General features: G+C 64.2%; 413 protein-coding genes, 9 tRNA genes, 4 pseudogenes, 1 riboswitch and 1 other annotated feature (1 of these 428 cut by a window edge). Of the genes and pseudogenes, 149 read left to right on the top strand and 277 right to left on the bottom strand.

All coding sequences use genetic code 11. The features are described from left to right. Positions 1 to 202, bottom strand: partial view of an NAD(P)/FAD-dependent oxidoreductase gene (locus QFZ94_RS20475; protein ID WP_429459109.1) — the 5' portion only. It extends 857 nt beyond the left edge of the window; only the first 202 of its 1059 coding nucleotides appear in the window; it begins with the start codon at positions 200 to 202; its stop codon lies off the left edge, out of view. 242 nt (positions 203 to 444) lie between these two features. Between QFZ94_RS20475 and QFZ94_RS20470 the strand changes: the two genes are divergently transcribed. After that, complete coding sequence (locus QFZ94_RS20470; RefSeq protein ID WP_410848006.1) at positions 445 to 882, top strand: carboxymuconolactone decarboxylase family protein; 438 nt, start codon at positions 445 to 447, stop codon at positions 880 to 882. Positions 883 to 935: 53 nt separating this feature from the next. Here the strand turns inward: QFZ94_RS20470 and QFZ94_RS20465 are convergent, their stop codons facing one another. Then, a complete protein-coding gene (locus QFZ94_RS20465; protein WP_368624183.1) occupies positions 936 to 1796 on the bottom strand; it encodes a LysR family transcriptional regulator in 861 nt (286 codons plus the stop codon). A gap of 149 nt (positions 1797 to 1945) precedes the next feature. Here QFZ94_RS20465 and QFZ94_RS20460 point away from each other — a divergent pair, with 149 nt between their 5' ends. The 3 genes from QFZ94_RS20460 (at position 1946) to QFZ94_RS20450 (ending at position 4675) form a co-directional block, all read left to right on the top strand. Further along, entirely contained in the window at positions 1946 to 3346 is a 1401-nt protein-coding gene (locus tag QFZ94_RS20460) for a DHA2 family efflux MFS transporter permease subunit (RefSeq protein WP_429461866.1), read from the top strand. Between the two features lie 94 nt (positions 3347 to 3440). Further along, the gene (locus QFZ94_RS20455) at positions 3441 to 4370 is read left to right on the top strand and encodes a LysR family transcriptional regulator (protein ID WP_429459106.1); all 930 of its coding nucleotides are present in this window, start codon (positions 3441 to 3443) and stop codon (positions 4368 to 4370) included. Between the two features lie 77 nt (positions 4371 to 4447). Beyond that, positions 4448 to 4675, top strand: a complete 228-nt coding sequence (locus QFZ94_RS20450; RefSeq protein ID WP_368587238.1) for a hypothetical protein — start codon at positions 4448 to 4450, stop codon at positions 4673 to 4675. A 39-nt stretch (positions 4676 to 4714) separates the two neighbouring features. Here QFZ94_RS20450 and QFZ94_RS20445 read toward each other — a convergent pair whose 3' ends face one another. Next, positions 4715 to 4897, bottom strand: coding sequence for a hypothetical protein (locus tag QFZ94_RS20445; protein WP_368587239.1), 183 nt, complete (start codon positions 4895 to 4897; stop codon positions 4715 to 4717). Between the two features lie 2 nt (positions 4898 to 4899). Here QFZ94_RS20445 and QFZ94_RS20440 point away from each other — a divergent pair, with 2 nt between their 5' ends. After that, complete coding sequence (locus tag QFZ94_RS20440) at positions 4900 to 6012, top strand: glycosyltransferase family 2 protein (RefSeq protein ID WP_429459104.1); 1113 nt, start codon at positions 4900 to 4902, stop codon at positions 6010 to 6012. Between the two features lie 133 nt (positions 6013 to 6145). Further along, positions 6146 to 6367 carry a hypothetical protein gene (locus tag QFZ94_RS20435; protein WP_176108377.1) on the top strand — a complete coding sequence of 74 codons (222 nt, stop codon included), beginning with the start codon at positions 6146 to 6148 and terminating at the stop codon, positions 6365 to 6367. Positions 6368 to 6467: 100 nt separating this feature from the next. Here QFZ94_RS20435 and QFZ94_RS20430 read toward each other — a convergent pair whose 3' ends face one another. Next, positions 6468 to 7775 carry an MFS family transporter gene (locus QFZ94_RS20430; RefSeq protein ID WP_429459102.1) on the bottom strand — a complete coding sequence of 436 codons (1308 nt, stop codon included), beginning with the start codon at positions 7773 to 7775 and terminating at the stop codon, positions 6468 to 6470. 222 nt (positions 7776 to 7997) lie between these two features. Between QFZ94_RS20430 and QFZ94_RS20425 the strand changes: the two genes are divergently transcribed. After that, entirely contained in the window at positions 7998 to 9470 is a 1473-nt protein-coding gene (locus tag QFZ94_RS20425) for an ISNCY family transposase (protein ID WP_429459100.1), read from the top strand. 201 nt (positions 9471 to 9671) lie between these two features. Here the strand turns inward: QFZ94_RS20425 and QFZ94_RS20420 are convergent, their stop codons facing one another. From QFZ94_RS20420 to QFZ94_RS20365, 12 genes are all read right to left on the bottom strand, one after another. After that, positions 9672 to 11195, bottom strand: coding sequence for a SpoVR family protein (locus QFZ94_RS20420; protein WP_018435604.1), 1524 nt, complete (start codon positions 11193 to 11195; stop codon positions 9672 to 9674). Positions 11196 to 11432: 237 nt separating this feature from the next. Then, positions 11433 to 12704, bottom strand: coding sequence for a YeaH/YhbH family protein (locus QFZ94_RS20415; protein WP_176108374.1), 1272 nt, complete (start codon positions 12702 to 12704; stop codon positions 11433 to 11435). A gap of 162 nt (positions 12705 to 12866) precedes the next feature. Beyond that, positions 12867 to 14789 (bottom strand): PrkA family serine protein kinase, encoded by a 1923-nt coding sequence (locus QFZ94_RS20410; protein WP_176126234.1) that lies wholly within the window; start codon positions 14787 to 14789, stop codon positions 12867 to 12869. 721 nt (positions 14790 to 15510) lie between these two features. Further along, positions 15511 to 16272: a 2-keto-4-pentenoate hydratase gene (locus QFZ94_RS20405; protein ID WP_429459097.1), complete on the bottom strand. Its 762-nt coding sequence runs from the start codon at positions 16270 to 16272 to the stop codon at positions 15511 to 15513. Positions 16273 to 16638: 366 nt separating this feature from the next. Further along, positions 16639 to 18417 carry a methyl-accepting chemotaxis protein gene (locus QFZ94_RS20400; protein ID WP_429459095.1) on the bottom strand — a complete coding sequence of 593 codons (1779 nt, stop codon included), beginning with the start codon at positions 18415 to 18417 and terminating at the stop codon, positions 16639 to 16641. 363 nt (positions 18418 to 18780) lie between these two features. After that, positions 18781 to 19710: a ribokinase gene (gene rbsK / locus QFZ94_RS20395; protein WP_368587244.1), complete on the bottom strand. Its 930-nt coding sequence runs from the start codon at positions 19708 to 19710 to the stop codon at positions 18781 to 18783. A 48-nt stretch (positions 19711 to 19758) separates the two neighbouring features. Next, positions 19759 to 20802, bottom strand: a complete 1044-nt coding sequence (locus QFZ94_RS20390; protein ID WP_368587245.1) for a LacI family DNA-binding transcriptional regulator — start codon at positions 20800 to 20802, stop codon at positions 19759 to 19761. A gap of 115 nt (positions 20803 to 20917) precedes the next feature. Next, positions 20918 to 22009: an ABC transporter permease gene (locus tag QFZ94_RS20385; protein ID WP_368587246.1), complete on the bottom strand. Its 1092-nt coding sequence runs from the start codon at positions 22007 to 22009 to the stop codon at positions 20918 to 20920. Then, positions 22006 to 23601, bottom strand: coding sequence for a sugar ABC transporter ATP-binding protein (locus QFZ94_RS20380; protein WP_429459092.1), 1596 nt, complete (start codon positions 23599 to 23601; stop codon positions 22006 to 22008). The genes QFZ94_RS20385 and QFZ94_RS20380 overlap by 4 nt, the downstream gene beginning before the upstream one ends. Positions 23602 to 23954: 353 nt before the next feature. Beyond that, a complete protein-coding gene (locus tag QFZ94_RS20375; RefSeq protein ID WP_429459090.1) occupies positions 23955 to 24929 on the bottom strand; it encodes a sugar ABC transporter substrate-binding protein in 975 nt (324 codons plus the stop codon). 315 nt (positions 24930 to 25244) lie between these two features. Beyond that, on the bottom strand, positions 25245 to 26222 hold the full coding sequence (gene corA, locus QFZ94_RS20370; RefSeq protein WP_368587249.1) for a magnesium/cobalt transporter CorA: 978 nt from the start codon (positions 26220 to 26222) through the stop codon (positions 25245 to 25247). 198 nt (positions 26223 to 26420) lie between these two features. Continuing rightward, entirely contained in the window at positions 26421 to 26693 is a 273-nt protein-coding gene (locus QFZ94_RS20365) for a hypothetical protein (RefSeq protein ID WP_429459088.1), read from the bottom strand. 410 nt (positions 26694 to 27103) lie between these two features. Between QFZ94_RS20365 and cydX the strand changes: the two genes are divergently transcribed. Together cydX and QFZ94_RS20355 are read left to right on the top strand one after the other, a co-directional pair. Then, the gene (gene cydX / locus QFZ94_RS20360; protein WP_429459086.1) at positions 27104 to 27250 is read left to right on the top strand and encodes a cytochrome bd-I oxidase subunit CydX; all 147 of its coding nucleotides are present in this window, start codon (positions 27104 to 27106) and stop codon (positions 27248 to 27250) included. Continuing rightward, positions 27247 to 27828, top strand: a complete 582-nt coding sequence (locus QFZ94_RS20355; protein ID WP_410847998.1) for an AAA family ATPase — start codon at positions 27247 to 27249, stop codon at positions 27826 to 27828. The genes cydX and QFZ94_RS20355 overlap by 4 nt, the downstream gene beginning before the upstream one ends. A gap of 109 nt (positions 27829 to 27937) precedes the next feature. Here the strand turns inward: QFZ94_RS20355 and QFZ94_RS20350 are convergent, their stop codons facing one another. Both QFZ94_RS20350 and QFZ94_RS20345 read right to left on the bottom strand, forming a co-directional pair. Further along, positions 27938 to 29035 (bottom strand): saccharopine dehydrogenase family protein, encoded by a 1098-nt coding sequence (locus QFZ94_RS20350; RefSeq protein WP_176108363.1) that lies wholly within the window; start codon positions 29033 to 29035, stop codon positions 27938 to 27940. 257 nt (positions 29036 to 29292) lie between these two features. After that, on the bottom strand, positions 29293 to 29751 hold the full coding sequence (locus QFZ94_RS20345) for an Lrp/AsnC family transcriptional regulator (protein ID WP_008922942.1): 459 nt from the start codon (positions 29749 to 29751) through the stop codon (positions 29293 to 29295). Positions 29752 to 30069: 318 nt separating this feature from the next. Between QFZ94_RS20345 and QFZ94_RS20340 the strand changes: the two genes are divergently transcribed. Together QFZ94_RS20340 and QFZ94_RS20335 are read left to right on the top strand one after the other, a co-directional pair. Further along, on the top strand, positions 30070 to 30588 hold the full coding sequence (locus tag QFZ94_RS20340; RefSeq protein ID WP_429459084.1) for a Spy/CpxP family protein refolding chaperone: 519 nt from the start codon (positions 30070 to 30072) through the stop codon (positions 30586 to 30588). A 112-nt stretch (positions 30589 to 30700) separates the two neighbouring features. Further along, a complete protein-coding gene (locus QFZ94_RS20335) occupies positions 30701 to 31138 on the top strand; it encodes a PGDYG domain-containing protein (protein ID WP_429459082.1) in 438 nt (145 codons plus the stop codon). 18 nt (positions 31139 to 31156) lie between these two features. Here QFZ94_RS20335 and QFZ94_RS20330 read toward each other — a convergent pair whose 3' ends face one another. The 8 genes from QFZ94_RS20330 to QFZ94_RS20295 form a co-directional block, all read right to left on the bottom strand. Then, on the bottom strand, positions 31157 to 31522 hold the full coding sequence (locus QFZ94_RS20330) for a DUF3022 domain-containing protein (protein ID WP_018435589.1): 366 nt from the start codon (positions 31520 to 31522) through the stop codon (positions 31157 to 31159). 94 nt (positions 31523 to 31616) lie between these two features. After that, a complete protein-coding gene (locus tag QFZ94_RS20325; protein WP_429459080.1) occupies positions 31617 to 32516 on the bottom strand; it encodes a YhfC family intramembrane metalloprotease in 900 nt (299 codons plus the stop codon). Between the two features lie 84 nt (positions 32517 to 32600). Then, entirely contained in the window at positions 32601 to 33674 is a 1074-nt protein-coding gene (locus QFZ94_RS20320; protein ID WP_368587255.1) for a LacI family DNA-binding transcriptional regulator, read from the bottom strand. Between the two features lie 54 nt (positions 33675 to 33728). After that, positions 33729 to 34694, bottom strand: coding sequence for a 2-hydroxyacid dehydrogenase (locus QFZ94_RS20315; protein WP_429459078.1), 966 nt, complete (start codon positions 34692 to 34694; stop codon positions 33729 to 33731). Beyond that, positions 34694 to 35983 carry an MFS transporter gene (locus QFZ94_RS20310; protein ID WP_429459076.1) on the bottom strand — a complete coding sequence of 430 codons (1290 nt, stop codon included), beginning with the start codon at positions 35981 to 35983 and terminating at the stop codon, positions 34694 to 34696. The genes QFZ94_RS20315 and QFZ94_RS20310 overlap by 1 nt, the downstream gene beginning before the upstream one ends. Before the next feature lie 113 nt (positions 35984 to 36096). Next, complete coding sequence (locus QFZ94_RS20305) at positions 36097 to 37080, bottom strand: sugar kinase (protein WP_429459074.1); 984 nt, start codon at positions 37078 to 37080, stop codon at positions 36097 to 36099. Positions 37081 to 37180: 100 nt separating this feature from the next. Further along, a complete protein-coding gene (locus QFZ94_RS20300) occupies positions 37181 to 37975 on the bottom strand; it encodes a sugar phosphate isomerase/epimerase family protein (RefSeq protein WP_429459072.1) in 795 nt (264 codons plus the stop codon). 167 nt (positions 37976 to 38142) lie between these two features. Further along, positions 38143 to 39033, bottom strand: a complete 891-nt coding sequence (locus tag QFZ94_RS20295) for a LysR family transcriptional regulator (protein ID WP_368587068.1) — start codon at positions 39031 to 39033, stop codon at positions 38143 to 38145. A 137-nt stretch (positions 39034 to 39170) separates the two neighbouring features. On the opposite strand from QFZ94_RS20295, the gene QFZ94_RS20290 reads away from it, so the two are divergent. From QFZ94_RS20290 to QFZ94_RS20265, 6 genes are all read left to right on the top strand, one after another. Further along, a complete protein-coding gene (locus tag QFZ94_RS20290) occupies positions 39171 to 40250 on the top strand; it encodes a YeiH family protein (RefSeq protein ID WP_410847990.1) in 1080 nt (359 codons plus the stop codon). A 202-nt stretch (positions 40251 to 40452) separates the two neighbouring features. After that, a complete protein-coding gene (locus tag QFZ94_RS20285; RefSeq protein ID WP_368587070.1) occupies positions 40453 to 41190 on the top strand; it encodes a glutathione S-transferase in 738 nt (245 codons plus the stop codon). 112 nt (positions 41191 to 41302) lie between these two features. Then, positions 41303 to 43036 carry a ClcB-like voltage-gated chloride channel protein gene (locus QFZ94_RS20280; protein ID WP_429459071.1) on the top strand — a complete coding sequence of 578 codons (1734 nt, stop codon included), beginning with the start codon at positions 41303 to 41305 and terminating at the stop codon, positions 43034 to 43036. A 153-nt stretch (positions 43037 to 43189) separates the two neighbouring features. Beyond that, positions 43190 to 44527 carry a C45 family autoproteolytic acyltransferase/hydolase gene (locus tag QFZ94_RS20275; RefSeq protein WP_410847987.1) on the top strand — a complete coding sequence of 446 codons (1338 nt, stop codon included), beginning with the start codon at positions 43190 to 43192 and terminating at the stop codon, positions 44525 to 44527. Positions 44528 to 44743: 216 nt separating this feature from the next. Further along, positions 44744 to 44998: a hypothetical protein gene (locus QFZ94_RS20270; protein ID WP_368587073.1), complete on the top strand. Its 255-nt coding sequence runs from the start codon at positions 44744 to 44746 to the stop codon at positions 44996 to 44998. Between the two features lie 192 nt (positions 44999 to 45190). Next, on the top strand, positions 45191 to 45421 hold the full coding sequence (locus QFZ94_RS20265; RefSeq protein ID WP_368587074.1) for a DUF2795 domain-containing protein: 231 nt from the start codon (positions 45191 to 45193) through the stop codon (positions 45419 to 45421). Positions 45422 to 45445: 24 nt separating this feature from the next. On the opposite strand, the gene QFZ94_RS20260 is transcribed toward QFZ94_RS20265, so the two are convergent. Further along, entirely contained in the window at positions 45446 to 46519 is a 1074-nt protein-coding gene (locus QFZ94_RS20260; protein WP_410842516.1) for a LysR family transcriptional regulator, read from the bottom strand. A 266-nt stretch (positions 46520 to 46785) separates the two neighbouring features. On the opposite strand from QFZ94_RS20260, the gene QFZ94_RS20255 reads away from it, so the two are divergent. Then, complete coding sequence (locus tag QFZ94_RS20255) at positions 46786 to 46998, top strand: hypothetical protein (RefSeq protein ID WP_368587075.1); 213 nt, start codon at positions 46786 to 46788, stop codon at positions 46996 to 46998. Positions 46999 to 47082: 84 nt separating this feature from the next. Here the strand turns inward: QFZ94_RS20255 and QFZ94_RS20250 are convergent, their stop codons facing one another. Then, the gene (locus tag QFZ94_RS20250) at positions 47083 to 47700 is read right to left on the bottom strand and encodes a TetR/AcrR family transcriptional regulator (protein WP_429459067.1); all 618 of its coding nucleotides are present in this window, start codon (positions 47698 to 47700) and stop codon (positions 47083 to 47085) included. A gap of 217 nt (positions 47701 to 47917) precedes the next feature. On the opposite strand from QFZ94_RS20250, the gene QFZ94_RS20245 reads away from it, so the two are divergent. The 3 genes from QFZ94_RS20245 to QFZ94_RS20235 are packed head-to-tail and all read left to right on the top strand — an operon-like array spanning position 47918 to position 53780. Next, positions 47918 to 49066, top strand: a complete 1149-nt coding sequence (locus tag QFZ94_RS20245; RefSeq protein WP_429459065.1) for an efflux RND transporter periplasmic adaptor subunit — start codon at positions 47918 to 47920, stop codon at positions 49064 to 49066. Next, a complete protein-coding gene (locus QFZ94_RS20240) occupies positions 49063 to 52191 on the top strand; it encodes an efflux RND transporter permease subunit (protein WP_429459063.1) in 3129 nt (1042 codons plus the stop codon). Before QFZ94_RS20245 ends, QFZ94_RS20240 begins: the two co-directional genes overlap by 4 nt. Before the next feature lie 14 nt (positions 52192 to 52205). Continuing rightward, the gene (locus QFZ94_RS20235; protein WP_429459061.1) at positions 52206 to 53780 is read left to right on the top strand and encodes an efflux transporter outer membrane subunit; all 1575 of its coding nucleotides are present in this window, start codon (positions 52206 to 52208) and stop codon (positions 53778 to 53780) included. Positions 53781 to 54324: 544 nt separating this feature from the next. Here QFZ94_RS20235 and QFZ94_RS20230 read toward each other — a convergent pair. Beyond that, positions 54325 to 56826 carry a penicillin-binding protein 1A gene (locus QFZ94_RS20230; protein ID WP_429459059.1) on the bottom strand — a complete coding sequence of 834 codons (2502 nt, stop codon included), beginning with the start codon at positions 56824 to 56826 and terminating at the stop codon, positions 54325 to 54327. Positions 56827 to 57382: 556 nt separating this feature from the next. Here QFZ94_RS20230 and QFZ94_RS20225 point away from each other — a divergent pair. From QFZ94_RS20225 to QFZ94_RS20215, 3 genes are all read left to right on the top strand, one after another. Further along, complete coding sequence (locus QFZ94_RS20225) at positions 57383 to 58045, top strand: hypothetical protein (protein WP_429459057.1); 663 nt, start codon at positions 57383 to 57385, stop codon at positions 58043 to 58045. 458 nt (positions 58046 to 58503) lie between these two features. Further along, positions 58504 to 59184: a PspA/IM30 family protein gene (locus QFZ94_RS20220; RefSeq protein WP_368587082.1), complete on the top strand. Its 681-nt coding sequence runs from the start codon at positions 58504 to 58506 to the stop codon at positions 59182 to 59184. A gap of 178 nt (positions 59185 to 59362) precedes the next feature. Continuing rightward, positions 59363 to 60547: a tetratricopeptide repeat protein gene (locus QFZ94_RS20215; RefSeq protein WP_429459055.1), complete on the top strand. Its 1185-nt coding sequence runs from the start codon at positions 59363 to 59365 to the stop codon at positions 60545 to 60547. Positions 60548 to 60641: 94 nt separating this feature from the next. Here QFZ94_RS20215 and QFZ94_RS20210 read toward each other — a convergent pair whose 3' ends face one another. Next, a complete protein-coding gene (locus QFZ94_RS20210; RefSeq protein ID WP_429459053.1) occupies positions 60642 to 61310 on the bottom strand; it encodes a TetR family transcriptional regulator in 669 nt (222 codons plus the stop codon). Positions 61311 to 61520: 210 nt separating this feature from the next. Between QFZ94_RS20210 and QFZ94_RS20205 the strand changes: the two genes are divergently transcribed. Continuing rightward, entirely contained in the window at positions 61521 to 63011 is a 1491-nt protein-coding gene (locus tag QFZ94_RS20205) for a flavin-containing monooxygenase (RefSeq protein ID WP_429459051.1), read from the top strand. 27 nt (positions 63012 to 63038) lie between these two features. Here QFZ94_RS20205 and QFZ94_RS20200 read toward each other — a convergent pair whose 3' ends face one another. The 5 genes from QFZ94_RS20200 to QFZ94_RS20180 form a co-directional block, all read right to left on the bottom strand. Next, positions 63039 to 63170 carry a hypothetical protein gene (locus QFZ94_RS20200; protein ID WP_429459049.1) on the bottom strand — a complete coding sequence of 44 codons (132 nt, stop codon included), beginning with the start codon at positions 63168 to 63170 and terminating at the stop codon, positions 63039 to 63041. A gap of 39 nt (positions 63171 to 63209) precedes the next feature. Beyond that, the gene (locus tag QFZ94_RS20195) at positions 63210 to 64028 is read right to left on the bottom strand and encodes an ABC transporter permease subunit (protein ID WP_368587086.1); all 819 of its coding nucleotides are present in this window, start codon (positions 64026 to 64028) and stop codon (positions 63210 to 63212) included. After that, complete coding sequence (locus QFZ94_RS20190; protein WP_410847979.1) at positions 64025 to 64957, bottom strand: ABC transporter permease subunit; 933 nt, start codon at positions 64955 to 64957, stop codon at positions 64025 to 64027. Before QFZ94_RS20190 ends, QFZ94_RS20195 begins: the two co-directional genes overlap by 4 nt. Beyond that, positions 64954 to 66120, bottom strand: coding sequence for an ABC transporter ATP-binding protein (locus tag QFZ94_RS20185; protein ID WP_429459047.1), 1167 nt, complete (start codon positions 66118 to 66120; stop codon positions 64954 to 64956). The genes QFZ94_RS20190 and QFZ94_RS20185 overlap by 4 nt, the downstream gene beginning before the upstream one ends. A 93-nt stretch (positions 66121 to 66213) precedes the next feature. After that, positions 66214 to 67314, bottom strand: a complete 1101-nt coding sequence (locus QFZ94_RS20180) for a polyamine ABC transporter substrate-binding protein (protein ID WP_429459045.1) — start codon at positions 67312 to 67314, stop codon at positions 66214 to 66216. A 539-nt stretch (positions 67315 to 67853) separates the two neighbouring features. Here QFZ94_RS20180 and QFZ94_RS20175 point away from each other — a divergent pair. The 3 genes from QFZ94_RS20175 to QFZ94_RS20165 all read left to right on the top strand — a co-directional run bounded on the left by QFZ94_RS20175 (position 67854) and on the right by QFZ94_RS20165 (position 70425). Next, positions 67854 to 69155 carry an Nramp family divalent metal transporter gene (locus QFZ94_RS20175; protein ID WP_368587090.1) on the top strand — a complete coding sequence of 434 codons (1302 nt, stop codon included), beginning with the start codon at positions 67854 to 67856 and terminating at the stop codon, positions 69153 to 69155. A gap of 124 nt (positions 69156 to 69279) precedes the next feature. Beyond that, positions 69280 to 69483 carry a DUF1289 domain-containing protein gene (locus tag QFZ94_RS20170; protein WP_013089654.1) on the top strand — a complete coding sequence of 68 codons (204 nt, stop codon included), beginning with the start codon at positions 69280 to 69282 and terminating at the stop codon, positions 69481 to 69483. Positions 69484 to 69636: 153 nt separating this feature from the next. Beyond that, positions 69637 to 70425 (top strand): uracil-DNA glycosylase, encoded by a 789-nt coding sequence (locus QFZ94_RS20165; protein ID WP_429459042.1) that lies wholly within the window; start codon positions 69637 to 69639, stop codon positions 70423 to 70425. A 92-nt stretch (positions 70426 to 70517) separates the two neighbouring features. On the opposite strand, the gene QFZ94_RS20160 is transcribed toward QFZ94_RS20165, so the two are convergent. After that, positions 70518 to 72110, bottom strand: coding sequence for an ABC-F family ATPase (locus QFZ94_RS20160; RefSeq protein ID WP_368587093.1), 1593 nt, complete (start codon positions 72108 to 72110; stop codon positions 70518 to 70520). 93 nt (positions 72111 to 72203) lie between these two features. Further along, complete coding sequence (locus QFZ94_RS20155; RefSeq protein WP_429459040.1) at positions 72204 to 73145, bottom strand: NAD(P)-dependent oxidoreductase; 942 nt, start codon at positions 73143 to 73145, stop codon at positions 72204 to 72206. Positions 73146 to 73410: 265 nt separating this feature from the next. On the opposite strand from QFZ94_RS20155, the gene QFZ94_RS20150 reads away from it, so the two are divergent. Next, positions 73411 to 73620: a dodecin gene (locus QFZ94_RS20150; protein ID WP_018435559.1), complete on the top strand. Its 210-nt coding sequence runs from the start codon at positions 73411 to 73413 to the stop codon at positions 73618 to 73620. 112 nt (positions 73621 to 73732) lie between these two features. On the opposite strand, the gene QFZ94_RS20145 is transcribed toward QFZ94_RS20150, so the two are convergent. The 4 genes from QFZ94_RS20145 to QFZ94_RS20130 form a co-directional block, all read right to left on the bottom strand. Then, positions 73733 to 74827 carry a BMP family ABC transporter substrate-binding protein gene (locus QFZ94_RS20145; protein WP_429459038.1) on the bottom strand — a complete coding sequence of 365 codons (1095 nt, stop codon included), beginning with the start codon at positions 74825 to 74827 and terminating at the stop codon, positions 73733 to 73735. A gap of 63 nt (positions 74828 to 74890) precedes the next feature. Further along, positions 74891 to 75820, bottom strand: a complete 930-nt coding sequence (locus tag QFZ94_RS20140; RefSeq protein ID WP_176108325.1) for an ABC transporter permease — start codon at positions 75818 to 75820, stop codon at positions 74891 to 74893. A 28-nt stretch (positions 75821 to 75848) separates the two neighbouring features. After that, positions 75849 to 76955: an ABC transporter permease gene (locus tag QFZ94_RS20135; RefSeq protein ID WP_410847975.1), complete on the bottom strand. Its 1107-nt coding sequence runs from the start codon at positions 76953 to 76955 to the stop codon at positions 75849 to 75851. A gap of 93 nt (positions 76956 to 77048) precedes the next feature. Next, the gene (locus QFZ94_RS20130) at positions 77049 to 78647 is read right to left on the bottom strand and encodes an ABC transporter ATP-binding protein (RefSeq protein ID WP_368587098.1); all 1599 of its coding nucleotides are present in this window, start codon (positions 78645 to 78647) and stop codon (positions 77049 to 77051) included. A gap of 273 nt (positions 78648 to 78920) precedes the next feature. Between QFZ94_RS20130 and QFZ94_RS20125 the strand changes: the two genes are divergently transcribed. Continuing rightward, entirely contained in the window at positions 78921 to 79853 is a 933-nt protein-coding gene (locus QFZ94_RS20125; protein WP_368587099.1) for a LysR substrate-binding domain-containing protein, read from the top strand. 88 nt (positions 79854 to 79941) lie between these two features. Here QFZ94_RS20125 and QFZ94_RS20120 read toward each other — a convergent pair whose 3' ends face one another. After that, positions 79942 to 81291, bottom strand: coding sequence for an 8-oxoguanine deaminase (locus tag QFZ94_RS20120; RefSeq protein ID WP_429461864.1), 1350 nt, complete (start codon positions 81289 to 81291; stop codon positions 79942 to 79944). A 538-nt stretch (positions 81292 to 81829) separates the two neighbouring features. On the opposite strand from QFZ94_RS20120, the gene uraH reads away from it, so the two are divergent. From uraH to QFZ94_RS20100, 4 genes are all read left to right on the top strand, one after another. Continuing rightward, positions 81830 to 82183: a hydroxyisourate hydrolase gene (gene uraH / locus QFZ94_RS20115; RefSeq protein ID WP_368587101.1), complete on the top strand. Its 354-nt coding sequence runs from the start codon at positions 81830 to 81832 to the stop codon at positions 82181 to 82183. Positions 82184 to 82353: 170 nt separating this feature from the next. Further along, positions 82354 to 83547, top strand: coding sequence for a urate hydroxylase PuuD (locus QFZ94_RS20110; RefSeq protein WP_429459034.1), 1194 nt, complete (start codon positions 82354 to 82356; stop codon positions 83545 to 83547). Between the two features lie 276 nt (positions 83548 to 83823). Then, positions 83824 to 84090, top strand: coding sequence for a helix-turn-helix domain-containing protein (locus tag QFZ94_RS20105; protein ID WP_008920757.1), 267 nt, complete (start codon positions 83824 to 83826; stop codon positions 84088 to 84090). Beyond that, positions 84087 to 85433 carry a type II toxin-antitoxin system HipA family toxin gene (locus QFZ94_RS20100; RefSeq protein ID WP_429459032.1) on the top strand — a complete coding sequence of 449 codons (1347 nt, stop codon included), beginning with the start codon at positions 84087 to 84089 and terminating at the stop codon, positions 85431 to 85433. The genes QFZ94_RS20105 and QFZ94_RS20100 overlap by 4 nt, the downstream gene beginning before the upstream one ends. 97 nt (positions 85434 to 85530) lie before the next feature. Here the strand turns inward: QFZ94_RS20100 and QFZ94_RS20095 are convergent, their stop codons facing one another. The 12 genes from QFZ94_RS20095 to QFZ94_RS20040 form a co-directional block, all read right to left on the bottom strand. After that, entirely contained in the window at positions 85531 to 86043 is a 513-nt protein-coding gene (locus QFZ94_RS20095) for an ureidoglycolate lyase (RefSeq protein ID WP_410847972.1), read from the bottom strand. Then, positions 86040 to 87050, bottom strand: coding sequence for an allantoicase (gene alc, locus QFZ94_RS20090; RefSeq protein WP_429459029.1), 1011 nt, complete (start codon positions 87048 to 87050; stop codon positions 86040 to 86042). The genes QFZ94_RS20095 and alc overlap by 4 nt, the downstream gene beginning before the upstream one ends. 67 nt (positions 87051 to 87117) lie before the next feature. Next, a complete protein-coding gene (gene uraD, locus QFZ94_RS20085) occupies positions 87118 to 87639 on the bottom strand; it encodes a 2-oxo-4-hydroxy-4-carboxy-5-ureidoimidazoline decarboxylase (RefSeq protein WP_429459027.1) in 522 nt (173 codons plus the stop codon). Continuing rightward, positions 87636 to 88586 carry an allantoinase PuuE gene (puuE, locus tag QFZ94_RS20080; protein ID WP_429459025.1) on the bottom strand — a complete coding sequence of 317 codons (951 nt, stop codon included), beginning with the start codon at positions 88584 to 88586 and terminating at the stop codon, positions 87636 to 87638. Before puuE ends, uraD begins: the two co-directional genes overlap by 4 nt. A 210-nt stretch (positions 88587 to 88796) precedes the next feature. Next, complete coding sequence (locus QFZ94_RS20075; protein WP_429459024.1) at positions 88797 to 89603, bottom strand: aspartate/glutamate racemase family protein; 807 nt, start codon at positions 89601 to 89603, stop codon at positions 88797 to 88799. Positions 89604 to 89659: 56 nt separating this feature from the next. After that, the gene (locus tag QFZ94_RS20070; RefSeq protein WP_410847967.1) at positions 89660 to 91141 is read right to left on the bottom strand and encodes an NCS1 family nucleobase:cation symporter-1; all 1482 of its coding nucleotides are present in this window, start codon (positions 91139 to 91141) and stop codon (positions 89660 to 89662) included. A gap of 368 nt (positions 91142 to 91509) precedes the next feature. Beyond that, the gene (locus tag QFZ94_RS20065; protein ID WP_368587591.1) at positions 91510 to 92223 is read right to left on the bottom strand and encodes a GntR family transcriptional regulator; all 714 of its coding nucleotides are present in this window, start codon (positions 92221 to 92223) and stop codon (positions 91510 to 91512) included. 318 nt (positions 92224 to 92541) lie between these two features. Then, positions 92542 to 93468: a muramoyltetrapeptide carboxypeptidase gene (gene ldcA, locus QFZ94_RS20060; RefSeq protein ID WP_368587592.1), complete on the bottom strand. Its 927-nt coding sequence runs from the start codon at positions 93466 to 93468 to the stop codon at positions 92542 to 92544. A gap of 26 nt (positions 93469 to 93494) precedes the next feature. Continuing rightward, positions 93495 to 94235 carry a tRNA adenosine(34) deaminase TadA gene (gene tadA, locus QFZ94_RS20055; protein ID WP_429459021.1) on the bottom strand — a complete coding sequence of 247 codons (741 nt, stop codon included), beginning with the start codon at positions 94233 to 94235 and terminating at the stop codon, positions 93495 to 93497. Further along, positions 94232 to 94633 (bottom strand): DnaJ family domain-containing protein, encoded by a 402-nt coding sequence (locus QFZ94_RS20050; protein WP_368587594.1) that lies wholly within the window; start codon positions 94631 to 94633, stop codon positions 94232 to 94234. Before QFZ94_RS20050 ends, tadA begins: the two co-directional genes overlap by 4 nt. A gap of 517 nt (positions 94634 to 95150) precedes the next feature. Beyond that, a complete protein-coding gene (locus tag QFZ94_RS20045) occupies positions 95151 to 95750 on the bottom strand; it encodes a 2'-5' RNA ligase family protein (RefSeq protein ID WP_429459018.1) in 600 nt (199 codons plus the stop codon). A gap of 121 nt (positions 95751 to 95871) precedes the next feature. Further along, on the bottom strand, positions 95872 to 96912 hold the full coding sequence (locus QFZ94_RS20040) for a DUF2827 family protein (RefSeq protein ID WP_429459016.1): 1041 nt from the start codon (positions 96910 to 96912) through the stop codon (positions 95872 to 95874). A gap of 436 nt (positions 96913 to 97348) precedes the next feature. On the opposite strand from QFZ94_RS20040, the gene QFZ94_RS20035 reads away from it, so the two are divergent. After that, entirely contained in the window at positions 97349 to 99271 is a 1923-nt protein-coding gene (locus QFZ94_RS20035) for a potassium transporter Kup (protein ID WP_429459014.1), read from the top strand. Between the two features lie 286 nt (positions 99272 to 99557). Here QFZ94_RS20035 and QFZ94_RS20030 read toward each other — a convergent pair whose 3' ends face one another. The 19 genes from QFZ94_RS20030 to QFZ94_RS19940 all read right to left on the bottom strand — a co-directional run bounded on the left by QFZ94_RS20030 (position 99558) and on the right by QFZ94_RS19940 (position 117161). Beyond that, on the bottom strand, positions 99558 to 100466 hold the full coding sequence (locus tag QFZ94_RS20030) for a nucleotidyl transferase AbiEii/AbiGii toxin family protein (RefSeq protein ID WP_429461862.1): 909 nt from the start codon (positions 100464 to 100466) through the stop codon (positions 99558 to 99560). Then, on the bottom strand, positions 100463 to 101200 hold the full coding sequence (locus QFZ94_RS20025; RefSeq protein WP_429459012.1) for a type IV toxin-antitoxin system AbiEi family antitoxin domain-containing protein: 738 nt from the start codon (positions 101198 to 101200) through the stop codon (positions 100463 to 100465). The genes QFZ94_RS20030 and QFZ94_RS20025 overlap by 4 nt, the downstream gene beginning before the upstream one ends. Before the next feature lie 94 nt (positions 101201 to 101294). Beyond that, on the bottom strand, positions 101295 to 101552 hold the full coding sequence (locus tag QFZ94_RS20020; RefSeq protein WP_429459010.1) for a DUF2274 domain-containing protein: 258 nt from the start codon (positions 101550 to 101552) through the stop codon (positions 101295 to 101297). Beyond that, positions 101549 to 102835, bottom strand: coding sequence for a TrbI/VirB10 family protein (locus QFZ94_RS20015; RefSeq protein WP_429459008.1), 1287 nt, complete (start codon positions 102833 to 102835; stop codon positions 101549 to 101551). Before QFZ94_RS20015 ends, QFZ94_RS20020 begins: the two co-directional genes overlap by 4 nt. Before the next feature lie 2 nt (positions 102836 to 102837). Next, a complete protein-coding gene (gene trbG / locus QFZ94_RS20010) occupies positions 102838 to 103839 on the bottom strand; it encodes a P-type conjugative transfer protein TrbG (protein ID WP_429459006.1) in 1002 nt (333 codons plus the stop codon). Further along, entirely contained in the window at positions 103836 to 104540 is a 705-nt protein-coding gene (gene trbF / locus QFZ94_RS20005) for a conjugal transfer protein TrbF (RefSeq protein ID WP_429459004.1), read from the bottom strand. Before trbF ends, trbG begins: the two co-directional genes overlap by 4 nt. Before the next feature lie 12 nt (positions 104541 to 104552). After that, on the bottom strand, positions 104553 to 105929 hold the full coding sequence (trbL, locus tag QFZ94_RS20000) for a P-type conjugative transfer protein TrbL (RefSeq protein ID WP_429459002.1): 1377 nt from the start codon (positions 105927 to 105929) through the stop codon (positions 104553 to 104555). After that, positions 105926 to 106222: a hypothetical protein gene (locus tag QFZ94_RS19995; RefSeq protein WP_429459000.1), complete on the bottom strand. Its 297-nt coding sequence runs from the start codon at positions 106220 to 106222 to the stop codon at positions 105926 to 105928. The genes trbL and QFZ94_RS19995 overlap by 4 nt, the downstream gene beginning before the upstream one ends. Positions 106223 to 106232: 10 nt before the next feature. After that, positions 106233 to 106961, bottom strand: a complete 729-nt coding sequence (trbJ, locus tag QFZ94_RS19990; RefSeq protein ID WP_429458998.1) for a P-type conjugative transfer protein TrbJ — start codon at positions 106959 to 106961, stop codon at positions 106233 to 106235. Continuing rightward, on the bottom strand, positions 106958 to 109408 hold the full coding sequence (gene trbE, locus QFZ94_RS19985; protein WP_429458996.1) for a conjugal transfer protein TrbE: 2451 nt from the start codon (positions 109406 to 109408) through the stop codon (positions 106958 to 106960). Before trbE ends, trbJ begins: the two co-directional genes overlap by 4 nt. Positions 109409 to 109423: 15 nt before the next feature. After that, positions 109424 to 109693: a VirB3 family type IV secretion system protein gene (locus tag QFZ94_RS19980; protein ID WP_429458994.1), complete on the bottom strand. Its 270-nt coding sequence runs from the start codon at positions 109691 to 109693 to the stop codon at positions 109424 to 109426. Beyond that, positions 109690 to 110073: a TrbC/VirB2 family protein gene (locus QFZ94_RS19975; RefSeq protein WP_429458993.1), complete on the bottom strand. Its 384-nt coding sequence runs from the start codon at positions 110071 to 110073 to the stop codon at positions 109690 to 109692. The genes QFZ94_RS19980 and QFZ94_RS19975 overlap by 4 nt, the downstream gene beginning before the upstream one ends. After that, complete coding sequence (trbB, locus tag QFZ94_RS19970; RefSeq protein WP_429458991.1) at positions 110070 to 111122, bottom strand: P-type conjugative transfer ATPase TrbB; 1053 nt, start codon at positions 111120 to 111122, stop codon at positions 110070 to 110072. Before trbB ends, QFZ94_RS19975 begins: the two co-directional genes overlap by 4 nt. After that, a complete protein-coding gene (locus QFZ94_RS19965) occupies positions 111119 to 111583 on the bottom strand; it encodes a CopG family transcriptional regulator (RefSeq protein ID WP_429458989.1) in 465 nt (154 codons plus the stop codon). The genes trbB and QFZ94_RS19965 overlap by 4 nt, the downstream gene beginning before the upstream one ends. Then, positions 111580 to 113586, bottom strand: a complete 2007-nt coding sequence (locus QFZ94_RS19960; protein ID WP_429458987.1) for a conjugal transfer protein TraG — start codon at positions 113584 to 113586, stop codon at positions 111580 to 111582. Before QFZ94_RS19960 ends, QFZ94_RS19965 begins: the two co-directional genes overlap by 4 nt. 221 nt (positions 113587 to 113807) lie before the next feature. Next, positions 113808 to 114086: an EexN family lipoprotein gene (locus QFZ94_RS19955; protein WP_429458985.1), complete on the bottom strand. Its 279-nt coding sequence runs from the start codon at positions 114084 to 114086 to the stop codon at positions 113808 to 113810. Beyond that, on the bottom strand, positions 114083 to 115039 hold the full coding sequence (locus QFZ94_RS19950) for a LysR family transcriptional regulator (protein ID WP_429458983.1): 957 nt from the start codon (positions 115037 to 115039) through the stop codon (positions 114083 to 114085). The genes QFZ94_RS19955 and QFZ94_RS19950 overlap by 4 nt, the downstream gene beginning before the upstream one ends. Positions 115040 to 115228: 189 nt before the next feature. After that, positions 115229 to 116176 (bottom strand): NAD-dependent epimerase/dehydratase family protein, encoded by a 948-nt coding sequence (locus QFZ94_RS19945; RefSeq protein WP_429458981.1) that lies wholly within the window; start codon positions 116174 to 116176, stop codon positions 115229 to 115231. 133 nt (positions 116177 to 116309) lie between these two features. Next, positions 116310 to 117161 (bottom strand): SDR family oxidoreductase, encoded by an 852-nt coding sequence (locus tag QFZ94_RS19940; protein WP_429458979.1) that lies wholly within the window; start codon positions 117159 to 117161, stop codon positions 116310 to 116312. Between the two features lie 133 nt (positions 117162 to 117294). Between QFZ94_RS19940 and QFZ94_RS19935 the strand changes: the two genes are divergently transcribed. Continuing rightward, positions 117295 to 117723, top strand: coding sequence for a winged helix-turn-helix transcriptional regulator (locus QFZ94_RS19935; protein WP_429458977.1), 429 nt, complete (start codon positions 117295 to 117297; stop codon positions 117721 to 117723). 66 nt (positions 117724 to 117789) lie between these two features. Here QFZ94_RS19935 and QFZ94_RS19930 read toward each other — a convergent pair whose 3' ends face one another. The 3 genes from QFZ94_RS19930 to QFZ94_RS19920 form a co-directional block, all read right to left on the bottom strand. Then, positions 117790 to 118794 carry an aldo/keto reductase gene (locus tag QFZ94_RS19930; protein ID WP_429458975.1) on the bottom strand — a complete coding sequence of 335 codons (1005 nt, stop codon included), beginning with the start codon at positions 118792 to 118794 and terminating at the stop codon, positions 117790 to 117792. A gap of 94 nt (positions 118795 to 118888) precedes the next feature. After that, positions 118889 to 119626 carry an SDR family oxidoreductase gene (locus tag QFZ94_RS19925; protein ID WP_429458973.1) on the bottom strand — a complete coding sequence of 246 codons (738 nt, stop codon included), beginning with the start codon at positions 119624 to 119626 and terminating at the stop codon, positions 118889 to 118891. Between the two features lie 70 nt (positions 119627 to 119696). Continuing rightward, a complete protein-coding gene (locus QFZ94_RS19920) occupies positions 119697 to 120458 on the bottom strand; it encodes a glucose 1-dehydrogenase (protein WP_429458971.1) in 762 nt (253 codons plus the stop codon). A 503-nt stretch (positions 120459 to 120961) separates the two neighbouring features. Between QFZ94_RS19920 and QFZ94_RS19915 the strand changes: the two genes are divergently transcribed. The 6 genes from QFZ94_RS19915 to QFZ94_RS19890 all read left to right on the top strand — a co-directional run bounded on the left by QFZ94_RS19915 (position 120962) and on the right by QFZ94_RS19890 (position 126104). Then, a complete protein-coding gene (locus QFZ94_RS19915; protein ID WP_429458969.1) occupies positions 120962 to 121429 on the top strand; it encodes a (R)-mandelonitrile lyase in 468 nt (155 codons plus the stop codon). Positions 121430 to 121451: 22 nt separating this feature from the next. After that, positions 121452 to 122273: a carboxymuconolactone decarboxylase family protein gene (locus QFZ94_RS19910; RefSeq protein ID WP_429458967.1), complete on the top strand. Its 822-nt coding sequence runs from the start codon at positions 121452 to 121454 to the stop codon at positions 122271 to 122273. A 39-nt stretch (positions 122274 to 122312) separates the two neighbouring features. Beyond that, positions 122313 to 122906 (top strand): cytochrome P460 family protein, encoded by a 594-nt coding sequence (locus QFZ94_RS19905; protein ID WP_429458965.1) that lies wholly within the window; start codon positions 122313 to 122315, stop codon positions 122904 to 122906. Positions 122907 to 122938: 32 nt separating this feature from the next. Continuing rightward, on the top strand, positions 122939 to 124021 hold the full coding sequence (locus tag QFZ94_RS19900; protein ID WP_429458963.1) for an alpha/beta hydrolase: 1083 nt from the start codon (positions 122939 to 122941) through the stop codon (positions 124019 to 124021). A 69-nt stretch (positions 124022 to 124090) separates the two neighbouring features. Beyond that, complete coding sequence (locus QFZ94_RS19895) at positions 124091 to 124531, top strand: cyclophilin-like fold protein (protein ID WP_429458961.1); 441 nt, start codon at positions 124091 to 124093, stop codon at positions 124529 to 124531. A gap of 373 nt (positions 124532 to 124904) precedes the next feature. After that, positions 124905 to 126104 carry an arabinose transporter gene (locus tag QFZ94_RS19890; protein ID WP_429458959.1) on the top strand — a complete coding sequence of 400 codons (1200 nt, stop codon included), beginning with the start codon at positions 124905 to 124907 and terminating at the stop codon, positions 126102 to 126104. 13 nt (positions 126105 to 126117) lie between these two features. On the opposite strand, the gene QFZ94_RS19885 is transcribed toward QFZ94_RS19890, so the two are convergent. Next, positions 126118 to 127014 (bottom strand): LysR family transcriptional regulator, encoded by an 897-nt coding sequence (locus tag QFZ94_RS19885; RefSeq protein ID WP_429458957.1) that lies wholly within the window; start codon positions 127012 to 127014, stop codon positions 126118 to 126120. Between the two features lie 222 nt (positions 127015 to 127236). Between QFZ94_RS19885 and QFZ94_RS19880 the strand changes: the two genes are divergently transcribed. Next, positions 127237 to 127962 carry a dihydrofolate reductase family protein gene (locus tag QFZ94_RS19880; protein ID WP_429458955.1) on the top strand — a complete coding sequence of 242 codons (726 nt, stop codon included), beginning with the start codon at positions 127237 to 127239 and terminating at the stop codon, positions 127960 to 127962. A 77-nt stretch (positions 127963 to 128039) separates the two neighbouring features. On the opposite strand, the gene QFZ94_RS19875 is transcribed toward QFZ94_RS19880, so the two are convergent. The 9 genes from QFZ94_RS19875 to QFZ94_RS19835 form a co-directional block, all read right to left on the bottom strand. Beyond that, on the bottom strand, positions 128040 to 130010 hold the full coding sequence (locus tag QFZ94_RS19875) for a relaxase/mobilization nuclease domain-containing protein (protein ID WP_429458953.1): 1971 nt from the start codon (positions 130008 to 130010) through the stop codon (positions 128040 to 128042). A 424-nt stretch (positions 130011 to 130434) separates the two neighbouring features. Beyond that, a complete protein-coding gene (locus QFZ94_RS19870) occupies positions 130435 to 131022 on the bottom strand; it encodes a S26 family signal peptidase (protein ID WP_429458951.1) in 588 nt (195 codons plus the stop codon). Further along, a complete protein-coding gene (locus tag QFZ94_RS19865) occupies positions 131019 to 131552 on the bottom strand; it encodes a DUF2840 domain-containing protein (RefSeq protein WP_429458949.1) in 534 nt (177 codons plus the stop codon). The genes QFZ94_RS19870 and QFZ94_RS19865 overlap by 4 nt, the downstream gene beginning before the upstream one ends. Further along, positions 131549 to 131800 (bottom strand): chromosome partitioning protein ParB, encoded by a 252-nt coding sequence (locus QFZ94_RS19860; protein ID WP_429458947.1) that lies wholly within the window; start codon positions 131798 to 131800, stop codon positions 131549 to 131551. Before QFZ94_RS19860 ends, QFZ94_RS19865 begins: the two co-directional genes overlap by 4 nt. Next, positions 131797 to 132435, bottom strand: a complete 639-nt coding sequence (gene parA / locus QFZ94_RS19855; RefSeq protein ID WP_429458945.1) for a ParA family partition ATPase — start codon at positions 132433 to 132435, stop codon at positions 131797 to 131799. The genes QFZ94_RS19860 and parA overlap by 4 nt, the downstream gene beginning before the upstream one ends. A 241-nt stretch (positions 132436 to 132676) precedes the next feature. After that, positions 132677 to 133510 (bottom strand): replication initiator protein A, encoded by an 834-nt coding sequence (locus QFZ94_RS19850; protein WP_429458943.1) that lies wholly within the window; start codon positions 133508 to 133510, stop codon positions 132677 to 132679. 26 nt (positions 133511 to 133536) lie between these two features. Next, a complete protein-coding gene (locus tag QFZ94_RS19845; RefSeq protein WP_174926520.1) occupies positions 133537 to 133818 on the bottom strand; it encodes a helix-turn-helix transcriptional regulator in 282 nt (93 codons plus the stop codon). A gap of 125 nt (positions 133819 to 133943) precedes the next feature. Beyond that, the gene (locus tag QFZ94_RS19840) at positions 133944 to 134699 is read right to left on the bottom strand and encodes a DUF2285 domain-containing protein (RefSeq protein WP_429458941.1); all 756 of its coding nucleotides are present in this window, start codon (positions 134697 to 134699) and stop codon (positions 133944 to 133946) included. 315 nt (positions 134700 to 135014) lie between these two features. After that, complete coding sequence (locus QFZ94_RS19835; protein ID WP_325753677.1) at positions 135015 to 135365, bottom strand: DUF2958 domain-containing protein; 351 nt, start codon at positions 135363 to 135365, stop codon at positions 135015 to 135017. Positions 135366 to 135683: 318 nt separating this feature from the next. Between QFZ94_RS19835 and QFZ94_RS19830 the strand changes: the two genes are divergently transcribed. From QFZ94_RS19830 to QFZ94_RS19820, 3 genes are read left to right on the top strand one after another with little or no spacing between them, the layout of a single operon-like run. Then, the gene (locus tag QFZ94_RS19830) at positions 135684 to 135974 is read left to right on the top strand and encodes a helix-turn-helix domain-containing protein (RefSeq protein ID WP_429458939.1); all 291 of its coding nucleotides are present in this window, start codon (positions 135684 to 135686) and stop codon (positions 135972 to 135974) included. A gap of 44 nt (positions 135975 to 136018) precedes the next feature. Then, positions 136019 to 136744: a hypothetical protein gene (locus QFZ94_RS19825; RefSeq protein WP_429458937.1), complete on the top strand. Its 726-nt coding sequence runs from the start codon at positions 136019 to 136021 to the stop codon at positions 136742 to 136744. Further along, the gene (locus QFZ94_RS19820) at positions 136695 to 136901 is read left to right on the top strand and encodes a hypothetical protein (RefSeq protein ID WP_429458935.1); all 207 of its coding nucleotides are present in this window, start codon (positions 136695 to 136697) and stop codon (positions 136899 to 136901) included. Before QFZ94_RS19825 ends, QFZ94_RS19820 begins: the two co-directional genes overlap by 50 nt. A 59-nt stretch (positions 136902 to 136960) precedes the next feature. Here QFZ94_RS19820 and QFZ94_RS19815 read toward each other — a convergent pair whose 3' ends face one another. The 4 genes from QFZ94_RS19815 to QFZ94_RS19800 form a co-directional block, all read right to left on the bottom strand. Beyond that, a complete protein-coding gene (locus QFZ94_RS19815; RefSeq protein WP_429458934.1) occupies positions 136961 to 137281 on the bottom strand; it encodes a DUF736 domain-containing protein in 321 nt (106 codons plus the stop codon). 771 nt (positions 137282 to 138052) lie between these two features. Next, positions 138053 to 140098, bottom strand: a complete 2046-nt coding sequence (locus tag QFZ94_RS19810) for a ParB N-terminal domain-containing protein (RefSeq protein ID WP_429458932.1) — start codon at positions 140096 to 140098, stop codon at positions 138053 to 138055. 36 nt (positions 140099 to 140134) lie between these two features. Then, positions 140135 to 141169, bottom strand: coding sequence for an IS630 family transposase (locus QFZ94_RS19805; protein ID WP_429455271.1), 1035 nt, complete (start codon positions 141167 to 141169; stop codon positions 140135 to 140137). Between the two features lie 116 nt (positions 141170 to 141285). Continuing rightward, positions 141286 to 142110, bottom strand: a complete 825-nt coding sequence (locus tag QFZ94_RS19800; RefSeq protein WP_429458930.1) for a DUF932 domain-containing protein — start codon at positions 142108 to 142110, stop codon at positions 141286 to 141288. Between the two features lie 329 nt (positions 142111 to 142439). Here QFZ94_RS19800 and QFZ94_RS19795 point away from each other — a divergent pair. The 3 genes from QFZ94_RS19795 (at position 142440) to QFZ94_RS19785 (ending at position 145868) form a co-directional block, all read left to right on the top strand. Next, positions 142440 to 143677 (top strand): IS3 family transposase gene (locus QFZ94_RS19795; protein ID WP_429458928.1). Its coding sequence is split into 2 segments (ribosomal slippage): positions 142440 to 142743 and positions 142743 to 143677, totalling 1239 coding nucleotides; the frame shifts between segments, so codons are not numbered across the junction. Continuing rightward, positions 142730 to 142846 (top strand) — a sequence feature (AL1L pseudoknot). (Overlaps the previous gene by 117 nt.) Before the next feature lie 56 nt (positions 143678 to 143733). After that, positions 143734 to 143922: a three component ABC system middle component gene (locus tag QFZ94_RS19790; RefSeq protein ID WP_429461860.1), complete on the top strand. Its 189-nt coding sequence runs from the start codon at positions 143734 to 143736 to the stop codon at positions 143920 to 143922. Next, positions 143919 to 145868 (top strand): DUF3732 domain-containing protein, encoded by a 1950-nt coding sequence (locus QFZ94_RS19785; protein WP_429458926.1) that lies wholly within the window; start codon positions 143919 to 143921, stop codon positions 145866 to 145868. Before QFZ94_RS19790 ends, QFZ94_RS19785 begins: the two co-directional genes overlap by 4 nt. 26 nt (positions 145869 to 145894) lie before the next feature. Here QFZ94_RS19785 and QFZ94_RS19780 read toward each other — a convergent pair whose 3' ends face one another. The 4 genes and pseudogenes from QFZ94_RS19780 to QFZ94_RS19765 all read right to left on the bottom strand — a co-directional run. Next, complete coding sequence (locus tag QFZ94_RS19780) at positions 145895 to 146470, bottom strand: hypothetical protein (RefSeq protein WP_105766725.1); 576 nt, start codon at positions 146468 to 146470, stop codon at positions 145895 to 145897. 16 nt (positions 146471 to 146486) lie between these two features. Further along, entirely contained in the window at positions 146487 to 147302 is an 816-nt protein-coding gene (locus QFZ94_RS19775; RefSeq protein ID WP_429458924.1) for a TIGR02391 family protein, read from the bottom strand. Next, a complete protein-coding gene (locus QFZ94_RS19770) occupies positions 147299 to 148636 on the bottom strand; it encodes a PDDEXK nuclease domain-containing protein (protein ID WP_429458922.1) in 1338 nt (445 codons plus the stop codon). Before QFZ94_RS19770 ends, QFZ94_RS19775 begins: the two co-directional genes overlap by 4 nt. Next, positions 148633 to 148992: pseudogene (locus QFZ94_RS19765) on the bottom strand (tyrosine-type recombinase/integrase); the annotation flags it as partial. The pseudogene QFZ94_RS19765 and the gene QFZ94_RS19770, both read right to left, overlap by 4 nt. A gap of 119 nt (positions 148993 to 149111) precedes the next feature. On the opposite strand from QFZ94_RS19765, the gene QFZ94_RS19760 reads away from it, so the two are divergent. Next, positions 149112 to 149498 carry a helix-turn-helix transcriptional regulator gene (locus tag QFZ94_RS19760; protein WP_429461858.1) on the top strand — a complete coding sequence of 129 codons (387 nt, stop codon included), beginning with the start codon at positions 149112 to 149114 and terminating at the stop codon, positions 149496 to 149498. A 24-nt stretch (positions 149499 to 149522) separates the two neighbouring features. Here the strand turns inward: QFZ94_RS19760 and QFZ94_RS19755 are convergent, their stop codons facing one another. The 4 genes from QFZ94_RS19755 to guaB form a co-directional block, all read right to left on the bottom strand. Then, positions 149523 to 150779 carry a tyrosine-type recombinase/integrase gene (locus QFZ94_RS19755; RefSeq protein ID WP_429458920.1) on the bottom strand — a complete coding sequence of 419 codons (1257 nt, stop codon included), beginning with the start codon at positions 150777 to 150779 and terminating at the stop codon, positions 149523 to 149525. 310 nt (positions 150780 to 151089) lie between these two features. Next, complete coding sequence (gene guaA / locus QFZ94_RS19750; RefSeq protein ID WP_013089680.1) at positions 151090 to 152673, bottom strand: glutamine-hydrolyzing GMP synthase; 1584 nt, start codon at positions 152671 to 152673, stop codon at positions 151090 to 151092. Positions 152674 to 152888: 215 nt separating this feature from the next. Beyond that, on the bottom strand, positions 152889 to 153608 hold the full coding sequence (locus tag QFZ94_RS19745; RefSeq protein WP_429458917.1) for a hypothetical protein: 720 nt from the start codon (positions 153606 to 153608) through the stop codon (positions 152889 to 152891). Positions 153609 to 153614: 6 nt separating this feature from the next. Further along, positions 153615 to 155075 (bottom strand): IMP dehydrogenase, encoded by a 1461-nt coding sequence (gene guaB, locus QFZ94_RS19740; protein WP_368587319.1) that lies wholly within the window; start codon positions 155073 to 155075, stop codon positions 153615 to 153617. 294 nt (positions 155076 to 155369) lie between these two features. Here guaB and QFZ94_RS19735 point away from each other — a divergent pair, with 294 nt between their 5' ends. Next, positions 155370 to 156356, top strand: coding sequence for a DMT family transporter (locus QFZ94_RS19735; RefSeq protein ID WP_429458915.1), 987 nt, complete (start codon positions 155370 to 155372; stop codon positions 156354 to 156356). Positions 156357 to 156427: 71 nt separating this feature from the next. On the opposite strand, the gene QFZ94_RS19730 is transcribed toward QFZ94_RS19735, so the two are convergent. Both QFZ94_RS19730 and QFZ94_RS19725 read right to left on the bottom strand, forming a co-directional pair. After that, positions 156428 to 156760, bottom strand: coding sequence for an RnfH family protein (locus QFZ94_RS19730; RefSeq protein WP_429458913.1), 333 nt, complete (start codon positions 156758 to 156760; stop codon positions 156428 to 156430). After that, positions 156757 to 157194, bottom strand: a complete 438-nt coding sequence (locus tag QFZ94_RS19725; RefSeq protein WP_013089685.1) for a type II toxin-antitoxin system RatA family toxin — start codon at positions 157192 to 157194, stop codon at positions 156757 to 156759. The genes QFZ94_RS19730 and QFZ94_RS19725 overlap by 4 nt, the downstream gene beginning before the upstream one ends. A gap of 100 nt (positions 157195 to 157294) precedes the next feature. On the opposite strand from QFZ94_RS19725, the gene smpB reads away from it, so the two are divergent. After that, on the top strand, positions 157295 to 157741 hold the full coding sequence (gene smpB, locus QFZ94_RS19720) for an SsrA-binding protein SmpB (protein WP_013089686.1): 447 nt from the start codon (positions 157295 to 157297) through the stop codon (positions 157739 to 157741). Positions 157742 to 157842: 101 nt separating this feature from the next. On the opposite strand, the gene QFZ94_RS19715 is transcribed toward smpB, so the two are convergent. The 3 genes from QFZ94_RS19715 to ppsA form a co-directional block, all read right to left on the bottom strand. Further along, positions 157843 to 158790, bottom strand: coding sequence for an SPFH domain-containing protein (locus QFZ94_RS19715; protein WP_176108302.1), 948 nt, complete (start codon positions 158788 to 158790; stop codon positions 157843 to 157845). Between the two features lie 147 nt (positions 158791 to 158937). Further along, complete coding sequence (locus QFZ94_RS19710; protein WP_368587324.1) at positions 158938 to 159393, bottom strand: NfeD family protein; 456 nt, start codon at positions 159391 to 159393, stop codon at positions 158938 to 158940. A gap of 116 nt (positions 159394 to 159509) precedes the next feature. Continuing rightward, positions 159510 to 161912: a phosphoenolpyruvate synthase gene (gene ppsA / locus QFZ94_RS19705; protein WP_429458910.1), complete on the bottom strand. Its 2403-nt coding sequence runs from the start codon at positions 161910 to 161912 to the stop codon at positions 159510 to 159512. Positions 161913 to 162402: 490 nt separating this feature from the next. Between ppsA and ppsR the strand changes: the two genes are divergently transcribed. Continuing rightward, a complete protein-coding gene (gene ppsR, locus QFZ94_RS19700) occupies positions 162403 to 163218 on the top strand; it encodes a posphoenolpyruvate synthetase regulatory kinase/phosphorylase PpsR (protein WP_013089690.1) in 816 nt (271 codons plus the stop codon). Between the two features lie 58 nt (positions 163219 to 163276). Here ppsR and QFZ94_RS19695 read toward each other — a convergent pair whose 3' ends face one another. The 16 genes from QFZ94_RS19695 to rpsB form a co-directional block, all read right to left on the bottom strand. Further along, the gene (locus QFZ94_RS19695) at positions 163277 to 164065 is read right to left on the bottom strand and encodes a TrmH family RNA methyltransferase (RefSeq protein ID WP_410847956.1); all 789 of its coding nucleotides are present in this window, start codon (positions 164063 to 164065) and stop codon (positions 163277 to 163279) included. Positions 164066 to 164170: 105 nt separating this feature from the next. Beyond that, positions 164171 to 164920, bottom strand: a complete 750-nt coding sequence (gene rnhB / locus QFZ94_RS19690; RefSeq protein WP_368587327.1) for a ribonuclease HII — start codon at positions 164918 to 164920, stop codon at positions 164171 to 164173. Next, positions 164917 to 166086, bottom strand: a complete 1170-nt coding sequence (lpxB, locus tag QFZ94_RS19685; protein ID WP_429458908.1) for a lipid-A-disaccharide synthase — start codon at positions 166084 to 166086, stop codon at positions 164917 to 164919. Before lpxB ends, rnhB begins: the two co-directional genes overlap by 4 nt. A 3-nt stretch (positions 166087 to 166089) precedes the next feature. Then, on the bottom strand, positions 166090 to 166878 hold the full coding sequence (gene lpxA, locus QFZ94_RS19680; protein ID WP_429458906.1) for an acyl-ACP--UDP-N-acetylglucosamine O-acyltransferase: 789 nt from the start codon (positions 166876 to 166878) through the stop codon (positions 166090 to 166092). A 95-nt stretch (positions 166879 to 166973) separates the two neighbouring features. Then, on the bottom strand, positions 166974 to 167438 hold the full coding sequence (gene fabZ / locus QFZ94_RS19675; protein WP_006048683.1) for a 3-hydroxyacyl-ACP dehydratase FabZ: 465 nt from the start codon (positions 167436 to 167438) through the stop codon (positions 166974 to 166976). A 185-nt stretch (positions 167439 to 167623) separates the two neighbouring features. Continuing rightward, entirely contained in the window at positions 167624 to 168736 is a 1113-nt protein-coding gene (lpxD, locus tag QFZ94_RS19670; RefSeq protein ID WP_410847954.1) for a UDP-3-O-(3-hydroxymyristoyl)glucosamine N-acyltransferase, read from the bottom strand. Between the two features lie 85 nt (positions 168737 to 168821). Continuing rightward, positions 168822 to 169343, bottom strand: a complete 522-nt coding sequence (locus QFZ94_RS19665) for an OmpH family outer membrane protein (protein ID WP_026225318.1) — start codon at positions 169341 to 169343, stop codon at positions 168822 to 168824. Between the two features lie 90 nt (positions 169344 to 169433). After that, positions 169434 to 171746: an outer membrane protein assembly factor BamA gene (gene bamA, locus QFZ94_RS19660; RefSeq protein WP_368587330.1), complete on the bottom strand. Its 2313-nt coding sequence runs from the start codon at positions 171744 to 171746 to the stop codon at positions 169434 to 169436. Positions 171747 to 171813: 67 nt separating this feature from the next. Further along, entirely contained in the window at positions 171814 to 173208 is a 1395-nt protein-coding gene (rseP, locus tag QFZ94_RS19655) for an RIP metalloprotease RseP (RefSeq protein ID WP_410847953.1), read from the bottom strand. Positions 173209 to 173215: 7 nt separating this feature from the next. Then, positions 173216 to 174421, bottom strand: coding sequence for a 1-deoxy-D-xylulose-5-phosphate reductoisomerase (locus QFZ94_RS19650; RefSeq protein WP_429458903.1), 1206 nt, complete (start codon positions 174419 to 174421; stop codon positions 173216 to 173218). A 10-nt stretch (positions 174422 to 174431) separates the two neighbouring features. Next, entirely contained in the window at positions 174432 to 175253 is an 822-nt protein-coding gene (locus QFZ94_RS19645; RefSeq protein WP_368587333.1) for a phosphatidate cytidylyltransferase, read from the bottom strand. Continuing rightward, the gene (gene uppS / locus QFZ94_RS19640; protein ID WP_429458901.1) at positions 175247 to 176029 is read right to left on the bottom strand and encodes a polyprenyl diphosphate synthase; all 783 of its coding nucleotides are present in this window, start codon (positions 176027 to 176029) and stop codon (positions 175247 to 175249) included. The genes QFZ94_RS19645 and uppS overlap by 7 nt, the downstream gene beginning before the upstream one ends. Before the next feature lie 61 nt (positions 176030 to 176090). After that, complete coding sequence (gene frr / locus QFZ94_RS19635; protein WP_013089702.1) at positions 176091 to 176651, bottom strand: ribosome recycling factor; 561 nt, start codon at positions 176649 to 176651, stop codon at positions 176091 to 176093. A gap of 97 nt (positions 176652 to 176748) precedes the next feature. Then, complete coding sequence (gene pyrH, locus QFZ94_RS19630; RefSeq protein ID WP_013089703.1) at positions 176749 to 177462, bottom strand: UMP kinase; 714 nt, start codon at positions 177460 to 177462, stop codon at positions 176749 to 176751. A 222-nt stretch (positions 177463 to 177684) separates the two neighbouring features. Then, complete coding sequence (gene tsf, locus QFZ94_RS19625; protein ID WP_368587335.1) at positions 177685 to 178566, bottom strand: translation elongation factor Ts; 882 nt, start codon at positions 178564 to 178566, stop codon at positions 177685 to 177687. 217 nt (positions 178567 to 178783) lie between these two features. Next, positions 178784 to 179536 (bottom strand): 30S ribosomal protein S2, encoded by a 753-nt coding sequence (rpsB, locus tag QFZ94_RS19620; protein WP_013089705.1) that lies wholly within the window; start codon positions 179534 to 179536, stop codon positions 178784 to 178786. A gap of 532 nt (positions 179537 to 180068) precedes the next feature. Between rpsB and map the strand changes: the two genes are divergently transcribed. From map to QFZ94_RS19605, 3 genes are read left to right on the top strand one after another with little or no spacing between them, the layout of a single operon-like run. Beyond that, entirely contained in the window at positions 180069 to 180878 is an 810-nt protein-coding gene (map, locus tag QFZ94_RS19615; RefSeq protein ID WP_152850980.1) for a type I methionyl aminopeptidase, read from the top strand. A 29-nt stretch (positions 180879 to 180907) separates the two neighbouring features. Next, on the top strand, positions 180908 to 183487 hold the full coding sequence (locus QFZ94_RS19610) for a [protein-PII] uridylyltransferase (protein WP_368587336.1): 2580 nt from the start codon (positions 180908 to 180910) through the stop codon (positions 183485 to 183487). A 6-nt stretch (positions 183488 to 183493) separates the two neighbouring features. Continuing rightward, positions 183494 to 185647: a pseudouridine synthase gene (locus QFZ94_RS19605; RefSeq protein WP_429458898.1), complete on the top strand. Its 2154-nt coding sequence runs from the start codon at positions 183494 to 183496 to the stop codon at positions 185645 to 185647. Between the two features lie 96 nt (positions 185648 to 185743). Here QFZ94_RS19605 and def read toward each other — a convergent pair whose 3' ends face one another. The 5 genes from def to QFZ94_RS19580 form a co-directional block, all read right to left on the bottom strand. After that, positions 185744 to 186277 carry a peptide deformylase gene (gene def, locus QFZ94_RS19600; RefSeq protein ID WP_368586913.1) on the bottom strand — a complete coding sequence of 178 codons (534 nt, stop codon included), beginning with the start codon at positions 186275 to 186277 and terminating at the stop codon, positions 185744 to 185746. Further along, on the bottom strand, positions 186277 to 188340 hold the full coding sequence (ligA, locus tag QFZ94_RS19595) for an NAD-dependent DNA ligase LigA (protein WP_429458896.1): 2064 nt from the start codon (positions 188338 to 188340) through the stop codon (positions 186277 to 186279). Before ligA ends, def begins: the two co-directional genes overlap by 1 nt. A 166-nt stretch (positions 188341 to 188506) precedes the next feature. Beyond that, positions 188507 to 189823: a cell division protein ZipA C-terminal FtsZ-binding domain-containing protein gene (locus QFZ94_RS19590; protein WP_429458894.1), complete on the bottom strand. Its 1317-nt coding sequence runs from the start codon at positions 189821 to 189823 to the stop codon at positions 188507 to 188509. Positions 189824 to 189936: 113 nt separating this feature from the next. Then, positions 189937 to 193455 carry a chromosome segregation protein SMC gene (gene smc / locus QFZ94_RS19585; RefSeq protein WP_429458892.1) on the bottom strand — a complete coding sequence of 1173 codons (3519 nt, stop codon included), beginning with the start codon at positions 193453 to 193455 and terminating at the stop codon, positions 189937 to 189939. 180 nt (positions 193456 to 193635) lie between these two features. Next, positions 193636 to 194685 carry a DMT family transporter gene (locus QFZ94_RS19580; protein ID WP_429458890.1) on the bottom strand — a complete coding sequence of 350 codons (1050 nt, stop codon included), beginning with the start codon at positions 194683 to 194685 and terminating at the stop codon, positions 193636 to 193638. A 374-nt stretch (positions 194686 to 195059) separates the two neighbouring features. On the opposite strand from QFZ94_RS19580, the gene dapC reads away from it, so the two are divergent. The 6 genes from dapC to cls all read left to right on the top strand — a co-directional run bounded on the left by dapC (position 195060) and on the right by cls (position 201457). Continuing rightward, positions 195060 to 196280, top strand: coding sequence for a succinyldiaminopimelate transaminase (dapC, locus tag QFZ94_RS19575; protein ID WP_429458888.1), 1221 nt, complete (start codon positions 195060 to 195062; stop codon positions 196278 to 196280). Positions 196281 to 196341: 61 nt separating this feature from the next. Then, entirely contained in the window at positions 196342 to 197169 is an 828-nt protein-coding gene (gene dapD, locus QFZ94_RS19570) for a 2,3,4,5-tetrahydropyridine-2,6-dicarboxylate N-succinyltransferase (RefSeq protein ID WP_008923562.1), read from the top strand. After that, entirely contained in the window at positions 197169 to 197534 is a 366-nt protein-coding gene (locus QFZ94_RS19565) for an ArsC family reductase (protein WP_018435509.1), read from the top strand. The genes dapD and QFZ94_RS19565 overlap by 1 nt, the downstream gene beginning before the upstream one ends. Before the next feature lie 123 nt (positions 197535 to 197657). After that, entirely contained in the window at positions 197658 to 198797 is a 1140-nt protein-coding gene (gene dapE, locus QFZ94_RS19560; protein WP_429458885.1) for a succinyl-diaminopimelate desuccinylase, read from the top strand. Between the two features lie 14 nt (positions 198798 to 198811). Next, on the top strand, positions 198812 to 199696 hold the full coding sequence (prmB, locus tag QFZ94_RS19555; protein ID WP_368586905.1) for a 50S ribosomal protein L3 N(5)-glutamine methyltransferase: 885 nt from the start codon (positions 198812 to 198814) through the stop codon (positions 199694 to 199696). 273 nt (positions 199697 to 199969) lie between these two features. Continuing rightward, positions 199970 to 201457, top strand: a complete 1488-nt coding sequence (gene cls / locus QFZ94_RS19550; protein WP_429458883.1) for a cardiolipin synthase — start codon at positions 199970 to 199972, stop codon at positions 201455 to 201457. A 12-nt stretch (positions 201458 to 201469) separates the two neighbouring features. Here cls and QFZ94_RS19545 read toward each other — a convergent pair whose 3' ends face one another. Beyond that, a complete protein-coding gene (locus QFZ94_RS19545; RefSeq protein ID WP_368586903.1) occupies positions 201470 to 201949 on the bottom strand; it encodes a glutathione peroxidase in 480 nt (159 codons plus the stop codon). A gap of 166 nt (positions 201950 to 202115) precedes the next feature. Here QFZ94_RS19545 and QFZ94_RS19540 point away from each other — a divergent pair, with 166 nt between their 5' ends. Beyond that, positions 202116 to 204071 (top strand): ATP-binding cassette domain-containing protein, encoded by a 1956-nt coding sequence (locus QFZ94_RS19540; RefSeq protein ID WP_429458881.1) that lies wholly within the window; start codon positions 202116 to 202118, stop codon positions 204069 to 204071. 124 nt (positions 204072 to 204195) lie between these two features. Next, the gene (locus QFZ94_RS19535; protein ID WP_429458879.1) at positions 204196 to 205251 is read left to right on the top strand and encodes a CaiB/BaiF CoA transferase family protein; all 1056 of its coding nucleotides are present in this window, start codon (positions 204196 to 204198) and stop codon (positions 205249 to 205251) included. Positions 205252 to 205261: 10 nt separating this feature from the next. On the opposite strand, the gene QFZ94_RS19530 is transcribed toward QFZ94_RS19535, so the two are convergent. From QFZ94_RS19530 to alr, 3 genes are all read right to left on the bottom strand, one after another. Beyond that, positions 205262 to 205540: a DUF2866 domain-containing protein gene (locus tag QFZ94_RS19530; protein WP_368586900.1), complete on the bottom strand. Its 279-nt coding sequence runs from the start codon at positions 205538 to 205540 to the stop codon at positions 205262 to 205264. A 152-nt stretch (positions 205541 to 205692) separates the two neighbouring features. Next, entirely contained in the window at positions 205693 to 207069 is a 1377-nt protein-coding gene (gene radA, locus QFZ94_RS19525) for a DNA repair protein RadA (protein ID WP_410847941.1), read from the bottom strand. 3 nt (positions 207070 to 207072) lie between these two features. Continuing rightward, complete coding sequence (gene alr / locus QFZ94_RS19520; RefSeq protein WP_429458876.1) at positions 207073 to 208143, bottom strand: alanine racemase; 1071 nt, start codon at positions 208141 to 208143, stop codon at positions 207073 to 207075. A 218-nt stretch (positions 208144 to 208361) separates the two neighbouring features. Here alr and lplT (QFZ94_RS19515) point away from each other — a divergent pair, with 218 nt between their 5' ends. Both lplT (QFZ94_RS19515) and thiD read left to right on the top strand, forming a co-directional pair. After that, complete coding sequence (gene lplT / locus QFZ94_RS19515) at positions 208362 to 209669, top strand: lysophospholipid transporter LplT (protein ID WP_176108269.1); 1308 nt, start codon at positions 208362 to 208364, stop codon at positions 209667 to 209669. A gap of 61 nt (positions 209670 to 209730) precedes the next feature. Continuing rightward, on the top strand, positions 209731 to 210537 hold the full coding sequence (gene thiD / locus QFZ94_RS19510; protein ID WP_429458874.1) for a bifunctional hydroxymethylpyrimidine kinase/phosphomethylpyrimidine kinase: 807 nt from the start codon (positions 209731 to 209733) through the stop codon (positions 210535 to 210537). 6 nt (positions 210538 to 210543) lie between these two features. On the opposite strand, the gene QFZ94_RS19505 is transcribed toward thiD, so the two are convergent. The 4 genes from QFZ94_RS19505 to tsaB are packed head-to-tail and all read right to left on the bottom strand — an operon-like array spanning position 210544 to position 213872. Beyond that, positions 210544 to 211575, bottom strand: coding sequence for a DUF1853 family protein (locus QFZ94_RS19505; protein WP_429458872.1), 1032 nt, complete (start codon positions 211573 to 211575; stop codon positions 210544 to 210546). Then, entirely contained in the window at positions 211572 to 212558 is a 987-nt protein-coding gene (locus QFZ94_RS19500) for a uracil-DNA glycosylase family protein (RefSeq protein WP_429458870.1), read from the bottom strand. Before QFZ94_RS19500 ends, QFZ94_RS19505 begins: the two co-directional genes overlap by 4 nt. Beyond that, positions 212545 to 213039: a ribosomal protein S18-alanine N-acetyltransferase gene (rimI, locus tag QFZ94_RS19495; RefSeq protein WP_429458868.1), complete on the bottom strand. Its 495-nt coding sequence runs from the start codon at positions 213037 to 213039 to the stop codon at positions 212545 to 212547. Before rimI ends, QFZ94_RS19500 begins: the two co-directional genes overlap by 14 nt. Next, entirely contained in the window at positions 213036 to 213872 is an 837-nt protein-coding gene (tsaB, locus tag QFZ94_RS19490; protein WP_429458866.1) for a tRNA (adenosine(37)-N6)-threonylcarbamoyltransferase complex dimerization subunit type 1 TsaB, read from the bottom strand. Before tsaB ends, rimI begins: the two co-directional genes overlap by 4 nt. 166 nt (positions 213873 to 214038) lie before the next feature. Here tsaB and QFZ94_RS19485 point away from each other — a divergent pair, with 166 nt between their 5' ends. After that, a complete protein-coding gene (locus QFZ94_RS19485) occupies positions 214039 to 214308 on the top strand; it encodes an acyl-CoA-binding protein (protein ID WP_429458864.1) in 270 nt (89 codons plus the stop codon). Between the two features lie 285 nt (positions 214309 to 214593). Here QFZ94_RS19485 and QFZ94_RS19480 read toward each other — a convergent pair whose 3' ends face one another. Continuing rightward, positions 214594 to 214800 (bottom strand): hypothetical protein, encoded by a 207-nt coding sequence (locus QFZ94_RS19480; RefSeq protein ID WP_152850989.1) that lies wholly within the window; start codon positions 214798 to 214800, stop codon positions 214594 to 214596. An 8-nt stretch (positions 214801 to 214808) separates the two neighbouring features. Here QFZ94_RS19480 and QFZ94_RS19475 point away from each other — a divergent pair, with 8 nt between their 5' ends. Both QFZ94_RS19475 and aceA read left to right on the top strand, forming a co-directional pair. Further along, the gene (locus QFZ94_RS19475) at positions 214809 to 216449 is read left to right on the top strand and encodes a DEAD/DEAH box helicase (RefSeq protein ID WP_429458861.1); all 1641 of its coding nucleotides are present in this window, start codon (positions 214809 to 214811) and stop codon (positions 216447 to 216449) included. A gap of 403 nt (positions 216450 to 216852) precedes the next feature. Continuing rightward, a complete protein-coding gene (aceA, locus tag QFZ94_RS19470; RefSeq protein ID WP_368586915.1) occupies positions 216853 to 218157 on the top strand; it encodes an isocitrate lyase in 1305 nt (434 codons plus the stop codon). A 268-nt stretch (positions 218158 to 218425) separates the two neighbouring features. On the opposite strand, the gene QFZ94_RS19465 is transcribed toward aceA, so the two are convergent. After that, complete coding sequence (locus QFZ94_RS19465; RefSeq protein ID WP_429458859.1) at positions 218426 to 218860, bottom strand: universal stress protein; 435 nt, start codon at positions 218858 to 218860, stop codon at positions 218426 to 218428. A 127-nt stretch (positions 218861 to 218987) separates the two neighbouring features. Then, positions 218988 to 219890: a LysR family transcriptional regulator gene (locus QFZ94_RS19460; RefSeq protein ID WP_176108262.1), complete on the bottom strand. Its 903-nt coding sequence runs from the start codon at positions 219888 to 219890 to the stop codon at positions 218988 to 218990. A gap of 161 nt (positions 219891 to 220051) precedes the next feature. Here QFZ94_RS19460 and QFZ94_RS19455 point away from each other — a divergent pair, with 161 nt between their 5' ends. Next, positions 220052 to 220867 (top strand): haloacid dehalogenase type II, encoded by an 816-nt coding sequence (locus QFZ94_RS19455; RefSeq protein ID WP_429458857.1) that lies wholly within the window; start codon positions 220052 to 220054, stop codon positions 220865 to 220867. Positions 220868 to 220946: 79 nt separating this feature from the next. Then, complete coding sequence (gene aceB, locus QFZ94_RS19450; RefSeq protein ID WP_429458855.1) at positions 220947 to 222539, top strand: malate synthase A; 1593 nt, start codon at positions 220947 to 220949, stop codon at positions 222537 to 222539. A 126-nt stretch (positions 222540 to 222665) separates the two neighbouring features. Here aceB and QFZ94_RS19445 read toward each other — a convergent pair whose 3' ends face one another. Beyond that, a complete protein-coding gene (locus QFZ94_RS19445) occupies positions 222666 to 223067 on the bottom strand; it encodes a gamma-glutamylcyclotransferase family protein (RefSeq protein ID WP_368586888.1) in 402 nt (133 codons plus the stop codon). A gap of 182 nt (positions 223068 to 223249) precedes the next feature. On the opposite strand from QFZ94_RS19445, the gene QFZ94_RS19440 reads away from it, so the two are divergent. Continuing rightward, a complete protein-coding gene (locus QFZ94_RS19440) occupies positions 223250 to 224149 on the top strand; it encodes an AraC family transcriptional regulator (protein WP_368586887.1) in 900 nt (299 codons plus the stop codon). Positions 224150 to 224196: 47 nt separating this feature from the next. Here the strand turns inward: QFZ94_RS19440 and QFZ94_RS19435 are convergent, their stop codons facing one another. The 9 genes from QFZ94_RS19435 to gltX form a co-directional block, all read right to left on the bottom strand. After that, the gene (locus QFZ94_RS19435; RefSeq protein WP_368586886.1) at positions 224197 to 224661 is read right to left on the bottom strand and encodes a GNAT family N-acetyltransferase; all 465 of its coding nucleotides are present in this window, start codon (positions 224659 to 224661) and stop codon (positions 224197 to 224199) included. A 191-nt stretch (positions 224662 to 224852) separates the two neighbouring features. Further along, positions 224853 to 226220 (bottom strand): group II intron reverse transcriptase/maturase, encoded by a 1368-nt coding sequence (gene ltrA, locus QFZ94_RS19430; protein ID WP_429456418.1) that lies wholly within the window; start codon positions 226218 to 226220, stop codon positions 224853 to 224855. A 109-nt stretch (positions 226221 to 226329) separates the two neighbouring features. Continuing rightward, positions 226330 to 226488 (bottom strand): hypothetical protein, encoded by a 159-nt coding sequence (locus tag QFZ94_RS19425; RefSeq protein WP_429456375.1) that lies wholly within the window; start codon positions 226486 to 226488, stop codon positions 226330 to 226332. Between the two features lie 177 nt (positions 226489 to 226665). Beyond that, positions 226666 to 226742 (bottom strand) — tRNA-Asp (locus QFZ94_RS19420). Positions 226743 to 226822: 80 nt separating this feature from the next. After that, a tRNA-Glu gene (locus QFZ94_RS19415) sits at positions 226823 to 226898 on the bottom strand. Between the two features lie 61 nt (positions 226899 to 226959). Then, positions 226960 to 227036, bottom strand: a tRNA-Asp gene (locus tag QFZ94_RS19410). Positions 227037 to 227126: 90 nt separating this feature from the next. Beyond that, positions 227127 to 227202 (bottom strand) — tRNA-Glu (locus tag QFZ94_RS19405). Positions 227203 to 227391: 189 nt separating this feature from the next. After that, a tRNA-Ala gene (locus QFZ94_RS19400) sits at positions 227392 to 227467 on the bottom strand. Positions 227468 to 227588: 121 nt separating this feature from the next. Next, on the bottom strand, positions 227589 to 228998 hold the full coding sequence (gene gltX / locus QFZ94_RS19395) for a glutamate--tRNA ligase (protein WP_410847930.1): 1410 nt from the start codon (positions 228996 to 228998) through the stop codon (positions 227589 to 227591). Positions 228999 to 229488: 490 nt separating this feature from the next. On the opposite strand from gltX, the gene QFZ94_RS19390 reads away from it, so the two are divergent. Further along, the gene (locus QFZ94_RS19390) at positions 229489 to 230433 is read left to right on the top strand and encodes a patatin-like phospholipase family protein (protein WP_368586884.1); all 945 of its coding nucleotides are present in this window, start codon (positions 229489 to 229491) and stop codon (positions 230431 to 230433) included. 112 nt (positions 230434 to 230545) lie between these two features. On the opposite strand, the gene QFZ94_RS19385 is transcribed toward QFZ94_RS19390, so the two are convergent. The 6 genes from QFZ94_RS19385 to QFZ94_RS19360 form a co-directional block, all read right to left on the bottom strand. Further along, a complete protein-coding gene (locus QFZ94_RS19385; protein ID WP_410847928.1) occupies positions 230546 to 231211 on the bottom strand; it encodes a C40 family peptidase in 666 nt (221 codons plus the stop codon). A gap of 135 nt (positions 231212 to 231346) precedes the next feature. Beyond that, positions 231347 to 232978, bottom strand: coding sequence for an ABC transporter ATP-binding protein (locus QFZ94_RS19380; protein ID WP_429458850.1), 1632 nt, complete (start codon positions 232976 to 232978; stop codon positions 231347 to 231349). After that, positions 232975 to 234081, bottom strand: coding sequence for an ABC transporter permease (locus tag QFZ94_RS19375; protein ID WP_368586881.1), 1107 nt, complete (start codon positions 234079 to 234081; stop codon positions 232975 to 232977). Before QFZ94_RS19375 ends, QFZ94_RS19380 begins: the two co-directional genes overlap by 4 nt. Then, complete coding sequence (locus QFZ94_RS19370; RefSeq protein WP_368586880.1) at positions 234081 to 235118, bottom strand: microcin C ABC transporter permease YejB; 1038 nt, start codon at positions 235116 to 235118, stop codon at positions 234081 to 234083. The genes QFZ94_RS19375 and QFZ94_RS19370 overlap by 1 nt, the downstream gene beginning before the upstream one ends. Positions 235119 to 235167: 49 nt before the next feature. After that, entirely contained in the window at positions 235168 to 237084 is a 1917-nt protein-coding gene (locus tag QFZ94_RS19365) for an extracellular solute-binding protein (protein ID WP_429458848.1), read from the bottom strand. 182 nt (positions 237085 to 237266) lie between these two features. Beyond that, a complete protein-coding gene (locus QFZ94_RS19360; RefSeq protein ID WP_026228693.1) occupies positions 237267 to 237614 on the bottom strand; it encodes a hypothetical protein in 348 nt (115 codons plus the stop codon). An 83-nt stretch (positions 237615 to 237697) separates the two neighbouring features. Between QFZ94_RS19360 and QFZ94_RS19355 the strand changes: the two are divergent. After that, a pseudogene (locus QFZ94_RS19355) lies at positions 237698 to 238625 on the top strand (porin). A gap of 212 nt (positions 238626 to 238837) precedes the next feature. Here the strand turns inward: QFZ94_RS19355 and QFZ94_RS19350 are convergent. The 6 genes from QFZ94_RS19350 to cysS all read right to left on the bottom strand — a co-directional run bounded on the left by QFZ94_RS19350 (position 238838) and on the right by cysS (position 245952). Further along, positions 238838 to 238931: transfer RNA gene (locus QFZ94_RS19350), tRNA-Ser, on the bottom strand. A gap of 180 nt (positions 238932 to 239111) precedes the next feature. Further along, positions 239112 to 240362, bottom strand: a complete 1251-nt coding sequence (locus QFZ94_RS19345; protein ID WP_018435472.1) for an aspartate kinase — start codon at positions 240360 to 240362, stop codon at positions 239112 to 239114. Between the two features lie 415 nt (positions 240363 to 240777). After that, positions 240778 to 242250, bottom strand: a complete 1473-nt coding sequence (gene tilS, locus QFZ94_RS19340; RefSeq protein ID WP_429458845.1) for a tRNA lysidine(34) synthetase TilS — start codon at positions 242248 to 242250, stop codon at positions 240778 to 240780. A 53-nt stretch (positions 242251 to 242303) separates the two neighbouring features. Beyond that, entirely contained in the window at positions 242304 to 243275 is a 972-nt protein-coding gene (locus QFZ94_RS19335) for an acetyl-CoA carboxylase carboxyltransferase subunit alpha (RefSeq protein WP_368586095.1), read from the bottom strand. 128 nt (positions 243276 to 243403) lie between these two features. Then, entirely contained in the window at positions 243404 to 244507 is a 1104-nt protein-coding gene (locus QFZ94_RS19330; protein ID WP_429458843.1) for a DNA-3-methyladenine glycosylase family protein, read from the bottom strand. Between the two features lie 47 nt (positions 244508 to 244554). Next, positions 244555 to 245952, bottom strand: a complete 1398-nt coding sequence (gene cysS / locus QFZ94_RS19325; RefSeq protein ID WP_368586093.1) for a cysteine--tRNA ligase — start codon at positions 245950 to 245952, stop codon at positions 244555 to 244557. Positions 245953 to 246202: 250 nt separating this feature from the next. Here cysS and QFZ94_RS19320 point away from each other — a divergent pair, with 250 nt between their 5' ends. The 4 genes from QFZ94_RS19320 (at position 246203) to QFZ94_RS19305 (ending at position 249132) form a co-directional block, all read left to right on the top strand. Further along, on the top strand, positions 246203 to 247006 hold the full coding sequence (locus QFZ94_RS19320; protein ID WP_429458841.1) for a tetratricopeptide repeat protein: 804 nt from the start codon (positions 246203 to 246205) through the stop codon (positions 247004 to 247006). A gap of 50 nt (positions 247007 to 247056) precedes the next feature. Continuing rightward, positions 247057 to 247638, top strand: coding sequence for a peptidylprolyl isomerase (locus QFZ94_RS19315; protein ID WP_429458839.1), 582 nt, complete (start codon positions 247057 to 247059; stop codon positions 247636 to 247638). A 138-nt stretch (positions 247639 to 247776) separates the two neighbouring features. Continuing rightward, positions 247777 to 248271 carry a peptidylprolyl isomerase gene (locus QFZ94_RS19310; protein WP_368586091.1) on the top strand — a complete coding sequence of 165 codons (495 nt, stop codon included), beginning with the start codon at positions 247777 to 247779 and terminating at the stop codon, positions 248269 to 248271. Between the two features lie 63 nt (positions 248272 to 248334). Next, entirely contained in the window at positions 248335 to 249132 is a 798-nt protein-coding gene (locus QFZ94_RS19305; protein WP_368586090.1) for a UDP-2,3-diacylglucosamine diphosphatase, read from the top strand. 45 nt (positions 249133 to 249177) lie between these two features. Here QFZ94_RS19305 and cysE read toward each other — a convergent pair whose 3' ends face one another. The 3 genes from cysE to QFZ94_RS19290 form a co-directional block, all read right to left on the bottom strand. Then, entirely contained in the window at positions 249178 to 250020 is an 843-nt protein-coding gene (gene cysE, locus QFZ94_RS19300; protein WP_429458836.1) for a serine O-acetyltransferase, read from the bottom strand. 258 nt (positions 250021 to 250278) lie between these two features. Further along, positions 250279 to 251109 (bottom strand): RNA methyltransferase, encoded by an 831-nt coding sequence (locus tag QFZ94_RS19295; RefSeq protein ID WP_368586088.1) that lies wholly within the window; start codon positions 251107 to 251109, stop codon positions 250279 to 250281. Between the two features lie 108 nt (positions 251110 to 251217). Then, the gene (locus QFZ94_RS19290) at positions 251218 to 251451 is read right to left on the bottom strand and encodes a hypothetical protein (protein WP_429458834.1); all 234 of its coding nucleotides are present in this window, start codon (positions 251449 to 251451) and stop codon (positions 251218 to 251220) included. On the opposite strand from QFZ94_RS19290, the gene QFZ94_RS19285 reads away from it, so the two are divergent. The 4 genes from QFZ94_RS19285 (at position 251446) to QFZ94_RS19270 (ending at position 258057) form a co-directional block, all read left to right on the top strand. Next, the gene (locus tag QFZ94_RS19285; protein ID WP_429458832.1) at positions 251446 to 252249 is read left to right on the top strand and encodes an inositol monophosphatase family protein; all 804 of its coding nucleotides are present in this window, start codon (positions 251446 to 251448) and stop codon (positions 252247 to 252249) included. The genes QFZ94_RS19290 and QFZ94_RS19285 overlap by 6 nt on opposite strands. A gap of 212 nt (positions 252250 to 252461) precedes the next feature. Next, a complete protein-coding gene (lplT, locus tag QFZ94_RS19280; protein WP_429458830.1) occupies positions 252462 to 253760 on the top strand; it encodes a lysophospholipid transporter LplT in 1299 nt (432 codons plus the stop codon). Between the two features lie 207 nt (positions 253761 to 253967). Next, entirely contained in the window at positions 253968 to 256655 is a 2688-nt protein-coding gene (gene mutS, locus QFZ94_RS19275; protein WP_429458828.1) for a DNA mismatch repair protein MutS, read from the top strand. After that, a complete protein-coding gene (locus QFZ94_RS19270) occupies positions 256642 to 258057 on the top strand; it encodes a hypothetical protein (protein ID WP_429458826.1) in 1416 nt (471 codons plus the stop codon). Before mutS ends, QFZ94_RS19270 begins: the two co-directional genes overlap by 14 nt. Here QFZ94_RS19270 and QFZ94_RS19265 read toward each other — a convergent pair. After that, positions 258037 to 258579: an FKBP-type peptidyl-prolyl cis-trans isomerase gene (locus QFZ94_RS19265; RefSeq protein ID WP_013089763.1), complete on the bottom strand. Its 543-nt coding sequence runs from the start codon at positions 258577 to 258579 to the stop codon at positions 258037 to 258039. The genes QFZ94_RS19270 and QFZ94_RS19265 overlap by 21 nt on opposite strands. A gap of 32 nt (positions 258580 to 258611) precedes the next feature. On the opposite strand from QFZ94_RS19265, the gene QFZ94_RS19260 reads away from it, so the two are divergent. Together QFZ94_RS19260 and QFZ94_RS19255 are read left to right on the top strand one after the other, a co-directional pair. Then, on the top strand, positions 258612 to 259865 hold the full coding sequence (locus QFZ94_RS19260; RefSeq protein ID WP_368586082.1) for a JmjC domain-containing protein: 1254 nt from the start codon (positions 258612 to 258614) through the stop codon (positions 259863 to 259865). A 231-nt stretch (positions 259866 to 260096) separates the two neighbouring features. Next, entirely contained in the window at positions 260097 to 260345 is a 249-nt protein-coding gene (locus tag QFZ94_RS19255) for a hypothetical protein (protein ID WP_368586081.1), read from the top strand. Between the two features lie 200 nt (positions 260346 to 260545). Here the strand turns inward: QFZ94_RS19255 and QFZ94_RS19250 are convergent, their stop codons facing one another. The 3 genes from QFZ94_RS19250 to QFZ94_RS19240 form a co-directional block, all read right to left on the bottom strand. Continuing rightward, complete coding sequence (locus tag QFZ94_RS19250; RefSeq protein WP_429458822.1) at positions 260546 to 262798, bottom strand: ATP-dependent DNA helicase; 2253 nt, start codon at positions 262796 to 262798, stop codon at positions 260546 to 260548. A 63-nt stretch (positions 262799 to 262861) separates the two neighbouring features. After that, positions 262862 to 263080, bottom strand: a complete 219-nt coding sequence (locus QFZ94_RS19245) for a DUF465 domain-containing protein (RefSeq protein ID WP_013089766.1) — start codon at positions 263078 to 263080, stop codon at positions 262862 to 262864. A gap of 148 nt (positions 263081 to 263228) precedes the next feature. Continuing rightward, entirely contained in the window at positions 263229 to 264236 is a 1008-nt protein-coding gene (locus QFZ94_RS19240; protein WP_429461855.1) for a hypothetical protein, read from the bottom strand. Between the two features lie 259 nt (positions 264237 to 264495). Between QFZ94_RS19240 and QFZ94_RS19235 the strand changes: the two genes are divergently transcribed. Beyond that, the gene (locus QFZ94_RS19235) at positions 264496 to 266847 is read left to right on the top strand and encodes a Tex family protein (protein WP_429458820.1); all 2352 of its coding nucleotides are present in this window, start codon (positions 264496 to 264498) and stop codon (positions 266845 to 266847) included. A gap of 154 nt (positions 266848 to 267001) precedes the next feature. Here the strand turns inward: QFZ94_RS19235 and QFZ94_RS19230 are convergent, their stop codons facing one another. The 17 genes from QFZ94_RS19230 to ndk all read right to left on the bottom strand — a co-directional run bounded on the left by QFZ94_RS19230 (position 267002) and on the right by ndk (position 286551). Then, complete coding sequence (locus QFZ94_RS19230) at positions 267002 to 268888, bottom strand: potassium transporter Kup (RefSeq protein WP_410842426.1); 1887 nt, start codon at positions 268886 to 268888, stop codon at positions 267002 to 267004. 232 nt (positions 268889 to 269120) lie between these two features. Then, positions 269121 to 269693: a phosphoribosyltransferase gene (locus QFZ94_RS19225; RefSeq protein WP_013089770.1), complete on the bottom strand. Its 573-nt coding sequence runs from the start codon at positions 269691 to 269693 to the stop codon at positions 269121 to 269123. A gap of 18 nt (positions 269694 to 269711) precedes the next feature. After that, positions 269712 to 271058, bottom strand: a complete 1347-nt coding sequence (locus QFZ94_RS19220; RefSeq protein ID WP_368586077.1) for an adenylosuccinate synthase — start codon at positions 271056 to 271058, stop codon at positions 269712 to 269714. Between the two features lie 220 nt (positions 271059 to 271278). After that, complete coding sequence (locus QFZ94_RS19215) at positions 271279 to 272430, bottom strand: ATP phosphoribosyltransferase regulatory subunit (protein ID WP_176136218.1); 1152 nt, start codon at positions 272428 to 272430, stop codon at positions 271279 to 271281. Between the two features lie 229 nt (positions 272431 to 272659). Further along, positions 272660 to 272851 (bottom strand): DUF2065 domain-containing protein, encoded by a 192-nt coding sequence (locus QFZ94_RS19210; RefSeq protein WP_013089773.1) that lies wholly within the window; start codon positions 272849 to 272851, stop codon positions 272660 to 272662. Positions 272852 to 272894: 43 nt separating this feature from the next. Beyond that, positions 272895 to 273800 (bottom strand): protease modulator HflC, encoded by a 906-nt coding sequence (gene hflC, locus QFZ94_RS19205; protein ID WP_368586076.1) that lies wholly within the window; start codon positions 273798 to 273800, stop codon positions 272895 to 272897. A 15-nt stretch (positions 273801 to 273815) separates the two neighbouring features. Further along, the gene (gene hflK / locus QFZ94_RS19200; RefSeq protein WP_410847908.1) at positions 273816 to 275225 is read right to left on the bottom strand and encodes an FtsH protease activity modulator HflK; all 1410 of its coding nucleotides are present in this window, start codon (positions 275223 to 275225) and stop codon (positions 273816 to 273818) included. 49 nt (positions 275226 to 275274) lie between these two features. Next, positions 275275 to 276462, bottom strand: coding sequence for a GTPase HflX (hflX, locus tag QFZ94_RS19195; RefSeq protein ID WP_026228684.1), 1188 nt, complete (start codon positions 276460 to 276462; stop codon positions 275275 to 275277). A 57-nt stretch (positions 276463 to 276519) separates the two neighbouring features. After that, a complete protein-coding gene (hfq, locus tag QFZ94_RS19190; RefSeq protein ID WP_006051315.1) occupies positions 276520 to 276756 on the bottom strand; it encodes an RNA chaperone Hfq in 237 nt (78 codons plus the stop codon). 175 nt (positions 276757 to 276931) lie between these two features. Further along, complete coding sequence (der, locus tag QFZ94_RS19185) at positions 276932 to 278269, bottom strand: ribosome biogenesis GTPase Der (protein WP_429458816.1); 1338 nt, start codon at positions 278267 to 278269, stop codon at positions 276932 to 276934. Between the two features lie 469 nt (positions 278270 to 278738). Continuing rightward, positions 278739 to 279884, bottom strand: coding sequence for an outer membrane protein assembly factor BamB (gene bamB / locus QFZ94_RS19180; protein ID WP_368586073.1), 1146 nt, complete (start codon positions 279882 to 279884; stop codon positions 278739 to 278741). A 78-nt stretch (positions 279885 to 279962) separates the two neighbouring features. Next, complete coding sequence (locus tag QFZ94_RS19175; RefSeq protein ID WP_429458813.1) at positions 279963 to 280592, bottom strand: YfgM family protein; 630 nt, start codon at positions 280590 to 280592, stop codon at positions 279963 to 279965. Between the two features lie 66 nt (positions 280593 to 280658). Further along, positions 280659 to 281999 (bottom strand): histidine--tRNA ligase, encoded by a 1341-nt coding sequence (gene hisS, locus QFZ94_RS19170; RefSeq protein WP_429458811.1) that lies wholly within the window; start codon positions 281997 to 281999, stop codon positions 280659 to 280661. Positions 282000 to 282020: 21 nt separating this feature from the next. Continuing rightward, complete coding sequence (gene ispG / locus QFZ94_RS19165) at positions 282021 to 283337, bottom strand: flavodoxin-dependent (E)-4-hydroxy-3-methylbut-2-enyl-diphosphate synthase (RefSeq protein WP_368586070.1); 1317 nt, start codon at positions 283335 to 283337, stop codon at positions 282021 to 282023. 85 nt (positions 283338 to 283422) lie between these two features. Next, the gene (locus QFZ94_RS19160) at positions 283423 to 284541 is read right to left on the bottom strand and encodes a helix-turn-helix domain-containing protein (protein ID WP_429458809.1); all 1119 of its coding nucleotides are present in this window, start codon (positions 284539 to 284541) and stop codon (positions 283423 to 283425) included. 214 nt (positions 284542 to 284755) lie between these two features. After that, positions 284756 to 285907 carry a 23S rRNA (adenine(2503)-C(2))-methyltransferase RlmN gene (gene rlmN / locus QFZ94_RS19155; protein ID WP_368586068.1) on the bottom strand — a complete coding sequence of 384 codons (1152 nt, stop codon included), beginning with the start codon at positions 285905 to 285907 and terminating at the stop codon, positions 284756 to 284758. Positions 285908 to 286125: 218 nt separating this feature from the next. Continuing rightward, a complete protein-coding gene (gene ndk, locus QFZ94_RS19150) occupies positions 286126 to 286551 on the bottom strand; it encodes a nucleoside-diphosphate kinase (protein ID WP_429458807.1) in 426 nt (141 codons plus the stop codon). A 268-nt stretch (positions 286552 to 286819) separates the two neighbouring features. Here ndk and QFZ94_RS19145 point away from each other — a divergent pair, with 268 nt between their 5' ends. After that, a complete protein-coding gene (locus QFZ94_RS19145) occupies positions 286820 to 287518 on the top strand; it encodes a Bax inhibitor-1/YccA family protein (protein WP_018417558.1) in 699 nt (232 codons plus the stop codon). Positions 287519 to 287663: 145 nt separating this feature from the next. Here QFZ94_RS19145 and QFZ94_RS19140 read toward each other — a convergent pair whose 3' ends face one another. From QFZ94_RS19140 to QFZ94_RS19095, 10 genes are all read right to left on the bottom strand, one after another. Continuing rightward, a complete protein-coding gene (locus QFZ94_RS19140) occupies positions 287664 to 288437 on the bottom strand; it encodes an MBL fold metallo-hydrolase (protein ID WP_429458805.1) in 774 nt (257 codons plus the stop codon). A 7-nt stretch (positions 288438 to 288444) separates the two neighbouring features. After that, the gene (bamC, locus tag QFZ94_RS19135; protein WP_368586066.1) at positions 288445 to 289584 is read right to left on the bottom strand and encodes an outer membrane protein assembly factor BamC; all 1140 of its coding nucleotides are present in this window, start codon (positions 289582 to 289584) and stop codon (positions 288445 to 288447) included. Between the two features lie 123 nt (positions 289585 to 289707). Beyond that, positions 289708 to 290625: a 4-hydroxy-tetrahydrodipicolinate synthase gene (gene dapA / locus QFZ94_RS19130; RefSeq protein ID WP_368586065.1), complete on the bottom strand. Its 918-nt coding sequence runs from the start codon at positions 290623 to 290625 to the stop codon at positions 289708 to 289710. Positions 290626 to 290668: 43 nt separating this feature from the next. Continuing rightward, a complete protein-coding gene (locus QFZ94_RS19125) occupies positions 290669 to 291271 on the bottom strand; it encodes a class I SAM-dependent methyltransferase (protein ID WP_368586064.1) in 603 nt (200 codons plus the stop codon). Between the two features lie 28 nt (positions 291272 to 291299). Continuing rightward, complete coding sequence (locus QFZ94_RS19120; protein WP_429458802.1) at positions 291300 to 292502, bottom strand: tryptophan--tRNA ligase; 1203 nt, start codon at positions 292500 to 292502, stop codon at positions 291300 to 291302. A gap of 6 nt (positions 292503 to 292508) precedes the next feature. Continuing rightward, entirely contained in the window at positions 292509 to 293171 is a 663-nt protein-coding gene (locus QFZ94_RS19115) for a site-2 protease family protein (RefSeq protein ID WP_410847902.1), read from the bottom strand. 65 nt (positions 293172 to 293236) lie between these two features. Then, entirely contained in the window at positions 293237 to 293872 is a 636-nt protein-coding gene (locus QFZ94_RS19110; RefSeq protein WP_368586061.1) for an L-threonylcarbamoyladenylate synthase, read from the bottom strand. 113 nt (positions 293873 to 293985) lie between these two features. After that, the gene (locus QFZ94_RS19105; protein ID WP_368586060.1) at positions 293986 to 294816 is read right to left on the bottom strand and encodes a 3',5'-nucleoside bisphosphate phosphatase; all 831 of its coding nucleotides are present in this window, start codon (positions 294814 to 294816) and stop codon (positions 293986 to 293988) included. Positions 294817 to 294992: 176 nt separating this feature from the next. Next, complete coding sequence (locus QFZ94_RS19100) at positions 294993 to 295877, bottom strand: alpha/beta fold hydrolase (RefSeq protein ID WP_429458799.1); 885 nt, start codon at positions 295875 to 295877, stop codon at positions 294993 to 294995. 71 nt (positions 295878 to 295948) lie between these two features. Further along, a complete protein-coding gene (locus QFZ94_RS19095; protein ID WP_429458797.1) occupies positions 295949 to 296851 on the bottom strand; it encodes a ferritin-like domain-containing protein in 903 nt (300 codons plus the stop codon). 275 nt (positions 296852 to 297126) lie between these two features. On the opposite strand from QFZ94_RS19095, the gene QFZ94_RS19090 reads away from it, so the two are divergent. From QFZ94_RS19090 to QFZ94_RS19080, 3 genes are all read left to right on the top strand, one after another. Further along, positions 297127 to 297651: a gamma carbonic anhydrase family protein gene (locus QFZ94_RS19090; RefSeq protein ID WP_368586057.1), complete on the top strand. Its 525-nt coding sequence runs from the start codon at positions 297127 to 297129 to the stop codon at positions 297649 to 297651. Positions 297652 to 297714: 63 nt separating this feature from the next. Further along, on the top strand, positions 297715 to 298665 hold the full coding sequence (hslO, locus tag QFZ94_RS19085; RefSeq protein WP_368586056.1) for an Hsp33 family molecular chaperone HslO: 951 nt from the start codon (positions 297715 to 297717) through the stop codon (positions 298663 to 298665). A 206-nt stretch (positions 298666 to 298871) separates the two neighbouring features. Then, positions 298872 to 299234, top strand: coding sequence for a hypothetical protein (locus QFZ94_RS19080; RefSeq protein ID WP_368586055.1), 363 nt, complete (start codon positions 298872 to 298874; stop codon positions 299232 to 299234). A gap of 97 nt (positions 299235 to 299331) precedes the next feature. Here QFZ94_RS19080 and ftsB read toward each other — a convergent pair whose 3' ends face one another. The 6 genes and pseudogenes from ftsB to QFZ94_RS19050 all read right to left on the bottom strand — a co-directional run. Then, positions 299332 to 299769, bottom strand: coding sequence for a cell division protein FtsB (ftsB, locus tag QFZ94_RS19075; RefSeq protein ID WP_368586054.1), 438 nt, complete (start codon positions 299767 to 299769; stop codon positions 299332 to 299334). A 113-nt stretch (positions 299770 to 299882) separates the two neighbouring features. Next, positions 299883 to 301166, bottom strand: coding sequence for a phosphopyruvate hydratase (gene eno, locus QFZ94_RS19070; protein ID WP_013089800.1), 1284 nt, complete (start codon positions 301164 to 301166; stop codon positions 299883 to 299885). Between the two features lie 214 nt (positions 301167 to 301380). Next, positions 301381 to 302235, bottom strand: a complete 855-nt coding sequence (gene kdsA / locus QFZ94_RS19065; RefSeq protein WP_013089801.1) for a 3-deoxy-8-phosphooctulonate synthase — start codon at positions 302233 to 302235, stop codon at positions 301381 to 301383. Next, entirely contained in the window at positions 302232 to 303893 is a 1662-nt protein-coding gene (locus QFZ94_RS19060; protein WP_368586053.1) for a CTP synthase, read from the bottom strand. Before QFZ94_RS19060 ends, kdsA begins: the two co-directional genes overlap by 4 nt. A gap of 143 nt (positions 303894 to 304036) precedes the next feature. Further along, a complete protein-coding gene (locus QFZ94_RS19055) occupies positions 304037 to 304840 on the bottom strand; it encodes an alpha/beta fold hydrolase (RefSeq protein ID WP_429458793.1) in 804 nt (267 codons plus the stop codon). A gap of 117 nt (positions 304841 to 304957) precedes the next feature. Further along, positions 304958 to 306751, bottom strand: a pseudogene (locus tag QFZ94_RS19050) (DNA internalization-related competence protein ComEC/Rec2); the annotation flags it as partial. Positions 306752 to 306870: 119 nt separating this feature from the next. Between QFZ94_RS19050 and QFZ94_RS19045 the strand changes: the two are divergent. Together QFZ94_RS19045 and QFZ94_RS19040 are read left to right on the top strand one after the other, a co-directional pair. After that, positions 306871 to 307782 carry a hypothetical protein gene (locus tag QFZ94_RS19045; RefSeq protein ID WP_429458791.1) on the top strand — a complete coding sequence of 304 codons (912 nt, stop codon included), beginning with the start codon at positions 306871 to 306873 and terminating at the stop codon, positions 307780 to 307782. 54 nt (positions 307783 to 307836) lie between these two features. Next, on the top strand, positions 307837 to 308304 hold the full coding sequence (locus tag QFZ94_RS19040; protein ID WP_429458789.1) for a hypothetical protein: 468 nt from the start codon (positions 307837 to 307839) through the stop codon (positions 308302 to 308304). Between the two features lie 25 nt (positions 308305 to 308329). On the opposite strand, the gene QFZ94_RS19035 is transcribed toward QFZ94_RS19040, so the two are convergent. Beyond that, positions 308330 to 309013, bottom strand: a complete 684-nt coding sequence (locus QFZ94_RS19035; protein ID WP_429458787.1) for a hypothetical protein — start codon at positions 309011 to 309013, stop codon at positions 308330 to 308332. 518 nt (positions 309014 to 309531) lie between these two features. Between QFZ94_RS19035 and QFZ94_RS19030 the strand changes: the two genes are divergently transcribed. The 5 genes from QFZ94_RS19030 to QFZ94_RS19010 all read left to right on the top strand — a co-directional run bounded on the left by QFZ94_RS19030 (position 309532) and on the right by QFZ94_RS19010 (position 313208). Continuing rightward, positions 309532 to 309990, top strand: coding sequence for a hypothetical protein (locus tag QFZ94_RS19030; protein ID WP_429458785.1), 459 nt, complete (start codon positions 309532 to 309534; stop codon positions 309988 to 309990). Positions 309991 to 310150: 160 nt separating this feature from the next. Continuing rightward, on the top strand, positions 310151 to 310792 hold the full coding sequence (locus QFZ94_RS19025) for a recombinase family protein (protein ID WP_429458783.1): 642 nt from the start codon (positions 310151 to 310153) through the stop codon (positions 310790 to 310792). 86 nt (positions 310793 to 310878) lie between these two features. Beyond that, positions 310879 to 311361, top strand: coding sequence for a hypothetical protein (locus QFZ94_RS19020; protein ID WP_429458781.1), 483 nt, complete (start codon positions 310879 to 310881; stop codon positions 311359 to 311361). A gap of 46 nt (positions 311362 to 311407) precedes the next feature. After that, on the top strand, positions 311408 to 312493 hold the full coding sequence (locus QFZ94_RS19015; protein ID WP_429458779.1) for an ADP-ribosylglycohydrolase family protein: 1086 nt from the start codon (positions 311408 to 311410) through the stop codon (positions 312491 to 312493). Positions 312494 to 312674: 181 nt separating this feature from the next. Then, positions 312675 to 313208 (top strand): hypothetical protein, encoded by a 534-nt coding sequence (locus QFZ94_RS19010; protein ID WP_429458777.1) that lies wholly within the window; start codon positions 312675 to 312677, stop codon positions 313206 to 313208. 427 nt (positions 313209 to 313635) lie between these two features. Here QFZ94_RS19010 and QFZ94_RS19005 read toward each other — a convergent pair whose 3' ends face one another. The 5 genes and pseudogenes from QFZ94_RS19005 to QFZ94_RS18985 form a co-directional block, all read right to left on the bottom strand. Then, complete coding sequence (locus tag QFZ94_RS19005) at positions 313636 to 315513, bottom strand: recombinase family protein (protein WP_429458775.1); 1878 nt, start codon at positions 315511 to 315513, stop codon at positions 313636 to 313638. A 66-nt stretch (positions 315514 to 315579) separates the two neighbouring features. Continuing rightward, a pseudogene (locus tag QFZ94_RS19000) lies at positions 315580 to 316428 on the bottom strand (ComEC/Rec2 family competence protein); the annotation flags it as partial. Positions 316429 to 316541: 113 nt separating this feature from the next. Further along, on the bottom strand, positions 316542 to 317330 hold the full coding sequence (locus QFZ94_RS18995; RefSeq protein WP_368586050.1) for a TatD family hydrolase: 789 nt from the start codon (positions 317328 to 317330) through the stop codon (positions 316542 to 316544). 126 nt (positions 317331 to 317456) lie between these two features. After that, positions 317457 to 318173 (bottom strand): lipoprotein-releasing ABC transporter ATP-binding protein LolD, encoded by a 717-nt coding sequence (lolD, locus tag QFZ94_RS18990; RefSeq protein WP_018435427.1) that lies wholly within the window; start codon positions 318171 to 318173, stop codon positions 317457 to 317459. Positions 318174 to 318204: 31 nt separating this feature from the next. Then, a complete protein-coding gene (locus QFZ94_RS18985; protein WP_368586049.1) occupies positions 318205 to 319458 on the bottom strand; it encodes a lipoprotein-releasing ABC transporter permease subunit in 1254 nt (417 codons plus the stop codon). Positions 319459 to 319764: 306 nt separating this feature from the next. Here QFZ94_RS18985 and QFZ94_RS18980 point away from each other — a divergent pair, with 306 nt between their 5' ends. The 5 genes from QFZ94_RS18980 (at position 319765) to QFZ94_RS18960 (ending at position 326590) form a co-directional block, all read left to right on the top strand. Then, a complete protein-coding gene (locus tag QFZ94_RS18980) occupies positions 319765 to 320889 on the top strand; it encodes a regulator (RefSeq protein ID WP_368586048.1) in 1125 nt (374 codons plus the stop codon). Between the two features lie 16 nt (positions 320890 to 320905). Beyond that, positions 320906 to 322612: a single-stranded-DNA-specific exonuclease RecJ gene (gene recJ / locus QFZ94_RS18975; protein ID WP_429458772.1), complete on the top strand. Its 1707-nt coding sequence runs from the start codon at positions 320906 to 320908 to the stop codon at positions 322610 to 322612. Positions 322613 to 322722: 110 nt separating this feature from the next. Then, positions 322723 to 323827, top strand: a protein-coding gene (prfB, locus tag QFZ94_RS18970) for a peptide chain release factor 2 (RefSeq protein ID WP_013089810.1) whose coding sequence is annotated in 2 segments (ribosomal slippage) — positions 322723 to 322803 and positions 322805 to 323827 — 1104 coding nt in all. Because the reading frame shifts where the segments join, the coding sequence is not laid out codon by codon here. A gap of 138 nt (positions 323828 to 323965) precedes the next feature. Beyond that, positions 323966 to 325492: a lysine--tRNA ligase gene (lysS, locus tag QFZ94_RS18965; protein ID WP_368586046.1), complete on the top strand. Its 1527-nt coding sequence runs from the start codon at positions 323966 to 323968 to the stop codon at positions 325490 to 325492. Between the two features lie 348 nt (positions 325493 to 325840). Beyond that, on the top strand, positions 325841 to 326590 hold the full coding sequence (locus QFZ94_RS18960) for a glycine zipper 2TM domain-containing protein (protein WP_429458770.1): 750 nt from the start codon (positions 325841 to 325843) through the stop codon (positions 326588 to 326590). Positions 326591 to 326702: 112 nt separating this feature from the next. Here the strand turns inward: QFZ94_RS18960 and iscX are convergent, their stop codons facing one another. The 10 genes from iscX to QFZ94_RS18910 all read right to left on the bottom strand — a co-directional run bounded on the left by iscX (position 326703) and on the right by QFZ94_RS18910 (position 333935). Further along, positions 326703 to 326900, bottom strand: coding sequence for a Fe-S cluster assembly protein IscX (gene iscX / locus QFZ94_RS18955; RefSeq protein WP_008922031.1), 198 nt, complete (start codon positions 326898 to 326900; stop codon positions 326703 to 326705). A 15-nt stretch (positions 326901 to 326915) separates the two neighbouring features. After that, entirely contained in the window at positions 326916 to 327257 is a 342-nt protein-coding gene (gene fdx, locus QFZ94_RS18950) for an ISC system 2Fe-2S type ferredoxin (RefSeq protein ID WP_013089813.1), read from the bottom strand. Between the two features lie 146 nt (positions 327258 to 327403). Next, on the bottom strand, positions 327404 to 329275 hold the full coding sequence (gene hscA, locus QFZ94_RS18945) for a Fe-S protein assembly chaperone HscA (RefSeq protein WP_429458768.1): 1872 nt from the start codon (positions 329273 to 329275) through the stop codon (positions 327404 to 327406). 177 nt (positions 329276 to 329452) lie between these two features. Beyond that, positions 329453 to 329980 (bottom strand): Fe-S protein assembly co-chaperone HscB, encoded by a 528-nt coding sequence (gene hscB / locus QFZ94_RS18940; RefSeq protein WP_368586762.1) that lies wholly within the window; start codon positions 329978 to 329980, stop codon positions 329453 to 329455. A gap of 138 nt (positions 329981 to 330118) precedes the next feature. Then, positions 330119 to 330442, bottom strand: a complete 324-nt coding sequence (gene iscA, locus QFZ94_RS18935; protein ID WP_129959361.1) for an iron-sulfur cluster assembly protein IscA — start codon at positions 330440 to 330442, stop codon at positions 330119 to 330121. Positions 330443 to 330521: 79 nt separating this feature from the next. Beyond that, positions 330522 to 330935, bottom strand: coding sequence for a Fe-S cluster assembly scaffold IscU (gene iscU / locus QFZ94_RS18930; RefSeq protein ID WP_013089817.1), 414 nt, complete (start codon positions 330933 to 330935; stop codon positions 330522 to 330524). A 72-nt stretch (positions 330936 to 331007) separates the two neighbouring features. Further along, positions 331008 to 332231: an IscS subfamily cysteine desulfurase gene (locus QFZ94_RS18925; protein WP_368586761.1), complete on the bottom strand. Its 1224-nt coding sequence runs from the start codon at positions 332229 to 332231 to the stop codon at positions 331008 to 331010. A gap of 84 nt (positions 332232 to 332315) precedes the next feature. Beyond that, the gene (gene iscR, locus QFZ94_RS18920; protein ID WP_429458765.1) at positions 332316 to 332846 is read right to left on the bottom strand and encodes a Fe-S cluster assembly transcriptional regulator IscR; all 531 of its coding nucleotides are present in this window, start codon (positions 332844 to 332846) and stop codon (positions 332316 to 332318) included. A gap of 197 nt (positions 332847 to 333043) precedes the next feature. Then, positions 333044 to 333541: a low molecular weight protein-tyrosine-phosphatase gene (locus QFZ94_RS18915; protein WP_368586760.1), complete on the bottom strand. Its 498-nt coding sequence runs from the start codon at positions 333539 to 333541 to the stop codon at positions 333044 to 333046. A 154-nt stretch (positions 333542 to 333695) separates the two neighbouring features. After that, on the bottom strand, positions 333696 to 333935 hold the full coding sequence (locus QFZ94_RS18910) for a hypothetical protein (protein ID WP_368586759.1): 240 nt from the start codon (positions 333933 to 333935) through the stop codon (positions 333696 to 333698). A 275-nt stretch (positions 333936 to 334210) separates the two neighbouring features. Between QFZ94_RS18910 and QFZ94_RS18905 the strand changes: the two genes are divergently transcribed. Continuing rightward, complete coding sequence (locus QFZ94_RS18905) at positions 334211 to 334717, top strand: hypothetical protein (protein WP_368586758.1); 507 nt, start codon at positions 334211 to 334213, stop codon at positions 334715 to 334717. Positions 334718 to 334807: 90 nt separating this feature from the next. Here the strand turns inward: QFZ94_RS18905 and QFZ94_RS18900 are convergent, their stop codons facing one another. After that, a complete protein-coding gene (locus tag QFZ94_RS18900; RefSeq protein ID WP_429458762.1) occupies positions 334808 to 336223 on the bottom strand; it encodes a lactate utilization protein B in 1416 nt (471 codons plus the stop codon). Between the two features lie 111 nt (positions 336224 to 336334). Next, complete coding sequence (locus QFZ94_RS18895; protein WP_429458760.1) at positions 336335 to 337057, bottom strand: (Fe-S)-binding protein; 723 nt, start codon at positions 337055 to 337057, stop codon at positions 336335 to 336337. Between the two features lie 180 nt (positions 337058 to 337237). On the opposite strand from QFZ94_RS18895, the gene QFZ94_RS18890 reads away from it, so the two are divergent. After that, positions 337238 to 338062, top strand: coding sequence for an IclR family transcriptional regulator (locus QFZ94_RS18890; protein ID WP_176126472.1), 825 nt, complete (start codon positions 337238 to 337240; stop codon positions 338060 to 338062). 130 nt (positions 338063 to 338192) lie between these two features. Here QFZ94_RS18890 and pbpG read toward each other — a convergent pair whose 3' ends face one another. Beyond that, entirely contained in the window at positions 338193 to 339407 is a 1215-nt protein-coding gene (gene pbpG, locus QFZ94_RS18885; RefSeq protein ID WP_429458758.1) for a D-alanyl-D-alanine endopeptidase, read from the bottom strand. Positions 339408 to 340187: 780 nt separating this feature from the next. On the opposite strand from pbpG, the gene QFZ94_RS18880 reads away from it, so the two are divergent. Next, complete coding sequence (locus QFZ94_RS18880; RefSeq protein ID WP_013089827.1) at positions 340188 to 340763, top strand: phasin family protein; 576 nt, start codon at positions 340188 to 340190, stop codon at positions 340761 to 340763. On the opposite strand, the gene QFZ94_RS18875 is transcribed toward QFZ94_RS18880, so the two are convergent. From QFZ94_RS18875 to aceE, 4 genes are all read right to left on the bottom strand, one after another. After that, complete coding sequence (locus QFZ94_RS18875) at positions 340760 to 341005, bottom strand: hypothetical protein (RefSeq protein ID WP_368586754.1); 246 nt, start codon at positions 341003 to 341005, stop codon at positions 340760 to 340762. The genes QFZ94_RS18880 and QFZ94_RS18875 overlap by 4 nt on opposite strands. Positions 341006 to 341087: 82 nt before the next feature. Further along, the gene (gene lpdA, locus QFZ94_RS18870; RefSeq protein WP_368586753.1) at positions 341088 to 342860 is read right to left on the bottom strand and encodes a dihydrolipoyl dehydrogenase; all 1773 of its coding nucleotides are present in this window, start codon (positions 342858 to 342860) and stop codon (positions 341088 to 341090) included. Between the two features lie 131 nt (positions 342861 to 342991). Continuing rightward, the gene (aceF, locus tag QFZ94_RS18865) at positions 342992 to 344644 is read right to left on the bottom strand and encodes a dihydrolipoyllysine-residue acetyltransferase (protein WP_429458755.1); all 1653 of its coding nucleotides are present in this window, start codon (positions 344642 to 344644) and stop codon (positions 342992 to 342994) included. Between the two features lie 83 nt (positions 344645 to 344727). Continuing rightward, positions 344728 to 347433, bottom strand: coding sequence for a pyruvate dehydrogenase (acetyl-transferring), homodimeric type (gene aceE / locus QFZ94_RS18860; RefSeq protein WP_429458753.1), 2706 nt, complete (start codon positions 347431 to 347433; stop codon positions 344728 to 344730). A 275-nt stretch (positions 347434 to 347708) separates the two neighbouring features. On the opposite strand from aceE, the gene fixL reads away from it, so the two are divergent. From fixL to QFZ94_RS18840, 4 genes are all read left to right on the top strand, one after another. Then, complete coding sequence (gene fixL / locus QFZ94_RS18855; protein WP_217710116.1) at positions 347709 to 350225, top strand: PAS domain-containing sensor histidine kinase; 2517 nt, start codon at positions 347709 to 347711, stop codon at positions 350223 to 350225. Beyond that, positions 350222 to 350866: an oxygen response regulator transcription factor FixJ gene (gene fixJ / locus QFZ94_RS18850; RefSeq protein ID WP_008922736.1), complete on the top strand. Its 645-nt coding sequence runs from the start codon at positions 350222 to 350224 to the stop codon at positions 350864 to 350866. Before fixL ends, fixJ begins: the two co-directional genes overlap by 4 nt. Positions 350867 to 351306: 440 nt before the next feature. Next, positions 351307 to 352170, top strand: coding sequence for a bifunctional methylenetetrahydrofolate dehydrogenase/methenyltetrahydrofolate cyclohydrolase FolD (folD, locus tag QFZ94_RS18845; protein ID WP_368586750.1), 864 nt, complete (start codon positions 351307 to 351309; stop codon positions 352168 to 352170). Between the two features lie 320 nt (positions 352171 to 352490). Next, positions 352491 to 354596, top strand: a complete 2106-nt coding sequence (locus tag QFZ94_RS18840) for a M3 family metallopeptidase (protein WP_429458751.1) — start codon at positions 352491 to 352493, stop codon at positions 354594 to 354596. Positions 354597 to 354684: 88 nt separating this feature from the next. Here QFZ94_RS18840 and QFZ94_RS18835 read toward each other — a convergent pair whose 3' ends face one another. Further along, the gene (locus tag QFZ94_RS18835; RefSeq protein WP_429458749.1) at positions 354685 to 355986 is read right to left on the bottom strand and encodes an amidohydrolase family protein; all 1302 of its coding nucleotides are present in this window, start codon (positions 355984 to 355986) and stop codon (positions 354685 to 354687) included. Between the two features lie 163 nt (positions 355987 to 356149). Here QFZ94_RS18835 and QFZ94_RS18830 point away from each other — a divergent pair, with 163 nt between their 5' ends. Beyond that, entirely contained in the window at positions 356150 to 356845 is a 696-nt protein-coding gene (locus QFZ94_RS18830; RefSeq protein ID WP_429458747.1) for an aspartate/glutamate racemase family protein, read from the top strand. A gap of 148 nt (positions 356846 to 356993) precedes the next feature. On the opposite strand, the gene QFZ94_RS18825 is transcribed toward QFZ94_RS18830, so the two are convergent. After that, positions 356994 to 357070, bottom strand: a tRNA-Met gene (locus QFZ94_RS18825). A gap of 259 nt (positions 357071 to 357329) precedes the next feature. Between QFZ94_RS18825 and xth the strand changes: the two genes are divergently transcribed. Next, positions 357330 to 358106 carry an exodeoxyribonuclease III gene (gene xth / locus QFZ94_RS18820; RefSeq protein WP_429458745.1) on the top strand — a complete coding sequence of 259 codons (777 nt, stop codon included), beginning with the start codon at positions 357330 to 357332 and terminating at the stop codon, positions 358104 to 358106. Between the two features lie 51 nt (positions 358107 to 358157). On the opposite strand, the gene QFZ94_RS18815 is transcribed toward xth, so the two are convergent. From QFZ94_RS18815 to glnA, 4 genes are all read right to left on the bottom strand, one after another. Then, positions 358158 to 360275 (bottom strand): prolyl oligopeptidase family serine peptidase, encoded by a 2118-nt coding sequence (locus QFZ94_RS18815; RefSeq protein WP_429458743.1) that lies wholly within the window; start codon positions 360273 to 360275, stop codon positions 358158 to 358160. A gap of 140 nt (positions 360276 to 360415) precedes the next feature. Then, a complete protein-coding gene (ntrC, locus tag QFZ94_RS18810) occupies positions 360416 to 361945 on the bottom strand; it encodes a nitrogen regulation protein NR(I) (protein ID WP_429458741.1) in 1530 nt (509 codons plus the stop codon). A gap of 36 nt (positions 361946 to 361981) precedes the next feature. Continuing rightward, a complete protein-coding gene (gene glnL, locus QFZ94_RS18805) occupies positions 361982 to 363124 on the bottom strand; it encodes a nitrogen regulation protein NR(II) (RefSeq protein ID WP_018435399.1) in 1143 nt (380 codons plus the stop codon). A gap of 199 nt (positions 363125 to 363323) precedes the next feature. Next, a complete protein-coding gene (glnA, locus tag QFZ94_RS18800) occupies positions 363324 to 364739 on the bottom strand; it encodes a type I glutamate--ammonia ligase (protein WP_368586743.1) in 1416 nt (471 codons plus the stop codon). Positions 364740 to 365194: 455 nt separating this feature from the next. On the opposite strand from glnA, the gene QFZ94_RS18795 reads away from it, so the two are divergent. Then, positions 365195 to 365659, top strand: coding sequence for a rhodanese-like domain-containing protein (locus QFZ94_RS18795; protein WP_368586742.1), 465 nt, complete (start codon positions 365195 to 365197; stop codon positions 365657 to 365659). A gap of 172 nt (positions 365660 to 365831) precedes the next feature. Here the strand turns inward: QFZ94_RS18795 and QFZ94_RS18790 are convergent, their stop codons facing one another. The 5 genes from QFZ94_RS18790 to QFZ94_RS18770 form a co-directional block, all read right to left on the bottom strand. After that, positions 365832 to 366680, bottom strand: a complete 849-nt coding sequence (locus tag QFZ94_RS18790; protein WP_429458738.1) for a competence/damage-inducible protein A — start codon at positions 366678 to 366680, stop codon at positions 365832 to 365834. A 19-nt stretch (positions 366681 to 366699) separates the two neighbouring features. Continuing rightward, on the bottom strand, positions 366700 to 367533 hold the full coding sequence (locus tag QFZ94_RS18785) for an EI24 domain-containing protein (protein WP_368586740.1): 834 nt from the start codon (positions 367531 to 367533) through the stop codon (positions 366700 to 366702). A 196-nt stretch (positions 367534 to 367729) separates the two neighbouring features. Then, on the bottom strand, positions 367730 to 368728 hold the full coding sequence (locus QFZ94_RS18780) for a sterol desaturase family protein (RefSeq protein WP_368586739.1): 999 nt from the start codon (positions 368726 to 368728) through the stop codon (positions 367730 to 367732). A gap of 82 nt (positions 368729 to 368810) precedes the next feature. Further along, entirely contained in the window at positions 368811 to 369830 is a 1020-nt protein-coding gene (locus tag QFZ94_RS18775; RefSeq protein WP_429458735.1) for a beta-propeller fold lactonase family protein, read from the bottom strand. A gap of 25 nt (positions 369831 to 369855) precedes the next feature. Next, positions 369856 to 370011, bottom strand: coding sequence for a hypothetical protein (locus QFZ94_RS18770; protein ID WP_429458733.1), 156 nt, complete (start codon positions 370009 to 370011; stop codon positions 369856 to 369858). Positions 370012 to 370230: 219 nt separating this feature from the next. On the opposite strand from QFZ94_RS18770, the gene QFZ94_RS18765 reads away from it, so the two are divergent. The 3 genes from QFZ94_RS18765 to QFZ94_RS18755 are packed head-to-tail and all read left to right on the top strand — an operon-like array spanning position 370231 to position 371777. Further along, positions 370231 to 370923 carry a hypothetical protein gene (locus QFZ94_RS18765; RefSeq protein ID WP_429458731.1) on the top strand — a complete coding sequence of 231 codons (693 nt, stop codon included), beginning with the start codon at positions 370231 to 370233 and terminating at the stop codon, positions 370921 to 370923. A 10-nt stretch (positions 370924 to 370933) separates the two neighbouring features. Further along, the gene (locus QFZ94_RS18760; protein WP_429458729.1) at positions 370934 to 371446 is read left to right on the top strand and encodes a hypothetical protein; all 513 of its coding nucleotides are present in this window, start codon (positions 370934 to 370936) and stop codon (positions 371444 to 371446) included. Between the two features lie 37 nt (positions 371447 to 371483). Next, the gene (locus QFZ94_RS18755) at positions 371484 to 371777 is read left to right on the top strand and encodes a YadA-like family protein (protein ID WP_429461853.1); all 294 of its coding nucleotides are present in this window, start codon (positions 371484 to 371486) and stop codon (positions 371775 to 371777) included. Positions 371778 to 371860: 83 nt separating this feature from the next. Here QFZ94_RS18755 and hrpA read toward each other — a convergent pair whose 3' ends face one another. Further along, positions 371861 to 376222 (bottom strand): ATP-dependent RNA helicase HrpA, encoded by a 4362-nt coding sequence (gene hrpA / locus QFZ94_RS18750; protein WP_429458727.1) that lies wholly within the window; start codon positions 376220 to 376222, stop codon positions 371861 to 371863. Then, positions 376219 to 376359 carry a hypothetical protein gene (locus QFZ94_RS18745; protein WP_429458725.1) on the bottom strand — a complete coding sequence of 47 codons (141 nt, stop codon included), beginning with the start codon at positions 376357 to 376359 and terminating at the stop codon, positions 376219 to 376221. Before QFZ94_RS18745 ends, hrpA begins: the two co-directional genes overlap by 4 nt. A gap of 210 nt (positions 376360 to 376569) precedes the next feature. Here QFZ94_RS18745 and argA point away from each other — a divergent pair, with 210 nt between their 5' ends. From argA to proP, 3 genes are all read left to right on the top strand, one after another. Further along, positions 376570 to 377958, top strand: coding sequence for an amino-acid N-acetyltransferase (argA, locus tag QFZ94_RS18740; protein ID WP_410847873.1), 1389 nt, complete (start codon positions 376570 to 376572; stop codon positions 377956 to 377958). A 131-nt stretch (positions 377959 to 378089) separates the two neighbouring features. Next, positions 378090 to 378362 carry an oxidative damage protection protein gene (locus tag QFZ94_RS18735; RefSeq protein ID WP_026228676.1) on the top strand — a complete coding sequence of 91 codons (273 nt, stop codon included), beginning with the start codon at positions 378090 to 378092 and terminating at the stop codon, positions 378360 to 378362. A gap of 738 nt (positions 378363 to 379100) precedes the next feature. Beyond that, positions 379101 to 380570, top strand: a complete 1470-nt coding sequence (gene proP / locus QFZ94_RS18730) for a glycine betaine/L-proline transporter ProP (protein WP_429458724.1) — start codon at positions 379101 to 379103, stop codon at positions 380568 to 380570. A gap of 66 nt (positions 380571 to 380636) precedes the next feature. Here proP and QFZ94_RS18725 read toward each other — a convergent pair whose 3' ends face one another. The 8 genes from QFZ94_RS18725 to QFZ94_RS18690 all read right to left on the bottom strand — a co-directional run bounded on the left by QFZ94_RS18725 (position 380637) and on the right by QFZ94_RS18690 (position 388373). Further along, positions 380637 to 381125, bottom strand: a complete 489-nt coding sequence (locus QFZ94_RS18725; protein ID WP_429458723.1) for a metallophosphoesterase family protein — start codon at positions 381123 to 381125, stop codon at positions 380637 to 380639. After that, the gene (locus QFZ94_RS18720; RefSeq protein WP_429458722.1) at positions 381122 to 381940 is read right to left on the bottom strand and encodes a hypothetical protein; all 819 of its coding nucleotides are present in this window, start codon (positions 381938 to 381940) and stop codon (positions 381122 to 381124) included. The genes QFZ94_RS18725 and QFZ94_RS18720 overlap by 4 nt, the downstream gene beginning before the upstream one ends. A 2-nt stretch (positions 381941 to 381942) precedes the next feature. Continuing rightward, positions 381943 to 382518: a TMEM175 family protein gene (locus QFZ94_RS18715; RefSeq protein ID WP_368624134.1), complete on the bottom strand. Its 576-nt coding sequence runs from the start codon at positions 382516 to 382518 to the stop codon at positions 381943 to 381945. Between the two features lie 147 nt (positions 382519 to 382665). Beyond that, on the bottom strand, positions 382666 to 383019 hold the full coding sequence (locus tag QFZ94_RS18710; protein ID WP_429458721.1) for a cupin domain-containing protein: 354 nt from the start codon (positions 383017 to 383019) through the stop codon (positions 382666 to 382668). 28 nt (positions 383020 to 383047) lie between these two features. Further along, positions 383048 to 384445: an FAD-containing oxidoreductase gene (locus tag QFZ94_RS18705; RefSeq protein WP_368587636.1), complete on the bottom strand. Its 1398-nt coding sequence runs from the start codon at positions 384443 to 384445 to the stop codon at positions 383048 to 383050. Between the two features lie 168 nt (positions 384446 to 384613). Next, positions 384614 to 384802, bottom strand: a complete 189-nt coding sequence (locus QFZ94_RS18700) for a hypothetical protein (RefSeq protein ID WP_008922008.1) — start codon at positions 384800 to 384802, stop codon at positions 384614 to 384616. A 135-nt stretch (positions 384803 to 384937) separates the two neighbouring features. Beyond that, the gene (locus tag QFZ94_RS18695) at positions 384938 to 387253 is read right to left on the bottom strand and encodes a putative bifunctional diguanylate cyclase/phosphodiesterase (protein WP_429458718.1); all 2316 of its coding nucleotides are present in this window, start codon (positions 387251 to 387253) and stop codon (positions 384938 to 384940) included. A gap of 277 nt (positions 387254 to 387530) precedes the next feature. After that, positions 387531 to 388373, bottom strand: a complete 843-nt coding sequence (locus tag QFZ94_RS18690) for an SH3 domain-containing protein (protein ID WP_429458716.1) — start codon at positions 388371 to 388373, stop codon at positions 387531 to 387533. A gap of 258 nt (positions 388374 to 388631) precedes the next feature. Here QFZ94_RS18690 and QFZ94_RS18685 point away from each other — a divergent pair, with 258 nt between their 5' ends. Then, positions 388632 to 389231, top strand: coding sequence for a lysozyme inhibitor LprI family protein (locus QFZ94_RS18685; RefSeq protein ID WP_429458714.1), 600 nt, complete (start codon positions 388632 to 388634; stop codon positions 389229 to 389231). A 65-nt stretch (positions 389232 to 389296) separates the two neighbouring features. Here QFZ94_RS18685 and QFZ94_RS18680 read toward each other — a convergent pair whose 3' ends face one another. Then, on the bottom strand, positions 389297 to 389587 hold the full coding sequence (locus QFZ94_RS18680) for a helix-turn-helix domain-containing protein (RefSeq protein WP_410847865.1): 291 nt from the start codon (positions 389585 to 389587) through the stop codon (positions 389297 to 389299). A 47-nt stretch (positions 389588 to 389634) separates the two neighbouring features. Continuing rightward, positions 389635 to 391068 (bottom strand): PLP-dependent aminotransferase family protein, encoded by a 1434-nt coding sequence (locus QFZ94_RS18675; protein WP_429458711.1) that lies wholly within the window; start codon positions 391066 to 391068, stop codon positions 389635 to 389637. 151 nt (positions 391069 to 391219) lie between these two features. On the opposite strand from QFZ94_RS18675, the gene QFZ94_RS18670 reads away from it, so the two are divergent. Next, complete coding sequence (locus QFZ94_RS18670) at positions 391220 to 393556, top strand: FdhF/YdeP family oxidoreductase (RefSeq protein ID WP_429458709.1); 2337 nt, start codon at positions 391220 to 391222, stop codon at positions 393554 to 393556. Between the two features lie 38 nt (positions 393557 to 393594). On the opposite strand, the gene QFZ94_RS18665 is transcribed toward QFZ94_RS18670, so the two are convergent. After that, positions 393595 to 394098, bottom strand: a complete 504-nt coding sequence (locus QFZ94_RS18665; protein WP_013089862.1) for a M48 metallopeptidase family protein — start codon at positions 394096 to 394098, stop codon at positions 393595 to 393597. Positions 394099 to 394295: 197 nt separating this feature from the next. On the opposite strand from QFZ94_RS18665, the gene QFZ94_RS18660 reads away from it, so the two are divergent. Then, positions 394296 to 394562: a helix-turn-helix domain-containing protein gene (locus tag QFZ94_RS18660; RefSeq protein WP_429461851.1), complete on the top strand. Its 267-nt coding sequence runs from the start codon at positions 394296 to 394298 to the stop codon at positions 394560 to 394562. Between the two features lie 72 nt (positions 394563 to 394634). On the opposite strand, the gene QFZ94_RS18655 is transcribed toward QFZ94_RS18660, so the two are convergent. Then, positions 394635 to 394719, bottom strand: a tRNA-Leu gene (locus QFZ94_RS18655). A 141-nt stretch (positions 394720 to 394860) separates the two neighbouring features. Between QFZ94_RS18655 and QFZ94_RS18650 the strand changes: the two genes are divergently transcribed. The 7 genes from QFZ94_RS18650 to QFZ94_RS18620 all read left to right on the top strand — a co-directional run bounded on the left by QFZ94_RS18650 (position 394861) and on the right by QFZ94_RS18620 (position 402146). Then, positions 394861 to 395928 carry a LacI family DNA-binding transcriptional regulator gene (locus QFZ94_RS18650; RefSeq protein WP_429458707.1) on the top strand — a complete coding sequence of 356 codons (1068 nt, stop codon included), beginning with the start codon at positions 394861 to 394863 and terminating at the stop codon, positions 395926 to 395928. Between the two features lie 98 nt (positions 395929 to 396026). After that, on the top strand, positions 396027 to 397106 hold the full coding sequence (locus tag QFZ94_RS18645; protein WP_429458705.1) for an ABC transporter substrate-binding protein: 1080 nt from the start codon (positions 396027 to 396029) through the stop codon (positions 397104 to 397106). Continuing rightward, a complete protein-coding gene (locus QFZ94_RS18640; RefSeq protein WP_013089865.1) occupies positions 397103 to 397927 on the top strand; it encodes an ABC transporter permease in 825 nt (274 codons plus the stop codon). The genes QFZ94_RS18645 and QFZ94_RS18640 overlap by 4 nt, the downstream gene beginning before the upstream one ends. 14 nt (positions 397928 to 397941) lie before the next feature. Then, on the top strand, positions 397942 to 398880 hold the full coding sequence (locus tag QFZ94_RS18635; protein ID WP_429458704.1) for an ABC transporter permease: 939 nt from the start codon (positions 397942 to 397944) through the stop codon (positions 398878 to 398880). Beyond that, the gene (locus QFZ94_RS18630; protein WP_429458702.1) at positions 398877 to 399923 is read left to right on the top strand and encodes an ABC transporter ATP-binding protein; all 1047 of its coding nucleotides are present in this window, start codon (positions 398877 to 398879) and stop codon (positions 399921 to 399923) included. The genes QFZ94_RS18635 and QFZ94_RS18630 overlap by 4 nt, the downstream gene beginning before the upstream one ends. A 57-nt stretch (positions 399924 to 399980) precedes the next feature. Then, positions 399981 to 400805, top strand: coding sequence for a phosphodiesterase (locus QFZ94_RS18625; RefSeq protein ID WP_429458700.1), 825 nt, complete (start codon positions 399981 to 399983; stop codon positions 400803 to 400805). A 141-nt stretch (positions 400806 to 400946) separates the two neighbouring features. Then, on the top strand, positions 400947 to 402146 hold the full coding sequence (locus QFZ94_RS18620; protein ID WP_410847829.1) for an MFS transporter: 1200 nt from the start codon (positions 400947 to 400949) through the stop codon (positions 402144 to 402146). Between the two features lie 73 nt (positions 402147 to 402219). On the opposite strand, the gene QFZ94_RS18615 is transcribed toward QFZ94_RS18620, so the two are convergent. The 5 genes from QFZ94_RS18615 to QFZ94_RS18595 form a co-directional block, all read right to left on the bottom strand. After that, positions 402220 to 402651 (bottom strand): response regulator, encoded by a 432-nt coding sequence (locus QFZ94_RS18615; RefSeq protein ID WP_410848068.1) that lies wholly within the window; start codon positions 402649 to 402651, stop codon positions 402220 to 402222. 20 nt (positions 402652 to 402671) lie between these two features. Next, positions 402672 to 403304, bottom strand: coding sequence for a response regulator (locus QFZ94_RS18610; protein WP_368587531.1), 633 nt, complete (start codon positions 403302 to 403304; stop codon positions 402672 to 402674). 151 nt (positions 403305 to 403455) lie between these two features. Next, positions 403456 to 404001: a ferritin-like domain-containing protein gene (locus QFZ94_RS18605; protein ID WP_410847828.1), complete on the bottom strand. Its 546-nt coding sequence runs from the start codon at positions 403999 to 404001 to the stop codon at positions 403456 to 403458. A 218-nt stretch (positions 404002 to 404219) separates the two neighbouring features. After that, positions 404220 to 404381, bottom strand: a complete 162-nt coding sequence (locus QFZ94_RS18600) for a DUF1328 domain-containing protein (RefSeq protein ID WP_006052455.1) — start codon at positions 404379 to 404381, stop codon at positions 404220 to 404222. A 93-nt stretch (positions 404382 to 404474) separates the two neighbouring features. Continuing rightward, on the bottom strand, positions 404475 to 404651 hold the full coding sequence (locus QFZ94_RS18595; protein WP_429458697.1) for a DUF1328 family protein: 177 nt from the start codon (positions 404649 to 404651) through the stop codon (positions 404475 to 404477). Positions 404652 to 404841: 190 nt separating this feature from the next. Between QFZ94_RS18595 and QFZ94_RS18590 the strand changes: the two genes are divergently transcribed. Together QFZ94_RS18590 and QFZ94_RS18585 are read left to right on the top strand one after the other, a co-directional pair. Next, a complete protein-coding gene (locus tag QFZ94_RS18590; protein ID WP_429458695.1) occupies positions 404842 to 406329 on the top strand; it encodes a sensor histidine kinase in 1488 nt (495 codons plus the stop codon). Between the two features lie 218 nt (positions 406330 to 406547). Then, positions 406548 to 406685, top strand: a complete 138-nt coding sequence (locus QFZ94_RS18585) for an entericidin A/B family lipoprotein (protein ID WP_013089876.1) — start codon at positions 406548 to 406550, stop codon at positions 406683 to 406685. Between the two features lie 253 nt (positions 406686 to 406938). On the opposite strand, the gene QFZ94_RS18580 is transcribed toward QFZ94_RS18585, so the two are convergent. Continuing rightward, the gene (locus tag QFZ94_RS18580; protein ID WP_368587534.1) at positions 406939 to 407736 is read right to left on the bottom strand and encodes a DUF4397 domain-containing protein; all 798 of its coding nucleotides are present in this window, start codon (positions 407734 to 407736) and stop codon (positions 406939 to 406941) included. Between the two features lie 308 nt (positions 407737 to 408044). Between QFZ94_RS18580 and QFZ94_RS18575 the strand changes: the two genes are divergently transcribed. Next, a complete protein-coding gene (locus tag QFZ94_RS18575) occupies positions 408045 to 410087 on the top strand; it encodes an FAD-dependent oxidoreductase (protein ID WP_429458692.1) in 2043 nt (680 codons plus the stop codon). Between the two features lie 36 nt (positions 410088 to 410123). On the opposite strand, the gene QFZ94_RS18570 is transcribed toward QFZ94_RS18575, so the two are convergent. The 6 genes from QFZ94_RS18570 to QFZ94_RS18545 all read right to left on the bottom strand — a co-directional run bounded on the left by QFZ94_RS18570 (position 410124) and on the right by QFZ94_RS18545 (position 414837). Beyond that, positions 410124 to 411053 carry an EamA family transporter gene (locus tag QFZ94_RS18570; RefSeq protein WP_429458690.1) on the bottom strand — a complete coding sequence of 310 codons (930 nt, stop codon included), beginning with the start codon at positions 411051 to 411053 and terminating at the stop codon, positions 410124 to 410126. 435 nt (positions 411054 to 411488) lie between these two features. Continuing rightward, a complete protein-coding gene (locus QFZ94_RS18565; protein WP_429458688.1) occupies positions 411489 to 411737 on the bottom strand; it encodes a pentapeptide MXKDX repeat protein in 249 nt (82 codons plus the stop codon). Between the two features lie 93 nt (positions 411738 to 411830). Further along, the gene (locus tag QFZ94_RS18560) at positions 411831 to 412634 is read right to left on the bottom strand and encodes a molybdopterin-dependent oxidoreductase (RefSeq protein WP_368587537.1); all 804 of its coding nucleotides are present in this window, start codon (positions 412632 to 412634) and stop codon (positions 411831 to 411833) included. 75 nt (positions 412635 to 412709) lie between these two features. Continuing rightward, positions 412710 to 413360, bottom strand: coding sequence for a cytochrome b/b6 domain-containing protein (locus QFZ94_RS18555; RefSeq protein WP_368587538.1), 651 nt, complete (start codon positions 413358 to 413360; stop codon positions 412710 to 412712). 49 nt (positions 413361 to 413409) lie between these two features. Further along, entirely contained in the window at positions 413410 to 414270 is an 861-nt protein-coding gene (locus QFZ94_RS18550; protein ID WP_429458684.1) for a DUF1223 domain-containing protein, read from the bottom strand. A gap of 108 nt (positions 414271 to 414378) precedes the next feature. Next, positions 414379 to 414837 (bottom strand): hypothetical protein, encoded by a 459-nt coding sequence (locus QFZ94_RS18545; protein WP_429458682.1) that lies wholly within the window; start codon positions 414835 to 414837, stop codon positions 414379 to 414381. Between the two features lie 598 nt (positions 414838 to 415435). On the opposite strand from QFZ94_RS18545, the gene QFZ94_RS18540 reads away from it, so the two are divergent. The 6 genes from QFZ94_RS18540 to QFZ94_RS18515 all read left to right on the top strand — a co-directional run bounded on the left by QFZ94_RS18540 (position 415436) and on the right by QFZ94_RS18515 (position 422254). Then, on the top strand, positions 415436 to 415840 hold the full coding sequence (locus QFZ94_RS18540; protein WP_368587541.1) for a GreA/GreB family elongation factor: 405 nt from the start codon (positions 415436 to 415438) through the stop codon (positions 415838 to 415840). Positions 415841 to 415981: 141 nt separating this feature from the next. After that, positions 415982 to 416099: riboswitch (TPP riboswitch) on the top strand. A gap of 88 nt (positions 416100 to 416187) precedes the next feature. Continuing rightward, positions 416188 to 418119, top strand: a complete 1932-nt coding sequence (thiC, locus tag QFZ94_RS18535; protein ID WP_368587542.1) for a phosphomethylpyrimidine synthase ThiC — start codon at positions 416188 to 416190, stop codon at positions 418117 to 418119. 147 nt (positions 418120 to 418266) lie between these two features. Then, positions 418267 to 418491, top strand: a complete 225-nt coding sequence (locus tag QFZ94_RS18530; protein WP_410847821.1) for a glycine zipper 2TM domain-containing protein — start codon at positions 418267 to 418269, stop codon at positions 418489 to 418491. A 244-nt stretch (positions 418492 to 418735) separates the two neighbouring features. Beyond that, positions 418736 to 419215 carry a hypothetical protein gene (locus QFZ94_RS18525; protein WP_429458679.1) on the top strand — a complete coding sequence of 160 codons (480 nt, stop codon included), beginning with the start codon at positions 418736 to 418738 and terminating at the stop codon, positions 419213 to 419215. 218 nt (positions 419216 to 419433) lie between these two features. Beyond that, positions 419434 to 421032 carry an L-lactate permease gene (locus QFZ94_RS18520; protein ID WP_368587545.1) on the top strand — a complete coding sequence of 533 codons (1599 nt, stop codon included), beginning with the start codon at positions 419434 to 419436 and terminating at the stop codon, positions 421030 to 421032. Between the two features lie 292 nt (positions 421033 to 421324). After that, on the top strand, positions 421325 to 422254 hold the full coding sequence (locus tag QFZ94_RS18515; protein WP_368587546.1) for a DMT family transporter: 930 nt from the start codon (positions 421325 to 421327) through the stop codon (positions 422252 to 422254). Positions 422255 to 422336: 82 nt separating this feature from the next. Here the strand turns inward: QFZ94_RS18515 and bamC (QFZ94_RS18510) are convergent, their stop codons facing one another. Further along, a complete protein-coding gene (gene bamC, locus QFZ94_RS18510; RefSeq protein WP_368587547.1) occupies positions 422337 to 423566 on the bottom strand; it encodes an outer membrane protein assembly factor BamC in 1230 nt (409 codons plus the stop codon). Positions 423567 to 423963: 397 nt separating this feature from the next. On the opposite strand from bamC (QFZ94_RS18510), the gene QFZ94_RS18505 reads away from it, so the two are divergent. Both QFZ94_RS18505 and QFZ94_RS18500 read left to right on the top strand, forming a co-directional pair. Next, on the top strand, positions 423964 to 424428 hold the full coding sequence (locus QFZ94_RS18505; RefSeq protein WP_429458676.1) for a DUF2844 domain-containing protein: 465 nt from the start codon (positions 423964 to 423966) through the stop codon (positions 424426 to 424428). Positions 424429 to 424497: 69 nt separating this feature from the next. Further along, entirely contained in the window at positions 424498 to 425748 is a 1251-nt protein-coding gene (locus QFZ94_RS18500; RefSeq protein WP_429458674.1) for a DUF3443 domain-containing protein, read from the top strand. 50 nt (positions 425749 to 425798) lie between these two features. On the opposite strand, the gene QFZ94_RS18495 is transcribed toward QFZ94_RS18500, so the two are convergent. Next, on the bottom strand, positions 425799 to 426242 hold the full coding sequence (locus QFZ94_RS18495; RefSeq protein ID WP_429458672.1) for a hypothetical protein: 444 nt from the start codon (positions 426240 to 426242) through the stop codon (positions 425799 to 425801). 151 nt (positions 426243 to 426393) lie between these two features. On the opposite strand from QFZ94_RS18495, the gene QFZ94_RS18490 reads away from it, so the two are divergent. Next, positions 426394 to 427020 (top strand): cadmium resistance transporter, encoded by a 627-nt coding sequence (locus QFZ94_RS18490; RefSeq protein WP_429458670.1) that lies wholly within the window; start codon positions 426394 to 426396, stop codon positions 427018 to 427020. A 44-nt stretch (positions 427021 to 427064) separates the two neighbouring features. Here the strand turns inward: QFZ94_RS18490 and QFZ94_RS18485 are convergent, their stop codons facing one another. After that, complete coding sequence (locus QFZ94_RS18485) at positions 427065 to 427397, bottom strand: hypothetical protein (RefSeq protein ID WP_429458668.1); 333 nt, start codon at positions 427395 to 427397, stop codon at positions 427065 to 427067. Positions 427398 to 427727: 330 nt separating this feature from the next. On the opposite strand from QFZ94_RS18485, the gene leuA reads away from it, so the two are divergent. Continuing rightward, positions 427728 to 429434: a 2-isopropylmalate synthase gene (leuA, locus tag QFZ94_RS18480; protein ID WP_429458666.1), complete on the top strand. Its 1707-nt coding sequence runs from the start codon at positions 427728 to 427730 to the stop codon at positions 429432 to 429434. A 131-nt stretch (positions 429435 to 429565) separates the two neighbouring features. Here the strand turns inward: leuA and QFZ94_RS18475 are convergent, their stop codons facing one another. The 5 genes from QFZ94_RS18475 to QFZ94_RS18455 all read right to left on the bottom strand — a co-directional run bounded on the left by QFZ94_RS18475 (position 429566) and on the right by QFZ94_RS18455 (position 436140). Continuing rightward, complete coding sequence (locus QFZ94_RS18475) at positions 429566 to 430345, bottom strand: amino acid ABC transporter substrate-binding protein (RefSeq protein ID WP_429458664.1); 780 nt, start codon at positions 430343 to 430345, stop codon at positions 429566 to 429568. A 148-nt stretch (positions 430346 to 430493) separates the two neighbouring features. Further along, the gene (boxA, locus tag QFZ94_RS18470) at positions 430494 to 431732 is read right to left on the bottom strand and encodes a benzoyl-CoA 2,3-epoxidase subunit BoxA (protein ID WP_429458662.1); all 1239 of its coding nucleotides are present in this window, start codon (positions 431730 to 431732) and stop codon (positions 430494 to 430496) included. A 77-nt stretch (positions 431733 to 431809) separates the two neighbouring features. Further along, positions 431810 to 433237, bottom strand: a complete 1428-nt coding sequence (gene boxB, locus QFZ94_RS18465; RefSeq protein ID WP_410847812.1) for a benzoyl-CoA 2,3-epoxidase subunit BoxB — start codon at positions 433235 to 433237, stop codon at positions 431810 to 431812. A gap of 98 nt (positions 433238 to 433335) precedes the next feature. Continuing rightward, a complete protein-coding gene (boxC, locus tag QFZ94_RS18460) occupies positions 433336 to 435015 on the bottom strand; it encodes a 2,3-epoxybenzoyl-CoA dihydrolase (protein ID WP_429458660.1) in 1680 nt (559 codons plus the stop codon). Positions 435016 to 435129: 114 nt separating this feature from the next. Next, the gene (locus tag QFZ94_RS18455; RefSeq protein WP_429458658.1) at positions 435130 to 436140 is read right to left on the bottom strand and encodes a helix-turn-helix transcriptional regulator; all 1011 of its coding nucleotides are present in this window, start codon (positions 436138 to 436140) and stop codon (positions 435130 to 435132) included. Between the two features lie 215 nt (positions 436141 to 436355). On the opposite strand from QFZ94_RS18455, the gene QFZ94_RS18450 reads away from it, so the two are divergent. The 5 genes from QFZ94_RS18450 to QFZ94_RS18430 all read left to right on the top strand — a co-directional run bounded on the left by QFZ94_RS18450 (position 436356) and on the right by QFZ94_RS18430 (position 442028). After that, positions 436356 to 436823 carry a DUF4863 family protein gene (locus tag QFZ94_RS18450; RefSeq protein WP_429458656.1) on the top strand — a complete coding sequence of 156 codons (468 nt, stop codon included), beginning with the start codon at positions 436356 to 436358 and terminating at the stop codon, positions 436821 to 436823. Positions 436824 to 436895: 72 nt separating this feature from the next. After that, on the top strand, positions 436896 to 438485 hold the full coding sequence (locus QFZ94_RS18445; RefSeq protein ID WP_429458654.1) for a benzoate-CoA ligase family protein: 1590 nt from the start codon (positions 436896 to 436898) through the stop codon (positions 438483 to 438485). A gap of 11 nt (positions 438486 to 438496) precedes the next feature. Then, positions 438497 to 439357 (top strand): alpha/beta fold hydrolase, encoded by an 861-nt coding sequence (locus QFZ94_RS18440; RefSeq protein ID WP_429458652.1) that lies wholly within the window; start codon positions 438497 to 438499, stop codon positions 439355 to 439357. Positions 439358 to 439478: 121 nt separating this feature from the next. Continuing rightward, a complete protein-coding gene (locus tag QFZ94_RS18435; protein ID WP_368586511.1) occupies positions 439479 to 439790 on the top strand; it encodes a hypothetical protein in 312 nt (103 codons plus the stop codon). Positions 439791 to 439910: 120 nt separating this feature from the next. Continuing rightward, complete coding sequence (locus QFZ94_RS18430; protein WP_429458649.1) at positions 439911 to 442028, top strand: phosphocholine-specific phospholipase C; 2118 nt, start codon at positions 439911 to 439913, stop codon at positions 442026 to 442028. 118 nt (positions 442029 to 442146) lie between these two features. On the opposite strand, the gene QFZ94_RS18425 is transcribed toward QFZ94_RS18430, so the two are convergent. Further along, entirely contained in the window at positions 442147 to 442527 is a 381-nt protein-coding gene (locus tag QFZ94_RS18425) for a DUF5594 family protein (protein WP_429458647.1), read from the bottom strand. Between the two features lie 49 nt (positions 442528 to 442576). Then, positions 442577 to 444253: an acyl-CoA synthetase gene (locus QFZ94_RS18420; protein ID WP_429458645.1), complete on the bottom strand. Its 1677-nt coding sequence runs from the start codon at positions 444251 to 444253 to the stop codon at positions 442577 to 442579. Positions 444254 to 444574: 321 nt separating this feature from the next. On the opposite strand from QFZ94_RS18420, the gene QFZ94_RS18415 reads away from it, so the two are divergent. Beyond that, complete coding sequence (locus QFZ94_RS18415) at positions 444575 to 445441, top strand: hypothetical protein (RefSeq protein WP_429458643.1); 867 nt, start codon at positions 444575 to 444577, stop codon at positions 445439 to 445441. Positions 445442 to 445451: 10 nt separating this feature from the next. On the opposite strand, the gene QFZ94_RS18410 is transcribed toward QFZ94_RS18415, so the two are convergent. Then, on the bottom strand, positions 445452 to 446360 hold the full coding sequence (locus QFZ94_RS18410) for a LysR family transcriptional regulator (RefSeq protein ID WP_368586516.1): 909 nt from the start codon (positions 446358 to 446360) through the stop codon (positions 445452 to 445454). 127 nt (positions 446361 to 446487) lie between these two features. Here QFZ94_RS18410 and QFZ94_RS18405 point away from each other — a divergent pair, with 127 nt between their 5' ends. From QFZ94_RS18405 to QFZ94_RS18395, 3 genes are read left to right on the top strand one after another with little or no spacing between them, the layout of a single operon-like run. Continuing rightward, on the top strand, positions 446488 to 448608 hold the full coding sequence (locus QFZ94_RS18405; RefSeq protein WP_429458641.1) for a 3-hydroxyacyl-CoA dehydrogenase NAD-binding domain-containing protein: 2121 nt from the start codon (positions 446488 to 446490) through the stop codon (positions 448606 to 448608). Positions 448609 to 448637: 29 nt separating this feature from the next. Beyond that, positions 448638 to 449846: an acyl-CoA dehydrogenase family protein gene (locus tag QFZ94_RS18400; protein WP_429458639.1), complete on the top strand. Its 1209-nt coding sequence runs from the start codon at positions 448638 to 448640 to the stop codon at positions 449844 to 449846. Between the two features lie 12 nt (positions 449847 to 449858). Next, positions 449859 to 451022 carry an acyl-CoA dehydrogenase family protein gene (locus QFZ94_RS18395; RefSeq protein WP_429458637.1) on the top strand — a complete coding sequence of 388 codons (1164 nt, stop codon included), beginning with the start codon at positions 449859 to 449861 and terminating at the stop codon, positions 451020 to 451022. Between the two features lie 101 nt (positions 451023 to 451123). Here QFZ94_RS18395 and QFZ94_RS18390 read toward each other — a convergent pair. The 9 genes from QFZ94_RS18390 to thrS form a co-directional block, all read right to left on the bottom strand. Next, positions 451124 to 451200 (bottom strand) — tRNA-Pro (locus tag QFZ94_RS18390). Positions 451201 to 451277: 77 nt separating this feature from the next. Next, the gene (locus tag QFZ94_RS18385; RefSeq protein ID WP_368586520.1) at positions 451278 to 451694 is read right to left on the bottom strand and encodes a MerR family transcriptional regulator; all 417 of its coding nucleotides are present in this window, start codon (positions 451692 to 451694) and stop codon (positions 451278 to 451280) included. 43 nt (positions 451695 to 451737) lie between these two features. Beyond that, a complete protein-coding gene (locus QFZ94_RS18380) occupies positions 451738 to 452148 on the bottom strand; it encodes an integration host factor subunit alpha (RefSeq protein WP_176108086.1) in 411 nt (136 codons plus the stop codon). A 69-nt stretch (positions 452149 to 452217) separates the two neighbouring features. After that, the gene (pheT, locus tag QFZ94_RS18375) at positions 452218 to 454653 is read right to left on the bottom strand and encodes a phenylalanine--tRNA ligase subunit beta (protein WP_429458635.1); all 2436 of its coding nucleotides are present in this window, start codon (positions 454651 to 454653) and stop codon (positions 452218 to 452220) included. A gap of 179 nt (positions 454654 to 454832) precedes the next feature. Further along, positions 454833 to 455846 carry a phenylalanine--tRNA ligase subunit alpha gene (gene pheS, locus QFZ94_RS18370; RefSeq protein WP_018435256.1) on the bottom strand — a complete coding sequence of 338 codons (1014 nt, stop codon included), beginning with the start codon at positions 455844 to 455846 and terminating at the stop codon, positions 454833 to 454835. A 158-nt stretch (positions 455847 to 456004) separates the two neighbouring features. After that, on the bottom strand, positions 456005 to 456364 hold the full coding sequence (gene rplT, locus QFZ94_RS18365; protein WP_006052502.1) for a 50S ribosomal protein L20: 360 nt from the start codon (positions 456362 to 456364) through the stop codon (positions 456005 to 456007). 29 nt (positions 456365 to 456393) lie between these two features. After that, the gene (rpmI, locus tag QFZ94_RS18360) at positions 456394 to 456591 is read right to left on the bottom strand and encodes a 50S ribosomal protein L35 (protein WP_006052501.1); all 198 of its coding nucleotides are present in this window, start codon (positions 456589 to 456591) and stop codon (positions 456394 to 456396) included. Positions 456592 to 456849: 258 nt separating this feature from the next. Then, positions 456850 to 457374, bottom strand: a complete 525-nt coding sequence (gene infC, locus QFZ94_RS18355; RefSeq protein WP_429461849.1) for a translation initiation factor IF-3 — start codon at positions 457372 to 457374, stop codon at positions 456850 to 456852. A gap of 49 nt (positions 457375 to 457423) precedes the next feature. Next, a complete protein-coding gene (gene thrS / locus QFZ94_RS18350; protein ID WP_410847798.1) occupies positions 457424 to 459331 on the bottom strand; it encodes a threonine--tRNA ligase in 1908 nt (635 codons plus the stop codon). Positions 459332 to 459577: the final 246 nt, after the last annotated feature.

Genomic DNA, 459577 nt, shown 5'->3' with positions numbered 1-459577 from the left:
GGATATCGTAGATCGGCTTGTCGGGATACAGCTCGATGCACTGCCCGCCGACCCTTCCGAGTATGTCGACGATCTGGCAGGTCAGGCCGATCACACCGGCCTCGAATGCCGCGAACAGACCCACGGGACCGGCGCCGACGATCAGGACATCGGTGCGGATCGGCGAGGTGGGCGCAGAGGACGGGTCGGCGGCAACGGTCATCAGGCAGGTCTCCGGATCACGGTGAAAGGCGCAAAGCAAGCGTCGATGACTCACCTTACCGAATCGGCCCGCACGCGGCAACGATGCCATCGTCGGCGGTAAGGATGCTATGCGGGGCCGCTCAACGCCCGAAAGCGGCTACCTGAAAATATCTGGAATCGGCCATTTTGATGATCCAGATGGCGGACTAAGCTAACACCTGCCCGATCCATCGCAGCGTCCCACCCGCCCAGGAGCCCATCATGGAACAACGTCTCGACTTCTACAAAGCCAACCCCGCCGCGATCAAGTCGCTGCTCGGCGTCGAAGAGCGCATCGGCAAGTCGGCGCTCGAAAAATCGCTGACCGAACTGGTGCGGCTGCGCGCTTCGCAGATCAACGGCTGCGCCTATTGCGTCGACATGCATACGAGCGACGCGCGCAAGGGCGGCGAAACCGAGCGGCGTCTCGCGACCGTCGTCGTGTGGCGCGAAACGCCGTTCTTTACCGACCGCGAACGCGCGGCGCTCGAGTGGACCGAAGCGCTCACGCTGGTGTCGCACGATCACGTGCCGGACGCAGTATGGCAGGCGGTGCGCCCGCACTTCAGCGACGAAGAGCTGGTCGACCTGACGCTGCTCGTCTCGGCGATCAATGCGTGGAACCGCTTCGCGATTTCGTTCCGGAAGATGCCGGCCTGAACGGTGAATGAATGGCGGCATAAGCAGCGGCATGAGGCACGGTACTGCCCGCCTCACTCGCCAATCCACGACCCGCGCAGATCGCTGTCATGCAGCAACTGCAGCAGCGTGCCCGCCGGGCGGCTCAAGCGCTTCGCCGCCAGCGCGATGAATTCCACCGACGGCAACGTCGGCAAGCCGGCCGCATTCAACGGCGGCGCCAGCCCGCGCGCGGCCAGATACTGCGGCCGCACGGTGATGCCAAGTCCGCCGCGCGCAGCCGCGATACAGCCGGAATGACTGCTGCTCGTGCAGACGATCTGCCAGCTCGCGCCGGCTTCGGCGAGCGCATCGAGCACGACCGCGCGCGTCACGCTCGGCTCGGCGACCAGAATCAGCGGCAGCGGCTGGCTCAGATCGACGAGCGTGCCGGTCTGCGCGAGCCATTCCAGCCGCCCGGTGAAAAGCGGCACGCCGCGCCGGTCACCGAGCCGGCGCTTGCCGACCAGCAGATCGATCGCGCCGGCGTCGAGCAGTTCGTAGAGCCTGCCGGTCATGCCGATCGTGATTTCCAGCTCGACGTCGGGGTGCGCGTTGCGAAACGCCGCGAGCACGGTGGGCAGCGGGCCGAGCGCGATGTCGTCTGACGAGCCGAGCCGCACGCGCCCCTTCAGACGCGGCGCGCGAAACTGCGACTCCGCGCGCGATAAGGCCTGCAGGATCACGCTCGCATGCGCGAGCATCGCTTCGCCGTCGGGCGTCATCGCGAGCGAATGGGTGTCGCGCACGAACAGGCGCCGGCCCACGCTCTGTTCGAGGCGGCGGATATGTTCGCTGACGCTCGACTGCGTCAGGTCGAGCCGCCGCCCCGCCTCGGTGAAGCTATGGCAGGCCGCGACGGTCGAGAAGGTCTTCAGCCAGATCGGATTGAGCATGCGCGAATTGTCGCGCTGCTTATCGGCATTGTCGATAACAGTCAGCGAGCTTAGTGGGGTTCCCGATTGACGGGGATGTCAATAAGATGACGGAATTCCGCATGGCCCCGCTCCGGTGGCGCTTTTCCGCCACGCCCGCTGTCGAAAACATGACCAAGGATTCGTCTCAAACCGCCCTACTGTGGATCGTCGCCGCCGGCTTCTTCATGCAGTCGCTCGACACGACGATCGTCAACACCGCGCTGCCGTCGATCGCGAACAGCCTGCAAGTCGCGCCGCTCGCGATGCAACCGGTCGTCGTCGCCTACACGCTGACGATGGCGATGCTCACGCCCGCCTCCGGCTGGCTTGCCGACCGCTTCGGCACCCGCCGCGTCTATTTCGCCGCGATTCTCGTGTTCGTGCTCGGCTCGATCTGCTGCGCGAGCGCGCACACGCTCGGCGAGCTCGTGATGGCGAGGGTGCTGCAAGGCATCGGCGGCTCGATGCTGCTGCCGATCGGACGTCTCGCGGTGCTGCGCAGCGTGTCGGGCGAGCACTACGTGGCGGCGCTCGCGTTCATTTCGATCGCGGGGCAGCTCGGGCCGATCGCCGGGCCGACGCTCGGCGGCTGGTTCGTGCAGGCGATCACGTGGCACTGGATCTTTCTGATCAACGTGCCAATCGGCGCGCTCGGCCTGTACGCGGTGCACCGCTTTCTGCCTTCGCATGACGCGACGCAGGCGCCGCCGTTCGATGTGATCGGCTGCGCCCTGCTATCGCTGTGCATGATCGCGTTTTCGCTCGCGATCGACGCGCCGGTCCCGTCGCATCGCGCGGCGTGGTCGGCGGGTCTGTTCACCCTGGCGGTCGCCAGCGCGCTCGCCTACGTTCCGTACGCGAGAAACCGCCGCAATCCGCTGTTCAAGCTGTCGCTGTTCGGCGAGCCGAACTTCAGCGTCGGCCTGATCGGCAACCTGGTATGCCGGATCGGTTCGAGCGCGGTGCCGTTCCTCGTGCCGCTCCTGCTGCAATTGCAGCTCGGCTACTCGCCGCTGCACTCCGGTCTGATGATGCTGCCCGCGGCGCTCGCCGGCACGCTCGCGAAACGCTGGATCGCGCCGCTCGTGCGCCGCTACGGCTACGACACGTTCCTGCTGGTCAACACGATCATCGTCGGCTCGGCGATCGTCGCGTTCTCGCTGATTTCGCGCGGCACACCGCTCGTGATCGAAGTCGCGATCCTCGCCGTTTTCGGCGCGGCCAACTCGATGCAGTACGCGGCGATGAACAGCGTCACGCTGAAGGACCTGTCGCACGAAGACGCGGGCATGGGCAACAGCCTTTTCTCGATGGTGCAGATGCTCGCGATCGGGCTCGGCGTGTCGATCGGCGGCGGGCTCGTCAATCTGTTCGCCGATCAATGGGGCTCGGCGGCACTCGGCTTCCGGCTCGCGTTCGTGTGCGTCGGCGTGATCACGCTCGTGTCCGCGTGGATCTTCCGCCACCTCGACGATCCGTCGGGCACCCGCGTGATTCGCGGCCAGGCTGCGCAGAGCGCGGGGCGTTGACACGCGACGCGTTTCAACGCGTGTCAGCGCATGAATTCGAAAGCTCTCCGCGTTAGCATGTCTGGCATCCATGGCTACCCGGCAGGTACCCCCGATGCCATTCGATGAGCGCGTGCTGAACGGCATGGGCGTGCTGACGGCGATCGTCGATTGCGGCAGTTTCGCGGCCGCGGGCGAAGCGCTCGACATGTCGCAATCGGGCGTAAGCCGTTCGGTTGCCCGGCTCGAAGCGCGCCTCGGCATTCGCCTGTTCGACCGCACCACGCGCTCGGTTACGCTGACCGACGAAGGCCGGCGTTTCTACGAGCAGATCGTGCCGCTGCTCGGCGGACTCGAGGAGGCGGCGGCCTCCGCCGCGCAGGGCAAGACCGCGGTGCGCGGGCGTCTGCGCGTCAACATGGACCCGTTTTTTTCACGGCTCGTGCTCGGGCCGCGCCTTGGCAGCTTCATCGACAAACATCCGGACCTGCAGCTCGAACTGATCACGCGCGACCAGTTGGGCGACATGATCGCGGACGGCTTCGATGTCGCGATCCGCTTCGGCGACCCGCCGGTGTCGACACTCGTCGCTCGCAAGCTGCTCGATACGCGCATCCTGACCGTGGCGGCGCCGTCGTATCTGAAGAAGCATGGCAAGCCGGAGAATCCGGCCGAGCTCGAAGACGGCCGGCATATTTGCATCAAGTTTCGCGATCCGCTCACCGGTTACCCGTTCACCTGGGAATTCCATCGAGGCCGCAAGAAGTTCTCGCTGACGCCGCAGGGCCGGCTGACCGTCAACGACGTCGGCACGCTGCATAGCGTATGCGTCGCAGGCCAGGGGATCGCGCAGATTCTCGCGCTCGGCGCGGAGTCGCTGCTCGCGAGCGGCAAGCTGATCGAGGTCTTTCCGGATTGGGGCGACGAGGTCTATCCGCTGTATGCGCTGTATCCGTCGCGGCACCATCCGCCGGCCAAGGTGCGCGCGTTTCTCGACTTCATCCTGTCGCTGACCGGCGCCAGGCCGCGCCACCCGGCCGCCTAGCGCAGAACTTCTGTTTGCCGCCCGCCGCGGTCCGCGTCTTGCTGTCGGACCCTTGTCTTCCCTCCAGGAGAGCAGCGATGAGCAAGACGACGGAAAAATCCCAAGGCGAAGCAAAAAGCGCGGACAAAGACGAATCAAAACCCGAGGCCGGCACCCAGACCGAGGATTTAGCGCATCCGCACCACGCCGTGCATAGCGACAACGCAAAGAGCAAGATGCCCGAGCGCCAGAGCGAGGGCCACAAGCAGTCCCCGGCGGACCGTCCCGGCAAACAACGCGGTGACGGCGAACCGTCGGTCGGTTGAAAAAACCCGTACCGGAGCGGCCTGAACTGCTTCATGCATTCAGGCCGCATCGCTTTTCCCTTCGAGCGCCTTTCTGTAAGCAAACATTTCTTCCTTGTTTTTACCGAATATTTTTTCGGCGCCTTGGACTATTTTGCTGCTAGCAGCGAAGTGTGCGCCCTCCGAACCGGCCGCTCCGCTTTGCGCCGGTTTATGCCGCTTCCGATCGTTAAAAGGCGTCATCCATGTCCAACGCGTCAAGTTCTCCCCACGCCCGCGCGGCCATCGCGCAGGTGTCCATCTGCGTGCCGACCTGCAATCGTCCGGAACTGCTCGTCGAGTGCGTCGACTCGTGCCTCGCGCAAAGCTATCCGCATGTGGAAATCGTGATTGGCGACGATTCGACGGACGCGCGCTCAGGGCAACTGATCTTGCAGCGTTACCGTGACGAGCCGCGCGTGCGCTACCAGAAGCACGAATCGCCGCTTGGCCAGGCGCGCAATGTGTCGACCCTGTTCGAGCGGGCTCGCGGCGACAAGATCCTGTTGATCCACGACGACGATTTGCTGACGAGCGACGCCGTCGAAAAACTCGTGTCGCTCTGGCAACGCTATCCGGTGCTCGATGCGGCATTCGGCGCGCAGTACGAAGCGGATCACGACGGGGCGATCGATCTCGCCGCGAGCGAGCGCCTGAACGCGGCGTTCCGGCGCACCCGGGCCAACGAGGGTCTGCAGCCGCTCGCGGGCCGCACCGGCCTGATCCAGATGTTTCCCAACAATGGCTGGATGGCCGACGCGCGGCTCGTCAAGCGGATCGGCTACGACGCTCGGTATGGCGTCTGCTGCGACTACGTGTTCGGCACCGAGCTATGCCTTGCCGCTCGTGAGGTGTTTTATCTGCACGACTATGTGTCGGTGTATCGGAAGACCGCGACGTCGATCTCGCACAGCACGCGGGGCACGAGCACGGCCGCCCCGTTGAGCGCGTATGGGTTCGTGAAGTCGCTGCGTCTGCCGGCGCGGCTCGAAGCGTCGCGGCGGCAGGCGCTGCGGCGACTGGTACCGATCGTGGTGTCGATTCACGCGAGAAACGGCGACGCGCGCGCGGGCTGGCGGATCGCGCGCGCGCATCTGTTCGCCTACAACTACGGCTTTAGCGCGCGGCTTTACTACCATCTGCTGATGCTGGCGTGCGCGGCATGGCGTGGACGTCTGCCGACGGCGAGCGCCTCGGCCGATGCTGCCGCGCGCGCGCCGTCGATCGCGACGGTCGCGGCGAATGAGGCCGCGCGGGTCGAGGAGTTCGTCGACAAGCTGGTCGACGAGTTCGTCGGCGACCGGTCGAAGCCGGTATGAACTGCGACAAGTCCGTGCGCAAGCCGATTTTCTGCTAAGCATTCCCTGCTTAGCAAACGCGTATTCGTTACTTGGTCGCGAGCGCGCCGCTGATTACGATGGGCACGACCCGTCATCGCAGAGGTGCTTCGCCATGTCAGACAATGCGTGTTTCAGACCGCGCGTGATCGAGCCGGTCGTCGAGGATCAACCCGAAGGACTCGGCCTCGCGGTCGAGTTGTGGTTTGCTCAACCGATCGACGGCATCGCGGGGCGCGCGGTGCAGATTCATCTGCGCAGCGGCGCGAGGATGGAACAGGCCGAGAGCTTGCGCGACCTGCTGCATGCGTGGGGGACACGGATCGTCGTCAGTTGAGCGAAGCGCCGATGCCATGAAAAACGGCGGTCCGGTTGCCCCGGACCGCCGCCTGAATGCTTCATCGCGGCACGACGTTTCGCCGTGCCGGGTTAGCGGCTCACGGCTCGTGCCGCAGATACCCTTCCGTCGACGGATCGCGCATGCGCAGCGAAACGATACCCGCGAGTGCGCACAGCGCCGTCACGTACCAGAAGAACATCGTCTCGACGCCGGCCGACTTCAGCCACAGCGCGACATATTCCGCCGACCCGCCGAAGATCGCATTCGCCACCGCATACGACAGCCCCACGCCGAGCGCACGCACTTGCGGCGGGAACATTTCCGCCTTGATCAGGCCGCTGATCGACGTGTAGAAGCTGACGATCGCGAGCGCGACGACGACGAGCGCGAACGCCGCGACCGGACTCGTCACGTCCTTCAGCGCATGCAGCAGCGGCACCGTGCCGAGCGTCGCGAACAAACCGAAGCACAGCATCGAATTGCGTCGGCCGATCCTGTCGGACAGCGCGCCGAACGCCGGCTGCATCAGCATGTAGACGAACAGCGCGGCGGTCATCACCGAGCTCGCGGTTTTGGCGTGCATGCCGGCCGTGTTGACCAGATATTTCTGCATATACGTCGTGAACGTATAGAAGATCAGCGAGCCGCCGGCCGTGAAGCCGAGCACCGTCATGAACGCGGCCTTGTGCTCCCACAAGCCGCGCAGCGTGCCCGCTTCCTTGCGCTGACGCGTCGCGGCGGTGGTGGTTTCGTCGAGCGATTTACGCAGATAGAGCGAGACCAGCGCAGAGATCGCACCGATTGCAAACGGCACGCGCCAGCCCCATGCCTTCAGTTCGTCGGTCCTCAGCAACTGCTGCAGGACCACCAGTACGAGCAGCGCGAACAGTTGACCGCCGATCAGCGTTACATACTGGAACGACGCGAAAAAGCCGCGCCGGCCTTTCAACGCCACTTCGCTCATATAGGTCGCGCTGGTGCCATATTCGCCGCCCACCGACAGGCCCTGGAACAGCCGCGCGATCAGCAGCAGCGCCGGCGCGAGCGCGCCGATCTGCGCGTAGGTGGGCAACATCGCGATCACGAGCGAGCCGCCGCACATCATGAATACCGACACCATCATCGCGGTGCGGCGGCCGCGCTTGTCGGCGAGCCGGCCGAAGAACCAGCCGCCGATCGGGCGCATCAGGAAGCCGGCGGCGAACACACCGGCCGTGTTGAGCAACTGCGTGGTGGTGTTGCCGCTAGGAAAGAACGACGGCGCGAAATACAGCGCCGTGAACGAATACACGTAGAAGTCGAACCATTCGACAAGATTGCCCGATGAAGCGCCGACGATCGCAAAGATGCGGCGCCGGGTGTCGTCGGCTTGTGCGACGACGGGTTGGTCGGTTAAATCGTTCATGCTGATGTCGGTCCTTTTTTCTCTAAACGAGGATGACGCTCGTGACGTCGCCTTCATGCGCGTCGCGGACAACCGCACACGCGCGCGCGGCGAATTTTACATAAGTGAAAAGTTCAGATGGGGTTTTGTAGGTCCCAAATAGAAATGTCGGGTTTCCGCTAAATAGAAATGTCGTGTTCTGGGTAGTTTGTCCGCCGGACATCCACATGGAGCGCGCCGGCGATGAACGCGACTGGGACGATCACGATGACGATGCGGGAAGTTGACCGGTTCAAGGTCATCCAGGCGGTGACCGAAGCCCGGCTCAAGCCTGGTCAGGCGGCTGAGCGGCTGGGATTGAGCGTGCGACAGGTCGAGCGGCTCGTGCTGCGCTACCAGGCGGCTGGCGTGGCCGGACTGGTGTCGGGCAAGCGCGGTCGCCCGGGCAATCACCAGTTGCCTCCGGGCAAGGCTCAACGGGCACTGGCGCTGATCCGTGAGCGCTATGCGGATTTCGGCCCGACGCTGGCGTGCGAGAAGCTTCGGGAGTGTCATGGCATCGATCTGGCGGTCGAGACGGTGCGCACACTGATGCGAGCGGCCGGTCTGTGGATTCCGCGCAAGGAGCGCCCGCCGAAGGTCTATCAGCCGCGTAACCGTCGTGCCTGCCTGGGCGAGCTGATCCAGATCGATGGCAGCGACCATCGCTGGTTCGAGGACCGGGCGCCGGCGTGCACGCTGCTGGTGTTCATTGATGATGCGACCGGACGACTGATGGCGCTGCACTTCACGGCGACGGAGTCGACCTTCAGCTATTTCGAGGCGCTGCAGAAGTATCTGGGCGTGCATGGCAAGCCGGTGGCGTTCTACAGCGACAAGGCCAGCGTGTTCTATGTCAAGAAGCGCTCGGAGACCGCCGGCAAGGGCGTCACGCAGTTTGGGCGAGCCCTGTACGAGCTCAATATCGACGCGTTCTGTGCGAACACGAGTCAGGCCAAGGGGCGCGTGGAGCGGGCCAACCTGACGCTGCAGGACCGGCTCGTCAAGGAACTCAGGCTGCGCGGCATCAGTACGCGGGAGGCCGCTAATGCCTGGGCGCCCTCCTTCATCGCCGACTTCAACCGGCGCTTTGGCAAGCCACCCAGGAGCGACTACAACGCGCACCGGCCGCTGCGGGCTGATGAGGATCTTAGACAGATACTGGCCTATCGCGTGCCGCGCAGGATATCGAATGCACTGACGGTACAGTACGACCGGGTGATGTATCTGCTGGACGACACGCCAGTCAGTCGCGGGCTGATCCATGAATACGTCGAGGTCGTCGAATATCCGGATGGCGCGATCGAGGTGCAGACCGGTGGCGTTGCGTTGCCGTACCGCCAGTATGACCGGATCACGCACATCGACCAGGGAGCCGAAGTTGAGAACAAGCGCCTCGCGAGCGCACTGGAAGTTGCCCGTCGTGTCCAGGCCATCCGCGACGACCGCCGCGCGTCAGGTTCACCATCGCGCACACACAGTGGCGAGCAGGTCCAGGCAAAGAAAGCGCTCATCGGACTGAAGAAACAGCGTGCCATCGAGGTTGCCGACATCAATCAGGCGATTCTCGAAGTCAGCACCAAACTGATGGAGGGACGTGGGGCGGCTGCGCCGCCCCACCCCAAAACCATAAATAAAGACAGGACAAGGCAGGCAAAACCCGACATTTCTATTTAGCTGGCTGCACGACGTTTGAACTTAGCGGGGACAGGTTTTGTCTGCGGAACTGCAGGAAAGCCCTGGGTACGGGCCCGCGGCGAAGTTAGAACTGCAACCAAAACGAAGCCCCCGCCAGGCGCGAGGCTGCGGGGGCTTCGGGGAATCGGCGCGGACCGCCCGGGCAACGTTGCGATGCGCTGCCGCGCCCGGATGGAGACGTCAGATTCTCACGGACGGCGGCACGTACCGGCACTCGTAGCGCTTTCTGACGGTACCGTTTTCGTCGACGCTTTCGAGGTACACGTCGAATTGCCACAAGCGCGCCATGTGCTTGAGCACCTCGTCGCTATCCGACGACAGGTGCCGGTTGTCGCTCATGAAATGCCGCAACGTCAGGCTGCGATCGCCGCGCGTATTGACGGCCCATACCTGAATGTTCGGCTCGCGGTGATGCATGTCGTACTGCCGCGACAGCGCCTGGCGCACGTACTGGTAGCCGCTGTCGTCGTGAATCGCCGACACTTCGAGCGCGTCGCGCATGTCATCGTCGAGCACCGAGAACAGGCGCATCTCGCGGATCAGATGCGGCGACAGGTACTGCGCGACGAAGCTTTCGTCCTTGAAGTTGCGCATCGCGTAGTGCATCGCGGGCAGCCACGGACTGCCGGCCAGATCCGGAAACCACTTGCGGTCTTCGTCGGTCGGCGCTTCGCAGATGCGGCGGATGTCGCTCATCATCGAAAAACCGAGCGCATACGGATTGATGCCGCTGTAATACGGCTTCGTGACCGGCGGCTGATAGACGACGTTGCTGTGCGAATGGAGAAACTCCATCATGAAGCCGTCTTCCAGCTTGCCCTGGTTGTACATCGTGTTGAGCAGCGTGTAGTGCCAGAACGTCGCCCAGCCTTCGTTCATCACCTGGGTCTGCCGCTGCGGATAGAAATACTGACCGATCTTGCGCACGATGCGAATCACCTCGCGCTCCCACGGTTCGAGCAGCGGCGCGTTTTTCTCCGCGAAATACAGCAGGTTTTCCTGCGGCTCGGGCGGATAGCGCTCTTCGACCTCTTCGGGCAGCGGCGTATGGCGCGTGGGCAGCGTGCGCCACAACTCGTTGACCTGCGACTGCAGATACGCCTCGCGCTCGCGCCGCGCGGCGAACTCTTTCTCGAGCGACAGCTTCTGCGGCCGCTTGTAGCGGTCCACGCCGTAATTCATCAGCGCGTGGCACGAATCGAGCAATTCCTCGACGCGATCGAGCCCATAGCGCTCCTCGCATTCCGCGATGTAGTTCTTCGCGTAGACGAGGTAGTCGATGATCGCGTGCGCATCCGTCCACAAGCGGAACAGATAGTTGCCCTTGAAGAACGAGTTGTGGCCATACGCCGCATGGGCGATCACGAGCGCCTGCATCGTCATCGTGTTCTCTTCCATCAGATACGCGATGCAGGGATTCGAATTGATGACGATTTCGTATGCGAGCCCCATCTGGCCGCGACGATAGCTTTTTTCGGTAGAGAGAAAATGTTTGCCGAACGACCAGTGACGGTAGTTCACCGGCATGCCGACGGACGCGTAGGCGTCCATCATTTGTTCAGCGCTGATGAGTTCGAGCTGGATCGGATACACGTCGAGCTCGTATTGCTCCGCAACACGGGCAATATGCGAGTCGTACTCTTCGATCAATTCGAAGGTCCAGTCGGACGGGCACGGCAGAGGCCGTCTATCGGCTACGTTCATACGGACTTCCCTTTGCCCCTCGGTGGGCGTTCCGGTGTGTCCCGTGCTGCAGCATTGCGGACTGCTCCGGCGCGAGCGGCTGCCGTGCTAGCCGCTCGTGCCTCGGCATGCCCCGACAGTTGCTGCGGCACGCCTTTGTTGCGCTGCGGCGCAGTCATACGACGGCTTGCCTCAAGTCGTACGATTCATCGCCGCACGCGTCGTGATCCAGATGCCTGGTGCGCAATCAGCGTTCCATCACGAAGTCGCCGCCTGCTTCTCGAACAGCTCGCGAAATACCGGATAGATATCGGCCGCGGTTTCGACTTTCTTCATCGCCATATGCGGTTGCGATAGCGCCAGTTGCGCGTATTCGAGCCACAGATTCTGCTCTTCGGGCGTCACCTGAATATACGCAAAATACCGCACCTTCTCCAGGATGTCATCCGACAGAATCTTGCGGCACTTCGGCGAATCGTCGGTCCAATTGTCGCCGTCCGAAGCCTGCGCCCCGTAAATGTTCCATTCAGTTGGCGAGTAGCGTTCCTCCATCACCTTGCGCATCAGTTCGAGCGCGCTCGACACCACCGTGCCGCCGCTTTCGGTCGAATGGAAGAACGTGTCTTCGTCGACCTCCTCCGCGCGCGTGTGGTGGCGAATGAACACCACTTCGATGCGCTCGTAGTTACGCTTCAGGAACAGATACAGCAGGATGAAAAAGCGCTTCGCGAGATCCTTGCGCTGCTCGTCCATCGAGCCGGACACGTCCATCAGGCAGAACATCACCGCCTGGCTCGACGGCGTGGGCTGCTTCACGCGATTCACGTAGCGCAGATCGAACGGATCGATGAACGGAATCCGCCAGATGCGTCCTTTCAGATGGTGGATGTCGTCTTCGAGCAGCTTGATCTCTTCGCGGCGATCGGCGGGGTCGGCCTTCAGCTCTTCGAGTTGCCGCTCCATTTCGTGCAACTGGTTGACGAGCGGCGCGCCGAGCGCGATGCGCCGGCCGAGCGCGCTGCGCAGCGAGCGCACCACGTCGATGTTGTTCGGCGTGCCCTCCGCGGCCCAGCCCGCGCGGATGCTTTTCCACGTCGGCACGGCCATCAGATGGGTTTTGACGAGACGCGGCAGTTCGAGGTCGTCGAAGAAATACTGCATGAACTCTTCGCGGCTCAGCTCGAACACGAAGTCGTCCTGACCCTCGCCCTCGTTGCTGGCCTGACTGCCTCCGCCACCGCCACCGCCGCCTTGCGGGCGCTGGATCTTGTCGCCGCGGATGTAGTCCGAGTTGCCGGGATGCACCATCTCGCGCCGGCCGCCCGGTCCGTGACGGAACGACGGCTCCGCGATGTCCTTGCGCGGAATGGTGATGCTCTGGGTGTTCTGGATGTCTTTGATGCTGCGGTCGCGCACCGCTTCCGAAACGGCGCGACGGATATAATTTTTGACGCGGCGCAAAAAACGCTCGCGATTCGCAATACTCTTGTTCTTGCCTGCCAACCTGCGGTCGATGATTTGATGAAGCACGCCCGGTCTCCCGTCCGTGCAACCGCGTTTCCGCTGCGGCCGCACTAATATTTCCGGTGCGCGAGACGCCCGCCGCGCAGTGCATGCTATGCGGCTTGCGCCTCGCCGGTTGCCCGTACGGTCGAACCGTACGGGCGGCACATCATGAGTATCATGCGCGCATCACGATGACTTGCGCACGCGCAGATACCAGTCGCACAGCAAGCGCACCTGTTTCGGCGTATAGCCCTTCGCCACCATGCGATTGACGAAGTCTTCGTGCTTGCGCTGCTCTTCGGCCGAGCCCTTCGCGTTGAAGGAGATCACCGGCAACAGTTCCTCCGTATTCGAGAACATCTTCTTTTCGATCACGACGCGCAGCTTCTCGTAGCTGATCCATGCGGGGTTCTTGCCTGCATTCGCAGCCCGCGCGCGCAGCACGAAGTTCACGATCTCGTTGCGGAAGTCCTTCGGGTTGCTGATGCCCGCCGGCTTCTCGATTTTCTCCAGCTCCGCGTTCAACGCGGCACGGTCGAAGCTCTCGCCGGTGTCGTGATCGCGGAACTCCTGATCCTGAATCCAGAAGTCCGCATACGTGACGTAGCGGTCGAAGATGTTTTGACCATACTCGGAGTACGACTCCAGATACGCGGTCTGAATCTCCTTGCCGATGAACTCCGCATAGCGCGACGCCAGCACGTCCTTGATGAAGGACAGATACTTCTGCTCGGTTTCCGGCGGGAACTGCTCGCGTTCGATCTGCTGTTCGAGCACGTACATCAGATGCACCGGATTGGCCGCGACCTCCGTCGAGTCGAAGTTGAACACGCGCGACAGAATCTTGAACGCGAAGCGGGTCGACACCCCGGTCATGCCCTCGTCGACGCCCGCGAAGTCGCGGTACTCCTGGTACGACTTCGCCTTCGGGTCCGTATCCTTCAGATTCTCGCCGTCGTAGACCTGCATCTTCGAGAACAGGCTCGAATTTTCCGGCTCCTGCAAACGCGTGAGCACGGACATCTGCGCCATCATCTTCAGCGTGCCCGGCGCGCAGACCGCGTTGGCCAGCGACGAGTTGCGCAGCAGCTTCTCATAGATCTTGACCTCTTCGCTATAGCGCAGGCAGTACGGCACCTTGACGACGAAGATCCGGTCGAGCAGCGCTTCGTTGTTCCGGTTGTTGCGGAACGCCTTCCACTCCGACTCGTTCGAGTGAGCGAGGATGATGCCGTCGAACGGGATCGCGCCGAAGCCTTCCGTACCCTTGAAGTTGCCCTCCTGGGTCGCGGTGAGCAGCGGGTGCAACACCTTGATCGGCGCCTTGAACATTTCGACGAACTCGAGCAGGCCCTGATTGGCGAGGCACAGGCCGCCCGAGTAGCTGTACGCGTCGGCGTCGTCCTGCGCGTATTGTTCGAGCTTGCGGATGTCGACCTTGCCGACCAGCGACGAAATGTCCTGATTGTTCTCGTCGCCCGGTTCGGTCTTGGAGATAGCGATCTGACGAAGGATCGACGGATAGCGGCGCACCACGCGGAACTTGCGGATGTCGCCGTTGTACTCGTGCAGGCGCTTGACCGCCCACGGACTCAGGATGCCTCGCAGGTAGCGGCGAGGAATGCCGTATTGCTCTTCGAGGATCGGACCGTCTTCCTCGTAGTCGAACAGGCCGAGCGGCGATTCATTGACGGGCGAGCCCTTGATCGCATAGAAGGGTACACGTTCCATCAGTTGCTTGAGCCGTTCCGCGATCGACGACTTGCCGCCGCCGACCGGTCCTAACAGATACAGTATCTGCTTCTTTTCTTCGAGCCCCTGGGCCGAATGCCGGAAGTAGGCGACCACCTGCTCGATCACCTCTTCCATTCCGTAGAACTCACGGAATGCGGGGTATACCTTGATGACCTTGTTCGCGAAGATACGCGATAAACGCGGATCGTTACGAGTGTCGATCTGTTCCGGTTCTCCGATTGCCGTCAACATGCGTTCGCCTGCAGTGGCGTACGCGGCGGGATTGTCTTTGCAGAGCGCGAGATACTCCTCGAGCGAGAGTTCATCCTCCCGGGTTTTCTCGAAGCGGGTCGCGAAACTGCTGTAGATATCCATGCTACCTCCTCGCCGAAGTCTGGGGCGATGTCGTGCGCGGCGCGCTATTCGGAAACGACATCGCTCGAATTCATCCTAAACCCTTTTAAATTTTTTTTCACGGACTACGTTGCGAAAATCGCTCCGTAACCGCGAAGCTACAATCCTCACTTGGAAACAAAGAATCGACCACCTACAATTTTTCACTCACGCCGCAACGAATCAAATCATCCGCTGCTCCGCTGTACCGCTACTTTCTTCAGTACCGCATCGCTATTCAGTGCTCCTGCACGACTTCGCGTTACCGCTGCATCGCGCCATGACATCGCGTTGCTATTGCACATCCCGTACCTGCACCGTCGGCCCTTCACAAAAATGCGGCTGTCTGCGCACGCACACTTCGTCACAAAAAGCACGCACGTGGTGACGTTTTCGACGGGTGGCGCCCAACGCGTCAGGCGATTCGTCCGCGCGTGGCGAGCGTGGTTCCGCCCCATTCACCTCATGGCCCCTCGCTGTTGGACTCCTGATCCGTATGACTGGGTGACGGCAGCCGCTCGCGTCGCTCTCATAGGTGTATACGGAAAGAAGCGGCAAAGTTGCAACAAATGGATTCGAACAGGCTAACGATTCAAAGCCTGCCACCGTTTCAAAATCGCCAAAATAAAAACGGCTGCACGAAGGCAGCCGTTTGGAATGAATGAAGCGTTGTAATTTGCGGTTACAAGCGCCGCAGCATCGATCAGGTCAGTTCAATTTCCACTTCACCCAATCCATCGATATGTCCACGCACGATGCCGGGCTCGTCGATCTTGTGCGCGCCGACGTATGAGCCGGTGGTCAGGGTCCAGTCGCGCTCGATCGTGATCCCCATCGCCGCGCAATGGTTGACGAACCAGACGAGCAGTTCGCGCGGATCGCCGGCCGGATTGCCGGTCACTTCCGGAATCAGCGAGCGGCCGTTGAAGCTCAGCTCCAGTTCCGGTGACACGAAGTCGAAGCCGCGCGCGAGGCTCGCATAGACGGCCGGATGGCCGGTGATCAGCGCGCCGTTGTTCTGCGCGTCGGCTAGCTGCGCGAGCGGCGCGACGTTCGGCCACTCGGCGAAGCGGCTGTCGACGATCTCGATGGCCGGCAGCACAGCGCCGAGCCTCGCCAGCACCTCGTCGCGCGCATACGCCTGGGCGCGCGGCTCGATCGTCACGTCGAAGCGAAACGCGATCTCCAGTTCGACCAGCACGCGAAAGAATCCGTCATGCGCGAGTCGCGCGGGCGACGGCACCACCAGCGAGGCCGGAATCGGCGCGCCCGACGTGGCGCCGCCCGGGGACTTCGCGCCGATCTTCCACGCACCGGTCGACTCGCCTAGCCCCGCGATCACCGCCTGCTGGATCGCGTAAGCGGTCGCCGCGTCGGGCGGCAGGCTGTCGGGTGCGGGGGCGTCGATCGGCAGGTGCTGCCGGCGTGCCTCGACGAGGTGTTGCGCAAGATCGTAACGCGTCATGTCGGTTCTTTGTGGCTGGCGCATGGCAGGGTTCGCAGGACGTAGCAATAAGTGGGAACCACCTGTGGAAGGTGCGGGCAGCCGCGCGCCGCGCAGCGGATCGGGGCCGTGCCCGTCAATGTACCGGATCGCGACACGCGCCGGGGAAAGCCGCGCGGCGCGCAAACGTTATTTCTTGCGCGAGCCGAAAAAAAGCCGCGCCTGGGGAGCCAGGCGCGGCTTTTCGCGAAGCTATCGTCGTTCGTGCGGCGCGGATGCCGGACAGCCAGCGAGCGGACGGGAACGGATGTTGCAACGAACGGCGCGTGTCCAGTCACCTAACGCGCGACAGCGCCGCCGTCCATGTACACGTGAACCCGAGCCCGCTCAGAAGGTTTCCCAATCCTGATCACCGCCAGCCGTCGCCGCGGACCTGGCCGGCGCGCGGGTGGGCGCGGGTGCGGCGGCAACCTGCGGCGCGACAGCGGCCACCGTGGGCGCCTTTGCCGGCATCGCCGCCTGCGCCGCGGCCGGCGTGTGCTTGCGTGCGCGCGCGGCGACCGGGCTCACCGGGCGCTTCGGCGCCGCAAGCGCGGACGCCCCGTCGTGACCGCCACGGCCGCTGTCGTCGACCTGGAACACCGCGACCACGTTCAGCAACCGGGCTGCCTGCTCTTCGAGCGACGACGCCGCGGCGGCCGCTTCCTCGACGAGGGCCGCGTTCTGCTGCGTGACCTCGTCCATCTGCGTGACCGCGCGCGCGACCTGGTCGATGCCGCCGCTCTGCTCTTCCGACGCCGACGCGATCTCGCCCATGATGTCGGTCACGCGCTGCACCGCGCCGATGATTTCGCTCATCGTGCGGCCCGCCTCGTCGACCAGCGCCGAGCCCGACTGCACGCGCTCGACCGACGTATCGATCAGCTCCTTGATCTCCTTGGCGGCCGCCGACGAACGCTGCGCGAGACTGCGCACCTCGCCCGCGACGACCGCGAAGCCGCGCCCTTCCTCGCCGGCGCGCGCCGCCTCGACGGCTGCGTTCAGCGCGAGGATGTTGGTCTGGAAGGCAATGCCCTCGATGATCGAGATAATGTCGGCGATCTTCGCCGAACTCTGGTTGATGTCGCCCATCGTGCCGACCACCTGGCCGACCACCGCGCTGCCCTTATTGGCGATCTCCGACGCGTTGGCGGCAAGCGCGCTCGCCTGTCGGGCGTTATCGGCGTTCTGGCGCACGGTGCCGGTCAGCTGCTCCATGCTCGACGCGGTTTCCTGCAGCGCGGACGCCTGCTCCTCGGTCCGCGACGACAGGTCGACGTTGCCCGCCGCGATCTGCCGCGTCGCGGTCGCGATCGACTCGCTGCCGCCGCGCACGCTGCGCACCGTTTCGGTGAGGCTGCGCTGCATTCTGGCGATTCCTTCGAGCAGTTGCCCCATTTCGTCGCGCGAAGTCACGACCACCGGACGACGCAGATCGCCGGCTGCGATCGCCTCGAAGTGGCCGAGCGCTTCGTCGAGCGGACGCGCGATCGCACGGCTCAGCGTCAGATACGACAGCGCCGCCGCCAGCACGCCGAGCACCAGCGCGCCGATGCTGACCATCCGGAACAGATGGAAACTGTTCTGCGCGGAGTCGAAGCCCTGCTTCGCCGAATCGAACTGGTATTTGCGCAGTGCGTCGTCGGCGCCGACGAGGTCGTTGAAGACGGCCTGCAGATTCTTCGCGTGCTCGACCAGCTTGCTCTGATCGTTCGCCTCGATTGCCGTCGCGAAGCTTTCGAGTTGCTGATGCAGCGCGTTGCGCTTCGCGGCGACGTCCTGCGCGAGCCGGTCTTCGTCCGCGTCGCGCGGCAGATCGAGATATTTTTTCCACCACATGTCGGACGTAGTGCCGAGCATGCGCGCGCGCTCGATCGTCGATGCCGCTTCCGGCGTGCCGACGAGGAACGCGGCGCGGTCGAGCGCGAGTCGTTCGCGGGCCGCGAAGATTTCCGCGTTGCCGATGTCCACGGCGCCCGGCATCGCGTTGGTGAAGGTGTCCTCATAGGCGTCGTTCGAACGGCCCATGCCGAACAGACCGAAAACGCCGATCGCAACCAGCAACGCGGCAAGGAATGCCATCGTGAGTCCAATTCGCGCCTTGATCGTGATGCCTTTATTCAACATGCTTGTTCCTGTGTGCTGTACTCGATGAGAGGCTGCTGCTTGCGCAGCGTGGGGGCGGCGTGAGTTTTGGGTCCGGCGCTTTTTTCGAATCAGCGCTCTAATTCCCGTTTACGGCAGCGCGTTCATAGACTTGAAGCATTTAAAAGGTATGAACAAAGACGATGTAAGACGTTGAAAGCGAATTGACTGGGAACGTGTGCGTTCGCGTCGCGTGGAAGAAACGCGACGGTTTTCGTCAAAGCACGGCTTTTGACGTTTGAGCGGCGGGGAAATGGGTGGAATACGAGCCGTTCGGAGTCGCCCGAAGCGATCGCAGCACAGCGCCGTCAGGCGGCTCGCGAGGTCGCTAACGCCGCGATGGCATCAGCCCAATGCGTCGACTTCGGCGCGCGTCGGGATCGACGGCTGTGCGCCCGCGCGCGTCACCGACAACGCAGCGGCGCGTTGCCCGAAGCGGATCGCCGCTTCGACGCTCGCACCCTGAGCGAGCTGCGCCGCGAAGCCCCCGATGAAGGTGTCGCCGGCGGCGGTCGTATCGACCGCCTCGACGCGCGGCGCGTCGTACAGCGTCGCGGCAGCGCCCTCGAGCGCCGCGTGCACGCCGCGCGCACCGAGCGTGACCAGCACGTTGCGCGCGCCGGCCGCGCGCAATGCGGCGGCGGCTCGCGCGGCGTCCACCGGCGAGTCGACGACGACACCGCTCAGCGCGGCGGCTTCGAGTTCGTTTGGAATCAGATAGTCGATCAGCGGCAGCCAGGCGGCCGGCAACGGGCCGGTCGCGGGCGCCGGATTCAGGATCACGATCTTGCCGAGGCGGCGCGCCGCGGCCAGCGCCGCATACACCGATTCGGGCGGGGTTTCGAGCTGGCAGATCACGACATCGGCGGCGGCGAGCGTCGCTTCGTGTCGCGCGATGGTGGCCGGCGTCACCTCGCCGTTGCTGCCCGCGACGATCACGATCGTGTTCTGGCTCGCATCGTCGACGACGATCAGCGCCACGCCGCTCGGTTCGCTGCCGGTTTCGAGCGCCGCGCAGTCGATGCGCTCCGCTTCGAGCCCCGCGCGCAGCTGCGCGCCGTTCGCATCGGCGCCGACGCAGCCGAGCATCGACACCTGCGCGCCGAGCCGCGCGGCGGCGACCGCCTGATTGCCGCCCTTGCCGCCCGCGACCTGCGCGAAGCCGCGGCCGGCCAGCGTCTCGCCCGGCTGCGGCAGGCGCGGCGAGCGCACCACGAGGTCCATGTTCAAACTACCGACCACCGTGACGCGTGAACGCGTTGGGTTGCTTGCCACTCGTGTGCCCTCCATTACGCGACGCGTCGCGTTGCTATCGCGAGCGCGTCAGGCCGCCAGATTCCGCCGTGCGTCGCCCGCCCATGTCGCGGTGGACTCGCGCACGATCAGACGCGGCGACACCACGCGCCGGCGCGCCGGGGTGCGCGCCGCGCTGTTCGACGCCGCCTCGGCGATCCGGTCGATCAGCGTCTGCGCGGCCGTGTCGCCAAGCGCGCGCACCGACTGCCCGACCGTCGACAGCGACGGGAACGTGAAGCGGCCCAGTTCGATATCGTCGAAACCGATGATCGAGCAATCGCGCGGCACGCTGATATTGCGCTCCGCCGCCGCACGCAACGCGCCGATGCCCATCATGTCGTTGACCGCGAAAATCGCCGACGGCCTGACCGTGTCGAACAGCTGCGCGGCCGCGCGGTGACCGCCCGTCCCCGAAAAATCGCTTTCGACGATTGCATCGGCCGGAATCTCGATGCCGCGCTCGGCCATCGCGCGAATGAAGCCGTGCACGCGCATCGCGCTGACCGCGGTTTCCACCGGCCCGGTGATGCAGCCGATCCGCACATGTCCGAGCTCGAGCAGATGACGGGTGGCCAGATACGCGCCCTTCTCGTGATCGATCTGCACGAGGTCCGCGGTGAGCCCCTCGATGTTGCGGTCCACCACGACGAGCGGCTCACGCGAGTCGGCGAGCGTCTGCGCGAGCACGGCGTCGTCGCCGGCCGACGCGACGATCAGCCCATCGATGCGCTTTTCCTGCAACACGCGCAGATAGTTGCGCTGCTTCGCGGGGTCATCGTCGGAATTGCAGAAGAACACGCAGTAGCCGTTGCGCGCGCAGCCGTCCTCGATGCCGCGCGCGAGCTCCGCGAAATACGGGTTGGTGCTGTTCGGCACCACCAGTCCGATCGTCGCGGTCGCGCGCGCCTTCAGCGAGCGTGCCACCGCCGACGGCACATAGTGCAGTTGACGGATCGCGTGCTCGACTTTCGCGCGCACATCGGCCGACACCGGACGCGAGTTGTTCACGACGTGCGATACCGTCGTGAACGACACGCCCGCCACGGCCGCTACATCCTTGATCGTCGCCATAACCTGTTGCTCTCCTACTGCCTGTTGTTCCCGCCGGATGCGCCGCCTGGCGACCCGCGGACGTCTTCATCGAAGACACACCACACTCGTTGATCGTTGCGCCGCGGCGCACCCCTCAGCCGCGCTTGCGGTGGCTGCGGTAGGTATCGAGCACCACCGCCACCACGATCACCGCGCCGGTGATCATGCGCTTGGTCGGCTCGTTCGCGCCGATCTGCGCGAGGCCCGCCGCCAGCACCGAAATGATCAGCACGCCAAAGAACGTGCTGATCACCGAACCACGCCCGCCCATCAGACTCGTGCCGCCGATCACGACCGCCGCGATCACCTGCAGTTCGAGGCCGACGCCCGCATTCGGATCGGCCGCCTCGAGCCGCGAGATCTGGAACAGCGCCGCGAGTCCCGACAGCGCGCCCATCAGCGCGAACACGATCACCTTGTACGGCCGCGGATTGACGCCCGCGAGCCGCACCGCTTCCTCGTTGGTGCCGATCCCGACCAGATAGCGCCCGAACACCGTGCGCGTGAGCACCAGCTGCGCGATCACCATCACCGCGACCGCGACCAGAAAGGCCGGCGAGATGCCGAGCGCGATCGGGTTCGACAGAAAGTCGAACGCGTCGCCGATGTACGCGGTGCGCGAATTGGTCATCTGATACGCCATGCCGCGCGCGGCCTCGAGAACCCCGAGCGACACGATGAACGACGGAATCCGCCAGCCCACCGTCACCGCACCGGTCACGGTGCCGGTCAGCGCCGCGACCGCGACACCGAGCAGCGCCCCCGCGGCCGGCCCCCAGCCCCACTTCAGCGTCACCACGCTGACCACCGACGCCCCGAGCGCGAGCACCGAGCCGACCGACAGATCGATCCCCGCGATGATCAGCACGAAGGTCATGCCGACCGACATCACGACGAGATCCGGAATCTGGTTCGCGATCGTGCTGAACGTGTCGTAGGTCAGAAAGTGCGAACTCAGCAGCGAGAACAGCACGATCATCGCGAGCAGCGCGCCGGCGAGGCCCAGGTAGTTCGAAAAGCCGAGCCGCGTGCCGGCCGGCTTGCCGCTCGCGAGCGGCGCCGACGGATCGGCCGGCGGCGTCACGACGGGCGCGTCCGGCGCGCCGGCCTGCTTTTCGTCCTGCTTGCCGCCCTGCGGGTCGCCCGGTTTGACACCCGTCGCCTCGCGCCACGATTGATCGGTCATGACAGACTCCCTGCTTCGTTGACGGCATGCGTGTGCAGCAGCGCCTCGCGGCCGCGGTAACCGGCGAACGCGGCCGCGAGCAGCGCATCCTGGCTCCAGCTCGCGCGCTCGAACACGCCCGTCATGCTGCCCGCCGACATCACGCCGATCCGGTCGCAGATCAGCATCAGCTCACGCAGATCGCTCGACACCACCACGAGCGCGCGGCCTTCACGCGCGAGCGCGCCCATCAGGGCGTAAATATCGAACTTCGCGCCGACGTCGATGCCGCGCGTCGGTTCGTCGAACAACAGCACGCGGCACTCGCGCGCGAGCCAGCGGCCGATCACGACCTTCTGCTGGTTGCCGCCCGACAGCTCGCCGACGATCTGCGCGGGCCCCGAGCTGCGAATCCGCATCGCGGCGATCTGTCTGTTCGCCAGCGCGTTCTCGCGCTTCGCGTCGACCACGCCATGCCGCGCGACGCTGCCGAGATTGCCGAGCGACAGGTTGGCCGCGATCGGTTGCGGCAGCAGCAGGCCTTCGCCTTTGCGGTCCTCGGTGATCAGCGCGATGCCCGCGCGCACCGCGTCCGCCGGCGAGTCGATCTGCACCGGGGTGGGCGGCGCGCCCGGCGTCGCGGCGAGCGACACCTTGCCGCCGTCCTTGCGGTCAGCGCCGTAGATGAGCCGCATCAGCTCGGTGCGGCCCGCGCCGATCAGCCCGCTGATACCGAAAATCTCGCCCGCGCGCACTTCGAACGACACGTCGCGCACCACCTTGCCGCGCGCGAGCCGCTCCACCTTCAACAACGGCGCGCCGATGTTGCGCTCGCCGAGATCGATATGCTCGCCGAGCTCGCGGCCGACCATCCACGTGACGATCTGCTCGCTCGTGATGTCCGCCATCGCGTCGACATGCACGAGGCGGCCGTCGCGCAGCACCGCGACCCGTTCGGCGACCCGCGCCAGCTCTTCGAGCCGGTGCGAGATATAGACGAGCGCGACGCCGCGCGCCTTCAGCCGGCCGATCTGCTCGAACAGCAGATCGACCTCGCGCGCGGTCAGCATCGCGGTCGGCTCGTCGAGGATCAGCACGCGGCAGTCGCCGATCAGGTTGCGGGCGATCTCGACCATCTGCTGATGACCGATACCGAGTTCGCCGACCAGCGTGTCGGGTTCGATCGCGTCGAGCCCGACCTGCGCCATTGCCTCGCGCGCGTTCTCGCGCAGCTTGCCGCGATCGATCCAGCCGAAGCTGAACGCGCCCGCGCGCGGCAGCCGGTTAAGGAACAGGTTCTCGGCGACCGACAAGGTCGGCAGCAGATTCAACTCCTGCATCACCATGCGCACGCCGAGCGCCTCGGCCTCGGTGCGGCTCGCGGGCGCGTACGGCGCGCCGGCGAGCTGCATCGTGCCTGCGCTCGGCTCGACCAGCCCGCCGACGATCTTCGACAGCGTGCTCTTGCCCGCGCCGTTCTCGCCGGTCAACGCCAATACCTCGCCTGCTCGCAGCGACAGCGATACGTCGGCGAGCACCGGTTCGGCATAGGTCTTGCCGATACCGCTGACGGTCAGCACGACAGGCAAGGCGTCGTGGTCGGTCGAATCCATCGCGCTCCTGATTGCATGGCGCTTCTGGCGCCTTCGTGACACCCTGGCGGTCCGCCGCGCTTGCCGCACGGCACATCGCTCCTGGCTGCCACGAGTCATGCCGGCCCACTGCGCGGAATGCGCAGGCGCTCACGGCCGCGCTTCTCTCATCGCGCGAGCCGCCGTCATGACGCTTATCTCTGGAATTAACGGCGGCCCGGCGGAATTCTTGAGCGTTCGTTGAATAAAAGCGGATCGGCGGGTTGCCGCAGTGCCGCTCAAGCGTGCGGTGCGCGCTTCGCGGCGGCACGGGCGGTTTCCCGCGGGCCCGTCCGGCCGCGCCCGGCTCGCGCTCGACGCCGGGCGCGCCGCGCTTACTTCAGCGTGTCTTTGGTCACCAGAACCACCGGCGTTTCGACGACGCCCGACAGCTCCGACTGCTTCCTGTGTTCGCTCAACGCCTTCAGCGCGGTATCGATGCCGAACACGGCCTGCTTCGCCGCGAACTGGTCGGCGGTGGCGAGCACGCGGCCGTCCTTCAGCATCGGATGGATCGCGTTGATGTTGTCGTAGCCGACCACCAGCACCTTGCCCTGCTTGCCGGCCGCGCGCACCGCCGACACCGCGCCGATAGCCATGTTGTCGTTGCCGGCGAGCAGCGCCTTCAGGTTCGGATATTCGTTGAGCATCGCCGACGCGACCGCGTTGCCCTTGTCGATTTCCCACTCGCCCGACTGCACCGACACGAACTTCGCGCCGACCGCCTGCATCGCGTCCTTGAAGCCGGCGGTACGCTGCTGCGCGTTGGTGGTCGTCGACACGCCTTCGAGGATGCCGACTTCGTCGCCGGCCTTCAGCCGCTTCGCGAGGTAGTCGCCGACGAGCCGCGCGCCCTTGCGGTTGTCGGGGCCGACGAACGGCACGTTCAGGTCTTTGGACTTCAGCACGTCCTGATCGAGCCGGTTGTCGATGTTGACGACGATGATGCCCGCGTCGATCGCCTTCTTGACGACCGGCACGAGCGCTTTCGAATCGGCCGGCGCGAGCACGATCGCATCGACCTTCGACACGATCATCTGCTCGACGATGCGGATCTGGTTGGCGGTGTCGGTTTCGTCCTTGATGCCGTTGGTGATCAGGTCGAACTTGGCCGGGTTCTGCTTCTGATAGTCCTTCGCGCCGGTCTCCATGGTCAGGAAGAACTCGTTGGCGAGCGACTTCATCACGAGCGCGACCTTGGGTTTATGGGCCGGGGCGTTCTGTGCGTGGGCGACGGAAAAAGGCAGGACGGCGGAGGCGGTGGCGAGAACTGCGGCGGCAAGAATGCGACGACGGGTTCGATGGCTCATGCGTATCTCCAAGGTTGTCAGGCTCGCGGGCGAGCCGTATTTTTTGTGATGCGCAAACGTTTGCGAGGCCTATTCTCAGCGCAAGCTTTTCGGAATGTCAACGATTCGCGGTGTTGCAACGCACCGGCGCGCAGCATGTACGGCGCCGCGATGCGCTCGATCGATCCGGGCAGCGTGTGGCAAGGTCCCCTCGCTCAGTCCGTGCAGTCGAGAACGCCGATGCGTCGCATGCGGCGCGACACACCGGCCGCTTATGCTGGCCTGGTATCGCGCGCGCTGCAAGCGAAACCGCGAGGATATCGAAAGGCGCGCCGGCTACAGCCAGCCGGCCTTGCGAAAACGCCTGTACAGCACGAAGTCGATTGCCAGCATCACGATCAGCACGACCGGATAGCCGAACTTGAAATGCAGCTCGGGAATGCGCTCGAAGTTCATCCCGTAGATACCGGCGATCATCGTCGGCACCGCGAACAGCGCCGCGAACGAGCCGAGCCGCTTGGTGATCTCGCTCTCGGCGAGCGAGATCATGCCGAGGTTCACCTGCACCGCCGTGACGACGATTTCGCGGCGTCCCTCGATGGTTCTGACGATCCGGTCGAGGTGGTCGTAGACATCGCGGAAGTACGCCTGCATGCCCGCGCAGATGCTCGGAATGCGCCCGCCGGTCAGTTTGCCCACCGCTTCGCGCAGCGGCTGGATGTGGTGTTGCAGGGTCACGAGCCGGCGCTTCATCGTGTACAGGTCCTGCACGATCGCGCGCGAGGCGGCCGAATCGTTCTTCTCGAAGATGCGGTCCTCGAGCGCTTCGAGCTCGGTGCTCATCGCCTCGACGATTGGGAAATAACGGTCGACCACGTCGTCGATCAGCGCATACAGCACGAACGCCGAGCCTTCCTTCAACAGATGCGGCTCGTGCTCGCAGCGCGTGCGCACGCTCTGAAAACCGGCGCGCGTGCCGCGCCGCACCGACAGCACATAGTTGCTGCCGACGAATACGGCGACTTCGCCGATCACGAACTCGCCGTTCTCGTCCATCTCAACCGTGTGCATCACGGTGAACAGCGAATCGCCGTACTCCTCGATCTTCGGGCGCTGATGGCCGTGTTGAGCATCTTCGATCGCGAGTTCGTGCAGATCGAACTCCTCCTTCATGACCGCGAGTTCTTCGGGACTCGGGTCTTTCAATGCGACCCAGACGAAGCACTCGGGCCGCGCGACGTAGTCGCTGATGGCGTCGATATCGATGTCGGCGAGCTTACGGCCGTCCTGATAGGCGGCGCAATTGATCAGCATGTTCGGATTACCCTGGATACGAAAACAGACCGGGCCGCCCTCTCGCGTAAGCATTGCGTAAGACGGGCGACCTGTCTCGCGTGAACGGACAAGCACGCTTTCAGCAGGCTTGGATCTGCCGCCATGTTAAGGCCCGCTGCGTCAGGCGCGCGTTTCGAATTGTTAATGCCCGGCGAGATACTACTGCGGCTACTGCGGCTACTGCGCGACCCGCTGCAGGCCGATGCGGTGATCGTCGTTGAACGTGACCGACGCGCGGTTCGTGTAGTGCGGATCGGCCGTCACGATGAAGTTCAGCTCGATGACCGGATCGAACTGCGTCGATACGCCGATCCGATGCGTGCCGGGCGGCAGATAGAACACCACGTGCTCGCCGTTCATCAGGTCGGTGACGCGCTCGCCGTCGATATAGACGAGCGCATCGCGGAACCGCACGATCACGTCGCGCGAACGCTCGCGCCGCACGTCCACCGCGACGAGGCCGGCGGCCCGGCTGCGTATAGCCCTGTCTGACGATGCGCTCGGCCGGCACCGGTTTGAACGGCACCGGCTCGGCCGGCGTCGATGCGCAGCCGGCCAGCGTAAGCACGCTGAGCGCGACGCATGCGGCGAACGCGGCGCGGCAAGACAGGCACATCGGCATGCCGGTTCTCCCGTGTGCTCTCGATGGTGGGCCGGGTTTGTGACTACGCGGTGCAGGTCTTACGCATGACTGTTCCGCATCATAGCAACGCGCGCGGAACTCGGGCGCCGCACCCTCTTGCATGGCGCGGCGTTCTTCTTCATGATCGTTGAAGGCGGCCGCGCTCGCGGCTGGCCGCCGTCGGCAACTGGCAAGCCTGTCGATCCGCGTCGCCGGACGCACGATCAAGGAGACTGCGATGTGGTATTTCACCTGGATTCTCGGCGTGGGTGTGGCGCTCGGCTTCGGCATCATCAACGTGATGTGGCTCGAGACCAACGGCAAGTTCGCGCGCGATCCGCGCCCCGATGCGGCCGCCGCGCCGCGTGCGGACAAGCCTGCGTGACTTCTCTGGTTTTCTTTTGCGGTCATGCGGGCACGGGCAAGACGACGCTGGCGAAAAAGCTGTTCGGCCCGCTGATGAAAGCGAGCGGCACCCCCTTCTGCCTGCTCGACAAGGACACGCTGTACGGCGGCTATAGCGCGGCCGCGATGGCGATGGTGACCGGCGATCCGAACGATCGCGACAGCCCTCTTTTCCTGCAGCATCTGCGCGACCCCGAATATCGCGGCCTCATCGATACCGCGCGCGACAATCTCGAACTCGGGATCAGCGCATTGGTCGTCGGGCCACTGTCGCGCGAGGTGCGCGAGCGGCGGCTGTTCGATCATGCGTGGCTCGGCGTCGCGCCGGACGTGAGGTTGCGGGTCGTGTGGGTGCTAACCTCGGAGGACGTGGCACGGCAGCGGATCGTCGCGCGCGCGAACCCCAACGATGCGTACAAGCTCGCGCACTGGGACGACTACCGGCGGCGGCGCTTCGAGCCGAGCGGCGCGAGCCGCGAGGGTCTGCTGATGTTCGACAATACCGCGCCCAGTCCGGCGGACTATCAAGCGCTCGTTGCGCAAATCGTCGCTGGATGAGCGCCTCGCGAGTGCGGCGCAGCACAGCCCGCTGATCGGCTGAAAAACAAAAAATCCCCGTACGTCGGTGACGTACGGGGATTTTCATTTGACCCGAGCCATTCGAACCTCAAACCGTCGCCATCGCCTCCAGCGACTGCCCTTCGTACAGCTTGCCGAAGCGGTTCGCGAGGAAATCGCCAAGCGACACCTGCTCCTGCCGCACGAAGCCCTTTTGCGGCAGCTTGCGCTCGCGGAACAGATCGAGCACCGCGCACATCGCACCGGCGGTGGTGATCTGGATCGCGCTCATCGGCACGCCGCAGACCGTCTTCGCGAAGATCTTGCGCGTAAACACCTCCTGCACGAGCTGACCGTCGCGCATGCCGCTCACGGTGATGAACACCAGCACGACGTCCTGCGCGGTCGACGGCACCGAGCGGCGCATGATGGTCTTCAGCGTATCGCGGTCGCTCGACAGACGCAGGTCTTCCAGCAGGAACTGCATCAGGTTGCGATGCCCCGGATAGCGCACCGACTTGTAGTCGAGCGATTCGACGCGGCCCGCCAGCGTCTCGCACAGCGTGCCCAGCCCGCCCGACGTGTTGAACGCTTCGTACTCGGTGCCGTCGAGCGAGAAATGCTCGAGGCCTTCGAGCGGCTGCACCCACTGCGTGCGGCCGTCGCGGATCGCCTCGCACGGCTGGCAGTACTCGTTGATCAGGCCATCGACGCTCCACGTCAGGTTGTACTTCAGCGCATTGGTCGGAAACTCGGGCAGCGCGCCGACGCGCATCTTCACGTCGCGGATTTCCGTGAAGCGATTCGCGAGCTCGTGCGCGGCGATGCCGATGAAGCCCGGCGCGAGGCCGCACTGCGGCATGAAAGCGTGATCGGCATCGTCGGCGATCGCGCGGATCGCGTGCGTCGCGCGCACGTCCTCGGTCAGGTCGAAGTAATGGACACCCGCGCCCTTCGCGGCCGATGCGACGTTCACCGCGAGGTAGTACGGCAGCGCGTTGATCAGCACGTCGAAGCCCTGAATCGCGGCGCGCAGCACGGCGGCGTCGGCGGAATCGATGCGGCGGGTCGGAATGCCCTGGGCGGCGAGCTTGTCGAGTGCGTGCTGGTCACGGTCGAACGCGACGACCTCGTAGTCGCCCGTCTCGCGCAGCATATGAGCAATGGTGTGACCGATCAGACCTGCGCCAACGATAGCTACTTTCATCTGCTTCTCCTTGTTATCCATGTGCTGTCTCTGAGCTTGGGAAGTGCGCCGCGTATTGCGCGCGGCGCCTGCGGGCCGAACCCTTGAATGACAGTGTAGGAAGAAGCAAAAACAGTTCATACGCGCAAAATGCTGCGGTATGACCATCAAGTTCGACGCTTCGACGAAGTGATCAAACGATTCGTCGAAAACGCGCAAAAAGCGCGTAAATGAAGGACTGTCGAAGCATTCGCGAAGAGCTTACGCCGCGCCCCGACTCACACCGTGCCGCGGTCGATCTTGCGCGCCAGAATGATCGACGTCGTGGTCCGCTCAACACCTTCGAGCCCGCCGATCTGATCGAGCAGATCGTTGAGCCGCTCGGGCGAATCGGCACGCAGCCATGCCACGTAGTCGAACTCGCCGCTGACCGCGCACAGCAGCTGCACCTCAGGCATCTTGCCGAGCCGCTTCTGCACGGCCGGCCCGTGCTTCGGCGCGATGATGATGCCGACATAAGCGACGATGCTCGAATCGAGCACGTCCTGGCCCAGCCGCACGCTGTAGCCGGCGATCACGTTGCTGCGCTCGAGCCGCGCAATGCGCGCGATCACGGTCGTGCGCGCGACGCCGAGCTGTCGCGCGAGATTCGCGACGCTCTCGCGCGCGTTGGCTTGCAGCAGTGCAACGAGATTACGGTCGAGGTCGTCGAGCTGGTCGAGGCGCGGAGGTCTCATCGAAGGGGCGGGAAGTTGGTATGGAATGTCGCGGATTATCGCGCGTCTGCACGGGCAGCGGCGCTGTGTCACGGAGAGTGCGGTCGCCGCACAGTGTGCCCGGCATCGGTGATTGCCGCTCAGGCGCGAGCCGTTTCGCTTTCGTTTCGGTTGTAAGCGTTTGTCGCACAGGAGCCGTATTGTAGGGATATCGTGTTACTAATAGCGGCGACGGGCGAATGCGGCGGCCGGTTGCAGTGCGCCGCTATTCGTCGCTGGCGCGAGGCGATACGCACGCCGCGCGCCGAGTCTCAATACGAACAGACATCAGGAGTTTCGATGAAAAAAGCACTGGTTATGCTGGCTACGGCCGTTTCGATGGGCGGCGCGTTCGCTCAAACCGCCGCCGCGCCTGCCTCGGCACCGGACACAACGGCAACGGCTTCGGCAGCCAAGGCCGGTCACGAACGCAACGTCGAAGACCGTATCGCTTATCTGCATTCGCAACTGAAGATCACGCCCGCGCAGGAAACGCAATGGAAGGCGTTCGCCGACGTGATGCGCAGCAACGGCGAAACGATGGGCCAGCTGTTCGAGCAGCGCAAAGCCGCCACCAACGTGAGCGCGCTCGACGACATGAAACAGTACGCAACGATTGCGCAGGCGCATGCGGACGGCATGAAGAAGCTCGTCGATGCGTTCGAGCCGCTGTATAGCAGCCTGTCGCCGGAGCAGAAGAAGCTCGCCGATGCGACGTTCCACCATGGCGGCCCCGAGGGTCATCAGCGCGGCCATGGCAAGAGCAAGAGCGGCAAGCCCGCGGCCGAAGCCGCGAGCGACGCGACCGTCAAGCCGTAATGCAAGATCGCCCGCGGCGGGGGTTGCCCCGCTGCGGGCATCTGGCATCATTCGGGTGCGCAAAGCGGCGAGTCTCGCCGCAACGCCCCTCCCCTAATCTCCCACCCGCTTCATGACCGAACTCAGGAATCTCGATCTGCGTGACGATCCGCACGCCCAACGCGTCGTCAAGGACGAAACGGTAAGCGTCGAATTCGCCGCGGCCGTTGGCCAGTTGATGAGCCTCGAAGGCCCGAACCGCTATGTGCGCGGCGATGCGCTGATCACCGGCTCGACCGGCGACCGCTGGGTCGTGTCGCGCGAGCGCTTCGACGCGAAGTACCTGCCCGCCGACCCGGCGCTCGCGCACGGCGAAGCCGGCGCCTATCGCAACCGCCCGGCAGTCGTGCTTGCCCGCCGGATGGACGAGTCCTTCTCGCTCGCGCGCTCGGCGAGAGGCAGCGACGTGCTGCACGGCGCGGCCGGCGACTGGGTCATGCAGTACGCTCCCGGCGACTATGGCGTCGTGCAGGCCGCGCGTTTCGCGAAGGTCTATCGGCTCGCGGATTGAAGCAGATTCACCCGCGCTTCATGCGAACTCGTCGCCGAGCTCGACCGTGACTTCGCGCGGAACCGCCTCGCCGTTCGCGTACATCTCTTCGAGCGAGCCCAGGCTCGCTTCGACGTACGCGCGCAATACCGCGAAGCTGCGGCCACGCAGCCGCGCCGGCATCGCGCGATAACGCGCGAGCGCCGCGGGCGCGATCGCGACCGTCATCTCGATCCGGCGCGCGGTCGAACCGAAGCGCATCGCTACCCAGTGAATCGTCAGTGTGGGCGTGCCATTGTCGGCGGCACGCTCGATGAACTGCGTCTGCTCGGGAAACAGATCGCTGATGACGCGCGCGAGCTCGTCGAACTCCGGATGCGCGCAGTCGTATTGGTAAGCTTCCATGAAGGCTGCCGGGAAAAGAAGGTCCTGAAACGTAGGCGCATTTTAGAGAAACGCTGAAGGGATAGCGAGGCGCCTGCGGTCCAGGTTCATCCGCTTACGCCGCCGCCGGCCGCCGGTAACTCCGGATCAACAGTCCCGCGACGCACACCGCCGCCACCGCATAGATCGTATCGACCGCCGCGAGCGGCAGCAGTCGCGCCTGCGTCATCGCAGCAGGCGCGTCGATCAGCGCGTGCACCACGATCGCGAGCGGCAGGATGCCGCGCGAGCCGGCCCGCACGCCGCGCCACATCAGCACCGACAGGCCGATCTGGAACACCAGCGCCGCGATCCGTTCGAGCGCGAAAATGCCGGCCAGTTGCGGCGTCAGGCTCGCGAGAATCAGATGCACGCGCATCACGGCTTCGGCCGGCAGATTGCCGAGGTAATCGCCGAGCCGTCCGCGGTTTTCGAGCACCGCGAACACGAGCCACTGGAACTGCACGAGCACGCCGACCATCCATGCTTCCGCACCGCCATGGCCGAGGCCATAGCTCAGCGCGGCGCCATCGTCGGCGCGCAACGCGGCGGTGCGGGTGTCGGCGGTCGGGCTGGCGGCGGGGTTGGCCCCCGCGCTTGCAGCGACGCCGGTGGGCGCTTCCACGATCGACTTTTTTCGCACTGGCGGCCGCGCCGCCGCGCGCGTCATCAGCAGCCGCATACCGAAGAACCGCCCCACTTCCTCGCAAACGCCCGCCACCAGCGCACCATAGACGACGAACGCGAGCGGCTGCGAAAGGAACGCCGCCGTCGCCGCGTTGCCGCGCAGCAGATAGTCGTTCAGCGCACGCTCGATCACCATCGCGAACAGCGCGAACACCGCGACGCCGGCGATCGCGTCGCGCGGCCTGAGCGCGAGCGGACGGCGCAACTGCCGGTAAAGCAGAAAAGGTAAAGCGGCAATGACGAGCGTGGCGAGCGCGAGGCTCGCGAGGGTAAGCGGTGACACGACCATGAGTATCCTTGCGGGGTTCCTTGCAATCCCCGGCGCGCAACCGCTGCGCGCCGCAGCCCCGAATGATCGCAGATTGACCGGAAATCAGCGCGCGGTCGATGCACGCACGATCAGCTCGCCGGGCAGCAGGCAGTCGCGCGCGCCCGTCTGCGCGCCTTCGATGCGCTCGTGCAGGAATTCGACCGCGCGATAACCGATGTCATAGGTCGGCTGACGGATCGTCGTGATGCCGGCGAGCTCGGCCCAGTCCGGATCGTCGATCGAAAGCAGCGCGACGCGGCTCTGCCAGTGCGCGCCGTAACGCGCGTTCAGGTGCAGCGCGAGGCGCAACGCGACCGGCGCGTTGGCCGCGAACAGCGCGACGCGTGGAGCGGTGCCGGCCTCGCCCGGCGAGTCGATCGCACGATCCAGCTGCGCAAGGCCGCGCTCGACCGCAGTTTCATCGGCGAGATCGAGCACCAGCGTATGACCGCGCGCGCGGCCCTCGTCGCGCATCGCGCGATCGAACGCGTCGACGCGCAGCCGCCGCGAGCTGACCTGCTCGAACGGCTGCACGACGAACCAGATATGCTCGAAGCCCCGTTCGAGCAGATGCCGCGTGCCGAGCTCGGCGGCCGCGCCATTGTCGAGACCGACCATGTCGGCGACCAGCCCCTCGACGCGCCGATCGACCAGCACCGCCGGAATCCCGCCCTCGCCGACCGGCCGCAACGTCTCCTCGCGCACGCCTAACGCATTGACGATCACGCCTTCCACGCGATACGTGGTCAGCAGTTGCAGGTAACGGCGCTCCATCTCGACTTCGTTCGCCGCGTGGCAGATCAGCGGCATCAAACCGAGCGCGTGGCACGCGGCCTCGACGCCTTGCAGCACTTCGACGGAGTACGGATTGGTCAGGTCGGCGACCAGCATGCCGATCAGCCGGTTGCGGCCGCGCTTCAGGCCGCGCGCCATCTGGTTCGGCTGGTAGTCGAGCCGCGCGATCGCGGCTTCGATGCGCGCGCGCAGCTCGGGCGACAGCGCGCTGAACTCGCCGTTCAGATAGCGCGAGATGCTGGTCTTGCCGGTGCCGGCTTCCCGCGCGACATCGGTGATGGTCGCGCGGCGCGTCGGCGCGGACGACGGATTGGGTGGCGTGCCCGGCGGGGTCGTGCTCATTCGCTGATCGTTCGTGTCGGTCCGAGGGCGGCAGCTTGCGCGCCGCCCTGCGATTCACTTCGCCAGGACTTCACGATTGACGATGTTGGTCGTCAACGTGCCGTCGAGCGCGGCGACCAGGTTCTGCGCCGCGTTGAGCGCCATTGCATGACGGGTCTCATGCGTCGCCGAGCCGATATGCGGCAGCGCGACCACGTTCGGCATCGAAAGCAACGGCGAGTCGGCCGGCAACGGTTCGGTGTCGAACACGTCGAGGCCCGCGCCGTGAATCGTGCCGTTCTTCAATGCGTCGATCAGCGCCGGTTCGTCGACGGTCGCGCCGCGCGACGCGTTGATCAGGATCGCGCTCTTCTTCATCGCCCGCAGTTCGGCCGCGCCGATCAGATGCCGCGTTTGCGGCGTGAGCGGCACCTGCAGACAGACGAAATCGGACTGCGCGAGCAATTCCGCCAGCTCGACGCGCCGCGCGCCATACGCCTCTTCCGCCTGGCGGTTCGCGCTGCGGTTGGTGTACAGCACCTTCATGTTGAAGCCGAGCGCCGCGCGTCGTGCGACCGCGCCGCCGATCCGCCCCAGGCCGACGATGCCGATCGTCTTGCCCTGCACGTCGAGCCCGAACTGCGCGGGCCCGATGCTGGTGCGCCACTGGCCCGCCTTGACCCAGTCGGCCAGCTCGACGACCCGCCGCGCGGACGCGAGGATCAGCGAGAACACGGTATCGGCGGTCGATTCGGTCAGCACGTCCGGCGTGTGCGCGAGCACGATCCCGCGGCGCGTGAGGTCGTCGACGTCGAACTGGTCGTAGCCGACCGAGATCGTCGACAGCGCCTTAAGCCGGCTCGCGCCTTCGAGCATCGCCGGCGCGATCTTCACGCTCGCGCCGATGCCGCCGTCGGCATCGCGCAACGCGGCGACGAAAGCATCATGCTGTGACGGATCGACTTGCACGACCTGCGCATGCTGTTGCAGATAGCCGAGCACATCCTCGGGCAGCGACTTCCAGGCGACGATCTTGTTCATCAGCTAATTTTCCTTGCGACGGGGGGACGAGCGGGGTCGCGTTGTTCGGCGGCGGCCGGCTTGACGGCGAGCGTCAGGATCACCGCGGCGACGAGCGCCACGCTCATGAACGCATACGATGCCGCGGGCGAGCCGGTCGCGCCGTTCAGATAGCCGACCACGTACGAGCCGACGAACGAACCGAGCGCGCCCATGCTGTTGATCAGCGCCATCGCGCCGCCCGCGACGTTACTGGGCAGCAGCTCCGGCACGATCGCGAAGAACGGGCCGTACGGCGCATACATCGCGGCGCCCGCGATCACGAGCAGCGCATACGAGATCCAGAAGTGCGCGGAGCCGAGTCCGTACGACGCCGCGAACGCGATCGCGCCGATCAGCAGGAACGGCCACACGAACACCTTGCGGCGGTTGAGTTTATCCGATGCCCACGAAGCTGCAAGCATCGCGATCGTCGCGACCGCATACGGCAGCGCAGACAGCCAGCCCGTCTCGACCATGCCGATCGACGAGCCGTTCTTCAGGATCGACGGCAGCCACAGCACGAAACCGTACACGCCGATGCTCCAGCAGAAATACTGCGCGCACAGCTTGATGACCGCGGGCGTGCGAAACGCCTCGCTGTAGTTGCGCACCGGCTTGATCGCGGCCTGCTCGGCGCGCAGCGTCTGCGCGAGCGCGTCCTTTTCCGGCTGCGTGAGCCAGGACACCTGCTCGGGCTTGTCCTTCACGAGGAACCACCAGCACACCGCCCAGAGGATCGCGGGCACGCCCTCGGCGATGAACATCTGCCGCCAGCCGAACGAATGCACCAGATAGCCCGATACGACCGACATCCACAGCACCGTGACCGGATTGCCGAGAATCAGGAACGTGTTGGCGCGCGAGCGTTCGCTCTTCGTGAACCAGTTGCTGATGAAGATCAGCATCGCCGGCATCACCGCGGCTTCGACGACGCCCAGCACGAAACGAATCGCCATCAGCGACGGGATGTTGCTGACCATGCCGGTCAACGCCGCGCAGCCGCCCCACAGAATGAGGCTCCAGAACACGAGCTTCTTCACGCTGCGGCGCTCGGCGTAGATCGCACCCGGGATCTGGAAGAAGAAATAGCCGAGGAAAAACAGCGCGCCGATCAGCGACGCGAGCCCCTTGCTGATGCCGAGATCCTGGTTGATGCCGGCCGCCGCCGCGAAGCCGAAATTCGCGCGATCCAGATACGCGAGGCTGTAGGTGATGAACACGATCGGCATGATCGTCCACCAGCGGCGAATCGCAAGTGATGAGGTCATGAAAGTCTCCCTGGACGGCGTCGTCCTCGAATCAATGATGAAAAAATCTGGGCGCTGAGAGCGCTCTTGTTGTCGTCGATGCGGGTCGTCGATGCCTCGCAGTCCGCTGCGCGTCAGGCCGCGCTTGCGATGTCCGGCACCTCCGCCAGTTCCAGCGCGTCGAGTTCGGCGCGGCTCGGCAAGCCTTCGGAATCGCCGATCACCTGGATCGCGAGCGCGCCGATCCGGTTGCCGCGCGCGACCGCCTGCGCGAGGGTGCGGCCTTCGAGCAGCGCGCTGATCACGCCGACCGCGAAACCATCGCCGGCGCCGACCGTATCGACGACGTTCGCGACCGGCCGGCCGGCGATCGTCGCGGCATCGGTCGCGGTGCGGTAATACGCGCCCTGCGCGCCGAGCTTGACGATCACGCCGCGCGCGCCGCGCTCGAGGTAGAACTGCGCGATGTCCTCCGGCTGCGTGTAGCCGGTCAGAATCTCACCCTCGCCGATGCCGGGCAGCACCCAGTCGGCGAGTGCCGCGTGCGCGTTCAGGCCTTCGACCATCGCCGCGCGCGACGGCCACAGCGTCGGGCGCAGGTTCGGGTCGAACGAAATCGTCCTACCTGCCGCACGCATTTCGCGGGCCAGATGGAACGCGAGTTCGCGCGAACTCGCCGAGATCGCCGGCGCGACACCGGTCAGATGCAAATGACGCGCGGGCAGCACGTAGTCCGCGACGTAGTCGTCGAGCGACAGATGGCTCGCCGCCGAGCCTTTGCGGAAGTATTCGACCGCCGGATCGCTGCCGTCGTCGTTCTTCGACTTCAGCTGGAAGCCGGTCGGATAGCGCGCGTCGGTGCTCACGCATTGCTGGTCGATGCCCTCTTTCGTCAGCGTGTCGCGCACATACTGGCCGAACGAATCGTCGCCGACGCGGCTCATCCAGCCCACCCTGAAGCCGAGTCGGGACAAGCCGATCGCGACGTTCAGATCCGCGCCGGCGATGCGCTTCGTGAAGTGCCCAACGCCCGCGAGCGGACCGGTTTCGGCGGCGACGAACATCGCCATCGCTTCGCCGTAGGTGATCACGTCGAGGGCTGGGTACGGCTGGGTCATGCTGGGCTCCTGGTGGTGCTTCTGATGCCGATGATTCATGTTGCGTTGCGTTGCGTTGTTTGCTGCTTCGGTTGCTGCCTTGCTTGCCGCGCCCGTGGGTCTAAACCCGCGCGAGCCAGCTCACATAGTGCGCGGCCTCTGCGTCGATCCGGCTCGGGTCGAACGGAAACTCGATGCCGCGCGGCACATCGCGCGGCAGCTGGTCGAGGACCGCGCGGAATGTCGCGTCATCGTCGGCCGGCGCGATCGCGAAGCGCCGCGCGCCTTCGCCCGTGGTGGTCTTGCAATGGATGTATTCGACGTATCGCGCAAGCTGCGGCGCGATGTGGAGCGGCGCGACGTCGAGCCACGCCCAGTTGCCGGTATCGAAAGTCATACCGAGCGCGCCCGCGTGGCCTTCACGCGCGAGCGCGTCGAACAGCCCGACGAACTGCGCGGGCGAGCCACCCTGCGCCAGTTGCCCATTTTCGACGACGAGCCGTGGCTGCGCGCCGCCCGTGGTGCCGGTGGCGCTCGCCACGTGCGCGACGATCGCCGCGCCGTGAGCCTCGCCCGCGAAGCCGCCGAGTTGCAGCTTGACGAAGCGCGCGCCGAGCGCGGCCGCTTCGTCGAGCGCCAGACGCAGCGCGCCGGTATCGAGCTGGCCGTTAGCCGCGTACAACGATGCCGGGGTCGAGAACACCGGCCACAGCCCGAGATCGGCGATTGCAGCGCCGAGCACGCGCAGCCGTTGCGGGTCCGCGTCCGCGTCGCTCGCAAACAGCTCGCGGCGCACTTCGAAACCCGCCGCGCCGGTCCGCTTTGCCGCCTGCGCCCATTTCAGATGGCCGTCGGCGCGCACGGCGTTCACACCGAACGCGCTGGCGACGATCACGATGTCAATTGCATCAGCCATGTCCAACTCACTCAATTCTGACGCGAAACCGGCTTTGGAACCGGTTCCAACCGAACTTCGAAAAAAAGCGCCGAGGCGCCGCGATGTGCGAATAGTGCGCGGGACAGCCCTCCCGCACCATAGAGGAAATCCCCAGGCGCGGCGGCCGCATGCGGCCAGCGCTGCGGTCAGCCCTCGTCCGCGATACACATCGCCAGAAACTGTTCGACCACCCGCGACGGCGCGCTCGCATGCGGCACCAGAATCGACAGCCGCCGCGTCAGCGGCTGCGGGCTCAGGGACATCAGGCGCAGCGCACCGTTCTCGTGCCGCATCGACATCGCCGACACAAAGCCGACGCCCATGCCGGCCCGCACCGCCTCCTTCACGCCTTCGACCCCCGCGATCTCGAGCGCTACGCGCATCGGCACGCCCGCGCGCGCGAACTCTCGCTCGACCGTCTGCCGCACACCGGAGCCTTCCTCGCGCAGCACCAGCGGATACGCGCCGAACGCGGCCAGCTCGATGCGCCCGCCGTTGTCCGCCTGCGCGAGCGGATGCGAGCGCGGCATGATCGCAACGATCTCGTCCTCGCGCCACGCATGGACGACCGTGTCCGGCGGCAGATCGGCGCCGGCGGGACCCTCGATCATCGCGATGTCGACCGAGCCGAGCGCGCCGACGATCTCGGTCGTGTTGCCGTTGGCGGTGTGCACGGTCACGTCCGGATAGCGGCGATGGAATTCGGCGATCAGGTACGGCAGCAGGTAGCTCGCCGGCGTCGTGCTCGCGCCGATCCGCAACGTGCCCTGCTCCAGACCGCGCAGCGCGTCGCGATACGCATGCGCCTGCCGCCAGGTATCGCGCAGCCGCGCCGCATAGCTGGCGAGCTGCTCGCCGGCCGGCGTCAGCCGCACGCCGCGGCCGTCGCGCTGATACAGCGGCTCGCCGAACTCGTCCTGCAATTGCCGTAGCTGTCCGGACACCGCCGGTTGCGACAGATGCAGCGCCACCGCCGCCCGGCTGATATTGCGATGCTCAGCGACGGCAGCGAACGTTATAAGTTGATCCGGGGTCATCTCGATGAAATATCCGTGAGGCCGATACTTCACATTCTAAATCACGATTTTTCATATTGATATATCTAATTTAGGATTAGCCCCATTGCTGCTCATGCAGTTCCGTGCAAGTTCGCTACGAAGTCAGGCACCCAATCATGTCCACATCCACCGTCCCGCTCACTGCCGCCTCGCCCGCGCTGTCCACCCGCGGCCAGCTCAATGGCGTGCTGTTCGTCGCGTTGTTCGCCGCCGCCGTCACGCGCATCGCCGCGATTCCGGCGGTTGCCGGTCTTGGCCTGAGTCCGCTGATCGTCGGCATCGTCGCCGGTGCGATCTATGGCAACGCGCTGCGCGACAGCATGCCGGCCAGCTGGGCGGCGGGCGTCAACTTCTCGGCGCGCAAGCTGCTGCGCATCGCGGTCGCGTTTTTCGGCTTGCGCGTGAGCCTGCAGGAAATCGCCCAGGTCGGTCTGCCGGGCCTCGCGGAATCGGTGCTGATCGTCGTCAGCACGCTCCTGATCGGCACCTGGGCCGGTATCAAGATCATGAAGCTCGATCGCGACACCGCTCTGCTGACGGCGGCCGGCAGCGCGATCTGCGGCGCGGCCGCGGTGCTCGCGTTCGAATCGACGCTGCAATCGAAGCCGCACAAGAGCGCGATGGCGGTCGGCACCGTCGTGCTGTTCGGCACGCTGTCGATGTTCCTGTACCCGGTGCTGTTCAACGCAGGCTGGCTGCATCTCGATACGGTCGGCGCCGGGCTGTTCTTCGGCGGCACGATCCACGAGGTCGCGCAGGTGGTCGGCGCGGCGAGCAACGTGAGCCCGGAAGCGACGCATATCGCGACGATCGTCAAGATGACCCGCGTGATGCTGCTCGTGCCGGTATTGCTGGTGGTCGGCCTGTGGGTGAACCGCGCGGCGCGCGGCGCGAACGATGGCAGCACGGACGGCGCCGCCCCGCGCAAGCTTGCGATCCCCTGGTTCGCACTCGGCTTTCTGGCCTGCGTCGCGATCAACTCGCTGCATGTGCTGCCGCAAAGCGCCACCTCGTCGCTGAACCTGCTCGACACCTTCGCGCTGACGATGGCGATGACCGCACTCGGCATGGAAACGCGGATCTCGCAGATTCGCGAAGCGGGTCCTCGCGCGCTGACCACCGGCCTGATCCTGTATGTGTGGCTGATCGCCGGCGGACTGGGCATCACATGGGCCGTCCAGCACCTATTGCGCTAAGCCGCCGCCGGCTTCGCCGCCTTCCCCGACACCCCGCCGCGCGCGGGGTTTTGGGCTTTCTGGCGCCCCATCCGGCCCGCTCACACGGCATACTCGTTGCTGCGAACTTTGCTTCCACAACCCGCCTGTACGCATGGTCCGATGGCAGCGGTGAAACCGCCTTCCCGCGACGCGTCCCGGCGACCGGAATGAGGATCGATCGATGAGCCTGGAACTGTACTACTGGGATGGCCTGCAAGGCCGCGGCGAATTCGTGCGGCTCGCGCTGGAGGAAGCCGGCGTCGACTACGTCGAAGTCGCTCGCGGCAAGCCTTCGAAGGGCCTCGGCACCGAGGCGATGATGGCCGTGATGGACAGCCCCGACGAGCCGTATCCGCCGTTCGCGCCACCGTTTCTGAAAGACGGCGATCTGGTGATCCCGCAGACCGCCAACATCCTGTTCTATCTCGGCCCGCGGCTCAATCTCGCGCCCAGGGTGGAGAGCCTGCGCTACGTCGCGAACGGCCTGCAACTGACGATCGCCGACGTCGTCACCGAAGCGCACGACACCCACCATCCGCTCGCGAGCGGCCTCTACTACGAGGAGCAGAAAGACGCGGCGAAGGTTCGCGCGCACGATTTCATCGACCATCGGATTCCGAAGTTCATGTCGTACTTCGAGCGCGTGCTCGCGCAGAATCCAGCCGGCGACAGCTTCATGGTCGGCGACGCGCTGACCTATGTGGACCTGTCGATGTTCCAGCTGATCGATGGCCTGCTGTATGCGTTTCCGCGCGCGCTGAAGCGCTTCGGCGAGCACTATCCGCGGCTCGCCGCGCTGCACGACAGGGTGATCGCCAGACCGAACATCGCCGCGTACCTGAACTCGGACCGGCGCATCGCCCATAACGAAAGCTGCGTCTTCCGGCACTATCCGGAACTCGACAAGGCGGCGACTTGAACCGCGCCGCCCTCCCCCGCCTGCTCGCCGCCGCGCGCCCGCCATTCGAGGCGGGCGCGCTGCTGTTATGGCGCGCGTTTTTCAACCCCCCATCACGCCCCGTACCGTCGACGTGCTTTCATTCCTGCTGAAGCTGCGCACCCGCGCCCAACGCCTTTTCCGCCTCTCCGATGCCCACACGATGCTGGTCTGGTCGGTCGTGGTCGGCATTGTCGGCGCGTTCGCCACCGTTGCGTTTCGTAAAGGCATCGAACTGCTGCAACTGGCGATCACCGGCCACTCCGGCAGCTTCGTCGAAACGGCGCGCAGCCTGCCGTGGACCGTGCGCATCTGGGTGCCGGCCGCAGGCGGTCTGGTCGCCGGCGTGTTTTTGCTGATCGCGCAGCGTCACGCCGACAGGCACCCGCACTCCGACTACATGGAAGCGGTCGCGATCGGCGACGGCGCCGTGCCGGTGCGCCTGAGCCTGTGGCGCAGCGTGTCGTCGCTGTTTACGATCGCGAGCGGCGGCTCGATCGGCCGTGAAGGTCCGATGGTGCAGCTCGCGGCGCTCGCCTCGTCGCTGATCGGCCGCTGGGTCCACTTCGATCCGCCGCGGCTGCGCCTGCTGGTCGCATGCGGCGCGGCGGCCGGCATCACGTCCGCGTACAGCGCGCCGATCGCGGGCGCGTTTTTCGTCACCGAGATCGTGCTCGGCTCGATCGCGATGGAGAGCTTCGGGCCGGTGGTGGTCGCGGCGGTCGTCGCTAACATCACGATGCGCGAATTCGCCGGCTACAAGCCGCCTTACGAGATGCCGGAGTTTCCGACCGTGACCGGTCCCGAGGTGCTGCTGTTCGTCGCGCTCGGCGCGCTGTGCGGCGCGGCCGCGCCACAGTTCCTGCGATTGCTCGATGCCTCGAAGCGGACCTTTCGCAAGCTGCCGGTGGCGCTGCCGGTGCGGCTAGCAATCGGCGGTCTCGTGGTCGGCATCATTTCGGTCGCGGAGCCCGAGGTGTGGGGCAACGGCTATAGCGTCGTGAACTCGATCCTGCATTCGCCGTGGACGTGGACCGCGCTCGTGCTCGTGCTCGTCTGCAAGCTTGCGGCGACCGCGGCGACGGCCGGCTCGGGCGCGGTCGGCGGCGTGTTCACGCCGACGCTGTTCGTCGGCGCGGCGGTCGGCTCGCTGTTCGGTCAGGGCATGCACGCGTTGTGGCCGCATGCGACGTCGGCCGCTTATGCGTATGCGATGGTCGGCATGGGCGCGTTCCTCGCGGGCGCGACCCAGGCGCCGCTGATGGCGATCCTGATGATCTTCGAGATGACCTTGAGCTATCAGGTCGTGCTGCCGCTGATGGTGTCGTGCGTGGTCGCGTACTTCATCGCGCGTGCGATCGGCAAGACCTCGATGTACGAGATCACGCTGCGCCGCAATCGCGAGGAGCAGGAACGCACGCGGCTGCGCGCGACGCAGATGGGCGAGCTGATCCGCCCCGCGCAAACCGTCGTGCCGCCGAACGCGACCGTGCACGACATGACGCGCGTGTTCCTCGAATATCCGGTCAAGTATCTGTACGTCGCGAACGACTCGGGCGCGTTTCTCGGCGTGGTCGCGCTGAAGGACATCACGTCCGATCTGCTCGACCGGACCGACACGTCGATGAAAACCGCCGCCGATTATCTGCAACCGCATTTCGACGTGCTGACGCCGGACATGTCGCTCGCTGTCGCGTTACAGCACTTCATGGCGTTTCAGGGCGAGCGGCTGCCGGTGATCGAAAGCACCGCGCATCCCAAGCTCGCCGGGGTCGTCTACAAGACCTCGCTGCTCGACGCGTACTTCCGCATGAATCCGTCGCGCTAGGGCCTTCGCGCAAGCTTCGCGGCGTGCGATGCAAAGCGCCGCGGATTCTCTACAATGAACAGACCGTCGGCCCTTTATGCGGCCGGCACGCGTGAGCCCAGCATGGGCGCAGAGGCAGCGCCCGCCTTATACGCCGTGTAGTCGGAGCCGCAGATGAGCGAACCGTCCCCCGAGGCCGTACGCCGCGATCAGGCCGGCTGGATTTTCGTGCATATCGAAGGCGAGCCGTACGATCGCGGCGAGCAGCACGGCCAATTGCTCGCCGACGAAATCAGAAACGCGATCCGCACCGCACGCTACCTCGCCAGGTGGGACACCGGCGAAGAGTTCGACACCTTCGTCAACGCCGCGACGAGCCAGTTCGCGAGCAAGCTCGACACCGAATTCGCCGACGAAATTCATGGCATCGCCGACGGCGCGAAGCTGCCGTTCGCCGAAGTGCTCGCGTGGAACGGCTACATGGATCTGCTGCAAAGCTGGTGGCCGACGCATGCGGCGCAGGCTCAGCCGCATCTGGGCGCGAAACTGTGGCGCGGCCGGCGTGGTCACCACTGCAGCGCGTTCATCGCGACCGGCAACGCGACGCGCGACGGCCGCATCGTGATGGCGCACAACTCATGGGACCGCTACGCGGCCGGCGACGCGTTCAACGTCGTGTTCGACATCGTGCCCGACCGCGGCAACCGCATCCTGATGCAGGGCCTGCCGGGCTGCATCTCGAGCCTGACCGATTTCTGGGTCACGGCGGCCGGGCTGATGATCACCGAAACGACGATCTCGAACTTCGCGGGCTACAACCCGGCCGGCGCGCCCGAGTTCTATCGCTCGCGGCGCGCGTCCCAATATGCGAACAGCATCAAGGAATGGTGCGACATGTTCTCGCTCGCGAACAACGGCGGCTACGCGAACAGCTGGCTGCTCGGCGACACGAAGACCGGCGAGATCGCCCGTTACGAACTCGGCCTGCACTATTCGGGCTTCGAGACCACCAAAGACGGTTTCTACAGCGGCTACAACACCGCGACGGATCTGAAGATCCGCAACCAGGAATGCATCGGCGAAGGCGAGGACTATACCGACGTGCGCAAGAACGGCGCGCGGCGTCTGCGTTTCATGCAGCTCGAGGAAATGCATCGCGGCAGCATCGACGTCGAACTCGCGAAGCAGATGATCGCCGATCATCACGACGTCTATCTCGATCGCAACGACAACCCGTGCTCGCGCACGATCTGCGGGCATCTGGAGCTCGACGACGCGCGCTTCGGCGGCACCGATCACGGCCCGTTCAATCCGTGGGGCGCGAACGACGGCAAGGTGGTCGATAGCGAAATGGCGCGCGAGATGGCGTTCTCCGCGCGCTGGGGCCATCCGTGCGGCCGGCCGTTCGACGCGCAGGCGTTCATGAAGCGGCATCCGCAGTGGAACTGGCTGAACGGCTATATGCGCGACCGGCCGTCGTGGCCGTGGACGCGCTTCGACGTGCTGCGCTAACGCATGGCGGACGCGCGCGCCGGTTCGTGCGATGATGGAATCTACAAAACGGTTTTGTCGCAAATGTGCGCGCTTTGCAGTAATTGCCATCTAAGATGGTAAGGAGCTCGGGCCGCGCAGCGCCACACCGTCCTTGGCTTGCACCGTCCTTTCGACGCGGGACGGCACAGGGTTTGCTCGATTGTCAGCGCCGCATGAGCTTTAGGAGGTCGGGCGATGAAAACCTCGACACTGTTAATCATGGTGACGCTGTCAGCCTCGTGTTTCGCCGCGCCGGTTCATACCGCGCCGGACAGCAAGGATTCCATTACGCTTGCGCAACGCGTGGACGCCGCCCCGGTCGCGCCTCCTGCCCCGGACGTGGCGAGCGCGGACGCGAACCGTCCGCAGCACTGGGAGCATATTGCGCTGCCAAAGTCCCGACATCTGGAACGCAGCCTGACCGGGCAGCACGAGCATTTGACCACGTGAGGGCGGCCGCAACGGCGGGCGATCGCGCGGCCGCGACGGCGCGCCGGCCCGGCTTGCGCCGGCTGTCATGAAGATGGGGTGGCGATGCGCGCGGGATTGCGACACACTGCGAGAAACTCATCGCGGCGAGGCACTGGCTTTTCGCGGCGGCAATAACGACGTGACCAACTCGAGCTCGACAGGAGCATGCGCATGACGGCCTCGGACATCCCCGGCGAATCGATCGATCTGCAGATCGCCGACCTTCTCAGCGAAGTCCAATTTCCGACCAACAAGGATGCGCTCGTCGACGCGGCGCGCGAAGCCGGCGCGAGCAACGAGGTGCTGGCGATGCTCGATAGCATGCCGGAGCAGGATTACGTCGATATCGAGTCGGTCACGCGCCTGATCGGCGGCAATTACGGTCCGGGCCTAGGCATCTGAAGCCGGATTCAGACACGCGTCACCTCACCTTCCGAACTGCGACGACGCCGCGATCCGCGTGCGCGGCACCCGTATCACACGGCGTGTCGTGCGGGTGCTTTCGAGCCCGTCTTCGGACATCTCGCGCGCGGCCTGATCGTCGGACCCGCTCACCGCCGCTACCGCCCGCACCAGCGCCGCACTGCGCGAACCTCGCGCCTGTGCGCTTTCCGGCTGGAAATGCTCGACCAGATGATCGATGAACGTCCGGACCTTCGCCGGCAGATGCAGCCGGCTCGGATACGCAATCGTGATTTCGATGGGCGGCAGGCTGTACTCGTCGAGCAGACGCACGAGCCGCCCAGCCGCCAGGTCCCGCCCGATCAGGTAGCTCGGCAGAATCGCCACGCCCATGCCCAGCAGCGCGAACTGGCGCAGCATCTCGGCGTTGTTCGCCGCGATCGCGTTGGTCGGCCGGACCCGCACTTCGCCGTCCGGCCCGCTGAACACGCGCTCCTCGCCGCCGCCCTGCTCGGCCGGCCGGCTCAGGCACGAATGCCTGAGCAGATCCTCGGGGCGTTTCGGCGTGCCGTGCTGCGCCAGGTACTCGGGCGTCGCGCACACCGTCATGTAGCCGGTCGTGAGCCGCCGCGTGACGATGCTCGCGCTGCGCATCTGCCGCGCAACCAGGATACCGACGTCGAAGCCCTCTTCGACGAGATCGACGTGGCGGTCGGCGAGCGTGACGTCGGGCACCACGTCCGGATAGCGCGCCGCGTACGACTGCACGACCGGCGCGAGACTATGCAGCCCGAACACGACCGGCGCGACGATGCGCAGCGTGCCGACCGGCTCGTGATTGCGCGCCACCACCATCTGCTCGACGCCTTCGAGATCGGCGAGGATGTGACGTACACGCTCCAGATAGGTCGCGCCGGATTCGGTCAGCGACAGACGGCGGGTCGTGCGGTTCAGCAATCGGGTGCCGAGCCGCGCTTCGAGATCCGCGACGTGCCGCGTGACGACCGCGGTGGATAGATCCAGCGCGCCCGCCGCGCCAACGAAACTGCCGAGGTCCGCCACCTTGACGAACACGCGCATCGACTGCAGTTGATTCATGGGACGACTCCTGCCTCGGTAAAGCCGGGCCGGCGCAACTGTTGCCGCCTGTGTGGCCCCGCGCCGCATGCGTGTGGGCCTGCCCAATCCAACCGATTCTAGCTATCGGACATGTCCCAACCCTGACCCGGACATGACATTCCGGTCAGATTCGAGGTGGCGTATCGATCTCGCCACTATTGCGCCGTCTATTGTGGATTTTGGCTAGGTATAAACCCTAGTCTCTTGGTAAAATGGCGGCCGAAAGAAATTACCGCCACATCGCCATGCCACATCGTTTTCATCTGCTCGAAAAAATCGCGTTTTCGCTGGTTTGCTGGTCGGCCGCCGCCAGCTCGGCATATATCGCTTACGAGCGTTGCCCGGATATCAAGGTGGCCCTGCACGCAGGGGCAAAGATCCTCGACGCCAGCGGCCAGTACGCATTCGCGTGCACGGCGCCCGCCGCCGAAGCCTGCGCGCAACTGCCGGCCGACTGATTTTTAAGGTTTTAGCCGTATCTGACGCGCGATCCGTCCGGGTCGCGCGTTCTTGCATCCGCGCATCGGGCTGAACGCCCACTGTCACGCATCGCGCCCGAACACCACGCGCGAGAAAAACCCCGCCAGCACCATTTCGGCCATCTCAGTCGGCACATTCTGCGGATCGACCGTGTAGAAGAACTGCACGCCGTCGCACAGCCCCATCAGTCCGATCGCGAGTTGCTCGGGCGGCATCGACATCGGCGTGCCCACGCGTGCCGAGAACTCGCGCACATAGGCGCTCAACTGTTCGATCTTCTCGTGCATGAACGCGTTGAAGCGCAGCCGGAAACGGCCGTCGCGCACCGCCAGCAGCTTCGCCTCGACCCACAGCAGAAAACACTTGTTCTCGCGATGCAGCGAGCTGTAGTAGCGCAGCACGCGCTCCTCCATCTCCTCGCGCGAAGCCGCGTTTTCGAAAATCGCATGCAGGCCCGCCTGCATCGCTTCGTGATCCCGCCGCAACAGCTCCAGAAACAGCTCGGTCTTGCTGCGGAAGTTCGAATAGAACGCACCGCGCGTATAGCCGGCCGCCGCCGCGATGTCCTCGACACTCGCCGCGACGAAGCCCTTCTTCATGAAAGTTGCCTGCGCAGCATCGAGCAGCCGCCCCCGCGTCTGGTCCTTGCTCTGCTCTCGTGTCAGTCTTTGACGTTTCATGGCCGCAAGCCTAGCACTCAAAAGAATTCAAATCCATCTATACATTCAGATACATGAGTGTATTAGAATTCATTTCGTCATCCAAAGCCATACTTGTATGCCATTAGCATGAACGGCGTGCAGGTCTTCGCTGGCGGGCCGCGCGGCTTGCCGTGTTCGTTCGCTGTCTCCAGTTGGGGTAATTGTGAAGCGTCCCGGTTCTCCCGCATCGTCAGCGATGCGCCAGCAGTCTCCCCCATTCCATCACCGCGGTTTCTCCAGGCAAACCTGCGCGCTCGCGCTGGCAGGCGTGCTCGCGCTCGCGGCCTGCTCGAAGAAGGAAGCCGCGGCACCCGCGCCGCGCCCGGTGGTCGCGCTCGCCGTGCATTCGGACGGTCACGCGCTGCAGGCGGCGTCGCTGCCCGGCGAAGTGCAGGCGCGCTATTCGACGCCGCTGTCGTTTCGCGTCGCCGGCAAGATCATCGAGCGGCGGGTGCGGCTCGGCGACACGGTGAAGAGCGGCGAAGTCGTCGCATTGCTCGACCCGGCCGATGCGCAGAAAAACGCCGCTAGCACGCAGGCGCAGCTCGACGCCGCGCAGCACAACCTCGTCTATGCGCAGCAACAGCTCGAGCGCGACAAGGCGCAGGCCAAAGAAAACCTGATCGCGCCGGCCCAGCTCGAACAGACCACCAACGCGTACGCGTCCGCGCTCGCGCAGCGCGATCAGGCGCAGCAGCAGGCGGCGCTCGCGAAGAATCAGCTGCAATACACGACGCTCACCGCCGGTCATGCGGGCGTCATCACGGCTGAACAGGCGGACACGGGACAAAACGTGTCGGCGGGTCAGGCCGTCTACAACCTCGCGTGGAGCGGCGACGTCGACGTCCTGTGCGACGTGCCCGAAAGCGCGCTCGCCGCATTCGCGGTCGGCCAGAACGCGAGCGTCACGCTCGCCGCGCTGCCGGGCCGCAAGCTCAGCGCGCGCGTGCGCGAGCTGTCGCCGGCCGCCGATCCGCAAAGCCGCACGTGGCGCGCGCGTCTGACGCTGCTCGACGCCGGCGCCGACGTGCGCCTAGGCATGACCGCCGACGTCACGCCGGCCGTGCCGCTCACCGCGAAGGCCGCGCAGCACGGCGTGTTCACGCTGCCGGTCACCGCGCTGTTTCACGAGGGGCGCGAACCGGCCGTGTGGGTCGTGCGCGCCGCGGACAACACCCTCGAACTGCGTCGCGTAACTGTCACGCGCTACTACGAGCGCACGTTCGTCGTCAGCGAGGGCCTGAAAGATGGCGAAAGCGTCGTACTGCAAGGGGTACACACCGTGAGCGCCGGCGAGAAAGTCCGCGCGATAGCGCCGCTGCATCCCGAGGACTTCGCTTCATGAGCACGGCGCACGAAGAAGGCCGCTTCAATCTTTCCGCGTGGGCGTTGCGTCATCAGGCGCTGGTGGTGTTCCTGATCGCGCTCGCCACCGCATTCGGCATCCTCGCCTACACGCGGCTCGCGCAGTCGGAGGACCCGCCCTTCACGTTCCGCGTGATGGTGATCCGCACGTTCTGGCCCGGCGCCAACGCGCGCCAGGTGCAGGAGCAGGTGACCGATCGCATCGGCCGCAAGCTGCAGGAGACGCCGTACATCGATTTCGTGCGCAGCTACTCGCGCCCCGGCGAATCGCTGATCTTCTTCACGATGAAGGACTCGGCGCCAGTGAGCCAGGTACCCGAGACGTGGTACCAGGTGCGCAAGAAAGTCGGCGACATCGCGGCGACCTTGCCGCCGGGCATCCAGGGCCCGTTCTTCAACGATGAATTCGGCGACGTCTACACCAACATTTACACGCTCGAAGGCGACGGCTTTTCCGCCGCGCAACTGCACGATTACGCGGACCAGCTGCGCACGGTGCTGCTGCGCGTGCCGGGCGTCGGCAAGGTCGACTATTTCGGCGACCCCGATCAGCACATCTACATCGAGATCGCGAACACGCAGTTGACGCGTCTCGGCATCTCGCCGCAACAGCTCGGCCAGGCGATCAACGCGCAGAACACGATCGCGCCCGCGGGCACGCTGACCACCACCGACGACCGCGTGTTCGTGCGCCCGAGCGGCCAGTTCAACGACGTCAACGCGCTGGCCGACACGCTGATCCGCATCAACAACCGCACCTTCCGTCTCGGCGACATCGCGACCATCAGGCGCGGCTACGACGACCCGATCGTCACGCAGATGCGCTTCGGCGGCAAACCCGTGCTGGGCATCGGCGTGACGATGCAGCCGGGCGGCGACGTGATCCGCCTTGGCCGCGCACTCGATCAGCAGATGACCCAACTGCGCGCCGCGCTGCCCGTCGGATTGAATCTGGTCGAAGTATCGAGCATGCCGCATGCGGTCGCGCGCTCGGTCGACGACTTCCTCGAAGCGGTCGCCGAAGCGGTCGCGATCGTGCTGATCGTGAGTCTCGTATCGCTCGGCGTGCGCACCGGCATGGTCGTCGTGATCTCGATTCCGGTGGTGCTCGCGGTCACTGCGCTTTGCATGTACCTGTTCGATATCGGCCTGCACAAGGTATCGCTCGGCACCCTCGTGCTCGCGCTCGGCCTGCTCGTCGACGATGCGATCATCGCGGTCGAAATGATGTCGGTGAAGCTCGAGCAAGGCTGGAACCGCACCCGCGCCGCAGCCTTCGCATACACCAGCACCGCGTTTCCGATGCTGACCGGCACGCTCGTGACCGTGTCCGGATTCCTGCCGATCGCGCTCGCGAAGTCGAGCACCGGCGAGTACACGCGCTCGATCTTCGAGGTGTCGGCGATCGCGCTGATCGCGTCGTGGCTCGCGGCGGTCGTGCTGATTCCGCTGCTCGGCTATCACATGCTGCCCGAGCGCAAGCGCCATGCGCACGAGCCCGACGATCACGAACACGACATCTACGACACGCGCTTCTACACGCGCTTGCGCGGCTGGATCGGCTGGTGCATCGAGCGTCGCTTCGTGGTGCTCGCGATCACTGTGCTGCTGTTCGTGCTCGCGATGGCCGGCTTCTCGCTGGTGCCGCAGCAGTTCTTCCCGAGTTCCGACCGGCCGGAGTTGCTGGTCGATGTGAGGCTGCCCGAAGGCGCGTCGTTCGATGCAACGCTGCGTCAGGCGCAGCGCCTCGAACAGGTTCTCAAGGGGCGGCCGGAAATCGATCACTCGGTCAGCTTCGTCGGCACCGGCGCGCCGCGCTTCTATCTGCCGCTCGATCAGCAATTGCAGCAGCCGAACTTCGCGCAGTTCGTGATCACCGCGAAGTCGGTCAAGGATCGCGAGAAGCTCGCGCAGTGGCTCGAACCAGAGTTGCGCAACAACTTCCCGGCGATCCGCACGCGCCTGTCGCGCCTCGAGAACGGGCCGCCGGTCGGCTATCCGGTGCAGTTCCGGGTGAGCGGTGACGACATCGCGACCGTGCGCTCGATCGCCGAACGCGTCGCCGCGACGATGCGCGCCAATCGCGGCACGCGCAACGTGCAGTTCGACTGGGACGAACCCGCCGAGCGCTCGGTGCGCTTCGAGATCGACCAGAAACGCGCGCGCGAGCTCGGCGTGACATCGGCAGACATCTCCAGCTTCCTCGCGCTGACGATGTCCGGCTATACGGTCACGCAGTATCGCGAGCGCGACAAGCTGATCAGCGTCGATCTGCGCGCGCCGCGCGCCGAACGCGTCGACCCGTCGCAGCTGATCGCGCTCGCGATGCCGACGCCGAACGGGCCGGTGCCGCTCGGCACCCTCGGACATCTGCGCAACGACCTCGAATACGGCGTGATCTGGGAACGCGACCGCCAGCCGACCATTACCGTGCAGTCCGACGTGTCGGCCGACGCGCAAGGCATCGACGTGACGCACGCGGTGGACCGCGCGCTCGCGCCGATCCGTGCGACGCTGCCGGTCGGCTACCGGATCGAGATCGGTGGCTCGGTCGAGGAAAGCGCCAAGGGTCAAACCTCGATCAATGCGCAGATTCCGATCATGGTGATCGCGGTGCTCACGCTGCTGATGATCCAGCTGCAAAGCTTCGCGCGCGTGCTGATGGTCGTGCTGACCGCGCCGCTCGGCCTGATCGGCGTGGTGCTGACGTTGCTGCTGTTCGGCCAGCCGTTCGGCTTCGTCGCGATGCTCGGCGTGATCGCGATGTTCGGCATCATCATGCGCAACTCGGTGATTCTCGTCGATCAGATCGAGCAGGACATCGCGTCGGGGCACAAGCGTTTCGATGCGATCGTCGGCGCGACCGTGCGGCGGTTCCGGCCGATCACGCTGACCGCCGCCGCGGCCGTGCTCGCGCTGATCCCGCTGCTGCGCTCGAACTTCTTCGGGCCGATGGCGACCGCGCTGATGGGCGGCATCACGAGCGCGACGATCCTGACGCTGTTCTATCTGCCCGCGTTGTACGCCGCGTCGTTCCGCGTGCGTGCCGACGAGCGCGAGCCGCAGACGCCGTCCGGTTCCGACGCCACGCACACGGGTAACTGAGCATGAGCACGAGCATGACTATCCCCGCCCTATCCCGTCGCCGCGCGCGCTTCGACGCGCTGGCCCGCACCACGCTCGCCACCGGCATCGCGAGCATCACCTGCCTGCTCGGCGCCTGCTCGTTCGGACCGAACGGCGACGCGCCCGCGATGCCGCAGCCCGCGCATTACGGTGCCGAGCCGCTGCCGACTCAAACCGTGCCCGCGCAGGGCATCACGCAGCAGTTCGTGACCGGTGCGCAGCCGGTGCCCGAATGGTGGAAGCTGTACCGCTCGGAGGCGCTGAACGCGCTCGTCGACGAAGGCTTGCGCAATAGTCCGACGCTCGACGCGACCGACCGCAGTCTCGCCGCCGCGCGCGAGCAGTTGCGCGCGCAGGTCGGCAGTTCGCTGCTGCCGACCATCGACGCCGGCGGCCAGGCCACCCGCAATCGCGCGCTCGCGATCCCGGAGATCGGACCGAACACGTTTCTGTACAACGTGTTCGTCGGCCAGTTGCAGGCGCACTATACGTTCGATCTGTTCGGCTCCGCGCGCCTCGCGAACGCGGCGCTCGCCGCGCGCGTGAACGTGCAGGTCTACCAGCTCGAGGCGGCGCGGCGCGCGCTCGCGGCGAACATCGTGACCGCGACGATCACGAGCGCCGCGCTGCACGCGCAGATCGATACGACCGAGCGGCTCGTGGTCCTCGCCAACGATCAGGCGCGCGATACCGAACGGCGCTTCGCGCTCGGCGCGGTCTCGCATGCCGATCTGCTGAACGCGCAGCAGAGCGCGGCGAGCGTGTCGGCGAGTCTGCCGGCGCTGAAGCAACAGTGGCTCACCACGCGTCACGCGCTCGCGGTGCTGCTCGGCCGCACGCCTGACGCCGCGCCGGACGACATCGATCTCGCGCAGTTGCATTTGCCCGAGCAGGTGCCGGTCGTGGTGCCGTCGGAACTGCTGCGCACGCGGCCGGACATCGAGGCCGCCGACGCCGCGCTGAAGGCCGCTGCGACCGATGTCGGCGTCGCCACCGCGCAGATGTTCCCGAGTCTGTCGCTGTCGGCATCGATGGGACAAGGCGGGTTTAGCTGGCCGGTCGCGATGTCCGGTGCGGGGGCGATCTGGAGCATCGGCGCGTCGCTGTCGCAACCGCTGTTTCATGGCGGCGCGCTGCTCGCGCAGCGTCGCGCGGCACAGCACACGTACGAAGCGAGCGTGTCGCAGTACAAACAGACGGTGCTGGCCGCGTTCCAGAACGTCGCCGATACGCTCGCCTCGCTCGAGCACGACGCGCAGTCGCTCGATGCCGCGAACATCGCCGCGCGTTCGGCACAGGGCGTGTTCAACGAGACGTCGGCGCGCTATCGGCTCGGCTCGCTGCCCGTCGCGGCGACGCGTTCGAGCGAGCAGCAATGGCGCAACGCGCAGCTCGACGAGATCCGCTATACGAGCGCGCGGCTGACTGATACGGCTGCGCTGTTGCAGGCGATGGGCAATCCGCCGCTCGATCAGGGCGGGACGTCGTCCGCGCCGGCGGCGGCGGCTTCCACTGCCGCGTCCGCGTCGGCGTCCGTCGGTACACCGAACCCGACCGCATCCGACTAAACCTGGGATTCCCTATGGAACGCCGCGCACTTATCCCCAGTTCGTGTTGATGAGCCTGTTGAAAACCGTCTGAAAAACGGGCTAACGCATTGAGCGCGCGGAGATTTGCGGATGAGGTGCGAAATCGCACAGCATGTGCGCGTGACGGAGTTTTTCGCCGCGCCAGCGCCTGGGATCCCTCAACGTTATCCCCAGTTTGTGTTGACAGACTTGTTGATAAGCCTGGGGCGGAGCGTCTAAGTGCTTGAGGCGAATCGCTTTGTCCCGCGCGTTACTGGGCGCAGCAATTTCGAAGCAACGACGCGCTCAAGCGGACTCACGACCGGAAAATATCGGCCCACGCCGTTATCCACAGAATGTGTTGAAAGACCTGTTGATAAGGCCTGGAGATCGCGCCCAAGTGCTTGAGCGCGCGATGGATTCAGGCGACGATGCATTCGCGCACGCATCGCGCAAGAACGAAGGATAGGTCAGGAATCCGACCCGAAGGGGTGAACGCGTGCGCGGCCCGCCGAAGCCAACCGCGTACGCGCTGTCAAAAACATCAAGGCTTGTTCGACTCGAACAGATCCATAATTTGCTTCTTCTCGGTCGTCGACACGCTCGGCGGCGGCACCACCGGCGGCGTCATGCCCGCCGGCCCGACACCGCCCACCGCATCGGTCGCGCCGGCCATCGGATTGCTCGTATCGAGACCGATGCTCGCGACGAAGCCTTGCCCCGGCAACTTGTCACTGAAGAACAGCTCACCGTCCACCACCGTCACGCCGTCGGGTTGCGGCGGCTCGGCCTGCGGCACACCGCGCAGCGCGCGCTGCATGTACTCGACCCAGATCGGCAGCGCGAGCTGCGCGCCGAATTCGCGACTGCCCAGACTCTTCGGCTGGTCGTAGCCCATCCACGCGACCGCCACCAGCGACTGCTGATAGCCGGCGAACCAGCCGTCCTTCGCGTCGTTGGTCGTGCCGGTTTTGCCCTGCAGGTCCGAGCGCTTCAGCACGTTGGTGCCCGCCCCCGTACCCGCGGTCGCGACCGAGTGCAACAGGCTGTTCATGATGTACGCGTTGCGCGGCTCGAGCGTGCGCGGCGCGTCGTGCCCCGCGACGAGCGGCTGCGCGCGCGAGATCGCCACGCCACGCGCGTCGGTCACTTCGTTGATCAGATACGGATTGATCCGGTAGCCGCCGTTCGCGAACACCGAGTACGCGCCCGCCGATTGCAGCGGCGTGACGAGGCCCGCGCCGAGTGCCATCGGCAGATATGGTGGGGTCTTGTCGGCGTCGAAGCCGAAGCGCTGCGTGACGAAGTCCTGCGCATACTTGGTGCCGATGAACGACAGGATGCGGATCGACACGAGGTTCTTCGACTTCTGCAGCGCGAGGCGCATCGACATCGGACCATCAGGCTGGTCGTCGTCCTTCGGCTCCCACGCGTCGCCGCCCGGCGTGCTCGGCGGGAAGTACAGCGGCGCGTCGTTGATGATCGTCGCCGGAGCGAGCCCCTTGTTGAGCGCGGCCGAATAGATGAACGGCTTGAAGCTCGAACCCGGCTGGCGCCACGCTTGCGTCACGTGGTTGAACTTGTTCTTGTTGAAGTCGAAGCCGCCGATCAGCGCACGGATCGCGCCGTCCTGCGGCGTCAGCGACACCAGCGCGCCCTCGACCTGCGGAAGCTGCGTGATCTGCCAGTTGCCCTTGTCGTCGGCGACGAGGCGCACGATCGAACCCGGCCTGATGCGCAGCGGCTGGTTCGCGCGCGGGCTCAGCGCGGCAGCGACGAAGCGCAGGCCGTCGCCCGACACCGTCACCTGCGTGCCGTCGACCAGTTGCGCGACCACCTGCTTCGCGTTCGCGGCCGTCACCACGCCGGCGATGATCTCGCCGTTGTCCGGGTGATCGGTCAGCGCGTCGTCGATCGTCTGGTCGCGGTCGTCGCCGGCCTCCGGCAACTGCACGTACCCTTCCGGTCCGCGATAGCCGTGGCGCCGCTCGTAGTCCATCACGCCCTTGCGCACCGCGCGATACGCGGCGTCCTGGTCGGCGGAATCGATCGTCGTCGTGACGTTCAGGCCGCGCGTGTAGGTTTCGTCCTTGTACTGCGCGTACATCATCTGCCGCACCATTTCGGCGACGTACTCGGCATGCACGCTGTACTCGTTGCCCGGATTCTTCGTGTGAATCTCTTCCTTCACGGCCTGGTCGTACTGCTCTCGCGTGATGTAGCGCAGTTCGAGCATGCGTTGCAGGATGTACTCCTGACGGATCGTCGCGCGCTTCGGATTGACGACCGGGTTATAAGCGGACGGCGCCTTCGGCAAGCCCGCGAGCATCGCGGCCTGGGCCAGCGAAATGTCCTTCAGGTCCTTGCCGAAGTACACGCGCGCGGCCGCGGCGAAGCCGTACGCGCGCTCGCCCAGATAGATCTGGTTCATGTACAGCTCGAGGATCTGGTCTTTCGTCAGCGCGCGCTCGATCTTGTACGCGAGCAGCATTTCGTAGACCTTGCGGGTGTAGGTCTTCTCGCTGGAGAGGAAGAAGTTGCGCGCGACCTGCATCGTGATCGTGCTCGCGCCCTGCGATGCGCCGCCATGCGCGAGGTCCGCAAAACCGGCGCGCAGAATACCGAGGAAATCGACGCCGCCGTGTTCGTAGAAGCGGTAGTCCTCGATCGCGAGCACCGCTTTTTTCATCTGATCGGGGATATCCTGGAAGCGCACGAGGCTGCGGCGCTCCTCGCCGAATTCGCCGATCAGCACGTGATCAGCGGTGTAGACGCGCAGCGGCACTTTCGGGCGATAGTCGGTGAGCGCGTCGAGCGACGGCAACTGCGGCCCCATCACGACGAGCGCATAGCCGACGATCAGCGCGCCGATCACCGCGACGGTCGCGATCAGGCCGAAGAACCACAACACGAGCGACGCCCCGATCGAACGACGGCCGTACTCGGCGTCGCGCGAAGCGGCGTTGCGTCCAGGGGTGCGTTGATGGGAGTCCCGGTCTTCACCGGCCGGAGAATTCGAGGAATGCGGTCGTTTGATGATTGGCATGACTGGAGTAATGGGCCCGCAACTGCGCGCCTGTCTGCACGCGCGCATGGCGCGCATGGGTCGTGATCGACATCCGGGCCGGGACGTACGCCGCCCTGCGGACCTTGCCCCCGGCCGGCCGCACGGCACGCCTCGGACCATGTCCGGCGCAACGTAACAGCGCATTTTAAAGAAATCGGCAGCGGTCCAACGCAGTTTTTTTGTAAGAATTCCCTTCGACGGCCGCCTTTTCCTAGTAGGGCTCTGTAATTTCGCGCAGTGCGGATTGCAGCGTGCGTGCGAAGCCCGGTTTATGCGGGGTTATCAACATTTTCTGTTGAAAGGGCTGTGGACAAACCGGCCGCAATCACTACAACTCATTGATGTCACGGGATTTTCGCATCACGCTTATTCCGTGGCGGCGCAACTCGTCATATGATGAACCCCGCGCACGTCTTTCGATGCGCGCGACGGGGACCCAGCGGCGGGTTCCAACGGCAGCTCCGTTGACGGGTTCCTACACCGTATCCGGGGGCACGCGCCGACCCGCCCATGCCAACAAGACTGCGAGTCGATCATGTCCAAGCCCAGCGAGCGCATCGTCGTATTCGTCACGACTGCGCAAAAACGTGCGATCACCGCTACTGCGGAGGAACTGGGCATCAGCGTAAGCGAACTGATGCGGCGCGCGGTGCTGAGCTTCGGCGCGACCAGCGAGCAGGTCAAGGCCGCGAGCATCGTCGACCGGCTGCGTGCGCCGCGCGCGCCCGATGCGCTGAACGCGGCGCTGCAACGCGTCGCGCGCGGTACCCGCTATGCGCGCGCCGCGCTGCCGGCATCGCTACAAGCGCCTGACAAAGATGCGGCAGGCGCGGCTACCGGTGCCGCCAATACCGTGAACCCGGCCGCGGTGCCGCAAGCCGGTCGCCCCGCCGTCGCAGCCGATGCTGCCGATTCCCCCGCCCCGCTGCTTCCCGCAGGTGTTGCCGCCGCGCTCGCCGCCGAGCAGGACGAACAGGCCGCGGCCACCGCCGAAGCGGTCGCGCGCCTGACCGCGGCACGAGCCGCCGACAACGCCGAAAACACCGAGACGGACGCGATCGAACAAGCCGCGTCGCAACGGCTGTCCAGCACCTCGGCGCGTCTGCGCAACTCTCTGAAGCGCCGCCCCAACGAGCCCGCCCCCGACGACGACGAACCGCACAGCGACCCGAGCGCCGAAGGCGGCCGCTTCGCGTGACCGAAAGCGTGACGGAAAATTACCGCGCATCGAGCCGCGAGCACTGCATCCGGGCGGACAGGCGGGGCACGTAACGAGTCCACGTTGCATATCGTTACATCAGTGACACCCGTATGAACCGCTGCTCGATAATGCCCGCACACACGGGCAAACAGTGGCTTTCCAGCATCGTTCCAGCGTCCCAAAGGCCGCATCGTTCAAGCCATCTTTAAGACAGCCGATGGTGTAATATCCGCCGTCAAGTCCATGCCCGTCGCGGCTTTCCATCGTCCAGGCAAGCCTCGACCCGGCATTGCGCCCCAACAAAAACGGAGCGCGCTATTGCAATTGGCAAGTGCGCCCCGAACTCCGGTCCGAACGTTGCGCAGCATCGCGCGCGGCGGCGTAAAGTAGCAGTAGTTCAAAGCAGTCAGGGGCGCACGCATCGTCGGCGCCGCTCACATTCTCTGGAGGTTTTCATGTCGCTTTTTGACAGCATTTCGCGCACGCTCAAGGGTCTTCTGAACGATGCGGCCGACTCGGTGCAGGATCCGTCGCGTGACTCGCGCCAGATCGTGCGCGAACTCGACGACAGCATCGGCAAGGCCGAGAACTCGCTGATCGAGATTCAGGCGCAGGTCGCCACCCAGCAAAGCAAGCGCGATGTTGCCGCGGACAAGGCGAAGAAGTATGAGGACGGTGCTCGCCGTGCACTGCAATCCGGCGACGAAGCGCTCGCGCGTGAAGCGCTCGGCGCGCAGGCCACCGCTGAAGCCGAACGCGATGCACTGACGAAAGAACTGACCTCGCTGGAACCATCGGTCGCGCAACTGAAGAGCCAGATCGACGACATGCGCACGCGCCGCAACGACCTGAATGCGCGCTCGAACATCCTGCAAGCCAAGCAGCAGATCGCGCAGGCGAAAGATACCGCGGCCACGGCACTCGGCGGCATCGGCGGCAAGAACCTGTCCGAAGATTTCCAGAAGCTCGAAGATAAAGTCGCGCTGTCGAACGCGCGTTCCGACGCACGTCTGAACTCCGCCGACGAGAAAAGCGGCAAGGCGCTCGACGACAAGCTCGCGGATCTGAACCGCGGCCCGTCCATCGACGACCGGCTCGAAGCGCTGAAGAAGCAGCTCAATACGCCGGCGCAGTAAATGCTGGATGCGTGTACCGGCTCCACGGCAACTACGCACAGCAGGTACGCGCGGCAATGACCGCAGAAGTAGCAGTAGATGCCGGTGCGCTCGCTCCTGAACGCACCGGCATATCGGCCGCCGCAGGCAGCCACCGCAATCGACTGATGGAGACGGGCGCGCGCCGCCCGGTCCGCAAATGAAAAAACTTTTCGCAACCGCTTTCGCTGCGCTGCTGCTCGTGTCGGCCGCGGCGTTCGCGGTGCCGACCGCTCAGCAAATCGAATCGGCGATGGCGCAGGGCAACTGGCAGCAGGCCGACGCCGGCCTCACCGAAGTGTTGCAAGCGCATCCGAACAACGCACACGCGCACTATCTGTACGCCCAGGTGCTCGATCGCGAAGGCCGTTCGGCCGAGGCGCTCGCGCAACTCCAACAGGCGAAGACGCTCGATCCGCAGATCCGCTTCACCGACCCGAGCCGCTTCGCGCAAACCGAAGCGCGCCTGCGCCGCGACGCAGAACGCGCGGGCAACAACGTCACCCGTCACGCCGCCAATCCGTTCGCGCAGCAGAATGCGCCTGCCGTGCAGCAACAGTCGGCGATGATGTCGCAAGCGCAACTACGGCATGGTCCGGGGGTGGGTATGTGGATCGGTATCGTTGTTCTGATCGTCGCGATCGCGTTCGTGCTGCGCTGGACCTTGCGCCGCGCGCGCAGCCAGGAAGACACCCGCGCCGACGATGACCGCCGCGCGCAATTGAAGCGCGCAACCGACATGCTGAACACCGTGCGCTCGATCAAGCTCGACGTGAAGCTGTCCACCGCGCCGGGTCACGAGCTGCTCGAGAAAGACGTCGAAGCGACCGAAGAGCAGTTGCGCGGCACCGTCGAAACGCTGTCGAACGGCAAGAATCCGCTGCCGCCTTATGCACTCGACGAGTTCGAGCAGCGCATCGCGAGCCTGCGTGCGCGCGCCGACGGCCGGCCCGATCCGACCGCCGCGTCGGTGGGCACCGGCCAGCAATCGGCGTATGCGCAGGAGGCCGAACGCTTCGGCAATCCGCAGCCGCCTTATCCGCAACAGGGTCCGGTTCAGCAGCAGCCGCAGGTCATCGTGCAGCAAGGCGGTGGCATGGGTGGCGGCATGGGCGGTCTGCTGACCGGCGTGCTGCTTGGCGAGGCGCTCAGTCATGGGCGTGACCGCGTGATCGAGCGCGACGTGATCGTCGACCCCGACGAACTGCGCCGGCGCGGCAACGACGGCGCAAACGGCGGCGGCCTCGACTTCGGCCAGGGTTCGAACGACTGGAACGATGACGGCAGCGGCGGCGGCGTCGACATGGGCAGCAACGACGATTCCGGCGGTTGGACCGATACCTGATCGAATCCAATCGATCCGCGTCGAATGAAACACAGGCTCCTTCGCGGAGCCTGTTTTTTTTGCCTGCCGGTTTTGCGTACCGCTTTCGTTTATTTCAGGCCCGCGCCGATTCGGCCTGGCTACCCTCGTGCTGCGCGAGCACGACCGCCCCCACGAACAGCCGCACGATGAAACGCTCGGCGTAATCGATCAATGCGTCGCGGCGCGCGTCGTTCGCGTCGATGTATTCAGCGGATAGATGAAACAGTTGCAGCACGATCTGCGTGCAGACCTCGTCGACGGTCTCCCGCGCGAGTTGCGGCATCAGTTGGAGCTGCACGACGTCGTCCGCCATTTCCGCCGACACCTCGTGCAGGTTCGCGCGCACCGCTTCGCGCAAAGCCGGCGACATGCCGTGATATTCGGCCAGCGCGCTCAGGAACGCCTCGCGGTTCGCCAGCGCGAATGCGAAAAACGCGACGCATGCGCGCCGTGGCACGCTGTGCGGTTCGTCGTGCGCGGCGAGCCAGCGCTCGCGCCGCAGCATCGGCCGAAGCCGACGGCTCACGGCGGCGACGGCTTCGCGCGCGAGTTCGTCGAGCGCGCTGAAATGACGGTAGAACGTGTTCGGATTGAGCCCCGCCTCGCGCGCGAGCTCGCGCAAGCCGAGGCTCGCGAGACTGCGGCCGCCAGCGGTCAACCGTAGCGCGGCTTCGATCAGCTTGCGCTTGCCGGGCGGCAACTCCGGACCGGCGACGGACGATGCTTCGGGGACAGTGCTCATCGTGCGTTCAATCATCGCGCGATATACGCGTTTAATAGCTGCACTCTAAACGATCTTGACGCGATGTGTACGCTTGTCTACCCTGCGCGATAAGCCATGTATAGACAGGTGTAGACGCGCGTTTCGGCCTTGGCCGTCCGCGCCGCGCGAGCCCGCCGCGCCGTAGCCGCTGTCGTTTCACCCCCGCTTTCGCCCGTGCCGGAGACCGTCGTGACGCCTGCCCCCTCCCCTTCATCCACCGCGCCGCGCATTGCGATCGTCGGCAGTGGCTTTGCCGGCGTCGGCATGGCGATCCGTCTGCAGCAGATGGGCATCACGTCGTTTACCGTCTACGAGGCGGCGAGCAGCATCGGCGGCACGTGGCGCGACAATACCTACCCCGGCGCGGCCTGCGACGTCCCCTCCCATCTGTATTCGTTTTCATTCGAGGCGAACCCGGCGTGGTCGCGCTCGTTCAGCAGCCAGGCCGAAATTCTCGCGTATCTGCAGCACTGCGCGCGCAAGTACGGCGTCGATCGCTATGTGCGTTGCAATGCGAGAGTGAGCGCCGCGCGCTTCGACGAAGCGCGGCAGATCTGGCTCGTCGAACTCGACACGAACGGCGCGCGCGAAATCATCGAGGCCGACGTGCTGATCGCCGCGAACGGTCCGTTGTCGCGTCCCGCGCTGCCGCGCATCGCCGGCATCGAACGTTTCGAAGGCAAGCTGTTTCATTCGGCGCGCTGGGATCACGCGTATGCGCTCGACGGCAAACGCGTCGCGGTAATCGGCACCGGCGCGAGCGCGATCCAGTTCGTGCCGAAAATCCAGCCGCGCGTCGCGCATCTGGACCTGTTCCAGCGCACCGCGCCGTGGGTGATGCCGAAGCGCGACAAGCCGATCGGCCCGCGCGCGCAATGGCTGTTCCGTACGCTGCCGTTCACGCAGCGCTTCGTTCGCAGCGCGATCTATTGGCAGCTCGAATCGCGTGGGATCGCGTTCGTCGTCAATCCGAAGCTGATGGAGATGCCGATGAAGTTCGGCCTCAGCTATCTGGAGCGACGCGTCAAGGACCCGGCGCTGCGCGCGAAGCTCACGCCGAACTACCGGCTCGGCTGCAAGCGCGTGCTGCTGTCGAGCGACTATTACCCGGCCGTGTGCCAGCCGAACGTCGATGTCGTGACGAGTGGCATTCGCGAGATCGTCGCGGATGGCATCGTGACCGAGGACGGCGTGCACCACCACGCGGACGCGATCATCTGCGGCACCGGCTTCCAGGTCAACGACGTGCCCGCACCGTTCGAAGTGACCGGTCTCGACGGCACCGACCTCAGCACGCTATGGCTACGCGATGGCCCCGAGGCCTATCTCGGCACGAGCATCGCGAACTTCCCGAACTTCTTCATGATCGTCGGCCCGAACACGGGGCTCGGCCATAACTCGATGATCTACATGATCGAGTCGCAACTGCGCTACATCGGCGATTGCCTGCGTGTGCTGCGCAAACGGAATGCGCGCACGATGACCTTGCGCGCCGACGTGCAGCGCGATTTCAATGCGCGCTTGCAGCAGGAGATGCGGCACGCGGTATGGACGAGCGGCTGCCATAGCTGGTATCAGACGCAGAGCGGGAAGGTCACCGCGATCTGGCCCGGCTTCACGTTCAGCTTTCGCAAGCGTACGCGGCGCGTGCGGCCGCAGGATTACCGCTTCGCGCGTTGAATCGGCGCCGCGCGGAGGCAGGCGCAGTCACTGCCCTCCGCCGCCGCTCAGCAACCGCAACAGCTCCCATAGAAACTTCACGATGATCACGATCAGTTCCCACAGCCGATAAAGCGGCTGCCAGTCCAGCACGCGCAGAAGGGACTCGATTATCGCCATCGTCAGAAGAAGTGAAGGCGCTCAACGCGTCGCGCAACCTCAAACCGCCATCACGGCCCGCTTGCGCTCCGCGCGCTGCATGAAGAAGTTCGCCGCGACGACGCCGACCGTGACGACTGCGATGAACAGCGTCGCGAGCGCATTCATCTCCGGGTTCAAGCCGAGGCGCACGCGCGAGAACACGACGAGCGGCAAGGTCGTCGAGCCGGGACCCGACAGGAACGCGGACAGCACGAGGTCGTCGATCGACAGCGTAAACGACAGCAGCCAGCCCGACACCAGCGCCTGTGAAATCAGCGGCAGCGTGACGGAGAAGAACACGCGCAACGGGGTCGCGCCGAGGTCGAGCGCGGCTTCCTCGAGCGACGGATGCAGCTCCCGCACGCGCGACTGCACGATGATCGCGACGTACGAAATACACAGCATCACGTGACCGATCCAGATCGTGAAGATGCCGCGTTCAGCCGGCCAGCCGATCCAGCGCGCCATTTCGATGAACAGCAGCAGCAGCGAGATGCCCTGAATCACCTCGGGGATCACCAGCGGCGCGTTGATCATGCCCGTGTACAGCGTGAAGCCGCGAAAGCGCCCCATGCGCGCGAGCACGAAACCGGCCCACGTACCGATGATCACCGACGCGAACGCCGTCAGCAAGCCGATCCGCAGCGACAGCCACGCCGACGCAATGAGCTCGTCGTCCCGCAGCAGCGCCGCGTACCAGCGCGTCGAAAAGCGCGTCCACACCGTGACCAGTTGCGATTCGTTGAACGAATACACGACGAGGCTGACGATCGGGATATACAGAAACAGAAAGCCGATGCCGAGAGCAATCAGCTGCAGCATGCGATTCGGTTTCATTGGCGGCCCTCCTCCAATGCCTTCGCCTGCGCATGCTGGAACAGCGCCATCGGCACCAGCAGCAGCAACACCATCGCACAGGTGACGGCGGACGCCATCGGCCAGTCGGCGTTGTCGAAGAACTCGTTCCACATCACGCGGCCGATCATCAGCGTGTTCGCGCCGCCGAGCAGCTCAGGAATCACGTACTCGCCGACCGCCGGAATGAACACCAGCAGACAGCCGGCGACGATGCCGTTCTTCGACAGCGGCAGCGTGATCTGCCAGAACGCCTTCCACGGCTTCGCGCCGAGGTCGTACGCGGCTTCGAGCAGGGTGAGGTCCATTTTCACGAGGTGAGCGTAAAGCGGCATCACGAGAAACGGCAGGTACGAATAGACCATGCCGATATAGACCGCCGTGTTCGTGTGATACAGCTCGATCGGCGAATGGATCAGCCCGACCGACATCAGGAAGTTATTCAGCAGCCCGTTGTTCTTCAGAATGCCGATCCATGCGTACACGCGGATCAGGAACGAAGTCCAGAACGGCAGCATCACGGCCATCATCAGCAGATTGCGGGTGGCTGCATTGGAGCGCGCGATGTAGTACGCCATCGGATAGCCGATCAGCAGACACAGCAAGGTCGAAATCGCCGCGACCACGACCGAATTCACATAGGTTGCGAAGTACAGGCTGTCGGTCAGCAGAAACGCGTAGTGCGATAGATCGAGCGTGATGTGCAGCGCGCCTTCCGCGAAGGTGACGAGCTGCGTGTACGGCGGAATGCCGAGCTGCGAATCGGCGAAGCTGATCTTCACGACCAGCAGGAACGGCACGAGAAAAAACAGCAGGAGCCAGATGAACGGCCCCGCCACCACCGCGCTGCGTCCCGTGAGCTTCAGACGCCGCACCGGCCACGCGAAAAACGAGCGAAGCGCTTCTTTCATGACGTCAGCACCACGCCGGCCGATGCGCTCCAGCGCACGTAGACTTCGTCGCCCCAGGACGGCGGATCGATTTCGGTGAGCGCGAGGCTCGTCACGTTCGCGATCACGGTCTTGCCGCCCTCGAGCTTCACGTGATACAGCGAATAGCCGCCCATGTACGCGATATTCGTGACGGCGCCCTTGCCCCAGTTGTACGCGCCCTCGGGCGGCTTGCGCGTGAGCGCGATGCGTTCGGGCCGCACCGAGATCGTCACCGGCATGCCGAGCGGACCGGTGATGCCGTGATTGACGTGCAAACGGCAAGTCAGATCCGGCGTTTCGATGAACACGTGATCGGGTTCGTCCTCGACCGTGCGGCCTTCGAACAGATTGGTCGAGCCGATGAATTCCGCCGAGAAACGGCTGTTCGGATACTCGTAGACTTCATGCGGCGTGCCGAGCTGCACGATCTGGCCTTCGCTCATTACGGCGAGGCGGTTGGCCATCGTCATCGCTTCTTCCTGATCGTGCGTGACCATCATGCAGGTGACGCCGACCTGGTCGAGAATGTTGACGAGCTCGATCTGCGTGCGCTGGCGGATCTGCTTGTCGAGCGCCGACATCGGCTCGTCGAGCAGCAGCAGCTTCGGCCGCTTGACGAGCGAGCGCGCGAGCGCGACGCGCTGCTGCTGCCCGCCCGACAGCTGATGCGGCTTGCGTTTCGCGAAGCGGCCCATTTGCACGAGTTCGAGCGCGTTGTGCACGCGGTCTTTCAGCTCGGCCTTCGGCACGCCTTCCTGCTTCAGGCCGAACGCGACGTTCGCCTCGACCGTCATGTGCGGAAACAGCGCGTACGACTGGAACATCATGTTGACCGGCCGGCGATACGGCGGCAGTTGCGCGAGGTCTTCGCCATCGATCAGGATCTTGCCCGACGTCACGGTTTCGAGCCCGGCCATCATGCGCAGCAAGGTCGACTTGCCGCAGCCCGAACTGCCGAGCAGCGCGAACAGCTCGCCCTTCTTTACCGTCAGGTTGACCCCTTTGACCGCGACGGTCTCGCCGAACTTCTTCACGACGTCGACGATCTGGATAAACTGCTCCGCTGCGTCTCCCGTAACGGCGCTCGGGCCCGTCGACGGCACGGCCGTCCCGGCCAGCGCGCCCGGCTGGTCACTACTCATCATAATGCTGCTTCACTCCGGCGTTTGACGAACAAAGCCCCCGGTGAACACCGAGGGCTTCATAGGCTTCTTATCTGTTTGTTGTTGCCACGCTTAGCGGCCGGACTTGAACTCGGTCCACAGTCGCGTTTGCAGCCGCTGGATTTCCTGCGGCAGCGGTTTCAACAGGAACAGCGTCTTGATGGTTTCCGGCGACGGGTACACGGCCGGATCGTTCGCGACGTCCTTGTCCACGTACTTGCGCGCTTCCATATTGACGCTCGGGTAGTACACGGCGTTGGTGATCGCGGCGTGCACCTGCGGCGTCTCGATGTAGTTGATCCACTCGAGCGCGGCTTCCTTGTGCTTCGCATCCTTCGGAATCGCCATCACGTCGAACCACACCGGCGCGCCGCCCTTCGGCACGAAGTACTCGATCTTGTACGGCTTCTTCGCCTCGATCGCGCGATGCTTGGCGATCACGACGTCGCCCGACCAGCCGTACGCGAAGCAGACATCACCGCCGACGAGGTCGTTGATGTAGCCCGACGAGTTGAACTGCGTGATGTACGGACGGATTTTCTTCAGCATCTCGAGCGCGGCGCGGTAGTCGGCCGGGTTCGTGCTCATTGGGTCCTTGCCCATGTAGTGCAGCGCGGCCGCGAACATCTGGTCCGGCGCGTCCAGCACCGATACGCCGCAGGCCTTCAGCTTCGAGATGTTTTCCGGCTTGAACAGGATGTCCCAGTTATCGAGCGGCACGTCCTTGCCGAGGATCTGCTGGACCTTCGTCACGTTGTAGCCGAGGCCGGTCGTGCCGTACGCCCAGGGCACCACGTACTTGTTGCCCGGATCGGCGCCGGCGACGAGCGCCATCAGCGACGGGTCGAGGTACTTCAGGTTCGGCAGCTTCGATTTGTCGAGCGGCTGGAAGATGCCCGCGGCAATCTGCTTGCCCGCGTAGTTGCTGGTCGGCACGACGATGTCGTAGCCCGAGTTGCCGGTGAGCAGCTTCGCCTGCAGCGTGTCGTCGCTGTCGTAGTTGTCGTACTTGACCTGAACGCCGGTCTGTTTCGTGAAGTTCGGGATCGTATCCTTCGCGATATAGTCGGACCAGTTATACACGTTCAGCTGCGTATCTTTCGCAGCGGCCGTCAACCACGGCGCCGCGCACAAGATCAGCGCCGCCACATGCCCCACTATCCGTTTGTTCATCCCGTTCTCCGCTCCCGTCGTCACTCAAGCCGCGCCCTCGCGCGCACGGCCCCCTGAAAACCCCGAAAACTACCACCAATTATTGCCCACTCCAAAAAAAACCCGGAGCTGTCGCGCAAACGGTACAGGGCTGTGGCCGCACCCTTGCAAAATGGCCGCAATTTTAACGGGTTATCGGCGCGTGTCTACCGGAAAATACGCGTGCCGCGGTCGCGCTTTCCCCGCGCTGGCGCAGGTTGCGGGGGTTTCGTCGCGTCGCTGTTATCTGCCTGTCAGGTCGGCGTTGGCTCGCGCTTCGCCGGGGCGCCGCTCACGCCCGCGCGGGTGCCGGACGGTGCAAGCCGGTGCAGAGCCCCGCGTCGGCGCGGCAGCGCACCTTTCATGCGCAACCGGCTTCGCCACGACGGCTCGATTGCTCCTATCATGATCCTTTGATGCGGGATTGCGCGACGTCGTCGCGCGACGGCCGGCCAGCCGCTGCGCGACTGCGATGGGCATATGACTTGCAACAGGATGCATTTCCCAGAAGCTCTGGCACGATGAACACCAATCCTTTCGCGATGCGTCCCAACCGGCGCCGGCGTCTGCCGGGTGAGCCGACGCGTCCGGCGCACTGGTTCTCGTTCCTCGGCGCCGGCGCGCTGATCGCGGTCGGCTATATCGACCCCGGCAACTGGGCGACCGCGCTCGGCGCCGGCGCGGGCTACGGCTACGGCCTGCTCGGCATCGTGCTGCTGTCGAGCATGATGGGGATGCTGATGCAATGGCTGTCGTCGCGCCTCGGCGTCGTGACCGGGCGCGATCTTGCGCAGCTGTGCCGCGAACGCAATGGCCGGCGCGCGACGCTGTTCCTGTGGCTGACGAGCGAAGTCGCGATCATCGCCTGCGATGTCGCCGAGGTGGTCGGCAGCGCGGTCGCGCTGCAACTGCTGCTCGGCGTGTCGCTGACGGTCGGCGTGCTGATGTCGGCGGTCTGCACGTTCGCGCTGCTCGCGCTCCAGCACAAGGGCGGCCGCCGGCTGGAAGCGGTGATCGCCGCGCTGATCGGCTTCGTCGGCCTGTGCTTCGTCGTGCAGCTCGCGCTCGCGCGGCCCGACTGGCACGCGGCGCTGGCCGGCACCGCGCCGAGCATCGAGCTGATCAGAAACGCGGGCATGCTGTGGCTCGCGGCGGGCATCGTCGGCGCGACGGTCATGCCGCACAACCTGTATCTGCATTCGGCGCTCGTCAAGCATCACGCGCCCGACAGCAGCGACGCGCAGATCAAGGCCGCGCTGCACGTCGTCAATCTCGATACCTTCGGCTCGCTTGCGTTCGCGTTCGTGATCAACGCGGCGCTGCTGATCGTCGCGGCCGCCGTGTTCTATGCCAGCGGCCATCGCGACGTGACCGATCTGGCCGATGCGCATCGGCTGATCGCGCCGCTCGTCGGCAACCGCTGGGCCGGCATCCTGTTCGCCGCGGCACTGCTCGCGTGCGGACTCAGCGCGACGGTCACCGGCACGCTGGCCGGTCAGGCGGTGATGGAAGGCTTCCTGCGGCTGCGCTTGCCGCGCTGGAAACGCGCACTGCTCACGCGTGCGCTCGCGATCGGGCCGGCCCTGCTCGCGGTGGGCATGTTCGGCCAGCATGGCTCGAACCAGTTGCTGGTCGCGAGCCAGGTCGTGCTGAGCCTGCAATTGCCTCTCGCGGTGGTGCCGCTGATCCGCTGTGCGTCCGATCCGGCGCTGATGCGCGGCTGGCGCGTGCACGGCGTGCCGCTGGTGCTGTCGTGGCTATCGGCGTGGTTCATCATTGCGCTCAATGGCGCGCTGATGTGGCAACTGGCGACCGGGGCATGACGGCAGCCGTGCACGTCGGTGCGCGGGTATCGTGAACTTCGCGTCGCGCTGAGCGCCGCGTGCAAGGCACGCGCCGCGCATCGGTTAACATAGCGGGACTTTGCCCCCCGCCCCAAGGTTTCCGATGACTTCGAATCTCCACGATCTTCCCGACAGCCCATGCATCGGCGTCTGCTCCACGCTCTTCGACGAGGTCTGCAAAGGCTGCGGCCGCACTGCGGCCGAAGTGTCGAACTGGGTGTTCCTCAGCGACGAGGAAAAACGCGCGATCTGGACCCGGATCGAACGGGAAGGCACGGCGATGCGCTTTCAGAACGACAAGGTGTGAGCCGGTCGTCTGCACGCATCGCAGTTCGAGGTTGCTTGCAACCATGAAGAATGCCGGGATGTCCCGGCATTTTTTATTGGTTTGCGTTTTCCTCTAATCGCTGCGGATACGAATGCATTCAAACCCGAGAACGCTTCGGAAAACTTCGGCTCCGTGACCACCACCCGGGACTTCGTTCAGTGCCTCGCGCAATGGCGCCGAATGGCCCACGTGTTCAATCCATGGTCCGAGACCGATGAACGCGACCAGCCGGGCATCAACGCGCCACTGGTTCGCCAGCAACAGCTCGCCGCCTACCTGCAGGCCCGCCGGACGAGCGTCAAGGTGATCCTGATCGCTGAAGCGCTGAGCTGCCGCGGCGGGCGCTTTACCGGCATCGCGATGACCTCCGAGCGGATTCTGCTTGGCAACGATACGAAGCTCAACGGCGTCGCCACGAGAACAGACCGCGGCCCGCGGCCGGACTATTTGCCGGGTTCGGCAACCCGCACCAGTTGCCGCGATGCGTTGCCTCGAATGACGGACCGCGAATACGGTGTCTATGAGAGAACCGCCTCGATCGTCTGGCAGACGATGCTTTCCAATGGCTTCGGCCCAACCGAGTTTGCGCTATGGAATGCATTCCCGTTTCATCCGTTCGTTGACGAAGACACCGAGAGCAACCGCCGCCCAACGAATCCAGAGCTACATGCGACAGCCCAGATTCTGACCGACTTCATCAGCCTGTTCCCTCGAAACGTGCGGTTCGTCGCGCTTGGGCGGGAAGCGGAAAGTGCGCTGCTCAGCCATCCGATGCAGCCCCTGCACGAGCTCGTCAGGCACCCTACAGCTAGAGCGGCAAAGCCTGCAAATAGCGCGTCTCAAGCGAAGAATCGCATCATGGGTAAGCTGGATGAAGTCATTCGACGGCTCGCGCAGAGCGGGCATGAGTCCAGCGCCTGAGGCACCGGTTAGCCAGCAAAACAAAAAGGCCCATGCCGGCAAACTGCCGGCATGGGCCTTTGGGGGATCGCTGAAAACCAGCGACCCAGCGCTTATTGAACGCCCTGACTCGTCAGGAAGTCCTCGTAGTTGCCGCCGAAGTCGTTCAGGGTGCCGTCCGTGCGCACTTCGATGATCCGGTTCGCCAACCCGCTGACGAATTCCCGGTCGTGCGACACGAAAATCAGCGTGCCTTCAAACTTGTCCAGCGCGATCTGCAGCGACTCGATCGACTCCATGTCCATGTGGTTGGTCGGCTCGTCCATCAGCAGCACGTTATGGCGGCCGAGCATCAGCTTGCCCCAGATCATGCGGCCCTTCTCGCCACCGGACAGCACCTTGACCGACTTGCGGATGTCGTCCGCATTGAACAGCAGGCGGCCGAGCGTGCCGCGCACCATCTGCTCGTCGTCGCCTTCCTTGCGGTACTGGTCGATCCAGTCCATCAGCGTGACGTCGTTCGGAAACTCTTCGTAGGTATCCTGCGGCATGTAGCCGACGTTCGCGTTTTCCGCCCACTTCACGGTGCCGTGATCGAGCTGCAGATTGCCGAGCAGCGAGCGCAGCAGCGTGGTCTTACCCGCGCCGTTCTCGCCGATGATCGCGATACGCTCGCCCGGCTGCACGCTGATGCTGAAGTTATTGAAGATCGAGCGCTCGTACTTCTTCGAAATGTTCTCGGCGACCACCGCGATGTTGTGCAGCTTCTTCTCGAACTCGAAGCGGATGAACGGGTTCTGCCGCGACGACGGCTTGAATTCCTCGATCTTGATCTTGTCGATCATCTTCAGACGGCTGGTCGCCTGGCGCGCCTTCGACTTGTTCGCCGAGAAGCGGCGCACGAAGTCCTGCAGATCGGCCACGCGCTCCTTCGCCTTGGCGTTGGCGGCTTGCTGACGCTCGCGCGCCTGCGTGCTGGCAAGCATGTAGTCGTCGTAGTTGCCCGGATAGACCTTCAGCGTGCCGTAGTCCATGTCGGCCATGTGCGTGCAGACCTGGTTCAGGAAGTGCCGGTCGTGCGAGATGATGATCATCGTCGAGTTGTACTGGTTGAGAACATCTTCCAGCCAACGGATCGAGTTGATGTCGAGGTTGTTGGTCGGCTCATCGAGCAGCAGCACGTCCGGCTTCGAGAACAGCGCCTGCGCGAGCAGCACGCGCAGCTTCCAGCCCGGTGCGACGTTGCTCATCGGGCCGTTGTGGTCTTCGATCGCGATGCCGATGCCGAGCAGCAGTTCGCCCGCGCGCGCTTCGGCCGTGTAGCCGTCGTACTCGGCGAACTTCGCTTCGAGTTCGGCCGCGTGCATGTAGTCGTCGTCGGTCGCGTCGGGGTTCGCGTAGATCGCGTCGCGCTCGGTCATCGCGGCCCACATTTCTGTGTGGCCCATCATTACGACGTCGAGCACGCGCACGTCTTCGTATGCGAACTGGTCCTGACGCAGCTTACCGAGGCGCACGTTCGGCTCGAGCATCACGTTGCCCGAGCTCGGCTCGAGATCCGAACCGAGAATCTTCATGAAGGTGGATTTACCGCAGCCGTTCGCACCGATCAGGCCATAGCGGTTCCCTTCCCCGAATTTGACCGAAATGTTCTCGAAGAGGGGCTTCGGCCCGAATTGCATGGTGATATTGGCAGTAGACAGCACGGCGCGTCCCTTTGAATGTGATATCGGCGAAAAACCCAATATTTTAGCAGGTTTAGAGATTTCAACCCGACAGTTCGCCCGCCCCGGCTCGCGTTACCCGTTCGAGCCGTCGCGCGGCGTCTGCAGAATGTCGATGAAGGCCGAAAAATCCGCATCGGCGAGCCCCATCGCGGCACCGAGTCGCAGCAATTGCTGGACCGTCGACGCGACCGGCATCGGCGTGCCGGTCTCGTAGGCGGTCGCCGCGACCGTATCGACGTCCTTCTGGAACGTGCGCAACGCGCCGATCGGCGCGAGATCGCTTTGCGTCATCCGCGGCACGAAGGTCCGCAGCAGCACCGAATCGGCCCAGCCGCCGGCGAGCGCCTCGGGCAGCTTCGCGGCGTCGATGCCGCTGCGCTGCGCGAGGCTCACCGCCTCGGCGATCGCGGCAACGGTCGCGGTGACGATCGCCTGATTGCACAGCTTCGCGGTTTGCCCGGCGCCGACCGCGCCCATGTGCGTGACGCGGGCGGCATAGGTGTCGAGCAAGGGGCGCACCGCGGCGAGATCGCTCGCCTCACCGCCTGCCATGATCGCGAGCGTGCCCGCCGTGGCGCCGGCCACTCCGCCCGACACCGGCGCGTCGATCCAGCCGATCGACGCGCCATCCCGGGAAGCTCCGGTGCCCGCCGCGCCGCCCTGCCCGGCGAAATCCGCCACCCGTCGCGCCATTGCGCGCGTCGCGGCAGGCGGAATGCTCGAATGATCGACGATCCAGCGCACACGGCGCGGGGTCGAAGGATCGCCATCGAGCAGCCCCGCCGCGCCGAACACGGTCTGTTCGACCGCCGCCGCGTCCGCGACGCACAGCAGCACCGCGTCGCAGCGCGCGGCCAGCTCACGCGGCATATCGACGACGTGCGCGCCCTCGGCCTGCAATGCCTCGGCCTTCGCTCGCGTGCGATTCCACACATGCACGGTATGACCCGCGCGCAGCAGGTGCCGGATCATCGGCGCACCCATCAGACCGGGGCCGCAAAAACCAATTTCCACGTTCGAACCTCGTCGGCTATCAGATTGAATGGATTATGTTGCGTTCACATGATAACGACCATGCCATGCGCCGAAGTCGCGCAGCAGCGGGCACGCGACCTGCGGCATCGATGGTGCGGGCGCGACGTTCGATCCGCCGCGCAGGCGATGACGCTCGCGAGCACGCATATGTCCGACGGACTGCGCGAACCGTTGCCTATACTTTTTCCAAGCGCGTTTCCGAGCAGCGTTTTATCGACCAGCGGCGCACACCAAGGAGGAATTCATGTCAGAACACGTTTACAAGAAGATCGAACTGACCGGTTCGTCGAAGAAATCGATCGACGACGCGATCACCACCGCGATTGCCAAAGCGTCGGAAACGCTGCGCAATCTGCACTGGTTCGAGGTCACGGAAACGCGTGGCCAGATCGAGAACGGCAAGGTCGCGTATTGGCAGGTGACGCTGAAGGTCGGCCTGCGCATCGAGGACTGAGCGGCGACCGCACGACACGCACGCTTGCGCGCTGCCACGCGCAGGCCGCAAACAGAAAAGCTGCGTCCAGCCCACGCTGGACGCAGCTTTTTTCAACAGCGGACCGCCCGATTTACTTCGGCAGCGACCCGTCGACACCCTCGACGTACCAGTTCAGGCGCTGCAACTCCGGATCGGTCAAGGTCTTGCCTTCCGGCACCTTCACCGTGCCCGACTGATCCATGATCGGGCCCGTGAACACGTCGCGCTTGCCGCTCGCGAGTTCTTCGCGCCTGGCGGCGACCTGCTTCTGCCCATCGGCCGGAATCGCCGACGTGTTCAGGTTCTCGAGGTTGACGGCCTTTTGCGGAATACCCCACCACACCGGATCGTTCTTCCACTTGCCGTCGAGCACCTGCTGGATCACCGCGCTGTAGTACACGCCCCAGTGCGCGACCACGGAGCCGAGATGGGCATCAGGACCGAACTTCTTCATGTCCGAATCCCAGCCGAACGCGTGCACGTGCTTCTCCGAAGCTGTGGCGAGCGTCGCGCTCGAATCGGTGTTCTGCAGCAGCACGTCCGCGCCCTGGCCGATCAACGTTTCGGCGGCCTGCTTTTCCTTGCCCGGATCGAACCAGCTGTTGATCCAGATCACCTTCGTATGCACCTTCGGATTCACCGAGCGCGCACCCAGCGTAAACGCGTTGATGTTGCGCACCACTTCCGGAATCGGCACCGACGCGACGAAGCCGAGCGTGTTGCTCTTCGTCACGTAGCCCGCGGCGACGCCGGCCAGATACGCGCCCTGATACATGCGCACGTCGTAGGTGCCGAAGTTCGGCGCCTTCTTGTAGCCGGTCGCGTGCAGGAAGATGGTGTCCGGGAAGTCCTTCGCGACCTTCAGCTGAAAGTCCTGGAAGCCGAAGCTCGTGCCGAAGATGATCTTGTTGCCCTTGTTGGCGAGATCGCGGAACACGCGCTCCGAGTCGGCCGATTCCGGCACGTTCTCGACGCGCGTGACCTTGATCCGGTTACCGAACTTCGCTTCGGCTTCGCGCGAGCCCTGGTCGTGCGCGAAGGTCCAGCCGGCATCGCCCGGATTGCCGAGATAGACAAACGCAACGCCCGGCACGTCGGCGGCCTGCGCGGTTTGCGCGAGCGGCGCTGCAAGTGCGAGCGACGCCGCGCCCCACGCAAAAGCGGTCAGCAGATTTCTTCTCTTCATGTTTTTCCCCTGTCGTGATGAGCGAATAGTAGTGAGCGAATCGACAAAAAACCTGTGGCGCCGTCAGCCTGCCGAAAAAAACGGCTTGCCGAGCGACGCGGGCGCATTCAGGCGAATCGTGTTCGGATTGCGCGAGATCAGCGCCAGTACGACGATCGTCGCGACGTAGGGCAGCATCGCGAGGAACTGCGTCGGCACCGGCACGCCGATCGCCTGCGCGTAGAACTGCAGCCCCGTCACCGCGCCGAACAGCAGCGAGCCGATCAGCAGACGGCCCGGGCGCCACGTCGCGAACACCACGAGCGCGAGCGCGATCCAGCCGCGGCCCGACGTCAAATTTTCCTGCCACAGGTGCAGATTGACGATCGAATAGTAGCCGCCCGCGAGCCCCGCCATGCCGCCGCCGAACGCGACCGCGCCATAGCGCACACCGACCACCGGAAAGCCGACCGAGTGTGCGACCTGCGGCGATTCGCCGACCGAGCGCAGCACGAGCCCCGCGCGCGTGCGATACAGGAACCAGCCGATCGCCGCGAACATCAGGAACGCGAGGTAATCGAGCGGCGTGAGGGTAAACAGCGCGGGACCGAGCACCGGGATTTTCGACAGGCCGGGAATCGTCCACGTATCGATCGTCGCGCGCACCGCGGCCGACGTGTACGGCTTGCCGACATACGCGGACAGTCCGATGCCGAAGATCGTCAGCGACAGGCCGGTCGCAACCTGGTTGGCGAGCATCGTCAGCGTGAGGAACGCGAACAGCAGCGACATCGCGAGACCGGCGCCGATCGCGGCGAGCACGCCGAGCCACGGGCTGCCGGTGATCGACGTGACCGCGTAGCCGCTGACGGCGCCCATCAGCATCATCCCTTCCACGCCGAGGTTGAGCACGCCCGATTTTTCGGCGACGAGTTCGCCGGCGCCCGCGAACATCAGCGGGATCGACGCGGTGATCGCGCTCGACGTGAGCGCGCTGGCTTGCTGGATATCCATATCGAGTTCTAAAGGCTTATTGGCAAACTCAATGACTCACTGCCACGGCCGAGCGGCGCCGCACGCGGTAGTTCACGAACAGGTCGGCGCCCAGCAGGCAGAACAGCAGCAACCCCTGGAACACGCCCGACAGCGCTTGCGGCAATTGCATCGAGGTCTGCACCGCTTCGCCGCCGAGATACAGCAGCGCCATCAGCAGACTGGCGAGCACGATGCCGAGCGGATGCAAGCGGCCGACGAACACGACGATGATCGCGGTGAAGCCGTAGCCCGGCGACCACGTCGCCTGCAACTGGCCGATCGGACCGGCGATCTCGCCCATGCCGGCGAGGCCCGCGAGGCCGCCGCTAATCAGCAGCGAGGTCCAGATCGTCTTCTTGTCGGAGAAGCCCGCGTAGCGCGCGGCGAGCGGCGCGAGTCCGCCGACGTTCATCCGGTAGCCCGCGAAGCTCTTGCGCATGAACAGCCAGACGAGCGGAATCGCGATCAGCGTGAGGAACACGGACGCGTTCAGGCGCGTGCCGCGCAGAAATTTCCAGTGCCAGTCGCCATACAGCGTCGGAAACAGCGCGTCGCCGCTGAACATCTCCGACAGCGGAAAGTTCATGCCCTGCGGATCGCGCCACGGGCCGCTCACCAGGTAGATCAGCAGTTGGGTCGCGACGTACGTGAGCATCAGGCTCACGAGAATCTCGTTGGTGTTGAAGCGGCTCTTCAGGAACGCCGGAATCGCAGCCCAAGCCATGCCGCCAAGGATGCCCGCGAGCATCATCGTCGGCAGGATCCACCAGCCGCTCGCCTGATCGAAATAGATCGCGACGCCGCTCGCCGCGATGCCGCCGAGCAGCATCTGCCCTTCGGCGCCGATGTTCCACACGTTCGCGCGATAACCGATCGCGAGCCCAAGGCCGATCAGGCACAACGGCGACGCCTTCAGCAATAGCTCCGACCAGCCGTTGATGCTCGACAGCGGCTCGATGAAGAACGCGTGCATCGCCTGCAACGGGTCGCGGCCGACGAGGCCGAAAATCAGGAAGCCGATCGCGAGCGTCAGCACTGCGGCGATCAGCGGCACGGCGAGTTGCATCGTGCGCGAGGGCGTGGTGCGGGCTTCGAGTCGATAAGGAAGCGTCATGGGTAGCGTGAAATTGTTCGGGTTCTGTTCTTCAGGGTCCGCGTTCGCGTGCGTGCTTAGCTTTTTGGTGTGGCCGGCAGACCGCGCCTCGCGTCATGCATGCGCCGGCTGGTCCGCCGCGGGCGCCGCGCCCTCGCGGTCGCCGAACAGCCCGGCCATCCAGCGGCCGATTTCCTCGGCGTTGGTCGCGCCGGTCGCGCGCACCGGCGAAAGCCGCCCGCCCGCGAGCACCGCGATGCGGTCGCAGATATCGAACAGCTCTTCCAGTTCCTCCGAGATCACCAGAATCGCGACGCCGCGCGCCGACAGATCGAGCAACTGCTGACGGATGAATGCAGACGCGCCGACATCGACGCCCCACGTCGGCTGCGCGACCACCAGCACCTTCGGCGCCTGCAAAATCTCGCGGCCCATGATGTATTTCTGCAGATTGCCGCCCGACAGGCTTTGCGCGAGCGCGTCGGGGCCGCCGCAGCGCACGTCGAATGCGTCGATGCAGCGCTTCGCGAACGCGCGCATCGCGCCCGCCCGGATCCAGCCCGACTTGACCATGCTCTGCCGATGCGCGGTAAGGAGCGCGTTGTCGGCCAGGCTCATCGCCGGCACCGCGCCGCGGCCGAGCCGCTCCTCGGGCACGAAGCCAAAGCCGAGCGCGCGCCGCCGGCCCGCGCCGAGGCGCGCGGCCGGCTTGCCGCAGATCGTGATCGCGTCGGCCGGCAGGCTGCGTTTTTCAGCGCGCTTTTCTCCGGACAACGCCGCGAGCAGTTCCGCCTGGCCGTTGCCTGACACACCGGCAATGCCGAAGATCTCGCCCGCATGCACGCTGAACGACACGTCGCGCAACGAGGTACCGAACGGATCGTCGCTCGCGACCGACAACTGCCTGACGTCGAGCAGCACCGCGCCCGGCTTGTGCTCGCGCCGCGTGTAGTCGGGCAGCGAGTGGCCGACCATCAACTGCGCGAGCGACGCATGCGTCTCGTTCTTCGGCGTCACATTGCCGGTGACGCGACCGCCGCGCATTACGGTAGCGGTGTCGCACAACTCCTGGATTTCGTCGAGCTTATGGCTGATGTAGAGAATGCTGCAGCCTTCGGCCGCGAGCCGGCGCAGCGTCGTGAACAGCTTGCGGACCGCCTGCGGCGTCAACACCGAGGTCGGTTCGTCCATGATCAGCAGACGCGGATTCTGCAGCAGGCAGCGCACGATTTCGACGCGCTGACGTTCGCCGACGGTGAGGCTGTGCACGTGCCGTTGCGGATCGATGTCGAGCCCGTAGTCGGCCGACACCTCGCGAATGCGTTTCGCAAGGGACTTCAGATCGAACGGTTCGTCGAGCGCGAGCGCGATGTTTTCGCCAACCGTCAACGTCTCGAACAGCGAGAAGTGCTGGAACACCATGCCGACGCCGAGCTTGCGCGCGGCCGCCGGGCTCGCGATGTCGACCGTCTCGCCTTCCCAGCGGATCTCGCCGGCATCGGGCCGGACCGCGCCGTAGATGATCTTCATCAGCGTGCTCTTGCCCGCGCCGTTCTCGCCGAGCACCGCGTGGATCTCGCCGGGCGCAACGACGAGCGTGACATCGTCGTTGGCGCGCACGGCCGGGTACTGCTTCGTGATCCCTGTCAGCGCGAGCCGGGGCACCGCCTGGCTGGTGAGTTGTGCGCCGTCGCTAAGTGGAGTGTCGCTCATGAGATTCCGTAGTGCGTTCGAGACGCCGCATGCTGCCTGAATACCGCCGGCTTGACGTCGAAAAACGTCCACCGTGCCGACGGGCGATCCGTCACCACAACCGAATGACGATACCTAATTCGCCCCACTCAGTCGAGTTGCCAAAATTCCCGCAAACCCGCGCCGCTACAAGCTCTGCGGGTATGTCACCCTTGACGACGTTTTTCGTCCATATTAAAACGCATATACCCCCACGTCCGTTCGATCAGCCAGCACATATATTTCGGAGAATCCATGAGCCAGCAACGCGAGGCGATCGACACGTACCTGCTGCGCGTGTTGCACACGCTTCTGATGGAGCGCAGCGTCACGCGCGCCGCCGTCAAACTGAACCAGTCCCAACCCGCGATCAGCGCGGCGCTGCGCCGTCTGCGCGACATCACCGGCGACCCGCTGCTGGTGCGCGGCAAATCCGGCATGGTGCCGACCGAGTACGGCCTGCGCCTGCTCGAACCGGTGCAGAACGCGCTGCGCGAAATCGAGCGCATCAAGTTCCAGCAGCACAACTTCGATCCGGCCACGTCGATCCGCTGCTACCGGATCGGCTGTCCCGACTACCTCAATGTGCTATTCGTGCCGACCGTCGTCGAACGTTTTCGCCAGGCTGCGCCGAACGCGACGCTCGAATTCCATTCGCTCGGCCCGGCGTTCGACTACGAACTCGCGCTCGAAGACGGCAAGCTCGACATCGTGGTCGGCAACTGGCCGGAGCCGCCCGAGCAGCTGCATCTGTCGAACCTGTTCGTCGATCAGATCGTCTGCCTGATGAGCAACACGCATCCGTTCGCCAAACGTGGCGGGCTCACACTCGACCAGTACCTGAACGCGCCGCATCTCGCGCCGACGCCGTACTCGGTCGGCCAGCGCGGCGCGATCGACGTGCATCTCGCGCGCGAGCGGCTCAAGCGCCATGTGGTCGTCACGCTGCCCTACTTCAATCTCGCGCCGTACGTGCTGATCAAATCCGATCTGATCTTCACGACGACGCGCCTCTTTGCCGACTACTACGCGAAGTTCCTGCCGCTGACCGTGGTGTCCGCGCCGCTCGACTTTCCGCCGATGCAGTACTACCAGCTGTGGCACGAGCGCGTGCACTACTCCGACGAAGTGCGCTGGCTGCGCGGTCTGGTTGGCGAGGCGACCCGGACTTTGATCGACAAGCCCTGAGCCCGCATGCGGCGCCGCTCGGATATCAACGATTCGCGGCACCCGCGCATCAGGGCGTGAGCGCCGCCCCTTCCGCTCAAGCTCAAGCTCAAGCCGCCGCCTCATAGAGCTGCCGCGCGAGCGCGTTATGCCGCTCGATCACCGGCTCGAGTTCGAGCGTCGCCAACCGCCCCTCCTTCACCACCACCTTGCCGTCGATCACGCTATAGCTGACCTGCGACGGCGCGCAGAATACCAGAGCCGCCACCGGATCGTGCAATGCGCCGGCAAAGTGCGGCGAGCGCAGATCGAACGCGACGAAATCCGCGGCCATGCCGGGCGCGAGCGCGCCGATGTCGTCGCGATTGAGCACGCGCGCGCCGCCCACCGTCGCGATTTCGAGCGCCTCGCGCGCGGTCATCGCATCGGGCCCGAAACCGACGCGCTGCAGCAGTAGCGCCTGGCGCACTTCGGCGACCATCTGCGCACCGTCGTTCGACGCCGAGCCGTCGACACCGAGCCCAACCGGCACGCCCGCGAGCCGCATGCGCTTGACCGGCGCGATGCCCGACGCGAGCCGCATGTTCGAGCACGGACAGTGCGCGACGCCGGTGCCGGTGCGCGCGAACAGCGCGATCCCGGCGTCGTCGAGTTGCACGCAGTGCGCATGCCATACGTCGCGGCCGATCCAGCCGAGATCGTGTGCGTACTCGGCCGGCGTCATGCCGAACTTCTCGCGGCTGTACTCGACGTCGTTGACGTTCTCCGCCAGATGCGTGTGCAGCGACACGCCGTACTGGCGCGCAAGCACCGCCGATTCGCGCATCAGGTCCTGGCTCACCGAAAACGGCGAGCACGGCGCCACGACGACGCGCAGCATCGCGTAGCGGCCGTCGTCGTGATACGTCTCGATCAGGCGCTGCGTGTCCTTCAGGATGTCCGCTTCGCGCTCGACCACCGAATCCGGCGGCAAGCCGCCGTCTTTGCGCCCCACGCTCATGCTGCCGCGCGCCGCATGAAAGCGCATGCCGATGCGGCGCGCCGCGGCGATGCTGTCGTCGAGGCGGCTGCCGTTCGGATAGATATACAGATGGTCGCTCGAGGTCGTGCAGCCCGACAGCAGCAGCTCGGCCATCGCGGTCAGCGTCGATACTTCGATCATGTCGGGCGTGAGGTTCGCCCACACCTTGTACAGATTCGTCAGCCAGCCGAACAGCTCGGCGTTCTGCGCGGCGGGAATCGCGCGCGTGAGGCTCTGGTACATGTGGTGATGCGTATTGACGAGGCCCGGGATCACCAGATGGCCGCGCAGGTCGAGTACCTGATCGGCCGTTTGCGGCAGTTGCGCGGTTGGTCCGACCGCGACGATCCGGTTTTCCTGGATGTACAGCCCGGCGTCGCGCAATTCCCGCCGCTCGCCATCCATCGTGACCAGCACGTCCGCGTGCTTCACGAGCATCGTTTTGCCGGGTTGTTTCACTGCTTCATTCATCGTCATTCGTCTGTCCGCCTGATTGCCTGCATGCAAAGCCGTTCGAACGCGATGCGGCGGCACGCCACCGCGCCGCCGCGTTCGCTTGAACGCCGTTGGCCCGGTTACCCGGCGTGAATCGCTGTCTTCGGGGTTTGCCGTGCCAAATTCCTGCCTTTGCACGGGTGTGTCGCACAGCGCTTACCTTCGGTAGCCAAAATCCCGCTGGCAACTCGTGCGGCTGCGATACCCAACTTCACACCGCCAATATAGTGGTGCATTTTTGGCGCCGGTACGATCGGCCGATGAGCCGGCGCGGCTTTCGACTGGCTGCCCATCATGCGCGAACTATTATCTTTCCTATCGCTCGCGCGCTGAACGGGGCATCCTTTTTACAATGGCTGCCACGGCGCTCGCTTCAACTCGCCGACGGGTATGTAGCCACTGACGTGGAGCCTCGATCCGCCGCAAACGTACTGGATCGGGCCGCCGCCGACACCTCGCATTCACACAAGGACAATTGCGAATGGGCAAGCTCACTACCCACGTGCTCGACACCGCGAACGGCCGTCCCGGCGCAGGCATCAAGGTCGAACTCTTCGCGCTCGCCGGAGACACGCGCCGCGCACTCAAAACCACGGTGACCAATCACGACGGCCGCTGCGACGAGCCGCTGCTCGAAGGCGACGCGCTCGTCGCGGGCGAGTACGAACTCGTGTTCGGCGCGGGCGACTACTTCGCGTCGCTCGGCACCAGCTTGCCGGAGCCGCGCTTCGTCGATCGCGTCGTGCTGCGCTTCGGCGTCGCCGATGCCAACTCGCACTATCACGTGCCGCTGCTGGTGTCGCCGTTTTCCTACAGCACGTATCGGGGCAGCTAGCCCTGCCGGATGCGAGCCGCATCCGCTTCGGCACGAACAGACACAAATACGCATAAGCGCCCCGCGATACCCATAACAAGCCGCGCTGCGTCTTCTATCCGCAGTCGGCGCGATGACCGGCGACGTCGAACGTCATCGCGCGCACAACGAATCAGAAGTGGAGGAGTTTCATGGAAGGCTTTATCACCGACTGGTTGAACCTCGCGATTCGCTGGTTCCACGTCATCGCCGCCATCGCATGGATCGGCGAATCGTTCTATTTCGTCGCGCTCGACAACAGTCTGAAACCGCCGACCGATCCGAACCAGCGCCGTCGCGGCGTGTTCGGCGAGTTGTGGCACGTGCACGGCGGCGGCTTCTACAACATGCAGAAGTACACGGTCGCGCCGCCGGAAATGCCCGAAGACCTGCACTGGTCCAAATGGCCGTCGTACACGACGTGGCTGTCGGGCTTCGGTCTCTTTACCGTGCTGTATCTGTTCTCGCCGAGCACCTACCTGATCGACAAGAACGTGCTCGACATGGGACCGGTGGTCGCGGTCGCCTCGGCGATCGGTTTCCTCGCGGCCGGCTGGATCGTCTACGACTCGCTGTGCCGCATTCTCGGCACGCGCGACAAACTGCTCGGCATCTGCGTCGGCGTTTATGTGCTGATCGCGGCGTATCTCGCGTGTCATATCTTCGCGGGCCGCGCGGCGTATCTGATCATGGGCGCAATGCTCGCGACGATCATGTCGGCCAACGTGTTCTTCGTGATCATTCCGGGCCAGCGCAAGATGGTCGACGCGATGCTCAAGGGCGACACGCCGAACCCGATCTACGGCAAGCGCGGCAAGCAGCGCTCGGTGCACAACACCTACTTCACGCTGCCGGTCGTGTTCGCGATGCTGTCGAACCACTACGCGATGACCTACACGCATCCGTACAACTGGGCGGTGCTCGTCGTCATCATGCTGGCCGGCGCGCTGATCCGTCAGTTCTTCGTGATGCGCCATCGCGGCCAGGTGTTGTGGTACCTGCCGCTCGTCGGCGTCGCGCTGATGTGCACGGCGCTCGTGTGGACCATGCCGCGTCCGGTGGTGCCGCAGGCGCAGGCCGCCAACGCGCCGATGCTGAAGGTCGCCGACATCGCGCCGGTGCTGCAGCAGCGCTGCGTGGCCTGCCACTCCGCGCATCCGACGATGATGGGCAGCGCGCCCGCCGGCGTGCTGATGGATACCCCCGACGAGATCTCGCAGAACGCGCAGCGCATTTACCAGCAGGCGGTCACGTTGAAGGCGATGCCGCTCGGCAACGTCACGCACATGACCGACGACGAGCGGATGAAGATCGCCGCGTGGTTCGAAGGCGGCGCGGCGAAGTAAGAAGGTCTGTCAGGATCACGGATCATCCGGTGCCGAGGTGGAGGCTGGAGGGTGAAGCGGGCTTGTCGCGACAGCGGCAAGCCCGTTGTCGTTTGGACGGGGTGCCGGGTGCAGTCAGTGGCATCGATACATCGAAAAATTTGTTGCCGTTGGGCTACAAAAACGCCAAAGATACGTAAAATGTAGCCCTAGAGGCACAAAGACATGCAACGTTGCTGTGTCTCTTGGGCTACAATAAATGGCAGATGCGCTGAATTTGACGCCCTGAGGCTACAAATGACCAACCTCGCCGATGTCTCGGACATGCTGAAAGCCGTACGCCGCGACAGCAAGCTATCGCAGGAAGAGCTTGCGCGCCGCGCGGGCGTGGCCCGCACGACCGTCGCGCGGATGGAGACGCTCGCCAAGAACGATATGAGCGTGTCCGTGCTCGTGCGCCTGCTCGAAGCCGCCGGTTACGACCTCAAGTTCGTCGCGCATGGACATGGCCGCACGCTGGAAGACATCCTCGCTGAACAGCGCAGTCCGGACGCGCAGCCATGAAGCTCGACGTTCAGGTACGAGGCAGGAACGTCGCCACGCTGTTTCGCGAGCGCGACGACTATGTCCTCAAATACAACCGCGATGCGAGCGCGGCCGACTTCGTCAGTCTGACGATGCCGGTGCGCGAAGAGGCCTGGCACTGGCCGCGCGACCTGCATCCGTTTTTCCGGCAGAACCTGCCCGAGGGCTATCTGCTGAATCTGATCCGCGAGCAATTCGGGCCCTTGCTCGACGGAACCGATCTGTCGCTGCTCGCCGTGGTGGGATCGATGGGGATCGGCCGGGTCACCGTCACGCCCGAAGGCGTCGCGCCGGGCACCGAACTGGAGGCGCTCGACGTCCAGCACATCCTGCACGGCGACAACACCGCCGAACATTTCGCGCGACTGGTGCGTGAATACGCGCGAGCGGCTATTTCAGGGGTCGTGCCGAAGTTCATCGCGCCCGAAGTGCAGGCTGCCACATCGACACCGTTGCAGCTCGGTAAGCCGACGATTCGAACGAGCCGTCACATCGTCAAAGGTTCGGACGACAACACGCCCTTTCTCGGTTTCAACGAATTCCATTCGATGCGGGTGCTGGAGCGGTTGGGGGTGGCGCCCGTTGCGCGCACGCAAATGTCGGACGATGGCCGGGCGCTCGTCGTCGAGCGCTTCGATGTCGACGAAGATGGACTACCGGCGTACGGCGTCGAAGACCTGTGCGGGCTGCTCGGTTTGCCGCCGCACGAAAAATACAATTCGACCAGCGAGAAAATGCTCAATGCGGCAAGAGCGTATCTGCTCGATCGCGACACCATGCGGGTGCAGCTCCAGCAGCTCGGCTGGCATCTGCTGACCAACTACGTCGTGCGCAATGCGGACTGCCACACCAAGAACGTCGCGCTGTTCTATACGTCGGTCGACGATGTCGCGTTCACGCCCGTCTACGATGTCGTGACGACCCAGGCTTATCCGCGCTTCGCCGCCAATCCGCCGGGCCTCGCCATCGACGGCCGCAAGACCTGGGCAGCCGGCAAAACCCTCGAACGCTTTTTCAACACGCGCATGGGCATCGCTCCACGGCAATATGCGCAAATGGTCGAGGCGCTGTGCGACTCGGCTGTCGACGTCGGCCATGAGCTGATCGAAGCAGCGCGCAACGAACCGCAGTGGCGCACGGTCGCCAAGCAGATGCTGCATGCGTGGGACGACGGCATGACATCGCTGCGCTCGCCAAAGAAAAGCCTGCAATTCAGGGGCCTCAAGCCAGCCATCGAAGCAGCGGGATTTTCGGCGCCGGAGCCGCCCGAGCGGTCAAGGGAAGTCATCGGGCATTCGCCGTTGCTCGGCAGGCGCAAGTAATCGTGATCCATGCAAGAAAAATCCCGCGACGTAACGCACGTCGCGGGCTTTTCTTTTCAACCACAACGCTGCCGGCGACCCGGCAGCTGCATTGCCATCAAACCGCCACCGCGCTCAACGCATCTTCCGTGAGCCACAGCGACTCCGCCAGATCCTGTTCGTTCAGATTGAGCCCCTCGCCGCCACGATCGACGACGATAAAGTCGCTCACCTCGCCCAACGCGATCAGCGGATGGTGCCATACGCCCTTCGCGTAGTTGACGCCCTGCCAGCCACTCGTGACGAACGCGCGGATCTTCGCCGCATCGAGTTCGCCCGCTGGCGCGACGACGACCAGATACGGCTTGTCGTTCAGCGGCACGAATGCCTGGCTGCCGAGCGGATGACGCTCGAGCATCTTCACTTCGAACGGCAGCGCGCGCGGCTGGCCACGAAACAGATTGACGAGCGTGCGGCCGTGCTCGTCGGTCACGTCGACTTTCGCGAGGTCGTGATAGCGGATCGTCGTGCCGAGGTTGATCGGAATCTGCTTCGCGCCTTCGAGTTCGATCACGTCGCCGAATGCGGCGAACGCCTCTTTCGTCAGCGGTTCGATGGCGAGCGTTTTCATTCGAGCGTCCCCCACAGACGCAGACGCGACACGCCGCCGTCCGGATAGATGTTGAAGCGCACATGCGTGACGGGCCCGAGCGCCGCGATCTCGCTTTCGAAGAAATGCTGCTTGTCCATCTGCAGTTTCTGTTCGCCGAGCAGCACCGGCCAGAACATCGCCTGTGTGACGAGCGAGCTGTCGGTGCCGCCCTTCACGTACGCGGCCTGGATCGAGCAGCGATCCGGATAGTTGCCCTTGAAGTGCGCGGTGTCGACTTCGATCTTGCGGATCACGCCCGGCTGTGCGAGCGCGATGATCGCCCAGTCGTTGCCCGGCTCGCGACGACGGCGCGTTTCCCAGCCGTCGCCCATATTCACGCCGCGACCCGGCATCAGCAGCGTCGAGGCCGCGCCGAAGTGCTGGTTGTTCGCGCCGACCAGATACGCGCCGTTTTCCATCGCCGCGAGATCGAACTGCTGGGTGCGGCTCGCGCCGGCCCAGTCCACCTGCGGCTGACCGTACACGCGCAGACGCGCAATGCCGCCGTCCGGATAGATATTCACGCGCAGATGCGTGTACGCGTTCGCGTCGCCGACTTCGAGGTAATGGTGGCTATTGCCCTGCAATGTGGTGGACGGCACGATCTCGGTCCATGGCGTCGACTGGTTCGGCTCGCCATCGACGACGCGCGCCGCTTCCACCGACGCCGCCGGCGGGAAATTGCCGGTGAAGTGGCTGGTGTCGACGTCGAGTCCCTTGATCACGCCTGGCCGCGCGAGCTTGACGACGCACCAGTCGTAGCCGGTCGTGCGTTTGCGGCGTGTTTCCCAGCCGTCCATCCACTTGCCGTTGTCGTCGTACTTGCCCGGAATGAAGACGGCCGGTTCCGGATTCAGCATGCGGTCCTTCGGCGCGAAGAATTCGTCGCTAGCCTCGAGCGCCTGCGCGCCCAGACGCGGGTCCACCAGGTTCACGTAACGGCGCGTGAATTCCGGTGCGTTGGGGTCGAGAATCGGAAGTGCCATCTTTGTCGTCCTTGATATCGATTGGTGCGGAAAAAACGTCTCGGCTCGCTGCGTGACGCGGTGCGCGTCACGCGCCGATCAGGTCGTCGAGCCGCAAACGTGCAATGCGATAGATCTGATCGAGGCTCGCGCGCATTTCGTCGGCGCGGCTGTTGTTCACGCGCGATTCGAAGTTCGCGATGATGCCGTGGCGGTCGTAGCCGCGCACCGCGAGAATGAACGGAAAGCCGAATTTCTCGCGATACGCGTGATTGAGCGCATGCAGTTTGTCGAACTCTTCCTGCGTGCATTGTGCGAGCCCGGCGCCGCTTTGCTCGCGGGTCGATTCGGCGGTCAGCTCGCCACGCACCGCGGCCTTGCCGGCGAGTTCCGGGTGCGCGTTGATCAGCGCGAGCTGCTTGTCCTCGCCCGAGGTTTCGACGATCTGCGACATGCTCTGATGCAACTCGTCGATGCTCGCGAACGGCCGCTGCCGCGCCGCCATCTCCGCGACCCACGGCGAGTGCTCGAAGATGCCCGACAGCGTCGCGACGAACGCGTCGGTCGAGAGGCTGTTGAGTTGATCCAGGGTGTATTGCATCGCCTTCATGCCGCAGCCTCGCGGTCGTCCTGTTGGTAAGGATGAGTTTCGTGCCAGTGCCGCGCGATATCGACGCGCCGCGACACCCATACGCGATCGTGCTGTTCGATGTGGTCGAGAAAGCGCTGCAGCGCGCGGAAACGCCCCGGCCGGCCGAGCAGCCGGCAGTGCATGCCGATCGACAGCATCTTCGGCACTTCGTCGCCCTCTTCGTACAGCACGTCGAACGCGTCGCGCAGGTAGGTGAAGAAGTGGTCCGCGGTATTGAAGCCTTGCGGCGTCGCGAAGCGCATGTCGTTGGTGTCGAGCGTGTACGGCACGATCAGTTGCGGCACGCTCTTGCCGCCCGCCACCTCGACGTCCATCCAGAACGGCAGGTCGTCGCCGTAGTAGTCGGAGTCGTACAGGAAGCCGCCGTATTCGGCGACCAGCCGATGGGTGTTCGGACTGTCGCGGCCGGTGTACCAGCCGAGCGGCCGCACGCCGGTCACGCGCTCGATCGCCTCCATGCCAAGGCGCATGTGCTCCGCTTCCTTGTCCGGCGACATGTCCTGATAGTGAATCCAGCGATAGCCGTGGCATGCGATCTCATGCCCGAGTTCGACGAAGGCCCGCGCGACTTCCGGATTCCGCTCGATCGCCATGCCGACGCCGAACACCGTCAGCGCGAGGTCACGTCTTTCGAATTCGCGCAGAATGCGCCACACCCCCGCGCGCGAGCCGTATTCGTAGATCGACTCCATGCTCATATGCCGCGCCGGATAGGCCGCCGCGCCGACGATCTCCGACAGGAACTGCTCGGATGCGGGATCGCCGTGCAGCACGCAGTTCTCGCCGCCCTCTTCGTAGTTGAGGACGAATTGCACCGCGACGCGCGCTCGCCCCGGCCAGTTCGCATGCACCGGGTGGCGGCCGTAGCCGATCAGATCGCGTGGGTAGTTCGGGTCGAGTGGCATGGTTTGACGGATGCGTAGTGACGGGACCAGGAATTCGCGTGAAGCTCACGCATGAAGCTCGGGCTCGAAACCGCTCGGCAACGACGGCGGGATTGGCTTTTGCAAGCGCTCGTCTGGAGGCTTCAGCGTCGGCCGAAGCCGCCGCACCGAGTTGACCCAGTGTAGCGAAAACACCCCGGTGAGCCCATACGGCCGGGCAGATAGTGCGTGTTACAGCGAGTGTATGTGGGTGTCCGTCTGGGTGTCCGCCTGGGTCTGCGCCGAGTCGGCGTTTACCCGCAGCGGGCCGGGGCTGAACGACGCCAGCGCGCCGTCGTAGCGCTTCGTGAGCGGCCGTGCGTAGTCGCCGCGCTTGGCCGTCGCGAGTCGCAGCGCCACCAGCGCCTCGGTCCATTTGACGGCCGCCGTCACGCCTTCGATCACCGGCGCGCCGAGCGCGTCCTCGATCTCCGCGCATAGCTCGGCCATGCCCGCGCAACCGAGCACGATCGCGTCCGAGCCGTCCTCGTCGAGCGCACGCCGGCATTCGTCGAGGATGATGCGGCGCGCCGCGGAGCCCGGCTTGTCGAGATCGAGCACGGCGACGTCGGTGGCACGCACGTTGCGGCAGAAGCGCTTCATCCCGTAGCGCTCGGCCAGATGCCAGGCCATGCCGCAGGTGCGCGCGAGCGTCGTCACGACTGAAAAGCCCGGCGCGAGCACGCTCGCCGCATGCATCGCCGCCTCGGCAATGCCGATCACCGGACCGCGCGCCAACTCGCGCGCCGCATAGAGACCCGGGTCGCCGAAGCACGCGATCACGTAGCCGTCGCAGCCTTCGCGCTCCCCGGCCGCGACTTCGGCGAGGAGACCCGGCGTGGCGAGCGCCTCGTCGTAATAGCCTTCGATCGACGGCGGGCCCATCGTCGGATTGATGGCGATCACTTCGGTGCCGGGCGCGGCGACCTCGCGGGCGCAGCGCCCCATCGCCTCGGTCATGCGGTGCGTCGTGTTCGGATTGATCAGTTTGATACGCATGGCGACTCCTGTTCGACTCGTTATTGCAGCGGCGAAAACCTGGCGCTCCGTGAAGCTCAGCGTGCGAGCATCCGGTAAAACAACGCGCCGAGTCCCGCGCCGATGAACCACGAGAAATTCGCGAGGCCGTCGAGTCCCGGCACCATCACGCAGATCACCGCGATCACCGCGGCCGGCAGCAACGCGGCCACCGCGCGATAGTTGACGCCGTTGCGATACCAGTACGAGCCGTTCGGCGCGACCGTGTACAGATCGTCGAGCACGATCTTCTGACGCTTGACCAGGTAGAAATCGACGATCAGGACGCCGTACAAAGGTCCGATGAAGCTGCCGAGCACGTCGAGCGTGTAGTGGATCACGGCGGGATTGTTGAACAGGTTCCACGGCGTGATGAACACCGACGCGACCGCCGCGAGCATGCCGCCCGCACGCCAGCTGATCAGACGCGGTGCGACGTTCGAGAAGTCGAAGGCCGGCGACACGAAGTTCGCGACGATGTTGATGCCGATCGTCGCGATCGTGAAGGTCAGCGCGCCGAGAATCACGGCCATCGGATAGTCGATGCGGCCCACCGTCTCGACCGGGTCCGTGATCAGCTCGCCGAACACCGGCAGCGTGGCCGCGGTCGTGATCACCGTCACCAGCGAGAACGCGAGGAAGTTGACCGGCAGGCCCCAGAAGTTGCCGCGCTTGACGCTGCGAAAGCTCTTGCCGTAGCGAGAGAAGTCGCCGAAATTCAGCATCGGTCCGGAGAAGTACGACACCACCAGCGAGATCGCCGTGATCATCACCGGCACCACTTCCATGCCGTGATATTTGACGCCGCCGAGGTTGATGCCGATGTTGCGCCAGCCCGCGCGATACACCATGTAGCCGGCGAGAATGAACATCACGACGTAGACGGCCGGCCCGGCGAAGTCGATGAACTTCTTGATGGTCTCCATGCCGTGCCAGAACACCAGCGCCTGCAGTATCCACAGCAGCATGAAGCCGGCCCAGCCGAGCGTCGACAGACCGAGCAGGCCATGCCGATGCACGTCGGCATAGGGCAGCAGTTGCGGCACGAACTTCAGCACGACGATCACGAGCGCGCTCGACGCGAGATAGGTCTGGATGCCATACCACGCGACCGCGATCAGGCCGCGGATCACCGCGGGAACGTTCGCGCCGAGCACGCCGAAGGTCGCCCGGCACGCGACCGGGTACGGCACGCCGTTCAGCTGGCTCGGCTTCGCGATCAGGTTGCACAGCACGTTCACGAGCGTGATGCCGACGAGCAACGCGACCAGCACCTGCCAGCTCGTCAGGCCGAGCGCGAAGAGACTCCCCGCGAATACGTAGCCACCCACGCTATGCACGTCCGACATCCAGAACGCGAAGATGTTGTACGCGGTCCAGTTCTGCGCGCGCAGCGGCGCGAGGTCCGCGTTGTAGAGTCGCTCGCTGTAGCCAGCCGGCATCGACGGATCGGTTTGGGCCGTGCCTTCCGGATAGTTGGAGATGGGGTGACTGCCTGGCGCTGCACTGAACTGAGCCATGATTCCTCCTTTGGATAGGGACCGTCGAAAGCGCATCGACGGACATTGCATCGGCCATGCCAGTTGCTCGCTTCTTGCCCTGCGTGGGTCGCAGAAGTCGGCGTCGTGGTCCCGGACCGTGCCGCGCGTGTCTCCGTACTGACGTACTTGTGGTTGTCGCATCGCCAGCCGCCGCGGATTTCCGGCGATGCGTCGCTACCCTGAGGTCCGTCGTCTTGCGACGGACGTGCGTGCTCAGGCCGGCGGCGCTCACGCGAGGCCGCCCTGCCGTGCATCTATCGGTTCAGTTCAATTCAGTGCGGCGCGCACCGGCAACGGGCGCTCGCCTGCTACTTGCCTCAGCCTGGGGTGGAGTCGGCTTCGGCTCTTTACGTGGATGTTTCTTTCGGCGCGAGCGCGCCGAATACTTCGTGCAGATCCGCTGCACCGCGCGCGGGGCGCTCCAGCATCTTCAACTCGACGCTTTGCAGATGGCGCGACATCAGCGCGGCCGCCTGCTTCGCATCGCCGGCGTCGAGCGCGGCGAGAATCGCTTCGTGGTCCTCGAACGAGCACGGGCTGCGTCCGAGCGATTCGTACAGCGCGGAAATCAGCGTGGAACGCGCGACCAGCCCGTTCAGGCAATCGCACAGCACCGAGTTGCCGGTCAGGTTCGCAAGCTCCGTATGAAACTCGCCCGACAAACGGATCCATGCCGGAAAATCGCGCGTTTCGAATGCCTTGCGCTCCCGGCCGATCATGCCGCCGATGTTCTTCAGACGCCGCATGCCGTGTCCGCTACAGATCTTTTCGACGACGGCCAGCTCGATGATGCGGCGCATTTCGAACACCTCGTGCACCTCCTGCAACGACGGACTCGCGACGAACGCGCCACGGTTAGGCTCGAGATCGACGAGCCGCTCACCCGCCAGTTGCGAAAGCGCCTGGCGGATCGGGCCGCGCTTCACACCGAATACTTCGCATAGCTGAGCTTCGGTGAGCTTCGCGCCGGGTGCCAGCCGATGCTCGAGGATCGCGGCGCGGATGCGCTCGGCGATTGCTTCGGGCTTCGAACTGCCCGCGACTGATTCGGTGTCGGACATGATTGGCGTCTCGGTATGTTGGTCATCATAGGACGGACACAAATATTGTCAACAATTTTTGCGTCGATTTTCGACAGTTATCGTGCTGCGTTGCGTCAGAGACAGTCCGTAAATCAAGCGGCGCGGCTGTCTGGCGGGAATCTTACCGCGTTATGGCGCGGCCAAGCCGATTGTTGTCGGCTCGGTTTTTGTCAACAAAAACTGAAAACATTGGCGAAGGGTGTGGGAGGTGGCGAGCTGAATAATGCTGACGGTTAGTTGCATTAATGACGCAAAAAAAGCGGGCTATCCGCCCGCCTCTCCTCACCCACGCGGGCTTCAGCCAAGGCTCGGATAGCCCGACGCCGTCAGCCTGAAGCCATGCGCATCGGCGACCAGATGCGCATTAGCGCCGACCGGCAGCGTCACCATGTTGTGGACATGCCCGAACTGCAGCCCCGTCACGACCGGAATGCCGATCAGCGAACGCACTTGCTCGACCATCGCCTGCAGGTCGTAGCCGTTGTCGTAGTCGTAGGGCTTGCCGCCCGTGAAGTCACCGAGCACGAGCGCTTGCTGCTGCGCGAGGATGCCGGCCAGATGCAGCTGATAGATCATCCGCTCGATCCGGAACGGCTGCTCGTTGACGTCTTCGACGAACAGGATGCCGCCCTGCACCGGCGGCATGTACGGCGTGCCGACCAGCGACGCCACCACCGCCAGATTGCCGCCCCACAGCGTGCCCGTCACGTCGACGTTCTGCGCTTGCGGCGTGTTGCTCGCGATCGTGAGCGTCGGCTGCGTCAATGCCGACCAGAAATGCCGCATCGTGAATTCGCTGAGCTCCTCGGCGCCGAAATCGCTCATCAGCATCGGGCCGCCGAAGGTCTTCACGCCGGCACGCGCGAGCAGCGCCAGTTGGATCGCGGTGAAGTCGCTGTGACCGACGAGCGCGATCGGCTGATCGGTGAGCCGCCGCTGCAGCCCTTCGTAGTCGAGACCGTGCAGGATGCGCACCGCGCCGTAGCCGCCGCGCACGGCCAGCACGACATCGGGTAATTCGCGCGATGGATCGGCGAGCCGGTTCAGATCGGCCGCGCGCTCGCCGTCGGTGCCGGCGAAGCGCTGGTAGCGACGCTTCGCGGCCTCCTCGCCGTCGACCCGATGCCCCTGCGCCCGCAGCCGATGCAACGCGCGATGCAGCACCTCCGGATCATGCGGATAGCCGGATGGCGCAATCAGTTCGATGGTGCGATGAGCGGTCATGGCGAGACCCGTTGGACGTTATTGTTTTAGAGCGGCGTGGTTGGAGGCGGTTCGCTGCTGGGGGGTGCGGCGGAGTCCGTGGCGGTGCCAACGGAGCCTTCAGCCACTCCAGTCGCTTCACCACGTGCCGCCGCGCGCGCTGCGCGGCTCGCGCGACGACGCTCGGCAAAAAACGACTTGAGCGCGACACCGCATTCGGCTTCGAGGACACCTCCGCTGACCGTCGTGTGATGGTTCAGCTGAGGATTCGCGAACGCATCGACTACGCTGCCGCACGCGCCCGTTTTCGGATCGCGCGCACCGAACACGACACGCGCGATGCGCGCGTGCATGATCGCGCCGGCGCACATCAGGCAAGGCTCGAGCGTCACATAGAGTTCGCAACCCGGCAGACGATAGTTTTCGAGCGACTGCGCGGCCGCGCGCAGCGCAACCATTTCGGCGTGCGCGGACGGATCGTGCGCGCCGATCGGATGATTGAAGCCTGTGGCGATGACTTCGTCGCCGCGCACCAGCACCGCGCCGACCGGTACTTCGCCGGCTGCGCGCGCTTCTTCGGCGGCGGCCTGAGCGAGCGCCATGAAGCGCAAGTCGCGTTCGGAGACAATGGGCGCTTCGGAATTGCCGGGAGGGATGGCGGGACCGGCCACAGGTTGCACAGGCGCCAGCGCGGACACTGCGCCGATGCTAGCGTCGACGGATTTCTCGCCGTCCTCGGTTTGCGCCGAAGAGCCGATCGAGGCAGCACACGCGAGCGGCTCGTTCACTGTGAACCTGCTTCGGCCACATCGACATTGCCCACGCGTTCCGACAGACGTTCGGCGATTCGGCGGCAATATTCGCGCGGCAGGACCATCGGGCCGCCGCGCAGCGATTCGAGCGCCATATCGAGCGCGAGCATGCGAGCCTGGAGCCGGCAACGGGTCGCCTGATCGCTCACGGCATTCAGCTCCGTTTGCAGGTCGCGCAGCGCGCGAAGCTGCTCGACGGCGGGCGGCACGAAGCCCGCGTTTTTCAGAATCCGGTTGGCGACGCGCACCTCTTCCGGCACCAACGCATCGTCATCGAGGGCCAGCGGCGCGCCCGCACCCGGCAAGTCGTCGAACTCTCCGCGCGCGGCGGCGGCGGCAATACGCTGTTCGACAAGCGCATCAAGCAATTTCATCTGCAATCCACTACGTTGCGGCCCGAGCATTCTATCAGGGAGCGCACGGGCGTTCAGTGCTCCGTCGACGGCATAAAAGCGCCGATTTCCCGGCTATTCGGCCTTTGACGGTGCTTCAGCGTCGACTTAGAGTAAGTCATCGAGCCGTACGATGCGCGCAGCGCTTGACTGGCGCGGCACGCCAGGATTGGCCTCCCGTCGAAGTCGATGCCGCGATGTCATTCAAACCGATCAGCGGTCCCAGTACTTTCCCCGTCGTGCATCCGCGCCCTATCGGCGCGATGCAGGCGGTGCGAGGGGAGCCCGCACGCGTCCCGGCGCATCGGCGTGGGTACCGCGCTGGCGGCGATTGCCGCGGCCTTGCTGCTTTCCGGCTGCGGCGTCTTTTGCGCCGGCGCCGCGGCAAGCGGTGGCGCCTATGCCGGGGGCTGCGGGACAAGCGTGCGGTTCTAACGGTTGCCAGGCGATACACCCGCGCATTCGACACCGCGGTGGCCAACGCGCCCTCGCCCCTTCCTCAGCTTTGCCCCACCAACGGCCAGCGCGCGAGAACGATATGTTTGGTTCGCCCCAGCAGGCTGTGCATCAGCGCAAACTCGCGCACGTTCCAGCATGCCGGCTCGGCGGGACGGCGCTCGATCCACGGCATCCCGTACGCCAGCGTCACGTGCGGCGTAAAGCGTGTATCGGGCTCGATGCCGTCGTCCCGCAAGCTCGCTTCGAGCGCATCGTGAAGCGCCTGCAGTCCGCGCACACCGTGCTCGCCGACCAGCACCGCCGGCCCGAGCCGCGGCCTTTTCGCGAAGCTGGCGATCGCGTCGAATTCGACCGTAAACGGTGCCATGCTGACCGCGGCGGCCGCCCGTTTCGCCGCCTCCGCCACATCCTCCGGCAAGCCGCCCGCGAAATTGCCGAGATGCCTCAGCGTCACGTGCAAACGGTTCGCCGTGAGCGCTTTGCCGCGCACGCCGGTGCGCCCGCGTACGTCCGCGCAAAGCTGCTGCGCGAACTTCGCCATGCCGACTGCGGTATTGGCATCCGGATAAACGGCGAAAAAGAGCCCGTCGGTGGGCGGCGGCGGCGCCTCTAGCCCGGGCAACCACAGTTGTTCAGGCATCGCGCCTCGTTCCCCTCGCTGAATTTTTCCACCGATTCGCACACCGCCGCACAAGCGGCTCATTGCAGCCATGTTACTGTATATTCATACAGTATGACAGGCCATGCGCAATGACAACGCGCTACAGGCCGGCCGGCTTGCCGATACGCTTGTACCAAAGCTCGATGAAGGACTCAGCGGCCGGCGACAACGAATGCTCGGCGCGCCGGTAGGCATCGAGATCGGCGTCGTGCTCCGCATACGCGAGTTGCAACGCGCGTGCACACTCCTCGCAATCGAAGTCGTCGTAGCGATACCCGCAAGCGCCGATCAGATGCGAGTTGTGGATCAGCGGATAGCCGCCATACAGCGCCTCGTAGTACACATAGTTCTGCGCGTTTTCCCACTGATGGCTGACGATCACATCGAAGTCGCCGGCCACCACCTGGCGAAACGGAAAACGCCCTTCGAACGACGCGAGCCCGTGATGCACGATATCGAGGCTGCGCGCGAAGCCGTTGAAGCTCACGTGCTTCTTCAGATGAAACCTGTTGTACGCGAACACGTGCTCGAGCATGTCGGGGTTATCGCGGTGCGCGGCCTCGCAGACCAGCAGCGGCACGTAGCTCGCCTTCACCATGCAGATGTACGGTTCGAAGATGCCCGCGCGCCAGCGCCTGCGTCCGGGCCGGTAACCGACGTTCCGATGTTGCGGCAGCTTCGTCGCCTCGCGCTCCAATACCATCGGGCTCCATAGATGGGGCATCAGGCGCACCGGGCAGCGGAACAGGCTCGCGAAATACGGCGCACAGCTCTCTTCATATTCGGGCAGCGTCCAGATCTCGTGATAGGGAGCGGCGGCAATCAGAAGTCCATCGAGTTGCGCCGCGTGGTGATCGACCGCACGCTGCAGTTGCGCCGCGCCCTGGCGAATCTCGAAAGCTGGGTAATAGTAGCCCGCGTCCTTCAGCCACGCGGAATTGTGGATCAGCGGATAGTCGCCGTACAACGCGTCGAGGTAGCTGTAGTTCTGCTCGTTGCGCCACCGATGTGCAACGACGATATGGTGACGCCCATGAAACACCGCCTTGTGCTCGCGTACGAGATTCAGCGAGTTCGCGAAGTGCAGCATGGTCGCGTGGTCGGCGCCCATTTTCCTCGATGATGTTTGCGCCAATGTCATCAAATGTGAACAGAGGGCCGAACCGCCTTTCGAGCGGATTGTGCTGGCTGGCCGTCGACGAGTGTCAGCAGGATTACTGAGCATCCCGCCGGGTTTGGCGACTTCGACCCGAGGCGAAGTTCGTCGAATCAAGGCGCTGCGCCGTATGAAGTCAGTTCCCAACCTGCGCGCGTACGCAAACCCTTCTTTCATTATCTAAACACTCACCTTACGCATCCAGTCGACTCATCACTCTTAGCTACGTGTGCCTTGGGTTAACCGTCATTGCGGACAGGCGCGATTCGTTGCATGGTACGCGCAGCACGACACCGAATTCGATCGTCAATCCGACTCATGGGATTCAAAGCATTGCAATCGGCACAGCAACATTCTGTCGAGCAGACTGTCGATGCCATCGCCATCGCCTGCCGACGTCATCTCCGGATCTGAATAACCCATGAACAACGTCCAAACTCTGCGGGCTTCGCCGTCCTCGCATCGCGCGACTGGTACGGCCGCACTCGCACTCTCCGCGCTCGGCATCGTATTTGGCGACCTCGGGACGAGCCCGCTGTATGCATTGCAAGCCGCTTTCGGCGGCTCGCTCGGCGTCGCGCCGACGAACGCGAACGTGATCGGCATCGTCTCGCTGTTCCTGTGGTCGCTGCTGCTGATGGTCAGCGGCAAGTACGTGCTGGTGCTGATGCAGGCCGACAACCGCGGCGAAGGCGGACTGCTTGCGCTGCTCGCGTTGCTGGTCGGCGAGCGCACCGGCCGCGTGACTCGCGCGGGCGCGTTGCGCTGGGTGTTCATGGCGATGTTCGGCACCGCGATGTTGTATGGCGACGGCGTCATCACGCCTGCGATCTCGGTGCTGAGCGCGATCGAAGGGATCGAAGTGGCGACGCCCGCCTTCGCGCATTACACGGTGCCGATCACCGTGGTGATCCTGGTGGCGCTATTCGCGGTGCAGCCGCTGGGCTCCGGACGCGTGGGCGTCGCATTCGGTCCGATTCTGACGGTCTGGTTCGTCGTCATCTTCGGCTTGGGGCTGGCGTCGCTCGTGCAAACACCTGCCATCCTCGCTGCGTTCAACCCGCTGACCGGCATCGAGTTCTTCGCGCATAACGGCTTCAAGGGCTTCGTAGCACTGGGCGCCGTCGTGTTGTGCCTGACCGGCGGCGAAGCGCTGTACGCCGACATGGGCCACTTCGGCGCGCGGCCGATCCGTCTCGCGTGGTATGGACTCGCGTTGCCCGCGCTGACCGTCAGCTATCTGGGTCAGGGCGCATTGCTGCTGCGCGATGCGAGTGCCGCGTCGCGGCCGTTCTATACGACAGTGCCGTCCTGGGGCCTGTATCCGATGGTGGTGCTGGCCACGCTGGCGACCATCGTCGCGTCGCAGGCGCTGATTTCCGCGGTGTTCTCATTGACGCGCCAGGCGGCGCAGCTAGGCTTGTCGCCGCGCGTGACGGTCAAGCACACGTCGTCGAGCGCCGAGGGGCAGATCTATCTGCCGGGTCTGAACTGGGTGCTGATGATCGCGACCATCGCGGTGGTGCTTGGCTTTCGCAGCTCGGATAGTCTCGCGGCCGCTTTCGGTATCGCAGTATCGACGACGATGTTGATCACGACCATGCTGTTCGCCGCATTCGCGCGCGTGCGCTGGAACTGGCCGATCTGGCGTGTCGCGCTCGTGGCCGGGCTTTTCATGGTGGTGGACGTGGCCTTCGTCGCGGCGAACGCGATGAAGTTTGCCGAAGGCGGCTGGCTGCCGCTCACCATCGGTACGTTAACCTTCCTGATCTCGACGTCGTGGCTGATCGGGCTGCGAGCGCTGAAACGCGCCCGCGCGGATACGCAGTTGCCGCTGGACGCATTCGTCGCAAGCATCGCCTCGGCTGCGCCGTACCGCGTGCATGGCACGGGCGTATTTCTGATGGCCGCCGGCGACTCGGTGCCGACCACCTTGCTCCATCACCTGAAGCACAATCAGGTGCTGCATCAGCAGGTCGTGCTGCTGACCTTGCTGACCGAGGAGATTCCGCGCGTCGACGAAAGCGACCGCTTCAAGGTGCAGCGCCTCGATCAGGGCTTCGTGCGGATCGTCGGTCGTTACGGTTACCTGGAAATGCTGGACGTACCGCAGCTTCTCGAACAGGCGCTGCGCCACGCGGGATGCACGGCTTATGACCCGATGTCGACCACGTTCTACCTCGGGCGGGAATCGCTGACGGTGCAGACGAAGCGGCGTCCGGGACGCTATTTGCTGCTGAGCCTGTTCTCGCTGCTGCGCAAAAACGAATTGAATGCGACCGCTCACCTGGGGTTGCCGCCGAATCGCGTCGTCGAGATGGGGGCGCGGCTCGATCTGGTCTGACATGCCGGCATCAATCGCAGCGCCGTTCAAAGCCTGCGAATCCGGCGGCCCAAAACAAAAAAGCCCGCGAAAAACGCGGGCTTTGATGTGTTGTGTTATCAGGTCGTGCCGGTACGGTCGAGACGCCCGATCACTCCCACTCGATCATCAACAGGTCGCGCAAGTCCGCATGATTAAAGGGATTGGCTGTGATCGACATGAGCCTTTACCGTCGCGTTTACCGTCAGAAACGCACGCTCTTTGCTGGCGCGGGTTTGCGCGGCATCGGCTTATCATCAATCAGCACCTAGGATAACGCAGACAGCCGCGTTGCGAGCAAGCCGGCTTGCTCCGCAAACTTCTTCGCATCGGCCTTCTGCAACTGCGCCAGGTTGTGCAGCTTCCAGCGGATGCCCGGCATTTGTTCGAGGTGCGCGATACCCAGCAGCGACCACTCCGGCGTGCCGGCGGCCAACGACAGCACTACGAGCACAACTTCCAGGGCATGACGGCCGAGCCCGTGCCATTCGTGCATTGCTCGCCGCGCGTGAAGCGTCGCTCGTCGTCGTCCAAGCCCTGCTGGATTTCGCGCACCGTGCCGGATGTCCCGCATCGGCGCGAACAGCACCTCATGGATCGGCCGGTTGCTGCTGGACAGATAGACCACGAAAGCGCGCCGGATGCCAGGCGTGATGCCCTCGTGCGCAAAGAGCTGCATCACGTCGAACAGGTCGCGCGGATGCTGCCGATCCAGCGCCGCCACCAGCTTGCCGCCGTACACGTCTTCCAAGGACACGACCGGGATGTCCAGATCGGCCATCAGCACGTCGCGCGCGGTGGGTGTGAGCGAAGCGCGACGCACCGGCTGCACCGTGCCGCGCATGACGAAGTTGACTTCGACCTTGACCTGTATCGAGCCGCGGCGCACCAGCAGCTTCGTCTCCCCTGCTGCTGCCGCTGGCGCGTGCGTCTGGAAGCCTCGCTTCTTCAACCGCTCGGCGGCCTGCCGGACGGCCTCGTTGATGCGCGCCAGCGCCTCGTCACGCGGCAGCGTGTGATCGGGAAAGACCAGATCAAGATCGACCGACAAGCGCGGCATGTCGCGCACGAACAGGTTGATCGCGGTGCCACCCTTCAGCGCAAAGGTATCGTCCACGAACACCAGCGGCGCCACCTGCGTCAGCAGGCGCGCGGTATCGAGATAAGTCTGGTTCATGGCTTGAGCACCAAGAGGCCGTCGGCCGATCGAGACACCCAAGGCCGATCGCTGCCTGTCGGAAGCGTGGCCGGATCGAGCTTGGACACCCAGGGCAATGACGCCTCGCGGCCGAGTTGCAGGCACAGCCGCACGGTTTTGACGCTCGTGCAGTGCTGCAACAGCTCGCGCAGCACGTCGGCGCGTAGGCTATAAGCGCTTTCGGCAAGTTCGCGGGCTTCCTGCAAAGGCTGGCGCACGCCGACTTCGCTCAATAGTTCCAGCAATGCGCGCTCCGGCGCCGACACCTGCGGCGCCCCGCTGCGTTGCTCGAACGGGCCAACGTACAGCAAGGCGGCCGGCTGCTCGTCGAACAGGCGCTTGCGGTGGTACTCGGCCGGGAAGCGTTCGGTGAACCATTCCGGCAGACGCGCTGCCGTCCAGCCGTACAGGTGTAGAACGGGTTGCTGCGGCACGTACTGGCGCACGCCGTACCAGTCCAGCGCTGACTTGCCGCCGACGTGTAGCCCCTCAAACCTACGCTGCAACAGCGACAAGCTGGGGTGCAGAGCAAGCGTGTCATTCGGGCGGCCGTACACCCCACGGGCCATGCGTGTGAGCCAACCCGCCCGGACGTAGTGGACGGCCAAGTCGGCAGAGATGCCCAGTGCCGCCAAGTCGTCCGAGGTCAGCGGCGTTCCCGGTGCCAATCGGGTGTAGAGGGCATTTAGTTTGCTTGAATTAGTCGTAGCCATACTACGATTTCTACAACTTTTCCAAGGACGAGTCAATTTGAAATAATTGTTCAAGTCGTAGTCTGATTACGATAATATGAACATATCCAAATACTCACCCCTTGGGCACAGCCGCGCGGGAAGATGGTCGGGCGTCGTCTCCCCTACCCCGCTTGAACCCCCGATCCCCGGCCATGAACGCCTCCAGCATATGCGGGATCAGCACCGTAGCATCGACCGCTTCGCCGTAGGTCTGCGCGTGCAACGCCGCGTAGCGGTCAAGGTCGGATTTGAGCGTGGCCGGGCACGCGAAGGTCAGCTTCACGCTCTCGGTTTTCGGCAGCGGCCCCAGCCGCAGCTTGCGCGTCGTCATCGTGAAGTCCCCCGGCTGAAAAACAGCGATTGATACGGCCGCAGCACTAAGTCGCGGTTGACGATGATGCGTACAGGTAAGCCGGGGCGCTCGGTCAAGGTCGGCTGGATGTTGAGGTTGCGCCGGGTCATCTCCTGACCGGTCTGGTTCACGCTGTCCTGCAAGCTGTCGCGCCCGGCGACGATGACGCGATCGCCGTTGCGGTTCTCCGGCGCGGCCAGCTCGGCACCGACGCCCAGCATCGTCGTCAGCGCCGCGCCCTCGAAGATGCGACTCCAATGCCAATCGACACCATCCTCCAGGCCGGCATAGCCGGCCGGGTCGGTACCGGCCAGATTGTCGAGCGTGAGCGAGGACGTGTCCGGCAGAATGATGCGGTTCCACACCACCTGCACACGGCTCTGCCCGTAGGAAACCTGGCTGTTGTATTTGCCGAAGATGCGCGAACCCTGTGGGATCAGCAGATAGCGGCCAGTCGCCGTATCGTAGACTGGCTCCGTCACTGTCCCGATCACGTCGCCCGGCAGATCGGACTTGATGCCTGTCACCAGCGCCGCCGCGATCACCGTCCCCGCCATGACCTGATACGGCGAAGTCGGCATTTGCAGGTTGCCGGAATTACGGGTTTCTGTGGTTCCAGCTTTATTGAACGCCTCTTTCTGGTCTTGCCGGTTCTGCACTGCGGTCGGGTCGGCTGGCTGCGCCGCCGTCGAGGCCGGCCCGGCGGCCAGCGGATCGAAGCCCACCAGGCCGGAAGCCGACGCGGCGGATGCAGTTGTGGTTAGCGCGGGCGCGGCAACGGTGCGCTGGTTACTGGAGCGGAAGAACACCGACGAACCTGCCGCCGCTTCAGCCTCCTTGCGCAGTGCATCGCGCTCGGCCGCTGCCGCGTCCTGACCGGGCGGCGTATAGTTGGCCACCACTGGCTGCTGCGATTTGACGATGGCCGGCCCCAAGTCGCCCGGTAGCGGTGGCCCCAGCTCCGGCACCTTCGGTGGCAGCTTAGAGTAGTCGGCCGGAAGCCGGTCGAGTTCTTCGGACTTCGACACGCGATCCACGTTGTAAAGCTCGGTCGCATCGTTGCTGCTGCGTGGGTGCTTCGGCTGCAACGACCACATCGTTGCGCCCAGTACGGCAACGCCGAGACCACCGGCCAACATCGCCAGCGTGCGCCGATTGAGGCGCATCACGGGACGCGGCTGCACCCGCAGCGCCACGTTCTCCGGCGCGACCTTCGGCACAGCATCGGGAGTCGGCGCATCCGGGGTTTCGTGCTGGCTCATGGTCAGTTCCCCCGCGTGCCGTCCGTGCGCTCGATGCGCACCACGTCACCCTTGTCGCCACCGAGGCGCAGTTCAGCCGCGCCGAACAGCCGATCCACGATGTAGTACGGCGAGCGGAAACGGTAATTCACCAGTTGCCCGTCGCCCTGCGCGCCGATGACGAACAGCGGCGGCAGCTCACCTTGGGCGATGCCCGGCGGGAACTGGATATAAACCTTCTCGCCGTCGTCGAAGGCGCGCAGCGGCCTCCACGGCGGATTGCTGCCCGAAACCGAGTAGCGGAAATGGATCTTCTCCAGCGACAAGCCGGTATCGACTGGCGCGGCAGCTTGCGCGGCTCGATCCTGCCGCTGCAACGCGAGCATCTGGTCTTTGGGGTACTCCCACGACACCGACGCCATCCATGCCTTATCCGTCGAGGTCAACTCGATCAGGTAGGTGCGCCGGCTGGTGGTGATAACCAGATTCGTCTTTAGGCCAGAACGAATCGGCTTGACCAACACGCTGACCCGCAGCGCGTCGCCGGCACCGCTGGACGTGTCGCCGACGATCCAGCGCACAGTGTCGCCTGCGGCCACCGTCACCAGCTCCTCGCCGGGTTGAAGCGAAATCACGGTCACACGCCCCGGCGCCGCATAGACCTGATACAGCGCGCCATCGGTGAAGGGCCAGACCTGGATCGCGTTGACGTAGCCCTCGCGCGTGGGGGCCATGCGCGCCTCGGCATTGGCGCGCGACACGCGCACGGTTTCATCGGCGGGTTCCGGCGCGGGCTTGGCCTCGTCCACCTCCGGCAGCGGCTTCATCTGCGCCGGCATCGGAAGCACCTTCGGCACCTCCACCACTTCGACCGGCTTGGGCGGTTCGGGCAACGGTTGCGCCTGCACCGGCTCGTCGAGCGAAATATGCGGTGGCGGCTTGCCTTGTGAGGCGCAGCCCAGCAGTGACGACATGGTGGTCGCCACGGTCAGCACGAAAGCGTAAAAGCGGAAAGACAGGTTCATGGCTTGGCTCCTTCGGACGCATCGAGTTCGCGGCTCCACGACAGACCGTTGATGTAAATCCCCAGCGGGTTCTTGCGCAGGCGCTGTTCCGTGCGCGGGGTTTGCAGGACGATGGAAACCACCGCGTTCCAGCGTTCGGTGCCTGTAGGTGCGCCGTTGGCAAATCGCTGCTCCGTCCAGCGCAGGTTGAACGACGAATCGCTGGCGCGCGTGACGCTGGTGATCTGCACCGTCACCGATTCCTTTCCGACACGCGTGAACGGGTCGTTCTTGCTGGCGTAGTCGTTGAGCACGGCCGCGCCCTTGTCCGTGGTGTAGTCGTAGGCGTCGAGCCAGTTCTGCCGCACCACGATGGGGTCGATGGAGAGCGAACGAATCAGCGTGATGAAGTGCGCAAGGTGGTAGACGATCTGCGCGTCGGCTGGCCGATACGACATGGCAGCTTCGCCGACCGCGCGCACTTGGCCGGTCTTATCCACCTCCACAACGTAGGGCGTGACGATGGACTGCGCCGAGCGCCAGACCAGTCCGCCGGCCATCAGCAGTGCGAGCACGAGGCAACCGACGGCCATCAGTCGCCAGTTCTTCGCCTGCACGCGGGCCGAGCCGATACGCTCGTCCCACACCTGCGCTGCGGATTGGTACGGAGTGGCAGGCTGCGGCGTATCGGCGTAGCGCACCTGCGGTCGCTTGAATCGCATGGCTCGTTCTCCTCAAGAATCGGAATCGCCCAGGCTTGGGCCTTGCGCCGAGCCACCGCCGTCCCCGCCGCGTAGCGTGTGCGCGGCGGTGGTTGCGGCATGGCCGATCTGCTGGCGGCGATGCAGCCGCTTTGCCCATGCAGGTTGCTGTCGGTCGGTGGTGTCGGACTGGGTGTTGGTGGCGGTCTGGCCCTGCGCAGCAGCACCGCCATTGCCTGACGCGGTAGCGCCCGCACCATCCGGACGGAACGCGGCAGCGGAGCGCTGTCCGAACGAACGCACCCCGGCGGCGGCCTTCTGCCCGATCGCCTGCGCGCCAGACTTGGCGACGTTGCCCAGGCCGGCCATTGCGCCTTTCGCACCGCCACCCGCTGCGACAGAACCAGCCTGGAACGCCGACCGCGCACTGCTCGCTGTCGAGGCGGCAGCACGCGCACCACTGCCGATGGCGCTGGCAGCAGCCGGTGCCATGCGCGCACCGGCCATAACAGCACCACCGACACCGGTTGCTGCTGCGCCGACCGCGACGGCGGCACCTGCCGCACCCACCGTCGCACCAGCCATCGCACCCGCGCCGAGCTGTGGCGCACCGGACACTAGGCCGGTAGCGATGCCCGGCCCAAAGATGCCGAGTGCGAGCATGGCAAGGGAGGCCAGCATCATGACCAGCGCGTGGTCGATGGACGGCTCGCTCTGCGTGGTCGGAAACTCGGCGAACAGGCCCGTGCCAATGCCGACGATGACGGCCAGCACCAACACCTTGATGCCCGACGACACGACGTTGCCGAGCACCTTTTCTGCAAGGAACGCGGTCTTGTTCCAGAGCGCGAACGGCACCAGCACGAAGCCGGCGAGCGTGGTCAGCTTGAACTCGATCAGCGTGACGAAAAGCTGCACTGCCAGCACGAAGAAGCAGACAATGACCACCAGCCAGGCGAGGAACATCACGACGATGGGCGTGATGTTGATGAACACCTCGGGAAACCCAGCCATGTCGCTGATCTGGTCGAGGATCGGCATACCGGCGTCGATACCGGTTTTGGCGAGATGTCCCGGTTGCAGGAACGTCTGCATGCTCACCGCCGAGCCGGTCGCGGTTAGCCCCAAGCCCGCGAACGAGCGGAACACGATGCTGGCCAGCCAGTTGAAGTTGCTGATGATGTAGGCGAAGGCGCCGACATAGAGCACCTTGCGGATGAGCTTCGCCATCACCTCGTCGCCCTGGCCGGTGGCGTGGCCGAGCGCCCAATACAGCCCGGCGAGCGTCATGTCGATCGCCACCAGCGTTGCGGTCAGAAACGCGACTTCGCCGCGCAGCAGGCCGAAGCCGGAGTCGATATAGGTGGAGAAGACGTTGAGGAAGTGGTCGATGATCGAAACGTCGTTCATGGCCGCTCTCCTACGCTCGCGGCCGACACCGGCCCGTCGAACGTGGCCGGAATCGGCGGCACGTCTGCGAGCGTCTGGTATTCCTCTGGCCCGGCTTGGCCGGAGAAGAAACGCCGCACATCGACTTGAACGACCCGCGAGCAGAACGCGCCGTCATGCTTGCCGCGATGGCACTGCGCGACGAGCGCGTGCAGCCGCGTCGGGTCGGCGGCCAGTGCCTCCACGGACAGCGTCTGCGGTCGGTCGCAACTGGCCAGCAGGCACACGGCAATCAAGACGGGCGCGCGTTTCATGGTCGTGCCGTCAGTTGCTATAGAAATTCACAGGCTGCGGCGTGTACGCCGTGCCAGTGCCGAGAAAGCGGCGCGTCACCTCGCGCCCGCGTTCGACGGCGGCGGCCTGCCGCGCCAGTTCCAGCGACACCGCGCGCCCTTGCGTGAGCTGGAGCTGTTGCGCCTGGATGGATTGTTTGGCCTGCAACGCGAGAAGCTGGTTGGTCGCCTGCTGCGCCTGCAAGGCGCCGGTCGCGGACTGGCTCTGGCCGACCAGATCGGTCAGCACACTTTCGTCTTCTGTCAGGTTCTGCGACACCTGGGCCTGCATCTGCATCGCGGTTTGCAAGCCAGTCAAAGTGTTCTGCCAACGCTGGCGCGCGTCCTGATACATCTGGTTGCCGCTCACGGTCGCGGCGTACTGCTCCGGGTACAGGCGCGCGAACTGCTGATCCATGCTCTGCACCTGGAACGCCAGTCCTTGCGCCTGCGCGATAAGCTGCTGGGTGTTCGCCAGCGTCGAGCGCAGCCGGTTGACCACGTTGAACGGCAAGCTCGCCAGATTGCGCCCCTGATTGACGAGCATCTGCGCTTCGTTCTGGAGCTGGTTGATCTGGTTCTCGATCATCTCCATCGTGCGAACCGCCGTGAGCGTGTTCTGCACAAGGTTGGTTGGATCAACGACAACCCATTGGGCTTGTGCTGCGGGCATGACGCCGATCAACGCAGCAATAGCGAGGGGAAGAAAACGCATCTTCATGGCGAAACCTCGAGCGGTTGAGAAGCGAGGAAAGACGCGGCCGATGGCGCGGACGGCAGTAGGTCGGCCGCCCAATCGAGGCCGCGATGGCGCAGCCAGCCGCCGGCAAAGCCCGGTGTGCCGGCCTGCGCCAGCACGCGGTCTATGTCGCGTTGGTCTTGCGGTGTGGATGCGCCGGCGAACGCAAGCGCGACCGGCCCCAGGTCGAGGTCGAACAGGCGATTGCCGAGGCGGGATTGGTAGTAGTAATCACGCTTGGGCTGCGCGGTGGCGACGATCTCGATTTGCCGGCTGTTGAGGCCGAAGCCCTCGTAGATCGTGCGAATCTGCGGCTCGGTCGCCTGCGGATTCGGCAGGAAGATGCGGCTGGCGCAGCTCTCGATGATCGCGGGCGCGATGCTCGAATCCTTGATGTCCGCAAGCGACTGCGTGGCGAAGATGACGCTGACATTCTTCTTGCGTAGCGTCTTGAGCCATTGGCGGATGCGTGCGGCGAATACCGGGTCGTCAAGGAACAACCAAGCTTCATCAAGGATCAGTAGCGTCGGCGCACCGTCGAAACGATCATCGAAGCGCGCAAAGAGGTAATGCAGCACGGCCATGACCGCAGCCTTGCTGTGCATCAACTCCTCCATCTCGAAACCCTGCACGTCGGCCAGCCCCAGCCGGTCGCTGTCAGCGTCCAGCAGCTTGCCGTGCGCGCCGCCGAGTACATAAGGCGCGAGCGCCTGCCGCAGCGCATTGGATTGCAACAGCACCGAGAAGCCAGTGAGCGTGCGCTGCTCCATCGGTGCGCCTGCGAGGCTGCCGAGCGCCGACCAGATCGCTACTTTCTCGTCGGGGCCAACGGCAACGCCTTCGTGGCGCAAACGGCCCTCGATCCACTCGGCCGCCCAAGTGCGATAGCTCTCCTGGTCGATACGCGCGAGCGGCTGGAACGCGATGCCGCCATCAGCGCCGAGGTCGTAGTGCTCGCCGCCCAAGCCCAAGATGGTGGCGCGCATCGAGCGCCCCATGTCGAAGGCGAAGATCCGTGCGGCGCGATAACGGCGGAACTGCAAGACCAGCAGCGCCAGCAGGACGGACTTGCCCATGCCTGTCGGGCCAGCGACCAAGGTGTGCCCCACGTCGCCGATGTGCGTCACCAGACGGAACGGCGTCGCGCCCTCGGTACGGGTAACAACCAACGGCGGGCCGTCGAGGTGATCGTTCTTTTCCGGCCCAGCCCATACCGCCGATTCCGGCATCAGGTGCGCTAGGTTCAGCGTCGAGACGATGGGTTGGCGGACGTTCGCATACGCATTGCCCGGCACCGACGACAACCACGCCTCCACGGCGTTGAGTGTTTCGGGGATGGTGACGTGGCCGCGCCCCTGAATCACGCGTTCCACCATGCGCAGCTTTTCGTCGACGGCGTTGGCGTCGGTGTCGAGCACGGTCACGGTCGCGGTGATGTAGCCGTATGCGACCTGATCGCTGCCCAGCTCCTGCATCGCAGCGTCCGCGTCGGCCGCCTTGTTGCTGGCGTCGGTATCGACCAGCGGGCTTTCCTGCTGGAAGATGGTTTCGCGTAGTAGCGCGATGACGTTCTTGCGCTTGGCGAACCACTGACGGCGCAGACGGCCCAGCTCCTTCTCCGCTTCGGACTTGTCCATGCAGAGGAACCGGGTTGACCAGCGGTACGCGAAACCGAGCCGGTTGAGATCGTCCAGAATCCCCGGCCAGGTCGAGGTTGGGAAACCGCGCACGGTCACGACACGCAGGTGCTGGTCGCCCAGCATTGGAGCTAGCCCGCCGATAAGCGGCGCATCGGCCAGCAGCGCGTCGAGGTGGAACGGCACTTCGGGCATGCCCACGCGATAGCGCCGCGTCGAAATCGTGCTGTGCAGGTAAGTCAGCGTTTCGCTGTCGTCGAGCCAGGCGATTTCCGGCATCACGCCGTCGAGCAGGTCATAGAGCCGATCCGTCTCCGCGACGAAGGCAGTCAGGCGCTCGCGCCAGTCCACGCCTTCGGCCGGCCGGTTCTCGTACAGCAGCCCGGCGGCGCGGGCGCGCGATTCTTCTGGCGGCAGGTATTGCAGCGTCAGGTGATAGACGCTCTCGAAGTGGCTGCCCGATTCCTCGAAGGTGGCGCGGCGTTCTTCATCGACCAACCACGACAGCGGTTCAGGGAAATCGGAGTGCGGATAGTCCGCCGCTGGCCGGCGCTCGGCTTCGATGTAGAAGGCCCAGCCAGAACCGCAGCGGCGCAGCGCGTTGTTCTGGCGGGCGGCCGTGGCGATCAGTTCGCCTTGCGTGGCGCTGTCGAGGTCAGGGCCACGGAAACGCGCCGTGCGCTGGAAACTACCATCCTTGTTGAGCACGACGCCAGGCGCGACCAGTCCGGCCCACGGGAGCCAGTCGGCGAGCAAGGCCGGACGCTGGCGGTATTCGGCGAGGTTGAGCATCGTGGCGTCCTCCCCTCACACGTCCAGCAGCGGCTTGTGTTTGAGGTGTCGCGCGAACACCTGCATGAACTGCGCATCGACCCGCGCGCCCCATACAGCGAGCGAATGACCGACGATCCAGAGCACCAGCCCCGGAATCCACATTTGCAGGCCCAGGCCGATAGCAGCGGCCAGCGTGCCGTTGGCAATCGCCACGGTGCGCGGCGCACCGCCCAACAAAATCGGCTCGGTCAGCGAGCGATGCAGCGGCACCTCGAAGCCCGGCAGATCGTTGGCCGTGCTCATACGACGGCCCCGCCGGAGAACGAGAAGAACGACAGGAAGAACGAGGACGCGGCGAACGCAATGCTCAACCCGAACACGATCTGGATGAGCTTGCGGAAGCCGCCCGACGTGTCACCGAAGGCGAGCGCGAGGCCCGTGGCAATGATGATGATGACGGCGACGATGCGCGCGACCGGCCCCTGAATGGATTCGAGGATCGATTGCAGCGGCCCTTCCCAGGGCATCGAGGAGCCGGCGGCCTTCGCGGTGCCTGCCGTCACCAGCATCACGGCGGCCAGCAACAGGCCGTAGTGCATCGGCGCAGCCAGACGCCGCAGCCGGATGAAGGTCGGAGCCGGATTTACAGAAATGCGGAAAGCATGGGCGTGTGTCTGCGTCATGGCAGTTCTCCAAGGGAGTCAGGGGACTGGGAATGAGTGAAGGAAGGGAGCGGCGGTAGATCGGGAAACGGTGCTTCCAGCACGTCCGTCAAGCGATAGCCCACGTCGTCGTAGCCGGTGACGCGAGCAATGCTCTCGATGCGACGCTTGCGGCCGCGGCCTGCAATGAACACAACGACGTTCACCGCCTCGGCGATCAGGGCACGCGGCGGGTTCACCGCGACTTCGAGAATCAACTGCTCCAAGCGCAGCAGTGCGCCCAGCGGGGAACCGGCGTGAATGGTGGCGATGCCGCCCGGATGGCCAGTACCCCACACCTTCACCAAGTCCAGGGCTTCGCCACCACGAACCTCGCCGACGATCACGCGGTCGGGACGCAGGCGCATCGTGGCGCGCACCAGCTCGGTCATCGATACGACGCCGGCACGTGTGCGCAGCGGTACGTGGTCTCGCGCCGCGCATTGCAGTTCGATGGTGTCTTCGAGCACCAGCACGCGGTCGCCGGTGGCGGCAATTTCCGCGAGCAAGGCATTAGCGAGCGTCGTCTTACCGGTACTGGTGCCCCCAGCGATCAGAATGTTCAGACGCTCGCGCACGGCACGGCGCAAAAACTCAGCCTGCGGCGCAGACAGGATGCCGTCGGCGACGTAGCGATCCAGGCCGATGACGCTCACGGCGCGCTTGCGCAGCGCGAAGGCCGGCCCCGGGGCAGCCGGCGGTAGGATGCCCTCGAAGCGTTCGCCCGTCTCCGGCAACTCGGCGGTCAACAGCGGTTGGCCGCGATGCACTTCTGCGCCGACGTGCGCGGCGACCAGGCGAATAATGCGTTCGCCATCTTCTTCGGAAAGCCCCACTCCCAGCGGCGCGCGACCGGACGACAGCCGATCCACCCATAGGGTGTGATCGGGATTGAGCATGATTTCCACCACGTCCGGGTCTTCGAGCGCTGCAGCAATGACCGGCCCCATTGCTGTACGCAACATGCGGATGCGTCGATCGAGCGACGTGGTGGCGAAGGACTGCCCTCCAATCGAAATGCGGGCGCTCATGAGGCATGCTCCTGGGCCTCGGCCAGCGCCGCCGCTTCGTCGAGCCGCACTGTGTCCGGTTGAAGTTCCTCGATCACGTCGCGCACGAGGCTCCGACCGCGCAGTAGATGGCGGCCGAGTTGTTCGACGAACTGCTCGAAACGCGCCTTGCCCTGAGCTTTCGCCGCTTCCTGATGGGCTTCGGGAACCGGCGTGCTGACGGTCAGGAAGTAGCGGACGAACAGCGCGAGCGTCTCGATCTGGATGTTCTGGTCGCGCTCCAGTCGCTCGAACTGCCGTGTCAGCCGGTCGAGCCGCTTGGCGATGGCTGCCTCGCGCTGGTCGCCTGCATCGGGCGACAGCCAAGACGCCAGCGCCGCCGCGACGATGGATGACTTGGACACGCCTTTCTTGACAGCCAGTTCGTCGAGGCGCTTGGCGTGCTCGTGTGAAATGAACAGATTGAGGCGGTACTGGCTCATAGCTCGATTCCGTCGGCGGGGTCGAGGGAAACCAGCCGGGCCGTGCGCTGCATGGCCGGGTCGAGCTGGCGGGGAAGCAGCAACGGCAGGTCGTCGTCATCGAGCAGCGCCAGATCGTTGCCGGCGGGCTGCGGTTCGGGGCTGTACTCGGCGACCTCGGATAGCTCCGGCTGCCGGCGCGGGCCACCGTCGTCGTCGGTGCCGGTGTCACTGTCGGCCAGGCCCGTCGCCGTGGCCGGTGCCGTTGGCACGGCGGGAATCGCCAGTGCGCTCCAGTCGTCCGGGCGTGTGGGTGGCGCATCGGCGTAACGCCCGACCGCGAGCACGGGCGGCGGCAGCACGCGCCGCTCGAAATTGGCATCTGCGTAGTACCGCAGCTTCTTCGCGCGGATCGGCGCCACGCTGGACACCATCACCACGGCGTCGTCGGGTGGGAGCTGCATCACTTCGCCGGGCGTCAGCAATGGCCGTGCGGTTTCCTGCCGCGACACCATCAGGTGCCCCAACCACGGCGCGAGCCGGTGGCCGGCGTAGTTGCGCTGCGCACGCAACTCGGTCGCGGTGCCGAGCGTTTCGGAGATGCGCTTGGCGGTGCGCTCGTCGTTGGTGGCGAACGTCACGCGCACATGGCAGTTGTCGAGGATGGAATGGTTCTGTCCATACGCCTTGTCGATCTGGTTGAGCGACTGCGCGATGAGGAAGCTGCGGATGCCGTAGCCGGCCATGAAGGCAAGCGCCGTCTCGAAGAAGTCGAGCCGCCCCAGCGCCGGGAACTCGTCGAGCATCAACAGCAGCTTGTGGCGACGTGCGATGCCGTCGCTGCCGTCGAGCGATTCGGTCAGGCGCCGGCCGATCTGATTGAGGATCAATCGCACCAGCGGCTTTGTGCGGCTGATGTCAGAAGGCGGCACCACCAGATACAGCGAGACGGGATGCTCCGATGCGATCAGGTCGGCGATGCGCCAGTCGCAGCGCGAGGTGACTTCGGCCACCGTGGGATCACGGTACAGGCCGAGGAAGCTCATCGCGGTGGACAGCACTCCCGATCGCTCGTTGTCGCTCTTGTTGAGCACTTCGCGCGCAGCGGATGCCACGACGGGATGTGGCTCATTGCCGAGGTGACGCGTCGTCATCATCCGATGCAACGTCAGCTCGAACGGACACGCGGGATCGGACAGAAAATTGGCGACGCCGCGCAGTGTCTTGTCCTTGCCCGCGTAGAGCACATGCAAGATGGCGCCGACCAGCAGCGCGTGCGAAGTCTTCTCCCAATGGTTGCGGCGTTCGAGCGCGCCTTCGGGATCAACGAGAATGTCCGCGATGTTCTGTACGTCGCGCACTTCATGCGCGCCGCGCCGGACTTCGAGTAGCGGGTTGTACGCGGCCGACTTCGGATCGGTCGGGTTGAACAGCAGACAATGCGAGAAGCATGAGCGCCAGCCTGCAGTGATCTGCCAGTTCTCGCCCTTGATGTCGTGGATGACGGCGGACGCGGGCCAGCTCAATAGAGTCGGCACCACCAGGCCGACGCCTTTTCCGGAGCGCGTCGGCGCGAAGGTCAGGACGTGTTCCGGACCTTCGTGCCGTAGGTATTGACGGCGATAGCAACCAAGGAACACGCCGGCAGGCTGGTCGAGACCTGCCTTGTGAATGTCGGCAGTGTCGGCCCAGCGAGCCGAACCGTAGGTCGTGACCAGCTTCGACTGCCGCGAGCGCCACACCGACATGATGATGGCGACCACCACGGCAACTAGGCCGCTACCGCCCGCTATCGCGCCGCCGATATTGAAGATGCGCGGCGCGTAGGCGTCGTAAGCGAACCACCACGGGAACAGTTCCCACGGGTGATAGACCGGCGAGCCGAAGAAGTCGAACCACGGCGAGCCAAGGCGTAGTTGGTAACCCAAGGCGGCGGCCGTCCATTGCGTCGCGGCCCACACGCCAGCGATCACAATGCCGAAAACAACGGCAACCTGCCCGAACAGCACGCCTTGACCTTGCATCTCGGCCTCCGCTTTCTCCTGAGCAACACGCGGCACAAAGGCGTGCCGCAGTTGCGAGGATTGGCGTCAGGTCAAGAGCCGGTCAAAGACCGTTATCAACAGAAAGGTCGAGAAGAAAGAATGAATTAGTACGGCGGCAAATCAAAGAAGAATGCCGCAAGCGTTAGCGCGCTGCGGCGTGTTGATCAAATAAATGGAGTCTTGTGATGACTCACCAAAAATCAGAACTTTGGTGGGTCCTTCGGCGGCGTGTATGGAGTCTTGCCGTTGCCGAGAAAGCGTCGATTCGTTGCTTCAGCCACTCGGTTGCAGAGTTCATCGCCGAGCTTTGCACGATCTGTCTTGCATTGCTGACGTAGCTCTTTGACCCTCTCAGGGTTCGCCATCAGTTCTTCCGCTGTCGGGATGCTTGCCTCCGAGCTGTCGGTCTTCTGAGGTGTCTCGGACTGGCCGCAGGCAATCAAGACGACAACCAGCAAGAACGGGATGATCTTTTTCATGGCGTAGGTTCTTCGTCTGGGCGGGCGGAATGACTATCCAGCGCGGGTTGGGGGGATTCCGGGATTTCCAGTGACTCCATGGTTTGCACGCGCTCAATAAACCGCGCCAACACATCAGACGGATCGCCTTCGGGGCGGAGTAAGTACGTCGTAAAGGGCGGCACGCGCGACGCCAACGGCCGGGCCACCACGCCCGGTTCACGGCTTGCGGCAATATGCGCGGCACTCGAAAATCCGAGTGCGAAGCCCGCCGATACCAGCACCATCATCAAATCGCTCGTGGCGACCCGTTCTGCGATCAGCGGTTCCATGTCCGCCCGGCGCAGTATCCGATCAACGTGCTTAGCATGGCTTTCGTGCACTTGCGGATCACATAAAACCAGCGGGTAGCGCAGCAGCTCCTCCAATGGGATGCGCTTGTGCGCCAACAACGGATGCCGCGCAGGCACCGCCACCATGAACGCATCGCTCCAAACGGGTGTGGCAACGATGCCATCGCCCACATCGTCGGACAGCGCGAACCCCACGTCGTACAGGTCTTCATGCAGGCCCTTGATCTGCTGCGACAACAGCACCTCGGAAAGACGGATTTCGATTTCTGGCTCCTCCTGGCGGCATAGAACCAGGAGGGCCGACAAGCGCGACGAAGTGATACCGTCCGATAGGGCAACGCGCAGTTGTCCGTGGAAGCCATTAGTCGCCGCCCTCACGCTATCACGCGCTTGTTGCAGGGCTGCGAACACGCGGCGCACATGCTCCAGAAACAGCAGCCCGGCACGGGTCAATCGCGTGCTTCGCGTGGTGCGGGCAAACAGCATCACGCCAAGTTCTTCTTCCAGTTCCTTGATAGCGCGTGACAGAGGCGATTGCTCGATGTGCAGCTTCTCTGCCGCACGGGCAAAATGGAGTTCTTCGGCCACTGCCAAGAAATAGCGAAGATGGCGTAATTCCATTGTGCACCTCCTTCTGAAGATTGCCGCTCAGCCGATGGCAAGTAGCCCTATTCAGCAAACTTAGCTGGTGGCCCGAAACACCTCGTCGACACCACGTTCTCAAGTTGGGCTGTGACAAATGCGACCACGCGCGCGAACGATTCCGAAGAAATGGCGTGCTCATATGTCTTGCGTCGATCGGTCTGCTGGCTATGACGCGCGGAGCATCCTGGCCGTATCTCGAAGCGCTTCTTCGATAGGCATTGGTGCAAGGCCAAAAACCTGGGTCGAGGCGGTGGAGTCCAGGATGAAAGGCTGTGCGAACTGATATCTCGTGGCGCGCATTTCGCGCAGCATCGGCACGAACAGACCAAGCGTCCACAACAGAGGATAGGGAATGACCGAAAGCCGGGGCACGGGCAGATTCTCGACCTCGCAAAAGCGCGTGGCGAGCGCGCGTGCCGTCAATGGCGGGTTGGTGGGTGCGTGCCATGCTCTTCCCCACGCGCGCTCGTCGATGGCGACCGTGACCAGCAATCGCGCAGCGTCATCGACCGAGGTCCAACTGTGCGGTACGTCCAGCGGAATCGGCGAGACCACCTTCTTGCCTTCGAGCAGCGGCTTGCAGAGCGCGAGAGCGAACAAGGAGTTCGGCTGGATGTGGTCGCTGGCGCGCACTTCGGTGGCCCGGATGCGGCCTGCTTCATGCAGGGCAAGGGCTTCGCGCCAGATGTCGGCCCTGATGCGCAACTTCGGATGCCACGCAGATGTCGGGGTCTGCTCCGTCATCGGCTCGGTGACGGGGCCATAGCCATACGCATTGCTGTGGCTGACGAGAACCGCGCCGGAGCGCTCCGCAGCGGTCAGCAATGCCGACGCCAGGGAGGGCCAATCCTGCGGCCAGCGGTCATAGGGCGGCGCCGCGCAAACATAGAGGGCCGCGGCATCGCCTGCCAGCCCAGCCATCTGATCCGCGTCCGTAGCATCGGCGGCGACCCGCTCGACACCAGGCAGGTCGGGGCCTCTGCCTTTGCGGCTCACCAGTCGGACATGTTCGCCCTGCGAAGCGAGCAATCTGGCCGTAGCGATACCGACAGAACTTGCGCCCACGATGACGTGTGATTTTCCCATTTTTCCTCCCGCCGTGCGATTGAGCATGTAGATCGTTGCATTGGTGTTTTTCGAACCATCTACACCGGTGCTGGAGCCCGATGGAACAGCATCGCCCCACTGATGCTCCCGGCATCAAGTGATGCCGGGGCTGAGGCCGATGTGATGGGCAGTTGCGCAGCTATGCCTTCAGCGCTGCGGCGAGAACATCCCGCAACGGTGTGGAGGGACGGCCAGCAAGGCGCTCCACATCACCGGTCACGATGTCGAAGGCGCCCGCCACGAAATTGCGCTTGATGTCCAGGACGACACTGACGACCGGCTCCGGAAGCCCGGCCTGTGCAAGCCCACCCGCGAGCTGTTCCTGCGTGAGGACGACGAAGCCAACAGGCGAACCGGTGAGTTCCGAGACGAGCACAGCCCGCTCTTCGCCTGTCACGACGGCCGAGCCTGTCGCGTGGTAGATGGCGCCGGCATGGCCCTCGCTAGTCAGAATGCCTGCGGCTGCCGCTGCCACATCGTCCCGGGACACGTAAGCGACGCGCTCCGGACCCAAGCCCGCCAAGACACCCGAGCCGAGCGAACTCTTGATCTCGTCGGCCATCGACTCGGCGTAGTAGTTCATCCGCAGGATGGTCCAGCGCGGCGCCGTGCGGATCAGGTGCTGCTCTCCATCCCAGTACGGAGCGCCAATCGATGGCTCCGCTGCTTCTTTCGTCCCCGCTGCGGAGACGAGTACGACATGCGCGACCCCCGCCTGCCCCGCGGCGTCGATGGCCGCCTTCAACTGACGGCCCCGCACTCCGGGGCGCAGGTCGGCGCTGGGAATGATGAGCAGGCGGTCGAGGCCTTGGTAGGCTCGCACCAGCGAGTCAGGACGATCGTAATCGCCCTCGCGGCCTTCGGCTGGCGCAGGAATGGCCGAGGGCGTTCGGGAGATGCCGACGACAATATCGCTTGCGCTGCGTGCGGCCAGGAAGGACAACACTTTTTGGCCGAGATGGCCGCTTGCACCACTGACTCCGATTTTCATATGCTAACCTTTCTATCGTAGCGAACAAAATGTTCGTTTTGAAATGTGCGCGCAAACGATGGAGTTGACAAGAATGCACACGGTGGTGCGCAACGAACACGGATGTGCGCGCAAAGGAAGGAGGATGAGCAAAATGGCTCAAACGCAGATAGAAGCCTTGGCGGGATGCAGGTCGCCCACCGACGAACATGCGAGATGCAAGGCTCTCGGCCAGGTGCTCGACCGAATCGGCGACAAATGGACCATCGGAGTGGTGGGAGCCCTATCCAAAGGGCCAACCCGCTTCAATGCTCTGCTTCGCCTGATCGATGGCGTCTCGCATCGCATGCTGACGCTGACGCTGCGAGGTCTGGAGCAGGATGGTCTGGTCAAACGAACGGTGTATCCGACCGTGCCGCCCAAAGTTGAGTATCAGCTCACCGACATGGGCCGCTCACTGACCGAGCCCCTGGAGACGCTCTCGCGGTGGGCGCAAGAGCATCTTCCCGCTATCGAGGCTGCGCGTGCCTCGCCGAGTATCCATCGAACAAACGAGGCCGGCGCCGAGATGGACCGAAAGTGAAATCAGGGCATCATCAACGACGCTCGGGATCGGACCACTTTCCGACATTGATGATCGGCGATGCCATTACGCGACCACACGGCCCTCGACCGGATAGCCGGGATCGGTATAGCCCGGCGTGGAGGCATGGCCTGGTGGCACCAGACTGTCCACGAACGCTTCGTCCTCTGGCCCGATCAGCAGATCGAGCGCTTTGATGTAGCCGTCCCAATGCGCTTCGGTGCGTGGCCCTGCGATGACGGAGCTGACTAGTCGGTTGTGCAGCACCCATGCCAGGGCGAAAACAATCGACGTAGTTCCCCGCTCAGCAGCATACGCTGCGACTTTTTGTGCGATCGCCAAGGACTCCGGCCGCCACTCGGTCTGCTTGATGCGCTTGTCGCCACGGCCAGCGCGGCTGTCCGGCGGCGGGGCTTCGTCCACCGCGTATTTCCCCGTCAGGACACCACGTGCGAGCGGACTGTAGGGCACCGTTCCCAGGCCATAGTGAGCAGCGGCCGGCAGTTGCTCCACTTCTGCGATCCGGTCAACGAGGTTGTATACGGGCTCGCTAGCCACCGGGCGGTCGATGCCGATCTGGTCCGCCAGACGCACGGCCTCGGCGATTCGCCAGCCGCGAAAATTCGATACCCCGAAGTAGCGGACCTTGCCTTGGCGAATTAGATCACCGACTGCGCGCACGCCTTCTTCCAGGGAAACGCCCGGCAACGCGCGGTGGAAATAGAGGATGTCCAGATAGTCGGTTCCCAGCCGCTTCAGGCTGGCTTCCACCGACTGGCAGATCCACTTGCGTGACTGGCCCTGAGCATTGGGCTCCTGATTCACACCGAACCCAAACTTGGTCGCCACAACCCAGTGTTCGCGCTGTGACGCGATCGCACGACCAACAACTTCCTCGGAGCGACCAGCGTGATACACGTCGGCGGTGTCTAGGAAATTCACACCCTGGTCGAAGGCTTTGTCGATGATGCGCCGTACCGCCCCCTCTTCCGTTTCGCCACCGAACATCATCGCCCCCAGGCAAAGGGGAGAAACCTTCAGAGCGCTGCGCCCTAAGTATCGATAGTCCATCATTCAACTCCTTATCGCTCAATTGCCTTTCGGAAACGTATCGTGGAAACACCACCGTCCGCGTATCTCTCGCCTGCTTCTACTCGGCGTGGACTCAGTAAGCTTGGCTGGTTGGACGGAACAGCACCTCGTTCACGTCCACGTCCTCGGGCTGGCTCATCGCGAAGAGGACCACGCGAGCGAAGGACTCCGCGGGAATAGCCTTTTCGTAGGTCTTCTTCATGTTGGCGGCGATAGCCGGATCGGTGATCGTGTCAATAAGATTCGTCGCCACGGCACCTGGAGAAATGATGGTCGTGCGAATGTTGTACGGCTTCACTTCTTGCCGCAGTCCCTCCGAGATGACCCGCACGGCATGCTTGGTGGCGGCATATACCGTGCCCCCGGGGCCCACTTTGTGACCCGCGACCGACGAGACATTGATAATGTGGCCGCCCATCTGGCGCTTCATGACCGGCAGCACCGCAGCGATGCCATAAAGTACGCCCTTGATGTTCACGTCGATCATGCGATCCCACTCGTCGATGTGCAGGTTCTCCAGCATCGAGCTGGGCATCAGGCCCGCGTTGTTGAGCAGCATGTCGACCCGCCCGTGCTTCTTCACCGCATGCGCTATCAGTGCCTCGACCTGCTTGCGGTCGGTGACGTCCACTTTCACGGTCGCGTCGTCTCCGAGGCCCAGTTCGTGGGCCAAGGCTTGAAGCCGATCCAACCGGCGTGCCGCCAGGATCAGCTTCGCACCGTTCTGTGCCAGCAGTCGCGCGGTCGCTTCGCCCAGGCCGCTGCTTGCGCCCGTGATGACGGCCACTTTGTCCTTGATGTTCTCTGTCATGATTGCAATGCCCTATGAGATCGGTTCGCGCATGCGCGAACCTTCGTGATAACCCGGTCGCACGCGGCTCTCAACGTGCGGTGTACCCGCCATCGACAGCGAGCGCATGGCCGATGACGAAGCTGGCCCCTGGACTGCACAGCCAGAGCACCGCCGAAGCGATTTCCTCGGGCCGGCCCAGGCGCCCGATGGGCTGATCCTTCATCAGAATGTCCATGGCCTCGGATTCCGTCTCTAGCATGCGGCGCACCATGGGCGTTTCGATGATCCCGGGGCAGACAGCGTTGATGCGGATGCCTCGTGCCGCGTACTCCAGGGCAGCGCTCTTGGTCAGGCCGATCACGCCATGCTTGGAAGCGTGGTAGGCAGCGCGCCCGGCGATGCCGATCAAGCCGCCCATGGAGGAGCAGTTCACGATGGCGCCGCTGCCTTGCTGACGCATCTGGATCAGCTCGTACTTCATGCAGCTCCAAACGCCGCGAAGGTTCACGGCCTGGACGCGATCGAACTCCTTGCCATCCGCATCTGCCGTCTCCGCCACCGGGCTCTGGATGCCGGCATTGTTGTAGGCGACATCGAGGCGACCGAACTGCTGGACCGTCTGCTCGACCATCGCCTTAACCTGCGCCTCGTCGGCGACGTCGCACGTGATGGCGAGCACCTTGTGTCCTACCTTGCTCAGCGTGCTCGCCGCTTCTTCCAGCTTGTCTTTGTCATGGGCTGCCAGGACAACGCGCGCGCCGGCCTCTGCAAACGCCTTCGCGGTGGCTAGGCCGATACCCGCGCTCGCGCCTGTGACCAGTGCGACTTTGCCCGCAAAGCTATTGTTCATAAACGCCTCCATGAGTTGGGGATACCTTCATTACAGTACGTCCGTTTTCACCCGTAAATAGCCAAAATAATCTTGCAGTCATGAGAAGACCTCATGACCGATGCACCTGCGTCATCGCAGGCAGCGTAGCCACTGGCATGCAGTACTGACCGCTCAGATTTTCAGTCGGCCCAACTATCGATAGACTTCCGACAAAGCGGCTAGATTCATGAAAACTCCTCATGGTTGCATTCGTATTTCGGCCGTTAACAGAGGGTAATTTCTCTGCCAGACTTCCGAACGTATAGCTCCCTCAATCCCCTCCCAGCCCCCGTCGGAACTTGATCGGTTCGTGTCGGAGTGAAGCAGGATGCGGTCGCTCTTCCGTAACGCTGCTCAACCTCGGCCCCGCGCTCTGATGCCCTGTTTTTCGACGGGCACATGTAGCCACTTCCGGCGCTACGGCTCTATCGGTTGTTGAGCGAGAGCTGACCCACTTGCAACCCGTCTTGGAAGGAACCGCTATGAAGAAACTTTTGGCGAGTGCCGGCATTGCGGCCTCTGTCACTGCCGTGTCTGCTCAGGCACAAAACATCGAGATCAACGCGAACGGTTCGACCCCGACGCGCAATGCCGATTCCTCGCAGTTCGAGGGCCGGGTATTGCTGGACGGATTGACCACCAAGAGCAGCGTGGCCTCCTTCGGCTCGGGCCTGGTCAGCTTCGCGCCTGGCGCCCGCACCGCATGGCACTCGCATCCCGCAGGCCAATGGCTGTACGTGACGGCCGGCAAGGGCTGGATTCAGCAGCAAGGCCAGGCCGTGCAGGAAATCAAGGCTGGCGATGCGATCTGGATTCCAGCAGGCGTCAAACACTGGCATGGCGCGACCGACAAGACCAGCATGAGCCATATCGGGATCACGCCCTACCACGACGGCAAGAACGTCACGTGGATGGAGCAAGTGAGCGACACCGACTATCACAAACCGTGATCGCGCCGTTCCGATCCGTTTGATGAAAGGCAACGACATGAAATCGCGCCGTCTGCTCGCCACCGTCTCCACCATCGCCGTTGCGCTGCTGCTCTCGGCATGCGCCAGTACGCAGGGAACATCCATGATTAAGCCCACATCCCGCACCACGGGTCCGTCGGTGGAGGATATCCGCGCCGTCTCTCCGGGACTGGCTCGCTTCACCAGCCAGACAATCGACGCCGAACTCTGGAATCGGCCTGGCCTGTCACGCCGCGACCGCAGCATCGTCACCCTGACGACGCTGATCGCGCGTAACCAAAAGGACGAGTTGGCCAACCAGATCGAGTTGGCATTGCAGAACGGCGTCAAGCCCGGCGAGGTGTCCGAGATCATCACGCACCTAGCCTTCTACTCGGGCATGGGCAACGCCATGAGCGCCGTGCCGGCGGCCAAGGCCGTGTTTGCCCAGCACGGCATCGACGCCAGCCAGTTGCCCGCCGCTCAGGGCGGGCTGCTGCCACTCGATGAGAAGTCCGAAGCTGCCCGCGCAGAGCGTGTCCAATCGAACTTCGGCGCCGTGGCCCCTGGCGTGGTGGAAGCCACCACCAACGTGCTGTTCCGCGACCTGTGGCTACGCCCCGGCCTGAGCCCGCGCGACCGTGGCCTGGTCACGGTGAGCGCGCTGATCGCCGTCGGCCAGGTAGCCCAGGTCCCGGTGCATCTGAACAAGGCCATGGACAACGGGCTGACCCGAGGCGAAGTCTCCGAAGCCCTGACGCAGTTGGCCTACTACGCCGGCTGGCCGAACGTGTTCTCCGCCATGCCGGTGGTCAAGGACGTGTTCGCCAAGCGTCCCCGCTGACGAACCGCATCAGCAATCGGATCAGAAAGGAGTGCCAGCATGAAGATGCGAGCCATCATGTCCGCAGCTCTTGTGACGACGGCTGCCGCAGCCACCTTCGCGTTGGCGCAGGGCAACGACCGCGTGGCGTTCCCCGCGAACTACAAGGACGGCATCCACTACACCACCGTTGAGCGCGGCAACATCCGGGAAGAAATCTACGCCAACCGCGAAGCCATCGAGGCCGCGAAGAAGGGCCAGCCACTGCCCAGCGGCACCATCATCACGATGGAGGACTATCGCGACGGTCGCCTGTTTCGCTACATCGTCATGGAAAAGCGCACGGGCTGGGGCGAGCGGTATGCCCAGGACGTGCGGAATGGCGACTGGGAGTTTCAGTCCTTCCAGCCTGACCGCACCGTCAATCGGTCGGAGAACGTGAGCCGCTGCATGGGCTGTCACAAGGCGCAGGGCAACAACGATTTCGTGTTCACGCTCGACCGGATGCGCAGTGCAAAGGTGAGCCAGGCGGAATCAGCCCTGCGCCATGCCGCGTTGATGTCCGAAGCGCGCGATGCCGCGTTCGACGCGAGCGTCCTCGCGCTGCTGGCGCAAGCTGGCGAGTCGAACGCTGATGCTCGTGTCATCGACTGATCAAACAAGTCATCGCTGAAAGGAAACTATCCATGTCCCATACCAACACCACTTTCGATCAACCCGATCTGCAATCGCCGGAACGCCGTAAGGTGCTGGCCGGTGGCGCCACCCTGGCCGCTGTTGCGCTGGCCGGCGGGCCGGGTATTGCCTACGCGGCTGGCCCCGACATGTCTCGCGGCGCGAACAATTTCTACAAGAGCAGCGATGTGGACAGCCAGGAGGTTCGCTACAAGAACGCCTACGGCCTGGAAGTCGTCGGCACGCTGTTCACGCCCAAGCGCCTGGACCGGAGCAAGAAGTCTCCTGCCCTTGTGGTCGGCCACCCCTACGGTGCGGTCCGGCAGCAGGCCGCCAACCTGTACGCCACCAAGATGGCCGAACAAGGATTCGTGACCCTGACGTTCGACCAGTCCTATTGGGGGCAGAGTGCCGGCACACCGCGCGGAGCCGTGCTGCCCGACGTCTATGTCGAGAACTTCAGCGCAGCCGTGGACTTCCTGGGCACGCGGGATTTCGTGGCCCGCGACAATATCGGCGTGATCGGCGTATGCGCCAGCGGCGGCTTCTCGCTGGCGGCGGCGAAGATCGACCCGCGTATCAAGGCTGTCGCCACCGTAAGTATGTATGACATGGGCGAGTATTACCGCACGGGAATCAAGGGCGAACGCACGCTGGAAACGCGCAGCAATGATCTCCAACTCGCGGCGGCAAACCGCTGGAAGGAGTTCGAGACCGGCCAGCCCATCTACGGCCCGGGCCAAAACGATCCCGTGTTCCTGGAAGCGGCGGAGTCGCGAGACTTCTATGAGACTGCGCGCGGCAAGGTGCCCTCCAACGACCGCAGGACGACCCCGGCGACCTATGCGAAGTTCATGAACTACTACCCGTTCAATGGCATCGAGGCCATTTCGCCGCGCCCGATCCTATTCGTGGTCGGCGAAATCGCACCGTCGCGCGGCTACACCGAGACCGCGTTCAAGATCGCCGCCGAACCGAAGGAACTGGTCGTCATCCCGGGCGCCAACCGCATCGACCTGTACGACCGCACCGAGATCATTCCCTGGGCGAAGCTGACCGCGTTTTTCAACCAACATCTCGGCGGCGCCGCGTAAAGCCAGCGACGCACCAGGCGGCACTTCCAGGAGCCGCCTGGGCCGGCAAACTCACTCAGGAGCAGGGCAATGCTGAAAATGAAAATGCTGGCGATGACGCTCATGGCCGCACTGCCGATGTCGGTCATGGCCGCTAAAGGTGGTGGCGGCAGTGGCATCAAGGTCAAGGTGACGGCGGGCAAGCACATGCTCACGGCGACGTTCATCGACAACGCCACCACGCGGGCGCTCGTGGCGAAGTTTCCGCTGACCGTGCCGATGCTGGATCTGTACTCGCGCGAGCTGGTCTATCGGTTCCCCGAGGCGTTGCCCGCCAACGAGAAACGGACTAGCGGCTACGAGGTCGGCGAGATCGTCTATTGGGCGCCGCGCCACAGCTTCGTCATCATGTACGCGCAGAACGGCGAGCGCATCAGCGACTTGCAGAAGGTCGGACGCATCGACGCCGGCGTGGAAGTGCTCGGACGCACGGGTAACACCGACGTCACGTTCGAGCTTCTGAAGGATTGATCCAAGCGCAGCGTTCTGCGCTGCCGACCATGACGGCCTGGCGGCGCAGTCCGCGCAGGCCGTTTGCCGTTCAGCGCGCAGGATTCAATTCGGGTCGCGGTTCATCCCTTGAACCTGGTTCGACACGCTGGCGAATCCATGGGGCGACAGGAGTGCCCCAGGAAATCATGAAAATCCCTCATGGCTGCTTTCAGACTATGCCATCTTCTCAAATAGTCCGACCGTCGCAACAATATGCGTCATGGCAGCAGTCTCTCGCACTGCCTCGCTTTGCAGCAGGGTTCGCTACGAGCTCCATGGTCAACGCATTGGCTGAACGGTTGTCGCAGCCAACGGCATTGGGCTTGACCGCACCGCATTCAGGGATCTTTCAATGACGCACAGCACACCCCATCCATCGGATTCATCCAGTTCCTCGGTCCTCGGCGTCCTTTGGCCCATCATGGCCGCGGTGCTGGCGGGCTTTCTCATCATCGGTCTGGCGCTTCCGGTGCTCCCCCTGCACGTCAGGAGCGACCTCGGCTATGGCACTTTTGTGGTCGGCCTGGTTGCCGGCGCGCAGTTCGCCGCCTCGCTCGTTTCCCGCGTATGGGCAGGCTCCTTCTCGGACAAATACGGCGCCAAGCGTGGCGTCATCACCGGCCTCATTGCGGCGGCGGTCTCGGGCCTGCTCTACCTGCTGTCGCTGGCCTTCGTCAGCATGCCCGTGGTGTCGGTTTCGATCCTGCTGGTGGGCCGCGCGCTGCTCGGCGGCGCAGAGAGCTTCATCATCACCGGCGGCGTCAGTTGGGGACTCGGCTTGGTCGATAAGGGCCACGCAGGCAAGGTGATCGCCTGGGTCGGGACGGCGATGTTCGCCGCCATGGCCTTCGGCGGCCCGTTCGGCACCATGATGTTCTCGTCCTTTGGCTTCACCTCGATTGCGCTCGTGACGACGCTGTTGCCGCTTCTCGTGCTTGCCGGCCTGTGGCGCCTGCCGGCCCTGCCGCCGCACCCGCACAAGGCCAATTCCGCCCTGATGTCAGTGATGGGCTCCGTGTGGTTGCCGGGCCTCGGTGCCGCCACGGCTAGCATCGGCTACTGCGCCATCTTGGCGTTCAGCTCGTTGTTCTACGCCGAGCAGCACTGGCAACCGATCTGGCTTGCCTTCACGGCCTTTGGTGCGGCCCTCATCGTGTCGCGCATGATCGCCGGACACCTGCCCGACAGGTTCGGCGGGGCGAAGGTGGCGCTGGCGTTCGTGCTCGTACAGACGGCCGGCCTTGTGTTCATGTGGCTCGCCCGCAACCCCATGATTGCATCTGCTGGTGCAGCAATCGCCGGCTTTGGCTATTCACTGGTCTATCCAGGTCTGGGCGTGGAAGCCGTGCGGGGAACGTCGCCGGAGAATCGTGGCATTGCCATGGGCATCTATACGGCGTTTCTTGATGTAGCCATGGCGATTGGAAGCCCTGCCCTGGGCTGGATCGCCGGGCAGGAGGGCTTGGGCGCGGTCTTTATCGCCAGCGCGGTTGTCGTGCTCTGCACCGCCGGCATCGCTGTTCGCCTGATGCAACGTCCGGCCGTCGCATGACCGTACGGGTGTATTAAAGCTGGTATCGCAACTCTTCGATCAGGAGCTTCATGGCTTGCGAGGGCTGCCTTCTGCTGGGGTAGTACAAGTGATACCCCGACCATAGAGGGCACCATTCTTCAAGGATGCGCACGAGGCGCCCCTTGGCAACATGCGGTTCCACCATGGGCTCTGGCACATAGGCAAGTCCGAATCCGGCCAGCGCCCCATCGAGAACTTCATAGATGCTGTTGACGACCAGTTGGCCATCGACGCGAACCGTGAACTCCCGGCCTCCCTTTTTCTTGAACTCCCAGGCGTACAAGCCGCCATGCGTCGCCAGGCGCAGGTTCACGCATCGGTGATGAACCAGATCGTGCGGCGTCTTGGGGGGCGGGTTCTTGGCGAAGTAGCCCTTCGTTGCCACCAGAGCGAAGCGCATGTCAGGGCCGACCCGAACCGCGATCATGTCCTGCGCCAGCGACTCACCGAATCGCACGCCCGCGTCGTACCGATCGGCCGCAATGTCGCTCATGGCGTAGTCATTGACTAGTTCGACCTTGATGTCCGGGTACTTGGGGAGGAACTTCAGCAGTTTCGGCCAAAGGATCGACTTGATCGCATAGTCCGTCGCTGTGATGCGGATGGTTCCGCTGGGCTTGTCCCGAAACTCGCTTAACGCCTGGACTTGCGTGTCGATCTCGGCCATCTGCGTCGAGATATTCCGGTACAGCCGCTCACCGGCCTCCGTAGGCGAGACATTGCGGGTTGTGCGTGTCAGCAGTCGGATGCCAACATTGGTTTCGAGCGTTCGGATGCTATGGCTCAGCGCCGACTGAGAGACACCCAATCGAGCAGCCGCGCGCGTGAAGTTGCCTTCGCGGGTAACGGTCACGAACGCGAGCAGACCACTGTAGTTGTCACGAGCCATTCATGAAACTCCTTCATGGGTGTATTCTGATTCTAGCAGCTTATCGACTTACTGATTTATTGCCAGAATGTCGAGGTCGTTCACTTGTCCATCGGTGTTCGCGTGCTGTGATCGGAACATATCTACGGTTTCGGGCGGTAGCCGTCCCGCGAGTCTGCTGCTTCAACCCACTATGGATGGACGCACACCTTTACCCCGTGTCCCGTCGAATCGAGAAGGCACATGCGCCCCAAAATCATCTGTCACATGATCGGCTCCGTTGACGGCCGACTTCTGTCCGATCGTTGGACACCGCTGCCTGAGGGCGCGGAGCCAAATACCATCCTCAAGGTCTATGACGAAGCCGCGCAGCGGATGAGTGCACAGGGGTGGATCGTCGGCCGCAAGACCATGGCCGATATGGTCAGCGGAACGGCTCGCTCGTATGGCGTGGCCAACACTTCTCGCTCCCACAGCACCTACATTGGGAACCGCCGGGAGCGCGCCATCGCCGTCACCGTCGATCCTGCTGGCAAGCTCCACTACGGCACGGATCATGTTGGGTCCGATCACTTGGTGACAATACTGAGTGAGCAGGTCTCGGACGAGTATCTGGCGGAGCTGCGCGACGATGGAGTGTCCTATCTGTTCGCCGGTGCGGACGGCCAGGACCTGTATACCGCCATGACGACGCTGGGCAGTCAATTCGATGTCCAAACCGTGCTTCTGGAGGGCGGCGGCACGATCAATGGGGCGTTTCTCAAGGCCGATTTGATTGATGAAATCAGCCTGTTGGTGTATCCCGGCATCGACGGCCTGGCCGGTGTCCCCAGCATCTTCGAGTACCACGGAACGTCTGCCGACGAACTGCCCGCGGCTGGGCGAACGCTGCTTCTGCTTTCCGTTGAAACCCTTGCAGCGGGTGTTGTGTGGATGCGCTACGCCGTCGATAGGCGGCCTGCAGAGTAGTTAAATGAGCGATACAAGGATTCTCAGTGCCGCACACATGACTCCGCATGGCGTCGGTAGTCGTCGGCGCCTTCACATTAGTTGATAGATGGCCCACGCTGCCGACCTACCTCCCATGACACCCCGTTGCCGCGCACTGTTGCGGCAAGCTGCTGCCCTAGTCGTTGCCCTATCACCGGCTTCCACGGCACTAGGCTGAAGCCCATGCCATCGTCCAGCATCGCGTAGCGCCCGCTGGCGAGCGTGACGCTGCGGCGATAGATGCCCGCCACGCGCTGGCCGTCGGCCACCGGGCGATGCTCCAGGCCAGTTTCAGTCGTAATGTCCTTGGCGGCCTGCGCAAGCTCCCGGTTGCGCAACGTGCCTAGCAGGTTGCGCGCCAGGATCACGCGCTGCCCGCGCCGTTCGGCCAGTCCCTGTCGGGCCAGGAAGTCGGCGCGTTGCTGCATCGCCTGCTTGGCCTCGCCGCCAAAGCCCAAGTCGCCCAGGTCCGAGCCGCCGCCGATCAACTGCTGGTCGAGCCAGGTCGCACCGATCACGCGAGTCTGCCGCTCGATAGGCAAGTGCGATTTCAGTTCAACCGCGACGCCACCACCCAGGCGCTGCGCGTCGTACTGACGCCCCCGCTCGATCAGGTCGTCAGGCACGCGCCAGACGCCTTCGGCGAGACGCTCCACGATGCCGGCCCGGCGCAGAGCTTCGAGCCGCCGCACATGCGCGGCCACCACCTCGCGCGAGTCGTGGCCGGGTGTGGTCTGTCCCTGCGCGACCGCCAGATGATGATTAGCGCGGTACACACCATCGACGGCCAGCGCGGTGATGTTGCGGTCGGCGGCGCGCACGTCGGCTGAGCCTTTGACTTCCACCACGGCACCGGTCGGGTACTGCTCCAGCTCCGAGCGCGGCGGTAGCGCGACGTAGTGCGCCCTCCCGTCCGTGCCATCGACGATCAGATAGCCCTTGTCATATAACTCGTTGGCCAGTCCCTTGCCAACGACGCGGCCGACGATGGTGCGGCCATCCTCTCCGGGCTTGAAGACGGCCAACTCGCGCTGCTGGCCGCTCATGGCCCGTTGCATGGTGCGGATAATGTCGCCGCGCTCGCCCATTGCCCGCAACGTGGTTTCGGCGTCGGCGTGGATGGCCCAGGTGCCGGGTTGCTGTTCAGTCGCCAGCCCCATGCGTTGCAAGTGTTGCAGGCGGCCAATCAGCATTTGCCGCTGGCGCTGCAACCGGGGTTCGGCCAGCCTCTCCGGCAGCACCAAGCCGTCCACGGCCTCGCGCTGCAAGGCGCGATCCAGCCCCGTCCACCGCTCTTGATCGACTTCGCGCTGCCTGGCGTGCTGCATCTCCAACTCGGTGCGCGGCCCCAGCCATTCGGTCGCCAGTTCCGATGCCCGGCGGCGCATCCCTTCGGCGATGTAGTCGCGGGAAATGATGAGGTCTTTGCCGGTCTCGTCCTTGCCGCGCAGGACAACGTGCGTGTGCGGGTTATCGGTGTTCCAGTGATCGACGGCGATCCATTCCAGGCGGGTGCCCAGGTCGGCCTCCATGCGCGCCATCAGGTGCCGGGTGTAGGTACGCAGGTCATCGAGCTCTTCGGCATCCTCCGGCGAGACGATGAACCGGAACTGGTGGCGGTCGTCGGCGCCGCGCTCCTTAAACGCATCGAGGTCGGCATCGTCGGTCGTCGGCCCGTAGGCATGGCCCGGCCCGCCCTGACGATCGACGCCTTCGCGCTTGATGTAGCGCAGGTGCGCAGCGGTCGAGCGTGGCCCGGCCTGTTTCAGATTCACCAGCCGGGCCTTGATCGTCACGCGCCGGGCATTCGCTCCAAGTCCACGGCCAGCAAAGCGCGCCGCGACATGGCCGCGCCCCAGCCGGGAACCGGGGCGCCGGCCAACCTTGCCAGTCGTCTTGCCGAGCTTGGCTCCGGCCTTGTTGGCCTGCCGCAGCACCTTGTTGACGAAGGCATCGCCGCGCTGCCTGGGTGCACCGGGGCGAACGCGGAAATGGTCGCTGTCGTTCTGATCCTTGCGCTGGCTCATGACGCAGCTCCATCCAAGGCCGGCGCAGTCCAGCGAACGAAGCACGCGCTTTCGCAAACGCCGATGCGGCGTTGCGCACCTTCGCGGCACGCTGCCGCCCCGTGGCGCGTGCCGCGCTCCCCCCATGTGCAGACAAGGTTTCCAAGCGGCGATGTGCCGCGACCTTTTATCTTGCATTCCGCCTTTGCCCTGCGCTGTGGCTCCGGGCATCGGCGGCCCGGCGAGGCAGTGCTGCTTGCAGCCCGCGCGCCGGGGAACGCGGCCACGGCCATCGGCCGGGCGCGTTCAAGGCAAGATGCCTGCACGGGGGAAAGCGTCGCCGAATGTTGCGTGGCGTGCGGCGCGGATGCACTCGCAGGACACGGCGGCGACCAGCGGGAGAACACGCCGGATGGCACGATGAAGTGCAGCGAATCGGCGGTCTTCATCGGTGTGTCTCCAGCCAGACCGGATGCGCGACACCGATCACGGTGGATGCGCTGACCGGGCCGAAATACCGGCTGTCGAACGACGCCGGATTGGTCAAGCTCAACAGGAACAGTTCGCCCGGTTCGAGGCGGCGGCACTGCTGCCACGATGGTAGCGGCCGGCCCACCCGGTCGGCACGCAGGACGGTTGCCACGGGCACGCCATCGATGCGGACGATAGCGCCGACGATGCACACCTCCTGCGGCGCAATCGCACCCACGCGCTTGAGCAGCGGCACGCGCACCGGCAGGTAGCCGCGTTGCGCTGCGAGCGTACCGACCTTGGCTGGCAGCGGCACCAGCACGATGCTGTCCACGGACAACGCACGTGGCAGCAAGGCGGTGCGCGTGTCGAACGGTGTGATGCGATACCAGCCGATCGCCACGCTGTCGGATGGGTTGTAGGTCAGGCGCGGCAGCGGCGACATGAAGGACGTCCAGGCCAGCGCAACGAAGGCTACAGCGGCCAGTGTCGCCACGACGATCCGAGCGCGCCTGCGCGAGTGAGGACGCAATGAAACCGTAGGTGTGGAAACGGTCGTCATGGCAGCGCCCTCCCGGCCAGCCAGGCGGCGTGCCGCTCGGCGGTGTATGTCGGTAGCGGCAAACGTGCAGCGAGTCGGTTGCCGAGCGCGCGCCAATACGCGGGCGACACGTCGGCGGGCGCGATTTTCTGAGCCTCGATGGTGTCGAGCTGCACCAATACGGCGCGCACGGCGGGTTCGCCTTCGGCGTGCAGCAGCAGGCGCGCGCCTGGCTGCACGCCAGGGATGCGCTGCATCGCGTCCAGCGGCGTGCAGGCTTGCATGACCATGAGCTGCCAGCGGATCGTGCCGTAGCCGTTGGCCTGCCAGTGGATGCGGCAGAACATCGCACGAGGCAGGAACACCGCAACGCGACGCCAGCGGTCGAGCCGGACGGTGCGCGCCGGCTCGCCGAAGCGCAGATATACGTCGATGCGCTGCTCGATGTAGGCGAGCGAAACGCGCGTCAGCGATGCGACGCCGGCTTGGCCGGCGAGCACCGCGAGCGATGGCCGCGGCGCAGCCGTGGCCGCCGAAGGTCGTGCGTTCATGGCATGTTCTCCGGAAATTCTCGTTCCAGCAGTGCGCGCAGCAGTTCGGCGACGGTCACGCCTTGCGTGAAGGCCGACACCTTGATGCGAGCGCGCATCGCGGTCGTGATGTCGAGGGTTAGGCGTGCGGTGTAGAGGTCGCCTTTCTGGATGCCGTCGGCGTCGCCCTGGCGAACCCACGCTTCTGCGTGGGGATTCGCGGGCGGACGCGCGCCGATACCGATGCGCTTGCTGCGTGTGCCGCTCATGTCGGCCACCGAAACAGCTCGTCGGTCAGCGCGGCGATTTCGCGGGCGGCGGCGCTGTCGGGTGCCGTCTCGCGTGCGAGCCGGCCACCGGCCACGCTGTCGGCGAACACGATGCGCTGATGCACTTCCGCACGCAGCGCCGGCAGTGGTTGTTCGGCGAGCGCGCTTCGCGCCTCACGGCCGATGATGGTGGTGCTGACGCGCCGGTTGACGACGAAGGCCGCGCGCAGTGCAGGCTGGAACACCTGCGCCTCTCGAATCAACGCCACCATCTCGGACGAGGCCCATAAGTCGTAGGGGCTGGGCTGCACCGGAATCAGCACGCGCTCTGCCGCCAACAGCGCGGACCGCGCCAAGGCGGCGATGCGCGGCGGCCCGTCGATGACGACATGATCGGCGCGACGGGCCAGCTCCGGCGCCTCCTGGTGCAACGTCTCGCGATCAAGGCCCACAGCGCTGAACAGCCGTGGCAAGCCTTGCTGGCTTCTGCGCTGTGTCCAGTCCAAGGCCGAGCCTTGCGGGTCGGCATCCAGCAGGATGACCGACTGCCCGCGCATCGCCAGTTCGCCGGCAACGTGCGTGGCAAGCGTGGTCTTGCCGACGCCACCTTTCTGGTTGAGGAAGGCAACGATCATCGCGCGTCCCTCCGGGTTGAAGGGACGACATGCGCGTGCCGTTCGGCGGTTGTCCACCGATGCGGTGCGCTTCTACTACCAGTTAGAGTTTTTAAGTTAGGTAAGTTAGAGAACGCCGAAACCCGCGCCGTTATTGGCGTTGCGGCGATTTCGCACGCCTGATAGCACGATAGGGACACGCCTAATAGCACGATACCCGGCACGCCTGATAGCACGAGCCCGTCCACACGTTTTCCCGCAGTTATCCCCGTGCCGTGGGCGGCACGGGCCTGAAGGTCAGCAACTCGGTTCCGTCGTCCGGCATTCGCTCGATGCCGAGCACGTAGCCGGGCAGCGACTGCCGCACGACCAGCGCGCGCAGGTCGCAGGCAAAGTCGTAGGGCCTTGCCGTGCTGCCCGACTTCTTGTGCAGGTGCCGGAAGTCGAATTGCCAACCACCCGGCTGCTTGCCGCCATGCTTGCGCACCAGCCGATACAGCCACCGCTCGATGCCTCCGGTGAGCCGGAAATACGCCGGGTCGATGGTCAACACCAGGGCGGCGTCGAGCACGCCGGCATAGAACCAGTCCGGCAAGATCAGCTCGATGCCCAGCGGCGTGCCGCGGGCGTCGGCCAGTTCCTTCCACTCGTTGATCCACGAGAAGCGGTGCAGCCGCCGCCCTGTCGTCTCGCGAATGGAAGTCGCCACCGTGGTCGATTGCAGCCGGTCGAGCGCGGCCTTGAGGCGCTGGTAATCGCGCAGCGACACACCGCGCCCGATGAAGCGCAGGATCTCGTAGGGCGTGGCGCGCATCAGGCGCGACGGCCGCAGGCCCGCGTCGCGCGCTTCCACAATCTGCGAGGCCGCCCATATCAGCACGTCGGCATCCCAAATGGTCGCGATGCCGTGCTCCTGTGTGCCCTCCACACGGATCGTCACGTTCCCACTGCGGAAGTCGATTGGCGCGGTGCGCCGCGACTTCGCCAGCGAGAAAAACGGGTATGCCATCAAGTCCTGTGCATCGCGCGGCACCATGTCGCCCGGCAAGGCGCGGAACAAGTCGAGCTGTTCCCGCTCCGGCGATGGGCTGGACATGGGGACGGCCACCGACGAGCCAACGATCAGCGCGCACGGCTGTCGGCCGAATGGTGTTCGGCGTATTCGGGATCGGACGTGGTTTCGTAGCTGCGCTGGTCGGCCCAGGCATCGAGGTCGGCCACTGCGTACATGACGCGACGGCCGAACTTGCGAAACTTTGGCCCATTGCCGATGACGCGCTGCTTTTCGAGCGTGCGCGGCGACAGCCGCAGGTATTCGGCGGCTTCGTCATTTGTCAGGTAGCGTTGGGGTTGTGCAGGCGTGGCGACGGGTGCAACGGCAGGCCGCAAGGGAGCGGGACGCATCGGATGAACCTCCATCTGGCAAGAACGCCGGCAGCACGAGCGCAGCCGGATGGAGTCAGTCTCAAGATAGCGATGCGTTGCGCAGAGGGTCGTTTTGCAGTGCAGGTAAAACGACCCTCTGCAGGTCAATCGATCTGTGCAAGGCGGCGATAGCCGCCGCGCATCAGCGATTGGCCGCGCCGCACGAGGCGGCGCACGCGCGAGCGCAGGCCGCCGTCGGCGTACCACCCGGTGGCGACGGTCTCAGCACCGAACAGCCCTTCGGCGGTTTCGCGCAAGGATGCGCCCGCGAGGGTCGCGTCGAGGGCCTGCAAGGTGTGCAGTTCCAGCAGCGCGGCCGGCGCAGGCCGGGAACGGGCCGCCGCCGCAGGTGCGACTCCATTTGCCGTCGCCAGCTTGTCCAGCTCGGCCGTGATCGTGCGGTAGCTTGCGCAAGGTGAGGCGCACGCGCGAACGGCATAGAGGTAGGCCATGCCATCGGCCAAGCCCGGTGCTAGCGCGAGCCGCATGCAGCAGCCCGGCCAGCGCGACACCAGGACCAGGCGCTTGCCATCGTGGGTCAGGTGCTTATGGCCAGGAATACGCCAGAAGTCGAACCATGCCGCATCGGATGGCGGGTCGGCATCCGGATAGAGTTGGAGCACGCCATCATGGTCGGGAAACCAAGTCGGATGTGCGTCGCGCGCATCGAGTGCCGGGTCTTCCAGCAGGCGCAGGCCCCAAGCCTGCGCCTGCTGCGGTTGCCCGTGACGGCGAAGCCAATCACGTCGGTAGTCGGGGTGGCGACGCAGGTACTCCCATGCCAGCGCGGGGCTGTCCAGGTGCAGCACGTACAGGTACGCAGCGGTGGGATACCAGGCATCGGTGCTTCGATCAGCCATGACGCGACCTCCTGTTCAACAGGAACGTCGCCAGGGACATTCAACACGAGAGCTGCAGCAATCAAAACGCCATCAACGAAGCGCAAGCTCAAAGTGCAGTACGGGGTGTCAAGATCGATCAGCTCCGAAGCTTTACATGGAACGTCCAGTGCGACGGCTGCGCAGGGGAAACCGCACGCAGTACAGGACACCCTGCCGCAAGCCGCGCTGCGCTTCATGTCTCTTTCGATCAGGCTCGCATCGGATTCGTGCAAGAGTGCCGATCCAGACCGAAGCCGTCTGGAACTAGACCGAGAAAGACATAATTCGCCCGGGTCAGTCTGGGATGGAGCCGTCGCGCTGCGCGAGCAGGAGGTACTCCGATAACGGCCTTGTGGCGTGGAAATACAGGTCGCGCAGGATGGGCCACTGTCGCGGCCCGACGATGCCGGCCAAGTCGGACAGCTTGACCGTTCCCAGTACCGGCATCCCGATGCCGAGGTCAATCAATCCCCAGGCAGTATCGCCATCGGCCGGATCGAGCGCGGCCAACAGCCAGGTCGCGTGCGCGTCGAGCGTGAACAGTCGCACGACCGGCAGCGGGTCAATGTCTTGGCCGGCGGCACGTGCCACACCGTTGGCAAGCAATTGCGCACGTTGGTCGGCGGTGGTCAGCAGTGCGGCCATGGTCAGGAACCCCGCAAAGCCGAGAATGCACGGAAACGCTTTTCCGTCAAAGCACGCAACTGCCAAGCAGCATCCGTGCTTTCGTGTTCAAGCACGGATGCGCAAGCCACCGAATCCGCACAAGCACAAGAACGCAGAGGCGGAATTGGAAGGGTCAGGAAAGGCACGGATACGGCTCCCCGATTCTGTCGAAATCCGTCGATGCGGATTTCCGTAAAGGCACGAATACGGAAATCTGCAGCAGCATATGCGCACTATAGTTTGTAGCCCTATAGTGCGCAATCAGTTGTCATCTTGGTTTTCTAGGGGAAACCATCGGTGGCAGCGAAGCACTCATTGGCAACGGCGATACGGACGGTCAGGAAAGCGCGCGGCTTGAGCCAGGAAGCGTTCTCCGACGTGTCGAGCCGTACCTATCTGAGCTTGCTGGAGCGCGACCTGAAAAGCCCGACCATGCACAAGCTGACCGAGTTGTGTGAGGTCATGGAAGTGCATCCGCTGACGCTGCTGACTTTGGCTTACGCTGGCGACAGCAAGCGGAACGTCGACCAGCTATGGGCGCAGGTTCGACAAGAGCTGCAAGAGATCTCTGACGACGACGAAAGCTGACCGTTGGTTTTGCCAGCCGCAATCAACAATAAACAAGGTCTAGCATGTACAACCTACTTGTCACGGCGGCCCAGGGCGCGTGGGATTTGCCTGCGTATGAATTTGACCGAACCAGGTTCCTCGAATACACGGCGGACAGCGTCAAAGCGCGCTTCGCCAAGCTGGATGCCCAGGCCCAGGAAGAGTTGAAGTCCCTGCCAACCCTTTTCACATACGAGGGTGACGACGAGCCTGTACGTGTCGGGTATATCCGAAGAATTCGCGAGCGCGGGCGAAGCGTTCTCGTTGAGTATGAATTCGACGAGAACGTTCCTGCTTTCGACTTCTCCAGCTTGAAGCCATTGGAGGTCAAGCTGGATATCCAAGGGTGGGAGATGTCCCGCACACACTGGGCCGTGAAAGACGAAGACCTCTTCGAACTGCTGGCTTCGGTGGGCCTTGTTGACGCAAGCTACGTCGGCGAAGGACGCCCCACCGGTCGCGTCGAAGAAATGCGATTCCGGGTTGCATTGTCGTTCCCAGGAGAAAAGCGCGAATACGTTGCTGCCGTGGCGACGGAAGTCAAGAAGAGACTGGGGCGTGATGCGATTTTCTACGACAAGGACTTCACCGCCCAACTGGCACGTCCGAACCTCGATACGTTGTTACAGCGCATCTATCTCAGCAATTCCGACTTGGTCGTCGTCTTCCTTTGTGCAGAATACGAGCGTAAGGAGTGGTGTGGCCTGGAATGGCGGGGCCATCCGCAACATCATCAAGAACAAAAATGATCATGCGATCATGTTCATGCGCTTCGACCGCGCAGATGTGAGCGGCGCTTTCTCGATCGACGGCTACGTGGACCTTGATGAATACACGCCGCTGGAAGCCGCGCGGATGATCGTCGAGCGCGTCCGATTGAATGACCTGCCACCTGCGGCAGGCTGATTTCCCGCGACCCGCCGGAAGGCGCTCCCGCCGCAACGGGCGGGGCGCGATGGCTGAGATTAGTCCGCCTGCTGCTGCGGCTTGCTGCGCGACCAGATCAGGTCGTGCGTGCCGTCCTCGTTCTCGATCAGGCGGGCATAGACCGTTGCCGGGAACGAAGGATCGTCGAGGGTCACGGACACGTAAGGCCGTTCGGCCTTGCTGACTTTCTTCCACGCCGCCCCGATGTCGTGGCTCGCCGCCTGCACGCGGAAGTCGGGGGCGTTCTCGTTGTCGCCCTTGTCGTTAGGAACCAGCTTGACCTTGACGTTGAGCGTCAGGGTGCGGAGCGTGCCGGTGAAGCCGTCTTTCTCTGCGGTGAAGGTGCCGATGTTAGCCATGATGTTTCTCCTTTCGGGTTGAACGAGGTCGCGCCCATCGCGTCCTTGTTGTGAACCGGCCGGCGGGGGCTGGGCTGGCGGCACCGCGCAGCGGGCGCAACACCGTGAAGCACCTGGAAGCGAAAAGAATTTGCTGCGCGAGGAAGCCGCCGAACGCAGTGAGAAGGCGGGGAAATTGTTTTCGCTGGAAGGTTGCAGCCATGAAGCCCAAGGCGTAGCCGTGCCCTCGCCACGATTCACGACAAGCCAAGGACGCAGGGGCCACCCGCTCTCAAAAGAAGACATGGCCGACCTCGGCATCCCCACATGATGGCTGCATAGGCTCGCGCCCTGCCGCGGGCAAGGCCAACCACCAACGACAAGGCGAGAACGCCCCTGCCGCAGCTTGCGGCCTCATGCGTGAAGCGTGGCGTGGAAGCTCCATAGGCAAGGCCGGGCGGCGTGTCGGTGAACCGTCCTTCGTGACGTGGAAGCGACGAACCGCCAGCGTCGAGGACGGCATGCTTTCGCACAACCTGCCGCAGCAAGCCGGAGCGTAGTCCCGCACAAGCCCCGCCCATTGTGGCGGGGCGCCATCCAAATCTTGCCCGCGCCAGCGGACACCGATTCGCCGTACCGCGTGCAAGGCACTTGCACGCCCGCCCCGTCGCCGCCTGACCAAAGGCGGCGACGGGGCGATTTTGCTGTGGACGTTGAAACCGGGCGCGGCTACTGCCGCGCCCGGGTTTTGAGAACAGCCCCGGCGCGGTGCGCCGGGGCTATGGGACTACCTCACGCGGCCAGCGCGTGCGCTTCTGCTTCGCCGGCGACATCTTCCGGCGTATCCGTTTCGTCCGACGACGGTGCGCCTTCCGGCTCGGTGTCGTGATCGATGTGGAAAACGGCAGGCATCCAGCCGGTGCCGTCCGCCAGCCGTTCGGCTTCGCTGGCAATGTCGCTTTTCTTCAACTTCGACAGTCGGGTAACGTGCGCTGGGGCGTATTGGCTGACGGCTTCCAGAATCGCAGGCTTGGCGATGTGGCGGAAATAGCCTTCGGCGGTCGGCTTCCACCATGTGGCCATGTCCAAGCCGACAGCCTGCGCCAGTTCTGCGCCGGGCTGGCACTGCGCGGCGCGCGGTGTCACCACATCCACGGTGGACGCCACGCACACGGCCAGCAAGCGCACCAGTTCATCTTGCGGCTTCGCCTGCAACGCGGCAAACAGTTCGGCACTGTTCTCCGGCAACGCTTCGCCTGCGACTTGCTGCAACTCGCGCAGCGCCACGACGGCAGGCGATTCCGATAGGTCCGGGGCCATGCCTTCCAGCCGGTCTTGCACTTTCAGGGTCACGCCGAGCGGCAAGCCGTCGCGGTGGTATCCATCCTGCAAGGCGGCCTGCACCATGCCATGCACCAGCGCGGCGAGCGCGACGTGCGGATGCTGCGCGACTTCGATTTGCAGCGCCGCCGTGCGATGCGCGCTCAATCGCTGCGCCAGCCGGTCGGACAGGCTCGCGGTCTTGGCGGCTTCGTCGGCGTGGTCGCTTTCCTCGTCATTCGCGCCGCCGCCCGCGCTGAACCCCTGCCGCAGCTTTGCCAGCGTCCGCAGCGCCTTCGCCTCGGCCTCGCGCAGCAGGCCGCGATGAATCACGGACTCGCCGTTGGTGTCGAGCGTGACGATGGCACCGGCCACGGTGCGCACGTCCGGAGCGTAGTCGCGCAAACCTTCTTCGATGGCTTGCAATTCCCCGGCCACCTGCTCGCGCCGTTCCTCCAGCGTTGCGGTCTTGTCCTCGTCCTCCGTGTCGTAAGCATCTTCCAGTTCGGCGTCGATCTTTTCGAGACGGTTTTCCAGCGAGGCGATGCGGCGGGCTTCGCGGGCGGTCGGCTCACGGCGTTGGCGCTGAGCGTTCTGGAACGTCTGCCGGTCGGCATGGCTCAACTGCGTTACGGCTTCGACCCACGCCCAGCCCTCGGCACGCACGGCCTCGGCCTGCGCATCCAGCTTGCCGCGCACCAGCGTTTCCAGCAGTGCTGCGTCGGTCAGGTAGGTTCCGGCATCGCCTTCCGCGAACAGGTCGCGGCGGATGCCGCCGCCTGCCTTTGTGTACGCGTCGAGCCCGACGAAACGCACCAGCGGATGCGTGGCGGTGATTTCACGCTCGGTCAGGCGCTCGCGCAATGCGGATGGGCCGCGCTGCCATTCCGGCGCACCGTAGAAAGCAGCTTCCTGCGCAGCGTGGTCGTCAGTAATGGTCAAGGCCATCAACTGTTCCAGCGTGGCGACTCCGCCGCGATAGTCGGTCAGCAGGCGCGGCGAGACGTTCGCCAGCTTCAAGCGGCGCTGCACCACCAGCGGTGACACGCCGAAGTCCGCTGCAATGTCCTCGATGGGACGGCCTTCCTTGACCAGTGCGGCAAACGCCGCGAACTGGTCGGCGGGGTGCATGGCCTCGCGCTGCACGTTCTCGGCGAGACTCACGGTACGGGCGGACGCATCGGCCACCAGCAGGCACGGGACTTCGTAATCGGCGGCAATGCGCTTCTTCTTCGCCAACAGCTTCAACGCGGTCAGGCGACGGTCGCCCGCGACGACTTCGTACTGCTCACCATCGACGGCGAGGATAACGATGAGGTTTTGCAGCAGGCCGACGCGGGCAATGCTCGCGGCCAGTTCGGGAATGGACTGGCGCGGGGTCGTGCGAACGTTGCGCTTGGAACGACGCGGCAACAACTGCGACAGCGGAACCAAGATGAGGTTCTTGGTCGGGTCGGCCACTTCCAGCGGCGCGGCAGCTTCGAGGGCGATGGTTTCGGTTTTGGTTACGGCGTTCATGGTGATACTGACTGGTGCATCAAATAGTGCCTCTTCTCAGGCTGCGTACCGGACATGTTTTTCTTTAAAGAGGTTGCGAATCATGTGAGGCTCCTTCTGTCGGCGATGCAGGTGTCGCCGGATCGCGCCGATCAGTTCCGCCTTGGTCGCCGGTCGGCTTTTGCCGAGCGCGTTGGTTTTGACGTCCTGGTTGAGCAGCTCGTCAGGATTGAGCTCGGGGCAATACCCCGGCAACCGGATCAGGCGCAGATGTGCAGCGTTATCGGCGACGTACCGCTTGACTGCTTTGGACCGGTGCACAGGATGCCCATCGACGATCAGGTAGATCATGCGCGTGGCCTGCTTGAGCAGGCGTTTCAGGAAATCGATGAAGGTCGCGTTTTTGAACGTCCCTTCGAAGACCATAAAGCTCAGTTCTCCACGATTCGTGATCGCAGAAATCATGTTGCAGCCGAAGCGCTTTCCGGTCGCCCTGACGACCGGCGTTTCGCCCTTCAGGGCAAAGCTGGTACCGCTCACGTGGTCGCTGCGCAAGCCCATTTCGTCGCCCCAATAGATGGTTGCCCCTTCCTGCTTCGCCTCTTTCGCAATGCCCGGATAGTCCTCGTTCAGCCAGCGCTCGATTTCCTCGTCCTTTCTCTCGTACGCGCGTCGAACAGGTTTCTGGGCGGTCATGCCCCATGCCTTGAGGTATCGGCCCGCCGTCCACTTCGACACTTTCACGCCGCACTCGCGCTCAATCAGCTTTGCCACCGATTCGCGGGTCCACAGGTAGAACGGCAGCGCAAGCTGGTCGGGCATGCGCTCGATGATAAGCTTGCGCATTTTCACGGCTTGTGGATGAGTCAGGTGGCCGCTTCCGTGCCGACGGCCACGCTTGCCGGACCTCAGTGCCCTCAAGCCACCCTCTCGTGCCAACTTCATCCAGTTGCCCACCGCACGCAGGCTAACGCCATACGTTCGAGCCGCTTCCACTCGCGTCATGCCGCTACGCACCGCTTGCACCACCATCTTCCTCAGGTGCGCCTGCGTTGCCTCGCCCAGCTTCCTTGCATCAGTTTGCGTATTCATACCTCTCTAACGCACAGGGCAGTATTTGGTGCACCGGTCAGTAACTCCATTCGTGAGCGGAACAACAGCGGAAGGAATGGAGGGGCCGAGATATTGAAAGCCCCTCCGCGTGGGGTTCATGCTTTCAACTGGCGCAGGCCATCGGCCAGCAACCAGAGGGCGCGATTCAGGCGGATGCCGTTGTCGATGCCCTGCACCGGGCGGGTGGTCTGGCGACGACCATTCGCGGCGCGGGCGGAAAGACCGCCTTTGATGAGGTTTTCCTGCGTGCGGTTGAACACGCTCCACAAGTCGCGGCGGTCGTCGTCGTGACGGCGCGGCATCAGGATTTGTGATTCCGTGATCGGCGCGGGCGTGGCCTCGTCGTACTTCAACGCCAGCGCGGCACGGGCGAACACTTCCGATTCCCCGGCGTCCAGCGTGATGGCCTGCATCGCATCGCGGGATGCCCGCGCCCGGTCGAAGCCGTGCAGGACTTCGTAAGCGCCTTCGATGACTTGCACCGCTACATTGCCCTTGTGCGGTACACGCACGTCCCCCACGGTGTCGCCGCAAACAAGGCCGTTGCTGCATACGAACCGGAACATGCCGGCCAGCATCTGATAGCTGCTCGTGCCGTCGTGCGAATTCAGCAGGATGATTTCGTTGGCTTCGCGGCCGTTGATCTGGCTGGCGTGACGCAGCCGGATCATGTGCTTGGTGTACTCGCGGCGGTCGTCGTTGCGCACACGGGTCTGGCACACCATGAAAGGCTCGAAGCCCTCCCCGCGCAGCTCTTGCAGCACGGTCGCGGTGGGGATGTAGCTGTACCGTTCCGAGCGGCTTTGGTGCGGCGCGTCCGCGAAGATGGACGGCGCTACGGCGCGGATTTGATCATCCGACAAGGGACGTTCCGAACGCAGCACCGGCGAACGGAAAGCGAAGCGGGATGCGAGTTGCATGGTCGTTCTCCTGACAAGGGTTGGCTGTCGAAAAACCACCACCGGATTCCTAGATTCGGAGCCCGCCTTTCGGCTTTTCCGGTGGGGTCGGCGCGGAGACCTGGGCCGGCCTCGTTGCCACCGTCTTTCCTGAGTTCATCGCCCGCGACGGTCAGGAGCGCGCGGACGGGTGCCGTCAAGGAAACAAGCGCAGGGTTGGTGCGGCCCGCAGGCGCAGCCGAGGACACGGCCCGGCGCGCCTTGACGGCGCACAGCCGCGGGCTACAGTCGCGGACAAGGTGAACCGCCCCGGGTTTTCCGGAGACTCCACTTCTTGAGAAAATGGAGCTATGGAAAACACGAAGAAGAAATCCCCAAGATACTCGCCGGAAGTGCGTGAGCGGGCTGTGCGAATGGTGCTGGAACATCAAGGCGACCGGGAATCGCAATGGAAAGTGATCGCGTCGATTGCGGCGAAGTTTGGCTGCTCGGGCGAGACGCTGCGTAGCTGGGTGCGCAAGGAGGAGCGGGATCGGGGTTTGCGCCCGGGCACGAGTACGCAGGAGCAGGATCGGCTCAAGGAACTGGAGCGGGAAGTACGTGAGCTTCGGCAGGTCAATGAAATCCTGCGCAAGGCGTCAGCGTATTTCGCACAGGCGGAGCTCGACCGCCGACCGAAGTGATGATCACGTTCATCGATGATCACCGGCACGTCTACGGGGTCGAGCCGATCTGCAGGGTGCTGCCAATCGCACCGTCGACGTACTACACCCATGTGGCTCGCCGCGCCAATCCTGACCTGGTGCCGCCGCGGGCCCAGCGTGACAGGATGCTCAAGGATGAGATCCGGCGCGCGTGGGAAGAAAACTTCCAGGTCTATGGCGCAGACAAGGTCTGGACGCAATTGAAGCGCGAAGGCATTGTCGTGGCGCGCTGCACGGTCGAGCGGCTGATGAAGCAGATGGGCCTGCGCGGCGTGGTGCGGGGCAAGACGGTACGTACGACAGTGAGCGATGGTTCGACGCCGTGCCCGAAGGATCTGGTGAAGCGGCAATTCACGGCCGAACGGCCCAATGCGCTGTGGGTTTCAGATTTTACCTATGTATCGAGCTGGCAGGGCTTCGTCTATGTCGCGTTCATCATCGACGTGTTCGCCCGACGCATTGTCGGCTGGCGCGTGTCGAGCTCGGCGCGCACGGACTTCGTTCTGGACGCACTGGAGCAGGCCTTGTACGAACGACAGCCGGCGCAGCAGGACGGGCTGATCCATCACAGCGACCGCGGCGTGCAATACGTATCGATCCGCTATACGGATCGGCTGGTCGAGGCGGGCATCGAGCCGTCGGTGGGCAGCGTGGGCGACTCCTACGATAACGCACTGGCTGAAACGATCAACGGCTTGTACAAGGCAGAGGTCATCCATCGCCTCGGACCGTGGCGCAATCTGCAGGCCGTTGAAATGGCGACGCTCGAATGGGTGGACTGGTTCAACAATCGTCGGCTCTTCGGCCCCATCGGCAACATTCCACCCGCGCAGGCCGAAGCCGCTTATTATGCAAATCTCGCTGGGTCTGCCGCCGTGGCATGACTCAAGCAAAATAGTCTCCGGGAAACCCGGGGCGGTTCAAAGGCTTCGGCTTGTTGATGGAGAGAGGCTGCATCGTCGTCGCGCCTGACGGGCGGCTCCAAACTGTCCCCGACAAGGTTCGGAAAACAATAACGGGAACCGACGAAACCAAATCCTGCCAGCGCGTGGCACGCATCGTCGGGAAGGAGTTCGCCCGCATCGCTGATCGAGTGACCGTATATACGACTTTCGGAATTCGCCCATGAAGATCAAGTCCATCCACATCTACAGCCATGACGGGCAACGCCGGGACCTGCAATTCCGGGTGGACGGCCTCAACGTCATCACCGGGCGGTCTTCCACCGGCAAATCTGCGCTTTCCGAGATCGTCGAATATTGTATGGGGCGGTCCTCATTCAATGTCCCGGAGGGCATTATTCGCGACAAGGTGGCGTGGTTCGCCGTCATCTACCAGTTCGACCACGAGCAGGTACTAGTCGCCAAGCCCACGCCGCCCGAAGGCGGAGCAAGCTGCAGCACAGCGATGTTGCGTCGGGGTACTGAATTGCAGGCCCCATCGTTCGAAGAATTGGCCGTCAATTCGGATGACGATGCCGTTGTTACTTTGCTCTCACGCCTGCTCGGAATTCCCGAGAACCGCACCGATGTCCCTCTGGAACACAGCAGAGACAGTTACGACGCCAACGTCAAGCACACGTTTTATTACCTGTTCCAGAAGCAAGGGCTGGTCGCAAACAAGGACCAGCTCCTCTATCGCCAGAACGAGCAGTTTCAGCCGCAGGCGATCCGTGACACGCTACCGATCTTGCTCGGGGTCTCTTCCCATGATCGGTATGAACTCGAATCCAAGCTGCGCATCGCACAGCGGGATCTGAGGCTCAATGCAAAATTATTGGAACAGGCGCGGGATGCCATCGACACGTCGCACGAGAAGGCGATTGGTCTTTACTCCGAGGCCAAAGCCGTTGGCGTAATCGGCGACACAAACGCCGACACCACCGCGAACGGGATCATCGAAATCCTGCGATCCGCGCTCGGTTGGAAACCCGAGAAGATTCCCGAAGACGACGGGAGCAGGATTTCTCGTCTCGAAGAAGAACTGGGCCAATTGCGCAAGGATCGTCGGGAAGCACAGGCGAAGATTGACGCCGCTCGCCAATTTTCCAAACGCGCCGGCGGCTATGAGAGCGAGGCCACCGAGCAGTTGGACCGACTATCTTCGATCAAGGCACTGCCGAAGAACCCGGATACCGGCGAATGGCAGTGGCCGTTCAGTGCACAAAACCTGGCGATGGAATCGCCGGTCGCCACGGTCCTACTCGACGAACTGGCATCGCTCGATGCCGAGCTACGCATTGCCACCGGGCAACGCCCCAAGCTCGACGCCTACCTGACCGAACTAAATGTCAAGGCGCAAGAGATCGCTGGTGCCATCAAAGAGAAGGAAGCCGAACTTTCCGCAGCGATAGCGGCAAATGACGTCATCGCTCAGATGGGCACTCGCAACAATGCGGCCGCACGTGTCGTCGGTCGCATCAGCCTATTCCTGGAAAACCTCGCTCCGAACGAAGAACTTGCTAGGCTTGAGGCGGAACATCGCCGCCTCAAGCTGAAGGTTGAGGATCTGGAAAAGCGTGTTGGCGCGGACGACAGCAACGACCGGCTCAATTCGATACTAAACATCATCTCGACGCAGGTATCGCAATATATTCAGAAGTTCGAAGCCGAGTTCAGAGCCTATCCGGCGCGATTCGACCTGGCCAACATCACGATCGTCTTCGATCGCCCGGAACGCCCGGTTCCCATGAGCCGAACTGGTGGTGGCGAGAACCATCTGGCCTACCACCTCTCGGCATTGCTCGCCCTGCACTTGTTCGCCGTCAAGAACAACCGGCCGATTCCACGCTTTTTGCTGATCGATCAGCCGACCCAAGTCTATTTCCCGTCGGAGCAGGTCTACAAAGAAGCCGATGGCTCGGTCCAGAGTACAGAGGAAGCCGATGCCGACCTCAAGGCGGTCCGGCGGTTGTTCGAGTTGCTGCTCAAGTTCACACAGGAAGACGCACCTGGCTTCCAGTTGATCGTCACCGAGCACGCGAACCTTCGCGAGCAGTGGTTCCAGGACGCGTTGGTAGAACAGCCGTGGACCAAGCCGCCGGCGCTTGTACCGGAAGACTGGCCCGAGCAGTGAAACAACCAAACGGAGTAGCCGGCGTCCTAGCCGGTTACTCCTTGGCGGTATTCTGCGATGAAACTGCGATAAGCGAACGTAATCAGGTCGCGCACCAATTCGAGAAGGCCACCGACCGGGAACCCGTCGAATGGGTCACCGTGGGCCATCGCATTTCTGCGTTGCGCTAATGTCGGCCTCACCGTGCCGACTAGTTGGCCGATCGCACTACCGCCACAGCGGGCGACAACAGGTATTTGCGCGTCAGTCAAACCGTCGACCTCCACTAGATGCTTGAGCACGGCGGCAAACGTCCGCTCTCGTGTCTTGAACTTGGTCCCATAGCGATCCATTAGCGCGAGTTCCAGCGTGGTCAGAGCGACCAGCTCGCCGGCCTTGATTAAGTCGGTGTCGATCCAGCCAAGCAAATAGAGCTTCTGCGCTCGGGCGTATTTCAGGCGCACAACATCTGGAATGCGAGCGTCCATGTCTAGGCTGGCGATGAACATGCGCCATTGATCAGCGTGGTCGAACTGAATGAAGCCACCTGGATTGCCTTGCACCGGCCAAGGCATCAAGAGCGGCTCTTGCCGCGGAGGTAATTCGATACGTGGAAGACCCATAGATGGGATTTCCTCACTACGGTAATGGAACAGCCTTCTGTGTGCGATCCAGCTTGCGATGAATCAACGACACCAGGGTCAGAATGTCGAGTGCATCTTGCTCGGACATGGGCCAGTTCGTCTTGGGTGCATGGGCCAATGGATTGCGCACGGCCCCGAACAGGCCGATCAGAAGATTCGCAAAGCCTTTCTGTTCGCTTTTCTCGGACTCTGTGATGAGCGGCCCTAACACCAAGACGGGCTGCTGACCAGTAAATGCCTTGTTCACTAGGTCTGCGCCATCACCGTTCAGGCCCGACAGCGTACGAATCCGCTCAGCGACACCTTTTGTCGCCTCGAAGACGGCATGGAAGTAGTTTTCGTCGAGCAATTCGGCACGGCAGTAGCTCAACACTTCCTCATGAACCGTCCGGCCTTCCAGCGCAGCTTTGAGTCGCCCGGCGCGTGCGCGGGCCGCATCCAAGGTCGTTGCCTTGTCGGCATGGCCAACCTTGCCATCCTCGCGCACGTAGAAACCAGAGAAGGCCAGCACAACATTGAGTTCATCTCGCCGCCAAGCGAACGTTCCCGTATCGCGGGCATAGCTCACGGGATTCATCGCTCGGTTGATGAACATGATGAGGTGGTTGCCGACCTGGTGCTGGTTCTGCGCAGCCGCCAAGGCATTGAATAATCGCTTCCATTTGGTGATGCCTGGAGATACGTCAGCGACATTGATCTCCTGCAGCAAACGCTCGATTTGTGTGCCCGTGAGCCCATGCACCGTGTCCGCCAGCACTTGGCAGGCTGCTTGGAGGTGCTGGGAGTCGAAAGGGGTAATTCGCGTCGTCACCGCATGCCTCTAAGTTCCGTTAGGAACGCCGTGCCAATTTCCACGGCCTGCTCCGCGCCCATAGCGTCTACATCCACGCCATGCACGGCCGCATTCATGACGCGAAGGGCTTCAAGAAAGCTTTCAGTGCTGGCCGGTGCGAGGCCACGTTGATGCAACTCGCGCAGCATATTGCCAATGCCGGCGGGCGCCGCCGAAGCAAGGCCGTTGTCAGATAGGATATCCCGTAAGATCCGCTCGATCTCAATTCGCAACTTGACAACGGACATCAGCGGAAACTCGCGTGCAAATTCCTCGGCGGTTGGCAGTGCCTGCTGCAACTGCGGCGGCAGTGCTGGGGAGAGACTGTACTGGGCGACGCCCATCGGCTTGCTCGAATCGCGTAAAGCATATTCGACGATCACCTCGTTACGCCCTTTGCACAGGATGATGCCAATGGTCGGCTGATCGTCCTTGTGCCTAAGCTGATCGTCGACGGCCGAGAGGTAGAAGTTCATCTTGCCGGCAAACTCGGGCTTGAACTCTTCGATCTTCAACTCAATCACGACGAAGCAACGCAATCGCAGGTGATAGAAGAGAAGATCGAGGTAATAGTCCTGGCCGCCGACTTCAAGATGGTATTGGCTGCCAACGAAGGCAAAGCCTTTGCCAAGTTCGAGGATCAGCGCGCGCAAGTGCTCAATCAGACCACGTTCGAGATCGCGCTCCAGCATATCGGGACCAAGCGCGAGAAAGTCGAAGGTATAGGGATCTTTGAGGAGTTGCTGGGCAAGCTCGGACTGTTCAGCGGGCAACGTCCGCGAGAAGTTCGTGAGCGCGTTGCCCTGGCGCGCGAACAATTTGCTCTCTATCTGGTGGATAAGGACAGCACGGCTCCAGCCGTGTTCGATGGCCTGCTGTGCATACCATGCACGCTCCTCGGGCGCCTTGATGGAATCGAGAAGGCTGACGTTATGCCCCCAGGGCAATTGTGCAACGACCCGTTGCACAAATTCGCCATCAGGCCAGGCATCAGCGAAGGCACGCATATATTTGAGGTTCCGGGCCGAAAGGCCAGTCATTTCGGGGAATGCCTGGCCCAAATCGACGGCCAGTCGGTCGATAACCTTGGCGCCCCACCCCTCCCGCCCCTGCCGAATCAAAATGTCGCGGCCAATGCCCCAATAAAGCAGGATCAATTCGCGATTGACCGACAGGCTAGCGCGATGACGGGCCTCGGAAATCTTCCTCTTCAAGTCGCCGACGAAGGCTGCGTAGCTCTGTACTGTGATCTCGGCAGTCGATTTCGCAGTCTTGACACGACTCGATGCTGGCTTGGACGACCGTGGGCTCATGCGGCCACCTCCTTGGGTGAAGATTTTGTGCGTTTGCTTCCTGGCGGAACGTTACGACCATTTTCCTTTCGGTGCCGGTATGGGCGGTAGTTGCCCTGACTGGTACGAGTCTTGTCACCTTCCACAGTTGCGGGGACTACCGTCGCTGGTGTGGCCGGTGCTCGGCTGTCGATAGTATGTCGCCGCTGGTTCGCAACCTTGTCGGCTGCCGCCCGCATGGGATTATCCTCGGCATGCACATACGTCATGAGCATGGTGACGGTCTTGTGCGCAGTCAACGCCATTCCGACCTTGATGGGAACACCGGAATTAGCGATGTCGGTGGTCGCGCGATGGCGGATGCCATGCGTCCCGACGCCATTTCGGATTTTCGGCATAGCAATTGAGATCAAGATTGCTCCAAGTTCGCCGCACTACGCCGCAGCAAGTTGTCCCGATAGGTATTGAACCTCACCATGCCTCCATGCGCGTACTCATGGAGTCCGATGTGGAACAACTACCGCAAGCAGTATCCAGTGCGGCTGGCATCGACGCCGGCCAGCATCTTCCTGTGCCGGGCACGAAAGCCTACGAGGAGTTGCCGCAGTTCCCGAAGCGCAGCCCGCTTCCCTACCGTCGCACCATCCGCCGCCAGGAATTGCGGGGGATCGTTCCCTTGGCCGAAACGACGATCTATGAAATGGAGCGCCGCGGCGAGTTCCCGCGTCGCTTCAACCTGACGCCGCGCTGCGTCGTGTGGGACTTGGCCGAAGTGGAAGCGTGGATCGAGCAGCGCAAGCAGGCTCGTCGCGGCGGCGTCTCGAAGCCGGATGTCCACCTACGAAAAACCCGCCCTGTTCGGGCGGGTTCGAGCGAGGAATGAAGCTGGGCAGCAGCTCTCGTCCAATCAGGCCATCGCGCTCAACGCCGGCACCACCACGTTCTCCGGCATCAGCTTCGGCACGTAGGTCTGCCCGCCGCCCCAAGCATCGACCATGTTGGCCCACTCTTGCAGCATGTGGCGCCGTTGCTCCGCGTATTCGGCCTTGTTGTAGACCGAGCGCGAGGAACGCCCGTCCTCGTGCGCCAGGCACTTCTCGATCCAGTCGCGGTTGAAGCCGATTTCGTTCAATAGCGTCGAGCCGGTACGGCGCAGGTCGTGGACGGTGAACGGTTGTAGCGGCAGCCCTTTGGTCTTTGCAGCCTCCGCCACGAGCTGCGTGACCCGATTCAAAGTCGCATTGGACATGAACCGCTCGGCATCGTAACGAGAAGGAAAAACGAACCTTGAGCCGGCCGCGCAGGCGTGCAGCGTCACGAAGATGTCGAGCGCCTGGAGCGACAGATAGACCACGTGCGGGTTGCGCCCCTTCATCCGCTGCTTCGGGATCGTCCAGGTCTTGCTCTCGAAATCGACCTCATCCCACGTGGCCTGGATCAGTTCGCTCTTGCGCACCAGCGTCAGCAGAATCAAGCGCAACGCCAGCTTGATGGTCGGATAGGTCGCCACTGATTCCATCTGTTGTACAAACAGTCGGATTTCCAGTGGCGACAAGGCGCGATCCTTCGGAACGAAGGTGGCGATCGAGGCCGCGCCCACGCTGTCGGCTGGGTTGTCCACCTTTTCACCGTGGGCGATGGCGTAGACATAGACCTGCTTCACGATGTCCCGAATCTTGACCGCAGTGGCCGGCGCCCCGCGTTCCTTGACCTTGTTGCACAAGGCCCGCAGGTCTTCGGCTTGGATCTCGGTCAGCAGGCGATTCTGGAAGACCGGCAGGATGTCCCGGTCGATGATGTGCTTGCGCATGGCACGGGTGCTGTCTGCCAATCGTGCATTGGCCAACCACGTCTCCATCGCTGTGCCGAAGGTCTTGATGGCGACCACCCGGCGTTTCTCGCGCTGCTTTTCGAGCGCAGGCGAGGTGCCCTTGAGCACGGCTTTGCGCGCATCCAGGAGTAGTTCGCGCGCCATCGCCAGTGAGATGCCGCCGGGGCCGTAGCGCCCGAGAGTCAGCGTCTCACGGCGTCCGTTGAGGCGGTAGTCGTAGCGGAAGGTGACAGTACCGCTGGGCGATACCGTCACGTACATCCCGTCCCGGTCAGAAGCCTTATAAATCTTGGACTTAGGCTTCAGATTTCGTAGTGCAGCGTCAGTAAGCATCGAGGTTTCCTCCGGCTTTTGACGGCTTTACCGTCAGGCTTTACCGTCAAGGACCTGGAGACCTGCTGATGCCCGGAAAGCCGCATAAAACAAGCTTTCCCGAGAAGGCTTTTACCGTCAAAGACGGTAAAAGTCTGAATAGTGAACGAGAGTGTCTTAATCCGGCCTCGATTTTTACCGTCAGCTCTACCGCCAACTTTTTCTGCTGGCCGGCGATAGCCACCGATAGCCACCGTGACGCATTTCTTTCTAAATCAACACGTTACGGCGGTTTTTCGATAGCTGGCGATAGTCCTCGAAGGACGTAAATTCACTCCCACTCGATTGTCGCAGGCGGCTTGCCCGAGATGTCATAGACGACCCGGTTGATCCCGCGCACTTCATTGATGATTCGGTTCGACACATGCCCGAGCAGTTCGTGCGGCAGATGCGCCCAATGCGCGGTCATGAAGTCGAGCGTCTGCACCGCGCGCAGCGCGACGACGTACTCGTAGGTACGGCCGTCGCCCATCACGCCGACGCTCTTCACCGGCAGGAACACCGCGAACGCCTGGCTCGTCAGGTCGTACCACGACTTGCCGGTTTCCTTGTCGATCGTGTTGCGCAGCGTTTCGATGAAAATCGCGTCCGCGCGACGCAGCAGGTCCGCGAAATCGCGCTTCACTTCGCCGAGGATCCGCACGCCCAGACCCGGGCCCGGGAACGGGTGGCGATACACCATCGAGTGCGGCAGACCGAGCTTCACGCCCAACTCGCGCACTTCGTCCTTGAACAGTTCGCGCAGCGGTTCGAGCAACTTCAGATTCAACGTCTCCGGCAGACCGCCGACGTTGTGGTGGCTCTTGATGGTTTGCGCAGCCTTCTTGCCCTTGCCCGCCGATTCGATCACGTCCGGATAGATCGTGCCTTGTGCCAGCCACTTCGCGTCGGTCAGCTTGCCGGCCTCGGCCTGGAACACTTCGACGAACTCGGCGCCGATGATCTTGCGCTTCGCTTCCGGATCGGTCACGCCGGCGAGCTTGCCGAGGAATGCTTCGCTCGCATCGACGTGAATCACCTTCACGCCGAGGTGATCGGCGAACAATGCCATCACCTGCTCGGCTTCGTTCAGGCGCAGCAGGCCGTGATCGACGAACACACAGGTCAGTTGATCGCCGATCGCGCGATGCAGCAGCGCCGCCGCCACCGACGAATCCACGCCGCCCGACAAGCCCAGAATGACGTGCTCGTTACCGACCTGCTCGCGAATCTTCGCGACGGCTTCGTCGATGTAATGGCCCATTTCCCAATCGGCCTTCGCACCGCAGATCTGCAGTACGAAGCGCTCGAGCATCGCGCGGCCCTGCACCGTGTGGGTGACTTCCGGATGCCATTGCAGCCCGTAGAAGCGGCGCTGTTCGTCGGCCATCGCGGCGATCGGGCACGATTCCGTCGATGCCATCAGCGCGAAGCCCGGCGGCATTTCCAGCACCTTGTCGCCGTGGCTCATCCACACCTTCAGCATGCCGTGACCTTCGGACGTGGTGAAGTCGCTGATGCCTTCGAGCAGGCTCGTATGGTTGCGCGCGCGCACTTCGGCGTAGCCGAATTCGCGCAGATGGCCAATGTCGACCTTGCCGCCGAGCTGCTGCGCCATCGCCTGCATGCCGTAGCAGATGCCGAGCACCGGCACGCCGAGTTCGAACACGGCTTGCGGTACGCGCGGCGTGTCTTCCTCGGTGACCGAGCTCGGGCCGCCCGACAGAATCACGCCCTTCGGTGCGAAGTCGCGGATGAACGACGCGTCGACGTCGTACGGATGGATTTCCGAATACACGTTGGCTTCGCGAACGCGACGTGCAATCAGTTGGGTGACTTGCGAACCGAAGTCGAGAATCAGGATCTTGTCATGCATGGCAGCGGACGGAATCAGAAGTGAGCGGATACGGAATGCCGCGCACGAGGCGCGGCGATGAATTCAAAGCGGTCCACGCGGCGACGGTCTCAGCGCGGCGCGGACAGCAAACATTACGATGAAGCACAAAAGCGGGACCAACGGCGGAACTTGCCGCCTGCGATGCGCGCGAACGAAACCCGGTAGCTTCGGCAAACGGCCTGGCGCGCGGCGCTTCAGCCATGAAACGGCGGGCGCGGTGCGCTGGGTACGTCGTTGCTGGTGTCGCGCGCGGCACGTTCGGACTCGCTCAGGCCGGACTCGCTGGCAGCCGGACGAAGCGGCGCGGTAGTGGCAACGGGAGCCGCGTCAGCCGGATTCACCGGTCGCGTGACCGGCACGACGGGCTCTGGCACCGGCTCGGCCTGATAGATCGGAAAGCCCGCTGAGGCACGTGGCTCGCGCTTCTGTACGGCATCCTTTTCGGCTTCTTTCGCGGCATGCTTTTCAGCCCGGCCGTCGACCTTGCTCGACGAGGACTTGACCACGCCCCCCTTCTCGCGCCGCCGCACCACACCCGACAGCCGCACGCCGCCGAGCCCGATCACCACCAGCGCGACACCGGCCAGCGCCGCCACCATCTGCCCGAAGCCGGTCAACGACGGCGTATGCAGCCCCAGCAGCCAGACCAGCAGCAGCACGCCGATCAGCCAATGCACATGACCGACCACCTTCGCGACCGTCGAGGTCAGCGCCCCGTCGAACGACGCATGCAGCGCGAGCCATGCGAGCCCGATCAGCGCGACGCCGAACGCCTGGCCGACCAGCATCGGCTCCGTTGGCACCAGTTGCAGCGCGTCGTACAGCGAGGTCCACGGCGTCAGCACGAACAGCAGGCCTAACGCCAGCAGCACCAACGCATCGAGGATCAGTACAACGCGCAGCAGTGGCTTCATGGGCGTTTAGTCCACGTGGTAGTTGGGCGCTTCCTTGGTGATTTGCACGTCATGCACATGCGACTCGCGCAGGCCCGCGCCGGTGATCTGCACGAACTCGGCCTTCTCGTTCATTTCAGCGATGGTGCGGCAACCGCAGTAGCCCATGCTCGCACGCACGCCGCCAATCAGCTGGAACAGGATCGCGTTGACCGAACCCTTGTACGCGACGCGACCTTCGATGCCTTCCGGCACCAGCTTGTCGATGTTCGCCGAGTTGTCCTGGAAGTAGCGGTCCGCCGCGCCGTCCTTCATCGCGCCGACCGAGCCCATGCCGCGGTACGACTTGTACTGGCGGCCCTGGTACAGGAACACTTCGCCCGGCGACTCTTCGGTACCGGCGAACATGCTGCCCATCATGACCGCGCTCGCGCCGGCCGCGAGCGCCTTGCTGACGTCGCCCGAGAAGCGCACGCCGCCGTCGGCGATGACCGGCACGCCCGTGCCGTTCAACGCTTCGGACACGTTGGAGATCGCGGTGACCTGCGGCACGCCGACGCCTGCGACGATTCGCGTTGTGCAGATCGAGCCCGGGCCGATACCGACCTTGACGCCGTCCGCGCCGTATTCGACAAGCGCCCTGGCAGCCGCGGCGGTCGCGATGTTGCCGCCGATCACCTCGACGTGCGGGAAGTTCTGCTTGACCCACTTGACGCGCTCGAGCACGCCCTTGCTGTGGCCATGCGCGGTATCGACGACGATCACGTCGACGCCGGCCTGCACGAGCAGCTCGACGCGCTCTTCGTTGTCCGCGCCGACGCCGACCGCCGCGCCCGCGCGCAGCTTGCCGTGCTCGTCCTTGCATGCGTCCGGGTGCTCGGTTTGTTTGGTGATGTCTTTGACGGTCATCAGGCCGCGCAGCTCGAACGAGTCGTTGACGACCAGCACGCGCTCGAGGCGGTGGCTGTGCATCAGCGCCTTCGCTTCGGCGAGCGGCGTGCCTTCCTTGACGGTGACGAGGCGCTCGCGCGGCGTCATGATGTTGCGCACCGGCTCGTCCAGACGCTCTTCGAAGCGCAGGTCGCGGTTCGTCACGATACCGACGAGTTGCGCACCTTCGACGACCGGGAAGCCCGAAATGCCATGCTGGCGCGACAGCGCGATCACGTCGCGCACTTTCATTTGCGGCGGCACGGTGATCGGGTCGCGCACGACGCCCGACTCGAAACGCTTGACCTTCGCGACTTCACGCGCCTGCTCGGCCGGCGTGAGGTTCTTGTGGATGATGCCGACGCCGCCCATTTGCGCCATGGCGATTGCCAGACGTGCTTCGGTGACCGTGTCCATCGCGGCGGACACGAGCGGCATGTTCAGGGAGATGTTGCGGGTCAGCCGGGTCTTGAGGCTGGTGTCGCGCGGCAGAACATCGGAGAAGGCCGGGACGAGGAGCACGTCATCGAACGTGAGTGCTGTTTGGATCAGACGCATGGCAAATCCTATAGGCGCAAAAGCGAATTATACGCGATACCACCCCGGTTTTCACTGCGCGAACAGCAGCTTAGCGAATTTCAGACGATTTTTTACCGCTCCGGCACGCGCGGATTTCGCTTCGCTTTTCGCGTCGGGTTCGATCGGGTTTCGTTTGCGCGTTCGCAGGCAAACGCGGCGCCTGGCCGGCGGCCATCGGCGATCGAGCGACGCGAATGCAGGATCGAACAAGACGCCCCGTCCGCAAAACCGCTATTCTGCCGCCCATTCCAGTTTATCCAGCAGGGGCAGTCGATGCAGCGCGGTGTCATATATGGGGTCATGGCCGGAGCCTTGTGGGGCATGGTGTTTCTGGTGCCGCGCGTGCTGCCCGACTTCTCCCCGCTGCTGCTCGTCGCTGGCCGCTATTCGATGTACGGCGTCGTGTCGCTCGCCGCGGCCCTGCCGATCGCGCGCTCGCTCGCCAAACGGCTGAGCCGCGAGGACCTGATCGCGCTCGTCAAGCTCGCGCTAGCCGGCAACATCGTCTATTACCTGCTGCTGACGGCCGCCGTGCACCTGATCGGGATCGCGCCGGCCTCGCTGATCGTCGGCGTGCTGCCGGTCACGGTCACGCTGATGGGCCGGCGCGATCACGGCGCCGTGCCGCTCGCGCGCCTCGCATGGCCGCTCGCGACCGTGATGGCGGGCATCGTGTGCATCAATATCGACGTGTTTACGGTGGCCGGCGCGGCGCCGGTGAACATCGCGACGCGCCTGCTCGGCGTGGCCTGCGCGGTCGGCGCGCTCCTTTGCTGGACCTGGTTCGCGGTCGAAAACGCCCGCTACCTGCAGCGTCAGACGCATTTCAGCGGCAACGAGTGGTCGGTGCTGTGGGGCGTCGTGACGGGCGCGCTCGGCGGCGCATTATGGCTGGTGGTCGCGGTGCTGCCGTCCGGCGGCCCGCAGGACGAACTGGCCGATGCCCGGTGGCACACGTTCTGGCTGCTCAACCTGGTACTCGCGATCGGCGCGTCGTGGCTCGGCAACGGCCTGTGGAATGCCGCGGCAAAACGGCTGCCGCTGACGCTGTCCGGCCAGATGATCGTATTCGAGACGCTGTTCGCGCTGCTTTACGCGTTCATTTACGACGAGCGCCTGCCGCGCCCACTCGAACTCGCGGCGATCCTGCTGCTGGTGGCGGGGGTCTGGTGGTCGGTGCGCCGGCATTCGGACGACGATTCGTCGGGTGCGGCGCGCATCGAAGGCATGGACGAGAAGGCGCAAACGGCGGCGCCCTGAGGCGATGTGACGCGATGAGGTGTCACGGGCGGCGGGCGGAAAAAGTCCACCGCCCCGCCGACCCGCGCCGCCTAGCGCGAATCCTTGTTCAACCAGCGCCGCCCCTCGATCGATCCCGCCTTGCGCGTCTTTTCGACGCGGCGCTGGCGCGACACCTTCGGATCGACCAGCAACGGCCGGTAAATCTCGACGCGATCATGGTCGCCCAGCACCGTATCGAGCGGCTTGAGCTTGCCGAACACGCCCACCTTCTGCGTGTTCAGATCGATCGACGGAAAACGCTGCAGAATCCCGCTTGCGTCGATCGCCTGCCTCAGCGTCGCGCCCGCCGGCAACTCGACCGCAATCAGCGCCTGCTCGCCGGCGAGCGCATAGCAGACCTCGACCGTTAGTCGCGCGTTCATGCCTGACCGTAGCGCTGATTGGCGCGCTTCACGAAAGATTCGACGAAGGTATTGGCGATGTGATTGAACACCGGCCCGATGATCTTCTCGAGCAGGATGCTGGTGAACTCGTAGTGCAGCGCGAATTCGATCTTGCACGCATCCGCGCGCAGCGGCGTGAAGCGCCAGAAACCGGTGAACTTGCGAAACGGACCGTCGGCGAATTCCATGTCGATGCGCGTGGGGCGCTCCATCGAGTTGCGCGTGGCGAAATGCTGCTTGATGCCCTTGAAGTTGATATCGATCCGCGCCTCCATGCTGGTGTCGTCCCGGTGACGAATTTCGATGCCGCCGCACCATGGCAGGAAGTTGGGGTAATCGTCGACGTCGGTGACGAGGTCGAACATCTGTTCCGCCGAATGGCGAATCAACACGGTTTTCTGGACATCTGCCATAAATTGAACAGCGCGCGGCAAGGGTGGACGAGCGCGGCGGGCTTTCCTGGTCCCGCTTTGCTAAAATCGTAATTTTAAACGAGTTGGGCACTTTCCATTCATGAGCATCATCGACAACAGAAAAGCCTTCTACGACTATTCGGTCGAAGAACGCTATGAGGCAGGCCTCGTGCTCGAAGGATGGGAGGTCAAGGCGTTGCGCGCGGGGCGCGGCCAGATCAAGGAAGGCTATGTGGTGATCCGCAATGGCGAGCTGTTCCTGATCGGCACGCACATCAGCCCGCTGCCCGAAGCGTCGACGCACATCCATCCCGATCCGGTGCGCACGCGCAAGCTGCTGCTGCATAGCGAGGAAATCAGCAAGCTGATCGGCAAGGTCGAGCAGCGCGGCTACACGCTCGTGCCGCTGAATTTTCACTACAAGAACGGTCGCGTCAAATGCGAGATCGGTCTCGCGAAGGGCAAGAAGATGCACGACAAGCGCGAGACCGAGAAAAAGCGCGACTGGGAGCGCGAGAAGGCGCGTTTGATGCGCTCGCCGACGTAAGCGCGGTTCATTTCCGGCTCATGCAAAAATGGCCCGCACATCGATATGCGGGCCATTTTGCTTTTTGTCACGCGCTCATTGCGCGCTTATTGCCTGGTTCGTCAGCGCAGGTCGCTTCGCGGCGGCTCCGCTGCCGCCCTGCCCTTGTTCACGATCGTCAGCGCCGACGCGATCATCGAACTCATGTTCGACATGTCGCCCGGCACGATCAGTGTCGTGCCCTGCTTCGCGAGGTTCGAGAACGCGTTCACGTACTGTTCGGCCACCTTCAGATTGACCGCGTCCATCCCGCCGTTCAGTTGGATCGCGGCGGCGATCTTCTGGATCGCCTGCGCGTTTGCCTCGGCCACCGCCAGAATCGCCGCGGCCTGGCCCTGCGCCTGGTTGATCGCCGCCTGCCGCTCGCCTTCGGACGTCTGGATCGCCGCCTCGCGGCCGCCCGACGCGATATTGATCTGCTCCTGCTTGCGCCCTTCCGAGGCCGCGATCAGCGCGCGCTTTTCGCGCTCGGCGGTGATCTGCGCCTGCATCGCGTGAAGGATTTCCTTCGGCGGCGTCAGGTCCTTGATCTCGTAGCGCAGCACTTTTACGCCCCAGTTCGAGGCCGCCTCGTCGAGCGCGGACACGATGCTGTGATTGATGAAATCGCGCTCCTCGAAGGTGCGATCGAGCTCCAGCTTGCCGATGACCGAGCGCAGCGTGGTCTGCGACAACTGCGTGATCGCGAACACGAAGTTGCTCGATCCGTACGAGGCCTTCATCGGATCGGTGACCTGGAAATACAGCACGCCGTCGACCTGCAGTTGCGTGTTGTCGCGCGTGATACAGACCTGACTCGGCACTTCCAGAGGAATTTCCTTCAGCACGTGCTTGTACGCGACCCGATCGACGAACGGAAACGCGAAGCTCAGACCCGGCGTCAGCGTCGCGTGATAGCGGCCGAGGCGCTCGAGCACCCACGCATGCTGCTGCGGCACGATCTTGATGGTCTGCGACGCGAGCACGATCACGACGATCAGCAGCACTGCCCCGACGATGGTTGAATCCATATCGCTACCCTCCGATTCTGCTTCGAATTGTTGTGCGCAGGTTGGTCGGGCCTGCGTGTTCAGATTAGGCTTTGGTGCTTCGCTTTGTGAAGGGATATCGATGAGCGCGTGTGGCGAACACCGCACCCAATACTCCCGTTCAGATCGTCAGGTCGTGCTCGCGCGCGCCTTCGGTTGCCGGCTCGCGACGACGACCAGACAACTGCCACGCAATTCCCTGATCTCGTAGACCTGCGCGTCTTCGGGCTCGCCCGCGGCCAGCTCGACGTCCCATGCGGCGCCACGATAGGTCGCACGTGCTTTGCGCCCCTGCCACGCCGGCACGTTCAGCGTCTGGCCGATGTCCAGATTGACATCGGGATTGCGCGAAGCCTGCTCGCGTCTGCGACGGGCAAAGCGCGAGCGTCTGAGCACTACGACCGCCGCAAGTGCGACCAGCGCAGCCACCACGAACTGCAGATCGGGCCCGGCGCCGGCGATGCGCGCAAGCGCGGCCGCAACGAAGCCGAACGCGATCATCAACAGATAGAAGGTGCCGCTCATCAGTTCCATCACGACAAGCACACCCGCCCCGATCCACCAGAACAGTCCACCAGGCGCCACGTCGACCTCCACAAAGCAAAACACCCCGGATCTACCGGGGTGTTTATAGCACGAAGCGGACGTGCTCTAACGCGTGCGGAATGCCGCTAGCGAAGCGGCATTCGATACCTCGCGAGTTACGCCTTTGCCTTTGCCAGCTGCTGCCACGTATCGATGATCGTGTCGGGGTTCAGCGAGATTGACTTGATGCCTTCGTCCGTCAGCCATTGCGCGAAGTCCGGGTGATCCGACGGCCCCTGGCCGCAGATACCGACGTACTTATCCAGACGCAGACAGGTTTCGATTGCGCGTTTGAGCATGAACTTGACCGCCGGATCGCGTTCGTCGAAATCGACGGCGAGCAGTTCCATGCCCGAGTCGCGGTCGAGGCCGAGCGTGAGCTGCGTCAGGTCGTTCGAGCCGATCGAGAAACCGTCGAAGTACTGCAGGAACTCTTCGGCGAGGATCGCGTTCGACGGCACTTCGCACATCATGATCAGGCGCAGGCCGTTCTCGCCGCGCTTCAGGCCGAACTTCGCGAGCAATCCGACCACGCGCTCCGCCTGTTTCAGCGTACGCACGAACGGCACCATGATCTCGACGTTGTCGAGGCCCATCTCTTCACGCACCTTCTTCAGCGCGACGCATTCCATCTGGAACGCCTCGGCGAAGTCTTCCGCGATATAGCGCGATGCGCCGCGGAAGCCCAGCATCGGGTTTTCCTCGTCGGGCTCGTAGCGCGAACCGCCGATCAGCTTCTTGTACTCGTTCGACTTGAAGTCCGACATACGCACGATGACGGGCTTCGGATAGAACGCCGCCGCGATCGTCGCGATGCCTTCGGTCAGCTTGTCGACGTAGAACGCGCGCGGCGACGCGTGACCGCGCGCGACGCTTTCGACCGCCTTCTTCAGGTCCTGATCGACGTTCGGGTACTCGAGGATCGCCTTCGGGTGCACGCCGATGTTGTTGTTGATGATGAATTCGAGTCGCGCGAGACCCACACCTGCGTTCGGCAGTTGCGAGAAGTCGAACGCGAGCTGCGGATTGCCGACGTTCATCATGATCTTCACCGGAATCGGCGGCAGTTCGCCGCGCTGCACTTCGGTGACTTCGGTTTCGAGCAGACCGTCGTAGATCTTGCCCTCGTCGCCTTCCGCGCACGACACCGTGACGAGCGCGCCGTCCTTCAGCACGTCGGTCGCGTCGCCGCAGCCGACCACGGCCGGCACGCCCAGCTCACGCGCGATGATCGCCGCGTGGCAGGTGCGCCCGCCACGGTTCGTGACGATCGCCGACGCACGCTTCATGACCGGCTCCCAGTTCGGGTCGGTCATGTCGGCGACGAGCACGTCGCCCGGCTGCACACGGTCCATCTCCGACGGATCGTGGATCACGCGCACCGGACCCGCGCCGATCTTCTGACCGATCGCGCGACCAGTGGCCAGGACGTTCGACTGGCCCTTCAGCTTGAAGCGCTGCTCAGCCTTGCCGCCGCCCTGGCTCTTCACCGTTTCCGGACGCGCCTGCAGGATGAAGATCTTGCCGTCGCGGCCGTCCTTGCCCCACTCGATGTCCATCGGACGCTGATAGTGCTTTTCGATGATGACCGCGTACTTCGCGAGTTCGATCACGTCTTCGTCGGTGATCGAGAAACGGTTGCGCTGCTCGTGCGCGACGTCGACGGTCTTCACGCGGCCCGGCTCGCCCGGCTTGGTGAACTCCATCTTGATCAGCTTCGAGCCGATCGAGCGGCGGATGATCGGGTACTTGCCCTGCGCGAGCGTGGTTTTGAAGACGTAGAACTCGTCCGGATTGACCGCGCCCTGCACGACGGTTTCGCCGAGGCCATAGCTCGACGTGATGAAGACAGCGTCCTTGAAGCCCGATTCGGTATCCAGTGTGAACATCACGCCCGCTGCGCCGACGTCCGAGCGCACCATGCGCTGTACGCCCGCCGACAACGCGACTTCAGCATGCGTGAAGCCCTTGTGGACGCGATAGGAGATGGCGCGGTCGTTGTACAGCGACGCGAACACGTGCTTCATGCGATCGAGCACGTCGTCGATGCCGACCACGTTCAGATAGCTTTCCTGCTGACCGGCGAATGATGCGTCGGGCAGGTCTTCCGCGGTCGCGGACGAACGCACGGCAAACGAGAGCTCTTCGGGCGAGCTCTTTTGCAGCGTGTCGAACCCCGCGCGAATGTCAGCTTCGAGCTGCGGCTGCAGCGGTGCGTCGACGATCCATTGACGGATTTCCTTGCCCGCTTCGGCGAGCGCCTTCACGTCGTCGACGTCGAGCGTCTCGAGACGTTTGGCGATACGTTCGGTCAGGTTGTTGTGCTGCAGGAAGTCACGGAACGCGAGCGCGGTGGTCGCGAAGCCGGTCGGCACGCGCACACCGGCTTCCGCGAGCTGGCTGATCATCTCGCCCAGCGACGCGTTCTTGCCGCCGACGATTTCCACGTCGGTCATCCGCAACTGCTCGAACGGAACTACATACGCCTTGTCCTTTGCGACGGTAACTGCGTTAGTCATACAAGCCCCTAAGTGTGAAAGAAATTCACGACTGTGCAAGTGGGCTTGAACACGGGCAGCCCATTGGAAGCTCGACCCCGTGTCTTGCACAACCTGTTAGATAAGCAATCGCTGTTAAGGCTCGAATGCGTTGCATGGGGACACCGGCGCGTGCATGACGGAGACGGCGGCGAAGAACGCCAATCAACGCACTTACCGCTCGATCTCTTGCGTTCAACGCATGTTCAGGTCAGATGACGTGAGGTTGAACGACCGTTCGCAGTAATTTACCGGCCAATCGCCTGCAATTGCTTATCCAACAGGTTGCCGCTATTCTACCGTGCCGACTCCCCAAATGTGGCGGTCGGTCGAGAATTGCGTCTCGAATCGCGCCCCGGCCCAGCCATCGGGCTTTTGCGAGGCCGGCCGCGCGCCGCTGCGGTTCGATCCAAGCGCGTTCTAGTGCCGCGCTTTGCCCGCTCATTTGCCTTTCACGTTCACAGCCCCACTGATGCCGCCCACCGTATTCATCGTCTCAGACGGTACCGGGATCACTGCCGAAACCTTCGCGCATTCGATCCTCTCCCAGTTCGACCAGAAATTCCGCCTGGTCCGCGTGCCATTCGTCGACTCGACCGAGAAGGCCTACGCAACGCTCGAAAAAATCAACGAAGCGGTCGTGCAGGACGGCCGTCGTCCGATCGTGTTCACCACGCTCGTCGATAGCTCGTCGAATCAGATCGTGAAGGATTCGAACGCACTCGTGCTCGACATGTTCCAAACCTTCGTCGAGCCGCTTGAGCAGGAGCTGGAGCTGAAGTCGAGCCACGCGATGGGCCGCGGTCACCAGAACGCGGACACCGAGGAGTACAAGAACCGCATCGAGGCGATCAATTTCTCGCTCGCGCACGACGACGGTCAATCGAACCGCAATCTCGCGGACGCCGACGTGATCCTCGTCGGCGTGTCGCGCAGCGGCAAGACGCCGACGAGCCTTTATCTGGCGATGCAGTACGGCGTGAAAGCGGCGAACTATCCGCTGATTCCCGAAGATTTCGAGCGCGGCAAGCTGCCCACGCCGCTGCTCGAGCATCGGCAGAAGATGTTCGGGTTGTCGATCGATCCGCAGCGGCTGTCGGAGATCCGCAACGAGCGGCGGCCGGGCAGCAAGTACGCGGCGCTGGAAAACTGCCGCTATGAGATCAACGAAGCAGAAGCGATGATGCGGCGCGAGGGGATCAAGTGGCTGTCGTCGACGCACAAGTCGATCGAGGAGATCGCGACGACGATCCTGCAGGAGATCAAGCTGGATCGGCCGTCGTATTGAGCGACCGCGGAGCAGGCGTTGCGTTGCCGGGCCAGCCCCCGCGCAACGCCCCTCACATCTACTTTTTACGGCCGCGCTGCTGCCGGCACTGCTCGAACACGCAGACGGCCGCCGCGGCCGCCACATTCAGCGATTCCATGCCGCCAGGCTGCGGAATCGTCACCCGCAACGACACTGCATCGCGCCACACCTGCGACACGCCCGCCCCTTCGTTGCCGAACACCCACGCAAGCGGCCCGCTCAGGTCGCAGTCATAAATCGCTGCGGCGCCGTGCGAATCGGTGATGACGACCGGGACCGCAAGACGTTCGATCAACGCGCTCGCGTCGACATCCTCATGAATCTGCAACAGGAAGTGCGCGCCCATGCCGGAGCGCAGCACCTTCGACGACCACGCGTAGGCCGTGCCCGGCGCGCAGAACACGTGTTCGATGCCCGCGGCCGCCGCACTGCGCAGAATCGAGCCGACATTGCCCGCGTCCTGCACGCCGTCGAGCACCAGACAGTTTTGCTCGACGCGCTCGGGCAGCGGCGCGTCCAGCTTCTCGACGAGCAGCAGAATTCCGACGCCATGCACCACATTCGACAACTGTCCGAATAACGCATCCGGCAGCGTCACGAGCCGATGCTCGTCGATGCGCGAGACGATCGCCTGCGCTTCGTCGTGACGCAGCGCGCCGTCGGTGACGACGCAGAGCTCCGGCTGACCGGCGACGTCGAGATACGCGCTCGCAAGATGGAAGCCCTCGAGCAGCGCATGGCCGCTGCGGCGCTGTTGATGCGTCGAGCCGGCCAGTGCCTTCAGGCGCTTGTAGAGCGGATTGTCCCGCGAGGTGATGGCTTTCACAGGCAGCGAAGGCGGTGAGAAATGGAAATGGGATCAGTGGCAAATCAGTAGGGAATCAGCGGCGCTCGAGCGCGAACCGCGTTCGAGCCGTGCTGATGGCGCTGGTCACGCGAGGCCGGCGTCGCCGAATGCATCGTCGTCGAGCAGCAGCGCGTCGGCCACGATGACGGCGTCCGCCGATGGCAGCGGCACGCCTGTGCCGAGCCGCAGATGCGCTTCGCGCACCGGCGCGAACGAGCGCCGATGATGCTCGCACGGCCCATGATCGCGCAGCGCCGCGAGATGCTGCGGCGTACCATAACCGGCGTGCGCGTCGAAGCCATACACGGGATACGCCTCGTGCAGCTCGAGCAGCATGCGGTCGCGCGCGACCTTCGCGAGAATCGACGCCGCCGAGATACTCTTCACGAGCGCGTCGCCGCCGATCACCGCTTCGCTACGGATGCTGAGCGTCGGGCAACGGTTGCCGTCGACCTTCACGAGCGTCGGCACGACCGACAAGCCCTCGACCGCGCGCTTCATCGCGAGCATTGTCGCGTGCAGGATGTTCAGCGAATCGATTTCCTCGACCGTCGCCGATGCGATGCAATACGCGAGCGCGCGATCGACGATCTTCTCGTACAGCGCTTCACGCTTGAGTGCGGTGAGCGCCTTCGAATCGTCGAGGCCGCGGATCATCGGTTTCGCAGGATCGAAAATCACCGCCGCCGCGACGACCGGTCCGGCCAGCGGTCCGCGCCCTGCTTCGTCGACGCCGCAGACGATGTCGTCGGCGCTTTCGAAGTTCAGGCCGGCTTGCGCGACGACCCGAACGGCGGCCGCAGTCTTGCGGCGAGGCGCGCGCGGCGGGGTCATGGCCGCCCCGCCCGTTGCTCGACGACGCTCGCCACGACTTCGGCCGCGCGCTGCGCGGTGTTCTGCTTCAGCACGTGGTGCATCTCCGTGAAGATTTCCTTCAGCGTGCGCCGGTTCGCTTCGTCGCGCAACTGTTTCAGCGTCGCCTCGGCGAGCGCCTGCGGCGTCGCGAAGTGCTGCAGGATCTCCGGCACCACGAAACGCCCGGCCAGAATGTTCGGCAGGCCCACGTACGGCAGATAGCCCTGGCGGCGCATGATCTGGCCGGTTAGCCAGGGCACCTTGTACGAAATCACCATCGGCTTTTTCAACAGCGCGGCTTCCAGCGTGACGGTGCCGCTCTTCACGAGAATCGCGTCGGCGGCGGTCATCGCGAGTTGCGACTGGCCGTCGATGATGGTCAGCGCGAGGCCCGGGTGCGCATCGACGAGCGGCTGCAGCAGCGCGCGCAACGTGGGCGTGGCCGCCGGCATCACGAAGCGCACGCTGGGCTCCTGGTGCTGCATCATCTCCATCGCCGCGAAGAACGTCGGGCCGATCAGGTCGATCTCGGAGCGCCGGCTGCCCGGCAGCACCGCGATCACCGGCCCGCTTTCCGCGAGACCGAGCGCGCGGCGCGCGCCGAGCGTGTCGGGTTCGAGCGGGATCTGATCGGCCAGCGGATGCCCGACGTACGACGCCGCGACGCCCGCCTTTTCGAGCAGCGCGGTTTCGAACGGGAACACGCACAGCATGTGGTCGACCGCCTTGGCGATCTTCTTGATGCGCCCCCCACGCCATGCCCAGATGGACGGGCAGACGAAGTGCACGGTCGGAATGCCGGCGTCGCGCAGCGCATGCTCGAGCCCGAAATTGAAGTCGGGCGCGTCGACACCGACGAACACGGACGGCGGCTCGGCAAGCAATTGACGCTTGAGCTCGTTGCGGATACCGAGGATTTCGGGGATGTGCCGCAGTGCTTCGACATAGCCGCGCACCGTCAGCTTTTCCATCGGCCAGTGGGCGTCGAAGCCCGTGGCGATCATGCGCGGACCGCCGATGCCGTAGTACTGCGTGGCGGCCGGCAACCGGCTGGCGAGACCGTCGAGCAGCGATGCGGCCAGCAGGTCGCCGGACGGCTCGCCGGCCACCATCGCGACGCGCAGCGGACTGGGTTGCAACGTCATCGGTTAGCGGATGATGCCGCGCTGCGACGCTTCGACGAACGCGAGCAGCGTCTGCACCGGGGCGTCGCCGTCACCGCCGGCCGAACCGAGTTCCTTCAATTGCACCTTCGCTTCTTCGAGCGACAGGCCGTTCTTGTACAGCACGCGATATGCGGAGCGCAGCACCGAGATAGCGTCAGCCGAGAAACCGCGGCGGCGCAGCCCTTCGACGTTGATGCCGTGCGGCTCGGCCTTGTTGCCCGCAGCGATCACATAGGGCGGCACGTCCTGCACGAGCGCCGACGCGCCGCCGAGCATCGCGTGCGCGCCGATGCGCACGAACTGATGCACGCCCGACATGCCGCCGATGATCGCGTGGTCGCCGATCGTCACGTGGCCGGCCATCTGCGCGTTGCTCGACAGGATCACGTTGCTGCCGACGTGGCAGTCGTGACCGATGTGCACGTAGGCCATGATCCAGTTTTCGTCGCCGAGCGTGGTGACGCCCGCGTCCTGCACCGTGCCGGTGTGGATCGTGGTGAATTCGCGGATCGTGTTGCGGTTGCCGATCACGAGCCTGGTCGGCTCGTCACGGTATTTCATGTCCTGCGGACGGCCGCCGACCGATGCGTAATGGCCGATGCGGTTGTCTTCGCCGATCGTGGTATAGCCCTCGATCACGCTGTGCGAGCCGACCGTGCTGCGCGCACCGATCGTCACGTGTGCGCCGATCACCGCATAGGGCCCGACTTCGACGGATTCGTCGAGCTGCGCGCCCGCTTCGATGATCGCGGTGGGATGGATCCTGCTCATGCGTCCTCGCTTCTGATTCTGTTGCGTTGTGTGGATGGCCTTGACGCCGGGGCCGCCGCGCACGTGCCGCGCCGCGATCTGCCCGGACGCCGGCGTCACGCGTCTTTGTCCGTGTGACGCACCGCGCACATCAGATCGGCTTCAGCCGCGACGACGCCATCCACTTCGGCGCGCGCCTTGAACTTCCAGATCCCGCGCATGTGACGCTCGAACGTGCAGTTCAGGATCAGCTGATCGCCCGGTTCCACCACGCGCTTGAAGCGCGCGTTGTCGATGCCGACGAACAGGTACAGCGTGTTCGACGGATCGCTCGGTTCTTCCGAGAACGTCAGCAGCGCCGCGGTCTGCGCGAGCGCTTCGAGGATCAGCACGCCTGGCATCACCGGCCGCGTCGGGAAATGTCCCTGGAAGTACGGCTCATTGATCGACACGTTCTTCAACGCTTTGATGCTCTTGTGCGGTTCGAGTTCGAGCACCCGGTCGACCAGCAGGATCGGATAACGATGCGGCAGCAGCGTGAGAATCTTATGAATGTCGAGATTGATTTTTTCGGTGCTCATGGTGTTTCTGCTCACGCATTGACTGCGCGATGATGACTGCGGATGCTGGTGCAGGTGGGTTGAAAACGCGCGCGACCGGCGCCTTGGATGACCGGTGGCCGTGCCACCCGGTCACGGCCACCGGCTTTGCTTCATGATGCTCGACCACTATTTTACGCGGTGCCGGTGGGTCGCCGGGATATCTGTCAGATCTTGTTGCCTGCGGGTTGACCTGCGGCGCCGTCAGTGGCGCTGCCGGCCTTGTCGGCGGCGGCGCTCTCCAGCGCCTTGATGCGATCGCGAAGCTTGTCGATATTGCGCAACAGCGCCGCGCTCCTGTTCCAGTCCGCGTGGTTCACGGCGGGGAACGCACTCGTGTACATGCCGGGCTTCAGCAGCGATTTCGACACGCCCGACTTCGCGGTGACGATCACATGATCGGCAAGCGTCACGTGTCCGGCAATGCCGACCGCGCCGCCGATCATGCAGTGACGCCCGATGGTCGTGCTGCCAGCGATACCTGCGCAGCCCGCGATCACCGTGTAGGCGCCGACCTTGCAGTTGTGGCCGATCTGCACGAGGTTGTCGATCTTTACGCACTCCTCGATGATCGTGTCGGCCATCGCGCCGCGGTCGATCGTGGTATTCGCACCGATTTCGACGTCGTTCGCGATCAATACGCCGCCGACCTGCGGAATCTTCACCCAGCTGCCGGTGCGCGCATCGCCCTCGCCGACGAAGTCGGGCGCGAAGCCGAAGCCGTCCGAGCCGATCACCGCGCCCGCGTGCACGATCACGCGCTCGCCGAGCTTGCAGCCGTGGTACACGGTCACGTTCGGATACAGATGCGCGTTCGCGCCGACACGCGTGCCGCGGCCGATCACGACGTTGGCGTCGAGCCGCGCATGCTCGCCGATCACCGCGCCCGCTTCCACGGTGACACGCGGACCGATCATCGCGCTCGCGGCGACCTGCGCGGAAGGATCGATGGTTGCGCTCGGATGCACGCCGGGGACGGGCTTCGGCGCGGCGAGCTCGATGAAGGTTTGCGCGACGCGCGCAAAGTAAGCGTAGGGATTCGGCGTGACGATGAAGTTTCGACCTTCGCGTGAAGCGAGCTTCTCGAGGTCGCCGGCATTGATCAGCACCGCGCCGGCGCGGGTCGTTTCGACTTGCGACAGATATTTCGGATTGGCGAGGAACGCCAACTGGTCCGGGCCTGCCTGGTCGAGCGGCGCGAGACTGCTCACGCGCTGCGACCCGTTACCGACAACCTCACCGCCGAACCGCTGGACGATGTCCTCGAGCTTAAATGCCATGCCTATCCTGTCTCCAACCTGTTCAATCATTGCGAGGGCGCGCGCCAACGCGCGCGGGGCGACCGTACGCCGCCCCCGGTTGCCCTTAGTTGCCCGATGCCGCCAGTGCCTTTAGCACCTGGTCGGTGATATCGATGCGCGGGCTCACATACACGGCTTCCTGCACGATCAGATCATAGTGCTGCGTTTCGGCGATCTGCTTGATGACCTTGTTCGCGCGATCGAGCACCGCCGCGAGTTCCTCGTTGCGGCGCTGGTTCAGGTCTTCGCGGAACTCACGCTGCTTGCGCTGGAAGTCCGAGTCGAGCTGCGACAGGTCGCGCTGCTTCTGCGCGCGATCAGTCGCTGACATTGTCGCGCCATTCTTGTCGAGTGCATCGGACATCGACTTGAGCTTTTGCGCCATGTCGGCCAGATCCTTGTCCCGCTTCGCGAATTCGGCCTCGAGCTTCAGCTGCGCGGCTTTCGCCGCAGCCGATTCGCGCAGGATGCGGTCGGAATTCACCGCGGCGATTCTCGCCTCCTGCGCGTGCGCCATGCCGACCCCGAGGGTCATTGCCAGCGCCAATGCGCACGCTACACGTTTCGAAAACATACCGGTTAGCAAAGTCATCCTCTCGATACTGTAGTTTGGCCGGGCTCGCCGCCGGGAGCACCCGCCGCCGCAGCCGGCCGCCGGGAGCGCCCGTCGCCCCAATCAGAACGCGGTCCCGATCTGGAACTGGAACTTCTGATACTGGTCGCCCGTGTGCTTCGTGAGCGGGAAGCCAAGGCTCAACTTGAGCGGGCCGATCGGCGAGATCCATGCGAGACCCACACCGTAGCCGTAACGCAGGCCGTTCGCGCCAGTCGACGTCGCTGCCGTGCTCGCGTCCGCCCAGACGTTACCAGCGTCCAGGAAGGTGAACACACGCAGCGTGCGGTCGTAGCCGGTGCCTGGCAGCGGGAACGTCAACTCGATATTGCCCACCAGCAGCTTCGACCCGCCGATCGGATCGCCGGTCGTTTTGTCACGCGGACCCAGTGAGCTCGGCTCGTAACCACGCACCGAACCGATACCGCCCGCGTAATAGTTCTTGAAGATAGGATAAGGCTTGCCAGCAAGGCCGTTACCATAGCCGCCCTGGAAGTTGAAGCCCAGCACAAAGCCGCGCGCAAACGAGTAATAGTACTGCGCGTTGATGTCGGCCTTGTAGTACTGGGTGCCGCCGATCGGCGTGCCGTATTCCGCGTTCGCCTGCGCGAAGTAGCCGCGGCTTGGCACGAGCGCGCTGTCGCGCGCATCGCGCGACCAGCCAACCGTAAGCGGCACGTTGTTCGACACCCGGCCGAAGTCATTCACGTATTGCTTATATGAAGCCGGGGTATTTGCATCGACGTCCAGCTGGTTCTGTTCGAAGCCCGCGCCGAAGTAGACGGTATCGACTTCGGAGAACGGAATGCCGAACTTGAGGTCGCCGCCCATCGTGACGATCTTGAAGCTCGAATCGGTCGAGTAGTACAGCGGCTGGTAGGTACGGTAGTAGACGTCGGTGATCCGCTTGATGCCGTCCACCGTGAAGTACGGGTCGACCTGCGTGACCGTCAGCGTACGGTACGTCTTCGCGGTATTGATGTTCACCGCGAGGCTCGTGCCGGAGCCGAACACGTTGTCCTGCGAGATACCAGCGGACAGCACCACCTTGTCCGTCGACGAGAAACCTGCACCGAGCGTAATTGCGCCGGTCGGCTTTTCGGCGACCTTCACGTCGATGTCGACCTGGTCGGGCGTGCCTTCGACCGGCACCGTGGTCACGTCGACGTCGGTGAAGTAGCCGAGACGGTTGATACGGTCCTTCGACAGCGAGAGGCGGTTCGAATCGAACCACGAGCTTTCGAGCTGGCGCATTTCGCGGCGCACCACTTCGTCGCGCGTGCGCGTGTTGCCGACTACGTTGATGCGGCGCACGTACACGCGACGGCTCGGGTCGACCTGCAGCGTCAGGTCGACGGTGTGGTTGTTCTGGTCGATCTGCGGCTGGGCATTGACGGTCGCGAACGCGTAACCGTATTCGCCGAGCTTGTCGACGATCGCCTTCGTGGTGGCCTGCAGCTTTTCGGCCGAGAAGCGGTCGCCCGGCCTGATCTTGATGAGCTTCTTCAGCTCCGCTTCGCGGTCGAGCAGATTGCCGGCGAGGCGGATGTTCGAAATCGTGTACGGCTGGCCTTCATGCAGCGTGATGGTCAGGTACATGTCCTTCTTGTCCGGCGAGATCGACACCTGGGTCGATTCGATGCTGAACTCGAGGAAGCCGCGATTCAGGTAGAACGAGCGAAGGTTCTCGAGGTCGCCGGTGAGCTTGTCTTTCGCGTACAGGTCGTTCTTGGTGTACCACGAGAACCAGTTCGGCGTGGACAACTGCATTTCGTCGCGCAGCGTGCCGGTGCTGAATGTCTTATTGCCGATGAAGTTGATCTGGCGGATCTTCGCGCTCGGACCTTCGGCCACCGAGAACAGGATGCCGACGCGGTTGCGGTCGATCGGCGTGATCGTCGTGGTGACTTCGGCCGCGTAAAAACCGCGCGTCAGGTACTGGCGCTTCAGTTCCTGCTCGGCCTTGTCAACCAGCGCCTTGTCGAAGTACCGGCCTTGCGACAGCCCGACCGCGCGCAGCGCCTTGATCAGGTTGTCCTTTTCGAATTCGTGGATGCCGGCAAAGTCGATCGTGCCGATGGCCGGGCGCTCCTGCACCTGCACCACCACCACGTTGCCTTCGGTTGCAATCTTGACGTCGTTGAAGAAGCCCGTCGCGTAAAGCGCGCGAATCGCTTCAGAGGCCTTGTCGTCGGAAAAGGTATCGCCTTGTTTGATGGGCAGGTACGCGAACACCGTACCCGGTTCGACGCGTTGCAATCCCTCAATGCGAATGTCTTGCACCACGAAGGGCGTCGTTGCATGAGCAACCAGCCCATGCGCGGCGAACGCCGCGGCTATAACCGTCTTTGGACCAAAGCGATGAGGTTTGAACAACGTGCTTCCCCAGTGTGTATAGCTGCATCAGGCCTGGCGGCCGCCCTCGAGAACGCCGCCGGACACTTTAAAAATGGATTAAACGAGCCAGATCGTTGAACAGCGCAATCGCCGACAACGCGACGATGCAGGCAAGACCCGCCCTCTGAAAAACGAGTTGCCAGCGATCAGAGACAACTTTACCGGTCACAGCTTCAACCAAATAATATAACAGATGACCCCCGTCCAATACCGGAATTGGTAGCAGGTTCAGCACGCCGAGGCTAATGCTGACAAGGGCCAGGAACGACAAAAACGCGGAAGGACCCAGACGTGCGCTCTTTCCCGCGTAGTCGGCAATCGTCACCGGACCGGACAGGTTCTTCAGCGATGCCTCGCCGACGATCATCCGGCCAAACATCCGCACCGAGTACACCGCGAGGTCCCACGTGCGGCGCGCGCCGAGGCGTAGGCTCTCGAGCGGGCCGTAGCGCACGTCGATCGACGGCACCTGGGTCGCCAGCTCCGCGCCGATGCGGCCGATCTGCTGCCCGCTCGCCGCATCGCGCTGCAGTTGCGGCACGATCGTGATCTCTTCGAGCGTGCCGGCCGCATGTCCGCCGCGGCCGCCGCGCTCCACCCGCAGCGTGACCGGCACGCCGGCGTGCGATTTTACAAAGGCGATGAAGGCCGCGGCACTATCGGTCGGCGTACCGTTGATCGCGCGTAGTCGGTCGCCCGCGACGAGCCCCGCCTTCTGCGCGGCGCTGCCCGCCTGCACGCCGGCCACCGTCAGCTTGCCGCCACCTGGCTCGAAGCCGAGGCGGGACATCAGATCGTCGTCGACGTCTTTCTCGCCGATGCCGCGCAGGTCCATCGGAAAATCGGAGGTGCCGTGCGCGTCTTTTGCACTGAGCACGATGCGCTGCTGATCGAACGCGGCACCGAGCAACTTCCAGCGCAGATCCGACCACGAGCGCACCGGCTCGGTCTCGTCGCTATGGCCGGTGCGCACACCGACGATCGTCTCGCCGCCCTCGAAGCCCGCCAGCGCGGCGGGTGTGTTCGGCGCGGGCGTCGCGATCACGGCCGCCGGTTCGGTCACGCCTGTCGCGAACACGAGCGCGAACAGCAAGATCGCAAGCAGGAAATTCGCGACCGGACCGGCCGCGACGATCGCGAAGCGCCGCCACACCGACTGGCGGTTGAACGCATGCGGCAGATCCGCGTCGGGAACCGAGCCGGGGCCGGCCTCGCGCTCGTCGAGCATCTTCACGTAGCCGCCTAGCGGCAGCGCGGCAATCGTCCACTCGGTGCCCGTCTTCTGACTGACCCACTGAACCAGCGGCTTGCCGAAGCCAATCGAAAAACGCAGCACCTTCACGCCGCACAGACGCGCGACGCTGTAGTGCCCGTACTCGTGGACCACCACGAGTACGCCAATCGCAACCGCGAAAGCGAGCAGTTCGATCAGCAGATTCATAAACGCCTCACTGGACGGCGCGTTCCGTGCGACGAACGCCGTCGGGCAGACGCGCGATGAATTCGGTAGCAGCACGGCGCGCGGCGGCGTCCGCTTCGATGACGTCGTCGAGCGCGTGCGCGCTGCGGTTCGGCAATGCGTTCAGCACCGAGTCGACCACCTGCGCAATCGCCATGAAGCCGATGCGGCGCGCGAGGAACGCCTCCACCGCGATCTCGTTGGCGGCGTTCAACGCCGCGCTCGCGACACCGCCTTCAGCCAGCGCCTTCATCGCGAGCGCGAGGCACGGGAAGCGCGCGTAGTCGGGTTTCTCGAACGACAACGACGCGATCTCCGCGAGATCGAGCTGCGCGACGCCCGAATCGACACGATCCGGGAACGCGAGCGCGTGCGCGATCGGCGTGCGCATGTCGGGGTTGCCGAGCTGCGCGAGCACCGAGCCGTCCGCGTACGACACCAGCGAATGGATCACGCTCTGCGGATGGATCAGCACGTCGATGCGCTCGCCGGGCAGATCGAACAGCCAATGTGCCTCGATCACTTCGAGGCCCTTGTTCATCATCGTCGCCGAGTCGACCGAGATCTTGCGGCCCATCACCCAATTCGGATGCTTGCAGGCTTCGTCAGGCGTCACGTCGACGAGCGTGGCCGGTTCGCGCGTGCGGAACGGGCCGCCGGACGCGGTCAGGATGATCTTGGAAACGCCGCCGTGCAGCGATGCCTCGCGCGGCAGGCATTGGAAAATCGCGTTGTGTTCGCTGTCGACCGGCAGCAGGACCGCGCCGTTGTCGTGCACCGCGTCCATGAAGATCGCGCCGGACATCACCAGCGCTTCCTTGTTCGCGAGCAGGATGCGTTTGCCGGAGCGGGCCGCGGCAAGGCTCGGCGCGAGACCCGCTGCGCCGACGATCGCTGCGACCACGGTGTCGCAGCCCTCGCTCTTCGCGACGTCGACGAGCGCCTGCGGTCCGTATGTGACCTCTGTCTTGCTGCCCGCATCGCGCAGCTTCGCGGCGACCTTCGCGGCCGTGTCGGCGTCGCCGACCACCGCCACTTCGGGCGCGAAGCGCAGGCATTGCTCGACGAGCTTGTCGCCGTTGCGATGCGCGCTCAGCGCGTAAATGGAAAAACGCTCGGGATGGCGCGCGACCACGTCGAGCGTACTGTCTCCAATCGAGCCCGTGGAACCGAGCAATGTCAGACGTTTTTGCATATCTCTTTCTCTAGCCGAGCAGCAGCATCGCGAGCGGCAGCACCGGCAACAACGCGTCGATGCGATCGAGCACGCCGCCGTGCCCCGGCAACAGGCCGCTCGAGTCTTTGACGCCGGCCTGGCGTTTCATTATCGATTCGAACAGATCGCCGACCACGCTGAAAACCACCAGCAGGGTCAGCGCGAGCACCGTGCGTAGCGCGCCCAGTTGCGCCAGCAGCGCAGAATACAGGGTCGGCTCGAACGCGTGCAAAAAGATCGCCGCCGCCGCGACGATCATGACCAGCAACCAGCCGCCGATCGCGCCCTCCCAGGTTTTACCCGGACTGATGGCGGGTGCCAGCTTGTGCTTGCCAAACGCCTTCCCCGAGAAGTATGCGCCGATATCGGCGAGCCATACCAACAGCAGCAGCGACAGCACGAACGGCACACCCAGCATGCGTGCTGCGACGAGAGCATGCCAGCACGCGATGAAACCGACGATACCGGCAAGAAACAGAAAGGCGCGCCAGGCGCCCTGCGCGAGCACGGGCTTGCGCAGCAGCACGAATGGGCCGCCAATCACCCAGAAAATCGCCGCCGCCTGAAAGAATGGCCGTGCATGCTCGGTGCCGATGCCCAGCCGCGTGCTGGTGACAAGCCCGAGTGCCGCGACGAGCGCGTACAGCACCGGACCCGCGCCGCCGAGCTTCAGCAGGCGTGCCCACTCCCACGCGGCGAACACGACGACGAACGCGATCAGCGCGCCGAACGCGCCGACCGGCGCGAACAGCGTGACAGGCAGGAACACTGCCAGCAGCACGATCGCCGTGATGACACGGGTTTTTAGCATGGAAGCGAATCGACGTTCTGCGATTGCGGCTCGAGCTGAGCACTGGTGCGGCCGAAGCGGCGTTCGCGCTCGGCGTACGAAGCGATGGCGTGACCGAGCGCGTCGGCGTCGAAATCCGGCCAGAACGTGTCGGTGAAATAGAACTCGGTGTAGGCGAGCTGCCACAGCAGGAAGTTGCTGACGCGGCGCTCGCCGCCGGTGCGGATGAACAGGTCGGGCTCGGGCGCATAAGCCATCGACAGATGCTCGGCGAACGCGTCCTCGTTGACCTCGACCGGTTTGCCGGTCGCCGCCGCTTGCTCGACGAGCTTGCGGGTGGCTTGCATGATGTCCCAGCGGCCGCCGTAGTTCGCGGCGATGGTCAGCGTAAGGCGGGTATTGCGCGCGGTCTTGGTTTCCGCACGCTTGATCAGATCACGGATCTTGTCGTCGAAACGCGCGAGGTCGCCGACCACGTGCAAACGGATGCCGTTCGCGTGCAACTTGCCAATCTCGCGCTCGAGCGCGGTGACGAACAGGCGCATCAGGAACGACACCTCCTCGTTCGGACGGCGCCAGTTTTCCGAGCTGAACGCGAACAGCGTCAGATATTCGACGCCCCGCCGCGCGCACGCCTCGACGGCCGCCCGCACCGCGTCGACGCCGCGCGTATGGCCCGCCACGCGCGGCAGACGCCGCTGGGTGGCCCAACGGCCGTTGCCATCCATGATGATCGCGATGTGTCGCGGCACCGCGGCGACTTCAGGCACGCGCACGGTTGAGCTGGTATAGGTCATGGCCGTCGGGACAGTAATGCCAGTAAAGAAGTGGAAATCAGAAAGGCTGAGCCGAACGGCGTCAGACCGTCATGATCTCAGCTTCTTTCGTCGTGACGAGCTTGTCGATTTCAGCGACGAACTTGTCCGTCAGCTTCTGGACGTCGTCGCCGGCACGACGCTCGTCGTCTTCAGAAATTTCCTTGTCCTTGACGAGCTTCTTCAGTTGCTCGTTGGCGTCGCGACGCAGGTTGCGCACGGCCACCTTGGCCGTTTCAGCTTCGCTGCGCACCACCTTGGTCAGTTCGCGGCGACGCTCTTCGGTCAGCGCGGGCATCGGAACGCGGATCACGTCGCCGTGCGTGGCCGGGTTCAGACCGAGGTCCGACTCGCGGATCGCCTTTTCGACGACCTGGACCATCTTCTTTTCCCACGGCTGCACACCGATCGTGCGAGCGTCGATCAGCGTCAGGTTCGCGACCTGCGAAATCGGCACCGGCGAGCCGTAGTAGTCGCACTGGATATGATCGAGCAGGCCCGTGTGCGCACGGCCAGTGCGGATCTTCGACAGGTCATTCTTGAACGCGTCGATGGAGCGCTGCATCTTCTGTTCAGCGCCCTTCCTGATATCAGCCACAGACATTTTTAAACCTCCGAACCTTCAAAACGGTGCGAGCCGCCCGGCACGCGTGATGCGGCGGCCCGGGCTCGCGTCAAAGCCCATGTAATGTAAACGAAGTTTACACGTGGACGAGGGTGCCCTCGTCCTCACCTAGCACGATGCGCTTGAGCGCACCGGGTTTGACGATCGAAAACACGCGGATCGGCAGCTTCTGGTCGCGGCACAGCGCAAAAGCCGTCGCGTCCATCACCTGCAGATTGCGGCCGATTGCCTCGTCGAAGCTGATCGTGGTGTAACGGGTCGCGCTCGAATCCTTCTTCGGGTCGGCCGAATAGACGCCGTCCACCTTGGTTGCCTTCAGCACCACTTCCGCGCCGATTTCCGAGCCGCGCAATGCAGCGGCCGTGTCGGTCGTGAAGAACGGGTTGCCGGTGCCGGCCGCGAAAATCACGACCTTGCCTTCCTCGAGCTGGCGGATCGCGCGGGGGCGGATATACGGCTCGACGACCTGGTCCATGCGCAGCGCGGATTGCACGCGCGCCTCGATGCCAGCATGGCGCATCGCGTCCTGCAGCGCCAGCGCGTTCATCATCGTGGCGAGCATACCCATGTAGTCGGCCGTCGCGCGGTCCATACCCGCCGCGCCGCCCGCGACGCCACGAAAAATATTGCCGCCGCCGATCACCACGGCCAGCTGCGTTCCGAGACGGACCACTTCGGCCACGTCCGCCACCATTCGTTCGATGGTCGCGCGATTGATGCCGAAGGCATCGTCGCCCATCAAAGCTTCACCGGAGAGTTTGAGCAGGACGCGTTTATAGGCAGTGGGCATAGAGGTATCCAGATCGCGCAGAACAGGGCAACAACAAGGGACTAATGTAGGGGTGAAATGCTGATTCGGGCAAGCGCCGCCAAATTGGCGAACCCAAGGGTTCGCCCAGCGGCGGCCACGCGGCGAGGGTCAACCCGTGCGCGGCCTTGCGGTGCTGCCGACCGCGGCGAGGTCTTGCCTCGCCGCGGGCCAAACGGTACAGCTGTGAAGCTTAGGTAACGCTTATTGTTGCTTTGCAGCAGCGACCTGAGCGGCCACTTCCGCAGCGAAGTCGTCCTGCTTCTTCTCGATGCCTTCACCGACCACGAACAGTGCGAACTTCTGCACGCTCGAGTTGGCCGCCTTCAGCATCTGCTCGATCGTCTGCTTGTCGTTCTTCACGAACGTCTGGTTCAGCAGCGACACTTCCTTCAGGTACTTCTGCACGCTGCCGTCGACCATCTTGGCGACGATTTCAGCCGGCTTGCCCGATTCGGCCGCCTTCTGTTCAGCGATGCTGCGTTCCTTCGCGATCAGGTCCGCCGGGACGTCGTCCGACGACAGCGAAACCGGCTTCATCGCGGCGATGTGCATCGCCACGTCCTTGCCGACCTGCTCGTCCGCGCCGGTGTACTCGACCAGCACGCCGATGCGCGTGCCGTGCAGATACGCCGCCAGCTTGTTCGCGGTGTCAAAGCGCACGAAACGGCGGATCGACATGTTTTCGCCGATCTTGCCGACCAGCGCGAGACGGACTGCGTCGACGGTCGAGCCGTCGAGCGGCAGCGCCGACAGCGCGGCGACATCAGCCGGGTTTTGCGTTGCGACGAGCTCGGCGACCTTCTTCGAGAACGCGAGGAAGTCGTCGTTCTTCGAGACGAAGTCGGTTTCGCAGTTCAGCTCGACGAGCGAACCAGCGTTGCCGCCGATGAACGATGCGACCACGCCTTCAGCCGTCACACGCGATGCCGCCTTGCTCGCCTTGTTGCCGAGCTTCACACGCAGCAACTCTTCAGCGCGCGCCAGATCGCCGTCGGCTTCCGTCAGCGCCTTCTTGCATTCCATCATTGGCGCGTCGGTCTTCGCGCGCAGTTCTGCAACCATGCTTGCGGTAATTGCCGCCATCATTTGCTCCTTGAGTTCTGTCTGTCACACGCCGCCCGCACTTCGATGCCGGCGGCAGGAATTCGTTTCAGCGTTTTCGCGTATTTTTGCGAGCGACGCGTGCCACGCCACTTCGGACACTCTGCCAGATGTCCGTTACAACATCTGTTACAAGCGTCGCGGCTTAAAAAAAGGGGGCCTGTAGAAAGCCCCCTTTTATGTCGGACACTGGGCAGCCTTACGCTTCCGGGTTGACCTCGACGAACTCGTCGCCGTCGCCGCCACGTGCTGCCTGGACCACTTCGTTGACCGCATTGGCACGGCCTTCGAGGATCGCGTCGGCCACACCTGCCGCGTACAGGGCGACGGCCTTGCTGGCGTCGTCGTTACCCGGGATCACGTAGTCCACACCTTCCGGCGAGTGGTTCGTATCGACCACGGCGATGACCGGAATGCCGAGCTTGTTCGCTTCGGTCACGGCAATCTTGTGGTAGCCGACGTCAACCACGAAGATCGCGTCCGGAATGCCGCCCATGTCCTTCACGCCGCCGATCGACTTCTGCAGCTTGGCCATTTCGCGCTCGAACAGCAGCGCTTCCTTCTTGCTCATGCGCTCGGTTTCACCGGCTTCCAGCGCTGCTTCCATGTCCTTCAGGCGCTTGATCGATACCTTCAGCGTCTTGAAGTTGGTCAGCATACCGCCGAGCCAGCGTGCGTTCACGAACGGCATGCCAGCGCGCTGCGCTTCCTGGGCGATCGTGTCGCGCGATTGACGCTTCGTACCGACGAACAAGATCGTGCCGCGGTTCGATGCCAGCTGACGCGCGTACTTCAGCGCGTCGTTGTACATCGGCAGCGTCTTTTCAAGGTTGATGATGTGAATCTTGTTGCGATGACCGAAAATGAAGGGAGCCATCTTCGGGTTCCAGAAACGGGTCTGGTGACCGAAGTGGACACCTGCTTCCAGCATTTGACGCATCGTAACTGCCATGAAATTCTCCACGAGGGTTGGGTCTTAAGCCGGCTGCCGTACGGCCGCGCCCGCCTCTATTTTGGCTGGAACGCGGCGGCACCCTGGGTGCGCCGGCTTGCGAATTGGTTGCCTGATACTGCTTTCCTTGACTCACGACGCCAGCAACCGAATTGCCGCGAGAAGCCGGTTCTGCCTGGTTCGAATAAAAACGGACTAGGACCGACTTAGCCAAAGAGTATAGCACGCGACTATCGACTGACTCAACCGACCCAACCACCGGCCGATAGCCATCCGCACCGCAGCGCACAGCCAGGCCACGAATCCCCGCTTCCCGTCCAATGGCCCACCAATTGGCCGATTTGGATCGCTTTTAGCCCATTACCGCCCGATCCAGCGCAACGAGCCCGCCCCCACTGCTGTAAAATGGCTCGATTCCGCCACGCGCGGGGGATCGTCGACGATCGACCGGCATGCCGTGTCCGGAAGACGCCCTCCGCCAGGCCACCGTCACACCCAGCGAGCCTTATCCAGCAAGGCTTCCGAGGAAACCATGGCTATCACCATCAAAAACGAAGACGACATCGCGAAGATGCGCGTCGCCTGTCGGCTCGCGAGCGAAGTGCTCGACTACATCACGCCGTTCGTCAAGGCCGGCGTCACGACGGGCGAGCTCGACCGCCTGTGCCACGAATACATGCTGAAGGACCAGGGCACGGTCCCCGCGCCGCTGAATTACCAGCCGCCCGGCTACCCGCCGTACCCGAAGGCCACCTGCATTTCCGTCAACGACGTGATCTGCCACGGCATTCCGGGCGACAAGGCCCTGAAAAACGGCGACGCGCTGAACATCGACATCACCGTCATCAAGGACGGCTACTTCGGCGACACCAGCCGCATGTTCATCGTCGGCGAAGGGTCGATCATGGCGAAGCGCCTCGTGCAGGCTACCTTCGAGTGCATGTGGCTCGGCATCGACCAGGTGCGCCCCGGCGCCCATCTCGGCGACATCGGCTATGCGATCCAGAAGCACGCCGAAGGCCTCGGCTACAGCGTGGTGCGCGAATATTGCGGCCACGGCATCGGCACCGTGTTCCACGAAGACCCGCAAATCCTGCACTATGGCCGCCCCGGCACCGGGCTCGAACTGCAGGCCGGCATGATCTTCACGATCGAGCCGATGATCAACGCCGGCCGCCGCGACATCCGCACGATGCCCGACCAGTGGACCGTCAAGACCAAGGACCGCAGCCTGTCCGCCCAGTGGGAGCACACCGTGCTCGTCACGGAGACCGGCTACGACGTGCTGACCGTGTCGGCCGGTACGCCCGCGCGTCCGCCTGTGGTCGCGGCTACCGCCTGACCGATTCCGACCTCACCTTCCGTCTGCCAATGAGTAGCGTTCCAGCCGTCGCCCCCTCCCATGCCTCGTCGCTCAAGGCGGACTACAAAGTGGCCAAAGCCCAGTTGCTGGAACGCTTTCGAACGGCCACCAACGTCGACGCGTTGATGGCCGCGCTCGCGCGCGCCACGGACCATTCGCTGCGCGCCGCCTGGGACACCTGCGAGCTGCCCGACGATCTCGCACTGGTCGCGGTCGGCGGCTATGGGCGCGGCGAACTCGCGCCGCACTCCGACATCGACATCCTGGTGCTGCTGCCCGACACGCGGCTCGAGCATCTGGAGGCGCGCATCGAGCGCTTCATCAGCCTCGCGTGGGATCTCGGGCTGGAACTCGGCAGCAGCGTGCGCAGCGTGTCGCAATGCCTCGAGGAAGCGGCCAACGACGTCACGGTGCGTACCTCGCTGCTGGAAGCGCGACGCATCACCGGCAGCACCGCGCTGTTCGACGATTTCGCCCAACGCTACCGTGCGGTGCTCGACCCGAAGGCGTTCTTCCAGGCGAAGGTCCTCGAAATGCGTCAGCGTCACGCGAAGTTTCAGGACACGCCGTACGCGCTCGAGCCGAACATCAAGGAAAGCCCGGGCGGGCTGCGCGATCTGCAGCTGATCCTGTGGATCACGCAGGCGGCCGGGTTCGGCAGCAGTTGGCGCGAGCTCGAAGCGCGCGGGCTCATCACCGAGCGCGAGGCGCGCGAACTGCGCCGCAACGAGGGCTTCCTGAAGGCGCTGCGCGCGCGGCTGCATGTGATCGCCGGGCGCCGTCAGGACATCCTGGTGTTCGATCTGCAGACGCCGGTCGCCGAGAGCTTCGGCTTCAAGCCGACCGCGACCAAGCGCGCGAGCGAGCAACTCATGCGCCGCTACTACTGGGCCGCGAAAGCGGTCACGCAGCTCGCGACGATCCTGATCCAGAACATCGAGGCGCAGCTGTTTCCGACCACGAGCGGCATCACGCGCGTGCTGTCGGATCGCTTCGTCGAAAAGCAGGGCATGCTCGAAATCACGTCCGACGACGTGTTCCAGCGCGAGCCGAACGCGATCCTCGAAGCGTTTCTGCTTTACGAGCGCACCCCCGGCGTGAAGGGTCTGTCGGCACGCACGCTGCGCGCAATCTACAACGCCCGTGATGTGATGGACCAGCATTGGCGGCGCGATCCGGAAAACCGCCGGCTCTTCATGGAAATCCTGAAGCAGCCGGCCGGCATCACGCATGCGTTCCGCCTGATGAACCAGACCAGCGTGCTCGGGCGTTATCTGCTGAATTTCCGGCGCATCGTCGGGCAGATGCAGCACGACCTGTATCACGTGTACACCGTCGATCAGCACATCCTGATGGTGCTGCGCAATCTGCGCCGCTTCGCGATCGCCGAGCATGCGCACGAATACCCGTTCTGCAGCCAGTTGATCGCCAACTTCGACCGGCCGTGGGTCCTGTACGTGGCCGCGCTGTTTCATGACATCGCGAAAGGCCGCGGGGGCGATCACTCCACGCTGGGCATGGCCGACGCGCGGCGCTTCTGCCGGCAGCACGGCATCGAAGGCGAGGATGGCGAACTGGTCGTGTGGCTAGTGCAGCAGCATCTGACGATGAGCCAGGTCGCGCAGAAGCAGGACACCAGCGACCCCGAAGTGATCAAGCGCTTCGCCGAGCTGGTCGGCACCGAGCGGCGTCTGACCGCGCTCTATCTGCTGACCGTCGCCGACATCCGCGGTACCAGCCCGAAGGTCTGGAACACGTGGAAAGGCAAGCTGCTCGAAGACCTCTACCGCACCACCCTCGCCGTGCTGGGCGGCGCTCAACCGGACGAACATTCGGAGCTGAAGTCGCGCAAGGAAGAAGCGCTCGCGCTGCTGCGTCTCGAAACCGTGCCGGAAGGCGCGCAACGGGCGCTGTGGGACAAGCTTGACGTCGGCTACTTCCTGCGCCACGACGCGGCGGACATCGCGTGGCAAACGCGCGTGCTGTACCGCCACGTCGAAACGCCGACGCCGCTCGTGCGCGCGCGGCCGTCGCCGATCGGCGACGCGCTGCAGGTGCTCGTCTACGTGAAGGACCAGCCCGATCTGTTCGCGGGCATCTGCGCGTATTTCGACCGCAACGGCCTGTCGGTGCTCGATGCGCGCGTCAGCACGACGCGCCACGGCTACGCGCTCGACAACTTCCTCGTCACGCACACCGAAGAGGACGTGCACTATCGCGACATCGCCAATCTGGTCGAGCAGGAGCTGACCGCGCGTCTCGCGGGCCACGGCACCTTGCTGCCGGGACCGTCGAAGGGCCGGCTGTCGCGGCTGTCGCGCACCTTCCCGATTACGCCGCGCGTCGACCTGCGGGCCGATGAGCGGGGCCAATACTACATCCTGTCCGTGTCGGCGAACGACCGGCCGGGCCTTCTTTATTCGATCGCGCGCGTGCTGGCCGAGCACCGGGTCGGCGTCGCCTCGGCGCGGATCAATACGCTCGGCGAACGCGTCGAGGACGTGTTCCTGCTCGAAGGGCACAGCCTGTCGGACAATCGCCTGCAAATTCAGGTCGAGACAGAACTACTGCGCGCGATCGCAGTGTGAGATTTCATGCGAATCAAATTAACAGCGAAGCATCCGCGGCCGGCGTCGTCCGAACGCGCCCCTGTCCGTCCCGGCAGCGCGTCGGCGCGTAAGCCGACCCGTCCAGCGGGGCCGAAGCCCTTCGAGGCCGAGGGTGGCGCGAAGCGGCCGGTCGGCGCGAAGCCGGCGGGCGCCGGTGCGCCGCGCGCGCCGCGTGCCGAAGGGTCGGGCGCGCGCGAACGGGGCACGGCTGCCGCGGGCGCACCGCGCCGGTTCGAAGGCGCGGCTGAGCGTGGCGAGCGCGCGCCCCGGCGCGATTTCGGCGAGCGGAGCGAACGCGCGCCGCGTCGTTTCGAAGGTAGCGCTGAACGTGGCGAACGTGCCCCACGGCGCGAATTCGGCGAGCGGACTGAACGCGCGCCGCGTCGGTTCGAAGGCAGCGCTGAGCGTGGCGAACGCACCCCACGGCGCGAATTCGGCGAGCGGACTGAACGCGCGCCGCGTCGCTTCGAAGGCAGCGCTCAGCGTGGCGAACGCACCCCACGGCGCGAATTCGGCGAGCGGACTGAACGCGCGCCGCGTCGCTTCGAAGGCAGCGCTCAGCGTGGCGAACGTGCCCCCCGGCGCGAATTCGGCGAGCGGACTGAACGCGCGCCGCGTCGCTTCGAAGGCAGCGCTCAGGGTGGCGAACGTGCCCCCCGGCGCGAATTCGGCGAGCGTGGCGAACGAGCACCGCGTCGCTTCGAAGGCGGCGCTGAGCGCGGCGAACGCGCGCCCCGTCGCGAATTCGGCGAGCGTCCAGAACGCGCGCCGCGTCGTTTCGAGGGCAATGCGGAGCGCGGCGAGCGCGCACCGCGCCGCGACGACGGCGAACGCCGTTCGTTCAGCGGTCCGCGCGCAGGTGCGGGCAGGCCGTCGGAAGGCGGCCCGCGTGGCGACCGCCCGGTGCGCCGGGACCGCGATGCCGCCGACCGTCCGCGCTTCGGCAGCGATCGCGGTGAACCGCAACAGCGTCGCGGTGGCGATCGAGGCGAGCGCAGCGACAGCGCCCCGCGCCGCTTCGAAGGCGAGCGTGGCGAGCGCAACTTCGCGAAACCCGTAAAGGGCGGCTACGGCGAGCGCACCGAGCGTCCGGCGCGCGCCCCGCGTGAGGACCGCGGCGAGCGCGGTGCACGCGGCGGCGACTGGACGCCCACGCGACGCGAGTCTGGCGACCGTGCCGCACGCGGCGGTGAACGTACCGAGCGTCGCGAGCGTCCTGCGCGCAGCTTCGACGACACGCTGCCAGCCGCAAACCGCCGCTTCGGCGACGACCGGCCCGCCCGCGCCGCCAAGCCGCGAACCTCGGCATCGGCAACAGCCCAACCCGTCGACACCACCATCGACACCCCGCACCCGCCCCGCCGCGATCGAGAAGACGCGCCGGGCATGCTGCGTCTGTCGAAGCTGATGTCCAAGCTCGGCCTGTGCTCGCGCCGCGAGGCCGACGAGTGGATCGAGAAAGGCTGGGTCATGGTCGACGGCGAGCGCGTCGATACGCTCGGCACCAAGGTGTTCCCGGATCAGCGCATCGACATTGACCCGGCCGCCGAAGCCTTTCAGTCGAGCCAGGTGACCGTGATCGTCCACAAGCCGGTCGGCCTCGTGTCGGGACAGGCGGAGGACGGCTATCAGCCGGCCATCACGCTCGTCACGCCGGAGAATCGCTGGGAAGGCGACCATTCGGGCATCCGCTTCTCGGTGTCGCATCTGCGCCAGCTCGCGCCGGCCGGACGTCTCGACATCGATTCGACCGGCCTGCTGGTGCTGACGCAGGACGGCCGCATCGCGAAGCAACTGATCGGCGGTCATTCGGACGTGGACAAGGAGTATCTGGTGCGCGTCGCCTACGGCGATCACACGGTCGACGTCGAAAGCCATTTCCCGGCCGAAAAACTCGCTCTGCTGCGCCACGGCCTGTCGCTCGACGACGTCGCGCTGAAGCCCGCGCAGGTCAGCTGGCAAAACGGCGAGCAGTTGCGTTTCGTGCTGCGCGAAGGCAAGAAGCGTCAAATTCGCCGCATGTGCGAACTGGTCGGTCTCGAAGTGGTGGGCCTGAAGCGCGTGCGCATGGGCAACGTGATGCTCGGCGCGCTGCCGCCGGGACAGTGGCGCTACCTGTCGGAAGACGAATCGTTCTGAGGTTCGTCCAATGCGCGTCGTTGCTCGGAGCGGGCGCATCGGCACAACAAAAAACCCACGCACTCAGGCGTGGGTTTTTTGTTGGCGGCAGCCGTGTCAGTCGTCGCTATTGGGATCGAGATCGGGAAACAGGATTTCGGTAAAGCCGAACCTCGAGAAATCGGTAATCCGCATCGGATACAGCTTGCCGATCAGATGATCGCATTCGTGCTGCACGACCCGTGCGTGAAAGCCCTCGGCGACCCGATCGATCGGATTGCCGAACTGATCGAAGCCGTGATAACGGATCATCGAAAACCGGCTCACCACGCCACGCAGTCCCGGCACCGACAGGCAGCCCTCCCAGCTCTCTTCCATGTCCTGCGACACCGGCGTAATGGTCGGATTGATCAGCACCGTCTCCGGCACCGGCGGCGCGTCCGGATAGCGCTCGTTCGAGCCGAAGCCGAAGATCACCACCTGCAGATTGACGCCGATCTGCGGTGCGGCAAGACCCGCGCCATTTGCCGCGTGCATGGTCTCGAACATGTCTTCCACGAGCCGGTGCAGCTCGGGCGTATCGAAGTGATCGACCGGCTCGGCGATTCGCAGCAAGCGCGGATCGCCCATCTTCAGAATGTCGTGAATCATCAGTGCCCCTCCAGGAGCTTGCGCATACCATCTTCGTCGAGTACGGGGATGCCGAGTTCCTCGGCCTTCGCGAGTTTGCTGCCCGCGTCGGCGCCCGCCACCACGTAACTGGTTTTCTTCGATACCGACCCCGCGACCTTCGCGCCGGCCGCCTCAAGCATTTCCTTCGCGTCCTCGCGCGACAGGTTCGGCAGCGTCCCGGTCAGCACCACCGTCTGGCCGGCCAGCACGCCTTGGGGCGCCTTCGGCGCGGGCGGACCCTCGGGCCACGTGACTCTGCCCGGCGCGCGCAGTTGCTCGATCACCGTGCGGTTGTGATCCTCGGCGAAGAACTGATGGATCGATTCGGCGACGACCGGCCCCACGTCGTTGACTTCGAGCAGCGCTTCGAGCGACGCATCCATGATCGGATCGAGCGAGCCGAAGTGCTTCGCAAGATCCTTCGCGGTCGATTCGCCGACATGGCGAATCCCCAGCGCGTAGATAAAGCGCGCGAGCGTCGTGTGCTTGGCCTTTTCGAGCGAGTCGAGCAGGTTCTGCGCCGATTTATCGGCGAAGCGGTCGAGCTCCGCGAGCGTCGCAAAGCCGAGATTGAACAGATCGGCCGGCGTGCGGACCAGGTTCTGCTCGACAAGCTGATCGATGATCTTCTCGCCGAGGCCGTCGATATCGAGCGCGCGGCGCTGCGCGAAGTGCCACAGCGCCTGCTTGCGCTGCGCCGGACAGAAGAGCCCGCCCGTGCAGCGCGCAATCGCCTCGTCGGGCAGCCGCTCGATCGCCGAGCCGCACACCGGGCACTGCGTCGGCATCACGAACTCGCGCGCATCGGCCGGACGACGGTCGAGCAGCGCGCTGACCACCTCCGGAATCACGTCGCCGGCACGCCGCACGATTACGGTGTCGCCGATACGGATGTCCTTGCGGCGCACTTCGTCTTCGTTATGCAGGGTCGCGTTCGTGACCGTCGCGCCGCCGACGAACACCGGCTCCAACCGCGCGACCGGCGTAATCGCGCCGGTGCGGCCGACTTGCACGTCGATCGCGACGAGCTTCGTCAGCGCTTCCTGCGCCGGGAATTTGTGCGCGAGCGCGAAGCGCGGCGCGCGCGACACGAAGCCGAGCCTGTCCTGCTCGTCGCGCCGGTTCACCTTGTAGACCACGCCGTCGATGTCGTACGGCAGCCTGTCGCGCTTTTCGCCGACCGCGTGGAAGAAGCCGAGCAGGCCTTCGGCGCCACGCACGACCGCCCGCTCGCCATTGACCGGCAAGCCCATTTCCTTGTACCAGTCGAGCAGTTCGCTATGCGTGGCTGGCATCTCGATGCCGTCGAGTACGCCGATCCCATATGCGAAAAACGACAGCGGCCGCTGCGCGGTGATCTTCGAATCGAGCTGGCGCAAGCTGCCCGCCGCCGCGTTGCGCGGGTTCGCGAATTCGCGTTGCCCGGCGGCGCGCTGGCGTTCGTTCAGGCGCTCGAAATCGCGCTTGAACATCAGCACTTCGCCGCGCACGTCGAGCACGTGCGGCACGCGCTTGCCCTTCAGCTTCAGCGGAATCGAGCGGATCGTACGGACGTTTTCGGTGACGTTCTCGCCAGTCGTGCCGTCCCCGCGTGTGGACGCCTGCACGAACACGCCGTCGACGTAGCGCAGCGAGATCGCAAGACCGTCGAATTTCAGCTCGGCCGCGTAGTCGACGGGGACCGGCGGCTCGCTAGCGTTGTTGCCGAGCGCGTCGCCGATGCGCTTGTCGAACGCGACGATGTCTTCGTCGGCGAAACCGTTGTTCAGCGACAGCATTGGCTGATCGTGCACGACCGGTTCGAAACCGCTCGCGGCCTCGCCGCCGACGCGCTGCGTCGGCGAATCGGGCACGATCAGATCCGGATGCTCGGCCTCGATGCGCTCCAGTTCCTTGAACAGCTTGTCGTACTCGGCATCCGGCAGATCCGGCTGATCGAGCACGTAGTACGCGTAGTTCGCGCGTTCGAGTTCCGCGCGCAACCACGCGGCCCGTTCGGCCGGAGCGCTGGTTGCGGAAGAAGGGACGGAGGATCGGGCCATGCTGTCGGAGGCTTCTCGAGATGAAAGTCGGACATCGGATTATCGCAGGAAGCGTGCCCCTTTACATCGGTGAATACCGGGCGAGCCATGCTGCAACGCAAGCCGGAAACGACGACGGCCGCACATCGTGCGGCCGTCGTCAAAACGGGTGGAACGCTGAAACGGCTTACTGGCTGAACAGGCGCCGCGTGGCCGGCGAACCGGCCGGAATGCCCGCTTGCTCCAGCTTCGCGTACAGCGTCATCAATTGCTTTTCGATCGCGAGCAGCGCGCTTTCGGGCAACGGCCGACGACCGTCGTCGACCACGCGGCCGCCGATGCGCTCAGACAGCGACTTCGCGTAATCGCACATCAGACGGAACGGCAGGATGTCTTCGTCGGCGACCGGCACGTCGAGCACCAGCGTGATCATCTCGCCGCCTTTGTACGTGAGGTCGTCGCGCAGGAAATTGGTGTCGCCGAATTGCAGCATGAATACCGGGTTTTGCCGCGAGTCGAGCTTGACGAAGCGCGTGCCGTCACGCGACAGCAGCAAACCGTCCTGCGACGCGACCGCCTGCACGTAGTTGGCCGACCACGGCGCGCCGTCCGACAGCACGTTGATCGACAGCTGTGCGTCGCACTGGGCGGCAAAGCCGTCGAGCTCGCGCGCCATCGCGACGGTTTCGAGCATGTCGGGGAATTCCGGCGCGGCGTCGAGCGCGTCGGCGAACTGCTGCACGCCGGTCACGAACTCGGAAAATTCGAGCTCGTTGAGCGCGCCGCTGCGGTTCGCGAGCTGCGCGGCCGCGCGCAGTTCTTCGTAGCGCGTGCCGTTCTGCAGCAGCTCCCACGCGCCGCCGCCTTCAGGCTTGCCTTCGATATGCACCGGCTTGCTGCCCGCGCGACGCAAGCGCTGCGCGAGCGGCAACACCTTGTCGCCGGCCACGGGGCCATTCAGCCGGATCGGCACGATACAGTCGATGCGCCGGTCGACGATGGCCGGTGGCGCCGACGAAATCGTCGTGGCAGCCGGCAGGATCGGCTCGACCCGCTCGTGCTCGGTGGACGCCGGCAGGGCCGCGGGCGCTTCGGCCGCGGGTCGCTCCACGTCCGCGTCCGGCGCCGCCGCATGCTCGCCTTCGCCGGCGGTATCGGCATCCGCCGACGGATAACCGTTCGGCGACGTCATCTCGGCCTGGATATCGGCCGGTGTATCGAGCGGCGCCGCGCCCGCGCCGAACGTCGGCTCCACGCGCGCGGCGCTCGGGTGCGCGGTCGCTTCGGCGCTCACGCTGGGCTCACGCCGCGTGGTCGGCCGGGCCGGCTCGATGAACGGACTCTGCTCCTCATGCTCGTCGCGGGCAAAGCTCTCGGCGGTGTCGGCCGGCATCGGCCGCGGCATCTTGCGACGCACCTTCGCGCCCTGCCACGCGTTGTACACGACCACGCCCCCCACCACCACGGCACCTGCGCCGATCAACCCGAGTGTCAACTCGTCCATGCATGCTCCATCAGCAATTCTTCTATCCACGCGGGCCTGTCGTCCGCTCCACGTACCGCGCGGCTCTCATCGAGGCCGCTGCGCTGGATGCGGATGCCCGCGAAGGCGTTAACTCAAACGATATTCTGGGCGAAACCCGCCGCCGTTTCCATGTCGACCGCAACGATCCGCGAGACGCCCTGCTCCTGCATCGTCACGCCGATCAGCTGTTGCGCCATCTCCATCGCGATCTTGTTGTGCGAGATGAACAGGAACTGGGTTTTGTCCGACATCGCCCGGACCAGATTCGCAAAGCGCTCGGTGTTGGCGTCGTCGAGCGGCGCGTCCACTTCGTCGAGCAGACAGAATGGCGCCGGATTCAGCTGGAACATCGCGAACACGAGCGCGGTCGCGGTCAGCGCTTTCTCGCCGCCCGACAGCAGATGAATCGTCGAATTCTTCTTGCCCGGCGGCTGCGCCATCACCTGCACGCCGGCGTCGAGGATTTCGTCGCCGGTCATGATCAGCTTCGCCTGGCCGCCACCGAAGAGACGCGGGAACAGTTCGCCGAAATGACGGTTCACTTCATCGAACGTGCTTTGCAGCAGCGTGCGCGTTTCGGCGTCGATCTTGCGGATCGCGTCTTCGAGCGTTTCGATCGCGCTCGTCAGGTCGGCCGACTGCGAATCGAGGAAGCTCTTGCGCTCGGTCGCGGCCTTCAGCTCGTCGAGCGCGGCCATGTTGACCGGCCCGAGCGCGATGATCGCGTTGTTGATGCGGGTGACTTCGCCCTGCAGGTACGACGGCTTCAGGTCCGGCGTCAGCTTGGCCTGCAATTCGGCTTCATCGACCCCGGCCGCGCTCAGCTGCTCGACGAACTGCTCGCCGTTGATGCGCGCGGCCTGCTCCTTCAACTGCAATTCGTTGATGCGGTCGCGCAGCGGCTGCAGCGCGCGCTCGGCGGTGAGGCGCGTTTCATCGGCCGAGCGCAGCTTCGCGGTCAGGTCGTCGAGCTCGACGCGCGCGGCGCGCAGCGCCTCTTCCTTGACGGCGCGGATATCGAGCGCGTCCTGCAGACCGGTGTGCGCGGTCTGCTCGTTGATCGTTTCGAGCTCGGCGCGAGCATCTTCGAGCGAACCCGCGACGCGCTCGCTCTGCTCATGCGCGACCTGGATGCTGCGCTTCAGTTCGTCGATGCGGTTCGCCATGTTGCGCGCGGCGAAGCGCGCGTCGGTGGCGGCGCGGTCGAGATCGCGTGCCTCGCCGCGGGCGGTCGTCAGTTCTTCGTCGAGCGCTTCGAACGCGAGTTGATGGTCTTCGAAGCGCGCCTGCAGTTCGGCGAGCTCGCCGTCGTGACGCTCGAAGTTCGCTTCCGATTCCGCGCGCAGCGCACGCTGCTCGTCGACCTGCGCGGCGATCTCTTCGAGTTCCTCGCGAATCTGCGTGCTGCGCTGTGTGTAGCGCTCGTGCGCCTGAGTGAGCTTCAGCACGTCCATCTGCAGCGCGTGGACCCGCTGCGTCGCGCGCTCGGCCTGCTGACGCATTTCGGCGAGCGCTTGCGCGGCTTGCGTGTGCGCGGCTTCGGCGCGGATCGCGGCGGCCTTCGCCTCGTCGGCGAGCAAGGCCTGCGCACGCACCTGGCGGCCGAGGTTCTCGATTTCCTGCTGACGCGCGAGCATGCCGGCCTGTTCGGAATCGGCCGCGTACAACTGCACGCCGACGCGCGTGACCACGTGCCCTGCCTTGACGACGAATGCGCCGCCGTCGGGCAACTGTGCCCGCATCGAAAGCGCCTGCTGCAAATCGTCGGCGACGTACGCGCGGCCGAGCCAGTCGGTCAGCACCGCGCGGATACCCGCGTCCTCGATGCGCACGAGCGACAGCAGCGAGCGCAGCGCGCCGGCCGCCAAGGCCGGCTGGCCGGCCGCGGGCGGTGCGTAGAACGCGAGCTTGGCGGGTGGCGCGTCGGTTGCGAACGCCTTGACCCAGTCGAGATTCGACACTTCGAGCGCCGCGAGGCGCTCGCGCAACACCGCTTCGAGCGCGGTTTCCCAACCGGCCTCGACATGCAGCTTCTTCCACAGACGCGGCAGGCTGCCCAATTCGTGCTTGTCGAGCCATGGCTGGATCTTGCCTTCGGTCTGCACGTTTTCCTGCAGCTGCTTGAGCGCGGCGAGGCGCGCGTCGAGCTGATGGATCTGCGCGCTTTCGGCCTGCACACGCTCCTGCGCGGCGCGCCGTTCGCCGTCGAGCCGCGGCAGTGTTTCCTGCGCATCGGCGAGGCGTCCCTGCGCGTCGTGCAGGATTTCCTCGTGCTCGGCGAGCTGCATGCGCAACTCTTCGAGCTGCGCCTCGTCGGGCGCGTCGAGCCCGCCTTCTTCCGATTTCAGCCGCTCCTGGCGCTGCTGCAGTTGCTGCAATTGCTGATCGGCATTGCGCTGATGCGCGGCTTCGAGCTTCAGCGCCTGCTCGGTCTGTGCGATGCCGGCGCGCTCGGTGTTCAGCTCCGCCTGCGCGTCGCGCCAGCGCGCTTCGAGCGCGGGCAGCGCGTCGTGCTTAGCGGCGGCGTCCTCTTCGGCCAGCAGGGCTTTTTCTTCGGCGACGGCCAATTGCTCTTCGGCGTCGGCGATATCGTCCTGCGCCTTGTCGGCTTGCGATTGCCATTGCTCGCGCTGCGCCGTGAGCGCAGCGATCTGCGCCTGCACGCGGTTGCGCGATTCGACGATGAAGCGGATCTCGGCTTCCAGCCGGCTCACTTCCGCGTTCGCCTCGTACAGCGCGCCCTGCGCGCCCTGCATCGCGTCGCTCGCCGAATAGTGCGCGACGCGCAGCGTTTCGAGTTCCGCCTCGACTTCGCGCAGCTTCGCGGTTTGCGCCTCGAGGTCGATCTGCGCCTGTTCGATCGCGCGCTGCTGGCGCTGCTGCTCGCCAGCCGCTTCGTTCTTGCGCAACAGCCACAGCAGACGCTGCTTTTCCTCGCCGTCGCTTTGCAGCTCGCGATATCGCGTCGCGACGACCGCCTGCCCCTCCAGCTTCTCGAGATTCGTACCGAGCTCGCGGATGATGTCCTCGACGCGCGTCAGGTTCTCGCGCGTGTCGTGCAGACGGTTCTCGGTCTCGCGGCGGCGCTCCTTGTACTTCGACACGCCGGCGGCTTCTTCGAGGAACACGCGCAGCTCTTCGGGCTTCGCCTCGATCAGCCGCGCGATCATGCCCTGACCGATGATCGCGTACGCGCGCGGCCCGAGGCCGGTGCCGAGGAAGATGTCCTGGATGTCGCGGCGACGCGCCGGCAAATTGTTGATGTAGTAGCTCGAGGTGCCGTCGCGCGTCAGCACGCGCTTCACGGCGATCTCCGCATACTGGCCCCACTGGCCGGCGGCGCGGCCGTCCGCGTTGTCGAACACGAGTTCGACGCTCGCGCGGCTGCCGGGTTTGCGGGCGGTCGAGCCGTTGAAGATCACGTCCTGCATCGACTCGCCGCGCAATTCGGAGGCGCGCGATTCGCCGAGCACCCAGCGCACGGCGTCGATGATGTTGGATTTGCCGCACCCGTTCGGACCGACCACGCCAACCAGTTGGCCTGGGACCTGGAAATGCGTGGGATCGACGAAGGATTTGAAGCCAGCGAGTTTGATCGAGGTGAGCCGCACGGCGATTTCGCTGTTTGAAAAGAGAGTGTGATAGGTGGCTCGCGAGGTTGCGCCAGTCGTTCACCGCCGTGGCGGGACGGCCCCACGCAACCTCGCGAGCCTTCGCAATTTGGTTGCCGGCTGCATGCGCTCATGCACATCGGAGGCACAGGTGCGCATGCGCCGGCTAATGAGGGGGAATCATACCATCGCGCGTGGACGATTCTTACCGCCCTTTCGGTGGTCGTCGCTGTCGCCGTCACGGCCGTGTTGGTCAGCGCGTTGGTCACCGCGCGGGTCACCGCGCCCATCGTCGCCGCCCGGCCCGTCCGTGTCGCCGATGGCCGGATCGGGCGGCACCGTCTTCGTCCGATGCACCCAGCTCGACAACGCCGATGCGAGCACGATGCACGCGCCGCCGGCCCATTCGCGCGGCCCCGGTACTTCGCCGGCGAACAGCCACGCCGACAGCGCCGTCACGACGAGTTCGAACAGCATGATGATCGAAGCGCGATTGGCCGGCACACGCGAGAGCCCGTACTGCACCAGCATATTGTTCGACGCGAGCAGCAGACCGAGGCCGAGCACGAGCAGCGCCGCGGTACCCAGATGCGCGCCGGTGGGCGGCGCGGGCATCGGCTCGATGAGCGACGCGAGCGCGCCGAAAAACGCCGCGCCGCCGAAGATCACCGCGGTGCGCATTTCGGGCTTCATGTCCGGCAGCACGCGGCTCGTCTTCAGGATCAGCACATTGCTCATCGCGAAGCCCATGCCGCCGGCGAGCCCAGCCCATTCGGCGGGATTGCCGGGCACCGGAACGCCGAGCCGCGGCGACCACAGCATCGTCATCGCGCCCGCGAGCGACAGCGCGGCCAGCGCCGCGCCCGACCACGTGAGCCTCTCATGCAGGATGAAATGCGCGAACAGCGCGGTCCACGCGGGCGTCAGATAGAACAACAGCAGCACGCGCATCACCTGACCGTGAATCGCGCCCCACACGAAGCCCAGATTCGTGACGCCAGCGGCGAGCGCGAGCGCCGGCAGCAGCCAGTGCCATCGCACGGTCTTCAGCGCGCGATGCCGCACGAGCAGCACGAACAGGCAGCCGGTGCCGCTCGTCAGCGCGCTCGCTGCGGTGCCGGTCACGCCGAGCGCGGCGAGCATGCGCAGCGGGTACCAGACCATCCCCCAGACCGACGCGCCCAGCATGATCGCGAGCGTCGGCCAGCCGTTGCGAAGCCAGTTGGTCATGGGGCCGGACTCCGACGAGCGTCGCGGGTGGGTCGGATGAGGGCCCGGCCGGCCGTCTGCTGCTCTGCTGCGTACATTTGCTGCTCCTGCGTATTCTTTTACGCGAACCGTAGCGGATTCGCGCCGTTCCCGCCGCGGCGCGCCGGTGCGCCGCCTCACGGATTGCTGCCGCGCCGCGCGGCAAGCTCCCGCTTGGCCCACGGGCGCGCCACGCTATAATCGTCCGTTCGCCGCCGCTGGTGGCCGGCTCGTCGCTGGCCAGTGCATCGCGCGCAGGGATGCCGATTCATGTTTGATGCGCCGACGCCCGCCGGCGCGCTTGCCCGGTTGTCCCGACTTTCATCCGCGTCCATTCCGATCAGGCCCACTCGTCCGTGAATCCGCTACTCGACTCCCTTCAGCCCTATCCGTTCGAAAAGCTGCGCCTGCTTTTCAAGGACGTCACGCCGCCGGCCGGCCTCGCGCATATCAGCTTCGGCATCGGCGAGCCGAAACATCCGACGCCGCCGCTGATCCGCGACGCCGTCATCGCTTCGCTCGGCGGCCTCGCTGCCTATCCGGCCACGCTCGGCTCGGCGCCGCTGCGTGAGTCGATCGCGAAGTGGGTCACGCAACGCTACAACCTGCCGCCGCTCGATCCGCTGACCGAGGTGCTGCCGGTGTCCGGTTCGCGCGAAGCGCTGTTCGCGCTTGCGCAGACGGTGCTGAACCCGCGCCGCGATGCCGACGGAGAGCCTGCGATCGTACTCTGTCCGAACCCGTTCTACCAAATCTACGAAGGCGCGGCGCTGCTCGGCGGCGCCCAGCCGTACTTCGTCAACGGCGACCCGGCGCGCAACTTCGCGTGCGACTACTCGGCGGTGCCCGCGGAGGTCTGGGCCCGCACGCAACTGCTGTACGTCTGCTCGCCGGGCAACCCCACCGGCGCCGTGCTCACGCTCGACGACTGGCGCGAACTGTTCGCCCTATCGGACCGCTACGGCTTCGTGATCGCGTCGGACGAGTGCTACTCGGAAATCTATTTCGACGAGTCGAAGCCGCCGCTCGGCGGTCTCGAAGCGGCCCACCGGCTCGGCCGCGGCTTCGAGCGCCTCGTGATGCTGTCCAGCCTGTCGAAGCGCTCGAACGTACCGGGCATGCGCTCGGGCTTCGTCGCCGGCGACGCGTCGATTCTGAAGTCGTTCCTGCTGTACCGCACGTACCACGGCGCGGCGCTCTCCACCGTGTACCAGAGCGCGAGCGTGGTCGCGTGGAGCGACGAGACACACGTGCGCGAGAACCGCGCGAAGTACCTGCAGAAGTTCACGACCGTCACGCCGATGCTCGCCGACGTGCTCGACGTGCGCCTGCCCGACGCCGCGTTCTACCTGTGGGCCAATGTCGAGCGCACCGGCCTCACCGACACCGAGTTCGCCCAGCGCCTCTACGCCGACTATAATGTGACGGTTCTGCCGGGCTCGTTCCTCGCGCGCACCGCGCACGGCGTGAACCCCGGCCGCAATTTCGTGCGCCTCGCGCTCGTCGCCGATGTCGACGAATGCACGGCAGGCGCGCAGCGGATCGTCGAATTCTGCCGATCTCTCGCTGCGGCTTGAGCCGCACCCGAGCCGCACCGCACCCCATCTCCAGACATCAACCCTTCATAAAATCACGCATATGTCGCAACAACTTCAGAGCATCATCGATACCGCCTGGGACAACCGCGCCGAGCTGTCGCCGAAAGCCGCGCCGGCCGAAGTGCGCGAAGCCGTCGCCCACGCGATCGAGCAACTCGATAAGGGCGCGCTGCGCGTCGCCGAAAAGAAGGACGGCGACTGGGTCGTCAACCAGTGGCTGAAGAAGGCCGTGCTGCTGTCGTTCCGTCTGGAAGACAACGCGCCGATGCCGGCCGGCGGCTACAGCCAGTTCTACGACAAGGTGCCGTCGAAGTTCGCGAACTACACCGCTGAAGACTTCGCCGCCGGCGGCTTCCGCGTGGTGCCGCCCGCGATCGCGCGCCGCGGCTCGTTCATCGCGAAGAACGTCGTGCTGATGCCGTCGTACACCAACATCGGCGCATACGTCGACGAAGGCACGATGGTCGACACGTGGGCCACCGTCGGCTCGTGCGCGCAGATCGGCAAGAACGTGCACCTGTCGGGCGGCGTCGGCATCGGCGGCGTGCTCGAGCCGCTGCAGGCGAACCCGGTCATCATCGAAGACAACTGCTTCATCGGCGCGCGCTCGGAAGTCGTCGAAGGCGTGATCGTCGAGGAAAACTCGGTGATCTCGATGGGCGTGTACCTCGGCCAGAGCACCAAGATTTACGACCGCGAAACCGGCGAAGTCACGTACGGCCGCATTCCGGCGGGCTCGGTCGTGGTGGCGGGCAACCTGCCGTCGAAGGACGGCACGCACAGCCTGTACTGCGCGGTCATCGTCAAGAAGGTCGACGCCAAGACGCGCGCGAAGGTCGGCCTGAACGAGTTGCTGCGAGGCGACTGATGGCGCGCGGCACCAAAACCGTCGTCTACGGCATTCCGAACTGCGACACCGTGAAGAAGGCCCGTGTGTGGCTCGAAGAGCATGGCGTCGAGTTCGAGTTTCACGACTTCAAGAAGGCCGGCGTAACCGAGCCGCTGGTGCAGGACTGGTTGAAGGACGTCAAACTCGACGCGCTGCTGAACCGCCGCGGCACGACGTGGCGCGCGCTGTCCGACGACATGAAGGCGGCCGCGGAAACGCAGCCGGGCGCGATCGCGCTGATGATCCACAAGCCGTCGGTGATCAAGCGGCCGGTGCTGGTCGTGAACGGGCGCGTGAAGTCGCTCGGTTTTTCCGCTGACGAGTACGCGGCGCTGTTTGCCTGAGCGACTGCCAGGCACGTAGCATGACGCGCGGCCTCGCGCCGCGTCGTTCAAAGGCTGTTGCCGGCTGCGGTGGCTCACCGCGAGCCGGCATTTTTTCATTTCAAAGTGGCTTGTACTGAATCCATGTCCGGCACCCTCGCCCTTACCGAACAACTGATCGCGCGCGCGTCCGTGACGCCCGACGACCAGCATTGCCAGCGTCTGCTGATCGAGCGCCTGGCCGCGCTCGGCTTCGAGCACGAGACGATCGAATCCAACGGCGTGACCAACCTGTGGGCCGTAAAACGCGGCGTCGACGGCACCGCGGGCAAGCTGCTCGCGTTCGCCGGTCACACCGACGTGGTGCCGACCGGCCCGCTCGAACAATGGCGCTCGGCGCCGTTCGAGCCGACCCAGCGCGACGGCAAGCTGTACGGCCGCGGCGCGGCGGACATGAAGGCGTCGATCGCCGGCTTCGTCGTCGCGAGCGAGGAGTTCGTCGCGGCCAACCCTCAGCACCGCGGCTCGATCGCATTCCTGATCACGAGCGACGAGGAAGGCCCCGCCACAGACGGCACCGTCAAGGTCGTCGAAGCATTGCAAGAGCGCGGTGAGCGCATGGACTACTGCATCGTCGGCGAGCCGACGTCGAGCGAGCGGTTCGGCGACATGGTCAAGAATGGCCGGCGCGGCTCGATGTCGGGCAAGCTGATCGTCAAGGGCGTGCAAGGCCATATCGCTTATCCGCATCTGGCGAAGAATCCGGTGCACCTGCTCGCGCCCGCGCTCGCCGAGCTCGTCGCCGAGCGCTGGGACGATGGCAACGAATATTTCCCGCCGACCACCTGGCAGGTGTCGAACATCCACAGCGGCGCCGGCGCGACCAACGTGATCCCCGGCCATGCGGACGTGATGTTCAACTTCCGCTTCTCGACCGCGAGCACCGTCGAAGGACTGCAAAAGCGCGTGCACGCGATTCTCGACAAACACGGCCTCGAATACGAACTGCATTGGACCGTGAGCGGCCTGCCGTTTCTCACCCCGCGCGGCGAGCTGTCGAGCGCGCTCGCGCAAGCGATCAAGGACGAGACCGGCGTCGACACCGAGTTGTCGACCACCGGCGGCACGTCGGACGGCCGCTTCATCGCGCGCATCTGCAAGCAGGTGATCGAGTTCGGTCCGCTGAACGCAAGCATCCACAAGATCGACGAACATATCGAAGTCGCCCATATCGAGCCGCTGAAGAACGTGTATCGCCGCGTGCTCGAACAACTGATCGCATAACCAGGAACCTTGCGATGACGCTTCCTTTTTGCACCGTCCGCGACTTGCTGCGTTATGCAGTGTCGCGTTTTAGCGAGGCCAAGCTGTCGTTCGGCCACGGCTCGGCCAATGCCTACGACGAAGCCGCCTATCTGATCCTGCACACGCTGCACCTGCCGCTCGACCTGCTCGAGCCGTTTCTAGACGCGCGCCTGACCACGGCCGAAATCGAGGCGGTGCTGAAAGTGATCGAGCGACGCGCCGCCGAACGCGTGCCGGCCGCGTACATCACGCAGGAAGCGTGGATGCATGGCTATCGCTTTTACGTCGACGAGCGCGTGATCGTGCCGCGCTCGTTCATCGGCGAGCTGCTGCAGGACGGCCTGCAGCCGTACGTCGAGGACCCCGAGCAGGTCGGCGCGGTGCTCGAGCTGTGCACCGGCTCCGGCTGCCTCGCGATCCTCGCCGCCCACGCGTTCCCGAACGCCGACGTCGACGCGGTCGATCTGTCCGCGCCCGCGCTCGAAGTCGCGACGCGCAACGTGCTGGACTACCACCTCGACGACCGCATCGCGCTGTTCGAAGGCGATCTGTACGCGCCGCTCGCCGAGCGCCGCTACGACGTGATCATCAGCAACCCGCCGTACGTGAACGCGAAGTCGATGCAGGAGTTGCCGGCCGAATACAAGCACGAGCCGGAGATGGCGCTCGCGGGTGGCGCGGACGGCATGGACATCGTGCGCCGGATCATTGCCGGCGCGCGCAACTGGCTGACCGAAGACGGCGTGCTCGTCATCGAGATCGGCAACGAACGCGAGCACGTCGAGGCGGCGTTCGGCGGTCTCGACCTCGTGTGGCTGTCGACCAGCGCCGGCGACGACAACGTGTTCCTGATCCAGGCCAGCGACCTGCCGGTCTGAGTTCGGCATGCTGTCCGTTTGATCGCGCGGCGTGCGCGGCGCCGGCTTGCGTCGGATTTCGCAAGTGACGCGCGCCGCAGCACACACGGTTTATTCGTACGAGTTTTTGCGCTATTTTTTAGCGCGTGTTTTTAGGCCGTTTTTGGCGCTTTCCCAGGCGCCGCAGCCGCAGTCTGAATTCGTTGCCCGACGCGTTCGCCGCAGACCACGAAGCGAGCCTGTGCCCGCCTCCGTTTCCTGAACCCCGGCGCTTCGCCAACTGTTCGCGAGCTTATGACATTCGACCTGCTTCACGTCGGCCCGCTGGTTCTCCTTGCCCACATTCTCGGCATCATCGCGGCCGGTCACGCGATTCTCCATACCCGCACCTCGCAAGGGGCGATCGCGTGGGCCGTATCGCTGGTCGCGATGCCTTATCTGACGCTCGTGCCGTACCTGTTCCTTGGCCGCAGCAAGTTCGCCGGCTACGCGGACGCGCGCCGCGTCGAAAACGAGCTGCTGCGCACACGCGCGCATCCGCAGGTGTGGGACACGCACGCGTCGTCGGCCGGGGTGCCGACGCAGCAGCTCGGCTCGCGGCTCGTGCAGTCGCTGACGCGCCTCGGCGGCATGCCGTTCCTGCCCGGCAACACCGTGCGCACGCTGATCAACGGCACCGCGACTTTCGAGGCGATCTTCGACGCGATCCAGAACGCGCGCCACTATGTGATCGTGCAGTTCTTCATCGTGCGCGACGACGCGCTCGGCGACATGCTGAAAGACGCGCTGATCGCGAAAGCGCAACAGGGCGTGCGCGTGTACTTCCTGTACGACAGCATCGGCAGCTTCGATCTGCCGCACCGCTACGTCGCGGCACTGCGCGCGGCCGGCATCGAGATGCAGCCGTTCGCGACGAACCGCCGCTTCGTCAACCGTCTGCAACTGAATTTCCGCAATCACCGCAAGATCGTGGCGGTCGACGGCGAGCGCGCGTTTATTGGCGGTCATAACGTCGGCGTCGAATATCTGGGCGCGAAGCCGCCGCTGTCGCCGTGGCGCGATACGCATATCGAGGTGCGCGGCCCGGCGGTCGCCAGCATCCAGTTCGTCTTCATCGAGGACTGGTACTGGGCCACGCAGCAGTTGCCCGAGTTAGACGTGCCGTCCACCGAAACTGCCGGTCCATCCGTCGAGCAGCGCGACGCCCACGGCGCCGTCGAACACGCCGGGAACAACATGCACTGCATCGTGCTGCCGAGCGGCCCGGCCGACAAACAGGAGACCTGCTCGCTGTTTTTCGTCGAAGCGATCAACGCGGCGCGCGAACGCATCTGGATCACGACGCCCTACCTGGTACCCGACGAAGCCGTGTTCGCCGCGCTGCGGCTCGCGGCGCTGCGCGGCGTCGACGTACGCATCCTGATTCCGAGCCGGCGCGATCACCGGGTGGTGTTCGAGGCTTCGAAGCTGTATGCATACGACTCGCTGCGCGCGGGCATTCGCATCTTCCGCTATCAGCCGGGTTTCCTGCACCAGAAGGTCGTGCTGATCGACAGCAGCGCGGCCGCGATCGGCAGCGCCAATCTCGACAACCGCTCGTTCCGTCTGAACTTCGAGATCATGGTGCTGACCGTCGACCGCGGTTTCGCGCTCGAAGTCGAAACGATGCTGCTCGACGACTTCGCCGAGTCGCGCGAAATCGACCGCGACGAGTACCGCAAGGCGAACGCGCTGCGACGCATGCTGATGCACGTCGCACGGCTCTTTTCGCCGATCCTGTAGAGGCGCTCGTGCTTACAGCAGCGCTTCGATATCCTCGGTGATCGCCTCGGGCTTGGTCAGCGGCGCATAGCGCTTGACCACGTTGCCGTCGCGGCCGATCAGAAACTTCGTGAAATTCCACTTGATCGCCTCGAGACCGAGCAGCCCCGGCGCTTCGATCGTCAGGTAACGGAATAGCGGGTGCGCGTTCGGGCCGTTCACGTCGATCTTGTCGAACATCGGGAACGTCACGCCGTAATTCTTCTCGCAGAAGCTGCCGATCTGCGCGGCGTCGCCCGGCTCCTGCTTGCCGAACTGGTTGCACGGAAAACCGAGCACCGCGAGCCCGCGCGCCGCGTACGTGTCGTACAGCTTCTGCAAGCCCGCGTACTGCGGCGTGAACCCGCATTCGCTCGCGGTATTGACGATCAGCATCACCTTGCCTTGGTACTTCGCGAGACTCGCTTCCTCGCCGCCGAGCGTGCGTGCCGAAAACGAATAGATCGATGTCATGTGCCCTCCCGTGAAAGCCGTCAGTCTATGCCAAAAGCGCTGCCGGTACAGTCGGCCGAATGGCCGATGGCGGCTGCGCTCAATGCGACAGCCGGGCAATCGGCGCCGCGCGCCCGGCAACCCGCCGGGCAGTCTAAAATAGCGGTTTTCTTCAGCCGGCCACGTCGTGATCCGCTTCAATCAGTTCAGCCTCGCGCGCGGCACCAAGCCGCTTTTCGACAACACCACGTTCACGTTGAACCCCGGTGAAAAAGCCGGCCTCGTCGGGGCGAACGGCGCGGGCAAGTCGACGCTGTTCGCCGTGCTGCGCGGCGAGCTGCATGCGGACGGCGGCGATTTCTCGATCCCGCCGACCTGGCGCATCGCCCACGTCGCACAGGAAACGCCTGCCGTCGACAAAACCGCCCTCGCCTACACGCTCGACGGCGACGCCGCGCTGCGCGACATCGAAGCGCGCATCGCGGCCGCCTCCGCGGCGCACGACGGCGCGGCCGAAGCCGAAGCGCACGCCGCCTTCGCCGACGCCGACGGCTACACCGCGCCGGCACGCGCCGAAGCGCTGCTGCTCGGCCTCGGTTTCACGCTCGACCAGACCCGCGAGCCGGTCAGCAGTTTTTCGGGCGGCTGGCGCATGCGGCTGAATCTCGCGCAGGCGCTGATGTGCCGCTCCGACCTGCTGCTGCTCGACGAACCGACCAACCACCTCGACCTCGACGCGATCGTCTGGCTCGAAGACTGGCTCAATCGCTATGCGGGCACGCTGATCGTGATCTCGCACGACCGCGAGTTTCTCGATTCCGTCTGCAACGTCACGCTGCATCTCGAGAACCAGCAGATCAAGCGCTACGGCGGCAATTACTCGCAATTCGAAGTGCTGCGCGCGCAGCAGATCGCCCTGCAGCAGAGCGCGTACGAAAAGCAGCAGCGCACGGTCGCGCATCTGCAAAGCTACATCAACCGCTTCAAGGCGCAGGCCACCAAGGCGCGTCAGGCGCAAAGCCGGGTGAAGGCGCTCGAGAAGATGGAGCTGATCGCGCCCGCGCACATCGCGTCGCCGTTCACGTTCGAGTTCCGTACGCCCGACTCCGCGCCGAATCCGATGATGGTGATGGAAGATGTGCGCTGCGGCTACCACGCCGAAGACGGCAGCGAGATTCCGATCGTCGAGCGCGTGATGCTGTCGATCCAGAATGGTCAGCGCATCGGCCTGCTCGGCGCGAACGGCCAGGGCAAGTCCACGCTGATCAAGACGCTCGCGGGCACGCTCGAACCGCTCTCGGGCCACGTACGCGAAGGCAAGGGTTTGCGCATCGGCTACTTCGCGCAGCATCAGCTCGAAACGCTGCGTCCGGACGACACGCCGTTGCAGCACCTCGCGCGTCTCGCGCCCGATACGCGCGAGCAGGAACTGCGCGACTTCCTCGGCAGCTTCAACTTTTCCGGCGACATGGCGACCGCGAAGATCGCGCCGTTCTCGGGCGGCGAGAAAGCACGCCTCGCGCTCGCGCTGATCATCTGGCAGAAGCCGAACCTGCTGCTGCTCGACGAGCCGACCAATCACCTCGACCTCGAAACGCGCCACGCGCTGACGATGGCGCTCGCGCAATTCGAAGGCACGCTGATTCTGGTGTCGCACGACCGCCATCTGCTGCGCGCGACGACCGATCAGTTCATGCTGGTCGCGAAGCATCGTCTGCAGGAATTCGACGGCGATCTCGACGACTATCGCGACTGGCTGCTGCAGCATGCGGCCGAGCAGCGCGCGGCGTTGAAGGCGAATGCTTCCGGTGCGTCGGACGCAGCGTCCAGCGCCGCGGCAAATGGCGACAGCAACGTCAATCGCAAGGAGCAGCGCCGCCTCGAAGCGGAAACGCGGCAGAAGCTCGCGCATCTGAAGAAGCCGCTGCAAAGCCGCATCGCGAAGATCGAAAAGGAAATGGACGCGCTCAACGCGGAGAAGACGACGCTCGATACATTCGTCGCCGATCCCGCGAGCTACGAGCCGGAGCAGAAGAGCAAACTGACGGAGGCGATCCGCCGTCAGGCAGACGTGAACGCGCGCCTCGATACGCTCGAAGCCGAATGGCTCGAGACGCACGAGGAACTCGAACAGATCGGCTAGCGGCACGCAACGGCCGGGCCGCGCCGGCATCCACGGGAGCTTGGCTTTGTCATTTGCGAACTCGTCGTCCCCGTCATCGGTGTCTGGACCCGCGGCTGCAACGGCAACCGAGGTGCCGCCACCGTTGCAAGGACTCCGCGTGCTCGACCTCACGCGCCTCTTGCCGGGGCCGGCGGCCGCGCTGCGCCTCGCTGAGCTCGGCGCCGATGTGCTGAAGATCGAAGCGCCCGGCGCGGGCGACCCGACGCGCACGATGATGCAGTCGTCGAGCGATCGTGTCGCGGGTAGGCCCGGTGCGTTCTACCGGATGGTCAATCGCGGCAAGCGCGAGACGCGCCTCGACCTCAAATCCGAAGCGGGACGCAACGTGCTGCGCGCGCTCGCGGCCGAAGCCGACGTGTTGATCGAGAGCTTCCGGCCCGGCGTGATGGAGCGGCTCGGCCTCGGCTACGCGACGCTCGGCGCGGCCAATCCGCGGCTCGTCTATTGCGCGATCAGCGGATATGGCGCAAGCGGTCCGTTCGCGGACCATGCGGGCCACGATCTGAACTACATCGGCTATGCGGGCGTGCTCGATCAACTGGCAAGCCGCGACGGTGCGCCGATCCTGCCGAACTTCCAGATCGCCGATCTGCTCGGTGGCGCCTTGAGCGCGGTCACGCAGATTCTCGCCGCGCTCTGGCATGTCGCGCGTGGTGGCGCGGGCCGCTTCGTCGATGTATCGATGACGCACACGAGCTATGCGCACAACTTCGTCGCGCAGGTGTCGCTGGTCAACGAAGGGGCGGCGCCCGCAGCGGGCAGTGGTCTGCTAAATGGCGGCGTGCCCTGCTACAACCTGTACCGCACGAGCGATCAGCGCTGGCTCGCGGTCGGCGCGCTCGAACTGAAGTTCTGGGAAACGCTGTGCATGGCGCTCGATCGGCCCGAATGGGCGACGCGTCACTGGAGCCTGGGGCAGGCGATCGGCGGTCCCGATGCGCTGGCACTCATCCGGGAACTCGCTGATGTGATCGCGACGCGCACGCTCGGCGACTGGGTGGAATCGTTGGAATCGCTCGATTGCTGCGTGTCGCCGGTGCTGACGCCCGCTGAAGCGGCGCAGCATCCGCTGTTCAATCCGCACGCGTATGCGGCGGCGGCCGCGAGCGCCGCCGACTCAGACGACGACGGGGCCTAACCCGCCGCCGTCAACGCCGCGTCGCCGTCTGCCTCGGCAGCGTTTGACGCGGCGACTTCTCGTCGTCGTACAGCAAGTGCTTGCGACCTTCCACATGGCGGCTGATCGTGGCGCGCACTTCGGCGGCGGTCACGTCTTCGGCCACCACGCGCCGCGAGATCTGCCCCGCGGTGTCGATCCACTCGACGATCCGGCAAGCGCCGCCCCATGGCCGATGAATCGGTGCGGAGACCCGGCAGCCGCGCACCTGGATGTGCGGGTCGGCAGCGGTTTCATGTGACTGTTTCAAAGCGCGATCCTTTTTCGAGCATCAGAAGGGATGCATATCGTTACAGCTTAGGAAAAAGGTATGGCGGCCAGGTTACAGCCAAAATGGCGATATTTACAGGGCATTACGGGACCGCGAGCGCGCAATGTACCGGCGAGCCGTCCCGGCCCCGTCTATTCGAGCGTGCGGACGCGGTCGATGGCCTGTTCGATCCGTTCGACCGCAACGACCTGTAAGCCTTCGATCGGCTGTTTCGGCGCATTGGCCTTCGGAATCACCGCCACCGAGAAGCCGAGCTTGGCCGCTTCCTTCAGGCGTTCCTGACCGCGCGGCGACGGCCGGATTTCTCCGGCGAGGCCCACTTCGCCGAATACGACGAGCCCCTTCGGCAGCGGCTTGTTGCGCATCGACGAATGAATCGCGAGCAGTACCGAGAGGTCGGCGGCGGGCTCGGAGATCTTCACGCCACCCACCGCGTTCAGGAACACGTCCTGATCGAAACAGGCGATGCCCGCATGCCGATGCAGCACCGCGAGCAGCATCGCGAGCCGGTTCTGTTCGAGGCCGACCGCGAGGCGGCGCGGATTCGGCGCGTTGGCCGAATCGACGAGCGCCTGCACTTCGACGAGCAACGGCCGCGTGCCCTCCTGCGTGACGAGCACGCACGAACCCGGCACCGACTGCTCGTGCTGCGACAAAAACAATGCCGACGGATTCGCGACGCCGCGCAAACCACGCTCGGTCATCGCGAACACGCCGAGCTCGTTGACCGCGCCGAAACGGTTCTTGATCGCGCGCACGAGACGGTACGACGAGTGCGTATCGCCCTCGAAATACAGCACCGTATCGACGATATGCTCGAGCACGCGCGGCCCCGCGAGCGCGCCCTCTTTCGTCACGTGCCCGACCATGATGATCGTGGTGCCCGACTGCTTGGCGATACGCGTCAGTTGCGCGGCGCACTCGCGCACTTGCGCGACCGAGCCCGGCGCCGATGTCAAAGCATCCGAATAGACGGTCTGGATCGAATCGATCACGGCGACTTCGGGCCGTTGCTCGGTGATCGTCGCCTGAATTTTTTCGAGCTGGATTTCCGCGAGCAATTGCAGTTCGCTCGCCTTCGAGCCGGGTTCGAGCAGTGCGAGCCGTTGCGCGCGCAACGCGATCTGCGCGCCCGATTCTTCGCCGCTGATATAGAGCGCGCGCTTGTCCGCGGCGATCTCGGCGAGCGATTGCAGCAGCAATGTAGATTTACCGATGCCCGGATCGCCGCCGATCAGGACCACGCCGCCCGGCACGAGACCGCCGCCGAGCACGCGGTCGAATTCGCTGACGCCGGTGGAAAAGCGCGGCACGTCCGACGCGTCGATGTCGGCGAGGCGCCGCACTGGCGTGCTCTTCGCGAGCGACTGGAAACGGTGAGCGGACGGCGCCTCTGCGACCGATTCGACGAGCGTGTTCCACGCCTGGCAAGACGGGCATTGACCGGACCACTTGGGCGACTGTCCGCCGCATTCCCCGCAGATATACAACGTCTTCGCTTTCGCCACGCGTTACTCCGCCCGAACCGGCACACGCGGCGCGACCGCGCACATCAGCTCGTAGCCGATCGTGCCGCAGGCTTGCGCGACGTCGTCGATGGGCAGCGCGGTACCCCACAGTTCCACGCGCGAGCCGACGTTGGCGGTCGGCACCGGGGTCAGGTCGACGGTCAGCATGTCCATCGACACGCGTCCAACGATTCGCGTGCGCACCCCATCGACGATCACCGGCGTGCCTTCGGGCGCGACGCGCGGATAGCCGTCCGCGTAACCGCACGCGACCACGCCGATGCGCATCGGCGCGCGCGCGGTGAACGTGGACCCATAGCCGACCGAACTGCCTTCGCCGAGCGTCTGCACGGCGATCAGTTCCGACGCGAGCGTCATCGCGGGCTGCAGTCCGGTGCCGTCGATCGCGGCCGTCACGCCGGACGGCGACGCGCCGTACAGGATGATGCCCGGACGCACCCAGTCGAAATGCGCTTCGGGATGCCACAGTGTCGCGGCCGAATTCGAGAGGCTGCGCGCACCGGCGATGCCCTGCGCGCCGCGCTCGAACGCCTCCACCTGATGCGCGATGCCGCGCTCGGCATCGGCATCGGAAAAATGCGTCATCAACGTGATCTGGCCGACGCCCTGGCAGGCGCGCGCGCGCTCCCATGCGGCACGAAATTTTTCCACCGTGTAGCCGAGCCGGTTCATACCGGTGTTCATCTTCAACTGGATATTGACCGGTTTCGACAGGCGCGCCATTTCGAGCATGCGCAGCTGCTCGTCCGAATGCAGCGCCGTGGTCAGGCTGTAGCGATCGATTACGTCGATGTCGGTCGGCCGAAAAAAGCCTTCCAGCAGAAGAATTGGGCCTGCCCAGCCCAATTCACGCAACTTCACCGCTTCTTCGAGGTCCAGCAACCCAAAGCCGTCCGTCGCGCGCAATCCGGGAAACACGCGCGCGAGGCCATGCCCGTAGGCATTAGCCTTGACGACGGCCCAGACTTTTGATTTCGGCGCATAGCGCCGCGCGACAGCGAGGTTATTGGCGAGAGCAGCGGTATGAATCGTGGCGGAAAGGGGGCGCGGCATGGGATTTTTTCGAAAAGACACTTGCGAATCAGCGGCTTACAAGGCGTTTTCAGCGCTCTGCGGCCCGCTGGGCGGTGCGATCAAGGATTCTGCTAGTCTGAATCCATCTATTTTCATGATATAAAGCCGTGCGCACAACCCATTTCGATCGGCATAAGCCCGGACGCATAACAAACGGCCGGGGCGGACAGACCGCAGCGAGGACAGCATCGCATCAGATGAAAAAAGGCTTTTACACCATCATGGCCGCGCAGTTTTTTTCGTCGCTGGCCGACAATGCGCTTCTGATCGCTGCTATCGCACTGCTGAAAGATCTTCACGCTCCGAACTGGATGACGCCGCTGCTCAAGCTGTTTTTTGTGCTGTCGTACGTCGTTCTTGCCGCCTTCGTCGGCGCATTCGCCGACTCCCGTCCGAAAGGACGCGTGATGTTCATCACCAATACGATCAAGGTGGTCGGCTGCATCACGATGCTGGTCGGCGCGCATCCGCTGATTGCGTACGGCATCGTCGGCTTCGGCGCGGCGGCCTACTCGCCCGCCAAATACGGCATTCTCACCGAACTGTTGCCGCCTGACCGGCTCGTCGCCGCGAACGGCTGGATCGAAGGCACCACGGTCGGCTCGATCATTCTCGGCACGGTGCTCGGCGGCGCGCTGATCAGCCCGCACATCGCCGCGCCGATTCTCAAATGGCACGTCCCCACCGTGAACACGCCCGCGGAAGCCGCGATGCTCGTGATCATGGGCATTTACGTGGTCGCCGCGCTCTTTAATCTGCGCATTCCCGACACCGGCGCGCGCTATCCGCGCCAGGAACACGGGCCGATCCGCCTGATCACCGATTTCGCCGACTGCTTTCTCGTGCTGTGGCGTGACAAGCTCGGACAGATTTCTCTCGCTGTGACGACGCTGTTCTGGGGCGCGGGTGCGACGCTGCAATTCATCGTGCTTAAATGGGCCGAGGTGTCGCTGGGCATGTCGCTGTCCGAGGCGGCAATCCTGCAGGCGGTGGTCGCGGTCGGCGTCGCGGGCGGCGCGATTTTTGCGGCTTCGCGCGTGCCGTTGAAGAAGTCGCTGTCGGTCTTGCCGGTCGGCATCATGATGGGTATCTCCGTGATGCTGATGGCGTTCTACACGCGCGATCTGTTTCCCCCGCACTGGGGCATTTATTTTGGCCGCATGCACGTGTCGGGCTATCTGATCTTCGCGTATATCTTCCTGATGTTCGTGGGCGGCCTGTCGGGCTTTTTCGTCGTGCCGATGAATGCGCTGCTGCAGCATCGCGGGCACGTGCTGCTGTCGGCGGGCCATTCGATCGCCGTGCAGAACTTCAACGAGAATCTGTCCGTGCTCGTGATGCTGTGCCTGTACGCGGTGCTCGTTTGGCTCGACGTGCCGGTTACCGTCGTGATCGTGCTGTTCGGCACCTTCGTGTGCGTGATGATGTGGCTCGTGATGCGGCGCCATCAGGCGAACCAGCGCGCGTTCGATTCGGTCGCGCTGATCGGCGAAGCCAAGCACTGATCAACCGCGCCGGGCCGGCCGCGACACGCACGAGCGGGCCCTTCTTCTTCCTCGCTCGACCATGACTCAATCGATTCCCAATGTGCTGACGATCGCCGGCTCCGATTCCAGCGGCGGCGCTGGCATCCAGGCCGATCTGAAGGCCTTCTCCGCGCTCGGCGCCTATGGCGCGAGCGTGATCACCGCGCTGACCGCGCAGAACACGCGCGGCGTGACCGCGATTCACGCGCCGGACCCTGGCTTCATCACCGCGCAGCTCGACGCGGTGTTCGACGACATCCGCATCGACGCGGTGAAGATCGGCATGCTCGCGAATGCGCCGATCGCGCGCGCGGTTGCCGACGCGCTGCGCCGTCACCGGCCCAAACACATCGTGCTCGACACGGTGATGATCTCGAAGAGCAATCACGCACTATTGCTGCCCGATGCGGTCGCGGTGGTACGCGACGAACTGCTGCCGCTCGCCGATCTGCTGACGCCGAATCTGCCGGAAGCGGCCGCGCTGCTCGGCACGCAGCCCGCCACCGACGAAGCCGGCATGGTCGAGCAAGGCGAAGCGTTGCGCGCGCTCGGCGCGCGCGCGGTGCTGATGAAGGGCGGCCATCTGAGCGCGACCGATAGCCCCGACTGGCTCGTGCAGGAAAGCGGCACGCTGCGTCTCGGCGGTCCGCGCGTGCCGGTGAAGAACACGCATGGAACGGGCTGCACGTTGTCGTCGGCGATCGCGGCGTTGATTCCGCAGCGCGACGATCTCGCTAGCGCCGTGGCCGATGCGAAGGTTTATCTGACCGGCGCGTTGCAGGCGAGCGAGCGGCTCGACGTCGGCCACGGCGTGGGGCCGGTGCATCACTTTCATCGGTGGTGGTAAGCGACGCTATTGCTTCGCGTAACGCCGCGCGTGCTCGGGCCAGTCGTCGGGCACGATAAAGCCGCGCGAGCGTTCGAGCAGATGTCCCGTATCGTCTTCGATGAATCCGGCGACCATCGTCGGGCCGTGTTGCGGTGAAATTTGAGCGGCGAGCGTGTTTGCGTCGACATAGCACGAATCGTTCGCGCCGGCTTGCATTCGATACTGCGGCGCAAGCCATTCGAGCCGCGGCAACACCCGCCACCTATGCGTGTGCGCGCACTCGAAAGCCGGCCAGTCGCGATGCGTAATCCACCAGCCGCGGCCATGCGCGGGATCGAGTTCGGCAGGATCGGTGGGCGTGGCGCCATGCCGGTAGAACAGCCAGCCTTTGACGAACATCTGCGGCGTCCACGTGCCTGCATAGCCCGTCGATGCAAATTCCTCGCGTGCGCTGAGCGGCAACTGATGATCGAGCAGATGCGCGAGCTTCAGATCGAAGCGGTCCTTCAGATTGGGGCCGACGTAATCGGCGAGATGCGCCGCCTCTGCCCTATTCGGATCGCCCGCATGCAGATAGCACTTCACCGCGAGTTCCCAATGCAGTCGCGCGCCCTCGCGCGTGCGCACGAGGAAATCGCATTCACCAAGCGTGCGGCCGGCGTGCCGTAGCGGCACACCCGCTGCGATCAATTGCGTCGCCGGCCCATGACGAAGGAAAAAACCCAGCAGGCGTTCGGCGTAGCGGCCAAGACGCGTGATGCGCGTTGCCGCGAGATCCTGATGCAGAGATTCTGGCGTGGTGTCGAGCGCGCGCAGCCAGTCGAGCGTGGCCTGCAATTCCTGCGGTGTATCGAAGGGAGCCGCGAGCGCGCCCGCGGGAGGCTGAGGGCGCAACAGATCGGGACTCAGCAGCAGCCACGCGAGATCGCGGACGGCGGGTTCGCGCAGTGCATCGACTGAAGCACCGTCGCGCAATCCAAGCAACCTATCGAGAAGCGCCGCGTGGCTGATAGACGCGGCGGGCATGCGCGCCGCCCGTCCCTCGGGGATCGTCACTTTGATTCGTTCGACGGCGCGCCGCCGTTCGCCAGCCACGTGGCGCGCGCAAGGCACAGGTCCGTCCATGCCTTGGCCTTGTCGGGCAGGCTACGCAGCAGATAGGCCGGATGATAGGTGACGATCACCGGCACGCCCTCGTACGTATGCACGCGGCCGCGCAGCGACGAAATGCTCGCGTCGGTCTTCAGCAGACTCTGCGCGGCGAAACGGCCGAGCGCGACGATCAGCTTCGGCTTCACGAGCGACACCTGACGCTGCAGATAAGGTTCGCAACGGGCGACCTCGTCCGGCTGCGGATTCCGGTTGCCGGGCGGCCGGCACTTGATCACGTTCGCGATATACACGTTGGTGCCGCGCGCGAGCGCGAGCGAATGCAGCATGTTGTCGAGCAGCTTGCCGGCCTGGCCGACGAACGGTTCGCCTTGACGGTCCTCGTTCTCGCCGGGCGCTTCGCCGATCAGCATCCAGTCGGCCTCGCGATCTCCGACGCCGAACACCGTGTTCGTGCGTTTCTCGCACAGCCGGCAGGCCTCGCATCCGGCGACGCGCTCGGCGAGCGCGTCCCAGTCGAGCGTGTGGATCGCCGGCAGCGCGGGCGCGTCGCGGCGTGCTTCGGCGGGTGCGGGGGCCGATGCGGTGGGATCGTCGAACCACGCGAAGTCGTCGTCGGGTGGGGCGTCGAAAGTCGGCGGCGCTGAAAAGTCCGGTTGCGGTTGTGATGTCTCGCGGCGTGCGGCGGTTTCGTCGAAGCGCGGTGCGGGTTCACTCGGCGCTTGCTGCGGCTGCGCGTCGGCGGATGCGCGCAGCGGTTCGCGCGAGGTCTGCGGCGCCGGCTCCGCGCGTCGCTCGTCGTCCGCGTCTGCCGGTATCGACTGCGATGCATCACCCTGCCCGGCCTCCGCCTCGCGCGCGGCGAGTCCGCGACGCACCCACAACGGCGCGAGTCCAAATTCTTCGAGCACCGATTCATGCAGCGCCATCTTGGCCCTCCGTGGCAAACGACAGACGCATCACGATCGCGTCCTCCCGGGCGCGATGCCGCGCCGGATAATAATTTTTGCGCCGGCCGATCGATGCGAAGCCAAAGCGCTCGTACAAACGGATCGCCCGATGATTCGACGGCCGCACTTCGAGCAGCAGTCCCTCGAGCTTCTCCGCGTGCGTGATGCGCACCGCCTCGCGCAGCAGCGCGAGGCCCGCGCCCGCGCCTTGCGCTTGGGGTGCCACGCACAGATTCAGCAGATGCATTTCATCGACGACCGGCATCAGCACGCAATAGCCGATCAAAGTGCCCGTCACGTGGCGCAGACAGACGCCGAAATAGCCGTTGCGCAGCGAGTCGCCGAAGTTGCCGCGACTCCACGGAAACTCATAAGCGAGCTTCTCGATCGCGGCGACTTCGTCCAGGTCGCTTTCGGTCATCGGCGACATGTAGCGGTCCGTGAGCAGCACACCGCTCATGGGCGCGCCTCGTCGTGGGACGGCTGGCCGGACGCGCCGTCGGGCGCGCTCTGCGCGGACTGCCCGGCGTTGTGAGCCGCTTTGGCTGATTTCGCCGCCTTGTCGGCCATGCGCTCGGCGGTCGTCTGCGCGACCTTGTCGCGCACGTACTCGGGCGCCGCCTGGTCGGCGGGCACCGTGCGACCCGCATGGAACGCGCGCAGCGCCGCGTACGCCAGCGGCAACGCATGCGGCAACGCTTCGCCATCGACGCTTCGCGCGGCCGCGACCGCCGGCAATCGCTCGCCGAACGCGGCGGCCGCATTGCCGGCAAGCGTGAACGGCCCGTCGGGCAGCACGATCCGCTCAGGCGCATCGAGCGACGCCGTCTGCACGGTGCGCCATTCGTGTTGCGCGTCGTCCCACGCGTAGTCGGCCCAGTAGATTTCGTCCATGCGCGCGTCGAGCGCGGCGAGCACGCGCGTCGTCGACGGATCACGCAGGCGGGCGCTCTCCGCGCACGCGAGCAGCGTGCCAATCGGCACGACCGGCAGGTCCAGGCCGAACGCGAGGCCTTGGGCGACGCCGGTCGCCGTACGCAGTCCGGTGAACGAGCCCGGGCCCGAGCCGAACGCGATCGCGTCGCAGTCCGCCAACGTGAGGCCGGCTTCGTCGAACAGTTCGCGGATCGCCGGCAGCAGGCGGGTACTGGACACCGCGCCGGTTTGTTCGTGACGAACCCAGACGCGCGGTTCGGCGCTGGGCTGACCGGCGGCATCGACGGACGCGGACACGAGCGCCGCCGAACAGAATTCAGTCGAGGTATCGAGGGCAAGGAGCACTGTTTGAGTCATGGACCGTATTGTAATCGGCACGGTGCGCGTGAATGGTGGTTTGCGCGGCCTTGCTGCCCCGCTTCGCGGCCGCCCAGTTTGGAATAAGCCCTCGGCCCCGTTGCGTCAGGCAATTGTTATGATTTTCGGCCGATCTCATCTATCCCGCGACGCAGGCCAACCCACCATGACCGATATCAACTCCCAGTTCGAACAAGCCCAGCAGGACGTCAAGCAGCTGCCCGAGCGCCCGGGCAATCTCACGCTGCTGCGTCTCTATGCACTCTTCAAGCAGGCAAGCGAGGGCGACGTGCACGGCGACAAGTCGGGCTTCACCGACATCGTCGGCAAATACAAGTACGAAGCTTGGGCGGCGCTCAAGGGCACCGCGCAGGACGCTGCGAAGCAGCAATATGTCGAGCTCGTCGAATCGCTGAAGAGCGGCGCGGCGGCCTGAGTTTCCGGCGCGCCAATCATCTGTGGAAATGGCCGTATGGGAACCCCGCCACGGCCTCGCGGGGTTCCGGACGCGAGGCTCCGGGCCATCGCCCTCACGTCCCTACTGCATTCCGGCACTTTTTTCTGTCGGATTTGCCTGAATGGTGGCGCGGTGCAGCAAAGTTCGCTATAATGCCGCCTGCGCTTCACTGCTTTGGCCGTTTTTCCAGCGGTCCTCGCGGCGCAGCGTCCCATAGCGTTTGCTCCAATCCAGTTTAGAACCTGTCCCCTTCTGCCTAGCCCCCTACGGGCTCAAGTCCCAGGCTGGCGGCTCGCCATGTTGGCACGTCGCATCCGATACAGCTTCTAACGAAAAACTCGCCTTCATTGTCGCGAGTTGCCCCCGTTTTTCGATTTGCTCGCTGCTTTTTTGCTCGCTGAATCCGACGACTTGGGTATGCCGATTGGCGTTGACGTTTTCATCCGATGAACCACCCAGGATCGTTTTCAAGGATTCACATGACTTTGAGCAACACCCCCAGCAGCCCGTTGAACGCCATCGCCGACGAAGCACTTGGTCTCGCGCCCGCCGCTCCCGCAGCCGTCGCGCAAGCTGACGCCAAGCCGAGCTTCGCGTCGCTCGGCCTGTCCGCGGAAGTCGTCTCCGCGCTGACCGCCGCTGGCTACGAGCACCCGACGCCGGTGCAGCAACGCGCGGTGCCGGCTGGTATCGCCGGCCGCGATCTGCTGGTTTCGAGCCCGACCGGTTCGGGCAAGACCGCCGCCTTCATGCTGCCCGCCATCGAGCGTTTCGCGCAGCTGCAAAAGGCCCAGGCGAGCCAGCCGCGCGAACCGCGTCCGGCCGACGGTGGCCGCGGCCGCCGTCCGCAGCCGGTCGCGCGTCCGACCATGCTGGTGCTGACCCCGACCCGCGAACTCGCGATGCAGGTCACGACCGCCGCCGCCACGTACGGCAAGCACCTGAAGCGCCTGCGCACCGTCAGCATTCTGGGCGGCGTCGCTTATGGCCAACAACTGATGCTGCTCGCGAAGAACCCTGAAATCCTCGTTGCGACGCCGGGCCGTCTGATCGACCACCTCGAGCGCGGCCGCATCGATCTGTCGCAACTGCAGATCCTCGTGCTCGACGAAGCCGACCGCATGCTCGACATGGGCTTCATCGACGACATCGACACGATCGTCGCCGAAACGCCGGCTACCCGTCAGACCATGCTGTTCTCGGCCACGCTCGACGGCAAGATCGGCTCGCTGACCGGCCGTCTGTTGAAGGACCCGGAGCGTATCGAAATCGTCCAGCGCATGGAGCAGCGCACCAACATCGCGCAAACCGTCCATTACGTCGACGACCGCGATCACAAGGACCGTCTGCTCGACCATCTGCTGCGCGACTCCGGCCTCGACCAGGCGATCGTCTTCACGGCAACCAAGATGGACGCAGACCAACTGGCGGGCCGTCTGGCCGACGCCGGTTTCGAATCGGCTGCGCTGCACGGCGACCTGCCGCAAGGGGCGCGTAACCGCACGATCCGCGCGCTGCGCGAGCGCCGCGTGCGCGTGCTGGTTGCGACCGACGTCGCCGCTCGCGGTATCGACATCCCGGGCATCACGCACGTGTTCAACTACGACCTGCCGAAGTTCGCCGAAGACTACGTGCACCGTATCGGCCGTACCGGCCGCGCGGGTCGCTCGGGTATCGCGGTGAGCCTCGTGCATCACGCCGAACAGGGCGCGTTGAAGCGCATCGAGCGCTTCGTGCGCACGCCGCTGCCGGTCAACGTCGTCGAAGGCTTCGAGCCGCGCAAGGCGCCGCCTTCGGGCAACGGCCGTCCTGGCTTCGGTGGCCGCGGCCGTCCGGGCGGTAACGGCCGTCGCTTCGGCAGCGGCTCGGGCAAGCCGGGCGGCTACGGCGGCTCGCGCAACGGGAACGGCAATGGCAATGGCAACGGCGGCGGCTGGGGCAACAAGTCGGCCGGCGGTTCGCGTGACGGCTACGGCTCGCGCGAAAGCCACGGCGGTTCGCGTGACGGCTATGGCTCGCGCGAAGGCTTCGGCGGTGGTTCGCGTGACAGTTACGGTTCGCGTGACGGCTACGGCGCGCGCCGCAACGACGGTCCCCGTTCGGCACGTCGCGGCAGCTGATAGCTACGCACAAGACTGACCGGACGGCTTCGCGCCGTCCGTGAGAACAGCAGAAAACCGGCGCTCAGGCGCCGGTTTTTTTTCACCTATCCACTGCCCGCCCCAAATTTCGCGATGTGGAAAAATTTTTTGCGTCGTAAAAAATCATGCTGCAAGGCACAAGAACGACTGTTGCAACAGGGAAAATATCGTTTCTCATCACGAAATGCGACGTTCAAGCCATTGATTTAACGTAAAAATAAATATTGGAAAAACGCTTTGCGGTGTCTATTGCGCGTCCATCGATTTGCCTAGACTCTTATATAAGACTTCACGAACCACAACGCCCTCTCAGGGCCCGGCGCTTCGAGAAGACAGAGTCACCCATCCTCCATAACTGGCATCGAAGGAGCACATCATGACAATGACCCGCGAACAGCAAGTGCAGCAACTCAAGCAGCAATGGGAAACGGACCCGCGTTGGAAGGGTGTCAAGCGCACCTACTCGGCCGAAGACGTGGTGCGTCTGCGCGGCTCGGTGCAACCCGAGCACACGCTCGCGAAGCGCGGCGCCGAAAAGCTGTGGGCCGCAGTGAACAGCGAGCCGTTCGTGAACTCGCTCGGCGCGTTGACGGGCAACCAGGCGATGCAGCAGGTGAAGGCCGGTCTGAAGGCAATCTATCTGTCGGGCTGGCAGGTCGCGGGCGATGCCAACGTCGCTGGTGAAATGTACCCGGACCAATCGCTGTATCCGGCCAACTCGGTGCCGCTCGTCGTCAAGCGCATCAACAACACGCTGACGCGTGCCGACCAGATCCAGTGGTCGGAAGGCAAGAACCCGGGCGATGAAGGCTACGTCGATTACTTCGCGCCGATCGTGGCCGACGCGGAAGCCGGTTTCGGCGGCGTGCTGAACGCGTTCGAATTGATGAAAGCGATGATCGAAGCGGGCGCATCGGGCGTGCACTTCGAAGACCAGCTCGCCTCGGTCAAGAAGTGCGGCCACATGGGCGGCAAGGTGCTCGTGCCGACCCGCGAAGCCGTCGCGAAGCTGACCGCCGCACGTCTGGCCGCCGACGTCTCGGGCGTGCCGACCGTGCTGCTCGCCCGCACCGACGCGGAAGCCGCCGACCTCGTGACCTCGGACGTCGACGACAACGACCGCCCGTTCCTGACTGGCGAGCGCACCGTCGAAGGCTTCTATCGTACGAAGCCGGGCCTCGAGCAGGCAATCTCGCGCGGCCTCGCGTATGCGCCGTACGCCGACATGATCTGGTGCGAAACCGGCAAGCCGGACCTCGAGTTCGCGAAGAAATTCGCCGACGCGATCCACAAGGAGTACCCGGACCAGCTGCTGTCGTACAACTGCTCGCCGTCGTTCAACTGGAAGAAGAACCTCGACGACGCAACGATCGCGAAGTTTCAGCGCGAGCTCGGCGCAATGGGCTACAAGTTCCAGTTCATCACGCTGGCCGGCTTCCACGCGCTGAACTACTCGATGTTCAACCTCGCGTACGGCTATGCGCGCAACCAGATGACCGCGTTCGTCGAAATGCAGCAGGCGGAGTTCGCGGCGGCCGAAAAGGGCTTCACTGCGGTCAAGCACCAGCGCGAAGTCGGCACCGGCTACTTCGACGCCGTCACGCAGACGGTCGAGCGCGAAGCATCGACGACCGCGTTGCATGGTTCGACGGAAAACGAGCAGTTCTTCGACAAGAAGGTCGCCTGAGATGAGCCGGTCGGGTCACGCAATCCCGTGGCCTGAACGCAGCAACGATTGGCAAATGTCGAGGGGCAACGTCAGAGTGCCGCCGACACTGGGAGGACCGCGCCGTACCAGATTGGCAGGAACATTAGTGCGCATGCCAGCGGCCGGGGTCTGAGAGAAGCCAGCACGCGGCAGGCGTGCGGCGAACCTGAACGCGCCGGCTTCGCCGCCGGCGCGTTTTTTTTCGAAGGCCGCGCATGCCGGCACGCTGCCGGCGGTGCAAAGCGATTCAGCGATAGACGATCACAGGAATTTTCGTATGCGTGAGCACCCGCTGCGTTTCACTGCCGATCAACAGGCTTCCGAGCCCACGCCGCCCATGCGACGCCATGAAGATCACATCACAGCCGCCCTGCTCGGCCGCTTCGATGATGCCGAGATACGGCGCCGGATGCACGCTCGTGCGGCTCTCGACGTGGACGCCGACGCGGTGCGCCGCATGCTCGACTTCGCGCAGATGCACGCGCGCTTCGCGCTCGCTGCGTTGCAGGAACTCGCCTGGTGGTTCGATCGCGACCTCGGAGAACGGCGAATACGGATACTGCGGCAGACATGCGTACGCGGTCACGCGGGCGCCCACGGCCTGCGCGAGATCGATCGCGCCCGCTATCGCTTTGCGTGAAAGATCTGAACCATCGGTCGGAACCAGGATGTGCCTGAACATGATGCCCTCCGTCGCCGGCTGCGCGCAGCACGGGGTCAGCGTCCAACAAAGCCCAGGGTGCAGGCTGCCCGAAACGATTGTAATGCGTATGAATGCGAGTAATTGCGACCGTCTGGGGATTGGCGGGTCAGTCCCAGTAACCGGGTTCGCCGTACGTATGCTTGAGAAAGTCCAGAAACAGCCGCACTCGCAGCGGCAGATGACGGCGCTGCGGGAACACCGCGTGGATGCCGATCGGCGGCGCGGCGAATTCGTCGAGCACCGTGACGAGGCGCCCCGCCGCGAGGTCCGCGCCGACCTCCCACCACGAGCGCCACGCGAGCCCGTGTCCGGCGAGACACCATTCGTGCAGCACCGCGCCGTCCGAGCATTCCATCGTGCCGGACACCTTGATCGACACGACCTTGCCGTCGTGCTGGAACATCCAGCCGCGCTGCTGGTTCGCGCTCGCGCCGAGCGCGAGGCAGTTGTGGCGCGCGAGCTCGGCGAGGCTGTGCGGCGCGCCGCGCCGGTTCAGATACGCGGGCGACGCGACGCACACGCGGCGGTTTTCGGCCAGCTTCAGCGACACCAGCGACGAATCGGGCAACTCGCCGAGCCGCACCGCGCAATCGAAGCCTTCGTTGACGAGATCGACGAGACGATCGGACAGATCGAGCGTGATCGACACGTCCGGATGCGCGACCGTGAATGCGGGCACCAGCGGCGCCACGTGCCGGCGTCCGAAGCCGGCCGGCGCCGACAGCCGCAAATGGCCGCTCGCCTTCACACCGCCCGCCGACACGCTCGCCTCGGCGTTCTGCATGTCGTGAAGGATGCGCTGGCAGTCTTCAAGAAAGGCCGAGCCTTCGAAGGTGAGCGTGATCTTGCGCGTCGTGCGCACCAGGAGCTTGACGCCGAGGCGCTCCTCGAGCGCGTCGATGCGCCGGCCGATGATCGCGGGCGCGACGCCCTCGGCGAGCGCCGCCGCGGACAGGCTGCCTTTGGCCGCGACGGTGGCGAAGGTCTCGATCTGCTTGAAACGGTCCATGAACGATGCGCGCCGCGAAAGCAATTAAGTCAGCGCAAAAGTGAGGGTTGTGTGTGAGATTAGGTATATGAAAGTAAAAGATCAAGTGATCTTTAGCCTATTTTTTAGTACCTAACGTCACCAATACAATCGATCCCGACCTCTGACAGGAGCGCATGGCAATGTCGGCCACAACGACAGCTTCACCGCGAGCAGTGATTTTCGACGCCTACGGCACGTTGTTCGACGTGCATTCGGTGATCGCCGCCGCGGAGCAACTCTTCCCCGGACACGGCGACGCGCTGTCGCAGCTGTGGCGCCAGAAGCAGATCGAATACACGCAACTGCGCACGCTCGCCGCGCGCAGCGACGCCCCCGGCGAACACTACCGCCCGTTCTGGGACATCACGCTCGACGCACTGCGCTTCGCCGCGAAAAGACTGCAGCTCACGCTCGGCCGCTCGGCCGAAAAGCGTCTGATGGACGAATACGCGTGTCTGTCCGCGTTTCCCGACGCCGTGCCGGTGCTGCGCGCGTTGCGCGAGCCCGCCGCCGTGCCGCATGTCGGGCTCGGCCCCGGGCTCGCGATCCTGTCCAACGGCAATCCGCAAATGCTCGACATCGCGGTCAAGAGCGCCGGCATGAGCGCTCTCTTCGATCACGTGCTGTCGGTCGATGCGGTGCGCGCGTACAAACCCTCTCCCGCCGCGTATGCGCTCGGCCCCGATGCGTTTGGCGTGGCGGCGCGCGAGATCGTGTTCGTGTCGTCGAACGGCTGGGACGTCGCAGGCGCGACGTGGTTCGGCTTCACGACGTTCTGGCTGAACCGGCAGAACCTGCCCGTCGAAGAGCTCGGCGTGACGCCGCATGGCACCGGCGGCGGGATGAACGATCTGCTGGGCTTTCTGCAAACGCTCCCGACGGCGTCGCGCTCGACTGGCGGCCGTCCCGGAACTCATGGCAGTGGCGGCCGCAAGCGCGCCAGCCCGCGCGTATGACGGCGCCCCTCGCTTTCGGGAACCCACTCCCCTTTTCAACCTTCGCACTTTCTGCAATCTGACCGACCAAGGAGAAAACATGGCTAATCCGCTGTCGATGCCGCAAGGCATGGAAATCACCGGCGAAATCAAGCCCGGCTTTGAAGCGATCCTCACCCGCGAAGCGCTGGAACTCGTCGCGGCCTTGCACCGCACGTTCGAGCCGCGCCGTCAGCAGTTGCTGCAGGCGCGCGTCGAACGTGCGAAGCGGCTCGACGCGGGCGAGCGCCCCGACTTCCTCGCCGCCACGAAGAGCGTGCGCGAAGGCGACTGGAAGATCGCGCCGCTGCCGCAGGATCTGCAGTGCCGGCGCGTCGAGATCACCGGGCCCGTCGAGCGCAAGATGATCATCAACGCGCTCAATTCGGGCGCGGACTCCTACATGACCGACTTCGAGGATTCGAATGCGCCGAGCTGGGACAATCAGATCACCGGTCACATCAATCTGAAGGACGCGGTGCGCCGCACGATTTCGCTCGAACAGAACGGCAAGTCGTACCGGCTCAACGACAAGACCGCGACGTTGATCGTGCGTCCGCGCGGCTGGCATCTCGACGAGAAGCACGTGAAGGTCGATGGCAAGCGCGTGTCGGGTGGCATCTTCGATTTTGCGCTGTACATGGTGCACAACGCGAAGGAGCTGATCGCGCGCGGCTCGGGTCCGTACTTCTATCTGCCGAAGATGGAGAGCCATCTCGAGGCGCGGCTGTGGAACGACATCTTCGTCGCCGCGCAGGAAGCGCTCGGCGTGCCGCGTGGCACGATTCGCGCGACGGTGCTGATCGAGACGATCGTCGCCGCGTTCGAAATGGACGAAATCCTGTACGAGCTGCGCGAACATAGCTCGGGCCTGAACGCGGGCCGCTGGGACTACATCTTCTCCGCGATCAAGAAGTTCAAGAGCGACCGCGACTTCTGCCTCGCCGATCGCTCGCAGATCACGATGACCTCGCCGTTCATGCGCGCGTATGCGCTGCTGTTGCTGAAGACCTGCCACCGCCGCAACGCGCCGGCGATCGGCGGCATGAGCGCGCTGATTCCGATCAAGAACGATGCGGCCGCCAACGAAAAGGCCATGGCCGGCGTGCGCTCGGACAAGGCGCGCGACGCGGGCGATGGCTACGACGGCGGCTGGGTCGCGCATCCGGGTCTCGTGCCGGTCGCGATGGAAGAGTTCGTCAAGGTGCTCGGCGACCGGCCGAATCAGATCGACAAGCAGCGCGTCGACGTGCTCGTGACCGCGACCGATCTGCTCGACTTCCGCCCGGAGACGCCGATCACCGAAGCGGGCTTGCGCAACAACATCAATGTCGGCATCCACTATCTCGGTTCGTGGCTCGCGGGCAATGGCTGTGTGCCGATTCACAATCTGATGGAAGATGCCGCCACCGCGGAGATTTCGCGCTCGCAGGTGTGGCAGTGGATCCGCTCGCCGAAGGGCAAACTCGATGACGGCCGCAAGGTGACGGTCGAACTGGTGCGCGAGCTCGCGGGACAGGAACTCGACAAGGTCAAACAGACGGTGGGTGGAGATACGAAGCCGTATGAGCGCGCCGCGCAGATCTTCGAACAGATGTCGACCGCGGAGCAGTTCACCGATTTTCTGACGCTGCCGCTTTACGAAGAGATTTGATGGTGTCGATGATGCGGGCTCGGGCGCGTTGGACCGGCTCGCGCCCGTTGATCCCTTCTGCTTGAATGACGGCGCGCCGCGGACATACATGGCGCGCCGTTTTGTTGGCCGCTGGCGTGCACCGGCTCAGCGCGTGCGCCGATGTTTGACCCAATCTCCCGAACGGATTTCGGGCAGCCCTTTTACCGCGTTCGGCGCGACCGGATAGAAGCGGCAGTTCACGACGTTGCCGTCTACCTTGACCATCACCTCGCGGGCCAGAAAACGGTCGTCGACGCCCGGATATACGGCTTCGATTTCGTCGAGCACCGCGACGAGCGCATCGTCGATTTCATAGACGTCGCCGACCACGTCGACGCCCCCTTCGTCGACGACGAGACCCGGATAGTCGCCAAAATCGAACAGATGGCCGCGCACCGTGGTGCTGCCGAGCAGGCTCGGCGCGGGGAGGTCGTTGCGCGCGGCGGCTTCGCTGATGTCGTTGGTTTCACCGGCACGCAGTGTGCCGTAGACAAAGACGGTCTGCATCGTCGTTGAGTCTCCGTGGTCAGGGGTGATGTTGGTGGCTCGGCGGCCATCGGGACATTATGCAACGGTCGCTCGACGGCATCAGCAACCAGGCACGATCTACAATGCTTACAGCCCGCGCCGGTGAATGGCCTCGACTGAGCTTCGCCCTTGCCGGCTCCATTATCCGAACCGACCTTGCCATGCCCTCGTCCGCCGAGTCCAACCCGTTGAGCCGCGTGCGTTTCGCCGACATACCGCCCGAGTTCGCGCCGAACGACACGCATCCGATCCGCGTGCGTTCGCGGCCCATGCCGGCGGGCTGGCATATCGCGCGTCATACGCATGCATGGGCGCAGGTCGCGTATGCGTCGCGCGGCGTGCTGCGCGTCGCGACAACGGGTACCACGTGGATGGTGCCGCCATCGCGCGCGATCTGGTTGCCGCCGCATGTCACCCACGAAGTGGTCGCCGTCGAGGATGCGTTCCTGCGCACGCTGTACATCACTGAGAGTACGGTGCCGGCCGGGCTCGATACGCCGCGCGTCGTCGAAGTATCGAACCTGTTGCGCGAGGTGATTGCCGCGCTCGATACGCCCGGCCTGTCCGCCGCGCGCGAGCAACTGCTCGGCGCGCTCGCTCTCGACGAACTGACGCGCTCCGAACCATTGCCGCTGTCCGTGCCGATGCCCAGCGAAAAGCGCCTGCGCGCGCTGTGCGAGGCTGTTATCGCCGACCCGATGCATGGCGAGTCGCTCGAACAGTGGGCATCGACGGTCGGCGCGAGCACGCGCACGATCGCGCGGCTGTTTCGTCAGGAACTGGGGGTGAGTTTTTCGCAGTGGCGTCAGCAGGCGATTCTCGCGCGCGCCATTCCATTGTTGAGCCAGGGGCGGCCGCTGTCGCATGTCGCGCAGGAATTGGGCTATCAGAGCCAGAGCGCCTTCTCCGCGATGTTCCGGCGCGCGTTCGGCGCGAGTCCACGCGCGTTTATCGAGCGAGGCGCCGAGCATCGCGCGAGCAACGGCGAGCATGATGACGCGCAAGCGGATGATGAAACGGCACAGGATCAAGCCGGTTCGGCTGATGTTGCCGAGCGGTGAATGACGATGCCTGGCGATGGGTGTCGGCGATCCACGCAGACCAGGCCTCAAACCCGCCGCGCCAGATGACGGATTGCACCTAGCTGCGCGAGCCGCGGCCCGGCGAGCTTATAGCCCTTGCGCTGATAGAGCCGCGCCGCCGGATTATCGACGAAGACGCGCAACTGCAACTCGCGCAACCCGCGCTCGCGCGCCCATTGATGCGAGATGTCGAGAAGAAACGTACCGGCGCCGAGCCTCCGATATCCTTCGGCAATCTGCACGTCGCGGATATGCAGCGAATCACCTTCCTCGGTGATACGCAGCACGCCCATCGGCACGCCATCCACTTCGAGAATGAAATTCTCCGATTCCCGCCAACTGCCGAGAAACAGATCGCTGCGCCACACCAGATGATGCCGGCGATAGTAGCCGCCCATGTTGTTGCGGGTCAGCGCCTCGGCAAACTCGAAATCTTCCATGCTTGCCGTGCGCAGATGAAACGGTGACGGGGCTTCGGTGGGATCGAACATGGCGGGACCGCGAGGATGAGTCGGATCAACGGTAAAACAGGCCGCGCGCGCTGGCAATGGCTGTTTGTCCCGAGCCTTCCGGGAGGCGTCCGGCAGCGGACAGTAATCGGCATAGGGGGCAGCCATCGGGCTGCGCCCCTGCCACACCACCCGGCATGCGGGTCCGCACCGGGCGGTTCGGGAAGTTGAGGTCATGAGAGACGGGGCAAACCCAGCCGGTCGAACCACGCCACCGTGAACAGTCTGCTTAGCAGCCTGCCGCTGTTGCGCCACCAGCGACGGCCGTTGGCCGCCACCCGTCGCGCCACATCAACGGCGGCGCCCATCGCGCGCAGTTCGCGGTACATCGTCGTACCGCGCTTCCACTGCTTGAGCTGGATTGCGCGCAGTCGGTGACGCAACCACTTGTCCAGCTCACGCCAGACCTTCGGTGTCTGCGCCAGACGGAAGTACGCCTTCCAGCCCAGCAGGTACGCGCGTACCTGTCGCACCACTTCCCGCAGGCTGCGCCCGCATGAACGAGCGGTCAGTTCCCGGATGCGTTGCCGAAACGTCGCCAGCGGTTTGTCCGCCACGCGGCGCTTGACCTCGCGTCCGGGTGCCACCCAGAAGCTGTAGCCCAGGAACTTGCGTCCAAACACGCTGGCCACTGCGCTTTTGGTCTCGTTGACCTTCAAACGCAGTCGCCCGTACAGCCGCCGCAGCAACGCCATCACCCGTTCGCCCGCGCGCCGACTGCGAACGTACACGTTCGCGTCGTCGGCATAGCGCGCGAAGCAGTGACCGCGCCGCTCCAGTTCCTTGTCCACCTCGTCGAGCAACACGTTGGCCAGCAACGGCGATAGCGGCCCGCCCTGCGGCGTGCCCTGTTCGCGCTGCTGAACCACACCGCCATCCATGATGCCGCTCGTCAGATACGCCCGGATCAGCCGGATCACCCCGGCGTCCCCAATACGTTTCTGTAGACGGTCGATCAGGATGTCGTGGTTGACCCGGTCGAAGAACTTCTCCAGATCAACGTCCACCACGATTCGCCGGCCCGACTGCACGTACGACTGCGCGGCAAGCACCGCATCGTGCGCACGCCGTCCGGGCCGGAAACCATAGCTGTGCGCGCTGAAGGTGGGGTCCAGAACCGGTTGCAGCACCTGCAGCAGCGCCTGCTGGATCAGCCGGTCCGTCACCGTCGGGATGCCAAGCTCGCGCTCGCTTCCGTCCGGTTTCGGGATCGTCACCCGCCGTACCGGGCTGGGCCGGTACGTCCCCTTCAGCAACTGTTCACGGATCGCCGGCCACGCCGTCACCAGATGGCGCGACGTCTGGTCAATGTCCAGACCGTCCACGCCAGCGGCTCCCTTGTTGGCCCGTACCCGTTTGAATGCCTGCTTCAGGTTCTCTCTCGTCAGCGCCGCCATCAGCAGCGCTGACCCTGTGTCCCCGGATTCATGGCGCGGGCAACAGGCTTCGTCGCTCACGGGCATAGACGCAGCTTCACCGCGTGTGCCTCCCGCTCGCCCCGCTTGCACGGGCTTCTGACGCAGTACCTGTCGCATCGACATGACGCTGGACACTCCTTCCCGTTTGGCCCTTCGTCACCAGCTTCGGACTCATCGACCTGTCCTGTGACTACTACGGCCTCTGCTGACTCCTCGCTCCGGCTCGACGCCGTCACCCTTTCAGGCATGAGGCGAGGCCTCCCCAGGTAAGAACGCACTCCTTCATCGCACAACCGCCGCATCTACGCCACTTCACCTTGGTCACGAGAGCTTCGCGGTTTTTCGCCCGCTCGCCCTGCTCGGCAGCGCCTTCTATACGGTTCTTGTTCATCGGCTCGCGATTTACGCTCCACGCTTCCTCCCCACATCCGGTCGCCCTCGTGCAGTTGCGCTTCACTTCATTCGCTGTGACCAGCTTATGGCGGGACTTACACCCGCAGGAATGCGCCCATGCTGGGCGCACGAAATAAAAAAGCCCACTTCTTGCGAAGTGGGCTTTCTCAATATCTGGCGGAGCGGACGGGACTCGAACCCGCGACCCCCGGCGTGACAGGCCGGTATTCTAACCAACTGAACTACCGCTCCAGATTTTGCATCGCAGCCTGCGAGCCATGCCTTCAGCCTGCTGCACCGTTCAAACTTCCAACCGAACGACGCCGATGTTCTGGCGTCCCCTAGGGGATTCGAACCCCTGTACTCACCGTGAAAGGGTGATGTCCTAGGCCTCTAGACGAAGGGGACAACGTACTGCTTACACCTTTAATGAAAAAGCCCGTTCAGGTATGTATGAACGGGCTTTGTCTGGCGGAGTGGACGGGACTCGAACCCGCGACCCCCGGCGTGACAGGCCGGTATTCTAACCGACTGAACTACCACTCCAGTCTTTACACCCTGCTTGCGAGCGTCGGTTAATTCTCTGCAAGCTGCGCTGCTTTACTACTACTCGAATACTAAAGCGACGCTGATGTTTGGCGTCCCCTAGGGGATTCGAACCCCTGTACTCACCGTGAAAGGGTGATGTCCTAGGCCTCTAGACGAAGGGGACAAAATCTTTTCAGATCCGTCTTAACTCGCTTTCGACTTATTCAACCCGCTCTAACTTTTCAGTTAATCCGTAAAGCTGTTTATCGTCAACTGCGAAGACCGCCATTTTAACTACGTTTCAGCGATTTGTGAAGTCTTTTTTTCTACAAGTTTCAGACTTCTTCACCACTTTAACTTCTCTCTGCTGTGTTGGTGGAGGTAAGCGGGATCGAACCGCTGACCTCTTGCATGCCATGCAAGCGCTCTCCCAGCTGAGCTATACCCCCGCGCACATCAGAGAAACGAGATTCTAGAGGGCGACCTGCGGTTTGTAAATACCCTTTGAGCAATTACATGCGATTTTTTCCGAAGGCGTGCGAGACACCTGTCACGCACGCCCGCAGTTGATCAGCCAAGCGCTTTTTCGATACGGCCAACGACGACGTCGCGACCGAACAGCATCAGCACGCTATCGATCGACGGCGTATGCGTCGTACCCGCCACCACCAAACGCACCGGCATCGCGAGCTGCGGCATCTTCAGCTTGTGCGCGCCGAGCGTAGCCTTCAATGCGGCGGCGATCGCCTCCTTGGTCCATTCGACCGTCTTCAGTGCAGCGGCCAGATCAGCGAGCGCCGGGCGAACCGCGTCGGTCACGTGCTGGGTGAGCGACTCGGCATCGGGTGCCGGCGTGCGATAGAACATCGCGGCATTCTGCGCGATCTCCTTGACGGTCGACGCACGATCCTTCATCAGGCCCACCACGCCCGTCAAATCCGGACCTTGCGCGAGCGAGGCTTCCTCGATGCCGAGCTCGGCGAAGAACGGTTTCGCCAGTTCGGCGAGTCGTGCGTTGTCGGCTTCCTTGATGTAGTGCGCGTTGAGCCAGTTCAGCTTGTCATGGTCGTACTGCGCCGGCGACTTGCCGAGGTGCTCGAGATCGAACCACTCGACGAACTGCTCGCGCGTGAAAATCTCCGCGTCGCCATGCGACCAGCCGAGGCGCGCCAGATAGTTGACGACCGCTTCCGGCAGATACCCTGCATCGCGGTAACCCATTACGCTCATCGCGCCGTGGCGCTTGCTCATCTTCTCGCCCTGCTCGTTCAGCACGGTCGGCAGGTGTGCATACACCGGCGGCTCGCCGCCGAGCGCGCGCAGAATGTTGATCTGCCGCGGCGTGTTGTTGACGTGATCGTCGCCGCGGATCACGTGAGTGATGCGCATGTCGAGATCGTCGACGACGACGCAGAAGTTATACGTCGGCGTGCCGTCCGGACGGGCGATCACGAGATCGTCGAGTTCTTCGTTCGAGATTTCGATGCGCCCTTTCACCGCGTCGTCCCACGCGACCACGCCGGTCAGCGGATTACGAAAGCGCAGCACCGGCGTCACGCCCGCGGGCGGCTGCGGCAGGACCTTGCCCGGCTCCGGGCGCCACGTTCCGTCGTAGCGCGGCTTTTCGCCCGCTTCGCGCTGACGCTCGCGCAGCGCGTCGAGTTCTTCGGTCGACATGTAGCACGGGTAGACGAGCCCCGCGTCCTGCATCTGCTTCAGCACTTCGCGGTAACGGTCCATGCGCTGCATCTGGTAAAACGGGCCTTCGTCGAAATCGAGACCGAGCCATGCCATGCCCTCGAGAATCGCGTCGACGGATTCGGTCGTGGAGCGCTCGACGTCGGTGTCCTCGACCCGCAGCACGAAGGTCCCTTTCATCTTGCGCGCGAACGCCCACGGATACAGCGCGGAGCGGATGTTGCCCAGGTGGATGAAGCCAGTGGGACTCGGTGCGAAACGGGTACGAACGGAGGTGGTCATTAGCGGTTACTCGGAAAACAGGCGCCGGCGCTCGAGCGAACATGACTGCGAAACGCGGCAGCGAAGCGTGCCCATGCTGCGCGCGATGTCACGCACGGCCACGAGTGAAATAGGTGCAAGAGGCGAATTATACCTTCCGCACGCGGGTTGCCGCCCTCGTCCGAAAGGCCTAAGGCGCATGAGCGAACGGCGTCCGGACACCTACGCAGGCACCTTCCCAGCGCTCGCCCCACCGATCTTGCAAAGACGCGGCCCCAGTTCCGAATACTTCCTCTGCAACGTTTCATTACGGCGGACCGCGCGCGCCGATCGTTTGCATTAAGATGTGCGCGCGCTGATATAAGGGCTTGCCCCCGCACATCGATCCGATAGGAACGGGACGCTCTCCAGCGCGCGGAATCGCCGCCGGCGACCCGCCTGGCCTGACCTCAGCCTGATCGCGGTACGCGCGACGCCGCCTGCGTCGCCCGCGCCGTTGCTGGAGAACTCGTTGAAACCCTTATCCCCCAGTTTGAGCCGCCGCAGCTTTTCGCTAGCGGCAGCCTCCGCGGTGCTTGCCGCCTGCACCACGACCAACGGCAAACTCAATGGAGCGCCGATCACCGCGACGCCCCCCGTTGCGCCGCCTGAAAAAGCGCAACAGAAACCAGTTCGCGTCGCGCTCGCTCTCGGCGGCGGCGCTGCGCGCGGCTTTGCGCACATCGGCGTGATCAAGGCGCTCGAGGCCCGCAATATCCAGATCGACCTGATCGCCGGCACGAGCGCTGGCTCGGTGGTCGGCGCGCTGTACGCGTCGGGCATGAACGGCTTCGCGCTCAACAAGCTCGCGCTGTCGATGGACGAAGCGTCGATAAGCGACTGGGCGATGCCGTTTCGTACCCGCGGCTTCCTGCAGGGCGTCGCGCTTCAGAACTACCTGAACACGACGCTGAACAACCGCCCGATCGAGAAGATGGCGAGGCCCCTCGGCGTAGTCGCGACAGATCTGCAAACCGGCCAGCCGATCCTGTTCCAGCGCGGCAACACCGGCACCGCCGTGCGCGCGTCGTGCAGCGTGCCGTCGATTTTCGAGCCGGTGAAGATCGGCGGCCACGAGTATGTGGATGGGGGTCTCGTGAGCCCGGTACCGGCGTCGTTCGCGCGCAAGATGGGCGCGGATTTCGTCATCGCCGTCGATATTTCGCAGCGACCGGAGACTGGCCTCACCACGAGTTCGTTCGACGTGCTGATGCAGACCTTCACGATCATGGGCCAGACGATCAAGGCCTATGAGCTCGACAAGTACGCCGATGTGGTGATCCGGCCGAATCTCGCGGCGATGAGCGGCAGCGATTTCTCGCAGCGCAATGCGGCGATCCTCGCCGGCGAGGAAGCGGTCGCGAAGATGATGCCGGAATTGCAGCGCAAGCTCGCCGCGCGGCGCATGGGAGCCTGAACGCCTGGTGGCGCACAGTCGCTGTGCCCCACCAGGGGCAACAGCACGTATCAAACGCAAAAAGCCTGCTTCGAACGAAGCAGGCTTTTTTATCGCTGGGCTCAGCGCGGAATCAGTTATTCCCGCCGATCGTCGCGGTCACGCGCTTGCGCAGATCGTCGGCCTGATACGAGGTCTCGATCCGACGCGCACCCGTGAAGCGCTTTTCCCAGTAGCCGTCATCCATGTCGTCGACGCGGATCGTGCTGCCGGTGGACGGCGAGTGCACGAACTTGTTGTCGCCGATATAGATGCCGACGTGCGAGAACGTGCGGCGCATCGTATTGAAGAACACCAGATCGCCCGGCTTCAGGTCGCTGACGCGCACCTTCTCGCCCATCCGGCTCATTTCCTCGGCGCGGCGCGGCAACGCGAGGCCGAGCGTGTCCTGGAACACGTAGCGCACGAAACCGCTGCAATCCAGCCCAGAATCCGGCGTATTGCCGCCCCAACGGTAGCGAACGCCGATCATGTTCAGCGCGCCGACCACCACGTCGCCCGCTTTTCCGGCCATGCCGGAAAGGAATGATTTGGCGCCGCTGCTTTCGGTGCTAGCAGCCTTGGGTTGAGGAGCGAGGAGGGAGAGAGGATCCGAGCCGTTGGTGGTCGGATAGGAGGCATTCTGATTAAAACCGCTTACTTCATCGGCGAATGCGCCGGGAGCTGCTGCCATCAAGACGCCAATGAACATCCCGGCGACGACGCGCGTGCAAGCCTGGGTGAAGTTTCTGTGCTGCATTGGTCGGTAGTTTTTGCAAAAAAATCAGTCGTCTACGAAAAAGTTTGGTCGATACTAGCCAGTAAGCATTTGCGTGTCAAAAGGAATAGAAAAAATCAATCGAGATACGCACTCAATTGGTGAAAGGGTGAAAAATCAACGATCAAGTGCCGCTTTCAGCAGCTTTCGAGTGTAAGGATGCGCGGGTGCCGCAAAAATTTTCTCGACATCGCCGGTCTCGACGATTGATCCGTTTTGCATCACGACGACGCGGTGCGCCATCGCCCCGATTACCTCCAGGTCGTGGCTGATGAACACGAAGCCGAGGTTGTACTTGTGCTGCAAACCGGTGAGCAGCTTGAGCACCTGCTGTTGAATAGACACGTCGAGCGCGCTGGTCGGTTCGTCGAGGATCAGCACGCGCGGCTCGAGTACCAGCGCGCGCGCGATCGCGATGCGCTGCCGCTGCCCGCCCGAAAACTCATGCGGATAGCGATACAGCGCGGTACGGTCGATGCCGACTTCACGCAGCACCCCGACCACCTTGTCGCGCCGCGCCTGCGGGGTCATCTGCGGCCGATGCAGCGCGAGCCCCTCGCCGACGATCCGCTCGATCGTCTGCCGCGGTGAAAGCGAACTAAAAGGATCTTGAAAAACAACCTGCATATTCGAGCGCAGCGCGGTCTTTTCGGCGCCGCGATAGCTCGCGAGCGCCCTGCCCTGAAACTGGATCTCGCCGTGCGCGGTGCGCTGCAGACCGAGCAGCGCCATCGCGAGCGTCGACTTGCCCGACCCCGATTCGCCGACGATTCCAAGCGTCTCGCCCTGGCGTACAGACACGTTCGCCGCGTCGACCGCGCGAAACCGCCCCGCGCCGAACCAGCCGCGCAGGCCCGGCAGCTTCGTTTTGAAGTCGACCGACACGTCGCGCGCTTCGAGCAGCACCGGCGAGATCGGCAGCACCGGCGCGACCTCGCGCTGCGGCCGACTCGCGAGCAGCCGCTGGGTATACGGATGGCGCGGTGCCTCGAACACCTGCTCGACCGTGCCGGTTTCGACCAGCACGCCCCGCTCCATCACCGCGACGCGCTGCGCAAAGTGACGCACCAGGTTCAGGTCGTGCGTGATCAGCAGCACGGCCATGCCGCGCTTTTGCGCTTCGTCGCGCTGCAACTCCAGCAGCAGTTCGACGATCTGCGCGCGAATCGTCACATCGAGCGCGGTGGTCGGCTCGTCGGCGAGCAACAGGCGCGGCCGGCAGGCGAGCGCCATCGCGATCATCGCGCGCTGCCGCTGGCCGCCCGACAGCTGATGCGGATAGCTGTTGACGCGCTTCTCCGGTTCGGTGATGCCGGTGCGCGCAAGCAACGCGACCGCCCGCCGGCACGCCTCGGCCACGCTGACGCCGTCATGCACGACGATCGTCTCGGCAATCTGGTCGCCGATCGTATACAGCGGGTTGAGCGCGGTCATCGGCTCCTGGAAGATCATCGCGATGTCCGAGCCGCGCAGCCCGCGCATCGAGCGCTCGCTCTTTGCGAGCAAGTCTTCGCCATCGAAGCGGATTGCGCCGCTCACCTGCGCGTCGTTCAGCAGGCGCAGCACCGACAGCGCGGTCACGCTCTTGCCCGAGCCCGACTCGCCGACGAGCGCGACGCGCTCGCCGCGCGCGATCGCGAGCGTGACGTCGTCGACGGCCACCGTGTCGCCGAACGCAACGCGCAGATGGTCGAGTTCGAGCAGCGGCGTATCCGGCGCTTCCCGATCGATTCGCGGCAGCGCGCTCATTGGCCACCTCCGGCGTGTATCGCATCGGAGATACGGGTGTCGAGCGCGTTGCGCAGCGCGTCGCCCATGAAGGTCAGCAGCAGCAGCATCGTCACCAGCACGCCGAAGGTCGACACCGAGATCCACCACGCGTCGAGATTCGCCTTGCCCTGAGCAAGGAGCTCGCCGAGGCTCGGCGTCGGCGGCGGCACGCCGAGGCCGAGGAAGTCGAGACTCGTCAGCGCGAGAATCGCGCTGCTCATGCTGAACGGCAGGAACGTGATGACCGGCGTCAGACTGTTCGGCAACACGTGACGCCACATGATCTGCCAATGCGACAGGCCCATCGCGCGAGCGGCGCGCACATAGTCCTGCTGGCGATTGCGCAGGAATTCGGCGCGCACGTAATCGGACAGGCCGATCCAGTTGAACAGCGACAGCAGCACGATCAGCAGCGCGAAGCTGCGCTCGAAGATCGATGAAAAGATGATCAGCAAATAGAGCTGCGGCATCGCGTTCCAGACTTCGATCAACCGCTGCCCGACGATATCCGTTCGCCCCCCGAAGTAACCTTGCACCGCCCCCGCGACGATGCCGACTATCGTGCTGATCACGGTCAGCACGAGGCCGAACACGACCGACACGCCGAAGCCATACAGTAGACGCGCGAACAGATCGCGGCCGCGGTCGTCGGTGCCGAGCCAGTTTTCGCGCGACGGCGGCGCCGGGTTGGGCGCCTTCGAGAAGTAGTTGAGCGTGTCGTAGTAGTAATGATTCGGCGGATACAACGCGAAGTTGCCCGGCGCATCGAAGCGGTGACGGATGTACGGATCGAGAAAATCGGTCGGCGTCGGGAAGTCGCCACCGAAGGTGGTCTCGGCGTAGGTCTTCACGAGCGGGAAATACAGATGGCCGTCGTAGCGCACGACGACCGGCTTGTCGTTCGACCACAGCGGCCCCACTAGGCTCGCCGCGAACGCGACCACGAAGATGATCAGGCTCCAGTAGCCGAGACGCTGCTGGCGAAACCGGTGCCACACGCGACGCGCCGGTGACGGCGACATCAGTGCCTGCGCGGGTTCGGTGCGCGCCGCAGCATCGGCGGAAAGGCGGGCTCGATTCATCAGCGCTCCAGTTGTTCGAATTGGATGCGGGGATCGACCCACACGTAACAAAGGTCGGAGATCAGCCGCGTGACGAGGCCGATCAGCGTGAATAGATACAGCGTGCCGAGCACGACCGGATAGTCGCGCCGCATCACCGATTCGTACGACAGCAAGCCGAGCCCGTCGAGCGAAAACAGCGTTTCGATCAGCAGGCTGCCGGTGAAAAATGCGCCGATGAACGCACCCGGGAAATTGACGATCAGCGGCAGCAGCGCATTGCGAAACACGTGCTTCCACAACACGCGCCGCTCGGACAAACCTTTGGCGCGCGCGGTCAGCACGTACTGCTTGCGGATCTCGTCGAGGAACGCGTTTTTCGTCAGCATCGTGACGACCGCGAAGCTGCCCACTACCGACGCTGTGATCGGCAACGTGATATGCCACAGATAGTCGAGCACCTTGCCGACGAGGCTCAGCTGGTCCCAGTTGTCGGACGTGAGGTTGCGCAGCGGAAACAGCTGCAGGAACGTGCCGCCGCCGAACAGCACGAGCAGCAGCACGCCCAGCACGAAGCCCGGAATCGCGTAGCCGACCAGCACGACGAGGCTCGTCGCGATATCGAAGTGCGAGCCGTTGCGCACCGCCTTCGCGATGCCGAGCGGCACCGATATCAGATAAGTGAGAAAGAAGGTCCATAGGCCGATGCTGATCGACACCGGCAGCTTCGACACGATCAGCGACCACACGCTCTGATGCCGGAAATAGCTCTGCCCGAGATCGAAGGTCGCGAAGCGCTTGAGCATCAGCCCGTAGCGTTCGAGCGGCGGCTTGTCGAAACCGTAAAGCTGCTTCAGTTGCGCGATCTGCTGCGCGTCGACGCCGCTATGCGAGCGCAGCCCGAACGGCGAGGCGCCCTCCGCGCCCTTGCGCAGCTCGTGCTGCATCTGCTCGACGGGACCGCCCGGCACGAACTGGATCACGACGAAGGTCAGCGTCAGCACGCCGAGCAGCGTCGGGATCATCAGCAGCAGGCGTTTGAGGATGTAGCTCCACATAGGCGGTGTTCCAGTGCGAACGCGTTGGTGGGGGCGATGGCTCTGCGGATCAGTCGGCGCTGGCCGTGTGCGCGTGCGCCTGCGGATCTTCGTACCACCACATCGTCGTGATCCAGCCCTCCGCGCCATAGTACAGCGGCAAAGTCTTCGGCCACGCGAGCCCGCGCTTGTACGCGACGCGATGCGTGCCGCTGTACCAGTGCGGCACCACATAGTAGCCATGCATCAGCAGACGGTCGAGCGCGTGCGCGGCGTCGGTCAGTTGCTCGCGCGTTTGCGCGTGCACGAGCGCGTTCAACACCGCGTCGACGGCCGGTGACTTCAGGCCGATCGCGTTGTCCGAGCCGGGGGTATCGGCGGCCTTGCTGCCGAAGCGGGTGATCTGCTCGGAGCCTGGCACCTGCACGTCCGGCATCCGAATCGTCGTCACGTCGAAATCGAATGCGTCGAGCCGCTTCTGATACACCGCGAAGTCGGTGGTGCGGAAGTTCACGGTAATGCCGAGCTTCTGCAGATTGCGCGTGAATGTCGCGATGATCGGCTCCATCGACGAGGCCGAACCCGCGTCGTCGAGTATCTCGAACTGGAACGGCTCGCCGTTGGCGTTGCGCAGCGCGCCGTCGCGATAGGTCCAGCCGGCCTGCTGAAGCAGATCGCGCGCCGCCAGCAGATTCGCGCGCAGCGAGCCGGGCGGATCGGTATCGGGCTGCTTCGACAGCGGCCCGAACACCGCCGGGTCGAGCTGCGAGCGAAACGGCTCGAGCAGCGCCAGCTCGCCGGGCGACGGCGGCCCCTTCGCCTGCCATTCGGTGTTGGCGAAATAGCTATCGATGCGCGTGTACTGGCTGAAAAACAACTGGCGGTTCAGCCATTGAAAATCGAGCGCGAGATCGAGCGCCTTGCGCACCCGCACGTCCTGGAACAGCGGCCGGCGCGTGTTCAGGAAAAAGCCTTGCATCCCGGTGCCGTTGTGCTGCGGAAACTCGCGCTTGATCAACTCGCCACTGTCGAACCTTTTGCCGACGTCGCGCCGCACCCAGTTGCGCGCGATGTATTCGACCAGGGCATCGTACTCGCCGGCCTTGAACGCCTCCAGCCGCGCGGTGCTATCCGCGTACAGCTTGTAGACGATGCGATCGAAATTGTTCATGCCGACGCGCACCGGCAGAGCGGCGCCCCAGTAGTTCGGGTCGCGCTTAAACGTGATCGTGCGGCCGTTGTCGAAACTGTCGATCAGATACGGCCCGCTGCCGATCGGCTTTTCGAACGCGAGCTGATCGAACGGAATGCGGCTGCCGTCGGGCTTCAGCCCCCACTTGCGGGAGAACACCGGCATGCTGCCGGCGAGCAGCGGCAACTCGCGATTACGCTCGCGAAACTCGAAGCGCACCGTGGCCGGATCGACCACGACCGCGCCCTTGATCTCGCTGAAAAGCGATGCGAACTGCGGCGCGGCCTGCGGGCTCTTCAGCGTGTCGAGCGAGAACTTAACGTCGTCGGCGGTCACGGGGTCGCCGTTCGAAAAGCGCGCGCGCGGATTGATGTGGAAGGTGACCGACAGTCCGTCGGGCGCGACCACGATGTTGTCGGCGAGCAGCCCGTAGGCCGACGCGACTTCGTCGCTGCTACCGATCGTCAGGCTCTCGAACATCAATTCGAGGCCGGGCGCCGCATTGCCGCGCAGCGTGAACGGATTGAACTTGTCGAAGCTCGTCAGACGGCTCGGATTGGCGAGCACGAGCGTGCCGCCTTTTGGCGCATTGGGATTGACGTAGTCGAAGTGTTGGAAGCCGGCCGGATATTTCGGCTCGCCGTATTGCGCGATCGCATGAGCGGCATGCGCATGCGGCGCGGCGAGCAGACTCGCGCACAGCAGCGCGACGGCGAACGCGGCGCGCAACGGTCCGTGGATCACGCTGTATCGAAGTCCCTCAGGCGTTTGAACCCGTTGCGAGCCTGTTGTCATGGAGTCGTGCTGGTAAGTGGGCAGTGGCGATGTGGGGGATTCTACCCAATTAGCTTGCGCGATCTGGCGGGCGACTGCGACGAAATGCATCGACTGTCGATGCTTCAGCCCAAAAAACGAAAACCGCCCTCGAAGGGCGGTTTCGGTGTCGCTGCGGCCAGTTAGCGCGCCGCGGTGCCGGCTCAGTGCCAGCCGCGATGCTGGTCGTAGTGACCGTGACGATAGTCGCCGTGGCCCGGCGGATGGTGGCGATACCAGTCGTCGCGCGCCCAGTAGCGATGGCCGTCCCAGTAACGGTCGCCATGCCAGCCGATCACGATCTGCGGACCGCCGTAGTACACCGGAGCCGGCTGGTAGACCACGGGAGGCGGCGGCGGAGGCGGCGGTGCGTAGACCGGCGCCGGTGCGACGTAGACCGGCGCGGGAATGCCGATATTGACCCCGACGTTGAGCCCCGCGGCCATCGCGGCACCCGATGCAGCCAACGTCAACACCCCGAGCATAAGTGGAACAAGACGAGCGGACTTCATTGATCACCTTTGTACGAACATGTTTTGTTGGCGGAAATATAACGCAAGGCAGCAACGCGCGTATTTCAACTTTGTAATAACTGATGCTGAAAATCGCCTCAAAGGCGCGGCGTAATGTCTGGTTACATGCGCTATGCGGCGGTGAAAAAGCGCCGTCGGCGGGCCCGGGGGCTGCGGGTCTGGCGGGTCTGCCGCAAACGAACATTTCATTTTCGAAAGAACATTCATGCAGCGGCACGAAGGCGATCTTCCGGCTCCAGAGCGGCTTCAATTCGCTGAGCGGCGCGCAAAGCACCGCGGGCTACCTGTCCAACCGCCAGGCCGATGTCGGCCTCGCGAACGACCGCTAAGGCACCGTGACGCCAGTACACGCCCTACTTCCAGGTAGTCGGCGCACTCGGACCGACCGGCGTGCTGACCGGCGCGACCGGCGCGCACCCCTGGCGATCTCGACGCCCTCGACACGACACTGCGCTCAATAATTCGGTTACCTATCTATCACCGACGATCGCGGGTCTGCGGGCAAGTGCGCAGTACGGTCTCAGCGGCGTTCACGGCAGCGTTGCGAACGGCAGCCTGTTCAGCGGTGCACTGCCGCTACACGTGGCACGATCTGATGTTGGGCCTCAACTACTCTAATGTGCAGGACGCACCGGGCCACGGCTCGCTGTTCTTCGACAAGGCGGTATTCAACACTTTACGGCGCGTTCGCGACGTACCGGCTCACGCCGAGCGTGACTGTCGACGGCGGCTATAGCTTCACGCAGGCAAGCGAGACAAATCACATCACCGACCCGGCGCACTATCATCAAATCTCACTCGAACAGACCTATAACCTGTCGGCGCGCACCAAGCTGTACGCGCTCGAGGCCTATCAACATGCAAGCGGCAAATCGCTGATCGCGTCGGGCAGCGGTGTGACCGCCGCCGACGCGCTCGCGGTGGAACACGACGCCGTCGTCGTGCCAGTCTCTGTTCGTCGGTATGGTGGGGTTGCGGCAGGCGTTCTAAGCGGCGCGCGTTCAGAGAGACAGCAGTGATCAGGATGCCTGCATAACAGGACAATCCCGTCGACATCACTGCGTGGCGCCGCCGATTCAATGCAAGCAACAACTCACCTCGTCGCCGCGCAAAGCTTGGGCAGTGAGAGAAAACGAAACGACGGTCGCCGAAAAACAAAAACCCCGCAGAGCCTAGACTCTGCGGGGTTTCGCCACCATTGCTGGCGGAGACGGAGGGATTCGAACCCTCGATCCAGGTTTTGGCCCAGATGCTCCCTTAGCAGGGGAGTGCCTTCGACCTCTCGGCCACGTCTCCCAAACTTTCTGTCGCACAGGGAGTCAGTGCGACGAAGCCAAGATAATAGCGGGCCGGGCCGATAAGGTCAATGTCTCGCGAACGTTTTTTGTGCCAACGACGCGTCCCGCGACGCAAATCGTTCACATGAACGCCACAAAACAAACGGGGCGCTCTAGAGCGCCCCGTTTTTTCCGCCATTTATGCCTGATCGAGTTCGAAGGCCTTATGCAGCGCGCGCACTGCGAGCTCCATGTACTTTTCGTCGATCAACACCGAAATCTTGATTTCAGAGGTCGAGATCATCTGAATGTTGATGCCCTCTTCCGACAGCGTGCGGAACATCTTGCTCGCGATGCCGACGTGCGAGCGCATCCCAACGCCGACCACCGACACCTTCGACACCTTCGGGTCGCCCAGCACCTGCTCGGCCTGCACGTGGGCCTTCACCGTGCCGGTGAGGATTTCCATTGCGCGCGCATAGTCGCCGCGGCCAACCGTGAACGTGAACGCCGTCTTGCCCTCGACGCTCTGGTTCTGAATGATCATGTCGACGTCGATATTCGCGTCCGCCACCGGGCCGAGAATCTGATACGCGATGCCCGGCTTGTCGGGCACGCCCATCACGGCGATACGAGCTTCGTCGCGCTGGAACGCGATGCCCGAGATGACTGCTTTTTCCATGGTCTCGTCTTCTTCAAAAGTAATCAGGGTGCCCGACTTCATTTCGTCGTCGAGCGGCATCAGCGGATCGGTCAGGCTCGACAGCACGCGCGTCTTCACCTGATATTTGCCGGCGAATTCCACCGAGCGGATCTGCAGCACCTTCGAACCCAGGCTGGCCATTTCCAGCATTTCTTCGAACGTCACGCGGTCGAGCCGGCGCGCTTCTTCAACGACGCGCGGGTCCGTCGTGTACACACCGTCGACGTCCGTGTAGATCAGGCACTCGTCGGCCTTCAGCGCAGCCGCGACCGCGACCGCCGAAGTGTCCGAGCCACCGCGGCCGAGCGTCGTGATGTGGCCGTCGGGGTCGATGCCCTGGAAGCCGGTGATCACGACCACCCTACCGGCCGCGAGGTCTTGCTTGACGCGCTCGCCGTCGATGTCGCTGATGCGCGCTTTCGTGAACGCGCTATCGGTTTTGACCGGCACCTGCCAGCCTGCGTAGCTGACCGCTTCGACGCCGGCTTCCTGCAGCGCGATCGCGAGCAGACCCGAGCTCACCTGCTCGCCGGTGGCGGCGATCATGTCGAGTTCACGCGGGCTCGGTTGAGTCGTGATTTCTTTCGCGAGGCCAAGCAGGCGATTGGTTTCGCCGGACATTGCCGAGGGCACGACGACCATCTGGTGGCCGGCCTTGTGCCATTTCGCGACGCGCTTGGCGACGTTCTTGATGCGCTCGACCGAGCCCATCGAGGTGCCGCCGTATTTGTGTACGATGAGTGCCATTGTCGTTCTGAACTGGAAGATAAACCGCGCTGGCGCGCTGGAGACGACCGCACAGAAAGCACAGGGGCGCAACGTCTCGTGAACGGCGGCAAAGTGTGTGGCGGCGTAGATGCAGCACGCGTGCAGCACGCGCGGATTTGCCCGGGATGAAATCGCAAATGGCTGATCGGATTTGAACGGCGACGACGGATCACGCACGCCTGCCGGCACTAACGACCGATAGCGACAAAAGCGACGGCGAAATCGGGTCGGGCAAACAAGCTAAAGTACATGATTAGGCGCAAAAAGACAAGACGCAGAGAGCGTTCAAATGCGTCAAATCAGCCCCGCAATGGCCTGTTTTATCGTTGATTTGCGCCCTATTTCACTATTTCGACATGCGCACGCGCGGCATGCGCGACTGCCCGACCGGCACTCAGGCGATCAGCAGATCTTCGCGCCATGCGATTTTCACGCGCGGTTCGTGCTCGGATGCGTCGCGCACCGTCCCACGATTCACGCCGATCAGCGGCACGAACAGCAGTTCATCGCCGACGTAAAGCAATGGCACGTCGCGCTTCCATGCGGGAATGCCGCGCTCCTGAAACAGGTTCTTCAGCGTGCGGCTCGGCGCATTCGACGCACCGACGCGCATGCGTTCGCCGCCGCGGCGCGCCCGCACGCTTAGCGAAGCGCGTTGCAGGACGCCGACGGGAACGGTATCCGATGCTTCGTCATGTGGCGCTTCGGGCGATGCGTCTGCGACGTCGGAGGCAGCGGCTGCATCCACCAGCGCGAACACGAACGTGCCCCGCCATTGCGGCAGATGCCAGACCTCTTGCCCCTGCCACGCGAGTTCGCTGATCTCGCGCTCCACGAGCGCGGTTTCGTCGGCGGGCTCGCTGCTGTCGCCGGCCTCCCAGTAGACGAGGCCGCGATAGCTGCGCAACGCATGCCCCGCATGATCGATACGCAGACGATGTCCGTCCTGCCCCGCACCGACTTCGCGCAACTGCCGCAGCGCATCCGCGACACGTGCGCTCGATGCGGCGATGAAGCCGAGCGTACGCATCCAGTAGCGCAGCAGATTCAGCGCGCGATCGTCGTCGAGGGCAAGCAGCGCGTCGTGCGCGAGCGCGCGTCCTTCATCGCGCGCCGCGCTCTCCATGTCCGCGCGCGCGAGCGTATCGAGCAAGCGCTGCGCGGATGCCGCATGCGCGGCCGTGCGCGCGAGCGCATCGCGAAAGCCCGGAAAGTGCACCGCGAGGACCGGCATCACCTGATGACGCAATGCGTTGCGCGCGTACCGCATGTCCGCATTCGATTCGTCGTCGATCCAGCGCAGCTTTCGCGCGCTCGCATAGCGTTCGAGTTGCGCGCGCAGCAGATGCAGAAGCGGCCGCATACGTGTCGTCGACGCACCCGTCGGCTGCGAGCCGGGCGCCATCGCCGCGAGCCCTGCGAGACCGGCGCCGCGCAGCAGTTGCAGCAGCACGGTCTCGGCCTGATCGTCCGCATGCTGCGCGAGCCATAGCGTGCTGATGTCGTGCGCTGCGCACATCGCGTCGAGCGCGCGATAACGCGCGTCGCGTGCCGCGGCCTCGATGCTCACGCCCGGCGCGCGGGAAACGTCCACGCGTCGCGCGTCGAATTCCACGCCACGTTCGCGCGCGAATACCTCGCAATGCGCGAGCCACGCATCGGCATTTGGACTCAAACCATGGTGCACATGCAGCGCGACACAACGCGACGCACCCGCGACGCGCACCGCCGCATCGAGCAGCACGCTGGAATCAACCCCGCCGCTGAATGCGAGCGCAATCCGCGCGTTCGGATCGAGCCCGGACAGCGCCGCGCCGAGCGCCTCGATCACGAGGCGCTCGGCGGATGAGTCGGCGGTGGTGGTCACGTCGTTAGCGCGGAAAGCGCCGGTGGACGATAGAGACAGGTCAACGCGCGGGCTTATGCGCCCGGCGTCGTTTCCTTGAATTTGCCGTACGCCATCAGCCGTTCGAAACGGCGTTCGCGCAGGTCGTTGGTGCTCATACCCTGGAACTGGCGCAGCGAATCGGCGAGCGCACGGCGCAGCATCGCGGCCATGCCCTTCGGATCGCGATGCGCGCCGCCGAGCGGCTCGTTGACGATCTTGTCGATCAGACCGAGCGCCTTCAGGCGATGCGCGGTCAAGCCGAGCGCTTCCGCTGCTTCCGGCGCCTTTGCGGCACTTTTCCACAGAATCGACGCGCAACCCTCCGGCGAAATCACCGAGTAGGTCGAGAACTGCAGCATCAGCACGCTGTCGGCCACTGCGATCGCGAGCGCGCCGCCCGAGCCGCCCTCGCCGATGATTGTCGCAATCACCGGCGTCTTCAGCTCGGCCATCACGTACAGATTGCGGCCGATCGCTTCGGACTGGCCGCGCTCTTCCGCGCCGATGCCGGGGTACGCGCCCGGCGTGTCGATGAACGTGAAGATCGGCAGGCCAAACTTCTCGGCGAGACGCATCAGACGCTCGGCCTTACGATAGCCTTCCGGACGCGGCATGCCGAAGTTGCGCAGCGCGCGCTCCTTGGTGTCGCGGCCCTTCTGATGACCGATCACCATGCACGCCTGACCGTTGAACCGCGCGAGACCGCCGACGATCGACAGATCGTCCGCGAAGCTGCGGTCGCCATGCAGTTCATGGAAGTCGGTGAACAGCTCGCTCACGTAGTCGAACGTGTACGGACGCTGCGGATGACGGGCGATTTGCGAAACCTGCCAAGGTGTGAGGTTCGCATACAGATCTTTGGTGAGCTGCTGGCTCTTCTTGGACAGCCGCTCGATCTCTTCCGAAATATCGACGGCCGAGTCGTCCTGCACGAAGCGCAATTCTTCGATCTTCGCTTCGAGTTCAGCGATCGGCTGTTCGAAATCCAGAAACGTGGTCTTCATTGGTTGTAATCCTTGGACTTACCGGGCAGCGCGTATTCTAACCGCGCGAGCCGATGTCAAAACCATTTCTCAACTATCGACATGATATACACGATAGCCTTTGAAACGGCTTCGCTTCCTGTTCTTCTTCAGTAGTCGACCGGCAACGGATCGAGACTACGCCACATGTACCAGGTCGCCACGGTGCGCCACGGCTCCCAGTTCGCGGCAACCTCGCGCGCTTCGCTGCGCGTGACGGGTTCGCCGCTGAAATAGTTGACGCTGATCGCGCGGATCAGGCCGAGGTCGTCGAGCGGCAGCACGTCGGGACGCGACAGGTTGAAGATCAGGAACATCTCCGCGGTCCAGCGGCCGATGCCGCGAATCTGCGTGAGTTCGGCGATCACCGCCTCGTCGTCCATCGACGTCCATTTGCCAACATGCAATGCGCCCGACACGAAATGCCGCGCGAGATCGAGCACGTACTCGGCCTTGCGTTTCGACAGACCGCACGCGGTCAGCTTCTCGAGACCAAGCCTGATGAACTGCTGCGGCACGAGCTTCGGACACGCGGCTTCGACCTTCGCCCACACCGCCTGCGCCGACGCGACCGAAATCTGCTGGCCGACCACCGAGCGCGCAAGCGTGACGAACGGATCGCCACGACTCAGAAGATGCACGGGGCCGAACTTCGGAATCAGCTTTTTCAGAATGCGATCGCGCTTGACGAGGTCTGCACACGCCTTATCCCAATACGCGGGACGCGTGACTTCAGGCGCGAGGCCGCCGATCTGCACCGGCACCGCGACTTCGTTCGCGAGCGATGCGACACCGGCCGCTTCGCCGCCGGCGCTGACCGTGCTCGCCGAGGTGGCCGACACACGCGTCTTGCGCACGACTTCGCCTGCGTTGGTATCGCGTGCGAGTTCCTGCACGTCTCCGGCCAGTTCGGCCGGCACTGCGCCATTGCCCTTCGTCGGCGAGGCCGTTTTCGCGCGCTTCGCGGCCGGCGCGTGCGCGGCTTCAGTGCCCGCGCCGCCCGCACCATTAAGCGAGCGTTTGACCGCGCTCTTCTTTGCCGCGGCCGAGCCGGCTTTCGCCGCCCCGCCCGCTTTCGATGACGCTTTGTCTATCGCGCCATCTCCCGCGCGAGTCGACGCACGCGTCGACTTGGCTGCGGCTGCCGATGCTGCGGCAGCCGCACTGGTTTGAGACGCCGCGCGTTTAGCCGGCGTCTTCGTGGCCGTTGCCATCCTGCCTCCTGCCTGGCGAGTCGTTCAGAGGGAAGTACGAGGTGCGCTCACACGCGCCGCCACTCGGTCAACCCGCCGGGTTTGTCTTCAAGGGCAACGCCGGCCTCGAGCAATTCAGCCCGGATCCGGTCTGCTGCCGCATAGTCCTTTGCCTGCTTGGCGGCGATGCGCGCGGCGATCTTCGCTTCGATCGCGGCGGGCTCGAGCGCGCCTTCGGCTGCAGCACCCGCTGCCTGCTGCAGGTACGCACGCGGTTCGCGTCCAAGCAGCCCGAGCACCGCGCCAAGCGCGCGCAATTGACGGGCCAGCGCTGGGTCGCGCGTGCGATTCACTTCAGTGGCCAGTTCGAACAGCACCGATACCGCCACCGGCGTGTTGAAGTCGTCGTTCATCGCTGCCTGGAAACGCTGCGCGTACGCTTCGTTCCAGTCGAGCGCGGCATTATCGGGTGTCACGTCTTTCAACGCCGTGTATAAACGCGCGAGCGCATTGCGCGCGTCGTCGATATGCACGTCGCTGTAGTTCAGCGGCGAGCGGTAATGTGCGCGAGCGATGAAGAAACGCACCACCTCTGCATCGTACTGCGCGAGCACTTCGCGAATCGTAAAAAAATTGTTCAACGACTTCGACATCTTCTCATTGTCGATCTGTACGTAGCCGTTGTGCATCCAATAATTGACGAATGTTTGTCCGGTCGCGGCCTCGCTTTGCGCGATCTCGTTTTCGTGGTGCGGAAACTGCAGATCCTGACCACCACCGTGAATGTCGAACTGTTCGCCGAGCAGCGTGCAGCCCATCGCCGAGCACTCGATGTGCCAGCCGGGACGACCGCGCCCGTACTTCGAATCCCAGCCGGTGTCGGCCGGTTCATCGGGCTTCGCCTGCTTCCACAGCACGAAGTCGAGCGGGTCCTGTTTCGCGTCGTTGGCCGCGACACGTTCGCCCGCGCGCAGGTCTTCGAGCGACTTGCCCGACAGCTTGCCGTAGCCTGCGAATTTGCGTACCGCGTAGTTGACGTCGCCGTCGCTCGCCTGGTACGCGTAGCCGTTTTTCTCGAGTGCCTCGATCATGCCGAGCATCTGCGGAATGAAGTCGGTCGCGCGCGGCTCGATGTCCGGACGCTCGATGCCGAGCGCGTCCGCGTCTTCATGCAGCGCGGCGATGAAGCGATCAGTCAGCGATTTGATAGTTTCACCGTTCTCGACTGCACGCTTGATGATCTTGTCGTCGATATCGGTAATGTTGCGCACGTAGGTCACGTTGTACCCGAGCGCGCGCAACCAGCGCTGCACGATGTCGAACACGACCATCACCCGCGCATGACCGACGTGACAATAGTCGTACACGGTCATCCCGCAGACGTACATCCGCACGACACCTTCGCGCAGCGGCACGAAAGTCTGTTTGTCACGCGCGAGCGTGTTGTAGATGCGCAGAGATTCCATAGAGAGCGGTGCGTGGGCCGAAAGAAGTCCGCATTGTGCTTCATGCGCGTCGCGACCCGCGAAACCAACAGGACAACGGGTGCGTCGCATACAGCTTAAACCGGCGCACCTCGTGCGGCGATCAGGCTGCAGACGATACTGCGAACCGGGCGGAGACGGCCACGAGTGGCGAAAAGACAGTCGGCGGTTCGACGGAACGCGCAGACCTTTTGTTAGAATGGCTCGGAGTATAACATCCAGACCTGAGCCTATGAAACACTCCAGCGGCCGCGCGCGCAGCGCTGCGACCCTCGCCGCGATTGCGTTTGGCGACGTTGTCGGCGGCGTTGTTGGCGGCGTTACTTTCGAAGCGGCGCGCGCCCTCGCGTGGCGAATCACTGTCGTTGCCGCGCTTGCCGCGGTGCCGGTTGCGAGCGCTTATGCGCAGAAGGCGGCGGTGATGCCGCAAGGCCCCGCCGTGCGTGACAACACGCCCGAAATCGACGCGTCGATCGCGCAGAAAAACTGGCAAGCCGCGCTGACCCAACTCGATGCGCGCGTCGCCGCGAACCCGCGCGACGCACAAGCGAAATTCAAACGCGCAAACGTGCTCGTGCATCTGAATCGCGACGACGAAGCGATCACCGCGTTCACCGAACTCACGCAGTTGTATCCCGAGTTGCCCGAACCGTACAACAACCTCGCCACGCTGTTCGCGAGACAAGGCCGCTTGACCGAAGCGCGCGCCGCGCTCGAGATGGCCACCCAGGTCAATCCGAACTACGGTCTCGCGTTCGAGAACCTCGGCGACCTCTATCTGCGCCTCGCCGATGCCGCGTACCGTCGCGCGGAAAGCCTCGGCAAGGCTAGCCCGAGGACCGCGCAGCGTCTCGCGGACATCCAGAAGGTCGTGTCGCCCGCTGTGCCCGTTGCCGCGGCGTCGCAGCCCGCTGCCGAGCAGACGACCGGGCCCGCCGCGCACCCCACGTCGAACATTACCGACAGCCCGAGCTTCCAGTTCGGCGGCCCGAACGGCTCGCTCGCCATGCCGCCGTACATGGCGCCGTCGCGCTGAGCGCCGGGCTCTTTGCCTGCCGCACGTTTTCTCCAACCCCGAGGATTTTCATGAAATGGTTGATGTTGGCGCTCGGCAGCGCCGCCCTGATCGCAAACGCACCCGCCTATGCGCAGTCCGGTTCGCAGGCCGCTCATCCTTCCGTGCTGTTGAAGACGTCGGAGGGTGACATCCGCGTCGAGCTGTATCCCGAAAAGGCGCCAAAGACGGTCGCGAACTTTCTCGACTACGTGAAAGCCGGCCAATATAGCGGCACGATCTTTCATCGCGTGATTCCGGGCTTCATGATCCAGGGCGGCGGCTATACGCAGAGCTTCGCCGAGAAGCCGACGCGCGCGCCGATCCCGCTCGAAAGCCGCAACGGTCTGAAGAACACCGCCGGCACGATCGCGATGGCACGCACCAGCGACCCGAACTCCGCCACCGCGCAGTTCTTCATCAACACGGTGGACAATGCCAATCTCGACTACCCGAATCCGGACGGCAACGGCTACGCGGTGTTCGGCAAGGTCACGAGCGGCATGGACGTCGTGAAGCGCATCGAAGCCACGCCCACCACCACGCGCGGCCCGATGAGCGATGTACCGCAGAAACCGGTCGTGATCCAGTCGGCGACGGTGGTGAGCAAATAACAACGAACGGGCGGGCGCACGAGCAAGCGAATCCGCGCGGCCGAAGCCCGGCCCCAACCAACGCCCCGGCGCGGCCTGTCGTCAACGCATGACGACGCGACGCGCCTTTTATCCACCTGTTCATCAAAGGATTCCATCATGGTTGAACTGCATACGAACCACGGCGTCATCAAACTCGAACTGAACGCCGAAAAGGCGCCGAAGTCGGTCGAGAACTTCCTGAACTACGTGAAGGCCGGCCACTACGACAACACGGTGTTTCACCGCGTGATCGACGGCTTCATGATCCAGGGCGGCGGCTTCGAACCCGGCATGAAGCAGAAGCCGACGGCCGAGCCGATCAACAACGAGGCGAACAACGGTCTGAAGAACGAGAACGGCTCGATCGCGATGGCACGTACCAACGACCCGCATTCGGCGACCGCGCAATTCTTCATCAACGTGAACGACAACGACTTCCTGAACCACTCGTCGCCGACGCCGCAAGGCTGGGGCTACGCGGTGTTCGGCAAGGTCGTCGAAGGCATGGACGTGGTCGAGAAGATCAAGAAGGTCAAGACAGGCTCGAAGGGCTTCCATCAGGACGTGCCGGTCGATGACGTCGTGATCGAAAAGGCTGTCGTCGTCGGCTAAGCCGTGAGTGAGTCGCGCCCCATGCGGGCGTCGACTCGTTTGAACTGACATCAGGCACCTTCAATGCTGCAAGAGACGCCGCTGCGAAGCGTCGCCGCGGGCGTGCCAGGCGAGGGCCCACACCCGCACGCCGCGCGCCCTTTTTTCTTCCTCTCCGATCTGCATCTGAGCGAGGCGATTCCGCGCACGGTCGCCGCGTTCGAGCACTTCATCCGCGTGAACGCTGAAGCGGCCGACTCGGTCTTCATCCTCGGCGACCTGTTCGAATACTGGGTCGGAGACGACATGCTGGGCGAGCCGTTCGTCGCCCGTATTGCGGCGCTGCTGCACACGCTGTCCGAGCGCGGTATCGCGCTCTACATCATGCACGGTAATCGCGACTTTCTGCTGGGCAAGCGCTTCATGAAAGCTGCCGGTGCGATCTGGCTGCCCGATCCATTCGTGATCACCGCGTTCGGCACGCGCATTGCGCTCGCCCATGGCGATGGGCTGTGCACCGCGGATCGCGGCTATCAGTTGTTCAGGTGCTTCGCGCGCAATCGACTCGCGCAGACACTGTTTCTCGCGTGGCCGTTTCGCTGGCGTCGCAAGCTCGCCGAGAACATGCGCTCGAAGAGCGAGCACGGCCGCACGCGGCCAATGTCGATCAAGTATGACGTGACCCCGCGCGGCGTCGCCACGCTGTTCAGGAAATCGAAGACCGCGACGATCATTCACGGGCATACCCATCTGCCCGCGCGGCATCGCGAGCCGGGCGGCACGCGTTGGGTTCTGCCAGACTGGGATCTCGATCACGGCGAGCGCCGTGGCGGCTATCTGAAGATCGATGCCGACGGGATTCGGGCGTTGCCGCTGGATTGAACCGGTAAGTACGGCGTGCGCTTCGCGCTGTCGAAGCGCCGATATCTAGCGCTCCGCCGCCACCCCTTCCACCTTCCCCGCGATCGCCGCCGATAGACGCCGCAAGTCGAGCAACGCCGCGTCCGCGCCTTGCAGCCCTTCGAGGCTGGTGCCGAGCCGCTCGAGCGCATCGACGATTTCATCGATACGCCGCGCCTGGGTAGCCGCATGATCGATCAGACCGTGAATCGCGAGCGAAACAGGATCGTCCGCGTTGGGCGTAATGCCGTATGCGCAGAACGCGCTGATTTCGCCGCCACGCTTCGCGTCGCGCGCGGCGTTGTTTGCATTCGCGTTCGCACCGTTGGCGCCGTTCGCGTCCGCGGCGACCGACGCCGGCACGATGATGCGCGCCGGATTGCCGACCGCCGTGCCACGCGCGGGCACCGGCTTTGTCACCACGGCGTTCGATCCGATCTTCGCGTCCGCGCCGATCGTGAAACTGCCGAGCACTTTCGCGCCCGCACCGACGATTACGCCACGCTCGAGCGTCGGATGCCGCTTCGCGCCGCGAGTGAGCGACGTACCACCGAGTGTCACACCTTGGTAGATCGTGCAGTCGTCGCCGATCTGCGCGGTCTCGCCGATCACGACGCCCATGCCGTGATCGATGAACACGCGCCGCCCGACGGTCGCGCCCGGATGGATCTCGATACCGGTCATGAAGCGCGCCATCTGCGACACGAAACGCGCGAGCCAACGGCGCTTTGCGCGCCAACACGCGTGCGCGATCCGATGCAGCATGAGCGCGTGCAGTCCCGGATAACACGTGAGCACTTCCCATGCGCTGCGGGCGGCGGGATCGCGCTCGCGGATCGTGGCGATATCTTCGCGAAGTCTCGTGAACATGGCAGGGACTGTGTTGTTTTGGGGGAAAAACCGTCTGTGTGAGCGGGTCCGCGCGCTTTGCGCTTGCGCAGGCCTCTGCATTTCGCGCCACACGTGACGGCATGGCTGCCGCTTAGCATGGCGGCAGCTTTGTTTCTAACGTTTCGTGGATTGTAGGGCGATTGCGCGAAACCTGCCGGAAGTCCCCGTTACCGGCAAGGTTGTCGTCAGATGAACGCGGCGCAACTGGTGCGCGGCGACGGGATCGTCAACGGGCCGTCAGCCGGTCCGCCCGGTCTTGAGCAGGATGTGCTTGGCGATGCCGCGCACGATGTTGACCTCTTCGCGCTCGAGGCCCGAGCGCGCGAAGAGCCGCCGCAGCCGTGACATCAGCTTCTTCGGATTGGCCGGATCGAGAAACTCGAGCGCGACCAGTGCGCTTTCCAGATGCGCGAACATGCTCTCGATCTCGTCGCTGGCTGCCATCTGCGCGCGCGTACCGGCGGATTCGGCCGGCGCCATGCGTGCCCCTGCGGCGGGCGCATCGTCGGTCGCTTCATCGGCGCCGAGATACGCGGTGCGCAGCTCGTAGGCGAGCACCTGCACCGCCTGCGCGAGATTGAGCGAGCTGTAGGCCGGATTGGCCGGAATATGCGCGAGCGCGCTGCATCGCTCGACGTCCTCGTTCGACAAGCCCGTGCGCTCATTGCCGAACACCAGCGCGATCTCGCCGTGCATCGCCTCGGCGTGCGCGGCGGCGGCAGCCGCACGCGGTGTCCATTGCGGCGGACCGTATTCGCGCAGCCGCGCGGTCAGCGCGATCGACCAGTGCACGCCGGTCAGCGCATCGGCCAGCGACGGCACCACGTGCACGGAGGCGAGCACGTCGTCGGCGCCGCTCGCCATCGCGATCGCTTCGGGATCGTTCTGCACGTTCGGCACGCGCGGCGATACGAGCACGAGCCGCGAAAAGCCCATGGTTTTCAGCGCGCGCGCCGCGGCGCCGACATTGCCCGGATGGCTGGGCTCGACCAGCACGAAACGCGTCGACGTGAAGCCGCCGCGCAAATCGGCCACGGCGGGATCGGAGGAATGGTGGGTGTGATCCACGATGAAACTCGGCTGGCTAGAACTCAAGACGCGTATGGTAGCGCCAACGGGCGTCCGTGCGGCACATCGGCTCTACGTTAGCGAGCACCTGCGCGAGGGCGGCCGGACTCAGGTAAAATACCGCTTTTCGCGTCCGGCGCCGACGTTTGCTAAAGCCTTCGTCGAACCGGCCGCACCGTTCTTATTCAATTCGTCTCCGTCGACGGAATGCGCTCCGGTTGGATAGCCGGGCTGCCGTTCCGTACTGTTTTTTGCGTCGTTGCGGCGCCCGTTAGCGCAGGTTTCGCGCTTATTTACCGGCCGGCAGCCGTGCTGCCCCGGCACAAGGATCAGTTTATGCATCCCATGCTCAATATCGCTGTGAAGGCCGCGCGCCGCGCAGCTCAGATCATCAACCGCGCATCGCTCGATCTCGACCTGATTCAGGTCAGCAAAAAGCAGCACAACGATTTCGTCACGGAGGTCGACAAAGCGTCCGAAGCAGCGATCATCGAAACGCTGAAGACCGCTTATCCCGATCACGCCATCCTCGCCGAAGAATCGGGCAAGTCGAACGACAATTCCGAATACCAGTGGATCATCGATCCGCTCGACGGCACCACCAACTTTATCCACGGCTTCCCCTACTACTGCGTGTCGATCGCGCTCGCGCACAAGGGCATCGTCACGCAGGCCGTCGTCTACGACCCGAACCGCAACGATCTGTTTACCGCATCGCGCGGCCGTGGCGCGTTCCTCAACGATCGCCGCATCCGCGTCGCCAAGCGTGACCGCCTCGCCGACTGCCTGATCGGCACCGGCTTTCCGTTCCGCGCGCAGGACAGCATCGAATCGTACGGCCGTCAGTTCGCCGAGATGACCGAAGCCTGCGCGGGCTTGCGCCGTCCGGGCGCCGCCGCGCTCGATCTGGCCAACGTCGCGGCCGGCCGCATGGACGGCTTCTTCGAGCAGGGCCTGAACGCATGGGACGTCGCGGCGGGCAGCCTGCTGATCACCGAAGCCGGCGGTCTGGTCGGCAACTACACTGGTGATTCGGATTTCCTGCACGTCGGCGAAGTCGTCGCGGGCAACCCGAAGGTCTACGCGCAGATGATTCCGATCCTGTCGCGCTATAGCCGCACACGTCAGCAGTCGGCGTAAGGTGCACCGCCGCGGCGGAACCGCGGCCACGTATAAGAGTTGTGCAGAAAAGCGGCTTCGGCCGCTTTTTTGTTGGCGGCGCTGCGGCGTACGGGGCGGCGTGCCGAAAAGCCGCGGTGACTCGGGACGGGACTCGGCCGGGACCGTTCTGTGCTCCATCCCGCTTTGACCCTGTCCGACGTTCACCCCGGGCGCAGACTCTAACCGGCCCCATGAAAAAAGGCTTCCATACGATCATCGCGGCACAGTTCATTTCGTCGCTCGCCGACAATGCGCTGTTGATCGCAGCCATCGCGCTGCTTTCCGTAATGCGCTCGGCCGCGTGGGTTACGCCGCTGCTGCAGGTCTTCTTCACGATCTCGTACGTGCTGCTCGCGCCCTTTGTCGGCGCGTTCGCCGATTCGATGCAAAAGCGCCACGTGATGTTCATCTCCAACGCGCTGAAGGCGAGCGGCTGCCTGATGATGATCATCGGCGTTCATCCGATGATCGCCTACGGCGTGGTCGGCTTCGGCGCGGCCGCGTATTCGCCCGCCAAGTACGGCATCCTCACCGAGCTGCTGCCCGCCGAAAAGCTGGTGCGCGCGAACGCGTGGCTCGAATCGGCGACGGTGCTGTCGACGATCGTCGGCACGATGCTCGGTGGTGCGCTGATCAGCACCGTCGTCGAGCATTTCGTCACGCGCGTGCATTTGCCGCTGATGCACTCCGCCGCCGATCTCGCGATGGCCGCGGTGATGCTCACCTACGCGATCGCCGCCGCGATCAACATCTTCATTCCGGATACCGGCGCGCGCTATCCGAACCGGCTGACCGAGCCGAGCAAGCTGCTCGGCGATTTCCATCACTGCTTCCGCGTGCTGTGGGCCGACAAGCTCGCGCAGATCGCGCTGTGGGTGACCACGCTGATGTGGGGCGCCGCGGTGACGATGCAGCTGCTGGTGCTCAAATGGGCGAACGTGAACCTCGGGCTGTCGTTGTCGAAAGCCGCGGTGATGCAGGGCGTGACCGGCGTCGGCATCGCGATCGGCGCGGCGAGTGCGGCCGCGCTGATTCCGTTGCGACACTCGCTGAAGGTTTTGCCGGTCGGCGTGCTCACAGGTGCGGCGGCGATCTTGATGGCCTTCTACAACAAGGACCTGTTCCCGCCGGGCGCGGGGCTGCGCTTCGGCACGCACGTCGCGCCCTACTACATTCTGCTGGCCTACCCGCTGATGATCGTGCTCGGCGGACTGTCGGGCTTTTTCATCGTGCCGATGAACGCGGTCCTGCAGCATCGCGGCGCGACGCTGCTGTCGGCCGGTCACTCGATCGCCGTGCAGAATTTCAACCAGAACCTCGCGGTGCTGCTGATGCTCGGCGTGTACGCGCTGCTGCTCACGGCAAAGATGCCCGCGCAGTGGATCATCGTCGTGTTCGGCAGCTTCATCACAGTGCTGATGTGGCTCGCGAAACGCCGCAGCGCCGAGAACGAACGCAGAGTGGACATGCGGGCGATGATCGAGGAATGAATGCATCGGGGTGCTCCGGCAATGACCGCGCGCGGCGCGGCTCGACGGCGCAGCCCGCCGCGATCGCGTAAATCGCACGCTCAGATCGGATCGCTCATGCTGCCATCATGCTCCCGGGTTGGGTATCGTCCGTTCGGCCAGGGTCCGCTCGCCGCGCCGGCGGGTTAAACTCACGCCCTGAGCATCTACCGCAAGAAGACACGAAGGATGGGCATTCAAACCGCAGCGGCCAACGACGTCGCACAACACACGCCGATGATGCAGCAGTACCTGCGCATCAAGGCGGAGCATCCGGGCACGCTGGTGTTCTACCGGATGGGCGACTTCTACGAACTCTTTTTCGACGACGCGGAAAAAGCCGCACGCCTGCTCGACCTGACGCTCACGCAGCGCGGCGCATCGGCGGGCAATCCGATCAAGATGGCCGGCGTACCGCATCACTCGGTCGAGCAGTATCTGGCCAAGCTCGTGAAGCTCGGCGAATCGGTCGCGATCTGCGAACAGATCGGCGACCCGGCCACCTCGAAAGGCCCGGTCGAGCGCAAGGTGATGCGGGTGGTCACCCCTGGCACGCTGACCGACGCCGCGCTGCTGTCCGACAAGAGCGATGTCTATCTGCTCGCGCTGTGCGTCGCGCACAATCGCCGCGGCGTCGCGACGAGCGTCGGTCTTGCGTGGCTCAATCTCGCGAGCGGCGCGCTGCGCCTCGCCGAAGTCGCGCCCGATCAGGTCGCCGCCGCGCTGGAGCGTATTCGTCCCGCGGAAATTCTGGTCGCCGATGCCGCCGCCGACTCCACCAGCTGGACACCGCCTGTCAACGCCAGCGCGCTCAAGCGCGTGCCGGCCTGGCACTTCGATATCACGTCGGGCACGAAGCGCCTGTGCGATCAGCTCGAAGTCGCGAGCCTCGACGGCTTCGGCGCGCATTCGCTCGGCTGCGCGTGCGGCGCGGCCGGCGCGTTGCTGCTGTATGCGGCGTCTACGCAAGGCCAGCAACTACGTCACGTGCGCAGCCTGAAGGTCGAATCCGAATCCGAATACATCGGTCTCGACCCCGCCACGCGCCGCAACCTCGAACTTACGGAGACACTGCGCGGCACCGAATCGCCAACGCTGTGCTCGCTGCTCGATACCTGCTGCACGACGATGGGCAGCCGCCTGCTGCGTCACTGGCTGCATCATCCGCCGCGCGATTCGGCGGTGGCACAGGCGCGGCAGCAGGCGATCGGCGCGTTGCTCGACGCGCCGCCGGGCACCGATCTCGATACATTGCGCAGCGCATTGCGGCAGATTTCAGACATCGAACGGATCACCGGGCGTCTCGCGCTGCTGTCGGCGCGGCCGCGCGATCTGTCGAGCCTGCGCGATACCTTCATCGCGCTGCCTGCTTTGCGCGCGCAGCTCGCGGTAGTGGCAGCGAACGCGGATTCGCTTGCGCGCATCGACGCGGCGCTCGAGCCGCCGCATGCGTGCGTCGATTTGCTCAAGCTCGCGGTCGCGCAGGAGCCGGCCGCGATGGTACGCGACGGCGGCGTCATCGCACGCGGCTATGACGCGGAACTCGACGAACTGCGCGATATTTCGGAGAACTGCGGACAGTTCCTGATCGATCTCGAAACACGCGAACGCGCGCGCACCGGCATCAACAATCTGCGCGTCGAGTACAACAAGGTGCACGGCTTCTATATCGAAGTCACGCGCGGCCAGACCGACAAGGTGCCCGACGACTATCGCCGCCGGCAGACGCTGAAGAACGCCGAGCGCTACATCACGCCCGAGCTGAAGACCTTCGAGGACAAAGCGCTGTCCGCTCAGGAACGCGCGCTCGCGCGCGAACGCGCACTGTACGACGCATTGCTGCAAGCGTTGCTGCCGTTCATTCCCGACTGTCAGCGCGTCGCACTCGCGCTTGCCGAACTCGATCTGCTGGCCGCGTTCGGCGAACGCGCTCGCGCGCTCGACTGGGTTGCGCCGACGTTCTCGGCGAACGCCGGCATCGACATCGAGCAGGGTCGTCATCCGGTGGTGGAGGCGCAGGTCGAGCAGTTCATCGCCAACGATTGCTCACTCGCGACCGAGCGCAAGCTGCTGTTGATCACCGGTCCGAACATGGGCGGTAAGTCGACTTTCATGCGCCAGACCGCGTTGATCGCGCTGCTCGCATACGTTGGCAGCTACGTGCCGGCGCGGCGCGCGGCCTTCGGACCGATCGACCGTATCTTCACGCGCATCGGCGCCGCCGACGACCTCGCCGGCGGCCGCTCGACCTTCATGGTCGAGATGACCGAAGCCGCCGCGATCCTCAACGACGCGACGCCGCAAAGCCTCGTGCTGATGGACGAGATCGGCCGCGGCACATCGACCTTTGACGGTCTCGCGCTCGCGTGGGCGATCGCGCGTCACCTGCTATCCCACAATGGCTGCTACACGCTGTTTGCGACGCACTATTTCGAGCTGACGCAACTGCCCGCGGAATTTCCGCACGCAGCAAACGTGCATCTGTCGGCGGTCGAGCATGGGCATGGCATCGTGTTCCTACATGCTGTCAACGAAGGACCGGCCAATCAGAGCTACGGTCTGCAGGTCGCGCAACTCGCCGGCGTCCCCAACGCGGTGATCCGCGCGGCGCGCAAACATCTCGCGCATCTGGAACAGCAATCGGCCGCGCAGCCCGCGCCGCAACTCGATCTGTTTGCGACGCAGCCTGCCATGCTCGCCGAAGATGCGGACGACGACCTCGAGGCGGCGAGCGACGCAACGCCTGCGTCGCCCGCAATGCAGACACTCGTCGAGCGCCTGCGCGGCATCGATCCGAACGATCTGCGGCCGCGCGAAGCGCTCGATCTGCTGTACGAACTGCATGAACTGGCCGTCGCTCCGGATGCGAACCACTGACACGCGGAGACGCCCGCCGCATCCGTGCGGGCTTCGCGCAGCGCTGCGCCACGTGCTCGCACCGGCAGGCGGCATCGTCGTGCTCGCGGCCGTGTGCGCATGGAGCGCGCCGGCGCACGCAGAAGCCTCGCGCTTCGGGTTCGCAGTGGTCTCCGACACGATGCACAGCCCCGCGGACGAAGCCGCCACGCAACGGTTGCTCGATGCGATTGGCCGCGAGCGCGATGTGCGCTTCATCGTCTACGACGGCAATCTGAAAGGGCCGAAGGAAGTTTGTCGCGACGCGTTGCTCGAGCGCCGTCAGACGTTGCTCGATAGCTCGCGCACTGCCCTCTTTTTTATCCCCGGCCAGCATGACTGGGTCGATTGCGGCACGGCGGAAGCCGGCGGCTTCGATCCGGTCGAACGGCTCGACCAGTTGCGCCAGACGCTGTTCGCCGAGCCGACCTCGATGGGACAGAACCCGATCGCCTTGACGCGCGAGAGCGAGGTGTCGCGCTTCCGTCCATTTCGCGAAAACGTGCGCTGGGTGGTCAACGAAAAAGCGAATACAAAAGGCGGCGACATCGTCTTCATCGGTTTGAACGCGCCGGGTCCAAACAATCACTACCTGAGCGCGGCCGGCAGAAACGGTGAGTTCGAAGATCGCGTGATCGCCAATGCATTCTGGCTCGAGCACGCCGCCGAATTCGCGAAGCGCCGGGACGCGCGCGCGATCGTCGTGTTCATTCAGGGTGACTTCGCCCCGGAGCGCTATGAGCGACCCGAACGGTTCGCCTGGCTGCACTTTGCGCACAGTCCGCGCCGCGACGGCTTTCTCGAATTCAAGCGCAGTCTGGTCAAGCTCGCGCAGATTTTCTCCGGACCCGTGGTCGTCGTTCATGCAGACGATGAACGGCAGGCCGGAGGTTTCGTCATCGATCAGCCGCTACGCAACGACAAGGGGATGGTCGTGACGAACTTCACGCGCATTGCGCTCGCGCCGCGTGATCGTCTTAACCAATGGATTCAAGTAGAAGCGGATTTCGGCAGGAAGCCGCCGTTCAGAGTCAGCGTGCGCGACGTGCCGAAGCAGATGCCGCTGCCCACCACGCCGCCTGTCTCGCCACCCGTATCGCCGCGTGACGAATCCGGCGCGTCGATGCCGGCTGCGCCGGAGATGCCGAATGTGGAAGGGTTCGGGCCGGGGTCGGAATTGCCGCCCGTATTGCAGACGCCTGGAGAGTCGCAGGACCAGCAGCCGCGCATCCCGTCCGACCAGGGCGGCGGCGACTATGGACCCGCGATCTCAATGCCGCCGGGGTCGATACTGCCAGCTTCGCCAGCATTGCCCGCACCGGTGCCGCCTGCCCCCGCGACGACACCGCGCACACCCGCAAGCTCAGTGCAGGGTCGGTTTTGAGTTGTCGTCTTCGTCCTCGTCTTCGTCGTCGTCGAGGACTTCGAGGCCGTCCGCGCCATGCGCGTGCTCGTGCTGGATTTCGTCTTCAGTTGCCGGACGCACGTCTTTGACGGTCAACGCGAAACGCAGCGCCATGCCGGCGAGCGGATGGTTGCCGTCGAGCACGACCTTGTCTTCGGCGACGTCGGTCACCACGTAGACCAGCGCGTCGATTTCCTCGTCGCCATCTTCCGGGGTGCCTTCGAACTGCATGCCGACTTCGAGCGGTTCCGGGAAGCGATCGCGCGGCTCGATCTTCACAAGCTCGGGATCGTATTCGCCGAACGCGTCTTGCGGCTCGAGCTGGATCTGGGTTTCGAAGCCAGCCTCGTGGCCGTCGAGCTCTTCCTCGATCTTGGGGAACGTGCCATCATAGCCGCCGTGAAGATAGACCATCGGCTCTTCGCTTTCCTCGATCAGATTGCCTTGCGCATCCGACAGCTTGTACGCGACCGACACGACGGTGTTCTTTGCGATTTTCATTCGATTCTCCAGAATACAACTCACATTATACGATGCCCAGGCGGCCCACTCACCTCCCGGCCGATGCACGTTCGGCAAGCAATTCGCCGTCTGCTGCAAAGCCGGCCACGCAGCCCATTCTTCCGCCCTCGCCCGACATTCCGACCGCACTGCTCGGCCAGCTTAGCCCGTCGCAATTCATGCGCCGCTACTGGCAGAAAAAGCCGCTGCTGATCCGCCAGGCGATTCCGGACATCGAAGCGCCGCTGTCGCGCGACGAGTTGTTCGAGCTGGCCGATCAGGACGACGTCGAAGCACGCCTGATCACGCACTTCCGCAACAAATGGCAACTCGAGCACGGCCCGTTTGGGCCCGACGAACTGCCGTCCGTCAAACAGCGCGCGTGGACCCTGCTCGTGCAGGGCGTGGACCTGCATGACGATCGCGCCCGTGCGTTGCTCGACCGTTTCCGCTTCGTGCCGGACGCGCGTCTCGACGACCTGATGATTTCGTATGCGACCGATGGCGGCGGCGTCGGCCCGCACTTCGATTCCTACGATGTGTTTCTTTTGCAAGTAAAAGGCAAGCGCCGCTGGCGGATCAGCGCGCAAAAAGACCTGACGCTGCAGCCCGGCTTGCCGTTGAAAGTTTTACAGCACTTCGAGCACGATCAGGAGTGGGTGCTCGAGCCCGGCGACATGTTGTATCTGCCGCCGCACATCGCGCACGACGGCATCGCCGAGGGCGAATGCATGACCTGTTCGATCGGTTTTCGCGCACCGTCCGAGAGCGAACTGACCGCGCAGTTTCTGTACCACCTGGCCGAGCGCGGAGACGCGACAGGCAAGGCCGGCGCCCTTTACCGCGATCCGCGGCAGGCCGCCGTCGAGCGACCGGCCGAACTGCCCGCGGCGCTCGTCGACCGGGTGGGCGCGATGCTTGCTAAAGTGCGATGGAACGAGCAGGACATTGCGTCGTTCCTCGGCACATACCTCAGCGAACCGAAGCCGAGTGTCGTCTTCGATCCGCCCCAACGGCCGCTCAACGAAGCCCGTTTCATCGGCGTCGCATCGAAATCCGGTCTACGGCTCGATCGCAAGACTAACCTGTTGTATGAACGTCGTTTTTTCTTCGTAAATGGAGAAGAAATGACGTGGGACGGCGCGAAAAAATGGCTGTTTGATCTCGCGAATCGGAGGTCCATGAGTGCGAAACGCTTTGTAACACTATCGCACGATTCATCTGTGACATCACTGCTACACGAGTGGTATCGTGCGGGCTGGATACAGGTGGGCGAGCTTGCGTAACTCTGCCCACGTGCTATACCGTACAGTGAAATTTTGTATGAGAAAGACAACGTATTGACCCCGGATTTATCGACTGTCAGTACGAAAGTGCATATAATTTCCGCCCAAGCCGTAGGGAAGATTCCAGCTCTCGAAAGAGCATCTCCACCAGCGGCCCAGGTCGGTGTTGGAGCACATTACCGGTTTTATTTTGCGCTGTTGCTTACCTTTAAACCATAAAAGGACGTGATCATGAAGAAATCCCTCCTCGTAGCATCCCTGTTGGCAGCTGTGGCACTCGCTGCATGCAATAAGAGCGAACAAGCCGCTGCTCCGTCAGATGCTGCGTCCGCACCTGCTGCCGCGTCCCCGGCTGAAGCAGCATCGCCGGCAGTCGCTGCATCCCCGGCAGAAGCAGCATCGCCCGCAGAAGCAGCATCCCCGGCTGAAGCAGCATCGCCGGCTGAAGCAGCATCGCCGGCTGCAGGCGCAAGCCAGTAAGCTGCGCTCGCTCGACGTTGCGACGGCTCTCGTCGCAGCCAACGTCGATGAGGGAGGCTGCTCAAACCAGCAGCCCCTGGCAAGCAGCATTAAAAAGCCACGAATGCAAATTCGTGGCTTTTTTGTTTGCGATGCACCGCGCATGCAGCACACGTCGTTGGGTTGCTGCGTCACCTGAACGCAGCAACCGATCAAGACATTCAACCGCGTTCGACCGGTTCCTCGAAGAACTCGCGGACCACCTCTATCTCGCGGGTGCGTTTGAACGGCGGCAGACTCTGCCAGATACGGCGGCCATAAGGCTTATCGACGAGCCGCGTATCGCAGATCATCAGCACGCCACGATCGGTCTCCGCGCGAATCAGCCGGCCCGCGCCCTGCTTCAATGTGATCACGGCTTGCGGCAACTGATGCACGGCGAACGGGCTCAAGCCCTTCTTCGTCAGTGCGTCGAGCCGCGCGGCCAGCACGGGATCGTCTGGCGGCGCAAACGGCAGCTTGTCGATCACCACCAGCGACAGCGCGTCGCCGCGCACGTCCACACCTTCCCAGAAGCTCTGACTGCCGACCAGAATCGCATTGCCGTACGTGCGAAAGCGATCGAGCAGTTCGGTGCGGCTCGCATCGCCCTGCACCAGCAGCGGATAGTCCCAGCCGCGCGACTCGATCGCGTCGCGCAGCTTCGCCGAGATACGGTCCACCGCGCGTAGCGTCGTGCACAGCATGAAGACGCCGCCACCCGATGCTTCGATCGCGGGCAATGCCGCATCGAACACAGCGTCGGTGAACATCGGCGATGACGGCTGCGGCAGATTGCGCGGCACGTATAGAAGCCCTTGCGACGGATAGTCGAACGGGCTCGGCAAGGTCATCGAGCGCTTCGAGTTCAAGCCCATCTGCGCCGCGTAGTGCGTAAAGTCGCCCCGCACCGACAGCGTCGCCGATGTGAAGATCCACGCGCGCGGCACGCCGGCGCGCTGCTTCGCGAAAATCGGCGCGACCGACAACGGCGTTTCGTGCAACTGCACCGTGTGCGAGAACACCTCGATCCAGCGGACCTTTTCGTTCGGATCGGTGCGCTCGGCACCTGCGTCGCCTTCGCGTGTCGCACCCGCGTCGCGTTCCGCGCTCGTTGGCGGCGTGGTCCAGCCGCTCAGCACGTCCTGGAGCTCGCGCGCGCGACGCAGACACGCGCCCAGCGATTCGGCTCGCTCGGCCTGCCCCGCCAACGCCGAAGCTAAAGCGTCGAGCTCGGCTTCGAGCGTGTCGAGCGCGGGGAATAGCGGATGATCGTCGGGCAACTGGCCGATCGACAGACGCACCGTATCTTCCTTGAACGCAAGCCGCACGTCGCGCGCGGCGCGCTCGAGCGTCGCGCCGAGCTTGACCCAATCGACCGCATCGCGTGCGTGACCGAGACCCTCGGCCACCGAATCGCGCGCGAGCTCGAGAAACTGCGCGGTCGATAGCGTCTCGCCGAAAAACAGCGTGGCGGTTTCGGGCAGCTGATGCGCTTCGTCGAAGATGACGGTGTTCGCAGTCGGCAGCAACTCCGCCATGCCGGTATCGCGCAGCATGATGTCGGCGAAAAACAGATGGTGGTTGACTACCACGATATCGGCCTGCTGCGCTTCGCGGCGCGCCTGCATCACGAAGCAGTCCTTGTAGTGTGGACACTCCTGGCCGAGACAGTTGTCGCGCGTCGAGGTGACCATCGACCACACCTGCGCGGTCTCCGGCACACTCGCGAGTTCAGCCTTGTCGCCGGTGCGCGTGATCTTCGCGAAGCGCACGATGTCCTGCAGATACGAGGTCTCCTGGCGCGACGGCAAACGGCCGTTGTCCGCGGTGCGTTGCAGGTAGTAATGGCACAGATAGTTCGCGCGGCCCTTCAGCATCGCGACCGACACCGGCACCGCGAGCGCGTCGCGCACGGTCGGAATGTCGCGCTGGAACAGCTGGTCCTGCAGATGCTTGGTGCCGGTCGAGACGATCACCTTGCCGCCCCACAGCATGGCCGGCACGAGGTACGCATAGGTCTTGCCGGTGCCGGTCCCCGCTTCGACGATCAGCGTGTTCTCACCTGCTTCGACGCCTTCGGCTTCGGCGTTGCTGTCGGTCGCCTCAGTGGCGGCGTCAGCGCCAGTCTGCTGCAGGCGTCGCGCCGGGCGCTTCTGCGCCTCGAACATCACGGGCTCGGGCATTGCACGGCCCGACGCCTCCATCGCCGCGGCAACCGCGCGCGCCATCTCGATCTGCGACGCACGCGGCCGATAACCGTCGATCTGACGTGCGAGCAGACCGTTGTCGGCGAAGATGTCGTCGAGCTCGCTCGCGCGGCGCCGACTCAGCGACACGCCCGGCACCGGCGCTGCCGCGCGCGGCGCGGGCGTGCCCGAAGCGGATGCGTTGTCCGGCGCGGCCCGGGATGAAGTGTCATGCGATGAATTCAAGGCAAGCGTTCCTGCTAAGTCGGGCTCGCGCGCTGCGCGCCCGGCGCCTGCCAGGCCGCGAACTCAGGCGCGCGCGTCCGGTTCGAGCTGCAATTGCAGCAAGATGATGGTGTCCTTGACTTTGAGTTTGCGCTTTTTCAGGCGCTGCAACTCGAAGTCGTCGATGCCGGGTTCATCCGACATCCGGTCGATCAACCGGTCGAGTCCACTATGCTCCGATTCCAGTTGCAGAATGCGGTCGCGAAGTGTGTTTGCGTCGATGACGTGATGACGATCGCGCATGCTCGCCTCCTCGGGTCGGCGGCACCGACCGCGTGCGCGCGGTCCGATGCCTGAGGTTGCTGTCCGGCTCAAAACGCATTACGGCGACTACGGCGGCCGTGGCCACGACCGCCACGGCTCACTCTACGACACTGCCACTACAGCACGCTTACTGTTGCTGTTGCTGCTGCTTTTGCTGGTCTTCGAGCTGTTGCTGCTTCAACTGGTCCTGACGCTTCTGCTCGGCCTTTTCGGCGGCCTGCTTTTGACGCGCTTCGACATCGAGCTTGTGCTGCGCGGCCTCGGCCTGCTTCCGCTCGAAATTCTCCTGTTTTTGCTGGCGCTCCGCGGCCTGTTGCGCGCCCTGCCTACGCGCCTCCTCGAGCTTGCGCTGGTAGTCGCTCTGCTTCTGGTCGTAGGCCTTCTGATTGGCCGCCGACTGCGCCGGCGTGACACCACGCTGCGCCTGGTCGAGCGCATGCTGGCGCTGCTTCTCCTCGTATGCCTGCGCATTGGCCTGGTGCTGCGGTGCCGCGGCGTTGCGCTGCGCCTGCTCGAGCGCGTGCTGACGCTGCTTCTCCTCGTAGGCCTGTGCATTGGCTTCGCGCTGCGGCGCCTCGGCGTTGCGCTGCGCCTGATCGAGCGCGTGCTGACGCTGCTTTTCCTGATACGCCTGCTCGTTGCGCGCGTCTTCGGCGGCGCGTTGCGGCGCTTCCGCCTCGTTTTGCGCGCGCCGTAGCGCGGTGCGCTCGTCGCGCTCGCGGGCGCGCTGCGCACGCTGCTCGGCGTCCAGCGCGAGCTGCTCCTTGCGGATGTCCGCCTGCACGCTGCGCATCGCGTCGCGCGCACGATTCAAACAGTGATTGACGAAGAAGCGGCTGTAGCAGTTGTGTTGCGCGACAGCGAATTGATAGTTGTTGTCGTCGGTGCGCTGATTGAGCACCTGTTGCCGCTCGTCGAACGACTTGTCCAGCGCGGCTGCATCACTCGCGCTTTGAGGGCTGCCGCCCGTTGCGGCGGCTTGCAGGCCCGAGGCCGCGACCGGCGCCGTATCTTGCGCGGGCGTCGCGCTCTGTGCCGCGGCGGGCACCGGCACGGCAAGCGCTGCGGCGATCACGCACGACGACGCCGCCGTCACGACCGACGGACCGAACCAGCGCAACGAAACCAGCGGCAATTGAGACGAACCCCGAGACGAACCCGGCAGCGAACCTGACGCCAGCGAAGAGACCAGGCGGTTGAGGGACAAGGAGATTGGCAACGTCGTAGAGGGTCAACGGAACATGCCCGAAATTCTAACACCCCGCGGTTGAGCCCTTTGGCATTTATGGCAAAATGCCCCGCTCTAGCAACCTGGTCGCGGCGCCCGCCCGGCCTGTCCCGAATTGCCGCCCGCGCGCGGCCCATCACTGAGTCCGCAGGAACACCAAGACCTTATGACGGAAACCGTAGCACTCAAGATCGTCCAGCGCATCGCCACCGAACTGTCCGTCCAGCCGCGCCAGGTCGCGGCCGCGGTGGAACTACTCGACGAAGGCGCGACCGTTCCGTTCATCGCCCGTTACCGCAAGGAAGTGACCGGCAATCTCGACGATACGCAACTGCGCAATCTCGAGGAACGCCTGCTCTATCTGCGCGAGCTGGAAGACCGGCGCGCGGCGATCATCGCGAGCATCGACGAACAGGGCAAGCTCACCGACGAGTTGCGCAGCGCGATCGAAGGCGCCGATAGCAAACAGGTGCTGGAAGACCTCTATCTACCGTACAAGCCGAAGCGCCGCACGCGCGCGCAGATAGCACGCGAAGCCGGTTTGCAGCCACTCGCCGACGCGCTGCTCGGCAATCCGCTGCTCGATCCGCAAACCGAAGCCGCCGCCTACGTGGACGCGGACAAAGGCGTCGCCGACGTGAAGGCCGCGCTCGACGGCGCGCGCGACATCCTCTCCGAACAGTTCGGCGAAACGGCCGAGCTGCTCGGCAAGCTGCGCGACTATCTGTTCAACCAGGGCGTGGTGTCGTCGAAGGTCGTCGAAGGCAAGGAAACTGCCGAAGAAGAGAAATTCCGCGACTATTACGAGTACGCGGAAACGATCCGCACTGTGCCGTCGCATCGCGCGCTTGCCCTCTTCCGCGGCCGCAATGCCGGCGTGCTGATGATCAAGCTCGGTCTCGGCGAAGAGCTCGACGCGCAGGTGCCGCATCCGGGCGAAGCGCTGATCGCGCGGCACTTCGGCATCGCCAACCAGAACCGCCCCGCCGACAAGTGGCTCTCCGACGTCTGCCGCTGGTGCTGGCGCGTGAAGGTGCAGCCGCACCTCGAAAACGAGCTGCTGACCAATCTGCGCGACGAAGCCGAACACGAAGCGATCCGCGTGTTCGCACGCAACCTGAAAGATCTGCTGCTCGCGGCGCCCGCTGGCCCGAAGGCCGTGATCGGTCTCGATCCGGGCCTGCGCACCGGCGTGAAAGTGGCGGTGGTCGACCGCACCGGCAAGGTGCTCGCGACCGACACGATCTACCCGCACGAGCCGCGCCGCGACTGGGACGGCTCGCTCGCGAAGCTCGCGCGCCTTGCCGCGCAAACGCAGGCGGAGCTGATCAGCATCGGCAACGGCACCGCGTCGCGTGAGACCGACAAGCTCGCGAGCGAGCTGATCGCGCGTCACCCGGAGCTGAAGCTGCAGAAGATCGTCGTGTCGGAAGCGGGCGCATCGGTGTACTCGGCGTCCGAACTCGCCGCGAAGGAATTCCCCGACATGGACGTGTCGCTGCGCGGCGCTGTGTCGATCGCGCGGCGTCTGCAGGACCCGCTCGCCGAGCTCGTGAAGATCGAACCGAAGGCGATCGGCGTCGGACAGTATCAGCACGACGTGAACCAGCGCGAACTCGCGCGCTCGCTCGACGCGGTCGTCGAAGACTGCGTGAACGCGGTCGGCGTCGATGCGAATACCGCGTCGGTCGCGCTGCTCGCGCGGGTCTCGGGCTTGAACGCGACGCTCGCGCGCAACATCGTCGACTATCGCGATGCGAACGGGCCGTTCCCGTCGCGCGAGCATCTGCGTAAGGTGCCGCGTCTCGGCGACAAGACCTTCGAGCAGGCTGCCGGCTTCCTGCGCATCAACAACGGCGAGAATCCGCTCGACCGCTCGTCGGTGCACCCGGAGGCGTATCCGGTCGTCCAGCGCATTCTCGCGAAGATCAGCAAGCAGGTCGGCGAAGTGCTCGGCAATCGCGACGCGTTGCGCGGACTGTCACCCACTGAATTCGTCGATGAACGCTTCGGTCTGCCAACCGTGCGCGACATCCTGGTCGAACTCGAAAAGCCGGGCCGCGATCCGCGTCCCGAATTCAAGACGGCGACGTTCCGCGAAGGTGTCGAGAAGGTCAGCGATCTGATCCCGGGCATGGTGCTCGAAGGCGTCGTGACGAACGTCGCGGCGTTCGGCGCATTCATCGACGTCGGCGTGCATCAGGACGGTCTCGTGCACGTGTCGGCGATGTCGACGAAGTTCGTGAAGGACCCGCATGAAGTCGTGAAAGCCGGACAGATCGTCAAGGTCAAGGTGCTGGAGGTCGACGTGAAACGCCAGCGTATCGCGCTGACGATGCGTCTCGATGACGAACCCGGCGCGGCGACCGCGCGCAGCGGCGGGGGTGCGCAGCAGGATCGCGCCGGCTCGGGCGGCTTCAACCGCGGCGGAGCGGGACGGGGCGCGCCGCAGCGCTCGCGCGAACCGGAGCCGGGCGGCGCGATGGCGGCCGCGTTTGCCAAGCTCAAGCAGAAGTGAGCGTATTGGACCGGTGTACGTCGTTGGACGTGCTCCGGTCCATTGCATGACTGCGTCGCGCGCACAACCGCTTACACGCACGCGCGCATAAAACAAAAAGCCCACGCATTGCGTGGGCTTTTTGTTTGCGCTCCCGCACGTCACACGCGGGCCGTCAAATCTCGATCTTGGTCCCCAACTCCACGACCCGGTTAGCCGGGATGCTGAAGAAGTCGGTCGGCTTCGCGGCGTTCTGATGCATCCACGCGAACACACGCTCACGCCACACCGACATCCCCGGCAGTTGCGTCGGCACCACCGTTTCGCGCGCGAGGAAGAACGACGTGTCCATCAATTCGAAGGTCATGTCGTGCGTGCGACCGACGTCGAGCAGCACCGCCTTCACGTCGGGCGTTTCGTTGAAGCCGTAGGCTGCCTTCACCAGCCACAGGCCACCGTTCATGTCCTTCACGGTCACGCGATCGGAGTCTTTCACGTACGGAATGTCGCGCGTGACGAAGGTCAGGAAGATCGTGCGCTCGTGCAGCACCTTGTTGTGCTTCAAGTTGTGCAGCAGGCTCACTGGCACCAGCGAATCGCTGCCGGTCAGATAGATCGCAGTGCCCGACACGCGATGCGGCGGATGCGCGAGCAGTCCTTGCAGGAACGGCATCAGCGGAATACCGTCGGCGGCCGTGCGCTCCTTCACGATCATCCTGCCCTTGAACCACGTCATCAACAGGAAGAACAGCAGGCCGCCGATGCACAGCGGCAACCAGCCGCCCTCTTCGACCTTCAACAGGTTCGCACCGAAAAAGCCGAGGTCGACCACCAGGAATACGCCGATGATGAGTCCGACGAGCAGTTTGTTCCAGTTCCACACCTTCACCATCACGACGCATGCGAGGATCGTCGTGATCACCATCGTTGCCGTCACCGCGATACCGTACGCGGCGGCCAGATTGTCGGAGCTCTTGAACGCGATCACGATGCAAAGGATGATGAACAGCAGCATCCAGTTCACGACCGGCACATAGATCTGCCCGATCGCGAGTTCGGACGTGTGCAGGACCTTCATGCGCGGCACGTAGCCGAGCTGGATCGCCTGGCTCGTCAGCGAGTACGCGCCCGAAATCACCGCCTGCGAAGCGATCACCGTCGCAACCGTCGACAGCACGACGAGCGGCAACAGCGCCCAGTCCGGCGCGAGCAGGAAGAACGGATTTTCGATCGCCTTCGAGTCGTGCATCAGCAGCGCGCCCTGGCCGAAGTAGTTCAGCACCAGCGACGGCATCACGAGCACGTACCACGCCATGCGGATCGGCTTCGCGCCGAAGTGGCCCATGTCCGCATACAGCGCTTCGGCCCCGGTCAGCACCAGCACGACCGAGCCGAGCACCACGTAGGCCTGCAGCACGTGCGCGGCCATGAAGGTGTACGCGTAGTACGGATTGAGTGCGCGGATCACGTTCGGCGACTGCATGATGTGCCACAGGCCGAGCAAGGCAAGCACGAGGAACCACAGCATCATGATCGGGCCGAACAGACGGCCGACCGTGGCCGTGCCGTGCCGCTGGATCCAGAACAGCACGATCAGGATCACGATGGTCAGCGGAATCACCAGATGCGACAGATGCGGCGCGGCGATTTCCAGACCTTCGACCGCCGAAATCACCGAGATCGCAGGCGTGATCACCGCGTCGCCGTAAAACATGCAGGCGCCGAAGATGCCGAGCATCATCAGAAGGCCGGCCATTTTCGATTTCTGATCGACCGAGCGCAACGCCAGCGCCATCAGCGCGAGGACGCCGCCCTCGCCGTTGTTGTCGGCGCGCATCACGAACAGCACGTACTTCACGCCGACCACGATCATGATTGCCCAGAACAGCAGCGAGATCACGCCCAGGATCGACTGATCGGTCAACGGGATACCGTGCGACGGGCTGAAGGCTTCCTTCAGCGAGTACAACGGACTCGTACCGATGTCGCCGAACACCACTCCGATCGCGGCAATCGCAAGGGAAGGAAGCGGCTGTTTGTGTTCGTGGTTGTTATCTGTCATGGACGCGAGGAAATCCGTTCCCGGGCGGAAAAAACGACCGCTATTTTAAACTGCTCATCCGGTACCGCCCGGCTTGTTGTGGATACGCCACGTGGATGTCCGCGCAGTGTAGCACTGCGATATGGACCCGTCTGCCGCAGGGCGAGCGTTCCGCCGCGGCGCATGACGCATAAAAAAACGGAGCCTGACTGGGCTCCGTTTGTGACACCGCGATGACGCGCGCGGCCTCGCGTTAATTGCCCGACGCCTCCTCGGCCTGGGCAATGCCGCGCTTGATCCAGGCGCCGAGGTTATGCGGACGCACGGTGTCCCACTCCTCGAACGGCTGATGAATCCACGGGTTGGTCGGCAGGTACTGCACGTGATAATCGGGCTTCACCTTCGAGCAGCCCTTGTACCACAGCACCGCGGAGCGTACCGCGGTGATAGCCGGATAGCGTTCCTTCAGATGCTGCTGCACGCGCGCGAGCGTGACGCCCGAATCGACGAGGTCGTCGACGAGCAGCACGTTGCCGTGCAGTTCGCCGCGCGTCATCGTGATGTATTGCGCGATGTCGAGTTCGCCCTGCTGCGTGCCGGCCGCCTCGCGATACGAGCTCGTTGCGAGAATGGCCAGCGGCAGATCGTAGATGCGCGACAGCTGGTCGCCGACGCGCAGACCGCCGCGCGCGAGGCACAGGATCTTGTCGAACTTCCAGCCCGATTCGTGCACGGCAAGTGCGAGCACCTCGATCAGCCGGTGATATTCGTCCCAGCCGACCCACAGGTTCTTGTCGTCGTTACGCGGATCTTTCATCGCGATCATCGGTACACCTTGCATCACTTAAACCTTGAACGGATGACGCAGCAGAATCGTTTCGTCGCGATCCGGACCGGTGGACACCATGTCGATCGGGATGCCCGCGACTTCCTGCACGCGCGTCAGGTACGCACGCGCATTGGCGGGCAGCTTGTCCCACTCCTTGATGCCGACCGTGCTTTCCTTCCAGCCCGCGAAAGTTTCGTAGACCGGTACGCAGCGTGCGACTTCGGTCGCGCCGCGCGGCAGCAGATCGACGTTCTGGCCGTCGACCGTGTAGCCGACGCACAGCTTCACTTCGTCGAGACCGTCGAGCACGTCGAGCTTGGTCATGCACAGACCCGTCACGCCGTTGATCTGGATCGAGCGGCGCAGCGCGGAGACGTCGAGCCAGCCGGTGCGGCGCGGACGGCCGGTGACCGAGCCGAATTCCTTGCCGACGGTGGCGAGTTCGAGACCGATCGGGTCCTGGCGCGAGGTATTGTCCGCATCGTACAGTTCGCTCGGGAACGGGCCCGAACCGACACGCGTGCAGTACGCCTTGGTGATACCGAGGATGTAGTTGAGCTTCTGCGGACCGACGCCCGCGCCCGCCGTCGCGGCACCCGCGACGCAGTTGCTCGACGTGACGAACGGATAGGTGCCGTGGTCGATGTCGAGCAGCGTGCCCTGCGCGCCTTCGAACAGTAGATTGCCGCCGTTCGCGTTGACGTCGTACAGGCGGCGCGACACGTCGGTGACCATCGGCTTCAGACGGTCGGCGTAGCTCAGCATCGTGTCGAGCGTTTGCTGGAAGTCGACCGCGGCGGCACCGAGGTACTGCGTGAGCACGAAGTTGTGATAGTCGAGATTTTCGCGCAGCCGCTCGGCGAAGGCCGGCGCGTCGAACAGGTCCTGCACGCGCAGGCCGCGGCGCGCGACCTTGTCTTCATAAGCCGGGCCGATGCCGCGGCCGGTCGTGCCGATCTTGCTCGCGCCGCGGCGCGCTTCGCGGCCCTGGTCGATCGCGATGTGATACGGCAGGATCAGCGTGGTGGCTTCGGAAATGAACAGGCGCTTCTGGACGTCGATGCCGGCGGCTTCGAGTTCGCCGATTTCCTTGAACAGCGCTTCCGGTGACAACACGACGCCATTGCCGATATAGCACGCGACGCCGGGATGCATGATGCCCGACGGAATCAGACGCAAGATGGTTTTCTTGCCGCCGATGATAAGCGTGTGACCGGCATTGTGACCGCCCTGGAAGCGAACGACGCCCTGAGCGTGGTCCGTCAGCCAGTCGACGATCTTGCCCTTGCCCTCATCACCCCATTGGGTACCCACGACGACGACGTTACGCCCGGGGTTCACATTCACTGCGCTGGCAGACATGTTGTTTCGTAAGCTGGTTAAAAACGTATTTTACCTAGGTTCGCGGAAGCTTCCGGAATTTTTCCGTTTCCGCTCAACGGTATGCACGTTATGTTGAGTATTGCGAGGGATGCGCGGCCGCGAAAAGTCGCTCGACCGCGCCCGGTTCGGGCGATGCTCGCACCGCCCTGTAGCGAGCGCCGCAAACGTGTTCCCGGCGGAGTTGACCGGAACGCGCGGCTCAAGCGCGCGGTTCGACCACCCATGCGCCATTGCGCTCGACCAGCACGCGGTCGAACGCGAATTCATCGAGATCGTGCTTGTGGCCAGGCAGCGCTTGGATCACCACTTCACCGCCATCGCGCAATGCCGCGACCGCCACGCGCAACGCTTCGTCGTGCCGCCAGGGCGCGAGGATCGCGCTGCTGCGCGCTTCGATCGGCGAGATCCGCGCGACTTCACGCAGATCCAGCGAAAAGCCGGTTGCCGCGCGGGCTCGGCCATAGGCCTGGCCGACGTGGTCGTAACGGCCGCCGCGCGCCACCGCGTTCGGCACACCGTCCACGTATGCGGAGAACATCACGCCACTGTGGTACGCGTAGCCGCGCAGATCGGCGAGGTCGATCATCACTTCGGCGCCGTCGACCTGGCTCGCGAGGAACGCGAGGTCGTCGAGCGCGCGGGCGATCGCCGGCGAATTCGGCAGACGCGCGCGGGCCTCTTCGAGCACCGATGCGTCGCCGTACAAAGTGGGCAGAGCGCGCAGCGCGTCGCGAATCACCGGCGAGAATTGCGCGGTCATCTCGACGAGGCGCGGCACGTCCTTGCCGGCCAGTGCGTCGTAGAGCGCCTGGCCGAGTTCCTCGGCGGCCGGCTCGGCTTCGATCAGCGCCGCCAGCACGCCCGCGTGACACAGGTCCAGACGCACCTTCGCGAGGCCGGCCAGACGCAGTGCGTCGAGCATCAGCTGCTGGATTTCGAGGTCCGCTTCGAGGCCCGCGTGGCCGTAGATTTCCGCACCGATCTGGATCTGCTCACGCGTCGCATGCAGGCCGCGCGGCCGCGTATGCGCGACGTTGCCCGCGTAGCAAAGACGCGTGACACCCTGGCGGTTCAGCAGATGCGCGTCGATGCGCGCGACCTGCGGCGTGATGTCGGCGCGCAGACCGAGCGTGCGGCCCGACAACTGATCGACGAGCTTGAAGGTGCGCAGATTCAGATCGTGCCCGCCGCCCGTCAGCAACGACTCGAGGTATTCGAGCAGCGGCGGCATCACCATCTCGTAGCCGTACGAGCGGAAACGGTCCAGCAAGTGACGCCGCAATTCTTCGATCTTGCGGGCCTCCGACGGCAGCACGTCGGCGATATTCTCAGGAAGCAACCAGGTCGACATCGATACAGTCCTACGGCGTTGAACACGGCGTCTTGAAGCGCCGATGATGAATGTGAATGGCGTATAGCGGCTTGATTCTGGCGGCTGACACCGACGCGCGGGCGGCGTTAAGCGGCGTTAAGCGGCGCTCGCGCGCGCCGCGCGGCGGCCTGACCGGATAGTCGGTGTTTCGCTCGGCCGGTTGAAACACGCCACAGCACCCGGCGTTCGTCAGACAAGCAAGCCGGCTTCAGGTCGCGATGAACAGTAAAACCAGCCCGAGCAACATCACGATGAGCCCACCGACGCGAATCTGATGCGGCGGTCGTTCCGCTATTTTACGGAACGTGTCGCGCCAGGCGCTCGGAAAAACGAACGGAAACATCCCCTCGATAATCAGCATCAGCGCGATCGCGAGCAATAACGAGCCAGCTATGTCCATGCGAGTGAAGCGGCCGCGATGCGGATGCCGCGGCCTTCGGTAATCAGCGTTTGTGCGCAGCAGGCGCGGAAGCGTCCGGGGCGACGCCGCCGGTCGGGCTACGCATGAAGCGGAAGAACTCGCTACTGGAGTCGACCACGATCAGATCGCCCGGTTTGAAGGTCTTCCGGTACGCCTGCATGCTTAGATAAAACTGATAGAACTGCGGGTCCTTGCCGAACGCTTCGGCGGCGATCTCCGCGGCCTTCGCATCGCCTTCGCCACGAATGCCCTGGGCCTGCGCGAGGCCGTCGGCGAGCACCGCCTGCTGCTTCGCGAGCGCGTCCGCGCGGATCTGATTCGCTTCGGCGGCGCCCTTCGCGCGCTCGTCCGCTGCGACCTGCTGGCGCGCGGCGATCATGCGCTTGAACACCGAGTCGGCCACTGCCGCCGGGAAATCGACGCGCGTGAGCTGCACATCCACGACCGACACGCCGAGCGATGCCGCGCTCTTGTCCATCGCACCACGCGCCTCTTCGGCAACCGCCTGCTGTTTCGCGAGCGCGTCGGACAGTGTGAACTTGCCGAACGCGTCGCCGAGCGCGCCGCGCGACAGCAAGGCGAGCCGGTCTGGCAGGCTCTGCGGATCACCCTTCGTTTCGGCGATCAGCTTCAGCGGATCGGTCACACGGAACTTGACGACCGGGTTGACCAGCAGATCGGTTTTGTCGGACGTGACGTAATGATCTTCGTCGGGTGCGTCGAGCGACTGAATGCGATTGTCGACGAACGTCACCGTTTGCAACGGCGGCGGCAGCTTCACGTGCAGCCCCGGGCCGAGCAGCGTGGGCGCCGCGTCGCCGCGCGCGGACAGCACGGCCATATGCCGTTGATCGACGACGAACACCATCGACGATGCCGCGAACAGCACGATGACGACGGCGACGACGAGCGCAATGATTCGGTTCATATTCTCGTGCGCTCCTTATTGAACGTCTTCTTCGCGCATGCGATTGCGGAACGCTTCGCGCGAACGCAGCGACGCGGCGCTCGGCCGGCTCGCCGCCGCAGGCGCGGAAGCGGCGGGGCCAGATGCACCCTCGGGGGCGGAACCCGCCGCGGCACCGGTCTCAGCGGCCGACGCAGCCGACGGCGCAGCCGCGCTCGCCGCTTGCGGCGCGCCCGCGACAGCCGGACCCGAAGCAGCGGCGCCCGCCGCCGCGGCCTGACGTTCGCGGTTCTGTTCGACGAGCCTGTCGAGCGGCAGATACAGCACGTTGTTGCCGTTCTTCGCGTCGACGAACACCTTGGTCGCGTTCGCGTAAATCTGCTGCATGGTTTCCATGTACAGGCGGAAGCGCACGAGGGCCGGGGCCTTCGCGTATTGCGCGTAGACCTGCTTGAAGCGCTCGGCCTCGGCCTGCGCCTGCGCGACCGTGTTCTGGCTGTAGGTTTTGGCTTCCTGCACCTGACGATCGACGTCGGCCTGCGCGCGCGGCACGAGTTCGGCGGCATAAGCCTGCGCATCGCGTTTTGCGCGTTCGTTTTCGTCGTGCACCTTCGCAGCGTCGGCGAACGCGGGTTGCACCTGCTCGGGCACTTGCACGCTCTGAATCGTCACACCCGTGACCCCGAGACCGGACTGATACTGATCGAGCGATTGCTGGATCGACGCGATCAGCTGCTGGCGCAGTGTTTCGTGATCCTGATCGAGAATATCGCTGGTGCTGTGCGCTCCGACGATGCCGCGCACCGCCGCCTGTGCGGCATGCATCACGCTCTGATCGGGATCGACGCTGCGAAACAGAAAGTCGTTGGCTTTGCGCACCTGGTACTGCACGGCGAAGCGCACGTCGACGATGTCGCCGTCGTGCGTGAGCATCGATGCGTCCTTCACGTTCGCGAGACGCACCACATTGCTACGGCCGATCTCGACCTGGCGGATCTGGCCGACGTTGACGAACTCGTGGGACTCGAACGGATACGGCAGACGCCAATGCACACCCTGCGCCGCGGTATAGCGATACTTGCCGAACTGCAGCACGACGGCCGCCTGGCCATCCTGTACGACGAACACACCGCTGCCGAGATAGATTGCGATCAGCACGCCGATTACGATGCCGACGCCGATGCGCGCGCCGCGGCCATTGTCCGGACGGCCGCCCCCGCCGACACCGCCGCCGCCCTTGCGCCCGAAAATCCGGGACAGACGGCGATTGAAATCGCGCCACATTTCGTCGAGATCGGGCGGACCTTCACCGTCGCGCCCCGGCCGCTTCGGATCGTTCGGCCGTTGCCGGTCGCCGTTGCCGTCGCCCCGGCCCCAACGCGGATCGTTCAGTGAAAGCAAGGCGCGCATACGCAGCCAGATACTCCGCTCGTTGTAATCGTTCACCTGTGTTCGTTCACCAGAGTAGACAGCGGGTCAGTGCAATTGGAACGGGTCAGTGCCCGAGTTCTGGAATCTTGTGGTCTTCGCGCAGTTGCGCCGAGCGGTCGTCTTGCGACGCATCGAGCGGCATGTCGGCAAGCGGTTCGGCTGTAGCGATTTCAGCGATGGCAGCGCGCAACGCATCCAGCCCCTGCCCGGTGCGCGCGCTCAAAAAGACGCGCGAAATATTACCATACTCGTCCCGCTCGACCGCGTCCCCACGGGCTGCCAGTTCTGGCACCGCATCTATTTTGTTGAACACGAGCACCTGACGGATCGTGTCCGCGCCGATTGCGTGCAACACCTCGTTCACCTGATCGATCTGATCGAGCCGCACCGCGCTCGATGCGTCGACGACATGCAGCAGCAGATCCGCGTGAATCGTTTCCTCGAGCGTTGCGCGAAACGCCGCGACGAGCTGATGCGGCAGTTCGCGGATGAAACCGACGGTATCGGACACCACTACCTGCCCCGCTTCGTCGCCCAGGTACACGCGCCGCGAGGTGGTATCGAGCGTCGCGAACAACTGGTCGGCGGCGTACGCCTGCGCCTTGGTCAGCGCGTTGAAGAGTGTCGATTTCCCCGCGTTCGTATAGCCGACGAGCGACACCGACATCGTCTGGTTGCGATTACGCGCGCGACGCTGGGTGCCGTGCTGGCGGCGCAGCTTGTCGAGGCGGATCTTCAGCGCCTTGATGCGCTCGCCGATCAGCCGGCGGTCGGTTTCGAGCTGCGTTTCGCCCGGACCGCGCAAACCGATACCGCCCTTCTGACGTTCGAGGTGGGTCCACGCGCGAATCAGCCGAGTCGACAGATATTGCAGCTGGGCGAGCTCGACCTGCAGCTTGCCTTCGTGGCTGCGTGCGCGCTGCGCAAAAATGTCGAGGATCAAACTGGTGCGATCGACCACGCGCCGATTAAGCGCCCGCTCCAGATTGCGCTGCTGCGCAGGCGCCAGAGCATGGTTGAAGATCACGAGTTCGATGTCGTTCGCTTCACAGGCAAGGCGCAATTCTTCGGCCTTGCCGCTGCCGACGAACATCTTCGCGTCGGGACTGGAACGGCGTCCGGTGAGGGTGACTACGGGATTCGCGCCCGCGCTTTGCGCGAGCAGGCTGAGTTCTTCGAGACTGGCTTCGAAATCGATCTTGCCGAAGTCGATGCCAACGAGCGCTGCATTGATCAAATTGGAGGGTATCAAAATGACGCGGCCGGGAGTGATCGCCGACGGGCGACGCTGTGCCGGCCGCGGCGAGGGTTAGGACTGTTCGGAATCCGGGTGGAAATTCACCGGACGGGCCGGCACGACCGTGGAAATCGCGTGCTTGTAGACCATCTGGGTGACCGTATTCCGGAGCAACACGACGTACTGGTCGAACGATTCGATGTTCCCTTGAAGCTTGATGCCGTTGACCAGGTAGATCGACACCGGCACATGCTCTTTACGCAGTGCGTTCAAAAACGGGTCTTGTAACAATTGCCCTTTGTTGCTCATAGCAAACTCCGTATTTTTTTGCAGGTTGACTGAATTGACGGCGAAGAAAAAGAGATCCGCCGCCAACCGCTACACTATAGCTGATTTTCATTTCGACGCGCGGGCCCGGGACCCCCGGCCAAACCCAGCATACATGCGGGTTTCAGCCCAGGTTTAAGACCAGCTTCAGCCTGCTTCAGCCTTTGTCCGCGTAAGGGTTCGTCGACGATCTGAACTCTATTCGCAATGGAGTCCCCGTCAGCTTGAAAGTTTCCCGGAAGCGATTTTCGAGGTACCGCTTATACGTGTCGGTGATCGCGTCGAGCGCATTGCCGTGAATCACGATAATCGGCGGATTCTGCCCGCCCTGGTGTGCGTAACGCAGCTTCGGACGCACGGGACCGCGGCGCCGCGGCTGCTGGAATTCGACCGCCTCGATCAGCGCGCGCGTCAGCTTCGGCGTCGGCAGCTTCGACATCGCGGCCGTGTACGCGTCGTCGACCGAACGCATCAGCGGCCCAATTCCGGTTTTTTCCGCGGCGGAAATGAAATGGAATTTGGCGAAGTCCAGAAATTTTAGTTTGCGTTCGAGGTCGGCTTTGGTGCGCTCGCGCACATGCGGATCGAGACCGTCCCATTTGTTCACGCCAACCACCAGCGCGCGCCCCTGCTCGACGACGAAGCCGGCGATGTGCGCATCCTGATCCGAGATGTCCTGACGCGCGTCGAGCAGCAGAATCACGACATTCGCATCGGAAATCGACTGCAGCGTCTTCACGACCGAGAACTTTTCGATCGCCTCGAACACCTTGCCGCGGCGGCGCAGGCCGGCAGTGTCGATCAGCGTATACGGCTTGCCGTTACGCTCGAAATCGACGTAGATCGAGTCGCGCGTAGTGCCGGGCATGTCGAACGCGATCACGCGCTCTTCGCCGACCAGCGCATTGATCAGCGTCGACTTGCCGACGTTCGGCCGCCCGACGATCGCGATTTTCACGCCGCGCGCTTCCTTGTCTTCCTCGCGCTCTTCCGGCTGACCGGCATAAGCGACTTCGAGCGCCTCGTTGATCATGTCGGTGACACCGTCGCCGTGCGCGGCGGAGATCGCGCGCGGGTCGCCGAGGCCGAGTTCGTAAAAGTCGGCCGCGACGTTGGTGTACTTCATCCCCTCGGCCTTGTTGACGACGAGGAAGATCGGCCGGCCGACCTTGCGCAGATAGTCGGCGATCGACTTGTCCTGCGGGGCGAGCCCGTTGCGGCCATCGACGATGAACACGACGACGTCCGACTCCTCGACCGCCTGGCGGGTCTGGCGCGCCATCTCGTGCAGGATGCCGTCTTTCGCGACCGGCTCGAAGCCGCCGGTATCGACGACCAGATACGGCCGCTCGCCGGTGCGTCCTTCGCCGTAGTGGCGATCGCGCGTGAGACCGGGCAGGTCTGCAACTAGCGCGTCACGCGAACGCGTAAGGCGGTTGAAGAGCGTGGATTTCCCCACATTGGGGCGCCCAACGAGGGCAATAACGGGTTTCATCTGATGTTGTTCACGGTGAAACGCGGGATCGCGATCGATCGCGCGCTTAGCGACGCCAGGCAGCCGCCACGCGGCGGCGTTTTGACGAAATTATCACGAATTCAGCCTGCTCCGGATGCGCGATCGACACGCGCATCCAGGCGGACGGGAGTAGCTGCACAGACGCCACCGGGGGTCGCCTGCTTCAGACCGTGCTGGTCGGCGGCTGACGCTCGCGTGCGCAAGCGTTCCTGCGGTTCGCAAGGCCGCCGACCAAGCGCACGCACCGCCTCTGATACCGGCGGGCGCAGCTTCGATCCGACTTGCCGGACCAGCCCGTCCGGCGATTTTTCTATTGAGCCTGCCCGATCACGCCACGGACGGAGTGGCAACCCGAGGCAGGAGCTGTGCGCCAAGGCCCACGCAGACTTCAATTAAAAAGCGCGCGGCCGGCAAAGCCGGCCTGCGCGCCTGACATCACCTATAGCGATCAGCGCGGACGATAGCCGAACAGGCCGCCATCGCGCGTCTGGATCACCAGTGTGTCGCCGGCCAGCACCGGCGCTGCGGTAATCGCGCTGCCGTCGGTCTTGACCCGCGCGACGAGCGTGCCGTCGGCAGTCGACAGGAAATGCACGAAGCCCTGGTAGTCGCCGAACACGGCCGCGCGGCCGAGCAGCATCGGCACGCTCAGTTCGCGGTTCTTCAGCGCCTCGTTCTTCCACAGCACCGAACCGTTGTTCACGTCGAACGCGGACACGACCGACCAGTCGTCGGCGGCGACCACGCTGCGCTCATCCTGCGCGAGGCCGCTCGTGCTCGAGAACGGCTTGCCCCACAGCGCGCGGCCCGAGTTCGCGTCGAAACAGCCAATCTGGCCTTGAAACGTCACCGCGCAGGTCTCCGAGCCCACCAGCGTGGGCGGCCCGGTCACGTCGTTGATACGCTCGACCTCGGTCACGCCTTTCGGATACGACACCGGCGTCTGCCAGTAGGCGTCGCCAGTCTGCAGATTGATAGCGGCGAACGAACCGCCCGGGAAGCCGGCCAGCACGGCCGCGTCGCCCGCGAACGTCATGCCCGACGACACGCGCAGGTTCAACGGCACCGCGCGGTTGCGGAAGTTCCACTTCTGCTCGCCGGTTTGCGCGTTGAACGCGACGATCTGGCCGTCGATCGTGCGCACGACCACGAGACCATTGCCGACGAGCGGCGGGGAAATGATCTCGCCCGGCGCCTTAGCAGTCCACAGTTCCTTGCCGTCCGCGCCGAGCACGTATACGTCGCCCTTCAGGCCGCCGACCGCGGTGAGCGTGCCATCGCTGCCGACGCCCGCCGACAGATCGTCGTGCAGCTTGACGCGCCACACGTCCTTGCCGGTTTGCGCGTCAATCTTGGCAACCGTGCCGTTCGTGCCGGCAGCGTACACGGCATTGCCCACTGCAACCGGCGAGAACATGTAGCGGCCCGCCTTGCCGACGCTCGCCGACCAGGACTGCTGCACGTCGAGCACGGGTTTGAACTCGGTGAGCGGCGTCGGCACACGGCGCTCGTCTTTCGTGGATGAGCAAGCCGCCAGCGTGAGAACGGTCATCGCACAGATAACGGGCACGGCGTAACGTTTCAGCAGATTCATCGGTGGACGAAGCATTCAGGAAATGGATTAAAGGAGACCGTCTTGCGGTCGTGGCTCGCGGCGCGCCGCGCGGGACGCTCAGCCGCCAAGCGCATCCAGCTTGAACTGGATCAGCTGGCGCGCCGAACTGTCGCTCTTCGACAGCGAGTCGAGCGCGAGCTTGTAGGCCGCGCGCGCGTCGTCGCGCTTGCCTTGGGCGGCGAGGAGGTCGCCGCGGCGGTCAGCCACGACGCCCTTGAAAGCATCGGATTGCGGCTCGGCCAGCAGCGCGAGGCCCTGGTCGTAAGCCTTGTCGTCGAGCAGCAGCGATGCCATGCGCAGCTTCGCGATCTGCTTGAACTCGTCGTCCTTAGCGTGATCGATCGCCCATTGCAGCTGCGCCTTAGCGCCGGCTTCGTCGCCAGCGGTGTAAAGCGCCTTGGCGGCGCCGAGCGCGGTCATCTGAGCGTAAGCGGTGTGGCCGAATTTGTCTTCCATGTCGGCGGCGACGCGCGCGATCTGCGCCTTGTCGCCCGATGCCGTGGCTTGTTGAACCTGGTCATACAGCACCGCCGCTTCCGCGGCCTGGCGACGCTGCCAGAAATTCCAGCCATTCCAGCTCGCGCCTGCCAGCAACACCATCAGCACGATCCACGTGGTCGCATTGCCCCACTGCTTCCACCATGCCTTCAGACTTTCGATCGATTCTTGTTCGTCGTGGTAACTCATTGCCCGGCGATTTCCTCATTCTTGCTATGTGTGCGTGTCGAGCCAGCCGGCTCGACGACATCGCGATCAGTCGTCGCCGTCTTCGGCGGATGCAACCATCGCATTGATTAGATATTCGGTCAAGTCTTCGGCGGGCACGTTCTGTTGCTCGTTCTTACCGCCATGAGCTTGGGTATCGCGCAGCGGTTTCACGCCGACCGTGCCATTGGCGATTTCGTCCTCGCCGAGCACGACCGCAAACGCGGCGCCGCTCGCATCGGCACGCTTCATCTGCGACTTGAAGCTTGCCGACTGACCGTCCGCGCTGCAATGCAGGATCACGTCGAGACCGGTATCGCGCAGACGCTCGGCGATGATGAACGCCTGCTCCCGCGCGGCGTCGCCCTGATGGACCACGTACACGTCGCAACCTTCGTCTTCCGGCACGAGCTGCTCTTCCTTCAGCAACTCGAGAATCCGCTCGATGCCCATCGCCCAGCCGCACGCAGCGGTGGGCTTGCCACCGAGCTGCTCGATCAGGGGATCGTAGCGGCCGCCCGCCGCGACCGTGCCTTGCGCGCCGAGCTTGTCGGTCACCCACTCGAACACGGTCAGATTGTAGTAATCGAGACCGCGCACGAGACGCGGATTGATCGTAAACGGAAGGTTGTTTGCCTTCAGAAGACGTTGCAGACCTTCGAAGTGCGCGCGCGATTCTTCGCCGAGAAAGTCGATCAGCTTGGGCGCGTTTTGCGCGACTTCCTGCAGCGCGGGATTCTTCGTATCGAGCACGCGCAGCGGGTTCGTATAGAGACGGCGCCTCGCGTCTTCGTCGAGCACGTCCATGTGCTTTTCGAGGTACGCGATCAACTCGACGCGATGCGCGGCTCGCTCTTCAGCGAGGCCCAACGAATTGATTTCGAGCTTGATGCCGGTCAGGCCGAGGTCGTCCCACAGACGCTGGCACATCATGATGATTTCCGCATCCGCATCCGGCCCCGCGAAACCGAGCGCCTCGACACCGACCTGGTGGAACTGGCGATAACGGCCGCGCTGCGGACGCTCGTGACGGAACATCGGCCCGATGTACCACAGGCGCTTCGGGCCGTCGTACAGCATGTTGTGCTCGATCGACGCGCGCACCACCGCCGCCGTGTTTTCCGGGCGCATCGTCAGGTTTTCGCCGTTCAATGCATCGGTGAAGCTGTACATCTCTTTTTCGACGATGTCGGTCACTTCGCCGATACCGCGCGTGAACAGCTGCGTATGCTCGACGATCGGCGTGCGGATATTCTGGTATCCGTATGAACGCAGCATCGACTTGACGGTGGTTTCGAAAAATTCCCAGAGCCCGGCTTCCTGCGGAAGGATGTCGTTCATGCCCTTCACGCCGGAAAGCTTCTCGAGCTTTTTCTTCTGTTCAGTCATCTGTGTTTCGATTGCCGGTATTTAGTTGAGCGCTTCGGCGCGGCCATAACGGCGCTCGACGTAGTCGCTCACGATTTGCTGGAATTCTTGCGCGATGTTCTCGCCGCGCAGCGTCTTCACCTTCTCGCCGTCGATGAACACCGGCGCGGCCGGGTTCTCGCCCGAGCCCGGCAGGCTGATGCCGATATTCGCTTGCTTCGACTCGCCCGGACCATTGACGATGCAGCCCATCACCGCGACGTGCATCTGCTCGACACCGGGGTACTGGTCACGCCACACCGGCATCTGCTGACGCAGATAGGTCTGGATCTGCGACGCGAGCTCCTGGAACAGCGTGCTCGTGGTACGGCCGCAGCCCGGGCACGCGATCACCATCGGCGTGAACGAGCGCAGGCCCATGGTTTGCAGGATTTCCTGGCCGACGATCACTTCGCCGGTGCGCGACGCGCCCGGTTCCGGCGTCAGGGAGATACGGATCGTGTCGCCGATGCCCTGCTGCAGCAGAACCGACAGCGCCGCGGTCGACGCGACGATGCCCTTCGAGCCCATGCCTGCTTCGGTCAGGCCCAGATGCAGCGCGAAATCGCAACGGCGCGCGAGTTCGCGGTACACCGCGATCAGATCCTGCACGCCGCTGACCTTGCACGACAGAATGATCTGGTCGCGCCCGAGGCCAAGTTCGACCGCGCGTTCCGCCGAGCCGATCGCCGACTGGATCAGCGCTTCGTACATCACGCTTTGCGCTTCCCACGGAGTAGCGCGCGACCCGTTTTCATCCATCATTTTGGCGAGCAGGTCCTGGTCGAGACTGCCCCAGTTCACGCCGATGCGCACCGGCTTGTCGTATTTGACCGCTGCCTCGATCATCTGCGCGAACTGTGTGTCGCGCTTCGCGCCGTGCCCGACGTTGCCAGGATTGATCCGGTACTTCGACAACGATTCCGCACAGCCCGGATAGTCGCGCAGCAGCAGATGGCCGTTGTAATGGAAGTCGCCGACGAGCGGCACCATCACGCCCATGCGGTCGAGTTGCTCGCGGATCGCCGGCACGGCAGCCGCCGCTTCCGGCGTATTCACGGTGATACGCACCAGTTCGGAACCGGCTTGCGCCAGTTCCTTGATCTGGATAGCAGTGCCGATCGCGTCGGCAGTGTCGGTGTTGGTCATCGACTGCACGCGCACCGGCGCATCGCCGCCGATGGTCACGAGCTGGCCGCCCCAACGGACGTTGACCGCATGCGATTTGCGCCGCATCGCGGGGCCGCCGAACACCGGCTCTTCTGAAACGATCTTGCTACAGGATTGGGATTGAGCTTCGGTTTGCATCGAAAAACCCATTTACGCCGCACGCGCTATGCAAAAACGCAGCGCCTCAATTGAAAAAGCGCCGCGGGCCGGTTGGCCGCGGCGCGTACCGTATCTGTCAAGGCAGCGCAAAGCGCGCCACATTGCCCTTGGCTGCCGCATATTTCGACGGATCGACCGGCTGGCCGTCGAGCGTCACCGACTCGAGACCCGCCTTGTTGCCAACCGTCACCTTGAACGGACCGGCGCCCGTCACTTCCTTCGGGTCGCCAGCATGCACGAGGCCGGAGAACAGTTCCTTGCCGTTCTTGTCACGCACGCTGAACCAGCTGTCCTGCGTCACGCGCAGCGCGACGACCGACTCGCCGGGCGCTGGCGTAACCGCCGGTGCCGACGCGTTCGCCACGACCACCGGTGCACTTGCGCTCTCCATGGCGGCCTGTGCCTGAGCCTGTGAGCCGGCTTTCGCTGCCGTCGCCGCGGTATTCGCGGTCGGGGCCGAGCCCGGCGCGGTGCCGGTGGCAAGCGGTGCGGGCATCGGCGTTGCCGACGCAGACGCCGCATTATCCGCGCTCCCGGCGTTGTCCGCCGTGACCGCCGCATCCGGCGCCGATGCGCCCTCCGCCGTCGCCGGACCCTGCGCGACCGCTCCCGACGCCGCCGTGTCGCTGCTCGTCGAACTATTCGCGCTGGCCTTCAGGCGCGCGAGCCACGCGGATGAATCGCCGCCGTTGGTGCGCCACATGCCGAGCGCGATGACCGCGACGACGATCGCCGCAATACCCCATAGCCACGAACGACTCTTGTGTCCGCTGTCACCGAGCGACAGCGAAACCTTGCCGCGCGGCAGGTCCTTACCGGATGACGCGGGCATCGACAGATTCGGCGCCGGCACTCCTCTCTCGCGACGCAGCGCCGCCGTAAAAGGCGCCGGATCGGCGCCGAGCATTTTCGCGTAGCTGCGCACGACGCCGAGTGCGAACGTCGTGTCCGGCAGATGGCTGATGTCGCCCGCCTCGAGCGCGCTCAGCTTGACGACCGATACCTTCAGCCGCGCCGACACGTCCTCGATCGCCCAGCCCTTCGACTCGCGCAACTGGCTCAAGCGCGCGCCAACCGCTGCCAACGAATCGAGGGCCGGCTGCACGACCGGCTGTACCACCGCCCTTGCAACGGGTGCCGGATGGCCATCGTTCGTGTCTGTCTCGTGCGGCTGCGGGTGCTGCGGCTCACTCATCCCAAATCCTTTCGCGTCGATTCTTTTAATCGTGCGACCGGACGGGCTCGAGCCTCACGTCCAAATCGCAGACCGTTTATAACAAAATGCGCGGCTTTGTGTGCCGCTCCCGATCGATTCTGCAAACTTTCTTTTCAACCGCCAGGTGGTATCGGAGCATTTTTGCGCTCGCACTGCTTTCCGCCGAACGCCGACGCCCTGCTGCACCTGGCGATTACACGGCGCGAACCTCGATCACCTTCGCCGCCTTCCCGGTGCGCTCAGCAAGTCGCGTGCGGTCTTTCACCGCGCCGGCCAGCTGACCGCAGGCAGCATCGATATCGTCGCCGCGGGTTTTGCGCACGGTGGTGACGACGCCAGCGTCCATCAACACCTGTGCAAACCGCTTGATCTGTTCCGTCTTCGAGCGGACGAGGCCCGATTCGGGGAACGGATTGAACGGAATCAGATTGAACTTGCACGGCACGTTGCGCGTAACGGCGAGCAGCTCGCGTGCGTGCGCCTCGCTGTCGTTCACGCCATCGAGCATGCAATATTCGAACGTAATGAAATCGCGCGGCGCCACTTTCAGGTAGCGCTCGCACGCCGCCATCAGCTCGCGCAGCGGATACTTTTTGTTGAGCGGCACCAGCACGTCGCGCAGCGCGTCGTTCGACGCATGCAGCGACACCGCGAGCGCCACGGGCAAGTCCGCGCCGAGCCGGTCCATCATCGGCACGACGCCCGAAGTGGACAACGTGACTCGCCGGCGCGACAGACCGTACGCATTGTCGTCGAGCATCAGACGCATGGCCGGCACGACCGCGTCGTAATTGAGCAGCGGCTCGCCCATCCCCATCATCACGACGTTCGTAACGACGCGCTCGCCCTTGCCGTCGCCGCCCATCGCGCGGCCGCCGGCATCGCCACGCGACGCGCGCAGCGCAAACTCGGCCATGCGCAACTGGCCGATGATTTCGCCGGTGGTGAGATTGCGGGAGAACCCCTGCTTGCCGGTCGAGCAGAATCGGCAGTTGACCGCGCACCCCGCCTGCGACGACACACATAGCGTGCCGCGCGTTTCTTCAGGGATGTACACGGTTTCAACGGCGTTGCCATTACCGACGTCGATCAGCCACTTGCGCGTGCCGTCCGACGAAATATGATCGCTGACAACGCCCGGCATTGTGATCGTGGCGCGCCCTTTGAGCTTTTCGCGCAAAGACTTCGCGAGATCGGTCATGCCGTCGAAGTCGGCAGCGTTGTATTGGTGAATCCAGCGCTGCAATTGCTTGGCGCGAAACGGTTTCTCGCCCAGGCTATCGCAATAGGCGACGAGCCCTTGGGCGTCGAGGTCGAGAAGGTTGACGGAGGGACTGCTCGTCATATCGAATCCTGCCATTTCAGTGCGAGACTACGTTCATGCAACAAGCTGCATGAACGCCATGCCGCTCGCGCCCATTCCTGCTGCTTTTACCTTACTACTTTTGCCGTGCACCGCGCGCGATTCATGCGATAAAACGATTCGACCGCACGAAACGCGCCACGCGAGAGACGGCTCGCGATACGCGGCTGAGGTCACTGCCCGACCTCAGCGCGAGGCGCTCAACGCGAGTAGACGTTGACTTGGGGGAAGAAGAATGCGATTTCAACCGCAGCCGTTTCCGGACCGTCCGAACCGTGCACGGCGTTGGCGTCGATGCTGTCGGCGAAGTCAGCACGGATCGTGCCCTTTTCCGCCTTCTTCGGGTCCGTCGCACCCATCAGGTCACGGTGCTTCAAGATCGCGTTTTCGCCTTCCAGCGCCTGCACAATCACCGGACCTGAGATCATGAATTCGACGAGGTCCTTGAAGAACGGACGTGCTGCGTGCACAGCGTAGAACTTCTCGGCGTCAGCACGCGACAGATGAACCATGCGCGATGCCACGATCTTCAGACCAGCGTTTTCGAAACGGGTGTAGATCTGGCCGATCACGTTCTTGGCCACTGCGTCCGGCTTGATAATCGACAGGGTGCGCTCGATCGCCATAAAAACTCCAAAAAATTAAGAGGTTACAGATTTAAATGAATCCGCTATTGTAGCATGTTCTCGTGCATCATTGCGATTGAACCCTTACAGCATTGAAAGGATCAAGGCAAGGGGTGCAAAATACTGGTAGCGTAGGCCATGGAGGCGACTGGAGGGTATTGAAACTCCGTGCCGCCGCGCTAATCTTACGGATGAACGTTGCGCCCGCCGGCGCTTCGCAAATTCCGTATCACCATCACGAAACACGCTTCCGAGGTAAGGAGAGACCATGAACGAACATCCGTATATGTTTGGCCGCAACGGCGCGGTCAGCACGGTCGAAACACGCAACCGCGTTCTACGGAATACCTACTGGCTGCTCGCGCTGTCCATGATTCCGACCGTACTCGGCGCGTGGGTCGGCCTTGCCACCGGATTCTCGCTGTTCGCCGCCACCAGCCCCGCCATGAGCATGCTGGCGTTCTTCGCGATCGCGTTCGGCTTCATGTTCGCGATCCAGCGCACCAAAGATAGTGCCGTCGGCGTATTCGTACTGCTTGGCTTCACGTTCTTCATGGGGCTGATGCTGTCGCGCATCCTCGCTTTCGTGCTCGGCTTCTCGAACGGCCCGTCGCTGATCATGCTCGCGTTTGGTGGCACTGGTGTGATCTTCGCGGCCATGGCGACCATTGCCACGGTCAGCAAACGCGACTTCTCGGGCCTCGGCAAGTGGCTCTTCATGGGCGTGATCGTGATCCTGCTGGCTTCGGTCGCGAACGTGTTCCTGCAACTGCCGGCACTGATGCTGACGGTCTCGGTCATGGCAATCGTGATCTTTTCCGCCTACATCATGTTCGACGTGCAGCGCGTCGTGAACGGCGGTGAGACGAACTACATCACCGCGACGCTAGCGATCTACCTGGATCTGTATAACGTGTTCGTCAACCTGCTTGCGCTGCTCGGCATTTTCGGCGGCAACCGCAATTAAGCTTGGCCGGTCGCGCGGCGTGCCCTACGCCGCCTCGACGCTCAAGGCAAAAGCCCATAACGATTGCTCGTTATGGGCTTTTTTCATTACCTGACTACGTGACGCATACTGCGCGGCACGACCGGAAGCCAACTCCGCACCGCAGTCACAGAGTCAACCACGCGAAACCTTCACTCTGCGACGCAACCACCACCTCGGTGGGAGCCGCGCCAAGCACACCCGCGAGCGCCGCCTGCGCGAGTTCCGGCAGATTGTTCTGTTGGCTCAGATGCGCGGCGACCAGATGCCGCAATCGCGAGCGGTCGAGCGACGCGAGGATTTCAGCCGCCGCATCATTGTTCAGATGCCCGTGATTGCCGCCGATACGCGCCTTAAGCGACGGCGGATAACGACTGCCCGCGAGCATCTGCACGTCGTGATTGCATTCGAGCACGAGTGCGTCACAACCACTCAGCACCGCGCTGATATGCGGGGTGGACGTGCCCACGTCGGTGAGCACGCCGAGTCGGCTTGCGCCGTTCGAGAACACGTATTGCAGCGGTTCGCGGGCGTCGTGCGGAACGGTATAAGGGAGAACGCTGAGCTCGCCGATTGCTACCGCCTCGTCGCCCCACAGCACCTGCAGGTCGACATCGGCTTCGTCGGCGCCCGCCGCGCGCGCGGTGCCCCAGCTCATGTACAGCGGAATCGACCACTTGCGCGCCAGCGTCACTGCGCTGCCGATGTGATCGCTATGTTCATGCGTAATCAGAATCGCGTCGAGATGCTCGGCGCTCGCGCCGAGCCGCGCGAGACGCCGCTCGACTTCGCGGGCGGAAAACCCGCAGTCGAGCAGCACGCGCGTCGTGCTCGCGCCGCTGTGCGCTTCCACCAGCAGCGCGTTGCCTTCACTGCCGCTGCCGAGACTTGCGAAGCGCACGACCCACCTAGTTCAGTTGCGCGTGCAGCAGCGACACGATGCGCTGCGCGTCCGACGACGTATCGATCTGTCCGTTCGCGTCGACGACCGCAACCTGCGTCACGGCGTCGCCTTTCGCGCGCACGTTGACGAGGAATTCCTGGCCCGGCTTGCGCGTCGAATTGCCGCTGTAGAAGAGTTTGCCGAACAGGCCTTCCTTCTTCAGTTCCTGCATCGAATCCGCATAGCGGACGTAGTAGATGCCCTTCTCGCGATCGCGGTTGTCGACCGTGAAGTTGGTGCGATCGAGCGCGAGGCCCACACGCAGCCAGGCGCGGTCGAACGACTCCTGCAGATCGAGCGTCGACGCGCCCGCGTTCTGCTCGATGGTGGTCGGCGCGCTGGCCGGGCGCGCGTCGGTCAGCAGCTGCTTCGACTGCGCTTCGGTCAGGCCGAACTTCTGCATCAGCTTGGCGAGGAACAGCGCCTCGAGCGCCGGGTCACGCGGACGCTCTTCCCAGCGCGAAGACGTCTTGTCCTGCCCGGTCATCACCTCTTCCATCGCGCTATGCGTGATCGAGATATCCGTCGCGCTGTCCGAACCGCGCGATACCAGCGTGCGGAAACTGTCGCGGGTGCCCGACGAATAGGCGAAGTCGATCACCTTGCCGATCGTGCGGCGGAACCAGTCGTCCGGAATGTTCGCGCGATTTTCGGCCCAGTCGGTTGTCATGATGCCGGTGGCCGGCGCGTCGGTCTTCAGCACGAAGCCGTTCTCCTGCCAGAACTCCTGCAGCTGCGGCCACAGCTGTTCCGGTGAACGGCCGTCTACCACCAGCCAGCGACGGTCGCCGTCGCGCTCGATATGCATGCCGAGCGGATCCTGCGCGTTCGGCTGACCTTCGGTCGCGTTGCCAGCGGCCGTGACAGCGCGCGTCGGCGAGCCACCGAGCGCCAGATTCGCGGGCGGCGCCACATAACGCTGGTCGTTCGGCGACGTGCTCAGGTCGCTCGGCACGGCGAGCGGCGGCGCGCTCGAGGTCGCCTTGTAGTTGACGCGGTCGGAAGCGAACCAGTCGTTCAGCGTGTCACAGCCGGCGAGCGTCGACAGGGCAAGCGCCAGCGCCGCCATGCGGGTTGCGTGGAGGGAAAGTGCGGAACGTTTCATGAGGTCCTTCGTGATGCTGGAACGCGATGCCTCGTTCGAGCTGCCGGGAACGTGGGCTGAAGCGACGTCGGTTAATGAAATGCCGGTGGCGGTCTGGCGTGGGCGGCTGGACGGGCGGGCCGTTCAGCCGAGCAGGCCCGCTTCGCGCAGCGCGCCGCGCACCACTTCGTGGTATTGCGCGTCGAGCGGCGTGAGCGGCAGGCGGATGCCGCCCTGCACACGCCCCAGTTGCTGCAGCGCCCACTTCGCCGGAATCGGATTCGCTTCGGCAAACAGGTACTTGTGCAGCGACAGGAGTTTCAGATGAATCTCGCGCGCGGTCTTCGCGTCCGCTGCGAGCGCGGCCTTGCACAGCTCGCTCATGGCGCGCGGCGCGACGTTCGCGGTCACCGAAATATTGCCGTGACCGCCGAGCAGCATCAGCGCGATCGCAGTGGGATCGTCGCCGCTATAGATGCTGAAGTTTGCCGGCGCCGACTTGATCAGATGCGCGGCGCGGTCGATGTTGCCCGTGGCTTCCTTCACGCCGATGATCCCCGGCACCTGCGCGCAGCGCAGGATGGTCTCGTTGCTCATGTCGGCGACGGTGCGGCCCGGCACGTTGTACAGGATCACCGGCAGATCGACGCTTTCGGCGATCTTCGCGAAATGGCGGTAGATGCCTTCCTGGGTCGGCTTGTTGTAGTACGGCACGACCTGCAGCGTGGCATCCGCGCCGACGTCTTTCGCGTGCTGCGTGAGTTCGATCGCCTCAGCGGTGGAGTTGGCGCCCGCGCCCGCGATGACAGGAATGCGTCCAGCGGTGTGGTCGACCGCGGTCTTGACCATCAGCACGTGTTCTTCGACCGACAGCGTGGCCGACTCGCCGCTCGTGCCGACCACGACTAGCGCATTCGTGCCTTCCTCGATGTGCCAGTCGATCAGTTTGCGAAACGCCGGCAGATCGAGGCTGCCGTCTTCGAGCATCGGAGTGATGATGGCAGGAATGCTGCCGCGGATCTGAACGCCGTCCTGGTGACCGCTGTGGTTGCCGTTAGTCATGAAACGCCATGAATATGATCAGGTAAACCGCGATTGTAGCGGATTAGCCAGCCAACTCGTAACAAGGTGGAACTGTTGCTCGTGCGGGATCATTCGCACGTGCCGCTTCCCGAACCGCGCAGATGCGCTGAACGTAGGCCGGACGCGGCTCGGCGAGAAATCCGTCCTGAAACGCGATCACCCGCAGTTGGCCCCGCACGATCTCGAGCAGCTCGCCGGGCGCGAGTAAAAACGCCGGATTGGAGGGTTTGCCGACGCTTTCGTTTCCTTGCGCAAAGGTCTCGTAAACCAGTACGCCGCCGGGCGAGAGCGCGCGCAGCAACTGCGGAAAAAGCGGCCGGTGCAGGTAATTGGTGACCACGACGGCGGCGAACGCCGCATCGCCCGGCAATGGCCACGGCGCGCCTTCGAGATCGGCCACGACAGGCGTGACGAGCGGCGCGTCACGCAGCAGGTCGAGGGCGACGGCATCGCGATCGATTGCGGTGACCGGATGGCCGAGCGACGCGAAAAAGCGCGCGTGCCGCCCAGCCCCCGATGCCACGTCGAGCACCGCCCCGCCCGCCGCGATCAGGTGCGCCCAGTGACGCACCCAGCGCGACGGTTCACCGAGGCCATGCAAGCCAGCGGAAACGGGCGTGCTCATCGCTGCGGCGCGGCGCCTCGAGTGCGCATCAGTTGTACGACAGCCCCATCGCCTCGCGAACGTCGCGCATCGTTTCGGTCGCGAAGCGGCGCGCCTTGTCGCAGCCGTCAGCGACGATCGCGCGCAACAGCGACGGGTCGTCCATGTACTTCTGCGCGCGCTCGAGCATCGGCTGCTGCTCGCGTAGAATCCCTTCGACGACCGGCTGCTTGCAATCGAGGCAACCGATGCCCGCCGAGCGGCAGCCTTTCTGCACCCACTCGTGGGTCGCTTCGTCGGTATAGACCTGATGCAGCTGCCACACCGGGCACTTGTCCGGATCGCCCGGATCGGTGCGGCGCACGCGCGCGGGGTCGGTCGGCATCGTGCGAACCTTCTTAGTGATCGTTTCCGCGTCTTCGCGCAGACCGATGGTGTTGCCGTACGACTTCGACATCTTCTGGCCGTCGAGGCCCGGCATGCGCGACGCCTCGGTCAGCATCGCCTGCGGCTCGACGAGGATGATTTTGCGCGAACCTTCGAGATAGCCGAACAGGCGCTCGCGGTCGCTCATCGACAGGCTTTGCGATTCCTGCAGCATCGCCCGCGCGCGTTCGAGCGCTTCGTCGTCGCCTTCCTGCTGATACGCGTTGCGCAACTCGTGGTAAAGCTTCGAGCGCTTGCCCCCGAGCTTCTTCGCGGCTTCGTTCGCTTTTTCCTCGAAGCCCGGCTCGCGGCCGTACAGGTAGTTGAAACGACGAGCGATTTCGCGCGTCATCTCGACGTGCGGCACCTGGTCTTCACCGACCGGTACGAGCGAGCCGCGATACAGCAGAATGTCCGCCGCCATCAGCACCGGATAGCCGAGGAAGCCGTAAGTGGACAAATCCTTGTCCTTCAGCTTTTCCATCTGCTCTTTGTAGGTCGGCACGCGCTCGAGCCAGCCGAGCGGCGTGCTCATGCCGAGCAGCAGCGCGAGCTCGGCATGCTCGGGCACCCGACTCTGGATGAACAGCGTCGCCTGCGCCGGATCGATGCCGGAAGCGAGCCAGTCGACCAGCACGTCCCACACGTTCTTTTCGATCACTTCGGGCGTTTCGTAGTGCGTCGTCAGCGCGTGCCAGTCGACCACGCAGAAAAAGCACGGGTACTCGGACTGCAGCCGCACCCAGTTTTTCAGCACGCCGTGATAGTGGCCGAGGTGCAGCGACCCGGTGGGCCGCATGCCGGAGAAGATACGGTCTGGGAACATGGTTATTTAGAAAAGCGAGACAAGAGGAGTCAGAATTGCGGTGATCGCGCTATAGCCGAGCGTAACGAGTGGCCTCAACCAGAAACGCGTGAGCGTGCCCGTCATCACGAGCGCCATCACGATGAAAAAGCCGTACGGCTCGAGCCGCGACAACGCGATCGATTGCTTCGGCGGCAACAGGGCCATCACCACACGACCGCCATCGAGCGGCGGCAGCGGAAACAGGTTCAGCACGCCGAGCACGAGATTGACGCCGACGCCCGCGCCCGCCATACGTGTAAAAAACGGTTCGTTGACATTGAGCACCGCCAGCACGATGCCGAATACGCCCCAGAGCAGAGCCTGGACAAAGTTGCATACCGGCCCGGCCGCCGCCACCCACAGGCTGCCCCAGCGCGGATTGCGCAGATTGCCGAACGCGACCGGCACCGGCTTCGCATAGCCGAACATGAACGCGCCGCTCGTCGCGAAGTACAGCAGCAACGGAATCGCGATCGTGCCGAGCGGATCGATATGCCGCATCGGGTTGAGCGACACGCGGCCGAGCACGTACGCGGTGTTGTCGCCGAGCCAGCGCGCGACGTAGCCGTGCGCGGCCTCGTGCAGCGTGATCGCGAAGATCACCGGCAGCGCGTACACCGCAATTGTCTGTATCAGGGAAGAATCCATAACTCGCTATTGTAACAATGCGCTCGCGCGTGTCTGTCCGCTTTCACTCGGGCCGCTCGGGCCGCTCACGCCGTTTCCTCGAGGCCGAACGGCTCGAGCGGGCCGCGCCCTGCCCGCACCAGGACCGGCTCGGAGCCGGTCAGATCGATCACGGTGGACGGCTCGCACACGCACGCGCCGCCGTCGATCACCAGATCGAGCTGCTTTTCGAGCCGCGCGCGAATTTCCTCTGGGTCGTTCAGCGGCTCCGTTTCGCCGGGCATGATCAGCGTCGTGCCGAGCAGTGGCTGGCCGAGCTCCTCGAGAATCGCGAGCGTAATCGCGTGATCCGGCACGCGCAGACCGATCGTCTTGCGCGACGGGTGCGACACGCGTCGCGGCACTTCCTTGGTGGCCTGCAGCACGAACACGTACGGACCCGGCGTCACCGATTTCAGCAGCCGATACTGCCAGTTGTCCACCATCGCAAAATTGGCGAGCTCCGACAGATCGCGCACGAGCAGCGACAGCAGCTGCTTTTCGTCCAGTCCACGAATACGCCGCAGGCGTTCGACCGCATCCTTGTCGTCGAGACGGCAGGCGAGCGCGTAGGTCGAATCGGTCGGCAAGGCGACCAGGCCGCCGTCGTTGATGATCTGCGCGGCCTGCTTGACGAGGCGCGGCTGCGGATTGTCGGGATGAAGCCGAAAGTATTGCGACATGGAGACTCACGATCGCGGCAGACGAACCGCGGCGGATGGGCTGCGGCGAGCAGAGCGGGTGCCGCATCCAGCCGGCCCGCGCGCGAGACGTGCCGTTCCGGCACAGCGCGCGGTCACAGCCAGCGTTCCCAGACGGGCTTCAGATCGGCGGGTAGCGGCGGCAGTGTGCCGAGTTCGATGCGGCCTTCGCCTGGCGCATGGAAGTCGGAACCGCGCGAGGCCTCGAAACCATAGCGACGCGCGACGTCCGCATATTCGCGGTATTGGTCGGGCGTGTGGCTGCCGGTCACGACCTCGATCGCCTTGCCGCCGAGGTCGATGAATTCGCCAAAGAATGCGTCGAATTCGAGTTGCGAATAGGCATAGCGACCCGGATGCGCGACGATCGCGACGCCGCCGGCGGCCTCGATCCAGCTGAGCGCGTCGGCGAGCTTGGCCCAGCGATGCGCAACGTAGCCCGGCTTGCCGTCGCCGAGATAGCGGTCGAACACTTCCTGGGTGTTTGTGCAGTGGCCGTGCTCGACCATGAAGCGCGCGAAATGCGTGCGCGACATCATGTCGGGATTCGACACGTAATGGAGCGCGCCTTCGTACGCGTCTGGAATGCCGAGCGTGGCCAGTTGCTCGCCGATTGCCTCGGCGCGCGCGGCGCGGCCGTCGCGGGTGCGGGCCAGACCGTCGATCAGGACCTGGTTGGTCGGATCGATGCCGAGTCCGACGATGTGCACGGTGCGCCCCGCCCACGTAACCGAAATCTCGACGCCGCTCAGGTAGTTCATGCCGAGCGCCTCGGCCGCGGTGCGCGCCTCTTGCTGGCCGCCCACTTCGTCGTGATCGGTGAGCGCCCACAGCGTCACGCCGTTCGCGTGCGCGCGGCGCGCGACGTCGGTCGGCGCGAACTGGCCGTCGGAAACGGTGGAATGGCAGTGAAGATCGGCGTTCATCGTGGTCCTGGAAGGGTTCTGCGGTCATTTTACTGCAATGCAGTAAGGGTCCGCAGGGGTATCTAGCGACGCCGGCTGCGCTTGTCCGTGTGCCGCAAGGTCAGGACCGGGCGGTGCCGAGACCAACGTCCGGGCGACCCGCGAGCGCCCTTTCAACCGTAGCCTCAGGCACGACGTCAGGCACAGAAACCCTCGATCAACGCGGCGACCTGCTCCGGCTGGTCGTGATGCACCATGTGCCCCGCACCATCGATGATCTTCTCGCGCCAATCGGCAAACGCGTGGAAACGCGTCTTGAATTCGTCGAGCGGCACGTCGCCGGCGATTCGCGCGAGCGTCGGCGAGCCGGCGGCCTCGACGTGCAGCACCTTCGCGCTGACCTTGCGCCATACCGCCATCACCTCGTCGAGACGATACAAGGTCGGGCCGCGGACCTTGTGCGCCGGGTCGGCGAGCAGCATGAAGCGCCCCTCGCCATCCGGCTTCGACCAGTGTTGCGCGAGAAACTGCGCGCGCCGCGGATCGAGGCGCGGATTGGTTTTGATCAGGCGCGCGGCGACCTCGTCGAGCGACGCGTAGCGCTTCAGCTGCGGTGGATCGCGCAATTCGTCGAGCCAGTTCAGCAGGCGCTTCGGCGCCTGCGCCGGATGCGAATGCGCGAGCCCGAAGCCTTCCAGATCGACCACGCGCCGCACCCGCTGCGGCCGCACGCCCGCGTACAGGCACACGATGTTCGCACCCAGGCTGTGACCGACGAGGTTCACCTCGCCGTCGGGCGCGTAGTGGTCGATCAACGCGTCGAGATCGCCGAGATAGTCCTGCACCCAGTAGCTGCCGCCGCCACGCTCGGCCACCGGCCAGTCGGACAGACCGAAGCCGCGCTGGTCCGGCGCGATCACCTGCCAGTCGCCGCCGAGCGCATCGACGACGAACTGGAACGACGCGCCGACGTCCATCCAGCCGTGCAGCATGAACAGTATCGGCGCGTCGGGACGGCCCCAGCGCCGCACGTGCAGCCGGACGCCATGCGCGGTAACGAACTCAGAGCGGGATGTATTCATCGGCGGCGCACTCGAAAAAAGAATGGTCGTTCGATTATAGGACGGGCGCCGCAACAGGTGGTAACGGATTATTAGGGTGACGCCCGGTCGTCCGTAGCCTGTGGGCCTTGCCGCGCATCCTGGCGTGCGAGCGCGGCGAGCTCGGCGTCGTCGAAACCAGCGTCGCGGCGTGCTTCGAAATTGAACGGGCCACGCAGTTTCGGCGCGTGATACCGGTCGGCCAGACGCAGATACGTTTGGTGCGGATCGAGGCCGTCCGCGCAGCACAGGTGCCGGAACCAGCGGTTGCCGATCAGCACGTGGCCGATTTCATCGCGCAGGATCACGTCGAGAATCGCCGCCGACGCGTGATCGCCGGCCTGCTGCAGACGCGCGCGGATCGGCGGCGACGCGTCGAGGCCACGCGCTTCGAGCGTCCGCGGCACGAGCGCCATGCGCGCGAGCACGTCGCCCCGAGTGCGCTCGCACATGTCCCACAGGCCGGCGTGCGCCGGGAAATCGCCGTATGCGTGGCCGTATTCGGCGAGACGCGCGGCGAGCAGCGAGTAGTGGTATGCCTCTTCGGCGGCGACCTTGAGCCAGTCGATATAGAACTCACCGGGCATGCCGGAGAAGCGCCAGACGGCGTCGAGCGCGAGATTGATCGCGTTGAACTCGATGTGCGCGAGCGCGTGGAGCAGCACCGCGCGCCCCTGCGGCGACTGCATGCTGCGTCGCCCGAGCTGGCGCGGCTCGACCAGTTCCGGCCGTTCGGGGCGGCCCGGCAGGCCGGCGGGCTCGGCGAGATCGAGGCCGGCGTCACAGAGCACGCGGCCATCGAGTACCGCAGCGTGCAGTTCGCGGGCCGCCGCGGCCTTTGCGGCCGGTTCCCGCTCGCACAACGCAGCGAGCGCGGCGCGGCGCGCGCACAGCGGCTCGTCGTGAGAAATCGATGCGGGAGAAGCGACGGAAACGGGCGAAGGGACGGACGTCATGACAAATGGATAGGCGATGAAAGCGTTGAAGCCCACGGAGAGAGGGCGCCCGGCCCGCACGCGAGCGGCTCAAGCACACAACCGATTACAATACCCGATTCGACCACCCGGCGCGCTTTAGGGCACGCCCGTCAGTTGGCGACGCAGAACCGCCAAACTCCTCGCACCGCGCCGGGCGCACGCCGCCCCGCCCATGCGAGGCAATCGATCAGACACCCATCGTGCACGGCATCGGAGCCGCCCCAAGGCCCGGCTCCGACCGACAAGGAGACATTGTGACGATTTACAAGCTGGGCGAAGCCGCCCCGATCATTCATGAAAGCGTGTTCGTCGCGGATTCGGCGAACATCATCGGCAACGTGACGCTCGAGGAGAACGCGAGCGTGTGGTTCGGTGCGACGCTGCGCGGCGACAATGAGCCGATCACGATCGGCGCCGGCAGCAACGTGCAGGAAAACGCGGTGCTGCACACCGACCCCGGCTATCCGCTGACGGTCGAGTCGAACGTGACGATCGGCCATCAGGCGATGCTGCACGGCTGCACGATCAAGGAAGGCGCGTTGATCGGAATTCAGGCGGTGGTCTTGAATGGCGCGGTGATCGGCCGCAACTGTCTGGTCGGAGCGGGTGCCATCGTCACCGAGGGCAAGGTGTTTCCCGACAATACGCTGATCCTCGGCGCGCCCGCGAAGGCGGTGCGCGAACTGACGGAAGCGGATATCGCCAACCTGCAGCGCGCCGCGGCAAGCTATGCCGGCCGGCGCGAGTATTTCAAGGCGCAGCTCGTACGCATCGGCTAGACGGCCGGCGCGCGGCGCGCAAAGGCGCGGCATCACGCCGCGTCATTCCAGCGAGGAAAAGTTGTGAGCGACCAGTTGCAAAAATTCATGTTCAGCGCGGCGCCGGTGCGCGGCGAGATCGTTTCCCTGCGCAATACCTGGCAGGACGTGCTGACGCGCCGCGATTATCCGGCGCCCGTGCGAACGATTCTCGGCGAAATGATGGCCGCGTGCGCGCTGCTGTCGGCGAACCTGAAGTTCGACGGCACCCTCGTCATGCAGATTTTCGGCGACGGCCCGATCAAGATGCTGGTCGTGCAGTGCAGCTCGAACCTGACGATGCGCGCCACCGCGAAGCTGTCCGGCGAAGCCGCCCATACGATCGACGACTCGACCTCGCTGATCGACCTGGTGAACGCGAGCGGCCACGGCCGCTGCGTGATCACGCTCGACCCGACCGACAAGCAGCCCGGCCAGCAGCCGTACCAGAGTATCGTGCCGCTTTCGGGCGCGAATGGACCGCTGAAGTCGATCGCCGAAGTGCTCGAGCACTACATGCACCACTCCGAACAGCTCGACACGCGCATGTGGCTCGCGGCAAACACCGAGCGCGCGGTCGGCATGCTGCTTCAAAAGCTGCCGGGCGATGGCGGCATCGTCCCGCATCCGGGCGAGCTCGACGCGGATACGTGGGAGCGCGTGTGCACGCTCGGCGGCACACTGTCACAGGACGAATTGCTGAAGGAAGAACCGGAGACGGTGTTCCGGCGCCTGTTCTGGCAGGAAAACGTCCAGCATTTCGAGCCGGTCACCGCGCGCTTCGAATGCACGTGCTCGCGCGAAAAAGTCGCCGCGATGCTGAAGATGCTCGGCCGCGATGAAGTCGACGGCGTGATCGAAGAACGCGGCCACGTCGAGATTCACTGCGAGTTTTGCAATCAGCGCTACGAGTTCGACCCAGTCGACGTCGCGCAACTTTTCGTCGCCGGCGGACTCTCACAAGGCGTGACGCCGGCGGCCGCGCAGCGGCACTAAACCCGCGCTTTCGCTGAAGCGGAGTGCGTGCCCACGAAGTGATCGCGCATTACGACGGAAGTCCTGACCGCGCCGCCCCATGCCTCGTCACGGCTCGGGCGGCGCGTTGCATTTGAGCGCCGCGTTGATACATTGGAAGGATGCGTCACCGCGTGTTGGAAGACGCCTGCTCGAGCCTCGGACCTCGGACCGATGGAGATTCGACCATGAAGCACACGCTTTCGTTGATCCTGGCCGTCCTCACGGGCTGCGCGGCGCTGACCGCCTGCTCGATCGATCCGCCGGGCCCTGCGCCGATTCTGAGCCGACTGCCGCCCGACCAGGCGGAGGCCATCAGCCATACACAGACGCTGACACCGGAGGAACGCGCGCGCTACGACGCGATCGAGCAACAGGTCATGTTCGAACAGAATCAGGCGATCGCCACGGACGCCGCCGCGCAAGCCTGGTCCCGCTATTACTCGCGCTCGCCGCCCGTAAGGTTTTCCTTGGGCTTCTCGAGCGGCGGCTGGGGACGTGGCTGGGGGACTGGGGTCGGGGTCGGGTTCGGGCCGTATTGGGGGTGGTAGCAGCGAATCCTGCAGCCCAATAAACAAAAAGCGCGGTTCATGATGAACCGCGCTTTTTTTGCGCCCTTCGTGCAAGGTGGATTCGAGATATCGAACCTCAGTGCGCCGGCTTCTTCTCCTTTGCAGCCGCCGCCTTCCCGCCATGCTTGCGATCCGGCTTCGCACGCGACTCCGGATTCGGCACCACGTGTAGCGGCGCGGCCGACACCTCGCCGCGGGTCGACGTATCCACCGACGGCGTGTTCGCCAACGGCAGCGGCTGGTTCGGCGACACGAATTGCACGAACACTTCGCCGTCCTTGACCATGCCCATTTCGTAGCGCGCGCGCTCTTCGACCGCGGCGGTGCCGTTCTGCAGATCCTGCACTTCGCCCTGGATGCGCTCGTTGCGCAGCTTCGCGTCGGCATTCTTCTGCAATTGCTGCGCGAGTTGGCCCTGCAACTCATGCACGCGCAGCCAGCCGCCGTGCCCCCACCAGAGCGGGTACTGGATTAACGCCAGCAGAACGATCAGGACAGCAGTGACAAGCCGCATGAAGTAAGCACAATAAATACGCGCCGCCCTGCGCTATACGCAGGGCGGCGAGGTCAATCAGAAACGAAGGATAACCGGCTCATCGATCGGCGGGAACAATCTGGCGAATACGCTTAGCGCAGATTGTAGAACGCCGACTTGCCCGGGTAGCTCGCGATATCGCCGAGATCTTCCTCGATACGCAGCAGCTGGTTGTACTTCGAGATGCGATCCGAACGCGACAGCGAGCCGGTCTTGATCTGGCCGGCGTTTAGACCGACGGCGATGTCCGCGATCGTCGAGTCTTCGGTTTCGCCCGAGCGGTGCGAAATCACGGCCGTGTAGCCCGCGCGCTTGGCCATTTCGATCGCTGCGAAGGTTTCCGTCAGCGTGCCGATCTGGTTGATCTTGATCAGGATCGAGTTAGCGATGCCCTTCTCGATGCCTTCCTTCAGGATGCGCGTGTTCGTGACGAACAGGTCGTCGCCGACCAGCTGGACCTTGTCGCCGAGCTTGTCGGTCAGGATCTTCCAGCCTTCCCAGTCGCCTTCGTGCATGCCGTCTTCGATCGACACGATCGGGAACTTGTCGGCGAGGTTCGCGAGGTAATCCGCGAATTCCGTCGACGACAGCTGCAGGCCTTCGCCCGCGAGCTGGTACTTGCCGTCATGGTAGAACTCGCTGGCCGCGCAGTCGAGTGCGAGCAGCACGTCTTCACCGGCGCGATAGCCTGCTTTCTCGATGGCTTGCAAAATGGTGGACAGGCATTCCTCGTTGCTGCCGAAGTTCGGCGCGAAGCCGCCTTCGTCGCCGACTGCCGTGCTCATGCCGCGATCCGACAGGATCTTCTTCAGCGCGTGGAACACTTCGGCGCCGCAGCGCAGCGCCTCGCGGAAGCTCGGTTGGCTGACCGGAACGATCATGAATTCCTGGATGTCCAGGCTGTTGTTCGCGTGCGCGCCGCCGTTGACGATGTTCATCATCGGCACCGGCAGTTGCATCGCGCCCGAACCGCCGAAGTAGCGATACAGCGGCAGGCCGGCTTCTTCAGCGGCGGCTTTCGCGACGGCCATCGACACGGCCAGCATCGCGTTCGCGCCGAGGCGCGACTTGTTGTCGGTGCCGTCGAGCTCGAGCAGAGTCTTGTCGAGGAACGCCTGCTCGGAAGCGTCGAGACCCATGATCGCTTCGGAGATTTCAGTGTTGATGTGCTCGACGGCCTTCAGCACGCCCTTGCCGCCGTACCGGCCGGCTTCGCCGTCGCGCAGTTCGATCGCTTCGCGCGAGCCGGTCGACGCGCCCGACGGCACGGCTGCGCGGCCCATCGTGCCCGACTCGAGCAGCACGTCGCATTCGACGGTGGGGTTGCCTCGCGAATCGAGAATCTCTCGACCGATGATGTCTACGATAGCACTCATGGTTTCCTCAAAGGATGACGTTGAATTCTTTACTCTGACACTGTATCGCGCTGCCGATCCGGAGTTGGTGCCTTAGCGCCTACTCCGGTCCCATGCAAGGCAACTGCCGGCCTCCCCGACAGACAACTCGCGCGCCGATACGTTCGACGACCATTATGCGAAAACGCCGCGGGTCATTATCGAGAGCAATCGTGACACGCGGCGCACACCTGAATCAGTTGAAGTCGCTTTCGAGGAACGGGCCGCGCTTGACGGCCTGGTCGAGTGTGACGAGCGTCTCGAGCAGGTCGGCCATGCGATTGAGCGGCACCGCATTGGGCCCGTCCGACTTCGCTTGCGCCGGATTCGGGTGCGTTTCCATGAACAGGCCCGCGACGCCGACCGCCACCGCGGCACGCGCGAGCACCGGCACGAATTCGCGCTGACCGCCCGAGCTCGTGCCCTGACCGCCCGGCAACTGCACCGAGTGCGTCGCGTCGAACACGACCGGCGCGTTGGTCTCGCGCATGATCGCGAGCGAACGCATGTCCGACACGAGGTTGTTATAGCCGAACGATACGCCGCGCTCGCACGCCATGAAGCGGTCTTCCGACAGACCCGCTTCACGCGCGGCGTCGCGCGCCTTGTCGATCACGTTCTTCATGTCGTGCGGCGCGAGAAACTGCCCCTTCTTGATGTTGACCGGCTTGCCCGAGCGCGCGCACGCGTGGATGAAGTCGGTCTGACGGCACAGGAACGCGGGCGTTTGCAGCACGTCGACGACCGACGCGACCTGCTCGATCTCGTGCTCGGCGTGCACGTCGGTCAGCACCGGCAGGCCGAGCTGGCGCTTCACTTCCGACAGGATGCGCAGACCTTCGTCCATGCCCAGACCGCGAAACGACTTGCCGCTGCTGCGATTGGCCTTGTCGTACGACGACTTGTAGATGAACGGAATGTTCAGCTTCGCGCAGATTTCCTTCAGGCGGCCGGCCGTGTCGATCGTCATCTGTTCGGATTCGACGACACAGGTACCGGCGATCAGGAAAAACGGCTTGTCGAGCCCGATTTCGAAATCGCCCAGTTTCATGCTTTCTCCTCGACCCTCGACTGCTGATGCGCGAGCGCCGCTTCGACGAACGACTTGAACAGCGGATGACCGTCACGCGGCGTGGACGTGAATTCCGGGTGGAATTGCACGCCGACGAACCACGGGTGCATGCTGCGCGGCAGCTCCATCATTTCCGGCAGATCCTCGCTCGGGGTACGGGCGCTAATGATGAGGCCACCGCCTTCGAGCTGGGGCACGAAACGGTTATTCACCTCATAACGGTGACGATGACGCTCGTTCACATCCGTGCCGTAGATCTCTTCGGCGAGCGTGCCGGGCTTGATCGGGCAACGCTGCGAACCCAGACGCATCGTGCCGCCGAGGTCCGACTCTTCGGTGCGCTTCTCGACGCGGCCTTCGCGGTCGTACCACTCGGTGATCAGCGCGACCACGCGGTTCTTCGTTTCCTGATCGAACTCGGTGCTGTTCGCGTCCTTCAGGCCGACCACGTCACGCGCGAATTCGATCACCGCGAGCTGCATGCCGAGGCAGATGCCGAGATACGGCACCTTCGCTTCGCGTGCGTAGCGGATCGCAGCGATCTTGCCTTCGGTGCCGCGACGGCCGAAGCCGCCCGGCACGAGCACCGCGTCGAGATGCTTGAGGCTTTCGACGCCTTGCGTTTCTATCTCTTCGGAGTCGATGTACTCGATATTCACACGCGTCGACGTATGCATCGACGCATGGCGCAGCGCTTCGATCAGCGACTTGTACGACTCGGTCAGATCGACGTACTTGCCGACCATGCCGATCGTCACTTCGTGCTTCGGGTTCTGCAGCTTGTCGACGAGGTCCGACCACATGGAGAGATCGGCCGCCTTCGGCGTGAGCTTCAGCTCTTCGCAGATGATCGCGTCGAGACCCTGGTCGTGCAGCATCTGCGGAATCTTGTAGATGCTGTCCGCGTCCCAAACGGAAATCACCGCGTCTTCGGGCACGTTCGAGAACAGCGAGATTTTCGCGCGCTCGTCGTCCGGAATGCGGCGGTCGGCGCGGCACAGCAGCACGTGCGGCGAGATGCCGATTTCGCGCAGCTTCTGCACGCTGTGCTGGGTAGGCTTGGTTTTGAGCTCGCCGGCCGTGGCCACCCAGGGCACCAGCGTGAGGTGCACGAAGCACGCGCTGTTGCGGCCGAGGCGCAGGCTCATCTGACGCGCCGCTTCGAGGAACGGCAGCGATTCGATGTCACCCACCGTGCCACCCACTTCGACGATCGCGACATCCGGCTCGCCGCACGTCGCAGAAGCTGCGCCGCGTTCGACGAATGCCTGGATTTCGTTGGTGATGTGCGGAATGACCTGCACGGTCTTGCCGAGATAATCGCCGCGGCGTTCCTTGCGGATAACCGATTCGTAAATCTGGCCCGTGGTGAAGTTGTTGGCCTTGCGCATCTTCGTGCTGATGAAGCGCTCGTAGTGGCCGAGGTCGAGGTCGGTTTCCGCTCCGTCTTCCGTCACGAACACTTCGCCGTGCTGAAACGGGCTCATCGTGCCGGGGTCGACGTTGATGTAGGGATCGAGTTTGAGGAGGGTGACTTTAAGACCGCGCGATTCGAGGATCGCGGCGAGGGAAGCGGCGGCAATACCCTTGCCGAGGGAAGATACTACGCCGCCGGTGACGAAAACATATTTGGTCATCGCTGGATGCTCGCGGGAAAAACGGATTATACCGTAAAGGATGGTCCCGACCCAGCAAAAAACGACCGCCCCGCCGCGTGCCGATGCCGCGTCGGGCGGCAGCCGGCGCAGCAGTTTGGGGCCCGCTTCGTGCGCGCAGTGCGTCAGGCGGTTCGATCCAGCTCGCGCAACATGCGTTGCACCGCGCGCGCGGTTTCGATCGGCTTTTCCATCGGATACAGATGGCTGCCCTCGATCCACTCGACGTGACCGCCGGTCGCACGCCGCGTCGCGTCGAGACCGACCTGGCGAATTTCCTTCGAGTGCGTGCCGGCGATGAACCCGACCGGCACCGCCGCGCCGCGCGCGAGCCGCGCGCCGAGCGTATGCGGCAAAGTTCGGTAGATCTGGTATTCGGTGCGACGATCGAACGCGAGCAAGCGGGTGCCGTCGGGCGAACTCTGCGGAATGCCGAAGTCGATGTAGTCGGACAGCATGCGCTCGTCCCAGCGCGCGAACGCGGGTTTCGAATGGAAGTGCCGCCAGGCTTCGTCGCGGCTCGCCCATTGCGTGCGGCGCTTGCGCGTCGCGGCGGCGGGCGACAGCCGCTCGTCGAGCCCGGTCCATTGCGACACGCGCAGCATGCTGCTGCGCCAGCCGGCGATCACCGGCGAGTCGAGCATCACGACGCCCCTCACCCACTGCGGCTTTTTCAGCGCCGCCATCACCGACAGATAACCGCCGAGCGAATGCCCGACGAGCCACACCGGCTGCTCGTACCTGCGCGCGATATCGTCGAGCAGTTGCTCGACCAGATGGGGCCAGTCCTGCGTGACCGGAAAGCGCGGATCATGACCGATCCGCTCGATTGAGCGCACCTCGTAGTCGTCGGAGAGTTCGGCGAAGATGGTCCGGTAAGTCGAGGCCGGAAAGCCGTTCGCGTGCGAGAAATGGATGATGTTTTTCAACTGCGGCAATCTCCGTGGTGTTTTTTACGCGCGGGCGGGTGCTTCGCCTGTGCCGCTGCTTATACCGCTGCTTGCGCCGGTTGTCTGCGCCGTTGCGCTCATTGAGCGGCGACGCGCTCAGGGCTCCATCCAGTAGCGGCGCTGCGTGTCGCGATAGCGCTCGAGCGTGAGCGCGGCGCCCTCCTCAGCGCGCGCGCGCGGATCGACGTCGACCCTGACGGCGCCATCGCGATCGCTGCGCGCGAGCTCGATATGACGCGCTACATAGCGCGCGAACACGCCCGCGTTCGGATGATGAAAACGATTCTCGTAGCCTACCTGAAATAACGCGATGGACGGATCGATAGAGTCGAGGAACGGTTCGGTCGACGAGGTTTTGCTGCCATGATGCGGCACTACCAATACTTGCGCGCGTAACATCTCGCGATCGCGTGCGAGCAGCGCGCGCTCGGTCGGCGCTTCGATGTCGGCGGTCAGCAGGGCCGCGAAACGCGGCGCGTTCGCACTGACCGACGCCGCCTGACCTGCGTTGGTGGCGGGCAACGTGCTGACCCTCAACGCGCAGCAATGCTCGTTCGCCTTGCCGGTGAGCGCCCCGGCGTCCGGCCACAATACCGCGAATTCGACACCGTCCCACTGCCAGCGCTGCCCCGCCACACACGGCAGCGTCTGCGCGCCATGCTGTTTTGCCTTCGGCCACAGCGGATTGTCCGGCCTCAGTCCGGCCACCAGCTGACCCACCTCGATCGCGTCGAGCACTGCCGGCGCGCCACCCGAATGATCCGAATCGTCGTGGCTGATCATCAGCGTATCGAGCATCGTCACACCTTGCGCCTGCAGGAACGGCACCACCACTCGCTCGCCAGCATGCGTCGATTCCGGGCCGGGGCCGGCATCGAACAGCAACGCGTGATGCGCGGTCTGCACGAGCACCGACGTGCCCTGCCCGACATCGAGCGCAGTCAGACGGAACGCACCCGATGGCTCGGCGAGCGCGCCGTTTGCGCCAGGCATCAGCAGCGGCAGCCACGTCAGCGGCGCCGCCCAGCGCAGCGGCCAGCCACGCGGCGCGAGACACCACAGCACACCGAGCGCCGCCGCGGCGAGCGGCCACGCATGCGGCTGCGGCAACCACCACAGCGTCCAGCGCGGTCCCGACACCAGTTGCAGGCCTGCCGCGAGGCCATCGAGCAGCGCGTGCGCGGCGTGCCACGCGAACGCGTCGAGCGGCGCGGGCAATGCGACGCCCGCGAGCACCGCCGGCGTGACGAGCGCGCTCACCCACGGAATCGCGAACGCGTTCGCGAGCGGACCGACGAGCGGAATCTGCGCGAACCAGTAGGCGGTCAGCGGCGCAAGCGCGACCGTCACCGCGAATTGCACGTGCGCGGCGCTGCGCAAGCGTTCGGCGAGAGCGCGCAGATGCAGGATCAACACCGGACGCAGCGCCAGCCACCTGGCTTGCGCCGCGCCGCCCTCCCCGTCTTCATGCTGACGTGACGCCTGCGGACCCCGCACGCGCGGCCGCCCCGACAACGCGAACAGGATCGCGCCGACCGCGCCGAACGACAGCCAGAATCCCGCCGACACGACCGCCCACGGATCGATCAGCAACACGAGCCCGAGCGCCCACGCGAGCACCGTTGAACGCGCCAGCTGCCGGCCGCCGACGAACGCCAGCGCGACGAGCGCGGCCATCCACAGCGCGCGTTGCGCCGGCACGTTGAAGCCCGCGAGCGCGGCATGCAGCGCAGCGAAGAGCGCCCCGGCCGTCACGCCGACGAGCTGCGCGGGCAAGCGCAGCGGCCAGTTGCGGCCGAGCCAGCCCGAGCGTCGCCAGATTGCTGCCGCGAGCCAGCCGGTCAGCCCCGCGACCAAGCCGATATGCAAGCCCGAAATCGCGATAATGTGGTGTAGAACACACATGAACCTTCATGTCCTTCCGCAATGCTGCTTATTGAACGGGCTGCGCTCTCTTCTCCGGTTGCTTTCCGGTAAAATTTAATATCCTGACGAAAGCGGCGCGGTAAATGCGATTACTCGAAGACGTTGTCACCCTTCTGAGCGACAAGGATGGTTCGCTGACGGATGCGCTCCTAAAGACGAAGGTGTTGATGCACCGGATCGGACACAAGGAGCTTGCTGAATGGGTGAACGACGAGTTGAATGGCTACACGACCGATAGAGTAGTCCCGGACTATCGAGTCATCCCGATACGTCTTCACGGTGACGTTTCCAACATCGCTTGGCGCTACCCTGCAACACAGTTACCCACGGCGCATCTTGAAAAAGACGTGCGGGAAAGATTCCGCATCGAGAAACTACGTCAATCAGTTCAGGTGTTAGAACAACTGTCGGCAGGAACGGACTCTTTGATGAGACCGGTCCAACCAGAGTTCTATGCGCTTCTCGCCAAGGGTGGGATTGACCCAAGTTTTCATATAGATAGGGCGTGGGTCCAGTTCGAACCCACGCAAATCGTAAATGTGCTCATTGAAGTTCGGTCCCGGTTGCTGGATTTCGCGCTCAATCTGCAAGGGGAACTTGGTGACGTGACGGACGACGAGATGAAGGAAGCAGCGAAGGGTATCGACGCTCCGGGAATGTTCGCTTCTGCCGTTTTCGGCGACAACGCGACGTTTGTTTTTGGGAACAACAACGAAACCACCATCACAAACGCCGTGACCAAGGGTGACTTCGCTGCACTGGCGAGAGCCTTCAAGGAAACGGGCGTCAGCGAGACTGACGTGGACGAACTGAAAGCCGCCATAGACGATGATGATCCGAAGGCCGTAGCTGAGACGATGCAATTCGGCCCGAAGGTCAAGTCGTGGATGACCAAAATGACCGCGAAAGCGATTGACGGTGCATGGGCGATTGGGATTGGCGCTGGTGGAAATCTATTGGCCGATGTCCTTGGCCGATATTACGGCATCAAGTGAGATTCGAAGACGACGCTGAAATATCCGTACTGCCTTCCAAACAATGGCGCAAACATGACTACTTTCAAAATCTTCGATGTATCAATTAACGAACAATTTGGGATTGGCGGTGGTGAAAATGATAAACCAGAAGCGTTCTCATTTATCGTCGGAAAGGTGAAGGTTTCGGATGGTGATTTTGACTTTTTGGAAAATACGCCGCTCGGGTCACTTTCCGGGCGGCTAATGATCTACGCCGACGACGATGATAATCCGGTGTCGGAGTCAGTTGGGATAATCAGGTATTTGGAATTTGGTGAATTTACGAAATTCGAAATAAAGTTTGCGCTCCCACATGTTCAGTATGAACGCCTTCTGTTGCTTGGGGCAAGGGGACGTTTTCCGAACAGTTTGGATGTTGAAATCAAGGGGGCCGATTCTCCAATCCTTAAAAGCGACGTATTTAAACATAGACTTTTACGGGGCGTCGTGCTATCCACCGCATTGGTAGATAGTGAAATCGACCCACATTTATATTTGTAAAGCCGTACATTGTTTTTGGTGACGTTTATTCCGTACCAATCCGTGTAAGTCCGCGTTCGTGCATCAATTGATGGAGATTAACGATAAGGTTTGCCATTTCGTCAATATATTCATTTAGTGCATTTCGCTCGATGCATATATGATCTCCAAAAAATTGCCAGTTTCCAATGCCGATCCCGCGAAGACGCTTTACATACTCTGGTAACGTCTTTTTGTGTTTATATGTATCTACGATACCTGCACTGTGCGTAATACAGTTGCGAACAAAAATCAATGCTTCGTAATCGTCAATCGTTGATTCGACGGAAAGCCCTGTCCGGGAAACAAGTTCGCGCATAATTTCGACTGTGCGATTGCTTTCACATTCCTTTTTATTTCTCTTTGCCACGACACGTTCCGTGGCATTTTTATTCAGAATTTCGACCGACCACTCAACGGATGTGGTGAGCGCAAGTAGTGCGCCATAGCGGACACGCAATGGCAAGCTCACCTTGAATCTATAATTGGCATTCTCTTCTAAGTGGTCGCGGTAGCCAGCCGGGAACCCTTTGAAATCTTTTTGAGAAATCGCATGTAACTCGCGCTGAAATTGCAGATCGATGTTGCACTCTGATGATTCAAGAAAATCTTTTACGTCACCAATCATAAATCGAAAGTCAAAAGCATATAATGGTGTTCTAAGGAATTTTTCCGGATCGAATTTCTTCATTGGCCGTTCCACCTGTCTGTTTTGCTGCCTTGCGTCGGAAAGGCGTCAATCGAAGGGTATATGGTTATGCAATCACGTTGCAACTCCAATGGTGATGAAGGCATTGCAACGGCGACATACCAATGATGGTGACGTAGCACTGACGGTGACGTACCACTGACGGTGACGTACCACTGACGGTGACGTACCACTGACGGTGACGTACCACTGACGGTTACATACTGTTTCGTTAATGCCACCCGCTGACAACAGTCAACAGCCACAATACAAACCATCACTGATCGTTGGCGGTTGTGCAGTGGTCAGCGCGGTGGTGCTGGCGAGACGTTGCGAGTGAAGCACTGTTACCACTGACGCTGACTGTTGCCAGTGACGGCGATAGTGTTAGACCCGCCGACGCCGGTGATACGCATATCACGCGCTGAATCCAGTGTTACCCCATGAACTAAAATAAATCTTCGGCGGCAGCCGCATGTTTCTAGGCTGCGCTCTGATGGGGTCGCCTACGGAGACAGAAAATGAAAGATAACGCGTCGCTGGTCCTTTCCCTAATCTCGTTCTTTTGGTCGGCTTTTACCTATCTTTTAACCCGGCGTGACACCGCCCGCAAGGCGGTTTTGGACCGCAAACCTGCGTTGGTCTTTGTGTATGACGGAGCGGTCGGCTGGATACTTCGAAATGTCGGCAGTGGTCCCGCGCTGAACATTGTTGTTGCGCAAAAACTGACGCGAACGACCAAAGAATGGTGCAATCCGGTTCGCGTACCGCCACTTTCGAAGGACGGCAAGTTCGACCTAGAGTGGTTGCAGCATGTGAATACGACAGGATTAGGCGCTACGTACACCGACAGTGCAAACATCCCATATTCGTCAACTTGCGGCAAAGACCTAAACGTGACGCACGAAGGTGCTGTCTTCGGCCCATTCGAAGAAAGCATCATCAAAGCTCACTGGGATAATCCATCCCGCGTGGAGTAGCGTCCGCTTATTTATGGACAGCCAGCCGTCACTTTCCGCTGGTTTCGTAAAGGTATGCCCCAACGGAACTACACGCACAGCGGTTCGTTATATGTGTTGACATAACCCATATCGAACCGATATTATGCGAACCACCCTAATCAGACCGGATGGGCCACACATGTACGTTCGCGGATACCTTCGTGCATCAACTAAAGAGCAAGACGCGTCACGCGCCAAGAACGAACTGATTGCATTTGCGAAGGAACGTGGACTGAACATCGTTTCGTTTTACGTGGAGAATGAATCGGGGGCTTCACTTCAACGACCCGAACTTTTCCGTCTACTGAGTGACTGCCACGAAGGCGACGTATTGTTGGTCGAACAGGTGGATCGGCTGTCTCGCCTGAACGCGGACGACTGGAACCGATTAAAGGCAGAACTTCAATCCCGGCGTGTGCGTGTCGTTGCGCTTGATCTTCCCACTTCTTGGGTGATGACCAGTCAGTCCGACGACGTCACCGGTCGAATGATGGACGCGTTGAACTCAATGATGCTGGACATGCTGGCTGCGATTGCCCGGAAAGATTACGAAGATCGGCGTCGTCGCCAAGCGCAAGGGATCGAGAAGTTGAAGGCGGCAGGTGGCTATCGCGGTCGGAAGCCGGATGACCAACGGAACGCCGCCATCATAGCTATGTTGAAGAACGGTCAAAGCTGGAACAGCATCATTGCCGCGACCGGCTGTTCCCGTTCGACGTTGTCCCGGCTGGGCCAGAAGATGAAGGGCGTCGGCGAGATCAACCAAGTAGTTGATCGATAACGAACGTCAACCGACCAAAGGTGGGATTTGTCCAGCTTGCCGCCACCTGACAATCACGTCGAACTGCGGCTAAAACGGAGAGTGTCATGAATGACATTTCGCGCCTTTCCATTCCGGTCCGTGGCGACGGTCGGACAATTGACGAAGCTGACCTTCGAAGGTCGTCGTTCGATCTCTGGTTTTTTCCGCGCACATATCTCGCCCGCAAGGTGCCGTTGCGTGTACGTGTCGAAGTCTCGAACGACAGCACCGACGCATCTGACGTAGGCGGCTGGTTCGAAGACACGGAAGGCCAACACATCTGCAAGTACGTGGCGCTTGTTTCCGATAATGCAGGTTGCCCCACCGACAGCGACGATCTGTATCGAGCGATCCATGCGGCGTTTATCGCCAACGCTGACGGCCTTCGCTACATCGGATTCTTCCGCTGCGGTCGGCCACCCTATGCGCCGCTGTTCGCCCTTGGAATGCTCTACACCAAGTACGGGCGCGGCCTGTACCGAGATGGTGAGTATTTGCCGATACCTTGGCCTGCGCTGACCACGCGTAGCTCGTTCGTGCGGCGCTGATCGAGTTGTGTGATCGCAAAAAGCGTTCAACTATCAAGGAGAGTCGATGGATAAACAAGATGGTTTCCTGTCGTTGCAAGGCTGCACGGATCGGCGCGTCAGCGGTATGGTTGGGTTGCTGATCGGTGACGCTTTGGGAGTGGGATTTGAGTTCCACGACGCTGCTGACATCCCGTCGCGGGAACTGATCGAAATGTCGCCACCGCCCGCATTCCGCCGCGCACATGCCGGTGTTCCGATTGGCACTTGGAGTGACGATGGATCGCAGGCGTTGTGTCTGCTGGCGTCGCTGCTTGAACGTAGTCGGTTCTCGCTTACTGACTTCTCGGATCGACTGGTGCGATGGGCGGACGAAGGCTACATGGCAGTCGATGGAGATGTCTTCGACATCGGCATCCAGACATCGCGTGCCTTAGATCGCCTTCGAGACGGTATGTCACTGCGCGAAGCTGGTGGTGCAAACGAACGAGACAATGGGAACGGCAGTCTCATGCGTGTCCTACCGATGGCGCTGTGGCACATGGGACCCGACAGGGCTATCGTCGGTGCGGCGCACCTACAGTCGATGCCAACCCACGCACATCCGCGTTCGTTGGTCGCGTGCGCCCTGTATTCGCTTGTCGCCCGAGCCTATCTTTGGAAGATTGATGATCCGTGGAAGTGGGCTGATGAGCATCTGGAAGCCGTCTACCAGCGATGGTCCGTGGAAAGGAAACCGGACTTAACATTTCTCGCGGAACTCGATCTGATTCGGCGATTCATGAAGACTGAGATACCGCGCGGTTCGGGCTATGTTCTGGATACCCTGTTATCGGCACGAACGGCACTTGAACAGCCTACATTCGAAGATGTCGCGAAGACCGCGATCCAGTTCGGTAATGACACTGATACCACCGCTGCTGTCGCATGCGGACTCGCGGGCATCAAGAATGGCCTTGAAGGCATTCCTGTGCGATGGCTGCAACACTTGCGCGGCTATGACCTTGCCGGATCGCTGCTGACCACTTGGATCAACAGACCCATGCCGGAGTGGGTCGAAGAAGATGCGTGGGCTGGCGTTGCGGTCGATGGAGTACCGACCTTGTTGATCGACTGGTCGGAAGCCCGCGAACGGCGTCGTCGCCAGCAGTAGATTGGAAGCATATCGCCGACGCACGCGACGCCTGCGTATCCCATCCTGCCGATGCGTCCTGTTGTGTGATCGCCACGAAAAGGCTTGACAGGTCAGAAAAAGCGTGATCCAAAGTTATGGTTGTGGTATAATTGCTGCTTCGAAGGACACTAAGTATTCGAAACACTTCAACGCGATTCGAATGACAAGTAGCAATTCAACAGTTCTTCCTGCCAACGTCGATCACTGGATCGCATGGGTCGATAGCCAGCCAGTAGATGGGTGGCGAATAGTGACCCTTGGCTATCCCCTGTGGACGCAAAAAGAAATGTGGAGAAAGCCAATCGCGCAGATCATGCGTGAGTTGGACCAAACATTCTTGAAGGGAAGTTTGCGAAGGCAAAACGAGAAGTCAGGCGCATCAAAACTTCGCAGGGTCGTGGTGATGGGCGGTGATCGTGCCGCAGGTGTTGAGCTTCACGCCCATTGCCTGATTGACGGTATCGGTGACGATGCTGATTTCGAGACACGTCTGCGGGCTGCGTGGACGAAAAACGTTCGGAAATTTAATAACGCGGAAGTCCGAGAAGACAAGATTCAGGTCTTCTCGCGGCCAGCAAAAGATGGCATCGCGGAATACATGATGTACATGGTTCGAAATGAAGGAAACGATCTGAGATTTGGGGTTGATAAGATCGATATTTCGAACACATACCTTACTCCTTCCACATCCTGACGACTTGAATAACCCGCATCGTGCGTCGTGGTCGGTTTTATCTCTTATATGAAGGCAGCGTCGGCAGCACAGACGCGACATGTCATTTATGCAGTGAAGGATGTCACCACTGTTATAGATGAAGTTCTAGCCGCATGGTGAAGTCATAGTCACGTCTATAGGATTTGTTCACTCCATAATCGACAAGTGAATCAAGAAGTCGGTCAGTGTAGAAATTAAACGAATCCGAAGACGTGATGATGGGAATCCATGTAACCGGTATTGCATGAATCATGAAGATGCTTACCAATGGCACAGCCTAATGTGCATCAGGCGGTACGGTTCCAGTGGACAAAGATTGACCGGTTATCAACGAATGCCGATCAGTAGTCACTGACTTGTGCCTGCGACGACAAGTGCATGTGCAGTCGCAAGGCATGTAACCAACCTACTTCTTCTCGTTCTCAATCTCGTAGAGAAGTGCGGGCAACAGATCATCTTCGCCGGTCAGTCCCGGTCCACCGTCGTTGAAGCCGCCTTCAACGATTGCAACGGTCGGATCATCGAACTTCGGATAGACCACGCGGAAGCCGCCATGCTTGGTCTTGATGACGAAGAACCTTCCGTTGTTGGCGCGTGATGCAAACCGTCCACGATCTCCCTTTCCCTGACGCTTCGGTTCGGTCTGGTAGTGTTCATCGCAATACTTCGATGCATCGGCTTTCGACATACCAGCTTCAATCAGGTCCGCCGTCTGCTTCTTGATGAAGTCCTTTGTGACCAGACGACCGGCACCGTGCAGTTCGACCATGTCGATGAATCGTCGTAGTTGCGCCGCAAGCGCGGCACGAACACGGAACCGTTCTTCATCGGTCACGTTTGCCATCTGTTCAATTAGCGATTTCGTAAGACGAGCGACTTCCTTCGAATCGGTACCTGAATCCTTCCGTTGCTGAATCTCGATCAGCAGCCGTTCCTTCGCCGCTTCGGCGTTTGTCTTGTCGGTGGTAAGCCTGTTCAGTTGCTTCTGAACTTCCGCTTTGGTCAATTCCGTAGCACCAAAAAACAGTTCGAACAGTTTGTCGATGTTCTTCTGGATGTCGTCGATCTTTTGTTCTTCGGCGTGTAGTTGATCTTCGAGCTTCACCGGTTGCGGTCCAGTATCATTGCGAAGATCGGCAAGCAAGGCATCAAGCGACAATCCACGGCAGAACGTCAGGAAGGCGGCTTCGAACTCGTTGTATCCCCACTGAACCGCGTAGCAGCCCATTCCACGCCTAGCCGCGTCGCAGACCAAGACCTTCTTTGGCGGACGGATGGTTTCGCCTTCTGGCGTCTTGACGCGCTTCGCAGCGGCACCGGCGATGACCATGTTCGAACGCCCACAATAGCCGCATCTCAGCAGACCGGATAATAGGTTCGGAACGGTTTTCCCTTTGCGTGCGCGACCACCGCCAACCGCGTTCTGCGCACGAAATGCTTGAAGCGAATAAAACTCGTCCTTGGTGATGATCGCAGGGTAGTAGTCATCGATGGGTGGGCCGGTGATGATCTTTTTTCCGTTGAGCGTTTCGCCGGGTTGGAATTCACCGTATAGCTGCTTCGATGTCAGGATTTTTTGAATGTAGCTGCTGTGCCACGCGTTCTTCTCACCCGAGAACGCTGGCGTGCCACGTTCATTGAGCATCTTCGCGATGGCAAGCTGACCGAAGCCGTTCTTCGCAAGATTGATGATCTCCTTCACGACTTCGACGCGTTTTGGGATGTAATCAAACCGTGTCCGGTCCGCGTTCAGCTTCAACCATAGCGGGCTACGTGCCGTGAGCTTCTTCGTTGCGGCGTTCGCACGCTTGGTGTTCCACGCTGCCCTTTGGCGCTTCGATTTGGTCAGCGATTCTTCGTGCGCTCTAGCCATCACCGTGATGCTGATAATCAGGTCCATCGATACGTCAGCGCCACCAGTACGGTACACACGCCCGTCTGTCAGGGTAACGACCACAATTCCATGATCCAAGATCGAAAGAAACAGTCTCAACGCTTTATCCACTTCTGAGCGTGAAATCCGATCAAGGCTTTCCACCAGCAGGTAGCTGCCGCGTTCAACCAAGCCGCTTTCGCAGGCTTCTATGAAGTCACCAAGGCGTCCGCGTTCGACGTTGCTACCCTTGTAAGCCGATACCCCAAGGTCATGGAAGGTAAGTCTGGTGTCCAGCGTCAGCCCATGTTCAGCAGCATAGGCTTCACTGAGTTCTTGTTGCCGTCTCAGCGAGTCGCCTTTGCTTTGTTCGGGTGTAGAGAATCGGACATACGAGTAGGCGCGTGGCATCGGTAGTGCCCCAAGAGAGTGATGCATGGATTGTACCGACTATGTGTGTGTTCATCACCGCTAATTTGCCACCAGATGACTCGTGCCGGTTTCGCGCATCAATTGCCAGTCGGCGCGGCTCAGCTGGTCCTGCGCGCCGATCGCGAGCGCGACGACGATGCCGCGATGCGGCGCATCGGCGAGCACCGTGTCGATACGCGCGCGCAACGCGGCGCGCCAGCGGTCGACCAGCACGGCGAGCCCGCGCGCGCGACCGGCGAGGCGCCGCGCATGATCCGGCACGCTCACGTAACCAGTCGCGCGGACGTTGCGCGCGAGCAGACTCGCCTCGGCATCGCGCACGCCAAAATTCGCGTTGCCGTGCGGGCGCTTCAGGCGCACGGTCAGACGCCAGCGCTCGCCCGGTTCAAGCTGCGGCGCCGGGGCGTCGCGCGCGATCCAGGCGAGTTGGATCACGCGCGGGAAGGCGGCGAGCCGTGCATCGTTCGACTCAACGTCGAACAGGAAGCGCGCGCCCTTGTCGTCGCGCGTCGGCAATCCCTTGATAGTGCCGACGACCTCGATATCGCGCCCTTGCCACTCATGCGGCAGGCTCACCGCGAGCCGCGTTTGAGCGCGCAGAGCCGCATAGCCGAAGCCGACGCAGATCGCCGCGCACCATACAGCGCCCCAACCGGCCACCCGCCGCATGCGGGCATCGCGCCATACACGGCTAGCGAACTGGTGCGACAAGCGCCGCTCGTTTTCGAGCCGGTACGCCGCGCCCGCTCCAGCGCCACGCAAACCCCACCCGGCAACGCCGGCGGCGGCACAGCCGGCCAGTATCAACGCCCACCATCCGCCCGCATCCGGCAACGTCGCCTGCCGCTGCAGCCAGATCACACCCAACGCAAATCCACACCAGACTGCCCGCATCCGCCCTCCGCGCCTCTGGCGTCGGGCGTCGTCACGCGCCGGCGAGCAGGCAGCGGCGAGCCCGCCGGGCGTGGGCGTCGCCCGGCGCGAACCCATTCGATCAACCGAATCGATTATGCAGAGGAAAGCGCGAGTCGCGGCAGCGCGGCGAGCGCGTTAGCCGTTGTGCCAAGGGCGGCTGCGTCGGAAGTGACACCGCGCAGTTGCGCGAGGCTCGCCCCGATCGCCGGAATCTGCTCTGGCGAATTGCGCTGCTTGTACATCCACGATGGCGCGATATCGGGCGCGTCGGTCTCGACGACCAGCGCGTCGAGCGGCAGCTGTTCGGCGAGTCGGCGGATCTGCCGCGCGCGCTCGAACGTCAGGTTGCCGCCGAACCCGAGATGCAGGCCCTGATCGATATATGCCTGAGCCTGCTGGAAACTGCCATTGAACGCGTGCGCGATGCCGTGATGGATCTGGTGCCGGCGCAGTCCCGCGATCACCTGATCCTGCGATTTGCGTACATGGCAGATGACCGGCAGATCGAATTCGCGCGCGAGCTCCAACTGGCCGTTGTAGAAAAATTGCTGGCGCGCATCGTCGAGACCGTCGACGAAAAAGTCGAGCCCGATCTCGCCAATGCCGACGAAGCGCGGATCGTCGAGGCTCGCCTCGATCTCCATGCGCAGCAGGTCGAGGTCGGCGTCGACGGCGCCTGGCGTGTACATCGGATGAATGCCGAGCGCGTACGCGCCGCCGTCGACGCGGTGCGCGAGCTCGCGCACCGCCGCGAAGTTCTGTCGCCCGATCGCCGGAATCACGATGCGCGACACGCCCGCATCGCGCGCGGACGCCGCAACCGCGTCACGGTCGGCGTCGAACTCCGAAGCGTCGAGATGGCAGTGCGTATCGATCCACATGGGTTGTCTCGCTGGCAATGGGACCCGACCGAAGGTGGGCCGGCGGTTCGCGGCGGCGGTCGGTCATCCGCGGATCGCCCGCAACGACCGTGCCGGGGTTTGACTCAACCCCGGCTCAAGCCGGGCTCAGACCGGCACCGGCGGCTCTTCGTGCAGCACGCCGTCACGCAGCCGCATGATGCGATCGCAGCGCCCCGCCAGCTCCGGGTCGTGCGTGACGATCACGAAGCTCGTCTCGAGCGTGCGCGATAGTTCGAGCATCAGGTTGAACACGGTGTCGGCGGTGCCGCCGTCGAGGTTACCGGTCGGCTCGTCGGCGAGCACGCAGGCGGGCTTCGTGACGAGCGCGCGCGCGATCGCGACACGCTGACGCTCGCCGCCCGACAGCTCGCCCGGCCGATGCTTCGCGCGATGCCCCATGCCGACGCGCTCGAGCACCGCCATCGCCTCACGGCGCGCGACTTCGGTCGTCTCGCGACGAATTCGTAGCGGCATCGCGACGTTATCGAGCGCGGAAAACTCCGGCAGCAGATGGTGAAACTGATAAACGAAACCGAGCGCGCGATTGCGCAGGTCGTTGCGCTCGCGCTCGGAGAGCTTCGTGAACGGCTTGCCGAGCACCGACACCTCGCCTGCGCTCGGATCGTCGAGACCGCCGAGCACGTGCAGCAGCGTGCTCTTGCCGGAGCCCGACGCGCCGACGATCGCGAGCTTCTCGCCGCGCCGCACGGCGAGTTCGGCATTGTTAAGCACCTGCACGTTCAGGCCACCCTGCACGAACGATTTGGAAATGCCGGTGGCTTCGAGCACGTACGGATACGACGCGGGGTCCTGAGCGGTCATGGATGAATCGGTTGAGGGATGGACGAGGCGGTCATTCATAGCGCAGCGCCTCCGCCGGACGGACCTTCGCGCCGCGCCAGCTCGGATACAGAGTCGCGAGCGCGGACAGCACGAATGCGATGATGCCGATGCGAGCGACGTCGGCCGGAACCAGCTCGGACGGCAACTCGCTGATGAAGTACACCGACGGCGGCAGGAACTGCACGCCGAGCAGATGCTCGATCATCGGCACCAGCCACGGGATGCTCCACGCGATCAGACAGCCGAGCGCGACGCCGGTCGCAGTGCCGATGAAACCGATCGTCACGCCCTGCACGACGAAGATCTTCATGATCGAGCCGGGCTGCGCGCCGAGCGTGCGCAGGATCGCGATATCGGCCTGTTTGTTGGTCACCGTCATCACCAGCGACGACACCAGATTGAACGCGGCCACCGCAATGATCAGCGTCAGGATGATGAACATCATGCGCTTCTCGATCTGCACCGCCGAGAACCAGGTCTTGTTCTGCTGGGTCCAGTCGCGAATGTACAGATCGCCCGACAGCGTGCGCGCGAGCTGACGCGCGACTTCCGGCGCGCGCTGCATATCGGTGAGCCTCAGCCGCACGCCGGTCGGCGCAGGCAGCCGGAACAGCGCCTGCGCGTCCTTGATGTTGATCAGCGCGAGCGTGCTGTCGTATTCGTAGTGGCCCGACTCGAAGATGCCGACCACCGTGAACTGCTTCAGGCGCGGCAGCATGCCGGCCGGTGTGATCGTGCCTTCGGGCGCGACGAGCGTGATCTTGTCGTTCAGCTGCACGCCGAGATTGGCCGCCAGATCGGCGCCGAGCACGATGCCGAAGTCGCCGGGCAGGAGGTCGGTCAGCTTGCCGCCCTTCATTTCCTTGCCGATATCGGACACTTCCGGCTCGAGCGTCGGCTCGATGCCGCGCAATGCGACGCCGCTCACCGCATCCTGGCGCGTGAGCAGCGCCTGCGCCTCGACGTAGGGCGCCGCGCCGATCACCTGCTGGTTCTGCCGCGCTTCCTTCGCAGTCAGTTGCCAGTCGGGCATCGAACCGGTCGGCGAAAAGATCTCGACGTGCGCGAGCACCGACAGCATGCGGTCGCGCACCTCTTTCTGAAAGCCGTTCATCACCGACAGCACCACGATCAGCGCCGCGACGCCAAGCGCGATGCCCGACATCGACACCAGCGCGATGAACGATATGAAGCCGTTACCGGTCGTGCGTTTACCGGCGCGTGTGTAGCGCCAGCCAATCTGCCATTCGTAGGGAAATTTCAAGCGAATCCTTTTGTGCGTTCTTCGACTGTGTGTCGGGAGCGGCAAACATCGAGCGTGTGCCGGGCGGCCCGAGCGTCGTGATCGTTGGGCTCGCGGCGGCGCCGATCGTTCCTCGCCCGGCCGGCCGCTGTGCGGCTGCGCCGGCGCATGGAGGCGTGGCGGCACGGTGCGCCACCGCTGCCGCGTCCAGCGATCAAGCGCGAAGTTTGCCACACAATGCCGCCCGCTCGCGCAAAGCTCATGCCTCGGTACGCGATCGATAAACCAGCCGTGCTTGGTCGAAATACTCGCACCGTTTGCCCTACAATGCGCAGCATCATGCCTGCCGACCGCCTCCATCTTCTGCTGCCTTTCGCGCTGCCCGCCGCGGCCGACGCCTCCACCGCGCTTCACGACATCCATAGTCCCGCCCTCGACACGCTGATCGCGCGCGCGACGCTGATCGAACGCGTGATCGGCGAGGATTTTCAGCGCACGCTGCCGCACGAGCGCTGGGTCGCGCGACAATTCGGCGCGCTGCCTGATGGCGCAGCGGGCGCCTCGGCCGCCGCCGACGAAGCCCCGCTCGCGCCCTACATGCTGCGCGCCGACGGCGGCGAACCCGGCAGCGCGACGTGGGCGTGCGTGCAGCCGGTGCACGTGCACATCGCGCACGACCACCTGGTGCTGATCGATCCCGCCTCGCTCGATCTATCGGATGAAGAAGCGGCCACGCTGCTCGCGCTCGCGCGTCCGCTGATCGAGGAACTCGGCGTGCGCGTCGAAGCGCCGAAGCCGACCCGCTGGTATCTGTCGAGCGACGCGTTCGGCACGCTCGCGGGCGCGTCGCCGTTGCGCGCGAGCGGCCGCAACATCGAGATCTGGCTGCCGCACGAAGCGCATTCCGGCGAGCGCTCGCGCGCATGGATGAAGCTGCAGAACGAAGTGCAGATGGCATGGTTCGAGCATCCGGTCAACGAAGCGCGCGAGGCACGCGGGCTGCCGGCCGTCAACTCGATCTGGTTTCACGCGCAAGGCGCCGCGCGGCCGGTGCGCAGTCCGTTCGCGCGGGTGCTGTCCGACGCCGCCGCGACGCGCGGCCTCGCGCTCAGCGCGGGGATCGCGCCAGGCGCGCCGCCGGCGTCGTACCGCGAACTGCCGGCGGCGCTGCGCGGTGCAACCGACGGCAGCGGCAGCGGCGCGACACTCGTCGAACTCGATCCCTTCTCCGCGCCCTACATCGAACAGGACTGGGCGCGCTGGAACCAGGCATTCGCCGCGCTGGAGAGCGACTGGTTCGAGCCGGCTCTCGCGGCGCTACAGGCGGGCGAACTCGCCGAGCTCGGCCTCACGCTGTGCGGCGACACCGGCTCGGTGACGTTGAGCGTCACGCGCGGCGACCTGCGCAAATTCTGGCGGCGGCGCGTGCTGGCCTCGCTTTTCATCGAATGATCCACGGCCCTTCCGCATGACCCGAATCGTTACGCGCCCCTGCTCCCCTGTCGACGCCGACGTGCTGACCCGCTGCGGCATGCATCCGGTGCTCGCGCGCCTGTACGCATCGCGCGGCGTGTGCCTGCCCGAAGAGGTCAAGACCGGCCTCGCGCGGCTCGTGCCGCCCGCCGACCTGAAGGGCTGCGACGCGGCCGCCGCGCTGCTCGCCGACGCGCTCCAGCAGCAGCGCCGCATGCTGGTCGTCGCCGACTACGACTGCGACGGCGCAACCGCCTGCGCGGTCGCGGTGCGCGGACTGCGCATGTTCGGCGCGCGCATCGACTATCTGGTGCCGAACCGCATGGAGCACGGCTACGGACTCACGCCGGACATCGTCGAGCTGGCGGCGCGCAGCGCGGCCGGCAAGCCCGATCTGCTGATCACCGTCGACAACGGCATCGCGAGCGTCGACGGCGTTGCCGCCGCGAACGCGCTCGGCATCGACGTGCTGGTCACCGACCACCATTTGCCCGGCGACGAATTGCCCGCCGCGCGCGCGATCGTCAATCCGAACCAGCCGGGCTGCACGTTCCCGAGCAAGTGCCTGGCCGGCGTCGGCGTGATGTTCTACGTGCTGCTCGCGCTGCGTGCCGAACTGCGCCGCCGCGGCGCGTTCGGCGACGCGCTGCCCGAGCCGCGCCTCGACGGTCTGCTCGATCTGGTCGCGCTCGGCACCGTCGCCGACGTCGTCAAGCTCGACGGCAACAACCGCGTGCTGGTCGCGCAAGGTCTGCAGCGCATCCGCAAGGGTCGCATGCAGCCGGGCATCGCCGCCCTCTTTCGCGCCGCCGCGCGCGATGCGCGCAACGCGTCCGGCTTCGATCTCGGCTTCGCGCTCGGACCGCGCCTGAACGCTGCGGGACGGCTGTCGGACATGTCGCTCGGTATCGAATGCCTGACCACCGACGACGTCGGCCGCGCGTGGGAGCTCGCGCAGCAGCTCGACACGATGAACCGCGAGCGCCGCGAAATCGAGGCCGGCATGCAGCAGCAGGCGCTCGACGACCTGTCGACGGTCGACCCAGACGGCGCGACCACCATCACGCTGTTCAATCCGGGCTGGCATCAAGGCGTGATCGGCATCGTCGCGGGACGGCTGAAGGAAAAATTCCACCGCCCGTCGTTCACGTTCGCGCCCGCCGACGATACCGGCGTGCTCGTCAAGGGCTCGGGCCGCTCGATCCCGGGCTTCCATCTGCGCGACGCGCTCGATCTGATCTCGAAGCGCGAACCGGACCTGATCGTTAAATTCGGCGGCCATGCGATGGCCGCGGGCCTGACGATCGCCGCCGCCGACGTGCCGCGCTTCACGGCCGCGTTCGAGGCGGTCGGCCGCGAATGGCTGTCCGCGGAGTCGCTCGCGCGCACCGTCGAAACCGACGGCGAGCTCGAAGATGCGTACTTCACGCCGCAATTCGTCGAGATGCTCGACGCGGCCGTGTGGGGCCAGGGCTTTCCGGCGCCGGTGTTCTCCGGCGAATTCGAGGTCGCCTCGCAGGCGCTCGTGAAAGACAAGCACCTGAAGCTGCAACTGCTGCGCGGCCGCCAGCGCTTCAACGCGATCTGGTTCAATCACACCGATACGCTGCCCGCGCGCACCACCGTCGCCTACCGGCTATCGAGCGACACGTGGAACGGCGTGTCGCGCGTGCAACTGATCGTCGAGCACGCGGTGAGCTGAAATCTTCCGCAAAATCAATCGCGAACACGCGCCGGATCGCCCGCGGGGCTCCGGCGCGGCGTGCCGATCGGCTATAATTTCTCCTTTTTACGAAGCTATAAAAGATCGACATGGAAGCGGAACGTCTCAACGCGATCGAAGCCTCTCTGGCCGACCTGCGCAAGCGCGCGGACGACCTACGGGGGTATCTTTGACTACGACGACAAAGCACTGCGTCTAATCGAAGTCAACCGGGAACTCGAAGACCCGGACGTCTGGAACGATGCGAAGCACGCCCAGGCACTCGGTAAAGAAAAAAAGCTGCTCGACGACACGGTCGGCAAGCTCACGTCGATCACCAACGACGTGAACGACGCGCAAGACCTGTTCGACATGGCGCGCGAAGAAGCCGACGACGAAACGCTGCTCGCCTGCGAAGCCGATGCACAGGCCATCGAAGCGCGCGTCGCCGACATGGAATTCCGCCGGATGTTCGCGAACCCGGCCGACCCCAACAACGCCTTTCTCGACATCCAGGCCGGCGCCGGCGGCACCGAAGCGTGCGACTGGGCGTCGATGCTGCTGCGCCAGTATCTGCGCTACTGCGAACGCAAGGGCTTCAAGACCGAAGTGCTCGAGCAGACCGAAGGCGACGTCGCCGGCATCAAGAACGCGACGATCAAAATCGAAGGCGAATACGCATACGGCTTCCTGCGTACCGAAACCGGCGTGCACCGCCTCGTGCGCAAGTCGCCGTTCGACTCGTCGGGCGGCCGGCATACGTCGTTCTCGTCGGTATTCGTGTACCCGGAAATCGACGACTCGATCGAAGTCGAAATCAACCCGGCCGATCTGCGCATCGACACCTACCGTGCTTCGGGCGCGGGCGGTCAGCACATCAACAAGACCGACTCGGCGGTGCGTATCACGCACATGCCGTCGGGCATCGTCGTGCAGTGCCAGAACGACCGCTCGCAGCACCGCAACCGCGCCGAAGCGATGGCGATGCTGAAATCGCGCCTGTACGAAGCGGAAATCCGCAAGCGTCAGGCCGAGCAGGACAAGCTCGAAGCGGGCAAGACCGATGTGGGTTGGGGCCATCAGATCCGCTCGTACGTGCTCGACAACAGCCGCATCAAGGATCTGCGCACCAACGTCGAAATCAGCAACACGAAGAGCGTGCTCGACGGCGATCTCGATCCGTTCATCAGCGCGAGCCTGAAACAAGGCGTCTAAGCGCGCACGGCGGCGCGGCCACGTCCAACGATCGGGACCGCGCTTGCCTCGTTTTCCAGTACCGCCTGAGGCTTTTACACTGACTGGCTTCCCGCTTCGCGGCGCACGCCGCGGCGGGCCACCGAATACCAAATCATCATGACTGAACCGACCCAGCCGACTGTCGTGCCCGAAGTGGACGACAACAAGATCATCGCCGAGCGCCGCGAAAAGCTGCGCGAGCTGCGCGAGCAAGGCGTCGCCTATCCGAACGATTTCCGTCCCACGCACCACGCCGAAGATCTGCAGTCGCAGTACGAGCACGCCGACAAGGAAGCACTCGAAGCGAATCCGCTCGAAGTCGCGATCGCCGGCCGCATGATGCTCAAACGCGTGATGGGCAAAGCAAGCTTCGCGACCGTGCGCGACGGCTCGGGTCAGATCCAGTTCTTCATCACGCCGGCCGACGTCGGTCAGGAAACCTACGACGCGTTCAAGAAGTGGGACATGGGCGACATCGTCGCCGCGCGCGGCGTGCTGTTCCGCACCAACAAGGGCGAGCTGTCGGTGCGCTGCACGGAGTTGCGTCTGCTGTCGAAGTCGCTGCGTCCGCTGCCGGATAAATTCCACGGTCTCGCCGACCAGGAAATGAAGTACCGCCAGCGCTACGTCGATCTGATCGTCACGCCGGAAACGCGCCGCACGTTCGTCGCGCGTACGAAGGCAATTTCGTCGATCCGCAAGTACATGGCCGACGCGAACTTCATGGAAGTCGAAACGCCGATGCTGCACCCGATTCCGGGCGGCGCGGCGGCCAAGCCGTTCTCGACGCACCACAACGCGCTCGACATGCAGATGTTCCTGCGCATCGCGCCGGAGCTGTATCTGAAGCGTCTGGTGGTGGGCGGCTTCGAGCGCGTGTTCGAGATCAATCGTAATTTCCGCAACGAGGGCGTGTCCGTGCGCCACAACCCGGAATTCACGATGATCGAGTTCTACGCGGCCTACACCGATTACAAGTGGCTGATGGACTTCACCGAGCAGCTGATTCGCCAGGCCGCGATCGATGCGCTCGGCACGGCCACCATCACCTATCAGGGCCGTGAGCTCGATCTGTCGAAGCCGTTCCATCGCCTCACGATCACGCAGGCGATCCAGAAATACGCGCCGCAATACACGAACGAGCAGCTCACCGACAGCACGTTCCTGCGCGCCGAACTGAAGAAGTTCGGCGTCGATGCCTCGCAGCCGCAGTTCCTGAACGCGGGCATTGGCTCGCTGCAACTGGCGCTGTTCGAGGAGACCGCCGAGTCGCAACTGTGGGAGCCGACCTACATCATCGACTATCCGATCGAGGTGTCGCCGCTCGCGCGTGCGTCGGACAAGGTGGAAGGCATCACCGAGCGCTTCGAGCTATTCATCACCGGCCGCGAAATCGCCAACGGCTTCTCCGAGTTGAACGATCCGGAAGATCAGGCCGCGCGCTTCAAGAAGCAGGTCGACCAGAAGGACGCCGGCGACGAGGAAGCGATGTTCTACGACGCGGACTACATCCGTGCGCTCGAATACGGCATGCCGCCGGCGGGCGGCTGCGGTATCGGCATCGACCGTCTGGTGATGATGCTGACCGATAGCCCGAGCATCCGCGACGTGATTCTGTTCCCGCATCTGCGTCGCGAAGATTGAGCGACGCTGAGCGCGAGTAGTCGCTGCGTTTCGCGTGCAATGTGATGGTTTTGACGAACGCCCGGTCGATACCGGGCGTTTTCTTTGTGCGCGCGTTTTCGCTTGGCGGGACCGATTTCTGCTAATGGACGTTTTGTAACCGGCGGTAAAAGCTGCTCCAGTGCGCGCAAGTCGCCGTGGTCGCAAGGGCCTGAAAAGCTTGCTGACACAAAGGCGCGCCGCGTAGAGGCCACCGGCCTTCGGCCAAGCCCGCCATCGAGGCGGTTACAAATAGAAACGCTGCCCGGATCGAATTGCCCGACACTGAATCTCACAAGGAGTCGGCTCTGTCAGAAACGGAGGCCCCACATGGACACCCCTACTCATCAACCCACGCAGCCACGTCGTCTTCATCCGTTGATCGCCGTCGCCGCCGGCGCGGTGCTCGTCGCGAGTCTCGTCGCCACCGCGGCAATCACCGGCGTGTTCCCAAAGGCGTCGGGCAACGGCGCACAAAACGATCAGACACAGGCAGCGCAGGTCAGCACGCAAGTGCCGGGCGTCGTCGATTCGGCCGCACCGGTCAATCCAACCGCGCAACAGCAGCAGGGGCAGGCTCAGCAAGCGGCGCAGCCCGCTCCAGCCGCGCTCCCCGCTCCGGCGCAGCAACAGCAATACGCGCAGCAGCAACAGGCGCAGGCCGCACCGCAGTCGCAGTACGCGCAACAACCCGGGCCGCAAGCAGCGCCCCAGTACGCGCAGCAGCCGGCGCCGCAAGCCGCTCATTGCTCGACTTGCGGTACCGTCGTCGCGATCTCGGCGGTTCGGCATGAAGGACATGGCACCGGTATTGGCGCGGTCGGCGGCGCGGTGGCCGGTGGCGTCGTCGGCAACCAGTTCGGGGCCGGCGGCGGGCGTACCGCGATGACGCTGCTCGGCGCGCTCGGTGGCGGGCTCGCCGGCAACTCGGTCGAAAAGCATCTGCGCAGCACGACGTCGTATTCGGTGCGCGTGCACATGGAAGACGGCAGGACGCGCTACTTCACCTATCACGAGGCGCCGCCGTTTCACGACGGCGAGCGCGTGCGCGTGCAGAACGGCGGCCTCGTCGCCGACTGATATCGGCTGCCTCACTCACGCGCTCCACTCTCGTCAACGCAGCCAAGAAAAAAGGCGATTCCATCGGAATCGCCTTTTCTTTGTAGTTCGATGAATCGGTTCGAACGCGCGTTCAATAATCCGCGTCTTCGATCCACGCCGCCTGAATCGCTTCGAGAATCTTTTCGCTGGAGCGGTTCGGATCGTCGTCGAAGCCTTCGAGCTCCATCACCCAGCGATGCAGGTCGGTGAAACGCACCTGCTGCGGATCGACATCCTGATGCTTATCGGTCAGAGCCATCGCGATTTCTTGCGTATCGGTCCACTTCATGGCGGCGCCCTCCTGTTAGTGGTTTTCCTTCGCGTGATTGATCGAGTAACGCGGAATTTCGACGACCAGATCCTGCTCGTCCGGCATGATCGCCTGGCACGACAGGCGCGAAGCCGGTTCGAGCCCCCATGCCTTGTCCAACAGATCGTCCTCGTCTTCCTCGGACGGCGTCAAGGCGGCGAAACCCTCACGCACGATCACGTGACAGGTCGTGCATGCGCACGACTTCTCGCACGCATGCTCGATTTCGATACCGTTATCGAGCAGGTTGTCGCAGATGCTCTTGCCAGGAACGGCGTCGATCACCGCGCCTTCCGGGCACAGTTCGACGTGAGGCAGCACAACGATTTGAGGCATACAGTTTCCGTTTGGGTCTGAGGCACAGCGGCTGCCAGCAATGCCGCGTGCAGGCTCCGTACCATTTTACTGGCGCCGCGCGGACTTTTTAAGTCCACGCGGCGCGCTCCGGTGATTGGTGCGACGTTCGCAGTTCGTTCGCCCGTTCAGATCTCGTCGAGCTTGCGCCCCGACAGCGCGCGGCGAATCCCCTTGTTCATGCGGCGCGCGGCGAACTCGTCGGTGCCTTCGGCGAGCGCCTTCGTCGCGGCTTCGATCGCGCCGACGTCTTCGCCCGACGCGACATTGCGCAGCGCGGCGAGCAGCGTGTCGAGTTCGGCGCGTTCGCTGTCGTCGAGCAGTTCGGCGTCGGCGGCGAGCGCCGCGTCGGTCGCTTCGACGAGACGCTGCGCTTCGACCTGCGCCTCGCGCAGAGCGCGCGCGCGCATATCGACTTCAGCGGTCGAAAAGCTGTCTTCCAGCATGCGCGCGATGTCGTCGTCGGCAAGGCCATACGAAGGCTTCACGACGACCGACGCCTCCACGCCCGACGCGAGTTCGCGCGCGAACACGGACAGCAGGCCGTCGGCGTCGACCTGATAGGTCACGCGAATGCGCGCGGCGCCCGCGGCCATCGGCGGAATGCCGCGCAGCTCGAAGCGCGCGAGCGACCGGCAATCGCTGACGAGCTCGCGCTCGCCTTGCACGACGTGAATCGCCATCGCGGTCTGGCCGTCCTTGAAGGTCGTGAAATCCTGCGCGCGCGCGACCGGAATCGTCGAGTTGCGCGGAATGATCTTCTCGGTGAGACCGCCCATCGTCTCGACGCCAAGTGACAGCGGAATCACGTCGAGCAGCAGCCACTCGTCGCCTTCCGCGCCGCGGTTGCCAGCGAGCAGATCGGCCTGGATTGCCGCGCCGAGCGCGACGACCTGATCCGGATCGAGATTGACGAGCGGCGGCTGGCCGAAGAACGCCTCGACCGCGCGGCGGATCACCGGCATGCGCGTCGCGCCGCCGACCAGCACGACGCCCTTGATGTCCTTCGTGGTGACCTTCGCGTCGCGCAGCGCCTTCTTCGTCGGACCCAGCGTGCGTTGCACCAGCTCGGCCGTGATGGTCTCGAAGGTGGCTTCGTCGATCGTCAGATCGAGCGCGGTGCCGTTGGCAAGCGTGAGCTTGAGGTCAGCCTTCGGCGCGCTCGACAACGCCTCCTTGGCCTCGCGCACGCTATCGAGCAGCAGGCGCACGTCGTGCGGTGCGAGCGTCTGCGGAGCGATGCCGGCCTGTTCGAGCACATGGCGGTACAGCGCATGATCGAAGTCGTCGCCGCCGAGCGCGGAATCGCCGCCCGCCGCCAGCACTTCGAACACGCCCTTGGTGAGCTTCAGGATCGACAGGTCGAAGGTACCGCCGCCGAGGTCGTAGACCGCGTACAGACCTTCGGCGCCGTTGTCGAGACCGTAGGCGATCGCGGCCGCGGTCGGTTCGTTCAGCAGCCGCAGCACGTTCAGCCCCGCGAGGCGCGCAGCGTCTTTCGTCGCCTGGCGCTGCGCTTCGTCGAAGTAAGCGGGCACCGTGATCACCGCGCCGACCAGTTCGTCGCCGAGCGTGTCTTCGGCGCGCTGGCGCAGCGTCGCGAGAATTTCAGCCGATACTTCCACCGGGCTCTTCACGCCGTCGACGGTGCGGATCTGCACCATGCCGGGTGCGTCGATGAAGTCGTACGGCGCGTTTTCGGCGCCTTCCACCTCGGCCTTGCCGCGGCCCATGAAGCGCTTGACCGACACGATCGTATTGCGCGGGTCGCTGGCGGCCTCGGCCTTCGCCCGGCGGCCGATGCGACGGCCGCCCTGTTCCAGGTAGCGCACCACCGACGGCAGCAGCACGTGCCCGTCTTCGTCGGGCAGCACATCGGGCACGCCGCTGCGCACGGCGGCGACGAGGGAGTTGGTGGTGCCGAGATCGATACCGACCGCCAGACGCCGCTGGTGAGGCGCCGGCGCCATGCCGGGTTCGGAGATTTGCAATAAGGCCATCTGGATCTTCTCGGGGACGTTGTGCCCCGTCCTGAATGTTCGCGTTGCTGGGGGTGATGCCACGGCTCGCGGCCGGGTTTTTGTTTGTCGCTTGCTACATCGCTGCCTGCTGGTGCTGCTTCGGCGTGGTGCTGCTTGCCTGCGCCGCGCTCTTTGCCCGCGTCGCACGAAACCGCGCTAGCCTTCGAGCCGCTCGATCTGCGCGTCGATTTCCGACGCGACGCGCTCGATGAACATCATCTGCCGCACCGCCTCGGCCGCCGCCTGGTTCGCACCGCTGTCGAGCGATGCGCCGAGCTTGTCCAAGCGCTGGCGTTCCTCGTCGCGCAACTCCGTGAGCAGCGCGTCGAGCGCGTCGACGTTCTTCGCCGCTGCCGCATCCTCGATGTTCTCGCGCCACTCCATTTGCTGCATCAGGAACGCGGGCTCCATCGCCGTGTTGTTCTCCGCGCCGACGTTGATGCCGCGCAGCGACAGCAGATAGGTCGCGCGCTTGAGCGGATCGCGCAGCGTCTGATACGCCTCGTTCGCGCGCGTCGCCCATTGCATCGCGATGCGCTTTTGCGCATCGCCGGCCGCCGCGAAGCGATCCGGATGCACCTGCGCCTGCACGGTGCGGTACGCATGATCGAGCGTGCTCGCGTCGAGCGCGAATTGCGCCGGCAGACCAAACAGATCGAAGTGGCTGTCGTTCAGCGATGCCATCGGATTAAAGTCCGTTGATGAAAACCTGGTGGGGAAACGTTGGGCCGTGTCAGGCGTGTGCGCTTCACGTGGGCGCGGATCAAACTAAAAAGGCGGCCCGCGCCGCCTTTGATCCGCCGCACGCGGAAAGTAACGAATCTAGACGCGGAACGACTCGCCGCAGCCGCATTCGTCTTTCACGTTCGGGTTGTTGAACTTGAAGCCTTCGTTCAGCCCTTCGCGCGCGAAGTCGAGCTCCGTGCCGTCGATATACGCGAGACTCTTCGGGTCGACGACGACCTTCACGCCGCCTGTCTCGAACACCTGATCTTCCGGCGCGAGTTCGTCCACGTACTCGAGCTTGTAGGCGAGGCCCGAGCAACCGGTGGTGCGCACGCCGACGCGCAACCCGATGCCTTTACCACGACGGGTCAGATACTTCTGGACGTGCTGTGCTGCCTTTTCGGTCAACGTAATTGCCATAACGTTTCTCAGTTGCCGGAGTGCGCGGCGCGTATTCGCGCCCCGCTCACCGGTTGCTTCGTTCTTACCTTGTTGCCGCTCAGGCGGCCTTGCCGTCTTCGGCAACCGCCGCTTCGCCGTGGCGCTGCTTGTAGTCGGCGACCGCTGCCTTGATCGCGTCTTCCGCGAGAATCGAGCAATGGATCTTCACCGGCGGCAGTGCCAGTTCTTCGGCGATCTGCGTGTTCTTGATCGACATGGCCTGGTCGAGCGTCTTGCCCTTCACCCATTCGGTGACGAGCGAGCTCGACGCGATGGCCGAGCCGCAGCCGTAGGTCTTGAACTTCGCGTCTTCGATAATGCCGTCCGCACCAACGCGGATCTGCAGCTTCATCACGTCGCCGCAGGCCGGCGCGCCGACCATGCCGGTACCGACCGTATCGTCGTCCTTGGCGAAGGAACCGACGTTGCGCGGGTTTTCGTAGTGGTCGAGGACCTTGTCGCTATAAGCCATGATTACACTCCTTGATTCGTTTCAACCTGCAATCCGATGAACGTTCGACGTCGATTTCGTTCCGCGGGCGCGTTAGTGCGCGGCCCACTGGATGGTCGACAGATCGATGCCGTCCTTGTGCATTTCCCACAGCGGCGACAAATCGCGCAGCTTGGAAATCTTCGTCTTCAGCAGGTTGATCACGTAGTCGATTTCCTGCTCGGTCGTGAAGCGTCCCACCGTGAAGCGGATCGAGCTGTGCGCCAGTTCGTCGTTGCGGCCAAGTGCGCGCAGCACGTACGACGGCTCCAGCGACGCCGACGTGCACGCCGAGCCCGACGACACCGCGACGTCCTTCACCGCCATGATCAGCGATTCGCCTTCGACGAAATTGAAGCTGATGTTCAGATTGTGCGGCACACGCTTTTCCATGTCGCCGTTCACATACACTTCCTCGATTTCCGACAAGCCTTTGAGCAAACGGTCACGCAGCATGCGGATGCGCTCGTTTTCGGTCGCCATCTCTTCACGCGCGATACGGAACGCTTCGCCCATGCCGACGATCTGGTGCGTGGCGAGCGTGCCCGAACGCATACCGCGCTCGTGGCCGCCGCCGTGCATCTGCGCCTCGATACGGATACGCGGCTTGCGACGCACGTACAGCGCGCCGATGCCCTTCGGGCCGTAGGTCTTGTGCGCCGAGAACGACATCAGGTCGACCTTCAGCTTCTGCAGATCGATCTGGATCTTGCCGGTGGCCTGCGCCGCGTCGACGTGGAAAATGATGCCCTTTTCTCGCGTGATCTCGCCGATCGCCTCGATGTCCTGGATCACGCCGATCTCGTTGTTGACCGACATTACCGACACCAGAATCGTGTCCGGGCGCAGCGCCGCCTTGAATGCGTCGAGGTCGATCAGACCGTCGTCCTTGACATCGAGATACGTAACTTCGAAGCCTTCGCGCTCGAGCTCCCGGGTCGTGTCGAGCACGGCCTTGTGCTCGGTCTTCACCGTGACGATGTGCTTGCCCTTGCTCTTGTAGAAGTGCGCGGCACCTTTCAGAGCGAGGTTGTCCGACTCCGTCGCACCCGAGGTCCAGATGATTTCGCGCGGATCGGCATTCACGAGTGCGGCGACTTGCTCGCGCGCTTCCTCGACCGCGCGCTCGGCCGTCCAGCCATAAGAGTGGCTTCGCGACGCGGGGTTGCCGAACTGCTCGCGCAGATACGGAATCATCTTGTCCACCACACGCGGATCGATCGGCGTCGTGGCGCTGTAGTCCATGTAGATGGGCAGATGGAGAGAGTCGTTGTTCATCAATTGCTCCGGGGACGTCATGTGCTCTGGCTTCTGGATTCGATATGGGGCTGCGGCGGAAGATTTCCTATTGCGCGCCGCGCTTCACGATCCGGCCATGTTGAAAACGGAATTGGGACCCTTGGGCGCCACGCGGACGGGTTCGACCGCCGGCGCGTCGCTGCGCCTGTCGCGCAGCACCGCCGGCGCGCCTTCGCGCGAACGCTGCTGGTCGACCAGATCCTTCAGCGAGACCGAATCGAGGTATTCGACCATTTTCTGGTTCAGCGTCGACCACAGCTCGTGCGTCATGCAGTGGCCATCGTGCTGCTTGGTCCCTTCGCACGTGCCCTTGCCGCCGCACTGGGTGGCGTCGAGCGGCTCGTCGACCGCGATGATGATGTCGGCCACCGTCACCTCTTCGGCACGGCGCGCGAGATTGTAGCCACCGCCGGGTCCGCGCACGGACTCGACGATTTCATGACGGCGCAGCTTGCCAAACAGCTGCTCGAGATACGACAGGGAGATGTGTTGGCGCTGGCTGATGCCCGCAAGCGTCACCGGGCCCTGCCCCTGGCGCAACGCCAGGTCGATCATCGCCGTGACGGCGAAACGGCCTTTCGTGGTGAGTCTCATATGATGTGGGAACCGCAATTCTCGACAAGTTTGGTCAAGTATAAATACATGACCGATTTAGTCAAGTATGGGCGGTAAATTTTGTGTCAGCTGCTTAATTGATTGCCCTACTTCGGCGCCAGGCCGCACGCGTGACGTTCGCGGCATGTCCGCGTTTGTCCGCACGCGTGCATCACCCGGGTTGTTCGCCCCGATACCTACGCGAGCAATTGCGGGCGCAGCGCGGCGATCAGCCCGCGGCAAGCTGCTTCGCACTGATCGAGCACCAACTCGAAGCCTTCCGCGCCACCGAAATACGGGTCGACGACCTCTCGCGCGCCGCTCCAGCGCCCATCCGACTCCGGCACGAACTCCATCAGCAGACGGATCTTGTCGCGCTGAGCGGGCGGGCAGATCTGACGCAACGCGGCGACGTTGCGGTCGTCCATGGCAATCAGCAGATCGAAGCGCTCGAAGTCCGCGACCGTGATCTGGCGGCCGCGCAGCGCGTCGAGCGTATAGCCGCGCTGGCGCGCCGCGTGTTGCGCGCGTTCGTCGGGCGGCGCGCCGATGTGCCAATCGCCAGTGCCGGCCGAATCGATCAGAATGCGGTCCGCGAGCTTCGCCTCGTCGACCAGATGACGCATCACGCCCTCCGCCGTCGGTGAACGGCAGATATTCCCGAGGCAAACGAAACAGATGGACACAGTTTTCATCAGGGATTCTTCGACGCTCCAGGCGCCGCGCGTGAGGTCGTCAGCCAGTCAGCGGACTGCGCCGCGATTATACAAACCTCGACGGATTCGCGCCGGGTGTGGTACAGCCGCGCACGCGCAGCGGGCTTCGTACCGCCACAGTTCGCCGTCCTGCTTACGATGCCTCGGCCAACGGGGTCGCCGCGGCGGCAGGCAACGGTTTGGCCGGCAGTGCCGACGCGGTGTCGATCATGCCGTACGACACGGCGCGTGCGAGTTCGGCGGTCAGATGGTTGGCGTCGAGCGGCATCTGCGAAGCGCGCGAAGAGGTATGGCCGTTGACGTGCTGATACGCGAGCACCGCGAGCGATACAACGATGGCAAGAGGCCAGTACACCGCTATTGTCTTTTTCATGATGTGTTTTCCAATTAGGGGCGCATGAGCTTTTGGCGCACTATGCCCAGCCGAAATCCTATAGGAATTCACAATCAGGAAAAACCCGCGCGCGCGGGATAGATCGTTGCTCGAAATGGAACAGTCAATTGAGAGCGCTGCGAGGAACGACTGGGCACCGCTGGCACGAAAAAGAAGAGCTTACAAACTCATACAAAACCGGCGCGACGGAAAGCGATAATGATGGTCTTATTCTTACATCGACATTTCTTTGCACTTGCAACTGGTCCTACAAAATGAAACGCATTGCACCTCTCGCTGGTCTCGTGGCCGCCGCGCTGGTCGGCGGCTGCGCGGTCTATCCGGACGGCACGCCGATGTATGGCAACGGCTACGGCGCCTATAGCGGCTATGACGGTTACGCGCCGGGCGCCGCGGTCGTGCCGCAAACCAATGTGTACCTCGGCTACAGCGATTACGGACCAGGACGCTACTACGGCCCGCCGCCGGGCCCGGGCTTTCGCGGTCATCCAGGCGACAACGACTGGCACCACGGCAATCACGGCGACGATCGGGGCAACAATGGTGGCGGTCCTGGACAGCCGCACGGCGGGCCACCGCCGCAGGGCGCAGCGGGCGGTCCGCACGGCCCCAGCGGCGCCAATGGCGGCCCGCGCCCCGGCGCAGGTGGCCCGCCGCCGTCCCAGCCGCAGCCACAGCCGCAAGCAGGCAACGGCGGTCGGGGCAACGACTGGGCGCGAAATCCGCCTGCCCGTCACCCGGGGCAACCGACGGAACATTGAGGACCGTCCGGCGCTGAGCTAGTCTCGCCCGCGCCCACGGTGATGGCAGCGTGAGCTCGCAGCCGTCAAACCACTCCCGCTGCCGCCGGCTCAGCCAAGATGGCTGCGCTGCGCGGCATACAACTCCCGGAACGTACGACCCACCGGCGCTGGCATGTCGCGCGTATCGGTCCAGCCCGCGCCCCCCAGCGGCAGCTTTGCAATCGACCGATTGCGCCCACCCAGGCGCTCCAGCACCCGCACGGCGAGTTTCGTGAAGAGCGCATAGGCATCGGGATGCAGCGCGAGCCAACCCCACAGCGCCAACCCGGCGCGCTCCTTCCAAGGCCGCAGGTGGCGCTCCATCTGCTTTTCGCGCAGCTTGCGCAACAGATCGGACAACGGGATACCGACCGGGCACACGCTATTGCATTCGCCGCACAACGTTGCTGCTTGCGGCAAATCGAGCGCCTTGTCGATGCCGACATAGCTCGGCGTCAGCACCGAGCCCATCGGCCCCGGATACACCCACCCATACGCATGGCCGCCGACCTTCTGATACACCGGGCAATGATTCATGCACGCGCCGCAGCGGATGCAGCGGAGCATCTCCTGAAAGTCTCCGCCGATCAGCCCAGTTCGGCCACCGTCGACGAGCACCACGTACATATGCTCGGGCCCGTCCTGATCTCCCGCGCCTCGCGGCCCGGTCAGCACCGAAAAATAGTTCGAGGTGGCCTGCCCGGTTGCCGAGCGCGGCAGCAGGCGCATCGCGGTCGCGAGATCCTCGAGCGTCGGCAGAACCTTTTCGATGCCGGTGACAGCGACGTGCACGCGCGGCATCACCGTGCACATGCCCTCGTTGCCCTCGTTGGTCACGACCACCACCGAGCCCGTTTCCGCGATGACGAAATTGCCGCCCGTCACGCCCATGTCCGCGCTCAGAAAGTGCGGCCGCAGCATCTCGCGCGCCTCGCGCGTCATGTCGGGAATCTCGGTGAGCCGCGGCCGACCGTGGGTCTTCGCGAACAGATCGGCGATCTCGTCCTTATCCTTGTGAACCACCGGCGCGATGATGTGGCTCGGCGGCTCGTTGTCGTTGATCTGCAGGATGTATTCGCCCAGATCTGTTTCGATCGACTGCACGCCCATCTGCCCGAGCACTTCGTTCAGGCGCATTTCCTCGGTGACCATCGACTTCGTCTTGATCACCTTCTTCACGTCGTGCCTGCGGGCGATGTCGCCGACGAGCCGTGCGGCCTCCTGCGTGGTCTCGGCGAACAGCACCGTCACGCCGCGCCTAGTCGCCTCGCGCTCGAAGGTTTCGAGCCACACGTCGAGATTCTCGAGCGCGCGATTGCGACGCTCCTTGAGCGCCGCGCGGGTCGCCGGAAAGTCGATCGCGGTGATCGCGCTCGCGCGCGCCGACACGAACTTCGTGGACAGCTTGGTCAGGTTCTGCTGCAGGCGCTGGTCGGCGAGTTTCTGACCGGCGCGAGCCTTGAACTGCATCGATTGGACTTGCATGGCGGCCCTGATGAAATCGGATTGAAACGCGCGGCGTATCCGCGCGCGACGCAATGCGTGAAAGACGAGAGACACGCGACGCGACCAATGGCCGGGTTCGCCGCGCGGGGCTTACACGTCGCCGGCCAGCACCTGCGCGATGTGCAGCACGCGCGTCGTGGAGTCGCCCTGACGGCGCAGCCGCCCTTCGATATTCAACATGCAGCCGAGGTCGCCGAGCACGACCGTACCGGCGCCGCTCGCCGCGATGTTGGCGCACTTTTCGTCGACGATCGCGGTCGAGATATCGCCGTACTTGACCGCGAACGTGCCGCCGAAGCCGCAGCAATGTTCGCAGTCCTTCATCTCGGTGACCGACACGCCGACCTGCGCGAGAAGTTCGCGCGGCTGCGCCTTGACGCCCAGTTCCCGCAAGCCCGAACATGAGTCGTGATAAGTCACCTGTCCTGGGAACTCGCCCGGTTGCAGCTGCACCTTTGCGACATTGACGAGGAAGTCCGTCAGTTCGAACACCTTGCCGCGCAGGCGGCCGAAACGGTTCATCAGTTCGGGATCGTCGCGGAACAGGTCACCGTAGTGCGCGCGGATCATGCCGCCGCACGAGCCCGACGGCACCACCAGGTAGTCGAACTGTTCGAACTCGCGCAGCGTTTTCTCGGCGAGTTCGCGCGCGAGCCGGCGGTCTCCCGAGTTGTAGGCGGGTTGCCCGCAACAGGTTTGCGCAGGCGGCACCACGACCTCGAAACCGGCGCCTTCGATCAGCTTGATGACCGAAAAACCGATCTCGGGACGCATCAGGTCGATCAGGCACGTGACGAACAATCCGACTCGCATGAGCCCTCCTTTCGGGGAAACGTCCCTGATTATCCGCTGTTTGCCGGTGCAATACCAACGGCCGGAAGGCATAGGAAGCACGCACCGTCGGATTGGAAGCGCGCCTCGAAGCGCGTTCGCTTTTTTCACAATACGAGATACAATCAGTTTTCGCTGTTTGATGCATCCACCGATTCTCATATGAGCGATACGAACCCGGATCCCAAAACCTCGATCCAGGTGATCGAACGCATGATGCGCCTGCTCGACGCACTGGCGGCACATAGCGACCCGGTCAGCCTGAAAGAACTGGCCCTCCGCACGGAGTTGCACCCCTCCACCGCGCACCGCATCCTGAACGATATGGTGATGTGCCGGCTGGTCGACCGTTCGGACCCCGGCACCTACCGTCTCGGCATGCGCCTGCTCGAACTCGGCAATCTCGTCAAGGCGCGCCTGTCCGTGCGCGACGCGGCGCTTACGCCGATGCGCGAGCTGCACCGTCAGACCGGGCAGACCGTGAACCTGTCGGTGCGTCAGGGCGACGAAATCGTGTATATCGAACGCGCGTATTCGGAGCGCTCTGGCATGCAGGTGGTGCGGGCGATCGGCGGGCGCGCGCCGCTCCATCTGACTTCGGTCGGCAAGCTGTTTCTCGCCGCCGACGAAGCCACCCGCGTGCGGGCCTATGCAACCCGCACCGGTCTGTCGGGCCACACGCAGAACAGCATCACCGATCTCGCGAAACTCGAGCGCGAGTTGTCGCACGTGCGCCAGCAGGCCTGCGCGCGCGACAACGAGGAACTGGAGTTGGGCGTGCGCTGCATCGCCGCCGGCATTTACGACGATACGGGCAAGCTGGTCGCGGGGCTGTCGCTGTCGGCGCCGGCCGATCGCTTGCAGGATTCGTGGCTCGGGCAGTTGAGCCAGACCGCGTTGATGATTTCGGAGTCGCTAGGGTACCGGCCGCAGGCGCAGCAGGATCATTCGCACGGCTCGCACAGTTCACACGGCCAGCATTCGTAGGCCGCACGCGCAGCGGCCGTTTGGCCGCAGTTGCACCCTTGCGCTCGCTCTCTTCGACGCCAATGAAAAAAGCCTCGCATCCGCGAGGCTTTTTCTTTGCGATAACCGCAGCCGGCAAATCGTTCCGGCTTCAGGTACCGGGACCGCCGGCATCCGCGCTCGTGATACGCGCCTGGTCGCCGCCGTTGTCGAGCCATGTACGCAGACGCGTCGCGTCCGCGAAACGCGAGTACTTGCCCGACGAATCGAGCAGCACCAGGATCATCGGCCGGCCGTGGATGGTCGCCTGCATCACGAGACACTCGCCCGCTTCGTTGATGAAGCCGGTCTTCTGCAGACCGATGTCCCACGTCGGGTTGCGCACCAGCGCGTTCGTGCTGTTATACGCGAGCGTGCGCTTGCCGGTGTACACCTCGTAGCTGTGATCGGTCGAGAACTTGCGGATCAACGGGTACTGATACGCCGCGTTGACCATCTTCACCAGATCGCGCGCGCTCGACACGTTCATGCTCGTCAGACCGGTCGGGTTCTCGAAGTGCGTGTCGTTCATGCCGAGTTGCCTGGCCTTCGCGTTCATCGCCGCCAGGAACGCCGGGCGGCCGCCCGGGTAGTAGCGCGACAACGCCGCCGCCGCGCGGTTTTCCGACGCCATCAGCGCGATGTGCAGCATGTCTTCTCGCGATAGCACCGAGCCCACCGCCAAACGCGAACCGGTGTTCTTCTCGTAGTCGCGGTCTTCGTCGGTGACTTCGATCTGGTCGGTCATCGGCTCTTTCGAATCGAGCACCACCATCGCGGTCATCAGCTTGCTGATCGACGCGATCGGCACCACGGCACGCGAGTTCTTGTCGAACAGCGTCTCGCCGCTGTTCTGGTCGACTACGTAGGCGACGCTCGAGCGCAGCATCAGCGCGTCCGGTGTCTCGTGCAAACCAAACGCCTGGCCGACGCTCGGTTGGCGCGGCTCGAAAGCGACGCGTCGCATCACCGAATGGTGTCGGCCGTTTGCCGCGAACGTCACACGCTTGCGTTTGACGTTGGCGCGCGGCGCATCTTCGTCGGCGGCAGCGGCTTTCACGGCCTCGCCCTTGCCGGCTTTCGCTGCCTCAGCCTTGCCGGCTTTCGCCGCACGGCTCGACACTTTTTCAGTGGCGGCCGCTTGCGCCGGCTTTTTGGCGGCTTTTGCGTGTTTGGAAGTTTTTGCGGATGCAGCAGACGTAGCCGCAAAAGTGCTGACAGGCGCAGCGAACGCCGCTGTGACGGCCAGCGAGACGGCCACCGACAGAGCGGTGCTGCGCGCCGCGCCGTGGAGCGCCTTTAGCGACGAAAACATGTCGGTTTTCATGGGTGTTCGATAGGGAGCGGCGAGAGGTTTCCGCAAGTGTAGTAAAGCAACGAAAAATTAGCAATTTGAAGCACTTATACGCGGTCCTTAAACCGGCTTGTCAGCTCCGATCGCGAAAACACAAATAAGTGCCGCGCCTCGATCGAAAAAAACGATCGTCGCCAGCAAGCCTCGCCATTGCTGCCGCCCAGCCCAACCGAGCAGATCCTTGCAGGATAACGGCAATTTTGAGACAACCTTGATCCGGGGAAATACTGTCAGAGCGCCGGCGCACACTACTGCGCCGCGCCATGCGGGCGTTGCGAGCGTGCGACAGACTTTTAAGTGTCTAACGAAAGTCGCTAACGCGCGTTCGACTGCCTTCGTTCTTTAACGTTCCTTGTCATCGGGTGGTTTACATCGAATCGATGATGATTGGTTTTTCAGGGACGAAGCGCTGCGATGCTACGCGTGCCGGGCCCGCAAAAAGGTTTTGACAGGGAAAATAACCTCCTGACTGCCTGTTGAGCGGGTCGTTTATCTCGCACCAGCAAGGTGCAAGGACCCAATCGTTCCGCGTCATATTAATGACATGCCTACTGTATAACCTGTTGTTTTATCGGCGCTTTCTTAACATTGTGCGACGCACAAAAAACGCTTGACATTCTTTGTGACCATCCTAAAATGGGAACCATTGCTGCGATGCACAATACATCGCAGTCCTGGCGGACGATCAATCGGCGTCTTGCCACCCACCCAATGCGGTCCGCACAGACCGGCCGCGATCCAGGAGCGTAAACCATGACTCTGCTGACCCCTGAGCAATTCGCCGCAGCCCAGAAAGCCAACTTCGAAACCCTGTTCGGCCTGACGACCAAAGCATTTGAAGGCGTCGAAAAGCTGGTTGAGCTGAACCTGCAAGTTGTGAAGTCCACGCTCGCCGAAAGCCAGGAAAATGCCCAACGCGCGCTGTCCGTGAAGGACGCGCAGGAACTGCTGGCACTGCAAGCAAGCCTTGCACAGCCGGTCGCTGAAAAGGCGCTGTCGTATGGCCGCCACGTGTACGAAATCGTTTCGGCAACGCAAGGTGAATTCACCCGCGTCGCGGAAGCACAATTCGAAGAGCAAAACCGCAAGGTTCAGGCGCTCGTCGAAAACGTCGCCAAGAACGCACCGGCTGGTTCGGAAACCGCTGTCGCCGTGATGAAGTCGGCTATCACCGCGGCCAACACCACGTACGAAACGGTCCACAAGGCAACCCGCCAGGCTGTCGAAATCGCCGAAAGCAACTTCAATGCAGCTGCAACGGCTGCTTCGAAGGCAGCTTCGCAAGCCGCTGCACAAGCATCGCGCGCTGCCGCCAAGAAGGCAGTCTAAGCTTCACGCATCAACACGCCAGGCTTTAAATACCTGGCGTCGTCGTCTTTCACGCCGGCCCAGCCTTCGCGCTGCGCCGGCGTTATCGCAAGCAACAGCGTCGTGCCGTTGCCGCTTATACGGTTTGATGGGCCGAACGCTCCGATACGTTGCAATGACGTATCGTTTGCCCGGCCGCCAAGCCGGGATTTTTTTGCCCGCCTACCGGGCGCCAGGAAAACAGAAACGGCGCGCTCCGACATGGAGCGCGCCGTTTTTCTTTGCGCCACAGCCTGACCCGCTTCGCCGGGCCCGCATGTCGCGATGCAGGCCCGGCGCACCGCCTTACTTCTTCTTGACGGGCGGCAGATCGGTACAGACGCCTTCATACAACTCGGCCGCCATGCCGATCGATTCGCCGAGCGTCGGATGCGGATGGATCGTCTTGCCGATATCCGTGGCGTCCGCGCCCATCTCGATCGCGAGACAGACCTCGCTGATCAGGTCGCCCGCGTTCAGACCGACGATACCGCCGCCGATCACGCGATGCGTCTCCTCATCGAACAGCAGCTTCGTGAAGCCTTCGTCGCGGCCGTTGGCGATCGCGCGGCCCGACGCGGCCCACGGAAACACCGCCTTGCCGAACTTGATGCCTTCGGCTTTCAGCTGGTCTTCCGTCTTGCCGGCCCATGCCACTTCCGGATCGGTGTAAGCCACCGACGGAATCTGCATCGCGTCGAAATACGCCTTCTCGCCATGCGCGGCTTCCGCCGCCACGTGGCCTTCGTGCACGGCCTTGTGCGCGAGCATCGGCTGACCGACGATATCGCCGATCGCGAAGATGTGCGGCACGTTCGTGCGCTGCTGCTTGTCGACTTCGATGAAGCCGCGATCGGTCACCGCGACCCCGGCCTTTTCCGCGCCGATCCGCTTGCCGTTCGGCGAGCGGCCCACGGCCACCAGCACGAGGTCATAGCGTTGCGGCTCGGCCGGCGCCTTCTCGCCCTCGAACGACACGTAAATACCGTCGTCCTTCGCTTCGGCCGCGACGGTCTTGGTCTTCAGCATCACGTTCGCGAAACGCTTGCTGTTGTACTTCTCCCAGACCTTGACCAGATCGCGGTCCGCGCCGGTCATCAGGCCTTCGAGCATTTCGACGACGTCGATCTGCGCGCCGAGCGTCGAGTACACGGTCGCCATTTCGAGACCGATGATGCCGCCGCCGATCACGAGCATGCGCTGCGGAATCTGGCGCAGTTCGAGCGCGCCGGTCGAATCGACGACCCGCGGGTCTTCCGGAATGAACGGCAGCTTCACCGCTTCCGAGCCCGCCGCGATGATCGCCTGCTTGAACTTGACGACCTTCTTGCCGCCCTCGGTCTGCACTTCCATGTGGTTCGGATCGACGAACGCGCCGGTGCCCGTCACCACTTCGACTTTGCGCATCTTGGCCATGCCCGCGAGACCGCCGGTCAGCTTCTTGACCACGCCGGATTTGAAATCGCGCAGCTTGTCGAGGTCGATCTGCGGCTTGCCGAACGTGATGCCGTGCGACGCGAGATCTGCCGCTTCGTCGATGACGAGCGCGGTGTGCAGCAGCGCCTTCGACGGGATACAGCCGACGTTCAGACACACGCCGCCGAGCGTCGGATAACGCTCGACCAGCACGGTCTTCATACCGAGATCGGCGGAGCGGAACGCGGCGGAATAGCCGCCGGGGCCCGAACCGAGCACGAGCATGTCGCACTCGATGTCCGCGCTGCCCGCATAGCTGCCGGCCTGCGGCGCCGGTGCGGCGGCCTTCGGCGCGGCAGGCGCCGGTGCGGGCGCCGCCTTTTCCGGTTCCTTCGCCGCGGGCGCGGCCGCAGCCGCGCCGCCCGCCGCTGCCTCTACGAGAGCGATCACCGTGCCCTGCGAAACCTTGTCGCCCGGCTTGATGCGCACTTCCTTGACGGTGCCGGCGGTATCGCTCGGCACTTCCATCGACGCCTTGTCGGATTCGAGCGTCAGCAGCGACTGCTCCTGCTCGATGACGTCACCCGGCTTGATGTTGACTTCGATGACGTCGACGTCCTTGAAGTCACCGATGTCCGGCACTTTTACTTCGACGAGACTCATGGTGTCCCCTTCTCTTATTGATCGATGATGAGCGGCGCGTTCGGCGCGCACGGCGCACGCGAACGCGCGGACGGCGCGACGCGGATCAGTTGGAACTATCCGCGCCCGCGCCGGCGGACCTCACCAGCCGGTCAAAGAATCACACGCCGGAAATCGGCAAGAATCGAACCGAGGTATGCGTTGAAGCGCGCGGCTTCCGCTCCGTCGATCACGCGATGGTCATACGACAGCGACAGCGGCATGGTCAGGCGCGGCTCGAACTGCTTGCCATCCCACACCGGCTTCATCGCGCTGCGCGACAGGCCGAGAATCGCGACTTCAGGCGCGTTGATGATCGGCGTGAAGTGCGTGCCGCCGATACCGCCCAGCGACGAGATCGAGAAGCAGCCACCTTGCATCTGGTCCGGCTTCAGCTTGCCTTCGCGCGCGGCCTTCGACAGGTCGGCCATTTCCTTCGCGATGTCGACGAGACCCTTCTTGTCCGCGTCGCGAATCACCGGAACGACGAGGCCGTTCGGCGTGTCCGCGGCAAAACCGATGTGGTAGTACTGCTTGAACACCAGGTTGTCGCCGTCGAGGCTCGCGTTGAAGGTCGGGAATTTCTTCAGGGCCGCCACGCAGGCCTTGATCACGAACGCGAGCATCGTGAACTTGACGCCCGCCTTTTCGTGTTCCTTGTTCAGCTTCACGCGCAGCGCTTCGAGCTCGGTGATGTCCGCTTCGTCGTTGTTCGTGACGTGTGGGATCATGACCCAGTTGCGATGCAGGTTCGCGCCCGAGATCTTCTTGATGCGCGACAGCGGCTTCGGATCGATCGGACCGAACTTCGTGAAGTCGACCTTCGGCCACGGCAGCAGATTCAGCTCGCCACCGCCGGCGGCCGGCGCGGCGGCTCCTGCCGGCGCTGCGCGCTGGCCGGTCATCACGCCCTTCACGAACGCGGTCACGTCGGCCTGCGTAATGCGGCCCTTCGGACCCGTGCCCTTCACCTGGCTCACGTCGACGCCGAGTTCGCGTGCGAACTTGCGCACCGACGGCGAAGCGTGGCTCGGATGACGCGTGCCGCCTTCGCCGGCCGGGATCAGGGGCGCCTGTGCAAGCGCGGACGGCGCGGCCGGTGCCGGGGTCGGCGTGGCCGGTGCGTCGGACGGCTTCTCGGTCGGCGCCTTCGCCGCCGGTGCCGGCGCGGGTGCCGGAGCAGCGCCGGCTTCCGCTTCGATCACGACGATGACCGAGCCTTCCGACACGGTATCGCCAACCTTGACCTTCACTTCCTTGACGACGCCGGCGGCCGAGCTCGGCACGTCCATCGTCGCCTTATCGGATTCGAGCGTGACGAGCGACTGTTCCTTCTCGACGCGATCGCCGACCTTCACCGCGATCTCGATCACGGGAACGTCTTTGTAGTCGCCGATATCCGGCACCTTGATTTCCTGCACGCCGCCGCCTGCCGCCGCGGGCGCGGGCGCCGCGGCCGGAGCTGCCGCCGGTGCCGGTGCCGCTGCAGGAGCCGCCGCCGGCGCGGGCGCCGCGGCTGCCGCGTTGGCGCCTTCCAGCACGACGATCAGCGTGCCTTCGGACACCGCATCGCCGACCTTGACCTTCACTTCCTTGACGACGCCGTCAGCCGAGCTCGGCACGTCCATCGTCGCCTTGTCGGATTCCAGCGTAACGAGCGATTGCTCTTTTTCGACGGTGTCACCCGCCTTTACCAGCACCTCGATCACAGGGACGTCCTTGTAATCGCCGATGTCCGGCACCTTGACTTCGATCGCTTGACTCATTGTTAGTGTCTCCTGGGCCGCGCACGCCGCCTGCCCCTCGCGACGAGGAGCAGGCGCGTGCATCGTGGCACACGGGTGATGCCTTAGACGGTCATCGGGTTGGGTTTGGCGGGATCAAGGTTGTACTTCTTGAGCGCCTCGGCGACCACCTTGCGTTCGATCGTGCCTTCGTCTGCCAGCGCGTTGAGCGCGGCGACCGTGACCCAGTAGCGATCGACTTCGAAGAAGTGACGCAGCTTCTCGCGCGTGTCCGAACGGCCGTAGCCGTCGGTGCCCAGCACGACGAACTTCTGCGGCACGAACGCGCGGATCTGCTCGGTCAGCGCACGCACGTAGTCGGTCGATGCGATGACCGGACCCGGCGCGTCCTTCAGCAGCTTCTCGACGTGCGACAGCTTCTTCTCTTCGGTCGGGTGCAGCAGGTTCCAGCGCTGCACTTCGTGACCTTCGCGCGCGAGCTCGGTGAAGCTCGGCACGCTCCACAGGTCGGCGTTGACGCCCCAGTCGTTCTTCAGCAGGTCGGCCGCGGCGATCACTTCGTTGAAGATCGTGCCCGCGCCCATCAGTTGTACATGCGGCGCCTTCTTGTCGGCAGCGGTCTTGCTGAACGAGTACATGCCCTTGATGATGTCCTCGGCCACGCTTTCCAGCCCCGCGCCCTGCGGGATTGCCGGGTGTTCGTAGTTCTCGTTCATCACCGTGATGTAGTAATACACATCTTCCTGCTCGGCGACCATGCGGCGCAGACCGTCCTGCACGATGACCGCGAGTTCGTAGCCGAACGTCGGGTCGTAGCTGATGCAGTTCGGCACCGAAGCCGCCCACAGCAGCGAGTGGCCGTCTTCGTGTTGCAGACCTTCGCCGTTCAGCGTCGTGCGACCGGCCGTGCCGCCCAGCAGGAAGCCGCGCGAGCGCATGTCGCCCGCGGCCCATGCGAGGTCGCCGATGCGCTGGAAGCCGAACATCGAGTAGAAGATGTAGAACGGGATCATGATCTCGCCGTGCGTCGAGTACGACGTCGCGGCTGCGATCCAGTCGGCCATGCCGCCGGCTTCGTTGATGCCTTCCTGCAGGATCTGACCGGTTTCCGACTCACGGTAGAACATCAGCTGGTCGGAATCTTCCGGCACGTACTTCTGGCCGTCCTGATTCCAGATGCCGATCTGACGGAACAGACCTTCCATACCGAACGTACGCGACTCGTCCGGCACGATCGGCACGACGCGCTTGCCGAGCGCCTTGTCCTTCAGCAGGATGTTCAGGATCCGCACGAACGCCATCGTCGTGGAGATCTCGCGGCCTTCGCCCGTGCCTTTCAGGAGCGGCTCGAAAGCCGACAGTTCCGGCACCGGCAGCGACTGGGCCTTCTGACGACGCGCCGGCAGATAACCGCCGAGGTCCATGCGCTTCTGGCGCATGTATTCGAGTTCCTTCGAGCCTTCCTCGAAGGTCAGGTACGGCACGTCGACGATCTGCTCGTCCGTGATCGGCAGACGGAACTGGTCGCGGAATTTCTTCAGCTGCTCCACCTGCATCTTCTTCTGCTGGTGGGTGATGTTCATCGCCTGGCCGGCTTCGCCCATGCCGTAGCCCTTGATCGTCTTCGCGAGGATGACGGTCGGCTGGCCCTTCGAATTGGTCGCTTCCGTGAACGCCGCGTAGATCTTGTGCGGATCATGGCCGCCGCGGTTCAGATTCCAGATGTCGTCGTCGGACCAGTCGGCGACCAGCGCCTTCAGTTCCGGCGTGTTGAAGAAGTGCTCGCGCACGAACGCGCCCGACTCCGACTTGTACGTCTGGTATTCGCCGTCGACGACTTCCATCATGCGGCGCATCAGCGCGCCCGACTTGTCGCGCGCGAAGAGGGCATCCCAGCGGCTGCCCCAGATGACCTTGATCACGTTCCAGCCGGCGCCGCGGAATTCGCTTTCGAGTTCCTGGATGATCTTGCCGTTGCCGCGCACAGGACCGTCGAGACGCTGCAGGTTGCAGTTGATCACGAACACGAGGTTGTCCAGCCGCTCGCGGCCGGCCATGCCGATCGCGCCGAGCGATTCCGGCTCGTCCGTTTCGCCGTCGCCGAGGAAGGCCCAGACCTTGCGGCCGTCGGTCTTCGCGATGCCGCGCGCCTGCAGGTACTTCATGAAGCGCGCCTGGTAGATCGCCATGATCGGGCCGAGGCCCATCGACACGGTCGGGAATTGCCAGAAGTCCGGCATCAGCCACGGGTGCGGATACGACGAGATGCCCTCGCCGCCGACTTCCTGGCGGAAGTTGTCGAGCTGATTGTCGGTCAGGCGACCGAGCAGGAACGCGCGCGAGTAGACGCCCGGCGACGAGTGGCCTTGCACGAACACGAGGTCACCACCGTGCTCGGCCGACGGTGCGTGCCAGAAGTGGTTGTAGCCGACGTCGTACAGCGTGGCGGCCGACGCGAACGACGCGATGTGGCCGCCGACGTTGGTTTCCTTGCCCGCGCGCAGCACCATGGCCATCGCGTTCCAGCGGGTGTACGAGCGGATGCGGTGTTCGATGTCCTGGTCGCCGGGGTTCTTGGCCTGGCGCGCGACCGGAATCGTGTTGATGTAAGGCGTGTTGGCGGAGAACGGCAGATGTTCGCCGTGCACCCGTGCAAATTCGATCTGCTTTTCGATCAGGTAGTGGGCACGGTCAGGGCCAACAGCAGAAATCACGCCATCCAGCGCTTCCAGCCATTCGCCGGTTTCCTGGGGATCGTCGTCTTTCTCGGCGGCGACATATTTCATGACTTCGTCGGGTACAGCGGACATGCTCGTCTCCTGGGTATGGGGAACGCACTTTGAACAGATCACGCGGACGCAGGATAGGCCGCGGCAGCACCGGCTGATTGTAATAAGGGTCCCGACGTCAACGCAATCAAATTTTCAAATTACGAGATCAATTCTCACAATGCGGAAAATTGCTGCAACGCAACCTGGTTTGACTGCCGTTAGACCGATCCGTCGGCTAGTTTGCGCCGATTAACTGCACTTTCCGCGCTTTTTTGCGTCATTTGTCGGGGACGTGCTGAGCTACAATGCCACGCATGTTGACCGAACGGCTTTTCTCTCGCTCGGCGCGCACCGCGGGTTCGCCGGCGGATTCGTCGCCGTCCCCGCGCTGGCACCACGGACCCTGGTGGTCCAATTCCTATTTGCTGACGCCGCTGCTGTCGATCCTGGTATTCCTGGTCGTCATGAGCCTGATTCTCTGGAGTCTGAACCGGCGCGAACAGCAGCAGCAGGAAGACACGCTGTACCGCAACGTCGCGTGGGCGCAGCAGCAGATCCGGCTGTCGATGACAGGCGCGCAGGAACAGATTCAGGCGCTCGCGCGCGACCTCGCCGCCGGCCATGCTGACGAGCATTCGTTCCAGGTGAACACCACGGACATCATGCAGGGGCATCCCGAGATCCTCTACATGAACTGGTACACCGCTCAGCAGCAGCCGCGCTGGCCCAATGCCGCGCCGCCGGTGCTAGGCCAGCGGCTCGCGCGGCCCAACGACGCACAAATGGACGAAGCGGTCAAAGCCGGTTTCGCCGAGGCGCGCAACACGCGCCGCCAGGTGTACTCGCCGCTTATCTACGACGACCTCGGCAACGGCTTCATCACGTTGCAAACGCCGATCTTCCGCGACCGCGATTTCCTCGGCACGATCGCCGCGGTGTTCTCGGTGGAAGGCATTCTGAAGCGCGACATCCCGCCCGAGCTGTCGGCCAAATACAAGATCTCGATCATCGACGTGAACAACCGCGAGTTGACCACCACGTCGACCCGCCCGCGCCTGCCGCGCGACATGTTCTACGACCTGCCGCTCGACCCGCCGGGCCAGGGCATCTCGGTGCGCGTATACGCGTTCCCGCAGATCACCAACTTCACGAACAACACGCTGGTGTGGCTGGTCGCCGGCCTCTCCTGCTTCGTGCTGTGGAGCCTGTGGAGTCTGTGGAAGCACACCCGGCAGCGCTTCGAGGCGCAGCAGGCGCTGTACGCGGAAGCGTTTTTCCGCCGCGCAATGGAAAACTCGGTGCTGATCGGCATGCGCGTGCTCGACATGCACGGCCGCATCACGCACGTGAACCCGGCGTTCTGCCGCATGACCGGCTGGGACGAAAGCGACCTCGTCGGCAAGAGCGCGCCGTTCGCGTACTGGCCGCGCGACGCGTACCCGGAGATGCAGCGCCAGCTCGACATGACGCTGCGCGGCAAGGCGCCCTCGTCCGGCTTCGAGCTGCGCGTGCGGCGCAAGGACGGTTCGACGTTCCACGCACGGCTCTACGTGTCGCCGCTGATCGACAGCTCGGGCCGCCAGACTGGCTGGATGTCGTCGATGACCGACATCACCGAGCCGAAGCGCGCGCGCGAAGAACTCGCCGCCGCCCATGAGCGCTTCACGACCGTGCTCGAAAGCCTCGATGCGGCGGTGTCGGTGCTCGCCGCCGACGAAGCCGAACTGCTGTTCGCGAACCGCTACTACCGGCATCTGTTCGGCATCCGCCCGGACGGTCACCTCGAACTCGCGGGCGGCGGCTTCGACAGCTCGCAGGCGTCGTCCGATTCGATCGACATGGTCGACACCTTCGTCGGCCTGCCCGCCGCGGCGCTGACCGAAAGCACCGCCGACGCGCAGGAAATCTACATCCCCGGCATCCAGAAGTGGTTCGAGGTGCGGCGCCAGTACATCCAGTGGGTCGACGGCCATCTCGCGCAGATGCAGATCGCAACCGACATCACGACCCGCAAGCGCGCCCAGGAGCTGGCGCGCCAGCAGGACGAGAAGCTGCAGTTCACGAGCCGCCTGATGACGATGGGCGAAATGGCCTCGTCGCTCGCGCACGAATTGAACCAGCCGCTCGCCGCGATCAACAACTATTGCTCCGGGACCGTCGCACTGGTTAAATCCGGTCGGACGACGCCCGACAATCTGCTGCCGGTGCTCGAAAAGACCGCACAGCAGGCGGTGCGCGCCGGCATGATCATCAAGCGTATCCGCGAGTTCGTGAAGCGCAGCGAGCCGAAGCGTCAGGCCACGCGGGTCGCGGATATCGTCGCCGACGCGGTGGGTCTCGCCGAAATCGAGGCAAGAAAGCGGCGGATTCGCATCGTCACCGATCTGCGCTCGCGGCTGCCGGTGATCTACGTCGATCCGGTGCTGATCGAGCAGGTCCTGGTGAACCTGCTGAAGAACGGCGTCGAGGCGATGGCCGAAGCGCGCCCGAACGCGGTCGACCCAGTGATCCGCGTAGTCGTGCGGCTGGAGAGCGGCTTCGTTTGCATCAGCGTCGTCGATCAGGGGCCGGGCGTCGACGAAACGACCGCCGAGCGTCTGTTCGAACCGTTTTACAGCACCAAGTCCGATGGCATGGGCATGGGGCTGAACATTTGCCGTTCGATTATCGAATCGCATCGCGGGCGTCTGTGGGTGGTCAACAATGTCGAGTCCGACGGCCACATCACGGGTGCCACGTTCCATTGCAGTCTGCCTATTGGGGAGCCTGACGGCCCGAGCAACGGCGGGTCCGAGGCGCCGACACCACAAACCGTTACGGGAGAGCTATGAACAGCCCAGTCACCACCCAGGAAACCGTCTTTGTCGTCGACGACGACGAGGCCGTGCGAGATTCGCTGCGCTGGCTGCTGGAGGCGAACGGCTACCGCGTTCAATGCTTCCTGAGCGCAGAACAGTTCCTCGACGCATGGCAGCCGCATCAGCATCCGGGCCAGATCGCGTGCCTGATCCTCGACGTGCGGATGTCCGGCATGAGCGGGCTCGAGTTGCAGGAACGCCTGATCGCCGACAACGCTTCGCTGCCGATCATCTTCGTGACGGGCCACGGCGACGTGCCGATGGCCGTGTCGACGATGAAGAAAGGCGCGATGGACTTCATCGAAAAGCCGTTCGACGAAGCCGAACTGCGCAAGCTCGTCGAGCGCATGCTCGACAAGGCGCGCAGTGAAAGCACCAGCGTCCAGCAGCAGCGTGCCGCGGCCGAGCGCCTCGGCAAGCTGACCGCGCGTGAGCATCAGGTGCTCGAGCGGATCATCGCGGGCCGCCTGAACAAGCAGATCGCCGACGACCTCGGCATCAGCATCAAGACGGTCGAAGCGCATCGCGCGAACATCATGGAAAAGCTGAACGTCAACACGGTCGCCGATCTGCTGCGACTCGCGCTGTCGAACAAGCCGCAAACGGCGCAGTAACGTCGCGCAGTAACGTCGGTATGGGCGGCCCTTCGCTCGGAGGGCCGTCTCTAAGTGACCGCCATGCGGCGGTTGCGTCGCCGGTTCGCGACGGCGTGAGCGTCGCTGAGTCCGGCGTGCGCGTGGCGTTCGAGCGGCCTGCCCCGCCGCCCGCGTTGCGCTTTCTTGCCGTCACACGTCCCGCCCCACTCCTCCCGTGCGCTTCCACGCGCCGCGAATCCCCTGCGGAAGCACGCCCGTCGCGCCGGTATAATGTCGGACTTTGCAGCGGCGCCTTGCCCGAACCGGCAACGCGCCTGTCGCGGGCTACCCGGCTTCGTCGAGCAGCCGAAGCACGCCGTCGCGCGCGCCCTCCGCGCGAGCGCTTCGCCCCGCCAGCCCAAACCGCCTGCCCCGAATCGATTCCCGATCTCCAACCTCGACTCAACGTTCGACCGACCATGACTGCCAAACTGATCGACGGCCTCGCCCTCTCCAAGACCCTGCGCGCCGACGTCGCGGCGCGCGCCGCAGCCCTGACCGCCCGCGGCCATCAGCCGGGCCTCGCCGTGATTCTGGTCGGCGACAATCCGGCCAGCGAAGTGTATGTGCGCAACAAGGTGAAAGCCTGCCACGACAACGGCCTCGGCTCGTCGTTCGACCGCTATCCGGCCGACCTGCCCGAAGCCGAGCTGCTCGCGCGCATCGACGAGCTGAACCGCGATCCGGCCATCCACGGCATCCTCGTGCAGCTGCCGCTGCCGAAGCACATCGACAGCCACAAGGTGATCGAGGCGATCGCGCCCGAGAAAGATGTCGACGGTTTCCACGTCGCCAATGCGGGCGCGTTGCTGACCGGCCAGCCGCTATTCCGTCCGTGCACGCCGTACGGCGTGATGAAAATGTTCGAGGCCTACGGCATCGAGCTGAAGGGCGCCAACGCGGTGGTGATCGGCCGCTCGAACATTGTCGGCAAGCCGATGGCGCTGCTGCTGCTCGAAGCGGGCGCGACCGTCACGATCTGCCACAGCAAGACGCGCGATCTGGCCGCGCACACCCGCAACGCCGATGTCGTGGTCGCCGCGACCGGTCTGCGTAACATCCTGACCGCGGACATGGTGAAGCCGGGCGCGACCGTGATCGACGTCGGCATGAATCGCGACGACGCCGGCAAGCTGTGCGGCGACGTCGACTTCGCGGGCGTCAAGGAAGTGGCCGGCCATATCACGCCGGTGCCGGGCGGCGTCGGCCCAATGACGATCACGATGCTGCTCGTCAACACGATCGAAGCAGCCGAGCGCGAGGCGAACGCGGCCAAGGCGTAATCGCCGCGCGGTCAGTGCGAGGCGGAGTGAGGCGACTCATCCGTCTCGTGCACCGGGTCGTCTCCCGCCCTCCTCTCTCGCAGAACCACCCCATCATCACCGCGCCGCCGGACCCCGCGGCCCACGCCCCGCCCCAACGCGCGCCAGCGCACCGCAACATCTGTTAATTTGTCAGCCGATGGATTGGAATCGGCGCTTCCCGCCCCAATACTGTCGTTAGCCGGTGCCGCCGCGCGCCGATCGTCGAGCGACACGCCACCAGACGACTCGCACGAACGCCGCCGCACCGCCCACTTCACCCGCGTCAGACAGGAAGCCCTATGTCCACTACCGCCACGCCTCAAGACAACCCGCTCCTCGATTTTTCCGATCTGCCGCGCTTTGGCTCCATCCGACCCGAGCACGTGACGCCCGCCCTCGACGTGCTGCTCGCCGACGCGGCGGCCGCCGTCGAGCGTGCCGCGCTGCCGGTCACGCCCGCGTCGTGGGCCGACGTCGTCGAACCGGTCGAGCGCGCCACCGAGCCGCTGTCGCGCGCGTGGAGCGTGATCGGCCATCTGAATGCCGTTGCCGATACGCCCGAGCTGCGTGCCGTGTACGGGGAGAACCTGCCGCGCGTGACCGAATTCTGGTCGAGCGTCGGCCAGAATCTCGCGCTCTACGAGAAGTACAAGGCACTGAACGCGAGCGACGAGTTTGCGTCGCTGAACGGCGAACGCAAGAAGATCCTCAGCAACGCGCTGCGTGACTTCCGCCTGTCCGGCGCCGAGTTGCCGGAAGACCAGAAGCCGCGTTTCGCCGAATTGCAGGAGCGCCAGGCGGCGCTGTCGAAGGCGTTTTCGGATCACGTGCTCGATGCGACCAACGCGTATGCGTACATCGTCGATGCGGGCAACGAGGCGCAACTGGCGGGCCTTCCCGAAGACGTGATCGAAGCCGCGAAGGAAGCCGCCGGGCGCGACGGCAAGACCGGCTACAAGTTCACGCTGCACTTCCCTTCGTATTTCCCGGTCATGCAGTACTCGGAAAACCGTCCGATGCGCGAAGCGATGTATCGCGCGTACGTGACGCGCGCGTCCGAGCTCGGCGCACAGTACGGCAACGGCAAGAGCGAGTGGGACAACACCCAGGTGCTCGCGGACGAACTGAAGCTGCGCGCCGAAGAAGCGCAGATGCTCGGCTACGGCAACTTCGCCGAAGTGTCGCTCGCGCCGAAGATGGCCGAATCGCCGGCTCAGGTGATGGCCTTCCTCGAAGACCTTGCGACGCGCGCGCGTCCGCATGCGGAGCAGGACTGGAAGGAGCTGCGCGAATTCGCCGCGAGCGAACTCGGCATGACCGATCTGCAGCCGTGGGACATGACGTTCGCCGCCGAGCGTCTGCGCCAGAAGCGCTATTCGTTCTCGGAAAACGAAGTGAAGCAGTACTTCCCCGAAGACGCGGTGTTCAAAGGTCTGTTCAAGGTCACCGAGACGCTGTTCGGCGTGCGCATCCGCCGCGACGATGCAGCCGTCTGGCATCCGGACGTGCGCTTTTTCCGCGTCGAGAATCAGGACGGCGGCCTCGTCGCGCAGTTCTATCTCGACCTGTATGCACGCGAAGGCAAGCGCGGCGGCGCCTGGATGGACGACGCGCGCGGCCGTCACAAGCTCGCGCACGGCGCGGTGCAAACGCCGGTCGCGTATCTGACGTGTAATTTCTCGGCGCCGGTCGGCAGCAAGCCCGCCTGCTTCACGCACGACGAAGTGATCACGCTGTTCCACGAGTTCGGCCACGGCTTGCATCACATGCTTACGCGCGTCGATGAGCTCGGCGTGTCGGGCATCAACGGCGTCGAATGGGATGCGGTCGAACTGCCGTCGCAGTTCATGGAGAACTTCTGCTGGGAATGGGACGTGCTGTCCGACATGACCTCGCACGTCGATACCGGAAAGCCGCTGCCGCGCGAGCTGTTCGACAAGATGCTCGCCGCGAAGAACTTCCAGAGCGGTCTCGGCACGTTGCGGCAGATCGTGTTCTCGATGTTCGACATGCAACTGCATACGGGCTTCGACGCGAACGGTGCGAAGAGCGCCAATGAACTCGCGCGCGAAATCAACGAACGCTTCCACGTCGTGCCGCAAGCGCCGTTCTCGCGCTGGCCGAATACGTTCAGCCATATTTTCGCGGGCGGTTACGCGGCCGGCTACTACAGCTACAAGTGGGCGGAAGTGCTGTCGGCCGATGCGTACGCGGCGTTCGAGGAAGCCGCGCAAGCCGCGGGCAGCGTGCTCGATCAGTCGACCGGCATGCGCTATCGTCGCGAGATTCTGGAAGTGGGCGGCAGCCGTCCGGCGATGGAATCGTTCAAGGCGTTCCGCGGCCGCGAGCCGAATATCGATGCGCTGCTGCGGCATAACGGCATGGCGCCGGGTGCCGCACACTGAGCGATTCGAGCGTCGCGATGCCAATAGAAAAGCCGGCGGTCTGCGCGAGCAGGCCGCCGGTTTTTTCATTCATGCGCGAGACAGCGCGCTACGCGCGATAGAGCTTGAAATCGACCTGCTCGGGCCGCCCTTCGATCGATAGCGACGCGCGCGCGGCCGGCGCGCGGCTCACCACCCTGCCCCGGCTCACCACCGCGAGCCGCGCGGCGCGCAGACGGATCGCCTCGATCTCGTCGCGCGCATCGAGCACGACGAGATTGGCCGCGCAACCGGGCGCGATGCCGTAGTCTTCCAGACCGAGAATGCGCGCCGCGTTCACGGTCACCGCGTCGAAACAGGCGCGCATGCCGTCGACGCTGGTCATCTGCGCGACATGCAGGCCCATCTGCGCGACTTCCAGCATGTCGGCCGAGCCCAGGCTGTACCACGGGTCCATCACGCAGTCGTGACCGAATGCGACCGTGATGCCCGCGGCCAGCATCTCCGGCACCCGCGTCATGCCGCGCCGTTTCGGGTAGGTGTCGCTGCGGCCTTGCAGCGTGATGTTGATCAGCGGATTGGCGATCGCCGCGACGCCCGACTCGCGCATCAGCGGCAACAGCTTGCTCACGTAGTAGTTGTCCATCGAATGCATCGACGTCAGGTGCGAACCGGTGACGCGTCCGTGCAGGCCGAGCCGATGCGTTTCGGCCGCGAGCGTTTCGATGTGACGCGACAGCGGATCGTCCGATTCGTCGCAATGCATGTCGACGCGCAGACCCTGCCCAGCCGCGTACTCGCACAGCATGCGCACCGACTGCGCGCCGTCGGCCATCGTGCGCTCGAAATGCGGAATGCCGCCGACCACGTCGACGCCCATGCCGATCGCGCGCTTAAGGTTGTCGAACGCGCCGGCGCTGCGCAGCAGACCGTCCTGCGGAAACGCGACCAGCTGCAGATCGAGATACGGCGCGACGCGGCGCTTCACTTCGAGCAACGCTTCGACCGCGAGCAGACGCGGATCGCACACGTCGACGTGGCTGCGGATCGCGAGCAGGCCGCGCGCGACGGCCCAATCGCAATACTGCATCGCGCGTTCGATCAACGCTTGCTGCGTGAGCTCGGGCTTCAACTCGCCCCATAGCGCGATGCCTTCGAGCAGCGTGCCCGACGCATTCACGCGCGGCAAACCGTACGACAGCGTCGCGTCCATATGGAAATGCGGATCGACGAACGGCGGCGTGACGAGCGAACCGGCCGCGTCGATTTCGTCGCGCGCGCTCGCGGCCAGGTTCGGCTCGAGCGCGACGATGCGACCCGCGGCAATGCCGATGTCGACTGGGGACGGCTGCTGCGTGAACTGCTGGGCGGCACTGCGCGGCAGCGTCGCGCGGCGGATGATCAGATCCATGTTCGCTCCGGTTGATCGCGTTTGGACTCGCTACGATTCTATCGACGCCAGAATAATGCGCGCGCCGATGCGTACCGGCGTACAGGCCGCAATCCGTACCGGCTCGATGCGATGCGACGCGCCTATACTCGCCGTTTCGGCCATGCATTGACGGAGCGTACAGATGAAAACGATCGGCGTGATCGGCGGAATGAGCTGGGAGTCGTCAAGCGAGTATTACCGGCTGCTGAATCGCCATGCGAAGGCGCGGCTCGGCGGCCATCACAACGCACGCAGTCTGCTGCTGACCGTCGATTTCGCGTCGATCGAGGCGAACCAGCGCGCCGGCGACTGGCACGCGCTCGGCGAACAGATGGCCGGCGCCGCGCGCCAGCTCGAACGCGGCGGCGCCGATCTCGTGATTCTTGCGACGAACACGATGCATCGCGTGTACGAATCGATCGAGCAGGCCATCACGGTGCCGTTCCTGCACATCGCCGATCCGACCGGCGCGGCGTTGCGCGCGGCGGGCGTCGAGCGCGTTGGTCTGCTCGGCACGCGCTACACGATGGAGCAGACGTTCTACACGGGCCGGCTGCGCGAGCGCTATGGACTCGACACGCTCGTGCCTGATGACGACGAACGCGCGGACGTGCACCGCATCATTTACGACGAGCTATGCCACGGTAATGTGGACGACGCGTCGCGCGAGGTCTATCAACGCGTGATCGAACATCTGGCCGCGCGTGGCGCGCAGGCGGTGATACTCGGGTGCACTGAAATCACGCTGCTGATCAAGCCGGAAGATTCGGTGCTGCCTGTGTTCGATACCACCGCGTTACATGCGCAGGCCGCGGTGGAGTGGGCGATCGGGGCGTGATGATGGGTTAGAGGCTTCGATCGAGCGCGAATCATGTTGCGCCAGTTCACGCGCGCGCAGCATATGCAGCGAGCGGCACAAAGCAAAATGAAGCGCTGAAAGTCAAAAAGCCCGCATGGCTTGCGCGATGCGGGCTTTCAACAAAGCTTGGTTGCGGGGGTAGGATTTGAACCTACGACCTTCGGGTTATGAGCCCGACGAGCTGCCAGACTGCTCCACCCCGCGTCAGAGAAAAAAGATTATATAAGCTTGCTAGCAAAACGTCAAACTTAAGCGCGGAACATTTCTCGAACGACGTCGTCGCCATGAAACCCGAGCCTCGATGAACACACATGAGCTTGCGCCGTAAGCGCAAGACACGCGAGCCAGCCTCGCATTCCACGCGAGACGCGACGCACCCAGCAAGTAGAATGTCGCCGACTTTGACCGGCGAGGCCCCCGCTATAATCGCCTTGCTCTCATCACGCACGCATCGGATATTTTCGTGAAAATCGCCACCTGGAACGTCAACTCCCTCAAAGTCCGCCAGCAGCACGTCATCGACTGGCTCGCGAGCAGCGGCACCGACGTGCTGTGCCTGCAGGAACTGAAGCTCCCCGACGAAAAGTTTCCGCGCGCCGAACTCGAGGCGGTCGGCTATCGAAGCTGGTACGCGGGTCAGAAAACCTATAACGGTGTCGGCATTCTGGTGCGCGAAGGATTGAACGTCGACGAAACCAGCATCGTGCGCAACATCCCCGGTTTCGAGGATCCGCAGCAGCGCGTGATCGCGGCGACCATCGACGGCGTGCGCATCATCTCCGCGTACTTCCCCAACGGTCAGGCACCCGGCACCGACAAGTTCGCATACAAGCTGCGCTGGCTCGACGCGCTGCACGACTGGCTGGCAGCCGAGATGACACTGCATCCGAAGCTCGCGCTGCTCGGCGACTACAACATCGCACCCGAAGATCGCGATGTGCACGACCCCAAGGCATGGGAAGGTCAGAATCTGGTGTCACCCGAAGAGCGCGCGGCGTTCGTGCGGCTGATCGGCCTCGGTCTGCTCGACGCGTTCCGCCAGTTCGAGCAGCAGGAAAAGATCTATTCGTGGTGGGACTACCGGATGATGGCGTTCCGTCGCAACGCGGGGCTGCGCATCGATCACATCCTGCTGTCGAAGGCGCTGTCCGACATCTGCAAGGCGTGCGACATCGACAAGGTGCCGCGCAAATGGGATCAGCCGTCGGATCACGCGCCGGTGTTCGCGCAGCTCGGTTGATCCGGAACACAGCCACGAAGCGAGGCAGTGCGGCCTCGCTTTCCTGGCGCTTCAAGCGCCGCCCAGCACACCCCACAAGAACTCGAACACCATCGCATCATGCTCGGCCTGCTCCAGCTCATCGGAGCCGCCGTGTCCGCCTTCCGTATTCTCCCGGTACCACACGTTCTGCGCGCCCAGCGCCTGCATGCGCGCCGCCATCTTGCGCGCGTGGCCGGGATGCACGCGATCGTCGGCGGTCGACGTCATGAATAGCACCGGCGGATACGCGACGCCCGCCGCGAGGTTGTGATACGGCGAATACGCGGCGAGCGCGCGCGCTTCATCGGGTTCGTCCGGGTCGCCGTACTCGTCGATCCACGACGCTCCCGCGTGCAGGAGGTGATAGCGGCTCATATCGAGCAACGGCACCTCGCACACGACCGCGCCGAATAGCTCCGGCCGCTGCACCATGCAGGCGGCCACCAGCAGACCGCCGTTGCTGCCGCCCTGAATGCCGAGCTTCGCGGCGCTCGTCACGCCGCTCGCGATCAGCGCTTCGGCGACCGCGATGAAATCATCGAACGCGCGCTGGCGATGTTCTCCCTGCGCCGCCGTGTGCCAGCGCGTGCCGAACTCGCCACCGCCGCGGATATGCGCGACCACGTACACGCCGCCGCGTTCGAGCCAGCCGATACCCTGCCCCGTCAAATAGCTCGGCAGCAGCGGAATCGCGAAACCACCGTAGCCGCTCAGCAGACACGGACGCGTCGGTTGTCGATCGCCCAGCGATGACGATGCTTCCTTCGGCCCAACCACCGTGTACGGTATGCGCGTGCCATCGGCCGATACCGCATGTCCACGCGTCACGGCAACGCTCGTCGCGTCGAACTGCGTCGGCCAACGGTCGAGCAACTCCCATTCGCCGGGCTCGTCGCGCGCGAGATCGGAGAGCCAGTAGGCGGGCGGTTGCAGATAATCGTCGGTGTCGACGAACACTTCGTCGTTAAGCGTCGACTCGACCGGCGACACGTCCACTTGCGCATCGCCGCGCGACGCGAACACGCGCTCGCGCCAGTGCCACGTGCCGTCCTCGCGTTGCGACAGCGTCCAGATCAGCGTCTTGCCGCGTACGTCGTCGAGGTACGACACGATCAGATGATGGCGCGTATGCGACCACTCGCAGGCCGAGGTCAGCGGCGTCGGCGTGAAAAGCGGCGTCACGTCGCGCTCGCCGCGCAAAAACGCGTCCTCGCGAATCGCGAGCAGCGCGCCGCCAGGATAGCGCGCGCGATTGCCGTCCCACTCGCAGTCCCAGTCGAGCCGTAGCTCGAGCAGCAGCCAGCCCTGCCACGCCCCCACCGCGACATGCGACGGCACTTCATAACGATGCCAGGCATCGCTGGCATGGTCGAGGTAATAGGTGTGCGAATCGAAAAAGTCGACGCTGCTCGTCACCGTATGCCGGCGATCGACCGGATCGTAATTCGCCTCCACGCCGATGTCGTCAAACTCGCCGCGAAACACGATCGGCGCGTCGGCGAGCGCGGTGCCGCGGGTCCAGCGCCGCACGTCGCGTGGATAACCGGAACGCGTCAGCGTCTTGCGCCCGTTGTCCCAGCCGACGTACAGCGTATCGCGATCGATCCACGACACCGTGTGCTTGCCCGCCTTCGCAATCGCGAAACCATCATCGACGAAACGCCCCGCGTCGAGATCGAACTCGCGCACGACGAGCGCGTCCGAGCCGCCCGGCGACATCGTGATCAGCGCGCGGTCGCCGTCCGGATAAAGGATGTCGAGATCGACGCACACCCACGGCGTGCCTTCGGCCGCGCCGAGCGCGTCGAAGTCGAGCAGGTTCTGCCAGACCGGCGCGCCGGCGCGCCATGCGGTCCACGCGGTGCGTCGCCAGATGCCGCGCGGATTGCTCGCGTCCTGCCACAGATCGTAGGCCCAGTCCTTCCAGCGATCCGGAATCACCGGACGCTCGCGCGGCAGATACGCATCAGCGAGCCGGCGTCTGAGCGCGTCGAACGACGCGCCGCTGCACCACGCCGCGCGGGTGCGCGCATTTTGCGCGTCGACCCATGCGAGTGCGTCGGTGTCGTACAGCTCTTCGAGCGACAGGAAAGGATCGGGGGAAAGCGGCCACTCGAACGGGGCGGGAGAAGCGGGAGAAGCTGGCATCGTTAGCTGTCGGATCGGAACAGCGTTGATTATGCCTCGTGCACGGTAGTTGCCGGTTTGCCGCGACGCGCGCTGCAAAAACGACGAAGGCGGCCGGAGCCGCCCTCGCCTGCGATGCAGGATCGCTGAATACGACCGCATCAAGGCTCGAGATTGAGCTCCTGAATCTTGCGCGTAATCGTATTGCGCCCGATACCGAGCCGCTCGGCAGCCTCGACCTTGCGGCCGCGCGTGAAGTCGAGCGCCTCTCGGATCACGGCCGCTTCGAAGCGGCGCGCGAGTTCGTCCATCACGTCGGCCGCGTTCTCTCGCAGCATGCGCGCGACCTCGGTGCGCAAGCCGCCTTCCCATGCGCTCAGCGCGGTGGCGACCGACGCACCGACCGGATGGACGAGCGTGCTGGCGTTCGCGCCAGCGAGCGGCGCACCGACCGTGAATCCCCCATTGGTCGCGACGGCGCCATCCGTCGTCGCACCCGCGGCGGCGCCCGCACCGGGCTCGCTCCCGCCGCCGTGCGCGGGACCGAGATCGGGCGGCAGATCCTTGATCTCGATCGTCTGCGCGGGCGCCATCACCGTGAGCCAGTTCGCGAGATTCTCGAGTTGTCGCACGTTGCCCGGAAACGGCAGCGACGCCAGATACGCGAGCGCCTCGTCGGACACGCGCTTCGGTTCGACGCCGAGATCGCGCGCGCTCTTCTGCAGGAAATGCCGCGTCAACAGAGGAATGTCCTCGCTGCGCTCGCGCAATGCGGGCAAGCGCAAGCGGATCACGTTCAAACGGTGGTACAAGTCCTCGCGAAACAAACCCTGCCGCACGCGCGCTTCGAGGTTCTGGTGCGTCGCCGCGATCACGCGCACATTGGCGCGCAGCGGATTGTGGCCGCCGACGCGATAGAACTGTCCGTCCGACAGCACGCGCAACAGGCGCGTCTGCAGATCGAACGGCATGTCGCCGATTTCGTCCAGAAACAGCGTGCCGTTCTCGGCCTGCTCGAAGCGCCCCTGGCGCATCGCCTGCGCGCCGGTGAACGCCCCGCGCTCATGACCGAACAGCTCGGACTCCAGCAGATCCTTCGGAATCGCGGCCGTGTTCAACGCGATGAATGGGCCGTTCGCGCGTGGGCTATGTCGGTGCAGCGCACGCGCGACCAGTTCCTTCCCGGTGCCTGATTCGCCGGTAATGAGCACGGTGGCCGCCGAATGCGACAGGCGACCGATCGCGCGAAACATGTCCTGCATCGCGGGTGCCTGGCCGAGCATCTCGGGCGCTTCGGCGACGCGTTCGTCCCATGTCTGCTCGCCGCGCATGCTTTCGTCGACCGCGCGGCGAATCAGCTCGACGGCCTTGTCGATGTCGAACGGCTTCGCCAGATACTCGAACGCACCGCCCTGGAATGTGGCGACCGCGCTATCGAGATCCGAGAACGCGGTCATGATGATGACCGGCAAGCCCGGCACCTTGTCGCGGACGGTTTGCAGCAACTCGAGCCCGGAGCCGCCGGGCATGCGGATATCGGAGACCAGCACCTGCGGGCTGTCGTGATCGAGCGCGGCCGACGCTTCGCGCACGTTCGCGAAGCTGCGCGTCGCGAAGTTCTCGCGCGCCAGCGCTTTCTCGAGCACCCAGCGAATTGATTGATCGTCGTCTACTATCCAGATCGGCTTCATATAGTTCGGTCAGAAGTCTTGAGGTGCTTGTGGTAGCTAGAGGTCGAGCGGCAGCAGAATCTGAAACTCGGTATGGCCCGGCCGGCTGTCCACCTCGATCAGACCTTCGTGCTGCTGCACGAAGGTCTGCGCAAGCGTTAGACCGAGACCGCTGCCATCCTCGCGCCCCGATACGAGCGGATAGAAAATGCGGTCGCGAATCTCTTCGGGAATGCCTGGGCCGTTGTCGACGATATGCAAGTCCAATGCCAGCTTGCACAGGCGTTTTGAAATCGTGACCTTGCGCGCGATGCGCGTGCGCAACTCGATGCGCGCATCGCCCTGCGAGATCCGTTCGCGCAATGCCTCGGCCGCGTTGCGCACGATGTTCAGCAGCGCCTGGATCAGCTGCTCCTTGTCGCCGCGCAGATCCGGCACGCTGACGTCGTAGTCGCGCTCGATCGTCAGGCCGCGCGGAAATTCCGCGAGAATCACCTGACGCACGCGCTCGCACACCTCGTGAATATTCACGTCGCCGACGATATGCGGATGACGGTGCGGTTCGAGCAGGCGGTCGACCAGCGTCTGCAGGCGGTCCGATTCCTTGATGATGACCTGGGTGTACTCGCGCAACTCGTCGCGCTGACGCTCGCCGAGTTCGAATTCGAGCAACTGCGCGGCGCCGCGAATACCGCCGAGCGGATTCTTGATTTCGTGCGCGAGATTGCGGATCAGATGCTTGTTGACGGCCGTCAGGTCGTTGATGCGCTCTTCGCGGTCGGTGCGCAGATGCCGCTCGTTCTCGAACAGTTCGAGCAACACGTAGTCCTGCGCGCTTTCCAGAAAGCCGACGATCGCATGCACGTGCAGCGGCTCGTGGCCGGGACGCTCGAGCACGGCGTCCAGATGCGTCGCGTGAAAACGGTGTGCGGCGATCGCGGTGATCGTCGCGACCAGTTCGTCCGCATTCGAGAAGATGTCCGGCCACGCCATCTGCGTGAGTTGCTTGCGCGACATCTCCAGCATCGATTCCGCCGACGGATTCGCGAACGCGACGCGCAGCGTGCGCTTCTCGAGCACCAGCACGACGGTCGGCAACGCCTCGAAGCCTGGCAGCAAGCCAGAACTCACGAGCTGCACGTCATCCGACAGCGTCTGTTCGTGTCCTTTCCTTGCCTTGATCAGATTCTTGAGAACCATCTTGCAGTGTGGCCGGTAGGAGATGGTGGTAATTCAGGAGTGCGGGCTGTTGGTGATTCGTCGAATTGCATGTCGCCCGCGCGCGGCCGGCCGTGCGTACGGTCTAACGAAAAAGGGACGGCGCCGCCGTCCCTTCGTGACCGATCGCGAGCGTCGGGCAAAGCGCTTCGCCGCGTGAAGGGCGAAGCGCCATCGCCGCTTACAGCGAGTAGTACATTTCGAATTCGATTGGGTGCACCGACTGACGATAGCGTTGCAGCTCGCCCGTCTTCAGTTCGATGTACGCGTCGAGCATCGAATCCGTGAACACGCCACCGCGCGTCAGGAACTCGCGGTCCGCGTCGAGTGCGTCGAGAGCCTGGTCGAGGCCGGCGCACACGGTCGGGATCTTTGCATCCTCTTCCGGCGGCAGGTCGTACAGGTTCTTGTCAGCGGCTTCACCCGGGTGAATCTTGTTCTGCACGCCGTCCAGACCCGCCATCATCAGCGCGGAGAAGCACAGGTACGGATTCGCCAGCGGATCCGGGAAGCGCGTTTCGATACGGCGGCCCTTCGGGTTCGACACGTGCGGAATACGGATCGATGCCGAGCGGTTGCGAGCCGAGTAAGCCAGCTTGACCGGCGCTTCGAAGTGCGGCACGAGACGCTTGTACGAGTTCGTACCCGGGTTCGTGATCGCGTTCAGCGCGCGAGCGTGCTTGATGATGCCGCCGATGTAGAACAGCGCGAATTCCGACAGACCTGCGTAACCATTGCCTGCGAACAGGTTCTGGCCGTCCTTCCAGATCGACTGGTGAACGTGCATGCCCGAGCCGTTATCGCCGACGACCGGCTTCGGCATGAACGTCGCCGTTTTGCCATACGTGTGCGCGACGTTGTGGATGATGTACTTCATCTGCTGCAGCCAGTCCGCGCGCTGCACGAGCGTCGAGAACTTGGTGCCGATTTCGTTCTGGCCCTGACCCGCCACTTCGTGGTGGTGCACTTCGACCGGAATGCCGATCTGTTCGAGCAGCAGACACATTTCCGAGCGGATGTCCTGGAACGTGTCGACCGGCGCGACCGGGAAGTAGCCGCCCTTGGTGCCCGGACGGTGGCCGGTGTTGCCGCCTTCGAATTCCTTCGCCGACGACCACGGCGCTTCTTCCGAACCGATCTTGATGAAGCAGCCCGACTGGTCCGTGTTCCACTGGACCGAGTCGAAAATGAAGAATTCCGGCTCCGGACCGAAGTACGCGGTGTCCCCGAGGCCCGAGCTCTTCAGGTACGCTTCGGCGCGCTTCGCGAGCGAGCGCGGGTCGCGCTCATAGCCCTTGCCGTCAGCCGGTTCGACGACGTCGCAGGTCAGCACGAGGGTCGATTCTTCGAAGAACGGGTCGATGAACGCCGTGTTCGCGTCCGGGACCAGCAACATGTCCGATGCTTCGATGCCCTTCCAGCCGGCAATCGACGAACCGTCAAACGCATGGCCGCTTTCGAACTTGTCTTCATCGAATGCCGACACCGGCACCGAAACGTGTTGCTCTTTGCCGCGCGTGTCGGTGAAGCGGAAGTCGACAAACTTGACGTCTTCGTCTTTGACGAGTTGAACGACGTCGGCCACGGATTTACTCATAACCTATCTCCTGATTAACAATTTCGGCGGATTTCTGCCGCCGCCCAATCTAGCTGACCCGTCCCGGAACGTCCACCTATACGGCGTCGCAGGCGGAAAATTCTGCGGGACAAATCGATCGGCACCAATAAAGCAGATAGCGTGCCATCTTTCAGCCCAGTATGAGCCAATGCGGCGCACATCGTTACTGCGCTTGCGTTTGCGGGCTACGCGCGGAGCGCGAGCGGCGTCACGAAGCAATGCCTGAGCATCCTCACGCACCAATTTCGTGCATTCACAGGTTTGGAAATCGCGTTATCTTCCATTTTGGTGCATTCGAACGAAAGTGCACCATATTTGCGCATCAAGTTTGGGGCGGCGCCCGCCGATGGCCCGACGACGCCCAGTCTACACACGTCTGCGCGGTGCCTGCCGCGCGCTAGAATGATCATTTGGTCCGAAGGAGATTGACGCTCATGAGCACGCTCGAACAGCTTTACGCGAAGGCGGACGCCCGTCGCGCCGAGAACCAACTGCCCTACGCGGGCGCGGTATCGCCGGCCGAGGCGTTCGAACTGCTGGAACTCGATCCGCGCACGCGTCTCGTCGACGTGCGTACCCGCGCCGAACTCGACTGGGTCGGCCGGCCGGTGATCGGCGATGGTCAATACGCGCACGTCGAATGGACGCGCTATCCGGGTGCAGTGCCCAATCAGGAGTTCATGCAACAACTCGCGCAGGTCGCCTCGCCCGACACGCCGGTGCTGTTCCTGTGCCGCAGCGCCGCGCGCTCGAAGCTCGCCGCGATCGCCGCGACCAAGGCCGGCTTCACGAAGGCGTACGACCTGCTGGAAGGCTTCGAAGGCGACAAGGACGGCCAGGGGCATCGGAAGACGGTGTCGGGATGGTGTTTTCGCGGCTTGCCGTGGATCGGCGCCTGATGGCGAGGCGACGCACTGCCCTCACATGCGCAAGCCCCGTCGCGCGAGGCTGAGGCAGGCTAATCGCAAAGGGGACGCGCCGACCACGTATTGATTGCATCGTCGGCGCGGGTTGTGACACTGCGATGTCGCGGCTCGCGCCAATCCTCCTGCGCGAACCGCTGCCATCCGCTCAGTTTCGCGGCTTGCCCGTGGCGGCTGCCGCCGCTGCCGCGACTTCCGGCTCGACGATATCGCCACCGAGCAGATGCACCCCTTCGCGCAGCTTCACGAACGCGGCGGCGACGGCCTCCGGCTCACCCTTCACACCGAGATCGATGTGATGCCGCGCATACACACCGCCGCGCTCCGCATCCCCGACGCTCGGCAGGCTGAACACCCGCACGCCCGGAAAATCGCGCTCGATTTTCTCCATCAGCGGCGTCACGCGCGACTCCGGCAGCTCGAACACCAGCAGCGACTTTTCAGCGTGCGGCGTGGTGTGATGCAGATGCGCGTACTGCGTGTCGAGCACCCACTCGATCATCGGCCAGGCCATCACCGGGAAACCCGGCACGAAATGGTGCTGGCGGATCGAGAAGCCCGGAATCTTGTTGTAGCCGTTCGGAATGATGTCGGCGCCTTGCGGGTACGTGCCCATGTTCAGGCGATGCCGGTTCTCGGGCGAGTTCAGATCGAGCGGCGTCGTTGAAGTCGCCGGATACATGTCGCGAATGCGCTCCTGGATCAGCTTCGCGGCCTCCGGATGCAGTTCGAGCGGCACGCCGAGCGCGGCCGCCGCGCACTGGCGCGTGTGGTCGTCAGGTGTCGCGCCGATGCCGCCCGTCGAGAAAACGATGTCGCCCGACGCGAATGTCCGACGCAGCGTCGCCGTGATGCGCTCCGGATCGTCGCCGATGTACTCCGCCCAGCCGAGCGACAGCCCGCGCGCGCGGAGCAATTCGATGACCTTCGGTAGATGCTTGTCGACGCGCCTGCCCGACAGGATTTCATCGCCGATGATGATGACGCCAAATGCCATTGCCGCCTCTTTCGTTTGATCAATAGGGAACCGGCGCGACCTCGCGCGCGCCGCCAGACGCTTCCGCCCGCATACGCTGCAGCGCGCGCAGGCAGTAGTTGCCGAACCATAGCGCCGAGAACACGAGGATGAACGCGTAAATCCAGATCGTCACCGTGGTGATGACCGGGAACAGCACGATCAGCCATACCGACGACGCCCACAGCAGTGTCGGCAGCGAACCTAGCAGGCCGCTCACGACCCCGATCAGCAGCAGCGGCAACCGGTGGCGCCGCACGAGTTCGCGCCGCTCATCGCGTGTCGCATGCAACGCGAGCGCGTCGTATGTCATCACCCGATATGTGAGCCAGCCCCACAGCAGCGGCGGAATCAGCGCGAAGAACGGCGGTACGAGCCACAGCGGCAACGTGACGATCAACAGCACGAGACACAGCAGCGTGGTCCAGAGCGCCTGACCGAGGCTACCGTACCATGTTCCGCCGCGGCGTATCTCAAGCCCGGCGAACTGGCGCGCCGCGAGAAAGCGGATCACGGCCGGCATCGACAGCATGGCGATCAGCAGCAGCACGGTGACGACGATCAACGGGATCGCCATTGCAATCACGATGAACGGCGCGATGACCGCGTGCAGCGTCGAAAAACCGAGCACGTCGAACAGATGATAAAGCGTGGCGGTGAAAGACCAGTCGTCGAGCCAGATGCGGGTCGCGCCGGTCAGCGTCTGCCAGAAGAACCACAGGAGTAAGCCCCAACCGACCGTCGCAACGATAAACGGTTTGAAGGTCAGCCAGAGCATGCGCGGATGCAACGCGCTTGCGAGTGCACGCCCAAACGAGCGCAACAGATCATTCATGCGAGCCAATGCCTGCGAACGAAACGATGGACAGGAAAAACGCGCCGCGCGCCGGCCTGGCATGCTGGGGCACCGGAGGTGCGCACGAACGTGCACAGCATAAACCAACGGACCCGCCGCCGGCGGAAGTGGGCGTTGCGGCGCAGTGCGTGCTCGAGAGGATCCGCAATGAGCTCGGAATGAACTCTGAATGGACTCAAACGGCAGCGGTGTCGTTGCCGGTTGCACGGCGCTTCGATGCGAGGCGATGCGCGATGCGCACGAAGGCGAACCAGTGCTGCGCCCAGAAGCCGTCGCCATAGCGCCGGCCTTCGAGCTGATCGCTGATACCGGTCGGCTCCATGTCGCGGCTCCACGACGCGCTGCGGAACAGCATGTCCCACCAAGGGAACAGCACGCCGAAATTGCAGCCGTACTTGAGCCCTTCATGACCTAAGCCGATCGCATGATGACGGCGATGGAATGCCGGACTAACGAGCAGCCGCTCGCCGAGCCAGCCGTAATACAGGCGGATGTTCGCGTGCTGCACGCTTTGCGCAAGGTTCGTGATCGCGACCAGCACGACGAACTGCGACGGCGGAACACCGATCGCGAGCGAGATCACCGCGAAGAACGACGCCTGCAGCAAATCGTCGAGCAGATGATTACGATCGTCGGACCACAGCGACATCTGCCGCTGACTATGGTGTACCGCATGCAGTTCCCACCACACGCCGAAGCGGTGCTGCCCGCGGTGATACCAGTAGCCGGCGAAATCGAGCACGAGCAGATACATGACGAATGTGACGAGCGGCTGCGTGGTCACGCCAGGCCACAGGTTGTCGAAGTTCAGGTTCGCGATGCCGTGAAGCCTGAGCCAGCCTTGCACGTTGTCAAAAAATGGCTGCAGTGCGAAGAAAAAGAACAGGTTCAGAATGCCGAGCTTGGCGATCCACGTGTACAGCACGTCGACGCGCACTGCCTTGCGGTTCTCCCATTGCTCGACCGGGCGCAGCGCCTCGAGCGGACGCAGGATCGCGTACATCGCGAGCACCTCGAGCACACCGACGATGACCCAGTACAGGCTATCGTAGGTGTCCTCGTCGTAGTCCATCAGATTGAACCGGAACAGCAGCGGCTGTACCACGTCGACGTACAGCCACGTCTGGGTGGCTGAAACGAAGCTGTCGAGTGTGGAGAAAATCAGATGGAACATGATCCTGGCCTGTTACTTCATCCTTGATGGCTCGTGGCGCCCGGGCTCTGCTGCGTTGCCGTCACGCACACCGTGAAATCCCTCAAGCACCGTTCGGCGCCGTGACCGGCGCGCGGTTGAAGAAATAGATGCCATGCGGCGAGCGGCCCACCGCAATCGTCTGGATCAGCTTGCGCGTGTTGAGATCGATGATGCCAATGTGCTTCGCGAAGCGGAAGGTCACCCACAGATAGCGCTTGTCGGCGGAAAGTTCCATGTCGTCCGGTCCCGGCATCAGGCCGGTGATGTCGCCGACGTTGGTGAGCGTGTCTTCGTCGATGATGCTGATCGTGCTAGCCACGCGGTTCGACACCGCGACATGCTTGCCGTCGGCGAGCGAGCGGAAGTTGTGGGCGCCCTTGCCCGTGTGAATCGTCTTGACGATCTTCTGGTTGCGCCAATCCACGACGGCGACGTAGTCCTCGCCGGTCATGCCGACGAGCAGGTACTTTTCGCCCGGCGTCATCCACAGGCCCGCGGGCACCTTGCCGACCTTCATCTTCCATTTGACGGTTTGCGTGGACAGGTCGATGGCGGCGAGTTCGCCCGAGATCTGCAGCGAAACGAACACCGTCTTGCTGTCATTCGTGAACGCCATATGGCTCGGCATCACCGCGAGCGGCAGCCGTGAAGCCAGCGTCATCTGGTTTTTCTGGTTGTCGTAGTGGTAGATGTCGAGGCGGTCGAGCCGCAGGCCCGTAGTGACGAGCCACTTGCGATCCGGCGAGAAACCGATCTGATAGGGATCTTCGATGTTCTCGACCCAGCGCTGCAACTGCCCGGTTTTCGGATCGACGAACATCAGGTTGTTCGACACCGAATTGGCGACGATCAGCGAGGAATTGTCCGGTGTGACCATCAGGTGATGCGGTTCCTTGCCCGTGGGCACGGTGCCGATGACCTGGCGGCTGCTCTCGTCGATCAGGCTCAGCGTGGCCTCACCGGAATTGAGCACGATCACGTTGTTGGCGTGCGCCGCCGGAGAAAAAAGGCCTGCGGCGGCGACCAGCACCGCGGTTGCGGCGAACGTGGCAGTCAAGCCGGGAAGAAGAAATTTACGCATGAAAACTCGCTTCGGAGAACAACGGTCATTGTAGAACGTTTGCCGGTCCCAGCGGTTGACGTAAGTCACCGGGCGGCGCGCGAAAAATGACGGAAGCGATGAAGTGCGGCCGCGCGCCGGAGAGTTCGTCTGACACGTCCCGTTCGATGCTCGCGCCGCGGGTTTTCGAGTAATGAATCAATGTGCTCTCCTTGTCAGAATCAATCATGCATCGGCCACACGCTAATATCGCCTAAAGCAATAACCAAAACAATAGGAATATTCCATTTTTTCTCGCGAATAAAAATCTACCTGTATTAATATATTTTTTAGCCCAATTGAATTTCGGAGTTCGCTGATATCTGAGTTCCGCGGGGACATCAGAGAATTCTTCTTACGCGTGGCCCCCAGTGCCTCACCCATGAAAGCCGTGCGTGGAACGCGGGGACGACGCGCGCCCGCCAAAGGACGCAAGCCCTTTTTATTTTCGAGATTTTCAACTTACGTGAGCAATAACGTCACGCCAATCCCGAATTACGCACTACACGCCACAAACTACAATTATGCGGAGGGTTTTAAATTGATAAACAAGGACATTTCGATAATTGGCCGTACCACATCTCAAAGAAAAGTCGCAGCGCCGCAAACTGCCTGCCTGCAAACACATCGTGCTTCCGCGCGCCAGCCAACCATCGCCCGGGCAGTTCGACGTACTGCGGGTGTTGCCATAGCGGCGGCCGTTTACGTCACGGAAGCGAACGGCGCCGGCGTCGATTCGGTCGAGCTAGGCACGGCCAGCGCGCCCGGCGACGCCGCTGCCGCAATAGGCGCACAGGCCATCGCGAGCGGCAACTCATCGCTGGCGATCGGCTCGCAGGCGAACGCGCAAAACGACTGCGCGCTCGCGGTAGGGGCAGGCGCCACGGCACAGGGCGACAGCGCAGTCGCCATGGGTCTCTCCTCTTCGGCACAAGGGGAAGGCGCCAGCGCCTTTGGGCCCTATGCGAATGCGCAGGCGGAACGCGCGACCGCGGTCGGTCTGAACACGTCGGCGCTCGGCCTCGACTCGGTCGCAGTGCCTGACCAACGTCGCCGCGGGCGCTGCGCGCACTGACGCGGTCAACGTGAGCCAGTTGAGCGCGGTCGGCAACAAGGTCGATGCACTCGCTGAAAGCAGCGCGCTGCATTACCTCAGCGCTGCCGACCCGGCCGACGGCTCCAACGACGCGCTCGCAGAAGGCACGCACACGCTCGCCGCGGGCAGCAACGCTAGCCCCATGGGCGCCAACGCAAGCGCATTCGGCACGAGCGCCAGCGCGAGCGCAACCGACCCGACCGCGATCGGCGCGGGCGCGGTCGCCGGCACTGCCGGCGCGACCTCGCTGGGCGCGTCAGCGTCGGCCTACGGCTCCGGGGCCACGGCGCTCGGGGCCAGCGCGACGGCAAACGGCGACGGCACCCTCGCGCTCGGCTCCGCCAGCGCAGCCGCCGACAACGCACCTTCGCTCGGCTATCACTCGAGCGCGCTAGCCGCAAACTCCGTCGCGCTCGGTCAGGGCTCGATTGCCGATCGCGCGGGGACCGTATCGGTCGGGCAACGAGCGCCAGATCACCAACGTCGCGGCTGGCACCGCTGACTCCGACGCGGTCAACGTCAATCAGTTGCAGCAAAGCATGAGCGGCGCGATCAGCGCGGCGAATCGCCATACCGACGACCAGATCCGTTCCGCCCGCCGGGACAGCTATGGGGGCACGGCATCGGCGCTCGCGATGGCAGGTTTGCCGCAAGCGGTCCTGCCCGGACACGGCATGGTCGCGACGGCGGGCGGCACGCACGGCGGTCAATCCGCGCTCGCGATTAACGTGCCGCGGTTGTCGGACACCGGCAAATGGATCTACAAGGCCCAACGCAGCACCGGCTCGCGCGGCCAGTTCGGCGCATCGATCGGCGCGGGGATGCATTGGTGAAATCAGCTCGGGCGATCGAGTTGGGCAAAGCCCGGCCGCCATGCAGAGCTGGTGTCCAGCGTCCGCGTGCGAGCGGCTTGGCTTTACCGCTGCATCGACTCCCACACCTTGTACAGGCGCTTCACCGAAACCGGCATTGGGGTGCGCAGCTCCTGCGCAAACAGCGAGATGCGCAACTCCTCGAGCAGCCAGCGGAATTCCGCAAGCCGCGGATCCATGACGCCGCCGCGCTGCGACACCGCCCGCTGATAGTGCTGCAGCAGCGGCTGGAATTCGGCGAACTGCCGTGCGTCGCGGGTGGCGTCCGCGCGCAGCTTGTCGATACGCAGCGCCATCCCTTTCAGATAACGCGGGAAATGTGCGAGTTGGGCATACGGCGTATCGACGACGAAACGCTTGCCGATCAGCGCATCGAGTTGATTCTGCAGATCGGTGTACGCGGCCGCGAATGGCTTCGCCTGCAGAAGCTTCTTCGTCAGGCTCGCGTACTCGCCGAGGATCTGGCCGACCAGCCGCGAAATTTCCTGCGCGAGCAACGTGAGGCGGCTACGCCCTTCGTCACGTCGGGTATGGAAGCTCGCATCGTCGTCGGGCAGAGGGTCCTGAAGACACGCGCGGTCGAGTGCGGTGTCGATCAGTTGATCGCGCAGTTCTTCCTGCGTGCCGCGCGGCATGAACTGCATGGCCATTTCGCGCAGGCCCGGCAGATTCTTCTCCAGATACTTGATCGGCTCCTTCAACTGCAGCGCGAAAAGCCGACGCAGGCCCGCCCGATGAATCCGCGCGGCCTCTTCCGGCGAATCGAACACCTCGACGTCGCAATGAGTGCCACGGTCCACTAGCGCCGGGTAGCCAAACAACGTCTGGCCACCACGGCGAATTTCGAGCAACTCGGGCAGCTTGCCGAAATTCCACGTGGTCAGGTTTTCGTAGAGCGCGGTGGCTGGTGCGCCATCCGGCGTCGCGGGTTGTGGCGTGGCCGCGCCTTTGCCGCGCGCCGGGCCACTCGCACCCAGATCGGGAGGCCGCCCAGGTGTCGCGACACCGCCGCCGCCCGCATCGGCCAGGGCGGCGCCTGCCGCGCCCGAAACGAGTTTCTGGAAATGCTGCTGCGCCTGACCGCCGAGCTCGGCGCGCAGTTGCGACAGATTGCGCCCCATTGCGAGCTGCCGGCCATGTTCGTCGATGACCTTGAAGTTCATGAACAGATGCGCGGGCAGCGTCTCGAGCTTGAAGTCGGACTGCTTCATCGCGACCTGGGTCTGCTCGCGCACGTCGGCGATCAGCGCCTCGAGCAGGCCCCCTGCTCCGAAGCGCTGGGCGCTGTGCCGTTCGGCGAAGCCCGCCGCGTATTCAGGGAGCGGCACGCAATGCCGACGCAGCTTCTGCGGCAGCGACTTCAGCAGCAACTGCGCCTTTTCTTTCAGCATGCCGGGCACGAGCCACTCACAACGGCGCGCGTCGACCTGGTTCAGCGCATACAGCGGTACCGCGAGCGTTACGCCGTCGCGAGGCGTACCCGGCTCGAAGTGATAGGTCAGCGCCATCTCGATGCCCGCCATCGTCAACCGCTTCGGGAACAGATCCGTCGTGACACCTGCCGCTTCGTGCCGCATCAGATCGTCGCGGGACAAATACAACAGCCGCAGCTTGTCCTCCGCCTGGCCGCTCTTTTTGACTTCGTCGCGATACCAGCGCTCGAACGACGCGCCGGTATAGACGCCATCGGGCAGCGCCTGATCGTAGAACGCGTAGATCAATTCGTCGTCGACCAGCACGTCCTGGCGGCGCGACTTGTGCTCGAGCTGTTCGATATCCGCAAGCAGCTTGCGGTTGTGCGCGAAGAACGCAAGCTTCGTGTCGAACTCCCCTTCGACAAGCGCACCGCGAATAAACAGCTCGCGCGCCCGCGCCGGGTCCTGCTTGCCGAATGCGACGCGCCGCCGGTGATAAATCGGCAGGCCGTACAGCATCGCGCGCTCGAACGCGGACACTTGCGCCGCGCGCTTTTCCCAATGTGGCTCCGACAGCGACTTTTTCAGCAGATGCGCGCCGACCTTCTCGACCCACTCCGGTTCGATTTTCGCGATACAGCGCGCGTAAAGCCGGCTGGTTTCGACGAGCTCGGCAGCCATCACCCACTTGCCCGCTTTCTTCACGAGCGCAGAGCCCGGCCACAAATAGAACTTGATGCCGCGCGCGCCGAGATAGTACGGCTCATCGTCGGCTTTCAGGCCGATGTTGCCGAGCAGGCCAGTCAGCAGCGCAAGATGGATCTGCTCGAACGTAGCCTCCGCTTCGTTCAGGCGCCAGCCGTGCTCGCGCACGACAGTCAGCAGTTGCGAATGGACATCGCGCCACTCGCGCAGCCGCAACTGCGACAGAAAGTTCTTGCGGCACTCGTCCTGCAACTGCCGGTTCGATTTCTTGTGCGCGATCGCTTCGTCGAACCAGTTCCAGATCTTCAGCCACTGCAGGAATTCGGAGCGCTCGTCGGCGAACCGGCGATGCGCCTGGTCGGCCTGCTCCTGCGCCTCGATCGGCCGATCGCGCGGGTCCTGCACCGACAGCGCGCTCGCGATGATCAGCACTTCCTTCAGCGCCTGCTGGTCGCGCGCGGCGAGGATCATGCGGCCGACGCGCGGATCGAGCGGCAGTCGCGCGAGTTCGCGGCCGAGCGGCGTCAGGTGATTGTCGTCGTCGACGGCGCCGAGCTCGTTGAGCAACTGGTAGCCGTCGGAAATCGCTCGGCCCGGAGGCGGCTCGATAAACGGAAACGTTTCGATCGCCGTCAGGTGCAGCGACTTCATGCGCAGAATCACCGAAGCGAGCGAAGAGCGCAGAATTTCCGGATCGGTGAAGCGCGCGCGGCCCTGGAAGTCGCTTTCCTCGTACAGACGAATGCAGATGCCATCGGCAACCCGGCCGCAACGCCCCGCTCGCTGATTTGCGGCGGCTTGAGAAATCGACTCGACCTGCAACTGCTCGACCTTGTTGCGATACGAGTAGCGCTTCACGCGCGCGAGACCCGTGTCGACCACGTAGCGGATGCCGGGTACCGTCAGCGAAGTTTCGGCGACGTTGGTCGCGAGCACGATGCGACGCGCGTTCGACGCGCGGAACACGCGCTCCTGCTCGGCGGCCGAGAGCCGCGCGAACAGCGGCAGAATCTCCGTATGCGGCGGATGATGTTTGCGCAGCGCTTCGGCGGCGTCCCGAATCTCGCGCTCGCCGGGCAGGAACACCAGCACATCGCCATGGCCCTCGCGGCACAGTTCGTCGACGGCCTCGACGATCGCCTCCATCAGATCGCGATCGGTCTCACGCTGCGTCTTCGGGCGCTCGCGGCCAGACGACGCCACACCCGTAGTCCCTTGCGCCGCCTTGACCGCCGGGCTGTCCTCGACCACCGGTCGGTAACGCACCTCGACCGGATAAAGCCGTCCGCTCACTTCGATCACCGGTGCGGGCTTATCGTCGCTGCCGAAGTGGCGCGCGAAACGGTCGGCGTCGATCGTCGCCGAGGTCACGATCAGCTTCAGGTCGGGACGCTTCGGAAGAATCTCCTTCAGGTAGCCGAGCAGAAAATCGATGTTCAGGCTGCGCTCGTGCGCTTCGTCGATGATCAGCGTGTCGTAGGCTTTCAGCAGCGGATCGGTCTGCGTTTCGGCAAGCAGAATGCCGTCGGTCATCAGCTTGACCGAAGCGCCTGGCGCGAGGTTGTCGTTGAAGCGCACCTTGTAGCCGACCACTTCACCGAACGGCGTGCCGAGTTCCTCGGCGATACGGCGCCCGGTCGCCGACGCGGCGATCCGGCGCGGCTGCGTATGGCCGATCAGACCATTGCCGCCTGCGCCCAGCCCACGGCCGAGCGTGAGGCAGATTTTCGGCAACTGCGTGGTCTTGCCCGAACCGGTTTCGCCCGACACGATCACGACCTGATTCTGCGCGATCGCCCGCGCAATCTCGTCGCGACGACCGGAGACAGGAAGTGCCTCGGGAAACGTGATCGGTGGAATCGGATTCGGCTCGACAATCCGCGGCGGTCGCGGTTCGCGCGGCGCGCGAGGCTCCTTGCGCGGCTCGCCCGATGGTTTGTCCGGCGAGTGCGTATCGCGCGAACCGTGACGTTGCTCGCCGCGGGTCGACCCGAGTTGCTCATTACGTGGTCCGCGCTCTTGCTGTTCGTTGCGAGGCGCACGATGCTGTTCAACGCGTGGTGTGTCCGAGCGCGCGTCGCGGGCATCGCCACGCTGCCCGCTTTGCTGCGCACCAGCTCGCTCATCGCGAGCCTGCCGGCCATGCGCACCGCGAGGCGCGCTCGAAGGTGTACTGCGGCGCTCGCTTTGCGGCTCGCCCTGTTGCTCGCTTTGCGGCCCACCGCTCTGCTGTTCACGGGTCGCGTTATGAAGCGCGGAACGGAACTGGCCAAGCTGCTCGCTCAACGAAGCGCCACGCTGCTCTCCACGAGCCCCACCGCCCCGCTTCGCACCGGACGCTTCGCCCGCTTCAGCGCGAGATTCACCGCGCCGTTCATCACGCGCCGCGCCTCGCTCGCGAGCGTGCTCTTCGCGATCTTCACGACCTGCACCGCCACCTTGCGGCGACACTTTTTGCGCAGACGCGCCCGCCTCCCGACGCGCGTCACGCGCCTGCTCTGGTCTCGCATCCTGCGCGGGGTGGCGCATCGTGTCACCGGGCTTGGCCGGCTCACCGGCCGACGCCGGTTTCTCGTTCGCCCCAGCGGGACTTTTGGGTACATTCGACATGGGGGCGCATTATAATCCCCGGCATGAATTCCCAAACCGACCTCGTCCCCGCGCCCGCGAGCGTTCCGGCCCCCGCCGACTCGCCGGAAACCCTCGCCCAGCACGCGCAATTCGTCGACTGGATGCGTTCAGTCGCCCCGTATATCCACGCGTTCCGAAACAAGACATTCGTCGTCGGTTTCGGCGGCGAAGTGGTGCATCAGGGGCTGCTGAATGCGCTCGTGTCCGACATCGCGCTGCTGCAGGCAATGGGCATCCAGATCGTTTTGGTGCATGGCTCGCGCCCGCAGGTCGAGGAGCAGATGAGCCTGCACGGCGTCGAATCGGAGTTTTCGCACGGCATGCGCATTACCGACGCGCGCGCGCTCGAGTCCGCGAAGGAAGCGGCCGGCGAAGTGCGTCTCGACATCGAAGCCGCAATCAGCCAGGGTCTGCCGAACACACCCATGGCGCACGCGCACATCAGCGTCGTGTCGGGCAACTTCGTAACGGCGCGCCCGGTCGGCATTCTGGACGGCGTCGACTTCCAGCACACGGGTCTCGTGCGCAAGATCGACGCGGATTCGATCCGACACTCGCTCGCGAGCCGCAAGCTCGTGCTGCTGTCGCCGCTCGGCTTCTCGCCCACCGGCGAAGCGTTCAATCTGTCGATGGAAGACGTGGCCTCGGCCGCGGCCATCGCGTTGCGCGCCGACAAGATCGTCTTCCTGACCGAAACCGCGGGTTTGATGGAAACCTGCGAAAGCGGTACGGAGCTGATCCGCGAACTGTCGCTCGACGACGCCTACAAGCTGCACGAAAGCGGCGAAGTCACCGGCGACGCCGGGTTCTACCTGAAGCATTCGATCCGCGCCTGCCGCGGCGGCGTGCCGCGCGCGCACATCATCCCCTATGCGCTCGACGGCAGCCTGCTGCTCGAACTGTTCCTGCACGATGGCGTCGGCACGATGATCTCGTACGAGAATCTGGAGAGCCTGCGCGAAGCGACGCCCGACGACGTCGGCGGCATTCTCGCGCTGATCGAACCGCTCGAAGCCGACGGCACGCTGGTACGCCGCGGCCGTCACCAGATCGAGCGCGACATCGACCATTTCTCGGTGATCGAGCACGACGGCGTGCTGTTCGGCTGCGCGGCGCTGTATCCGTATTCGCAGGAGCGCATCGGCGAAATGGCGTGCCTGACGGTCGCGCCCGAAGCGCAGGGTACCGGCGACGGCGAGCGTCTGCTGAAGCGGATCGAGCAGCGCGCGCGGGCACGCGGCCTCACGCGCATTTTCGTGCTCACCACGCGCACCGAACATTGGTTCCTGAAACGCGGCTTCGTCAAGGTTACGGTCGACGACCTGCCCGAAGACCGTCGCCGACTCTATAACTGGCAGCGCAAGTCGCTCGTGCTGATGAAACAGCTTTGAGTAACCCGGTGATCGTCCCCACCTGATCCGAACTGGCGTTGGCCCGCGCCACATTGATACAGTAATTATTTTTCATGGGACCGGACTAAGTGCAAAAGCACCGACTCCGGTCGACACAGGAGAAGCACAGCATGACTCGTATGGTTCAATGCGCGAAGCTCGGCAAGGAAGCCGAAGGCCTCGATTTCCCGCCGCTGCCGGGCGAACTCGGCAAGCGGATCTACGAAAGTATCTCGAAGGAAGCCTGGCAGGCCTGGTTGAAGCAGCAGACCATGCTAATCAACGAAAACCGCCTGAACATGGCCGATCCGCGCGCGCGTCAGTATCTGATGAAGCAGACCGAAAAGTTCTTCTTTGGCGAAGGCGCGGATACCGCATCGGGCTACGTGCCGCCGTCGGCCTGAGCTTGCCACGTCGAGAACGACACCAGACACGCGCCGCCCGAGCCGGGCGAACACACGCCAAAAATCCGCGCCGCGAGCGCGGATTTTTTTCGCCCCGATGTTGGCCGCGCCTCGTGTCCGCATGCGCACCATGTCTGCACGTCGAAAGTCACCCCGCGATTGTTCTAAGCGGTCCGTTTTCGAACCTCTTCCGACCCCGCCAGAGCTCCCGCCCCGCAATGGATTGATGCACATCGGCGGCCTTCGCCCGCACCCCCGGTTTGCACGATCCTCTGTCATCGTGCTAACATGTGCCCCGTTTCAGCTGCAATTCACCTTCATTCGTGTTCTTTTCAAGTTGACTCGCCGTGTGCTTTTCGCGCGTGCATCATCCTGAATCGAGCTGTTTTTAAACAAGAAGGCTCGTCGGTCGTTTCCCCGCCTGAAGCGGATAAATTCAACACCGGCCTTTTTCGTTTCAAGCCTTCAGTGGCGCATGGGTCGGCTTCCGCCAGCCCCGCGTCCCTCATGCATCTGCCCCCCTTCCACGGCCACGCAGGTGCAACTGTCAGCACAATCTAGACGAGTGTTTTTTCGCGAACTTATCGCGAGGCACGGGCGTTTGTTTCTTTTCGCCAACTGTTCCGCCGCCGGATAACCAGCGCCGCGGATATCCTCGCCACGCTCACGAAATTGCACTTCCAGCAACCGAGGCGGAACGCATCACGAGTTTCGTCGCAGTCATTGGAGTTTTTAACCTTGACCGCTTCCAGCAACGGCTTCTGGCGACATCACAAACAAGAACAACGCCTTTCCCTCGACGACATCACCGTCGTCGATCACTCCCTCCTGAAACGGGCCGTCGGCGCAATGGCGCTCGGCAACGCGATGGAATGGTTCGATTTCGGCGTGTACAGCTACATCGCGGTGACGCTCGGCAAGGTCTTCTTCCCCTCGTCGAGCCCGTCGGCGCAGCTCATCGCGACCTTCGGCACGTTTGCCGCGGCGTTTCTCGTGCGGCCGATCGGCGGCATGGTGTTCGGGCCGCTCGGTGACCGCATCGGCCGTCAGCGCGTGCTGGCGATGACGATGATCATGATGGCCGCGGGCACCTTCGCGATCGGCCTGATCCCCAACTACGCGACGATCGGCATTCTCGCGCCGGCGCTGTTGCTGCTCGCGCGCCTCGTGCAGGGCTTCTCGACGGGCGGCGAGTACGGCGGCGCCGCGACCTTCATCGCCGAATTCTCGACCGACAAGCGCCGCGGCTTCATGGGCAGCTTCCTCGAGTTCGGCACGCTGATCGGCTATGTGCTCGGCGCAGGCACGGTCGCGCTATTGACGGCGACGCTGTCGACCGACGCGCTGCTGTCCTGGGGCTGGCGCGTGCCGTTCCTGATCGCCGGTCCGCTCGGCCTCGTGGGTCTCTACATCCGTATGAAGCTCGAGGAAACGCCCGCGTTCAAGAAGCAGGCCGAACAGCGTGAAGCCGAGGACCGCGCGGTGCCGAAGCAGTCGTTCCGCCAGTTGCTCGTGCAGCAATGGAAGCCGCTGCTGCTGTGCGTCGGCCTCGTGCTGATCTTCAACGTGACCGACTACATGGCGCTGTCGTATCTGCCGAGCTATCTGTCGGCGACGCTGCACTTCAACGAAACGCACGGCCTGTTCCTCGTGCTGCTGGTGATGATCCTGATGATGCCGCTGACGCTCGCCGCCGGCCGTCTGTCCGACGCGATCGGCCGCAAGCCGGTGATGCTGCTCGGCTGCGTCGGTCTGTTCGCGCTGTCGATCCCGGCGCTGCTGCTGATTCGCATGGGCACGGTGCTGCCGGTGTTCGCCGGCCTGATGATCCTCGGCGTGCTGCTGTCGTGCTTCACCGGCGTGATGCCGTCGGCGCTGCCGGCGCTGTTCCCGACCCGGATCCGCTACGGTGCGCTCGCGATCGGCTTCAATATCTCGGTGTCGCTGTTCGGCGGTACGACGCCGCTCGTGACCGCATGGCTGGTCGACCGCACCGGCAATCTGATGATGCCGGCGTACTACCTGATGGGCGCATCGCTGATCGGCATTGTGTCGGTGCTCGCGCTGCGCGAAACCGCGCGCAAGCCGCTGCCCGGCTCGGGCCCGTGCGTCGCGACGCGCGCCGAAGCGCACGCGGTGCTGCGCGGCGAACGCGAGGCCGAGGAGATGGATGAGCGGTTCGCAGCGGCTGCGACCGCACGTGCCTGATCCGCGCAGCCATCCCTCGCTAGAGTAGTTTCGAAGCGGGCCGGCGATATTCGCCGGCCCGTTTTTTTACGTCAGCAGCGCATCGAACGTGGCGCTGACCTGCGCGCCTTCGACGATCAGTTTGCCCGCGCACACCGGCAGCTTGAAGCGTCGCGGCCCCGCGCTGCCCGGATTGACGTACAGCACGCCGTCGCGCTCGGCGATCGACGGCTTGTGCGAGTGGCCACTCACCACGACGCGAATACCTTCGTCGTACGGCACGCAGCCCAGCTCGGCGATATCGTGCACGACCAGAATCGTCACCTGTTGGACGGTCAGCCGCGCATGCGTCGGTAAAGACGCGGCCCATTCACCGGTATCGTTGTTGCCGCGCACCGCGGTCAGCGGCGCGATCCGCGCGAGCGCGTCGAGCACGTCCGGGTTGCAGATATCGCCCGCGTGAATGATCGCGTCGCAACCGTCGAGATAGTGCAACGCTTCGGGACGCACGAGGTTGTGCGTATCGGAGATGAGCCCGATGCGGGTAGCAGTCGATGGTGGGCGACGTGAAGTCATGCGCAGTCTCGCTCGGTCTGCGGCTGCACCAACCCGCGCGCCGTCGCCTGAGCGCGCGGCTGCCCAGCCAGCATGCGCCGCGTCAAGCCCTGCACGACGACCGACACCACCGCCGCGCACGCAAAGCTGGTCGCCACACCGTACTGCGGCAGCAGCAACGCCGTCACCGCGAAGAACGCCGCGAACGAGCCGCGCCCGACCACCATGCCGCGCATCAGCAGCGCGACGAAGTCCGCGCCATGCGCACGCTGCGCCGATACCGCGAGCACGATCCCGAGCAGCGGAAACACCGACAGCACGCCACTCCACGCCGCGCCCATCGATGCCGAGGCCGTCGTCACCGCGAGCGTCAGCAGTGCGCCCGCGAGCATCCGCACTGCCGGATCCGCGCGCCCGACGCGCGCCGGCGGCACATCACCGGTCGCGCGCGGCAAGCTGCCCTGCGACACCGCGCCGGCCACGCACGCCGCCGCCAGCGCCCACCCGGTCGAGCCGGGCAGCCGCACGATCAGCAGCGCCGCCCCGAGCCAGCCGGCCACCCCCACAACCAGTGCAAGCGGCCAGTCGAAACGCCGGCAGGTCCACCCATAAGCAAGATTGAACGCCTCCAACGCGGCGATCGCCGCAATCGACGCCGCCGACGCCTGCGCCGCGAACGCCGGGCCGCGCTCGAGCGCGAGTAGCAGCATGATCGGTCCCGCGACGACCGGCAGCCCCGCGAGCCATCCCGCGACCGACGGTCCCCAGACGTGCGCGGCCACCGTCAGCGCGGCGAGAAAGGCCGGCACCAGCACGAGCTTCAGCGCGAGCAGCATGCTCAGGCCTCCAGCACGGCTTCGATGCGCCGGTCCGGCACGAACCACCACACCGCCGCGAGCGCGTACAGCGCAGCCGACGCCCACGGTACGACGAACGCGAGTCCGATACCGGTCAGGTAAATGACGACGGAGACCTTACCCTTGAAGTCGCTGCCGAGCGCTTTGGCCAGTGCCGAATCGCGTCCATGCTGAGAAATCAGCGCGCGCGTCAGGATGAAATACGCAATCGCCGACATGAACAGCACGATGCCGTACATCGCGGTCGGCCACGCGGCCAGATGGTTTCGGCCGACCCAGTGCGTGACGACCGGCAGCAGCGAGAGCCAGAACAGCAGATGCAGGTTCGCCCACAGCACCTTGCCGTTGACCGTCTGCACCGCATGGAACACGTGATGGTGATTGTTCCAGTAGATGCCGACGTAAATGAAGCTCAGCACGTAAGCGCAGAACACCGGTACGACCGGGCGCAGCGCCGCGAGATCGTAGCCCTCGGGCACCTTCAGCTCGAGCACCATGATCGTGATGATGATGGCGATTACGCCATCGCTGAAGGCTTCGACGCGTCCCTTGCCCATGCTGCGATGTCCCGAAGATGAATGCGGTGGGGCGCACAGCCCGCCCGCGCATTGCGCGCGGGCCGCGCCGCTGCCGATTATCCGTGATGGTGTGAGGATTTGTCGATGCGCGGAGCCGGCCGCGCGGATGGCTCCGTCCGCCGCGGCTCAAGGGTAGTAGACGGCGAGCCACACGCTTGGCTCGATGTCGCTCGTATATGCGACGCGGTGCCGGCAATGCGCTTCGATCAGCACGTGATCGCCGGGCTTCATCGGATGCGGCTTGGGGTCGCCGTCGAATTCGAGCGCCGCCGCGCCGCTGAGCAGGACGACCCATTCGGCGCGCGGGCTGTCGTACCAGAAGCCGGGCGGACTCGCCTGCCCGGTCGAGACGATCCGCTCGATCGTCACGCCGCCCTGCTCGACGAGCGGGTCGACCTGCTCAGCGGCCATCGTCCCCGACCGCGCGACGGCGTCGAACAGGTTGCCGCTGCTACGTGCGGGTTTGAGCGAGTTCGTCATGGGCGTGTTGCGCCGGCGTCAACGCGGTTCATTGCATCGGTTTGAGTCCATCGAGCAGCGTCGGCACGAGTTCGCTGATGGTCGGATGCACGTGCATCGCGTATTGCAAGGTCGGATATGGCGCGCCCGCCGTCATGATGTCGACGAACGTATGGATCGCCTCGTCGCCCTCGACGCCGTGAATCGCCGCGCCGAGTATCTGTTTGCTGTTCGCATCGACGAGCGCCTTCATGAAGCCGTCGGTTTCGCCACGCTCGCGCGCACGGCCCACGCGCGACATCGGCATCGTCGCGATCAACGCCTGGCGGCCGCTCTTGCGCACCTCCTCCTCCGACATGCCGACACGCGCGAGCGGCGGATCGACGAACACCGCGTACGTCATGATCCGCGTGTCGACGCTGCGCGCGCCGCCGTCGAGCAGGTTCGCCGCGACGATCTGGTAGTCGTCGTAGGAGGTATGCGTGAACGCGCCGCGGCCGTTGACGTCGCCGATCGCCCACACACCCGGCGCGCTGGTGCGCAGCTGGCCGTCGACGATGATCGTGCCGTGCCGGTCGGTCTCGATGCCCGCGGCGTCGAGACCGAGGTCGTCGGTATTCGGCGTGCGGCCGGTCGCGAGCAGCAGGTGCGATGCCTCCATCGCCGGGATGTTCTGCTCGAAGCCGATGCACACGTCATTCGCGCGATGCGGATGCGGCTCGACGCGCGTCGGCTGCACGCCGAAATGAAACTCGACGCCCTCGCGCGCGAGCACCTTCTGCACCGATTCCGCGAAGTCCGCATCCTCGCGGTTGAGCACGCGCTCGCCGCGCACCAGCACGCTGACGCGGCTGCCGAAGCGGCGAAACACCTGCGCGAATTCGAGCGCGATATAACTGCCGCCGACGATCACCAGATGATTCGGCAAAGTGGTCAGTTCGAGCAGCGTCGAGTTGGTGTAGTACGGAATCCGCTGGATGCCTTCGAGCGGCGGCACGACCGCGCGCGTGCCGGTGTTGATGAAGATTTCGAACGCGCTGAGTTCGTCCTGCGGTTGGCCGTCGCGCCCGATGATCGACAGCGTGCGCGCGCCGGTGAAGCGCGCGTGGCCATTGAACACCGTGATGTTTTCCGTGCCGCGCAGCCATTTTTCGACGCCGCTGCGCGACTGTCCGATGATCCGGTCCTTGCGCGCCTTGACGGCCGCCATATCGACGCTGACCGAGCCCACCTGCACGCCCAGGTCCGCCGCATGGCGCGCCACGTGCGCCGCGCGGGCGCTCGCCACATAAGACTTGGTCGGCGTACAGCCGACGTTCACGCAGGTGCCGCCGAAGTCCGCGCGTTCGATCACCGCCGTACGGCGTCCGCTTTGAGCGAGGCGCACGGCGAGCGGTGAGCCGCCTTGTCCCGTACCGATCACGACTGCGTCGAAGTGCTGTGGCATGGCAACTCTCCCGGGGCTGGGTGCAGGTCGTAGCATCTTACGCTTAGTGCCACCGGCTGCCATGCGATGTCGGATCGTGCGGGCGCTTTGGCGACGACCCGTTTTGCCATGCGCCGCGCGAGGCGGCGCCAATCCGTTGGGATTACTGTGAATACGCTGCGGGACTTCTCAGGCGTGGCAATGAACCGCGCAAATCAACTCGCGCGAACGCTGCAAGGCGGCCTGCGCGCCGCGCGCCGCAAACACCCAGCCGACCTGGCCGAGATTGAAGTCTTGCGACACCATCACCTGCATCAAAGCGACCATCGGCAACACGACCGATGGCCGGTAAAGCTGGTTTCTAATCAACTCTGACATCACGACCCCCATTGCGGAGCGCCGCTTCGGCACCGCGCACCAATAACGTTTCGATGGGGGAATTCTAGGGAGCGCGTCGCCGCCGATAAATAGCGGCAACGCGAAGTCACTTGTTCGGCAATCTGAACAATCGCGTCAGGACGCCTTCGCCATGCCGATCAATTGCGCGTCGTACAGCGTGCGCGCATAGGCGCTGGCCCCGACCGGCCGGCTGTACAGGTAGCCCTGCTGCTTGTCGCAATCGATCGCGCGCAGAAACGCCGCCTGCTCGGCGGTCTCGACGCCCTCGGCGGTCACGTTCATGCCGAGCGAGTGCGCCATCGCGACGACCGCCTGCGTGATCGCGATCGAATCGCGATGATCCGGCAGCCCCGCGACGAACGACCGGTCGATCTTCAGGTTATGCAGCGGAAAACGCTTCAGGTACGACAGCGACGAATAACCGGTGCCGAAATCGTCGACCGACACGCGCACGCCCATTGCGCTCAGCGCGCTCAGCATCGGCAGCACGGTGTCGCTATCGCTCATCAGCAGCCGCTCGGTGATTTCCAGTTCGAGCGCGGCCGGTTCGAGCGCGGACTGCGCGAGACAGCGCTCGATGCGCTCGAGCAGCCCGTCGTTGAACTGCCGCGGCGACAGATTCACCGCGACGATCAGATGCGGCGCCAACGTGCGCCGCCACTGCGCGACCTGCTGGCAGGCGTGTTCGAGCACCCAGTCGCCGATCTCGACGATCAGCCCGGCGTCCTCGGCGACCGGAATGAATTCGCCCGGCGACACGTTGCCCAGTTCGCTGTTGTACCAGCGCAGCAGCGCTTCCGCGCCGATCGTGCGACCGCTCTGGCTATCGACGATCGGCTGATACACGAGGCTCAGCTCGTTGGCCGCGAGCGCGCGCCGCAGCGACTGCTCGATCGTGAAGCGCCGCTGCAGATGCCGGTTCAGCTCGGCGGTGAAGAACTGGAAGTTGTTGCGGCCGCGCTGCTTCGCGTGATACATCGCCGAGTCGGCGTTGCGCATCAGCGTCGCGACGTCCTGGCCGTCTTCGGGAAACAGGCTGATGCCGATCGACGCGCCCAGGTAGTACTCGTTGCCCGCCACCGCGAACGGCACCGCGATCATGTCGAGAACACGATGCGCGAGGCCGATCAGCTCGCCGGTATTGCCGCACGCACTGGAGACGATCACGAACTCGTCGCCGCCCACCCGGGCCAGCGTGTCGCTGCGCCCGACGCAGGCCGACAGCCGCTCGGCGACGCTGCACAGCAAGGCGTCGCCGGCTTCGTGACCGGCCGTGTCGTTGACCTTCTTGAAACCGTCGAGATCGACGAACAGCACGGCGACGCTGGCGGGTTCGCCGCCATGCTCGCCGCTGGCGCGCGGCGCGAACAGGTCGCGCATCCGCTCGGTCAGGTAGGCGCGGTTGTAGAGGCCCGTCAGCGAATCGCGCGTGGCGAGGTACTTCAGCTGGCGCTGCGCCTCGCGCACCGGCCCGATGTCGGAAAACGAAATCAGCACGGAATCCGGCTCGCTCTCGCCCAGGCGCAGGATCGGCACGACGTTTTCCGTGATCCACACGACTTCGCCGCTCATCAGCTCGAGGCCGATCGTCACGCCGAGCATCGGCTTGCCGGTCGCGAAGACCTGGGTGACCGGACGGTTGCCGTCGCCGATCGCCGAGCCGTCCTCGCCGAACGCGCGTGTCATCACGGTCTGCATGCTGCGGCCGACGACCTGCGGCGTCACGTGCAGCATGCGCTGCGCGCTCGGATTGCAGGCGAGCACGATGCCGGTGCGCGACTGCACGACGATGCCTTCGCTCAGATGATCGACGACCAGCCGGTGACGCTCCTCGCTGTGCGCGAGGCGCTGCGCCATCGCGTCCTGATGGACCGCGAGCCCGACGCTGCTGCCGATGTCGCGCAGCATCGCCTCTTCCTCTGGGGTCGGACGGCGCGTGGTGCGGTAGTAGACGGCGAACGCGCCGAGCACGATGCCGGCGTCGTTTTCGAAGGGCACGGACCAGCAGGCGCGCAAGCCGTGCGGCAATGCGAAAGCGCGGAAGTTTTCCCACAGCGGATCGGATTCGATGTCGTCGACGATCACCAGACGGCGCTCGAACATCGCCGTGCCGCACGAACCGGCGCGCGGACCGATCGTGGCGCCCTCGATCGCGGCGCTGAACGGGGGCGGCAGCGACGGCGCGCCGCCTACGCGCACATGCAAGCCGTCTGGGTCGAGCAGCAGGATCGAGCAGCACGCGCCGTCGCCGAGCAGCGCCTCGGCGCGACGGCAGACTTCGTCGAGCAGCTCGGGCAGCGGCGTGTTGCGCGTGATCAGCCGCAACACGCTGCGCTCGGATGCGAGCACTTCCTCGGCCCGTTCCGGGCGATAGCGGGCGCCCTCCGGCGCGGCTGTCGTCGTGCCACGTGATGTCGCTTCGCAAATCATAGTTGCGCCCCCCAACCCAACATCGGCAAGTTAGTGTACGCGGCACACCGGGGTTTACGCTAAGCACGGCGTGAAAATCCGCCACGCATCGGTGCGGACGGCTACGGGTGTGGCGTGCAAGCATCGGTTGACGCGGGTACGACGGGCGACGGCGGTTCTCGCACCGTGGGTTCGTAGCCCGCGGGCGCCGCGGCGGCTCGACGCCGGGCCGCTGCAGCAGGTTGCGGCGGCCCGTTTGGCACCATTGTCTTCAGTGCAGTGGCGGCGTCAATGATTGTCAATTGTTGCCGCCGCCTACTGGAGGCCGTGTTCCGCCACCACCGCCTTGAGGACCTCCTTGGGGTCCGCCTTGATGACCACCTGGGGGCCGATTGCCGCCTTGCTGAGCGCCGCCCGGCGAGTGACCGCCTCCGCCGCCTTGCGGTCCGCCGCCCGGCGGCCGGCCAGCCCCACCGCCCTGCTGCGCGCCGGGAGGACGGCCGCCGGCGCTGCCCGGAGGCGGGCCACCCGGTGGGCGTCCACCCGCGTTGCCCGGTGGTCGGCCACCCTCGTTACCTGGAGGCCGTCCGCCTGCATGGCCCGGCGGCGGCCCACCCGGCGGACGCTCGCCCGCGTGACCCGGCGGCGAGCCACCCGGCGGATGCCCGCCGACATGCCCCGGCAGCGGCCGCCAGTTCGGCGGCGGATGCCCGGCGCCCGGTCGCGGCGGCGGGGGCGGCGCATGACGCGCCCAGCGCGAGCGCTGGCCGTACCACGGCTGGCCGCGGTAGTAGTTGCCCCAGTAATCGTTGATCGAGAACGCGAGGATCGGCAGGCCGAGCGCGGCGCCGTAGTTCAGCGGCATGTTGTAGCCCTGGTACGGCGAACTGAGCCGTGACGCATACACCCAGCCGCGCAGATTCGGTGTGGCGACGTCGCACCACTGGTAGTTGCTCAGGCACCCCATCACCGTTACAGGAGCGCCGCCCGGTAGCTGCGCGACGATCGGATAATCGGACGCAGGGCCCGCGCGCACGTTGGTACCGCTGTTCGTATAGGCCTGCGCCTGCGCGCTGGCCACGCCGGGCAAGGTCAGCAGGCCCGCTGCCATGTAAAGACCGATCAAGAGTTGTCGTTGCATTCGTTCTTCCTATTTCGATGGTCACCTTTTGACCACGCCGGCCTATGTGCCCCCACTTCCAATAAATAGACGTTGCGCCTGCTTCATGACACGCGAACGTGCGCCCGCAGCAATCACGCACGGCATATGCCAGCCGGCAAGCCCGAGCGGCAAGATCTTGTAGACCCGCCCGAACTCCGACGTTGTTCGAGCGTCCGCGAAGCGCGCGACCGGTCGATCATCGGCGGCATGATCAATCGATGCACCGCCGGGACTCTGATGACCCTCTTCCGCCCCCTCCTGCTCGCCGGACTGCTGCTCGCGCATCCGTATACCAACGCCGCCAGCTTCGACTGCCAGCGCGGCCGTTCGCCGGCCGAGCGCATGATTTGCGGCAACTCCGCGCTGTCGGCGCTCGACGACACGTTGGGCCAACTCTACTGGAAAGCGCGCCGGCGAGTCGCCCAGCGCCGTGCGTTCACCGACGACAGCGACAGCAAGTGGGCCTGGCGCGAAGCGAACTGCCGTGACGTCGCGTGTCTGCGGACGTGGTACGCGACGCGCATCGACGAATTGCAGCGGCTGCTGGCGAGCTTGCCGAAGGCCGCGCGGCACCCGGCGTCCGCGGGTGGGGATGTGAAAGCGCACCCGGACCCGTCGACGCTGCACTGCACGGCCGCGAAGCCCGGCCTCGTCGTCAACGAGCAGTGTGCGAGCGTGATCGGACAGTCGGGCCAGCGTTGGAGGTTTCAGCCGCGCGATGGCGACTGGTTTTGCGGCGTGGCCACGCTCGAGGCGGCGGACATGGCGCCATCGCAAGAGCAAGCGCCGATGCAGAGGCCGATGCAACCGCAGATGCAGGCGAGCGTTGGGCAATGAGCGGCGAAACACACTGGCTACGACGGCGATGGGCCTGCGCGCCGGGTGAACTGCGCGCGGAAAGCTCAGTCAGCGGCCGACGGCTCACCGCCCTCGCCCGTGCCGAACAGCTCCGCGCAAAGCTGCGCGCCGGTTTCGCTCAGCGACGCGGCTCCGGTGCCATCGTCATGGAACATCGTCTCGACGAGACCGGCGCCCGATAGCGCCGTCAATTGCCGCCGCAAGCTGCTCATCGGCACACCGGCCTGCTTCGACAGCTTCGCGAGCGACCACCCGCGCCGGGGTGTCTCGCGATGCGCGCGCCATAGCTGCGCGAGTATCGCGGCGAGTTGCGGGTCGATGTCGTCGTCGTTCATGTCGGTCTCGCTGTTGTGATGCGTCGGTTGTATCGCGGTTGCGCGATTCACGCCATCGCCGTGGCCAGCTCGCCGAGCGTCTTCAACGCCGCCTCGGCCTGCGCGGTCCACGGATAGCTGTAATTCAGCCGGATGAAGTGCTGGTAATCGTTGCGCGTCGAAAACATCATCCCCGGCCCGACCGTGATACTGCGTTCGAGCGCGGCCTGATAAAGCCGCATCGAGTCGATCGCAACCGGCAGTTCGACCCACAGCACGTAGCCGCCGCGCGGCGTCGACACGCGCGTGCCGACCGGGAAGAAGCGCAGCACCAGCGCGCTCATGATGCTCGCCTGCTGCCGGTACACGCGGCGCAGATGCCGCAGATGCCGGTCGTAGCCGTCCTGACGCAGATAATCGGCGACCGCGACCTGCGGCACCGACGGCGTCGTCAGCGTGTTCAGAAACTTGAGCTTCTCGACCTGCGCGCGATAACGCCCCGGCAGCGCCCAGCCGATCCGGTACGACGCCGTCAGGCTTTTCGAAAACGACGCACAGTGCAGCACGAGCCCTTTGGTGTCGAAAGTCTTCAGCGTCGATGGCCGCGCGTCGCCGAAGTACAGCTCCTGGTAGACGTCGTTTTCGATCGCCGGAATCTCGTGCGCGGCCAGCAGTTCGACCAGTTGCCGCTTACGCTCGTCGGACATGCAGAAACCGAGCGGATTCTGGAAGTTCGGCATCACCATGCACGCGGCGATCTTCTGACGCGCGATCACCTTCGCGAGCGCGTCGATGTCGATGCCGTCGACCGGATGCGTCGCCACTTCGATCGCGCGCATGCCGAGGCGCTCGATCGCGTGCAGCATCGCATAGAAGGTCGGCGATTCGACCGCGACGGTGTCGCCCGGCTTCGCGACCGCCTGAAGGCTCAGGTTGATCGCCTCGGTCGCGCCGAGCGTGATCACGATTTCGCCCGGATCGACCGGCAGACCGTTTTCCGCGTAGCGCCGCGCGATCTGGCGGATCAGCTCGGGGTTGCCCGGCGGCAGATCGTCGATCAGATTCCAGCTCGCGTGCCGGCGCGCGATCGCGTTCGCGTACTGGTTGATGCGCCGCCACGGGAACAACGACGGATCGGGATACGGCGAGCCGAACGGCACGGCGTCGTGCGCGCGGATGCTGCGCAGCGTCGACAGCACGAGCCGGCTCACGTCGACCGTCGCGGGCACCGGCGGCGGCGCGGACGTGCGGCCGGCGCGCGCCGCGGCGGGCGCCGGCGTGAGCGCCCGCGCGGCCGCGTCGCGCACGAAATAGCCCGACTGCGGCCGGCTTTCGATGACGCCGCGGCTCTCCAGCAGCGCATACGCATGCAGCACCGTCTTGATGCTGACGCCGTGCTGCTGACTCGCCTGGCGCACCGACGCAATCCGCTCGCCGGCCGCGAATACGCCGCGGCGCACGGCTTCGGTGATTTCGTCGGCGAGTTTTTCGTAGAGCTTCATGCGATTCGGGCGGGTTCGGGCGGTTTCAGAGATTGTCGCGCAACTGTACTCCTATTCTTTCCGATTTTCTGTATCCGACGTGGATTGTGGAACACAGTACGCTTGCGGGCATTGGGCTGCAAAGCCTGTCGAATCTGTCCATCGCCACGTCATGAAGAAGAACGAAGCACAAGCCGAACCCCGCATCGAGCCGTACAAGCACCCCGCCGCCGGCTGGGGCGCGCTGAAGTATGTCGCCATCAACCTGCTCAAGGAAAAGGTCGCGGGCGGCAACTACCGCACGCTGCTCAAGCAGAACCAGCCTGACGGCTTCGACTGCCCTGGCTGCGCGTGGCCGGATCGCGAGCACGCGTCGACGTTCGAGTTCTGCGAAAACGGCGTGAAGGCGGTGGCCGCCGAGGCCACCGGCAAGCGCGTGACGCCCGCGTTCTTCGAGCAGCACAGTGTCGCCGAGTTGATGAAGCAATCCGACTTCGAGCTCGAGCAGCACGGCCGCCTGACCGATCCGCTCGTCTACGACGCCGCGCGCGACCGCTACGTGCCGATCGGCTGGGACGACGCGCTCGAGCTGATCGCAAGCCATCTGAAGCGTCTCGACGATCCGAACCGCGCCGCGTTCTATACGTCGGGCCGCGCGAGCAACGAAGCCGCGTTCCTGTACCAGCTGTTCGTGCGCATGTATGGCACCAACAATTTTCCCGACTGCTCGAACATGTGCCACGAGGCGACGAGCCGTGGCCTGCCGCACACGGTCGGCATCGGCAAGGGCACGGTCACGCTCGACGACTTCGAACACGCGGATACGCTGCTGATCTTCGGCCAGAACCCGGCCACCAACCATCCGCGCATGCTCGGCGAGCTGCGCGAGTGCGCGAAGCGCGGTGCGACGATCGTGTCGATCAATCCGCTGAAGGAGCGCGGCCTCGAACGTTTCGCGAGCCCGCAGCACCCGGTCGAAATGCTGACGATGGGCAGCACGAAAATCAGCTCCGTGTTCATCCGTCCGAAGGTCGGCGGCGATTTCGCGCTGATCAAGGGCGTCGCCAAACGCGTGCTCGAACTCGACGACGAAGCGCTGGTGTCGGGCCTCGAGCGCGTGCTCGACGTCGACTTCATCGCCCAACACACGGTCGGCTTCGCCGCATTCGCCGACGATCTGCGCGCCGAGCGCTGGGACACGATCGTCGCCGAGGCCGGCGTGCCGCTCGACGAGGTGCTGAAGCTCGCCGATATCTATGTGAAGGGCCGCGCGGTGATTTCGACCTGGGGCATGGGCCTCACGCAGCACAAGAACTCGGTCGCGACGGTGCAGCTGCTGTCGAATCTGATGATGATGCGCGGCAATATCGGCCGGCGCGGCGCGGGGCTATGCCCGGTGCGCGGCCACTCGAACGTGCAGGGCGACCGCACGGTCGGCATCGAGGAAAAGCCTACCGACGCGTTTCTCGACAAGCTTGGCGCAGCCTACGATTTCGCGCCGCCGCGCGAGCACGGACTCGACGTCGTCAACACGATTCAGGCGATGCTCGATGGCAAGGTGAAAGTGTTCATCGGCCTCGGCGGTAATTTCTCGATCGCGACGCCGGACACGCCGCGCACGTGGGACGCAATGCGCGCATGCGAACTGACCGTGCACGTGACGACGAAGCTCAATCGCAGCCACCTCGTGCACGGCCGCGACGCGCTGATCCTGCCGACGCTCGGGCGCACCGAGATCGATATTCAGAACGGCGTGGCGCAAGGCGTCAGCGTCGAGGATTCGATGAGCATGGTGCACATCTCGTACGGGATGAACAAGCCGGCGTCGGACAATCTGCTATCCGAAGTGGCGATCGTCGCGCGGATGGCGCATGCGACTTTGGGCAGTGGCAAGGTGGACTGGCTCGCGCATGCGGCCGACTACGCGCTGATTCGCGATGGCATCGCGAAGGTGATCGACGGTTTCGACGACTACAACGAGCGCCTGAAGAAGCCGGGCGGCTTCCATCTCGGCGTCGCGTCGCGCGACCGCATCTGGAAAACCCCGAGCCGCAAGGCGCAGTTCATCGTCCACGCGATCGCGCTCGACACGCCGATTCATCAGGCGAAGAAGCGTCACGGCGAACGCCTGATGACGCTGATGACTACCCGCTCACACGACCAGTACAACACGACGATTTACGGTCTCGACGATCGCTATCGCGGCGTGTACGGACAGCGGCGCGTGCTGTTCGCCAACAAGGACGATCTGGCGATGCTCGGGTTCGCGGCCGGTCAGCGTGTCGATATCACGAGCGTGTGGGCCGATGGCATCGAGCGACGGGTGGACGGTTTTCTGCTCGTCGAGTATGATATTCCGCGCGGCTGCCTCGGCGCTTACTATCCGGAGACGAATCCGCTGGTACCGCTCTCCTCGGTCGCGGATGGCGCGGGTACGCCGACGTCGAAGTCGATTCCGGTGTTGTTGACGGCGTCGGTGGTGCAGGATGTCGCTGTTCTGGCGGCCTGAAGTCAGCTCTATTTTCCGCGCCTTGCGCGCGGCGTCCCTCACACGGGCTTCTTCGCCAGATCGCGATGCGTCAGATACAGACGTAGATCGAATTCGATCTGGTGGTACCCCGGCTGCATGAACTCGCACAGACGATAGAACGCCTTGTTGTGATCGCTCTCTTTCAGATGAGCGAGTTCGTGCACGACGATCATCTTCAGAAACTCCGGCGCCGCGCCCTTGAATAGCGACGCGATGCGGATTTCCTTCTTCGCCTTCAGCTTGCTGCCCTGCACGCGCGAAATGCTCGTATGCAGGCCGAGCGCGTGACGCATCACGTCGAGCTTGCTGTCGTAGGTGACCTTGTCGATCTGCTCCGCGTTGCGCAGGTGTTCGCGTTTGAGCTCCGCGCAGTACTCGTAGAGCGCGCGGTCGGTTTGCACCTCGTGCGTGTTCGGGTACTTCTGCGCGAGATAGGAGCCGAGCTGATCGTCGGCGATCAGCGTTCTCACCTTGTCTTGCAGAGGTGCGGGGTAGCCGGTCAGGTATTTGAGCGAAGACATGAAGGCGGATTGAGGTTGGCGAGGTGATATTACGCACGGTCGCGCCGATCGACAAGATTAGGCGCTTGTCCGGAGTTACGCCGAGTTCTGGAGGTTCCTCGCGTTATGCGGTGTGACAGTTTCTCACTCGATTTTGTCCGCATAGGCCAACGAGTTTCACCGCTTCCGTGCGATGCGCCGCAGATTCGAGCAACGCTCTGATCACCAGGGATACACAAGAACTACTGACCGGCACCGACCGGAACCTGATTCCCAACGACGTCGTGAGCGGCACGGTTGACGGCGCTTCACCCGTACGCGCATGGAGCGAACAGCTCGGTTTCACTCAGGCGAACATCGCGGCGCGTCTTGGCATCAGCCAGCCTGCTTTTGCACAACAGGAAAATAGCGATCGCTTGCGCAAATCAACGCGCGAAAAGATCGCGGCGGCGCTCGGTATCAGCGCGAAGCAACTGGATTTCTGATCGGGAAAACTGGAGAGCGAGATCGGCACGGCGATCATCGGCGTGCGCGCATCGTGCCTGTCATTGCAACACTGGTGCCGGGGACCGGACTTGAACCGGCAAGCCCGAAGGCGGCGGATTTTAAGTCCGCTATGTTTACCAATTTCATCACCCCGGCAGGGGTCGCAATCGCGCGTGGTCGCGAATTCTACCATCGCGTCGCCGCAGTCCCAAGAACGCCCGACACCACGTTCATCCCCAAGTCACAAACCTTGCCGATAATCCGCTCACGAAAACGATTACAGCGGGCCGCAAACCGATGACGCCGACGATCAAGGATGTCGCCGCCCACGCGGGCTTTTCCATTGCCACGGTATCGCGCGCGATCAACGCGCCGCACACCGTGAACCCCATCACGCTCGACAAGGTACGTCAGTCGATCGACGCGCTGAACTTCCGCCCGAGCCCGCTCGGCCGGCAATTGCGCGGCGAGCGTACGCGCCTGATCGGCGTCGTTCTGCCGACGCTCGCGAACCCGGTGTTCGCCGAATGCCTGCAAGGCATCGACGATCTCGCGTCGGCGCAAGGCTACCGGCTCATGCTGATGACCACGCAGTACGACGTGGACCGCGAGCGTCACGCAATCGAAACGCTGCGCGAGCATCGCGTCGAAGGCCTGATCCTGACCGTCGCCGATGCCGACACCCATCCGCTGCTCGACGAACTCGACCGCGATGGCCTGCTGTACGTGCTGATGCACAACGACACGGTGCGCCGCCCGTCGGTGTCGGTCGACAATCGCCTTGCCGCCTACGACGGCGTGCGCCGGCTCATCGCCAACGGCCATCGCCGCATCCTGATGCTGGCCGGCTCGTTCGCCGCGTCGGATCGCGCGCGTCAGCGGCATCTCGGCTACACGCAGGCGATGCAGCAAGCCGGCCTCATCGCCGCGCCCGCGCTCGAAGTCGATTTCAACGCCGACGAACTCGCGCCGTCCGTGCTCGCGCACCTGACGCAAGGCGCAAACCGTCCGACCGCCCTCTTTTGCAGCAACGATCTGCTCGCGATGGTCGTGATGCGCGGCCTGCGCCGCGCGCGTCTGAAGATTCCGCAAGACATGTCGATTCTCGGCTTCGACGGCCTCGCGATGGGCGAACTGCTGTCGCCCGCGCTCGCCAGCATCTGCGCGCCGAATCGCGAGATCGGCCGGGCGGCGTGGCAGCGTCTGCTTGCACGGATCGGTGGCGAGCGCGACGAGCGCGCATTCCCCGCCACTTCGCTCGCATTGACCCTACCGCACAGCGTGCGTGAAGGCGCGACGATCGCGGCACTCGGGTCCCACGCAGATTTCGACAGGGCATCACCAACGCAAGGGCTGACCGCCTAGGCAGCCTTCGCGCACTACAACCGCTTGCAACCACCACCTTTTACGGGCCCGGAGTGAGTGCGGAAGCACTTGCACCGATCGAACACAGGAGACCTGCAGTGACCCGCTCGACCTCACGCTTCGCATCCTCCAAACCGCTCTGGCAGAAACTGTCGCACGCCGCCGCGACCGTAGTGCCGGCGAGCCTGCTCGTGGCCGGCGCGGCGTTCGTCACGCTCGCGCCGCAAAAAGCGCGCGCCGACGAAACCGCGATCTGCTACAACTGCCCGCCCGAATGGGCCGACTGGGCGAGCCAGATCAAGGCGATCCAGCAAAAGACCGGCATTCGCGTGCCGTTCGACAACAAGAACTCGGGCCAATCGATCGCACAGCTGATGGCCGAGCAGAAAAGCCCGGTCGCCGACGTCGTGTATCTCGGCGTGTCCTCGGCGTTCCAGGCGAAGGACAAGGGCGTGATCCAGACCTACAAGCCCGCGCACTGGGACGACATTCCGGCAAGCCTAAAAGACCCGCAAGGCTACTGGTTCACGATCCACTCGGGCACGCTCGGCTTCTTCGTCAACAAGGACGCGCTCGAAGGCAAACCGGTGCCGCGCTCGTGGGCCGATCTGCTGAAGCCTGAATACAAGGGGATGATCGGCTACCTCGATCCGTCGAGCGCGTTCGTCGGCTATGCGGGCGCGGTCGCGGTGAACCAGGCGCTCGGCGGCACGCTCGATAACTTTGAGCCGGGCCTCGACTGGTTCCGCAAGCTCAAGGCGAATGCGCCGATCGTGCCGAAGCAAACCGCGTACGCGCGTGTGCTGTCCGGCGAAATTCCGATCCTGCTCGACTACGACTTCGACGCGTATCGCGCGAAATACAAGGATCATGCGAACGTCGAGTTCGTGATTCCGCAGGAAGGCACGATCTCGGTGCCGTACGTGATGAGCCTCGTGAGGGGCGCGCCGCACGAAACGAACGGCAAGAAGGTGCTCGATTTCGTGCTGTCCGACGAAGGCCAGAAACTGTGGGCGCAGGCGTATCTGCGGCCGGTGCGCGCGAGCGCGATGAATGCCGAAACCGCCGCGCAGTTCCTGCCCGCGAGCGAATACGCGCGCGCGAAGCCGGTCGACTTCGCGAAGATGGCCGAGAAGCAGTCGGGCTTCGGCGAGCGCTATCTGCAGGTGATGCATTGAACGACGTCACCTTCCCGCTGCGCTGGCGCATCGCATTGCTCGCGCCCGCGCTCGCGGTATTCATCGCGTTCTGGCTGCTGCCGATGGGCGCGCTCGCGCAGCTCTCCGGCGGCGGCCACGCTTTCGCGACCTATCGCGCGATGCTGACCAATCCGCGCTATATGTCGAGCCTCGGCGCGACCGTCGTGCTGTCGGCGGCGGTCACGGCGGCCACGCTGGTGCTGTCGGTGATCGCGGGGCTGCTGCTCGCGCGCCGCGAGTTCGCCGGCAAGCGCACGCTGCTCGCGCTGCTGACGTTTCCGCTCGCGTTTCCGGGCGTCGTCGTCGGCTTCATGGTCATCATGCTGGCCGGACGTCAGGGGCTGATCGGCGCGCTGTCGCTCAAACTCGCGGGCGATCGCTGGGTGTTCGCGTATTCGATGAGCGGCCTGTTTCTCGGCTATCTGTATTTCTCGATTCCGCGCGTGATCGTGACGGTGATGGCCTCCGCGACCAAGCTCGATGCGTCGCTCGAAGAGGCCGCGCGCTCGCTCGGCGCATCGCCGTGGCGCATCATGCGCGACATCGTGCTGCCGGCGCTGTCGCCCGGACTGATCGCGGCGGGCGCCGTGTGCTTCGCGACCGCGATGGGCGCGTTCGGCACCGCGTTCACGCTAGCCACCGACATCGACGTGCTGCCGATGACCATCTATACCGAGTTCACGCTGAACGCGAACATGGTGACCGCCGCGGGCCTGTCGATCGTGCTGGGCATCGTCACGTGGGCGGTGCTGGCGATCGCGCGCAGCGCGAGCGGTTCGGGCGTCGCGGCGAGCGCATGAACGACAACGCATCCATGAACTCAGTCACGGCCTCCTCGACCTCCTCACCCTCCTCACCCTCCTCACAGTCGCAACCGACAGCGGGACCGCGCGCGCGACGCGCGTGGCCTTCCTCGCGAACCTGGCTCGCCGCGGGTCAATGGTTCGTCACCCTGCTGCTGTGCGCGTTCCTGATCGTGCCGGTCGTTATGTCGATCGTCGCGGGGCTGACGGTCAACTACTTCAAGGGCGTGTCGAGCGGACTCACGCTGCGCTGGCTCGTCGAAGTGTGGAGCCAGTATCACGGCTCGGTGTGGCTGTCGCTCGAAGTGGCCGCGGCGACGCTCGCCGTCACGCTGTTGACCGGCGTACCCGCGGGCTACGTGCTCGCGCGCAGCAAGACGCGCTTCGCGCGCATCGTCGAGGAGTTTCTGGTGCTGCCGATCGCGCTGCCCGGCCTCGCATCGGCACTCGCGCTGCTGGTGATCTACGGCGGCTTCACGGCGTTCCGGATGAGCGCGGCGTTCATCGTCGTCGGGCATGTGGTGTTCACGCTTCCGTTCATGGTGCGCGCGGTCGCCGCGGTCTGCGCGAGCGGCGATCTGCGCACGCTCGAAGAAGGCGCGGCGAGCCTCGGCGCGGGCTTCTTCACGCGCTTCGTCACGATCGTGCTGCCGAACGCGCGGCCCGGCATCGTTGCGGGCGCGCTTGCGGTGCTGACGCTGTCGATCGGCGAATTCAATCTCACGTGGATGCTGCACACGCCCGACACGAAGACGCTGCCGGTCGGCCTCGCCGATACCTACGCGTCGATGCGCATCGAGATCGGCAGCGCGTACACGATCCTGTTCTTCATCATGACGATGCCGCTGCTCGTCGCGATGCAATGGCTCGGCGTCGACGCGACCGGCCAGCGCAGCGCGTCGAACAAACGCGGCGCTATCTCTTGCCCGAAACCCATCGACACGCCATGAAACTGACCTCGGTTCCCATCACGCTCACGCAGTGCGCCAAGACGTTTCGCGGCACACGCGTGCTCGAGCCGCTCGACCTGGCGATCGGCGCGGGCGAAACCCTCGTGCTGCTCGGACCGTCGGGCTGCGGCAAGACGACGACGCTGCGCCTGATCGCGGGCCTCGAAACCCCGGACGCCGGCGGCAGCATCGCATTCGGCGACGACGACGTGACCGCGCTGCCGATCGAAAAACGCGCGGTCGGCATGGTGTTCCAGAGCTACGCGCTGTTTCCGAACCTGACCGTGCGCGGCAACATCGGCTACGGTCTGAAGATCAGGCGTGTGCCGGCGGCCATCGCCCGGCAACGCGTCGACGAACTGCTCGGCATGATGCGGCTTAGCGCGCACGCGGACAAGCCGATCGATCAACTGTCGGGCGGCCAGCGTCAACGTGTGGCGCTCGCACGCGCGCTCGCGGTGCAGCCGCGGGTGCTGCTGCTCGACGAACCGCTGACCGCGCTCGACGCGCGTCTGCGCGATGCATTGCGCACGGAAATGAACGCGCTGTTGCGCGAACTCGGCATCACCACCGTCTACGTGACGCACGATCAGGCCGAAGCGATGGAGCTCGGCGATCGCATCGTCGTGATGAGCGCGGGACGCATCGAGCAAATCGGTTCGCCGCGCGACATCTACTATCGGCCGGTCAATCGCACGGTCGCGCAGTTCGTCGGCACGATCAACCGTATCGCGGGCGAGCCGCGCGACGGCATGCTGACGACGAGCGGCGGCGCCGTGCCGTTACCCGCGCATGCATCGAATACGAACGGCGCGCACGAATTTTTCTTCCGCCCCGAGGACGCGCGGCTCACCGACCCCGCGCTCGCGCAACTGCGCGGCCAGATCGAAAGCACCGCGTTCCTCGGCGAACGCACGCGCCTGACGATTGGCGGCGCCGCGCCCGAGCCGCTCGTCGTCGACGTCCCGGGCCGTATCGAGCTTGCGCGCGGCACGCCGGTCGGCATTTCGATCGAGCAGCACGCATTGATTGCGCTATCGTAGGCACAAACAGCGCCGCTGCCCGGCGCTCAACACGAAGCAACCCGAAGGACCTCTGTCATGCTGCTGGCCCAAATTAGCGATCTGCATATCAAGCAACCCGGCGCCCTCGCATATCGCCGCGTCGATACCGCTCCCTACCTCGCACGCTGCATCGACGCGCTGAACGCGCTCACACCGCGCCCCGACGCGGTGCTGATGACCGGCGACCTCGTCGATCAGGGCGACCCGCAGCAGTATGCGCACCTGAAGACATTGCTCGCACCGCTCGAGATCCCCTACTTCCTGATGGTCGGCAATCACGACGAACGCGACGCGTTGCGCGCCGCGTTTCCCGAGCGCGAGGAGTTGCTAAGCGGCGGCGAGTTCGTGCAGTACGCGGTCGACGTCGGCCCGCTGCGCGTGATCGCACTGGATTCGCTGGTGCCCGGCTCGAGCGCCGGCATGCTGTGCGATACGCGGCTCGCGTGGCTCGCGCAGCAGCTCGATGCGGCGCGCGGCAAGCCGGTCGTGGTCGCGCTGCATCATCCGCCGTTCGCGTGCGGCATCGGACATATGGACGAGATCCGGCTCGACCCGGCGGCATCGGACAAGCTCGCCGCGTTGATCGCCCGCTATCCCAACGTCGAGCGCGTGCTCTGCGGGCACGTGCATCGCTCGATGTTCGTGCGCTTCGGCGGCACGATCGCGAGCGCGATTCCAGCGCCCGCACACCAGGTGGCGCTCGATTTTCGCGAGGACGGACCGTCGGCGTTCGTGATGGAGCCGCCCGCGTACGCGCTGCATTACTACGCTGCGGCGACGGGCATCGTCACGCATCACGCGTATGTCGATGCGGCCGACGGCCCGTATCCGTTCTACGACGCTGGCGCGTTGATCGACTGAAACCAGCGGTCTATCTCGCTACAGACCGATAGCGGCCGCGCGGGCGAGCCTCGCGCGGCCGTCAGCACGAACCCCGCCGCTCCGGTATGATCGGCTCGCTTGAGGACCGCGCATGGGCCGGTCCGTCGATCCGCCTCTGTCATGTCCACTTCCGACGCTTCCACTTCCGCTTCCTCCGCCCGGTCGTTGCGCGGCGTGTTGCTGCTGCTCGCGACGATCGCCGGTGTCTCGGTCGCGAACATCTACTTCAATCAGCCGCTGCTCGACAACTTGCGCCAGTCGTTTCCGGACAGCGCGTCCTGGGTCGGCGCGGTGCCGGCCGTCACGCAGCTCGGCTACGCCGCCGGCATGCTGCTGCTCGCGCCGCTCGGCGACCGCTTCGACCGGCGTCTGCTGATCCTGCTGCAGATCGCCGGCATGTGCGTCGCGCTCATCGTCGCGGCGTCGGCGCCGACGCTCGCGGTGCTGATCGTCACGAGTCTCGCGATCGGCGTGCTCGCGACGATCGCGCAACAGGCGGTGCCGTTCGCGGCCGAACTCGCGCCGCCGTCCGAGCGCGGCCACGCGGTCGGTACCGTGATGAGCGGCCTCTTGCTCGGCATCCTGCTCGCGCGGACCGCGGCGGGCATCGTCGGTGAATACTTCGGCTGGCGCGCGGTGTTTGGCGCATCGGTCGTCGCGCTGCTCGCGCTCGCAGTCGTCATCATTTTGCGTCTGCCGAAGAGCCAGCCGACCTCGACGCTGCCGTACGGCAAACTGCTCGTGTCGATGTGGCATCTGGTGACCGAGCATCGTGCGCTGCGCGAGGCGTCGCTGACCGGTGCGGCCCTGTTCGGTGCATTCAGCCTTTTCTGGTCGGTGCTCGCGCTGTTGCTGGCGGGTGCGCCGTTTCATCTCGGGCCGCAGGCGGCGGGGCTGTTCGGTATCGTCGGCGCGGCTGGCGCGCTGGCCGCGCCGCTCGCGGGCAAGTTCGCCGACCGGCGCGGCCCACGCGCGATCATCACCGTCTCGCTCGTGCTGGTCGTGATCGCGTTCGTGATCTTCGGCGCATCGGCGAAGAGCATCGCGGGACTCGTGGTCGGGGTGATCATTCTCGACATCGGCGTGCAGGCCGCGCAGATTTCCAATCAGTCGCGCATCTACGCGTTAAAGCCCGATGCGCGCAGCCGCGTGAATACCGTGTATATGGTCGCGTATTTCATCGGCGGGGCGCTGGGCTCGGGTGTCGGCGCGATCGTGTGGCCGGCGTTCGGGTGGATCGGCGTCACTATCGCGGGGATCGGGTTTGCCGGGCTCGGCGCGTGGAATCATTTGCGCTTGCCGGCGCGGACGGGGCATTGAACGCCCGATTCCACCTTTGATTTGTGCAGGCATCACGCGGACGCCGCGCGTTTTCAGCCCTTGCTGCGAGCGTTCAAACGTCGCCACCCCGCCCCAACGCATACTCATGCAGCGCATCGAGCACGCGATCGAACTCGAACGATTTGTCGTAAAAGTGCCGCACGCCGTACTGCTCGCAGCGCGCTCGATACGCGGGCAACGCATGATTGGTCAGCACCGCCGCGAACATCGAATCGATCAACCCCTCGCGCTGCAGATACGCGAGCACCGGCACGCCCGAGCCCTGCTTCAGCTGCAAATCGACGATCACCGCATCGAACGCTTCGTCGCCGAGCAACGCGATCGCCTGATCGGCGGAATCGGCATAAGCGGCCACGCGCAGCAAGCCCGAAGCATCGATCGCCTCGACGAGGCTGCGGCGGATCAGCGGCGAATCCTCGATCAGCAGCACGCGCAACGGCGCGCGGCTGGCTGGATCGGTAGCAGGGTTCGATTCGCTGTTCATCGGGATGTCTCGATCGTCCGTCATTCGATCAGACCGTTCTTGATCGCGTAATACGTGAGGTCCGCGTTGTTCGCGAGTCGCATCTTCTCGAGCACCCGCGCGCGATACGTGCTCACCGTTTTGACCGACAGATGCAGTTCTTCCGCGATCTGCGTCGGCAATTGCCCTGCCGCGAGCTTGCAGAAGATCTGGAATTCGCGCTCCGACAGCGCTTCATGCGGACGTCCGGCGGCGGGCTTGTCGAGATTGTCGGCAAGCGTATCGGCGACCGCCTCCGACAGATAGCGATGCCCGCGCGCCACCGAGCGGATTGCGCGCACGATTTCCTCCGGCTCGCAGTCCTTGTTCAGATAGCCGTTCGCGCCCGCGCGAAGCAGATTGATCGCGTATTGGCTCTCGGGGTAGCCCGACAGGATCAGCACCCCCTGCTCAGGACGCACCTGCTTGATCACCCGCAACGTATCGATGCCGTTCTTGTCCGGCATCGCGATGTCGAGCAGCACCACGTCGAATGCCTGCTCGCGCACGAGGCCGATCGCTTCCTCGCCGGTGGCGGCCTCGGCGGCGACGCACATGTCCGGCTCGTCGGCGACGAACTGTCTGAAACCACCTCGAACGATCGCATGATCGTCAGCTATCAGCACTCGAATCATCGGTTGGGTGTCCGTGCAAAGGGAGTCGCTCCTAAGCCGACATTGTAATGATCCGGGGCCACGGCAGAACGTGGACTGCGAGGGCGGCTTCGCATCGCAGCCGCCCGCATTCCCGAGTTCGTGTTCGTCGCTTCCCCGTCATTCTGGCGCGCTACTCACGCCCCGCGAGCAGATCCGCCATATCGTCGGCATGCTCTTCCTCGACCGCGAGAATCTCCTCGAACAGCCGGCGCGTGGTCACGTCCTTCTCGCCGAGATAGCGGACGATCTCGCGGTACGTGTCGATCGCGATGCGCTCCGCGATCAGGTTCTCGCGAATCATGTCGGTCAGATCGGTGCCTTCCTTGTATTCCGAATGAGCGCGTGCCTTGATGCCGTCCGGCGCGAAATCGGGTTCGCCGCCAAGCTGCACGATGCGCTCGGCGATGCGATCGGCGTGTTCCTGCTCCTCGCTCGCGTGCTCGGCGAATTCCGTCGCGACCGCTTCGGAGTTGATGCCCTTCGCCATGAAGTAGTGGCGCTTGTAACGCAGCGTGCAGACGAGCTCGGTGGCGAGCGCGTCGTTCAGCAGCTTGAGCACCGTTTCGCGATCCGCGCCGTAGGTCGGCGTGACCGGACCATCGGACATATGCTTGCGCGCGTCCTCGCGGATCTTTTTGATGTCCATCACGAACGTGTCGCCAGATTGCTTCGTCATCGAACTTCTCCTTTATCCGGTATTGGGGGAATCGCGCATCAGCACGAATCGCACCTGATGCGCCGACGGTGGAATGACGGCGCGCTTCGAACGCGGGCGCCTCGATCGAGGATTCAAACGCCGCGCGTTCCCGCGCCTTGTTGACTACCTGTACCAACGTATACGTATTGCGTACTTCGCTGCCGATCTCGTGTTACGTTCATCCAGGGCTCGCGTGGCTAGGTTCGAAACACGCCGAGCAGCAACGTGACCACGAACACGACGAGGAAGATGTAGAACAGGATCTTCGCGATTTCGGCCGCGCCGGCCGCGATGCCGGTAAAGCCGAACACCGCCGCGATGATCGCGATCACGAAGAAGACGATGGCATAGTGAAGCATGGCATTTCTCCCTTTTGTTGGCCCCTGCAATCGACTACCAGCAAACCCCTCGCCTGCTATGAAGGCGCGGCTTGCCCGACTGCGATGGCCGCGCTAATCGATTATTTTCTTGGTCACGACGAAGCCGAGCACGAGGAACACCACGCACAGCACGACAAACACGAAGAACAGGAACTTCGCGATCGCCGCCGCGCCGGCTGCAATGCCGGTAAAGCCGAGAAGACCCGCGATCACCGCGACGATCGCGAAGAACAGCGCCCACTTCAACATGATGGTTTTCTCCGGAAACATTGAATGAACGATCGGGTCCATGCTATCGATGCGCGGCGCCGCGCGCATTCCGACGCTCGCCGTTTTTCGTGTGAGAATCCGCTTACATTGGATTACGACGACGTTACGCGCGGCTTCGCGCGATGCGGGAGTCGACGCCTGAGTCGACGCCCTCTTTCTGGAGCAGCAAGTGTCGAATCTGCAGAACCCGCCGGAACAGTCTGGCGCGCGCGCCACCGCGCGGCTCGCCGACTGGATGCGCAGGCGCAGCTGGGCGATCGCGATGACGGTCGCGATCGTGATCACGGTGGGCGGCCTCGTGATTCTGGAGAGCGCGCGTCAGCGCATCACCGCCGAGTACGAAACCGCGCTCGAAGCGCGCGACGTCACCGTGCAACTGAGCACGCTCGCGAGCGACCTGTCGCGCCTCAGCGCGCAACAGAATCAGTTTCTTCTGACGAAGGACGACGCATCCGCCCACGCGTTCTGCGCGAGCGCCGCGCGCATTCGCGACACCACCCGGCAGTTGGACCGCTTCTATCGCGGCGGCCGCGCGGACAGCGCGGAGCTCGCAAGCTTTACGCAGATTCTCGCGCTGATCGACGCGCGCATCGGCGCCGGCGCCGCCGCGATGCAGCACGCAGCGCCGCATCCGCTCGAACTCGGCGCATGCGGGCCCGCGAGCGACGTCAATCCGGCGGACGCGTCGTTGATCGACAGCACGCTCACGCTGCTGCGCGACAACGAGGAGCGCCGCGCGCAGCACGCGCTGGCCGCGAGCCGCGCCGATCAGCGGCTGTCGACGCTGTGCGCCGCGGGTCTGTCGGCGCTGAACATCGTGCTGTTCATTCTGCTGTTTCGCAATCTCGGTATCCAGATCGACCGGCAGGCGCGCGCACAGCGTCAGCTGATTACGCAGCAGGAGGAACTCGACCAGCTGGTGGGCGAGCGCACGCGGCAGCTCGAAGCGCTCGGCTGGCATCTGCAGGCGGTCAGCGAAAACGAAAAGACCCAGCTCGCGCGTGAGTTGCACGACGAGCTCGGCGCGATCCTGACCGCATGCCGGATGGACGTCGCATGGGCGCGCCGCAAGCTGAAGGACAGCGAGCCGGACATCGCCGACAAGCTGCAGCGCGCGCTCGCCAATCTCGACCAGGGTATCGCGCTGAAGCGGCGCATCATCGAGGACATGCGGCCGACCGTGCTCGCCAATTTCGGGCTCGTCACCGCGCTGCGCACGCTCGCCGACGAAGCCGCGCAGCGCAACAACTGGACGCTCGAGCTGCACCTGCCCGCCGACGATATCCAACTCGACGAGCAGACCGAGATCGCGCTCTTTCGGGTCGCGCAGGAGTCGCTGACGAACGCCGCCAAATACGCGCGAGCCTCGAAGGTCGGCATCGCGTTGCGGGTCGGCGATGGCGAGGTCGCGCTGCATATCGCGGACAACGGCGTCGGCATCATGCCGGCCGATCTGAAACGCACGCATACGCATGGCCTGCTCGGCATGCGCCAGCGCGTGGCCGCGCATGGCGGACGCTTCGACATCCGCCGTGGCGCGCAAAACGGCACCGAAATCGACGTCGTGATGCCGAGCGCAAGCACCGCGACGCCGTCGGTGGATCAGCCGCTGGCGCCGCCGGCCACGCCGTCCACTTCGTCGCAAAGTCCCGTCTGACGGGCGCTCGCCGCGGCACCGCAAAGCCGTTGTAGGAGTGCGCCGACGCAAACACCGGAGCACGCCTACAACAAAATCGCGGCACGGCCGACAGCGCGGCCCCCACCCTTTTTTTACCATGCAATCAGGCCGGTTCGAAACCGGATCGAAACCTGATCGACTGGCATGGCCCCGGTCGGACGACATCAACCGATGCATTCTCGACAAGGAGAAGTTTCATGACTCGACTGATCGCTTTGCTTGTGCTCGCAGGAACCGCCATGCTCGTCACGGGTTGCAATACGATGGCGGGCGCCGGCCAGGATATTTCGAAAGGCGGCCACGCCATCACGAACGAGGCGGAAAAGGCAAAATAGACCGGCACATGGCAGCAGGTTTTAGAGAGCCCGTCGCGGGATGCCGCGGCGGGCTTTTTTTGTGCATGTTGGCTTGCGACGCGACGCGACGCGTTTTCAGAGCGCCATCAAACAGAACGGCGACCCACTGTCGTGGATCGCCGTGCCGTCCCCCCATTTTCCGACCATCCGGAGTCCTTGATTGTCCGGCTGGCGCAAGCGGTTCATCGATGCTCGCGCCGCGCGAGGCTCATCCGGTGGTCGGCGGCCCGCGTCATTGCCCGGTCAACGTATTCGACAGTTCCACACTCGGCGTGCTCGTATTGCCGTTCTGTACGACCAGCAGATGAATCTGCCCCAGCGCCAGTTGGCTCAACACGCCCGCGATCGGCACCGAGGTGATCAGCCAGTCGGCGTTGTTCGCCAGCGAGAACGAGTTCGACTGGAAGATCGGCGTCTTGCTGCCGGCCACCGTCGCGATCAGCACGTACTGGCCACCCGACACGTAGATCGAATCCTGGCCGCTCGCCGGCACCGCGTTCTTGAACGACACGCCGGCGATCGTCGGCGACACGTTGGCGATGCTGGTGGCGGTGGCCTGCACGAGATAGAGGTCGAGGTCGGGCGCGTTCGCCGACGCATTGAAGCCGCGCACGCGCGCGTCATTGGTCAGCAGGCCCTTGTCGAACGGATCGTCGATCAGGCCGATATCGGGCGCCGACAGACCCGGCAACGCTAGCACCGTGTACACGTGGCCCTTCGCGACATCGGGGAAGCTGCCGCTCGCGAGCGCGTTCTTCGTGCCGGTCGCCGCATAAGCGACGGTCGTCGGGCCCGTGTCGATATTGGTGAGGTTGGTCACGCCTTTATACGAGATGTTGGTCTGTCCGGAAGGCGCGCTGCCATTGACGAGGAAGTCGACCGCGGGGCCACCCGGAAGCGCGTGAACGAAGTGAATCTCGGGGTTGGTCAAGCCCAGCGTCTTGCCTGCATCGCTGCCACCACCGCCGCCGCACGCGCTCAGTACCGCCGCGGTCGCAACGACCGCTACCATGGTTCGGATAATTTTCATTGTGTTCACCTGTTCTCGATGTCGGGCTTGACGCTCATCGCCCATTGATACGTGGGCGACCGCGGGAAGCCTCGCGGTCGCCCTCCTCCCGTCCGTGCCGCACGGCGCGCCGGTTTTGTCGGTGACGCGTCCGTGGCGATGGACGCTCAAAATCAGCAATGGGTGTGCCGTGCGCTTAATAGCTGGCGCGAGACAACCGACTAACGTCTTGCGGATCAATGGATTGCGACGATTAGAATTTTTCCTCGGCGGTCTGGTCTGGCGCGCGGTGTATCGTTCGTGCGGCCCTCCACTTACACGGTCCCTGCATGTCTTACCAACACTTGCTCGCCGAGCTCGACCTGGGCTTCACACGTCTGACCAACCGCGTCGTGATGGGCTCGATGCACACGGGCATGGAAGACCGCTTCTGGCATTACCCGCAACTGGCCGCGTACTTCCGCGAGCGCGCGAAAGGCGGCGTCGGCCTGATCATCACGGGCGGGATTTCGCCGAATCGCGAGGGCTGGCTGCTGCCGTTCGGCGGCACGCTCAACTCGGTATTCGATCTGCGCAATCACCGGCTCGTGACCGAGGCCGTGCATGCGGAGGGCGGCAAGATCGCGCTGCAGATCCTGCATGCGGGCCGTTATGGCTATCAGCCGTTCGTGGTGTCGGCGTCGGCGTTGAAGTCGCCGATCTCGAAGTTCAAGCCGCGCGCGCTGACGCTCGCCGGCATCGAGCGCACCGTGCGCGACTACGCGCGCTGCGCGCGGCTCGCGCAACGCGCGGGCTACGACGGCGTCGAGATCATGGGCAGCGAAGGCTATCTGTTGAACCAGTTCCTGTGCCCGCGCACGAACCGGCGCACCGATCGATACGGCGGCAGCATCGAGAATCGCATGCGGCTCGCCTGCGAGATCATCGAGCGGGTGCGTGCCGAATGCGGCGAGCGCTTCATCGTCGTGTACCGGCTGTCGCTGATCGATCTGGTCGAGGGCGGCAATACGTGGGAGGAAACCGTGCAGGTCGCGCAGGCGCTCGAAGCGGCCGGCGTGACGATCTTCAACACCGGCATCGGCTGGCACGAGGCGCGCGTGCCGACCATCGTGACCTCGGTGCCGCGCGCGGCGTTCACCTCGCTGACCGCGCGTCTGAAGGCCGCGGTCAACGTGCCGGTGATCGCGTCGAACCGTATCAACACGCCTGAGGTCGCCGAAGCGCTGATCGCCGATGGCACGGCGGATCTCGTGTCGATGGCGCGGCCGCTGCTCGCCGATCCCGAGTTCGTGCTGAAGACAGCCGAGGACCGCACGCACGAAATCAACACCTGCATCGCGTGCAATCAGGCCTGCCTCGATCACACGTTCAGGAATCAGCGCGCGAGCTGCCTCGTCAATCCGCGCGCGGGACGCGAAACCGAGCTCGTCTACCGGCCGCTCGCAAGCGCACAGCAGGCGCGCTCGGTCGCAGTGGTCGGCGCCGGGCCGGCCGGGCTATCGGCCGCGACCGTGGCGGCCTCGCGCGGGCATCGCGTGACTTTGTTCGAGGCCAGCGACATGCTCGGCGGCCAGTTCAATCTCGCGATGCGCGTGCCGGGCAAGGAAGAGTTCAGCGAAACCATCCGCTACTTCAGTAGCCAGTTGCAACGCCATCGCGTCGACGTGCGGCTGGGTACGCGCGTCGATGCCGCGCTGCTCGCCGCGGGCGCCTACGACGACGTGGTCGTCGCGACCGGCATCGTGCCGCGGCGGCCGGCGATTGCCGGCATCGACGGGGCTAACGTGCTGTCGTATGTCGACGTGCTGCGCGGCGCGCCGGTCGGCGCGGGCGTCGCGGTGATCGGCGCGGGCGGCATCGGCTTCGACGTCAGCGAGTTTCTGCTGCATCGCGCGGGCGAGCCGCTGCCGGTGCCGCGCGATACGTGGCTCGATGAATGGGGCGTCGACCTCGCGGTGCGCGAGCGCGGCGGCCTGAAGCCGCCCGCTCCCGCGCAACCGGCGCGGCAGATCTGGCTATTGCAGCGCAAGGCCGGCAAGCTCGGCGCGGGGCTCGGCAAGACGTCGGGCTGGGTGCATCGGGCGGCGCTCGCGAGGAACGGCGTGCAGATGCTAGGCGGCGTCGAGTATCGGGAGATCAGCGCGCGCGGTCTGAGGATCGCGCGAGACGGTGCCGACGAATGGCTCGACGTCGATACGATCGTCGTGTGCGCAGGACAGGAGTCGTTGCGCGAGCTGTTGCCGCCGACTGTCGATGGCAAGCACGGCAGCGGCGGCCCGCGCTTTCATGTGATCGGCGGCGCGAAGCTCGCGACCGAGCTCGATGCGAAGCGAGCGATCCGCGAGGGCGCTGAGCTGGCGGCGGCGCTTTGACAACGGTCGCGCGGTTCGACGAGAACCGCGCCGCGCTCAGGCGCTGCCCTTCTTCTGGGAATCGAACCAGAACGACAAGCCGACGCTGCTCAGGATCACGATCGTCGCGATCACCGTCGAGCGCGTGACCGGCTCGCCGAGCAGCAGCGCACCCAATGCAACCGCGACGATCGGATTCACGTACATGCAACTGCTCGCGATGATCGGGCTCGTGTGGCGAATCAGATAACCGTACGCGACGAACGCGGCCATGGTGCCGATCAGCATCAGATACAGGAACGCGACGAGCGGCAGAAAATGCAGCTCGAGCATCTGCTCGCCCGCCGCCCACGCGACCAGTGTCGAGATCGCGCCGCCCAGGCCGATCTGCAGCGAAGTCGACAAAAACAGGTCCGACGGCAGCTTCAACACGCCGGCCAGATGCGCGCCGCCGGCCCAGAACAACGCGCCGCACAGAATCGCGAGGCTGCCGCCCACCGAGCCCGGCGTGCTGTCGCCGTGACTCAGAATCACGATGCCGGCGAACCCGAGCCCGACCGCGAACCATTCGCCGCGGCCGATCTTGCGTCCGGCGACGGCCGCGATCACGGTCGCGAACAGCGGCACGGTCGCGACCATCACGGCCGCGGTGCCGGTGCCGACCGTGCGCATGCCGTACGCGAGCATGCCGCTCGACAGACCCACCAGCATCGTGCCGACGAGGCCCGCGTTGCGAATTTCGGCGAGGCTCGGCCACACCGGCTTGCGGCGCGCGGCGAACACGAACAGACCAATGCCGGCGAACAGGTTGCGCAAGCCCGACATCAGCAGCGGCGGGAACGAGCCGAGCGCGACGTGCACGGCGAGATAGGTCGAGCCCCACACCAGATAAACGACGGCAAGCGCGAGCGCGACCTTGCCTTTGCGCGTCTGCGGCAGCCACAGCGGCCAGCCACGGGGAGAAAAAACTGAGGGTTGCAGCGACATGCGTTCAGCCCGCCGTCGCCACTCGACCCGCGCGCTGCGCTCGATGCCCGCGAGGCGCCGCGCCTGCGTCGATGCCTTTCGGGCGGGATGGCGGGCACCGCATCGGCGATGCGGTCTGACGGGTGAGGCTGGCGGACATGTCGGTGGAACAGTAAGACAATGGGCGGCGCAGGAAGCGCCAGAAACGGCTGTGGCGGCGGAATCGGTCAAAACGACACGACGCAACGCGGCCGCGATGCGCGGCGACGCCGCGGGCGAAAGCCGCGGCGCGCAACGCATTATGCAGTAAGCGCCGAGTGCGCCGCCCGACAGAATCGTAACTTTTTGGTTTCCTGCAACAGAAAAGCCGGGGACGCATCCCCGGCTTGCATTCAGCGTCGAATCCGTCCGATGCTCGGCGCATCGGCAGGATCGCTAAGCACCCCGCGCGCGGACTCAGTTGCCCATCGCGCCCGACGCCTCGTGCTTCATGCCCATCGCGCCGCCGCCCTTTTTCATCGAGTCGTGTTTCATCGCATCCTTTTTCATGCCGTCCTTCGACATGCTGTCTTTGGACATCGAATCCTTCGACATCGCGTCTTTCGACATCGCGTCGTTCGACATCGCGCCGCTCGCCTGCGCGAATGCGGCGCCGCCGCTTGCCAGCATCAGCAACGCGATCGAGGTGATTGCAATCTTCTTCATGGGATGACTCCGTTGGTGGTGGATGAATCGAAACCGGCTCGCGCCGGCGTGCTTCCGAAGCCGCTGCCGCAAGCGCGCGTGCGCCCGCATGCGTCAGGAGCCTCCGAACCAGTTGTAGCCCTGGTCGACCCAATAGCCGCCGGGATACGTGTTGGTGACGAATATCTCGACGATGTGCTTCGGATTCTTGTAGCCGAGCTTGGTCGGCATGCGCAGCTTCATCGGGTAGCCGTATTTCGCGGGTAGTCGCTCGCCGTCGTAGGAAAACGTCAGCAGCGTTTGCGGATGCAATGCGGTCGGCATGTCGATGCTTTCGTAGTAGTCGTCCGCGCATTTGAAGCCGACGTACTTCGCCGTCGTATCCGCGCCGACACGCCGCAGAAAATCGCCGAAGGGCGTGCCGCCCCAACGGCCGATCGCACTCCAGCCTTCGACGCAGATATGCCGCGTGATCTGCTCGGCATGCGGCAGCGCGTACAGTTCGGGCAGCGTCCACACGCGCTTGCCGGTCACGAGCCCGCTCAGCTTCAGCTGGTAAGCGGAGCCGTCCACGTGCGGCACGTCGTCGATGCCGTAGTACGCGTTGAAGGGGAACGGTCGCGTGATCTGCGCTTCGGTGTAGGTCGGCGCGAGCTGCTTCGGATCGAACAGCGCGGCCTGCGCGCGATCGTTCAGCCGCGATACCGCGCTCAGGAAGCGGTTGACGGAAGCGTCGTCGGTCAGCGAGCAGCCGGTGAGCATCGATAGACCGCCGAGCGTCAATAGCTGCTTGCCGAACAGGCGTCGCGACGGCATCGCCAGTTCGCGCTTCGCATCGAGCAGGATCGACGCGCGGTCGAGCGTGTGGCTAACACGCTGAGTGGGTTGGTCTGCTGCTTTGTCGATCGGCTTGTTCATGATTCGGTATCCCTACAGAGTTCGCGTTGCGCATCGATGAGCGTGAACATCAGCATGGCCGTAGGCAACCGCGGCTCAACGTCCGCGCAGCATCGCGAGCAACGAACGCGGCACGAGCGCGACCATCGCCAGATGCACCGCAAGAAACGCGGCCAGCAGCGACATCGCGGTGAAGTGCACGACGCGCGCGTTGTCGTAGCCGCCCATCAGTTCACGCAGCAGCGGAAACTGCACCGACTTCCAGATCGCGAGCCCCGATAGCACCAGCACGATCAGATCGGCGATCGCGAACAGGTAGGCAAATTTCTGCACCGCGTTGTAGACGCGCAGATCGTCGTGAGACAGCTTCCCGCGCAACGCGGCGATGAAATCGCGCAGCACCGCGCGCGGCGTCAACGGCAGGAACTTGCGCACGAAACGCCCGCTCGCGAGATTCAGCGCGATATACACGAGGCCGTTGAACACCAGCAGCCACATCGCCGCGAAGTGCCATTGCAGCGCGCCGCCGAGCCAGCCACCCAGCGTGATCCCGGTCGGAAAGCTGAACGCCGGGAAGATCGGCGACGCGTCGTAGATGCGCCAGCCCGACAGCATCATCACGATCGCGGCGAGCGCGTTCAGCCAATGCGTGATGCGCAGCCACAGCGGGTGAATGACGGCGCGCTTCGGTGCGGCGGGCGCGGCGGGGGCGCGGGGGCGCAACGCGTGCGGTGTGGGTGTGGACATGGCGGCTCTCCTCGGGCAGCGGTAGAGAATGCGGCGCGTGCGATGTCGGTCAACGGCACGCTGGAAGATCGGCGGCTTGCAGCACATCGCCGCTCGCGTCGCTTTCGACGAACGCGACCACGCCAAAGCGGTCGGCGACGTTGGCGATCGGATCGGTTTTCGCGTCGACGCTCGCATCGCGTAGATCGACGTCCTGACGAATCCGCGCGTGACCGGCGACGATTGGCACCGGCCCGAACCACGCGCGCACGACGCGTTCGTGATGCAGCGTCGCGCCGCGGTTTTCGCCCGCGCCCACCTGCGTCGTCAGCGCGTTTTCGTAGACCGCGAGATAGCCGCTCAACGGACCCGTGGCGGCGTCCGTCGTGCTGAACTGCGCATCGACATCGAACGCACCGGGTGCACGCGGACTTAGTTCGAGCGCGACATTGGCCTGCGCGGGTTCGGCGACGAACTCGTCGATGCGGCGCTCGAAACTGTCGCGTTGCGACCAGTCGCGCAGCTCGCGGCCCGCGACGAACACTTCCGGCGTATAGATCGTGTGCGCGCCCGCGAGGTGCGTCAGCGTCTGCTGACGTTCGGTGAAGCGACGCTGGGAAAACCGGTCGGTCCAGCCGAGGCTGTTCCAGTAGTCGACGTGCAGTGCGAGCGGCACGATGCCGTGGGCGGCGCCATTGCTTTTCCATTGACCGAGCCAGCGGTCGGCGGGCGGGCAGCTATCGCAGCCCTCGCTGCTGTACAGCTCGACGAGCGCTAACCGGTGCGCGGGGCTGTGTGTCGCACATTGGGGCCTGGCCGCATCTGCCGCACCTATGCCCGAAGCGCTCAGCACAACGAGCGCGAGGCCGGCGGCGGGCCTCGAAAAAGTCGCTAGGCGCTGAAATAGCGAGCGATAGTGCGCGGTCGACATGACGTGCTCCGATCGAAATCTGCACGTTTGTCGGCCCGCGCGGCCGGTTATGACAAGCCTCTTTTAATTTTTTTCCGGCATGGGTAGCGAGCCAAGGCTCGCCGCGACTCAGTCGTAACTGACCACTACCGTCACGCGCGTGTCCGTATCGGTGCGCCGCGCGTTCAGCGACAGCACCCCGCCCGCGCGATCGACCGCGTAGTGGCCGTCGCGGGCCAGCACGACGTGCCCGGCGCCATCGACGAAACGCGCTGCCACCAGATCCCGCGACTGCGTGCCGCCGTTCACTTCGAGCGCGACATCGGCGCCGCTGACGACGCCCGGCGGCGCGCTGAACGTCACCGTGCGCGAGAAGCGCTGACCGGCCACGCTCGCACTTTCGACGGCGACGCCAGTGATCGCCGTATCCGCGCTGATCTGCAGCGGCGGTGCGACGATCATCCCCACGAACCGGATCACGCCGCCCGTCACCATCGATGCCGCCGGCGCCGCCAGCGGCGCGGCAAGCAATGCCACCACCGCGGCTGTGCGACCGAGCGTTCGCCACCGCATTCTTTCCGCTTTCATGTGCACCTCTCTGTCAATCGGTCAATCGGCGCGAGTCGCGTCGCGCCATTCACGCGCCATCCCGGAATCGCTTCGCAGGAGTGCGGCCTTCGCTGCACTTTGATTAACGGCAATCGTGTGACTGGCTTGAACGCTATGCGGGGCACGTCGCTTTCTTCTGGCACCGCACAAAAGACGGCCGCTCGACCGAGTGCGATGTCGCGAACGGAAACGCCCGAGACAGCGTGCTAACATCAAGCTTTCGTCGCTGGTGTCGCGGGCTTCACGTTTTGCTGCGCGGCAACCTCCTGTTCGCTATTCCCATCACCTGGTCGTTTTGCCCGTGACTTCTGTGCGTCGTCCGACTTTCCGTGTTCTCGCCCGCTTGCGCCCATGCCGCGCAGGCGGCTGCGCGCGCGCGGGTGTCGCGCCGCACGGCGCCGGCGAGACGTCCCGAACGCTCCCGCTTCGCGCCGCCCGGCGCCCTTGCTGACGTAGCCTGCCGATACCCAGGGCCGCGTCGCCGGGCTCCGGGCTTTCCCATTCGTGAACTCATCCGCCGACCACCCGCATGGGGTCGTCGCACGCGGCCATCCTCCACCGCCTTATCGGAGTCCTGATGATGAAGAAGATCAAAACCTGCTATCTGACCGAACTCGACGTGACCCGCCTCGAGAAATATGCGGCCGCCAACGCCAAGCTGCAGCACGTGCTCGACGACGTGCTCGAACGCGCGGTAATCGTTGATTCGCACGATATCCCCGCCGACGTCGTCACGATGAACTCGCAAGCGACGCTGATCGATACGGCGAGCGGCGAACAAATGACGTGGACCGTCGTCTATCCGCCCAACGCCGATTTCGCGCAAGGGCGGCTGAACGTGTTCTCGCCGGCTGGCCTCGCGCTGCTCGGCGCGCGCCGCGGCGAGAGCATCCGCTTCACGCCACCCAGCGGCGATCAGCAAGTCCTCAAGATCGCCAAAATCCTGTATCAGCCCGAAGCCGCCGACGATTTTTCCCTGTAAGCCGGCTGTTCCATTGTTGTAAGTTGCCCTGTCTGACGCGGTCTCGAAATAAGCATAGGAGATGTCCGGATTCATCTGGACCAGTTTTTTGAATCACGCAGACAGGTTGCCAAACCGCGGGCGGGCGGTGTATCGTGTGCGCTGCTAACGCGGGGGTCCTGCGTAGCGCGGAGCTGGAGGTCCGTGTTGCGTGGGTGAGAAATACCCTTTGAACCTGATCTGGATAATGCCAGCGCAGGGAAGCGTACGGATCTCGCACCAGCCTCAGCAGCCTCACCTCCCAGCGATTTCCGACCACTTCCATCTCAGTCTCCTGCTTAGCCGCCCCACTTTGTACGGAGACTTACATGAGCGCCAATCCGAAGTTTATTTCCGCCGAAGCCCATGTGGACGAGGCCGCCGTCGCGCCGCTGCCGAATTCGCGCAAGGTCTACGTGACCGGCTCACGCCCCGACATCCGAGTGCCGATGCGCGAAATCTCGCAGGCAGACACGCCCGACAGCTTCGGCGGCGAAAAGAATCCGCCGATCTACGTGTACGACACGTCGGGCCCCTACTCCGATCCGGACGCGAAGATCGACATCCGCGCGGGTCTGCCCGCGCTGCGTCAGGCGTGGATCGAAGAGCGCGGCGACACTGAGCCGCTGAGCGGTCTGTCGAGCAGCTTCAGCCGCGAGCGCGCTGCCGATCCGGCCACCGCGCAGCTGCGTTTCCCGGGTCTGCATCGCACGCCGCGGCGCGCGATCGCCGGCAAGAACGTGACGCAGATGCACTACGCGAAGCAAGGCATCATCACGCCGGAAATGGAATACATCGCGATTCGCGAGAACCAGCGCCGTGCCGAGTATCTGGAGACCCTCAAGGCGAGCGGCCCGAACGGCGCGAAGCTCGCCGCGATGATGGGCCGCCAGCATCCGGGCCAGGCGTTCGGCGCGAGCGCGTTCGGCCCGAACGGCCTCACCGAAATCACCGCGGAGTTCGTGCGCGAGGAAATCGCGCGCGGCCGCGCGATCATCCCGAACAACATCAATCACCCGGAAAGCGAGCCGATGATCATCGGCCGCAACTTCCTCGTGAAGGTGAATGCGAACATCGGCAACTCGGCGGTGACCTCCTCCATCGGCGAGGAAGTCGACAAGATGACCTGGGCGATCCGCTGGGGCGGCGACACGGTGATGGATCTGTCGACCGGCAAGCACATTCATGAAACGCGCGAATGGATCATCCGCAATAGCCCGGTGCCGATCGGCACGGTGCCGATTTACCAGGCGCTCGAAAAGGTCAACGGCAAGGCTGAAGATCTGACGTGGGAAATCTTCCGCGACACGCTCATTGAACAGGCCGAGCAGGGCGTCGACTACTTCACGATCCACGCGGGCGTGCGTCTGCAATACGTGCCGCTCACCGCGAACCGGATGACCGGCATCGTGTCGCGCGGCGGCTCGATCATGGCGAAGTGGTGCCTCGCGCATCACAAGGAAAGCTTCCTGTACGAGCATTTCGAAGACATCTGCGAAATCATGAAGGCCTACGACGTGGCTTTCTCGCTCGGCGACGGCCTGCGTCCCGGCTCGATCTACGACGCGAACGACGAAGCGCAACTGGGCGAGCTTAAGACGCTCGGCGAGCTCACGCAGATCGCATGGAAGCACGACGTGCAGGTGATGATCGAAGGTCCGGGCCATGTGCCGATGCAACTGATCAAGGAGAACATGGACCTGCAGCTCGACTGGTGCGACGAAGCGCCGTTCTACACGCTCGGGCCGCTGACCACCGACATCGCGCCGGGCTACGACCACATCACGTCGGGCATTGGCGCCGCGATGATCGGCTGGTTCGGCACCGCGATGCTGTGCTACGTGACGCCGAAGGAACACCTCGGTCTGCCGAACAAGGACGACGTGAAGACCGGCATCATCACGTACAAGCTCGCCGCGCACGCAGCGGACCTCGCGAAAGGTCATCCCGGCGCGCAGGTACGCGACAACGCGCTGTCGAAGGCGCGCTTCGAATTCCGCTGGGAAGACCAGTTCAATCTCGGTCTCGACCCGGACAAGGCGCGCGAATTCCACGACGAAACGCTGCCGAAGGATTCGGCCAAGGTCGCGCATTTCTGCTCGATGTGCGGCCCGCACTTCTGCTCGATGAAGATCACCCAGGACGTGCGCGAGTTCGCCGCGCAACAGGGCGTCAGCGATAACGAAGCGCTGCAGAAAGGCATGGAAGTCAAGTCGATCGAGTTCATGAAGCAAGGCGCGGAGATTTATCAGCGGCAATAAGCGGCTTGCGCGATACGCGCGAGTTAGCCCAGCAGTATCGGAGCCCGCCGGCATGGCGGGCTTTTTTTTGTGCCGCCGCGTCGAGCAGGCACGTTGTGTGCGGCGAGAAGGAAACAACTACGTCCAACAAAGAAGGGAGTCATCATCATGAAATCGATCCTTCAACTCCGTACTCGTCTTGGCACCGTCGCAGTTGCACTTTCGCTCGTCGCGGGTGTCGCGGCATGCGGCGACATGTCCCCACGCACACGCGATACCGCGATCGGCGCCGGTGTCGGCGGCGCAGCCGGCGCGGCGATCGGCGGCAGCGGCTTGTCGACGTTGGGCGGCGCGGCGGTAGGCGGTGTCATCGGTAACCAGATCGGCAAGTGAGCGGCAAACGAGCGTTGCGTCCGAGGATGCGTCTGACGATTCATACAGGACAGCAAACAACTTATTCCGACCACGAACCGGACTGACGAGGGCGGCGAATGCAGTGCGCCCTCGTCTCGACTATGCGCGTGGAAATAGACTTAAATATGCGGTTGCGGTTTTGCCACAGCGCTGCCGCGGCAAGAGCGTAAGCTCCTCACAACGACGTCGCGCGAGGCGGCATCGGTTCATCGAGGAGCGCGCCATGAAGTCCCGCGTCGTCACCCATCTTCGCGCGGTGCGTCTCTCGTCGCCACGCATATCGTTTCGTTGTTCCGCGAGATTCGCGCGGCCCGCCGCCCCGATTTCCGCGCTCGCCTCCAGTCTGTTTTTATCCGGCTGCTACTACCCCGCCGGCTACTATCCGGCGGGCTATTACACGTCGTACTATTCGACCGCCCCCGCGACCGCAGCGGACCAAACCACACCGGCCACCGATCCACAGCAGACGCCTCAAGCCCAGGCGCAAATGCAGGTCGCGCCGCAGGACATGCCGCCCGGTTATGCACCCCCCGCGTCCGTGTATGTGGCACCTCCGGTTTATCCCGCCTACTATCCGCCACCGGCTTATCCTTATCCCGCCTATTACGGCTATCCCCCCTACTATGGACCGTCGATCGCGATCGGCATTGGTGGCTACTGGGGGGGACATTGGGGCGGCCATTGGGGCGGCCACTGGCATTGACCTGTCTCTGTTCACCCGCCACCGCGCACACCCCGCCCGTACTTTCCCGGCTTGACTCGCCGATATGGCGCTCTATTCTTGAAAGGTTGCACGCAGCACCCGCTTAAATCAGGCGCAGCCGCTTGGTCGAGGCCACTCGCGAGCGTCCGCCATGCCAGAGCGACGCGCCGTCATGCGCAATCTCCCGCGTCGAATTACACAACAACGAAGGAGACGTGATGTTTCATCAACTGCTCACTCCAGTCGGTAATTCGCTTTTTGCGTCGTTTATCGTCGCCGCGCTGCCGATCATCGTCGTGCTCGCGCTGCTCGGCTGGGCGCGCAGGCCAGCGTGGCAGGCATCGCTCGCGGGATTGATCGTCGGTTTGATTGTCGCGATTTTCGTCTGGCAGTTTCCGGTCGGGCTCGCCCTCAACTCGGTCGCAGCCGGCGTCGTCTTTGCGCTCTGGCCGGTGATGTGGATCGTCTTCACCGCGATCCTGCTGTACAACATCGCGCAGCGCTCGGGACGCTTCGAAGCCTTCCGCCTGTGGATGATCGACAACCTGCCGAACGACCGGCGCATCGTGCTCGTCGTGGTGGGCTTTTCGTTCGGCGCGCTGCTCGAAGGCATCTCGGGCTTCGGCACCCCGGTCGCGATCACGAGTTCACTGTTGATCATGCTCGGTTTTCCGACGCTCGAAGCGCTGATCTTCACGCTGATCTTCAACACCGCGCCGGTTGCGTTCGGCGCGCTCGGCGTGCCGATCACGGTGCTCGGCGCGGTCACGCATCTGCCGTCCGATGTGCTCGGCAAGATGGTCGGGCGGCAATTGCCGTTCTTTGCGGTCCTGCTGCCCTTCTATGTGATCGGCGTGTACGCGGGCTTTCGCAACATGCTGCGGATCTGGCCGGTGCTGCTGGTGTCGGGCCTGAGCTTCGCGCTGACTCAGTTCGTCGTCTCGAACTTCGTGAACTACAGCCTGACCGACGTGCTGTCTTCGCTGGTTTCGCTGATCCTGACAGTGGCGTTCCTGCGGGTGTGGAAGCCCGTCGCCGATCCGAAATTCGCGATCAACGTCGATCGCATCAACGAGGTGCGCGGCAAGATCGGCGGCGTGCAAGGCTGGTATCCGTGGATCATCGTGTCGGTTGTCGTGATCGTCTGGACGGTAGCGAGGATCTTCACGATCGGCGACGTGAAGGTGTCGTGGCCGGGTCTCGACAAGGCCGTGTTCATCACGCTGTACAACACGCCGTACGGCGCGATCTGGGACTTCCAGCCGCTTGCGACCGGCACTGCGATCCTCGTCGCGGCGCTCATCACCGCGTTCGTCGTGCGGCTCCCCCCCGCCGAGTTCGGCAAGGCGATCTCCGACACGTGGGTGCAAACGCGCATCGCGATTCTGACCGTGGCGACGATCGTCGGCCTCGCGTATCTGATGAACTACTCGGGCCTCAACTACACGCTCGGCCTCGGGGTCGCGTCGGTCGGGCCGGTGTTTCCGCTCGTCTCGGCGTTTCTCGGCTGGGTCGCGGTGTTCCTGTCGGGCAGCGATACGTCGGGCAATGCGCTGTTCGGCAATCTGCAGGTGGTGGCGGCCAAGCAGCTCAATCTGAATCCGGTGCTGATGGCGGCGACCAACTCGTCGGGCGGCGTGATGGGCAAGATGATCTCGCCGCAGAACATTTCGACCGGCGTCGCGACCACCGACTTGAAGGGCAAGGAAGGCGTCGTGTTCGCCAAGACCTTCAAGCATTCGATTCTGCTCACGGTGCTGCTCGGCGTGCTCGTGTGGGCGCAGCAGAACTTCCTGCAATGGATGATTCCGCACTGAGCTCGCGCCGCTAACGGCGCAACGCAATTCACATCGTTTCGGACGGCGCCCGCGCATCGCGGGCTCCGTTTGCAATTCCATCCCCGCTATCCGCGCCGCCGCATCGCAATTTTTCTCACATATCGGTGAGAATTGCTCGTTTGGCGCGCACTCTCGCAGCGCTTACGATCGACCTACCCGGACGCGGCCGTCTCCCGGATCTTGCCGTTTCATCCCGCATTGAAACGAATCGCGCGATCGCACTGTTAGGATGAGCTGGCGTCCCGACTCAACTGCGCGCGGCGCCATTCCAATGAAAGCCAGAAACCTTCTGCAACTGCTGATCCTCGCCGCCCTGTGGGGCGCATCGTTCCTGTTCATCCGCGTCGGCGTGACCGACTTCGGCGTCGCGCCGCTGATGGCGCTGCGCGTCGGCATCGGCGCCCTCTTTCTCGCGATCGTGCTGATCGCGCGACGGCCGCTGCAACAGTCCGGCACGCTGTTGCGCACGCACGCGCTGCCGCTGCTCGTGGTCGGCATTCTCAATTCGGCGGCGCCATTCTGCCTGTTCGCGTATGCCGAGCTGACTCTGTCGGCGGGCGTCACGTCGGTGATCAATGCGTGCGCGCCGCTGTGGGGCGCGCTGGTCGGCTTTCTGTGGCTGCGCGACCGGCTCAGCGCGCTGCGCACACTCGGCCTCGTGGTCGGCTTTCTCGGCGTGCTGATGCTCGTGTGGGACCAGATCGCGGCGCCGGACGGCTCGGCCGCCGCGCCGCTCACCGTCGCGCTCGCCGCCGGCGCCGCGCTCGGCGCGACGCTGCTCTATGGCATCGCCGCCAACTACACGAAGCGTCACCTGACTGGCGTCGACGCGCTCAGCGTCGCGACCGGCACGATGATTGGCGCAACGATCGTATTGCTGCCGCTCGCGGTGATCTACTGGCCCGCCGCGCCGATTTCGCTGCGTGCGTGGGGCGCGGTGATCGCGCTCGGCGTCGCCTGCACCGGCATCGCGTACATGCTGTTCTTCCATCTGATCGCGGTCGCCGGTCCGACACGCGCGATCACCGTGACCTTCGTGATTCCGATCTTCGGCATTCTGTGGGGCGCGCTGTTTCTCGGCGAGACGGTGTCGCCCGGCATGCTCGAAGGGTGCGCGGTGATTCTGGTCGGCACCGCGTTGGCGACCGGCGTGATCAAGCGCTTGCCGTGGGTCGGCACGCGGCGGCGCGCGGATACCTGAGTAGGCGGTCGAAAAAAAACGCCCGGATTGCTCCGGGCGTTTTTTTCGTCGAACCGGCGGCGTTGGCCGCGAGGTTCCCGTATCAGTGCAGCTGATAGGCCATCAGGCTCATGATCTGCTTGGCCTGCGAGCTTTCGTCGACTTGCCCCTTGTCGTCGACCACGGCCACGCGGGTCTGATCCGGCGTCACCGCGCGCACGTTCACGCGATACTCCTTGGCGACCTTCTCCTTCCGGCCGTGGAAGACCTGGCTCCAGAAGCCCTGCTCGGCCGACGACATATCCTTCGGATCGACGTAGCGCACGAAATACAGACCGCGGCTCACGTCGCGGTCGTCGACCGTGAAATTGCTGCGATCGAGCGCGAGGCCCACGCGCAGCCACGCACGGTCATACGGCTCCCCGAGCGTGAGTTCGGTTGACGAGAGCTGGGCCGACGTGTTGTTGGCCGAATCCACGTCCGGCGTCGACGGCTGAGCCGCCAGCGCGACGTTCTGCGCGACGACGGCGGCCGTCGCAGACTTCGCACCCGCCGTCGCCGCGTTCGGCGCGATCTGCGTGCCCGCAGGCGACAGCTCGGCGTTCTGCGTGCCACCCGCACCCGATTCAGCACGCGCAAGGGAGGCCATCAGGCGCTTCAGATATTCCTGCTCGAGCGCCGGGTCGTTCGGCTTGGGTTGCCACTGGGTGGACTCATTGTTCGTACCGGTGATCGCCTCGCGCATGCCTTTCTGGCTGACGAACACGTAGGTGCCGCCCTTCGGCGCCGCTTCGAGACGCGTGCGGAACTTGTTGCGCTCCGAGCTCACGTAGCTGTTGCCCATCGCCTTCGACAGCGTGTTGCGGATAAAGCCGTCGTTGATCTGCGCGTGGGTTTCGTTCCAGTCGGTTTCCATCACGCCCTTGTCGCGCTGGTCGACGACGAGCAGGAAGCCTTGCTCCTGCCAGAAGCGGCGGATTTGCGGCCACGCCTGGTCGGGCGTTTTGTTGTCGATCACGAGCCAGCTTTCGGTGCCGTCGCGCTGGATATGGATGCCCTGGACGGGCGGCACGACCGCAACCGCGTCGCCGGCCGGCGCCTGCGCCTGCACCTGTTTCAGCGTGGACAGCGAAGTTTCGCCACCCTGTGGCGGCAGCGAGCGCTGATCGGCCGTCTCGTCGATCATGTTCGGCGGTACGGCAAGCGATACCTGCTTCGAACGGGAGTCGCTCCTATAGTCGATTTTGGTCGGCGACGAGGTACCGCAGCCGGCGACCAGCCCGCCTGCCATGAGCATTACTGCAAACCGCTTGGTGAGACGAAAATCAGTCATGTTCGGGGAATCCTTCCGCTACGCCACGGCAAGTTTCCGTGGATCAACCCAACATTTTACCGGTCCCGGCGAGGCGTGTGCAAAAACTGGGGTTTGCCCGGGAATCGCCGCATGCCACCGCGACGAAACGGCCACGGGAAAAAAGTCCGCGCCCGTCACGCTATTTGCCCTCCTATGAGGTAAATTTAACACTCAATGACACTTTCGAGTTGACCTTGGGAGTACTCCCAAGTCTTCGCCGGAGGCCCGCCGAAAAAGGGTTCCCGGTCTGCATGCGGCTTGTTTTCCACATTGCGTGCGGTCCTGTCCGCCGCGATGTGCAAAGACCAGAAGAAAACCGGTGCTACGTTGATCGAGTTATCTCAATAAAAATCCGGCGCCAAACGAGGAAGGCCTCATGTCCCAGTCCAGTCTCCATCTATCCGCGATCGCCTCGGTGATCGCCGTCGTCGCGTGCTGCGCGAGCTTCGGCGCGCATGCCGAATTGGGCGGCACGATGCCGAGCCAGGCGGTGGCGGGCGCGAGCGCGCCGCGCACGCTGCTCAATGGCGCACTGCGCGAGCGCACGTGGACCGACGCCGGCAATACCACGATCAACGAATACGCGACCAGCACCGGCCTGATCGTCGCGTACGCGTGGCAAGGCCCGACGATGCCGGATCTGCACGCGCTGCTCGGTAAATACGGCGACTCGTACAAGACCGGCGCCGCGGCGGCGGCCGGCAGCGGCAATCTGCATTCTTCGCGGGTCTCGCGCTCCGACGTGATCGTCGAGTCCGGCGGACCGATGCGTGGCTACGTCGGCCGCGCGTGGCTGCCGGCGGCTTTGCCCGCCGGCGTCACATCCGACGACATCCAGTGACGCGCGCGCCCCGCACGCGTCGCTCGCACCCCTTTCACGCCTGAGTTCCACCAGACGGACCGCCACGCCATGACATCCGCCTTGCGTTTCCATGCCCTGCTTCTGATCGTCTGCGCGGCCCTGGCCGGCTGCGGCGGCGGAGGCGGCAGTTCCTCATCCAGCTCGTCCGGCTCGTCCGGCTCGGGCTCGACGCCGTCCGCGAGCGCGCCGACCAGTTCCGCCAGCGCGAACGTGCCGCAATCGACCACGCCCAACGTGCAGCCGGTCACGGTCGGCGTATCGCCCGGCAATACGCGCAACATGCTGATGACGAGCGTCACCATCTGCCAGGCAGGCACCGGCACCTGCGCGACGATCGACGACATCCAGGTCGACACCGGCTCGAACGGCCTGCGCATCCTCGCTTCGGCGCTGCCGACGACGCTGTCGCTGCCGACGATCGCCGCGGGCAGCGGCGTAAGCGCCGAATGTGCGGTGTTCGGCAGCGGCTACGCATGGGGCTCGATCCGCACCGCGGACGTGCGCATGGCTGGCCAACAGGCGTCATCGATTCCGATCCAGTTGATTGCCGACAGCGCACTGCCCGGGGCGCCCGCCGACTGCGCGAACTCCGGCGGCGCGTCGCTGTTGACCGTATCGAGCCTGCACGCGAACGGCATCCTCGGCGTGGGCCTGTTCCCGGTCGACTGCGGCAACGGCTGCGCGAACTCCGCGTTGCCGCGCTGGTACTACAGCTGCACGACGGGCAACTGCAGCGCGACCGCGCAGCCGCTCGCGCAGCAGGTCACCAACCCGGTCAGCAGCTTCGCGCTCGACAACAACGGTGTGGTGATCGACCTGCCGGCTGTCGCCGATGCGGGCGCGGCGAGCGTGTCGGGCTCACTGATTTTCGGCATCGGCACCCAGTCGAACAATACGCTGACGGGCACGAACGTTCTGAGGGCGAACGCGGTGACGGGCTACGTGACTACGAACTCGGGCGGTCTCACCTATGCGGTAAGCTATCTCGATAGCGGCTCGAACGGCCTCTTCTTCCACTCGGCGCAGTTCCCGTTGTGCGGCTTCTGGTACTGCCCGACTTCGACGCAGTCGGCGAGCGCGTCGATCACCGGCATCGATGGCGTGTCGAGCACGGTGTCGTTCGACATCGCCAATTCGAACACGCTGTTCGCGTCGTCGAACAACGCGTTCGACAATCTCGCCGGCAATTCGAGCCTCGGTTTCGGCTGGGGCTTGCCGTTCTTTTACGGCAAACGCATTTACACGGCGATTGCGACGCGCAATACGTCGGCAGGCCAGGGGCCGTATTACGCGTTCTAAGGTTTGCCTGGGTTAGATGCGCAGCAACGGTGCGCCGCGCGGGCGCGAACTCAGCCCGCCGAGCTGGCCGGTTGTGCAGCCGGCGTGGCCAGCTGCGGCGGCGCGAGCCAGCGGAATACGTCGAGCTGTTCGCCATGGAATGTGCATTCGGCGGCGGCCGGCGTGCGGACCTTCGACGGCTGGGCCGGCTTGGCGGCCACCTTGACCTCGGAGGCTGCTTGCGACGCCGACGCGGTGAGCGGCGCGGAAGCCGCCGTCGCGGACGCGCTCACCGCATGCTCGATCGTCCCCTCCACCACGACCCGCGAGCCGCGAATCGCCGCCCCGCGATGGGTGACCCGCAGCCTATCCGACGACATTCCCGACGACGGCTCGGCCAGCTTGCTGCGCATCAATTGCTCGCAGGCGCTCGAGTTGCGGGTGACGATCGTGCAGGCCCCCAGCAGCGCCGCGGCGCTCGCGAGACAGGCAATAGAGAGAAGGCGAATCTTCATCGATGTTCCGTTGTTCGAAGCCCCGGTCATTGTAGCCGCTTGACCTTGACCTTGACGCCGCGCATCGGCATCGTGTTGACCGGCCGCCCGTTGCCCATATGGCGCGGCGAATTCCAGGCGAGTCTCCCCCGGTAACGACTCCGGCTTCTTCATGCTCAGCCTCGTCATGCTCGCAATCGTCGCCTACGCCGCGACCAATATCGACAACCTGTTCGTGCTGCTCGGCTTTCTGACCGAAGCGGGCGCGGAGCGACGCCGCGTGATCGCGGGACAGTACGCGGGATCGTTGATCCTGGTCGCCGCGGCGCTCGTACTCGCGGCCTTGCTCACGCGCCTGCCGGCCGGTTATGTGGGCCTGCTCGGCTTGATGCCGATCGTCGTGGGCCTGTACAAGGCGTGGCAGCGCTTCGGTCCTGGCCACGCTCGGCATGACGCTAACGAGGATGGCGAGGACGGCCGCACAAGCGCTTCGCCATCCATTCGCGGCTCATCGAGTTGGACCGTCGCGAGCGTCGCCATCGCCAACGGCTCGGACAACCTCGCCGTCTACGTGCCGCTGTACGCAAGCCATACCCCCGCCGAGAACGCGCTGGTTTCGCTCGTGTTCATCGTGATGATCGGATTGTGGTGCGCGGGCGCGGCATGGCTCGTCGATCATCCGTTGCTCGGCGCGCCAATCCGGCGGTACGGCTCGGCGCTGCTGCCGCTGATCCTGCTCGCGATAGGCTTATCGGTGTTCGTGAACAGCGATACGCTGCGGCTTTTGTCCGGCGGATGAGCAACGCGGGGCCGGGTCGAAACACTGTCCCGGCGTCGACGAATTCAATCCGCCGGCCGCGGCGGCTGCACATAAGTGCGCACGCCCGCCAGCGGCGCGCCATAGCCGCCCGCGCTCGGGTTGTTCGGCAAGCCGTTGAGCAGTTGCGCGCGCGGATCGGTCGGATTCAGATTCAGCTCGCCCGCCTGCTGGTTGCCGTGCGTCGGATACTCGCTGCCGAGCGCCGCATGTGGCATCAGGCGCGTGCTGTTCTGCGGCGCGTTCATGTCGTTCTGCGCGCTGAGCCCCTGCGCGCCGACCTGCCCGACGAACCCGCACGCCAACGCCGCGCACGCGCAGATCCTTGCGACGGCGGATATCCACGCTACCCTGTTCATGTTCGCCTCCTGCTCAATGAATTGACGACGCCTCGTAAGCTCACCCGTGAATCGAACGCGGCACGAGCACACTGCGTGCCCTTGACGCAATCTCAATAATATGTTCCCATTGCGCACTATGTACCGCGCCCAGACCACCCTATCGCTACTACTAGCCCGCTCTACCGGGCTAGGTCTGCTGCTGCGCGCGTCCGCTTCTCTCTGATACACCGAAGCATCGCTTGAATCCCCAGTAACTGACCCAGCCCCGGTTTCCGACCGGCGGCCCAGTATCGCGTTTTCGTCGTCCGGTCGACACCCGTTCCACGGTCTCTCCCTCGGATGATGAAAATGTTGAAAAACCCCGCTACCAAGTACCGTTCGTTCAAGCCGATCAATTTGACGGATCGCCAGTGGCCGTCGCGCACCATCACGCGCGCGCCGATCTGGATGAGCACCGACCTGCGCGACGGCAACCAGGCGCTGTTCGAGCCGATGAACGCCGAGCGCAAGATGCGCATGTTCAAGACGCTGGTGCAGATCGGCTTCAAGGAAATCGAAGTCGGGTTTCCGTCGGCGTCGCAGACCGATTTCGACTTCGTGCGCGAGCTGATCCAGGGCGGCCATATTCCCGACGGCGTGACGATCGAAGTGCTCACGCAGGCGCGCGACGATCTGATCGAGCGTACGTTCGAATCGTTGCGCGGCGCTCCGCGCGCGATCGTCCACGTGTACAACGCGACCGCGCCGGACTTCCGCAAGATCGTGTTCGGCCTCGAAAAGAGCGGCGTGATCGAGCTCGCGCAGAAGGCCGCGCGCACGGTGAAGCGCCTCGCCGACGCGCAGCCGGAAACGCACTTCACGCTGCAATACAGCCCGGAAGTGTTCAGCGGCACCGAACTCGAATTCGCGAAGGAAGTCTGCGACGCGGTGTTCGACATCTGGCAACCGACCCCTGAGCACAAGGCGATCGTCAATCTGCCGGCCACCGTCGAAATGGCCACGCCGAACGTCTACGCGGACCAGATCGAATGGATGCACCGCAATCTCGCGCGTCGCGATTCGCTGATCGTCTCCGTCCACCCGCATAACGACCGTGGTACGGCCGTCGCCGCCGCGGAACTCGCCGTGATGGCGGGCGCGGATCGCGTCGAAGGTTGCCTGTTCGGAAATGGCGAGCGCACCGGCAACGTCGATCTCGTCACGCTCGCGTTGAATCTGTACACGCAAGGCGTCGATCCCGAGCTCGATTTCTCGAACATCAACGAAGTCGCGCGCACGGCCGAGGAATGCACGCAGTTGCCGATCCATCCGCGTCATCCTTATGTCGGCGACCTCGTCTTCACCGCGTTCTCGGGCTCGCACCAGGACGCGATCAAGAAGGGCTTCGCCGCGCAGAAGCCGGACGCGATCTGGGAAGTGCCGTACATGCCGATCGATCCGAGCGACCTCGGCCGCACCTACGACTCCGTGATTCGCGTGAACAGCCAGTCGGGCAAGGGCGGCATCGCGTATCTGCTCGAACAGAGCTACGGCGTCGTGTTGCCGCGCCGCCTGCAGGTCGACTTCAGCTCGGCCGTGCAGCGCTTCACCGACGACAGCGGCCAGGAAGTCACGCCGGCGCAGATCTGGGAACTGTTCCAGCAGGAATACGTGCGCACGGCGGAGCCGGTCCGCTATGTCGGCCACAGCCTGTCCGAGCACGACGGCCGCGAGCACATCAGGCTCAACGTCGAAATCAACGGCACGCCGCGCGTGCTGACGGGCGCCGGCAACGGCCCGCTCGACGCGCTGATGAACGCGTTCGACGTGCCCGTGCGCATCCAGCACTACGAGGAACGCGCGCTCACGCAGGGCGCCGATGCGCGCGCGATCGCGATCGCCGAAATGGCCGGCGCCGATGTGGCCGGCAGCGCGTTCGGCGTCGGTGTCGATGCGAACCTGATCACCGCGTCGATTCGTGCGGTGATCAGCGGCGTGAATCGCGCGTATGCCCGCGTGAACGCGGATGCACAGGAGCGTTTCTTTGACGCCGCGCTGAGCGACGCGACGGTGTGACGCCTGGATCTGCCGCGTTGAACGCGCGGCACGCCGCATGTTCAACGGGCTGATGGCAATGAAGAAGGGGCGTCTCGACCACGCCCCTTCTTTTTTGACCTGAATATATTCGCGTCAAAGTCGGCCGAGGTTCACTGAAACACGTCCCGGCCGAAGTACTTGAGCGAAATCCGCTGATAGGTGCCGTCTTTTCTCATGCGGGCGAGCGCATCGTCGATCGCGACGCGCAGCTTCGGATTGCCCTTGCGGATCAGTACCGCCGACTTGTCGCTGCTATCGGGCGACGTATCGACCGCGACGACCTTGATCCTCGCGTCGGGCACGCGCTTCGTATAGTCGAGAAACGACAATGAATCGTTGACGGTCGCATCGACGCGGCCCGTGACGAGCAGATCGATCGATTCGTCGAAGCCCTGCGCCGGAATCACCTGCGCGCCGTGCGCGGCCGCGATCCGCCCGACGTTGCTGGTCAGGGTGTTGGCCGACTTGCGGCCCTTCAGGTCATCGAAAGATCTGATCGTCGTGTTGTCGGAGGCGACGATCAACACCGCGTGCGACGTGATGTACGGGTCCGAGTAATCGTATTTGAGCTTGCGCTCGTCGGTGATCGCGACCTCGTTGATCACCGCGTCGTAGCGATTGACGTCGAGACCGGCGATCAACCCATCCCATTTGCCTTCGATGAATTGCGGCTTGACGCCGAGACGCTGCGCGATCGCGCTGGCGAGTTCGACGTCGAAGCCGGTCAGCTTGCCCGCCTCGTCGTGATACGTGAAAGGTGCGTACGTGCCTTCGGTGCCGATCCGGAACACGCCCGACGCCCTGATCTGCGCGAGCTCGTCGGCGCTCGCCGGATGCGCCAGGACGGCATGCAATAGCGCGGCCATCGCGAGTGAACGAATCGGCTTCATCGGACGGCTCCGGTCTGAGTGGCTGCGCAGGTGGCGGACTGCCGCGTTTGGCAAAGGGATGCCGGCGCGCGGCCGGCTGCGTGGGCCGACTGTAGCAAATCGTCCGCGATTTTCAAAATGATTCGCGCGCGATCAGTCCGTCAGTACGTCAGTACGTCTCGAGATGCAGCCGCCCTTCCCGCTTCAGCTTCGCCCACAGCGCTTGCCAATCGAGCTGATGCTGCTCGCCGATATCCTCGAGCGCCTGCAGCACACCATCCTCCATGCCTTTGAGGCCGCACACGTAGATATAGGTGTTGTCGTCTTTCAGCAGGTTCGCAACGTCGGCCGAACGTTCGCGCATCGCGTCCTGCACATAGCGCTTCGGCTGTCCCGGCGTGCGCGAAAACGCGAGCGTGGTGTCGATGAAATCCTTCGGCAGATTCGTCAGCGGACCGAAGTACGGCAACTCCTCCTTGGTACGCGCGCCGAAGAACAGCATCAGCTTGCCGGTCGCGCCTTTCAGGCGCTTGCGCCGGCGGTACTCGGTCATCGCGCGCATCGGCGCGGAGCCGGTGCCAGTACAGATCATCAGCAGATGCGAGTTCGGATGATTCGGCATCAGGAAGGTGCTGCCGAACGGACCGATCACGTTGACGACGTCGCCCTTCTTCAGATCGCACAGATAGTTCGAGCAGACGCCGTCGATTGCGTCGCCGCGCTGCTGCGACACGCGCTTCACCGTCAGCGACACGTTGTTATAGCCGGGCCGCTCGCCGTCGCGCGGACTCGCGATCGAGTACTGGCGCGCGTGGTGCACGCGGCCGTCGGCGGCAGCCCCCGGCGGCAGAATACCGATCGACTGGCCTTCGAGCACCGGAAACGGCATCGAGCCGAAGTCGAGCACGATGTGATGGATGTCGCTCGATGTGGCGCTGTCGGTGAGCCGGTAGTTGCCGACCACCGTCGCGGTGGTCGGCGCCTTGTGCGTGTACAGATTCACGTACGGCTTCGCAGCCGACCACGGCGGCACGACCGCGCCGCGCACGGTGTCGACTTCGATGCCGTCGGCTTCGGCGGAACTGTCGCCCGCGGCGGAAGCGGCCACTGTTTCTTCAGCCGGCACGGCCATCGTGTTCTGCTCCGGCAGCACGTCCCACCTGAACTGCTCGTCGATCGAATACGCGTCGGCCTTCAGCACCGTGCGCCAGTTGTCGATCGCGCCGGTCGGACACGGCGGCACGCAGGCCATGCAGCCGTTGCAGACATCGGCCTTCACGACGTAGTTGTTGTCGTCGTGCGTGATCGCATCGATCGGACAGGTCTCTTCGCAGGTATTGCAGCGAATGCAGATCTCCGGATCGATCAGATGCTGCCGCAGAACTTCGACCGATACTGGGCCGTTCATGACTTCCTCCACCTCGCAATACGGCGCGCGCGTGGCGCGCCTTTCGTGCTTCGGGTGCTAGGGCCTGCGCACAGGCCCTAGTTGAAGCGCACGTATTCGAAATCGACCGGCTGACGGTTCACGCCCATCGCGGGCGGCGCGATCCAGTTCGCGAACTTGCCCGGTTCGGCCACGCGACCCATCAGCGAAGCGACGAACGCGCGGTCTTCCGGCGTGGCGAGCCACGTCGCTTCATTGGCGGCCCATTCGGCTTCGCTGATCACGCGGCCATCGGGCGACACCCGCGTGCCCGCGAACGTGCCGATCTGCCGGTTGAAAGCCTTGTGCGGCACCGTCATGCGAAAGTCGATGCCGGCCTTCTCGAGCACCTTGTTCCAGCGCCCGACGCCCGCGACCGAGTCCTTGATGTAATCGTCGCGCAGCACTTCGTTCATCGCGTTTAGCATCGGCACCTCGCGCTCGACGAGCTTGCCGTCCTGCACGTCGAGCAGCTTGTAGCTATGCTCGTTCAGCCGATGATCGTCGTCGCGCTTGCCTTCCTCGTAACGGCCCTTCAGGCCCGAACTATAGAACGTCGCTGCGTTCGACGAATGATCGGCGCCGAACAGGTCGATGGTGACCGAGTAATGGAAGTTCAGATAGCGCTGGATGGTCGGCAGGTCGATCACGCCGGCCGCGCGAATCTTCGCGACGTCGTCGCTGCCGAGCTCGTTCATCACCTGCGCGGTGCGCTGGATCACGCGCGACACGCCCGACTCGCCGACGAACATATGATGCGCTTCCTCGGTCAGCATGAACTTCGTGGTACGCGCGAGCGGATCGAAACCCGACTCCGCGAGCGCCGACAACTGGAACTTGCCGTCGCGGTCGGTGAAGTACGTGAACATGTAGAACGCGAGCCAGTCCGGCGTTTTCTCGTTGAACGCGCCGAGAATGCGCGGATTGTCTTCGTCGCCCGAGCGGCGGCCGAGCAAGGCTTCGGCTTCCTCGCGACCGTCGCGGCCGAAGTAGCGATGCAGCAGATACACCATCGCCCACAGATGCCGGCCTTCCTCGACGTTGACCTGAAACAGGTTGCGCAGATCGTACAGCGACGGCGCGGTCAAGCCGAGGTGACGCTGCTGCTCGACCGAAGCCGGCTCCGTATCGCCCTGCGTGACGATGATGCGGCGCAGGTTCGCGCGATGCTCGCCGGGCACGTCCTGCCACGCGGCCTCGCCCTTGTGCTCGCCGAAGTGGATCTTGCGATCCTGCTCGCCCGGCGTGAGGAAAATACCCCAGCGGTACTCCGGCATTTTCACGTAGTCGAAGTGCGCCCAGCCGCCCGCGTCGACGCTGACCGCGGTGCGCAGATATACGTCGTAGCTGTGCGAGCCTTCCGGGCCCATGTCGCCCCACCACGACAGAAAGTTCGGCTGCCATTGTTCGAGCGCGCGCTGCAGTGCGCGGTCGTCGGCGAGGTTGACGTTGTTCGGAATCTTTTCGCTGTAGTTGATCGAGGACATGGTCGGTTCCCTGGGTCGATTCCCTATTCGGAAGCTGCAGTGGCGAGAGGTGCGTATCGGCAGGCGGCGTCGTTTGGTCGGTGTGAGCGCGATGCCGATTACACGCGCGACACATCGAATTGCGCCTTGCTGCCCTTGCCGTACACCTTGAGCGCACCCTTGTCGCCCACTGCGTTCGGCCGGTTGAAGATCCAGTTCTGCCAGGCGGTGAGACGGCCGAAGATGCGCGTCTCCATCGTCTCCGGCCCGTTGAAGCGCAGATTCGCTTCGAGGCCGGTCAATGCATCGGGCGACATCGCCGCGCGCTCTTCGAGCGCAATGCGGATTTCGTCGGCCCAATCGATATCGTCCGGCGACGCGGTAACGAGACCGAGGCGCTCGGCATCGAGCGCCTTGACCGGCTGGCCGATCAGCGCGCGCACCGCGTCGAGCGGCTCGGCTTCCTCGTAGAAGCGCCGCGCGAGCCGCGACTGATGCGTGACCATCGGATACAGACCGAAGTTGACTTCCGACAGCGTGATCGACGGCTCCTCGTCCTCGTTGTCGGGAAGCGCCGCCATGTAGGTGCGATCGGCGGCGAACGCGAGTTCGGCGAACGTGCCGGCGAAGCACGAACCCGGCTCGATCAGCGTGAAGATGGAACGCGACGACACGTCGAGGCGCGCGAGCGTGCGACGCAGCATGCCGATCGTTTCGCGCACGAACCAGTGATCCTTGTGCTGCAGCAGCGTCGCATCGACGGCGAGCAGATGGCGCGCGTCGCCTTCGGTCTTGAACACCCAGGTGCCGATGTCGAGCGCGTTGGTGCGCATCGACAGGATCGCGTCGTCGAGTTCGCGGGCGAATTGCAGCGGCCACCAGTTAGCGCCGGCCGCGACGATCGCGGCGAGCTCGGTCGGTTGCTCGGTGCGCGGCGCGCGCGCGGTGAAGGTCGCCACCCGTTTCGCACGATCGATGGTCACGTCCACGGTCTGGTAGCCGAGGCCGTCTTCGCGATCCGTGCGTTCGATGCGCGTGAGCGCGACACCCTGTGCATCGGCCGGACGATCGCTGTGCGCGCCGAGTTCGAGCGCGCGCGCCTGAATGGCCTGCTCGAACTGGTTCGGCTTCACGACTTCGTCGACGAGACGCCATGCCTTCGCGCGCTCGCCACGCACTCCCTCGACGAGCGTGCAGAAAATATCCGCGCGGTCGTGGCGCACTTTGCGTTTATCGGTCACGCGCGTGAGACCGCCAGTGCCGGGCAGCACGCCGAGCAGCGGCACTTCTGGCAGCGACACCGAAGAGGAACGATCGTCGATCAGATAGATTTCGTCGCAGGCGAGCGCGAGTTCATAACCGCCGCCCGCGCATGCGCCGTTCACCGCGGCGAGAAACTTCAGCCCCGAATGGCGCGACGAATCTTCGAGGCCATTGCGCGTTTCGTTCGTGAACTTGCAGAAGTTGACCTTCCATGCGTGCGACGACAGGCCCAGCATGAAGATATTCGCGCCCGAGCAGAACACCCGGTCCTTCAGGCTCGTCACCACCACCGTGCGAACTTCCGGATGCTCGAAGCGAATCCGCTGGATCGCGTCGTGCAGCTCGATGTCGACGCCGAGGTCATACGAATTGAGCTTCAGCTTGTAGCCGTCGCGAATGCCGCCGTCCTCGGCGATGTCGATGCCGAGTGTCGCGACCGGACCATTGAAGCTGAGCTTCCAGTGCTTGTACTGCGACGGCTCGGTGCGGTAGTCGACCGGCGCCGCCTCGGCAACGACGGCAGGTACTGTGGACATGGGGCGTCTCCTGACTGGACGATGCAATCTGTTTTTTTTGAACAATAGTGCATCGCCATACCACCGTAAAGCATTTTAATGCATTTTTAAGTGGAAACCCTACTGCCCGATCGGTCAGTTCACGCGCGCTTCGTCAGGCGCTTCCGCCGCGAGCCGCGCGGCGAGACGGTCGCGCAACTGCAGGTAGGCATCGGCGAGCGTCTTTTCGCTGGTGTCGAACGTCATGTCGGCGCGCCCGTACAGCTCGGCGCGCCCCGCGAGGATGCGCTTCAGGTCGTCCATCGCCTCGCGGTTGCCGGACATCGGCCGCAGATCGCCTTGCGCGACGACGCGGCGCATATGTTCCTCGGGCGTCGCCTGCAACCACACGGTGAAGCAGTGCGACAGCAGCACGTTGAACGTGCCCGATTCCGACACCAGGCCGCCCGGCGATGCGATCACCGCGCGCGAATGCTCGTGGATCACCGCCTCGAGCGCGCGCTGCTCGTAGCGTCGATACGCGCTCGCGCCGTACAGCGAATGAATCTCCGACGGCGGACAACCCGCCAGTTGCTCGATCACGCGTGTGAGCTCGATGAACGGCACCTTGCGCTCCTGCGCGAGCATGCGTCCGAGCGTCGACTTGCCCGCACCGCGCAGACCGATCAGCGCGATGCGGTCCTTGCGATGCGGGTCGCGCGGCGCCTGCGCGAACATCTCCGCAAGCGCGATGCGCGCGCGCTGCAGCGCCGCCTGGTCGCGCCCCTGCAGCAGTTCGCGGATCAGCAGCCATTCGGCGGACGCAGTGGTTTCGTCGCCGATCACCTCGGCGAGCGGGCAGTTCAGCGTGGCCGCGAGCTGCCGCAGCACCAGCACCGACGCATTACCGACGCCCGATTCGAGATTCGCGAGATGCCGCTCCGACAAACCGGTTTCGGCCGCCAGCGTCTTGCGTGTCATGCCGCGGCGAGCGCGCAGCAAACGCACGCGCTCGCCCATCGCGGTCAGGAACGGGTCGCGCTCTTCGCGCTCGCCGCCGCGTTCGGCCGCGCGGTCGCCCGCGCGCTCGGTGCGCTCGGTGCGTTCGGCGCGGGCCGCGTCGTCGTCGGTTGCGTCCAACGGTGCGGGTGGATACTTTTGGTTCATGTTTTGCGACCTCTTGACTACGAGACATGTACTATAGTGCTTGACACGCACCAGGTGAACGGTTTAATTTTCGCCAAAAGCTGATCCAATCACAAACACAGGCGCGCGCCGCCCTGCATTCCGGCCGCGTCACGGAGACGGCGCCGCACCACGCACGCAACAAAGTTCCGGGGGCCGGCCCTCCGGCCTGCGTGAGCGCGCTTCTGGAGGCTCGCATGTCCGCACAGGAATTCCAGCGCCTGATCGCAGGCGTCACTGGGCAACTCGCCGGGCGGCCGCTCGACGCTTCGCTCGCCGACTGGCTGAACGACATCTGGCCCGCCGATAGCCCCACCTTTCACGAACTCGCGAGTGCATGCCGCACAGGCGTCGCCGAAGGCTGGCTGTGCAACCGCGCGGCCGGCGGCATCCGCTACGGCCGCATCTTCAAGGCGCTGCCCGACACGCACGGCTTTTCCGTCGACGTCGTCGACATGCAGGACATTGCTGGTCCGCACCACATCCATCCGCACGGCGAGATCGATCTGATCATGCCGCTCACCGAAGGCGCGACGTTCGACGGCCATCCGGCCGGCTGGTGCGTGTACGGCCCCGGCTCCGCGCATCGTCCGACCGTCGCGAATGGCCAGGCGCTGGTGCTGTATCTGCTGCCGCAAGGGGCGATCGAATTCACGCACGCGTGAGCCGGGAGCGGCAAGCATCGAGCGGATCACGCGCATACAAAAGCCGGACGCGTCCACGGACGGAGGAGACATATGGAAGCCCTGCTGGAAACGAGCACGCGCGAGCCGGTTGCGCCGCCGCCCCCGCTGTTCAACTTCGCGACGCATCTGTTCCGGCTGAACGAAGCACGCGCGCGCAAGGTCGCTTATATCGACGACCACGGCGCGATGACCTACGGCGAGCTCGAACAGCGCGCGCGGCGTTGCGCCAGCGCACTGCGCGCGCTCGGCGTGCATCCCGAGGAGCGCGTGCTGCTCGTGATGCTCGACTCCGTATCGTTGCCGGTCGCGTTTCTTGGCGCGCTGTACGCGGGCATCGTGCCGGTCGTCGCGAACACCTTGCTGACCGCCGCCGACTATACGTACATGCTGACGCACAGCCATGCGCGCGCGGTGATCGTGTCGGAACCGTTGCTGCCCAACTTGACGGAGGCGCTGAGCAGCATCGACGACGACGGCTGCCAGCTGATCGTCTCGCAGCCTGACGCTTCCCCTGGAGAGCCGCTCGCGGCGCCCCGCTTCGAAACGCTGGTCGATACCGCCACACCCGCCGTCAAAGGCTGCGCGAGCAACGCGGACGACATCGCCTTCTGGCTCTATTCGTCGGGCTCGACCGGCAAACCGAAAGGCACCGTCCACACGCATGCGAATCTGTACTGGACCGCCGAGCTGTATGCGAAGCCGGTGCTGGGGATCGTCGAGAGCGACGTGGTGTTTTCGGCGGCGAAGCTGTTCTTCGCGTATGGGCTCGGCAATGCGCTGACGTTTCCGCTGTCGGTCGGCGCGACCGCGATTCTGATGGCCGAGCGCCCGACCGCCGACGCGATTTTTGCGCGCCTCGTCAAGCATCGCCCGACCGTGTTCTACGGCGTGCCGACCTTGTACGCGAACATGCTGGTGTCGCCGAATCTGCCCGCGCGCGCCGACGTCGCGATCCGCGTGTGCGCGTCGGCCGGCGAGGCGTTGCCGCGCGATGTCGGCGAACGCTTCACCGAGCACTTCGGCGCTGAGATTCTCGATGGCATCGGCTCGACGGAAATGCTGCACATCTTCCTGTCGAATCGCGCGGGCGAAGTCGAATACGGCACGACCGGGCGCCCCGTGCCGGGCTACGAAGTCGAGTTGCGCGACGAGGCCGGGCGGCCGGTGCCCGACGGCGAAGTCGGCGATCTGTTCATCAAGGGGCCGAGCGCGGCGCTGATGTACTGGAGCAATCGCGAGAAGACGCGCGCGACGTTTCTCGGCGAATGGATCAGAAGCGGCGACAAGTATCGGCGTCTCGCGAACGGCTGTTATGTTTACGCGGGCCGCAGCGACGACATGCTGAAAGTAAGCGGCCAGTATGTGTCGCCGGTCGAGGTCGAGATGGTGCTCGTCGCGCATCCGGCGGTGCTCGAAGCGGCGCTGGTCGGCGTCGATCATGGCGGACTCGTGAAGACGCGCGCGTTCGTCGTGCTCAAGCGCGACTTCATGCCTTCAGACCTGCTCGCCGATGAACTGAAGGCCTTCGTCAAGGAACGGCTCGCGCCGCACAAGTATCCGCGCGATATCGTGTTCACCGACGATCTGCCGAAAACCGCCACCGGCAAGATTCAACGCTTCAAACTACGTGAACTGTCATAGGTGTTTCATTGATGCAGAACCGAGGTACCGCCCCTGCTGCTCCCTCCACGAATGCCGCCAGCGGCTTCGCCGAACTGCCGGCGACCACGTCGCATGGGCCGCTGCGCATCGAGTACCGGTGGGTCAACGAGCAGGCGAATGCTCAACACGACGATCCACCGATCGCGGTCTTCCTGCATGAAGGTCTCGGCTCGATCGCGATGTGGCGCGACTGGCCGCAGACGTTGTGCGAGCGGCTCGGCATGCGCGGGCTCGTCTATTCGCGGCCCGGTTACGGACTCTCGACACCGCGTGCGCCTGACGAGAAATGGCCGGTCGATTTCATGACCGCGCAGGCGCGCGACATTCTCCCCGCCTTGCTCGACGCGCTCGATATCGGCTTGCGGCAACGCCAGCGCATGTGGGTGATCGGCCATAGCGACGGCGGTTCGATCGCGCTGCTGTACGCGGCGCTATATCCCGATGCGCTCGCGGGCGCGGTCGTGATCGCACCGCACGTATTCGTCGAAGACATCTCGGTGCAAAGCATCGCCCAGATGAAGCAGCTTTACGAAACCACCGATCTACGCGCGAAGCTCGCCCGCTATCACGCGGACGTCGATTCCGCGTTCTACGGCTGGAACGATATCTGGCTCGATCCCGAGTTCAGGCAGTGGTCGATCGTCGAGGCGCTCGCGCCGATCCGCCGACCGCTGCTCGCGATCCAGGGCCACGACGATAACTACGGCACGATGGCGCAGATCGATAGGATCGGCGCGCGCGTGCCGCATGCAAAACTCGTGAAGCTCGACGCGTGCGGACACTCGCCGCATCGCGATGCGCCCGCCGCGCTCAACGACGCGATCGCTGCGTTCGTCCGCGCGCAGCGATAAGCGGCGCCGTGGCTGTTACCGATACTTCATAAAAATTACACGGTTCGGCGATTATGCTTGCGCATCGCTGACCTCGGCACATCGATGGCGAGGCATCCCTTCCTCGCCCGGAGACAGTGCCATGCCTTTCGTGTCGAAGCCGATTCGTGCGCCGCGCCGCAAACGTTTGACCGGCGCCGTGGCGGTCATCGCGCTGTGCGCGCTAGCGGGAGCGTGCAGCAACGACGACCCGCCCCCGAGCACGGATACGATCAGTTCAACGGAACATTCCGCCGCCAGCCCGGGCGACCCATCGATCGCCCCGCCGCCGGCCGACCCCGCGCCGCCGACGCTGACGATCCAGACACCAGCGGCACCGGCATCCGAAGCCGGCACGGCCTTGTCCGCCGCTGCGCCGCCGCTTGCCCGCCCCGTCATCCATACCGTCGATTGAGAATCGCGCCGCGCGCGGAGACTAGCCTGCCTTCGCGCGTCCGACGCAGCATTGCCGTTTCAGTACCGCAAGTCGTCTTCCCCGTGCCTTTTTCCTCCACCGAAGATCTAAGCCACAACCATGACCTCAACAAATCGCCGTGATTTTCTGCGCTCGGCCGCGCAAGCCGCCGGTTCCTTTACCGCGTTGAGCATGCTGCCGCCCGGCATCCGCAATGCGCTCGCGATTCCGGCCAACAACCGCACCGGGACGATCCGCGACGTCGAGCATATCGTCGTGCTGATGCAGGAGAACCGCTCGTTCGACCACTACTTCGGCACGCTCAAGGGCGTTCGCGGCTTCGGCGACACGCGCGCGATCAAGCTCGCGAATGGCCAGCCGGTGTGGTATCAGCCGCTCACCACCGATACCACCGGCGCCAGCTACGTGCTGCCGTTCCGTCCGAGCGCGCCGAACCTCGGCCTGCAATTCCTGCAGGATCTCGCGCACGACTGGGGCACCACGCATGCCGCATGGAACGGCGGCCGCAACGATCAGTGGGTGCCGTCGAAAGGCGCGACCACGATGGCCTACCTGACGCGCGATGACATCCCGTTCCACTATCAGCTCGCCGACGCATTCACGATCTGCGACGCGTACCACTGCTCGCTGATGGGTCCGACCGATCCGAACCGCTACTACATGTGGAGCGGCTGGGTCGGCAACGACGGCAGCGGCGGCGGCCCGGTGATCGACAATTCGGAGCTCGGCTACGGCTGGTCGACCTTCCCCGAAGTGCTGCAGAACGCGGGCATCTCGTGGAAGATCTATCAGGACATCGGCACCGGGCTCGACGCGAACGGCTCGTGGGGTTGGACGCAGAACGCGTACATCGGCAACTACGGCGACAACTCGCTGCTCTATTTCAACCAGTACCGCAACGCGCAGCCGGGCAACCCGCTGTACGACAATGCGCGTACCGGCACCAACGCGGCGAACGGCGACGGCTACTTCGACATCCTGAAGCGCGACGTGCAAAACGGCACGCTGCCGCAGGTGTCGTGGATCGTCGCGCCCGAAGCGTACAGCGAACACCCGAACTGGCCGACCAACTATGGCGCGTGGTACATCGACCAGGTGCTGCAGATCCTCACGTCGAACCCGGACGTGTGGAGCAAGACCGTGCTGCTGATCAACTACGACGAAAACGACGGCTTCTTCGATCACATCGCCGCGCCGTTCGCGGCCGCGTCGAGCGCGAACGGTCTGTCGACCGTCGACGTCACGAACGAGATCTATGCGGGCGATCCGAAGAACGTCGCCGGGCCGTACGGGCTCGGACCGCGCGTGCCGATGCTGGTGGTGTCGCCGTGGTCCAAAGGCGGCTATGTGTGCTCCGAAGTGTTCGACCACTCGTCGGTGATCCGCTTCATCGAAAAGCGCTTCGGTCACCGGCACAATCTCGGCGAATCGAACATCACGCCGTGGCGTCGCGCGGTGTGCGGCGATCTGACCTCCGCGTTCAACTTCGCGAATCCGAACGCGTCGGTGCCGTCGCTGCCGAGCACGAGCGGTTACGTGCCGCCCGACCAGAACCGTCACCCGGACTACGTGCCGCAAGCGCCGACGGTGCAGACGGTGCCGAAGCAGGAAGCGGGCGTGCGCCCGGCACGCGCGCTGCCGTACGAACTGTTCGTGCGCGTCGACGAAGGCGCGAACGGCAAGCTGACGATGCGCTTCGTCAACACGGGCCGCGCGGGCGCCGTGTTCCTCGTGTACGCGGCCAATAGCGCAGACGCGCCGCGCAGCTATACCGTCGAAGCGGGCAAGCATCTGCAGGACACGCTGATGCTCAATGCCGATGGCAGCTACGACTTCAGCGTGCACGGACCGAACGGCTTCCTGCGCCGCTTCGCGGGCAAAGTGGTTGCGCGGAACTGGTGGAATGGTTCGGATACCGCACGGCCCGCCGTCGCCGAAGGCTACGATGTCGCGAACGGCAATCTCCAACTGCGGCTCGAGAACGTCGGCAGCGCGCGTTGCCAGTTCACGATCGTCAACGCGTACGACAGGAACCATGTGATCAAGCATTGGGTGCACGGCGGCGACACCGACAATCTGTACCTCGATCTGCGCACAGCATACGGCTGGTACGATCTCGCGATCACCGTCGATACCGACCCGACGTTCGCACGCCGCATCGCCGGTCACGTCGAGACGGGCAATGACAGCATCAGCGATCCGGCGCTGGGCGGCTGAGCGTCGCTGTCAGCCAACGCTGCAAAAGTAACGGCCGCTGGCTCTTCGAGCACAGCGGCCGTTTTTTATCCAGCTATCTCGAGCGCACACCCGCCAACCCGCAATCGCGCGCGGGCGTCTACGCTTCGAAATCGAGCCCGCCGATCAACGTAACCGGCTCACCCTGCGTGTGCGTGGAGAAATCGAGTTCGCGCGCCTGGGTCCACGCATTGAGCTTGCGCGGCAGCGCGGCCAGATATCTGGCGAAGCGCGTCGCGCCCTGCTCGCCCATCAGTCTTTCTATTTCATCGCTGTCCCAGGTCAGATACAGATTCAACGGATGCGGGTAATGACCGAGTTCATCGAGCGGCGTTGCGTGAATCCGCACGCGGGTGGGCTGCCCCGGCTCGCCATGCGGCAGCACGTCGGTGTGAACGGTCGTCGCGACGCACGCGGCGATCGCCTCGGCAATGCGCGGCGCGAACTCCTGATCGAAACGAATGGCACTCTCGGGGCGCATTCCATGTCTCCGCTGTGATTCTCATCGTGGGTGGGTCATCGTAGCAGACTCAGTTTTTTGCCGGTGGGACCGCGTCCGGGTCGTGCGCGCCGGTCTCCCCCAACGCCTCGCGCAGCGCCTTGCGGATCACCTTGCCGGTGGCCGTCATCGGCAGGCTTTCGACGAAGCGAATCTCGCGCGGATATTCGTGCGCGGCCAGACGCGTCTTGACGTGCTGCTGGATCTCGCGCACCAGCGCATCGTCGCCGACGAAGCCCGCTTTCAGCACGACGAACGCCATCACGATTTCGGTGCGCTCGCGATCGGGCGCGCCGACCACGGCGGCCATCGCGACGGCCGGATGACGCAGCAGCGAATCTTCGATCGATGCCGGCCCGATCCGGTAGCCGGCGCTCGTGATCACGTCGTCGCCGCGGCCGACGAAGCGAATGAAGCCGTCCGCATCGCGTATGCCGAGATCGCCGGTCAGCAGAAACTTGCCGCGGAATTTCTCGCGCGTCGCCGCTTCGTTGCGCCAGTAGCCGACAAACATCACCGGGTCAGGCGCGGCCACCGCGATATCGCCGATCGCGCCGGGCGGCAGTTCGTTGCCGGCGGCATCGACGATCGCGACATGGTGCCCCGGCACCGCGCGCCCGATCGCGCCGAAGCGCGGCTCGAACAGCGCCGCGCACGACGACACCACGACGTTGCACTCGGTCTGCCCGTAGAACTCATTGATCGTCACGCCGAGCGCGTCGCGCCCCCAGCCGATCAGTTCCTCGCCCAGCGATTCGCCGCCGCTCGCGACCGAGCGCAACGCGAGCCGCAGATGAGCGGGCCGCTCGACACCGCGCATCATCTTCAGCGCGGTCGGCGGTAAAAACGCATGGGAGACCGCGTGACGCGCGAGCAGATCGAACGCGGCGTGGCCGTCGAATTTCGCAAAACGGCGCGCGAGCACCGCGACGCCGTGATGCCACGACGGCAGCAGCACATCGAACAGACCGCCGATCCACGCCCAGTCCGCGGGCGTCCACATCAGCGTCGCGTGCGCGGGAAAGCCCTGCTGCGACATCTCGACGCCGGGCAAATGGCCGAGCAACACGCGATGCCCGTGCAACGCGCCCTTCGGTTTTCCGGTCGTGCCCGACGTATAGATGATGATCGCCGGCTCGTCCGCAGCGGTATCGACCGGCGTGAATTCAGCAGGAGCGCCATGCAACGCCTGCCAGAACGACCGCACGGGCGCGTCCGATGCTTCGTCATCCTCCTCGATATCGACGCTGAACACATGTCGCAACTCCGGCAGCGCGCCGCGGATTTCGTCGATCTTTTGGACGCCGGCGTGATCGGTGATCAGCGCGACCGCACCGCTGTCGCCGAGCCGATGCTCGATCGCGTCCACGCCGAACAGCGCGAACAGCGGCACCGTGACCATGCCGGCCTTGTAGGCAGCGAGATGTGCGATGGCCGTTTCGATCGATTGCGACAGGAAGATGCCGATGCGCTCGCCGCGCCGTGCGCCCGCCGCGAGCAGCGCATTGGCGAAGCGGTCGGACAGCGCTTTCAGTTCATCGAACGTATAGCGGGTCGCGCGGCCTTCGGCATCTTCATAGATCAGCGCGAGACGCCCCGAGCCATCGGCCCACTTGTCGCATGCATCGACGCCGATGTTGTAGCGCGGTGGAATGCGCCACGTGAAATTGGTCGTGAGCGAATCGTAAGTCTCGCCGTCGAGGTTCATCGTGTCTCCTGAATATCGTCGTTATCGCTGCATGGGCTGCCGCATGGCCCATCGCTTGCTACTTCCGCGCGTGGCCGGTGTTCCGCAGTTTAGCCCACGATCTTGCCTGTCCCCTTCGACGCGTCGCCTTGCGCAACTGGATTCGCCAAATACGACATAGTCCCGCCCATAATCGCCGACCGGTCGCACCGAACTCAACGTTTTGCGACAACTCCTGTGTGATTCAAGCCCTTTACGTCTGACCTGTGCCGTCCCCGTCTAGGATCGTTACACAGCTTCGGCGCCTATGTTGCGCCGCATGATCGCTCCCCCGGATGACATATGCGCAAGGCAAGATTTGCATCGTTCTGGCACGGCCCGGAACTTTCTCCCTATGAAGTCGCCTGCCTAAGTTCGTTCACGCAGTACGGCAGCGAGGTCGCGCTTTATAGCTACGAGCCGATCGCCGGATTGCCGCCCGGCGTAGCCGCGAAGGACGCGACCACGATATTGCCGCGCGATTCGCTGAACGACTTCCCGATTTGCGGGGTGCCGTCGATGCAGCATTTCACCGACTATTTCCGCTTCGTGATGTTCACGAAGACCGACGAGATCTGGGTCGACACCGACATGCTGCTGCTTCGTGATTTCGATCTCAACGCCAAGGGCGATCTGATCGGCCGGGAAAACCAGACGAGCATCTGCAATGCGATTCTGAGGCTCGATCCTGATCAGCCGCGCTTGCACGAGGCAATCGAACGGATCGAAGCGATGAAAGGCACCGCACTGAAGTGGGGCGACACCGGCCCTCGTCTGTTGACCGCCGTCTACGGCGTGAGGGCCGGGCTTCCCGAGAGCCTGTTCTATCCGGTGCATTTCAACGATTACTACAAGGTGTTCCTGCCGCGCTATTTCGAAGAGTGCGCGGCGCTCTGTTCCGACACGTACACGCTGCATCTGTGGAACAACCGGGTCGTCAAGATGGGGCTCTTCAAGCGCATCGGGCCGCCCGTCGGGTCGTTCCTGCATCACTTGTTCGAGCAAACCGGCGCCAACGAGCTGTTTCGCGAGTTTTATCCGGCGAGCGTAATGCAGGCGATGATCGACAACGCGGTGGAGAAAGTCGGCAGCGACGAAGGCGTGCGCAAGCTGCTGCGCGTCGGCGTGCCGATGGTCACGACGGCCATCGCGCGCAGACTCGGCGCCTGAGTTCGCCGCTTCAGTTCGCAGCGCCCCTGCCTGAGCCCTGCGCCTGCTCCAGCACGAAGTCGATGAACGTCGCGGCCGCGCGCGTGTGGTGCCGGTTCGGCATGTACAGCATGTACATGTGGGTGCCGAAGATGCTGAGCCGCCAGGCATCGAGCGCGGTCAGCACCGCGCCGCGCTTCAGATCGTCCTGCACCACATAGTCGGGTACGAGTCCGACGCCCAGACCGGCCAGCACCGCCTGCCGTAAAAATAGAAAGTTCTCGGAAATAATCGTCGGTTCGAGCAGCACTTCATGACGCTCGTCGCGCAAATATGCGGCGAGCCGCAACTGCTTGCCGATCACGGCCGCGGTAATCAGCGGCGCGGCGCGCAGGTCGTCGAGCGTCGCGGGCATGCCGTGCGTCCGCGCGAATTCGGGGGATGCGCAGGCCACGTACCGGACCGGCCCCATGTCCCGCGCGACGAGGTTTTGCGGCGGCTCCGACATCACGCGCACCGCGATGTCGATTTCGTCGCGCATCAGATCCTCGACGCGGTTCTCGAACATCACGTCTAGCACGATGCCCGGATACAACCGCTTGAACGCGATCAGCCAGTCGGACATCACGAGCTGGCCATAGCCGCTCGGCACGCTCAGCCGCACCCGCCCCTGCAGGCTCTGGCCCAGCGTCGCCACCGACTCGCGCGCGGCCAGCAACGCGTTGCGAATAGTGCGGCCGTGCTCGTAGAGCCGTAGACCGATCTCGGTCGGCTCGACGCGGCGCGTGGTGCGCCGCACCAATTGCAGGCCCACGGAACGCTCGAGCTGGTTCAGGTGATAGCTAACGTTCGCGCGGCTCATCTTGAGCCGGCGCGCCGCTTCGCTCAGATTGCCGGCGTCGAGGATGTCGACGAGCAGGGTCAGCGAGTTGACGTCCATGGCCGCGTCGTTGTCAAAATAATTTTGACAGTCTGTCAATCAACCATGTGATTGTCAATGAACGTTGACCACTCCAGAATGGGACGATCCGGCGCAATTCGCCACCCTGGATACGGAGACACCCACGATGAACCAATCCCCTTCAGCCGACGTCGTCACGCGCGAATTGCGCGGCAAGGTACTGCTCGTCACGATCGACCACGCGCCGGTCAACGCGCTCTCGGCCGAGGTGCGGCGCGGCCTGCTGGACGCGATCGAAGCCGCCGACGCCGAGCGCGCCGTCGAAGCCGTGCTGATCGTCGGCGCGGGGCGCAACTTCATCGCCGGTGCCGATATTCGCGAGTTTGGTAAGCCTCCGGTGCCGCCTTCGCTGCCGGAGGTGTGCAATCGCATCGAGGCCTGCGGGAAACCCGTGATTGCCGCGTTGCATGGCGCCGCGCTCGGCGGCGGGCTCGAAGTGGCGCTCGCCGCGCATTACCGGATTGCCGTGGACGGCGCGAAACTTGGCCTGCCCGAAGTGCAGCTCGGTCTGCTGCCCGGCGCGGGCGGCACGCAACGCACGCCGCGCCTGATCGGCGCGCCGGCCGCGCTCGATCTGATCCTGAGCGGCCGTCATGCGAGCGCGAAGGAAGCGCTCGCGCTCGGTCTGATCGACCGTCTCGGCGACAGCGGCGACATCCTCGCCGAAGGACTCGCCTACACGCACGAACTGCTCGCCGCGCACGCGCCGGTGCGTCGTACGCGCGACGCCGCCGCATTGAGCGATCGCGCCGCGAGCCTCGCCGCCGTCGCGAAAGCGCGTGACGAAACCGCGAAGAAAGCGCGCGGCCTGTTCTCGCCGCTGAAAATCGTCGACGCGGTCGAAGCCGCGATCGAACAGCCCTTCGACGAAGGCCTGAAGTTCGAACGCAAGCTGTTCCTGCAATGCCTCGACAGCCCGCAGCGCGCAGGTCTCGTGCACGCGTTCTTCGCCGAGCGCGAAGTGCTGAAAGCGCCCGAAACGCGCGACGCGAAACCGCGCGCGCTCGGGGCGATCGGCGTGATCGGCGGCGGCACGATGGGCGCGGGCATTGCGGTCGCGGTGCTCGACGCGGGTCTGCCCGTCACGATGATCGAACGCGACGAAGCGTCGCTCGCGCGCGGCCGCGCGCACATCGACAAGGTCTACGACGGGCTGATCGCCAAGGGCCGCCTCACCGCCGAGAAGAAAGCCGCGACGATGGCGCGCTGGAGCGGCAGCACGTCGTACGATGCGCTTGCTCACGTCGACCTCGTGATCGAAGCCGTGTTCGAAGATCTCGGCGTCAAAAAGGCCGTATTCGCCGAGCTCGATCGTGTCTGCAAGCCCGGCGCGGTGCTCGCGACCAACACGTCGTATCTGGATATCGAAGCGATCGCGGCCAGCACCTCGCGCCCCGCCGACGTGATCGGTCTGCACTTCTTCTCCCCCGCCAACATCATGAAGCTGCTCGAAGTCGTGGTGCCGAAGCAGGTCAGCGCCGACGCCGTCGCGACCGCGTTCGAGCTCGCGAAGAAGCTGCGCAAGACGCCGGTGCGCGCGGGCGTGTGCGACGGATTCATCGGCAATCGGCTGCTCGCCGTCTATCGCGCCGCCGCGGACGCGCTGATGGAAGACGGTGCGTCGCCGTATCAGATCGACGCGGCCGTGCGCGCGTTCGGCTTGCCGATGGGCCCGTTCCAGGTGGTCGATCTCGCGGGCGGCGACATCGGCTGGGCGGCGCGCAAACGCCGCGCGGCCACGCGCGACCCGAACGCACGCTACGTGCAGATCGCCGACCGCCTGTGCGAGCGTGGCTGGTTCGGCCAGAAGACCGGCCGCGGATTCTATCTGTACCCCGAAGGATCGCGCGGCGGCATGCCCGATCCCGAAGTCGAGGCGATCATCGACGCCGAACGCAAGCGCGCGGGCGTCACGCCGCGCAGCTTCACCGACGAGCAGATCATGCGCCGCTATATGGCCGCGATGATCAACGAAGGCGCGAACGTCGTGCACGAAGGCATCGCGCTGCGCCCGCTCGACGTCGACGTGACGCTGCTGTACGGCTACGGCTTTCCGCGCTACCGCGGCGGTCCAATGAAATACGCGGATAGCGTCGGGCTGGCGACGATCCTCGCCGACATCCGCGAGTTCGCGAAGGAAGACCCGCTGTTCTGGCGGCCGTCGCCGCTGCTCGTCGAACTGGTCGAGCGCGGAGCGGATTTCGCGAGCCTGAACACGACGGCCTGAGCCGCCACGAACCGGACGGAACGACTGCGATGGATCTGAACTTCACCCCCGAAGAAGAAGCGTTTCGCGCCAGCGTGCTGGCGTTTTTGCGCGACAAGCTGCCGCGAGGCCTCGCCGACAAGGTGCACGGCGGCCGGCGTCTGACGCGCGACGACATGGCCGGGTGGCACGCGATTCTGAACGCGCAAGGCTGGCTCGCGAATCACTGGCCGAAGGAGTTCGGCGGCCCGGGCTGGAACGCGGTGCAGAAGTTCATCTTCGAGAACGAATGCGCGCTGGCCGGCGCGCCGCGCGTCGTACCGTTCGGCGTCAACATGCTCGGGCCGGTGCTGATCAGGTACGGCAGCGACGCGCAGAAGCGTCACTGGCTGCCGCGCATTCTCGATGGTTCCGACTGGTGGTGCCAGGGCTATTCGGAGCCGGGCGCGGGCTCCGACCTTGCGTCGGTCAAGACGACGGCGGTGCGCGGCAAGGATGCGCAGGGCGAACACTACATCGTCAATGGCCAGAAGACGTGGACCACGCTCGCGCATTACGCGAACATGATCTTCTGCCTCGTGCGCACCGCGACCGACGTGCGCAAACAGGAAGGCATCAGCTTTCTGCTGATCGACATGAACACGCCGGGCGTCGAAGTGCGGCCGATCATCACGCTCGACGGCGAGCATGAAGTCAACGAAGTGTTTTTCACCGACGTGCGCGTGCCTGCCGACAATCTCGTCGGCGAGGAGAACAAGGGCTGGACTTACGCAAAATATCTGCTTACGTACGAGCGCACCAATATCGCGGGCGTCGGCTTTTCGGTCGCCGCGTTCAATCGTCTGCGCAAGATCGCCGCGAAACAGCTCCGCAATGGCCGGCCGCTCGCCGAGGATCCCGCGTTCGCGGCACGCATGGCGCGCGTCGAGATCGACCTCGAGAACATGAAGACGACCAACCTGCGCGTGATCGCGGCCGTGGCGGGCGGCGGCGTGCCCGGTGCCGAGAGTTCGATGCTGAAGATTCGCGGCACCGAAATCCGTCAGGAAATCTCGTCGCTGACGCGGCGCGCGATGGGCGCTTATGCGCAGCCATTCGTCGAGGAAGCGCTGTACGAAGGCTTCGATGGCGTGCCGGTCGGCCCGGACGAAGCCGCGAGTGCCGCGTCGCAGTACTTCAATAATCGCAAGCTGTCGATCTTCGGCGGCTCGAACGAAATCCAGAAGAACATCATTTCCAAAATGATCCTCGGACTGTAAGAGGCGCACGTCATGAATTTCCAGCACACCGAAGATCGCCGCATGCTGGCGGATACGCTGAACCGGTTTATCAGCGAGCAGTACGGCTTCGCGACGCGCGACCAGATCGCGCGCTCGACGCAAGGCTTCAGCACCGATCTGTGGGCGCGCTTCGCGGAGCTTGGCGTGATCGGCGCACTGTTCGATGAAGCGAGCGGCGGTTTTGGCGGCGGCGGCTTCGATATTTCCGTCGTGTTCGAGAGTATCGGCCGGGGGCTCGTCGTCGAGCCGTTTCTCGATACGCTGATCGTCGGACGGGCGATCGCTCGCAGCGGCAGTGACGCGCAAAAAGCGGCGCTCGGCTCGTTGATCGACGGTTCGCGAATCGTTGCGCTCGCGCATGGCGAACCGGACAGTCACTACGAACTGGCTCGGGTCGCAACGACGCGCGCGCGGCGCAGCGTTGAGGGCAACAGCGGCGTGTGGACTTTGCATGGCGCGAAGGCCGTCGTTCAGCATGGCGAGCATGCTCAGGTGTTCCTCGTCTCGGCACGCACGAGCGGCGAGGAGGATGCCGAAGCTGGCATCACGCTGTTTCTGGTGCCGGGGGACGCGGCGGGAGTGAGCGTGCGCGGCTATCGGAAGATCGACGGAGGACGCGCGGCCGAAGTGACGCTCGACAATGTCACGCTCGGCGACGACTCCGTGCTCGGCTCAGTGGACCAGGGCTTTGCGACGCTCGAATATGCGGTGAGCTGCGGCGTGCTCGCGCTGTGCGCGGAAGCCGTCGGCGCCATGGACGTCGCGAAAGACTACACGCTCGACTATCTGCGCACGCGCAGGCAGTTCGGCGTGCCGATCGGCAGCTTCCAGGCATTGCAGCATCGCATGGCCGATTTGCTGCTCGAAATCGAGCAGGCGCGCTCGGCAGTGATCAATGCGGCGGCAGTGCTCGATGGTGAACGCAATGCGCGCGAGCGCGCGGTGTCGGCGGCGAAGTACAGCATCGGCCGCATCGGCACGCGAGTCGCGGAGGAATGCATCCAGCTGCATGGCGGGATCGGCATGACCTGGGAGTTGCCGCTTGCGCATTACGCGAAGCGGCTCGTGATGATCGATCATCAGCTTGGGGATGAGGATCATCATTTGGAGCGGTTCGTGGCGCTGGGGGCTGCGGTTTCGCTCGCGCAGGTCTGATCATGAGGCGACCTGCTTGACGGAGACGAGCGGCGTCGCAGTTATCCGCGACGGGCAAGAAAAAAGGACTTACGGCTTTCACCGTAAGTCCTTTTTGATCTTGGTCGGGGCGAGAGGATTTGAACCTCCGACCACCTGCACCCCATGCAGGTACGCTACCAGGCTGCGCTACGCCCCGAACAAAAGAAAAATTATAACAGACACTTCATTCGATTAGAACTGCCCGACACGAACAAAACGAACGAGCCGATGGAACTAGTGGCCCAGCAGATCGATTACGCTCTGCAGTTCCTCGCGCAACTTCTCGACATCGACAGCAACCGTTGCCGCCGATGCCTGCACCTGCCCCGCGGCTGCGCCGGCGGCCTCACCCTCTTCGACCGCCGCTTCCGGCCCACCGCCGCTATGCGAATCGAGCCGGTTGCGCGCCCCGTTGATCGTAAAACCCTGCTCGTACAGCAACTCTCGAATCCGCCTGATCAGCAGCACCTCGTGATGCTGATAATACCGACGATTGCCGCGCCGCTTGACCGGCCTCAACTGGGTGAACTCCTGCTCCCAGTAACGCAGCACGTGGGGCTTCACGCCGCAAAGTTCGCTGACCTCACCAATCGTGAAGTAGCGCTTCGCCGGAATCGGAGGCAAGACGACTTTTTCGATCGTCGCTGTCATCGTCAGTTAGCCGTGATGGGTTGCCCGGAAGCGCGCCAGTCGATCAGCGCGCGAAGCTCGCTTCGGCGCCGTTTTCGACGAGCGCCTTCAGCTTTTGACTTGCATGAAACGTCACCACGCGACGCGCCGCGATCGGAATCGCCTCGCCCGTCTTCGGATTTCTGCCGGGACGCTGCGGCTTGTCGCGCAACTGGAAGTTGCCGAAGCCCGACAGCTTGACGCTGTCTCCGCTCTCGAGCGCATCGCGGATCACCTCGAAGAACGCCTCGACCATGTCCTTCGCTTCCCGCTTGTTGAGCCCGACATTGTCGAACAGCAACTCGGCAAGTTCCGCCTTGGTGAGCGTCGGCGTTTCATTGGAAACGACGGCGGGTGATGTCGGAATTTCTCGAATCATGGCGCTGCGTTGCGCCGTAAGAAGGGCTTCGAAATCACTCGAGTTCATTTCATTCATATCTATCAAATGGCGCGCCAAGCGTAAAACAATGGATGCGGAAACAGCCGTGCAAATGATAAATGCGGGTTATCCGCGCAACCGTGCGCCATATACTCGAGCCAGACGTTCCACCAGAGTTTGAATAGCCAGATCGACCGTTTCATCCTGAAGGGTTCCGCCAGTATCTTGCAAGGTCACCCGGAACGCAAGGCTTTTCTCGTGCGCGGCCAGACCACCGGAAGTGTTTGATTTTGGACGAAATTCGTCGAAAAGTGCAATCTTCTGGACAGCCTTGCAGGCCGGCTCGGACTGGGCCTTCTGCAGCTCGTCGAGCAGCGCCTGAACCTCGATTTTCTGATCGACGACCACCGCAATATCACGTCGTACCGGCGGGAATTTTGAAACTTCCGACGGAATCGGCAATACCCGCTGCATTAATGCTTCCGCTTCGATTTCAAACAGAATCGGCGCATGCGGCAAATCATATTTTTGCATCCAGCGCGGATGCAATTCGCCAATCCAGCCCACTGCGCGACCATTCAATTCGATACGCGCGCTGCGTCCCGGATGCAGCGCCGGATGCTCGGCCTTCACGAACCGCGCGACCGCCGGTGCGACCAGCGCTTCGATGTCGCCCTTCACGTCGAAGAAGTCGACAGCACGCGCCGGTGCGCCCCACTGCTCGTCGAGCGCGGGACCATAAGCGAGCGCGCCGATCATCTTCGGCTGCGCGAAACCTTCGACGGTCAGCTCGCCGGCCTTGATCGACGGATCGTGCAGGAACACGCGGCCCGCTTCGAACACGCGTACACGGTCCGCCGCGCGACGGTTCAGGTTCGTGCGCAGCACATGGATCAGGCTGCCGAACAGCGTCGTACGCATCACCGACAGCTGGCTCGCGATCGGGTTGATCAGACGCACCGGGTTGCTGTTGCCTGCGAAGTCCTGCTCCCACTCGGCATCGACGAAGCTGAAGTTCACCGTTTCCGCGTAGTCGCGCGCGGCGAGTGCATGCCGGATCGCGTGGATCGAGCGTTGCGTCTCGTTGGTCGGGCGCATTTCGCTGGTCGCGACCGGCGGGCGCGCCGGAATCTTTTCGAAGCCGTAGATACGTGCGACTTCTTCGATCAGGTCCTCTTCGATTTCGATATCGAAGCGGTACGACGGCGGCATCACCGAGAACGTATCACCGTCGCGCTCGAACGACAGGCCGAGGCGCGTGAAGATCTGTGCGATTTCATCGGCGCCGATCGCGACGCCGATGATGCGGTTCGCGCGCGAAACGCGCATCTTCACGGGCGCGCGCTTTGGCACGTTGACGATCTGATCGTCGACCGGACCCGCTTCGCCGCCGCATATGTCGAGGATCAACTGCGTGATGCGCTCGATATGATCGACGGTCGTCGCGTAGTCGACGCCGCGCTCGAAGCGATGACCTGCATCGGTCGAGAAGTTGTACTTGCGCGAGCGGCCACGAATGCTATCGGGCCACCAGAACGCGGCTTCGAGATAGATATTGGTGGTGTCGAGCGTGACCGCGGTGCTGTCGCCGCCCATGATGCCCGCGAGGCTTTCGATATGCTGCTCGTCGGCGATCACGCCGACCGTTTCATCGAGCTCGACCGTGTTGCCGTTCAGCAGCTTCAGCGTTTCACCCTTGCGGCCCCAGCGCACCTCCATGCCGCCGTGGATCTTGTCGAGATCGAACACGTGCGACGGACGCCCCAGCTCGAGCATCACATAGTTCGAGATGTCGACGAGCGCGGAGATGCTGCGCTGGCCTGAGCGCTCGAGGCGCTCGACCATCCATTGCGGCGACTTCGCGCGCGCATTGACGCCGCGGATCACTCGGCCCGAGAAACGGCCGCACAGATCGGGCGCCGAGATTTTCACGGGCAGGGTTTCATTGAGCTTGACTGGAGCCGGCTTGATGTCGAGCGGGCGCAACGGCGCGCCGGTAATCGCCGACGTTTCGCGCGCGACGCCGAAAACCGACAAACAGTCGGCCTTGTTCGGCGTCAGCTTGATTTCAAAAACGGTGTCGTCGAGGTTGAGGGTCTCGCGGATGTCCTGGCCGATCGGCGTATCTTCCGGCAGGATCATCAGACCGCTGTGATCTTCGGAGAGCTTCAGCTCGCGCGCCGAGCACAGCATGCCCTGGCTTTCCACGCCGCGCAGCTTCGACAGCTTGATCGCGAACGGTGCGCCGCCCTCTTCGGCCGGCGGCAGTTGCGCGCCGACCAGCGCGACCGGCACCTTGATGCCGGGCGCCACGTTCGGAGCGCCGCATACGATGTTCAGCGTCGCGCCGGTGCCGGCGTTGACCTGACACACGTTGAGCTTGTCCGCATCCGGGTGCTTGACGACTTCCAGCACCTGGCCGACGACGATCTTCGAGGTCGGCGGCGCGGCCGGCCGCAGGTCTTCGACTTCGAGACCCGCCATCGTCAACGCGTGCGACAGCTCGTCGGTGGTCAGTCGCGGATCGACAAAAGTTCTGAGCCAGGATTCCGGAAATTGCATGGTTCTGTGTACGTTCTGATCAGGTTAGGTCCACGTCCGGCAGGTGCTTCGTAAAGCCGGTAATCTCTTCGTAAAGCCGGTGATCTTGCGCCGGTTCAGCGAGCTCTGCCGGGGACGCTCGCGGTGCGCACCGGGTGCGCTACCGCGTTCTATGCTTTGTCACGCTCGTGCGCGCCGGTTCATGCGAATTGACGCAGGAAACGCAGGTCGTTTTCGAAGAACAGGCGCAGGTCCTGCACGCCGTAACGCAGCATCGTGAGACGCTCGAGGCCGCTGCCGAAAGCGAAGCCGATGTAGCGCTCCGGGTCCAGACCCATGTTGCGGATCACTGTCGGATGCACCTGGCCGGAGCCCGAAATTTCGAGCCACTTGCCCGCGTTCTTGCCCGTTTCGAACTGCATGTCGATCTCGGCCGACGGTTCGGTGAACGGGAAATACGACGGTCGGAAGCGCACGAGAATGTCGTCGCGCTCGAAGAATTTTTTCAGGAAGTCGGTATAGACACCCTTCAGGTCCGCGAAGCTGATGTTTTCGTCGATCCACAGGCCTTCGACCTGGTTGAACATCGGCGAATGCGTGGCGTCGCTATCCACGCGATACGTGCGGCCGGGCACGATCACCTTGATCGGCGGCGTGTTGGTACGCGCGTAGCGTACCTGCATCGGGCTCGTATGCGTACGCAGCAGCAGCGGGCGGCCGTCGGCGTCCTTGCCGTCGACGTAGAAGGTATCCTGCATGGAACGCGCCGGATGGTTTTCCGGGCTGTTCAGCGAGGTGAAGTTGTACCAGTCGGTTTCGATCTCGGGGCCGTCGGCCACGTCGAATCCGATCGTACGGAAAATCTGCTCGACGCGCTCCCAGGTGCGCATCACTGGGTGCAGGCTGCCTGCATTGGCGCCGCGGCCCGGTAGCGTGACGTCGATCGCTTCAGCGGCGAGGCGCTGGTTCAGAAGCGCGTCGGCGAGCGACTGACGACGTGCCGTCAGCGCCGCTTCGACCTGTTGCTTGACGAGGTTGATCCGAGCGCCTTCTGTCTTGCGCGTTTCAGGATCGAGTTTGCCAAGACCCTTCAACAGCTCGGTCAGCGCACCCGCCTTACCGAGAAAGCGCGCTTTCTCGTTCTCGAGGGTGGTGACGTCGGGGGCTTCTGCGAAGGCTTTTTGCGCGTCGGCGACAATCTGGTCCAGATCCATTGATCCCATCATTTCAACGTCAGTGTTCTATCGAAACAAAACTGGTTCTACCAACAAAAACGGGGCTCGGTGAGGAGCCCCGTTTTTGTTGCAGCGTCACCGAGACGACCGGATGTTCGCTGCAACGAACCACGCAGTTTTAATTGCCAGAAGCGCAATCAGGCTGCAACGGCGGCTTTCACCTGCTGAACGATCGCAGCAAAAGCAGCCTTGTCGAACACAGCCATGTCGGCCAGCACCTTGCGGTCCAGTTCGATCGACGCTTTCTTCAGGCCGTTGATGAACACGCTGTACGTCATGTCGTGCTGACGCACCGCCGCGTTGATACGCGTGATCCACAGTGCGCGGAACACACGCTTCTTGTTGCGGCGATCGCGGTAGGCGTACTGGCCTGCGCGCATGACCGCCTGCTTGGCGATGCGATAGACGTTATTGCGACGGCCGCGGTAACCCTTGGCCAGCTTGATGATCTTCTTGTGACGGGCCCGTGCGGTAACCCCACGTTTTACTCGAGGCATGTTTCGCTCCTATGAGTGTCGGTTAAGGGTTAAGCGAACGGCAGCATTGCGCGAACGGAGTTCAGATCGGAATCATGAACTGCCGTGGAGCCGCGCAGATGGCGTTTGTTCTTGGTGGTCTTCTTGGTAAGAATGTGACGCTTGAAGGCCTGACCGCGCTTGACGGTACCGCCCGGACGCACCACGAAGCGCTTTGCAGCGCTCTTCTTGGTCTTCATCTTCGGCATGACAACTCCATTATTAGATGGACATGGGTGTGCGGTCGGCCAGATGACCATTTCCCGCCCTTCGAAACCCATTCCACTTGGTATGCAGACCGCCGATACCGCCAGCGGCCGCTTTTCGGGAACGACTGCGCGCTTGCATGCGCGACGTTCCGAAACTTTCCAACACCGCGCTGGACACCTAGCACAGCATCAAACAACCTTGCGCTACCGGAGCGCGGGCCACATGGCACGCCGCCGCTCCGGCCAACTGCTTCGTGCTTACTTCTTTTTCTTCGGAGCGAGCACCATGATCATCTGGCGCCCTTCCATTTTCGGCATCTGCTCGACCTGACCGACTTCGTCGAGATCGGTGCGCAGGCGTTCGAGCATGCGCATGCCGATTTCCTGGTGAGCCATTTCGCGGCCACGGAAACGCAACGTGATTTTCGTCTTGTCGCCGTCTTCGAGGAAGCGGACGAGGTTGCGCAGCTTGACGTTGTAATCACCGTCGTCAGTACCCGGGCGGAATTTGACTTCCTTGACCTGGATGACCTTCTGCTTGAGCTTGGCCTCGTGTTGCTTCTTCGCTTCCTGGTACTTGAACTTGCCGTAGTCCATCAAGCGGCAAACCGGCGGAACCGCCTGCGGGGCGATTTCGACCAGATCCACGTCCCGCTGTTCCGACATGCGGAACGCATCAGCGAGTTTCACGATGCCGAGCGGTTCGTTCTCGACGCCGACCAGTCGCACCTCGGGTGCTGTAATTTCACCGTTGATGCGGTGCGCAGACTTATCAGTAGCGATGTTACGTTTCCTCTAAAAATTAAAAAAAACGAGCCGGGTACCAAGTGGATTAGTTGAACGACTGCACGTCCTGGCGCAGACGCTCAATGAAGGCGTCAACAGGCATCACACCCATATCGACACCGCCACGGGCACGCACGGCTACCGTTTGCGCTTCACGCTCCTTGTCGCCGACCACCAGTAGGTACGGCACCTTTTCCAGCGTGTGCTCGCGTATTTTATAGCTAATCTTCTCGTTGCGCAAATCAGCCTCGACTCTAACCCCTTGTTTTTGCAACGATTGGGCTAGCGACTGCGCATATTCGGCCTGGCTTTCCGCGATATTCATCACGACGACCTGCATCGGCGCGAGCCAGGCGGGCATTGCACCAGCATGGTGCTCGATCAGAATTCCGAGGAAGCGTTCCATCGATCCGACAATTGCCCGGTGCAACATAATCGGGCGACGGCGACTGTTGTCTTCGGCGACGTATTCGGCGCCCAGACGCTCCGGCAGCACCATGTCGAGCTGCAGCGTACCGCACTGCCACGATCGGCCGAGCGCGTCCTTGATGTGATACTCGACCTTCGGGCCATAGAACGCACCCTCGCCGGGCAGTTCTTCCCACGTGACGCCGCAGGCCGTCAGCGCCTCGCGGAGCCCCTGCTCCGCGCGATCCCACGTTTCGGCGGTACCGGCGCGCGCATCCGGACGCAGCGACAGCTTGATCTCGACGTTGTCGAAGCCGAAGTCGCGGTAGACGCTCATCGCCAGTGTATTGAACGCGATCGATTCGCTGATGAACTGGTCTTCAGTACAAAAAATATGGGCGTCGTCCTGCACGAAGCCGCGCACGCGCATCAGACCATGCAGCGCGCCCGACGATTCGTTGCGATGGCACGAACCGAACTCCGCGTAACGCAGTGGCAGATCGCGATACGAGCGCAGACCGTGGTTGAACACCTGTACGTGACCGGGGCAGTTCATCGGCTTGATCGCGTAGTCGCGCTTTTCCGACTCGGTCGTGAACATATTTTCACGATAGTTTTGCCAATGTCCTGAGGCTTCCCACAGCGAGCGGTCCATGATCAACGGCGTCTTGATTTCAAGGTAGCCGGCGTCGTTCACGCGACGGCGCATGTACTGCTCGACCTGCTGCCACAGCGTCCAGCCGCGCGGATGCCAGAAAACCATGCCCGGCGACTCGTCCTGCATGTGGAACAGGTCGAGCTGCTTGCCCAGCTTCCGATGGTCGCGCTTTTCGGCCTCTTCGAGCATGTGTAGGTACGCTTCCTGGTCTTCCTTCTTCGTCCAGGCCGTGCCGTAAATGCGCTGCAACTGCTCGTTCTTCGAGTCCCCACGCCAGTAGGCACCCGCGACTTTCATCAGCTTGAAGACCTTGAGCTTGCCCGTGGACGGCACGTGCGGGCCACGGCAGAGGTCCGTGAAGCCGCCATGCGAGTACAGCTTGATTTCGTCGCTGGCCGGGATCGATTCGATGATTTCGGCCTTGTACTTTTCGCCGATGCTCTTAAAGTACTCGACCGCTTCGTCGCGCGACACCACGCGACGCGACACCGGCTCGTCCTTCTTCGCGAGCTCCTGCATGCGTTTTTCGATCTTTTCGAGGTCTTCCGGCGTGAAAGGACGGTTGTACGAGAAGTCGTAATAGAAGCCGTTGTCAATGACCGGGCCGATCGTAACTTGCGCTTCGGGGTACAGATCCTTCACCGCATACGCGAGCAGGTGCGCCGTCGAGTGGCGGATGATATCGAGTCCGTCCGCGTCCTTCTCCGTGACGATGGCGAGCGCCACGTCGCGATCGATCAGCGCGGAGGTATCGACCAACTCCCCGTCGATCTTTCCGCCGAGTGCGGCTTTCGCGAGGCCGGGGCCGATCGAAGCGGCCACTTCGGCGACGGTCACCGGATGCTCGTACTGTCGAACAGAACCGTCAGGCAAACGTATCGAAACCATTGCGTTCTCCGTGGTGCCGACCGGCGGCGGCACATACAACCAGGGTCAAAAAGACAAAAAAAATGCGGCCCCGCTTTCGAGGGGCCGCATTCACATTTTATGCAAACATCACTGGCGAAAGTGGTCCTCGACTAGCGTCGTTCCGAAGTGGTTTCGGTCAACGTTCGCGGTGTCATAACCGTATTCGCCTCTTGCGCTCCAAGCGCTTACTGCAGTTTGCGAAACCCCGGCGAAGCCGGAATTTCA

It is taken from the genome of Paraburkholderia sp. JPY465, from assembly GCF_050436725.1.
GTDB classification, from domain to species: domain Bacteria; phylum Pseudomonadota; class Gammaproteobacteria; order Burkholderiales; family Burkholderiaceae; genus Paraburkholderia; species Paraburkholderia youngii.
This window is presented reverse-complemented; position numbering and strand designations above follow the sequence as displayed.

Bases quoted from the DNA above. Each gene is read 5' to 3' on its own strand.
- QFZ94_RS20470 (WP_410848006.1), top strand. From the start codon at position 445: ATGGAACAACGTCTCGACTTCTACAAAGCCAACCCCGCCGCGATCAAG.
- QFZ94_RS20465 (WP_368624183.1), bottom strand. From the start codon at position 1,796: ATGCTCAATCCGATCTGGCTGAAGACCTTCTCGACCGTCGCGGCCTGC.
- QFZ94_RS20460 (WP_429461866.1), top strand. From the start codon at position 1,946: ATGACCAAGGATTCGTCTCAAACCGCCCTACTGTGGATCGTCGCCGCC.
- QFZ94_RS20455 (WP_429459106.1), top strand. From the start codon at position 3,441: ATGCCATTCGATGAGCGCGTGCTGAACGGCATGGGCGTGCTGACGGCG.
- QFZ94_RS20450 (WP_368587238.1), top strand. From the start codon at position 4,448: ATGAGCAAGACGACGGAAAAATCCCAAGGCGAAGCAAAAAGCGCGGAC.
- QFZ94_RS20445 (WP_368587239.1), bottom strand. From the start codon at position 4,897: ATGACGCCTTTTAACGATCGGAAGCGGCATAAACCGGCGCAAAGCGGA.
- QFZ94_RS20440 (WP_429459104.1), top strand. From the start codon at position 4,900: ATGTCCAACGCGTCAAGTTCTCCCCACGCCCGCGCGGCCATCGCGCAG.
- QFZ94_RS20435 (WP_176108377.1), top strand. From the start codon at position 6,146: ATGTCAGACAATGCGTGTTTCAGACCGCGCGTGATCGAGCCGGTCGTC.
- QFZ94_RS20430 (WP_429459102.1), bottom strand. From the start codon at position 7,775: ATGAACGATTTAACCGACCAACCCGTCGTCGCACAAGCCGACGACACC.
- QFZ94_RS20425 (WP_429459100.1), top strand. From the start codon at position 7,998: ATGAACGCGACTGGGACGATCACGATGACGATGCGGGAAGTTGACCGG.
- QFZ94_RS20420 (WP_018435604.1), bottom strand. From the start codon at position 11,195: ATGAACGTAGCCGATAGACGGCCTCTGCCGTGCCCGTCCGACTGGACC.
- QFZ94_RS20410 (WP_176126234.1), bottom strand. From the start codon at position 14,789: ATGGATATCTACAGCAGTTTCGCGACCCGCTTCGAGAAAACCCGGGAG.
- QFZ94_RS20405 (WP_429459097.1), bottom strand. From the start codon at position 16,272: ATGACGCGTTACGATCTTGCGCAACACCTCGTCGAGGCACGCCGGCAG.
- QFZ94_RS20400 (WP_429459095.1), bottom strand. From the start codon at position 18,417: ATGTTGAATAAAGGCATCACGATCAAGGCGCGAATTGGACTCACGATG.
- QFZ94_RS20390 (WP_368587245.1), bottom strand. From the start codon at position 20,802: ATGGCGACGATCAAGGATGTAGCGGCCGTGGCGGGCGTGTCGTTCACG.
- QFZ94_RS20385 (WP_368587246.1), bottom strand. From the start codon at position 22,009: ATGACCGATCAATCGTGGCGCGAGGCGACGGGTGTCAAACCGGGCGAC.
- QFZ94_RS20380 (WP_429459092.1), bottom strand. From the start codon at position 23,601: ATGGATTCGACCGACCACGACGCCTTGCCTGTCGTGCTGACCGTCAGC.
- QFZ94_RS20375 (WP_429459090.1), bottom strand. From the start codon at position 24,929: ATGAGCCATCGAACCCGTCGTCGCATTCTTGCCGCCGCAGTTCTCGCC.
- corA (WP_368587249.1), bottom strand. From the start codon at position 26,222: ATGCTGATCAATTGCGCCGCCTATCAGGACGGCCGTAAGCTCGCCGAC.
- cydX (WP_429459086.1), top strand. From the start codon at position 27,104: ATGTGGTATTTCACCTGGATTCTCGGCGTGGGTGTGGCGCTCGGCTTC.
- QFZ94_RS20350 (WP_176108363.1), bottom strand. From the start codon at position 29,035: ATGAAAGTAGCTATCGTTGGCGCAGGTCTGATCGGTCACACCATTGCT.
- QFZ94_RS20345 (WP_008922942.1), bottom strand. From the start codon at position 29,751: ATGAGACCTCCGCGCCTCGACCAGCTCGACGACCTCGACCGTAATCTC.
- QFZ94_RS20340 (WP_429459084.1), top strand. From the start codon at position 30,070: ATGAAAAAAGCACTGGTTATGCTGGCTACGGCCGTTTCGATGGGCGGC.
- QFZ94_RS20335 (WP_429459082.1), top strand. From the start codon at position 30,701: ATGACCGAACTCAGGAATCTCGATCTGCGTGACGATCCGCACGCCCAA.
- QFZ94_RS20330 (WP_018435589.1), bottom strand. From the start codon at position 31,522: ATGGAAGCTTACCAATACGACTGCGCGCATCCGGAGTTCGACGAGCTC.
- QFZ94_RS20325 (WP_429459080.1), bottom strand. From the start codon at position 32,516: ATGGTCGTGTCACCGCTTACCCTCGCGAGCCTCGCGCTCGCCACGCTC.
- QFZ94_RS20320 (WP_368587255.1), bottom strand. From the start codon at position 33,674: ATGAGCACGACCCCGCCGGGCACGCCACCCAATCCGTCGTCCGCGCCG.
- QFZ94_RS20315 (WP_429459078.1), bottom strand. From the start codon at position 34,694: ATGAACAAGATCGTCGCCTGGAAGTCGCTGCCCGAGGATGTGCTCGGC.
- QFZ94_RS20310 (WP_429459076.1), bottom strand. From the start codon at position 35,983: ATGACCTCATCACTTGCGATTCGCCGCTGGTGGACGATCATGCCGATC.
- QFZ94_RS20305 (WP_429459074.1), bottom strand. From the start codon at position 37,080: ATGACCCAGCCGTACCCAGCCCTCGACGTGATCACCTACGGCGAAGCG.
- QFZ94_RS20300 (WP_429459072.1), bottom strand. From the start codon at position 37,975: ATGGCTGATGCAATTGACATCGTGATCGTCGCCAGCGCGTTCGGTGTG.
- QFZ94_RS20295 (WP_368587068.1), bottom strand. From the start codon at position 39,033: ATGACCCCGGATCAACTTATAACGTTCGCTGCCGTCGCTGAGCATCGC.
- QFZ94_RS20290 (WP_410847990.1), top strand. From the start codon at position 39,171: ATGTCCACATCCACCGTCCCGCTCACTGCCGCCTCGCCCGCGCTGTCC.
- QFZ94_RS20285 (WP_368587070.1), top strand. From the start codon at position 40,453: ATGAGCCTGGAACTGTACTACTGGGATGGCCTGCAAGGCCGCGGCGAA.
- QFZ94_RS20275 (WP_410847987.1), top strand. From the start codon at position 43,190: ATGAGCGAACCGTCCCCCGAGGCCGTACGCCGCGATCAGGCCGGCTGG.
- QFZ94_RS20270 (WP_368587073.1), top strand. From the start codon at position 44,744: ATGAAAACCTCGACACTGTTAATCATGGTGACGCTGTCAGCCTCGTGT.
- QFZ94_RS20265 (WP_368587074.1), top strand. From the start codon at position 45,191: ATGACGGCCTCGGACATCCCCGGCGAATCGATCGATCTGCAGATCGCC.
- QFZ94_RS20260 (WP_410842516.1), bottom strand. From the start codon at position 46,519: ATGAATCAACTGCAGTCGATGCGCGTGTTCGTCAAGGTGGCGGACCTC.
- QFZ94_RS20255 (WP_368587075.1), top strand. From the start codon at position 46,786: ATGCCACATCGTTTTCATCTGCTCGAAAAAATCGCGTTTTCGCTGGTT.
- QFZ94_RS20250 (WP_429459067.1), bottom strand. From the start codon at position 47,700: ATGAAACGTCAAAGACTGACACGAGAGCAGAGCAAGGACCAGACGCGG.
- QFZ94_RS20245 (WP_429459065.1), top strand. From the start codon at position 47,918: ATGCGCCAGCAGTCTCCCCCATTCCATCACCGCGGTTTCTCCAGGCAA.
- QFZ94_RS20240 (WP_429459063.1), top strand. From the start codon at position 49,063: ATGAGCACGGCGCACGAAGAAGGCCGCTTCAATCTTTCCGCGTGGGCG.
- QFZ94_RS20235 (WP_429459061.1), top strand. From the start codon at position 52,206: ATGACTATCCCCGCCCTATCCCGTCGCCGCGCGCGCTTCGACGCGCTG.
- QFZ94_RS20230 (WP_429459059.1), bottom strand. From the start codon at position 56,826: ATGCCAATCATCAAACGACCGCATTCCTCGAATTCTCCGGCCGGTGAA.
- QFZ94_RS20225 (WP_429459057.1), top strand. From the start codon at position 57,383: ATGTCCAAGCCCAGCGAGCGCATCGTCGTATTCGTCACGACTGCGCAA.
- QFZ94_RS20220 (WP_368587082.1), top strand. From the start codon at position 58,504: ATGTCGCTTTTTGACAGCATTTCGCGCACGCTCAAGGGTCTTCTGAAC.
- QFZ94_RS20215 (WP_429459055.1), top strand. From the start codon at position 59,363: ATGAAAAAACTTTTCGCAACCGCTTTCGCTGCGCTGCTGCTCGTGTCG.
- QFZ94_RS20210 (WP_429459053.1), bottom strand. From the start codon at position 61,310: ATGAGCACTGTCCCCGAAGCATCGTCCGTCGCCGGTCCGGAGTTGCCG.
- QFZ94_RS20200 (WP_429459049.1), bottom strand. From the start codon at position 63,170: ATGGCGATAATCGAGTCCCTTCTGCGCGTGCTGGACTGGCAGCCGCTT.
- QFZ94_RS20195 (WP_368587086.1), bottom strand. From the start codon at position 64,028: ATGAAACCGAATCGCATGCTGCAGCTGATTGCTCTCGGCATCGGCTTT.
- QFZ94_RS20190 (WP_410847979.1), bottom strand. From the start codon at position 64,957: ATGAAAGAAGCGCTTCGCTCGTTTTTCGCGTGGCCGGTGCGGCGTCTG.
- QFZ94_RS20185 (WP_429459047.1), bottom strand. From the start codon at position 66,120: ATGAGTAGTGACCAGCCGGGCGCGCTGGCCGGGACGGCCGTGCCGTCG.
- QFZ94_RS20180 (WP_429459045.1), bottom strand. From the start codon at position 67,314: ATGAACAAACGGATAGTGGGGCATGTGGCGGCGCTGATCTTGTGCGCG.
- QFZ94_RS20175 (WP_368587090.1), top strand. From the start codon at position 67,854: ATGAACACCAATCCTTTCGCGATGCGTCCCAACCGGCGCCGGCGTCTG.
- QFZ94_RS20170 (WP_013089654.1), top strand. From the start codon at position 69,280: ATGACTTCGAATCTCCACGATCTTCCCGACAGCCCATGCATCGGCGTC.
- QFZ94_RS20150 (WP_018435559.1), top strand. From the start codon at position 73,411: ATGTCAGAACACGTTTACAAGAAGATCGAACTGACCGGTTCGTCGAAG.
- QFZ94_RS20145 (WP_429459038.1), bottom strand. From the start codon at position 74,827: ATGAAGAGAAGAAATCTGCTGACCGCTTTTGCGTGGGGCGCGGCGTCG.
- QFZ94_RS20140 (WP_176108325.1), bottom strand. From the start codon at position 75,820: ATGGATATCCAGCAAGCCAGCGCGCTCACGTCGAGCGCGATCACCGCG.
- QFZ94_RS20135 (WP_410847975.1), bottom strand. From the start codon at position 76,955: ATGACGCTTCCTTATCGACTCGAAGCCCGCACCACGCCCTCGCGCACG.
- QFZ94_RS20130 (WP_368587098.1), bottom strand. From the start codon at position 78,647: ATGAGCGACACTCCACTTAGCGACGGCGCACAACTCACCAGCCAGGCG.
- QFZ94_RS20125 (WP_368587099.1), top strand. From the start codon at position 78,921: ATGAGCCAGCAACGCGAGGCGATCGACACGTACCTGCTGCGCGTGTTG.
- QFZ94_RS20120 (WP_429461864.1), bottom strand. From the start codon at position 81,291: ATGCTCGTGAAGCACGCGGACGTGCTGGTCACGATGGATGGCGAGCGG.
- uraH (WP_368587101.1), top strand. From the start codon at position 81,830: ATGGGCAAGCTCACTACCCACGTGCTCGACACCGCGAACGGCCGTCCC.
- QFZ94_RS20110 (WP_429459034.1), top strand. From the start codon at position 82,354: ATGGAAGGCTTTATCACCGACTGGTTGAACCTCGCGATTCGCTGGTTC.
- QFZ94_RS20105 (WP_008920757.1), top strand. From the start codon at position 83,824: ATGACCAACCTCGCCGATGTCTCGGACATGCTGAAAGCCGTACGCCGC.
- QFZ94_RS20100 (WP_429459032.1), top strand. From the start codon at position 84,087: ATGAAGCTCGACGTTCAGGTACGAGGCAGGAACGTCGCCACGCTGTTT.
- QFZ94_RS20095 (WP_410847972.1), bottom strand. From the start codon at position 86,043: ATGAAAACGCTCGCCATCGAACCGCTGACGAAAGAGGCGTTCGCCGCA.
- alc (WP_429459029.1), bottom strand. From the start codon at position 87,050: ATGGCACTTCCGATTCTCGACCCCAACGCACCGGAATTCACGCGCCGT.
- uraD (WP_429459027.1), bottom strand. From the start codon at position 87,639: ATGAAGGCGATGCAATACACCCTGGATCAACTCAACAGCCTCTCGACC.
- puuE (WP_429459025.1), bottom strand. From the start codon at position 88,586: ATGCCACTCGACCCGAACTACCCACGCGATCTGATCGGCTACGGCCGC.
- QFZ94_RS20075 (WP_429459024.1), bottom strand. From the start codon at position 89,603: ATGCGTATCAAACTGATCAATCCGAACACGACGCACCGCATGACCGAG.
- QFZ94_RS20070 (WP_410847967.1), bottom strand. From the start codon at position 91,141: ATGGCTCAGTTCAGTGCAGCGCCAGGCAGTCACCCCATCTCCAACTAT.
- QFZ94_RS20065 (WP_368587591.1), bottom strand. From the start codon at position 92,223: ATGTCCGACACCGAATCAGTCGCGGGCAGTTCGAAGCCCGAAGCAATC.
- ldcA (WP_368587592.1), bottom strand. From the start codon at position 93,468: ATGACCGCTCATCGCACCATCGAACTGATTGCGCCATCCGGCTATCCG.
- QFZ94_RS20050 (WP_368587594.1), bottom strand. From the start codon at position 94,633: ATGAAATTGCTTGATGCGCTTGTCGAACAGCGTATTGCCGCCGCCGCC.
- QFZ94_RS20045 (WP_429459018.1), bottom strand. From the start codon at position 95,750: ATGCCTGAACAACTGTGGTTGCCCGGGCTAGAGGCGCCGCCGCCGCCC.
- QFZ94_RS20040 (WP_429459016.1), bottom strand. From the start codon at position 96,912: ATGACATTGGCGCAAACATCATCGAGGAAAATGGGCGCCGACCACGCG.
- QFZ94_RS20035 (WP_429459014.1), top strand. From the start codon at position 97,349: ATGAACAACGTCCAAACTCTGCGGGCTTCGCCGTCCTCGCATCGCGCG.
- QFZ94_RS20030 (WP_429461862.1), bottom strand. From the start codon at position 100,466: ATGAACCAGACTTATCTCGATACCGCGCGCCTGCTGACGCAGGTGGCG.
- QFZ94_RS20025 (WP_429459012.1), bottom strand. From the start codon at position 101,200: ATGGCTACGACTAATTCAAGCAAACTAAATGCCCTCTACACCCGATTG.
- QFZ94_RS20020 (WP_429459010.1), bottom strand. From the start codon at position 101,552: ATGACGACGCGCAAGCTGCGGCTGGGGCCGCTGCCGAAAACCGAGAGC.
- QFZ94_RS20015 (WP_429459008.1), bottom strand. From the start codon at position 102,835: ATGAGCCAGCACGAAACCCCGGATGCGCCGACTCCCGATGCTGTGCCG.
- trbG (WP_429459006.1), bottom strand. From the start codon at position 103,839: ATGAACCTGTCTTTCCGCTTTTACGCTTTCGTGCTGACCGTGGCGACC.
- trbF (WP_429459004.1), bottom strand. From the start codon at position 104,540: ATGCGATTCAAGCGACCGCAGGTGCGCTACGCCGATACGCCGCAGCCT.
- trbL (WP_429459002.1), bottom strand. From the start codon at position 105,929: ATGAACGACGTTTCGATCATCGACCACTTCCTCAACGTCTTCTCCACC.
- QFZ94_RS19995 (WP_429459000.1), bottom strand. From the start codon at position 106,222: ATGAAACGCGCGCCCGTCTTGATTGCCGTGTGCCTGCTGGCCAGTTGC.
- trbJ (WP_429458998.1), bottom strand. From the start codon at position 106,961: ATGAAGATGCGTTTTCTTCCCCTCGCTATTGCTGCGTTGATCGGCGTC.
- trbE (WP_429458996.1), bottom strand. From the start codon at position 109,408: ATGCTCAACCTCGCCGAATACCGCCAGCGTCCGGCCTTGCTCGCCGAC.
- QFZ94_RS19980 (WP_429458994.1), bottom strand. From the start codon at position 109,693: ATGAGCACGGCCAACGATCTGCCGGGCTTCGAGGTGCCGCTGCATCGC.
- QFZ94_RS19975 (WP_429458993.1), bottom strand. From the start codon at position 110,073: ATGACGCAGACACACGCCCATGCTTTCCGCATTTCTGTAAATCCGGCT.
- trbB (WP_429458991.1), bottom strand. From the start codon at position 111,122: ATGAGCGCCCGCATTTCGATTGGAGGGCAGTCCTTCGCCACCACGTCG.
- QFZ94_RS19965 (WP_429458989.1), bottom strand. From the start codon at position 111,583: ATGAGCCAGTACCGCCTCAATCTGTTCATTTCACACGAGCACGCCAAG.
- QFZ94_RS19960 (WP_429458987.1), bottom strand. From the start codon at position 113,586: ATGCAAGGTCAAGGCGTGCTGTTCGGGCAGGTTGCCGTTGTTTTCGGC.
- QFZ94_RS19955 (WP_429458985.1), bottom strand. From the start codon at position 114,086: ATGAAAAAGATCATCCCGTTCTTGCTGGTTGTCGTCTTGATTGCCTGC.
- QFZ94_RS19950 (WP_429458983.1), bottom strand. From the start codon at position 115,039: ATGGAATTACGCCATCTTCGCTATTTCTTGGCAGTGGCCGAAGAACTC.
- QFZ94_RS19945 (WP_429458981.1), bottom strand. From the start codon at position 116,176: ATGCTCAATCGCACGGCGGGAGGAAAAATGGGAAAATCACACGTCATC.
- QFZ94_RS19940 (WP_429458979.1), bottom strand. From the start codon at position 117,161: ATGAAAATCGGAGTCAGTGGTGCAAGCGGCCATCTCGGCCAAAAAGTG.
- QFZ94_RS19935 (WP_429458977.1), top strand. From the start codon at position 117,295: ATGGCTCAAACGCAGATAGAAGCCTTGGCGGGATGCAGGTCGCCCACC.
- QFZ94_RS19930 (WP_429458975.1), bottom strand. From the start codon at position 118,794: ATGGACTATCGATACTTAGGGCGCAGCGCTCTGAAGGTTTCTCCCCTT.
- QFZ94_RS19925 (WP_429458973.1), bottom strand. From the start codon at position 119,626: ATGACAGAGAACATCAAGGACAAAGTGGCCGTCATCACGGGCGCAAGC.
- QFZ94_RS19920 (WP_429458971.1), bottom strand. From the start codon at position 120,458: ATGAACAATAGCTTTGCGGGCAAAGTCGCACTGGTCACAGGCGCGAGC.
- QFZ94_RS19915 (WP_429458969.1), top strand. From the start codon at position 120,962: ATGAAGAAACTTTTGGCGAGTGCCGGCATTGCGGCCTCTGTCACTGCC.
- QFZ94_RS19910 (WP_429458967.1), top strand. From the start codon at position 121,452: ATGAAAGGCAACGACATGAAATCGCGCCGTCTGCTCGCCACCGTCTCC.
- QFZ94_RS19905 (WP_429458965.1), top strand. From the start codon at position 122,313: ATGAAGATGCGAGCCATCATGTCCGCAGCTCTTGTGACGACGGCTGCC.
- QFZ94_RS19900 (WP_429458963.1), top strand. From the start codon at position 122,939: ATGTCCCATACCAACACCACTTTCGATCAACCCGATCTGCAATCGCCG.
- QFZ94_RS19895 (WP_429458961.1), top strand. From the start codon at position 124,091: ATGCTGAAAATGAAAATGCTGGCGATGACGCTCATGGCCGCACTGCCG.
- QFZ94_RS19890 (WP_429458959.1), top strand. From the start codon at position 124,905: ATGACGCACAGCACACCCCATCCATCGGATTCATCCAGTTCCTCGGTC.
- QFZ94_RS19885 (WP_429458957.1), bottom strand. From the start codon at position 127,014: ATGGCTCGTGACAACTACAGTGGTCTGCTCGCGTTCGTGACCGTTACC.
- QFZ94_RS19880 (WP_429458955.1), top strand. From the start codon at position 127,237: ATGCGCCCCAAAATCATCTGTCACATGATCGGCTCCGTTGACGGCCGA.
- QFZ94_RS19875 (WP_429458953.1), bottom strand. From the start codon at position 130,010: ATGAGCCAGCGCAAGGATCAGAACGACAGCGACCATTTCCGCGTTCGC.
- QFZ94_RS19870 (WP_429458951.1), bottom strand. From the start codon at position 131,022: ATGACGACCGTTTCCACACCTACGGTTTCATTGCGTCCTCACTCGCGC.
- QFZ94_RS19865 (WP_429458949.1), bottom strand. From the start codon at position 131,552: ATGAACGCACGACCTTCGGCGGCCACGGCTGCGCCGCGGCCATCGCTC.
- QFZ94_RS19860 (WP_429458947.1), bottom strand. From the start codon at position 131,800: ATGAGCGGCACACGCAGCAAGCGCATCGGTATCGGCGCGCGTCCGCCC.
- parA (WP_429458945.1), bottom strand. From the start codon at position 132,435: ATGATCGTTGCCTTCCTCAACCAGAAAGGTGGCGTCGGCAAGACCACG.
- QFZ94_RS19850 (WP_429458943.1), bottom strand. From the start codon at position 133,510: ATGTCCAGCCCATCGCCGGAGCGGGAACAGCTCGACTTGTTCCGCGCC.
- QFZ94_RS19845 (WP_174926520.1), bottom strand. From the start codon at position 133,818: ATGCGTCCCGCTCCCTTGCGGCCTGCCGTTGCACCCGTCGCCACGCCT.
- QFZ94_RS19840 (WP_429458941.1), bottom strand. From the start codon at position 134,699: ATGGCTGATCGAAGCACCGATGCCTGGTATCCCACCGCTGCGTACCTG.
- QFZ94_RS19835 (WP_325753677.1), bottom strand. From the start codon at position 135,365: ATGGCCGCACTGCTGACCACCGCCGACCAACGTGCGCAATTGCTTGCC.
- QFZ94_RS19825 (WP_429458937.1), top strand. From the start codon at position 136,019: ATGTACAACCTACTTGTCACGGCGGCCCAGGGCGCGTGGGATTTGCCT.
- QFZ94_RS19815 (WP_429458934.1), bottom strand. From the start codon at position 137,281: ATGGCTAACATCGGCACCTTCACCGCAGAGAAAGACGGCTTCACCGGC.
- QFZ94_RS19810 (WP_429458932.1), bottom strand. From the start codon at position 140,098: ATGAACGCCGTAACCAAAACCGAAACCATCGCCCTCGAAGCTGCCGCG.
- QFZ94_RS19805 (WP_429455271.1), bottom strand. From the start codon at position 141,169: ATGAATACGCAAACTGATGCAAGGAAGCTGGGCGAGGCAACGCAGGCG.
- QFZ94_RS19800 (WP_429458930.1), bottom strand. From the start codon at position 142,110: ATGCAACTCGCATCCCGCTTCGCTTTCCGTTCGCCGGTGCTGCGTTCG.
- QFZ94_RS19790 (WP_429461860.1), top strand. From the start codon at position 143,734: ATGGAGAGAGGCTGCATCGTCGTCGCGCCTGACGGGCGGCTCCAAACT.
- QFZ94_RS19785 (WP_429458926.1), top strand. From the start codon at position 143,919: ATGAAGATCAAGTCCATCCACATCTACAGCCATGACGGGCAACGCCGG.
- QFZ94_RS19780 (WP_105766725.1), bottom strand. From the start codon at position 146,470: ATGGGTCTTCCACGTATCGAATTACCTCCGCGGCAAGAGCCGCTCTTG.
- QFZ94_RS19770 (WP_429458922.1), bottom strand. From the start codon at position 148,636: ATGAGCCCACGGTCGTCCAAGCCAGCATCGAGTCGTGTCAAGACTGCG.
- QFZ94_RS19760 (WP_429461858.1), top strand. From the start codon at position 149,112: ATGGAGTCCGATGTGGAACAACTACCGCAAGCAGTATCCAGTGCGGCT.
- QFZ94_RS19755 (WP_429458920.1), bottom strand. From the start codon at position 150,779: ATGCTTACTGACGCTGCACTACGAAATCTGAAGCCTAAGTCCAAGATT.
- guaA (WP_013089680.1), bottom strand. From the start codon at position 152,673: ATGCATGACAAGATCCTGATTCTCGACTTCGGTTCGCAAGTCACCCAA.
- QFZ94_RS19745 (WP_429458917.1), bottom strand. From the start codon at position 153,608: ATGAAGCCACTGCTGCGCGTTGTACTGATCCTCGATGCGTTGGTGCTG.
- guaB (WP_368587319.1), bottom strand. From the start codon at position 155,075: ATGCGTCTGATCCAAACAGCACTCACGTTCGATGACGTGCTCCTCGTC.
- QFZ94_RS19735 (WP_429458915.1), top strand. From the start codon at position 155,370: ATGCAGCGCGGTGTCATATATGGGGTCATGGCCGGAGCCTTGTGGGGC.
- QFZ94_RS19730 (WP_429458913.1), bottom strand. From the start codon at position 156,760: ATGAACGCGCGACTAACGGTCGAGGTCTGCTATGCGCTCGCCGGCGAG.
- QFZ94_RS19725 (WP_013089685.1), bottom strand. From the start codon at position 157,194: ATGGCAGATGTCCAGAAAACCGTGTTGATTCGCCATTCGGCGGAACAG.
- smpB (WP_013089686.1), top strand. From the start codon at position 157,295: ATGAGCATCATCGACAACAGAAAAGCCTTCTACGACTATTCGGTCGAA.
- QFZ94_RS19715 (WP_176108302.1), bottom strand. From the start codon at position 158,790: ATGGATTCAACCATCGTCGGGGCAGTGCTGCTGATCGTCGTGATCGTG.
- ppsA (WP_429458910.1), bottom strand. From the start codon at position 161,912: ATGACTAACGCAGTTACCGTCGCAAAGGACAAGGCGTATGTAGTTCCG.
- ppsR (WP_013089690.1), top strand. From the start codon at position 162,403: ATGCCGCCCACCGTATTCATCGTCTCAGACGGTACCGGGATCACTGCC.
- rnhB (WP_368587327.1), bottom strand. From the start codon at position 164,920: ATGACCCCGCCGCGCGCGCCTCGCCGCAAGACTGCGGCCGCCGTTCGG.
- lpxB (WP_429458908.1), bottom strand. From the start codon at position 166,086: ATGACGTTGCAACCCAGTCCGCTGCGCGTCGCGATGGTGGCCGGCGAG.
- lpxA (WP_429458906.1), bottom strand. From the start codon at position 166,878: ATGAGCAGGATCCATCCCACCGCGATCATCGAAGCGGGCGCGCAGCTC.
- fabZ (WP_006048683.1), bottom strand. From the start codon at position 167,438: ATGAGCACCGAAAAAATCAATCTCGACATTCATAAGATTCTCACGCTG.
- lpxD (WP_410847954.1), bottom strand. From the start codon at position 168,736: ATGGCATTTAAGCTCGAGGACATCGTCCAGCGGTTCGGCGGTGAGGTT.
- rseP (WP_410847953.1), bottom strand. From the start codon at position 173,208: ATGAATCTGCTGATCGAACTGCTCGCTTTCGCGGTTGCGATTGGCGTA.
- QFZ94_RS19650 (WP_429458903.1), bottom strand. From the start codon at position 174,421: ATGCAAAAACGTCTGACATTGCTCGGTTCCACGGGCTCGATTGGAGAC.
- QFZ94_RS19645 (WP_368587333.1), bottom strand. From the start codon at position 175,253: ATGCTAAAAACCCGTGTCATCACGGCGATCGTGCTGCTGGCAGTGTTC.
- uppS (WP_429458901.1), bottom strand. From the start codon at position 176,029: ATGACCTATACCAGCTCAACCGTGCGCGTGCCTGAAGTCGCCGCGGTG.
- frr (WP_013089702.1), bottom strand. From the start codon at position 176,651: ATGTCTGTGGCTGATATCAGGAAGGGCGCTGAACAGAAGATGCAGCGC.
- pyrH (WP_013089703.1), bottom strand. From the start codon at position 177,462: ATGCCCACTGCCTATAAACGCGTCCTGCTCAAACTCTCCGGTGAAGCT.
- tsf (WP_368587335.1), bottom strand. From the start codon at position 178,566: ATGGCGGCAATTACCGCAAGCATGGTTGCAGAACTGCGCGCGAAGACC.
- rpsB (WP_013089705.1), bottom strand. From the start codon at position 179,536: ATGGCAGTTACGATGCGTCAAATGCTGGAAGCAGGTGTCCACTTCGGT.
- map (WP_152850980.1), top strand. From the start codon at position 180,069: ATGGCTATCACCATCAAAAACGAAGACGACATCGCGAAGATGCGCGTC.
- QFZ94_RS19610 (WP_368587336.1), top strand. From the start codon at position 180,908: ATGAGTAGCGTTCCAGCCGTCGCCCCCTCCCATGCCTCGTCGCTCAAG.
- QFZ94_RS19605 (WP_429458898.1), top strand. From the start codon at position 183,494: ATGCGAATCAAATTAACAGCGAAGCATCCGCGGCCGGCGTCGTCCGAA.
- def (WP_368586913.1), bottom strand. From the start codon at position 186,277: ATGATTCACGACATTCTGAAGATGGGCGATCCGCGCTTGCTGCGAATC.
- ligA (WP_429458896.1), bottom strand. From the start codon at position 188,340: ATGGCCCGATCCTCCGTCCCTTCTTCCGCAACCAGCGCTCCGGCCGAA.
- QFZ94_RS19590 (WP_429458894.1), bottom strand. From the start codon at position 189,823: ATGGACGAGTTGACACTCGGGTTGATCGGCGCAGGTGCCGTGGTGGTG.
- QFZ94_RS19580 (WP_429458890.1), bottom strand. From the start codon at position 194,685: ATGACCAACTGGCTTCGCAACGGCTGGCCGACGCTCGCGATCATGCTG.
- dapD (WP_008923562.1), top strand. From the start codon at position 196,342: ATGTCGCAACAACTTCAGAGCATCATCGATACCGCCTGGGACAACCGC.
- QFZ94_RS19565 (WP_018435509.1), top strand. From the start codon at position 197,169: ATGGCGCGCGGCACCAAAACCGTCGTCTACGGCATTCCGAACTGCGAC.
- dapE (WP_429458885.1), top strand. From the start codon at position 197,658: ATGTCCGGCACCCTCGCCCTTACCGAACAACTGATCGCGCGCGCGTCC.
- prmB (WP_368586905.1), top strand. From the start codon at position 198,812: ATGACGCTTCCTTTTTGCACCGTCCGCGACTTGCTGCGTTATGCAGTG.
- cls (WP_429458883.1), top strand. From the start codon at position 199,970: ATGACATTCGACCTGCTTCACGTCGGCCCGCTGGTTCTCCTTGCCCAC.
- QFZ94_RS19545 (WP_368586903.1), bottom strand. From the start codon at position 201,949: ATGACATCGATCTATTCGTTTTCGGCACGCACGCTCGGCGGCGAGGAA.
- alr (WP_429458876.1), bottom strand. From the start codon at position 208,143: ATGCCGCGCCCCCTTTCCGCCACGATTCATACCGCTGCTCTCGCCAAT.
- lplT (WP_176108269.1), top strand. From the start codon at position 208,362: ATGAAAAAAGGCTTTTACACCATCATGGCCGCGCAGTTTTTTTCGTCG.
- thiD (WP_429458874.1), top strand. From the start codon at position 209,731: ATGACTCAATCGATTCCCAATGTGCTGACGATCGCCGGCTCCGATTCC.
- QFZ94_RS19500 (WP_429458870.1), bottom strand. From the start codon at position 212,558: ATGGCGCTGCATGAATCGGTGCTCGAAGAATTTGGACTCGCGCCGTTG.
- rimI (WP_429458868.1), bottom strand. From the start codon at position 213,039: ATGAGCGGTGTGCTGCTCACGGACCGCTACATGTCGCCGATGACCGAA.
- tsaB (WP_429458866.1), bottom strand. From the start codon at position 213,872: ATGACTCAAACAGTGCTCCTTGCCCTCGATACCTCGACTGAATTCTGT.
- QFZ94_RS19485 (WP_429458864.1), top strand. From the start codon at position 214,039: ATGACCGATATCAACTCCCAGTTCGAACAAGCCCAGCAGGACGTCAAG.
- QFZ94_RS19475 (WP_429458861.1), top strand. From the start codon at position 214,809: ATGACTTTGAGCAACACCCCCAGCAGCCCGTTGAACGCCATCGCCGAC.
- aceA (WP_368586915.1), top strand. From the start codon at position 216,853: ATGACCCGCGAACAGCAAGTGCAGCAACTCAAGCAGCAATGGGAAACG.
- QFZ94_RS19465 (WP_429458859.1), bottom strand. From the start codon at position 218,860: ATGTTCAGGCACATCCTGGTTCCGACCGATGGTTCAGATCTTTCACGC.
- QFZ94_RS19460 (WP_176108262.1), bottom strand. From the start codon at position 219,890: ATGGACCGTTTCAAGCAGATCGAGACCTTCGCCACCGTCGCGGCCAAA.
- QFZ94_RS19455 (WP_429458857.1), top strand. From the start codon at position 220,052: ATGTCGGCCACAACGACAGCTTCACCGCGAGCAGTGATTTTCGACGCC.
- aceB (WP_429458855.1), top strand. From the start codon at position 220,947: ATGGCTAATCCGCTGTCGATGCCGCAAGGCATGGAAATCACCGGCGAA.
- QFZ94_RS19445 (WP_368586888.1), bottom strand. From the start codon at position 223,067: ATGCAGACCGTCTTTGTCTACGGCACACTGCGTGCCGGTGAAACCAAC.
- QFZ94_RS19440 (WP_368586887.1), top strand. From the start codon at position 223,250: ATGCCCTCGTCCGCCGAGTCCAACCCGTTGAGCCGCGTGCGTTTCGCC.
- QFZ94_RS19435 (WP_368586886.1), bottom strand. From the start codon at position 224,661: ATGTTCGATCCCACCGAAGCCCCGTCACCGTTTCATCTGCGCACGGCA.
- ltrA (WP_429456418.1), bottom strand. From the start codon at position 226,220: ATGTCGATGCGACAGGTACTGCGTCAGAAGCCCGTGCAAGCGGGGCGA.
- QFZ94_RS19425 (WP_429456375.1), bottom strand. From the start codon at position 226,488: ATGAACAAGAACCGTATAGAAGGCGCTGCCGAGCAGGGCGAGCGGGCG.
- gltX (WP_410847930.1), bottom strand. From the start codon at position 228,998: ATGACCACCTCCGTTCGTACCCGTTTCGCACCGAGTCCCACTGGCTTC.
- QFZ94_RS19385 (WP_410847928.1), bottom strand. From the start codon at position 231,211: ATGCAGCACAGAAACTTCACCCAGGCTTGCACGCGCGTCGTCGCCGGG.
- QFZ94_RS19380 (WP_429458850.1), bottom strand. From the start codon at position 232,978: ATGAGCGCGCTGCCGCGAATCGATCGGGAAGCGCCGGATACGCCGCTG.
- QFZ94_RS19375 (WP_368586881.1), bottom strand. From the start codon at position 234,081: ATGAATCGAGCCCGCCTTTCCGCCGATGCTGCGGCGCGCACCGAACCC.
- QFZ94_RS19370 (WP_368586880.1), bottom strand. From the start codon at position 235,118: ATGTGGAGCTACATCCTCAAACGCCTGCTGCTGATGATCCCGACGCTG.
- QFZ94_RS19365 (WP_429458848.1), bottom strand. From the start codon at position 237,084: ATGACAACAGGCTCGCAACGGGTTCAAACGCCTGAGGGACTTCGATAC.
- QFZ94_RS19360 (WP_026228693.1), bottom strand. From the start codon at position 237,614: ATGAAGTCCGCTCGTCTTGTTCCACTTATGCTCGGGGTGTTGACGTTG.
- QFZ94_RS19345 (WP_018435472.1), bottom strand. From the start codon at position 240,362: ATGGCACTCATCGTACACAAATACGGCGGCACCTCGATGGGCTCGGTC.
- QFZ94_RS19335 (WP_368586095.1), bottom strand. From the start codon at position 243,275: ATGAAGACCACGTTTCTGGATTTCGAACAGCCGATCGCTGAACTCGAA.
- QFZ94_RS19330 (WP_429458843.1), bottom strand. From the start codon at position 244,507: ATGGCAACGGCCACGAAGACGCCGGCTAAACGCGCGGCGTCTCAAACC.
- cysS (WP_368586093.1), bottom strand. From the start codon at position 245,952: ATGGAATCTCTGCGCATCTACAACACGCTCGCGCGTGACAAACAGACT.
- QFZ94_RS19320 (WP_429458841.1), top strand. From the start codon at position 246,203: ATGAAACACTCCAGCGGCCGCGCGCGCAGCGCTGCGACCCTCGCCGCG.
- QFZ94_RS19315 (WP_429458839.1), top strand. From the start codon at position 247,057: ATGAAATGGTTGATGTTGGCGCTCGGCAGCGCCGCCCTGATCGCAAAC.
- QFZ94_RS19310 (WP_368586091.1), top strand. From the start codon at position 247,777: ATGGTTGAACTGCATACGAACCACGGCGTCATCAAACTCGAACTGAAC.
- QFZ94_RS19305 (WP_368586090.1), top strand. From the start codon at position 248,335: ATGCTGCAAGAGACGCCGCTGCGAAGCGTCGCCGCGGGCGTGCCAGGC.
- cysE (WP_429458836.1), bottom strand. From the start codon at position 250,020: ATGTTCACGAGACTTCGCGAAGATATCGCCACGATCCGCGAGCGCGAT.
- QFZ94_RS19285 (WP_429458832.1), top strand. From the start codon at position 251,446: ATGCATCCCATGCTCAATATCGCTGTGAAGGCCGCGCGCCGCGCAGCT.
- QFZ94_RS19290 (WP_429458834.1), bottom strand. From the start codon at position 251,451: ATGCATAAACTGATCCTTGTGCCGGGGCAGCACGGCTGCCGGCCGGTA.
- lplT (WP_429458830.1), top strand. From the start codon at position 252,462: ATGAAAAAAGGCTTCCATACGATCATCGCGGCACAGTTCATTTCGTCG.
- mutS (WP_429458828.1), top strand. From the start codon at position 253,968: ATGGGCATTCAAACCGCAGCGGCCAACGACGTCGCACAACACACGCCG.
- QFZ94_RS19270 (WP_429458826.1), top strand. From the start codon at position 256,642: ATGCGAACCACTGACACGCGGAGACGCCCGCCGCATCCGTGCGGGCTT.
- QFZ94_RS19265 (WP_013089763.1), bottom strand. From the start codon at position 258,579: ATGAAAATCGCAAAGAACACCGTCGTGTCGGTCGCGTACAAGCTGTCG.
- QFZ94_RS19260 (WP_368586082.1), top strand. From the start codon at position 258,612: ATGCCCAGGCGGCCCACTCACCTCCCGGCCGATGCACGTTCGGCAAGC.
- QFZ94_RS19255 (WP_368586081.1), top strand. From the start codon at position 260,097: ATGAAGAAATCCCTCCTCGTAGCATCCCTGTTGGCAGCTGTGGCACTC.
- QFZ94_RS19245 (WP_013089766.1), bottom strand. From the start codon at position 263,080: ATGCGCGATCGTCATCACGTCATCGACGCAAACACACTTCGCGACCGC.
- QFZ94_RS19235 (WP_429458820.1), top strand. From the start codon at position 264,496: ATGACGGAAACCGTAGCACTCAAGATCGTCCAGCGCATCGCCACCGAA.
- QFZ94_RS19230 (WP_410842426.1), bottom strand. From the start codon at position 268,888: ATGACAGATAACAACCACGAACACAAACAGCCGCTTCCTTCCCTTGCG.
- QFZ94_RS19225 (WP_013089770.1), bottom strand. From the start codon at position 269,693: ATGATCGCGATGAAAGATCCGCGTAACGACGACAAGAACCTGTGGGTC.
- QFZ94_RS19220 (WP_368586077.1), bottom strand. From the start codon at position 271,058: ATGTCTGCCAGCGCAGTGAATGTGAACCCCGGGCGTAACGTCGTCGTC.
- QFZ94_RS19215 (WP_176136218.1), bottom strand. From the start codon at position 272,430: ATGTCGACCTGGTTGCTTCCTGAGAATATCGCCGACGTGCTGCCGTCG.
- QFZ94_RS19210 (WP_013089773.1), bottom strand. From the start codon at position 272,851: ATGGACATAGCTGGCTCGTTATTGCTCGCGATCGCGCTGATGCTGATT.
- hflC (WP_368586076.1), bottom strand. From the start codon at position 273,800: ATGAACCGAATCATTGCGCTCGTCGTCGCCGTCGTCATCGTGCTGTTC.
- hfq (WP_006051315.1), bottom strand. From the start codon at position 276,756: ATGAGCAACAAAGGGCAATTGTTACAAGACCCGTTTTTGAACGCACTG.
- der (WP_429458816.1), bottom strand. From the start codon at position 278,269: ATGAAACCCGTTATTGCCCTCGTTGGGCGCCCCAATGTGGGGAAATCC.
- bamB (WP_368586073.1), bottom strand. From the start codon at position 279,884: ATGAATCTGCTGAAACGTTACGCCGTGCCCGTTATCTGTGCGATGACC.
- QFZ94_RS19175 (WP_429458813.1), bottom strand. From the start codon at position 280,592: ATGAGTTACCACGACGAACAAGAATCGATCGAAAGTCTGAAGGCATGG.
- hisS (WP_429458811.1), bottom strand. From the start codon at position 281,999: ATGACTGAACAGAAGAAAAAGCTCGAGAAGCTTTCCGGCGTGAAGGGC.
- ispG (WP_368586070.1), bottom strand. From the start codon at position 283,337: ATGGGTTTTTCGATGCAAACCGAAGCTCAATCCCAATCCTGTAGCAAG.
- QFZ94_RS19160 (WP_429458809.1), bottom strand. From the start codon at position 284,541: ATGAGTGAGCCGCAGCACCCGCAGCCGCACGAGACAGACACGAACGAT.
- rlmN (WP_368586068.1), bottom strand. From the start codon at position 285,907: ATGACGAGCAGTCCCTCCGTCAACCTTCTCGACCTCGACGCCCAAGGG.
- ndk (WP_429458807.1), bottom strand. From the start codon at position 286,551: ATGGCGATCGAGCGCACCCTGTCGATTATCAAGCCGGACGCAGTGGCC.
- QFZ94_RS19145 (WP_018417558.1), top strand. From the start codon at position 286,820: ATGAACGAACATCCGTATATGTTTGGCCGCAACGGCGCGGTCAGCACG.
- bamC (WP_368586066.1), bottom strand. From the start codon at position 289,584: ATGAAACGTTCCGCACTTTCCCTCCACGCAACCCGCATGGCGGCGCTG.
- dapA (WP_368586065.1), bottom strand. From the start codon at position 290,625: ATGACTAACGGCAACCACAGCGGTCACCAGGACGGCGTTCAGATCCGC.
- QFZ94_RS19125 (WP_368586064.1), bottom strand. From the start codon at position 291,271: ATGAGCACGCCCGTTTCCGCTGGCTTGCATGGCCTCGGTGAACCGTCG.
- QFZ94_RS19120 (WP_429458802.1), bottom strand. From the start codon at position 292,502: ATGTTCCCAGACCGTATCTTCTCCGGCATGCGGCCCACCGGGTCGCTG.
- QFZ94_RS19115 (WP_410847902.1), bottom strand. From the start codon at position 293,171: ATGGATTCTTCCCTGATACAGACAATTGCGGTGTACGCGCTGCCGGTG.
- QFZ94_RS19110 (WP_368586061.1), bottom strand. From the start codon at position 293,872: ATGTCGCAATACTTTCGGCTTCATCCCGACAATCCGCAGCCGCGCCTC.
- QFZ94_RS19105 (WP_368586060.1), bottom strand. From the start codon at position 294,816: ATGAACGCCGATCTTCACTGCCATTCCACCGTTTCCGACGGCCAGTTC.
- QFZ94_RS19100 (WP_429458799.1), bottom strand. From the start codon at position 295,877: ATGAATACATCCCGCTCTGAGTTCGTTACCGCGCATGGCGTCCGGCTG.
- QFZ94_RS19095 (WP_429458797.1), bottom strand. From the start codon at position 296,851: ATGACGTCCGTCCCTTCGCCCGTTTCCGTCGCTTCTCCCGCATCGATT.
- QFZ94_RS19080 (WP_368586055.1), top strand. From the start codon at position 298,872: ATGAAGCACACGCTTTCGTTGATCCTGGCCGTCCTCACGGGCTGCGCG.
- ftsB (WP_368586054.1), bottom strand. From the start codon at position 299,769: ATGCGGCTTGTCACTGCTGTCCTGATCGTTCTGCTGGCGTTAATCCAG.
- eno (WP_013089800.1), bottom strand. From the start codon at position 301,166: ATGAGTGCTATCGTAGACATCATCGGTCGAGAGATTCTCGATTCGCGA.
- kdsA (WP_013089801.1), bottom strand. From the start codon at position 302,235: ATGAAACTGGGCGATTTCGAAATCGGGCTCGACAAGCCGTTTTTCCTG.
- QFZ94_RS19060 (WP_368586053.1), bottom strand. From the start codon at position 303,893: ATGACCAAATATGTTTTCGTCACCGGCGGCGTAGTATCTTCCCTCGGC.
- QFZ94_RS19045 (WP_429458791.1), top strand. From the start codon at position 306,871: ATGCGATTACTCGAAGACGTTGTCACCCTTCTGAGCGACAAGGATGGT.
- QFZ94_RS19040 (WP_429458789.1), top strand. From the start codon at position 307,837: ATGACTACTTTCAAAATCTTCGATGTATCAATTAACGAACAATTTGGG.
- QFZ94_RS19035 (WP_429458787.1), bottom strand. From the start codon at position 309,013: ATGAAGAAATTCGATCCGGAAAAATTCCTTAGAACACCATTATATGCT.
- QFZ94_RS19030 (WP_429458785.1), top strand. From the start codon at position 309,532: ATGAAAGATAACGCGTCGCTGGTCCTTTCCCTAATCTCGTTCTTTTGG.
- QFZ94_RS19025 (WP_429458783.1), top strand. From the start codon at position 310,151: ATGTACGTTCGCGGATACCTTCGTGCATCAACTAAAGAGCAAGACGCG.
- QFZ94_RS19020 (WP_429458781.1), top strand. From the start codon at position 310,879: ATGAATGACATTTCGCGCCTTTCCATTCCGGTCCGTGGCGACGGTCGG.
- QFZ94_RS19015 (WP_429458779.1), top strand. From the start codon at position 311,408: ATGGATAAACAAGATGGTTTCCTGTCGTTGCAAGGCTGCACGGATCGG.
- QFZ94_RS19010 (WP_429458777.1), top strand. From the start codon at position 312,675: ATGACAAGTAGCAATTCAACAGTTCTTCCTGCCAACGTCGATCACTGG.
- QFZ94_RS19005 (WP_429458775.1), bottom strand. From the start codon at position 315,513: ATGCCACGCGCCTACTCGTATGTCCGATTCTCTACACCCGAACAAAGC.
- QFZ94_RS18995 (WP_368586050.1), bottom strand. From the start codon at position 317,330: ATGTGGATCGATACGCACTGCCATCTCGACGCTTCGGAGTTCGACGCC.
- lolD (WP_018435427.1), bottom strand. From the start codon at position 318,173: ATGACCGCTCAGGACCCCGCGTCGTATCCGTACGTGCTCGAAGCCACC.
- QFZ94_RS18980 (WP_368586048.1), top strand. From the start codon at position 319,765: ATGCGCAGCATCATGCCTGCCGACCGCCTCCATCTTCTGCTGCCTTTC.
- recJ (WP_429458772.1), top strand. From the start codon at position 320,906: ATGACCCGAATCGTTACGCGCCCCTGCTCCCCTGTCGACGCCGACGTG.
- lysS (WP_368586046.1), top strand. From the start codon at position 323,966: ATGACTGAACCGACCCAGCCGACTGTCGTGCCCGAAGTGGACGACAAC.
- QFZ94_RS18960 (WP_429458770.1), top strand. From the start codon at position 325,841: ATGGACACCCCTACTCATCAACCCACGCAGCCACGTCGTCTTCATCCG.
- iscX (WP_008922031.1), bottom strand. From the start codon at position 326,900: ATGAAGTGGACCGATACGCAAGAAATCGCGATGGCTCTGACCGATAAG.
- fdx (WP_013089813.1), bottom strand. From the start codon at position 327,257: ATGCCTCAAATCGTTGTGCTGCCTCACGTCGAACTGTGCCCGGAAGGC.
- hscA (WP_429458768.1), bottom strand. From the start codon at position 329,275: ATGGCCTTATTGCAAATCTCCGAACCCGGCATGGCGCCGGCGCCTCAC.
- hscB (WP_368586762.1), bottom strand. From the start codon at position 329,980: ATGGCATCGCTGAACGACAGCCACTTCGATCTGTTTGGTCTGCCGGCG.
- iscA (WP_129959361.1), bottom strand. From the start codon at position 330,442: ATGGCAATTACGTTGACCGAAAAGGCAGCACAGCACGTCCAGAAGTAT.
- iscU (WP_013089817.1), bottom strand. From the start codon at position 330,935: ATGGCTTATAGCGACAAGGTCCTCGACCACTACGAAAACCCGCGCAAC.
- QFZ94_RS18925 (WP_368586761.1), bottom strand. From the start codon at position 332,231: ATGAACAACGACTCTCTCCATCTGCCCATCTACATGGACTACAGCGCC.
- iscR (WP_429458765.1), bottom strand. From the start codon at position 332,846: ATGAGACTCACCACGAAAGGCCGTTTCGCCGTCACGGCGATGATCGAC.
- QFZ94_RS18915 (WP_368586760.1), bottom strand. From the start codon at position 333,541: ATGAAAACTGTGTCCATCTGTTTCGTTTGCCTCGGGAATATCTGCCGT.
- QFZ94_RS18910 (WP_368586759.1), bottom strand. From the start codon at position 333,935: ATGAAAAAGACAATAGCGGTGTACTGGCCTCTTGCCATCGTTGTATCG.
- QFZ94_RS18905 (WP_368586758.1), top strand. From the start codon at position 334,211: ATGAAACGCATTGCACCTCTCGCTGGTCTCGTGGCCGCCGCGCTGGTC.
- QFZ94_RS18900 (WP_429458762.1), bottom strand. From the start codon at position 336,223: ATGCAAGTCCAATCGATGCAGTTCAAGGCTCGCGCCGGTCAGAAACTC.
- QFZ94_RS18895 (WP_429458760.1), bottom strand. From the start codon at position 337,057: ATGCGAGTCGGATTGTTCGTCACGTGCCTGATCGACCTGATGCGTCCC.
- QFZ94_RS18890 (WP_176126472.1), top strand. From the start codon at position 337,238: ATGAGCGATACGAACCCGGATCCCAAAACCTCGATCCAGGTGATCGAA.
- pbpG (WP_429458758.1), bottom strand. From the start codon at position 339,407: ATGAAAACCGACATGTTTTCGTCGCTAAAGGCGCTCCACGGCGCGGCG.
- QFZ94_RS18880 (WP_013089827.1), top strand. From the start codon at position 340,188: ATGACTCTGCTGACCCCTGAGCAATTCGCCGCAGCCCAGAAAGCCAAC.
- QFZ94_RS18875 (WP_368586754.1), bottom strand. From the start codon at position 341,005: ATGTCGGAGCGCGCCGTTTCTGTTTTCCTGGCGCCCGGTAGGCGGGCA.
- lpdA (WP_368586753.1), bottom strand. From the start codon at position 342,860: ATGAGTCTCGTCGAAGTAAAAGTGCCGGACATCGGTGACTTCAAGGAC.
- aceF (WP_429458755.1), bottom strand. From the start codon at position 344,644: ATGAGTCAAGCGATCGAAGTCAAGGTGCCGGACATCGGCGATTACAAG.
- aceE (WP_429458753.1), bottom strand. From the start codon at position 347,433: ATGTCCGCTGTACCCGACGAAGTCATGAAATATGTCGCCGCCGAGAAA.
- fixL (WP_217710116.1), top strand. From the start codon at position 347,709: ATGTTGACCGAACGGCTTTTCTCTCGCTCGGCGCGCACCGCGGGTTCG.
- fixJ (WP_008922736.1), top strand. From the start codon at position 350,222: ATGAACAGCCCAGTCACCACCCAGGAAACCGTCTTTGTCGTCGACGAC.
- folD (WP_368586750.1), top strand. From the start codon at position 351,307: ATGACTGCCAAACTGATCGACGGCCTCGCCCTCTCCAAGACCCTGCGC.
- QFZ94_RS18840 (WP_429458751.1), top strand. From the start codon at position 352,491: ATGTCCACTACCGCCACGCCTCAAGACAACCCGCTCCTCGATTTTTCC.
- QFZ94_RS18835 (WP_429458749.1), bottom strand. From the start codon at position 355,986: ATGGATCTGATCATCCGCCGCGCGACGCTGCCGCGCAGTGCCGCCCAG.
- QFZ94_RS18830 (WP_429458747.1), top strand. From the start codon at position 356,150: ATGAAAACGATCGGCGTGATCGGCGGAATGAGCTGGGAGTCGTCAAGC.
- QFZ94_RS18815 (WP_429458743.1), bottom strand. From the start codon at position 360,275: ATGCCAGCTTCTCCCGCTTCTCCCGCCCCGTTCGAGTGGCCGCTTTCC.
- ntrC (WP_429458741.1), bottom strand. From the start codon at position 361,945: ATGAAGCCGATCTGGATAGTAGACGACGATCAATCAATTCGCTGGGTG.
- glnL (WP_018435399.1), bottom strand. From the start codon at position 363,124: ATGGTTCTCAAGAATCTGATCAAGGCAAGGAAAGGACACGAACAGACG.
- glnA (WP_368586743.1), bottom strand. From the start codon at position 364,739: ATGAGTAAATCCGTGGCCGACGTCGTTCAACTCGTCAAAGACGAAGAC.
- QFZ94_RS18795 (WP_368586742.1), top strand. From the start codon at position 365,195: ATGAGCACGCTCGAACAGCTTTACGCGAAGGCGGACGCCCGTCGCGCC.
- QFZ94_RS18790 (WP_429458738.1), bottom strand. From the start codon at position 366,680: ATGGCATTTGGCGTCATCATCATCGGCGATGAAATCCTGTCGGGCAGG.
- QFZ94_RS18785 (WP_368586740.1), bottom strand. From the start codon at position 367,533: ATGAATGATCTGTTGCGCTCGTTTGGGCGTGCACTCGCAAGCGCGTTG.
- QFZ94_RS18780 (WP_368586739.1), bottom strand. From the start codon at position 368,728: ATGTTCCATCTGATTTTCTCCACACTCGACAGCTTCGTTTCAGCCACC.
- QFZ94_RS18775 (WP_429458735.1), bottom strand. From the start codon at position 369,830: ATGCGTAAATTTCTTCTTCCCGGCTTGACTGCCACGTTCGCCGCAACC.
- QFZ94_RS18765 (WP_429458731.1), top strand. From the start codon at position 370,231: ATGAAAGCCGTGCGTGGAACGCGGGGACGACGCGCGCCCGCCAAAGGA.
- QFZ94_RS18755 (WP_429461853.1), top strand. From the start codon at position 371,484: ATGAGCGGCGCGATCAGCGCGGCGAATCGCCATACCGACGACCAGATC.
- argA (WP_410847873.1), top strand. From the start codon at position 376,570: ATGAATTCCCAAACCGACCTCGTCCCCGCGCCCGCGAGCGTTCCGGCC.
- QFZ94_RS18735 (WP_026228676.1), top strand. From the start codon at position 378,090: ATGACTCGTATGGTTCAATGCGCGAAGCTCGGCAAGGAAGCCGAAGGC.
- QFZ94_RS18725 (WP_429458723.1), bottom strand. From the start codon at position 381,125: ATGACTTCACGTCGCCCACCATCGACTGCTACCCGCATCGGGCTCATC.
- QFZ94_RS18720 (WP_429458722.1), bottom strand. From the start codon at position 381,940: ATGCTGCTCGCGCTGAAGCTCGTGCTGGTGCCGGCCTTTCTCGCCGCG.
- QFZ94_RS18715 (WP_368624134.1), bottom strand. From the start codon at position 382,518: ATGGGCAAGGGACGCGTCGAAGCCTTCAGCGATGGCGTAATCGCCATC.
- QFZ94_RS18710 (WP_429458721.1), bottom strand. From the start codon at position 383,019: ATGACGAACTCGCTCAAACCCGCACGTAGCAGCGGCAACCTGTTCGAC.
- QFZ94_RS18705 (WP_368587636.1), bottom strand. From the start codon at position 384,445: ATGCCACAGCACTTCGACGCAGTCGTGATCGGTACGGGACAAGGCGGC.
- QFZ94_RS18700 (WP_008922008.1), bottom strand. From the start codon at position 384,802: ATGTCAGAGTTGATTAGAAACCAGCTTTACCGGCCATCGGTCGTGTTG.
- QFZ94_RS18695 (WP_429458718.1), bottom strand. From the start codon at position 387,253: ATGATTTGCGAAGCGACATCACGTGGCACGACGACAGCCGCGCCGGAG.
- QFZ94_RS18690 (WP_429458716.1), bottom strand. From the start codon at position 388,373: ATGCAACGACAACTCTTGATCGGTCTTTACATGGCAGCGGGCCTGCTG.
- QFZ94_RS18685 (WP_429458714.1), top strand. From the start codon at position 388,632: ATGACCCTCTTCCGCCCCCTCCTGCTCGCCGGACTGCTGCTCGCGCAT.
- QFZ94_RS18680 (WP_410847865.1), bottom strand. From the start codon at position 389,587: ATGAACGACGACGACATCGACCCGCAACTCGCCGCGATACTCGCGCAG.
- QFZ94_RS18675 (WP_429458711.1), bottom strand. From the start codon at position 391,068: ATGAAGCTCTACGAAAAACTCGCCGACGAAATCACCGAAGCCGTGCGC.
- QFZ94_RS18670 (WP_429458709.1), top strand. From the start codon at position 391,220: ATGAAGAAGAACGAAGCACAAGCCGAACCCCGCATCGAGCCGTACAAG.
- QFZ94_RS18665 (WP_013089862.1), bottom strand. From the start codon at position 394,098: ATGTCTTCGCTCAAATACCTGACCGGCTACCCCGCACCTCTGCAAGAC.
- QFZ94_RS18650 (WP_429458707.1), top strand. From the start codon at position 394,861: ATGACGCCGACGATCAAGGATGTCGCCGCCCACGCGGGCTTTTCCATT.
- QFZ94_RS18635 (WP_429458704.1), top strand. From the start codon at position 397,942: ATGAACTCAGTCACGGCCTCCTCGACCTCCTCACCCTCCTCACCCTCC.
- QFZ94_RS18630 (WP_429458702.1), top strand. From the start codon at position 398,877: ATGAAACTGACCTCGGTTCCCATCACGCTCACGCAGTGCGCCAAGACG.
- QFZ94_RS18625 (WP_429458700.1), top strand. From the start codon at position 399,981: ATGCTGCTGGCCCAAATTAGCGATCTGCATATCAAGCAACCCGGCGCC.
- QFZ94_RS18620 (WP_410847829.1), top strand. From the start codon at position 400,947: ATGTCCACTTCCGACGCTTCCACTTCCGCTTCCTCCGCCCGGTCGTTG.
- QFZ94_RS18615 (WP_410848068.1), bottom strand. From the start codon at position 402,651: ATGAACAGCGAATCGAACCCTGCTACCGATCCAGCCAGCCGCGCGCCG.
- QFZ94_RS18610 (WP_368587531.1), bottom strand. From the start codon at position 403,304: ATGATTCGAGTGCTGATAGCTGACGATCATGCGATCGTTCGAGGTGGT.
- QFZ94_RS18605 (WP_410847828.1), bottom strand. From the start codon at position 404,001: ATGACGAAGCAATCTGGCGACACGTTCGTGATGGACATCAAAAAGATC.
- QFZ94_RS18600 (WP_006052455.1), bottom strand. From the start codon at position 404,381: ATGCTTCACTATGCCATCGTCTTCTTCGTGATCGCGATCATCGCGGCG.
- QFZ94_RS18595 (WP_429458697.1), bottom strand. From the start codon at position 404,651: ATGTTGAAGTGGGCGCTGTTCTTCGCGATCGTCGCGGTGATCGCGGGT.
- QFZ94_RS18585 (WP_013089876.1), top strand. From the start codon at position 406,548: ATGACTCGACTGATCGCTTTGCTTGTGCTCGCAGGAACCGCCATGCTC.
- QFZ94_RS18580 (WP_368587534.1), bottom strand. From the start codon at position 407,736: ATGAAAATTATCCGAACCATGGTAGCGGTCGTTGCGACCGCGGCGGTA.
- QFZ94_RS18575 (WP_429458692.1), top strand. From the start codon at position 408,045: ATGTCTTACCAACACTTGCTCGCCGAGCTCGACCTGGGCTTCACACGT.
- QFZ94_RS18570 (WP_429458690.1), bottom strand. From the start codon at position 411,053: ATGTCGCTGCAACCCTCAGTTTTTTCTCCCCGTGGCTGGCCGCTGTGG.
- QFZ94_RS18565 (WP_429458688.1), bottom strand. From the start codon at position 411,737: ATGAAGAAGATTGCAATCACCTCGATCGCGTTGCTGATGCTGGCAAGC.
- QFZ94_RS18560 (WP_368587537.1), bottom strand. From the start codon at position 412,634: ATGAACAAGCCGATCGACAAAGCAGCAGACCAACCCACTCAGCGTGTT.
- QFZ94_RS18555 (WP_368587538.1), bottom strand. From the start codon at position 413,360: ATGTCCACACCCACACCGCACGCGTTGCGCCCCCGCGCCCCCGCCGCG.
- QFZ94_RS18550 (WP_429458684.1), bottom strand. From the start codon at position 414,270: ATGTCGACCGCGCACTATCGCTCGCTATTTCAGCGCCTAGCGACTTTT.
- QFZ94_RS18545 (WP_429458682.1), bottom strand. From the start codon at position 414,837: ATGAAAGCGGAAAGAATGCGGTGGCGAACGCTCGGTCGCACAGCCGCG.
- QFZ94_RS18540 (WP_368587541.1), top strand. From the start codon at position 415,436: ATGATGAAGAAGATCAAAACCTGCTATCTGACCGAACTCGACGTGACC.
- thiC (WP_368587542.1), top strand. From the start codon at position 416,188: ATGAGCGCCAATCCGAAGTTTATTTCCGCCGAAGCCCATGTGGACGAG.
- QFZ94_RS18530 (WP_410847821.1), top strand. From the start codon at position 418,267: ATGAAATCGATCCTTCAACTCCGTACTCGTCTTGGCACCGTCGCAGTT.
- QFZ94_RS18525 (WP_429458679.1), top strand. From the start codon at position 418,736: ATGAAGTCCCGCGTCGTCACCCATCTTCGCGCGGTGCGTCTCTCGTCG.
- QFZ94_RS18520 (WP_368587545.1), top strand. From the start codon at position 419,434: ATGTTTCATCAACTGCTCACTCCAGTCGGTAATTCGCTTTTTGCGTCG.
- QFZ94_RS18515 (WP_368587546.1), top strand. From the start codon at position 421,325: ATGAAAGCCAGAAACCTTCTGCAACTGCTGATCCTCGCCGCCCTGTGG.
- bamC (WP_368587547.1), bottom strand. From the start codon at position 423,566: ATGACTGATTTTCGTCTCACCAAGCGGTTTGCAGTAATGCTCATGGCA.
- QFZ94_RS18505 (WP_429458676.1), top strand. From the start codon at position 423,964: ATGTCCCAGTCCAGTCTCCATCTATCCGCGATCGCCTCGGTGATCGCC.
- QFZ94_RS18500 (WP_429458674.1), top strand. From the start codon at position 424,498: ATGACATCCGCCTTGCGTTTCCATGCCCTGCTTCTGATCGTCTGCGCG.
- QFZ94_RS18495 (WP_429458672.1), bottom strand. From the start codon at position 426,242: ATGAAGATTCGCCTTCTCTCTATTGCCTGTCTCGCGAGCGCCGCGGCG.
- QFZ94_RS18490 (WP_429458670.1), top strand. From the start codon at position 426,394: ATGCTCAGCCTCGTCATGCTCGCAATCGTCGCCTACGCCGCGACCAAT.
- QFZ94_RS18485 (WP_429458668.1), bottom strand. From the start codon at position 427,397: ATGAACAGGGTAGCGTGGATATCCGCCGTCGCAAGGATCTGCGCGTGC.
- leuA (WP_429458666.1), top strand. From the start codon at position 427,728: ATGTTGAAAAACCCCGCTACCAAGTACCGTTCGTTCAAGCCGATCAAT.
- QFZ94_RS18475 (WP_429458664.1), bottom strand. From the start codon at position 430,345: ATGAAGCCGATTCGTTCACTCGCGATGGCCGCGCTATTGCATGCCGTC.
- boxA (WP_429458662.1), bottom strand. From the start codon at position 431,732: ATGAACGGCCCAGTATCGGTCGAAGTTCTGCGGCAGCATCTGATCGAT.
- boxB (WP_410847812.1), bottom strand. From the start codon at position 433,237: ATGTCCTCGATCAACTACAGCGAAAAGATTCCGAACAACGTCAACCTC.
- boxC (WP_429458660.1), bottom strand. From the start codon at position 435,015: ATGTCCACAGTACCTGCCGTCGTTGCCGAGGCGGCGCCGGTCGACTAC.
- QFZ94_RS18455 (WP_429458658.1), bottom strand. From the start codon at position 436,140: ATGAACCAAAAGTATCCACCCGCACCGTTGGACGCAACCGACGACGAC.
- QFZ94_RS18450 (WP_429458656.1), top strand. From the start codon at position 436,356: ATGTCCGCACAGGAATTCCAGCGCCTGATCGCAGGCGTCACTGGGCAA.
- QFZ94_RS18445 (WP_429458654.1), top strand. From the start codon at position 436,896: ATGGAAGCCCTGCTGGAAACGAGCACGCGCGAGCCGGTTGCGCCGCCG.
- QFZ94_RS18440 (WP_429458652.1), top strand. From the start codon at position 438,497: ATGCAGAACCGAGGTACCGCCCCTGCTGCTCCCTCCACGAATGCCGCC.
- QFZ94_RS18435 (WP_368586511.1), top strand. From the start codon at position 439,479: ATGCCTTTCGTGTCGAAGCCGATTCGTGCGCCGCGCCGCAAACGTTTG.
- QFZ94_RS18430 (WP_429458649.1), top strand. From the start codon at position 439,911: ATGACCTCAACAAATCGCCGTGATTTTCTGCGCTCGGCCGCGCAAGCC.
- QFZ94_RS18425 (WP_429458647.1), bottom strand. From the start codon at position 442,527: ATGCGCCCCGAGAGTGCCATTCGTTTCGATCAGGAGTTCGCGCCGCGC.
- QFZ94_RS18420 (WP_429458645.1), bottom strand. From the start codon at position 444,253: ATGAACCTCGACGGCGAGACTTACGATTCGCTCACGACCAATTTCACG.
- QFZ94_RS18415 (WP_429458643.1), top strand. From the start codon at position 444,575: ATGCGCAAGGCAAGATTTGCATCGTTCTGGCACGGCCCGGAACTTTCT.
- QFZ94_RS18410 (WP_368586516.1), bottom strand. From the start codon at position 446,360: ATGGACGTCAACTCGCTGACCCTGCTCGTCGACATCCTCGACGCCGGC.
- QFZ94_RS18405 (WP_429458641.1), top strand. From the start codon at position 446,488: ATGAACCAATCCCCTTCAGCCGACGTCGTCACGCGCGAATTGCGCGGC.
- QFZ94_RS18400 (WP_429458639.1), top strand. From the start codon at position 448,638: ATGGATCTGAACTTCACCCCCGAAGAAGAAGCGTTTCGCGCCAGCGTG.
- QFZ94_RS18395 (WP_429458637.1), top strand. From the start codon at position 449,859: ATGAATTTCCAGCACACCGAAGATCGCCGCATGCTGGCGGATACGCTG.
- QFZ94_RS18385 (WP_368586520.1), bottom strand. From the start codon at position 451,694: ATGACAGCGACGATCGAAAAAGTCGTCTTGCCTCCGATTCCGGCGAAG.
- QFZ94_RS18380 (WP_176108086.1), bottom strand. From the start codon at position 452,148: ATGAATGAAATGAACTCGAGTGATTTCGAAGCCCTTCTTACGGCGCAA.
- pheT (WP_429458635.1), bottom strand. From the start codon at position 454,653: ATGCAATTTCCGGAATCCTGGCTCAGAACTTTTGTCGATCCGCGACTG.
- pheS (WP_018435256.1), bottom strand. From the start codon at position 455,846: ATGGATCTGGACCAGATTGTCGCCGACGCGCAAAAAGCCTTCGCAGAA.
- rplT (WP_006052502.1), bottom strand. From the start codon at position 456,364: ATGCCTCGAGTAAAACGTGGGGTTACCGCACGGGCCCGTCACAAGAAG.
- rpmI (WP_006052501.1), bottom strand. From the start codon at position 456,591: ATGCCGAAGATGAAGACCAAGAAGAGCGCTGCAAAGCGCTTCGTGGTG.
- thrS (WP_410847798.1), bottom strand. From the start codon at position 459,331: ATGGTTTCGATACGTTTGCCTGACGGTTCTGTTCGACAGTACGAGCAT.